Genomic DNA, 461,373 nt, shown 5'->3' with positions numbered 1-461,373 from the left:
CTGCCGCACCGGGCCGTGGCCACTCACGTCGAGCAGGTACACCACCGTTTTATCGTGGGCGGGCTGTACGCAGCCGGGGAGCAGCAGCGCCAGCACGGGCAGCAGCGCCAGGGCCGCGGCGGGGCGCAATGGGGCCGCAGCCGGGGCGGCCGGGCGGCGGCTGAGCCAGCGGGTCAATAGGTAATCGAGCCCGAAGCGGCCCGAGCCGAGTACCAGCGCCATCAGGCTCACCCACAGGAAACCGGCGGCGGGCAGCGTGTTCCACATGCCCTGCGGCAGCTGCTGCATGAAAATGGCTACCAGCATGGTGCAGCTGATGAGGAAGGCCGACACGCGGGTGCCCAGCCCGGCCAGCAGCAGCAGGCCGCCTACGGCTTCGCTGAAGGCCCCCATCCAGGCAAAGAAGCCGGGCAGCACGGCGAAGATGCCACCATACGCGGCCACGTCCTGCGGAAACCAGAAGGCCACCTCAAACAGGCCCAGGTTGTTGTCGGGCGGTGACCAGGGCAGGCCGAACTTGGCCGCCCCAAACTCGGCGGTGAGCAGGTAGCCGCACACTGCGCGGGGCAGCAGCAACAGGGCATCTTGCCACCAATGGGGCAGCATAATCGGTTCGAAAAGCGGACGTAGGATGCGGAGCATGGCGGCGAAGGCTGAGGGTGAATGAAAAAAACGTGTCGGGCTTATCCGGGCCGAAGCAGCCGGGAACTGAGCCAAAGCACGGCAACTCCCCGCCTTCCGGTGCGCCAATTCATATATTGACACTCCGGCTGGGCTGATGTAGGACGTTTTTCGCGCATTTGCGCCGGTCAGGGCCTGGCTCGATACTCTTCCTCCTCATCCTTTCGTCTATGACGTCCACCATCACCATTGCCCCGCACTCCGCGCACCCGCTTACCGTGGCGCGGCTGGGCTACGGCACCATGCGGCTCACCGGGCCCGATATCTGGGGTGAGCCGGCCAACCGCCCCGAGGCCCTGCAGATTCTGCGCGAAGCTGTGGAAGCGGGCGTTACCTTCCTCGACACGGCTGATTATTACGGCGAGGATGTGACTAACCGCCTCATTCGGGAAGCGCTGCACCCTTATCCGGCCGGCTTGGTTATCTGCACCAAAGTGGGGGCCACCCGCCGCCCCGATAAAAGCTGGGTGCCTTTCAACCGCCCGGAGCAGTTGCGCCAAAGCATCGAGAACAACCTACGCACCCTGCGTCAGGAGCAGATTCAGCTGGTGCACCTGCGGCTGATGGGTACGGGCCCAGTACCGCTGGCCGAGCAGCTGGGCGCCATGCTGGACCTGCAGCGGGAAGGCAAAATCCTGCACCTGGGTTTGAGCAACGTAACGCGGGCCGAGCTGGAAGAAGGGCTGCGGCTTGCCCCCATTGCCACCGTTGAGAATATGTACAGCTACGCGCAGCGCACCACCCTACAGCATGCCCACGGCAGCAACCCCGGCGGCGAGGAAGTACTAGACCTCTGCGAGCAGCACCAGCTACCACTAATTCCGTTCTTCTCCCTGCTGCACGCCCTGCCCCAGCAGTCGGACCGGATTGCCGAAGTAGCTCGCCGCCACCAGGCAACGCCCGCCCAGGTCAATATTGCCTGGTTGCTGCACAAGTCACCCTGTATACTTCCCATTCCGGGCACCTCCCGGCTGGCCCACCTGCGCGAGAATATGGCCGCAGCCAGCATTCGGTTGAGTGAGGAGGATATGGCATTTCTGGGGTAGTGCTCACTCTCACATAGCAGCTAATTCATAAGAAAGCCGCCGTCCTGGCATGCAGGAGCGGCGGCTTTCGTGTGTTGGGTGGATTGGCAGCGAGTTCGGGCCCCGATGACGTGGTGCCAGAAGCCGACCAATTCTTTACTTGCCCGCGGCGGGTGTTGCAGCCGGGTGGCGACGCGCCTCTTCTTTCTGATAGAAGGCTAGCTCCTGCCGGTAAGGCGCGTAGTTCCAGTCGGGGCGGGCAGTAGCGGCGGTACGGGCGGCCGTGGTGAGGACCGTTAGTTGGTCTGAGCTCAGGACAGAGGTCGTAGAATCGGCCAACAAAGCCTGGTGGCGTTCCTCCAACAGGGCTTCCAGAGCCTGAATTTCGGGGCCGCCTTTGCCTTTGAAGGTTTCGGGGGCGGTACGCTTGCGCTGAATACTCTCGCCCCGGTAAGTGAATAGCGTAACCCCGCGGCCCAGCACTGGAGTTTCGGTAGTGCCGGCCGCCTGCTGGGCCGCCTTATTCTTTTTCTGGCGGGAAGCCAGCGTGGCAGCCGCCGTGGCGGCGCGAGTTGCATTCATAATCAGGCTAATTTGGGCCTGGGCCTGCTGGATAGTTAGGGCCGCTGTAAGAGTAATGATATACTTCATGTGGGAGAGTATGGTAGAAAACGAGGGGCGCAAGCTACACAGGAATCAGCGCCTGGCCGAATCATTCGGCAGCTTGTGTAGCTTTCGGCTGCCTCCTGTTTCTTAACCCGCCGTATGCCGCGCTTTAGTCCTCTTTTTGCATTTCTAACCCCATTGCTGCTCGTCGGCGGCCTACTGCTGGTGACTCCCGCCTATTCCCAGCAGTCCACCCTGCCGCGTGACACCTCGTTTACCACGTATAGCGCCTTCCTCAAGGTCCGCAAGCAGCACCCCAATAGCAGCATTGCCCGGCCGCCGGTGCCCACCACCATCCGCAGCCAGACTAATATTCCCTACTGCGAAGCCTCGGGCCGGCCGCTGCTGCTGGATGTGTTCTACCCCCAAAGCCACCGGCGGCGACCCCACCCGGCGGTACTGCTGGTACACGGCGGCGGCTGGCGCTCCGGCAACCGGAGCCAGCACCACGCCATGGCCCAGCAACTAGCGGCTCAGGGCTTTGTAGCGGCCACGGCCGAATACCGGCTCAGCCCCGAAGTGCCCTATCCGGCTGCAGTGCAGGACTTGAAGACTGCCTTGCGCTGGCTGCGGGCCCATGCGCGCACCTACAGCCTCGATACCATGAGAGTAGCTGTGTGGGGATTCTCGGCGGGTGGACAGCTGGCGGCCCTGATAGGCACTACCAACGCCGACCCGCGCTACGAGGCCGGCTCCTGTTACCGTACGTACTCCAGCCAGGTGCAGGCTATTGTGGATGTAGATGGTATTCTGGCCTTTACGCACCCGGAGTCGGGAGAGGGAGATGATAGCAAGGGGCTTTCGGCGGCCACCCAATGGCTGGGCAGCAGCCGGGCTACCAACCCCGCGCTGTGGCAGCAGGCTTCGGCTCTCAGCCATGTTGGCCCGGGCACGCCCCCCATTCTCTTCATCAACAGCGGAGTAGCCCGGATGCATGCTGGCCGCGACGATGTGCGTCAGCAGCTCACGGCCCTGGGCATTTATTCTGAGGTCCATACTTTCCCCGAGGCTCCGCACCCGTTCCCGCTGTTCAACCCCTGGTTTGCGCCCACGCTGGAGTACACCGTGCAGTTTCTGCGCCGCGTATTCGGGCAGCCCTGAACCACACCAGGCCCGCTTGCGTGCAACCTCATCTCCGGCCGATATTTCAGCCTGAAATGATAGTTATTCAGCGGAGCCTGCCACCCGGGGCCCATTGGATGGCTCATGCTGCTGACCTTGCCTCGGGACCGGGGTGGGTTCTGATGTAATTATGGCTATGAAAAACGTCGTTGCCTCGCTGCTATTTATTGCTTTCACCGCTTCAGGCGGGCAGGCGCAGTCCTTATCGGGAGTGTGGCAGGGAGTGGAAACTGATACCGGCGACCGGGACGGGTATTGGCCGGCTTTGTTGCGGGTGCAGCAGAGCAAATCGGGCGGCGTACTGGGCGTGTTGTACCAGGAGGTGGGCGAGGCCCCGCAGGTCAGCGTTACGTTTCAGGTTCGGGCAACCCGTACGGCAGCTGGCCTGCAGTTGGAGCACGTGCGCAAACTCCAGGAAACCGGCCGCAGCCCCTTTAGCTACTGGTGCGACGGCGCCATTACATTCACCTACGATGCCGCCCAGGAAAAGCTAACTGGCCAGGCCACTTACCGCCCCGTGGGCGACTGTGACCATGGCACGTTTGTACTGTACCGGGTAAAGCTGAAATCAGCCCCCACGGTACCCGCGGCTACTGAAACCACTATCCGCGTATCGGGCCGCAATGTGTTATGGTACGCCGATGCGGAGTTGAAGCAGCCCGTGGCTACCGGCAACACCTACCGCACCAAGCTCAGCCAGACCACCACCTTTTACCTGACTCAAGGCTTCTACCCCACCCGCGAAAGCGCCGTGGTGCCCATTACTATTCAGGTTACTGCTGCCAGCCCCGGGCGGCAGTCAGCGGCCATTGAGCCACTTCCGCGGCCAGCTGTTGCCACGTTGCCCCCGGCACTTGCCCTGCCCAATCTGCCGGCTACGCTACCCACTACTGCTGCCACGGCCCCCGTAGTATCGGAGCGCCTGGTGGTACTGCCTACCGTATTGTTTAAACTGGGCACTCCGGAGCTGCTGCCCGAAGGCCGCCCGGCCCTGAACCAACTGGCCGCCGAACTGCTGTCCCGACCTACCTTACGGATTCTGATTGCCGGCCACACCGATAAAATTGGCGAGCCCCAGAAAAACCAGGTGCTTAGCGAGCAACGGGCCGAGGCTGTAAAGAGCTTCCTGGTGAAAAGCGGCGTAGCTGCCGACCGCATTAGCACCGTGGGCTACGGCGACGCCCGCCCACTTCATCCCTCACCTGACGCCCGCAACCGCCGCGTAGAGGTGCAGCAGGTGCAGTAGTTGCGTTGGCAGTTATGGAAAACGGACGCAGTCGGCATCAGCACTGTATGCGGTTTCCAGTTTTACTAATTAAGTGATGTAGTTGATCAGCGAGTTTTTACGCATTCTTATGCAACTCCTGCTGCATAAGAATGCGGGGGCATTTTGATACCTGTGCTAAGAAAAAAAATAGGTGTTCATTTTCCGGTTGCGACAGCACGGCGGGTGGGGCGAGGTTTGTGCTTAGTTCTACCCCAAGCTGACAACCCGATATGACCGACACCTTTCTCCGATTCCACGCCCTGCACCACCAGGCCGAGCCCTTACTGCTGCCCAACGCCTGGGATGCCCGTAGCGCCGCAGCCTGCACGGTGGCCGGTTTTGCGGCCGTGGGTACTTCCAGCGCCGCCATGGCCGATATGCTGGGCTACTCCGATGGTGAGCAGCTGCCTTTTGCTACCCTGCTCTACCTGGTGAGCCGCATGCGCACCGCCACTCCTCTGCCCCTGACGGTGGATTTTGAAGGTGGGTACAGTCGCTCGCCCCAACAGGTGGCAGAACACCTGCACGCCCTGCTGCAACTGGGTGTAGTCGGCATCAACCTAGAGGACTCTGTAGTGGAAACCGGTCAGCGCCGTATGCGCCCCCTGGGTGATATGGTGGCCCTAATGGAGTATTTGCGTCACTACTGCGCCGAGCATGAACTGGCCGTGTTCATCAACCTGCGCACCGATACGTACTTGCTGCCCGGCAAACCGCCGCTACCCGAAACGCTGACCCGGGCCGCCGCTTACGCTGCTGCCGGGGCCGATGGGCTATTCGTGCCCGGCCTCACAGACCTGACGGATATCCGAACCCTACACCAGGGCACGCCGCTTCCCCTCAACGTAATGGCCCTACCCCAGCTGCCGCCCCTGGCCGACCTGGCCACTGTTGGCATACGCCGCGTGAGCATGGGCAATTTCCTGTACGAAGCAGCCTCGCCCCACTCTTTGGCCCAGCATGTGGCCCGTACCCGTAGCCTTACTCCACTGTTTGCCTGAACTTTGCCCCATGCTCCCTCCCTTGCCACCCAGCCCCGAGTGCTACCATGCGTTGGTAGCCCGCAACCCCGAGTATGAAGGCCGGTTCATTGCGGCCGTGCGTACCACGGGTATTTTCTGCCGGCCTACCTGCCGGGCCCGCAAGCCCAAGGCTGAAAACGTGGAGTTCTTCGCCACTACCCGCGAGGCCCTGGTGCACGGCTACCGCCCCTGCAAGGTGTGTGCCCCCCTGGCTGCTACCGGCCCCGATGCGCCTGCCTTCGTAGCGCAGCTGCTCGCGCAGCTCTCGGCCGACCCCGCTACCCGCATCCGCGACGCCCACCTGCGGGCCCAGGGCCTGGAGCCGGCCACCGTGCGCCGCTGGTTCTTGCTCACCCACGCCCTCACCTTCCAAGCTTACCAGCGCCTGTACCGGCTCAATACCGCCTTCAAACAGCTTCAAACCGGTACCCCGGTTACGGATGCCGCCTTTGGTAGCGGCTACGAGTCGCTGAGCGGGTTTCAGGAGTCATTCCGAACGTTGTTTGGCGCTGCGCCCAGCCACAGCCGCCAGCAGCAGGTAATCGACCTTACCCGGCTAGATACGCCATTGGGGCCTATGTTGGCCGCCGCTACCACCGAAGGAGTATGCTTGCTGGAGTTCACCGACCGCCGAGGGCTTGAAACCGAGTTGCAGGAGCTGAGCCGCCGCCTGCAGGCCCCCGTAATCCAGGGCGACAACATGCATTTTCACAAGTTGCGCACCCAATTAACCGAATACTTTGCCGGTCAGCGGCAAGAATTCTCGGTACCGCTGCACATGCCCGGCTCGGTTTTTCAGCAGCAGGTGTGGCAGGAGCTGCAGCGCATCCCTTTCGGCCACACCCGCAGCTACGGACAGCAGGCCGCCGCTTTGCAGCGCCCCCAGGCGGTTAGGGCGGTAGCCGCGGCCAATGGCCAGAACCGGATAGCTATTCTCATTCCCTGCCACCGCGTGATTGGGGCCGATGGCCGGCTTACGGGCTACGCCGGCGGTCTGTGGCGCAAGCAACGCCTGCTGGAGCTGGAAAACCCACGCGTGGACCTATTTACAGATAAAAAATGATGCTTGCATAACATTTTATTGCCAACTGCGTAGTACCTTTGCAGTCAACAAACTGACTACCATCATTCTAGCATATACCATGAAAAAGACCACTGCTGCCGTTTCTTCGCTGCTGGTTTTGGGCGGCCTGGGCTCCTTGAGCTTCTTGGCTGCGCAAGTCCGCGACCTGAACCTGTTTTTCGATCTGCGCGACGAAGAGGAAATGCATTTCTGCTAGGCGGCCCACCGGTTCGTTTTTCCTGCTGCACCCCACCCATCCGGTGGGGTGCAGTGCTTTTTAGCATCTACAAACTCTCGTTCAAAATCAGGGCATTACCGATGGGCCGCAAAAAAAACCATATCCATTCGCGGCGGTTTTCGGTACTTCACAGCGGCAGCCGGTAGTCGGCTGTGCAAAATTCTCCCTCACCCGCTGCCGGGCTGGGGTACCTTTCTCTCTAGGGTTACCCAAATAGTTCCAGCAGCTTTATTCAGTGGTTTATGAACCTGACCGGCTTGAAAGAGCAAATCAGCTACATCATTGGGCGCGACATGGCCCGCAACTTTGCCCAGCAGGGTCTTGATCTGGACATCGACGTATTCGCCCAGAGCATGAAAGAGGCCCTGACCGGCGAGCCGAGCCGCCTCACGCCCGAACAGATGCAAAGCGCCATGCAGCAGCTGCAGCAGCAAATGGAAGCGCACGAGGAATCCAACCAAGACCCCAACGCCATGAACAACAACAAAGCAGAAGGTGAAGCCTTCCTGCAAGAGAATGCCAAGAAACCGGGCGTAACCACCCTGCCCAGCGGCCTGCAATACGAGGTGCTGACGGAAGGCACTGGCCCCAAGCCCGGCCCGTCCTCGTCGGTTACCACCCACTACCACGGCACGCTCATCAATGGCAACGTATTCGATTCGTCGTACCAGCGCGGCCAGCCCGCCACCTTCGGCGTAAACCAGGTAATTGCTGGCTGGACGGAAGCCCTGCAGCTGATGCCCGAGGGCTCGAAGTGGCGCCTGTACATCCCCTCCGATCTGGCTTACGGCAAGCGTGGCGCCGGCCGTGACATCGGCCCCGATTCCGCCCTCATCTTTGATGTGGAGCTGCTGAAAGTAAACCGATAGCCCAAGCTAAATCATCTGGTACAATGTATTTAAATTCAATGCATTACACCAAGTGATTTAAACTTCAACTAAATGAAAGCCCCGCTGCCACCCGTGCGCCTCGTGCCTCCTCAATGGGCACGAACCACTACTGGCCGCGGGGCTTTTATATCTATGGATTCTTTCCCCCCCTCTGACTCTGCCGAGCCCGCTAGCCACCCAGTCAACGGGCAGCCTTACGGCCCGGAGCTAATACCAGCTCCATTGCCGCCTGCGCCACCCGAAGTTTTCCCTACCCTCCGCAGCGAAGACAGCCGAGTGGTGCTCACCAGCGACGCGCTGGAGCTGAACGGCCAGGTGTATGGCTGGCGCGAGCTTGAGGGGGTAGACGTTCGGCCGGTGCGCTGGCTGTTGGGGGTGCTGCTGGGCGTGTTTCTGCTCGGGGCTTTTTTGCTGGCATATTTGCAGTTCTGGCTTCGCACGGTACCGGCTGCGGTGGGCATTGCCGGGTCGTTGGGGTTGCTGGCCTGGGGGGCCCGGGGCACCAACCGGTGGCGCTTGTACCGGCCCGGGCGGGAGCCGCTCCACGTGGCCCTAGCCGGCCCCATTACCAGTTGGACGCGCCTGGCGCAGGAAGCCAACTACCGCATCCGGCGGCGCCACGATGAAGCGGCCGCCGAAGCGGCCTACGCGCTGGCCCTAGCCGACTGGCGCGCGCAGCAGGCGGCTTCCTCCTGGTAGCAATAGTTTTGTCCGGGTTCCGGTTAGCCGTTTCCGGCTGTGTTGCGTACGGGCAGCTAGCACCGGCATTCCGGTTGAACTGCTACCTTTGGCCCCGCTTGTAAAAAACCGGCTATTCTCTCACTAGTACTCCTCCCATGGACGCCAAACATCAGCACACCGCCATATCTACGGCTGGCTTGCTCATTGCTCTCGGCATTATCTACGGCGACATCGGCACCTCGCCGCTGTACGTAATGAAGGCCATTGTGCCGGGCAACATCGACCCGCGGCTTGTGTACGGGGGTATTTCCTGCGTATTCTGGACGCTCACCCTGCAAACTACCATCAAGTATGTGCTGCTGACCCTAAACGCCGATAACAACGGCGAGGGTGGTATTTTCTCGCTCTATGCTTTGGTGCGGCGGCGGGGCGGCTGGCTGTCGGCGGTGGCTATTATTGGGGGCTCGGCCCTGCTGGCCGACGGCGTAATTACGCCGCCCATTTCAGTTTCCTCAGCTATTGAAGGGCTGGAAGCCGTGTACCCCGGCCTGCCTACCGAGTGGATTGTAATTGCCATTCTGATTGGGCTGTTTCTGCTGCAAAGCTTTGGTACTCAGATTGTGGGCAAGGCGTTTGGGCCAATCATGTTCCTGTGGTTTTCGATGTTGGCCGTGCTGGGCGGCTCCTGGATTCTGAAGCACCCGGAGATTCTGAAGGCCCTCAGCCCCCACTACGCCTACGATTTGCTGGTAAACTACCCCCGCGGCTTCTGGCTGCTGGGTGCCGTGTTCCTGTGTACCACCGGGGCTGAGGCTCTGTACTCCGACCTGGGTCACTGCGGTAAGGGCAACATCCGCATCAGCTGGATTTTTGTAAAAACCTGCTTGGTGCTGAACTACCTGGGCCAGGGTGCCTGGTTGCTTTCGGAGCAGGGCAAGACGCTGGCCGGCCGCAACCCGTTCTATGAGTTGATGCCGCAGTGGTTTCTGCTCATCGGTATCGGCATTGCTACTATTGCCGCCATCATTGCCTCGCAGGCGCTCATCACTGGTTCATTTACGCTGGTAGCCGAGGCCATCCGCTTGAACATGTGGCCCAAAGTGCGCCTCAACTACCCCACCGACGTGAAGGGCCAGCTGTACGTGCCCAGCATGAACCGGCTACTGCTGCTGGGTTGCATTGCGGTGGTGCTGTACTTTAAGGAGTCGAGCAAGATGGAAGCGGCGTACGGCCTGGCCATCACCGTGACGATGCTCATGACTACGCTGCTGCTCACCATGTGGCTGCGCAGCAAGCGGGCTCCTATGGCGGTTATCGTGCTGTTTGTGCTGGTGTACGGGGCTATTGAGGGCTCGTTCCTAGTAGCCAACCTAGTGAAATTCCCCGAGGGTGGCTGGGTATCGGTAGCTATTAGCCTGTGCCTCATTGCGGTGATGTACGTGTGGCTGCGGGCCTTCTACATCAAGCGCCGTCTCACGGAGTTCGTCAAAATTGAGCCCTACATTGAGGCCCTCAAGGAGCTCAGCAACGACGAAACCGTTTCCAAATACGCCACCCACCTGGTGTTTATGTCGTCGGCTGAGCGGCAGTCGGAAATCGAGTCGAAGATCATCTACTCCATCTTCCAGAAGCGCCCTAAGCGCGCCGACATCTACTGGTTTGTGCACGTGGATACAACCGACGAGCCGTACACCATGGAATACAAAGTGACGGAGCTGGCCAAGGACGACGTGTTCCGCATCACCTTCCGCCTGGGCTTCCGGGTGGAGCAGCGCATCAACCTGTACTTCCGCAAAGTGGTGGAGGATCTGGTGCGCAACAAGGAAGTGGACATTACCTCCCGCTACGAATCACTCAGCAAGCAGCACGTAACCGGCGACTTCCGCTTCGTGGTATTGGAGAAGTTCCTGTCGGTAGAAAACGAATTCCCGATGGTGGAGAGACTGGTGATGCAGGCCTACTTCTACATCAAGCAGTTCATTGCTTCCGAAGACAAATACTTTGGGCTGGATACCAGCTCGGTGAAGGTGGAGAAAGTACCGCTGGTACTTACCCCCGTGCGCGACGTGGCCCTGAAACGCATTCCGTAAGGCGGCACCTGCTCCTGAACATTCACGCCCCCTGGCCGCCCGGCCGGGGGGCGTGTTGCGTTTTGGTGGGGTCTAGCTGGTACTAGGTAGTCGGCAAGCCGAACATAATTCTACACCATTCAACCGACTAATATTCAGTTTATTGAATACCTGATCTTTTCCCAACCAAAACCCACCATACTATGCGTTTTTTACCCCTGGCCACTACGGCAGGGCTGGCTCTGGCGTTAGTCGGCTGTCAGCCCAACACCTCCGAGCAGCTGCCCACGCCCCAGCCTGAGCCCACCACGGCCCTCACACCCCAGCAGCTCGACGAGCAGATTTACAGCACCCTGCGCCAAACCGGGCAGTTTGATTGGAACGCCGCCCCCGCCCACACCGTGTGGAGCGCCCTGCAGCAGTCCGACTTTGTGCTGTCGGTGGGCTACCGGCCGGCAACCGTGCGGGCTACGGCCCCATTGCCCGAGGATGCCCGCCTCAGCCCCGAGTGGCAGCAGACCCGCGCCGCGGTACTGGCCCTGATTCTGCGCGAGGAGCAGGCTGCCCACCCCGAGCTGACGGCCGAGAAACTGCAGGTGTACGAGGCTAACGCTCTACCGGTGCTTACCGTGACGGTGCGCGAGCTGAGCACCATTAAGGCGCTGCGGGCCTCTGGGCTGGTGCGCTACGCCGAGCCCATCGGCTATGAGCCCCACCGCCAGACGGCCAACCGGCCAGCGTCTACGCTCAGCAGCAGCGGCTGCGGCAGCAACGTGGCCACTGCGGGCCTGGCAGCCGGCTCCGACTATACGGTACTCAGCAACGGCAGCAAATCGTCGTGGAATCAGGCCGACGTGTACCATGGCATCCGGGCGGCTTGGAGCCAGAGCACCGGCCAAGGTACCAAGGTGCTCATCATCGATACGGGCGCGTCGGACGGGCAGGAAAACCTGGGCTCGGCCTTCAATCAGGGCCTGAGTACCGGCCGCACCATCGAGCGGCTCGTGACGCTGCCCCGCAACACCATCTTCGGCATTCCCTACGGCAGCTACGAAACGCCCAACGATGGCTGCGGCCACGGTACCGGCATGGCCGGGGCCTGCGCCGCACCCCGCGGCACCGACGGAGCCAGCGTGGGCGTGGCCTACAACGCCAACCTGATTACGGTGCGCGCCGCCGAGGACGTGTTTCTGGATGCCAGCCGCGAAGTGCAGGGCGTAACGGACGCCTACCTACTGGCGGCTAACCGCTCCGACGTGCGCATCATCAGCATGAGCATGGGCCGGCTCACCTCGTCGTCGCAGATGACCGACGCCATCCGCTACGCATACGGCAAGGGCAAGTTGATTTTCTGCGCCGCCGGCACCTCCTTCGACTGGTCGGCGGGCTTTGTAGGCGTTATTTACCCGGCCTCTTTAGCAGAGGCAGTAGCCGTTACCGGCATGAAAGATAACCTCACTGCGCCCACACGCTGCGACGAGTGCCACGTGGGCACCGACGTGGAGTTTACGGTGGTAATGCAGCGTAGCAGCAACAACCTGCGTCCCCTCACCCTGGCCATGACCGGCGACGCACCCAGCACCATCGGCGGCTCGTCGGTGGCTACGGCCAGCATGGCCGGCATGGCCGCCGTAGTCTGGTCGAAATATCCCACTGAAACCCGCGCCCAGATTATGAGCCGCCTGGTAGCCGCCAGCTCCAACCGCGCCGCCCGCGACGCCAACTTCGGCTGGGGCCGCGTAAACCTGGCCTCGGCCGTGGGGGCCTTGGTGAACTAGGAACTAAGTCTATACAATAGAGAAAAGCGAGACTTCCGTTCCGAAGCCCAGTCGGGTTCCAGAACGGAAGTCTCGCTTCTTGCTTCTAGTCGTCTCAGATCTAGTTTTTCACCGGCAGCCATTTGGCCAGCACCGTTTGCTGCTCGGCGGTGGGGTTGGCCTGGCGCTCGATGCGGTAGCGGCGCATCACGGAAGCCTGCAGCGGGAAGCTGATTTCCTTGATCTGACCGTCACGGTTCACTAGGAATTTTACTTCCGAGCCCACGGCCCGGCCGGCCAGCAGCTTGTTAGGGTCGTCGGTTACGCGGGTGCCGTCGATGCTCAGGATTTCGTCGCCCACGCTCAGGCCGCCCTGCCAGGCGCTGCCGTCGCGCAGTACGCTGCTCACGGTTTGCTTGCCCCCGGCGGGGCTGATGCTGGCGCCCAAGCTGGCGTCGGACGCCGCAGGGCCGGTTACGGTCAGCTTCAGGCCGGCGTAGCCCAGGGCCTGCTCGTAGGGCAGGGTTTCGGTGCCGTACACGTAGCGACGGAAGAAGTCATCGAAGCGGCGGCCGGCCACTTTAGCCACGGCATCCTGGTATTCCTGGTCGGTGAAGCCGCGGCCCTGCTTCACGTAGTACTGGTCGTAGAGGTAGCGCATCACGTCGTCGAGGCGCTTCTGGCCCCTGGTTTCGTTGATGACCATCAGGTCGAGCACCGCCCCGATTACCTCGCCCTTGTCGTAGTAGCTGATGCCGGTGTTCGAGGAGTTTTCGTTGGGGCGGTAGTACTTGATCCAGGCGTCAAAGCTCGATTCGGCGGCCGACTGCTGCTTGTTGCCGGGCGTGTTTTCCACCCGCGAAATGCCGTTGCTCAGGTCGCCCAGGTACTCGTCGGGGCTCAGGAAACCGGCCCGCTGGGTAATCAGGTTCGAGAAGTATTCGGTACCCCCTTCGCTTACCCACAGCATGTGGGTGTAGTTTTCCTGGTCGTAGTCAAACGGTCCCAGGGCCACCGGCCGAATGCGCTTCACGTTCCAGAGGTGGAAGTACTCGTGGGCCACCAGCCCGAGGAAGCCTTTCCAGCCAGCTTCTGAGGAATACGCGTTGCGCGACACCGACAAGGTGGTGGAAAACAGGTGCTCCAAGCCGCCGGTGCCCCGGTCAATGTTGTGCACGATGAATACGTAGCGGTCCAGCGGGTTGCGGCCTACTACTTTATGCGCTTCCTCGCACACGCGCTGCATGTCGCGGGTGAGGCGCTGCTCATCCACCTTCGGGTCGCCGAACATAGCTACCGTGTGGGGCGTGCCGTTGGCCGTGAAGGTGTAGAGTTTCTGGTTACCGATTTCAATGGGTGAGTCGGCCAGCTCGTCGTAGCTGCTGGAAGTGTAAGTAAAGGTGCCTCCGGCGGGCTTCAGGCTGGTGCTTACCTGGCTCCAGCCCTGGGCGGGCTTCACTTCCACGGTGCTGGGCAGCATTTTGCTGTCGGCGGGGTACATGAACACGCTGGTGCCGTTCACGTAGCCGTGGGCCGCGTCGATGAAGCTGGTGCGTACGCTCAGTTCGAAAGCGTACACGCGGTAGTGCACCCGGAAGTTTTTGGCCCCGGAGTGGTACACCCGCCAAGTGTTCTTCGAAATCTTCTCAGTGCGCAGCTTTTGCGCGCCAGCCGAGGCTTCAAATCCTTCCACGTTCTTCGAAAACTCGCGTACCAGGTACGAGCCAGGGGCCCACACGGGCATTTTCACGTCGGTGTAGGCTTTGCTGAAGCCGTCGAGCTGCATATCCACCTCGAAATAGTGGGTTTGCGGGGCAGGCATCGACAGGGTGTAGCGGATGGCGGGAGCCGCTGAGGCGGCGCTGGCCGTGCTCAGCAGGCCACCCAGGGCAGCTAGCGTCAGGTAGCGGGCAGAAATCAGGCGCATGAACGGGAAGGGAGATGAGAGGGTAAACTGGTGCGGCGGTTGCCACCACCGAGTCGCCAAAGAACGGGGAAAACCGTGGAAGGCTGCAACCCTGGCCGCAAAATTGCCATTATGCCTCCTCGCGATACTCCTACATCACCCTATTGTGTCTATGGTACTTTCTTCATCATCAGCTTTAGGTTTTACCCAACCTATGCCGGGGCCGGCCCGTTACGGGAGCAGCTCAACTGTGAATTGTACCCGTATGCGTCTTGTCTGGCTGGTTTTTCTAGGGTTGGTTGCTGGGCTGCTTGGCTGGGCTAGCTACGCGCGCCTGCACTCCTCTCCCACCCATCCGGAAACGCAGGCTCCGCTACCGGCCCGCAAAACGGCCTACGTCATCAGCAACGCTGCCTCACCCCGTGCTGATAGCATTGTGGCTTTTGCCATGCGCCAGTTGGGCACCAACTACTGCTACGCTGGCAGCACGCCCGAAACCGGCTTCGACTGCTCAGGCTTTGTGAACTACGTGTTTGCCCGCTATAAAGTACCGGTACCGCATTCCACGGCGCTACTCATTGATACTGGCCGGCCCGTGCCCCGCCAGCAGGCCCGCCCCGGCGATATTGTAGTGTTCACGGGCACGGCTCAAACCTCCACCACGCCCGGCCACGCCGGCATCGTGCTCAGCCAGCCCGGCGAGCCGCTGCGCTTCATCCACTCCTCCTCGGCCCGCCACGAGTCAGGCGTTAAAATCAGCCAGGTAGAGGGCTCTGATTACGAGCGGCGCTTCATGCAGGTGCGGCGGGTATTGTAACTGCTCTAAACGCAATGATGCCCGGTTGCCTATGCAGACCTCCAAGTTGAGGGTGCTGGGCGACCGGGCATCTAATCCTTCAAATCTTACCAAGCGGTTGGCCTGGGGTACAGGCCCGCCATCTACGTATCAGGTAAGACCTTGCCAGAATGCGGGAAATTACTCAGTTAGGAGCGAGTTCCGCGCGAAGCTCTTGTTACGCGCGTCCGGCGGTGAAGCGGACTACATTCGACAGGCTTGGCAGGATTTGTTTGGGACTACTAGACATTTTGTACCTCCTTTCTTTAGATCCGACATAACCCGGGCCGCGCTTCCCAGCACCTTAGGGTTGCTTGGCGGGGGCTGTAGCACTCACTACGGTAGGTAAAGTTAAAAGCCCTCGGGATGGTTCAAAATAAAAAGGGCTTTTTTTAGGGCCTTTGCGCCATATTTTATTCATCTACCTGATCTTCAAAGGCTTTACAGAACTACTTTTTTCAGCGCATCTACCATTCACGCAGGCTGGCCCCAAAGTTGCCTCTACATCGGCAGGATATGGTTGAGCTATGAATTGCCGTCATTCCCAACTTTTCCTCTATCTTTTTCCCGAAAACCCCACATTTACTTCATCACCACCACCATGAAAAAATTTCTGTTCCTCTGCCTGGGCCTGTTTTTGGGTCTGATTGGCGCTGCCTCGGCCCAGTCCCTCTCCCCGCTGGGCGTGTGGACGAATGCGGAGAAAAAGGCTACATTTGAAATCTACAAGTGCGGCAACAAGCTGTGCGGCAAGATTGTGACCCTGACGGTGCCCAACGACCCCAAAACCGGCAAACCCAAAACCGACTCGATGAACCCTGACCCCAAACTGCGCAGCCGTCCGCGTCTGGGCCTGGTGTTCATGCAGGGCTTTGAGTACGACAGTGACAACAAGTGGGACGATGGCAAGATCTACGACCCCGAAAGTGGCAAAACGTACTCCTGCTACATGAAAATGGAAAACGCCAACACCATGGAGGTGAAAGGCTACATCGGCTTCTCGCTCATCGGCAAGTCGCAAACTTGGACGCGGGTTAAGTAATACCCGCCTCACTCATCAAAAAGCCTCTTCCCGAACGGAAGGGGCTTTTTTTGTTGCAGTTAGCCAGCTCGGCGGAATATGGCGCATTGTTTGGTACTACCCCACGGCCCGGTGCCGACGTGGTTCCAAGTTAAACCATTTGCGCGGGGCCGTGTTTCTCTCCAAACCCACCTGCCTACCCTTGTTGAATTTTCTGAAACGGTTTTTGGCCGGCCCGGCTTCTGCTTCGGCGGAGTGGCAGCCCTTGCAACGCCGCCCGGCGCACGAGCGGGTGCGGCAGCAGTGGCTGGAGCAGCAGGTTTTCCGGAACTGGATGGCCCCGTTTTTCAAGGCTTATCATTACCAGAAAGCGGGGCTGCCCGGAGCGCCCTTTCGGGTGCAGCTTATTAAGGAGGAGCACCGCCACGGGGCCGTATTTCTTTATGACCCCAGCATTGGACCCGGCAACTTTCAGCACCTCTTCGATTACCTGCGCGACCGGGTGCTGAGCCTGGGTTACCACCTAGGAGCCGCCGATGAGCGCACCACCCGCCACGAGTCGTTTTCGGAATCCACGCAGAAGTACTTCCTGAAGCCCCGCCCCAACGACTGCAGCAGTTCCGGCCGCTGCAACCAGCTGTTTGGTAACATTACCGTTGACTTGGTGCGCATTAATGGGCAGCCGGGCTTTATCCGGCTGTTCAGCAACCCGTTCACGGATAGCATCTTCACCCCCGCAGCATCGTTTGATGAGTTGATTGACGCCGTGTTTAACCAGCCCGCGCCAACTCCCGAAATCGAGCAGTTGATTCCGAAATACCGGAAGCTGTAAATCGGCCTTCAGGCAGCCCATAAGCAAAAGCCGCCGGCTCTTACTGCAAGAGTCGGCGGCTTTTGTTTGGAGCTTACCGCTATTCGGCGCGGGCGAAGCGGGCCTGGGCCGCTACGCCTTCCGGCGTCAGGAGGCGCAGCTGGTACAGGCCGGGAGCCAGCGACGCCGTGTGCAGCACGGGAAACGCTGCCGTGACCCGCTGCCGCAGCACCACGCGTCCGGTGGCGTCCAGTACTTCAGCGGTGGCCTGCCCCCCACTGAAATCGGCCAGTTTTAGCTGGTCACGGCAAGGGTTGGGGTATACGGTTAGCGCCGCCAGGGCCACTCCGGAGCGGGTACCGGTAATCAGGCCCGTATCCCGGGTGATGGTCCCGGTGCCGTTCAGCAGCCATTGGTCGGGGTCGACGCTGATGCTGCTGATGGGGCGCGTCTCAGCCACGGCGGCCGATACTACCGCCTGGTACTGGTTGAGGCGCAGCGTACGGGTAGTGCCATCCGTGAAGGTCAGGCGGTAATCCACATCGGTATTGAAGAAGGGCGTTACCGTGGGCATAGACGTGATTTCAGTGTTCTGAATGTATACCAGCCCATTGGCTTGGTTCCAGCGCACCGTAAAGGTGGGGTAGCCCTGGCCCCGGAACCACTGGTCGAAGAAATACTGCAGGGAGCGGTTGGCTTCCGCCTCAAAAATGCGCTGTAGGTCGCGGGTGCGGGCGGTGCGGCCGCCATACGTGCTCTGGTAGGTGCGCAAAGCCCGGAAAAACTTCACATCATCGTTGAGCAGGTAGCGCAGCATGTGCACCAGCGAAGCACCTTTTTTATAGGAGAGGCGGGTACTGAAGATGCGGCTGACGCTGCTGGTATCCGTTACGAATACGCTGCCGCCGGGCTGGCTCATGGCCGTGGTATGGGCCTGGTCCATCCAGGAGCGGGCGGCAGCGGCCGAGCTGAACCGGTTCAACGACAGGTACTCGCCGTAGGAAGCAAAGCCCTCATTCAGCCAGATATCCTCCCAGGCCCCGCACGTCACGTTGTCGCCGCACCACTGGTGAAACAGCTCATGGGCCGTCAGGGTGAAGGTGAAGCCGTCCTGCGTGGTCATGGTCTGGTGCTCCATACCACCGCCAATGGGGGCCATGCTGTGGCCGTACTTCTCGTTGGCAAACGGGTACAAACCCACCAGCTCCGAGTAATTTTCGATGAAGCCGGGAGTCCGGTCGATTTCCGTGCGGTACGTGTTGAGGGCCGCCTGATTGTACACGTAATTGACGATGGGAATGCGCGGCCCACCGGCTGGCTGGGCGTAGTTCACGTATTCCACATAGGGCGCCACAGCCACCGAAATCAAGTAATAGTCAATGGGGTTGCGTGACTTCCATTCGTACCGCACCCGGCCATCGGCCAGGGGTGTGCTGCGCTGCAGAATGCCGTTGGAGCCTACCTTATTGGAAGCCGCGGTAGAAACCCAGACATCCGAAGAATCAGCTTTGTCCGTGAGCACCTGCTTGCAGGGCCACCACTCGTAGGCATTGTAGGGCTCCGAGAGGCTCCAGGTGGTACTTACGCCGTAAGTGGAAACAACACGGGTGTCCAGAGCATTCCCGATGGCGGCGGAGTTGCCGTTTGGCGCGGTGCCCCGGTAGTAAATAAGGGCGTTGAACAGGGCGTTGGCCGCCACCGGCTGCGTCAGCCCCACGGTTACGTCGCCCAGCCCCACGCGGCGCACGCCCGCACTCCGGCGGCCATTCACCACCACCGAGTCGATGGTGTGCGAGGTGTACAATTCAAACGCCAGCGAATCGAGCCCGGCAGCGCCGGCCAAGCCTTTAATGGTCACCACCCCGCTAACATCCCGGGTAGTATTGGTCAGGTTCAGGTCCAGCTTGTAGTATTTTACATCGTAGCGGGCCATTTTCTGACGGTGACTGAGGCTGGCATACGCCGGACGGGCCGCACCGGTATGGGCCTGAGCGCAGGCCGTAGCCGCAGCCCCGCTGAAGTCCGTGAGGTCGGGTTGATAGGCAGGAATCTGCGCCAGAGCCGGGACGCTCAGGCCCAGCGCCGCAACTGCCGCTGCATAGTAACGAAGGAGCATATGAAAGTGGGTAGAGGATGGAAGCGAAAGGTACGGTGCAAATGCTTGTACGGCGCCGGCACCGGATGCAGATAGTTGGCCGGAGTAGTTGTACCTTACCGGAGAGCTTGCTTTTTGTGCGTGTATGAAGTCAATTTTACCTCGCTTCTCGTTTTTCGGCCGTTTTTTGCTTCTGCTACTGTTGTGCTGTTTGTTGGCCCCGGCAGCCTGGGCCACGCACATTGTGGGCGGTGAGCTGGACCTGCAGTACCTGAGTGGCAACTCCTATCAGCTTACCCTCAACCTGTACTTCGATGCCGTAAAGGGCGACCCGGGCGCCCTGGACCCACAAATGGTAGCCAGCATTTTTGAGAAGGGCTCCAACCGACGGGTAATGGACGTTGCGCTGCCGCTCACCAGCAACACGCTGGTAAGCTACACCATTCCGGCCTGTGCCAACTCCGAGTTGGTTACGCGCCGCATTGTGTACACCCGCGCTATTACTCTCGCGCCCCAGTCGTACGCCAACGCGGCCGGGTACTACGTGGCCGTGGAGCGGTGCTGCCGCAACAATAGCATCAGCAATATTGTGAATCCGGCCGGAGCCGCGCAGGCGTTTTACCTGGAAATTCCGCCCATCACCCGCAACGGCGGGGTTCTGCGCAACTCCACCCCGCGCATTTTCCCGCCCCTCAGCGACTATGCCTGCCGGGGCGAATTATTCTACTACAACTTCGGGGGGCAGGATGCCGACGGTGACTCCCTGGTGTATGACCTCGTAACGCCCCTCAACGGCCACACCACCACTGCCTTTCCCAACCCTGGCTTCGCCGACCCCGCTCCTTACGCCCCCATTACCTGGCTGCCGGGCCTGAGCGAAACCAACCAGATTCCGGGCAACCCGACCCTGCGGATTGGGCGGCAGAGCGGCCGGCTGGAAGTGCGCCCCACCCAGGTGGGGCTGTTTGTATTTGCCATCCGGTGTACCGAGTACCGCAAAGGCGTGCGGCTGGGCGAAGTACGGCGCGACTTTCAACTCAAGGTCATCACCTGCCCTACCAACGCCCGGCCTAAAGTGCTGCTGCAGGCGCCCGGCACCACCCGCAGCTACCAGCCCGGCCGCGACACCCTGCGCCTCACGCCGGGTGCAAGTCGCTGCGTCACCCTGCGCTTCACCGATGCCGACCAGGCTTCGGCCCTTACTCTGTCGCTGAGCCCGGTGAACTTTAGCGGCGTGTTGCCCTCTCTCAGCGTGCAACAGGGTAACGTGCGCGCCCCCGGCGTGCCCGATACCGTTGTATCGCGCCTGTGCTTTCCGGAGTGCTTTAATACTCGCGGCAAAGTGTACCTGCTGGATGTGATAGTGGCCGATAATGGCTGCAGCCTGCCCAAGCGCGACACCGTGCGGGTGGCCTTCACCTCCGTGCCCAACCCCAACGGTGACCCAACCCTCACCACCACCGCGGCGCTACCCATCCGGGCTCGGGTGGGCGACCTGATAACGTTTGACCTGGCCGCCACCGACCCTGATGGCGACCCACTCACGCTTACCATGGCCGGACGAGGCTTTGCGCCGGCCAGCCTGGGCGCCAACCTTACCCAGCAAGGCGCGGGCAGCCAGCTCAACGGCCGCTTCAGCTGGCGCGTTGATTGCCGGGCCGTAGATAAGCCCTTGTATGAGTTTGACTTTACGGCTGCGGCCTCGCCCTGCAACGAGCGGCAGGCTAGCACGGTAGTTATTCCGGTGCGGATTGACTACCAGAATACGCCCCCGGCTCTCACCAGCTCCTTCCCCGCCCCCACGGCGGCCGACTCCATTACGGTAATACGCCGGCCGCTGGATGGTGTATTTGAGGCAACGCTGGCGGGCACCGACATTGATCAGGATGCCTTGGTATTGGGCGCCACCGGCAACGGCTTCGACTTGGCCACGGCCGGCATGACGTTTACGCCGCGCAACGGCATCGGGGCCGCCAACGCCACGTTCCGCTGGGTGAGCAATTGCGAGGCCGTACGGCGCAATGGGCTAGAGGTCACGTTTCAGTTGCAGGAAAACACCTGCCGGCCGCAGCCCCGCACCCGCACGGTACGGTTTGAAGTGGAGCCGCCCGCTCCCAAGCCATTTCTGCCGCCCAACATCATCACACCCTATCAGGTTGATGGCAAAAACGACGTATTCACACTGGACAACGCCAAGGCCAACCTGCCGCCGGACTTTTGCGACTCCAACTTCGCCGATATCCTCATCTTCTCGCGCTGGGGTAATCAGGTATTCCGCACCAACAACCGGGCATTCCGCTGGGACGGCGGCCACCAGCCCGCGGGCGTATATTTCTACCTGATTGAGTTTACGGACGGTAAGAAGTATAAAGGCACCGTAACAATTGCCAACTAGCCCCTACCCGCTCCAAGCATTCGATTTATAAAAGCCAAGGCCTCAGATTTTAGTGCGATGAGCGTTGCGAGGCTGTGTGCTGCCTGTTCAATACAGAAATAAAAACGACGCGAACAGTGCAATCCAAACTGCATCAATAAAGTGCCAGTACAGCGTTATCATGCGCAGCTGCAGACGGCGGTAGGGGTTGCGGATGAACACTAGGCTACGCACCGCGTCGCGGGAGGCATGATGCGTGCGCACCAGCAGCACCAGCAGAAACAGCATGCCCCCCAGCACGTGCGCCACGTGCAACCCGGACATGAGGTATACAAACGTGCTGCTGGATTTGCCTGTGAAGTTGAAGCCCTGCTGCAGCATCTCCTGCCAACCTTGAAACTGCAGCCCGGCAAATATGCTGCTCAGCAGAAACGTAGCCCCCAGGCAACGGGCCAGGGCCGGCAAATCGTCTTGGGCATAGAGCCGCTTGCTTTGTGCCAGCACGTAGCTGCTCACTAGCAGTACCACCGTGCTCAGCGAGAAAAAGCGGGGCAGCGGATAACCGCTGCCATTACCCTCTCCGTTGTGCAGCCGGGTGTAGGCGTACGCCCCAATCAGTACCAGAAAAAGAGCCGAAATGCCCGCCAGCCCCACGTACAGCATCATCAGCAACAGCGGCACGCGCTCCAGGCGCCGAAAGGAAGAAACCGGGTGGTTGGCCCCTACCGTATTGCTGCGTTCAAAGTCGGAATTCATGGAGGTGAAGGAGAACTGCGTACGGAGTAGCAAACCAATTACCTGACCTTTAGTTCCGGCTGCAAACGAGGGAAACGCCAGACTAGGCCATTGACCAAGATACGGAAAAGCATTCAGCTCCGGTGTACGATTTTTCGGGCTGCGGGCCTGTTTTCAAAGTTATTTTCGACGGAAGCTCTACCGGAAAAAAGAGCCAATTTTGCCCAGCACGGCGTTAAGGGTAATCTTGGCCGAGCGCCCTACTCCAAAGGTGACGTAGGTTTTGCCGCCCACCCGCAGATCCAGCACCAGGCCCAGTTGGTGGGCCAAGTCGTTCAACTGCTGCAGCGGGTCGAGTTTGGGGCCGGTGCGGGGCTCGGACGGGGCGTTAGGGTCTTTGGGCGGACCGCTGGTGAGCTTGTCCAGCACGCGCTGGCTGGGCAGGTTCACAATCAGGTACCCGCCCGAGCCAGCTATCTGGATGTCGTCGCCATCGAAGCTAATAACTAGCCGCGCCTCGATATCAATACCGTTAGCCAAGGCTGGAGGGGTTGGCGGGCGGCAGGGAGTTGCTGGGCTGATTGGGCTGGTTTTCGCCGCGCGTGCGGATGCGCAGGCTACCATTCAGCCGGAACGTGGTAGGAGCCGCCGGGTTCTGGGGGTTAGGCATTTGTAGCTCCATCTGCTCAAAGTTGAGGACCAGCTCTACGCCACCTGAAAGCTTGGAGAGTAACGAGGCCGCCGTATCGGCCCAGGAGGTTGATTGGTCAGGCATAGTTCGTGGTTGGGAGAAAGAAGGGTGAGCGAATACGTGTGGGCACTGCCGCTAGCACAAACGGCGGGCACGGGGGCAAGTTACACGCTTGAGTTGGCAAGGCCTTTGCCACAGGGCAGTATAGCAGTTCCGGTATCAGGCCAAAATCCAAATGAAGCCGGTTTCGTATGCAGCCTCAACGGTTGGTTTCCCACCCACTTACAGTACCCCATGAGCCGATATCTGATTACGCTGGCTACCCTATTGCCAGCCGCTGTAGCCGCCCAGGCCCCTACAACTGAATGCCCAAATCCTTTCGGCCTCCACGATAATATGGAGCGCGTGTACCAGCTGCAGGATGCCGCTGGCAAACCCGCTGGCAGCATCCGGCAGCGCGTGGTGAGTATGGGCTCGGAGCAGAACAAAAAGAAAACCGTCACGACCAACACCGTACTGCTTAAACAAGGCCTGTACGATGCCAAAAACCGCCTGCAGCATCAACAGGACCTTACATTCCGCTGCCGCCAGGATACCACTTTCACCGATGGTATGGTGCTGCTGGCCCCCGACGCCCTCCGCTCCTTCCGGGAACGGCTCTTCACGTATTCGCCCCAGCCTATTGCTTGGCCCAACCAGCCCACCGTAGGTAGCAGCCTGCCCAGCGGAGGCGTTTCGGTGGATGTGCGCAGCTCGGCGGTACACATTGCCACCGTGAATGCCCTGGTACAAAACCGCAAAATCACCGGCACGGAGGCCGTAACCACGCCCGCTGGCACGTTTCAGTGCTATAAAGTAGAAGGCCAGCAGGAATCTGCTACAGTAGCGCGGGCCGACATGGTGATGCGCGACGCAGCGCGCTTGGTGCAGTACTACTCGCCGGAGGTAGGCATTGTGAAAACGGAGCTGTATGACAAGAAGGGCAAGCTGAGCCAAACCCAGCTCCTGACGGCCATCAACAGCGGCACGGCCACCAACGGCCAGCACAAGGTGAAAGAGAAAATCAAGGTGAAAAAATCGTAAATTCAGGCCTCCAACCAATCCTTTTCGTCGCCTGTTATGCGTTCTTTCCTTTCGCTGAGCATTCCGGCCGCCGCGCTGGCCCTGAGCCTACCCCTAAGCGTATCGGCCCAGAAAAAGTCGATTAAAGTAGCCGAGGCCTGTGATAACAAAGCCGAAACGGCAGCCCAGGCAAAAGCCAAAACCGTGGCGCCCGGCACCATCTACGGCACCAGCTTTGCTGCAGCTAAGGCCCGCCCGGTGGGTGAGGTTCGGCAGTTGCTGGGCAGCCGCTCTTCAGCCCCACTCACGCTGGTAGGCAAAGCCGACGCCGTGTGCCAGGCCAAAGGCTGCTGGCTGACCCTGGCCCTGCCCGATGGCCAGAAGATGCGCGTGAAATTCAAGGACTATGCCTTCTTCGTGCCCAAGGACATTGCCGGCCGCACCGTGGTAGTCAACGGCATAGCGCAGCGCGAAGTGGTATCGGTAGCGGCCCAGCAGCACTACGCCAAGGATGCCGGCAAATCGGCAAAGGAAATTGCCGCCATTACCAAGCCTCAGGAGCAGCTCAATTTTGAGGCTGACGGGGTGCTGATTCAGGGCCAGTTATAGGCATTTAATTTCCTTATTGCATTCATCGAAAACCCGTCAGATTTTACCACTGACGGGTTTTTCTGTTTTAGAGCTTGGCAGAAAGCCGTAGCTTGCACCATGGGCTTTTGGCCATGTGCCCCACTGACGAAACGCCCGCCGCTCACCACCCGAACAGCCCTATCATGCCAGATATTCAGCAGCAGATTACCGCCCTTACCGAGCGGCTTCACCACCTCAACTACCAGTATTACCAGCGCGATATTTCGGAGGTTTCCGACCAGGAGTTTGACCACATGCTGGCCGAGCTGGCCCAGCTGGAAAAGCAATACCCCGAGCTAGCCCATCCCAACTCCCCCACTCAGCGCGTGGGCGGCACCATCACCAAGCAGTTTCCTACGGCCGAGCACCGCTACCCCATGCTCAGCCTAGGTAATACCTATTCCGAAGCCGACCTGCGCGAGTTTGATGAGCGGGTGCGCCGGGGCCTGGAAGGGGCCGATGTGGCCTACGTGTGCGAGCTGAAGTTTGACGGCGTGGCCATGAGCCTGACGTACCAGAACGGCCAGCTCACACAGGGTGTCACGCGCGGCGACGGTACCCGCGGCGACGTGGTAACCAGCAACGTGCGCACCATCCGGAACCTGCCGCTGCACCTGCGGCCCGAGGGCGCGCCCCAGCCCCCCGAGTTTGAGGTGCGCGGCGAGATTTTCATGCCTCTACCGGTATTTGCCGAGCTCAACCAGGAGCGGGAGGCCAACGGTGAAGCCCTGCTGGCAAATCCGCGCAACGCTGCCTCGGGCGCACTCAAGCTGCAGGACTCCGCTCTGGTAGCCGCCCGTAAGCTGCGCTTTTACGCCTACTCTTTCCTGATGCCCGGCCGCAACCAGTTCCCCACGCACAGCGCTTCGCTGGAAGCCCTGCGCGCCTGGGGTCTGCCCGTTTCGGATACGTGGCGGCTGTGCGGTACTATTGAGGAAGTGCTGGATTTCGTGCATCAGTGGGACAAGAAGCGGTTTGAGTTGCCGGTAGCCACCGATGGTATCGTCATCAAAGTAGATGATTTCCGCCAGCAGGAACTGCTGGGCTTCACGGCCAAGAGCCCGCGCTGGGCCATTGCCTACAAGTACCCCGCCGAGGCCGGCCGCACCCGGCTGCAGGCCATTCAGTACCAGGTGGGCCGCACCGGAGCCGTTACGCCGGTGGCCCTGCTCAACCCTGTGCCGCTGGCCGGCACCGTGGTGAAGCGCGCCTCGGTGCACAACGCCAACCAGATTGCCGCCCTCGACTTGCGCCTCGGCGACATGGTGTTCGTGGAGAAAGGCGGCGAAATCATTCCCAAGATTACGGGGGTCGACGTGGCTGCCCGCCCCGCCGACAGCCAGCCCATCATCTACCCCACCCAGTGCCCGGCCTGCGGCACCCCACTGATTCGGCCGGAAGGTGAGGCCCACTTCCGCTGCCCCAACGACCGGGGCTGCCCGCCCCAGCGCAAAGCCAAATTGGAGCACTTCGTGTCGCGCAAGGCCCTGAACATTGACGGACTAGGTGCCGAAACCGTAGGGCGCTTCTTCGACCTGGGTTTGGTGACGGACGCGGCGTCGCTCTACGACCTCCCGGCCAAAGCCGCCGAGCTGGCCCAGCTGGACCGCATGGGCGAAAAATCGGTGCAGCGGCTATTGGCCGGCCTCGAAGCCAGCAAGCAGGTTCCCTTCGACCGGGTACTGTTCGGGCTGGGAATCCGGTACGTGGGCGAAACCGTGGCTGAGAAACTGGTGAATCACTACCGCACCATAGAGACGCTGGAAGCAGCCACTGCCACCGAGCTGGCGGCCGTGCCCGAGGTGGGCGGGGTTATTGCAGAGTCGGCGGCGGCGTGGTTTCAGGAGCCCGAAAACCGGGACATGGTGGACCGGCTGCGGGCGGCGGGTTTGCAACTGGCCCTCACGGGCGAGGCCCCGCAGCCCCACAGTGACCGGCTAGCGGGCCTGACGTTTGTGCTATCAGGAGTATTTGAGCAGCACAGCCGCGAGGAGCTGCAGCACCTGATTGAGCAGCACGGCGGCAAAATTACGGGCAGCATCAGCAAGAAGCTCAGCTACCTGGTGGCCGGCGACAAAATGGGTCCCGCCAAGCGGGAAAAAGCCACCTCGCTCAACGTGCCCATCATCAGTGAAACGGACCTCTTGGCCATGCTCCCCACCGCCACCGACGAGGCCGAACCCCCGGAGGAACAGCAGGAAGCAGCCGCTCCGGCTCCCCAGCCCAAAGCTGATGCAGGTCAGCAAACCAGCCTATTCTAAACAGGCAATAAGTGGGCGTTGAGTTCAACCGGCAGTCGTGCGCAGGCGCAGCAGAGTGTCTGCATGACTGCCGGTTGAATTCAACGCTCAATTCTGTGTGCTGCCGTGGGAAAACCATTCTTTCCGGCAGGCAACGCTTTCCGCTGAGCGCTCGTCTTTCAACCAGTTTCTTCCATCAATCCATCTATCCTATGCTCCGCTATTCGCTTACCCTCGCTTTTGCTGTGGCCTCACTGAGCGCAATGGCGCAAACCAATGTGGTTCAAGATGCCAAGCTGGCTTCTCCTCTCCCCAAGAATGTCGCACTTCGGGGTGAAACGGCCGTCGTTGCCGCACCGGCCGTTACCAAAATTCCGCCCCAGGAAGCCAAGGTTCTGCTCCAGCAACCCGGCACGGTACTGCTCGACGTACGTACTCCGGAGGAATTCGCCGCCGGCCACCTTGTCGGGGCCGAAAACCTCAACTTCAACTCCCCTGATTTTGCCTCCCGCCTCGCGTCGCTCGACCCCAACAAAGTGTACGTACTGTACTGCCGCTCCGGCAACCGCAGCAACCAAGCTGGTTTGGTAATGCAGGACAAAGGTTTCAAGAAAGTGCTGAATGCCGGTGCTTATGAAACCTTGGCGAAGGAAGGGGTCAAGAAATAATACATGCCTTCTAGAGTACAGAAAAGCCTCATGTCTTGATTCAGGGATGAGGCTTTTCTGTACTCTAGAAGTAGGAGAAGCTATACGGAACGCTCAGTGTTTATTCAGGCTAAGCTTGCTGGGCCGGCGCGGGCAAGTACGGTGGGAGGTTTCGCAACGCAATATCCATTGTATACCAATAAAACTGCTTCCGTTTCAGCACAACGCACCGGCTGAGCACGTCGAAATGGTCGTAACCAATCCATTCCAGCGAGTGGTAGGTAGTTAAGAGCAACTGCCAGCCAATTGTATGCTGAACGTTGGCTACTTCCTCCCGGCTCACGCCTTGCTGCTCCAGTAGTTGCAGGGTGGCCTCCTTTTCGGCGGACGTGGTTTCGGTATCGGCGTAAGGGCTGGCAATCAACGCCCAGATATCGAGCCGCTGCCACTCGGGAATCTGGTGACGTGCGGCAAATGCCAGCAGCTCCTCCTTTTGCTCAGCCTGCAAAAAAATCACCTCTCGGGCGTTCAGCACCACTATCGGCCCCGACAGCCCGACACCTACTTCCACAATAGCATTAGCCGGAATCCAGGGAGTTGCATGGATGCTGGCGGCCCGAAACGGGTAGCGCCGGACGCGCCGCAGCCCGTCCGTTTCGATGGCTATGCTAGGCCGATACTGCGCCTGGGCAACCTGAATAGCTGGCTCGAACCTGTAGCGGTACGCCAGCCACAGCAGCCCGCTACCACCCAGCACGCTCAACGCAAAAACTCCCAGCCCGAAATACCATTCAGGCTGGGAGAAATCAGCATGCAACACGCTGTAGCCTAAACCAGCTCCCCCCACCACCGCGGCCACTAGGCCATACACCAGATGGTCACGGTGCAAGTACCGCCGCCGACTGGTGGGGCTGGTTGTCATTTGGCTAGAAGCTCTGCACGATGCTGTTGTGCAGGGTGCGGGGGCTCCAGTAGCCGCTGGCAATAATGCGGCGGATGGTGTAGAGCGGATCCTGCTGGTCGCGCTTCTCAGCCAGGATGAAGGCCGCATCCATACCGCGCTTCTTCAGCTCGGGGATGGACTCGGGACGCCACAAACCGAAGGGGTAAGCGAAGTAGTTGATTTTCTTGCCGGTAATTTCTTCGAGCTTTTTGGTAGGCTCCTCAATCTGGGTAACCCAGTCCTTACCCTCGTACTTCTTCACATTGTGGTGGTCCCAGGTGTGCGAGCCGATGACGTTGCCTTCATCCGAAAGCTGCTTCACCTGTGCCTTGCTCATGTAGTGCGGGCGGCCCAAGCTCACCGTCATGATGAAGTACACGGCTTTGTAGCCATACTTATCAAGGGTGGGCTTGGCCACGGTAAACTGGTCGAGGTCGGTGTCGTCGAAGGTCAGCATGATGGGCTTGCTGGGCAGGGCCGCACCGGTGGTGAGGTAGGCGTACAGCTGGTCGGGCAGGATGGTGTGGTAGCCCGAGTCGGCCAGCATTTTGATCTGGGCCTTGAACTGCTCCACGGGCACGATGTAATCCTTTGCCCCACGCGAGTCCTTGGCGCGCCAGTCCCGAATTTGGTGGTAGCACAAAATCGGCACCTGCGGGCGGGCCAGAATGGTAGCTGCATCGGCGCGCTGGCCGGCGGGGATGGTAGCCGGTGAGCCGGCGCTGGTGCTGGCGGCCGAGGCATTGCCGGCCGTGGGCGTGGCGGCGGTGCTGGCCGAGTCGGCCGCATCCTGCGCTTTGTTGGCTACGGCCGAAGTTTCGGCGGCGGTGGCGTTTTTAGCATCGTTGCAGGCGCTGAGGGCGCCTAAAGTTGCCAGCGCGGCGGCCAGCACGGGGTACTTTGGGAAGTTCATGAAAAGGAATAACGCGGCCTCAGGAGCTTTGGACCGTACTTTTAAGGATGATAGGCCGACCTTGGGCAAGGGCATTGTATCTTCGCCGCAGGACTTCCCTCTACAAATCAACCGCTAATTTTCCGCATGGACAACCTTCGTGGTACCGGCGTCGCCCTCGTCACTCCCTTCACTCCCACCCCCGACCGCGCCGTGGACTACGCGGCCCTGCGTCGGCTGCTAGATTTCACCATCGACGGCGGGGTGGAATACCTCGTTATTAACGGCACCACGGCCGAGTCGCCGACCCTCACCACCGAGGAAAAGGCCGAAATTCTGCGCGTGGCCAAGGAGCATGTAGCCGGCCGCGTGCCGCTGGTGTACGGCATCGGCGGCAACGATACGGCCGCCGTGGAACGCACCATCCGCAACACCGACCTCTCGGGCATTGCGGCCCTGCTCTCGGCCTCTCCCCACTACAACAAGCCCAGCCAGCGCGGCATTATTGCGCATTACCAGCGTCTGGCTGATGCCTCGCCGGTGCCGGTGCTGCTATATAACGTACCCGGCCGCACCAGCTCCAACCTCACCGCCGCTACCACCCTGGAGCTGGCCAAGCACCCCAACATCATCGGCATTAAGGAGGCCAGCGGCAACCTGGAGCAGTGCATTGCCATTGCCGCCGCCAAACCCGACGATTTCCTGCTCATTTCCGGCGACGACATGATGACCACTTCCCTCATCAGCTTCGGGGGCGTGGGCATCATTTCGGTGCTGGCCAACGCCTTCCCTCGCCGCTTCTCCGACATGACCCGCGCCGCCCTGGCCGGCGACTTCCAAGAAGCCAGCCGCCTGCTGTTCAGCTTCGTAGAACTGAACCCGCTGATGTATGAGGAAAGCAATCCTGTGGGCGTGAAAGCCGCCCTGGCCGCCCAAGGTATCTGCGACGACGCGGTGCGCCTGCCTTTGGTGGAGGGCTCTGAGGGGCTCAAGGAACGAGTTGGGAAGTTGGTGTAGACATTTAATTGCCTATCCTCGCTAACCAAAGGCCCCGTCTTTATTCAAGACGGGGCCTTTGTCTAATTGTGAATACCAGCCCATTTTTGAGGCTCTAAGTAGTCTAATGGACTATCGACCTTAGTTTGAAGTGTACCTTCTAACAGTTGGCTGAATAATTGACCAACTTTAAGAAAATAGGTGCTAGCAACTGATTCCGTCCAAATTACGCCAGCAGCTTTATAACGACGATTATTAAGAATTTCCGCTGTAAGTAATCCCCCGCTGGCAATTAACACTCGATGAGTTTGCGCTGCCAGTTTTAGCAATACGAATATGTGTTCCTGACTATCAGCGAAATCGTCTAACTCAAGATCAATACATCCTACAAGCCCTGCTGTTGCCTGGAACTGCCACTGTTGCTTGAGTTGCAGCAACCAGTCGTCAGTGCTATCGGCTTCATCAATTTGTTGAAGAAAATACGAAAGCCACGTTTCCAGTAAGCTGTCTTCGCACCAAAATCCGAAGTTTCGAAACTCTATAAAGCTCGTTGCCACAACTTACCAACCACTAGCCAGTACATCCGCTACGTGCAAAGTTTTGATGGGCTTCTTCTCGCGACGGATGTAGGCGTCGAGGTGCATGAGGCAGCTCGTGTCGGTGCTGATGAGGTAGTCGGCACCGGTGGCCAGGGCATGCTCCACTTTCTGTTCGGCCATGGCTACCGAAATAGCCTCGAACTTCACGGCGAAGGTGCCACCGAAGCCGCAGCAGGTTTCGGTTTCGGCCATTTCCAGCCGCTCCAGGCCCGGCACTGCGTCCAGCAGCTGGCGCGGGGCTTCCCGGATGCCGCACTCGCGCAGGGCTGAGCAGGAGTCGTGGTAGGTGTATTTGCCGCTGAGCTGGGCCTGCGGAATCGACTTCACGCCCAGCACGTCCACCAGAAACTCCGTCAGCTCAAACGCCCGCCGCTGCACCCCGTGGTAGCGGCCCGAGTCGGGCGTACCCTCAAATAAATCGGCGTAGGTGTTGCGCACCATACCAATGCAGGAGGCCGAGGGACTCACGATGTAGTGTTCCTGCTCGGTTGGGAAGTCATTGAGAAACTTGCGGGCCACCTCGCAGCTCTGCTCCTTGTAGCCGGCGTTGTAGGCAGGCTGGCCACAACAGGTCTGGTTGGCGTTGTAGTGCACCTGACAGCCCACCGCCTCCAGCACCTTCACCATATTCAGGGCCGTGTGCGGGAAAAGCTGGTCAACAAAGCAGGGAATGAACAGGTCGACTTGAGGGGCTGGCATGGTGTGGTCAGGTAAGGTAGGTACTGTCATTCCAAGCAGAGCGAGGAACCTGGGTTACTCATCCAATGGCTAATCCAGATTCCTCACTTCGTTCGGAATGACAGGCGGCAAAATACGGCTAATGCCCCGCAAATATGCGCTGATTCCACGCCAGTGCTTCCGCTAGGGCTTCCTGATTCAACTCCGGCGCAACACCTACCTCGGCGGCGAAGTCTAGGAGCCGTTCGGTGGGCATGTTACCGGTGAGCTCATCTGCCGCCATGGGGCAGCCGCCGTAGCCGCCCAGCGCGCCGTCGAAGTGACGGCAGCCGGCCTCGTAGGCGGCCTGCACCTTATCGCGCCAGGTAGTGGGCGTGGTGTGCAGGTGCGCCCCGAAGCGGATGTGCGGGTAAGCGGCCGTCAGCTCCCGGAAGGCGGGGGCAATGGTGGCCGGGGTGCTGGCCCCAATGGTATCCGACAACGCCACGATGCCCACGCCCAGGGCATCGAGCTTTTGGGTGAACTCGCCCAGCACGGCGGGGCTCCAGGCGTCGCCGTAGGGGTTGCCGAAGCCCATGCTCAGGTACACCACCTGCTCCTGCCCGGTGCGGGCGCACAGTTCCTGCATGCGGGCCACGTCGTCGAGGGCTTGGGCGATGCTTTTGTTGGTGTTGCGCTGCTGGAAGGTTTCGGACACCGACAGCGGGAAGCCGATAAACCGGATTTGCGGGTGCTGAGCGGCAGTTTCGGCCCCGCGCAGGTTGGCCACAATGGCCAGCAGCCGCGTGCCCGACTGGCTCAAATCGAGCCCGTCCAGCACCTCGGCTGTGTCGGCCAGCTGCGGAATGGCTTTCGGCGACACGAAGGAGCCGAAATCCAGGGTATCGAACCCCACCCGCAGCAGGGCGTTGAGGTAGTTGATTTTATCGGCGGTAGGGATGAACGTGGGCCAGCCCTGCATGGCGTCGCGGGGGCATTCGGTGAGGTAGAGCATGGGCGGGAAGTTTGAAGTCAAAGGTAGAAAGTCGAAAGGCAAAGTACCGGCCCTGTCATTGCGAGGAGGCACGACGAAGCAATCCTTCCTTATCAGAGGCCTAATCCTTGACCTACTCCTAAAACCCAGACGTCTGTATTTATCGAGGTAGGTGGTTGCCGCATATAGGTTTCAGATTTCACCACAGGGTATAGGCTTTTCGAATTACAGGGCGTATCACCCTGAAAAGGAAGGATTGCTTCGTCGTGCCTCCTCGCAATGACGGAAGCCGAACTACTCCGCGGCGGCTGGGGTTTATCCAATTACCCGTTTCGCTTTATCCAACCCCGTTCAATGTTGCACCGACTCCGGGCCCTGCCCGCCGTTCTGTTTGTCCTATTTCTTACTGCTTGCAGCCAAAGCCAGACGCTGCAGGGAATCTTTCAGGCCCGCACCCCCCACGAGGCATACGCCCACAAGCTGAAGCAGGCGGGGCTAGCCGAAACCGCCCTGGGCCGCGACTGGCTCCGGGCCGCCGACCAGGCCCTGCGCGACTCGCTGGTGGTAAAGCTGCCTTTCCAGGAAGTTGGGTTTTTCCCCGCCGACCGGGCCGTGGCTACCGGCCTGCGCTATCAGGTGCGGCAGGGCGAGGCCATCCGCATCAGCCTCACGCTGGCTCCCGGCACGCAAGCTCCTAAAGTATTTGTGGATGCCTTCGAGCTGAGCCCTGACCAGAAAACGCCTCGCCCCCTGGCCTCCGCCGATACCGCCGACCTGAGCTTCCGCTACGTAGCCGATGCCGACCGCCAGCACCTGCTGCGGGTGCAGCCTGAACTATTGCGCGGGGGTCGTTACACCCTGCGCATTCAACGGGAGCCCAGCCTGGGCTTTCCGGTGCGGGGCAAGAATGATGTGGCTGTGGGCTCCTTCTGGGGCATGGAGCGCGACGGGGGAACCCGCCGCCACGAAGGCATTGACATCTTCGCCCAGCGCGGCACACCCGTAGTGGCGGCAGCCAGTGGCTACATCACCCGCGTAAACGAGACGCCCCGGGGCGGCCGGGTAGTATGGCTGGCCGATACCGACCACGGCCAGCACCTCTACTACGCCCACCTGGACAAGCAACTGGTGCAACCGGGCCAGCAGGTGCAGCCCGGTGACGTACTGGGCCTGGTAGGCAACACCGGCAACGCCAAAACAACGCCTCCTCACCTGCATTTTGGCGTGTACCGCAACGGCGCCGTGGACCCCTACCCCTTTGTACGCCGCGCCGATGTGCTGCCGACTGCGCCCAAAACCCAGTTTGCCCGGCTGGGCCAGTGGGTGCGGGCGCGCGAGGCTAAGCTCAATCTGCGACTGATGCCGGCTACATCGGCCGCAGTGGCCGCCGCGGCTACCCGCACCACGCCACTGCTGGTGCTGGGGGCTTCCGCTGAGTGGCTGCGGGTGCAACTGCCGGCTGGCCGTACCGGGTATGTGCCCGCCAAGGCGGTCCTAACAGCCGCTCCGCTGCGCAAAGAGAATGTTGCGGCAGTAGCCGAATTGCAGTCGTTCCCGCTGCCGGGTGCTCCGGCCATTGCCTCACTCCCGGCCCTTACTACGGTGTCGGTGCTGGGTGAATATGGCGGCTACCGCCTGGTTCGGCAGGCCGATGGGCGGACGGGCTGGGTGGCCTTAAAGCCTGTCTGACGCTCAGTTGGTGTGCGGGCGCAAACTATTTTTTCGGATAGTCCATTTCTTCACCCGGTGTTCATGCAACGGCGCGTACGTTTGAACCGGTGATTGGAGTAAAGAACGCGGGGTAGCTTTTACAGAAAAGCCGCTCCGCGTTTTTCCGTTTTACCGGCACGGTGGTTGCCACGTACACGGTTCAGAATTTTTTGTCTCTCTACAATTTCTCTCCGATGCGCACTCCCCTCTTTCTTGCCGCACTTTCCTTATCTCTGACCGCAACCGCCCCGGCCGCCCGGGCGCAGGCTCCGGCCACTGCTGCCACGGCCGCCCCGGTTACCTGGAACGCCACGCTTGATGCAGCCTTGCAGCAGGCCAAAGCCACTAACCGCCCCGTACTGGCCGTTTTCTCGGGCTCCGACTGGTGTAAACCCTGCATCATGCTCAAGCAGGAGGTGTTTGATAAGCCGGAATTCACCCGCTACGCCCAGGACAAATTGGTGCTGGCCCGCTTCGATTTTCCCCGTAGCAAGAAAAACAAGCTGCCCGCCGAGCAAACCAAGCAAAACGAGCAGGCGGCTGCCAAGCTGAACAAGGAAGGCTCGTTTCCGTTGGTGGTACTCCTCTCGCCCGATGGCACGGTGCTGGCCAAAACCGGCTACCGGGCAGGCGGGGCCACGGCCTACACCAACTACCTGAACACCCTGCTGGCCCAGAAGTAACCTACCTTACCGCGTCTGCCGGTGCTTCCCTCGTGCGGAGGCACCGGTTTTTTCGCTCCGTTGCTATGCTGCGCCTGTTTCTGTTATTCTCGCTGCTACTGCCCCTCACCACTTTGGCCGGGCTGGGTCACCCGCGCAATTTCGTTAAGGAAGCCCACCTGATGGGTTCCCACTTCACCTACACGGTGGTGGCCGACAACGATACGCTGGGCTGGAACTCCCTCAACGCCGCCATTGCCGAAACCCGCCGCATCGACCGGCTCATGTCGTTCTGGGATTCTACCTCCCAAATCACCCGCATCAACCGCGCCGCCGGTCTGCGCCCGGTAGTGGTGGACCAGGAAGTATTCGACCTGATTCAGCGCACCCTGCGCATCTCGGAGCTGAGCGGCGGGGCCTTTGATATCACCTTTGCCTCGGCTGATAAGATTTACAAGTTCGATAGGCAGGAACACGCGCTGCCCTCGACGGAGGTGATGAAGGCCGCCGTGGCCCGCATCAACTACCGCAACGTGCTGCTCGACCCCGCTAAGCGCACCGTGATGCTCAAGGAAAAGGGCATGCGTATGAACCTGGCGGGGGTGCTGCAGGGCTACGGCATCCGGCGGGCCCGGCAGGTGCTGGATAAGCTAGGCATCAAAGGCGGCCTGCTCAACGGCTCAGGCGACATCCTGTGCTGGGGCCGGCAGGCCGATGGCTCGCTGTGGCGCGTGGCCATCGGCGACCCGGACCACCCGGGCAGTATCTCGTCGTGGGTGCAGGTGACGGATGTGGCCGTGGTAACGGCCGGCAACTACGAGCAGTATTTTACCTCGGGCGGCAAGGTGTACGGCCACATCATCAACCCCGCTACCGGCTTACCCGCTACCGGCCTGCGCTCCGTTACCATCATCTGCCCCGATGTGGAGTTAGCCGATTGTCTGGATGAGGTCGTCTTTGTGAAAGGGCCCGTCGACGGTTTAGCCTTCATCAACACGCTGAAAGGAGTAGACTGCACGCTCATCACCGACGGCAACCGCACGCTGGTTTCCAGGAACATGCAGGTGCGCTACCTGCGCAACAATGCCCCCGTGCCTGCCGTACCCGCAACGCGGCCCTAGCGCCGCTTCCGACCTTTTTTCGCCCTTTTTCTCCCCTCGCCTGTGACCTGCTCTCCTACTTTTAAGCGCCTGTGCCGCCCCCTGCTGGGCCTGGCAGGTTTGCTGGCTGCCGCTTCCAGCCTTACGGGCTGCGTATCGGTGGCCGCCTACCAGAAAATGTACCTGAACGATGAGGACATGAAGCTCGCCAACCGGCGAGTGGAAGTGTACGAAACCAATTTTGAGAGCTACCGTGAAGGCGCTGGCGGTGCCAACGGCGGCAAAGTTGGCGGCGGCTGCGGCTGCAATTAATGCACTGGCGGTTATTGCCCCTGTTTCGGGCGCATTAGCCACACTCTCCTCTCATTCCTGTATGAAAATATCCTTTACTCTTCGCGCTGCTCAGGGCACCGGGCTGCTAGTGGCCGGCTTGCTGCTGCCCGGCCTGGCGCTGGCCCAGGGCGGCGTAACGCCCAACCGCATCGACGGCTCGGGCATACCCACTACTCCTACCACTACCAACGTCAGCACGGCCTCGCCCGGCGAAACCGAGGTAAATATTCTCGGCAGCTACTACCAGCAGGATGGCGTGCACGGTGCCGTGCAGGGTGGCAAAGGCACTGAGTACCTCACCGACGTGACGCCCACCATCATCCTCAACATTCCGCTGGATACCGTTAGCCGCCTCACGGCCAATATCGGGGCCGACTTTTACGCCTCGGCCTCCACTGACCGGATTGACGGCGTGGAGGGCTACTACCTCTCTACTCCGTCTTCGCACGATGCCCGCTACCACGCCGACCTGGGCTATTCGCGGGAAAATAAGGCCAAGCACCGCATCGTGGGGTTTGGTGCCGGGGTGTCAAAGGAGTACGACTATTTCTCGGTGAATGTGGCCGGCTCGTGGTCGAAGGCCTCGCAGGATGGCAACCGGGAGCTGAGCGTGGCCGGGCAGGTTTTCATCGACCAGGCCAAGCTGATTTACCCCGTAGAGCTGCGTACCGGCCAGATGCTGGTGCCCACCGATAAGCGGCAGAGCTACAACCTCAACTTAGTGTATTCGCAGGTAATCAGCCAGCGGTTGCAGGTGGCGGTGAGTACCGAGCTGGTATACCAGCACGGGCTGCTGAGTACACCGTTTCACCGGGTGTATTTCCAGAACACAACCCTGCCGAAAGTGGAGCAGCTACCCCAGCAGCGCTTCAAATACCCCGTGGGCCTGCGCCTGAGCTACTACGCTACTGATTTTGTGCAGCTGCGCGGCTTCTACCGCTTCTACAACGACAACTTCGGCATTCAGGCGCATACGCTGGAGCTGGAAACGCCCCTGAAAATTACGCCCTTCTTCGTGGCCTACCCCTTCTACCGGTACCACACTCAAACGGCGGCCAAATACTTTGCGCCCTACGCTCAGCACACGCTGCAGGATGAGTACTACACCTCCGACTACGACCTCTCCAACTTCAGCGCCAACAAGTACGGGCTGGGGCTGCGCTACTCGCCGGTCTATGGCCTGTCGCGCTTTAAAACGCCGTTCAAAGACGCCCAGGGAGGCCGTAAGGTGGCTAAATTCAAATCCCTGGATGTGCGCTACGCTTATTACCAGCGCAACGTGAATTTCCACGCCAACATCATCAGCTTCGACATGGCCTTTACCATGCCTTAAGGCTCATTATGCTGCTCAACCAACACACAAAAGCCCGGCCGCTCAGCAGCCGGGCTTTTGTGTTCCAAAAGAGGAAAATAGTAGTGTTTACTCGGCAATAACTACTGCGCGGCCCAGCTTCTTGGAATACGCTACGCGTCGCTCCCGGCCATCTGATGAGGGATAATCGAAGCCGACGGCCCGGGTGTCCTCCTTTACCGAGGTCCAAGACTGAGCATCCACGTTTTCAGGCTGGGTAGCGGTGCGAGGTACGGCGGGCTGCACAAACCGGTCGTCGCGGAAGAAGCTGTTCATCCCTTGCAGAATAGCAATTTCCTTGTCGCGCACGGTGGCCGCCTGGGGGTCATCCATATCTCGCTGATTGATGAGGGCAGAAGCCGGCATTACTTCCTTACGAAGCGTGTCGCCGGTGCTGCTCACAATCATAAAATAGGCTTGGGAAGTGGCAATTTTAGGTCCTCGGAGCTGCAGCACAAAGTTGTCTTTGGCCTTGGTGGAGGAGAAATTGTGCTGGGCATTTACCGTACGCAGCACCGTGCGCTCCGATACCCGGCCCCGATTGGCTTCCGGCGTGGGCGTGAACACCCGGTCGGCGTTCTTGGAGGTCCCAACTTCCCGCTCCGTATTGATGCAGGAAGCAAGCTGAAGCAGAACCAAAACTCCAGCGGCAGGAAGTATACTCTTTTTCATGAAGGGGAAGAAAACCATCGTCAAATCAGTTCGGCAAAATACAAAAACTACCGTCAGCCGAAAATGCAGGGTGAACCTGAGGTTTCAGGAGTTGGGGGCTACTAGAACAACGCGCCTGCAGAAGGTATTGATAACCATCTGGGCGGGCTGCCTGTTGCTGCTTTTTACGGGACCAACTACCCGTTTGGATGCGTTGAACGTGCTTTTTTCTGGCGTTTTACAATAATCCCAGCTCAAACCCCACCAGCCACCGCGGAAGTTCCACATACTCAGGGCTGGCCCCGGCGACAAAGGTGCGGGAGAGCCGGTAGCGCCCCACCAGGGCGTAGCGCCCCGACCCCAGCCGGGCCCCTACCCCGTAGGGCCAGCGGCGCAGGTACCGCAAGCCGTGTTCGGTGCTGGTAACCCGCTTGCTACCGTTGGGTCCGGGCCGGTCTTCGGTGCGGTGCGTAACGGCCATGGCCCAGCCGCCCCAGCCGCTCACGTCTAGGTAGTGCCCAATCACGTTGCCTCGTCGGCCGTAGTTCAGCCGCCAGTAAGGCTCCAGTTGCACCTGTGAGAGTACCAACGACTCCTGCTGGTGCAGTTGGGCAGTGGGCACGCGCTTACCGGCGTTTTGCTGCAAGGAGTACACCAGCCGGGCGTAACGGACATCAAAGCCCGCCGCCATCGTATTCGTGAGCCGAAACTTGTGCCGGACGCCCGCAAAGCCTTCATTCGAAGCAAACGGCCGTAAATCGGCTCCTGGTCCGCCTAGCTGGCCCACCACGGGCGCGTAGCCGAGAAAAAAATGCCGGTAGAACGCCCGGTTTGGGCCGAAGCTCACTTCCATCGAATCGGTAGCGGGTTCGGCACGCAGCAGCACCCGCTGCGCCTGTGCGCCCGAAGCGGCCAGCGCCCCCAGCAAAGTCAGTAGTACACAGCGGTGCATCATCGTGAAGCCGGATACGTGGCCGTGTATCCCCGGTAATGTACACGAATAGTTTTGCCCTGCCCGAGTTCCGCTAGCGGCACCCGCAGCACGGCACGCTGGCTAACTTCCAGCACCTCGTAGCGCATCGGATGGCCAGCGGCGTCCAGCACCTGCCAGTACAGGTAGTTGGGTGGTGTGGCTGGCACTATCTCATCGGGCTGAGGGGGCTGCGGCGCACGGGCTTGCTCCTGCCCCACTGCTGCCACGGGCCGGGCCTCGGCCGGAGTAACGGCCTGCACCGAATCGGCAAACAGGGGCAGCACCCGGGCGGGCACCGTAGCCGCTTCCGTACGAATGATTACCCGTAGCACGGAATCCTGCCGCACAAAATCGAATGTGGGAGCAACATCGGCCGGCGCATTCAGTAGGCGGCTGGCCTGCGGCAACCCATACCCGTGGGCGTAGTCGAAATACGGATACAGCTGCCCCGCCTGCTGAATGCGCCGAAACAGCTCCATAGCCGTGAGGTTGCGCTGCTGCTGCCAGGCACAGGCCGCAAAGCCCGCCACCAGCGGGCTGGCAAACGAAGTACCCTCTGTGCGGGCATACCCACCCGGCAACGCCACAATAGCCGCACCAAAGGCGGCCACGTTCGGCTTCAGGCGTTTGCCCGGCGCGGGCCCGTAGCTGCTGAAATCAATGTGCAAGTACGTATCAGGGTCAAGCCCGCCCACGGCCAGCACGGAGTCCCCATCGGCCGGCGTACCCACGGTGCGCCAGCGCGGATCGTCGCCGTCATTGCCGGCGGCGTTTACCACCAGCATGCCTTTGCGCACGGCCAGCTCCGCGGCCCGGGCTACCAGGCTGGTGCGGCCGTTCATTTGCTCCGGGAAATAGCGCCGGTCGGTGTAACCCAACGAGGAATTGATGATATCTGCCCCGTTGCGGTCGGCCCACTCGGCGGCAGCCAGCCAAGCCTCTTCCTCGGCGTACTTCTCCCGGTGCATTTGTTCGGTGCGGGCTAGCAGAAACTCGGCATCGGGAGCCAGCCCCAAGTACGAACTATCGGGTAGCTGCCCCGCAATGCACGACAATACCTCCGTGCCGTGGTTACCGCCCTGGTACACATCGGGTGTGCGCCGCAGAAAATCGTAGGTAGCCACAATGGCTCCTTTGCGGCGCAGGTGCGCAAGGGCCGGGTGTTGATTAGCCCCGTTAAAACCTACATCGAAAATGGCAATACGCAGGCCTTTACCCGAAAGTCGGGCCCGCCGAAAACCGGCCGCTCCCAGGGAAGCCGTTTGTCGCCGCGCCAACGACCGGTCGGCCGCCGTGAGCGGGCGGGCAACGGCCGTTTGTCCGGCGGGCACTAGTGGCTCAATGGGCCAGGCAGCTACTTCGGCAACTTCCGGTAACAAACGCAGCCGGGCGGCCTGGGCCGGGGTTGCCCGGCAGGCCACCGCGTTAAACCACCGGCTTACCAGCGTAACCGTATCGACAGTGGCCCGCACGTGCGCTACAAAATCGGGCCGTACCGCAAAGTCGGTGCTATCGGCTGGGGGCAGGTGCTGGCGCAGGCGCCGGGCCTGGGCCGCCGGGCTGAAATACGCGGCCGGCTGCAGTTGCTGCCCCGCCTTGTGCCGGAATGTAACCCAGTACCGGGTGGCTGGAGGCTCGGGCAGGCTCTGCTCCGCTCCCGAAAATAACAGCACCCAACTAAGTATGAACAGATACAACGGAATACGGTGTGTGATTTGGGAGGAATATCCTAATGGCCCCAAAATACGCCAAAGCACGCAACTCTTTTTGCTGATTGCTCAAGCGCATTACCAATAATGTAAAATAAGCGGGCGAAACAACCCAGCCTTGCAGCACGTTTCATGGGTCGCTGCACTATAGCAGACTTGTTTTTTACTTGATTCTCAATATGAAATATTTCATAAATTCCTCCCTGCGCTACGCAGTATGCAGCGCGGGAATTCTCATGGGAGCGACGGGCTGTGTATCGCAAAAGAAATACACGGCGCTGCAAAACCAATTTACGGAAGCAAGCCGCTCACGCGACCAGCTGCAGGCGGAGAAGAGTGCCCTTGAGCAGGAGAAAGCCCGCAACGAGGAGGCGCTGCGAACTAGCTTATTATCGAAAAATCAACAGGTAAATCAGCTAAACGCGAATTTGAGTGGCGTTCAGCAGGAGAATTCGCAACTATCGGCCGACTTACGCAGCAAAGAGCAGCGAATTGCCGAAATGCAGCGAATTCTAGATCAGAAGGACGCCGCCGTAAAAGCACTCCGGCAAAAAGTAGGCGACGCCCTGCTCGGATTTAACGCGCAGGATTTACAGGTCAACGTCAGAAACGGCAAGGTGTACGTATCTCTTTCCGAGCAACTGCTATTTAAATCCGGCTCCACCAAGGTTGACCCCAAAGGGCAAGAAGCCCTAACCAAACTAGCAGCCGCCCTCAAAGGAAACCAGGATGTAAATGTGCTGGTAGAGGGCCATACCGACAATGTACCCATTGCTAAAGGCACCGCAGGCATGCGCGACAACTGGGATTTAAGCGTATTACGGGCTACTGAAATTACCCGCATCCTGACGCAGGCCGGCCTGCCGGCCTCGCAGGTAACCCCCTCGGGCCGGGCGCAATACGTGCCTGTAGCCACCAATGATAGCCCGGCCAATAAGGCGCTGAACCGCCGCACCGAAATTATTCTGACCCCGAAGCTTGACGAGCTATTTCAGATTCTGGAGCAGAATTAACAACTCAGCATACAACCCTAAGACTTGGCCACACAAATATTAGGTAGTAGTGGCTTCGTTTTTGCCATACTGTTGGTTGCTTTAGTACGGTAATTTGATTCGGAATCATTTTCGTCCTAAGCAAGCAACTTACTGAAAGGCCTGCCGTATGAAGCAGCAGCATTTTGATTAAACTATCAGTTTTCAGGTAAATAGATGATAATTTATTTTGCTTTCGGAAGCATGAATACAAGCTGGATTTTACCGATTACGTAAAACCTAGCGGTTGTTATTTCAGAAAAAACATGCACATTTGGCCTTATTTTTTCTCCAAAATAAATTTCACCCAATGGCAACTGCTGACCTAAACAAACTGCAACAAATTCTGGCTAACGCAGAAGAGAACGATGCTGTTCTTTCGCAAATCCGGAAGCAGATTGCAAAAGTAAATGAGCTGATGACTGAGCTCAATGAAATGATCGAACCAGGCTACAAGGTGGTTAAGAAGGAACGTAAACCCCGCGCCGCCAACGCCAGCGGTAAGCGCCCCGGCCGCCCGCGCAAAAATGCCAGCGCTGAATAATATTTTTGGCTGACAGTTATATTCTCTCCCACCAACGCCCCGGCTTGCACAAGCCGGGGCGTTGCGTTTCAAACCGGGTAGTCAGTTGAAGCAGGTGCCAGTTGAAACAGCACCTCCGCCAGCCACTGCTGCCCGGTATGCCGAAACAGGACCAACTCGTGCAGCTCCATATCTGCGGCAAAGCGCCGGTGGGCAAATAGCTCCTGCAAGGCTGGCACTTGGTGCGGGGGTATGTCGCGGGTGGCCAGGGTAACGTGGGGCACAAAACGCCGGGCTGGCTGGGGCACAGCTGGCAGTTCCTGGGCGCAGAGCTGATAAAATTGCTGATGCAGCGCTAGCAGTCCAGGGGTTTGCTGCACATGCACGTACAACGTGCGCTGCTGAAACCAGGCAAAGTCGCGCAGCTGCACCAGACAGGCCCGGTTGCCCGCAGCATAGGTGGCAAGCATCCTGGCCAGAGCCTCGCCAAACTCCGGCGGGCGCCGCAACGGCGGCATCAGTGTAATGTGCGGAGGCAGCCGAACAGCGTTGCGGCTACCAGTAAGCTGGTGCACCTGCTGTTTCAGTGCCCAAACTTGCTCACTGACTACCGGGGGCAACAGGAATGCTACGAGATACAACTCCATTTTAGCAATTGCTAAGCACACAAAACGCCCGTCGGCCGGATACGTGCTACTACGCATCCGGCCGACGGGCGTTTGGGGCCACTGCCACAGCTAAGACTATAGGCCGTATTTGCTCATCAGGTAAATAAGAGCGGCCATGCTGGCCCCGCCCAGCTCCAATTCCCGGCGGTTTACCTTGTCAAAGGTATCGGCGGCGGTGTGGTGGATGTCGAAGTAGCGCTGAGAGTCGCAGTGGTAGCCGATGAGAGCCTTTACCTGCTCCTTGAGGGGCTCAATATCGGTACCGGAGTGACCGGCCGTAAACTCGCCGCTACCGTAGGGGCGGAACAGCGGCTGCCAGGCCTGAATTTTACGCACGGTGGCCGGCTCCGCTTCAATTGAGAAGCCCCGGGGTGTGAACCCGCCCCCATCCGACTCCATAGCAGCTAGGTGTTTTTCACCGAGGGCTTTGGCCTGCTCGGCGTATTTAGTGCCGCCCCGTACGCCGTTTTCCTCGTTCATGAACAACACGGCCCGCACCGTGCGCTCGGGGCGCAGCCCCGTCGCTTTCAGCAGACGAAGCACTTCCATGCTCTGGGTACACCCCGTACCGTCGTCGTGGGCACCCTGACCCAAGTCCCAGGAGTCGAGGTGGCCGCCTACGCTAATTATTTCTTCGGGATATTTCGAGCCTTTAATTTCCCCCACCACGTTGTAGCTCTTGGTTTCGGGAAGTTGCTGGCAGCTCATTTCCAGCTCCACGGTCAGGTTCGGGTCGGCTTTCAGCAGTTGGCTAAGCTCATCGGCGCCGTTGGTGCTCAGGGCCGCCGCCGGTACTTTGGCTACGTTGTCTTCGTAGCGCATGGTGCCGGTGTGCGGAAAATCGTCGTGGGCCAGGGACAGGCTACGCACCAGGGCACCTACGGCCCCGCGCTTGGCGGCCTCGGCGGCCCCGCTGCGGCGCTGGTCGCCGGCTTCCCCGTAGGCCCGGCCCGTTTCCACGTACAGCGGGTTCATGGGGCGGTTGAAGAACACAAACTTGCCCTTCACCTTCTCGGCCGGGAGGGCCGCCAGCTCTTTCAGGCTTTGCACCTCAATTACCTGCGCCTTCAGCTTGCCATTGGTGCCTACCGAGCCCCCCAGGGCGCACACGTTCAGGGCCAGGCCTTTGCCCTTCGAGCCTTTCACCTGAGCTTTTTCCTTGGCGCCGCGCACCCAATGCGGCACCATCACCTCTTGCAGATACACCCGGTCGAGGCCCATTTTTTCCATCACCGTTTTACCCCACTGCACCGCCTGCTCGGCCTGGGGTGAACCGCTGAGGCGGCCGCCAATCTGGCCCGTGAGGTAGCGGAGGTTGTCATAACTCTGACCACGGGCCAGCGCCTCGTCGTAAATTTTGCGGATGGCTACCGAGTCGATGGAAGTTTGGGCCGAAGCGCCGGATGCAGTGGCAACCAGCAGACCGGCCGCCAGACCCAGTGACCGGGTAAAGGAAAGAAAACGCATGGGAGAGAAAGTTGGAAATAGGCCTTAACAGCGCCTAATAGAGAAATAAACGGCTGGGAGGTTGCAGCAGCCACGGCTGCTACTCAGGGATTGGCCGGGCCGTAGCGGCGAGCGGTGGCCCGGGCCGGTTGGGTAGAGTCGCGCGGCATGGTGACTTCCAGCAGGTAGTTGTACTCGTTGTCGTTGACGGTGGGTACCGGCCGGGCGGCCCCGAAGGCCTCCACCGTTTCCAGAATCGTATTGGAGTGTCCCACTATTAGCACATTTTTACCCCGGTACTCCTGCCGGACGCGCCGGGCCAGCGCGGCCAACTGCTTGGCATCGTACGCCTGCACAGGCAGCCTGAGAGCATCGGCCAAGGGTTGGGCGGTACTGCGGGTGCGGGTGGTAGCGGTGCTAAAAATGCCGCTGAGCATACCGTTGCGGCGGAGAGTGTCGCGCAGGGCCAAAGCACGCTGCTGGCCGGCGGCCGTGAGGGGCGGATCCGGCAGGCCGGGCGTCAGCTCCTTTTCCGCGTGGCGGACGATGTACACGTGCGTGTCAAAACCCTTGGCTAAGTGGTTCTGTAAGGCTTGGCGGCCACAGCCGCTGCCGAGCAGCAACAACAGAAAAGCCAGTAGAATCAGCAGCGGAGAAATGCGGCGTTTCATACGTTTCAGAAGATAAGTTGAGGTACTGCGGACTGCAAGCAGCCGTAAACCGCTACTCCGCAAAGCAAGTTACTTTCCGGACAAATCGGGCGGCTCGGTTACCGAAAAATCAGCGGAATAGTACTGGCTTATTTCTGCGCGCTGTGTTGTTGCGCCTCGAAATTATGCCATAGTTTTGCACAATCCTACCCCGCCCGGCCATCATCCTACTGAATGGCAACCTCTTAATCCCGAATTACACACCCGCATTCTTTCGTTTGTATGCTCAACAAATCCTTTCTGCTTGCGGCGGCCCTGGTGGTAGGAGCCGCCGATGTCCGCGCCCAAGCCGTGAACAACGTAACAGAAGTTGTGACCAGCTTCGGCGGCCTCTGGCAAAGCTCGGCTACTGCCAAAAACCCCGTCAAGCCCAACAATTCGCACGATTTGCTGGCTTTTTCGCTGAACGGTATCCGGTATTCAACCGGCGTTGATGATGCTTTGCTGAGCACGAACAACCTCGCGTTTACGGCGGCGCAATTCAAGGCGCTGCCCGTATTAGCCCTAAGCGGCACTATTGGGAGCAATACCAAAGTTGGCCTTGGGGCACTCTACGATAATGTGGCCAACGGAGCCAGCTCCCCGCCCCCCGCCAACGACATTCCGTTTTATCTGCGCGACGGGCGTAACGGCCTCAACCTGGGTACCGGCGCGGCCAACGTACCCAGCGGCACCCTCGATTTTTCAATTTCCGAGGTGGTAGCCTCGGCGCTGGGCGATGGAACGCCGGACATTCTGGTTACGCAGATTGCCGACCCCGCCGGCTCCCAGGACCAATACCAGTTCCTGGATGCCAACAACCAGGTAATCGGCAATACGGTAACGGTGACCTTTACCAGCATTGACCCGGTGGGCAGCTGGACGGCCGACTTCTACGAAGCTTCCCAGCGCCCCATGAGCCTGAACGCCGGCTTCCGGCAGACGGACCGGGACCTGCGCCTCTGGGCCGCCGACTTGAGTGCTTTTGGTATTACCAGCGCCAATGTAACCCGCATCCGCAAGTTCCGGGTGCTGCTGAGCGGCAACAGTGACTTGGCTTTTGTAGCCTACAACGCGCAAACGGCCACCTTCTCCAATCCGCCGCTGCCCGTTACGCTTACCTCGTTTGGGGGGCAGGCCACAGCCACGTATTCGGACCTGACCTGGAACACGGCGCAAGAGGTAAACTCGGAAGCCTTTGAGGTGGAAGCCAGCACCGATGGCCGCACGTTCCGGACCGTGGGCCGGGTAGCCGCCGCGGGCAGCTCGGCCCAGGCCCGCCGCTACGCGTACCGCCACTTCACTACCCGGACCGGCACCCGCTACTACCGTCTGCGGCAGCTGGATTTGGATGGCACCAGCGCCTACTCCTCGGTGGTAACCCTGGCCCCCCAGCGCCGGGCCGGAACCGCTACCGTAACTGCCGCGCCTAACCCCTTCCACAACAAGCTGGAGCTGTTTGTGAGCAGCCCCGATGCGGCACCTACTTCCGCTACCGTAACGCTCACTACCCTGGCCGGCCGCACCTTGTACACGCACTCCTTCAGTGGTGGCCTCGGCCAGGCGGCGGTGCTGGAGCTGCCCGGCTTGCCCGCGTTGCCCGCTGGCCTGTACCTGGCCCGGGTGGTGCTTGATGGGAAGCTCACCGTGCTGAAGGTAGAGAAGAAATAACCCTCCAATTCATTTGGAACAGCCTGCAAGGCCCTCCCCAACGGGAGGGCCTTTTTGGTGGCACGTGGGCGCGGGCTGGCTACTCTTAGTGGACGCGTCCTCCCCGCTCATCCCAAATCAGGGGAGCTTCATTCGTCCTTCACCGCCGGGCTGCGTATGTTGCAGCATCTATAAGCCCATTCCGCCACTGCCATGCACGTTCTCATCGTCGAAGACGAGAAAAGCCTCCACCAGGAAATCCGTCAGTTTTTGCTGCAGTCCCAGTACCTCGTCGATTCGGCCTACACCTACGCCGAGGCCTCCGAGAAGATTTTTGTCAACAGCTACGACTTTGTTCTGCTTGACTTGGGCTTACCGGGCGGCGACGGGCTGGACCTGTTGCGTGAAGCCCGCCGCAACGACCGGCAGGAGGCTTCGTTCATCGTTCTGACGGCCCGCGGCGCTATCGACGACCGGGTGAAGGGGCTGGATCTGGGAGCCGACGATTATCTGCCTAAGCCCTTTTCCTTGCTGGAGCTTCAAAGCCGCATGCAGGCCATTACCCGCCGCAAATTTGGCTTGAAGCGGCAGGAATTGGTCTTCGGCAACGGCTTCCAGCTGGATGCCACGGGCCGCACCCTGCGCTACCATGACCAGGACGTGTCTCTCACCAAGAAGGAGTTTGACCTGCTGCATTACCTATTGCTGCACAAAAACCGCGTGCTGACGCGCCTGCAGCTGGGTGAACACCTGTGGGGCAATGTGCTGGAGGACGACTCAGACTCCAACTATATTGACGTGCACATCAAGAACATCCGCAAGAAGCTCGGCCAGTTTGCGCCCACCGATTTCCTGGAAACCGTGCGCGGCATTGGGTACCGGGTGACGGAATAACGGCTTCATACAGAAGACGGCGCGGCAGGTGTCCGGATGCCAACGGTACAACACATCTTGGCATCTGGGTATTCTGCCGCAATGCGCCACGCCCAACTACTCACCTACATCTCAAATTACCATGCGGTTAGAAGCCAAGCTGGCCCTGTTCAACGCGCTTTCCAAGCTGCTGCTGGTGCTGCTGGGTGCCGTGGTGATTCCGCCCATTGTGAGCCGGGTGGCGGTGTCGCACACCGACCAGCGCCTGCACGAGAAGCGGGAAGAAGTGCTGGACCTCATTGAGCGGGACGGTATTTCGGCGTTTGTACAGGGCGAGGAATACGCCGACTATAACATTCTGAAGCAGGAGTATATTACGCTTACGCCTCTACCCACCAGCGCCGACCCGCGCCACCTGCCCCACCCGCCCCGCATTTTCGATGAGCCCCGGCAGGTTGACAATCAAATTGAGGACTTCCGCATCCTGAGCCAGCAGTTCAGCACGGCCGGCCGTAACTACCGGCTGGAAATCGGCTCGTCGCTGGCTACGGTGGAGCTGCTCACCGACACGCTGCGGCGCATGGCCCTGTGGGTGCTGGTGATTGGGGCGTTGCTGACGATTGTAACCGACGCAGCCTTTGCGCACTACCTACTGCGCCCATTGCGGCGGCTTATCAGCAATAAGCTGCAGGGCGTGCACCATCCCTCGGCGTTTTCCTACGAGCCGCTGGCTACCACCACCACCGACTTCCGCCGCCTCGACGACAGCCTGAACGACACGATGCGGCGGGTGCAAACGGCTTTCGAGAAAGAGCGGGAGTTTATGTCCAACGTATCGCACGAGCTGCTTACCCCGGTAAGTATTCTGCAGTCGAGGTTTGAGAATATGCTGCAGGACCCCGAGCTGGGTCACGCCCACTCGCTCAAGATTGTAGAGTCGCAGAAGACGCTGTACCGCCTGCGCAACACCGTGAAAACCCTGCTGCTGATTGCCAACATCGAAAACGAGCAGTACCTGCGCGACGAAGCCGTATCCCTGGCGGCTGTACTGGCCGACGTGACGACCGAGCTGGAAGACCGACTGGCCCAGCGCGACATCCGGCTTATGGAAGACCTGCGGCCCGATTACATCGTGCGCCAAGCCAACCGTACCCTGCTGTTCACGCTGTTGTTCAACCTGATAAGCAACGCGGTGAAATACAACCGGGAAAGCGGCACTATTACCGTAAGCGGCCGCCCCGAGGCAGACGGCTACCGGCTGTCGGTGGCGGATACCGGGCCGGGCATTGCGGCCCAGCACCTTCCCCATCTGTTCGACCGGTTCCGGCGGTTCCAGGCCGGTGCGGCGGCCCCCGAAGGCTACGGGCTGGGCTTACCCATTGCCAAAACCATTGCCGAGTTTCACAAAGCCCCGCTCACGGTAGAATCGACGGAAGGCAAGGGCACTACCTTTTCCCTGTGGTTTCCGTGAGCAACGCGCTGCCGGAGCATCCCGAAGGAGCAGCTTACGTACAAGGGGCGTCTCACCAATAATCCCCCTCAACTCCCATGAAAAAGCTCCTGTTTCTGGTCCTGCTGGCCGCCGCTGCTACCTCCGCCAATGCCCAAGCTGTGCAGAAAAAAACCACCGCCACCAGCACCCAATCTACCCCCAGCGGCACGGCCCGGACCACTGTGCGTACCCACGAGGTAAGCACGCCCAGCGGCAACTACAACGCCACGGCCAAAACCCAGACGGTAACCACACCAGCTGCCAGCAGCACCCGCAAAACCACCACAACGAAGCGCAACTCGGCCCATAGCACGCACACAATGCAGCACTAGGTTCACGCACTCTTCATACGCCAGCGGGTATGTTTGGCTTCGCGCCTGACTACTTTACCCCGCCCCTCGTTGTATGAAGAAAATCCTGCTGTTGGTTGTGGTGTTTCTGGGGCTGCTGTGGCTGCTGAGCCGATTACTGCCCCCGGCTCTGCCCACCGCACGGCACATGGCGGCCGTGCCGGTGGTGCGAAAACCTGATCACCCATCGGTGGCCCGTCCGAAGCACGTTTCGCTGCCTCCCCACTAGCCATTGGTCACGCTCACAACCGCGCCCCGGTTCCTGCAACATAGCGTTGTGGGAGCCGGGGCGACGATTTTAGTTGATTTGCCGCCTAGTGCTAGCCAATGCCCTCGGCCGATTCGCCGGGTTCCGGCTCGGCGCTGCCCACGGTGGGAGTCGGTGCCTGACTGCCCTTAGGCGTGGGGCTCAGCTCCCAGCTGGCGTTCATTTCGCGCAGGCCGTAGAGGGCCGTCAAATCGTACTGGCAGGGCACAATGGAAATATAGTTGTGGGACAGGGCGTATTCGTCGGTATCCTGGCCGTGGTCTTCATTCACGAAGGAGCCAATCAGCCAGTAATACGGCCGGTTGTGCGGGTCATGGCGCAGGTCGAATTCCTCCTGCCACTTGGCCCGAGCCTGCCGGCACAACCGGGCTCCGGCAATGGGCTCCGCCGATTTTTTGGGGATGTTGATGTTCAGGGCTGTGCCCTGCGGAATACCATGCTCCAGCGCCTGCCGGGTCAGAAACTCAATCCACTCCTCGGTGTGTGAGAAGTCAGCGCCGTGGCCGTAGTCGCAGAGGGAGAAGCCAATGGCGGGCAGCCCTTCCACCGCCGCCTCAATAGCCGCCGACATGGTGCCGGAGTACAGCACGTTCACGGCGGAGTTGGAGCCGTGGTTAATGCCCGATACCACCAGGTCGGGGCGCCGGTCCTTGAGCACATGGTGCTTGGCCAGCTTCACGCAGTCGGCGGGGGTGCCGCTGCATTCGTAGGCCTCCACGCCTTCAAAAATGGAGCTGGCATCGAGGCGCAACGGGTGGCCAATGGTAATGGCGTGGCCCATGCCCGACTGCGGCGAGTTGGGCGCTACCACCACCACTTCACCAATGCGGCGCATCACCCGCACCAGCGTAGCAATACCGGGGGCGGTAATACCGTCATCGTTGGAAATCAGAATCAGGGGCTTGCGGGCTGGTGTCGTCACGGGAAGCAAAGTCAAGTAGTGGTCAGATATGGAACAAAGGTAGGCAGCGCCAATGCAACGAGTGGAGCCTGGAGCTGCTTTGCCTAACGCCGGGCAGTAGGCTCAGGTTTTCAACAACTGCGCCGTTAGCCGCGTATAGCGGGCTATGCTGCCCCGATTTCTACTTGTAACCCTGCCACTTATTGCCGGCTCTCTGGCCGGTTGCGACACTGGCACTACTACCCGCTCGGCCACCGACCCCGGCACTCCGCCCTTCGCCGCTGCTGATGGCAGCCCCGCCCCGGTTTCACCGGGCTCGGCCCCGGTAGCTCAGGGCGCTGCCTTGGGCACCGCCGATACCGGAGCCCCACTGCCCGATTCCCTGCACCTCATCAGCCCCGGCCGGGCAGGCCGCCTACGCCTGGGTATGTCGGAGGCCAAGCTGAAGAAAGTGGTACCGGCGGAACTGCTTACGCCTGCCACTTACCAAGACAACGGCCAGACACTGCCAGCCTACCAGCTGCGGGATGCTGCGTACCCCGATGCTCCCGCTTCCATGCTGCAAATGATTGGGGACGCGCGCACCGGCTACCGCATCCGGCGCATCCGAATATATTCGCCGCACTACCGCACGGCTGAGGGCATTGGGGTTGGCTCGCCGTTTGGGGCGGCCCGCCAAAACTTGGGGCTTACACGCATCCGTAACACGCCGGCTGGGCTGGCCGCCGTGTCGGGGCAGGTGCAGCTAGCTTGGGTGATTGACCCTAAGTCGCTACCCAATAAGCCCCCGGAGCAAATTACTTCGGGGGAGATTCCGCCCGCTTCGCGCATCACTGGGGTATTACTTTACCGGTAAACTTCTAGCCCGACTGATTGCATTTAATAACAAATATTGTACTTTGGCAAAACTCAAGCGCACCTTTCCTTTCCAATAGCTCCTGGCCTGACCTGCATCTGTCTATGGCACTGTTCGAAAACCGCTACCGTACCCATGATCTAGGGCTCCTGCTTCTGCGCGTAGGTATCGGGATTATGTTCACCGTGCACGGCTACCCCAAGCTCACGGGCGGCGTGGCTACCTGGACGGAGCTGGGCGGCTCCATGCAGCTGCTGGGTATCAAGTTTGCACCGGCCTTCTGGGGATTTCTGGCCGCTTTTGCCGAAGCCGTGGGCGGACAGCTGCTGGCTATTGGACTGTTTTTCCGGTTTACGTGCGCACTGTTGCTGGGCACTATGGTGGTAGCCACGGTGGTGCACCTGAGCAGCGGCGACGGGTTCAACCAATATTCGCACGCGCTTGAGTCGGCCATTCTGTTCCTGAGCTTGGCCTTCATCGGGCCCGGCAAGTACAGCCTCGACCAGATGCTGTTCCCAGCCCCACGACGGTTGTATTAACCTGTTCCTTTTACTCTAGCTTGTACAGCCGTTTCGTGCCCCGCGCGAAACGGCTTTGCTTTGCAGGCCACCTTTGCGGGCAACCTGCGTCTTTTGGCCACTGTATCTTCATCCTTCTATGCTGGCACCTCTCCTCTCCGCCTTTCTGCTGATTACCGCCCCCGCACCTGACTGGCGCACGCCTTTTGAAAAAGGCAACGGCAATACCACCACTACCCACGCCGAATGCATCAGCTATTACCAGCAGTTGGATGCCGCCTACCCCGAAATTCAGCTGCGCGAAGCGGGTCAGACCGACAGCGGCCGGCCTTTGCATGAGGTAGTCGTTTCGCTGGACGGGGATTTTGAGCCGGCTTCACTGCGGGCTAAAGGCCGGCGGGTAGTGTTTATTCAGAATGGCATTCACCCGGGGGAGCCTGAGGGCATTGACGCCAGCATGATGCTGGCCCGCGACTACGTGCAGAAAAAAGAGCTGCGCCGGCAGCTGGCTGACGTGGTGCTCGTGTTTATCCCAATTTACAACGTGGATGGCGCCCTCAACCGCAACTCCACCACCCGCACCAACCAGAACGGCCCCGAGAGCTACGGTTTCCGCGGCAACGCCCGCAACCTCGACCTGAACCGGGACTATATCAAGCAGGACTCGCGCAATGCCCGTGCGTTTGCCCAGCTGTTTCAGCGCTGGCAGCCCGATGTGTACGTGGACACCCACACCTCCAACGGGGCCGACTACCAGTACACCATGACGCTGATTGCCACCCAGAAGGACAAGCTGCACCCGGCCCTGAGCCATTACATGCAGCAGCAACTGCTGCCGGCTTTGTACGGAGGAATGGATAAGAAGAAATGGTACCTCACGCCCTACGTGGATTTTGAGGGCCGCACTCCCGATGCCCGGGGGCTGGTGGGCTTTCTGGAAACGCCCCGCTACTCTACCGGGTACACCACCCTGTTCAACACCATCGGGTTTGTAACCGAAACCCACATGCTCAAAACCTACACGCCGCGGGTACGCGCTACCTATGATTTTCTGGAGCTGCTCATCCGGCAGGTGCACCAGGATGGGGCGGCCATTGCCCAGGCCCGGGCCGAGGCCAACCGCCAGCTAGCGGAGCAACAGCAGTTTGCCTTGGGCTGGAAACTGGATACCACCCAGGTTGAACAGTTTACTTTCCGCGGGTTTGAAGGCAAATCCAAGCCCAGTGAGGTGAGCGGCCTGCCCCGGCTGTACTATGACCGGAAAGCTCCCTTCACCAAATCCATTCCGTACCGCAATACCTTCCGGCCTACCGTGCAGGTGCAGCGCCCCCGCGCCTACGTGGTGCCGCAGGCCTGGGGCGAGGTGGTAGAACGCCTCCGCCTCTCGGGGGTGCAGCTGCGGCAACTGGCCGCCGATACGGTCATCACCGGCGAAACCTACTACATCCAGGACTACAAAACCGGCCCGCGCCCTTACGAGGGTCACTACCTGCACAACCAGGTACAGGTGCGCACCGCGCGCCAGCCCCGCCCCTTCCTGCGCGGCGACTACGTAATATCCCTGAATCAGCCCGCAGCCCGGTACCTCATTGAAACCCTGGAGCCGCAAGCTACCGACTCGTTTTTTGCCTGGGGCTTCTTCGACAGCATTCTGCAGCAGAAGGAGTACTTCTCGGATTATGTCTTTGAGGACGTAGCCGCCGACTTGCTACGCCGTCGGCCCGAGCTCCGCACGCAGCTGGAAGAAAAGAAGAAAACCGACCCCGCTTTTGCCGCCAGCGCCGCCGCCCAGCTCGATTGGGTATACCGCCAATCAGACCACTACGAAACCAGCCATTTGCGCTACCCGGTACTGCGCGTACTCTAGGCGTCGGCTTGGTTTATTGAAACAGTAAGCGGGTTATGCCGGATGAAACGCGGCATAACCCGCTTACTGTTTTACAGAGTTCAGGGAGTTGGCGTAGTTGATGATGTAGGCCAGCTCCCGGGCATCCGTGAAGCTTAGTTTGTTGTCTTTGGCGTACTGCTCAATGCGGCGGCTGGTATCCCGGAAGTAGGCTAGCACGTCCTTCTTAGGGTTGCGCAGCGTAACCACGTTGCCGTTGGGCAGGCCCAGGAAAAAAGAGTCCTGCACATCCGTATAATAGCCCACAGTGCGGCTGGGCATACCGTAGCCGTACCCGCCGTAGCCGTACGGACCCACCCCCGAATTGATGGGGCGCTGTACCAAGCCCTCACGCCGCAGCAGAATAATGGGGCCACTGCTCAGCTGCTCGAAGAACCCTGGTGCCCGAAAGTCACTGTAGTCGTTACCACGGTTCCAGCGGTACGTGCGGAATACCCGTACCAAAGCCGTATCGGGCCGCTCCCGGCGGCGAGGGGCGGGCATGGTGTACAGCGGGTTGCCATAGTAGTAGCCCTGCCGCATGGCGTAAAAGTCGTCGTAGTAAAAACGCTCTCGGCTTCGGTCGTACCGCTCGCCCTGCACGGCAAAACTCTGCACGTTCACGGCGGGCAGGGTGCGGACGGTATTGTCGGCCAGGCTCATGGTGAGGGTTTCCTCGGTGCGGTGCAGCATCACCGGGCCCGAGAGCGTGTCGCCGGTGCTGAGCAGCACGGAGCCCCGGTTGAACTGCTGGGTGAAGCCTTCCCCGCCACGCTGAGCCTGTGCGGCTACGGGTAACAGAAGCAGAAGGAAGCCGAAGATTTTTTTCATACCGCAGAATACTGAAAAGCTACCGATTACGGCACTGGTACAAAACGCCCTTGCCGAAATATAAGTTTGAACGGCTTGAAGGGTTCATCGGCGTACACATCCGGGTCATTGGGCCCCTCATCCGCATCCAACGACAGGATTTGCCGCGCCGGATCAAACGTCATTGCCACGTTACAGATGGTCAGCTCATTTTTGTTGCTATGGTCTTTAACGCTGAACACCTGATTATCCAGAATCAGGTAATTGCCTTTCAACTCCAGCACATACGCCGTATATCCCAGACAAATCCCACTCCCTTTTTCGTTGCCTAGCAACAGATATAACTTGCGGCCCGGAGCTTGGAGCGGGTACAGTTCGCTGAAAGCACACTCCACTGGTACGTGATACGCAAAGAGCTGGCCGGCCGCGTTTTGCCACTGCACTACCACATTATCAACCGTGCCGCGGGTGCCGCCGGAGTCGTGCGTGAAGGAGTATACGCTCAGTTGCGCCTGGTCATCGGAGGCAGCCCCCAGCGTAATGCCCAGCCTGCTGGCTTGCAGATCATCTAACCGATGAGTGCGCAGGTACGCCACCAGCTTACGGGCCACATACCCAACTGCTTCCCCATTATCCCCTTCTCCATTCGGCAGGTTTGCCAGGTGCTCCACGGCCTTCTTCACTTCGCTGGCTGTGGGCGGGCGGCGGACCGCTGGTTGCGCCTGTCCGGTCAGGAATGAAAACAGGCCGGCAGCTACCAGCAAACCGGAGAAGCGGAACGTTCGGGATTCAGACACTGGAGTGTGGGGAGAAGTACTACCGATAGTTACGGCTTTCCGCGCAAAGCACGAGCCCCTGCCGAATGTATATCCGACAGGGGCTCGTGCTTAGTTGATCTGCTGCTGTGCTATTCCGCCGTAGTAGCCGCCGTATCCGGATGCGGATGACGGTCTTTGTGCAGAATGGTGTGGCCCAGCTTATCACGCTTGGTGGTCAGGTACCGCTCGTTATGCTCGTTAGGCTCCACTTCAATCGGCACCGAATCCACGATTTCCAGGCCGTAGCCAATGAGGCCGGTGCGCTTGCGGGGGTTGTTGGAGAGTAGGCGCATCTTGCTGATGCCCAGGTCGCGCAGGATTTGGGCGCCCACGCCATAGTCCCGCTCATCCATGCCGAAGCCCAGCTCCAGGTTGGCTTCTACCGTGTCGCGGCCCTGCTCCTGCAGCTTGTAGGCGCGCAGCTTGTTGAGCAGGCCAATACCCCGGCCCTCCTGGTTCATATACACGATTACGCCGCGGCCCTCCCGCTCAATCTGCTGCATGGCGCGGTGCAGCTGGGGGCCACAGTCGCAGCGGCAGCTCCCGAAGATGTCGCCCGTGACGCAGGAGCTGTGCACCCGTACCAGCACGGGCTCGGGGCCCGAAATATCGCCTTTTACCAGGGCCAGGTGCTGGGCGCTGGTGGTGCGCTGGGTGTAGGCAATCAGGTCGAAGTCGCCGTAATCCGTAGGCAGCTTCACCGAAATTTCGCGGGTGATGAGGCTTTCCTTTTCGAGGCGGTACTTGATCAGGTCCTGCACCGAAATCAGCTTCAGGTTCCACTTGGTGGCAATTTTGCGCAGCTCGGGCAGGCGGGCCATTTCGCCGTCCTCCTTCAGGATTTCAACCAGCACCCCGGCCGGCTCAAAACCCGCGAGACGGGCCAGGTCGATGGCGGCCTCGGTGTGACCGGCGCGGCGCAGTACGCCTTCCTTGCGGGCTTTCAGCGGGAAAATGTGGCCAGGCTTGCCCAGCTCCTCGGGCTTGGTATCGGGGTCGATGAGGGCCAGGATGGTCTTGCTCCGGTCGGAAGCCGAAATACCGGTAGTTACGCCGTTTTTGAGCAGGTCGATGCTCACGGTGAAGGGCGTGGCGTGCAGGGCCGTGTTGCGGCCCACCATCAGCTCCAGGCCCAACTCCTCGCAGCGCTGCTCAATGAGCGGGGCGCACACCAGGCCGCGGCCGTGGGTGGCCATGAAGTTGATGACCTCGGGCGTGGCGCAGCGGGCGGCGCAGATAAAGTCGCCTTCGTTTTCACGGTCTTCGTCGTCAACGACTACTACGACTTTGCCGGCGCGGATGTCGGCAATGGCGTCTTCAATGGAATCCAGCATGGAGCGCGGATTAAACGGATTAAAGGATTTCGCGGATTTGGAAACGGCTCGGGTAAGCCGATTTCCATCCGCGTTACGCCGCTACAACCCGTAACGGTGCCGCGAAGTTACGAAGCCAGGACAAGGGGAAAGGGCGAGCGGGTGAAATTGTGGCTACCTGGCCATAAAACGGGCAACTAATGAGCTGGTGAAACAGCAGAAATGCGGGGTAGCCGCCCGTCCCGCAGAGGCTGCGTCTCTGCAGGACGGGCGGTTAAAGCACTGTAAACCCCAACCATCCAACTACCCCAACCATCCAACCACCTACTCCTTCGCCAACTCAGTGGCGCGGTGCTGGGCGGCGTGCAGACCGGCGGCCAGGGTTTCGGCGAGGCCACCGGCGCGGAAGGCACGCAGAGCCGCTTCGGTGGTGCCACCCTTGGAGGCCACGGCGGCAATCAGCTCGTCGGGGGTTTTGTCGGAGGTGTTGAGCAGGTGATAGGCCCCCAGCATGGTTTGCTTCACCAGCAGCGCCGCCACCGACTCCGAAAAGCCCATTTCCTGCCCGGCGCGCATCATGGCCTGCACGATGTAGTAGAAGTAGGCCGGTCCGCTGCCGCTCACGGCCGTTACGGCGTCGAGCAGACTTTCATCTTCCAGAAAAATGGAGCGCCCGGTGGCGTTCAGCAGGTTTTCTACCTGGTGCAGGCGGCTGCGCTCTACTTCCGGCGCGGCCGAAAACCCGGTAATACCCATGCCCAGCAAGGCCGGCGTGTTGGGCATGGCCCGCATTACCTGCCGGTGGCTCAGCTCGCGCTGCAGGCGGGCCATGGGAATGCCCGCCATGATGGATACCACCACTTGGCCCGGCAGCAGCACGGCCCGCAGCCCTTCGGCCACTTTCCCGAAATCCTGGGGCTTCACGGCTACCAGCACCACATCGTAACTACCTACGACGGCGCTGGTTTCGGCTACGGGCAGGCCAGGGTGGGCAGCCGTCAGGCGCTGGCAGTGGTCAAGGCTTCGGCCCAGCAACAGCAAATCGGAGCGGCTGACGAGGTTGTAGTGCAGAAAGGATTTGGCGAAGGCCATGCCCATGTTGCCACAGCCTAAAATGGCAATACGCAATGGTTTCATACCGAAGCAGCCGTAACGGCCAGTAGGTTCAGGTGGGCAACATAAGCAGGAATCGGCAAAGGCCCCCGTGAAGGCACCTCGTTTATGCCTACGCCCGGTGGCCGCCAGGCTAATTCAGACCCTGCTGAGCAACTAGCCGAACGTTATGCGGAATGCAGCGAAGCATCTCGCTCGGCTGACGTTGCAACGCTAACCATAACGTACGCGCGCCGCAAAGCAACTGGCGCTATGCAGAACTCAACGTACGCGTTGCTGCATCCCGAGGTCAGGTAAAACAACTTCCTATATTTGCGCGCACCTATATTCTCTTCCCTCACCTGAACTGCTATGAACAAACTGACCACTGTCCTGCTGAGCGCCACGCTGCTGACCACCGCCTGCGAGCAGGCCCAGAAGGCAAAGGAGTCGTACACGGCCATTTCGAAGCTCAAGGAAACCGGCGAAAAGCTGGAGGCTTCAATGGACAAAGTGAAAACGCAGCGCGAGGAGCGCGTGAAGCGCGGCGACACTCTCTCGCTGCCCTATAAAGAGCTGCAGGCTTATCTACCGGCCGAAGTGAGCGGCTACACGGCGGCCAACCCGAGCGGCCAATCCACCAAAATGAGCGGCCTGGCCTTCTCCACCGCCAGCCGCGACTTCACCAAGGACAACTCTACGGTGAAGGTGGAGCTGATGGATTACAACGGAGCCAACCAGCTGTACCAGGGTGCCGCCGGCCTGCTGGGCATGGGCCTGGAAAGTGAAAACGACGAGGAGCTGGTGAAATCCACCGACCTGGGCGTGGAGGGGGTATCCGGCATGGAAACCTACCGCAAAAAAGACCGCCAGGCCGAACTGATGCTCACTATGGGCGGCCGCTTCATGGTGAAAATCACCGCCGACCAGCAGCCCGACCTGCAGCTGGTAGAGTCCGTGGCCAAGCAGATGGACCTGGAGAAACTGGCGAAGATGTAGGGCTGAGCAGGCGCTATCATTGCGAGCGAAGTAATCCTTCCTCTACCAAGCGTAGAACCCTGATGAAAACAAAAGTCCCTAACGTCAGAGCTAGACGTCAGGGACTTTTCATTTACCTAGGATTGGAGTGATGAAAAGGAAGGATTGCGTCGCTTTGCTCGCAATGACAGATCTTACCGCTTATGCTGAAACCGTTGCGTGGGCTCCCATACGGTGGTTTTCACGCCCTGCAAAAACCGCCATAAGCCCAGCAACAGCGCCATGTTCATGCTGTAGAAGTGGGTGATAAAGCGCAGCAGCCGCAGATGCTTGCCCAGCCGGTGCAGGGCCCCATCCAGCAGCAGCAGCGCGGGAGCTGCCAGCTGCCCGGCCAGCATGAGCTGGTAGAACCAGCCGGCTCCGCCCAATACCAATACTACGTTGCACAGCAGCATGAGCAGCAGCAGCAGCGGCGTAAGCCAACGCAGCACCTTATGCGACCAGTACGCGAAACTCACGCCCCGCCAGGGCGGCCACAGCAGCCGCCGAAACGCCACCAGATTCTGGAAGTTGCCGGCCGAAATGCGGGCCTTGCGCCGGAACTCCTCCGGTAGTTTGTCGGATACGTCTTCGTGGCAAACCGCCTCCAGCTCGTTGATGGCCTGGTAGCCATCCTGTAGCACGGCCATGGAAATGAAAAAGTCGTCGACGATGAAAGAGGCCGGAGCCGGATGGTAGCAGCGGCGGCGCACGGCAAAGCAGCCTCCGAAGGCCCCAATCATACTGCCCCACACCACACCTTCCTGGAACTTGATCAGGTTTTCGCGCTCCAGATAAGCCTTTTCCTGACCCGAAATACCGTCTTGGCGATGCGCTGGGTTGAGAATGTTGCCTCCCACCTGGCCGACATGCGGGTTGCGAAAGTGCTTGACGAGATGATACAGCGTGTCGGGCGTGAAAAACACGTTGGCATCGGTGAGGACTAACACCGGGGCCGTGGCCTCCCTGGATAAAGCTTCCATCACGCCGGGCTTGCCGGTACGCTGCCGAAATTGCCTAAACTGCAGCCGCGGGTACTCCTCGGCCAGCTGCTCTATAAGGGCGTTGGTGCGGTCCTGGGAGTTGTCGGAGCCGATGTAGAGGGTGAGCTTATCCAGCGGGTACGTGGTGGCGAAGGTGGAGCGGATTTTCTCCTCAATTACCTGCTCCTCATTGTACACAGCCAGCAGAATATCCACCGTGGGTAGCTCTGGACTGTCGGGGGCGTACACGTTGGTGTTCTGATGGCGGCCCCGGGCCAGGCGGCTCAGCAGCACCGGAAACCCCACGTAGGTGTGGGCCACTAGTGCCAGGCCACCCCACAGGCCGGTAGCGGCTACGGCCTCAACGAGCGGCAACACGGGGCGCGGGCTGCAGAATGGTGTACAAATCGAGGAAGCTCTCCACCACCCGGCGGTTATCGTAGAGGCGGGCAATGGTGCGGGCGGCTTCCTCCCCGATGGCCTGCTGGCCCAGCTCGCCGCGGTAGTAGCGCCCCAGCTGCGCAAGCCATTCCTGGGGCGAGTTGCCCAGCACAATATCAAACCCGGGCCGCACGTGGATGCCCTCGGCTCCCAGCGCGGTGCTCAGAATGCACTTACCCAGGGCCATGCCTTCAATAATCTTGATACGCATACCGCCCCCACTCAGCAAGGGCACCAACATCAGCTCATACTCCTGCATAAACTGCTGAGCCGACTCCACAAAACCGTGCACCGTAACGCCGGGCAGCTGCAGCTGCCGGATATGCTCGGGGGTGTCCTTGCCGGCAATGTGCAGCTCCAACTCGGGGTACTGGGCGCGGGCCTGAGGCCACACTTCCCGCAAAAACCAATCGAGCCCCTCCAGGTTCGGCAACCAGTTCAGGGAGCCGATCAGGAATAGGGTGCACGGGCGGGGCTGGAGGCGGGCGTCGCGCTGAAACCGCCCCAGGTCCACGCCGGCCGGGATGAACACTACCGGCTCGGGACAGCCCAGCCGGCGCAGACGCTGCTGGTCGGCTTCGGTAATAGCCGCAATACCATCGAAGCGGTGCAGCATCCGCTTTTCAAACTGATGCAGCCGTTCAGCCAGCTGCCGCAGGTACCATTTTTTGAGCGGGTTGCGGGTATTCTCGGCCAGCTGCTGCCAAATGGTGTGCTCCACGTTGTGGGCCCGCAGCACCACGGGCGGCAGGGGCCGGCCGGTTTCCTTATCGGCTGCGGCCCAATAGCCGGCGTACCAGGCCACGAAGGTGCCTTCCATCTGCACCACGTCAAACTGCTCCTGCGCCAGCAACTCGGCCAGTTTTGCCTGAACCACCCTGCTCACAAACCGCTCCACGTTATAGGGCAGCTCGCTGAACAGCAGGTTGCGCAGGGCCTTTACGGGCGAGAGGTTGGTGTTCACGTCCACCGTAACCAAACGCACGTTGGGGCCCAGATGGTCGAGGACGGTGGCGGGCTGGTGGTGCTTGGGCGTGTTGATGGCCAGCACCGTAACGCGGTGCCCGGCGCGGGCCAGTCCGGCGGCCACGTCGTACATGGCAATAGCGCCCCCATCGTGGGGCGGGTACGGAACGCGCGGACAAAGCTGCAGGATATGCACGAAGGGAAATGGCTGGTCTGACCGCAAAGCTACATAGTAGCGCGCAGCTCCGCTTCGCGCACGAGCAAAGCGAGTTCTTAGGTGAATGGGGCGGTACCCGGTACCCCGCTTTGCTCGTGCGCGAAGCGGAGCTGCGTGGTACTTACGCGCTACCGGCGAAACTGGTCCAGCAGGCTGGTAATCTGCTCATCGGTACCCAGAAACAGAAAGATGTCACCGGCCACGGGTACGGTATCGGCGGAGGGACTCACGGTAAACTCGCCGCGCTGGTGCTTCAGGCCGATGACGGTGGCCCCGGTGCGGCTGCGAATATCCAACTCCCGGATGCTCAGGCCGCGCCACTCGCCGCGCAGCTCTTCGGTGCGCAACTCCTCCAGCCGCAGCTTGTTGGGTCCCAGGCCCGAAATCATATCCAAAAACCGGATTACCTCGGGGCGGGTGATGAGGTTGGCCATGTGCGAACCGCCAATTTCATCGGGCATCACCACCGAGTCAGCCCCGGCGCGCAGCAGCTTGGGCTCCGAGCTTTTGAGGCTGGCGCGGGCCACAATGGTAATGTTGGGGGCCAGCTCCCGGGCCGTCAGGGTCACAAATACGTTGTCGGCGTCCTTGGGCAGGGCGGTGATGAGGGCCCGGGCCCGGTCTACGCCAGCGGCGCGCAGCGTGTCGTCGAGGGTGGCGTCGCCGTACACCGCGGCAATGGCCTCGCCGGTGGCTTCGGTGGCTTCCTTGAGCAAGGCCTCGTTCTGCTCCACTACTACCACATCGGCCCCGCTGCTGCGCAGCTCGTGATAGGCTTTGCGGCCGTTGCGCCCGAAACCGCACACAATCACGTGGTCGGAGTAGCGGCGGATTTCCTGGTCGTTTTTGAGCATGGCGAACATGTTGCGCAGCCCCCCGTCGAAGATGTAGGTGGTGAGCACCGACAACAGGTAGGCCAGCATCAAAAGGTTGAAGAAGATATAGAACGAGACGAACAGCCGGCCAGCGGGCGTGAGCGGGTGTAACTCCCCGAAGCCCACCGTCGACACGGTTATCATCGTCATGTAAAACGCGTCCACGAACGTGAACTTCTCCAGCCACATAAAGCCCACCACGCCCACGGCAAAGCTAATGGCCGTGAGGCTGAGCGCACCCACAAAACGACTCAGGTTGAACCGGTGCCACACGGCGCGCACGTAGCGCAAGGCGGCCGACTGAACGGGCGGAGGAACAGGCATTGGAGGGGAAGCGGGCGGCGGAATTCTGGCCCGGTAAGTTCGGCAGTAAGCACCATTGCCGCAACCGGTGGCCGTTATACGTGGCTACTTTATTCCGCCGAGCAGGTAGCACATCAAATCAGAGCCCTGGCAACGCAACCACCGCGCGTGCCCAGCGGCAGGCTTACATAGCGGCCCGCGGAATTACCGTGCCCAGCATGCCAGCCAGCTGGTTATCCATTTGCTTGAGCAGGTGAATGGTTTGCAGGTTTTCCATCATGGTTGCCTCGTCCATGGGGTGGCGCAGGGCTTCCAGGCGGGCGGCCAGCTCACGCTCCACGTTCACTTTGTTGAGGCGCAGAATGGCATTGTCGCAGGCGGTTTGCAGCAGGTCCAGCTCCCGGGGCACGTAAATCTGGTGGGTGGTCCAGTTGGGGCTAAGCTCGTACTTCTCAGTGGCCAGCTCTGCTACCAGACTGCGGATATCGGAGCGGCTGTGCTGGATGAGCGTGCGTACTTCGGGCCAGCGGCCCTGCTCCAGCTCCTCCCGGCACAGGTGCAGCAAATCGGCGTACAAACCGGTTTTGAAGTTGGTATCCTCCAGCTGCTCCAGCAGGTATTGCGCCACCGATACCTCGGGGGCCAACGGCTGGGGCGCATACAGCAGCAGCAGCCGCACCACTTCCCGCTCGCACTGGGCCAGCACGTCGGGCACGGGTTCCAGCTCCTCCTTGTCGGTCAGGGCGTCGCCGCCCGCCAGGTCCTCGGGCGAGGCCCCGTACATCAGGGCTTCAGCCTCTTCCTCGGGGGTTAAGTTTCTGGTTGCTGGTTGCTGGTTTCTGGTGGCGGGCTGGCCATTATTGTAGCTGCCCGCTGAGGCACCAGCCCCGCTCCCACCGCTGCTAGTGCTCTGGCCACCGGCAGCCTTGCCGGAGGCATTACGTACCAGCTTGTTGTACTCCGAGATGAGCACCTGCTCATCAATGCTGAAAGCCTGCGAGGTTTGCTGCAGAAACACCTGCCGCTTAATGGGGTCGGGCACTTTGCCAATGCTTTGCAGCACATCCCGGATGGCTTCGGCCTTCTTCACCGGGTCCTGGGCGGCTTCCCGGCTCACCAGGTCGGTTTTGAACTGAATAAAGTCCTGGCTGGCGTTTTCCAGGTGCTGCTTGAAGCGCTGGTCGCCTACTTTGCGGATGTAGCTGTCAGGGTCGTCACCGTCCGGGAATAGTACCACACGCACGTTCAGGCCGCCTTCCAGCAGCATGTCAATGCCGCGCAGCGAAGCCCGAATGCCCGCCGCGTCGCCGTCGTAGAGTACCGTCACGTTATCGGTGTAGCGCTTGATAAGGCGGATTTGCCCGTCAGTCAGCGAAGTACCCGAGGAGGCCACCACGTTCTTGATGTCGCCCTGATGCAGGCTGAGCACGTCCAGGTAGCCTTCCACCAGGTAGCATACCTCCTCCGAGCGGATGGCCTGCCGGGCCTGGTACAGCCCGTACAGCACATCCGACTTATGGTAGATTTCCGACTCGGGCGAGTTGAGGTACTTGGCCGTTTTGTCGTTGGGCTTGAGCGTGCGCGCCCCAAAGCCGATGACGCGGCCCGATACGTTGTGAATCGGGAACATCACCCGGCCCCGAAACCGGTCGTAGCGCCGGCCGGTGTCCTGGCCCTGGTCGTCCTCGCGCCGAATCACAAGGCCGGTTTTCTCCAGATATTTCTGCTCGTAGCCCGCCGCCGTGGCCGATTTCAGCAAATCATCCCACTGATCCAGGGAGTAGCCCAGCTCAAAGGTTTTAATGGTGGTCTGGTTGAGCCCGCGCTGGCGCAGGTAGCTCAGCCCAATGCCCTGCCCCTCGTCGGTGTTGAGCAGCAGGTGGTGGTAATGGTCTTTGGCCCAGTTAGAAATGATAAACTGGGAGTCCTTCTCGTTCTGGGCCAGCTGCTGCTCAGGCGTTTTTTCTTCCTCCTGAACATCAATACCGTACTTCTTGGCCAAGTACTTGAGCGCCTCCACGTAGCTGGTGCCCTCAATATCCATGATAAACTGCACCACCCCGCCGGCCTTGCCGCACCCGAAACACTTGTACAGTCCCTTGGCCGGCGCCACCGAGAAGCTCGGCGACTTTTCGTGGTGGAAGGGGCAGCAGGCCCACATGTTCTGGCCCTTGCGCTTCAGGCTCACAAAATCCCCCACCACCTCCACAATGTCGGCGTAGTGCAGAATCTGATCAACGGTTTCTTTGGGGATGCGGGCCATAGGACCACAAAGGTAGGCAGGAACCCGCGCTACTAGCGCACAGCAGTAGCGCGCAGTTCCGCTTCGCGCACGAGCAACGGAGTATAAGAACTACACGCGTCGGAACTCCCCTACGGCTCGTGCGCGAAGTAGAGCTGCGCGCTACTCTAGAAGTTCCGGCTGGCGGTGGTTTCAGGAATGATGACCACGTAATCGAACCCCAGAATGGTAGCCTGCAACTCCTGCGACGTTACAGGCATCCCTTTGCGTACCATGGCTTGGCGCAACGGGCGCACATCGAACACCTGCCAACTCGGCCCGGCAGGCGTGGCGGCCATGAACGGCTGCAGCATGGGTGCTTCGGCATTGGAGTACTTCATGGCATTTTTGCTGAAGTCATCGGGGTTCTGGCCTGCCGTTTGGAAGCCTTGTTTGCCCACCACGAAAATGTGCAGGGTTTTCTGGTCGTGGGCGTCAGCCAGGTTTACCATCAGGTTGCCCACGTCGTAGATGTCGCCCCAGATGCTGCGGCCCCGCCCCACGTGGTAGGCCCCGAACTTGAACAGCATGGGCGGCAGCGGCTGCGTGGTAGGCTGGTACGGCTGCAACTCCTGCAGCAGGTTACGCTTCATCAGATTGATGCGCGCCTGGTGGCCGCCGGGCTTGCCGGCCGCGTTTACGCGAAAAATGGCCTCACTGGCTTCCATATCCTGGAGCATCTGGCGCACCGGCAAGGGCTCGGTGCGGGTGAGGCGGCGGAGGCTGTCCAGCATAGAAGGCCGTAGCCCGTTGATGCTGACGCCGCCGTAGTTGCCGGCTACCAGCGCGGCCCGGTCGCGGGCTTGCAGGGCGGCGGCCTGCTGGCGCAGGTAGGCGCGGGCCGTTTTGCCCTTGGCCTGCTCGGCCATCAGTGCCAGCGTCCGCCCCACTGATGCGAAGCCCAGCTGGTCAATGCCCACAATGGCCGTGTTCCGGGCCCGAAGTGAGCGGGCCAGCTCAAACTCTTCAGCCCAGCTGTAAAACGACAGGCTCATGGGATACTGCCGCAAAAAGGCCGAAGGTAGACCGGGCTGGGCCGCCAGCCGGGCGAGGTCCTGGGTTTGGTACCGGTCAATTTCCGCCACGTACACTTTCGGCCGCAATACCTCGGCCACGGCCTGCGCAAACGGCGGAATCTGGGCCATGCCGTGGTCCTCACCCAGCAGCACGATGGTACTTTGCCGGATATCCTGCTGCAATTTTTCCCATCCAGGCCCGCTGAACTGGGTGCCGGTCTGGCTGAGCGCAAATTGATTAGTGCGCATCAGGCGCTGAAAAGTGGTATCGGCGGGAGCCTGGGCGCGGGCCGGCAGGCTGCAGGCCGCCAGCGCCACAGCGACGGTCAGGCGGCCCAACCGGCGGCGCAGAAAGGAATCGAACATGAAGAATGGTGTGATAGGCTAGCGAGTTGGTCTCCAAGATAGGCAGCTCGCCCGTAGCGGGCCATTTATTTGCGGCAACCACCGGCCCGGTTTCCGGGTTATCTTTGCGCTTTACATCCGAACTTTCCCCGCTGACTATAATGGAACCCATTACCAAAGAAGCCGTCCTCAAGGCCCTGAGCTACGTGGAGGAGCCCGACCTGGGCAAAGACCTCGTAACGCTCAACATGATTGAGGATGTGCAGATTGACGGCCGCCGCGTCTCGTTCACGGTGGTGCTCACCACGCCCGCCTGCCCCCTCAAGCAACTCATTCACGATGCCTGCGAGCGGGCCATCCACACGATGGTGGACCCGGGCGCTGAAGTGGTGATTGTAATGACCTCGCGCGTGACTACCATGCGCCAGAATCGAGACCTGCTGCCCGGCGTGAAAAACATTATTGCCATTGCCTCGGGCAAGGGCGGCGTGGGCAAAAGCACCGTAACGGCCAACCTGGCCATTGCCTTGGCCAAGTCGGGCGCGAAGGTGGGCTTGGTGGACGCCGATATTTCCGGCCCCAGTATGCCGCTGATGTTTGGCGTGATGGATGCCCGGCCCCACGTATTCCAGGGCCCCGATGGCAAAAACCTCATCCAGCCGGTTATTGCCCACGGCGTAAAGCTGATGAGCATTGGCTTCCTGGCCCCGGCCGAATCGGCCATTGTGTGGCGCGGGCCCATGGCCTCCTCGGCCCTTAAGCAGTTTATCACGGAGGTAGATTGGGGCGAGCTGGACTACCTGCTCCTGGACATGCCCCCCGGAACTTCCGACATTCACCTCACGATGGTGCAGACGGTGCCCGTTACCGGCTCCCTCATCGTAACCACGCCCCAGAAAGTAGCCCTGGCCGACGCCGAGAAGGGTTTGCAGATGTTCCGCCTGCCCCAGATCAACGTGCCGGTGCTGGGTATTGTGGAGAACATGGCGTGGTTCACACCTGCCGAGCTGCCCGACAACAAGTACTTCATCTTTGGCGAAGGCGGCGGCGTGGGCCTAGCCGCCAAGCATGAGGTACCGCTGTTGGGCCAGATTCCGCTGGTGCAGAGCATCCGCGAAAACGGCGACCAGGGCACGCCTGCTATTCTGGAGGAAAACACCCCGGCCGCGGCCGTATTTGAGCAGTTGGCCGAGGACCTCGCCCGGCAGGTGAGCATCCGCAACGCCATGGCCCCAAAAACCAACATCGTGGAGATGAAGTCGTAATTGGTGGAGCAGTAAAACATAGCTGACAGCCATTCCCAAGTATTCCTACCTGAACTTCTCCCCACCTTGGCCGGTTTATTACTTGCCTCGGACGAATGTCCTACCTTTGTAAGACTACCGCCGCTGCCAACGCTTGATGCGTAGCGGCAGCGTCCTTTTCTCGCGTAACTCAACGATTCATGACCGTATCACCCGCCGTGGAAACCCATCCGCTTCTGCCCCGCATCGAACAGGCCCTGGATACCATCCGGCCCTACCTGGCCGCCGACGGGGGCAACGTGCGCGTGCTGGACATCACCGACGACATGGTGCTGCGCCTGGAGCTGCTGGGAGCCTGCGGCACCTGCCCTATGTCGCCGATGACGCTGAAGGCCGGCGTGGAGGAATCGGTGAAGAAAGCCGTACCCGAAATCCGGGCGGTGGAGGCCATCAACCTCACGCCCATGTCGGCCCAGCCCGCTGGTCAAACCGGCCACCCTGTATCACCTGCCCCAGTGCCTACGCCGGAGTTCTAGGTTTCAGTTGTTTCCCAATAGCAGCGCCCCGCTCCTGCCGGTTTTTCCGGATGGGGCGGGGCGCTGTGGGTTTTGGGCGAGGCAGATTCTAGTATTACTCGGCTCCCTTCTCCCGCTTGTTTTTCAACTCTTCAATATCCATTAAGTCTTTGGGGCGGGCACTGGTTTCTTTATCAGTCAGCAAATCGTTGTAGCCGATAAAAGCAACTTCAATATCACCCAAGTTAACTATTTCTCTATTTACAAAGGCGGCGGCAAATCGCACTGAAGATTTCAGTTCAGGCAATAAGTCGAGTGTAAAATCCTCGAACTCGTATTTGAAGAACGACTTTTTAGGATTAGGTTGTTGCTCACCTCTAAAGATCGAAACATCTTGACCAAGAGCTTCTAAAGCATTTAGTAAATTGAAATAGTTCGTGTATGATGGATTATACCAGAAATCTAAATCTGGCTTTTCAGCAACTGCTCCAGATGAAAGGGTAGAGTATCTGAAGTATCCATGCAGGGCAACAGCAGTACCACCAACAATCATATATTCCACAGAATATTTCTGCAGTGCCGAGCAGACTTTTGAAATAGTATTCAGAAGACTATTTTCCACTTACTACACGCTTATTTTTCATCGAGACACTAGTTGCTAACGAAGCCAGCAGCTCCTCAAATTGGGTCATTTTCTTATTAGGCTCAGCAGAATTGCTAGGCTTATCCTGCGCTTTTAAGGAAATAAAGTTGTTGTATCGAGTCAGTTTTTCCATGAGTAAAAAGGCAGCTGAATCTATTATGACACTCTAACTACTTCAACGACAATCCGTCAAACACTGTTCGAATTCGAGAACCAAGGTGTGGATGCCAGCCGGCCATATAAAGATAGCACCTTCTATTAGTCCATCAGTTACACTCACCCGCCCCATTCCGCCCGGCCCGCTACCTTTGCCGCTCCTACCATCAACTTTCCACCCCGAATGGCTAACCCCAACGACCCCGTCCTGCATTCCTGGATTGATATTGCCCCCGGCAGCGACTTTCCCATTCAGAACCTGCCGTTTGGCGTGTTCGAGACGGAGGAGCGGGGCCCACGGCTGGGCGTAGCCATTGGCGAGTACGTGCTGGATTTGTACGCCGTAGCCCAGTTTGGCTTCTTTGATGACCTGGACCTGGGCAAGGCGCTGCCCAAGGTATTCCGGCGCCGCTCCCTCAACCAGTTTATTGCCCTGGGTCGGCCGGCGTGGCGGGCCGTGCGCCAGCGCGTATCGGAACTGCTGCGCCACGACAACGGCTCTTTGCGCTCGGATGAGGTGATGCACGAGTGCCTGCTGCGCCAGCCGGAGGTGCGGATGCTGCGCCCCGTGAAGCCCCAGAACTACACCGATTTTTACAGCAGCATTGAGCACGCCACCAACGTGGGCATGATGTTCCGCGACCCGGCCAACGCCCTGCTGCCCAACTGGCGCCACATTCCCATTGGCTACCACGGCCGGGCCAGCAGCATTGTGGTAAGCGGCACCGACGTGCGCCGGCCCAACGGGCAGCGCAAGGCCCCCGATGCCGCCGCTCCTACCTTTGGCCCTTCACAGCAATTGGATTTTGAACTGGAAGTGGGCTTCATTGTGGGCAAAGGCACGCACCTGGGCGAAACCGTGCCGATTCAGTATGCCGAGGAGCACATCTTCGGGCTGGTGCTGTTCAACGACTGGAGCGCGCGCGACATCCAGAGCTGGGAATACGTGCCGCTGGGCCCGTTTCTGGGCAAGAGCTTCGGCAGCAGCGTGTCGCCGTGGGTGGTGACGCTGGATGCGCTGGAGCCCTTCCGGGTGGCCGGCCCCGTGCAGGAGCCCGAGCCCCTGCTGTACCTGCGCCAGCCCGGCCAGCACAACTTCGATGTGCAGCTGGAAGTGGCGCTGCAGCCCGACGGCGGCCCCGAAACCACCATTTCCCGCTCCAACTTCGGGCTCATGTACTGGAGCATGGCCCAGCAACTCACCCACCACGCCTCCAACGGCTGCAACCTGGAAGTGGGCGACCTGTATGCCTCGGGCACCATCTCAGGCCCCACGCCCGATTCGCTGGGCTCCATGCTGGAGCTGGCTTGGCGTGGCACCCGCCCCGTGCCGCTGGCCGATGGCTCGGAGCGCAAGTTCCTGCAGGATGGCGACCGGGTAACCATGCGCGGCTATTGTGAGAAAGACGGCCTGCGCATTGGATTTGGCGAAGTAACCGGTCAAGTGTTACCTGCTTCCGCGCTATAAAATCTACACCCTAGTACTACCAGCACAACCCGGAAAGTCAGCTGCTTTATAGCGGCTGATTTCCCGGGTTGTGCTGTTTTGCTGCTCTGCCAAAATACGCGTGGAGCACATTCCGCAACAATACATAAATTTGTCTTTTTCAAATACTCAACCATTCGCAATACGTGTTTACCGCAACTCAACTAGGACAAATACGGATTTACACGGTAACACCGGCTCATTCGCAACCCTGAGGTTTGGCAGAAGTAATACAGCTACACACCCTGCTGCTTTAACGGTTTACTCCTCGAAGCATCAAGCGCGGTGCGGCTGATCTGAACTTCTCATCTAACCCTACTGAGCTATGCTTGCAATGGACTACCGGGGCCCAAAACGGGTCCGCGCCACCCAGAAACCCATGCCCGAAATCAAGCATCCGGAGGATGCCATTGTCCGGGTAACCCGCTCCTGTATCTGCGGTTCCGATTTGCACCTCTACAACGGCAACGTGCCCGACACCCGGGTGGGCACCACCTTTGGGCACGAGTTCATTGGGGAAGTGGTAGAAATCGGCTCGGAGGTCTCCAAGCTGAAAGTGGGCGACATGGTGCTGGTGCCCTTCAATATTGCCTGCGGCAAGTGCCACTTCTGCAAGCAGGGCCTGTTTGGCAACTGCCACGAATCCAACCCGATGGCTACGGCCGTGGGGGGCATTTTTGGCTACTCGCACACGGCCGGCGGCTTCCACGGCGGACAGGCCGAATACGCCCGGGTCCCCTACGCCAACGTGAGCCCCACCGTTATTCCGCCCGGTATGGACCCCGACGACGCGGTACTGCTCACCGACGTGGTGCCCACGGGCTACCAGGCAGCCGAAATGGCCGGTATCCAGCCCGGCGACACGGTAGTGGTATTCGGGGCTGGACCGGTAGGCATCATGGCCGCACGCTGCGCCTGGCTGTTTGGAGCCGGCCGCGTCATTGTGCTCGACCACATTGACTACCGTCTGGAGTTTGTGCGCAACTACGCGCCCTGCGAGGCCTACAACTTCAAAACCGACATGGACGACCCGGTACTGTTTCTGAAAAAGCAGACCGATTGGATGGGCGCCGACTGCGTGATTGACGCCGTGGGGGCCGAAGCGGCCGGCAACGCTATGCAAACCATTACGGGCCGCAAAACGCTGCTGCAGGCCGGCTCGGCTACAGCCTTGCACTGGGCTATCAACTCAGTGAAGAAAGGCGGCATCGTGAGCATTGTGGGTGTGTACGGTCCTACCGATAACCTGGTGCCCATCGGCAACGTGCTCAACAAAGGCCTGACCATCCGGGCCAACCAAGCCTCGGTAAAGCGACTGCTGCCCCGCATGATTGAGCACGTGCAGAATGGCGTAATCAACCCCAAGGCCCTGATTACCCACCGCATTCCGCTGGAAGAAATAGCCGATGGATACCGGTTGTTCTCCGATAAACTCGACAACTGCATCAAACCGGTGCTGCTGCCTCCTTCTGCCCGTTAATCTTCAGCCCCTACCCGTATGCAAAAGCACGTTATTGACCCCAAATCGGTGCCCGGCTGGGGCATCGACACCGACCCGCAGAACGACCCCACCTACCCCATGAAGCCCCACCGCACCGACCTGGAGCAGACGGGCTACACGTGGGAACGACCCACCCAGCAACCCGTGGATATTGAGGTGTTGCACTCCATCGAGCGGCCCAACGTAACGGCCGTGTTTGGCACTGCCTCCCCGCCCATGGGCCTGAGCGGCCTGATTCGACGGTTTGCCTTCCGCTACAGCGAGAATGAATACCTCCACTGGCTCCCCCTACTTCTGGCCGACCGGGTGAACGTGGTAGAAGGCGTACTGGAAGACCTGGTCCACGGGAAACTACCCAACATCTGGGCCGAGAAAGGCTACAACGCCTCCTGGAAACATGACCGGACCGGCCTGATTACCCGCTTGGCCACTACTGCACTGGTGGCGGGTGGTCTGGTACTCTGGCTGAAATCAGGTAAGGACAAAAAAGAAAAGAAACACCACTCTTACCGATACTAGCAGCGTTACTGCTGGCAGTTCACTCTCGGAGACTTTTCGATTCATAAGACAACAAGGCCGACCTCAATTGAGGCCGGCCTTGTTGTCTTATGAATGTTGAGCGGCTACTTCTTGCCCTTGATGATTTCGTCCACCACGGCCGGGTCGAGCAACGTGGTGGTGTCGCCGAGGGAGCCGGTTTCGCCCTCGGCCACTTTGCGCAGGATGCGCCGCATGATTTTGCCCGAGCGGGTTTTGGGCAGGCCCGATACCAGCTGGATCTTATCCGGCTTGGCAATCTTACCGATTTCCGCTACCACCGTTTCGATGATGCTGGCCTCTACCCGGGGCTTGTCGGCGTCATTGTCGCAGGCACCCTCCCGGCAGATAACGTACGCGTAGATACCCTGGCCTTTCACGTCGTGGGGGTAGCCCACCACGGCGCTTTCTACCACGTTGGGGTTCTGGTTGATGGCGTTTTCGATTTCGGCTGTGCCGAAGCGGTGGCCCGATACGTTTATCACGTCATCTACACGGCCGATAATGCGGTAGAGGCCCTGCTCGTCGCGGCGGGCACCGTCGCCGGTGAAGTAGTAGCCAGGGTAAGTGCTGAAGTAGGTCTGCACGGCCCGCTCATGGTCGCCGTAGGTAGTGCGGATGATGCCGGGCCAGCTTTGCTTGATGGCGAGGTAGCCTTCCTGGTCGTTGCCTTCGATTTCCTGGCCTTCCTGGGTGAGCAGCACCGGCCACACGCCCGGCAGCGGCAGACCCGCCCGGGCCGGTACACTGGGCGTTATACCCGCCAGCGCCGAAATCATGATGCCGCCGGTTTCCGTCTGCCACCAAGTATCCACAATGGGGCACCGCTCCTTGCCCACGTGGGTGTGGTACCAGTGCCAGGCTTCCTCGTTAATAGGTTCGCCCACCGAGCCCAGCACCCGCAGCGAGTCGAGCGAGTAGCTGAGCACGTTATCCAGGGGCGCGGCCATGAGGCTGCGGATGGCCGTGGGCGCGGTGTAGAAAATGCTAACCGAGTGCTTGTCAATCACCTCCCAGAAACGGCCAGCATCGGGGTAGGTGGGCACCCCCTCGAACATGAGCGAGGTGCTGCCCGCCAGCAGCGGGCCGTAGAGCAGGTAGCTGTGACCCGTCACCCAGCCCACATCGGCGGTGCACCAGTAGATGTCGTTTTCCTCCACCTGGAACACGTTGCGGAATGTGTAATCGGCCCATACCATGTAGCCGGCGGTGCTGTGCACCACGCCCTTGGGCTTGCCGGTGCTGCCCGAAGTGTAGAGGATGAACAGCGGGTCTTCGGCCTCCATTTCCTCGGCGGGGCAGGTTTTGGCTACATCCTCGGCTTCTTCGTGGTACCACACGTCCCGGCCTTCTTCCATGTACACGGGCCAGCCCAGGTGCTCCACCACAATCACGCGGCGCACGGAGGGGCAGGTTTCCAGGGCCTCATCCACCACGCGCTTCACCGGAATCTGCTTGGGGCCCCGGTTGAGGCCGTCGGCGGTGAGCACCACGCTGGCCTGGGCATCGTTCACCCGGTCGGCAATGGCGGTGGCCGAGAAGCCGGCGAAAATCACCGAATGCACCGCCCCAATGCGGGCACAGGCCAGCACGGCCACGGCCAGCTGCGGAATCATGGGCATATAGATGCACACCCGGTCACCCTTCTCCACGCCGTTGTTGTGTAGCACGTTGGCAAACTTGCACACCTCCTGGTGCAGCTCCCGGTAGGTCAGGCGCAGGTGGCGCTGCTTGGGGTCGTTGGGCTCCCAGATGAGGGCCAGCTTGTTGCCGCGGGTGGCCAGGTGGCGGTCCAGGCAGTTCTCGGTGATGTTGAGGCGGGCGCCCGAAAACCACTCGTTGCGGCCGGCGGGCATGTCGGAGGTCATAACCGTATCCCACTTGCGACGCCAGGTAAACGGGGTGGCCACGGAGGCCCAGAACTCTTCGGGGTGGTTGATGCTGAGGTGGTAGGCTTCGTGGTAGCCTTCGATGCTACGGATGCGGGCGTGTTCGGGCATGGGTGGCACAGGGGTTATAATGGGGGCTTTAGTGGCCAAAAGATACAAGTTTGAACGAGCGGACTGCCGCTACGCGGTGGGTTGAAGCAGGTTTTTTACCGTGGTCATGAGCTGGCGGGTGCTGAAGGGCTTGGGAATGTACATGTCCGCCCCCACCTCGTAGCCCTTCTGCACATCGGCCTCCTTGCTCTTGGCCGAAAGGAAAATGACGCGCGTTCCGGCCCGGTCGGGGCGCTGGCGGATATGGCGGCACACGGCGTACCCATCCACATCGGGCATCATGATATCCAGCAGCACCACGTCGAAAGCTGTGGCATCCACGGCCGTCAGGGCCTCGGTGCCGTTGCGGGCAATGCTGACCTGGTAGCCGCTCTTGCGCATCAGAAACTCTAGGGACATGACGATGTTCGGCTCGTCATCGACAATGAGTATATGGGGCGTCGTTGACATAACAGGGGTTTGTTTTCGAAGGAGAAGAGCAGTATCTGAGGAGTGTCAGGTTGTGGAGTAGCGGGTTACCGCTGAGTTTGTAGAACTCCATTTTAAACGAGGAAAGGCAGCTCCACCGAAAACCGAGCACCTTGCTCGGGCTGACTATCGACCCAGATGCGGCCGGCGTGCAGCTCCACAATTTTGCGGGTGATGGCCAGGCCCAGCCCCGAGCCCTCAGGCTTGCGCATGGTTTGGTGGCGGGCCTGAAAGAACTTATCGAAGATGAGCTGATGAAACTCCGGGGCAATGCCCTTGCCGTTGTCCTGCACCGTGAGGCGCAAGCCGTTGGGCAAGGCCTCCACCCCTACCGAAACGCGCCCCGTACCATCGGCACGGCACGATTTGACGGCGTTGCTGAGCAGGTTTACCAGCACCTGCATCAGCCGGTCCCGGTCGCCGGGCAGCGGGGGCAGGGCGGGCGGCACGGCCAGGTCCAGCTGAATCTGCTTGTCGCGCAGGAGCTGCCCCACGGCGTCCAGGGCGTCCGTCACCACATCAGCCACATCCACGGCTTCTACTTCCAGCGTGGCTTTGCCCGATTCGTACTTTTCCAAATCCAGCACCAGCGTAATCAAACGGCTCAACCTTTCTGATTCCTTAGTAATGGTGAGCAGAAAGCGTTGGCGCTCTTCTTCTTCAACATCAGGGTTATCGGAGAGAATTTCGGCCAGGGCCCGGATGCTGGTGAGTGGGGTGCGCAGCTCGTGGGTGACGGTGTAGAGGAATTCGTCCTTGTGGTGGTCGAGTTCCTGCAGCTGGTCGTAGGCCTGCTGCAGCTCCTGGGTGAGGCGCTGGAGCTGGCGTTGCTGCTTTTGGAGCTGGCGGTTGGCCTCCAGCAGCTGTTGGCTTTCCCGCAAGATGCCCACCACGTTATCAAAGCTGATATCCTCCACCCCCACCGAGGAGCGCAGCAGCAGCCGGGCCGAAGCGGGCCCGATGGAGCCGGCCAGCAGCTTTTCGGCGTAGGCTAGCAGGCGCGGATCGGCCTGGGGCGGGGCCACGGCGTCGGTCACGTGGGCATCGGGAAAGCGCGTCTCGAAGACCCGCAGGGCCTGGTTGGTCCGCTTCTTTCCCAGGAAGCCCACCAGCAGGGCCCGCACATCGGGCAGGGCGGCGGCGCTGTGCCAACCGGTGGGACCTTCGAAGCCCGTACCGTGCCGGAACACATCCACGAATAGCTCGGCCTGGCGCTGCTCCAGGGCCGAGGGCTGCCGCAGCAGCGATACGCCCACGTACAGCCCCAGGTTGAAAAACCAGCTCCAGAACAGTCCGTGCGAGAGGTAGTCCAGCCCTTCCAGCCCGCACAACGCAAACGGCCGCAGCCAGCGGAACCCAAACAATCCTTCCGTCAGCAGGGCATCCGGCAGCAAATCGGGGCCCACCATGGTTGGCAGCACCAGCGTGAAAAACCACACCGCAAACCCCGCCGAAATGCCGGCCGTAGCGCCCTGGCGGGTACCACCCTTCCAGTACAGCCCACCCAGCACCACCGGCACAAACTGCGCCACCGCCGCAAACGATACCAGCCCAATGTTCACCAGTGGCAGCAGGTGCCCCACCGCCACGTAGTACCCGAAAGCCAGCAGCAGTACCAGCACTACGGCCATGCGGCGGCTGTTGAGCGCCACCTGTCCTAGGCGGGCAAACCAGTGGGCCGCCTGTCCCCGGGCCGCCGGAATCCGCACCAGCAGGGGCATGAGCAGGTGGTTGCTCATCATCACGCTCAGGGCAATGGTTTCCACGATAATCATGCTACTGGCCGCCGAAAGTCCGCCCAGGTAAATGAGCAGCGCCAGCCACGGATGCCCGGCCTGCAGCGGCAAGGCCAGCACAAACGTATCGGCGTCGAAGCGGCCGGTGGGGTCCAGCAGGCGGCCCCCGAAGGCCAGGGGCAGCACCAGTAGGTTGATAACGATGAGGTAGAGCGGAAACAGCCACATAGCCTTGCGCAGATGGTCCTCGTTCACATTTTCCACCACCGATACCTGAAACTGCCGGGGCAGCAGCAGAATAGCCGCCATGCTCAATAGCAGCAGCGTAAACCACTGCCCGGGCGTGGTGCCGGCTCCGTCCAGCGTGAACAACCGGCCCAGCTCGGGCCGGGCGGCGGCCCGCTCAAACACGTCGGCAAACCCATTGAACAGGCCGTAGGTGACGAATAGGCCAGCTGCCAGAAACGCGACCAGCTTCACCAGACTTTCCAGGGCCACGGCCAGCACCATGCCCTCGTGCCGCTCGGTGGCTTCAATGGAGCGTACCCCGAACACGATGGTAAAAAACGCCAGCGCCACGGTGGTGTAAAACGCCGAGCCCGCCGCTGCCGAGGCATCCTGTACCGGCAGGTTCAAGGTGGCCACGTCCCGGGTCAGAATGTCGAAGGAAGCGGCAATGGCCTTGATCTGCAGGGAAATGTAGGGCACCACGCCCAGCACGCACACTACCGTTACCAGGGCCCCCAGCCCGGCGCTTTTGCCGTAGCGGGCCGAAATAAAATCGGCAATGGAGGTGAGGCGCTGCCCCCGGCAGATGCGGATGATTTTGCGCAATACCAGCCAGGAGGCCGGCGCCATCAGCGTAGGCCCCAAGTAAATGCCGATGAACTCCAGCCCGAAATGCGCCGCCCGCCCCACCGAGCCGTAGTACGTCCAGGCGGTGCAGTACACAGCCATGCTCAGGGCGTACACGTAAGGGTTGCTCACCAAACTGCGCCGCTCCGCCGACCGGCGCTCCGCCGCGTAGGCCACCCCGAACAACAGCACGAGGTACCCAAAGGAGAAGCCGATGACGAGCAGGGTGGGCACTTTTCAGGCAGTTAATGATGAACAGCTAGCCGCGTAAAAACCCGGCAAAATAGAATGCCAGCTTATGCGTTTGACAGCTTGGCGAACCAGCTTCCCTTAGTTCTTCGAGGACTTCACCAGCCAGCCCGTTAGCAGTACCAGCAATGCCCAGGCGGCCAGCACATACAGGTACAGTACCGGTATGCCGGCCACGCGGGTGGCGTGATTGAATACGCCCAGGAAGGGGAAGTTGAGCAGCACGGCAAACAGCAGGGCCACAAACAGCAGCCGCTGGCCGCGGCGCTGCTCGGTGCGCTCGGGGGAAGGTGGAGAAGCCATACGCGGCAAGCTAGTGAAAACCGGAGCCGGACCAACGCGCAAAAGTCCGCCGAACCAGCGGCGCGGCGGACTTCAGTAGGTGCGCGGCCGCAATTAGTCCATGATGCGCACGTTGCGCACGTCGCGCATATACGCTACCCCAATAAAGAAGCAAATCAGGGCCACAAGGCAGGGGTACGCTAGCCCAATGAGGCTGCTGTGGTCCTTAGCGAAGGTACCTTCCGGCTGCGTGGTAGCCCACACGCCAATCCAGGTAGCCACCAGCGGCACAAAGCCCCCAAATACGCCGTTACCAATGTGGTAGGGCACCGACAGGCTGGTGTAGCGCACTTTGGTGGGGAACAGCTCTACCAGGTAAGCCGCAATGGGTCCGTACACCATTGTCACAAACAGCACCAGAATGAACGTCAGCGCAATCATGGCCGGAATGTTGGGCGTAAGGGCCTTCATAACGGCCGGTACGGCTTTGCCGGCGGCATCCACGGTGGCGGGGGTAATTTCGGTGAGCGGGCCGGCAAATGCCTTAATGCCGTAAAACAGCGGAATGGTAAACAAAGCCCCGCAGATCATACCCGTCATGATGATGCGCTTGCGCCCAATGCGGTCTGACAGGGAGCCGAAGTACACGAATAGCGGCGTAGCCAGCAGCATGGCCACTACCAGAATAGTGCTGGAATCTACCAGGTCCATTTTCAAGGTGTTATTCATGAAGGAATACGCCTGGAACTGGCTAGTGTAGAAGATAACGCCCTGGCCCATGGTAGCACCGAACAGGGCGATGAGCACCAGCCGGCGGTTTACGGGGTTCATAAAGGAGTCGCGCAGGGGGTTGGTGCTGGTGGTGCCGGTGGCTTTGGCCTTGGCAAACAGCGGCGACTCGTGCAGCTTCCGACGGATGTAGTAGGAGGCAATTACCAGCAAACCCGACAGCAGGAACGGCACGCGCCAGCCCCACTCCTTAAAAGCATCCTCACCTAGAATCTTACGCGTCAGCACAATCACCGAAATGCTTAGGATCAGCCCACCGGTGGCCGTAATCTGAATGTAGCTGGTGAAGTAGCCCCGCTTTTTATCGGGGGCGTGCTCGGCCACGTAGGTGGCGGCCCCCCCATACTCCCCACCCAGGGCCAGGCCCTGCAACAGGCGCAGCACCACCACAATCAGCGGGGCGGCAATGCCAATGGTATCATAGCTTGGGATGAGGCCGGTGATAAACGTGGCCCCGCCCATAATCAGCAGCGTCACCAGGAAGGTGTACTTACGGCCAATCATGTCGCCGAGGCGGCCGAAGAACAGCGCCCCAAACGGCCGCACCACGAAGCCGGCCCCAAACACGGCCAGCGCCCCCAGCAACGAATCCTCTAACTTACCGGCGTGCCCAAACAGCACCGGCCCGATAATGGCGGCCAGGGAACCGAAGATGTAGAAGTCGTACCACTCAATGACGGTGCCCACCGACGAAGCGGTAATCACCTGCCAGATTTTACTGGTGGAAACGGTGTTGTTGTCGTGGGCCAGGGCATCATCGGCAGGTGCCGGGCCGCCCACGGGCACCGCGCCGGCGTAGGCGCTGCGCTGCGGTTGGGTATGGTCCATTGATAGTGGGATTTTAGGGTTGCTGATTGGTTCGTGTGTTGTTGGTTGGCAATTGGGAGTTGCCGGTTGCTAGTTGAGCGCCCTGCCAAGTGCAGCAAAGCAGGAGAGATTGTACTCTGACTTCCTTACAGGAAAATCTGCGTTTGCAGGGTGATTTCGGGCTTGTAGTTCACGCTGTTCACCACGCCGGTAGTCAGGTTGAGGCCGGAGAAATCGGGGCGGGCGCGGTAGTTCAGGGTCACTTTAGCGTTGTGTCCGTCCAGCAGCACGTTCACGCCGGCATCGTACACATTCACGCCCTTGGTGTCGCCGCTACTATTGTGCAGGCCCTCGTAGTTGCTGTGCAAATAGGCCACGTAGGGCTGCAAACGAGCTTTCGGACCCAGCACGCGCTGGGGCAGCAGGAAACCAGCCTGCCCGTAGAATGAGCTACCCGTACCCGACTGCGGCACGGCGTTGCCGCGCACCGGCGAGGTACCGTATCCCGGGTTTTCGGGTCCGATGAAGCGTACGTGGTTGGGCCCCATGTTGTAGTTGTAGTACACGCCGTAGAGCGTGAGGGCCGTGCGAGCCGCCGTATCCAGGGGCACGTCGTAAAACGCGTCCACCCCAAACATCTTCATGCTGTACTTATTGGTGGCAATCTGGCCGAAGGGGTCGGCGGCAACGGCCGGCGTAACGGTAACTACGCTGGAGGTAGGCCGCGCGTACATGGCATCCTTGTTATACAGGAAGCCCGCTCCTACGCTGAACACCCGCTTGGTACCCAGGTACGTGCCCTGGAAGTAGGGCAGCAGGTTGGCCTCGGGCTCCAGGAAGTTGTAGCTCACGTAGCCTTGGTACACGTGGCTGGTATTCTGCGGGCTGTACGCCGCAATACCGGTGCCGGTGTTGGTGGTAACGCCGCCTACGGTGCTGCTGGTGCCCAGGCTCAGCGGGGTGCTGGTCTGGTTGGTCAGGAACGGGTCACTGACGGAGAAACGGTAGTCCAGTTTTTGAATACGGCCTTTCGCGTAGATGCCCAGCCAGCGGGCAAACTGGTCGGTTTGCTCAATGGTAGGGAAGTTGGTCAGCGGCAGGTCAATAGGCATGATGCTGGTGGTACTGGCGCTGGTCAGGCGCGAAATGCCATTTACGTAGTGCAGGCCACCGCCCAGGCTCAGGTACTTGTTCACCTTGTACTCCGTCACGGCCTCGTGAATGAAGAACTGGGGTTTTTTGCCGTCGGTGGTGGGCGCCACGCCCCCGCTCACGGCGTTTTGGTTGTTGATACCCAGGTGCGTGTAGATGACAAAGCGCGGGTTCAACTGGGCCAGCAGCACCAGACGAGAGCGGCGCAGGCCAAAATCCACTTGACTTTTCTGCGGCTTGCCGGGGGCCCGCAGCGTACCCGTGTTGTTCTCGGTGTAGCGCGTGTATACTTGGTGCCAGGTCAGGAAACGGATATACTTGGAGCCGTCGGGCGAGAGATTCACCTTCATCCCCGCCCCGTAGGGCACCGATTTAGCAGGCGTGGCCGGCGCAGGTGGCGGTGCCGGGGCAGCCGGTGGCGGGGCGGGCTGCGGACTAGCAGGCGCGGGCTGCACCTGTGCCGTTGCAGAAGCAGCAGCGAATAGCGCACTCAAAGCCAGAGCGTAACGGGCGTTGGGCATAACGGGTGGGGTTGAGGTGAGGGAAGGCAGGCTGCACTGGCAGACCAGTTGCCCTGCGGCCCCGGTCTACCGTTGCCAAGTAGAAAAATCCTCACCGAGAAGCCGCACCCCAGCTATAGTTATGCTAACCCAGGTATAGCTTTACGCTTGTTTGAATCTCTCCCACCTGATCATCATATACTTATCCCCCAATTCCGTCACTATCAGGCCGGCTTCTTTCAGGTTCTCAGGTCGCTGAAAAAACTCCGCCAGTTCCTTCTGGTTGAGGATTTTGTAGGTAGGATGATAATCCGTCTGCCGCGGCGCCTTTACTCCGTACTTCTTCACCCAGTTCATCACCGATACGTGACTTACGCCCAGCAGCCGCTCAATTTCACGGTAGCTCACGCCCTCCACGTATAGTTGCAGAGCCTTAATTACGTAATATGGGCTGGTTTCCTTGCCCGTTTTAGCTACCGAGTAATGGTAGCCACAGTTCTTACATTTGTAGCGCTGCCGCCCACCCACTACCCCACTCTTGGTGGCTTCCATCGATTCGCACTTAGGGCAACGCAACTGGGACATGCAGCAGTGAGTAAGGACTTACGGACTAGCTATAGTTATTTAGTAAACATATACTTATTTAGCAATAAAATAGTTTTCACTTTCATATACCATGTTTGGGTATGGGATATATGCGGAACAAAAAAGTACGCGGTGGCAAACGACATCTCAAGAGGCTGCAAGTAAACAGCACAACACCTGCACCGCTGAGCCTCACTCTGCTAGAAGAATATCAGTACATGGACGAGAAGCTGGGGCTGCATCCCTGGCACTGGCACCACCTGCAGCCTCCGAAACGGGTGCGGCAGCTGGCGGCGCAACATCTGCTCACCACATTTTTCGCGTGGCAGTCTGCTTTGGCGTCACTCAGGGAGCCAGCGTATGCTGCCGTGTGGCTTGCGGGGCCGGAGTTTGCGCATAGCTCCGAAGTAACCGTGGGCATTCGGCAAAGTATTGAAAGGCATCAGAACATGTTCGGGGAACCGCACCCCGAAGGCCCGCCCCTACCGGCGGAGTATCAGGAACTACCCGGCGCAGACAGGCTAACGTGGCAGACTCACCCTTGGGAGGTTTGGTATGACGCGGATGATTTCCCGGCCGGCTGGCCCGCTAGCTTACTCCGCCACCCCCATCACGAGCATAAGTATTCCGATGGTCGGCTCTTTCTGATAGTGCAATCCGGCTGGGTATGGGTAGGGCAACTGCCGGAACTTACTGGCCCGTAAAGTCCAGGCTGTACAGTACATTCAGCCGGAAACCGTGGTTTATTTCGAAAACAGGGCGCTGCGAAACGGGCTCTGGCTCGGGGTGCTGGGTTATTTGGTTGAGGTAATTCAGCTCCACCTTGGCTTTGTCCGTGAACTGGTAGCCGAGGCCGCCGGAAATGCGGTTCTGGTTGAACACATTGCTGCCCACGTTGCGGCCGAAACTGATGAACAGTTCATCAAAGGCATTCAGGTACCACTCCCCATCCTCCACCGTAGGCCCCTGCAGCGGCCACTGCCCCGACAGCTGGTAGCGGATGCGGTTCTGATATTCCCACGCCTGCACCGGGCCCCTGCCCTCCGCGGCGCGGGTACCCAGCCAGCGCTGCTCCAGCCGCAGCCGGTGGGTAAGCGTGAGGCGGCCCAGCTGGTCGTCCAGAGACATATCTTCGTACAGCCGCTGCTCCAGCTCCGGCCGGTTGGGTACTGTGGGGTACTCACCGTACCGGTGGGTCTGGAAATAGGTGTAGCCCCCCGAAACCTTTACCCGCTCCGACAACTTGCGCACCACTCCCAACCGGGCCAGCTGTTGCTGCGGGGCCCGCAGCCAGTTCACCCGCCGCCATTGGTACTCGGTGTGCAGAGCCCAATTAGCGCTTAGTTTATGGTCGCCGGCGTACACTAGCCAGCCCAGTGTGTTTTGGTCGAGGAGGCGAGGCTGCTGGCAGAAACCGGTAGCCGGCAGCAGGCCGCAGCCCAGCAGGCAGAGGTATTTCTTCATGAACAGCTACCCCGCAGGTGCGGAGCCAGCCTCCCATACGCCTTGAAACCGGCCGGGGTTGGCGCGGGCTAGGGCTGCATCATGGTAGCCAGCAGGGCATCCACGGCCAGACCCAACCGGCGCATATCCAAGCGGCTAAGGGTGTCGGTAGGTTTGTGGTAGTGCTTGTTGCGGTAGAAGGCGGTATCAGTAATAAGCAGAGCCGGGTAGCCGAAGTGCCAGTAGTTGAGGTGGTCGGAGAAGTCGATGCCGGGCAGCCAGGCGGGCGCTTTGAACCGCCTCATGGGCAACGTGGCCGCCGTGCGGTAGTGCCGGGCAAACTGCCGCCCGAAGCGCCCGTTCCCGAATTTCTGGGCCACCGTCACGTAGTTGCCCCGCGTGCCGTACACCCATTTCAGCAGGCCTACTGGGTAGTCCTGGGTGTGCTTCCGGTCATCGAAATAGCCCAGCGTTTCCAGCGCCACCATGCCCCGTACCGGCACTCGGGCTTTTCGCAACGACTCGGCGTGCACGTAGCTGCCCATCTGCCGGGTGCGAAAAAACGGCGGCTCCTCCAGCGTGTACGCTACCACATCAATGCGGCAGGGCAACTGCTTCTGCTGACTAAGCAGCCGGGCCAGTTCCAGTAAGGCCGCTACGCCGCTGCCGTTGTCATCGGCGCCGGGCTGCTCCCCGCACACATCATAGTGCGCCCCAATGATAACACGCGGGCCATTTTCCGGCCCGAAATGCCCCAAAATATTTCGGTACGTGCGGCCCTGCACCTGATAGGTCTGCTCTGTAGGCTGGGCACCCGCTGCGGCAAACGCCGCATTAATATAGTCGGCCGCTTGGTTGAGGCTACTCTCGTGCAGGTAGTTGCGGGGCTCGGGCGTAGAAGTCAGGGCTACGATATGCTGGCGTAATTGCGCGGTATCAGCTGGCTGCACCCGGCTCTGCCCCGCACCTGTGTTAGCCAAGAATATACCCAACGTGAGGCTCAGCCAGTGCTTCATTTAGCCGAGGCTGTTTCTGTTTGCAGATATTGTGGTGGCACAGCAGCCGTCAGCCACACCCCATTAGCCGATTGGTAGAACTCTGCTCCAGCCTGGTGCATACGCCCTGCCGACACCGCCAGAATAACTGGCTTGCCGTGCCGACGGCCCACGGCTTCGGCCGTCACCTGGTCGGGCGAAAGGTGCACGTGCTGCCGGCTCCCGGGCCGTAGTCCTTCGGATAGAATCGTCTGCAGAAACCGGGTAGCGGTGCCGTGGTACAGGGTTTCGGGGGGCACTACGGGCGTCAGGCCCAGGTCAACGGCCACCGAATGGCCCTGGCTGGCGCGCAGCCGGCGGCCGTCCTCAGAAAAGGCAAACCGTTTTTTATCGTTGTCGGCTACCACCTCCTGCAGCCGCGCCAGGGTAATGCTGGCGTCGCGGGTTTGCAGGGCGGTTAGCAGCTCGTCAACGGATACCCAACCCTGGGCATCCAGCGTCAGATCCAGTTCCTGGGGATGGTGGCGCAGCGCGTAACTCAGGAGCTTGCTCAGGTGGATATTCTGCATCAGATCAAGGATTATTACTCTAATTTGCGGGCCCCAAGCTACAAAACGGCCGCGTACCACCGGTATCGCGCCAACCTCCACCCATGTCTACTCCCACCCCGTTCCGCAGCATCGTTCCGTCCAGCCTCTCCCCCTCCGACTGGCACCCGTTTATGGTCGGGGCCGTGGCACCGCGCCCGGTGGCTTTTGTGAGTACCATTGCCGCGGATGGCAGCGTGAACCTGAGCCCCTTCAGCTTCTTCAATTGCTTCGGTTCCAACCCGCCTATTCTGGCCTTCTCGCCCGCCAACCGGGTGCGCGACAACTCCCAGAAGCACACCCTGCAGAACGTGCGCGAGGTACCGGAATGCGTTATTCATATCTGCGACTACGCCATGGTGGAGCAGATGTCGTTGGCCAGCACCGAGTATGCGCAGGGCGTGAATGAGTTTGTGAAGGCCGGCTTCACCGAAGTAGCCAGCCAGCAGGTACGCCCGCCCCGGGTGCTGGAAGCGCCGGCCGCGTTTGAGTGCGTAGTGGAGCAGGTAATTGAGCTGGGCCAGAATAACGGGGCCGGCAACCTGGTGCTGTGTCGGGTAGTGCTGGCCCACTTCCGCGAAGAGATCATCCTGCCCTCCGGTATCGGTATCGACCCGCACAAGCTGGACGCCATTGCCCGCCTCGGCGGCGACTGGTACACCCGGGCCTCGGGCAGCAGCCTGTTTGAAGTACCCAAGCCCAACCGCCACCTCGGCATTGGCATTGACCAGCTCCCGGAGCATATCCGCACCTCCGATATCCTCACAGGCAACAACCTGGGCCGCCTCGCCAACATCGAAGCTCCGTCCATCCCAACCGCCAACGACGTGGCCGCTTTCCGGCACGAGCCCATCGTGAGCTACACAATCAGCAAGCACCCCGAAGCCGCCGAACAAAAAGCGGCGCTAATGCAACTGGGTAAGCAGTTGCTGGAAGAAGGTCGCCTGCTGGATGCCTGGAAGGTATTGCTGCTGGCAGAGTAGGTGCTAGCGGTGAATTGTATAGGGTACCCGCACCCGAAAAGTAGAGTCCCGGCCGTACGTAGTAATGCGGATAGTGCCATCCCAGAATGCATTCACACTGTTTTTTCCAGGTGGTAGGTTATCTGGGACAGTGAATGCTACATGGCCGTGCCCTTTGTCATCAACCGGAATTGACCGGCCATTAGCAGTCATCCGCGGGTTACGCACGTGTATTCCTTGCAGCAGCATAAGCTCCGCTTCGTACACATCGCCTGGCTTCACAGTACGCGCTTTAGGTATTGCTTGTGCTTTGATTGTAAGAAACCCATCGAAGCAGCACGATACTTTCTGAGACAGTGCTTGTAAAACTTTGTTGCCGAGCTGAATAACTTCAGTTTCCTGCTGTGCTAACCCAGTTGACGCTTCCGCCACAGTCGCTCCTTCAAAAAACGTCTCACGGTATTGTTGTATGGCGGTTGTCTTGGCAGAAGGAGTAAGATGGAGTTGGTGCCAGAAATCTACCACCTGTTCAGACGGCAGGTATTCACCACAGTGTGCTGCAAACTGTTGCAGCCCTATATAGAGAGAATCGACAGTAGTAGCTGGTCGCATAACTAGTTCTGCTACAGCTTTCCGGTTAGTGGACTCAGATATAGGTTGTGCACTTCGATGCATTGCCCTCCGAACCTTGCGCAACTTTGATATGAGTAGATTACTCTGATGTTGAATAGCCTGAGCATCCTGAAGAATTGCAACATCAACTGGTCTATTATTCTGTTTTTCTACCTGCTCGGCTATTGACTTTACTGTGCGTTTTGTGGCCTGTAGCAGCAGTTCATTTCCGCGTTGCTGGCTTTCCAAGGCTCTGTTAAGCCGTTGCTCCCGCACCTCATAACCTTGCTGGCAGCTTGTCATCCAACACACAATCGGTATTAGTACTCGGTGTATTCTCATAGTTCTAAAACGCAAAAAGCCCGTACAGTTGTACGGGCTTTAAATCTATCGTCTTCATTACACCGGCGGCATCATCCGGAAGTACTTCAGTTTCAGGCGACGCGTGAGGTACTGCGGCAGCGGGCCGCCCTGCAGGTAAGCATTTAGCACACTCTGGTAGCGCTGGGGTCCGAACCGGCTGAGCCGCAGCAGACCGTAGCCGGTTATCAGAGTACCGATAAAAATATTACTGTTGGCATGCTGCTGCAGGCTTTGGTAGTACGGCTTATCCTGCTGCTTAAGGCTGGTAGTAGCCAATAGGCCTTTCTCCACCACGGCCGTAGCCGTCAGCCCGACACCGGTCTGCAGCCAGCCGCGCGTAGCCTTGCTGCGCTGCATAAACAGGTAGCGCACCGCCCGCAAGGTATCGGAACGGTCGTAGCGCGCCGTGCTCAGGTCAGAGTGTGCTGGGGTAGTTTGCGCGTGCAGGGCCGTGGTAGCGGCTAAGCACACGCCGGTAATAAGCGTACGTATAGGTAGAAGCATACAGAAGATGGTAGAAGTTGTATGCACCGCGCGCAATATTCGCGCCGATTATAGCGGCCTGCTTATATAACCCTTCTGGATTCTCGAGGCTTACGGTCTTAGTTCCGCACGGCAATCATCAGGGCCAGTTCTTTATAGCGCATGTTGAACTTGCGGGCAATGCTGGCGTTGGTGAGCGAGCCTTTGTACACGTACACGCCCGAGCGGAAATGCTCGTTAGTGAACAGCACCTCGTTGATGCCGCCGTGCTGGCTGATTTCCTGCAGAATAGGGGTAAAAATGTTGCTCAGCGCGTTGGTAGCGGTACGCGGTACCCGGGAGGCAATATTGGGTACGCAGTAGTGAATCACGTCGTACTTGCGGAACACGGGCTTGCTGTGGCTGGTCATTTCGCTGGTCACGAAACAGCCGCCCTGGTCGATGCTCACGTCGATAATCACCGAGCCGGGTGCCATGGTAGATACCGCATCCTCCGATACCATAAACGGAATGCGGCCTTCCTCGGCATTCAGCGCCCCAATTACCACGTCGGCCCGGCGGATCTGCTGGTTCAGGGCGAAGGTATCCAGGGTGCTGGTATAGAGCTGCGGTTGACCTAAGTTCTGCTTGAGCCTACGCAGCTTATACAGATGATTATCAAACACTTTCACCTCAGCCCCCAGCCCAATAGCAGCCCGCGCGGCGTACTCGGCTACCGTACCGGCCCCCAGGATAACCACCTGGGAGGGCGGCACGCCGGTAATGCCGCCCAGGATGATTCCCTTGCCTTCGTTGGAGCGGGCCAGGTATTCGGCGGCAATGAGCATCACGGTAGAGCCGGCAATTTCCGACATGGCCCGCACCACCGGCCGCGCCCCCGAGGGGTCCTTGATCAGCTCAAAGCTGATGGCGTTGATTTTCTTGCGTAGCAGGGCCGTAATGTACTCCGCCGTAAGGGAGCCAAACTGCAGGGCCGAAATCAGGGTTTGGCCGGCCCGCATATACTCCATCTCGTCGTAGGTGGGCGGGGCCACTTTCAGGATGATATCGGCCTCAAACACCTCCTTTTGGGAATAGGCCACCGTGGCCCCGGCTTCGGAGTAGTCGTGGTCGGAGTACTTGCTGGGCTCCCCAGCCCCGCTTTCCAGCAGCACCTCATGGCCCGCCTCAACCAAGTGCTTCACGGCCTCGGGCGTGAGGCAAATGCGGTTTTCCTGCAGCGACGTTTCCCGGGGCAGCCCGATAAACAGCTTGCGCTTGCGGGTCTCCACGGCCAGCATGGATTCCTGGGTGAAATACGCGCGGCTGGTAGCTAGCTGCTCAAATCCGGGGGGCACTGCTTCGGGCATTGGATTCAATTAAAAATTAAAAATTAGAAATTAAGAATTGCAACAATTGCCCAGCCTGCAGGCGCAGGGGCGGACAATCTTTAATTTTTAATTCTCAATTTTTAATTCCCTGGAGGAGGGGCCGGTAACGGTAAGCGTGATGAGCAGCTGCTCAGCGGGTAGCAAGGCTTCTATCCGGCTAGGCCACTCAACCAGGCAAAGATAGCCAGAATCGAAGTACTCCAAGGCCCCGATTCCTTCAGCCTCGCGGGGACTGTTGAGACGGTAAAAATCGAAGTGGTAGATGGGCTGGTTCTGGGCGTCGCGGTACTCGTTCACCAGCGAGAAGGTGGGGCTGCTGACTTCCTCCTCTACCCCCAGACTCCGACAAAGGGCCTTGATAAAGGTAGTTTTACCGGCGCCCATCTCGCCCTCAAAGCAAATGATGGAGTGCCCTTGGATGGCAGCCCGCACCTGCTCGGCAGCTTCGGGCAATCCTTCGAGCGACGGAATTTCGATGGTTAGCATGGGGGCAAAGGTACGCGGAGTTGAGTGCCCGCCGAACTGCAACGCCGCGTAGTTTCGGCTAGCATTTCCGGCATTTCCTCGTTTCGTCTCTTACATTTGGCCGATTCAACCTACGACAGCCCATGCAAGTTTCGAGAATGGCCGGCAGCCTGATTGGCTCCGAAATCATCAAAATCGGCAACGAAGTCAACGATATGATCCGCAAGGGGGAGCAGATCTGCAACCTCACCATCGGCGACTTTGATCCGTCTATTTTCCCTATTCCGGCGGAGCTGCAGGCGGAAATTACCACGGCCTACCAAGCGGGACACACCAACTATCCGCCGGCCAACGGCATGGCCGCCCTGCGCGAGGCCGCCGCGGCCTTCACCCAAACCCGGTTGGGCCTCTCCTACTCGCCCAACGATTTTCTGGTGGCCGGCGGCTCCCGTCCGCTCATTTATGCTACCTACCTGGCCGTAGTGGACCCCGGCGACAAAGTGGTGTTTCCGGTGCCCAGCTGGAACAACAACCACTACTGCCACCTCTCCTCAGCGGAGGCTGTAATGGTGGAAACCCGCCCCGAAAACAAATTCATGCCCACGGCTGATGAGCTGGCGCCCCACCTGGCCGGCGCTACCCTGCTGGCCCTGTGCTCCCCGCTCAACCCCACCGGCACCGTATTCAGCCGCGAGGATCTGGAAGCCATCTGCGACCTGGTACTGGCTGAAAACAAGCGCCGGGGCCCCAATGAAAAGCCGCTATACCTGCTCTACGACCAGATTTACTGGCTCCTGACCTTCGGCAATACAGAACACTACGACCCGGTGAACCTGCGCCCTGAGCTGCGCGACTACACCATTTACATCGACGGCATTTCCAAGTGCCTGGCGGCTACCGGTGTGCGCGTGGGCTATGCATTCGGGCCAGCTACGGTAATTGACAAGATGAAAGCCATTCTGGGCCACGTGGGTGCCTGGGCCCCCAAGGCCGAGCAGGTGGCCACGGCCCAGTATTTGCCCCAGACGGCCGCCGTGGATGGCTTCCTGGGCTCGTTCAAACAGAAAGTGCAGCACAGCCTCGATGCCCTGCACCAGAGCCTGCAAGCCATGAAAGCCGATGGTTTACCCGTAGACTCCATGGTGCCCATGGGTGCCATTTACCTCACGGCCAAGCTGGATGTGTTGGGCCGCACCACGCCGGCTGGCCAGGTACTCACCTCTACCAAGGAATTGACCTCGTACCTCATCAACGAAGCGCGGCTGGCTCTGGTGCCCTTCAGCGCATTCGGCACCGATGGTAACGCCCCTTGGTTCCGGATGTCGGTGGGCGGTGCTTCCCTTGAATCGATTGAAGCGGCTATGCCCCGTTTGCGGGCGGCTCTGGAGGTATTGCGCTAATAAGGGCAGTTGCTTGAGTGTAAGCCGGCTGGCGGGGTACTTGATATGCACCCGGTCAGCCGGCTTCGCTATGCCTGGCGGGGTTATCGGAGCAATCCGCTTCAAAAATTTTTTTTGCACTGCTATAGCCCAAACTTTCTATCTTTCGCTACGCAACTGCCATATTTTCTGGGCTGATTACTTATTTAGCCCCGATTATAGGGCCTCTGCCATTCCTCCGCCCCTCCCGCTCCTATTGCACTTTCCGATTCTCACAACCAACCGGAACGTGTACCAATGCATTGCTTTCTAACCCGGCCGCTGGCTGGTTCTATACTGTGTACGGCGCTGGCCCTGATGGCTGGCATGGCGCAAGGCCAGAGTGGGCCAGCGCTGTTATCGGGCGTGGTGAGTACCACCACCGGACCTCTGGAGTTTGCCACCATCACCCTGCACCGCGCGGCCGACTCGGCAGTAGTCAAAACCGAATTTAGCGACCCGGCAGGCCGGTTTCAACTGCTGGTTCCTACCGCCGGGCGTTACTTGGTTTCCGTGAGTCAGGTAGGTTATGGCCGCAGCTGGCAGGGCCCGCTGGCTCTTGGCAACGTACCTCTCTCCCCGCTGGAATTTCGGCTGGAAGCTGGTACCGCCACGCAGCTGCGCGGAGTGACCGTAGCCGGCCAACGCCCTTTGTACGAACGGCTACCCGACCGCACCGTGGTGAACGTGGAGGGCAGCGTACTCAGCGCCGGTAATACCACTCTGGATGTGCTGGGTCGGGCCCCCGGCGTCACCCTCGACGCCAACGATAACCTGGCTTTACGGGGCCGGCAGGGGCTGCTAGTATTGGTGGATGGCAAACGAGTACCGCTGACGGGTACTGAGCTGGCTGCCATGCTGCGGGCCCTGCCCGCCGAGCAGGTGGCTACCGTGGAGTTGATTACCAACCCACCCGCCAAATACGATGCCCAGGGCGGGGCCGGCATTATTGCCATCAACCTCAAAAAAGACCAGCGCCTGGGCCTGAACGGCAGCGCCAACGCCGCTTACGGCCGGGGCCGCTACGGCAAGTTCAGCAGCGGCCTAAACCTGAACTACCGCCGCAAACACGTTAATTTGTACGGTTCCTACGCCTACGCCGACCGCCAGACCTGGCAGCGCCTAACTATTGACCGGACGTACCTGGAAGACAACCGGGCGGCGCGCTACCTGGAGCAGGCAAATACCACCCGCGGCCACCTGCAGTCGCACACTTGGCGGGGCGGGGCCGATGTAGCTGTGAGTTCCCGTACCAACCTGGGGCTGCTGGTGAGTGGGCTGGTCAGCCGTCTACCCTCCGACGGCCAGAATGAGTCGCGGGTGTTTGACGGCCAGCACCAGCTCGCAGATATCGTGGTGGCGCAGAACCAGCGCAACCTGCTCACGCCCAATGTTACGGCCAACGTGCTGCTACGGCACCTCTTCCCCAAAGACTCTCTAGGCACTCCGGTGCTTACCGTGGATACCGACGCCGGCCGCTACCAGCTTACCCGCACGCTTGATTTAGTAGCCACTCCGATACTCCGGAGCACACCAACGGTCAGCCGCTTGCTCGGTGACCAGCACGGCACCCTTACCCTGCTCAGTGCCAAAACCGATTACGTGCGCAACCTGCGCCGCGGTATTCGGCTGGAAACCGGCCTGAAGCTCAGCCGCGTAACCTCGCGCAATGATGTGCTGTTTGAGCGCAGCCTCAACGGGGCCCCGACGCAGCCCGACGCGACACTCTCCAATCAGTTTCGCTACGAAGAGGCCATTCGGGCGGGCTACCTGACGCTGAGCCGTAGCCGCCCCCAACTCAGTATATCGGCTGGTTTGCGGGCCGAGTACACCAGTACGCTGGGCCGGCAGGCGGTGAGCAACCAACAGTTCAGCCGGCAGTATTTCCAGCTGTTCCCGTCCGTCAATCTTCAGCGGCCCCTCAACGAGGCGCATCAACTGGCCTTTTCCCTCAGTCGCCGCCTCGACCGGCCCACCTACAACCAACTCAACCCCTTCCGCTCCTACGTTGACCCCACTTCCTACCGCGTGGGCAACCCCGCCCTGTGGCCCCAAATAAGCACCCAGGCTGAGGTGACCCACACATTCCGGCAGCAAACCACTACCGCGCTACGCTACACCCACACCCGCCGGCCTATTCTGGGAGTGTATCTGCTGGATGCCGACGGTCTGATTGCCGCTACCGACGTCAACCTCAGCAGCCAGGATTACTGGGGCCTCACGGTGGCTTCGCCCTTCGCGCCCACGGCCTGGTGGAAGCTCTACGCCAACGCCGAGGTATTCTACATTAGGTTCCGGGGCCGCCTGCAAGGCTCGGCACTGCCGCCCAGCCAGCCCGGAGCGGTGCTGAGCCTTAACTCTTCCTTCACGCTACCCCAAGGCTGGAGCGCCGAGCTCAGTGGCAGCTACAACTCGCTGGAGCGCTACGGCTATCAACTGGTGCACTCTTTTGGGCAGGTGGGACTGGGCGTGCAGAAAACTGTAGGCCGGGCTACTCTGAAGCTCAACGCCGCCGATGCCTTGTACACCCTGCCGTTGCGCGCCACTGCCCGCTACGCCCCGCTCAGCGAATCGTTCCGCTCGGCCCAGGATTCCCGCGTTATCACGGCATCTCTAACCTATAAGTTTGGCAACGACAAAGTAACGGCTGCCCGGCGACGGGCAGGCAGCGCCGAAGACGAAAAGCGCCGCGCCGCTGGGGTTCAGTAACACGCTGCTCTTGTTTCTTACTTGAGCCGCCGATGCTTCTCACCGGGAGAATGGCGGCTTGAGTGTGTATTTGCGCTATCGGCTGAAATCATTTCTACTCTAAGGCAACCTTTATGATATATCATGCATCTATATGATATATCATACAAGTATGCTGTCTTCCATCCTTTTCTATTCTTTGGACAAAGCCATCCGCCAATACCGGCGCATGGCCCAAGCCAACATCGACCGGGCCGGTATTGCCATTACCATCGACCAATGGCTGGTGCTGCAGGTGATTGAGGAAACCGACGACCTTACCCAGACCGACATTGCGGAGCGGGTATTTAAGGACCAGGCATCGGTGGCCCGCATCATCCGGCTGTTGCTGGAGCGAGGGTTGCTGCAGGCGGAGCCTCTCCCTCAGGATGGTCGGCGCACCCGGCTGCGAGTTTCCAAGGCCGGGCACCAAACACTGGCGGCGGTTGAGCCGGTGGTGCTCAATAACCGGGCCGTTGCGCTGCAGGGGCTCAGCGAGAATGACCTGAATACCCTGCGGTTTCTGCTGGAACAAATAGCAACCAACTGCGCCAAGCCCCCAGAATAGTCCTTCCCACAAAAAACCGAATAGAAATAGTTTGATATACGAATATTTTCGTACGTTTGATACGAAACAATTCGTACTTCATAACAACCCGCTTCTACTATCCGGCAAAAAATGCATGCCTGGGGTGGTTGGCGAAGCTTTGCCCTCATTTTCCCACTCTTTCTCTCTATTCCTATGAAACCAACACGTGGTGGCTGGCTGGTGCTTCCGGCCGTTCTGCTTAGCTCGGGGGCTTGGGCTCAGCGTGTAAACGGACTGGTAAAAAGCACCGATGGTAGCCCGGTAGAATTTGCCACGGTGGTACTGCACCGCGCCACCGATTCCGTAGCCGTGAAAACCGAATTCAGCGATGAAAAAGGTCTTTTCCAATTTGAACAGCCAGCCAGCGGACGGTATTTGGTATCGGTAGCCCAGGTAGGGTTTGTGCGGGCTTGGGCGGGGCCATTTACCGTGGCCGGGCAGGATATTCCGCTCACTCTCAGTCTGCAGCCCAATGCTGCTACTGCCCTTAAGGAAGTAACCGTTACGGCCCAGCGCCCCACCTTTGAGCGGGAAGCCGACCGCACCATTGTGAACGTGGAAGGCTCGACGCTGGCGGCCGGCAACACCTCCCTGGATGTGCTGCGCCGCTCCCCCGGCGTTACCATTGATGGCAACGACAACCTGGCCCTGCGCGGCAAGCAGGGAATTCTGGTGCTCATTGACGGCAAGCGCCAGCCCATGACGGGTACTGAACTGGCCGACTACTTGCGCGCTTTGCCAGCCGAACAGCTCAAGAGCATCGAGCTGATTACCAACCCACCGGCCAAGTACGACGCCCAGGGGGGGGCCGGCATCATTGCCATCAACCTCAAAAAAGACCAGCGGGTAGGCACCAATGGCAGCCTGAACACCAGCTACGGCCGCACGCAGTACAACAAGTACAACGCGGGCCTGAGCCTGAACCACCGCCAACAGAAGTACAATCTGTTTGGCTCTTACAACTACACTGACCGATCAGGAGAGCCGCGCCTGACCATTCACCGGGATTTTTACCAGCCGGGTACTGCCGGCGAGGCAAACCGCCAGCTAGTGCAAGTAACCGACCAGGACAACCGCTCCCCTTTCCAGTTGCGCGCGCACACCTGGAAAGCCGGCATCGACTACAACCTGACGGAGCGCACGGTGCTTGGCGGGGCCGTGAGTGGGCTGGCTAACCGCAACGTGCAGCAGGGACGCAACACCACATACATCAATGATGTGGTGCGCAACCAGTTGCAGCAGTACAACTCCACCAACTACCGGGTGGGCCGTACGCCCAACGCGGCCGGCAACCTTAGCCTGCGCCACACTTTCAAGGATACGCTAGGCACGCGGGAACTATCGGCCGATGCCGATTATGCCCGCTACCGCACCAACCGGGACCAGCGCTTGGAAACCCGTTTCAACGGGGATGAGCAGGTGGGTGAGGTAATTACCGGCGACCAGCAGGGCACGCTCACCATCCAGTCGGCGAAGATGGATTACACGCAGTTCCTGACCAAACAGCTGCGGGTAGATGCCGGGGCCAAAACCAGTCTGGTATCAGCAGACAACGACGTGCAGTTTTTCACGGATGGGGAGCTAGACCCTAACCGTTCCAACCGCTTCCGCTACGATGAGAACATTAACGCGGGCTACGTGAACCTGAATTATTCTCAGCCTAAGTACACGCTACAAGCGGGCCTGCGTGGCGAGCAGACCAACGCCGAGGGCCGGCAGGATGTGGTGCAGGCGGGCCAGACGGCCAATTTTAGCCGGCATTACTTCCAACTATTCCCGAGTGCCGCCTTGAAACGGACGTTTTCAGACAAGCACGAAACCAGTGTTTCGCTGAGCCGCCGCATCGACCGGCCATCCTATGGGCAGCTGAACCCTTTCCGGGTGATAATTGACAAGACAACCTCGGGGGCCGGCAACCCCAACCTGCGCCCGCAAACCAGCTACAACGCCGAGCTTACTCACACTTTCCGGCAGAAGTACAGCGCTGGCCTCAGCTATAGCGTCACCAGCAACCCGCTGATTCAGGTGGTGCAGCCGGAAACGGACAGCACCGTGGTATCGACGACCCAGAACCTGAGCCGCCAGCGCTATTACGCCCTTACCCTCACTGTACCGGTAGAAGTGGCTAAGTGGTGGACCATGTACAACAATGCCGTGTTCTACTACAGCCGCTTTGAGGGCAACCTGGCCGGCACGAACCTGAACCGGGGCCGGGGCTCCTTCACCCTTACTACTAACCACACTTTTACGCTGGGTAAAGGCTGGAGCGCCGAACTGAATGGGGACTACCAGGCCCGCGACATCTACGGCTTCCTGAAAGTGCGGCCCAACGGCGAAATAAACGCCGGGGTGCAGAAAACCTTCTGGAACCGCAAAGCCACCCTGAAACTGAGCATGGCCGATATTTTCTTCACCAGCCCCATTCATGCCGTGTCGGAGTACGATACCTACGTGGAGCGGTTCTACCAGCGTCAGGATTCCCGGCAGGGTACGGTGGCTTTCACTTACCGCTTCGGTAATGACAAGCTGGCTCCTGCCAAACGCCGGGGTGGCGGGGCCGAGGATGAGAAACGCCGCGCCGGTGGGCAATAACTGGCTATACACTATCATTCCGAGCGAAGCGAGGAATCTGGGTTTGGCCTCTGGCGGCAAACCCAGATTCCTCGCTTCGCTCGGAATGACAAGTTCTACAGATTAATATCTTGTTTAATAATAGCCCCGCCCCTCGCCCACCGGCTCAGGCTGCTCGAGGGCGGAGAGTTGCTCCAGAAACTCCCGGTGCGTAACGGGCCTAGAGAACATGGGAAAGTTTTTTTCGCAGGCAAACCGTTGTTCCTCCTCGCTGAGCGTGGCCGTACAATCGGTGAGGGTGTGCACCTGGTAGCCCAGCTCATAGGCCGTGCGCATCGTGGATTCGACGCAACAGTTGGTGAGGAAGCCGGCCAAGGCTACGTGGGTAATGCCGCGCTGCCGTAGTACGAAATCCAGATTGGTGCTGGCAAAGCCATCAAGCCCCCGTTTGCCCTCAATGATGATATCGTCGGGCTGGGGCTTAAGCGTATCCACAATATCGGCGCCCCAGGAGCCCTTTCGAAACGAGTTGCTATCTACCACGCCTTTTAGGATGCCGTACGGGCGCGGGCTCAGTTCCTGGTAGTTCTCTGAAAATTGGATGGGCACGTGCACGATGAGTGTCCCGAAGTTGCGGGCCTGCCGCACTAACTCCTCGGTGTTAGCCAGCATATCCGTTTTCTTCATCACCGTTTTCACCGCCTCGTGCAGGGAGCCCCCGAGCGTGGTGAAATCGTTCTGAAACTCAATGAGCACAACGGCAGTAGTGGTTGGTTTCATAGTAGCAGGGCGTTAGGGTCGCGGGAGGATCAAGTTACTGAACAGCTGCCGCTTCCGCAATAGCCCACTGATTGTTATTGGGTTATGATTACGTTAATCCAGCACGTATGTGTAATGCGCAGCATGCTGAGTAATTATTGTAAGTTAGCTTCTGCAGTGCCACTCCATTACTTATTTCCCGATGCAGCGTTACTCAGCTACCTGGCATGAGCTGTAGGTACCAACCTACACTCACATGAAACAACCCAAAAAGCGCTGGGCATGGACAGCCCGGCAACGTGGACGCATCCGGCTTTATAGCAGCTTTGCGTATCGGCTTTATCAACCAGGTAAAGTGTTTACCCGATTGCTTTGGGCGCGGCACCGCAGCCAAACCCGCACGGCTCTGATTCAGCTACAGCAAGGTGCTGACGAAACTGAGGTACATTTTCCATATCATCACCGGCACAACGGCCATTGGCTATGTAACTAATCAAAAAGGCCGGTCAAGTGACCGGCCTTTTCTGCTTTTTGACTTACTGTACCACTACCCTTTCGGGCTGAGCACCACGTACGGGATAATGCATTCCTCCAGTGAAATGCCGCCGTGCTGGAACGTGTCCTTATAGTAGTTCACGTAGTAGTTGTAGTTGTTGGGGTAGGCGAAGAAGTAGTCGCCCACGGTGAACACATAAGCGGTGCTCACGTTTTCGCGGGGCAGGAAGATGCGCTCCGGCTTGCGCACGGTGTACACGTCGCGGGAGTCATCGAAGCCCAGGTTTTTGCCGTGCTTGTAGCGTAGGTTGGTATTCGTGTTCCGGTCGCCTACAATCTTGTAGGGCCGCTTCACCCGGATGGTGCCGTGGTCGGTGGTGATGATGAGCTTGCCCTTGCGCTCAGCAATCTGCTGCATCATCTCGTACAGCGGCGAGTGCAGAAACCAGCTACGGGTAATGCTGCGGTACGCCGACTCGTCGGCGGCCAGCTCCCGGATCATGGCCATATCGGTGCGGGCGTGGCTGAGCATGTCCACGAAGTTGTAGACGATGACGTTGAGCTTATAGTTGTTGTGCAGGTTGGCCATTTTGCCCAGCAAATCCTTGCCGGCCTGCAGGTTGGTCACCTTGTTGTAGCTGTACTTGGCCTTCTGGTTGTTCTTCTGGAACATGATTTCCATGAACTCGGCCTCGTGCATATTCTTGCCCTCGTCATCGTCATCCCATACCCACAGGTTAGGGTATTTCTTCTGGATTTCGCCCGGCATCATGCCCGAGAAGATGGCGTTGCGGGCGTAAGCTGTGGTGGTAGGCAGAATGCTGTAGTAGGTTTCCTCCGAATCGACGGTGAACAGCTCGGCAATGATGGGCTCCAGCACCTTCCACTGGTCGTAGCGCAGGTTGTCGATGAGCACGAAGTACACGGGCGTGTCGCCGGTTTCCTTCAGCATCGGGAACACCCGCTCCTTGAACAGCTGGTGCGACATCAGCGGGGCTTCATCATCGTCGCCGTTCACCCAGTCTTCGTAGTTCTCCGTGATAAAGCGGCCGAAGTAGGTGTTGGCCTCGTCCTTCTGCATGTTGAAGACGTCGGCCATGCTTTTGCCCTCCGTCTCGTTGATTTCCAGCTCCCAGTACACCAGCTTCTTGTACACATCGGCCCACTCCGAGGGGCTCAGGCGGTCAGAAAGCTGCATACCTAGCTGGCGGAAGTCGCGCTGGTAGCCGCTGTTGGTAGCCTCGCTCACCAAGCGCTTATTATCCAGCACTTTCTTCACCGACAGCAGAATCTGGTTCGGGTTAACCGGCTTGATGAGGTAGTCGGCAATTTTGGCCCCGATGGCCGATTCCATGATGTGCTCCTCCTCGCTCTTGGTAATCATCACTACGGGCACGGTGGGCCGCACGGCTTTGATTTCGGTGAGGGTTTCCAAGCCGGTGAGGCCGGGCATGTTTTCATCCAGAAATACGATGTCGTAGGTCTTCTCCTGAATTTCCTCAATGGCATCGGCCCCGGAGTTCACGCCGGTTACGTCGTAGCCTTTGTCTTTAAGGAACAGAATGTGGGGTTTCAGGAGGTCGATTTCGTCATCGGCCCAGAGAATCGAATATTGCATGTGGTGGGGACTTGGGGTGTAGCGCCCGGCACTGCCCGGCGCGTCATTAAACGCACGTTACGAAATACAGATACCAATTCCTGCGCAGTAGCTGCAAGTATGGGCTGCAAAATGCAACTGAAGTTTCGTAAGTAGCTTTACTCCCAATCCGTGGTTTTTGATTTATAAAATTCGCTCCGCCCTATACTTCGCTCCAACTCAGTGGTAAAGTAGCCGAAAAATGTCGACACCAACGGCCGCGGCTTCTAACCCGGCCCAGCGTATCGGGAACTACTAACAACACCAAAACCACTTTCCCGTTCCTTTCTACCGGGCTTCAGACGCTTCCGTGGCCCTGGTCTCCCTCCTTCTCATGAATAAAAAGAAAATCTTCAACGACCCGGTGTATGGCTTTGTCACCATCCCCACGGAGCTGTTGTTTGACCTGATTGAGCACACGTATTTCCAGCGCCTGCGCCGCATTCAGCAACTGGGGCTCACCATGTTTGTGTACCCCGGGGCCCTGCACACGCGCTTCCACCACGCCCTGGGCGCCATGCACCTGATGACGCTGGCTTTGCGCACGCTCAAGGATAAAGGCGTGAAGATTTCGGCTAAGGAAGGCGAGGCGGCTATGGCGGCCATTCTGCTGCACGACATCGGCCACGGTCCCCTCTCCCACGCCCTGGAGCGCAGCATTTTTGATGATGTGCACCACGAAGCCATTAGCCTGCACCTGATGCACAAGCTCAACGCCCGGTTTGAGGGGGCCCTGGACCTGGCCATCCAGATTTTTGAGGGCACCTACCCGCGGCCGTTCTTTCACCAGCTCGTGAGCAGCCAGTTGGATATGGACCGGCTGGATTACCTGAACCGGGACTCGTTTTACACTGGTGTGCAGGAAGGCCGCCCCGGCGCCGACCGCCTCATCAAAATGCTGACGGTTGTGGACGAGAAGCTGGTGCTGGAAGAAAAGGCCGTGTACAGCATCGAGAACTTTCTGGTAAGCCGGCGGCTGATGTACTGGCAGGTGTACCTGCACAAAACCGTAACCTCGGCCGAGCAGATGGTGATTCGGATTATGGAGCGGGCCCGCGACCTGGTGCGGGCGGGTGTGCAGGTGCCGGCCTCGCCCAACCTGCATTTCTTCCTGTCGCGCAACGTCACGCAGCAGGAGTTCGAGAATGACGACCAGATTCTGCGCCGCTTCACCCGCTTGGATGATACTGACGTGTGGGGCGCTGTGAAGCTTTGGGCCGACCATCCCGACAAAGTATTGAACTACCTGGCCCAAAGCCTGCTAGACCGGCACCTGTTCAAAATCACGCTGCAGTCGGAGCCGTTTGATGAGGAATTTCAGCTGGGCATTGTGGAGCTGATTGCTGAACATTTCCAACTACCCCACGAGGATGCCGTCCAACTCATGCTCACCGGCCGCATCAGCAACAATGCCTACGACATTGGCGGCGAAGACCCCATCGACGTGCTTACCAAGCGCGGCCGGGTAGTTAACGTAGCTGAAGCGTCCGACCTGCCCAACATCCGCGCCATTAGCCAGCGCGTGGAAAAGCACTACATCTGTTACCCCAAGGAAATCCTGTGAGTTGCTGGTTGCTGGTTTCTAGTTGCTGGTTCCCGTTGGGAAAGTGTAACCTGAAGCTCAGCAGTATTTCCAATCAATAACCAGAAACTAGCAACCAGAAACCAGCAACTAGAAACTTGCTTACTTTTGCCCGATGGAATTTACCGTAGGCCAGATAGCAGAAGTACTGCGCGGAAATGTGGAAGGCGACGCCTCCCTGCGCATCGACCGACTAGCCAAGATTGAAGAGGGCCAGACCGGCTCCCTGTCGTTTCTGGCCAACCTGAAATACGAGCATCATCTGTATACCACCGGGGCCACGGCCGTTATTGTGAGCCGCACGTTGGAGCTGCGCCAGCCCACCCAGGCGGCCCTCATTCGGGTGGACGACCCCTATACCAGCTTCACCACGCTGCTGGAGTTTTACCAGCAGGCCACCCGCACAGGCAAACGCGGCGTGGAAGAGCCGGCCTACATGGCCGCCAGCGCCCGCATCGGCGAAAACCACTACCGCGGGGCGTTTTCCTACATCGGCGAGAACTGCGAAATTGGCCGCGACGTGGTGATTTTCCCCCACGTGTTCATCGGCGACCGGGTGAAAATTGGCGACGGTACTATCCTGTACGCCGGCGCTAAAATCTACGCCGAAACCGTTATTGGTAGCCGCTGCACGGTGCATGCCGGGGCCGTTATCGGCTCCGATGGCTTTGGCTTCGCGCCCCAGCCCGATGGCTCTTACCGCACCATCCCGCAGATTGGCAATGTGGTGCTACAGGACAACGTGAGTATCGGGGCCAACGCCACCATCGACTGCGCCACCATGGGCTCCACCGTTATCCGCGAGGGAGCCAAGATTGATAACCTCGTGCAGATTGCCCACAACGTGGAAATCGGCCGCCACACGGTGGTAGCGGCTCAGACGGGCATTTCGGGCTCCACCAAAATTGGCGACTTCTGCGTGCTGGCCGGCCAGACGGGCATTGCCGGTCACCTGAGCTTGGCCAACCGCACCACCGTTACGGCGCAGTCGGGCGTGGGCAAATCCATTAAGGAAGAAGGTATTCTGCTGCAGGGCTCTCCCGCCTTCCAGCTGCGCGACAGCCTGCGCGCCAACGCCGTATTCCGTCACCTACCCGACCTGGAGCGCCGCCTTACCCAGTTGGAGCGTGCTCAAAGCGCAACGGAAAAGCCCTAGCTTTGCAGTCTATTTGAGTTGTCAGTTGCCAGTTGTCAGTTATTAGGCCATCCAGTTGTTCCGATGGCCTGATAACTGGCAACTGGCAACTGACAACTGTCAACTCAGAAAATGAACGACAAGCAACATACCATCAAGGCCCCCGTCACCGTGAGTGGCATTGGCCTTCATACCGGCGTGCAGGCCACCATGACGTTCTGCCCCGCTCCCATCAACCACGGCTACAAGTTTCAGCGCATCGACCTGCCCGGCCAGCCCATCGTGGATGCCGACGTGGACAACGTAGTAGACCTCTCGCGCGGCACAACCATTGAGCAGAACGGTGCCCGCGTAAACACCGTGGAGCACACGCTGGCCGCCCTTGTAGGCTTGCAGGTGGATAACGTGTTGATTCAGTTGGATGGCCCCGAGCCGCCCATTATGGATGGCAGCAGTTTTGAGTTCATTAAGCCCCTGATGGAAGTGGGCCTGGAAGAGCAGAACGCCCTGCGTAACTACTTCGAAATTCCCGACGAAATCCGGTACGTGGACAACGCCCGGGCCGTGGAAATTGCCGGCCTGCCGCTGAACTCTTACCGCCTCACGGTGATGGTGGATTACAACTCGCCGGTGCTGGGCTCCCAGCATGCCTCCCTCACCCACATCGACCAGTTTGCCTCGGAAATTGCGTCGTCACGCACGTTCTGCTTCCTGCATGAGCTGGAGGCCCTCTACAAATCCAATCTTATTAAAGGCGGTGATTTGAGCAACGCCATTGTGGTGGTTGACCGCGTGGTGAGCGATGAGGAGTTGGGCGACCTGGCCACCATGCTGGGCAAGCCCAAAGTGGCCGTAAAGAAGGAAGGCATCCTCAACAACGTGGACCTGCGCTACAAAAACGAGCCCGCCCGCCACAAACTGCTGGATTTGGTAGGCGACCTGGCCCTGGTAGGCCGGCCGCTGAAGGGCCAGATTCTGGCGGCCCGCCCTGGCCATGCTGCCAACGTGGCCTTCGCCAAGCGCATCAAGAAGAAAATGATGGAGGCCCACGCCAGCCCCGTGCCGGTGTACGACCCCGCCCGTGAGCCGGTGATGGACATCAACAAGATTGCCGCCACCCTACCCCACCGCTACCCCTTCCTGCTCATTGACAAGATCATCCATCTGGATGAAACCACGGTGACGGGCGTGAAGAACGTAACGTTCAACGAGCAGTTTTTTACCGGCCACTTCCCCGGCAACCCGGTAATGCCCGGCGTGCTGCAGATTGAGGCCATGGCCCAAACGGGCGGCATTCTGGTACTGAACACGGTGCCCGACCCCGAGAACTATTGGACGTATTTTCTGGGGATTGAAAACTGCCGCTTCCGTCGGATGGTTAAACCCGGCGACACTATTCTGTTCAAATGCGAGCTGACCGCTCCCATCAAGCGGGGCATTGCCAAAATGAGCGGCAAAGCCTACGTGAACGGTAAAGTGGTGATGGAAGCCGAAATGTCGGCCAGCATTGTGAAGAAGAGTTAAGAAGGAAGCGCTACCCCTGGCTTTATCCCTTACGATAGAGCCACAGCCTTCACCCGAAATTCTTAATTCTCAATTTTTAATTGAAAAGAATGAACCAGCCGCTCGCCTATATTCACCCCGAAGCCCGCATTGCCCAGAACGTGGTAGTGGAGCCTTTCACGACCATTGACAAGGATGTGGAAATTGGGGAAGGCACCTGGATTGGGCCCAACGTCACGATTATGGCGGGGGCGCGCATTGGCAAAAACTGCAAGATTTTTCCGGGTGCCGTTATTGCCGCGCAGCCCCAGGATCTGAAGTTTGCCGGCGAGAAAACCACCGTACACATCGGCGACAACACCGTTATTCGGGAGTGCGTGACGGTAAACCGTGGCACTGTGGACAAGCTCAAAACCGTCATCGGAGCTAATTGCCTGCTGATGGCCTACGTGCACGTGGCCCACGACTGCGTAATTGGCAATAACTGCATTCTGGCCAACACGGTGCAGGTAGCGGGCCACGTAGAAATCGGCGACTACGCCATTGTGGGTGGGTCGTCGGCCATTCACCAGTTTGTGCACATTGGGCCGCACGCCATGATTTCGGGCGGCTCCCTGATTCGTAAGGACGTGCCACCCTTTGTGAAGGCCGGCCGCGAGCCACTCACCTATGTGGGCATTAACAGCATCGGGCTGCGCCGCCGCGGCTTCTCCGACCAGAAGATTGCCGAAATTCAGCAGCTGTACCGCCTGCTCTTCCTCAGCGGCCTCAACAATGCCGCCGCCCTCGACCAGATTGAGCTGGAGCTGGCTCCTTCCCCGGAGCGCGACGAGGTAGTTAACTTCATCCGCAACTCCGGCCGCGGGGTTATCAAAGGCTACTCCCGCGGCGGCAACGGCGGAGGCGAGTAAAGAATCATAGCTGCAAGCCACAAGCGACAAGCCACTAGCTTTTTCCTCGTGCATTTAGCCGATGAATTAGGCCCTTAGCCGCTTGTAGCTTGCCGCTTGTGGCTTGCAGCTCCATACACCATGCAGATTACCGCCACCAGCCTCAGCAAGCGGTTTGCCCGGGAATGGATTTTCCGGAACCTGACGCACACCTTCTGGGCGGGTACGGCCACAGCTATTCTGGGTCCGAACGGGGCAGGCAAAAGCACGCTGCTTAATACCCTTTCGGGTCAGATTCTGCCCACGGCGGGCAGCGTCACGTATGAAGTGGCCGGCCGCGCAGTAGCCGTGGATGATATTCCGCCCCTGCTGTCGTATGCGGCCCCGTACCTGGAGCTGATTGAGGAGCTGAGCCTGACCGAGCTAATCCGGTTTCATACCCGCTTCAAGCCGTTGCGGCCGGGTCTATCGGCCGAGAAGCTGATTACGCTGATGTACCTAGAGAAATCCCGCCACAAGCTGGTGCGCGACTTTTCCAGCGGCATGAAGCAGCGCCTGAAGCTGGCTCTGGCCCTGTACGCCGATACGCCCCTGCTGCTGCTGGACGAACCCACTACCAACCTCGACCGCACCGGTGTGGCCTGGTACCTGGAACACGTGCACGCTACGCTGCCGGGACGCACAGTGTTGGTGTCCAGCAACGTACCCGAAGAGTATGATTTCTGCCCTGAGCAGATTCGGATAACCGATTTTGGCGCGCAGGCCGCCCGCTAGTTCCGCAGCCGAGCTGTGGCATTTCTTCCTGAGAAAAAACTTCAAACAGAACTTCCTCTGTTCGTGTAAAAAGCGTGACCGGACGTTTTTCGAAGCAGCTGCCGCAACCTTAGCAGGCGTTACGCTCGTATCTTCGCACCTGCAACACTGCCCTGGTTTCTCTGGAATTTTTCACTCTTTACCGCCCCTAAGCAAGGCCATGAGACAACACGACGACCTCGACGACGACCTCTTCGATGACGATGAGCTAGATAATTTTGCCGCTACTGGCGGCAATGCTACCCGTGGCAATTCCGAAGACCAACTCTCGGCCAAGTACGCCGACTACCTGATGTGGCGCGACACCGGCTCCTCGCACGATGAGGCCCTAGACCTGGCTAGCATGACAGAAGACGAATATGCCACTGCCGAAGCCGCCGAAGACCCCGACGGCAGCCGCGGCTTCAGCTCTCTCGACGACGACGATGATGACTTCGGCGACGACGATGACGAAGACAGCGGCTACGGCAGCCACCGCACTGGCAGCGGCCGGCGCAGCTCCGGCTACGACGATGATGATTTCTAGCCGTATTATCGGCTACTGAAAACACAGAGGCCCCGCACTCAGCTGAGCGCGGGGCCTCTGTGGTATTGAGAACGGGACTTGCGGTATGTGCTTACTTGCGGCCAAACACGCGGCGAAGCAGTTCAGTGGTACGGGCCACGGGGTTTTCGCGGATGTTGGCCTCCTCCTGCGCTACCAGCGTGAACAGCCCGTCAATGGCTTTGCCGGTGGCGTACTGGTTGAGGTCAGTTTGCACGGGCTTTACCAGCGGAATGCGGTTGTAGCGGGTAGTCAGGTCGGTGTAGTAGCGGGTCGCACCTACTTGGTCGAGGCTGCGCTGCATGATGGGCTTGAAAGCGGTAGTGAGCTGCTCGGTGGTGGTGCGCTTGAGGTAGTTGGTAGCTGCATCCTTCTCGCCAGTCAGGATTCCCCACACGTCTTTAAACGTGAGGCTCTTGATAGCCGACAGAAAGATGGGCTTGGCGCTTTTGGCCGCATCCTCGGCGCCGCGGTTCAGCGTTAGCTCAAACTTATCTACCTGTGCGCCTAGCCCAATGGAGCGCAGGGTGGTAGCCACGCGCTGGGCATCGGGCGGAAACGGAATCCGAATCAGGCGGTTCAGGTAGAAGCCATCCTGCTGCGAGGCCTGGTCGGCTCCTTTGCTGATACCCTGCGTCAGGGCCTCTTTCAGTCCCCGCGCCGCTTCGTCCTGGCTCAGACTGCCGGTACTGCCCGTTTTGGTGGTAGTAGTGGTGGAGGTAGTAGTGCGAAGAATATCGCCCAGTTTGGGCAGCTTAATCTGGGCAGCGGCGGAGAGCTGCACACCCAGCAGCACGGCCGATAGAGCAAAGAAATGACGGTACTTCATGGCAGTTGCGGGGTGATGGAAAGGGCCCCAGCGGCAGTTTGCAGAAACCAGACCAAGTTTGCTGCTGCGCGTTGATTTATTTCCTTCAACGCGCAGCACTCCCTTATTTCACGAACACGCGCTTGAGAATAGCGCTGCCCTGGCCCGCCGGGTTTTGCCGAATCCGGCCTTCTTCGGCAGCAATAAGGGCAAACAGGCCGTCAACCGTTTTCTCCGTGGCGTAGGGCACCAGCTGGGGGTTGAGTGGGGTAACCAGCGGAATTTTGTTGTAGCGGGCTACCATCTCGGCGTACAGGCGCGTGGCACCAGTCTGGTCCAGGGCCTGCTGCACGGTGGGTTGGAACGCGGTGCGTAGGTCGGCAGACGATTTCTCGTAAAGCAGCGTGGTAGCCGCATCCGATTCGCGGCTGGCGGCCAGCGTGAGGGCATCCTGCAGACTCAGGTTTTGCACGGCATTCAGAAACACTGGTTTAGCCTGGGCAGCGGCCGTTTCGGCAGCCCGGTTCAGGGCCACTTCAAAATTATCAACCAGCGCCCCGGCTTTCAGCTTCCGCAGGGTTACGGCTACCAGCTCGGCTTCGGGCGGAAACGGAATCCGGATATCGGCGTTGCCGTTGAAGCCATCCGTGGCACCAGCTTCGGCTACGGCCTTGGTTACGCCCTGCGTGAGGGCCTCACGCAAGCCGGTAGTGGCTTCCTCCGCCGTGAGTGGCACTACCACCGGCGCCGGAGTGGTGGTTTTGGTAGCCGTTTTGGTGGTAGTGGCCGTTTTTTTGACCGGCGTGGCTTTCTTGGCCGTCGTAGTCTTTTTGGTGGTGGTCGTTGTCTTTTTAGTAGTGGTTTTGGTTTGGGCAGTGGCGAGCTGCGCGGAAACTACTACGAGGGAAAAACCCAGAACCAGCGTGCGAAGGGGAGTCATGAATGAAAGCGGTAGAAAAACCTGAAAGCCGAAATGGCGTTGTTAGCGGGCGAGGTGCCAATATTGCGCCAAATCCAGCATTCCTCCTAACTAACCGCCCCATGCCCCTCATACCGGACGTTGAAATCATGACAATTGGCGATGAACTGCTCTACGGGCAGGTCATTGATACTAACTCGGCCTTTATGGGACAGGAGTTGGGCAAGCTGGGGCTGCGCGTGCGGCAGATTACCAGCGTGTCGGATAGGGCCGATGAGATTGTGCAGGCCCTGGACCTGGCCCGCCAGCGCGCTCAGGTAGTGCTCATGACCGGTGGCCTGGGCCCCACCAAAGATGACCTGACCAAGCACGTACTGGCCCGGTATTTCAACTCGGAGCTGGTGCTGCACGAGCCCACGTTGCGCCACGTAGAAGGCATTTTTGCCCGCTTCAACCGCCCCATGTTGGAGGTAAACCGCCAGCAGGCAATGGTGCCGGCCAGCTGCACCGTGCTACACAACGCCCTGGGCACGGCTCCAGGCATGTGGTTTGAGGACCGGGGCACCGTGTTTGTGAGTATGCCAGGCGTGCCGTTTGAGATGAAAGGCTTGATGACTGACGAGGTGCTGCCCCGGCTCCGGCAACACTTCCAGACGCCCGCTATTGAGCACGTGGTAGTGCAAACTGTAGGCCTGGGTGAGTCGTTTCTGGCCCAGCGCATCGAGGACTGGGAAAACCGCCTGCCCGCCAATGTCAAGCTGGCGTACCTCCCCTCGCTGGGCGGGGTGCGCCTCCGCCTCACTGGCTACGACGATGGCCAGCCCGAGCTGCGCCCCCGCATGGAAGCTCTGCTACCGGAGCTGCGCACCCTGCTGGGCGAGCATATTTTTGCGGAAGGCGAAGTAAACCTGGAAACTGCCGTGGGCACGTTGCTGGCGGAGCGGGGCTTCACGGTAGGTACGGCCGAAAGCTGCACGGGCGGCCTGCTGGCCCAGCGCATTACCAGCGTGCCGGGCAGCTCCCGCTACTACCAGGGCAGCATCATTGCCTACTCCAACGACCTCAAAATGCGGGAGCTGGGTGTAAAGGCCGAAACGCTGGCCGCGCACGGAGCGGTAAGCGAAGCTGCCGTGGGCGAGATGGCCGAGGGCCTACGCCGCCGGCTGGGCGTGGATGTAGCCCTGGCTACCAGTGGCATTGCCGGGCCCGATGGCGGCACGCCCACCAAACCCGTGGGCACCATCTGCATTGCCTACGCCGATGCCCACCACACCATCACCCGCCAGCTCAGCTTCAACCGTGGCCGACAGCTTAACCTGGAGTACACTACCACGGCGGCCCTGAACCTGCTCCGGCTGGAAGTAGGACGAGCGTAAAAGTCAGGAAGAGGAAGTAAAACGCACAGCCAAACAGCTAGCACAGTTGGCTTTTTACTTTCTACCGTTGACTTCTTTCCACCCCTATCTACCTCATTCACCATTTCACTTACCTTTGGGGCTCCAAACCCCACCCCACCCTTTTTCCCAAACGACCCCCAACCGCATGGCACGAGTGGAAATGACGATGCCCAAGATGGGCGAATCCATCATGGAAGGCACCGTCCTGAAATGGCTCAAACAAGTAGGCGACTCCATTGAACAGGATGAATCGGTGCTGGAAGTAGCCACCGATAAAGTGGACACCGAAGTACCTGCCCTACACGCCGGCGTACTCCAGGAAATTCTGGTTCAGGAAGGTCAGGTAGTGGCCGTAGGTGCTCCCATTGCGGTAATTGAAACGGATGCAGCCGCGGCTTCCACCTCGGCTCCAGCTACTGCTACCGCCGCTGCTGAGGCTCCGGCTCCGGCCATCAACGGTGCTGCCACTGCCCCCGCCGAGGTACCCTTCGTGCCGGCTGCCCAGGCACCGCAGGCCGCTGCGCAACCGCAGGCGGGCCGCTTCTACTCGCCCTTGGTGCTGAGCATTGCCCGCGAAGAAGGCATCAGCATGGCCGACCTGGAGTACCTGCCCGGCACCGGCAGCGAAGGCCGCGTTACCAAGAAAGATATTCTCGACTACGTAGCCGCCGGCAAGCAGCCCCTGGCTACGCAAGCCGCCCCGGAAACTCCGGCGGCTGCACCTGCTCCGGCAGCAGCAGCAGCACCGGCCGCTCCGGCTCCCGTGGCCCCGGCGCAACCCGCCGCCGCACCGGCTGCCCCCGCTACCAAGCCCGCCCCGTCGGTGAGCGGCAACCAGGAGCTGTTGGAAATGGACCGCATGCGCAAGATGATTGCCCAGCGCATGGTGGACAGCAAGCGGATTTCGCCCCACGTTACTTCCTTCGTGGAGGCCGACGTGACGGACATTGTGAACTGGCGCAACAAGCACAAGGATGCCTACAAGAAGCGCGAAGGCGAAAACCTCACCTTTACGCCCATCTTCGTGCAGGCCATTGCCCGCGCCATTCAGGATTTCCCCAACATCAACGTATCGGTTGATGGGGACTACATCATCAAGAAGCGCGACATCAACGTAGGCGTGGCCGTGGCGCTGCCCTCCGGCAACCTCATTGTGCCCGTAATTCACAACGCCGACCAGCTGAACCTGAACGGCCTGACCAAGAAGGTAAATGACTTGGCCAACCGGGCCCGGGCCAACAAGCTGAAGCCCGAAGACCTGGAAGGTGGCACGTACACGCTCAGCAACGTGGGCTCATTCGGCAACGTGATGGGCACGCCCATCATCATGCAGCCGCAGGTGGCCATTATGGCCGTGGGGGCCATCAAGAAGAAGCCCGCCGTTATTGAAACCCCGCAGGGCGACCTGATTGGCGTGCGCCACTTCATGTTCCTCTCACACAGCTACGACCACCGCGTGGTGGATGGCTCGCTGGGTGGCATGTTCGTGCGGCGCGTGGCCGACTACCTCGAGCAGTTCGACCCCAATACCAGCATTTAGTGCTTAGTGTATATGAAAAAGGCTCTGCCGGGTTCCGGTAGAGCTTTTTTTATGTGCGGATTGCGCGGCCAATGGCGTATTTTTGTGCTTTCATGGCCTGCTTTCCGCGGGTATTTTCTCTTGCTTATGAACAAAGCCTTGCCTCTGATGGCGCTGCTGCTGGCGCTTGGGCTTATCCTGTTTTTGTATCAGCGCCTGCGCACTACCGAAGCGGCCCTGGAAATGGCGCAGAAACGCTTCAATGATTGTGAACAAGTAAATTTTCAGCTACAGAACCAGCTCACCCAGGCCACCCGGGGCCGCGCCGTGCCGGATAGCCTGCAGGTTCGTCGCTGAGCCCGCGTACTTCTACGCATTACCGCAGCAGACCTGCTACCCCGGTGTTTTTGGACGGTAGCAGGGCTGTAGTGCTGCTGGGCATGTGGGTTGGAACACCTGTGGGGTAGTAGCCTCAAGCTTCTATCAGGAAATACTCAGCGTGCTTTTAGGGGAATATACGGACCCTAAATCCGTACAACAACGCAGCCGGACCGGACGCAGGGCTTGTAGCTTTACCTTTCAGTTCATCAGACAGTTAATCACCCCCTGACTCTGTTCTGTGCTATGCCCTCGTTGTCGATTCAACCTAGCATTACGCCCCGGTTTGCGGGCATTAGCCTGCGCGGCAACTGCTGTTCGGAGGCTGACATCCAGTTGCTGCATGACGCCTTCCTGCAACTGCCGACCCTGGCTGGCCGCCAGCTCTGGGTTGACTGCCAACACCTAGCGCGGATTTCGTACCAAGGGCAGCGCGCGTTGCTCTGGGCCGACAACCACGCCCGCACCCTTGGCACTACGGTGTATTGGTGCGGCTTCTCGGCTGATATTCTCACGCAGCTCGGCGAGAGTGGCTTATCCCTGCTCCTGCGCCTGTTGCCGGCCAGCGCGTATTCAAGCACTGCAGAGCTTATCACCCCAAAAACCAGCTTCTCCCCGCGCCCTTAAGGATGCTCGGTTTACCCCCGCACCCAGGTTACCTTTTCGGCCAACGGGCGACGGGTGCTGCGGGCGGTGGCTCCGGGCTTGGGGTAGCCCAGGTAGAAGAAACCTAGTAACCGGTCGTCGGGGCCCAGGCCAAAGAAGGGTTTGGCCTCGGGGTGGTACGTAACCCCGCCGCTGCTCCAGAAACCAGCCAAGCCATGGGCAGCGGCCGTGAGGTGCAGGTTTTGCACGGCGCAGGCCACGGCGGCCACCTCTTCTACCTCCGGCACCTCGGCATTGCGTTTCAGGCCAATGGCAATTACGTGCGAGCTAAGTATCGGATTGCTCCGCAGCTTCTCCAGCTTGCTCTCCACCACGTTTACGCCGGCCGTGGCCCGGTACAAGTTGGTTTGAAAATCGGCGAGGCGCTGACGGCCTTCTCCGGCAAATACCACAAAATGCCAGGGCTCGGTCCGCTTGTGCGTAGGGGCCCAAGTGGCGTTTTCAAGTAACTCCAGCACCACCGCTTCCGGTACCTCGCGGCCGGCATCAAACAGCACGGGCTGCATACTCCGGCGGCTCCGGATGAGGCGGGTTATCTGATTGGCGTTAAAGGGTTGGGGCGCATCTTGGGAAGGTGTCATGCCTTATAAAGCCGCACCGGCCATTAGATGTTTCCGGTATTTGGCAATAAAAAAGGCCTTCCGCAACCCGGAAGGCCTTTTTCAGACAACAGTGCTATTGCAACGGCGTTTCTACGGACGGCCGCCGCTGGCGCCCTGGGCGGGCGTGGCACCGGCACCGTTACCGCCATCGGAGTTGCCGCCGTCTTTCAGGTCGTCGTTGTTCACGGAGCGGCGACGCTTGGGCTGAGCCATGCTCATCTTGCCAATGCGGTAGCTCAGGTTCACGCGGAAGCCTGAGCGACGCAGCACGTTTACGCTGTACTGGTCGAGGGCGGGCGTGCTGATGGAGTTGCGGATTTTGTTGGTGGGCGTGAAGAAGTTGTCGGCCCCGAAGCCAATGCTGCCTTTCTTGTCGGCAAAGTCCTTCTTCAACCCCACGCTATACACCCCAAAGCCGCCTTGGTAGCCCTGCAGCTGCACTTGCCGGCCCCGGTAGAAGCTGAACGCCTGAATGCCCCAGCCTTTGGCAAATGTGTAGCCGCCCATCAGGCGGCCGCTGGCCACCCAGCCTTGGTTGCTGGCAGCGTACAGCGGATTGCTCACATTGTTGTTGAGCGTGGCATAGAACACGTCCAAACCGCCGCCCAGCGTGAGCTTGTTCTGGATGTTTACGTTGGCATTCACGCTGGCTCCGTAGGCATTTTCGGTACCAATGTTGGCGTACGTGGTGGTAATGGTGTCGCCGTTGGGCGTGCGGATGGCCTGAATGGAGCCCGTGGTGTTGCGGGCAAAGGCCGTGAAGTTGAGCGTAGTTTGCTTGATGAACGTGTTGTAGCCCAGCTCAAAGTTGTTGGTGTACTCGGGCCGCAGCTCGGGGTTACCCTGAATTACGCTCAGCTGGTTCGGAATCTGCCGGTTCGGGTTCAGGAACTGCAACGAGGGGCGCTGGATGCGGCGGTTGTAGGCCGCTTTCAGCATGTTGCCATTGGCCAGCTTCTTGGAGATGTTCAGGCTGGGCACCAGCACCCCGTACGACGGAATAGACGGCGCATTCTCCGTCCGGAAGTTCGCGTCGATGGTGGTGTACTCGTAGCGGACCCCGGCTTTCAGGGTGTAGCTTTTGAGGAAGCCCAGCGTGTAGCTGGCGTAGCCGGCCGCCACGTTCTGGTTGTAGTCGAAGACGTTAGAGAGGCTGGTGCCCACCTGCTGCTGGCCATTCAGGAAAGTGGCGTAGTCACTGTTCACCTTCCGCATGATGTCCTTAGCGCCAAACTCCAGCAACTGGGTTTTGCTCAAGGGCGTCTGGTAATCGAGCTGCAGGGTTACTTCCTGGTTGTAGCTGTCGTTGAGGTTGCGCAGGTAGTTACCGGCCCCGTCGCCTTCCTGGGTGGTGTTGGTGAAGTTGTTGGTGCGGGTGTTGCGGCTGTACTGGCCCAGCAGGCTCAATTCCCGCTGCGGGGTTTCAAATGTGCGCGTGTAGTTCAGCGTGGCGTCCAGGGTATTGGAGTTGTCCAGCACTTTGATGTCGCGCACCGAGTAGCGGGAAGGCAGCCCATTGTAGAACGTGGTTTGCGAGGTCTGGTCGTCCTGGTAGTTGGTGCCGTTGCGCAGGCCCAGCTGCACCGAGGCCGAGAGGAAGTTGTACTTGTTGATGTCGTAGTCCCAGCCCAACGAGTAGCGCCCGAACACGTTCTGCTGGCGCGTATCGGCGGTTTGCAGGGTGCGGCTCAGCAGCTGGCGGTTGGCCACGTCGGTGCCGTTGATGGAGTAGGTCGTCTGGTCGTTGCGGAACGAGCCGGGCGTGTTGTACTGGGCGCGGCCTCCGCCTCCCAGCGAGAAGCCCATCTTGCCGGAGCGGTACGAGGCGTTCAGGCCCAAGTCGGAGCTGCGCAGGCCGGCGCTGCTGCGCAGGTCCAGCGTGAAGCCCTGCAGGTTGTTCTGCTTGGTGACAATGTTGATGATACCGCCCGAGCCTTCGGCATCGTACTTGGCCGAGGGCGAGGTAATCACCTCCACCGTCTTAATCTGGTCGGCCGGAATCTGCTTCAGCGCATCAGCAATGCTGTTGGCCGAAATGGTGCTGGGCCGGTTGTTGATGAGCACCCGGATGTTGCTGCTGCCGCGCAGCTGCACATTGCCATCCAGGTCCACCGAGAGGTTGGGCACGCGCTTGAGCACGTCGGTGGCGTCGCCGCCGCGGGTGGTTTCGTCCTTTTCGGCGTTGTACACGGTGCGGTCCACCTTCTCCTCCACTAGGCTGCGCTGGCCTTCTACCCGCACTTCACCCAGCGCCTGCGCCGACGACTCCAGGGCCACCGTGCCCAGGGCTACCGTGTTGCCGCCTTCGGTAATCACTACGCCGGTTTTCTCCACCTGCTTGTAGCCGATGAAGGTAATCTGCACGGTGTAGGTGCCGGGCACAATGCGGGCAATGGTGAATTTGCCGTTGTCGTCGGCGGCGGTGCCGTCCACGGGCTTGCCGGTGGCGGGGTTCACCAAAGCCACCGTGGCAAAGGGCACGGGCTGCTTGGAGGTGGCATCGGTAACGGTGCCGGTAATGCGGCCCGCTCCTTCCTGCGGGGCCATGGCCGTCCCGCCAGCACCAGCCGGCCGGGTTGCGCCAGCCGGACGAGCGGCCCCGCTTGGCGGCGTGCCACCAGGCATTTGGGCCAGCACCGCGTGGCTGCCGGAAAGAAGAAGAATTGGGAGGAAGTACTTTTTCATGAACAAGAGGGGAAGCGTCTATCATCCGGCGGGCTGCTGGCCCGCCGGAGCCAGTAAGCCACGTATCGATACAAACCTATCTTCCATGGCCCCACCCCGGAAACGAAGCCGACCAACCGGCTGATTTCTGCGGCGGAGCCCGAAAAAAGATCGGACGAATACCGGGTAACCGCAGCCACAGACGCAACTTTGCCCTCGAGGTGGCACCAATGCCCGAATATTTGTTGGGTTTCTGGCCGGCCGTCAATGCAAAACGCCCCTCTGGAAGCCGGAGGGGCGTAAAGTAGCGCGCAGCTCCGCTTCGCGCACGAGCGAAGCGAGTATCGGGCGGGTGGTGCTTGCGCGTGGCAACCCGCCTGTGACTCGTATGCGAAGCGGAGCTGCGCGCTACTTGTGCTAGGCTTTCACGCCCAGCAGCATCAGCATGAAGGCGAACTGTTGAGCCGTGTCGTGGATAGACTTGAAACGGCCGGAGGCCCCGCCGTGGCCGGCAGCCATATCGGTGTGAAGCAGCAGCAGGTTGTTGTCGGTTTTCAGTGTGCGGAGCTTGGCTACCCACTTGGCCGGCTCAAAGTACTGCACCTGAGAGTCGTGCAGGCCGGTAGTCACGAGCATGTTCGGGTACGCCTGGGCCTTCACCTGGTCGTAGGGCGAGTACGAAAGCATGTAGTCGTAAAACTCCTTTTGGTTGGGGTTGCCCCACTCGTCATATTCGCCGGTGGTCAGCGGAATACTTTCGTCCAGCATGGTGGTCACCACGTCCACGAAGGGCACGGCGGCTACCACGCCCTTGTAGTACTCGGGGTGGTTGTTCACTACCGCGCCCATCAGCAAGCCCCCGGCCGAGCCGCCCATGGCAAACAGCTTGTCAGCCGACGTATACTTTTGGTCGATGAGGAATTTGGAGCAGTCGGTGAAATCGGTGAAGGTGTTTTTCTTCTTGAGTTTTTTACCGTTTTCGTACCACTGCCGGCCCATTTCCTGGCCCCCACGGATGTGGCAAATCACGTAGGCGAAGCCCCGATCCAGCAGGCTCAGACGGGCGGAGCTAAAAGTAGGGTTGGTGGAGTAGCCGTAGGAGCCGTAGGCGTACTGCAGCACCGGGGCCGTACCGTCCCTCTTAAAGCCCTTTTTGTACACAATGGACACCGGAATTTTGGTGCCGTCGGCGGCGGTGGCGTACACCCGCTCGGTCACGTAATCCTCCTTTTTGAAGCCGCCCAGTACGGCCTGCTCCTTCAGCAGCTTTTTGCTGCGGGTGGCCATATCGTAGTCGTAGGTGGAGTTGGGCGTGGTGAGCGAGGAGTAGCTGTAGCGCAGCACCGGCGTATCAAACTCGGGGTTGATGCTGATGCCAGCGGTGTAGGCGGGCTCCCCGAAGTTGAGGTAGTGCTCCTGCTTGTCCTTCCACCGGATTACGCGCAGCTGCAGTAGCCCTTCCTTCCGCTCGCCCAGCACCAGGTAATCCTTGAACAGCTCCATGTTTTCCAGGAACACGTCGGGGCGGTGAGCAATGACCTCCTGCCAAGCGGTTTTAGCCGTGTTAGTCACGGGCGTTTTCAGCAGCCGGAAGTTGGGCGCCCCGGCGTTGGAGCGCACGTAAAAGTCATTGCCGAAGTGCTCTACCTCATACAGGTGGTCGGCCTCCCGCGGCAAAAACACCTTTAGCGCCTCCGTGGGCCGGCGGGCATCCAGGTAGCGCGTTTCCGACGACATAGTGCTGCCGATGGTCAGAAACACGTACTGCCGCGACTTGGAGCGGTGCACGCCGATGCGGTAGGTGTTATCCTTCTCTTCGTACACCAGCTGGTCCTTACTGGGGTCGGTGCCCAGGGTGTGGCGGTAGAGCTGGTAATCGAGGAGGGTGTTGGGGTCCTTCTTGGTGTAGAAAACGGTTTTGTTGTCGGCGGCCCACACGGCGTTGCCACTGGTGTTGGTGATTTGCTCGGGGTAGAGCTGGCCGGTTTTGAGGTTGCGGAAGCGCAGTGTATATAGGCGGCGGCTCACCACATCCTCGGAGTAGGCCAGCACCTGGTTGTCGTCACTCACCTCGAAGCCCCCAATCTGGTAGTAGGATTTGCCTTTGCCCAACTCGTTGGCATTCAGCAAAATTTCCTCGGGCGCACTCAGGCTGCCTTTCTTACGGCAGTAAATGGGGTACTCGGCACCCGGCTCAAAACGGGTATAGTAGTAATACCCATTTTCCCGGTACGGCACCGACTCATCCTTTTCCTGAATCCGACCTTTAATTTCCTGGAACAGCTTTTCTTCCAGCGCCTTGGCCGGGGCCATCTGCTGCTCGAAGTAGGCGTTTTCGGCGTTCAGGTAGCTGATTACCTGCGGGTTTTCCCGCTCATTCAGCCAGTAGTAGTTATCGGTGCGGGTACCGAAGGGCGACTTTAGCTCCTTGGCCTTGATGGCGGCAACGGGCGGTTTGGGCATGGTAGGAGAAGAACTTTGGGCGTGCAGCGCGCCGCTTAGCAGCAGGCCCGCGCCCGTGAGCCAAGTGTATAGTGGTTTCATAGGGCAACAAACTAAGGGTGAATGTGCTCTAAAGAAACGGGGAATTTGCGAAGGGCTGCGGCAGCGTTTGAAAAATGGCAGAAATTACTCCCAGCATTCTGCAAAGTCATTGCCTGGAATGCGGAAACGCGACACTTCGCGTCTCCTCGCTGAACGATGCCGAGCAATGCGGGTCGTTCGGACGGGAGACGCGAAGTGTCGCGTCTCTACAGGATGGTGCGGCTTACAGCGCGGCCAGGCTCTGCTCCAGGGCAGTAATCTTGGCTTCAGCGTCGGCCAGCTTCTGCCGCTCCCGCTCTACCAGGTCGGGCTTGGCATTGGCCACGAACTTCTCGTTGGCCAGCTTTTTCAGCACCGAGTCGCGGAAGCCCTGGGCATATTCCAGCTCTTTGTTGAGGCGTTCCTTTTCCGCGCCCAGGTCAATCTGCCCCTCCAGGGGCACGAAGAACTCCGAGCCACCCGACACGAAGCCCACCGAAGCTGCCGGCGCTTCCGTCACCACCGATACCTCAGTGAGGGCGGCCAGCTTGCGGATTACGGCGTCGTAGTCCTGCAACAGTTGGGCGTCGTCGGTTTTGGCAGCCAGCGTCAGGGGCTTGTTGGGGCCCAGGCCCTTCTGGTTACGAATGTTCCGGATGCCAGCCACGATGTCCAGCGCCTTTTCCATGCGGCTGAGCACCTCGGCAGCTCCGGCTACCGGCTGCAGCTTGGGCCAGGCGGCTACGCACACGTAGTCTTTGGGCCCGCGCTCCTTCAGGGCGTGCCACAGCTCCTCGGTGATGAAGGGCATGAAGGGATGCAGCAGCTTCAGCAGGGTTTCCAGGAAGCCGGTGGTGTGGCGCAGGGTTTCGGCATCAATGGGGGCCTGGTAGGCGGGCTTCACCATTTCCAGGTACACCGAGCAGAAGTCGTCCCACACCAGCTTGTACACCGTCATGAGGGCATCCGAAATCCGGAACTTCTCGAAGTGCTCATCCAGCTCCGCCACGGCAGCCTGCAGGCGGGCCGAGAACCACTCTACCGGCTTCTCGTTGGCGAAGGGCAATGCAGCGTCTACCTCCCAGCCGCTGATGAGGCGGAAGGCGTTCCAGAGTTTGTTGCAGAAGTTGCGGCCCTGCTCCACCAGCTTTTCGTCGTAGAGCAGGTCGTTGCCGGCCGGGGCCGAGAACAGCATGCCAGTCCGCACCCCATCGGCCCCAAACTGGGCAATGAGGTCGAGCGGATCGGGCGAGTTGCCCAGCTGCTTGCTCATCTTGCGCCCCTGAGAGTCGCGCACGATGCCCGTGAGATACACGTTGCGGAAGGGCACCTCGCGGCGGTACTCCAAGCCCGCCATAATCATGCGGGCCACCCAGAAGAACAGGATGTCCGGACCGGTTACTAGGTCGTTGGTGGGGTAGAAATAGTTGACGTCGGCATTATCCGGGTCTTTGAAGCCGTCGAATACCGAAATCGGCCACAGCCACGACGAAAACCACGTATCCAGCACGTCCTCGTCCTGACGCAGGTCGGAGAGTTGCAGGTCGTCGTTGCCGGTGTGCGTGCGGGCCTGCACCAGCGCTTCCTCCGGCGTGAGGGCTACCACGTGGGAGCCATCAGGCAGGTAGTAGGCCGGAATCTGCTGACCCCACCACAGCTGCCGTGAAATGCACCAGTCGCGCACGTTCTCCATCCACACCCGGTAGGTGTTTTTGAATTTGGCGGGGTGCAGCTTCACGGTGTCATTTTCCACCACTTCCAGCGCGGGCTTAGCCAGGTGCTCCATTTTCAGGAACCACTGCATGCTCAGGCGGGGCTCAATAACGGCCTTGGTGCGCTCCGAGGTCTGCACGATGCTGGCGTACTCCTCCACCTTCACCAGGTGGCCGGCGTCCTCTAGGTCCTTCACAATGTTGCGGCGGGCCGCAAACCGGTCCTGGCCCACATATAGCACCGCTTTTTCGTTGAGCGTACCGTCGTTGTTGAGAATGTCAATAACTGGCAGGTTGTGCTTCAGACCCAGCTCGTAGTCGTTTAGGTCGTGGGCCGGCGTTACTTTCAGCGCGCCCGTCCCGAAGTCAATGCTCACGTACTCGTCCAGAATTACCGGAATTTCCCGGCCCAGCAGCGGAATCCGCACCTTGGCGCCGTGCAGGTGGGTGTAGCGCGGGTCGTTGGGGTTTACGGCCACGGCCACGTCGGCCATGATGGTTTCGGGGCGCGAGGTGGCTACCGTTAAGTATTGAGTAGTTGGTACTGAGTATTGAGCTTCTTCCCCTTGCTGTTGGGCAGGATCTAAATACTCATTACTCACTACTTCATACTTCAAATGATACATTTTGGCCATTACATCCTTCGGAATTACTTCCTCGTCGGACAAGGCAGTTTGGCCCTGCGGGTCCCAGTTTACCATGCGTACGCCGCGGTAAATCAAGCCCTTCTGATACAAATCCACGAACACGCGGAGTACGGCCTCGGTCAGTTCGGGCTCCATGGTGAAGCGCGTCCGGTCCCAGTCGCAGCTGGCCCCCAGTTGCTTAAGTTGCTCCAGAATGATGCCGCCGTACTTTTCCTTCCAGGCAAAAGCGTGCTCCAGAAATTGCTCCCGGGTCAGGTCCTTTTTCTCAATACCCTGTTCTTTCAGCAGCGCCACTACCTTGGCCTCGGTAGCAATGGAGGCGTGGTCGGTACCGGGTACCCAGCAGGCTTCCTTGCCCTGCATACGGGCCCGACGCACCAGCACATCCTGAATGGTATTATTGAGCATGTGGCCCATGTGCAGCACGCCCGTCACGTTGGGCGGCGGAATTACTACAGTATAGGGCTGTTTGCGCGGGTTGGCTTTGGCCTTGAAAAAGCCCTGCTCCTGCCAGCGCTGATACCATTTGGTTTCAACATCGGCGGGCGTATAGGTCTTGGCGATGGACATCGGCGGGAAAGTCAGTTCAGATATGGCTGCAAAAGTAGGCATTTCGGGCGGGGGCTGGAAATTGAATAGGTGCAACAGATTCTGGTCCGCCCCGAAGGCTCCGCTGGTTATTTAACAGCTGCGCACTAGCGGCAACCCAGGCATTCCTTATTTTTGAACCTCAACCACTGCTTCTTGTTAGTGGCTCCGCTCTGGCCGGTATCGGCTGCTACTCTCCCCTACCTTTCCATTCGTGCTGCGCTGATCTTATGCCCTTATTTTCCTTTCGTAAATCCTCAGCAGAGCGGCCTGCACCAACACCTAGTGCCGAGAAGAAAGTAACTGCTCCTGCTGCAACGCCAGTTTTTGCCGGCTCGCTCCGCGTGGGCATGGGCCAGCTGCTGGTAGAAGGAGGGGAGCCGGAGCGGAACCTGGAGCGGGCCGAGCGTATGATTGCCCAGGCCGCCAGCCAAGCGTGCAATGTAGTGCTACTGCCCGAAACGCTGGATTTTGCCTGGACGCACCCCAGCGCCCTCACCGAGGCCCAGCCCATCCCCGGCCTCTACTCCGACCGGCTCTGCCAGGCGGCCGTGCAACACGGCGTGTATATCTGCGCGGGCCTCACCGAGCGCGCACCCGATGGCCGTAACTACAACGCGGCCATCCTTATTAATCCGGAGGGCCATATCATTTGTAAGTACCACAAGATTAACCTACTGGAGGTTGAGCTACCCTTTTATGCGGTAGGCCAAACACTGAATGTAGTGGATACACCCCTGGGTAAAATTGGCGTGAACATCTGCGCCGATAACTTCCTGGATGGGCTGCCCATCGGCCACACGCTGGCCCGCATGGGGGCCGAGTTTATTCTCTCGCCTTCATCCTGGACGGTGGACTACTCTATCACGGAGGAGCACGACCCCTACCAGGAAAAATGGGTGAAGCCGTATTCCATTCTGGCCCAGCTCTATAACGTAGTGGTGGTAGGCACTACCTCCGTGGGCTACATTGTGGGCGGCCCCTATGAGGGCAAGAAGAGCGTGGGCTGCTCCCTGGCCGTGGACGCTACCGGTATTCGGGCCCAGGGCGTATTCAATGAGTTTGCCGGCGAGCTGCTTGTGGCCGACCTGCAGCGGCCAGTCCGGGCCGAGCAAGGTACCCAGATTGGCCAGATGCTCGGCCGCAAAGGGTTTGCGTTTGACCGGCTACCCGGCTAGCTGTTCCGTATCTTGTGCCCCCGCAAACTACGCCTGCTCCTCTCCGCCACACTTTTGCTATGAAGCAACTTTACCAACAATGTACCCGCTGCATCATGGATACCACCGTGCCCGGTATTCAGTTTGACAGTAGCGGGCAGTGTAATTTCTGTGCGCTGCACGACCGGATGGACCGGGCTTTCCCGTTGGGCGAAGCCGGTGCCCGCCACGTGCAGGCCATGGTGGCTGACATGAAGCGCCTGGGCCGAGGCCGGAAATACGACTGCGTACTGGGTGTGAGCGGAGGCCGTGACTCATCGTTTACCCTGTGGTACTGCGTAGTGAAGCTGGGCCTGCGCCCGTTGGCGGTGCACTTCAACGACGGCTTTGGCAACCCCGTAGCCGGTGAGAACATGACCAAGGCTTGCCGAAAGCTGGGCGTAGAAATGCGCACTATCACCTCCGACTGGCGCGAATCGAAAGACCTCAAAATTGCCTTCCTGAAGGCCTCCGTGCCCGATATGGAGGAGGGCACCGATGTAGGCATTGCCACAGCCCTGTACGGCGTGGCGGCCAAGGAAGGCATTCAGCGCATTGTTATCGGGCAGTCGTTCCGCACAGAGGGCATTGCCCCGCTTAGCTGGAATTACCTGGATGGCAAGTACCTGAAAGCCGTGCACCAAAAGTTTGGCACCGTGCCGCTCCGCCCCTGGAAACCCGACGACCCGGGCTTCCACCTGGACATTCGGGAAATGTTTTACTACGCTTTCATCCGCCGCATCAAAACCATCACGCTGCTCTACCACGTGAACTACGTGCGCGCTGAGGTGGACGAGCTCCTGGCCCGGGAGTTGAGTTGGGTAAACCCCGGTGCTCACTACTTCGACGACCTGTACCAGAGCGTCATTTACTACCTCAATCGCACCAAATTCGGCATCGACCGGCGGCTGTTTAATTACTCGGCCCTGGTGCGCTCGGGGCAAATGCCGCGGGCGGTGGCGCTGGAGCGGGTGCAGCACGTGAATAGCATCGAAGACGAAAAGGTGATTAGCCTATGTATCAAGCGGCTGGGCCTGAGCCGGCAGGAGTTTGAGGAAATTGTAGTGGCTCCGCCCAAAACTTTCCGCGACTACCCCAACAATTACAGCCTCATCCGGCGGCTCCGCTGGCCCATTAAAGTTCTCAGCCAGCTACGGCTCATCCCCGAGTCTGCTTACGATAAGTATTTCAACTGCGGCACCTGATGCCCATGCTCCTACCCTTCCCTGCCAACCCCGATGCCGCCGCCGACGACTCCCTGGATGGATTGGTGTTGGCGGGCGGGGCACCCACCGTTGAAAATTTAGTGGCCGCTTACAGCCGCGGTATTTTTCCATGGCCGGTTCCGGGCTGGCCGGTGCTACCCTGGTTTTGTCCGCCCCGGCGCGGTATTCTGTGGCTGGAGCGCCTGCACGTGGGTCGCAGCCTGGCGCGGGCCCGGCGGCACTCTACGTGGCGCATCAGCTTTAATGAGGCATTTGAGCAGGTAATGCGCGCCTGCCAGCAACAACCCCGCCCCGGCCAGGATGGCACCTGGATTACGCCACAGTTGCTACGTGGTTACACGGCTTTGCACCAGGCTGGCTACGCGCACAGCGTGGAGGTGTGGGACGGCACTGAATTAGTCGGCGGCCTCTACGGCGTAGCAGTGCGGGGCGTTTTTGCCGGGGAGAGCATGTTTCATCATCGCCCTAACGCCTCCAAGCTGGCGCTGCTGGCCTTGGCAGACGCGTTGCGCCAACAGGGTGCCCGCCTGCTCGACATTCAGCAGCTGACGCCCCACTTGGCCGCGCTGGGCGCTGAGGAAGTCAGCCGCCGGGAGTTCTTGGCCCTGCTGGCCCAGGAGCAAGCGGCCGGCCGCACCCTCCGCTTTGGTCCGTAGCTCCACTATTAGCCATCCTCACCAGATGTTCTTCAACACAAAAGCCTCCTAAATAGGAGGCTTTTGTGTTGGTATGCAGGAATTACGAAATCCCATACATCCGTCTTAATGTGCAGGAATCTGTAACCTACGCTTCCTGGTGTAGCCACTGCTTTTTGCTCAGCAGCTTGTCTTGGGATTCGCGGTAGTCGGGGTCGTCCACGCAGCAGTCCACGGGGCACACGGCGGCGCATTGGGGCTCCTCGTGGAAGCCTACGCACTCCGTGCACTTATCCGATACAATGTAGTAGTACTCGTCGGAAATGGGCGTTTGCGGGGCCACGCCCGATACTACTTTGCCCCCGTCCTGCTGCACTTCTTTTAGGCTGGTGCCATCGGCCCAGCGCCAGGCAGCGCCGCCTTCGTAAATAGCCGTGTTCGGGCATTCCGGTTCGCAGGCACCGCAATTGATGCACTCGTCGGTTATCATGATGGCCATAGCCGCAGAATTCAGGTAAGAGAGTAGAAAGAGTTTGCTTAGGGAGAGTACGCAACCAGCCCCTGGCAGGATGCGACCCGGCAAAATTAGGAATAAGCCGTACACAGTTGAGTAATTTTGCCGGCTCCGTTGTTGTTTTTCTCTCCCACCGACGCTTCTTCCCCCCTTTTTATATGCAGCACGCCGACCGCCTGGCCGCTTTTGTGGCCCTGGGCCACCGTCTTTCCGCCCTTCTTGCCCAAGAGCCCGACGATACATTGCTTGCCCTGTTCAGCCGGGCCCGCAACCAAACCCCCTGGTTTGACCGCCCCAACGTGCTGGCCGCGTTGGGCGGGGTAGCCGAGTTGCTCCGCGAGGAACCGCTGCGCCGCTGGGCCGCCCGCTACCCGGCCGAGCCTATTACACCCCGGCAAGTAGGCGTGGTAATGGCGGGTAATATTCCGCTGGTTGGGTTTCACGATGCCCTGTGCGTGCTGCTTTCCGGCCACATCCTGCTGGCCAAGCTCAGCTCCGACGATACGGTGCTGATGCGCTGGGCACTGGACGAACTGACGCAGCTGGAGCCTCGCTTCGCGGAGCACATCCGGCTGGTGGAGCGGCTAAATGCGGCCGACGCCTTTATTGCCACCGGCTCCGACAACACGGCCCGGTACTTTGAGTATTACTTCAGCAAGAAGCCGCACATTATCCGGCGCAACCGCACCAGCCTGGCCATTCTCACCGGCCGGGAAACCGACCACGACCTGGGCCTGTTGGGCGAGGATATTTTCCGCTATTATGGCTTGGGCTGCCGCAACGTAAGCAAGCTCTACGTGCCCCAGGGTTACAACTTTACGCCCCTGCTCGATGCCCTGCAGCCCTGGCACCGCGTGCTGGAGCACAACCGCTACCAGAACAACTACGACTACAATAAGAGCATTTTGCTGGTGAATCGGGTACCCCACCTCGACTCCGGCTTCCTGCTCCTTACGGAAAGCGCCCAGTTGGTTTCCCCTATTTCGGTACTGCACTACGCTGCCTACACCAGCGAGGTAGACCTATTGGATCAATTAACGGACGTGGCGGCCCAAACGCAGTGCTTGGTATCGGCGAGGGCACTGTACCCGGGTAGCGTAGCCTTTGGTCAGGCCCAGCATCCAGGCGTGGCGGATTATGCCGACGGGGTGGACACTATGAATTTTCTGGCGGAGCTTCTGTAGGCTAACTCTCTGAGGCAATCAGCTTTACCCTGCCAGCAGTGTCCGTCGGCGGTATTTTAGGCACGATTGTAGGTACACCTTACGCGGAATTGCTGCGTACACTCTTTCAGTTTCCGTGCTCATTTCCGCGTCCGCAAGCCGGCGGAAATGTTCATCTGTCCTCCATCCGGCCTGCCGTAAGCTGTGGGCAAGTCATGTTGCTTACTGCTATAACTTCTGCTTCGACGATGATACCTGAACTCAAGCCGACCGACGCTGCCATTGAAACCATTGACAAGGAAAGCATCCCAACCATGCGTTTTTCCAGCCAGGATGTTCTAAAGGACCCTGTGGCTATCAAGCGCCGCCGCCACGATGCCGAACGAGCCACCACGCTGGGCAACGCCTACCACGGCAAGCTCGATATCTACTTCCAAACGGCCGACGGAGTTGTCAAACGCGTGTACACTACTGTGTGGGCGCTGCACGAAGAATATCTGACCCTGAAATCGGGCATTGCGCTACCTCTGCGGGCCGTGCTCAGCTTTGACTTCTACTAAGACCACTGATTCCACGGATGTGGGGCGGATTCCTCGGATTCTGTGGACGATTTTGGCATTCGTTACCGCCTGTGCTGTGTACAGCTAAAACAAACCCACGCAAAAAAGGCTTGCCAAATGGCAAGCCTTTTTTGCGCAGATGAGACGACTAATAAATCGTCCACAAAATCCGTGGAATCGGCTCCACATCCGTGGAATCAGTGGTCTTAGAGGCGGTCCAGGGTTTTTACGATGAGGTCGTTGACCACTTGCTCAGAGTTGGTGGCAAACTCGCCGGTGGCGCGGTTGGCTACAATGGCGTTCAGCGACAGCACCTCGTGGCCCAGCATGCGGCCCAGGGCGTAGTAACCGGCCGTTTCCATCTCGAAGTTGGTGAGGCGGAACTCGCCCTCAGCGCTCTGGTGGCGGAACTGCTGGAACTCCTGAATCAGGTTGGGCAGGCGCAAATCGAGGCGCAGCACCCGGCCCTGGGGCCCGTAGAAGCCGGGGCAGGTGAGCGTATTGCCCTTCACCATGTCAAACCCAATCTGCTCGCGGAGCAAATCGGAGCCTCGCACGCAATACGGGCGGTAGGGCAACTGCAGGGCCTGCTGGATGCCGGTGGCCACTTCTACCTCCAAGCCGGTTTCTACCAACGGGTAAAACTGCATCAGCGAATCCAGGCCCACGCCGTGCTCCGAGGCTAGCATGGAGCCCACCGGAATATCGGCCTGCAGAGAGCCGCTGGTGCCCACCCGCACAATACGCAGGCTAATGCGCTCCTCCAGGGGGCGAGGTTCCCGCGTTACCAAGTCCACGTTTACCAGAGCATCCAGCTCATTCATCAGAATATCGATGTTATCGGTACCCATACCGGTGCTGATAACGCTGATGCGCTTGCCCTTGTAGTAGCCCACGTGCGTCACAAATTCACGCTTGTGAATTTTGGTTTCGATGGAATCGAAATGCTGGCTGACGGAGGGCACCCGCTCCGGGTCGCCCACCGTAATGATGGTTTCGGAAAGGTGGTCGGGCAGTAGGTTGAGGTGGTAGATGCTGCCGTCCTTGTTCAGGATCAGTTCCGATTCGGCGATGGGCATGGCGGGGGAATTTTGGGAAAGAAAAGGTGCAATGGTACGGGAAAAAACGCAGTTGGCGCGGGACCAAAAATTTGTCATCCTGAGCGAACCAGCATCTGCGCCTACGTAAACTGGTCGTTTGCACGAGGCTCAGTTTTCAGGCAGCCAGATCCTTTGCGCGCTCAGGATGATGGTTTTGCAATCAGCAAATACTTACCGGGCCGGGGCGCGGTAGGAAAGCAAACCCTGTTCGGGGTTGTAGTGGTTGCTCAACTTCGGGTAAGTGCCGGTGCCGTCGTAGGGGCGCTTGTCGGGGTGGGCTTGGCAAGGGGTGGAGCAGGCTCCATCCAGCTGTTCGGCGCAGGCTTCGCACAACGGTACGTGGGCGTTGCAGTGCGGGTTGGCGCAGTTCACCATGCGGTCGGAAGGCGTATGGCAGTGATGGCACCGGCTGATGATGGTGGGATTGACGCTGTTTACATCCACCGCCACGCGGCCATCAAACACGTAGCACTTGCCGTCGAAATCCTCGCCACCGGCTTCCAGCCCATACTTAATGATTCCGCCGTGCAGTTGGTACACATCCTCAAAACCCTGCTCCAGCAGGAAAGCCGAGGCTTTCTCACACTTGATGCCGCCGGTGCAGTAGGTCAGGATTTTTTTGCCCCGGTACTGCTCCAGCTCCTGCACCTTCTCCGGGAACTCACGGAAATTCTCAATGTCCAGCGTAACAGCATTTTTGAAGCGGCCCAAGCTGTGCTCGTAGTCGGAGCGTACGTCCAGCACCACCACATCGTCTTGGTCCTTCATGGCCCGGAACTCCTGGGGTTCCAGGTGAATACCGGTGCGCTCGTAGGGCTTGATGTGGGGCAGGCCTACGTGCACAATTTCCGGCTTCACGCGCACGTGCAGCTTCTGGAAAGTGTGGGCCGGGGCTTCTTCCACCTTGAACTCCAACGCCGCAAAGCGCGGGTCGGCCTTTACCAAGCGCATATACTCCTCACAGTCCTCACGCCGGCCCGAAACTGTGCCGTTGAGCCCCTCAGCAGCCACAATAATACGGCCCAGCAGGTTGAGCCCCAGGCACAGCCGGTGGTGTTCCTCCCGAAACTGCTCCGGGTTTTCGATGGGCGTGTAGCAGTAGTACAGTAATACGAGGTAGTCCATTTTTACTAGAAGTAAGCTAGTAGACGCGAGAACTTAAACACCTGCAAGGAGCTTGTTTCTCACGTCTACGTTCTTGGCTCTAAACTTTCTGAGCGGGGTTTCCGAACACCGTCTGGCCGGCGGGCACATCGGCCACTACTACGGAGCCAGCACCTACGCGCGCTTTGGCCCCGACTTTTACACCGGCCACCACTACGGCTCCGGGGCCGATGAAGGCCAGCTCCCCTACCTGTACTTCGACACCCAGAATGGCCCCGGCACCCAGCTGCACGTAGTCGCCCACTTCGGCTTTCACATCTACCACGGCGTTGGCCCCCAGCATGCAGCCGTCGCCGAGCTTGGCCGTGCCGGCCACCACGGCATTGGGTCCGATGAGGTTACCGTGCCCCAACCAGGCGTGCGGCGATACGCTGGCCCGCTGGTGAATAGCATTTACCGGGGCTACCGTGTACTCCTCGCGCAGCATGTTGGTGAGGCTGCGGCGGCTGGCCGTGTCTTCGGTAGCCACGAATACCTCACACTTCTTGCCCAGCAGCTTCAGCAGTTCCTTGTCGTCGGTGTTGCCCATCACGGGCACATCGTTCAGCTCGGTGTTTTGCAGCTCGGCTTTGTCGTCGAGCAGGCAGTACACCACTACATCGTTGCTTTGAAAGGCATCGAGGGCGGCGGTGCCAACGGCTTGCGCGCCCAGGATGATTACGGGATTTTCCATCGGTAGCAAAAACGGCCGCGGGGCGGCCGGTAAGAGTTCAGCAAGTGAAAGTGCAAAGATACGGGTAGCCCACCAGTTTTCAGGCGGCCATTGTTGCCGGCACGGCTACAATCCTAGCCGCCGTAACAGTCGGGCCGCGTAATCGTTTTGCAGGGCCAGAAACACCAGAAACGGCAGAAAGGTTACCCGGTACCGATTCAGCGTGCCGAGGTTGGGCGTGGTGAGCCCCAGCAGTGTAGCCAGAATAAGGCAGTAGAGTACCAACGCCAGCACGATGCCAAACGGCAACCGGCCCGCCCGCCCCCGCACCGTGGCCCACACTGCCACGGCCAGCAACGCAAGCAGCACTAGGTTTTCGAGGCCCGCAATTACGTACAGCAGCGTGCCGCCCTCCCAGGGCCAAGGCCTTGAGAGCGTATTAAACACTGCTTCGGGCATGTGCCGGATTACGCTTTCGGTGGTGGGCTGCAGATGCTCGTACTCCAGATGGGGGCGCTGCCGGGAGGATGCCAGCAACTCGGTATAGTTACGCTGCAGTTGAGAGGTAAACTTATTAGCCCGGAACACTGGGCTGACCTCGCTGGCCGCCCACGCCCCCAGCAGCAGCAGGCCCAGCATCACAATGGTTTGCCCCAGGCGGGAACGGGCAGTGCCCAGCCGTTGCAGCGTGAGCACCAAGGCCAGGCCTGCCAGCACGCCAAACAGTACTACCGCAAAAAAATAGCGCATTTTGAAATGCAGCGCGGCCATCAGCACCAGACACAATACTGCACGCCCCCGCCGCTGTTCGCCGCCGTAGCCCAGGTGCATCATCAGGGCCAGTACCAGGGCTCCGCTGCCCACCAGCAGGCTTTCCTTGGTCAGGCCTGAGGTCCAGTAAACTGCTGTGGGCCAGCACAGGAAGGCTATAACCGCCGCGCCAGCCGGGGTTTCGGGCCACCGCAGGCGCAATTGTCGCACCAGTTCCCAACTACTCACAAAGCTGCACACAGATAGGTAATACCCATTCAACCAGGCAGTACCAAGGCTGGCCAGATTAAGCGCCGAAAGCAGCTTAACCAGAAAAAGCGTGTTGGAAAAGCCATGAAAAACCAGCGCCCGGCCTTTCCACCGAAACTCATCCTGACCAAGCATATGCACCCACTGCCCAGGCGCGTGCCACAATTGGTCCGTCATCCGGTTCGACCACAGCATGAAATATCGGGCATCCTCGCTGATCAGCCATATCGACAAGGCGGTAGCCAGTAGCTTTAAAGCCAGCGTGGGCAGCACCCACTGCCCGACCACCGGCAACTGCCGCACCCGGGCCAGCCACCCCCACAGCAGTAGCAGCAACCCAATATTCAGTATAAGAGCAAATAGCAGTGGCAGCAAGGAAACGATGGTTAGCCTGCCTCAAAGGTAACAGGAGCGGGCGCTTGGCTACGAAGCGGGTTGGCGCAGCAGCCGGGCCCCGATACCGCACACCAAACACCGCCGGGGCGCACAATACCCCTTTTGCAGCGCCAGTAACCCTTGCGAGTCGGTGGCCGATTTGTTGCGAAACCCGGCAGCTTCGTACAACTCGGTGAGGTGGTTGTGCTCCGACGGGAGCTGATCCAGCAGCGTTACGGCCGCCTCCACCTGCTCCGGATTGCCAACCGAGCGGGCATAGGCCACTCGCAACGGCACCACCACATTGGTAATGAGCAGATGAATGCTGCTTTTGCCCAACGGCCCGGTTTTTCCGGGCTTGCCCGGCCGCGTGTGGGTTTGCCAATATGCCGGCAGAGGTACCGCGAAAAATCTCTCCAGCGCCTGCATATCCAGCGCCGTCAGCAGGGCATCGAACAGCGTGGGCCGGGCCTGTAACAGCGCCAGCAGCTGCACTAAGCGCACCGATGGAAAGTTGGCTGGCCGTAACCGCAGAAAATTCCAGTCGTGCTGAGCCAGGCCGCTGCCGTGCAGGTTATACTTATGCTGCATAAACGCAAATTCCTGCCGTAGCTGGCTGATAAAATCATCGGCGGGTTCCTCAGCCAGAAACCCGGCCTGTCCCAGTACCAGCGCGGCCAGCTGGGTACCATCGTGGCGGTGGCGGCGCAGCAGACTCCAGGGCAAGGCGCGAGCCAGCCGGCCCATGGGCTCCGAGTTTTTCTGAAACCCGAAAGCGGCGGCCAGCGCCTGCCAGGTGGTGGCCTCCCAGTCCTGGCCGGTTTGCTGATGCAGCTCAGCTAAGCGGTCGGCTTTCTGCTCTACCCGCTCCAACAAGGCGCGGCCCAGCATCATGGTGCGGGCCAGTTGCGGCACTTGGTCCAGCAGCGGGGCACAGGGCAGCGCGGCTTCCGGGGGCTGGTTACTCAGCCGCTCATAGGCCGCCAGTAGTGGCGGGGCAATGCGCGGTTGCAAGGCCAGGGTTGGAATGGCGGAGCCGTTGGTTCGCTCCACGGGGGCATCAGCTGCGTACACCACGTGCAGAATTACCTGGTCGTATTTGGCATCCGTCTGATGCTGGTGGCGGTACCAGTCGGAGGCCCGGATATGGATTTCCACGGCCCCGTTCCACTCTACTTCGCCCAGCCGCAACCGCGCGTTCAGAAAATCGGGCCCCGCATCGGAGTTGCGGTGGCCAGGCCGGAGCACCGTTATGGGCTGACCATCCTCGGTCTGCAGGTCGGCTTTATCAAGGTATTGCTGCTGCCACACATAATGCAGAAAATCCTCTTTCATAGATGAATCAGGGCATAACATAAGTTTGAAGCACAAGCCGTGAAAGATAGCTTTTCTAGTGTATCTTCCTATTAATTCCGCGAGTACAATACCTTCTCCTCATTGCCTCGAGTCCATTTCGACAACCGCTTTTTGCCAGATACCACTCAACGAGCCATCAAGTATTTTTACCGGGCTCGTTTCGCTAATAACCGTCGTACCCGCTACGCCACCAGAGCCGTCGAGCTGTTATTGATTGCTGCCAAAGCTGGCAATATCAGCGCCGCCAGTATGCTGGGGATGGTGTACTATGAAGGGTGGGGAGTACCAGCGGATGCACTTGCTGCCGCACACTGGCTACATCGAGCAGCCGCTGAACAGCATCCGTTGGCCTGCTTCAACCTGGCCGTCCTGTATGATAACGGCACCGGTGTTGCGAAGAATCCGAATACGGCACGCCGGTACTACACCATAGCCGCTAGGGCAGGCTGCCCTGAGGCCATGTACGCTGTAGGCAGCTACTATTATTGGGGGCATGGGGTCGAGCCAGATTATGCAAAGGCCAAAAAGTGGTTCCGCCGGAGCGCCCGAAGTGGCAACGCAACCGCCATGCAGGAGTTGGGCCGTATTCACCAGCGCAACGTAAATGGCGGGCGCAATTCTGCCCTGGCTATACGCTGGTTTCGCCGGGCATTAGCCGCTGGTGACGCCAAAGCTGCTATTGGGCTGGGCATAGAATACGTTACTCTGGAAGATTTCCCTCAGGCCCGTCACTATCTGGAGCAAGCGGCGGAAAATGACCAGTCCCACGCCATGTACCTGCTGGGCCGATGGGCTGAGGAAGGCTGGGATGCAGTGCCCAACCTGGCCGACGCTCGCTTCTGGTTTCAGGAGGCAGCTAATCAAGGTCACGAAAAAGCGGCTTGGCGACTCGCCTCTATTGAAGGTGATTTGTGCTGAAAAAGCTTAGTTAATCATGTAAAACAAACCGGCCCGCCTCTGCTGAATCTGCAGAAGCGGGCCGGCTACGTCGGCAGTGCGGTGCGCGCTAGCGCAGGTCAATCACTTTTACGCCTTTGTACTTGCTCTTATCGAAGTTGAAAGTGGTGGCATCCACCGGGATGTTGGGCTGGAACTTGCTAATGCGGTAGGTATAGCGGTTGCCGTTCTTCTTGAACATCTGCCAGCTTTTCACGGCTTTATCCGTTTTACCCACTTTCAGGCGCACTTTATACACTGGATTGTTGCGGTCCTCGGGCGAGAGTTCAATTACGTCCACCACTTCGCCGCCCTCTTTGGCTTCCTGCACATAGGCGTACTTGTAGCCCTTTTTATAGAGGGTATAAATCTGCGAAGGGTTGATTTCCTGATCCTCCGGCTCGTAGTCGGAGATATTCACCTCGTTTTCCGACTTCATGTACGTCCACATAGTCTGGCCATTGTTGATGACCTCCTGGCCGCTCATTTTTAGCCGAAACTTCTGGCCGCTCACGGTAATGTCGCCGGTCAGGTTTTCTTTCACCTTAGCGGCGTCATTTTCCAGCGTCTGGGTGAAGGTGGCCTTGAAGGCTTTCATCGCCTGATACTTGGCACTCATCTGGTCCAGAATCTTGCCGGCCTTGGGGTCCTGCTGCGCCGTTGCTACCGAGGAGAGGGAAACAGACAGGGCAAGCAGGGCGAAATATTTTTTCATTGCAAAAGATGGTGGTGAATTGGAGAGCCTATAACCAAGATGCGGAGCTCAGAAATCCTTTAACGGAGAATTAGCTTATGCAGAACAATTTCCGGGCTCAAAGTTCTATTTTCCTGGTTTACTTCGGTAGGCTATTCAACAACTGTTCCAAACTGTATTCGTCCGGAATTAATACTTCCCGGGCTTTGCTGCCCTCGAACGGGCCCACAATGCCGGCGTGCTCCAACTGGTCGATGAGGCGGCCGGCGCGGTTGTAGCCCAGCTTGAGCTTGCGCTGGATGAGGGAGGTGCTGCCCTGCTGGTGCAGCACAATTACACGGGCGGCCTCCTCAAACATTGAGTCCCGGTCGCTCATGTCAAACTCGTCGGCGTCGCCGTTACCGCTGCCACTTTCCCCGGGTACTTCGGGCAGTTCGTAGGCATTGGGGTAACCCTGCTGCTCACCCACGAAGTCGCAGAGACGGTCTACCTCGGGCGTATCGATGAAGGCGCACTGCACCCGGATGATGTCGGAGCCCTGCGAGATGAGCATGTCGCCTTGGCCGATGAGCTGATCGGCCCCACCAGCATCCAGAATAGTGCGGGAGTCGATTTTGCTGGTCACCTTAAAGGAAATCCGGCAGGGGAAGTTGGCCTTGATGATACCCGTAATTACGTTCACAGAAGGGCGCTGGGTGGCCACAATCAGGTGAATACCGATAGCGCGGGCCAGCTGGGCCAAGCGGGCAATGGGCGTTTCTACCTCCTTGCCGGCCGTCATCATCAGGTCGGCCAGCTCGTCAATCACCAGCACAATGAAGGGCATGTAGCGGTGGCCCTTCTTGGGGTTGAGGCGGCGCTCCACAAACTTGCGGTTGTACTCCTTGAGGTTGCGGCAGCCGGCGTCCTTCAGCAGGTCGTAGCGCCGGTCCATCTCCATGCACAAGGAGTTGAGCGTGTTCACCACCTTCTTGGTATCGGTGATGATGGGCTCCTCCGACTCGGGCAGCTTGGCCAGGAAATGGCGCTCAATCTTGTTGAAGATGCTCAATTCTACCTTCTTGGGGTCGACGAGCACAAACTTGAGTTGCGAAGGGTGGCGCTTATAGAGCAGGGAGGCCAGAATTACGTTCAGGCCCACCGATTTACCCTGACCGGTGGCCCCGGCCATCAGCAAGTGCGGCATCTTGGCCAGGTCCACCACAAACACCTCGTTGGTAATGGTGCGCCCGAAGGCAATGGGCAGGTCCATTTCAGTGCTGATGAACTTGTCGGTGTTGAATACCGAGCGGATGCTCACCATTTCCTTCTTGGTGTTCGGCACCTCGATACCGATGGTACCCTTGCCCGGAATGGGCGCAATGATGCGGATACCCAAGGCCGCGAGGCTCAGGGCAATATCATCTTCCAGGCTCTTGATTTTGGAGATGCGCACCCCGGCGTCGGGCACGATTTCGTAGAGCGTAACGGTGGGGCCGATGGTGGCCTTGATGCTGGCAATGTTGATGCCGTAGTGGCCCAGCGTTTCCACAATGCGGTCCTTGTTGGCTTCCAGCTCCTCCTTGGTTACCTGAGCCTTCGCTATGCCGTAGTCGTTGAGCAACTCCAGGGTGGGGTACTGGTAGCGGGGCAGGTCGAGGGTAGGATCGTACTCGCCGGTGGGCATGGCTTCTTCCTCCTCGTCCTCCTCGGCAATTACGGCCATATCAGCCCCGGCGGAGGGGTCCAGCTCGGCCGGACCGGTAGTAGCATCCTCCACCTCAAACGATAACCCGGACACAACCGGAGCAGCCGCCGCAGGAGCCGGCACTACTGGCGCGGAAAGCGGGGCATCGTCGTCTACCAGATCAGCCAGTGACAAGGGTGTGGGCACGCTGGCGGAGGCCACAGGCGCAGCCGGCCGGGCAGTTTCTTCAGGAGCTACTTCGAAGGAGAAGCTGGGCCCAGAAGCGGGAACGGCCGCTACCGACGGGGCAGCCACGCTCAGGGGAACGGCAGCAGCCGAAGCCGCCATACCGCCCGCTGCTACCGTAGCCGAAGCGGCCGCGGCGGCCGGAGCTAATACATCGGCCCCGATACTGGGCGCGGCTGGCCGGGCGGGAGATGCTACCGAACCGGTACGAACTGGCTCGGGCTGCACGGGCTCCGGCTGCTCAGGCTGCGCGACCAGGGGGCCCACCCGCTTCAACGTGATACTAAGAGCAGGTTCTTCTTCGGGCTCATCATCGGTCCAGGGCGCTGGCTCGGGGGTGCGGACGGCGGCCACGGGTACCTCAGGCTGCGCGTCCAGGTCCTCATCATCGGCACCCCGGCTCAGGTTGAGGTTGAGGCTGGTAACGTTGAAGAAGAACACCACGAAGGAAATCAGGGCGAAGGCCAGCAGCAGCACCGTGCCCCAGCCAATGAGGCTATCTAGGAAGAAAGCCGTTTCGTAGCCAACCCGGCCGCACAGGAAATCAAGGCTGTGCGCCAGCGAAGGGTCGGCGCCGGGACCCTGCAAGCTCAATACCACGTAGCCCAGCAACACGCTCAGCCACACCATGATGAAGAGGCACAGGGCCAGCACGTACGTGAACGATACCCCGGCCCGGCGGAATACAATCTTGTACCCCAGGAAAAACACGATGGGAATAGCCGCAAAGGCTGCTACCCCAAACCCATTTTGAATCAGAAACTGAGCCGTGAGGGCACCCAATAACCCCAGCCAGTTGCTGGTTTCCTGCCCAGCCTGGTTGATGGAGGCACCACCCACATTTTCGGTCACGCTTTGGTCGGCGTGGCCCGTGAACAGGAAGGAAATGAAAGCAATGGTGAGGTAAATGGAGCCAATCAGAAAGAAGAAGCCCAGAAACAGCTGGAACCGCCGGTCACGCAGAAAGTCGAACAGCCCGCCCAGTTTCAGGGCCGGCAGCTTCACGGGTTTCCGGGGGGGCTTGGGAGCCGCCGTGCGGGGCTCGTTCCGGCGGGTTTCCCGGCCAGGCTCGGCAGCCGCACGCGGCTGATTACGCGCCGCTTTGGGCTCGGCAACGGGGCGGGGCTCGTTGGAGCGGCTCGTTACAGAGTCGGGTTGTTGCTTGTAGGTATTTTTAGCCATCAGAATACACGCCAAAGACCAAATCTAGGCATAATCAATGAATGAGTAACTGCCCAGTACCGGGAGGAGGCCACTGTATTTTTGTGCTCTGCCCTGGCCTGCTACCCCATCCCGCCAGCGGCGCAGGACAGTCCCACAACCGGAGCAGCCTCATTGCCAGCGGGCCAGCGTTACTGCTGCACCTCGTACACCCACAGCTGCCAGTATGCGCCTGGCCGGGCATAGTGCCCAAACTGCCGCAGCCCACTTTCCTGGGGCCCCGCCAGCCGCACCGCCGACACCACGTAGCGCCCGCCCAGCTGCCGGAAAGCGGCCGCGTTGAAGGCCCAACGCTGCACCGTGCGGCCGGGTAACGACGCTACCCGGAAATTCTTGCCCAACTCCGCCGAAAACAAATAGCACCGGTTGCCCCAGGCATCGAAATACGCCGCTAGCTCGGGGCTTTTAGCCAGCTCGCCGGCAATAATGGGGCGGAAGGCGTGCTTGTATGTCAGTGGGTAATTGTTCAGGTAGGCATCCAGGGTGTAGAAGTTGTTGAGCGAAGCCACGGCCGGCGGCAGCCCCAGGCACGCCACTCGGTAGTCGGCTGGGGCTTGCCCGGTTCGGGCCAGAATGTCCCGTTGCACTTCTTGGAACAGATTAGGCGCCACAAAAGCAGCGTAAGTAGGCTCGGAGGCGGGCAGGCGGCCCAGCAGGTGGCGCACATTCAGCGTCCACTCGGTATTCATGCCTAGCCCCACCAGCAGCTGTAGCCCGATTAGCACCCCGGCTACCCGACCGGTTGACAGATACTGCAGGCTCAACACCAACACCCCAAACCAGGCCAATGGCGTGAGGAAATGAATACGGGAAAGATTGAACGCCGCCAATGCGGGCACTGACCGCTGGGCCACGCCCACCAACTGCGGATAAAAGCCACAGAACAGCGCCGCGGCACCCAGCACAAGCAGTATACTCACCAGCTGCCGCCGAAGCTGGCTTACGCCGGCTCCGCGGCTCAGCCCCACCGCCAAGCCGGCCGCCAGCAGTGGCACCACCCGCGCAAATAACCCGGCGTGGTACTGCCCCAGCAGAAAATAGCGTACCGCCCCTGCCAGCCCCGCCCCTACCCCACCCGGTGCTAAACGGGCAAAATCAAACTCGAGGCGGTGGGGGACGAACTGTCGCTGAACCAGCAATGATGATACCAGCGGATATTCTACCACCAGATAGGCCCCGCTCATCACCACCAATCCGAGCACGGGGTACCAGCCAACACGCCGGGTACGTACTGCGTCAGCCAGTATTGCCACACCCCCTGCTCCCAGCACAAATACGCCCGCCAGCACCAGGCTCGACCACAAGGCGAAGCCTGCCAACGCGGCAAAACTGAGCCCTATCTGCCGCCGGGCACGCAGGTTCAGCAGGGCCCACACTACCCACGGCTGGCCCAGCACAGAAAGGCCATAGGCGGTGTAGGTAGGCAACACGGCCCAAGCCAGCGCCAAACCGGCACAATCCGCCGCGGAGGCCGGTTGCCGGAGCCAGTAGCGGCGCAGCAACGCGTACATTCCCAGCAAGCCGGCCAACCGCACCAGCAGTTCATGTAGCAAATAGGCCGGCAGCGGCGGCAGCACGGCCATTAGCCCCACCAGCGGCTGCAGCCCCGGCCGGAGCGCATTGCGGGGTATGCCCTCTAGCAGGCGTGCAACCTCGGTGCCGGGGCTATAGTCCAGGGCCTTGCCTTCCTGCACCAGCACGTAGGGCACGGCCAGTTCCGTATCCAGGTTGTCATCAATGAGAATGTAGGTACGGCCGGCGGGGGCCACGTACGCGGCGCTGAGCAGCAGCAAAACCAGCACGGCCCACCACAGCGGCCGGACCGCCCGAAAGGGCAAGGCACGAACAGACCCGAAAGCAGGCATAGGATAAAATCAGCGAAGAGCCGGCAAAAATACTCGTTGCCTCAACAGCATCCCTGTGGCGCGCTTGTGCGTTGAACAGAATTGTCCTTGTCCTATCTGCCGCTATGAACCAACGCCTCCTCCGCACGCCCGACAATTCGGTGTATTGTAAGATCTCCTACTACCCCGAGAGCCAGTGGCTGCACACCGTTTGGCAAGGCTACGTGAGCCCCGACCTGGCTCATCAGGGCGGCACGGCCAGCCTGGAGATGCTGAACGAATTTCACTGCCCCTATCTGCTCAACGACAACAGCCGGTTGGAAGGCCCCTGGTTTGACTCAATGTACTGGCTGACGCACGAATGGGGACCGGCCGCTGCCCAGGCCGGGCTGCGCTACGTGGCGCACGTTACCCGGGCCAACAATTTCGCTACCTCCTTCACAGCTACCCCTTTGCACATGCTGTTCAACGCATTTGAAATTCAGCTATTCGACAACGCGCCGGAAGCCGTGGAGTGGCTCAGCAGCTGCCAGGAGCAGCAACATGAGTAAGGCCCTGCGCTAGCTGCGCGGGTGAAACTCCGTGATAATCTGGCGCAGGTAGTCCCGGTCCAGGTGGGTGTAGATTTCAGTGGTGGTGATACTCTCGTGGCCCAGCATTTCCTGCACCGCCCGCAAATCAGCCCCGCCCTCGATAAGGTGGGTGGCAAAGGAGTGCCGGAAGGTGTGGGGGCTAATGCTTTTCTGAATACCTGCCGCCGCCGCCGCGCTTTTAATAATGTTGAACACCATCACCCGCGAAAGGCCCGAGCCCCGCTTGTTCAGGAAAATTGTATCCTCGTGGCCGGGCTTGATGTCGAGGTGGGCGCGTACCCCCTGCAGGTAGAAGCCCAGGTGTTTCAGCGCATCACGCCCAATGGGCACTAGCCGCTCCTTATTGCCTTTGCCCGTCACGCGCACAAAGCCCTGATCGGCAAACAGGTTGGAGAGGCGCAGGCCCGTTAGCTCACTCACGCGCAGGCCCGAGCTGTACAGTACCTCCAGCATGGCCCGGTTGCGGGTGCCTTCGGGGGTGCCCAGGTCGATGGCACCTAGCACCTGCTCAATTTCGGGGTAGCTGAGCGTATCGGGCAGCTTGCGACCGGTTTTGGGGGCGTCCAGCGTATCGGTGGGGTCAATGGTGAGCAAGTCCTCCATGATGAGGTACCGGTAGAAGGCCTTGATGCCCGACAGCGTGCGGGCCTGCGAGGTAGCCTCCATACCCAGGCTGCCCAGCCAGGTCAGGAAGTCGCGCAGAATGCGGGTGGTTACCTGCTGGGGCGAGGCCGGCAGCTTTTCCAGCTCCAGGTATTGGCGCAGTTTCTCCACGTCGCGCACGTAGGCATCCACGGAGTTCGGCGACAAGGACTTTTCCAGCTGCAGGTAACCAGCAAATTGTTTTATGGTGATGGTCCAGGTGGACATATTGGGGTGGTGCTTGGTTGTTGGTGCCCAGTGCTTGGCACACGGGCAAATGCTCCTGTAAAGCAGGTAAAACTTCGCTTTACTTGCGCGGCAGCCGTAGCTTGCGGCAGCAGCTTCCTCCGCAAGCTACACACTCTGCCTTCGGTCTGCCCTACTATTTTCCAGGCACCCGGCACTAACCTCTACGCTCTACCATGAAAATTCTGCTGATAAATGGCCCCAACCTCAACCTGCTGGGCCGCCGCGAGCCGGGCATCTACGGTACCCGCTCGTTTGAGGACTACCTGCCTGAGCTGCGCGAAGCCTTCCCCAACCTGGAGCTGGAGTATTTCCAGAGCAACCACGAGGGCGAGCTGATTGACAAGCTCCACGAAGTGGGCTTCAGCTACCACGGCATTGTGCTCAACGCCGGCGGCTACACCCACACCAGCGTAGCCTTGGCCGATGCCGTGGCCGCCATTGGCACGCCCGTGGTGGAGGTGCACCTGAGCAACCTGCACGCCCGCGAGGAGTTCCGCCAGAAAAGCCTGCTGGGCCGCAACTGCATCGGCAGCATCAGCGGCTTCAAGCTCGACAGCTACAAGCTGGCCCTGCACTACTTCGATGGGCAGCGCCCCAAGCGCGTTGGGTTTAAGGTGTAGCACCAGTATAAGAGGTAGCGTGTATCCGTTCCGGACTATTGCACGTTGTCTTTTCCCACCCGAACAGTTTTAGCAGTTGGTAGCACAAGCTACCACGTGTGCTACTTTTGCCACTCGTTCTTCCTCCTAGCCTTTCCAACCTATGTATACGTTCAACCCTGGCCCTTCTCAGGTGTACCCGCAGGTACGCCGCTATCTGCAGGATGCATTCGATGAGGGCTGGCTCTCGGCCCCGCACCGCGGCGAGCGGTTTGTACAGCTGATGCGCCAAACCGTGCAGGAGCTCAAAAACAAGCTCAACGTACCTCAAGACTACACCGTGTTCTTCATGAGCTCGGCCACCGAGTGCTGGGAAGTGCTGGCCCAGAGCCTTACGCCCACCAAGAGCTTCCACCTGTACAGCGGCGCATTCGGCGAGAAGTGGTACGAGTATGCCAAAGCTCTGCGCCCGGCCACCACGGGGTTGCAGTTCGGCATTGATGAGGTGCCCGACGCGCAAAACCTGCCCGGCCTCGACGAGCAGACGGACTTGGTGTGCATCACCCAGAACGAAACCAGCAACGCAACCCAGCTGCGCGACGGCGTGGTACTGAACATCTACAACCGACTGCCCTCCAATGCGCTGCTGGCCGTTGACGCCACCTCGTCAATGGCGGGTATTCAGCTCAAGTACATCAAAGCCGATGTGTGGTATGCCTCGGTGCAGAAATGCTTCGGGCTGCCGGCGGGCCTGTCGGTGATGTTCCTCTCGCCGCGGGCCGTGGAGCGCCTGCGCCGCGTGAACGAGCGGAGCCACTACAACTCGCTCACGGCGCAGTACGAGAAGATGCTCAACTTCCAGACCACCCACACGCCCAATGTGCTGGGTATCTACCTACTGAGCCGCAGCCTGGCCGACCGCCCGGCCATCAAGCAGGTACACCAGCACCTGCAGGACCGCGCCACCAAGCTCTACGACTACTTCGACCAGGCCACCCAGCTCACGCCCCTCGTCAGCAACCCCGAAACCCGCTCTACTACGGTTATCGGCCTGCAGGGGGCTCCGGCCCTCATCGATGAAGTGAAGCGCCGGGCCCTGGCGCAGGGGCTGCAACTGGGCAGCGGCTACGGCAACTGGAAGCCCTCCAGCCTACGCATTGCCAACTTTCCCGCCATTCCCGACGCCGCCTTCGAGCAGCTGGTGCAGTTTTTTGCCCGGGAATTTGCCTAAAATCAATGCGTATATGGGTGAATGAGCAAAATGAGTTAAAGGCCCTCTTATGCTCATTCACCCATGTACGCATTCACCTATTCCCTCATTGTTATGTTCAGCCTCAAGGAAATAGCTTCCGTTACGCTCACGCTATTTGCCATCATTGATATTCTGGGTTCCATTCCCATCATCATTCAGATTCGGCAGCGGGAAGGCGGTATCAACGCTGAGGTAGCCACGCTGGTAGCCGGCATGCTGATGGTGGCCTTTCTGTTTCTGGGCCAGAGTATTCTGAGTTTGTTCGGGGTTGACTTTCAGTCGTTTGCCCTAGCCGGGGCCATTATCATCTTCCTGATTGGCATGGAGATGATTCTGGGGGTAGAGCTGTTCAAGCACAACCCGCTCACTGGCACCGGCTCCATTGTGCCGCTGGCGTTTCCGCTGATTGTGGGGGCCGGCACCATGACTACCCTCCTCTCCTTGCGCGCCGCCTACCAACTACCCAACGTGCTGGCGGGTATTGTGGTGAATCTAGTGTTTGTATATCTGGTGCTGAAAAGCTCCGCCTGGATTGAGCGGAAGCTGGGCAAAGCTGGTGAGGATATTCTGCGCCGGGTGTTCGGCGTGATTCTGCTGGCTATTGCCATCAAGCTGTTCAAATCGAATTTTTAACGAGAAGCTAAGAGTCAACGCCCCAACGGTGTCATCCTGAGCCTGCGAAGGACCTTATTACGTTAGCACGAGTCGTTAATACGATAGTCGTTCTGCTGTTTTCAGGTCCTTCACAATCTCAGGATGACACCGTTGGGGCGTTGAATTTTTCCTTCCCTCAATACTCCCCTATTTCCGGCTGCTGACGGCTCATGAGCAGGCCCACCATCATCAGCACGCCCGTAAGCAGAATAACCACGAACAGGATATTTTCGCTGACTTCCCCGATGAGGTGCTGCGCAGGAATGCTGTAAAACAAGAGCACTGTAATAAGGCCCTTGGGCGCAATGAACAACTCCGGAATCAGGTCGGTGCGGGCAATGTAGCGCAGGTACACAAAGCGGATGGCCGTAAGAGCCGCCACGATGAGTACGCCCTGCAGCAGTAGCTGGGCACTGAGCAGGCTGCTGAGCGTGATGCTGAACCCGAACAGCAAGAAGAAGAATGTTCGAATCAGAAACGCCGATTCGGCGGTGATGCTACGTAATTGGTGTACTTCCTCGCTGAGCCGCTCGGGCCGGAACCAGCGCCGTAGCGGGCCTTTCAGGAAGGTTTCGGCGTTGTTGACGGCCAGCCCAAACACCAGCACCAGCACCAGCGACGAGAGGTGCAGCTTCTTAGCGATGCTGTAGAGTAGTACCAGAAACGCCAGAATCAGGAAAAACTTCACGTGCAGCCGAATCCGGTCGAGCAGGAAGGCCAGGGCGGCGGTGCTCAGTACGGCGACCACCAGCACAGCCAGCACATCGGCCCCAAACGTAACCACCGACCGGCCCTGGGCGAAGTTATCCTGCAGGGCAAAGTTGAAAAACATAATACCCAGGATGTCGGAAAACGTGCTTTCGTACACGATAAACTCCTGCTTCTCACCCCGCAGATTAGCCACGCTGGGAATGGCAATGGCCGAGCTGATGACGGCCAGCGGAATGGCGTTTACCAGACAGCTCTGAAAGTTCACGCCCAGCCACAGGTGCAAGATGCAGGCAATAACCACGGCCTGCACCACCAGAATCAGCGCCGCTGCCAGAAACGAGCGACGAATCAACGGACCTTTGTCCCGGCTGATTTTCAGGTCGAGGGCGCCTTCCAGCACAATCATAATCAGCCCAATGATGCCGAAGATTTCCAGCACCACCTTGGGAATGGCCAACGTAAAATCAAAGTACTCAGCGGCCTGACGCAAGGCAATGCCCGAGAGCAGCAGCATCAGCACCGAAGGCACCTTGGTGGCGCGGGCGGCCAGATCGAACAGGTAGGAGAGAATGACGGCCAGGCTGAGGCCAATCAGGATAGAATAGGAACCCATGCAGCGGAAATAAACCCAACCATGTGGGGGCTATACGCACCGGCCCGCGCTTTGGCCGAGTATGGGCGGGGTTAGGGCTGAGCCCCCCGTCGCTGCTACCTTTGCCGGATGCAGCAGATTTCATCACGCAGCATTGCCATAATTGGGGGCGGGCCGGCCGGTTTGCTGGCGGCCCAGCACCTGGCCGAAGCCGGGTATGCGGTGCAGGTATATGAGGCGCAGGCTACCGTGGGCCGTAAGTTTCTAGTGGCCGGGCACGGCGGCTTCAACCTCACCAATGCTGAGGAGGCAAGCCGCTTCCAGGGCCGCTACGGGCCGCAGGCCGGCAGTTTCGGGCAGTTTCTGCAGCACTTCTCCCCCGCTGCCCTGCGCCAATGGGCGGCGGCGCTGGGCATCGCCACCTTTGTGGGCACCAGCGGCCGGGTATTTCCTACCGCCAACCATAAGCCGGCCCACCTGCTCCGCGCCTGGATAGCGCGGCTGCAGGAGCTAGGCGTTGAGCTGCATACCCGCCACCGCTGGCTGGGGTTCAGCGGCTCCAACGGCCTGCGCATTTGCCAGGAAGCTACTGATGAGGAATTTACCGTGTATCCGGCCGCAACGCTGCTGGCGCTGGGCGGGGCCAGTTGGGCCAAAACCGGCTCCGACGGCACCTGGATGCCACTGCTGCAGGCTGCTGGTATCCGCTGTGAGCCGTTTGCCCCTAGCAACTGCGGAGCCGAGGTAGATTGGTCGGCGTACTTCCGGGAGAAAGTTGGCCGGCAACCTCTCAAGAACATTGCGTTGCGCTGTGGCTCCCACGTTGTGCGCGGCGAGCTGCTACTCACGGAGTATGGGCTAGAAGGTACGCCCGTGTACGCCCTCACCCCGCCGCTTCGGGCCGCCCTGGCCACGGGTAGCCCGGCCTGGCTACACCTCAACCTCAAGCCTGATGTAGTGGCAGGGCAATTGGCCACCAAACTCAGTCGACGACGGAGCACAACCAGTTGGGCGGCTTTTCTGAAGGAAGAACTACGCCTGCGCCAACCCGTACCAACGCTTCTGCGGGAGTTGGGCCCGCCTACGCTGCCCGCCGCGGCTGCCGAGTTGCTGACTATACTGACGGAGCTGCCCATTCCGGTATCCGGACTGCGCCCCCTCGACGAAGCAATCAGCACGGCCGGTGGCGTGGCCTTCACGGAGGTGAATGAGAACCTGATGCTGAACCAGCGCCCCGGCACATTTATAGCCGGCGAAATGCTGGACTGGGAAGCGCCCACGGGTGGCTACCTGCTGCAAGGCTGTTTCAGCACTGGCGCGTGGGCGGCACAAGGCATCAGGCGCTGGCTTCAGCAACAGTAAGGACCATTTACAGGTGTTCCGCCTGTTCGGCTGCGGCCAAAATGGCTTGGGCCTCGCGCAGTAGTCGTTGGCCCTGCCGCACCTCATCGTGCAGAATAAGTACAAAGAGCACGCAGTAGGAAATGATAGGAAGCACCACTCCTAATACCGTCCAGAGCCAGAAGGACCGGCCGTGGCTCCGCGCGCAGTAGCCCGCCGTAAAGCCCAGCATAACTAACCCCGCCACCAGCGCCAGCAGCGTGAGTAAGCCGGATATGACAGTAAGGTTCAGCATGACAGAATGTGGGCCAGATGGAGTTCAGGCTTCTGGCAGCCAGATAGTAACGCACCACAGCCGTCGGTTGTTTAGATTATTGGGCCGGAATTCATAACATTTTCGGGTTTGGCAGCCTCGCCCCGTATTTTTCCGTATTTGCGCAGATACTGCCCCTCTTTTTGTCTGCTTATCCCTCCCGTATGTGGGAAAACCAAAGTCTATTCCGAGTATCGGCGCAACTGTTTGCTGATGGTGTTTTCAATTTGCTGGACCGGACGCTGAAGCCGGAAGTATTTCTGCTGGGACTGGCTACGGCTCGAGAAACCGACGAGCCCGAAGCCGTGGTGCTGGAACCCCGTATGCACCGCTACCAACCCCACGACTTTGCGGCCCTGAAAGCCCGGGCGGCTGCCTTGGAGCCCGATGGCCCCCGCGAAGTGGTGTATCACCTCCACCCCCTCGACCACGACCGGTTTGAGAAGCAGCGGTGGTATGAACTGTTGCGCCGCGCCACGGAACACACCCTCAACGACTTAGTTGCGACCCGACAGGAAGACCGGGTGAGCTTCTGCTCCCAGCCCGTCAGCGTGGGTGGATATTTGGTAATTATAGTTCTGCAGCTCAACCAGGAGGCTTTTCAGAACTACTACGCCTTACCCGGCCCGGCTGGCCCTACCCGGCCGGCTTCGTTGCTGGCCGCCACTGTGCAGGAGGTACTGCAGGATGCCTCCCGGGCCCTGCGCGAATCGGATACCGACGACGACCGGCCCGTGCTGGACCGGGACTACAACGAGGTGCTGCGGGCGGCCGGCCGCCGCTTTATGCTGCGAGCTGCGGCCGGCTCGCACGGCCTCTACGATGCCTGCAATGGCGTGGCCGCGCTACGCCACGAGGGCGACGAAGGCGTGGGAACTATGCTGGTTTCGCGGCGCAACCACCCGGCCGTGGTACCCATTCTGACGCTGGAAAGCCCCATTCCACTGCGCGACTACCGCCGCATCCGGAAACTACTGGAGCTCAGCGAAGACCGAAATTCGCTGATTACCGACGCTACTGATGTATTCGGGCTAGGTTACCTGGTAGAGCCCACCGACCCGCAGTATGAGCCCTTGTTTACGGTGCATTTTACCAAGCACTACAGCTGGGAGCTCAGCCACGACGGGCAAGTAATGATGCGGGTGGTGTCGAACACCCCCCGCCTGCCCCAGGGTACTGTTGATGAATTCAACTTCACAGAAGCCATCCGGCGGGTTTTCCCCGGTCTGGATACGGCCGGCATTGCCTATCTGTGGGAGTTGACGCTGAAAGCCACTACCCAAACCAACGGTACCATCCTGCTGATTTCGGAGGGCGCGGCCCAGGAGGCGGCCCGGCTCACGCGCCAGTGTTTCCGGGTAGCCCCGCGCCTGATGACGCCTTCGGTGCTGCGGCTGGTGACCAATATTGACGGGGCCGTACTCATTGACCCCGCCGGCACCTGCTACGCCATCGGGGCCATCCTCGACGGCCTCGCAACTGAGAAAGGCGACTCCAGCCGCGGCTCCCGCTACAACTCCGCTCTGCGTTACGTAGAAAGCAGCCGTTACCCGGTGCTGGCCGTGGTGGTTAGCGAAGATGGCTGGATTGACCTGCTTCCGCCTGTACGGAGGTAAACGGCAGGCTCAGCAACCAAACATGAAAATACCCCGGCCATCAGGAGCTACTCCTGACGACCAGGGTATTTTGACTGAATCGGCCTTTTACTCCGGCACTAGCATACTACCTCAGCCATTTACGCTTTTCATCATGGCCTCGGGGTAGCGCTGCCCGGCGGCCACGTGTTGGGGAGCCAGCTGGTTGATGCGGGCCAAATCTTCGAGTGACAACAGAATATCCGCCGCACCCACGTTTTCTTCCAGATATTTTACCCGTTTGGTACCCGGAATGGGCACAATGTCCTCCCCCTGCGCCAGCACCCAAGCCAAAGCCAGCTGGCCGGGGGTGCAGCCTTTCTCGGTAGCCATTTCTTGGATACGAGCCACCAGATCCAGGTTTTTCTGGAAGTTCTCTCCCTGAAAACGGGGCGTGTGGCGGCGGTAGTCATCGGGGGCCAAATCCTCGAAGCGCTGAATCTGCCCCGTCAGGAAGCCCCGGCCCAGCGGCGAGTACGGCACAAACCCCACGCCCAGTGCCCGGCAAGTGGGCAGAATATCATCTTCCGGGTCGCGGCTCCAGAGCGAGTACTCGGTTTGCAGCGCCGCAATAGGGTGCACCGCGCAGGCCCGGCGTAGTGTATCGGGAGCAGCTTCTGAGAGGCCGAGGTAGCGTACTTTCCCTTCCTTCACCAGTTCGGCCATAGCCCCCACGGTTTCTTCAATGGGCGTAGCAGGGTCAACCCGGTGCTGATAATACAGATCGATATAGTCGGTGCCCAAGCGCTTTAAAGAACCCTCTACCGCCTGACGCACGTACTCCGGCCGGCCGTTGATGCCGCGTTTGGCAGGGTCGTTCGGGTCGCGCTGAATCCCGAATTTGGTGGCCAGCACTACTTCCTGCCGCCGCCCTTTCAGGGCGCGGCCCACCAGCTCTTCATTGGTGTAGGGTCCGTACATATCGGCCGTATCGAAGAACGTAACCCCCAGTTCCAGCGCCCGGTGAATAGTCCGGATACTTTCTTGGTCGTCCCGCTCCCCGTAGAAATCGGACATACCCATGCAGCCCAAACCCAGAGTTGATACTTGCAAGCCAGATTGGCCCAGTTGACGGGTTTTCATGCGTTTCTTTTTCGTAGTTTGTTATATGAATCAGGTAGCTGCTGCAAGTGCTGGTAGCACCAATACGCCCGTTGCAGCTACCCCTGATAGTACTCGCCCAGCCAGCCAAAAGTTTATCGGCCCACCGGACACTTAGTGAAAACTCAAGCTCGTCACTAGTATCTTCAGCCTCGCAGGCACATTCAAAAAGCAGGAATATTTGCTGGCAATCTGCCTGTTTTACCTGCAAAATGTCTTATTTACGCCTTTATACAGTAATTACTGGCCAATCGTGGCCGGCTATTGTTCTTATTTCGATGAAGCACATTGCATTATTAGGGGTACTGGTTGCAGCCTTTACCACCCACGAGAGCATTGCTCAGGTTACCGCTTCCGATACTACTCTCCTTGCAGCCAGCATCGGGCAGGCGTCGTCGCTGTACCACGCCACCTTTGCCAATAGCAGTTTGTACAACGGGCCACAGTATGTATTCTATACCAAGCTGGCGCGCAAAACCGAAGGCAACCCCTATTTCGAGACGGACCAATTTCGCCCCGGCACCATTGTGTATTCCAATAACCGGTACGACGGAATACCCCTCCTCTACGACACACGCCTGGACCAGCTGGTTGTGCAGCACCCTTCCAGCACCTTGTTTATGAGCCTGATCAGCCCACAGGTCAATTCTTTCACCGTCAATGGGCACCAGTTTGCCTATTACCCGGGCAACTCAACGGTAGAAATGCCCGCTACGGCCGGATTCTACGAGGTACTGCTGGCTGGCAAAAATGCGTTGCTGGGCCGCTATACCAAAACAATGGCCAAACGAGCCCGCAATAACATTGTGGAATATACTTTTCAGGACAAAACGAGATACTATGTGTACACGGGGCAGGGATATTATCCGGTGAGCAGTGCGGGCAGCCTGGCAAAGGTGTTTCCTGACCACAAAAAGCAGATTCAACAGTTCGCCAAAGAGCACAAGCTGGCGTTCAGCAAGGATAGCCGCGCGGCCAGCCTGGCCTCTCTCGTTGCCTATACCAATACCCTGCAGTAGTATCTGAGTATGAAAAAAAATTACTTACTCATCCTGAGTGCGGCTACCTTGTGTGCTTCGCTACCGGCATATAGTCAGACTGCACCGCCAACCCCAAGCACGACATCGACGTCGGAGGTATCGTTAGAGACGTATATCAAGCAGGTGGAGGCATCTACTCCCTACCGTTTCTTTTATCTTCCGGATGCTATTCGCACGGTGAAAGTGCCGGCGCAGCTGGTGGGCCAGCCGGTAGCTGCGGTGCTGGAGCAGGCCCTGAAAGGCACCAAGCTGCACGCGGCCGTTGATGCCCAGAACCGCATCTTCCTGACGGAAGGGGCACCGCTGCAGACTACCCTACCCGAGGGATTTTTCATTCCGCTTTCGTCGGGCAGCGTTGCCGTGGCTGATGACGCCCCCGATGATGCGACGGAGGAGGAAGCGGCCCGCCAACGCGCCCGGAGCGCCGTAAAGCTCTACGAGGTAGGCATTGCCCCCAACGAAAAGCATAAGGGCATGGCCACGCTGACTGGCCACGTGCGCGACATAAAATCCGGTGAGCCCATCATTGGGGCCGCGGTGTTTGTTGAATCTCCCAACATTGGAGCCACCACCGACCAGTTTGGCACCTACTCCATCACGCTGCCGCTGGGTCGGCACGAGTTGAAAATTCGCGGTATCGGCATCAACAACACTAAGCGCCTGGTGGTACTGCGCGGCGACGGACGGCTGGAAATTGAGGTAGAGGAGGATATCACGCCGCTGCGCGAGGTGGTAATTGAGGCCGAGAAAGACAAGAATGTGGCCAGCACCCAAATGGGCGTTGAAAAGCTGGATATCCGGACCATTAAGCAGGTACCCACGGCCTTTGGTGAAGCCGATATTCTGCGGGTGGTGCTTACCCTGCCGGGTGTGAAATCGGTGGGTGAAGGCAGCACCGGCCTGAACGTGCGGGGGGGCGCGGTAGATCAGAACCTGATTCTGTTCAACGATGCTACCATCTACAACCCGTCGCACTTATTTGGCTTCTTCTCCGCCTTCAACCCCGACGTGATTAAGTCGGTGGAGTTGTACAAAAGCGCTATTCCGGCCAAATACGGGGGCCGTCTGTCGTCGGTGCTGGATATCACCACCCGCGACGGTAACAAGAAGAAATTCTCCGGGGCGGGCGGTATTGGGCTCCTGACCAGCCGCTTGTCGCTGGAAGGTCCCATTCAAAAGGATAAGAGCTCCTTCCTAATTGGGGGCCGCACCAGCTACTCCAACTGGCTGCTGCAGAAAATACCTAACAGCCGCCTCAAGGAAAGTGCCGCCTCGTTCTACGACCTGAACGTACACCTCACTCACGAGTTCAGCGAGAAGGACGCCATTTATCTGACGGGCTACTCCAGCCAAGACCGTTTTCGGTTGGCCAGTGACACGGTGTATCAGTACCGCAACCTGAACGCCAGCGCCAAATGGCGGCACACGTTCAACAACAAGCTGTTTGGCGTGCTTACGGGTACGGCCACCAAGTATGGCTATAACATCCAGAGCACCGAAAACCCGGTGAATGCCTCGGAGTTGAAGTTCTCGCTGGAGCAGCAAAGCGCCCATGCCGACTTCACTTACTTCGTGGCTCCCAAGCATACCCTGGACTTCGGGGGCAGCTCGGTACTGTACAATATCCAGAGCGGCAGCCTGCAGCCCCTGGGCGAAAAGTCGCTGATAACGCCGGATGCGCTGCAGCGGGAAAAGGGCCTGGAAAGCGCCCTGTACATCTCCGATAAAATTGATTTCTCGCAGCGCTTCTCGGTATCGGTGGGGTTGCGGTACTCCCTCTTTAATGCGCTGGGCCCCCGCACTACTTACAACTACCTGCCCAACATTTCTAAGTCGGAAACAACCATAACCGACACGGTAACCTACGCCAACAACAAGGTACTGGCCACTTACCACGGGCCCGAGTACCGGCTTTCCATGCGCTACGCCCTCACGGATGTGTCCTCGGTGAAGCTGAGCTATAACCGTACCCGCCAGTACATTCACCTGCTGTCGAACACCACCTCCATGTCGCCCACCGACGTGTGGAAACTCAGCGACGGGAACATCCGCCCGCAGGTAGGCGACCAGTACTCCGTTGGCTACTACCGGAACTTCAAAAACAACACCATTGAAACGTCTATTGAGACGTACTGGAAGAACACGCGCGACTTTGTGGATTACAAGAGCGGTGCCACGCTGTTGCTGAACCATCACATTGAAACCGACGTGATTAACGCGCTGGGCAAAGCCTACGGCGTTGAGGTAATGGTGCGTAAGCTCACGGGCAAGCTCAATGGCTGGGCCAGCTACACCTACTCCCGCTCCCTGGTGCAGGTGAACAACCCTGCTACCCTGGACTTTGTGAACGGGGGTAAGTTCTACGCCAGCAACTTCGATAAGCCGCACGACTTCACCATGATCAGCAATTACCGGTTTAGCCGCCGGTTCAGCACCTCGTTCAACTTCACCTACAGCACCGGCCGCCCTATTACGCTGCCCTTGGCCAAGTACTACATCGGCGGTGCCACGCGGGTGTACTACTCGGACCGCAACGCCTACCGCGTGCCCGATTACTACCGCATGGACTTCGGCATCAACATGGAGGGTAACCACAAGGTTAAAAAGCTGGCGCACAGCTCCCTGTCCTTCTCGGTGTATAACCTCACCGGCCGGCGCAACCCCTACTCCGTGTATTTCAAAACGGTAAATGGCCAGATTCGCGGCTATAAATTATCGGTGTTCGGAGCCCCGATTCCGACGATTACCTACAATTTCAAATTCTAGCTGTATGGCTACGTTGCGTATTCCTGCTATTGCTATGCGTATGGCGCTGGGCGGGCTGGCCCTAACGGCGGCCACCACTACCGGAGCCATAGCCCAAACCGATTCGCTGACCAACCAGTTTACCCGATATCAGCGACAAAACCTACAGGAAAAGCTGTTCCTGCACCTCGACCGGCCGCTGTACATGAGCGGGGAGCTACTCTGGTTTAAAGTGTATGCAGTGGATGCTACCCTGCACAAACCCCTTAGCGTGAGCAAGGTGGCTTACGTTGAAGTACTGGATGAAACCCAACGCCCGGTACTGCAGGCCAAAGTGGCCCTGCAAAACGCTGCGGGTAAAGGCTCGTTTGTGCTGCCGGCTTCCTTACTGTCCGGTTCCTACACGGTGCGGGCCTACACCAGCTGGATGAAAAACTTTGCTCCTGAGCAGTATTTCCAGACGGCAGTGCGCATCGTAAACCCCGGTTCAACGCTGGGGCTGAAGATGATTACCGATTCCCTGGCGGTTGATGCCCGGTTTTTTCCGGAAGGCGGTGAACTAGTGCAAGGACTGCCCAGCACGGTTGGCTTCAAGCTGACCGACAAGCAAGGTCGGAGCTTGGCAGCCAAGGGCACCATTTTAGATCAGGCGGGAGTAACGGTGGCGCAGTTTGCCACGGAGCGGTTTGGCCTCGGCCGCTTCCAATTCACTCCCAAGCCCGGCGCTGCCTATACGGCCGTTATTGAACTGCCCAACCGGCGGTTGGTAACGCAGAAGCTCCCGGCGGTGCAGCCCCAAGGCTACAGCCTACATGTGGCCCCGGATGCATCTGGGCGCCTGAGCGTGGAGGCAGCCACCAACGTGCCTGGGCAGAGTGAGGGGCAGCTGTGGCTACTGGCCCACGCCGGCCAGCACCTGGTCGCCTCTGAGCGCCTGCCGCTCCAGAATGGCACGGGCCGCCTCACGCTGGACAAGCAACGGCTGCCTCAGGGCATAACGCACTTTACTCTGTTTGATGCGCAGCGCCGCCCCGTTTGTGAGCGGCTGGTATTTGTGCGCCCCACTACCCAGCTGCAGATAACCGCCCGCACCGACAAATCGGCGTATTCTGCCCGCGAGAAAGTGCAGCTGCAAGTGGCCACCGCCACTGAAGCAGCGGCCGCTCAGGCCACCAACGTATCGGTAGCCGTGTACCGGCTCGATTCGCTTAACCGTTCAGCCGGCTCTAGCATTGGCAGCTACCTATGGCTCACGTCGGACGTGCGTGGGGCCGTGGAGCAGCCAGAGTATTACCTTACGCATACCGGCCCGGAGGCAGAAAGCGCCGCCGATAACCTGATGCTGACCCAGGGCTGGAGCCGCTTCACCTGGAACCAGGTGCTGGCCGGCAAGCCCAGTGTATCCTTCCTGCCTGAGCTCAATGGCCAGCTGGTGTACGCGCGGGTTACGAACCCCGCTACTAAACAGCCAGTAGCCGGTGTGCCGGCGTTTCTGGCGGCTCCCAGCCGCGTGGCCCGCCCCTACCCGGCCCTCAGCGACGCGGCCGGTATCCTGCGTTTCGAAACCCATGACCTGATTGGGGACCGGACTATTTCCGTGCAAACCAGTGCCGCGAAGGATACCACGTATCAACTCGAGCTGCTGAACCCGTTTTCAACCCAATTCCGCTCCGAGCCGGTTTCGGCGGCTCTCACGCCAAGTGCGGCGGATGCGGCCGCCTTGCAGGAACGCAGCCTGGGTGTGCAAACGCAACGCGCCTATTTCGGCAAGTTGCTGACGCGCTTCACGCCCCAACCAGCTGACAGCATCCCATTCTTCGGCAAGGCCGATGAGCATTATCGCCTCGACGATTACACCCGCTTCAAGGTGATGGAGGAAGTGATGCGCGAGTACGTACCGGGTGTGCAGGTGCGGCTGCGCAAGGATGGGTACCATTTTATGATTCTGGACCACCTGAACTCCACCATTCTGCAGGAAAATCCGCTGGTGCTGGTAGATGGGGTACCCGTGTACGATATCAACCGGGTAATGGCATTTAGCCCGCTAAAGGTGAAAACGCTGGATGTGGTGACGATGCCTTACCTCCAAGGGGCCATGCGCTACGACGGTATTGTAAGCTACACCACGTACCAAGGCGATTTGAGCGGCTTCCAGCTGAACCCGCACGTGCTGCTGCAGGAATACCAGGGCCTGCAGCAATACCGGGAGTTTTACGCTCCTCGCTACGACACACCCGAGGCCCGGCAGAGCCGCCTGGCCGATTTCCGCAACCTGCTGCATTGGCAGCCGGAACTGCGCACCTCCACCACTGGTACTGGGCAACTGGAGTTTTACACCTCGGACCAGCCTGGCACCTACGTGGTGGAAGTGCAGGGCGTTTCGGCTACTGGCCGGGTTGGCGTAACGCGCTACCGCTTCGAGGTGAAGCCGGCGCTGTAGCGCAGGCCCAACCTAGCGCGGGGCCGTGCGTTCAACTCCTTGTATGGCTATTCCCTCTTTTGATCAAGATGCCCGCCTGCGCTGGGTAGAGCGGGTTTCTCACTTGCTTGACAGTCAGTTCCGGGTGCCCGGCACCACGTGGCGCTTTGGCCTCGACCCCATCATGGGCTTGATTCCGGTGGTGGGCGGGCTGCCGTCCCTGGCTATTTCCGGCGTGCTGATTCTGACGATGATGCGCCACGGAGCCAGTGGCAACCTGGTAGTGCGCATGGTGCTGAATGTGGTGCTTGATACCGTAATCGGGGCTATTCCGGTGGTCGGCAATATTTTCGACTTCGCCTATAAAGCCAACGACCGGAACGTGCGCCTGCTGCGGGCACATTATCAGGAGGGCAGGTACCAAGGCTCCGGACGCGGGCTTATCCTGCTGATTCTGGTGCTGCTGCTGGCGCTGGCCGCTGCATTGGTGTGGGGCGGCTGGTTGCTCTGGCACTGGATTGCGGCGCGCGTGTAGCGTTGCAGCCTCTTCGGCAAATGGGCATTGCGGCGGGGTTTCAGGCATTCCTGTCGTACCTTTGCGGCCGTGAAAATCCTCCGCATTGCCCCCGTGCTCCTATTGGTGTCGGCGTGCCTCTCGCTGCAAAGTGAGGAGCAAAAGGCCGAAGCCGCCGAAAAAGCCCTACTGGCACGCCACGACGAGCTGATGGCCCAGATGGACCAACTGTACCAGCTGCGCCAGGAGCTTAAAACAGCCCCCGACACTGCCCGGGCAGCCACGCTGGAAGGCCGCCTGCTGGGGGCTGAAGCCGGCATGATGTTCTGGATGCATCACTACCGCCGCCCGGCCGATACGGCCGCCGTGGATAGCCGCCTGCGCTACTACGAGGCGCAGCAGGCCCGTATCGACTCCGTTGGGCGGCTGTTCCGCGCCAGCCAGGATTCCGCCCGAAACTATTTGGCCGCCTCATCCGCTTCTTCCCGTAAATGATCCACTTTCCTGCTTTGTCGGCGGGCCGCTTGCTGCGGCTGACTGCCCTGCTCAGCGTAGGCCTGTTGCCGCTGGCTTGCACTCCGTCCTCGTCGGAACCCGAACGCCTGCCCGTTTTGGGTATCAAGCACAGCGCTCCTACCTCGCCCGCCGATACCCTTCCCGACCCGGTACCCACTTTCCGCCTCACCGACCAGATGGGCCAGCCGGTAACCAACCAGACGTTTGCCGGCAAGGTGTACATTGCCGACTTCTTTTTCACCTCCTGCCCCAGCATCTGCCCCAAAATGCAGAGCGAGATGCTGCGGGTGTACAAGGCGTTTGAAGGTAACCCCAACGTGCTGTTCCTGAGTCACACCATCGACCCCAACCACGACTCCATTCCGGTGCTGCGCGACTACGCCGAGCGGCTAGGCATCAAGGATGCCTCGCGCTGGCACTTCGCCCGTACCGAGCAGGACACCGTGTTCAAGCTGGCCAGCAACTACCTCTCGGGGGCCCAGGCCGATAAGAAGGCCGCCGGGGGTTTCTCGCACGATGGCTCGTTTGTGCTCGTTGATTCGCAACGCCGCATCCGCGGGGTGTACGATGGCATGGTGAAGGAGCAGGTGGACCGCCTGATTCAGGACCTGCCCGTGCTGCTGAAGGAAGAAAAGCTGGAAACAAAAGGCGCCGCCCAATGAAGCGCGGGCTGCTGGCAGCGGCCTTGCTGGCGGCAGCCGGCGTGGGCGTGAGCGGGTGCTTTACCGAGCGGAGGAACGAGGGCGCCCAGCTGTACGCGGCGCACTGCGCCAGCTGCCACGGCGACCAGGGCCAGGGCCTGCAGCGGCTGATTCCGCCAGTGGCGGGCGCCGACTACATTGCCCAGCACCGCGCCGAGCTGCCCTGCATCATCCGCAAAGGCATGAACGGCCCGCTGGTGGTGAATGGCGTGAGCTACCAGCAGGTGATGCCCGGCCACGAAGACCTCACCGACTCGCAGATTACCAACCTGCTGAATTTCCTGCAAACCAACTGGGGCAACAAAAACCAGCCCTACACCATCCGTGAAGCCTCCGACCTGCTAGGCCGCTGCAACGGCTCGGATGGGCAGTAGGGGTAGGTTGTTAGGTGGTTGGGTAGTTGGGTAGAAAAAACGTCTGTCATCCTGAGCGCAGCGAAGGACCTTATCACGCTGGAACGACAACTGCCATAAAGGCTCGTTCTGATGTGATAAGGTCCTTCGCTGCGCTCAGGATGACAGTTCATACCCCCCAACCCCCAACCACCCAACCATAAACCACCCAACCACCCATCTACTTTACCTGTTGGTTCAGCCAGTTGCCGATGACCTGGAGGGCGCTGGGGGCGAAGGTTTCTTCGATGGTGGCGTACTGGCTGGTGCCGGCGGGGTCGGTTTGGAAGAGGTGGTTGAGGTTGGGCAGCGTCTGCACGGTGGCATGAGTGTTGTGCGCGGCGCGCAGGCCTTGCTCAATGGCGGGCAGGTTCTGGTCGGCGGCTACCTGCAGGTCGTGGCTGCCGTTGAGGGCCAGCACGGGGCATTTAACCTTGGGCAGATAGGTAGCGGGGTCGGTGAGCAGGAAACTGCGCAGCCAGGGCGAAGTCAGGGGTTTTACCTGTTTTTGGGCCACCTCGGCGCTGATACCTGGTACGCGCTGCTGCACCACGGCGGCCAGCTTGGGGGTCAGCGCATCGGCACTGAGCGTAGCGGGCTGCCGACGCAGCTCGGCGAACAGGGCCCGGTGCAGGCGCTGGCTCTGGCCAATGGTGGCCGAATCGGCCCCGGCGGCGCGGGCCAGGTCGGCCTGCTGGCGCAGCAACACCGCGTCGCCGGGTACGCCGGGGCCGGCCAACGACACTACAAAATCGGGGCCGGCGGGCTGGGCGGCGGCCTGCCAGGCAATCACCCCGCCTTCACTGTGCCCGATCAGGCCCACCTGCCTGGCACGGATGTCGGGGCGAGTGCGCAGGTAGGCCAGCGCCGCCTGGGCATCGGCGGTAAAATCAGTGGTCAGCGCCCCGGTAAACGTACCGCCCGACTGAGCCGTGCCCCGGTCGTCGTAGCGCAGCACGGCAAAGCCCTGGCGGGTGAGGTAGTCGGCCAGCACCAAAAAGGGCTGGTGGCCGAACACAGTTTCGTTGCGGTCCTCGGGGCCCGAGCCGCTCACCAACACTACCGCCGGAAATGGCCCCTTACCAGCGGGCAGCGTGAGCGTACCGGCCAGCTGAATACCGGCTTTGGCATTGGGGAAAGTAAGGTCCTGGCTGCGGTACGGGAAGGGCGCCACCGGCACCTGGGGGTGGCGGGGGGCGGCGCTGGCCTCGGCCGCCGCCGAGCTGCGGCGCAGCGTGAGCGGCAGCTGCATCCCGCCCTGGTACCAGGTGCCGGCCACCGACTGCCCATCGGCCGCGAAGCGGCCCGCAAACCGCCCCTGGATGTTATCGGCCCGCAGCAATAGGCTGTCGTGGCGTACCACGGCGCTGCTCAGGCTCATGCCCTGCAGGCCCTGCTGCGGCACCGAGAGCTTACCCTGCCAAGCCGAGCCGCTGCCGTTGAGCTCCACTACGGTGCGCAGGTTGGTGCCCTGCACGCTGAGGCTGCCCTGCCAGAGGCCGGCGGGGTCGGAAGTTTGGGCGGTGGCCGCGGAGGCAGTCAGCAGAGCGGCGGCAAGGGCGAGGTGGCGGAACGTGGAGTTCATAGCGAGAAAGATTAAGGGTTAGGGAGACGAAGGGAGAAACCAGCCCACGGGGCCTGCTGGCCGGCCAGAGAACTGATACAAAGGTGCCCGCCAGTGGGCTGCGGCCCTAAAGAGAATGACGAACCCTGCCCGGCCGCTGACGACCAAGGCCCCGCGGCTGACGAACGTGGATCGTCCCGGGCATTTGGGCGCGGCCCGCCGGGCTGATACCTTCGCAGAGCCGGTTTCCGCTGCCCCCATATTCCTATGCACTCCACTTCCGCATCTTTTCCTCCAACCCGGATTGGCTGGCCCTGGCTGGTCCTCCGCGACGCATTTATCTGGGGGTTACTGTTGCTGCTGCTGTGGCGGACCCTGCCGTTGGTACCCAATGGCAACCTGGCCCAGCTGCAGCACGCGGTACTGGTAACGGTGGGGCTGAGCATGGTGGCGGTGTACGGCAACAACCTGGGGCTGGTACCCACCCTGTTCGACCGGGGCCGCTACGGCTGGTATGCGCTGGCCCTGCTGGGCTGGACGCTGCTGCTGCACGTGGCGGGCCGGCTGCTGTGGCCCGAGGTCCACGCCGCTGCCCATCAGCCCGCCGTCAACTGCCTGTTCACGATGCTGATAGCCATGGGCCTGCTGCTCATCTGGCGGTCGGTGGCGCAGCACCGGCAGCGGCTGCGGCGGCAGCTGCTGGAGCGCGAGCAGCAGCTGCGGCTGCTGGAGGCCCAGGTGAACCCGCACTTTCTGTTCAACACGCTCAACAGCCTCTACGCCCTCAGCCTCACCCAAAGCCCCCAAACGCCCGATATGCTCCTGGCGCTGTCGGGGCTGATGCGCTACCAGCTGGAAAGCACCCGCCGGGCCCAGGTGCCCCTGCAGGAGGAGCTGGACTACCTGCGCAGCTACGTGCAGCTGCAGGAGCTGCGGCTGGGTCCGCGCTGCCCGGTGCAGCTGAGTCTGCCCCCCGAGGAGGAGGCGGCCGGCCTCACCGTGGCCCCGCTGCTGTTTCTGGCCCTCATCGAAAACGCCTTCACCTACGGCACGCGGCGGGCCAGCGGCAGCTTCGTGGAAATTGCCCTCACGCTGCACCAGCAGCAGCTGCACCTAGCACTGCGCAACGCCCTGCCCCCGCCCACCGACGCGGGCGGCGGCACCGGCACCGGTCTGAGCAACACCCGCCAGCGGCTGGCCCTGCTCTACCCCGGCCGCCACCACCTGCACGCCGCCCCCACCCCCGACCAGTCGGCCTTTCTCACCCAACTCACCCTCTCGCTATGACCCCGCTGCAGGTTTTGATTGTGGACGACGAGCCCCTGGCCCATCAGGTGCTGCAAACCTACGTGGAACGGGTGGCCCACCTGCGCGTGGCCGGTCACTGCTACACGGCCGTGGAGGCCCTCACCTTTCTGCACCAGCAGCCCGTGGATGTGGTATTGCTGGATGTGCAGATGCCCGAAATGAGCGGTCTGGAACTGCTGCGGGCCCTGCCCCACGCCCCCCGCGTAATCCTGACCACCGCTTTCAGCGAGTTTGCCCTCGAAGGTTACGAGTACGGGGTCATTGATTATCTGCTCAAGCCCATTCCGTTTCCGCGCTTTTTGAAGGCCATTGCCCGCCTGCCCGCGCCCGAACCAGCTCCTGCCGTGGCCCCGCCCGCCCCGGTTGCAGCCCCTCAGGCCGCCCCCGCCGCCCTGCTCCTGCGCGACGGCCCCACCACCCACCGCGTGCCCCTGGCCGATATTACCTACCTGGAGGCCTACGGCAACTACGTGAAAGTACACACCCCCACCGGCCGCCTGGTAGTGCCCGATACCCTGCGGCGGCTGCTCACGGAGCTGCCCCCGGCCCGGTTCCTGCGGGTGCATAAGTCGTTTGTGGTGCCGCTGGAACGCGTTGAGCAGCTGCAGGGTAACCAGCTTACCATTGCCGGGGCCGTAGTACCCCTCGGGGCCGCCTTCCGGCAGGAATTTCTGCGCCAGTGGCAGCAGCCGGAAGCGTAGTTGGGTGGTTGGGTGGTTGAACGGTCATTGCGAGGCGGAGCCGAAGCAATCCGTCCTTTTCGAAGTGCAACTCCCTGACCTATTCAAAAACCTTTGATGACTGGTTCTGGCGTCAGGGGATTTCTGCAAAGCAAGGTTTAGCGCGTTAAAAAGGACGGATTGCTTCGGCTCCGCCTCGCAATGACCAAATACCCAACCAACTAACAATCTACCCACCTAACCTCCCAACCACCAACCCACCTACCCAACCACTATTTCGTGCATCTTCTCTTAAACCTGCTTAGCTTGCATCTTCATCTGTTTGTTTTGTTATGGGTCTGTTTGACTTCCTGAAAAAGAAAGACGAGGGCAACCCCGCTCCCGCCTCTACTCCCACTCCCGGCACCACTCCCACGCCCGACGCCACCGGAGCCGATAAGCCCGCCGGCCCCCGCTATAAAGGCTCCAACTACCAGATGCCGGCCGCTCCGGCCCCGGCGGCGGCGCCAGTTCCGTTTATTCCGCCGGCCCCGCCCATCCCGCTGCCGGGAGTAGGCGACGCGCCTGTGCCGCCGATGCCCGATTTCCAGCCCCTCAACATCCTGGAACAGCTGCTGATGCAGGCCGCCATGGAGCCCCAGTTCCGCAGCCCCTTCTATCAGGCCCTGCTGGGCGAGGAAGTAACCGTGGTAATGGCTGCCAAGGAAGACCAGGAGCCCGGCGAAATCACGCCCACCGAAGGCATGGAAATTCAGCTCCAGGCGTTGCACGACGGTAAAATTGCCGTTTTCACTGCTCCCGAGCGTATTTTTGACAACGGCGCCGTGCCTGAGGGCAGTGTAGCCTTCATGCGCCTGCGCGGCCACGACTTCTTCACAATGGTGAAAGGCGCCGACTGCGCCCTGAATCCCTTCTCGGCCGTAGGTAAGCTGCTGGAAGCCCCCGAAATTGATGCGCTGCTAGCGGGTCAGCTGTTTGAAGCCCCTCCGCAGCAGGATATCCAGGTGTCGCTGCACGACCCGGAGCCAGAGCCCACCGCACTCAAAGACGCCCTGCGCGAGTACAGCGCCGGCAATGAGAAAGTGCAGGCCGTGTACCTCACCGAAATGCGCATGCAGCACAACCCCCAGGAAAGCCGCCTGCTGCTGGCTTTCCAAACCGATGACCAAGACCCCGCGTTCCTGCAGGAGTTGGGCCCGGTTATCCAGGGCAACATCGTCGAAAACCAGTTTGTTGACATGATGCTGATTGACACTACCTCGGAGGAGCCGCTGGTACAGTACCTGCTTAACTCGGAGCCCGTGTACAAGCGCGCTGAAGCTTAGTGCTTAGTGCTTAGTGCTTAGTGTATATGAAAGAGGCCCCGCCGTAGTTACGGCGGGGCCTCTTTTTTGCAGGTGTCTGTTCAGGCTTGAATTTCCTCGGCGGCCCGGCGGCTCATTACCCGCGCCAGTATTGGCCGGAGCCCGAAGTACAGCAACGGACCGAGGACGCAGCACCCGACAGCCCACAGGGCCAGCGCCCCCACCATAGAATGCCACAGCAAATGAAACGCCCCCAGCAGGTCGTGGGTAAAGAGGTGTTCCACTTTCGCCAGCGTCAGGGCCGGGCCACTGCTGCCCCACATGCGGGAGCCCAGCGTCAGCAGCGGAATCATGAGCAGCAGCTGCACGGGGCTCCACAGGTGCGCAATTAGCAGAGCGGCAGCCACGTTCAGGCGCAGCCGCATGGCGGCAGCCGTGGCGAGCACCGTGGTGGTACCCAGCACCGGAATCAGGCCGGCTGCCGTGCCAATTACCACCGTCAGGGCCAATTGATGCGGGGTGAGGCCCTGCTTCAGCAGGTTAAGCAACGGCTGCACCAGGCGGCGGCGCCACCAGCTTTGGGGTGCTTCGGGCGGGGCAGTAACGGAAGGGCTGGAGGATGAAGGCTGCACAAATACTGGAATTGACGAAAACTGGGGCTCGGTGATGCCGAAACCGGGTAGTACCTTCGTACCCCCGATGTCTGCGCTGGCGGCGCGCCTGCAGATAGTACGCGCATCTCATGACAAAAGTACACGAGTCCGGCCACGCCAGCCGCCATCTGTTCCAGGACATCCTGATTCTGCTACGCCGGGCGGCCCGCGAGTTTGCGGCCAACGACCCGCTGCGGCTGGGCGCGGCCACCGCGTTTTTCACCACGTTTGCCCTGCCGCCCATCGTCATTATTCTCATTCAGCTGCTGGGCTCCCTGTATTCCCGCTCACAGGTGCGGGTGCTGCTGCTCAGCAAGCTCTCGCATTTGCTGGGCTCCTCGGCGGCGGGGCTGGTAGAGCAGATCCTGCAAAACGTGACCAACGTGGAGCGGAGCCGGCTAGTGACGTGGCTGGGCTTCGCGTTTCTGGTGTTCATTGCCACTACCCTGTTCGGGGTTATTCAGAACTCGCTGAACCAGCTGTGGCAGGTGCGGGTGCGCCGCAGCACCGGGCAGTTCCATAAGGTGCTCAAGGAACGGAGCCGCTCCTTAGGGCTGCTGCTGGTAACTGGGCTGCTGAGCATGTTGGCTTTCCTCTCGGATGCGGCCTTGGCTTTCATCTCCCATTACGCCCAGGATTTCGGGGCCGCCTTTTCGTCGGTGCTGTTTCAGATTGGCAACCAGATATTTTCTCTGCTGATCCTGACGGCCTGGTGCGGGGTTACGTTTCGGAACCTGAGCAGCGCCAAGGTGCCATCTAAAGCCGTGTGGCGCGGGGCCCTGCTCACGGCCGTACTTATTGATTTGGGCGAGAACGTGCTGGGCTTGCTGCTGGTACCGCGCAACCTGGGCCCCATCTACGGGCCGGCCTCCAGCATTGTGTTAGTGCTGCTGTTCGTGTTCTATTCAGCCATGATTTTCTACTTCGGCGCCTGCTTCACCAAAGCCTATGCCCATTACGTAGGCCTCGATATTAGGCCTAAGAAAACGGCCGTGCGCTACAAGCTGGTGGACGTGGCGGAGGTGAGTGAATAGGTGAATGAGCGAATGAGTGAATGGGAGAATGAATCTGTCATTCGCTCATTCACCTATTCACTCATTGTCATAACCCGTACCTTTGTCGGCTGAACTACTGCTTTATGACTGTAACCCCTCCTTCCTTCGCCGATCTGGGCCTGGCCCCGGAACTGCTGCAAGCGCTGAACGAACTTGAATTTCAGGCCCCCACCGCTGTGCAGGAGCAGGTAATTCCAATGGCGCTGGCCGGGCAGGATGTGGTGGGCCAGGCCCCCACCGGCTCGGGCAAAACCGCTGCCTATGGCCTTTCGGTGCTGCAGCAGCTGGATGTAAAAACCGATGCCGTGCAGATGCTGGTGCTGGTGCCCGCCCGGGAGCTGGCCCTGCAGGTGCGCGACGCCCTCAAAAAACTCGGTAAGTACCTGCCCAACCTGCGGGTGGCGGCCTTCTATGGCGGCCACGCCTTCCGCGAGGAAACCGCCTCCCTTACCCAAGCCCCGCACGTGGCGGTAGCCACCCCCGGCCGCTTCCTCGACCACCTGGAGCGGCGCAGCATCATCCCCAATAACCTGAAAGTGCTGGTGCTGGATGAGGCCGACAAGCTGCTGGAACTGGGCTTTCAGGACGAGCTGGTGGAAATTGTGAAGCGCCTGCCCCGCCGCCGCCAGACGCTGCTGTTCTCGGCTACTATGTCGGATAAAGTGCTGGAGCTGATTCGCAAGAACCTGACGCGCCCCCGGGTAGTCAACGCGGGCGAGGACACCGATGAGCTGCCCGAAAACCTGAAGCTGGTGGGCCACATTGGTTTGCTGGAGAAGAAGCCGGCGGCCCTGCTGCACCTGCTCAACAAGCCCGAAACCGGCCGAGCCCTCATCTTCTGCAACACCCGGGAGCGGTGCATGGAGCTGACGCGCTTTTTGGTAGGACGGGGCGTAGCCGCTGAGGTATTGCACGGCAAAATGCCCCAGCCCGAGCGGGATAAAGCTCTGCTAAAATTGCGCAACGGTTCCAGCCAGGCCCTGGTAGCCACCGACGTAGCCGCCCGCGGCATTGACGTGACCCAGCTGGATACGGTGGTGCAGTACGACGCCCCCGATAAAGCCGACGCCTTCCAGCACCGGGCCGGCCGCACCGCCCGCGCCGGGGCCGAGGGTACGGCCCACATTCTGGTTACGGACAAGGAGCTGGCCCACGTGAAGAAGTGGCCCGTGGCAGCCGGCATCGAGTGGAAGCAGATGCACGCCCCTAAGCTCCCGCCCGCCGCTCCCAAAGCCCCCCGCCCCGAAAACGTGACCCTGCACGTATCGGCCGGCAAGAAGGATAAAGTGAGTGCTCACGACTTGGTAGGGGCTTTCGTGAACGTGGGCGGCGTGGCCCGCGAGGAGGTCGGACACATTGAGGTATTCGATTACTATAGCTACGTGGCCGTGCCGCGCCAGCAGGCCCAGGAAGTGGCCGAGCGGCTGGCCGGCGCGAAGGTGAAAGGCAAAAAAGTACGCGTGTCGGTGGTGGCGTAACCGCCCCGGCCCCGCGCTCCGCAAAACCGTCCGGGTGGTGATACGCTCACTATTCGGACGGTTTTGTGCGTTTGGATGAAACGCCGACACTTGTCTGTGACTGATACAGCATTTTTTTCGTTGTTTCTTATCCGATACGGGTAGGTCTGAGGAGGGGGCATCTGGCTTTTCAGTTATTAAAAACAACCCGTTGGCCGTGTGTGGTAAGTGTATAAAACCCGCTTGCGCTGAGAAATAACCGCTTTTTCAGGTTTGCTTTCTGAAGAACCCGGCCGATATATTTGACCAGGTTACCCGCCGTCGGGCATCCGTTGGCGCCTACGCCCTAAGCAGAATATTTGCCTCGCTTAGCGCACCGTACCGCCGCATCATTGCACTTCATCCTTCGTTCCCGGCTATACTAGCTATATCCGGGATTCTCCGTCCCCGGCTGGTTTCGCTAGACTGACCAGGGTTTTGGGCCGGCTTCGCTAAAGGGGAGCGGGGCCGGTCCTTCCGGGAGAGCCGCGGCAACCATCCGCCCATAATCGACTACTTTGCTGAAAAGAGCCGATTTTGCAGGTTCTCTCCTTTTTACCCCGATACCCTTTTCCCCTTCATTCCCCAACATGGCTGCTCCCGTATCTGCCTCTACCCTTCCCAAAACGCCCGCTACGCCCCCCGGCGCAGCCACGCCCAATTACACCCCGGCCCTGGCCTCGCTCACGGTGCTGTTTTTCATGATGGGGTTTATTACCTGTCTGAATGACATCCTGATTCCTTACCTGAAGGGGTTGTTCAGCCTGGGCTACGCCGAGGCCATGCTGGTTAATTCCTGCTTTTTTGGGGCCTACCTGATAATGGGGCTGCCGGCCGGCTACGTTGTTAAACGACTAGGCTACAAGCGCGGCATGCTGGTGGGCTTCCTGGTGGCTGCGCTGGGCTGTTTCCTGTTTTTTCCGGCGGCCGAACAGCGGGTGTTCGGGCTGTTTTTGGGGGCACTGTTTGTGTTGGCCTCCGGCGTGGTGATGCTGCAAGTGGCCGGCAACCCCTACGTGGCTATCCTGGGTCCGCCCGAAACGGCCGCCGCCCGCCTCACGCTCACGCAGGCGTTCAACTCACTGGCTACAACCATTGCACCGCCGCTGGGCACCGCCCTCATTCTGAGTAAACTGCCCGACCTCAAAACTATGAGCGCCGCCCAGGCCGCCGCCATTGATGTGGCCCCCGTGCAGACCCTGTACCTCTATATCGGGGTGGTGCTTATCGTCATTAGCGGGGTGTTGTTTTTCCTGAAGATGCCCGTGGTTGAGCACGCACCGGCGGCCCCCGGCGACATCACTAATGCCTGGAGCTACGGCCACCTGCTGCGGGGCCTCGTTGGCATCTTCGCTTACGTGGGGGCCGAGGTGGCCATTGGCTCCATCATGCTCAACTACCTGCAAGAAAAGGAGGTAATGGACTTAACGTCGGTGGCCGCTGGCAACAAGGTAGGGCTATACTGGGGCGGGGCCATGGTGGGCCGCTTTATTGGGGTAGCGGTGCTGAGCCGAGTACGGCCCGCCCGGGTGCTGGCCTTCAACGCGGTGGCGGCAGTGGCGCTCATCTTGGTGTCGATAAACACCACCGGCCCAGTGGCCATGTACAGCATGCTGGCCGTGGGGCTGATGAACTCTATTATGTTCCCGACAATCTTCACGCTGGCCGTGGCCGGGCTGGGCCGCCACACCGAGCAGGCGTCGGGGATGCTGTCGGCCGCCATTGTGGGTGGAGCCGTAATTCCGCCGCTGTTCGGCCTGATTGCTGACAGCACCCTGGGCGGAGGCGGCGTGCACGCCCTGCGCTTAGCCTTCCTGCTACCTGCTGCTTGCTACTTGTACATTATGTGGTACGGCGCCCGGGGCCATAAGCCGGCCGCCGAGTAACCGAGGGCCGGCCTAGGCCGGCCCTTTTTGCTGCTTCCTGGTTTTCACGCGTTTTCAGCCGGTTTATACCGGCCGACGGCCACCCGCTTGCCTTTATCATCCGCCCTATGTCTTTCCTTTCCCGCTCCTATTCCTCCGCTTTTCTGCTGCTGGCCCTTGGGTTGGGCACTGGCTGCCAGCGCGGGCCGCAGTCGGGCCCGGCCAAGGGTGCGGCCAGCTTCTGGCTCACCAACCCTGATAAATCGGTGCTGTTTCAGCCGCAGGCCGCCCCAACCTGGAGCAGTGCGGCTCCCGCGGCCGGCACGCCGGTGATTGAGGTAGACGATAAGCAGACCTTTCAGACCATCGACGGGTTCGGGTACTGCCTCACCGGGGGCAGCGCCGAGCTGCTGCACCGCATGACGCCCGAGGCCCGCAAGGCCATTCTGCGGGAGCTGTTTGCCACCGATGGCAACAACATTGGCGTGAGCTACCTGCGCCTGAGCATCGGGGCCTCTGATTTGGACGCCACGGTGTTCAGCTACGACGATTTGCCCGAGGGCCAGACCGACCCCACGCTGGCCAGGTTCAGCCTCGCGCCGGATAAGCAGCACCTGCTGCCGATGCTCAAGGAAATCCTGGCCATCAACCCCAACATTAAGATACTCGGCTCCCCCTGGTCGCCGCCGACCTGGATGAAAACCAACGGCAATTCTAAGGGCGGCTCGCTGAAACCAGAGTTCTACCCGGCCTACGCGCAGTACTTCGTGAAGTACGTGCAGGGCATGAAGGCCGGGGGTGTGCGCATCGACGCCATTACGGTGCAGAACGAGCCCCTGCACCCCGGCAACAACCCCAGCTTGCTGATGCTGGCCGAGCAGCAGGCCGAGTTTGTGAAGAAGCACCTGGGCCCGGCCTTCCAGGCGGCGAAAATCGATACCAAGATTGTGGTGTACGACCACAACGCCGACCGGCCCGACTATCCCCTGACCATCCTCAACGACCCCGAGGCCAAGAAGTACGTGGATGGCTCGGCCTTCCACCTCTACGCCGGCCCCATTGAGGCCCTGAGCAAAGTGCACGACGCCCACCCCGACCGGAACGTGTACTTCACCGAGCAGTGGGTGGGCTCGAAGAGCAAGTTTGAGGAGAATTTCCCCTGGCACGTGCGCACCCTCATGATTGGGGCTACCCGCAACTGGGCCCGCACCGTGCTGGAGTGGAACCTGGCCGCCGACCCCCAGCAGAACCCGCACACGCCCGGGGGCTGCACCGAGTGCCGGGGCGCCCTCACCATTGATGGCAGCACCGTCACCCGGGAGGATGCCTACTACATCGTGGCCCACGCCAGCAAGTTTGCCCGGCCCGGCTCGGTGCGCATTGCCTCTACCGCCTCCGAAACCCTGCCCAATGTGGCCTTCAAAGCCCCCAACGGCCAGAAAGTGTTGCTGATACAGAACAACACTAAACAAGCCCAGCCCTTCAGCCTCCGCTACCAGGGCCGCACCCTCACCTCTATCCTGCAGCCCGGCGCGGCCGGTACCTACGTGTGGTAAACCTGCTGAGGAGTGGCCCGGCTGAACCCCAAGCAGCCGGGCCACTCCTCAGCTGCCTCATTGCCTGATTAACCGAATACCCAGAGTACCCCGCCCCCTCCTGTACCGCGTGGGAAATGGTAGTGACCTAGCGAAATAAACCAGCCCCCGGGCTGGTTGCCACTGACCTTTTCCGGGCCATCCCAAGGCCTTTTTTCAGTTCCTTTTTCACAACCAATTCCCACTTTTATGAACACCAGTACATTTTCAGGGGGCCGCTGGGCCCGGGCGTGGCGGTATGTGCCGCTGGTACTCGCCGGTTTAGGATTCGGGCAGTCGGCCGAGGCGCAGAGCTTCTTGCGGGCCGACGGGCAGCGCATTGTGAATGCCAGCAATCAGGAGGTGATTCTCAACGGCATGAACCTGGGCAACTGGGCCGTGCAGGAGGGCTACATGATGAAAGTGGGCTGGCCTGGGGCCACGATAAATGGGGCCACGAAGCAGACGCAGGGCGCGGTAAAAAAGAGCCTCTACAACGCGGGCATGAGCGACGCGGCCGTGGAAACCTTCTACCAGAACTACCGCGCCAACTTCATCACCCGGCCCGACATCGACTACATTGCCAGCAAGGGCTTCAACTGCATCCGGCTGCCCCTGCACTACGAGCTGTTTCTGACGCCCAGCCAGCGGGCCGTGCGCAGCAGCGTGATGCGCGGCACCGTCACGTACGACTCCTACGTAAGCCAGCTGACCGGCTGGTACAACAACAACCAGCTGTTCACCGACCCCAACAACATGGCGGCGCTGGGTATGATTGATAACGTGCTGGCCTGGGCCCAGGCCAACCAGATGTACGTGGTGCTGGATATGCACGCCGTGCCCGGTTCCCAGGGCACCGATGCCAACATTGCCGACCAGATTGTGGCCAATGACCTCTGGAACCGGCAAATCAACCAGGATGTGCTCAACCGGCTGTGGTCGTTTATTTCCAACCGCTACAAGAACGACTCGCGGGTGGCCATGTACGACCTCATCAACGAGCCGAACAACTACCCCAGCAACCAGAAGATTCACGACGTATTTCAGCGCCTGATTACCACAATTCGGGGGCAGGGCGACAACCACCTGATTCTGGTGGAGGGCAACGGCTGGGGCAACGACTACAACTACATGGAGCCGTTTACCTTCCCGAACCGCGCCAACCTGGTGTACAACTCGCACCGCTACAGTGGCTCGGGCTACGAGATGGATAACGGCGTGAACTCCACCGGCGGCGGGGCCAACGACCTGCGCTTCATCGGCAACCTGCGCAACTTCCGCAACACCCACAACGTGCCCATCTGGGTGGGCGAAACCGGCGAAAACTCCGACACCTGGATGCGCGACGCGGCCCGGAACCTCAACTCGGTGGGTATTGGCTGGTGCCACTGGACGTACAAGCGTTTCGAGGACCGCAGCAACCCGGCCTTCATGCACATCAACCCGCCCTACGTGGTGGATGGGCCCGCCGGCCTCAACCAGGTGCTCACCAACATTCAGTTTGCCAACTGCGTGCCGAACACCACGGTAGCGGCCGTATCGCCCAACCAGAACGGCATTGTGAACTACCCCGGCGGCGGCAACTACAACGGCACCGGCAGTACCTACAGCGGCCCGGCCATCGGGCGCATCTACGAAATAAGCTCCAAGAACGGCGGGAAGGCCCTGGATATTGACGGCAACTCGCAGGCCAACGGCGGCCGCCTGCAACAGTGGACCTGGGCTGGCACGGCCAACCAGAAATTTAAGCTGGTGGATGCCGGCGGTGGCTACGTGCGCATCGTGAACCTGAATAGCAACAAGAGCCTGGACGTGGCCGGCCCCTCCACCGCCGATGGCGCCCTGATCCACCAGTGGGATTGGCTGACGCAGGATAGCCAGTTCTGGCAGATTCTGAGCAACGGCGACGGCACCTACCGCATTATTAACAAATACAGCGGGAAGGCCCTGGATGTGAAAGACAACTCTACTGCCGATGGCGCCACCATCCACCAATGGACCTACGGGGGCGGCAACAACCAGCGCTGGTGGTTCTCGGACCAGGGTGCGGCCCGCACGGCCCTGGCCGCAGCCGGCTCGGCCGACGACCTGCGCCTGCAGGTATACCCCACCACCGCCGATGCCGAGTTGAGCGTGCACTACAATGCCCCGGCTGCCCAACGCCTGCACCTGCGCCTGCTCGACCTGACGGGCCGCCTGGTGGTAAACCAACCTGAGCGGGCCGTCACCACCGGTGAAAACCTCCTGAAACTGCCCGTGGCCTCGTTGCGGGCGGGTATCTACCTGCTGCAGGTGGATACCCCCGCCGGCCAGCTCACCCGCCGGGTAGTCATCAGCCACGAATAAACCTCCGCTGCCAGCCCCGGCAACTGGCCGGGGCTGGCATTATTCATCTGCCTATCGATTCAACTTTACGCCACTTACCGCCTTCCTGGCTGCCTGGCGCTCAGCCTACGGAATTGAATACCGGCCGCCGTGGTTTCCTTCTGACAATGACCTACTCCTCCCGCTTTTCCCTTCTTGCCCTGCTGCTCGTGGCGGCCCCACCAGCGGCCCGGGCCACGGTGCGGTTGCCCCGCCTGGTAAGCTCCCACATGGTTCTGCAGCGCAGCGCCCCGCTCCCATTGTGGGGCTGGGCCGCGCCGGGCGAGGCCGTGAAGGTGACGTTTCGGGGCAAAACCGCCCAGACGAAAGCGGGCAGTGACGGGCGTTGGGCCTTGACGCTGCCGGCGCAGCCGGCGGGCGGGCCCTTTGCGTTGACTATCCAAGGCACGAATACCATTCAGCTGACCGATGTGCTGGTGGGCGACGTATGGCTGGCCTCGGGCCAATCGAACATGGAATGGCCGCTGCGGGATGCGGCGGGGGGCGCGGCCGCCGCAGCGGCGGCTAATCATCCGCAAATCCGCCTGTTCAACGTGCCCAACCGCGCCGAGCTACGGCCCCAGGCCGAGCTGGCTGGTGGCGACTGGCAGGTATGCACCCCGCAGTCGGCAGCCGGGTTTTCGGCGGTGGCTTACTATTTTGGGCGGGAGCTGCAGGAGCGGTACAAGGTGCCCGTGGGCCTGATTGCGGCTGAGTGGGGAGGCACCGTAGCCGAGGCCTGGACCAGCGCCGAGGCCCTGCGGAAGTTGCCCGAATTTCAACCCCGCCTGGCTTCCCTGGCTCAGCAAACCGGCTCTTTTGCCCAGGAACAAACCGCTTACGTCACCCGCCTCAGCAACTGGCAGCGCAGCCCCGAGGGCCAGGACCAGGGCCTGCTGCCCGGCCAGCCTACCTGGGCCGACCCCAACCTGCCCACCGCCACCTGGAAAACCATGCCCCTGCCCGGCCTGTGGGAAGCCTCTACCCCGGAGCTGCACGACTTTGACGGTATCGTCTGGCTCCGCCGCGACCTGACGCTGCCGGCTTCGGCGGCCGGTCAGCCACTCACGCTCAGTTTGGCCCAGGTAGATGATGCCGACAGCACCTTTTTCAATGGGGTGGCTGTGGGGGGCACCCGGGGCTACTCCGCACTGCGCCGCTACACGGTGCCCGCTAACCTAGTGCGCGCCGGCCGTAATATGGTAACTGTGCGCGTGACGGACACCGGCAGCGGCGGCGGCATCTGGGGTAAACCTAATGATATGTCGGCCACTGTGGGTAGCACCGTGGTACCGCTTGCGGGCGAGTGGCTGTACCGCCCCGCCTTCGCCCCCGGCTCCCGGCCCCGACCACCCTACCCCGGCGGCCCCCAAAACGAGCCGACTGCACTATTTAATGGCATGATTGCGCCGCTGCTGCCGTACGCCCTCAAGGGCGTAATCTGGTATCAGGGGGAGAGCAACGCCGAGCGGGCCGAGCAGTACCAGACGCTGTTTCCGACGATGATTCAGGACTGGCGTACGCGCTGGCACCAGCCGGCCCTGCCGTTCCTGTTCGTGCAGCTGGCCGGCTACCAATATGACCCCGCCTCGCCTTCGGACCCCGACTGGGCCCGCCTCCGGGAAGCTCAGCGCCGCACCAGCCGCACAGTGCCGCACACCGGTATGGCCGTAGCCCTCGACCTGGGCAATGCCGACGACATTCACCCCCGGAACAAGCAGGACGTGGGCCACCGCCTGGCCCTGCAGGCCCGCCGCGTAGCCTACGCCGATAACACTGTGGCCGCCTCGGGGCCCACGTTTGAGAAACTGATAACCACTGGCAACAGGCTGACGCTCAGCTTTAGTAATCTGGGAGGCGGGTTGGTACTCAAATCGACGGCGGATGGCGCTACTTCCTTTGCCATTGCGGGGCCTGATAAACGCTTCGTGTGGGCCCGGGCCGAAGTGCAGGGCAACACCGTGGTGCTGCAGGCGGAGGGTGTGCCCAACCCCGTAGCCGTACGCTACGCCTGGGGCAACAACCGCCCGGCCACGCTCTACAACAAAGCCGGTTTGCCGGCCCCGCCCTTCCGCTCCGATACCTGGCCCCCGCAGCCGGCTCCCTAGCCTTGCCGGCCCTGGCACTGCAGCCCTTGCTTTATCCATTCCCCGTATATGAAAATACCCTTTGTGTCGTCGGTAAGTCTCACTGGTTTACTGACGCTGAGCTTACTGGCCGGCTGTGGCAATGATAGTAAGCCCTCTGACCCAACCCCCGACCCGCCACTGCCGCCCGCCCCAACCGGTCCTTCCCAGGTACAGCTGTGGCTAACGACTACGGACCAGACCACGCGGTTTTATAAGAGCACTATTCCGCTGAATTTTGCCACTACCAACGGGCAGAATACGGCCATTTTCGTGGATACTACCCAAACCTATCAGACCATTGATGGGTTCGGGTACGCGCTTACGGGAGGCAGTGCGCAGGTGCTCCACCAGATGGGGGCCACCGAGCGGGCCGCCCTGCTGCGGGAGCTGTTTGCCACCGATGGCACCAACATTGGTACCAGCTACCTGCGCCTGAGCATTGGAGCCTCGGACCTGGACCCGCAGGTGTTTACCTACGATGATGCCGGCCCCGACCCCACCCTGGCCAACTTCACTCTGAACCCGGACCGTCAGCACCTGCTACCGGTGCTCAAGGAAATCCTGGCCATCAACCCCAGCATCAAGATTATGGGTTCGCCCTGGACGGCCCCACTCTGGATGAAAACCAATAACAACTCGGTGGGCGGCTCCCTGAAACCGGAGTACTACGCGGCGTATGCCCAGTACTTCGTGAAGTACATTCAGGGAATGAAGGCCGAGGGGGTTACCATTGACGCCGTAACGCTGCAAAATGAGCCGTTGTACGGCGGCAACAACCCCAGCATGCTCATGTCGGCCGCTGAACAGGCTACCTTTATCCGCGACCATGTGGGGCCAGCCTTCCGGGCGGCAGGCATCACCACCAAAATCATTGCCTACGACCACAACCTCGACCGGACCGACTATCCCCTGGAAGTCCTCCGCGACCCGCAGGCCAACCAGTACGTCGATGGCTCGGCATTTCACCTGTACGGCGGCTCTATCAACGATATGAGCACCGTGCGCAATGCCTTCCCGAATAAGAATGTGTACTTCACGGAGCAGTGGACGGATGGGCGCGACACGTTCAACAACAGCTTCCGGTTTCATATGAATAATCTCATGATTGGGGCCCCGCGCAACTGGAGCCGCAACGTTATTGCCTGGAACCTGGCTTCTGATCAGAATTTTGGGCCGCATACCCCGGGCGGCTGCAGCACCTGTATGGGTGCCGTTACTATCAGCGGAAACACGGTAACGCGCAACGCCACTTACTACACGGTTGCCCACGCCGCCAAGTTTGTACGGCCCGGCTCCACGCGCATCAACACCAACTCGCCCAACAACCTGCCCAACGTAGCCTTCAAAAACCCCGATGGCAAAAAGGTGCTGCTGGTGATGAATACGGGCGGCTCCACCCAAACTTTCGATATTCAGTACCGGGGTAAGGCCGTTACTGCCACGCTGGATGCGGGTTCGGCCGGCACCTACGTGTGGTAAGCCCCCTTCATGATTCTTCCTTCCTTTCTCATGCAAAAAGCCTTTTTCACTGCTCTGTTGGCCGCTGGTATCAGCACGGTGGCCTCCGCTCAGTCTAAAACTACCAGTGCCCCCAAAACGTATTCCGCCGCCGGCAAGCAGGTACAGGTTTATACCACGGCCAGCGGTACCCAGCAGCGCCTGGCGGCCGGCACTAAGCTTACCTTTCAGCAGGTTGGGCAGCCCCTGGAAACCCAGCCTACAGTATTCGTGGACCCCACCCACACTTTCCAAACCCTATTGGGCATTGGCGGGGCGCTGACGGATGCCTCAGCCGAAACCTTTGCCAAGCTCCCGCAGGCGCAGCAGCAGGAGTTTCTGCAGGCCTACTACAGCCCCACCAACGGTATCGGCTACACCCTGGCCCGCACCAACATTGCCAGCTGCGACTTCAGCAGCGGCAGCTACGCCTACGTGCAGGAGGGCGACAAGGAGCTGAAAACCTTCTCGGTAAAGCACGACGAGCAGTACCGTATTCCTTTCATAAAGCAGGCCATTCAGGCGGCGGGCGGCAAGCTGCCGCTGTACGTGAGCCCCTGGAGCCCTCCGGCCTGGATGAAGGACAATAACAGCCTCGTGCAGGGCGGTAAGCTGAAGCCCGAGTATCGGCAGGCCTGGGCCAACCACTACGTGAAGTTTATTCAGGCCTATGAGAAGCTGGGCATGCCGGTGTGGGGCCTCACGGTGCAGAACGAGCCCATGGCCAAGCAGCGCTGGGAGTCCTGCATTTTCACGGCGGAAGAGGAACGGGACTTCGTAAAGAACTTCCTCGGGCCCACCCTCAAAAAGGGCGGTATGGGGGATAAAAAGCTCATCGGCTGGGACCACAACCGGGACCTGATGTTTCAACGCGCCAGCACCCTCTTCGACGACCCTGAGGCCAGCAAATACTACTGGGGCCTGGGCTACCACTGGTACGAAACCTGGACCGGCTCGGCCATGCAGTTCGATAACCTGCGCCGTGTGCACGAAACCTACCCCGATAAAAACCTGGTGTTCACAGAAGGGTGCGTAGAGAAATTCGACTTTAGCAACGTGCAGGACTGGACCCTGGGCGAGCGGTACGGCAACTCCATGATCAACGATTTCAACGCCGGCACCGTGGCCTGGACCGACTGGAACGTGCTGCTGGACGAAACCGGCGGCCCTAACCACGTGGGCAACTTCTGCTACGCCCCCGTTATCGGCGACACCAAAAGCGGCAAGCTCATCTACACCAACGCCTATTACTATATCGGCCACTTCTCCAAGTTCATCCGGCCCGGGGCCAAGCGCGTGGCTGTTACCTCCAGCCGCGACGTGCTGCAGGCCACGGCTTTCCTGAACACGGATGGCAAAGTAGCTGTAGTAGTGATGAACCAGACCGAGAAAGAGCAGCCTTTCCAGCTCTGGATTAAAGGCCAGGCCGCCCCCACCACCAGCCCGGCCCACTCCATCATGACAATGGTGGTGAATTAAGTCCTCTGTACTGGCTTATGATTCACGGACCGTCATGCTGAGCGGAGCCGAAGTATCTCTACCTCTGGCTAATCTCTATCGAGAGGACGAAGCGGGAGAGATGCTTCGGCAAGCTCAGCATGACGGTCTGTTTTTAGTCTTACTTCTCTCTTATTCATGCGCCTTTTCTCTTTTCTACTGTTGCTACTGCTATTTGGGCAGCTTCCAGCCCGGGCCCAAACGCCCGCCAAGGGCCGTGTGGTGGTCACGTACCTGGATTCCAAGCTGCTGAAGGGTAACCCGGGCGGCGAAAACCCACGGCGGCGCGTGAGCGTGTACCTGCCGGCCGGCTATGAGGCCAACCCCGCCAGGCGCTACCCGGTGCTGTACTACCTGCACGGCTTCACCTGGAACGACAGCCTCATCTTCCACGCCGACGGCATGGCCGCTTTGCTGGATGAGGCTATTGCCAACGGCCAGATTCGCCCTTTACTAGTGGTGGTGCCCAATGAGCAGACGCTGTTTCAGGGCAGCTTCTACACCAATTCGGCCACCAACGGCCCCTGGGCCGATTTTACGGCTCGGGAACTGGTGAGCTTCATTGATAAGAACTATCGCACCCTGGCCCGGCCCGCCAGCCGGGGCCTGGCCGGCCACAGCATGGGTGGAAACGGCACGTTGCGACTGGCTATGCTATACCCTAGCACGTATGCCGCAGCCTACGCCCTCAGTCCCGGCTTTGCGGCCCCCCACCCCGAGTGGATGGCCGCCCGGCCTAGTCAGGCGCTGGCCAGCCGGGCCACCTCCCGGGCTGAGCTGCTGAAGGATTTTAACGCCGTGCGGCTGGTAGCCTGCGCCCGGGCCTTCTCGCCCACGCCCGGCAAAGGGGCGTTTGGCGCGGCCCTGCCCTACTCATTCAGCGCCGACAGCCTCCGTCACCGCGACGCGGTGCTGGCCCAGTGGGGCGCCGCATCGCCCACGGAGCTGCTCCCTGCCCACTTGGCTAGCCTGCGCCAGTTGCGCGGCCTGGCCTTCGATTGGGGTGAGCAGGACCAATTCCAGCACATTCCGGCCACCTGCCGCATGCTGGATACTCAACTCTCCGCTTACGGTATTCCGCATACTGCTGAAAGCTACCAGGGCAACCACGGCAACCGAATTATGGGTCGGGAAGGCCGCATGTATCAGAAGCTACTACCGTTTTTCAACCAGCGCCTTCAGTTTGAGTAGAACGAGTGTCACTCCAAGCGAAGCGAGGAATTTAAGTTTGGCCTTGAGGGAGTAACTCAGATGCCTCGCTTCGCTCGGAATGACACAAACAGAAAGGGCGAAGCCATAGTGGCTTCGCCCTTTTTGTTTATACGGCTTCCGGAAAATCAGTCCGCTCCCCTAACTAGCTTTCTGGTTCCCGGAAGCCCCCGCGCATTCGTCCCACACGAGGCGCAGGTTGGGGTGGTAATTGTTCATAATCATCCTTTTTGACTTACCGGCCTGGCCGGCCGCAACACCCGCTGGCTTAGCCAGGTGCGTACCGGCTCATCGTAGAACTTCAGGCAAGCGTAAGCCAGGGCCACCGTACCCAGCAGTACGGCTGCGGCCACGGGGGTCCCTTGCTGCAGCTTCAGCCCATTTCTGTGCACCCAGGCAAAATACAGGTACACGAACGGAAAGTGCGTGATGTACAAGGGATAGGAAAGCTCCCCCAGCACTTGGCTTACCCGCTCGGCTGGCGCTGCGCTAGGCACACTGCTGATGCCCAAGTACACCACCAGCGGGAAGCCCACCAGGATGCATAGCGCTTCGTACAGGCCGTTCTGCCAGGGCTGGGTGGCCGCCCCAATCCGGGGCATAGCCAGCAGTATAATCAGCAGCAGGCTACTCCACAGAAACCCGTGCGGAATGCGACCCGGCCGCACCGTGCGAAACAGCAACAGCCCCCCAAAAAAGGGGAACATCACCCGGGAAAAGCCAATGCGCAGCTGCACGGGCTCCAGCGCCCAACCGCCCACCACGTCGCCGTTGGTAAGGGCCAGATGCAGCAGGGCCGCGGCCGACACTGCTACCAGCACTGCCAAAGCCCACCGCGGGAAATGGCGCACTACTACGGCATACAGCAGGTTGGCTACGTACTCAAAGAACAGGGACCAGCCCGGGCCGTTGAGCGGAAACGTTTCCTGCCAGCCGCGCACATCCAAGGATGGAGGCACCGGTAGCATCAGGCAACCCAGCAGCGTAATCAGAACCAGCCTCCCTACGGAAGTTTGGGCCACGAGGGGCCATTGGGGGTTTGCTTGCCCGTAAAAGGTAAGCGCTCCAATCAGCATGCCCAGCACCACCATCGGCTGCAGCCGCACCAACCGCCGCCGGCAAAACTCCCCCACGCTCATGCGGGTCCACCGGTCATCGTAGGCATAGCCAACTACGAAACCGGAAAGCAGGAAAAAGAAGTCTACGGCCAGATAGCCGTGGTTAATGAGCTGGTCCAGGTGGCTGGTGGAGTGCACCTCAAACAGGTGAAAGGCCACTACCATCAGGGCAGCCACCCCACGCAGACCATCCAGGGCCGGGAAGTGCGGTTTGGAGCTGATGACTGACATGACTTACTGAGCAGCCAGCTTGAAAGCGGCCATCTGCACGTCGCGGGAGTTGCCGCCCACCATCACCTGGAAGTCGCCGGGCTCGGCCACAAACTGCAGGTCGGCGTTGTAGAACTTCAGGTCCTCGGGCGTGAGGCGGAAGGTGAGCGTGCGGCTCTCCCCCTTCTTCAGCATGATTTTCTGGAAGCCCTTCAGCTCCTGCACCGGCCGCGAGATGGAGCCGACCATATCCCGGGTGTACAGCTGCACCACTTCCTCGCCGTCGTAGTTGCCGGTGTTACGCACCGTTACTTTTACGTCCAGGGTACCGTTCATGGACAGCGTGGTGGTGCTCAGCTCGGGTTTACTGTACTCGAAGGTGGTGTAGCTCAGGCCATAGCCGAAGGGGTACAACGGGTCGTTGCTTACGTCCATGTACCGCGACTTGTACTTGTCCAGGGCCACGCCGGCGTAGGGGCGGCCGGTGTTTTTGTGGTTGTAGTACAGTGGCACCTGGCCCACATGCTGCGGGAAAGTAGCCGTGAGCTTGCCCGAGGGGTTATAGTTACCAAACAGCACATCGGCAATGGCGTTGCCGGCCTGGGTGCCCGCAAACCAGGTTTCCAGGATGGCATCGGCGTTTTTATCTTCCCAGGGCAGCGTCATGGGGCGGCCGTTCATCAGCACGATGACCAGGGGCTTGCCGGTTTTCTTCAGGGCCTTGAGCAGTTCCAATTGCTGGCCGGGCAGGCCAATATCGGCGCGGCTGGCAGCCTCGCCGGTCATGCCCTGGCTTTCGCCTACGGCGGCCACAATTACATCAGCGCCCTGGGCTGTTTGCACGGCTTCCCGGATCAGCTCCTCCGAGCTGCGTTTGTCCACGTTCAGCTCGCCACCGTGGGCGTTTAGGCGGTCAATCATCTGCTGGTCGTCGGTGAAGTTGGCGCCTTGGGCCGTTACAATCTTCACCCCACTCCCTGCTACGTTGCGGATGCCCTGCTCCAAGGACACGGCCTGCTTCCAGTCGCCGGCCCCACTCCAGGAGCCAATCATGTCGCGCTGCCGGGTGGCCAGTGGGCCGATAAGGGCAATAGTGCCCTGCTTTTTCAGGGGCAGCACGTTGTTGCTGTTTTTCAGCAGTACCATGCTCTTGCGGGAAATGTCGCGGGCATCGGTGATGAACTCTTTCTTCATCATGGTGGCCTTGGCGCGCTTCTCGTTGGTGTAGAGGTAGGGGTCTTTGAACAGGCCCAGCTTCCATTTGGCTTCCAGAATGCGGCGGCAGGCCAGGTCAATCTGCTCCTGCTTCACGGTACCATCCTTCAGGTTCTGGGCCAGGTTGCGCAGGAAAATCTCTCCCACCATGTCCTGGTCGATGCCGGCATTCAGGGCCAGGGCCGATACCTGGGCGTCGCCGCCCATGCCGTGGGCCGTCATTTCGTTGATGGCCGTGTAGTCGGTGGCTACGAAGCCCTTGAAGCCCCACTGCCCCCGTAGCAGGTCGGTCATCAGCCACTTATTGCCGGTAGCGGGCATGCCGTTGATGTCGTTGAACGAGGACATGGCCGAGCCGGCCCCGGCATCGAAGGCGGCTTTGTAGGGCGGCAGGTACTCGTTGTACATGCGCACTAGGCTCATATCAGTGGTGTTGTAGTCACGCCCGGCCTCGGCGGCCCCATACAGGGCGAAGTGCTTCACGCAGGCCATAACGGTGTTGTTTTTGCTCAGGTCGTCGCCCTGGTAGCCGCGCACCATCACGCGGGCAATCTGGGAGCCCAGGTAGGGGTCCTCACCCGAGCCTTCACTGATGCGGCCCCAGCGCGGGTCACGGGCAATATCCACCATCGGCGAATACACCCAGTTGATGCCGTCGGCGGAGGCTTCCTCGGCGGCAATGCGGGCGCTGCGCTCAATGGCCGTAAGGTCCCAGCTGGAGGCCAGGCCCAGGGCAATGGGGAAAATGGTGCGGTGCCCGTGAATGACGTCGTAGCCGAAGATGAGCGGGATATGCAGGCGGCTCTCCTTTACGGCCATTTCCTGCAGCTTGCGCGCTGCCACCGGGGTAAACGTGTTCAGTACCGCGCCCACGTTGCCTTTGCGGATGTTGGCGTCCACATCCTTGCTCACTACTGGCCCGGTTACGTCGAAGCCCACCGTAATCAAATTCAGCTGGCCGATTTTCTCCTCCAGCGTCATCTTCTGCATCAGGTCGTCGATGAACTTGGTCATCTTCGGGTCGTCGGCCATAGCCGAGGCGGCCGACGGCACGGTGGTTTTCTGGGCCTGAAGCTGCGGCGTGAGCAGCCCCAGCGACATGAGCAGGGCGGTTCGGAAAACTCGTTTCATGTGGAAATGAACAGGATAAAGTAAAGTAGGGAAGATTGGCCAGCGCGGCGGCTGACGCAGGGGCTCACCGGCGGCGCGGGGCGGGTGGCCGCGGGTAAAATCCGGAGCGGCCGAAGCCGGAAAAACATCGGCTGCTCTACAATACTAGCACATCCGCCGCAGCAGTAAAAACTGGCTCCGGCACCCGCCGCGGTGCCACCTGGCATGCATTCGGGCAGCGGGTATCCCTACGTGTTACGTAAGCGTCGGCCCCGATTTTGCGGCTCAAAAGCAGGCCCCAAAAGTGCTAGTATAATTTTCTGTTTTTCAGAAAATTGCCACTCAATCAACTCTATTTTCGGGACCTTTTGCGTGTGATGTAAAGGCCCTGTGCGGCCTGGCCCTAGGTGGGCTGTCTGGGACCGATATTTTTTTGACCAGATAGTGGGCCCGGCCGGATTCTGCTACTTTCGCCCGACTACCAGCAGCCCTGCATTTGGCCGATTCACCCACCAAGCTTCTCTTTATCTGCAGCCAGAACCGCTGGCGCAGCCTCACGGCTGAGCGGCTATTCGATAATCACCCTACGATGGAAGCCCGCTCGGCCGGCACTGAGCCGGGGGCCCGGGTGCGCGTTACGGCCGGCCACCTCGGCTGGGCCGATGTAGTGCTGGTGATGGAGCGCAAGCACGCCGACTATTTACGGCAGAAATTTCCCGAGGCCCTGGCCGGCAAACAGCTCATCACCCTGCGCATCCCCGATAAATTTCAGTTCATGGATCACATCCTGCAGAACCTGCTGCAAGAGCGGCTCCGGGAGCACCTGGGCGACGATATACTATAATGCTGAGAGGCTTTTGTACGCGCGCATTTTGCCGATGAGGCAGATTGTGGGGGCATGAAGCAAGCAGAACATCATGCTGAGCTTGTCGAAGCATCTCTACCACTGGCTAACTAATGAGGCCTGAACGAAGTGGTAGAGATGCTTCGACAAGCTCAGCATGACGTTCTGCTAAGACTTATAAAAATACTGTACCCGGTTATTTTTCTATAATCCTGACGATTTGTGCCGCCACTACTAAGTGCTTTCTGAAAAATATTTTTTCGGTTGGCTGTAACCTTCCCCGAAAGGCGAAGTTTCCACGCCCGAATTCGCCACTCACTCAGCTGCCAACGTCTTGAACTCGCTTACCGACAACTCGCTCATGCTCCAGGTGAAGGCTGGCCAAGTGGAGAAGATGGGTCTGTTGTTTGAGCGCTACCACCGGCCGTTGCTGGCCTTCTTTTACCACTCCAATGGCAACGCTACGGCCAGCGAGGATATGGTGCAGACGGTGTTCTACCGCATGCTAAAATACCGGCACACCTACTCGGGGGAAGGCGAATTCCGGACCTGGATGTATCACTTGGCTCGCAACGTGCTGGCGGATACGGCCCGGAAAAACAAACCCTCGGCCCACCACCAGGACATTGCTGATTGGGCCGAAAAAATTGCAGGCGGCGCATCGGCCGACGCCCACCTGCAGCGCACCCAGGAAATGGCCCAGCTCCATCAGGCCATGGCCCGCCTCAGCCCCGACCAGCGCGAAGTATTGGTGCTGAGCCGGTTTCAGGAGCTGAAATACGAGCAGATAGCGCAGCTGCTCAACATTACGGTAGGGGCCGTGAAGGTGCGCGCGCACCGGGCCCTCTGCCAATTGAAAGACATCTATTTGCAACTAGATAATGGAAGCAAGGTTCAGAAACTGTGAGGAAGTGCAGCAGGAGCTGATGGGCTGGCTGGCTGGCGAATTGCCGGAAACGGATAAGCAAACCATAGCCGCCCACCTAGCCCAATGCCCCGGCTGCCAGCACGAGCTGGACTCGCTGCAACAGCTCTGGACGAGCATGGGCGCGTTGCCGGTTCCGGCGACTAGCGAGGAGCTTCGGCCTACCTTCTACGCCATGCTGGCCGACTTCAAGGCCGAAGAGCAGCGCCGGCAGCGCTGGTCGGTGGCGGGGCTGCTGCAGCGGCTCCGGCAGTGGTGGCAGCCCGCCTTTGCCCAGCGCCTGGCTTACAGCGCGGTGTTGCTGCTGGTGGGCTTGGGCATTGGCTACGGGCTGAAAGGGAGCGAAATGGGCACCGGGGCTGACGAGTCCCTGGCCCAGTCGGCTCCGCCAGCCCCTACCGAGGCTACAGCCCGGCAGGTAGGCCTGATTTCCCGGCTCAACAACCCCTCCGCCGTGCAGCGCCTGCAGGCCGTGAGCGAAGCCGAGGAAGTGGCCCCCACCAACGAGCGGGTGCTGGCGGCGCTGTTCAGCACCCTCAATCAGGACCCCAACGTGAACGTGCGCCTGGCTACCCTGGATGCGCTGGCCGGCCTGGCCGACGACCCCACGGTGCGCTTAGGGCTGGTTCGCTCCCTGGCCTACCAGGAGTCCCCGCTCGTGCAGTCGGCCCTGGCCGATTTGATGGTGCAGCTGCAGGAGCGCCGCTCGGTGCGCCCCCTGCGCAAGCTGCTTCAGCAGGATAACCTCAACGAGCAAGTGAAAAACAAAATCGAGCAAAGCATTCAGACTTTGTCCCACGAGCGGGCCCCCGCGGCCCCGCCAACCTCTTCGAACTCCCATGAAACCCTTCCCGATAACCCTGGTACTCTGGATACTTCTGTGGCTACCTAGCTGCTCGCTGCAAGCCCAGAACCGTGAAGCCACGGAAAAAATCAACCGCGACTTTACCCTGACCGCCGATGCCGGCCGCAGCACCCTGGCCCTCTATAACGTCATGGGCTCGGTGCGGATTGTGGGCAGCAGCGGCAACAAAATAGAGGTAGAAGCTACCAAAACCCTGAAAGCCGAAGACGCGGCCTCCCTCGCCCAGGCTCAGAAAGAAGTGCAGCTGGGCTTCCTGCAGCGCAACGACAGCCTGGTAGTGTACCAGCAAGGCCCCTTCGACTCCCGTCCCCGCCGCAACCAGCACTGGAGCAACGAGGACCGGCACTACCAGTTCAATTTCGACTTCACGGTGAAAGTGCCCCAGGGCATGAACGTAACCGTCTCGACGGTAAACGGCGGGGAGGTGCAGGTGGAGAATGTGAATGGGCTGGTACAGGCCAGCAACGTAAATGGGGGCATTTCCCTGCAGAACGTGCGGCAGGTTTCGAAAGCCCACACGGTGAATGGCAAAGTGGAAGTGGCCCTCACGGCCGCACCCGCGGCCGCCGCTTCCTACAAGACCATCAACGGTAACATCGTGGTGAGCTACCCGCCCACTGCCTCCGCTGACCTCTACTTCAAAAGCATGCACGGGGAACTGTATACCGACTTTCCGCAGACGCAGGTGCTGCCCGTGCAGGTTACCCAGAATACCGAGCGCCAAGCCGCCGGCACTACCTACAAAATTCGCAAGGAAACGGCCGTGCGCCTGGGCAAAGGCGGACCCGACATTCGCCTGGAAACCCTGAACGGCGACGTTACCATCAAACAGCAAACCCGATGAACCAGCTTCTTTTTCGCACTTTTTTTGCCCTCCTCACGCTGTTCAGTCTGCAGCCAGCCCTGGCCCAGCAAACGAGCAAAGAGCAGCTGGTGGTGCCGCTGAGCTCCCCGGGCAAGCCGGGCACCCTGCACCTGAAGCTGGTGGGCGGCGGCATCAAAATAGTTGGCTACGCGGGCAAGGAGGTGGTAATTGAAGCCTCCTCCCGCAATGAGCGGCGCGAAACCAGCTCCACCGAAAACGCCTCGGGTATGCGGCGCATTTCGCAGGTCAGCGGCCTGGATGTAACGGCTCAGGAGCGCAATAACCACGTGTACGTAAAAACGCAATCCTGGCAAACCCCAGTGGATTTCACCATCAAAGTACCGCGCCAGTTCTCCCTGCAGCTAGCCACCGTGCAGAACGGCGACATTACCGTGGACAACGTGGCTGGGGAACTGGAAATATCCAACGTAAACGGCTCCATCCGCCTCAACGACGTGGCGGGCTCAGCAGTGCTGAACACGGTGAACGGGGAGCTCATTGCCGACTTCAAGGAGGTAACTGCCGGCGCGCCCATGGCCTTTTCTACCATCAACGGCAAGGTAGACGTGACCCTACCCGCCCGGGCCAAGGTATCGGTGAAGCTGAAATCGGACCACGGCGAAATCTACAGCGACTTTGACCTGACGGCCGACAGCACGCCCACCAAAGTAACCCGCACGGCCAAGGACGGCCTCTACCGCGTGGCCCAGGATACCTGGACCTATGGTAAAATCAACGGCGGCGGCCCCGAGTTCATGGTAAAAACCCTGAACGGCAACATCTACATCCGCCGGTCCAAGTAACCGGCCTGCGCTCTGCGCCCAGCCCTGGCAGCCGCCCATGCGGGTAGCTGTGGTGAGTGACTCCCGCCCACTGGTTGCCGGTCAGGCTGGGCGCAGCAGCGCGCTTCCTTCCTCCCCCTTTGCTGGCTTCCTGAGTAGCGCCGCTGTTGCGGCTGCCAGCCCCCACCATGCCTGTTTGTTTCTCCGCCGCTTACGCCTTCTGCGCTATGAGAACGTCTATTAATCTGATACTTACCCTGGTTTTACTGGCTGTATGCCAGCCCCAGGCCTGGGCGCAGACGGGGGCAGCTCCGGCAGCCTCCGCAACTCCTAAACGCCAACTGCAGGCCATCCGCATCACGGAGGCCATTAAGCTCGATGGGGTGCTGGATGAAGCGGTTTGGCAGCAGGCCCCGGTGGCCACTGATTTTGTGCAGAACCGCCCCAAGCCCGGCCCCCGGGAGCAACACCCCACCGAGGTGCGCATCCTCTTTGATGATGCCGCCTTATATGTGGGCGCCGTGATGCACGATGTGTCGCCGGACTCCATCAAGCGGGAGCTGTCGGCCCGGGACAACCTGCCCAACACTGACTTCTTCGGCATCTTCCTGGACACCTACCACGACAAGCTGAACGGTTACGGCTTTATTGTAACGGCGGGCGGGGTGCAGGCCGATGCCCGCTACTCCCCGGCCAGCGGCGAGGATTTTGCCTGGAATGCCGTGTGGGACGCCCGCACCGCCCTGCGCGGCACCGATTGGGTTGCCGAAATGCGTATTCCCTACTCGGCCATCCGCTTCAGCACCGCCGAGGTGCAGCAGTGGGGCCTGCAGCTAATGCGCCAGCGCCAGGCCCTGCGCCAGGGATTTTTCTGGAGTGAGGTGAAGCCCGAGGTGGATGGGTTTGTAAACCAATGGGGCGAGCTGACCGGCCTGAAAGGGCTGAAACCACCATTGCGCCTCTCGCTCACGCCCTACGTGTCGGGCTACGTGAACCACAACCCACTGAATGCAGAGGGTACCCGCCGCACCACGACCAGTTTCAACGGTGGGGCCGATGTGAAGTGGGGCATCAACGAGAGCTTCACGCTGGATGCTACGCTGGTGCCCGATTTTGGGCAGGTGCAGAGCGACAACCAGGTGCTCAACCTCTCCCCTTTTGAGGTGCAGTTTCAGGAAAACCGGCAGTTTTTCACCGAGGGTACCGAGCTGTTCAACAAGGGCAACCTGTTCTACTCCCGCCGGGTGGGTGCCACGCCCATCGGCTTCTACGGAGTGGGCCTAGCCGAAAACGAGAAGGTGGTGCGCAACCCGGCTGAAACCCGCCTGCTAAACGCCACCAAGATTTCGGGCCGCACCAAAAATGGCCTGGGCATTGGCCTGTTCAACGCCCTCAGCAACGACGTGTACGCCACCGTGCGCAACACCGAAAGCGGCGAGGAGCGCACGGTACTCACCCAGCCGTTCAGCAACTACAACATTGCGGTGCTGGACCAAAGTCTCAAGAATAACTCCTACGTGTCGCTCATCAATACCAACGTCACGCGCTGGGGTAGCACTTACGATGCCAACGTGACGGGTGGCCTGTTCCGCTTTGCCAACAAGAAAAACTCCTACGCCGTGGACGGCAGCGTGGTGTACTCGCGGCGGCGGGGCAACAAGTTCGGGTCCGACCAGGCAATTGACGACCAGAACGGCTACAAGTACACTCTGGGCGTGGGCAAAATCAGCGGCAACTTCACCTGGGGCCTCAACCACCGTATCGAGTCCGACCATTACAACCCCAACGACCTGGGCATCCTGTTCGGCAACAACAACATCACCCAGAGCGCCTACGCCAACTACCGCATTTATAAGCCGTTCTGGAAGGTGAACAACATGAGTTTCTACTCGGAAATAAGCCAGACGCTGCTATACCGGCCCACGCGCTACCAGAGCATGTACTTCTACAACGGCTTCAACACCACCTTCACCAAGAACTTCCTGCAGGTGGGCTACGACTTTATGTACTCACCTACCACGCATGATTTCTTCGAGCCGCGCACCTACCCGCTGGGCGAGTATTACGTGCGGGTGCCGGCCAACGCCGACTGGATTGGCTTTTTGAACTCGGATACGCGCAAACGCCTGTCGTTGGGCGTAAACGCGGGCCTGACCTATTACGCCGAGGATGAGCGCCTGCCCCGCCCCCGCCGCCTGCGTTACCGGGCCGGCTTCTACCCCCGCTTCCGGGTGAACAACCACCTCACCTTCCGTTACAGCCTCGACTGGAGCCTGCAGCGCCACCAGATTGGCTACGTGAACGGGGGCCTCAGCGCCGGTGAAGAACTGGACCAACCGTTTATGGGCCAGATTCTGCTGGGCCGGCGCAACGTGGCCACCGTTACCAACGTGGCTTCGGTGGCCTACACCTTCACCAACCGCATGTCGTTTACGCTGCGGGCCCGCCATTACACCAGCAACGTGCGCTACCAGGATTTCATGGTGCTGCAGCAAGATGGGCAGGAAAACCTGGCTGATTACCGCCGCAACCGGGACAACACCTACAACGCCTTCAACGTGGATGCCGTGTACTCCTGGTGGTTTGCGCCCGGCTCGCAGGTGAGCATTGTGTGGAAGAATGCCGGCAGCACCTATCTGCTGGGCGAACAGGCTACCCCGCTCTACTTCGAGAACTTCAACAACACCATCAACACCCCGCACAATAACTCCCTCTCGGTGAAGGTGCTGTACTACCTCGATTACCTGGCCCTGCGCCGCCGACGGTAGTGTACGGCATCAGTTAGCCAACCTCCTCGCGCTAAACTAGCCTGTTGGAGGCTTGCCTATAGCCACCAACAGGCTAGTACGTTTACTCCAACCTTCCGCCGCTGCCTGCGTTGAGGCACACCATGCAGTACCTCATTTTCGCCGCGCTGGTAGCGGTAGTCGCCTTTTTCTTTTACCGTTACCTCACCCGCGACGCCCGCCTGAAGCAACAAGCTCTGCAGGCCGAGTTTCCCGCCGAGTGGCGTCAGACGCTGCAGCAGCGCGTCGCCTATTACCTGGCACTATCTGATGTGGACAAGCAACGGTTTGAGCGCCGCCTGCAGGTATTTCTGGCCCAAACGCGCATTACCGGCATTCAGACGGATATTGACGATATCACCCGGGTGCTGGTGGCGGCCTCAGCGGTTATTCCCGTGTTTGGTTTCCCCGAGTGGGAGTACAGCAACCTGAGCGAGGTGCTGGTGGTGCCCGACGCCTGGACTCAGCAGCGCGACCCGAACAAGGAGTTTGTAGGGCTGGAAGGCACGTTGCTGGGCTCGGTGCAGGGGTTTCAGACTTCGCACTACATGCGCTTGTCGAAGGCCTCCCTGGAACAAGGTTTCCAAGATTCTTTGGACCGGCAGAACGTGGGCATCCATGAGTTTGCGCACCTGCTGGATGAAGCCGACGGCGTAATTGACGGGGTACCCGGCCTGGCCCTGCCCGCCGCCCTGCGCCCCGAGTGGGAAGCTGTGATGCACCGGGAAATCGAAGCCATCCGGGCCGGCAACTCCGAAATCAACGACTACGCGGGTACCAACGAAGCCGAATTTTTTGCGGTGGTAACCGAGTATTTCTTCGAGAAGCCCGAGAAGCTGCAGGAGCACCACCCCGAGCTGTATGGCCTGCTGCTGCTCGCTTTCCGCCAGAACCCCAAGAGCCGCTTCCTGCGCTGGGCCACCGACCCGCGGCAGTGGCTCAAGCAGTTGCGCAGCCGCCAAAAGTTCGGCCGCAACTCTCCCTGCCCCTGCGGAAGTGGTAAGAAGTATAAGGACTGCCACCTGCTGCAAGAAGCAGCAGGTGCATAAACTCACTATTCCTGTTCTTCTCTCTTGTAAGCCGCAACTCTGGTCTGGCCGGGGTTGCGGCTTGTTGTTGGCGGGTGGTGTATTTTAGCGAACAATTCACCCTGCCTCCTGCTCATGAAAAAATACGTCCTGCCCGCCCTCACGGCTGCCGTACTGGCCTCCTGCGCCCCCACGGCCAAAACGCCCACGGCTACCGCCCCAGATACCACGCAGCCGGAACCCGCCACGCAACCCGCTGCCCCCTCGTGGGCAGAGCAGGCCGATGCCTTTTTAAAAGACTACTCGGCTGAATACGTGCGGCTGTACACCCAGTCCTCGGAGGCCGAGTGGCGCTCCAACACGCACATTGTAACCGGCGACACCGCTAACTCCGGGGCTACCGCCCGGGCCAATGAGCGGATGGCGGCCTTTACGGGCTCTACCCAAAACATTCAGCGCCTGCGGGAGCTGCTGGAGCACAAAGACCAGCTCTCGGAAATTCAGGTAAAGCAGCTACAAACGGCCCTGTACAACGCGGCCAACTCGCCCCAAACCGTGGCCGATGTGGTAAAGCGCCGCATCAAAGCCGAAACCCAGCAGACCGAAAAGCTCTACGGCTTCGACTACAAGTACCAGGGCAAGTCCGTCACCACCAACGACCTGGACGAGCTGCTGCGTAAGGAGCAGAACCCCGCAAAGCGCCAGCAAATCTGGGAAGCCAGCAAAGCCATCGGCCCTACTCTGAAAGATGGCCTACTGAACCTGCGCGACCTGCGTAACCAAACTGTGCAGGCCCTGGGCTACCCCGACTACTTCACCTACCAGGCCTCCGACTACGGCATGAGCCGGGAGGAAATGATGCAGCTGGTGCGTAAAATCAACGAGGAGCTGCGCCCCTTGTACCGGGAGCTACACACTTACGCCCGCTACGAGCTGGCCAAAAAGTACGGCGTGAAGCAGGTACCCGACTACCTCCCCGCCTCCTGGCTGCCTAACCGCTGGGGTCAGGACTGGAGCGCCATGGTGGACGTGAAAGGCCTGAACCTCGACCCCGTGTTGGCCAAAAAGGGCGCCGAATGGCAGGTACAGCAGGCTGAGCGCTTCTACCAAAGCCTGGGCTTCCAGGCCCTGCCGCCCGTGTTCTGGGAGAAATCCAGCCTGTACCCGCTGCCCAAGGGGGCTACCTTTAAAAAAAACAACCACGCCTCGGCCTGGCACATGGACCTGAACCAGGACGTGCGCAGCCTGATGAGCGTGGAAGGCAACACGGAGTGGTACGAAACTACCCACCACGAGCTTGGCCACATTTACTACTACCTCACCTACACTAACCCCGAGGTGCCGCCGCTGTTGCGCCAGGGTGCTAACCGGGCCTACCACGAAGCTATGGGTTCCCTGATGGGCCTGGCCGCCACCCAGAAACCCTTCCTGGCCGGGTTGGGGCTGGTAGATGCCAAATCCCAAACCGACCAAACCCAAACGTTACTGAAGGAAGCGCTGAACTACGCCGTGTTCATCCCGTTTGCCTCGGGCGTGATGAGCGAGTGGGAAAACAGCTTCTACGCCGATAAGCTGCCCGCCGACCAGCTCAACGCCCGCTGGTGGCAGCTGGCGAAGCAGTACCAGGGCATCGTGCCGCCCACTACCCGCGGGGAGCAGTACCTCGACCCGGCCACTAAAACCCACATCAACGACGACCCCGCGCAGTATTACGACTACGCCCTGTCGTACGTCATCCTGTTTCAGCTGCACGACCACATCAGCAAGAAAATCCTGAAGCAGGACCCGCACGCCACCAACTATTACGGTAACAAAGAAGTAGGCGCGTTCCTGGCCGACATCATGCGCCCCGGCTCCAGCAAGGACTGGCGCGCCGTGCTCCGCGAAAAAACCGGCGAGGACCTCTCCGCCCGCGCCATGGTGGAGTACTTCCAGCCACTGATGACCTACCTCAAGCAGCAGAACAAAGGCCGTAAGTACACGATGTGATGGGTAAGGAACTACGGCTTAGTAGCCAGAAATTCAACCCAGAAGCAGCGTTGCAGTTCGTGCAGCGCCGTTTCTACGTGGTGCCCCATAATGTGTCGGAAGAAGGTTTGTGGCTTTTTATCAAACAGTCAGATTCAGTTTCATTGAATGGATCTACAGCTTGGCCGCCAGTCTTTTTATCAGTGAAGAGCGACGGTTTTTACTTCTGCGACAATCTTCTTCCTGGTGCAGATTCAGCGCTAATCTTCAAAGCGTTGTGTGAGTTCATGCTTACTACTAATGGAGAAATTTCTGTGGTAGAGATCTAACTAATAAAGGATGAAAAATACCTGCAGAATTTACTTTTTGCTAGTGCTTCTTCTGGCATTATATGCTTCGCCAGCTCACGCCCAAACATCGGCCGCCCCACTCAGCATCGGCCAGACGTTTACCATTGCCTCTAAAGTGTTGGGCGAAACGCGGCGCATCAACGTGTACCTGCCGGCCGGTTACGCAGAATCGACGACGCAGCAGGTGCCGGTACTCTATATGCCGGATGGCGGCATGGCCGAGGATTTTCTGCACGTAGCGGGGCTGGTGCAGGTGTCAGTAGGGAACGGCACCATGCGGCCCTATCTGCTGGTGGGCATCGAAAACACGGAGCGCCGCCGCGACATGACCGGCCCCACCACCAACGAGAAGGACAAGAAAATAGCCCCGCGGGTGGGTGGTTCGGCCGCGTTTCGCCGCTTCATCCGCACTGAGTTGATGCCCGAAATCAAGCGGCGCTACCGCACTACCGAGGAAAGGGCCGTGGTAGGCGAGTCGCTGGCGGGGCTGTTTGTAGTGGAAACCCTACTGCTGGAACCCGACCTATTCGGTACCTATCTGGCTTTCGACCCCAGTCTGTGGTGGAACAACCGCCAGCTGGTACAGCAGGCCCCTAAGTTCCTGACCACCTATAAAGGCGCGCCCAAAACCCTGTTCATCGCCACCAGCAACGAGCCCGAAATAGTAACCGATGCCGGCGAGTTTGTGAAGGCTCTGCAAGCGGCCGGCAACCCAGCTATTCAATGGCGCTATGAGCCCATGCCGCAGGAAACACACGGGACTATCTACCATCCAGCAGCCCTGCGGGCATTCCGGCAGGTTTTCAAACCCGTTCCGGCGGCTAAGTAGGCAGCACGCGTAGTCAGGAAACCTGGGGAGTATCTTTCGAGCGGCGGTCCAGCACCTTCCCTACCCCGGCCAATCGGCGCGACACTAAATCCAGCACTTCTTCGTCGTCCAGGTTGATGCCGTTGTTGCGGGTGGCCAAGTAGCGCGTCAGGGCGGCATTGTCATCCAGCGTGGCACTTAGCTCGTGCTGTGCCGCCTCCCATTCCTCGGTAAGGCCGGCATTCAGGTACTGGAAACGCAGCTCAATGGTCCGGCTCACCAGTTCAGCTAACCGCTTCAGCACATCTTCCTCCGCCGTTGTCAGGGTTCGGTATTCGCGCCCAATTACGGCCATCATCCCAATCCGCTCCCCGCCGGGCATCTGCAAAGCAGAGCCGGCGTAAAAACTTAGTCCCAGCGACTGGGCCACATCAGGCTTAATCAGCCGGCAGCTTTCGGCTTTGTAATCGGAGGTGATGATGGGTGTATCCAGCAGAATAGCGGCCGAGCACATGCTCTCCGTACGGGGTAAACCGGGCACGCCCTCAGCCCCCGTCAGGGCCTTGAAGTGCACGTATTCCTCATCTACCAGGGAAATCAGGGCAATAGGCGTGTTGAACAACTGCGCTGCCCAGGCCACGTACTCGTCAAAAATTTTCTCGGGAGTGGTATTGGCAATCTGGTACAGATGCAGAGTCCGGAGCCGGCTCGCCTCATTTGCCGGAATCAGGGAGGCGGGAAAAGTTGTGCTCATGTAAAAAAGCCAGCTGAACGTAGGTCGTTACACTACCGTTCAGCTGGCAATAAAGTTTGCTGCAGGCCACGAAAATCCTGCATTTAATCAAGATTTAATAGTTGGCCTCAGTACCAGGCAGGTCAATGAGGATGAATTGTGCGTCGGCAGTAGCTTGTATTTCCAGCACATGCTCATCAGTGGCCCGAATTTGGTCGTTGGCTCCAATGTCCACTCCATTGACGTACAGCTTTCCCTCTTTTACATACAGAAAGGTGTTGCGAATCGGGAAGGTTTTAAACGACACGGACTTGCCTTCGCGCAGATTGCACCAGTACACGCTGCTGTTGGAATTCATATACACCACGTCTTCCAGCACTTTCTGGCCGGATACCAGCGGTACCAGTTCGTTTTTGGAATCCAGGAAGTTTACGTCCTTCTGCTCGTAGCTGGGAGCCAGGTTTTTCTGATTGGGCAGAAACCACAGTTGGTAGAGGTGTACTGGCTTGTCAGTTTCGTTATGCTCAGAATGGGCCAAGCCAGTGCCCGCTGTCATGCGCTGCACCTCTCCCTTAGTAATGCTGCGGCGGTTGCCCATGGTATCCTCGTGGGTCAGTTCGCCTTCCAGCACCAGCGTCACAATTTCCATTTCGGAATGCGGGTGCTGAGGAAAACCAGCATTGCCCTGCACCGTATCGTCGTTGAACACCCGCAACGGACCAAAGTGCACGTTCTGCGGATCATAATAATCGGCGAAACTGAACAGGAAGTAGCTATTAAGCCAGGCCACGGGCGAGGCATGGTACCGGTCGGTGGCGGGAATAAGCTTGAGCATTGGGAGTCAGGGTTGGTCTACAGCAGCCTTACGCAAGCCGGGAGCCGGTGGTTAGCATGCGGCTGTACTACCACTGTAACTACCCCATCGCCAACAAAAAAGCCTCCGCGCTGGCGGAGGCTTTCAGGATTGCTAACAAGGCTGAGGTACTTACACTTTCTTCATGGTGCTCACCTGCTGCTGCAAATCCAGTACAATACTGGCCAAGCGGTTCAGCGACAGATCGGCAATGGGGAACGTGCTGCTGATGTAGGACTTAGCCTCCCAAATTTCCAGCACATCCTCCACCTCAATTTCGTAGGGTGAATACAGCGTATTGTCGGAGTGCAGGGTGAGGCGGGCAGCATCTTTCAGGCGGTTGTACACCCGCTTGAACACAATGCCCTCTTTGCCGCTCACCACAATGCAGGGCGTACCATCCTTAATGCTCAGCCAATCATCCACGTAACGGCCCACAATAACGGTTCCGCTGGCAATGGGCAGCATGGAGTCGCCGGCAATTTCGAAGGCGCGGTAGGTCCCGGTATTGCCCAGCATGGGCAGCCGGAACTTGGGCAGTTCCTCCAGGTACTCGGGGTCGGCGTAGCCATTGAGGTAGCCGGCGGCGGCTTTCTGGGGCACCAGTTCGATGTTTTCATTCTGTTCCCGGTCCACGGTCAGGGCCAGAATACGCAGGCCATTACCCCGGTTACTCTGCTCAGCGGCAGCCTGGGCCGTTTGGGCCTGCAGCTGAGCCGCCGTTTTGGCGTTCTTCTTTTTGGTAAAGTCGGTGGTAACCAGTGCATCCAGCGTAATGCCGAACAGGCGGGCCATGTTTACCAGCGTGGTTAGCTTGGGTTCGGCCCGGCCTTCCTCATACGCGCCTACCAGGGAGCGTTTGATGCCAAGTTTTTCGGCCATCTGCGCCTGCGTCAGGCTCAGTTCGCGCCGCCAGAATTTAAGGTTGGTATTAATCATAACGCAGGGGAGCCGGGAAAACGGACTGCAATGGCAAGCAAGTACCGGCTCACGAAGGTACGAACCAACATACGAGAATACTAATTCAATTAGCTGAAAAATTTACTAAAATTTTAGGGCAGTATTACGGCCTGGCAGCAGCCGGAAGAGAACGGGCGGTTGATGCAGAGCCGATCCACCACTCATCATTTTCCCAGTAAGTATCCCAGCCAAGTTTGGCGTACTTAGGGTTTATCACAACGTCCCGCTCTCCTACTTCAAACTCCTTTAACACGTGTTCAGCAAAGCCGGCCACATTCTCAACCAAGAGGAACGGCTTCTTCTGGCCTGAACGATTGGCTGTCCAGCTACCGTCAAACAACAAGTCGGCCCCACGCGCACCAGCCGTCTGGCGCAGAGAAGTCGACTGTAATCGGTGCTTATCCGTAACTGCCACATCCAGCTCGGCACTGCCTGTGAATGTTCCACCTGCGGTCTGGGGTAGCTCCTGCCAATTGAAACGGCCGGAAAGTGTGTAATACGCTACTGGTTTTTCGGCGCCTGGCAAGCGCACAACGGTTACCATGCGCATCGCCTCTTGCTCGGCCTCAAAGGCTTGCTCAGCCTGGTTCAAAGCAGGCTGCAACCGAATTGACGTCAACTCTATGGTACCCTGCAAGTCCTTTATCTTACCCTTAAACCGACTTTTGCCTGACACGTGAATCAGGCGGGGCTGCGCGGGGTCGGCCTGAACCTGCAGGAACACCACCTCAATACGGTGGCGGTCAGTACCAAAAAAGCCGTTGTACGGCATAGTTTCGCCCCCCTCACGCACGGATTGCAACACCGGTACCACGGCGTATTGCTGCAGAAACCGGGTTAGCTCTTGATCAGGCAGGGGCGCTGGCAACACCGGTGGTGCAGGCAAAGAAGCCTGATAACGAGTGGGCGGCGGCGGCGGTAACGGGGCGGCTGCCACAGTGGACTTGGCCACTTGTATCCCGGTTGAAGCACGTTGCTGACAGCCCCCTACTAGCCCAAGCAACCCACCTATAAGGAGAATACCGGAGCGCATACGACTACAATGATGTGCTAATACTAGTAGCGGAATCTACCTCTGCGGCCGTTTCTGATTCCTGAATGGTGGTTTGTCCCGGTTCAGCCCACCACTCCTCATTCTGCCAGTACGTATCCCAGCCCAACTTAGCGTACTTGGGGTTGAAGTCCCGGTCCCGCTCCCCCACCATAAAATCCCGAAATATATCCTGCTGGTACTCAAAGACATTCTGCACCCACAGCACGGGTTTTTGCTGCTTGGTTTCGGGGTTCGTCCAGGTACCGTCAAATACCACAAAACCACCCCGGGTGTTTTGCTTGTCGTCCCGGCAATATGCTTCAACCTCCCCACGCTCTGCTACCGAAAAATCAACCATCACTTCGCCTTCAAATACGCCGGCTCCTTTGTAGCTGACATCTTCCCGGAGGGTGAACTTGCCAAGCGTCGTGTACGCATTAATGGCATTCGCATCGGCCAGATACTTTTTCGCATCCTTGGCCGATAAATACTCGGGGGCTTTTTTGACCAACGCCTGCCCACCCAGCTGCGTGAACAGAATATCCCCCTGGAACGGCGTGACAGCCTTCTTGAACCGGTTTTTGCCTTTCACGAAGTAATGCATGGGATTAGCGGGGTCGCGCCGTACTTCCAGCATGGCAAACTCAATGCGGTAGTGGTCGGCACCATAGAAGCCATTCATCACTTCCGAATCATCCGCCTCCTTGGCAATCAGGCTGCTTAAATCGTAGTCCTTGAAGAATTTTTGCTCCTCTGCCGACAGTGCGGGGGCCGCCGCCGGGGTAGCGGCGGGAGCTATGGTTTCGGTAACTGCGGCTCGAGAAGTAGTAGTGGGGATAGAAACGGTGCTAGCCGGTTTCTGCTGGCAGGCGGCCACCAGGACCAATGAGAGGGCGGAGTAATAAGCGGAGCGCATCGGCAACGGCAGATAAAGTAGTGTGGGAGAATTATCAGAAGAAATATACAACTTATGCAATACCCTTCGCAACCATTGGCTGCGACCGGGCGGTTTTTGGAGCAACCAAGGAACCAAATGCCCGCAGATACCAGCGGCCCAGCCCGCCCTGCACCAGCACCTCCGCCAGCAGCAGGTTGCCCACCCAGGAAAGCCACACCACAGTCAGATAGGTTTCAATGGGCTTGGTCTGGAAGAAATAATGCATGCTGTAGCTTTCCAGGCGCAGGCTCATGGCGGCCAGCGTTACGGCGTAGGCGCGCAGCATCCATTCACTGTGCAGCAGCCAGCGCCGCTGCCGGGCCGCGCGGTAAGCCTGCCAGGTCACCAACCACCATACCACACATTGCAGGGTGAAGCCCACCTTGGCCGAAAGCCCGCCATTGGCATACATAGCCAGCACCAGCCCTGAGGGAGCCGCCAGTGCCAGAATACTCACTACATACACCTGCCCCAGCTGCCGGTGCAGGCGCGGCCAGCGGCGGTATAGGGCTGGCACCAGCTGCACCAGCCCCGTTACCAGCACCCACCAGCTGCTGGTGATGTGCACATAAAACCCCACCCGAAACCACGGATTATCATTGATAACCTGTGATTTGGTAGTCAGAAACAGAATTCCCTTCTCAAAGCCCAGGTAGGGCACTACCATCGTCAGCATCCGCAGGCTGAAGGCAGTCACCGCCAGAAACGCCAGCAGCTGCACGGAGCGTTTCAGGAGCGGATAAGTAGCAGGCATATATCAGGGGATTGAGCTAGGCGGAATAAAGCTAGAAAATTCAGTTGGTAGAATAAGACCGGCCCTGAGCACTTTCCTGAGCGGAGAGTAACCAGGGCCGGTGTATCATGACCAGATTTGAACTCTTAGCTACTCCCCGCGCAGGCGCTTGAAATACTGCAGCGCCAGCCGCAGCCGAAAATAGTCGTATTTCTCCCGCAGGTGGTCGAACAGGTCGCGGAGCATGGGGCTGCCGCCGAGCTGAGCCTGGGCCGTCTGGATTTCGGCCAGCTCCTGGGGCTTGAGGAACTGCTCGATGCGTATGTCGAGCCCCTTGGCGTAGCCGGTAGTAAGGTGGGTTTGTACCGTGGATACGGCCAGGTCGCGCCGGGCAGCAATATCCTCCACGCTCAGGCCCATGCGGTGCAGCTGGAAAGTGGTTTCCATGGTGCCATTCCCATCCCCGGCTGCTTCCGTGGGCGCGGCCTTGGCAGCGCGCTTGCGTGGGGCGCGGGCAGGGCTGGCGCTGTCACCGTTCAAGCCCAGGGGCAGGTCATCCTCATCCAAGTCGGCCAGGGCGGCGGGGTTGCCCCCGTGAGCCAGCACCTCCCGGATGAACGCCTCACCGTAGGTTTCAAACTTCTTCATGCCCACCCCCGAAATAGCCAGCATGGCGTTGCGGTTCACGGGGCGCTCCACCGCCATTTCCTGCAGGGTGGTATCCGTAAAGATAACGTAAGGTGGTACGCCCTGCTCGTCGGCAATGCGCTTGCGCAGAGCCCGCAACGCCTCGAACAGCGTCGCCTCGGGCGTGGCGGCCACGGCTTTGGCGGCGGCAGCTTTGCGGCCTTTAGCGGGCTTTTCAACCTTCTCTGCGGGCTGGAATTTCTTCATCGACACGGGGCGCTGGCCCTGCAGCACCTCCTTGCCCAGCGGCGTCAGCTTCAGGGTGTAGCCTTCCTCGTAGGCGATGTACACGAGGCCGTCGTTCAGCATCTGGTGCACGTAGCTGTACCAATCCAGGTAGGGCAGGTCGCGGCCGGCACCGTAAGTTTTAATCTGGTCGAAGCCGCCCGACAGCACCGCCTGGTTGCGCATGCCGCGCAGCACGTCAATCAGCAGGTTAATGCTGAGCCGCTCCCGCCCCCGCACTACGGCCGACAAGGCTTTCTGAGCCAGCTCGGTACCATCGAAGGTGGTGGGCGGGTTGCGGCAGATGTCACAGTTGCCGCAGTCCTGGGGCAGCACTTCCCCGAAGTAGTTGAGCAGGATTTTGCGGCGGCAGCCGGCGGCCTCGGCAAACTGCTGCATGCGCTCCAGCTTGGTGAGGTTAAGCTGAGTGAGGTTGGGATTTTCCTTGGTGAGCATGTCGCGCAGGCTCATCACATCGGCGAAGCTGTAGAACAGCACGGCCGTGGCCGGCGCCCCGTCGCGGCCGGCACGGCCAATTTCCTGGTAATACCCCTCGATGTTCTTAGGCAGGTTGTAATGAATCACCCAACGCACGTTGCTCTTATCGATGCCCATACCGAAGGCAATAGTGGCTACAATCACCTGCAAATCGTCCTTCAGAAACGCTTCCTGCACAGCCCCACGCTGGTTGGGCGTCATGCCGGCGTGGTAGTAGCCGGCCTTGATACCCTTGGCCTGAATTTTCTGAGCCAGGGTTTCGCACTGCTTGCGCGAGAGGCAGTAGATGATACCTGACTCGCCGGGGTGGCGCTCCAGAAACTCGATGATGCCGTTGATGCGGTCCTGGCCCGGGCGCACAATCAGGTTGAGGTTGGGCCGGTCAAACGACGAGAGGAACACCCGGGGCTGGTTCAGGCGCAGTTGCTGCTGGATGTCGCGCTGGGTAAGGCGGTCGGCGGTGGCGGTGAGGGCAATGATGGGCACCTGCGGAAACTGCTCCCGCAGCACCCGCAGCTGGGTGTACTCGGGCCGAAAATCATGGCCCCAGGAGCTAATGCAGTGGGCCTCGTCGATGGCAAACATGCTGATGCGCAACCGCCGCAGAAACTGCAGGAAGCCTTCCGAGAGCAGCTTTTCGGGCGACACGTACAGCAGCTTGAGGTAGCCGTTGAGGCAGTCGGCGGCAATGTTGTTCTGCTCGCTCTGGCCCACGCTGCTGTTGATGTAGGCGGCCGAAATACCGTTGGCTTTCAGGGCCTCCACCTGGTCTTTCATCAGGGCAATCAGTGGCGACACCACCACGCATACGCCCTCCTGCACCACGGCCGGCACCTGAAAGCAGATGCTTTTGCCGCCGCCGGTGGGCATCAGCACCACCGTATCCTGCCCGCTCAGAATCGTGCCGATGATGTCTTCCTGCATGGGCCGGAAGTTGTCGTAGCCGTAGTACTTTTTCAGTACGAGGCGGGCAGATTCGATGGTCGGGGCAAGTTGTTCGGGGGCAAATAACATGGGGTAAAGATACGGCGAAACCGGGCGGGGTGAAAGTGCTCAGTTAACCATTACGGGGCAGGAATCGTGCACGCAGGCGGCCAAATCCTGAACGGCCGCACCGGCAGTATTTGCCGTAGAATGAAGCATTGTCCATTCTGTTTTCTGTCCTATGACTCAGCCAACCTCCCCCGCTCAACACCAAGCCTTACTCGATGCCCTGAACCGCTGCGTAGCCGCCTGCGAGTTCTGCGCCACTTCCTGCCTGTTGGAAGAACACGTGCAACACATGGTCGGCTGCATCCGCCTCGACCGGGACTGCGCCGACATCTGCGCCTTAGTGGCCCGCCTGGTATCCCGGGGCTCCGAACACGCCAAGCACCTCATCAAAGAATGCATTGAAGTGTGCACCAAATGCGCCAACGAGTGCGGCAAGCACAACGCTACGCATTGCCAGCAGTGCGCCGAAGCTTGCCGCGCCTGCGCCGAGGCATGCCGGGAATATGCGGGCTAGGGTTTCACAAACCACATAGAAAAAGCAAACCGTCCAAGTTGACAGCATAACTGTCGGCCTGGACGGTTTGCTTTTTTTCACTGACCTCTTACTTCAACAACTCCAGCACCACGGCCGTTTTAGCGGGGATCTGCAGGGTTTTCAGGTCCGAAATGGTTTCGCCGGTAACTACGTTGCGGGCTTTGGTGAAGCCGCTCATCCGCTCCGCGAAGCGGGCGGTGGGCAGGCTGGCGGCTGCAGAGGTGGAGTTGGTGGTTACCATGACGGTGCCCGCGTCGGAGTAGCGGAAGTACACGTACTGGCCGTTTTCGGGCAGGTACTGCATGAGCTTGCCGGAGCTGAGCACCGGGTGGGTTTTGCGGTAGTTGGCCAGGGTTTTCACGAAGGTGAAAGCCTCGTTTTCGGCCTCGGTGCGGCCGGCGGCGGTAAATTTGTTTTGCTGGTCGCCAGGGAAGCCGCCGGGGAAGTCGCGGCGCACTTCGGCATCCGAGGGGTCCTTGAAGTTCTTCATCAGGATTTCCGTGCCGTAGTACATGCTGGGGATGCCGCGGGTGGTCAGCAGCCAGGTCAGGCCCATCTTGAACTTGTTGATGTCCTCCCCAACCTCCGACAAATACCGGTTGTGGTCGTGGTTGTCGAGGAAGGTCACCAACTTTTCCGGAGCCACATACAGTCCATCCTGGGCAAGGGCCTGGTACACGCGCTGCACCCCGTTGTCCCAGCCGGTGGCATCCTTGCCGCCCACTTCGCGCAGGCCGGCCAACATGGCATTTTCCAGCACGAAATCAAGCCCGCCGGGCTGGTTGGACTTGAAGGGAAAATCCACCTTGTTGCGCACGTAGTAGGCCTGGTCCACCACATTGTTCACCGATGACTCCCCGAAAATGTGAATCTTGGGATACTCTGTGAGCAAGGCCGCGTTGCAGCGGTTCATGAAGGGCTGGTCGTTGTACATGTACGTGTCGATGCGCCAAGCATCTACGCCAAAATTCTCCACCGTCCAGAGGGCGTGCTGGATAAGGAAGTTGGCCACATAGTGGTTCTGCTGGTTGAGGTCGGGCAGGAAGGGCACAAACCAGCCATCCAGGGTCACACGCTTGTCAATCTGGGCGGCGTGGGGGTCGGTGATGGGCTGCTGCCGGTAGCTGGTGTTGGTGTAGGTGGGCCACTGGTGCAGCCAGCTTTTCATGGGCAAATCCTGCACAAACCAGTGGTTGTTGCCTACGTGGTTGTACACGGCATCCTGCACCACTTTCAGCCCCATGCCGTGGGCCTTCTGCACAAAGGATTTGTAGGCCGCGTTGCCGCCCAGGCGCTTGTCCACGTTGTAGTGGTCAGTGAAGCCGTAACCGTGGTAAGCCGAGCGTTTAACCCCGCCCTCATCCGTCAGGCCCTGATTGTTCTCGATGACGGGCGTAAACCACACGGCCGTTACGCCCAACTCCTTCAGGTAATCGAGGTGCTGCGCGGCCCCCTGCAAATCACCGCCGTGGCGCAGGAAGGGATTGGCGCGGTCGGAGCTGGGGTCGGCCATGTCGGCGAACTTGTCGTTCGAGGGGTCCCCGTTGGCAAACCGGTCGGGCATGGCCAGGTAAATCAGGTCAGCTTGCGTGACACCCTGGGCTTTTACCGAGTTGTCGCGCGCTTTCAACTCCCAATTCTGCGTTACGGTTTTCGCGCCTTTCTTGCCCACCAGCGCCACCTGCCCGGGTTTGGCGGTGGGCGCAATAACGAGGTCAAGGAAGGCATAGTTGGGGTTTTCGACGGTGTTGGTTTTCACCAGCTTCACGCCGGGGTAGTTCACAGTGTAGGTAAGCGTACCGGCCTGGGGGCCGTACACCAGCAGCTGCACGGTGTTGTGCTTCATGCCCACCCACCAGTTGGTGGGGTTCAGGCGGGTGATGGATTGGGCCGAGGTGGTGAATGGCAGCAGGGCCGCCGCTACCAGCAGGCGGAATAGGGTCTTCTTCATCTTCAGGGGGAATTGGGAAGCGGAAGATACGGGCGAGGCGGCTATGAATAAAGAACGTCATTCCGAGCTTGTCGAGAAATCTTGCGTGCTGACGTTGCTGCATTAGCCCAGGGTTTAAACCCTGGGCTACGATGCGGTGGTCGTTCTATGGTAAGCCACCATCAGCACGTAAGATTCCTCGACAAGCTCGGAATGATGTTCTACATGCACTCTACTGTGCTACCACCTACTCCGGCTTATTCACCTTTCGCGTGCCCTGGTACAACTCGTATTTCAGCAGGCGGCAGTCAATCGGGCCGTTGTAGAGCGGGATGCGGCGGCTGGCTTTCAGGCCGATGCGCTTGGCCGCTTCCAGGTTACCGGTGAAAATGTAGGCATCATAGCCCTGGAAGCCCGATTTGAGCGTGTCGCCAATGGTTTTGTACAGGGCATCCATCTCCGACTCCTCCCCGATTCGTTCCCCATAAGGCGGGTTCATAATCACGATGCCGGGCTCCTCCTTGGCCGGGGCCTTGGCCTCTTTCACGTCGCGCACCCCGAGGCGGATAAAATCCTCCAGATCAGCGGCGGCCACGTTTTGCCGGGCCAGCTCAATGTACTCGCGCGAGAGGTCGGAGCCGGCTAGGTAGGCCTGGGGCTCCTCCAGGCGGGCCTGGCGGGCGTCCAGCTGCACCGATTCCCAGAGCTTGGCATCGAAATCGGGCCAGTTCTCGAAGCCGAACTTGCCCTGGTGATACAGGCCGGGGGCAATGCGCTGGGTTAGCATGGCGGCCTCCGTGAGCAGGGTACCGGAGCCGCACATGGGGTCGATGAGCGTCTTTTTGCCGTCCCAGCCCGCTAGCAGCAGCAGGCCGGCGGCCAGGGCCTCATTGAGGGGGGCCACGTTGGTTTGCTGGCGGTAGCCGCGCTTGTGCAATGATTCGCCGGAGGCATCGAGGCTGAGCGTCACCTCATTTTCAATCATGTGCAGGTGCAGCCGGATGTCGGGGTTCTTGACGTCCACGCTGGGGCGGCGGCCCAGGCGGTTGCGGAACTGGTCCACGATGGCGTCCTTGGTGAGCTGGGCCACAAACAAGGAGTGGTCGAAGGTGGACTTGTTGACCACGGCCGTAATGGCGAAGGTCTGGTCGGGACTGATGTAGCGCTGCCAGTCGATGCGGCTTACTTCGCGGTATAGGGCCCGCTCGTCGCGGGCGTAGAAGCCGGCGAAGGGGCGCAGGATGCGCATGGCCGTGCGGCACCACAGGCAGGCTTCGTAGAGCAGCTGCGTGTCGCCCACAAACTCGACGGCTCGCTGGCCCACTTTCTCAATCTTGGCGCCCAGTTGCCGCAGCTCCTCCGCCAGCACCTCTTCCAGCCCAAACTGGGTGGTGGCAGTCATATAAAACGGCGTGGAGCGGCGGCTGGGCTGAGGCATGATACTGGGCAATAAGCGCGAAAAGAAGCGCAAAGATACGGCGCGTAGGCGGCTCCAGCATGTATCTTTGACTGCCTTCCTATTTGGGCAGCACTATCTTTTTCTATGAAAGACTTACTTCGGCGGGTTCAGTTAATTACTCCTCTGGTATTTGATTTCCCTATTAGCAAAGACGAGTTTCTGCAGCGTCTGAAGCCGCACGTTGCCCCACCGCATATCAATCCATTCGGCAGGCTGGGCCGCATTTTCTCGCCTACAATTGCGCCATATAGTGGGACTATTCAACCTAACTTTATACGGATAAAGCCTCGCACAGATGGCAATCAGGCCTTTCTGCCTACTATCGAAGCTAATCTTCTTCAAACTGAATCCGGAGTGCGGCTTGAAGGTGAACTGAATGGTGCCTCTTTTTTTGTGCTGGCTCCCGCCTGTTTTTATCTGTTCTTCGTGCTGTTTGCACTAATCAGTTTGATTTCACGGAGTAAGGGCTTGGTCAATTTGAGTATCCTGCTGCTCATCATGTCGGTGCAGGGCATATTCTTCGTTGGAATTCCATATTTCAGGGCGCGGCGCAGTATGCAGGAGGTGGCTTACAACTTGGAACGGGACCTGTATTATTTCGTAGAGCGGCCGGCACCCGCACCTGCTTCCTAGCCCAGTGCTGTTCTCACGCACAAGTATATTTCTGCTCCTATTTGGCACTATCGGCTGTCACTGGCCCCCCAACCAGCCGCCAGTCCTAGTGCTGCAACCTTTCCGAGGCTTTCCGAAGCAGTTGGCAGATTCGGTGCGGCATCAGCTGCAACGACAACAGGTAGCTGTCGTGCTGGCTCGCCCACGCGGCTTGCCCCAGGCGTCCTACTACCCGCCCCGCCACCGGTACCGCGCCGATTCCCTGCTGCGCTATCTGGTACGGCAGTACCAGCCCGACACCGTAGTTATCGGCCTCACGCAACGCGACATCAGCACTTCCAAAAACGGCCGCCGCGACTGGGGCGTGCTGGGGTTGGGGTACCAGCCGGGCCGGGCGGCCGTGGTATCCAGCTTCCGGCTGCGGCGCAACGTATCCAGCCAGTTTTATAAAGTGGTGCTCCACGAAATTGGGCATACGCAGGGCCTACCCCACTGCCCGGTGCCCAGCTGCTTTATGCGCGACGCTGAAGGCGGCAACCCAACCGACGCGGAAACCGGCTTTTGCGCCAGGTGCGCCAAATACCTGCAACGGCTTGGCTGGCCGCTGGCTGCGCCTCCCAGGTAGTGCCGTTTTCCCAAAAAAACTCCGTAGCATTGCTAAGCCGGCCTCTCGGGCCGGCTTTTTGTTTCTCTCAACTCCGCCTTTTATGGCTATTCCCACTTCTTCCTCTACCACGGCTACAACCAGCACGGCCACCCGCAGCTACGCGCTGCCTATGGCCGCCATGACGAGCCTGTTCTTCCTGTTTGGGGCCGTTACCAACTTCAATGGGGTCCTCATGCCTTACTTGAAGGACGTGTGTCAGCTCAGTGATTTTCAGTCATCTACAGTGTCAGTAGCGTTTTTCGGGGCGTATTTCCTGATGTCGCTGCCGGCGGGGGTGCTGCTGAAACGGCTGGGCTACCAGCGCGGCATCGTGGTAGGATTGCTGATTATGGCCGTGGGGGCACTGGTGTTTATTCCGGCGGCCAACTCGCGGGTATTCGGCGTATTTCTGTTGGGCCTGGCGGTGCTGGGGGCCGGCATTACGCTGCTCCAAGTAGCGGCCAACCCCTACGTATCGGTGCTGGGGCCGGCCAGTGGGGCCGCTTCTCGGGTGAGCCTGGTGGGCGTGGCCAACAACTTCGGGGGCACGTTGTCGCCGTTGCTGGGCGGGATGCTCTTGTTTGGTGGTTCGGAGATACTGAAAGCTCGGCTGGCGGCTATGCCCGTCGCTCAGCGCCTGAGTGAGGAAGCTGCTTTAGTAAAGGGCCCCTACATTGGCCTGGCAGTGTTTCTGGCAGTATTGGCCGGAATATTTGCCCTGCTGAAGCTGCCGGAACTAGAATCTTTCGCCGATGAGGAAACTGCTTCGGACGACACCACGCTGCCGGCCCGAGCTTCGGCGCTCAGCTACCCTCACTTAGCTTTGGGAGTAGCCGCCATTTTCCTGTACGTGGGCGTAGAGGTTGGCTTAGGCGACTACCTCATCCGCTTCGGCGAAGCCCAAAATATCAATCAACTATCGGGCTTTACGCAGGCGCTGGTACGGGGCCTCAACGTGGCCGTGAACTACATGGCCGTGCTGTTTGGGCAGGCCCCGGCCCCGGTGGATACCACGGCCGGCTTCACCAAGGCGGTGGGCGCAGTGCTGGTATCGTCATACTGGTTTGGCTCCCTGGTGGGCCGGGCGGCGGGCATTCCGCTGCTGCAGCGCATCAATGCCCGCTACGCGCTGGTGCTAGTGTGTACCGTAGCGCTGCTGAGCGTGCTGGCCGCCGTGCTAATTCGGGGCGAGGCGGCCCTGTGGCTGGTGGTGCTGTGCGGGCTCTGTAACTCCATCATGTGGCCGGTAATCTTCCCGCTGGCCATCAAAGGCTTGGGCCCGCTCACCAAGCAAGGCTCTTCGTATCTGATTATGGCCATTGTAGGCGGAGCCGTTATTCCCTTCTTGATGGGGGCCGTGGCTACCTACGCGGGCGGCTTGCGGGTGGCCTTCGTACTGCCGGCCCTGTGCTACGCCTACCTGCTGTACTACGCCATGCGTGGTTATCAGGTGCGCTAATTGCTTAGTTTCTCGACTTGTAACGCGGCTGGCTTCCTTAGGAGCCGGCCGCGTTGGTTTATGAGCGCCTACACAGAGAGCCTGCGCAGCTGAACGCGGCAAACGGCTACCTTTGCGCCTGTAACATCCGCTTTCCGTACTTATGGCTCCGGCTCCCCAACTTGACCAGGCAGTTTCGCTCCGTCCTTACAACACCTTTGGGCTTGATGTGAAGGCCCGGCTGTTTGCCCGATTTACCTCGGTGGAAGAGTTGCGCGCCCTGCTGGCCCTGCCCGAAGTGCAGCAAGCTGAAAAGCTAATCTTGGGCGGAGGCTCCAACCTGCTTTTCACCCAGGATTTCGACGGCGTGGTGCTCAAAAATGAGATTCGGGGACTGGAAGTTGCCGGGCAAGATGAGGATTCCGCGCTGGTGCGGGCCGGAGCTGGTGAGTTGTGGCACGATTTGGTGCAGTTCACCCTCGACCAGGAACTCAACGGCATCGAAAACCTCTCCCTGATTCCGGGTACGGTGGGTGCCGCGCCGCTCCAGAACATTGGGGCGTACGGGGCCGAGCTGAAAGACACCTTCGACCACCTGGAGGCCCTGGAGTTAGCCACCGGGCAGGTGCGCACGTTTTCGGCCTCGGAGTGCGGCTTCGGCTACCGGGAATCGGTGTTCAAGGGTCCGCTCAAAAACCAGTACGTGGTAACCGGCCTGGTGCTGCGCCTGCACCGCCGCCCCCAGCCTAACGTCAGCTACGGGGCCATCCAAACCACGCTGGAAGACATGGGTATAGGTGGTGAGCCTACCCCGCGCCAGGTGAGCGAGGCCGTGATGCACATCCGCCGCAGCAAGCTCCCCGACCCCACCCAGATTGGCAACGCCGGCTCCTTTTTCAAAAACCCGGAGGTGTCCCAAGCCAAGTTCGATGAGCTGCGGGCCCAGCACCCGGGCATCCCGGGCTACCCCGTGCCGGGCGGCGTGAAAGTACCCGCGGGCTGGCTGATTGAGCAATGCGGCTGGAAAGGCCTGCGCCGGGGCCCCCACGGCGTGCACGACAAACAGGCCCTGGTGCTGGTAAACCACGGCGGGGCGCAGGGCCACGACATTCGGGAGTTGGCCTACGATATTATTGCCTCGGTGCGCGAAAAATTCGGCATTGAGCTGCATCCCGAGGTAAACATTCTGTAAGTGCCTGACCCGGCCCGGTTGCTTTATAGGCGACCGGGCCGTTTGATTTTCAAGATTTTGGACGTTCCGGAAAAAAACTTCACACGTTTGCGAGCAGCACCGTAATTTTAAACTCGACTGCTTACCCTACTGCACTGCTTTTACCCGGCAACCTCACTTGTTTCCGGGTTCATCCCACACAACCTCCTCTCTACATGAAACGCGTTTTTCTGCCCGTTCTGTTGGCTTCCGTAGTGCTTTCAGCTCAGGCCCAGCGTAAAACGGCTTCGGCCAAACCAGTTTCTTCATCTACTCCGGTCCCTGCTACCGCAGCCCCGGCCCCGCCTACCATTACGGCGGCCCGGGCGGCTGGCCCCGGGGCCACGGTTACCATTCGCGGCACCGTTACTAATGGCCCGGAACTGGGCCAGCTCCGGTTTGTGCAAGACCGCATGGCTGGCTTGGCCGTGTTTTCGACTACCAACACCTCGCTCCACTCCTTAGTACCCGGCGACAGTGTGCATATCACGGGCACACTCAAAAACTACAACGGCTTGCTGGAGATGGACCCCGTTGCCTCGGTAACCAAAATAGCCTCGGGCCGCCCGGTAACTGTAGTTGATGTGCCAGCTACCGATATGAACTCCGTGTTCGACGATGCCTACGAGGGCCGGCTGGTGCGCATCAAAGGCGTGAGCAGCCTTACCACGGGCACCGGCACCCCGGCCGAAGCCCTAAAGGGCAACACCAACTACTTGCTGAATGGGCAGAAAGCTAATCCCATTCGCATCAACGTGGCCTCCACCGGCGAGAAAGGCCTAGTGGATAAAACCCCGCCCAGCAGCACCTTCGATATGGTGGGTACTGTGAGCCAGTTTACTCAGAACGGTATGGGCGGTTATCAACTGCTGCCCCGCCTGTATTCGGATTTTGTGGTGGCGGGCGGACTGCCGGCTATTACCGGAGAGCCGGTGCCTACCAACGTGTTTCGCAATGGCTTTACGGTGGTGTTCCAAACAGTAAACCCCGGCACTTCCAAAGTGGAATACGGCAAAACGGCCGCCTTAGGCACCATGGTGGAGTTGCCCACGCCTACCCGCATGCATTCGGTGGAAATCAACAACCTGGAGCCTAATACCTCCTACTACGTACGAGTATCCTCCACCAACACGGCCGGTACCTCCGCTGCCCCGGCCGTGCCTATGCTCACCGACAACAAAAAGAAACCCGTGGGCCGCTAAGACAGGCTCCCGCCGGTACGCGGGCATCATGAAGTCTTCATCTGTGTGGCACCAATATTTACGCTGAAAATCAGGATATTTGTCTCCGTTTTTCAGTAGCACACCTTCCCCCAAACCTTTTTCTTCTTTGATGAAAAAATTACCCTTGTTGGTTTTGCTTCTTAGCATGGCTGGCTGGCTGCCTGCGCACGCGCAAGCGGTCATTCCTATTTCCCAGGCCCGGGCGCAAGCTCCCGCCTACGGCACCTCCGGGGCCACCGTCACGCTCACGGGCGTGGTAACCAACGGCCCCGAACTGGGCGCTATCCGGTACATCCAGGACAAAACGGCCGGTATCGGTGTGTACTCGGCTACCCTGAACACCAACGTGCGCCCCGGCGACTCCATTGTGGTGACGGGTACCCTGAAAGACTACAAAGGCCTGCTGGAACTGGACCCCGTAACGACGCTGACAGTTGTGGCCGGCAACAAGCCACTGCCTACGCCGGTGTCGTTTTCGGCTGCCAATGCCTCCGCTGCTTACGCTGAAGCCTACGAAGGCCAGTTGGTAAAGCTCACCAACGCCACCACCGTGACCACCACGGCCGGGGCCGCCGTAACGGCGTTTTCCAGCACTACCTACCGTATCAGTGGTAACGCCACCACTATTATGTACGTGAATGCCGGCTCCACCGGCCCCGACGGGCTGATTGGCAAGCCCTCCCCCACGGGTACGTTTGACGTAGTCGGCATCATGAGCCAGTTCACCAATACGGCCGGCAACACGGGCTACCAGCTGCTGCCCCGCCTCTACGCCGACTTCCAGCAGGGCAATACGCCCAACTTCGTGAACGTGCCCGCGCCCACCAATATTACCACCACGGGCTTCACGGTAAACTACACCACCCAGAACGCCGGCGACACCAAGCTGGAGTACGCCACCTCGGCAGCTGGCCCGTTCACGGCCGTAACCAACTCCACAAGCACCACTAGCCACACGCTGGCTATTTCGGGCCTGCAGCCGGCTACCATTTACTACGTGAAAGCCAGCAGCACCAACGCCGTGGGCCTCTCCGAGTCGCGCGTGATTCCCATGATTACGGCTTCACAATCGACGGGTAAGATGCGTACGTACTTCACCAACCCGGTGAATACCACCCTGGCCAGCCCCGGCAACAACGCCCTGTACCTCGCTAATGGTGCCGTGGCCGATACCATTGCCCGCTACATTGGCTTGGCCAAGCAAACGCTGGACATTGCCATCTACAACTGGAACAGCCCCACCATTCTGACGGCGGTACAGGCTGCCAAAGCCCGGGGTGTGGCCGTACGCGTGATTTACGAGGACGACAACGCTAATGCCAGCATCCAGAACATGGATAGCAGCATTCCGCGCCTCGGCCGCCAGACCCAGCAGAACATCATGCACAACAAGTTTGTGGTGATTGATGCCAACAGCACCAACCCCAATCAACCTTGGGTATGGACGGGCTCAACCAACTGGACGCCCGCTCAGCTGAGCACCGACCGCAACAACTCCATTGCCATCCAGGACCAGTCGCTGGCGAAGGTGTACACCGTGGAGTTCAACGAGATGTGGGGCTCGGGCACGCAGGCTACGGCCCTGTTTGGCTCGCGCAAAACCGATAACACGCCTCACTACCTCAACATCGGCGGCAAGCTGGTAGAGTCGTGGTTCTCGCCCACCGATAACGTGAACGGCCGCCTCATTCAAGCCATTCAAACGGCTGACAATGACCTGCACATTGCCACCATGCTGCTCACCCAGAGCGACATCGGCAACGCCATCCGCAACCAGATTCAGCAGAAGAACATCGGCAACTGCTCGGAGATGCTGCTGAATGAAATAACCGCTAACACGGCTGCCCAGAGCATTTTCGACAACATCAAGGGGGTTATCGGCAACCGCATTATGGTGTACAACGGCCCCGGCATTATGCACCATAAATATGCCATCATCGACGCCGGCGCCGCCCAGTCGGACCCGCAGGTGTTTGTGGGCTCGCACAACTGGAGCCTCTCGGCTAACACCGAAAATGACGAAAACACGCTCATCGTGCACGATGCCCGCGTAACCAACCAATACTACCAGGAATTTGCTCAGCGCATTGCCGATGAGAAAAACGGTGTGCAGGTATGTAACCTAGTATTGAGCAATAAAACTGCTACGGTACAGCAGAGCAGCGTGCAGGTGTACCCCAACCCTACCCGTGGCCAGTTCCAGCTGCGCGTACAGTCGGGTGCCGCCCGCACGGCCCGCGTAATCCTGCGTGATGCCACTGGCCGCGTAGTACTCGACCAGACCAAAGCCCTCAATGGTCAGGACGTAAGCGTGGATGCCTCGCAGCTCCGCGCCGGCCTGTATATGGTGCAAATCGAAACCGCCGAATCGACGCAGGTTAGCCGCGTGGTGGTCGAGTAGGTTGCTGAAGTTCCGAAACGAGAGAATAGAAATTACACTTTTGTTTCCCTGTATGTAAAAAGGCGGCTCCCGGTACCGGGAGCCGCCTTTTTATTGTGTTCTACTATCATAAGTGTGCCCCTCTGCTAAGCCCCGCATAACCGGCGCAATGGCTTCCGGGACGTCTTCATTCCACTCATCGGAGGTAATCTGAGCTAGGACGTTGCCTGCGCTATCTATTTTGACGAATGTAGGTACCGCCTGGATGTTGTACAAAGAAGAATATATGGAATCTGTATCAATGTTAATTTTGACCAGAGTAGCTTTCGACAGAGCTGCTTGCAAAGCAGGATCAGGCAACGACTCCCGATACCGTCGGCAGGGCCCGCACCAGTCTGCGTAGAAGTAGAGAATCGGCGTTTTACCAGTTCTTATTCTTTGGCTGACCAGCTTTGGCAAGTCGACGTTCGTCGCCGAATATTCCACAATATCAATAGTGTTGGCTGGTGTACTCGGGCTTTGACAACCCACTAGCACTACCAGACACATTGCTCTATAATTCTTCACTGCTTCTGAATTAGTTAGTTTATTTCCACCGCCGTGCGGCCCAGGCCTGCCGCTGCTCGGGCGTCTGGAACGTCCAGGCTACGAGGCGGCTGATTTTTTGACCCTGTTCCATATTACTCGTTTTCTGCTCCACAGCGCCAGCCAGTTTCAGGAAGTGGTAGATGCTGGGTAGCGTTTCTTTCTTGGAAACTAAGGTGGTAAACCACAGCACCTGCGGGCCGAAGGCTACGCTTTGCGCTACCATCCGCTTGAGGAAGTTCTCCTCCCCGCCTTCGTACCACAGTTCGGTGTTCTGCCCCCCAAAGTTGAGTACTGGCTCTGGAGTTTTGGCGTATCCCAGGTTGCGGTTTTTACGCTTGCTACCTTCTGCCGCCGCGGCCGCCGAGGCGTGAAACGGCGGGTTGCAGACCACTAGGTCAAACTCCTCCCGCGCTTTTATAATGCCCTCGAAAATAAAGGCCGCGTGCGTTTGCAAGCGCAAGTCGATGCGGCCAGCCAGCCCAGAGTTAGCCGCTACCATGGAGCGGGCCGCTTTCAGGGCAACGGCATCAATCTCGGAGCCAGCAAAGCGCCAACCATACGCCTGGGAGCCAATAATCGGGTAGATACAGTTTGCCCCCGCGCCAATATCCAAGACGTGCACCGTTTTGCCAATGGGCACTTCCCCCCCGTTCGTTTCGGCTAGTATGTCGGCGGCGTAGTGCAGGTAATCGGCCCGGCCCGGGATGGGGGGGCACAGGTAGCCCGCGGGAATATCCCAGTGCTGCACCCCGTAAAACTGCTTCAGCAGCGCCCGGTTCAAGGCTTTCACAGCAGCGGGGTTGCTGAAATCCACAGTCTGGTCGCCGGCCGGATTGGGCACTACGAAGGTTGCCAGCTCCGGCGAGGCCTGTAGCAGTTGGGCGAAATCGTAACGGGCGTTGTGGGGGTTACGGGGGTGCATAGGGCGGCGAGACGTGCTGTTGCATACGGAGTAGAAGTTCAACTCTACCCCGTACACATCGGCTAGTTGTAAAGGGTGTATGTGTTCACGCAGGACAAAGGTGGAAACTCCGCTCCAAATCATACTTGATTATTGCATGCGTCGATTTCCCAATACCATTCCCTGCATAAAATCCGGCGGCCGCCACCACTACGGCGGCAACTGCGGCCGGCCATTGCTGGTTTTGGGCTGCTACAAGCAGCATTACGCCAGCAATAACCAGCAGAGCACGCTTGGCATTTGTGCGGCTGGTTGAATCTGAAAGTCGCAATTCGATTACCGAATCATCGGCGGGCCTGGAAATCGACAAGACGGCCGGCTCACGGTATATCCTGCCACCTACGGATGTGCCGAAGGCAAGGAATGGCTCAATTGACAACTCATATTCACCAGACCACCACGCCCGGTAGGAATGTTTGTGCAATGGTCCGCCTTCCTGCTCAATAAACAGATGCGCTTTCTTCATCAATTCCTTAACGGATAATGAGCTAGTGTAACGGTAAACTGGCATCAGTCAATCAAAAACTAACAGAATAGCGGGTACACGTAGGCTACTATCAACTCCAACTCATTTCAATTCTTACAATCTGCCCTTTAACAACGATAGTGCCTCCATAAGCGCCTGCTTCGCCTGGGCGTATTTCGTACGTTTTCGTTCCGTTTTGAAGCCTGTAATGAGCGGTAGCCAACTTCTTATTCCGTGCAATCCACGCGGCCAGCTCCACCGGAGCACACGCGAAACCCAGAATGATTTTCCGGCTGAACATACTGCCCTCCGTCCGTACATCAACGTCTACTGTTTGTACAGGTAACGGGTTCAGCCCTCCCCATGCCAGAGCTGTGTCAATGGCGGCCTGCTTGTTCCAGGGCATCACCCGGTCGGTCAGAAGTGCATAGGTAGCCAGGGTGGTCAGCAACACCGTAACAATAAGTACCGCGCGGGTTAAAGATCTTTTCATTGTCTAAGCCGGACACAAAATAAAACCCGCTCCGGTACCCAATTGGGTACCGGAGCGGGCAGCAAAGATGTGGCGTTTTACTTCAATACGGCAATAGTCACCCCGTCGCCGCCTCGGTCGGCGTGCTCGTCGGCTACGCTGGCTACCTCTTTCACGCGGTGCAGATAGTCGCGGGCAATCTGGCGGAGAATACCGTTGCCGCGGCCGTGCAGGATTTTGATTTCCGGCACGCCCAGCATCACGGCATCGTCCACGTAGGCCATAATGCGGTTGAGGGCATCCTCGGCCCGCTCCCCGCGCAGGTCGAGGGTGGTATCGAAGCCGGCCATACGGCCCGTTATGTCCAGGGTAGCGTGCTGGGCCGGAGCTTTGCGGGCGGACGTTTTCTCCCGCTCCCGGATTTCGGAGCGCGTGAGCTTCTCCAGCTGGCTGACTTTTACGATGGTTTTCAGCCCGCCGAAGCTCACTTCGGCCGTTTTGCCCTTCACGCTCATGATTTCGCCGTGGCCCTCCTGGCCCAGCAGCGCCACTTTGTCGCCGGGCTTGAGGGTGTTGGGGTCGGCCATTTCGCGGGTGGCGCGGGGCTTGGGCGGCTCGATGTGGAGCTTTTCCCGCACGAAGGTATCCAGCTTGCCGCGGGCTTCCTTGGTGCGCTCCTTCTCCGCCTGACCAATCCGGATTTCCTGAATAGTAGCCTCAATCTGCTGGTTAGCATCCTTGAGCAGGAGCTTAGCCTTGGCCTTCGCATCGCGCAGCACCTCCAGGGTAGTATCGTCGAGGTATTTTTTCAGGTCCTGATATTCCTGGGCGGCTTTCTTCATGCGCCGCTCGGCCTTGGCCGCTTCGGCAGTGCGCTGCTCCAACTCGGTTTTTTCCTTCTCGAGGCCCTCCAGCAGCCGGTCGTAGCGGATTTTATCCTTGCCCACCAGCTGCGTGGCGCGCTCCACCAGCTGCTTGGGCAGACCGATTTTGCGGGCAATTTCGATGGCAAACGAAGAACCCGGCTTGCCAATTTCCAGCCGGTACAGGGGCTGCAACTGGTCGGGGTCGTAGCGCATGGCCCCGTTCACGATGCCCGGGGTGCGCTCGGCGTAGTTTTTCAGGTTGGTATAGTGGGTAGTGATGACGCCGAAGGCCCGGGCCCGGTTGAGCTGCTCCAGCACGGCCTCGGCAATGGCTCCGCCCAGGCTGGGCTCGGTGCCGGTGCCAAACTCGTCGATGAGCACCAGGCTGCGCTTGTTGGCCAGCGTCACAAACTGCTTCATGCTGAGCAGGTGTGAGGAGTACGTGCTCAGGTCATTTTCCAGGCTCTGCTCGTCGCCGATGTCGAGGAAAATATCATCGAACAGCCCGGCCTCCGAGTTTTCACCGGCCGGAATCAGCAGACCGCACTGCAGCATGTACTGCACCAAGCCCACCGTTTTCATGCTCACCGACTTACCACCCGCGTTGGGCCCCGAAATCAGCAGGACACGCTGCTCGGGCGTGAGCTCAATATCCAGCGGCACCACTTCGCGCGGATCGTCCTTGGGGTGGCTCTGGAAGGTGAGGTACAGCAACGGGTGGCGCACTTGCTGCCAGCGCATCATCGGGCGCGGGTGCAGGGTGGGCAGGGTAGCTTCCAAGCGTCGGGCCAGTTGAGCCTTAGCTCGAATAAAGTCGAGCAGGCCCAGGTACTGATAGGCCTTGCGCAAATCCGGAATGTGGGGGCGCAGCTGGGCCGTGAGCTGCAGCAGAATGCGCACCAGCTCGCGGTGGTAGGCGTTGTCGAGGTCCTTGATATCGTTGTTGAGCTCGAATACGGCCTCCGGCTCAATGTACACCGTCTGCCCTGAGGCCGATTCGTCGTGAATCAGGCCCTTCACGCGGCGCTTGTGCTCGGCAATTACCGGCAGCACCAAACGGCCACCCCGGATGGTAGGCTCAGAGCCCTCGGGCACCCAGCCTTCCTGCCGGGCGTGGCGCAGGATGCCGGCAATCTGCTTGCGTAGCTGCACCTGCCGGGTAATCAGCTCCTGCCGAATCTGGCGCAGCAGCGGCGAGGCATCGTCGCGCACGAGGCCTTCGTCGTCCACTACTTTATCCAGGGCGGCCAGCAGGTTACGGTCGACCTGCACGCCAATGCCCAGCAGGCGCAGCGTGGGATACAGGTCTTCTTCGGCTTTGGTAAAAAACGTCAGGGCCTCGCGAATGGTGCGCAGGCTCATCTTGATGGCATAAAACGCCGCCACCTCCAGGTAGGAGCCGGGCAGGTTGGCGCGCACCAGGTGCTGGTTTACATCGTGGTAGTGGGAGCCGGGAAACTCCGCGCCGCTGTTGAGCAGCTGCCGGAACTCGTCGGTTTGCAGCAGGAGCTTTTCCAGCTGGTCGGCATTGGTCTGAAAGCTCATTTTGGCCACGTACTGCCGGCCCAGCGCACTTAGGCACAGGCCATCCAGCATGTCACGCAGCTGCGTGAAGCCAATCTTTTGCTCGAAATTCTGGGGTAAAATCAAATCGGGGAGTCTTGGAAATCGGAATGGAATGCGAAGATAAACAGTAGATGGGAGCGGAAAGATTCACTACTTGTAATATAACAATTAACCAACCCTACATCTCCCCTTCCACTCCCAGCCCAAACAGGGCAAAGTCGTACTTCACGGGGTCCTGGGGGTCAAAGGTGCGAAGGTGGGCGGTGATGTCTTCGGCGGCCAGCCAATCCACTTGCTTACGCTCCAGCAAACCCAGGCGGCGGGCCACGCGCTCCACGTGCACGTCGCAGGGGCAGATGAGGTCGGCGGGTGAGAGGCGCGTCCAGAGGCCAAAATCCACGCCGTGGGCGTCGCGGCGCACCATCCAGCGCAGGTACATATTCACGCGTTTGCAGGCCGAGCCCCGGGCAGGGGTGGCCACGTGCTTGCGGGTACGCTGGGGCGCGTCGTTGAGGCTGAAAAACAGGTTGTGGAAGTTTTCGAGCCGCTCTTTTTGGGTGCTACCTACCAGAAACGCATCCTCCAGCGTGTCATGGCTGGTGTAAAACCAGCGCAGCCAATGCACAAAGTACAGCAGGTCGGTGTCGCAGAAGGTGCGGTGGCAGAAGCCCAGCAGCCGCTTCAGGTCCTCATCCTGATGCTGGCGGATAAACTGGTAAGGCGCGTTATCCATGCGCTGCAGCAGTTCCCGGCACTTGCTGATGATGGTGGGCCGGCGGCCCCAGGCCAACAGCGCCGCAAACAACCCGCTGATTTCTACATCTTGGCGTAGCGTAAACTGGTGCGGAATGCTGATGGGGTCAAGGGTAATAAAGCCGGGCTGGTCGTAGTGCCGGTATTTCTCGTCGAGCAGGGCCCGCACCTGGGCGTGGTTCATATTTTAGTAGTGAGTAGTTGGTAGTGAGTAGTAAAACGTAAGCTCTACAGTTGTCAGTATTAGCTCAGCCGAGTCTCAGTACTCAGTACTAACTACTCACTACTACCCTACGGTACGTAGTTGGTTTCGACGCGGAAGCGCTGGTCGGGGGTGGCCAGGCGCTGCACGGCCCGCTTGGACAGGCGCACCAGAATGTTGGTGTTTTCGCCCGTGTCGGGCAGCTGTCCAATCACCCGCACGTACACCGACTGTCCGTTCATGATGTTTTTCACCTCCATAATAGTGCCAACCGGGGCCGTCTTATGCAGGGCTAGGTATTTGTCGGAGGCGTCCGTCTGGATGGCCGTAGCCAAACCGCTTTCCGACACGCGGCGCACAATTTCACTGGCTCGGGCTGGTGCCTTTTCTTTCTCGGGAGCCGGGGCTGCCGCCGTGGTGGTCGGCGCGGGCGTAGGCGTTACGGCCGGGGAGGCCGCCGAGTCGCGGGCCCGTTCCCGGGCGGCTCGTTCCCGAGCTTCTTTTTCCCGAGCTTCCCGAGCATCACGCTCGGCCTCCTCGTCGCGCTCCGGCCGGGCCGTAGGGGCTGGCCGGGTAGCGGCAACTGCAGGGGCAGGGCGAGTGGCCGGAGCGGAAGCAGCAGTGCCCGCTACAATCACCGATTGGCCTACGCGTACATTGTAGTTGGCCGGAAAACCATTGAGACGGGCCAGTTCCGCAGGGGTAGTCTGGAAGCGCCGGGCAATGGCAAACAGCGTCATGCCGGGTTCTACCTTGTATACCTTGTTGCCTTGCCCATCAGTAGGCAGGCTGCGGGTGGTAGCCGCCGGTGTAGCAGCAGTAGTTTTGGGGGTAGCGGGTTGGGTAAGCACCACCCGGTTGCGGGGAACCAGAATGACCTGCCCGGTCACCAATGCCCCTTTCTGCCCGGAGTTGGCTTCCACAATGTCCTCCACGGGTACTTTGTAGCGCCGTGCTACCCCGTACAGGGTTTCGCCGGGCGTTACGCGGTGTTTGATGAGCAGCTTATTTCCCCGGTACTCCACGCCAATGGAATCGGGGGGGGCAACGGGGCCGGTAGCAGCCCAGGCAGAAACACCGGCAAAAACAAACGCGGCAGTCAGCAATGGAAATCGGAACATACTAATCGGCAGGCACAAAACAGGAGCAAAGCAATATCGGTAAAGAATGCCCCGCTTGCATACAATTTGCCGAAAGTTACGGATTCGGGCCGAAGACACCGCTTTTCTATCATAGTAGCGGTATTTAGTTGATACTTTTCGGGACAAATTCCGCGACAGGCAGCGCGCAGGGTCTACGGCTAGCGTTTTCTGTCGGTTTTTTCCCGTTTTTTTGCGCCTTACTCGTCCCTCCGCACTGCTTCTTATGTACGCTATTGGTATTATCCCGGCCCGTTTTGCCTCTACCCGCCTGCCCGGTAAGCCACTGGTTGACCTGGGCGGCCAGTCCATGATTCAGCGGGTAGTACAGCAGGCCCGGCAATCTGCCTTGAGCCGGGTGGTAGTAGCCACCGACGACCAGCGGATTCTGGAGCACGTGCTGGGGTTTGGAGGAGAAGCCGTACTGACCAACCCCGACCACCCCAGCGGCACCGACCGGGTGCGCGACGCCTATGAGCAACTGGGCGTGCAGGCCGACTGCATCATCAACATTCAGGGTGACGAGCCCTTTATTCATCCTGTCCAGATTGATGCGCTGGTGCAGCTGTTTGCCGCCCCCGAGCCGCCGCAGCTGGCCACGCTGGTGAAGCCCGTGGTGAGTGAGGAGGAGCTGTTGAGCCCCCATCTGCCTAAAGTAGTGCTCAACTCGCGGGGCGAGGCCCTGTATTTCAGCCGCCACCCCCTGCCCTACCAGCGCCAGCACCCGCACGCCGAGTGGCTCCAGCACCACCGCTACCTGCGTCACATTGGCCTCTACGCCTACCGCCCCGACGTACTCCGCGAAATCACCCAACTCCCGCCCTCCCCGCTGGAATTGGCCGAGAGCCTGGAGCAGCTGCGGTGGCTGGAAGCCGGCTACCGCATCCAAACCGCCGAAACCGAGCTGGAAACTACTGGTATCGATACGCCGGAAGATGTGGAGCGGGCGCTGCAGTTCCTGGGCAGTAAGTCCTGATTCTGCCGCACTGTAGCGCCTGGTAGTCAGCTACCGGCCATACCTAGCGCGCTACTGCTTCACGACGGTTGGGCAGATGCAAGTGGGTGTAATCTTCGGCTATCTGCACTAGACCTAGGGCCTGCAACTCCTCAGGCTGGTGGGTGGTGGCAAGGCCTACGGTAGCCATACCGGCCCGGCGGGCCGCTTCAATACCCGTCAGCGAATCCTCGAACACCAGACACGCCTCGGGCACTACGCCTAATTGAGCGGCGGCCAGCAGAAACACTTCCGGGTCGGGTTTGCCATGGCGTACCTGCTCCGCCCCTACTATCACATCAAAGCAGGCGCGTAGCTGCAGGCCATCCAGCACGAAGTCGATATTCGGTGCGTCGCCGGCAGTAGCCAGGGCCAGGCGCAACCCTTGGGTGCGGGCTTCTTCCAGGAACTCTCGGGTGCCGGGCAAAGCGCGTAGGTGAGGACTGTACAACTCGCGGTAGTGTGCTTCCTTTTCCTGGGCCAGGCGCTGCACCTCGGCGGCGGGCAACTCGGCCCCGAAAAAGCGCCGAATGATTTCCAGCGCAGTACCATGGTTACTGCGCTCAAATTCCTCCTCCGTTAACTCAAAGCCATATCGGCCCAGAAAGCTCACCCAGGCACGACGGTGAAAATGCATATTGTGGACGAGCGTGCCATCCATGTCAAAAATCAGGGCTTGCAGTGTCAGGCCAGCCAATGGGTTCGGTTCCGATAAGGTCATTCTAGCATGTGGTAATGGACGGGCACAGCTGTGTCAAGCACAGCTTACCCGGGATACAAACAGGCAACAGGGCCAGGAGTTGAGAAAGGCTGATTACAGCAGCAAATTCACTAGTTCTCGCTAACAATGTGGGGGTGGCTTTTCGGTATCTACCCCCGAAAAACCACCCCCACACCAGGAAAACAAGAAGCGTTTAACGGCCGGCTTCCATAATGCTAATGGCGTAGCCGCCGCCGGGGGCACAAAGCTGGGTCAGCTTGGTTTTACTGGTTACCGTCTGCTTGCGGATCTGGTAGGCCTGCGGGTTCTTCTCGTAGTGCGCGTTTTTGGCGTCGGCGTAGATGGTGGCGGTGTACTTCTTGCCGGGCTCCAGGAAGCTCAGGTCAATGCGAGAGGTGCGGCCCTGCTCGTCGCAGGTGCTGCCCACAAACCAGCTGCTCTTGCCCTTGGCCTTGCGGGCGTAAGTGATGTAGTCGCCGGGCTCGGCTTCGAGCACTTTGGTATCATCCCAGTCCACGGCCACGTCCTTGATGAACTGGAACGCGTCGAGGTGCTCGTTGTAGTGCTCAATCATGTCGGCCGCCATCTGCAGGGGCGAGTACATCGTCACGTACAAAGCCAGCTGCCGGGCCAGGGTGCTGTGCACGAAGGACGTGTTCTGCGGGTTGAAGGTGCTGATGCGCGTCTGGAAGATGCCGGGCGTGTAGTCCATCGGGCCGCCGATGAGGCGGGTGAAGGGCAGAATGGTGGTGTGGTCGGCGTTGTTGCCCCCGAACGACTCGTACTCGGTGCCGCGGGCGGCCTCGTTGCCGATGAGGTTCGGGTACGTACGGGCCAAGCCGGTGGGGCGCACGGCCTCGTGGCCGTTTACCATGATTTTGTGCTCAGCGGCCTTTTCCAGCACGTACTGGTAGTGGTTGTTCACCCACTGGTCGTAGTGGTGGTGGCCCAGGGGTACGATGTCGCCCACGTAGCCGGTTTTCACGGCGTTGTAGCCGTACTTGTTCATGAACTGGAACGCCGAATCCAAGTGCCGCTCATAGTTGCGCACTGAGCCCGAGGTTTCGTGGTGCATGATGATCTTCACGCCCTTGCTGGCGGCGTAACGGTTCAGCTCGGCCACGTCGAAGTCGGGGTACGGCGTCACGAAGTCGAACACATAATCCTTGTGCTTGCCGAACCAGTCTTCCCAGCCGGTGTTCCAGCCTTCCACCAGCACCGCGTCAAAGCCGTGTTGAGCGGCGAAGTCAATGTACTGCTTCACCCGCGTATTGTTGGCGCTGTGGGTGCCGTTGGGCTTCACCGTTTTGTAGTCGATGGAGTCAAGCTTGATGTTCTCCTGGTTGGTGTACGACCACGTGCCCTTGCCCGTAATCATCTCCCACCACACGCCCACGTACTTCACCGGCTTAATCCACGATACGTCCCGGTACTTGGTAGGCTCGTTGAGGTTGAGCACCAGCTTGGAGAGCAGAATGTCGCCGGCTTTGTCACTCACAATCACCGTGCGCCAGGGCGAGTTGGCGGGCGTCTGAATCAGGCCTTTGTCGCCCACGGCGTCGGGCGTCAGGTGGCTTTCCAGCACCATGTTCTTATCGTCCAGCTCCAGGTGCATGCAGCTGTAGTCGATGAGGGCCGCCTCGTGGATGTTGATGTAGAGGCCGTCCTGGCTTTTCATCATCAGCGGGGTTTGCACGCCGGTGGCCGAGAAAGGCGTCTGGGAGGCGTTGGGCGTGGTGGCGGCTTTCATCTTGCCGCGCACTTCCGAGAGCTTGGACGTAACGGTACTGTACTCTTGGGTGTCGTAGTCGCCGGGCAGCCAGAAGGCTTTGTGGTCACCGGCCAGGGCAAATTGGGTGCGTTCTTCCTGGATGGTGAAGTAGTCCAGCTTGGGCTGGCGCGGGAACTCGTAGCGGAAGCCCAAGCCGTCGTCGAACACCCGGAACCGCACGCGCATGGTGCGCTGAGTAGCGGCCTGAGTGAGCGTCACGGCCAGCTCGTTGTAGTGGTTGCGGATGGTCTTTGCCTCACCCCACACCGGCGTCCACGTCTCATCGAAGGAGCGGGTCTGCTTGTCGGTCTGGGTGAAGCCGGCTTGCAGGCTGGTGGTGTTTTTCAGCTCCAGGCCCAGCTTGCTGGGTTTGATAACCGGCCGGCCTTTGTAGGTGAGTGAGTAGGTGGGCACGCCGCCCTCGGCCAGCGTGACGTTGAGCGTCAGCTGCCCGTTCGGCGACTTAATTTCTTCGGCCCGAAGCGTGCCCCAGAGCAGGCACAGCAGCCCCAACAGCCCCAGACGACGGGCAGAAACAGGATTACGGAGTGGGTTCATGCGGATAAAAAAGGAGTGCGTAGCGGCCTGTGCGGCCGGGAAAAGATTATCAGCTGCAAATTGCTACTCTCCTGGCGGAACCACTACGCTGCCGTTACCCAATTCCCCCGCGGTATTGATTTTAACAGTAAAAAGCCTGCCTGTCATCCTAAGCACGTTGCGTACCAAGCGACCTGTTCAGGATGACAGGCAGGCTTTTTACTGTTCTTCGTGGATGTACTCAACTAGCCGCCGGCTTTCTTGGCTTTGTAGCCTTTTTCCAGCAGCACGGCCAGCACTTTGTCGCGGAAGTCGCCCTGGATGATAATTTCGCCATCCTTGGCGTTGCCGCCCACAGCGCACTTGGTTTTGAGCAGCTTGCTCAGGGTTTGCAGGTCCTCGTCCTGACCCACAAAGCCGGTAATCAGCGTGACCTGCTTACCGCCCCGCGACTTTTTATCCAGCTGCACGCGCAGATTCTGTTGTTGCGGGGGCAGCGTAACGGCGGCCGGCTCGTGGGTGTCCTGATACTCGAAGTCAGGGTTGGTAGAGTATACTACGCCTTCCCGGCGGTTTTTATTGGCTTTCATGCGGTGATGTACTGACTGAGTGATTTAGCGAGTGTGCCTGTTTCACCCAACAAAGAAACGGCATTACCTACTCACTAAATCACGAAGTCGCTAAATCACCACTACACCGCTACCTCCAGGGCCAGCGGGTGCAGCTCCACGGCAAATTCGGTGGCGTCGGCAACGTAGTCGCCATCCACGTGAAAACCCAGGGGCTGGGCGGCATGCACCTGCACGCGGCGGCTAGTGTGGTAAGTGGCTCCGCCCGAGGTGGCCAGGGTGCCCAACGCCAGCCCCACTCCTACCCGCACGGCCCGCAGCATGGGCAGCGCATCAATCAGGCACACATCCAGCAGGCCATCCTGAATATTGGCCTGGGGCGCTATGTAAGCGTTGTTGCCGTACTGGGCGGCATTGGCGAAGGCCAGCACGTAGCAGTGGGTGTCCAGCAGCTGCCTGTTTTCCAGCTCCACCTGCACCGGCGTGGGGCGGTAGCGGCGGTACTCGCGCAGGGCCACCTTTACGTAGGTGCTCAGCCCGCGGGTACCGGCCTGGGCAAACAGCTTGCTCACGTGGGCATCAAACCCCAGCCCCGCCGTGCAGAAAAACCAGTATCCGTTAATCTGGCCCGCATCAATCCGTTGAAACGTGGGCTGGCAGGCGCGGCGCACGGCCCCCGGCAGATCCAGCGGCAGGCGCAGGTGGCGGGCCAGCCCGTTGCCCGAGCCCCGGGGCACAATGCCCAGGGCGGCCCCGGTGCCCAGCAGGCCCCGGGCTACTTCGTTCACGGTACCATCACCGCCCACGGCCACTACCACCCGACAGCCGCGCGCCGCCGCCTCCCGGGCCAGCTCGGTGGCATGCCCGGCCCGCTGGGTCAGCTGAATCTCGAAGTCGGCCCCGGCGGCCGTGGCGTAGCGCGTGAGCAGCGCCGGCACATCCTGGGTGCGGTTGGTACCGGAAGTGGGGTTCAGGATAAAGCAGATGCGCACGGCCGATGAAGTGGTGAGATAGTGAAATGAGGAGACAAGCACGCCAACGTGTTCCTGCGCTTCCGGAAAGCAAGGCCGCTTCTGTCAGGCTGCAAAATACAAACCGCCTGCCCGGTTTCCCGGGCAGGCGGTTTTTTACTTACGCTAAATCCCGGAGGATTAGCCATTCATTTTCTCGCCCAGCTTCTGGATGAGGTCGGCGGTGCGGGTGCTGTAGCCGGTTTCGTTATCGTACCAGCCTACTACTTTCACCAGCGTGCCGTTGGCCGAAGTCAGCTCCGAGTCGAAGATGCATGAGTGGGGGTTGCCCACGATGTCGATGCTCACCAGCGGATCGGTGCTGTATTCCAGGATGCCTTTCAGGGGGCCTTCAGCGGCAGCCTTCACGGCGGCGTTGATTTCCTCCTTCGACACTTCCTTTTTCAGGATTACGGTCAGGTCGGTAGTAGAGCCATCCGGAATGGGTACGCGCATGGCAATACCATCCAGTTTGCCCTTCAGCTGGGGCAGTACCAGGCCAACGGCTTTAGCCGCACCCGTTGAGGTGGGGATGATGCTGTAGGCAGCGGCGCGGGCGCGGCGCAGGTCTTTGTGGGGTGCGTCCTGCAGGTTCTGGTCGGAGGTGTAGGCGTGCACCGTGGTGATGTAGCCTTTCTCGATACCGAAAGCATCGTCCAGCACCTTGGCCATGGGGGCCAGGCAGTTGGTGGTGCACGAAGCGTTGGACAGGATGGTTTCCTCGCCCGTCAGGATGTCTTCGTTCACGCCCAGTACTACCGTAGGAATGTTGCCGGTAGCGGGAGCCGAAATAACCACTTTCTTGGCACCGGCGGTCAGGTGCTGACCCGCACCGGCCTCGTCCACGAAGCGGCCCGTGGATTCCAGCACCACGTCAACGCCCATCTGGCCCCAGGGCAGCAGCTTGGGGTCACGCTCGGCCAAAGCGGCAATGCGCTGGCCGTTTACAGTCAGACTTTCTTCGTCGTAAGCTACTGTACCATCGAAACGGCCGTGTACGGAGTCGTACTTCAGCAGATGGGCCAGCGTTTTGTTGTCGGTCAGGTCGTTGATTGCCACGACTTCCACGTTCTCGCGCTGGAGCAGCGCCTTGAACGTCAGGCGGCCGATGCGGCCGAAGCCGTTGATGGCAACTTTGATTTTAGCCATAATAAGTTGGGGAAATGGGAGGTTTATCGGTCCGGGAGGGCCGGGTGAAAACGCGGAGCGAAGGTAACGGGCTGGGGGTACTTCGCCAAATCAAACCACAACTCGGGCCCGAATGGGCGGTCAATGCCCCGAAAACCCACCCACCTGACTGCGCAGGAAAGCCCCGCCGCAAAAATTTTTACCTGAAAATCAGCTTATTTACGCCATCCGGTAAAGTTTTTTCAAAACCGGGTATTGCGCCGAATGTTCAGCCACCTATCTTTGCATCATCAAAACGGAACAACGCTCCGCTTCTGATAGTCTGGTCCGTTCGTCTAGGGGTTAGGACTGCAGATTTTCATTCTGCCAACAGGGGTTCGATTCCCCTACGGACTACATAAAAAGCCTTCTGCTGCCCAGCGGAAGGCTTTTTTGTTTTTGGCTCGGTGGTAGTGTCTTCTCCGCGCAACCGCCGGGCGGGCTTCTGCGTCTGCTAGCGGTGATGTCGTATTCTGCCCCCGCGCTGGGCGGCCTGCTGGCTCTGGCCCTGCTGAGTGCCTGCCAGACGCCCAAACCCGCTGCCCCCGTGAAATCTGCCGCCGTGCCCGCTTCGCCGCTCCCGGCCGAAGCCCCCCTGATCTGGAAAAACGAAGCCTATGCTCTCTACGCCGACCGGGTGGAGCAGGGCCCGTACGTGGGCCGGGCCGTGTCGCGCACGGAGCTGACGTCCAATTACCAGAGCCCGGCCAACGCTTACCAGGACCCGCGCATTACGTTCAAGTTCAGCCTCAACGGAGCCGACAACGAAATGGCCCCGGGCCGGGACCATAGCATCGTGGCCCTTCCCCGGGCCGGCAGCACGGCGCTAGAAACGCCGGTGCTTACGTTTGGGCAGCAGTTTGTCGATAAAACGGAGGTGTCCGCCAACACCTATCTGGCCCCCAACACGCCGCTGACGATCCGGCTGGATATGCGGCCGGTGTTGGCGGCGTTCAAGAAGCAGGGCTACTTTACCACCTATGCCGGCGAGAAGCTCTACGCCCAGGATTTTAAAGGCGTATTCGTGGCTGGCAACACCGCTCCGCTAAGCTGGGATTTTGCCAACCTGGCCGGCAAACAGGAGTTGGAACTCAAAGACCCCGACGGCAACGGCATCTACGAGGTAACGCTGGTGCTAAACCAGCCCAAAGCTGCCAAATCTACGGCCGGCCGCTGGCAGCAAACCCTGAACACGGCCGATTTTCCGCAGTACCGCTCCGATTACCCGCTGACTGACGCCCTCTACAACCTGGCTCTGGAGGAAGCTCGCCGCGCCGTGGAGCCCGACAGCACCTTCCGCACCGGCCAGGAGTGGGCCGGCGTCTGGACGCGCGACATCAGCTATTCTATCATTCTGGCCCAGGCGACTTTGCAGCCGAAAGTGGCCATGAACAGCCTGCTGCGCAAGGTTAGCGCCAACGGCCGCATCATTCAGGATACCGGTACCGGCGGGGCCTACCCCTGCTCCACCGACCGGATGATCTGGGCCGTGGCCGCCTGGGAAATCTACCTGGTGACGGGCGACGAGGCTTGGCTGCGCAAGGTGTACCCGATTATCAAAAGATCCATAGAAGACGACCAGCAGAATGCGTATGACCCGAATAGCACACTGTTGTGGAGAAATCCTTCCTACCTAAAGCCGGAGGATATTCCCTCGTTTTATCCACAGGGCAGTCTGACCTTTCTGGTGCGCGGCGAATCGTCGTTTCTGGACTGGCGGGAGCAGACGTATCCCCGCTGGATGCAGCCGGTGGACATTTACCAGAGTGAGAACCTGGGCACCAATGCCGTGCATTACCAAGCCAACGTGGTGCTGGCTAAAATGGCCGAACGGCTGGGACAGCAGGAGGTAGCGCAATTTCACAGTGCAACTGCCGTACATATTAAATCGGGCATCAACTATACTCTATGGACAGACCACGGCTACTACGGCCAGTACCGTTACGGCCGTAATTACCTGACTTTGTCGCCTAAAGCAGAAACGCTGGGCGAAGCCCTGTGCGTGCTTTTTGGCGTGGCGGAGGAAGCACGGGCCCAGTCTGTGGTGCAGAATACGCCCACCACCGCCTTCGGCACACCGTGCATCTACCCCCAGATTCCGGGCATCCCACCTTATCACAATAACGCCGTGTGGCCCTTCGTGCAGAGCTTCTGGGCGCTGGCGGGGGCCGAGGTTGGCAATGAGGCGTCGGTGCTGGAAAGCATGGCGGCGGTGTATCGGCCGGCGGCGCTGTTTCTGACCAATAAGGAGAATTTCGTGGCCGACAACGGCGACTTCGCCGGCACCCAGATCAACAGCAGCAACATGCTCTGGAGCCTCTCGGGCAGCCTGGCACTAGTGTACAAGGTACTGTTCGGGATGCGCTTTGCGCCCGAAGGGTTGGTGCTGCGGCCGTTTGTGCCCCAGGCGCTGCAGGGCCGCCGGGAGCTGACCGGCTTCCGCTACCGTGGTGCGGTGCTGGACATTGAGTTGCAGGGCTTCGGTAACGAAATCAGCACCATCACCCTCGACGGCCAACCCCTACCCAACGCCACAATTCCCACGACGCTCACCGGCCGCCACACCGTGCGCATCACCCTGAAAAACCAAGCCTTATTCTCCGTGGGCCCCAACCACGTACCGAACCGGTTTGCCCCCGAAACGCCCACCGTGCGCTACACCGCTGGCCGCCTCAGCTGGGCTCCGGTAGCCGGGGCCAGCGCCTACCAGGTGCTGCGCAACGGCCGGTTTGCCGCCCGCACCACCGAAACCAGCGTGGCCGTAATGCCGGCCACCTACGCCGAGTACCAGGTGGTAGCCGTGGATGGGCAGGGGCTGGAGTCGTTTGCCAGTGAGCCCCTAGTGGTGGCTGCCCGCCCGGCCCAGCTGGTGCAGCTGGAAAGCAGTGCCCCCAAATCGGGCAAGCCGTACAAAGGGTTCAGCGGCGCGGGCTTCGTGGAAATCAGCAAAACGGTGAATACCCGCCTGGCTATTCCGGTTACGGTGGCCGAAACCGGCCTCTACGCCCTGGATTTCCGCTACGCCAACGGCAACGGCCCCCTCAACACCGACAACAAGTGCGCCATCCGCACGCTGCGGCTGAGCCGGCAGCCGCTGGGCACCGTGGTGCTGCCCCAACGCGGCGTGGCCGAGTGGTCGAACTGGGGCTTTACCAACCCCGTGCTGGTGCAGCTCGCCAAAGGACAACATACGCTGACGCTCAGCTTTGAATCCGCCAACGAGAACATGAACGGGGAAGTAAACCAGGCTATGCTCGACTACTTACGTATCACCCGAGTAGAGTAGGGTACTCGGTACGGCGGCCACGGCCGCAAGCCGCCATGTAGTACCTTGGCCCCATGCACCCGCTCCGCGCTTACATCCACCGGTTTGTACCACTCACGGAAGCCGAATGGGCTCCGCTGGCCGCTGCTCTGACAACGCAGCAACTCACCCGCCACGCTCTTTTCGTAACGCAGGGTGTGCCCGCGCCACAGCTGGCGCTGGTGCTTTCCGGAGCCTGCCGCCTCTACTACACCCGCCCCGATGGGGAGGAGCGCACCACCTACTTCTTCTTTGAAAATCACCTGATGGGCAGCTACCAGAGTTGCCTTACGGGCCAGCCCAGCCAGTTCGGTATTCAGGCGCTGGTGCCTACTCACTTGGTTGCGTTTCCGTACGCGGTGTTGCGGGAGCTGTATGACGAGTACCCGGTGTATGAGCGGTTTGGAAGGCTTTTGGCCGAATACCACCTGCTGGGTACTGATGCCCGGCTAGCGGAACTGCTGCTGCTTAGCCCCGAACAACGTTACCTGGCCCTGCTCAACGGCCCCAAAACCAAGATTCTGGAGCGCATACCGCAGCAGTACATTGCATCCTACCTGGGCATTACGCCGGTGTCGTTGAGCCGCATCCGAGCACGCGTGCAGGCAGGCAGCAAAACCATTTCTTAGCTTTTGTTAACGAGCAGCCGGCTCATTGGGCCCGACCTTTGGGATGTCGTTGAACTTCATCCTAAACCCTATGAAAACCGTTCTCAAACTGGAAGCCTTGGCTGAGTTGCTGGCCGCCGTGCTGCTGTTTGCTCAGCTGCCCTACGCCTGGTGGTGGCTGCCGGCGCTGTTTCTAGTGCCCGATGTGAGTATGCTGGGCTATTTGGTCGGGCCTAGTGCTGGCGCGGCCAGTTACAACTTTTTTCACCACAAAGCCCTGGCGCTGCTGGTGGGTGGGCTTGGTTGGGGGCTGGGCCAGCCAGTGCTGCTGCTAGCCGGCACAGTGCTACTCTTCCACTCGGCTTTCGACCGGCTCTTGGGTTATGGGCTCAAGTACCGTACCGGTTTTCAGGACACCCACCTGGGCCACATTGGCCGGCCACAGACTGCCGCCCCAACCCGGCTCTAAGAAGGCGTTTTACTGTTGTGCTTAGCCAGTTACGGGCTCTTGCGGGGCGCGCGTGGTAACAGAAAGTGGCAAAGAAAATAATGGCCATCGGCCGGCTGCTGCCGTAAGCGGGTAGGTTCACCAACCTTTTTTGGCCTATGCCGCGCACCATTATTGTCTCGAACCGCCTCCCTACCAAAATCTTCCGCACCGACGAAAGCCTCACGTTTCAGCCCAGTGAAGGTGGGCTGGCTACCGGGCTAGGCTCTATCTATCGGCAGGAAGGCAACGTGTGGGTGGGCTGGCCGGGGCTGTTTGTGGAAGACGCGGCCGAGGAGGAGTACATACGCGAGCAGTTGCGCCAGGACAGCATGGTGCCCGTGTTCCTGACGCAAGCCGAAATCCGGGACTTCTACGAGGGTTTCAGCAACTCCACCCTCTGGCCTACTTTTCACTACTTCACCCAGTACGCCACCTACGAGCAGGCACACTGGGAGGCGTACGTGGCCGTCAATGAAAAGTTCTGCCGGGCCGTGCTGGCCCTGGCTGGCCCCGAGGACACCATCTGGGTGCACGATTACCAGCTGCTGTTGCTGCCCCAGCTGCTGCGACAGGCGCGGCCGGAAGCCACCATCGGCTTTTTCCTGCACATCCCCTTCCCTTCCTATGAGCTGATTCGGGTGCTACCCTGGCGCACTGAGCTCCTACAGGGTATGCTGGGGGCCGATTTGCTGGGTTTCCACACGTTTGGCTATATGCGGCACTTCCTCAGCGCCGTGTCGCAGATTCTGGGTATCTCGTCGCAGAACGGGCAGCTGGAAGTGGGGGCGCGCACGGTGCTGGTTGATGCGTTTCCGATGGGCATTGACTACGGGCGGTACGTGCAGGCCGCCACGTCGGAGGCCGCCATCCGGCACGAGGCTACCTACCGCGAGGCCCTGCAGCAGGTGCGCGTGATTCTGAGCATCGACCGGCTCGATTACTCCAAGGGTATTGCCCAACGGCTACGCGCGTTTGAGATACTGCTGCAGCGCTACCCCGAGTGGCGCGAGCAGGTGAGCCTGATTATGGTGGTAGTGCCCTCCCGCGACCAAGTGGCCCAATACGCGGCCCTTAAGGAGGAAATTGACGAACTGGTAGGCCGCATCAATGCCCAGTACCGCACCATCCGCTGGACGCCTATTCACTATTTCTACCGGTCGTTTCCGCTGGAAGAGCTGGCTTCTTTGTACCGCTTGGCCGAGGTGGCGCTGGTGACACCCATGCGCGACGGCATGAACCTGGTTGCCAAGGAGTTTGTGGCAAGCAAATACAACCAGCGCGGCGTGTTGATTTTGAGCGAGCGGGCCGGGGCCGCCCGTGAGTTGTCAGACGCCCTCATTATCAACCCCACCAACCTCCCGGAGCTGGCCGAAGCCATGCACGATGCTCTGGTAATGCCGGAGGAGGAACAAATTCAGCGCATGAACGCCATGCAGGCTCTGGTGCAGCAATACAACGTGTTTGCCTGGACCAAGCTGTTCATGGACCGCCTGGAGTATAGCAAAATCAAGCAGCTCACACTGGCCACGGAACTGCTAACTCCGCCGGTTACCGCCCAATTGCTTGATGATTACCACGCGGCCGAAACCCGGCTACTGCTGCTGGATTACGACGGTACGCTGGCCCCCTTCAACGCCAACCCGCAGCGAGCCGAGCCTGACCAGGAGCTGCGTCTGTTGCTCCGGGCACTAGCCGATATTCCGCAGAACCGCGTTGTCATCATCAGTGGCCGCGACCGGGCTACGCTGGAAGCGTGGCTGGGGCATTTGCCCATTGATTTTATTGCCGAGCATGGGGTATGGCTGCGGGCCGCGGGCCAGGAGTGGCAGCTGTTTCAGCCGCTCAGCAACGAATGGAAGCCCGAAATCCGCTCGATTCTGGAGCTGTACGTGTCCCGCACGGCCGGCTCATTCATTGAGGACAAAGAATACTCTCTGGTGTGGCACTACCGCCGGGCCGATGCGGAGCTGGGTGCCGTGCGGGCCCGTGACTTGCTCAACCACCTCACCTTTATGACCTCTAACACCGACTTGCAGGTGATGGAAGGCAACAAGGTGATTGAAATAAAAACCTCCGGTATCAACAAGGGTACGGCTGCCGCCCGCTGGCAGGCCGCCTACGAACCGCAGTTTACCCTGGCCATCGGCGACGACCGTACCGATGAGGACACTTTCCGGGCTATGCCCCCGGATGCATACACTGTGAAGGTGGGCATCACGCCCCGCTCCCTGGCCCGCTACCACGTGGCATCCACGGCCGATGTGCGCAAACTGTTGCGGAGCTTGCTGTAGTCGTAGGCCATTGTTGAAATTAATTTCCCTGATAGTGGTGCAGTTAGCTCGCTACGCGCATTTTTTTCAAGGTAAGTTATTGCATTGAACCAGAAACCCTGTACTTTTGCATCACCAAAACGGAAAACAACGCCGGTTTGGGAGTCTGGTCCGTTCGTCTAGGGGTTAGGACTGCAGATTTTCATTCTGCCAACAGGGGTTCGATTCCCCTACGGACTACAGAAAGCGCCTTTTGCCTACCCAGGCAGGAGGCGCTTTTGTTTTGCCCCGGAGGCACCAGTCTAAAGAAAAACCCACCGCTACCGTTCAACGGCCGGGATACTGCCTGTACCTTTGTACGGTGCCCGGTTGGGTCGGGCACGCTTTCCTTATTGCTTGCTGTGCTACACTTTTCCGGACTTCGTGGGCTCTCGTGGGGTTTGCTCACGAGCCTGCTGCTGCTCTGTGCCGTTTCCGTACGCGCCCAGCGTGCCCCCCTCCTGCGCGACGTAAGCCTGCGCACCGATACCACCCGCTATAGCCTGAGCCGCAATACCGTGCTGGTGCAGGGCGAACCGCACCTGTATTTCTACTACCGGCAAGACGACGAAACGGCCGAGCTGCTAATGTACCCCGAAACGCCCGGCCGCCAGGGCCTGCGCCTGCAGCGCTCCGCCGATTTTACCCTGCTCGATTCCCTTTCGCCCGTGGATGGGGCGCAGTACTACCGCGCCAAGCTGCGTTTCAAGGATTTGGGCAGCAATAAGTTTCTGAGCCTTACCTTCCGCCAGCCGTCCGACTCCGTGGGCTTTGCCCCGCGCACCGAAACGGTGAAGCTGCTGCCCGTTACGCGCACCACTCTGGAGTTCCGCCCCTCGGATACGGAGCTGTTTGTGGGCGAAGAAAAGGTATTCGACCTCACTAGCAACAACGCCAAGAACATCCGGGTAACGCCCGAGTGGACCCACGGCCAGGATATCGACTACCGCCTGGAGCAGGAAAAAGGCGTGCTGCGCCTGCACGTGCTGCCCAACGCCCTGGGCACCCGCCAGCTCACGCTGCGGCCCCAAACCGAGCGGCCTTTCCTCACCGATAATAACCGCCGCGTTACCTACGCCCTCCCCCCCATCCGCCAGGAGTTCACCGTGAAAGCCTCGCGCTTGCGCTTCCTGAGCGTGGATAAAAAGGAAATCACGCTGGATGAAGTTTCCCGCCGGAAGGGCGTGGAGCTGATTCTGGACAACGGCCGCACCTTCGACCTGAAGCGCACCTACCGCATTGAGGACCAGGAGGAAGCCGGGGGCGCGCTGATTGCCGAGCTGTTCACGCGTCAGTACCTCACCAACGACCGGGTACTGTGCTGGCTGCGCGTGTACAACACCCACCGCCAGACGGAAAGCTACCTCTACATCAAGGAAAACGACCAGGCCAAGTACATCACCAACTTCAACATCTCGCCCAAAACCACCATCAACGCCGTAAGCGTGCGGCACCGGGGCGGCGACTGGACCGGCAACACCACCGTAAACCCCGGCGAAACCGTGGATGTGCGCCTGGAAGGTGAGTCGCTAACGCGGGGGCGGTTCCACTTTGAAGATGTGCAGGTGATTCCTTCCGATTCGAGTATTCGCTCGGATGCGGCTGTAGTGTACCGCATTAAGATTCCGCTTACCATTGATAAGAAGCGGATTACCATTTTCAACACGGGTCAGCCTACTGGTCAGAGCCTGGCGGTACGGGAGTTTCAGCGGCCCCATCCGCTTGATTTTGTAGGTGTAACATTCGGTGAAGCTCCCCGCCCCATTACCCGGCTCAATGGCCCGGTGTTGTACGACCGGGTTATCCGCGACGTGGTATTCAGCTTCAACTCCGGGGCCATTGATACCGACCAACAACTGTATGGTAAGCAATATCTCACCTTCGAAATTCGTACCCAGAATGCCAAGGGTGAGCTGATTGAAATGCGCACCGTGGACAACGTGGTTATTTGTCCCGATGGTAACTCGGTGCGGGCCGCTTTCTATCAGGATAAGCAGTGCCAGGTGGGGAATATCAGCCTGAACAGTCTGCTGAACTCCCGCAAAACGTACGACCTGGATGATTGGAGCACCATCATCGTAACGGTGCGCCACACGCAAAGCCAGTATTCGGAGCCGGGCTTCTCGCAGAAGCTGGAGCTGGTGCTGCAGCGCCGCATGAAGTTCGACATTGATGTGAGCTTCCCGGGCGGCCTGCTGACTAAGTACTCAGGCGAGTCGAGCTACACCTCGTTCGGGGGCATTTCGTTAGCCATGCTGGGGCAGCTGAGCTTTTATCATCCCGAGAAAATTAACCGCTTACGTCCCTATAAAATTGGAGCAGGCTTCGTGGCACTGAACGCCTTTAACCTCACCAGTAGCAGCAATAAGGAAGCTAGCCGTGACCTTGGTATTGTACTATTAGGCTCTATCTCTCCTACCCGCCGCGACGCTAAGCTCACTTTCCCACTGTACTTGGGCGGCGGTTATTTGCTCTCTAAAGGCAAGCCTTTTATTCTGTTAGGACCCGGTATTGGGCTGCGGCTGTAAGCTGCTGAGCTAGCCCACCAATCAGTATTACCGCCCACTCAGCACCAGCTGCTTAGTGGGTGGTACTGTTTTAGACCATCTTCCCACCGTGGGCTTACGTACGCATAGAATATGTCAGCACCCGTTACTGCACCCGCCTCCCCTGCAACTCCCTCGCCGTTTTCGCCGCTCAAAATCCCGTTTTTTCGGATGCTGTGGATTGCGTCGTTCGTGTCGAACATTGGCACCTGGATGCAGAACGTGGGGGCGGTGGGGCTAATGACGGAGCTAACCACTTCGCCAGTGCTGGTTGCCTTGCTGCAAACGGCTTCGGCCCTACCGATATTTCTGTTAAGCCTACCCGCTGGTGCCTTGGCCGATTTGGTGGACCGCCGCAAAATGCTGCTGGCCACCCAAACCTGGATGGCCGTGGTGGCTCTGCTGCTGGCGGCGGTTACGTTGCTGCACCTCACCACGCCTTGGCTGCTGCTGGCCCTTACGTTTCTGCTGGGTTTGGGCGGAGCTCTGAACAACCCCGTGTGGCAAACCGTGACGCCGGAACTGGTACCCCGCCAGGAGCTGCCCCAGGCCATTGCCCTCAACAGTGTGAGCTTCAATCTGGCCCGCGCTTTTGGGCCAGCGCTGGGCGGGTTAGTAATCGGGTATTTTTCGGCGGGAGCAGCGTTTCTGCTGAATGGAATATCGTTTCTGGCCACGATTTACATGGTGTATAGCTGGAAGCGGGAGCCCCAGGCCACAGCCACCCTAGCTACTGAGCGGGTGGTGGCCGCCATTCGGGGCGGGGTGCGCTACGCCCGCTTTGCGCCGGCCGTGCAGCACATCCTGGTGCGCGGGGTGAGCTTCACCTTCGGGGCCAGCGCCCTGTTTGCCCTGATGCCGGCCGTGGTAGCCCGGCGGCTGCAGCTGCCCACCTCCTTCTACTCTATGCTGCTCTCCTGCATGGGGCTGGGGGCCGTTATTGCCGCCGTTACCCTACCCCGCATCAACCGCCACATTTCCATTAACTGGCGTGTCACGCTGGCTACGTCCGTGTTTGCGGTGGGCCTGCTGGGGTTAGGCTTTGCCGACAATCGGTGGCTGCTTTACCTTTTGCTGGTACTGGTAGGCATGGCCTGGATGCTGGTGCTCAACTCCTTCAGCGTGGGTGTGCAAACGGTGGTGCCGCGCTGGGTGCAGGCTCGCACCATCAGCTTGTACTTGCTCACTATTCAGGGCGGCATGGCGCTGGGCTCGGTGGTGTGGGGCTCAGTGGCAGAGCAAATGGGCTTGCCCATAGCGCTAGCCGGGGCGGCCGGCTGGCTGGGGCTGAGTACGCTGCTGGTGCTGAAATTTTCCCTGCGTAACTCACCGCAGGCCCTCGACCACACGCCGGCCCGGGCCCGGCGCGAACCGGTACTGGCTACGGAGCCAGCCCCCACCGAAGGGCCCGTTATCATTACCACCACGTATCACATTCCGCCGGAAAACCGCCCGCTTTTCACGTACCTGATGGAGCAGCTGGGCCGCATCCGGCGGCGCGAAGGAGCCATTGGCTGGGGCCTGTATGCCGACCTGGCCGACCCCACGCGCATGGTAGAGTATTTCCTGGTGGAATCGTGGGAGGAGCACGAGCAGCAGCACGACCGGGGCGTAAGCCGGGACGAGGCCGAGCTGAAAAGCCGCATCTGGCCGCTGCACCAGGGGCCCGAGCCGCCCCTGGTTACCCACCTACTGGCCCAACACTACCGCCCCACTGCCGCGCCCCCGGTTATGGTGCCGGGCAGTACCCGGCTGGTAGCCAGCACCGCCGGGGAGGCCACTGCCTAAGCTCAGGGCCGCAGCACGGATGAGTTCAACACTTGCAGCAGCAAGCAAAAACCCGCTGCTGGCCCAAATGCCAACAGCGGGTTCATCCTTCTTGGTCTTTCCCCTTATTTCAGGGCAGCGGCAACGGCCGTAGCCAGGGGCGTAGTAGGCCGGCCAATTAGCGCCGAGAGTTGGCGGCTGTCATCAAACAAAGCTCCTTCGGCGGCATCAGCATCCCAGCTGGCAATGCCGTGGGCAAATCCTTCGGGCACCCCGAAGCTGGTCAGCGCGGCGGCGTAGTCGGCCACGGGTAGGTTGCGGTAGGGAATATCCTTGCCTGTCTGGCGCGAAATTTCAGCGGCCAGGTCCGTCAGCGTGTACGACTCGTCGCCGGCCATCTCGTAGGTTTTACCCTCGTGGCCTTCGCCGGTCAGCACAGCCACGGCGGCATCGGCAAAATCGTCGCGGGTGGCCGAGGAGATTTTACCGTCCTGGGCGCTGCCAATGAAAGCCCCGCCGGCCACGGCCCCGCCTACTGAATTCGTGTAGTTTTCGGTGTACCAGCCGTTGCGCAACAGCGTGTAGGCCACACCCGAGTTCTTCAATTCGGCCTCCGTAGCCCGGTGTTCGTCGGCCAGGCTCAGCGGTGAGGTATCGGCGTGCAGAACGCTGGTGTACACAATGTGCTTCACCCCGGCCTGTTTGGCAGCCTCAATCACGTTGCGGTGCTGCTCAGCGCGCTTGCCTACCTCGCTCGACGAAATCAGCAACAGCTTATCTACCCCGGCCAGGGCAGCGCTGAGCGTGGCGGGTTGGGCGTAGTCGGCTTCCCGCACTTCCACGCCCAAATCGGTGGCTTTGGCGGGGTTGCGTACCAAAGCTATTATCTCGTGGGCGGGTACGCGGGCTTTCAGTTTCTCCACCACCAAACGGCCCAGCTGGCCAGTGGCTCCGGTAACGGCAATTTTCATGATTTCAGCAGTTAAATGATGAACGCCCCAAAAGTATGTTGTATACTTACATAAAGTAAGTACGCACAAAAAGGTAAGTATGAAAAAAATCGAACTAGCTCCTGCGCCGGAAGCCGTTACGCTTACGGAAAAGATGCGACGCGGCGACTTATTGTCCGCCGCCTGCCCCTCACGCACCGTAATGAAGCACATTACCAGCCGTTGGGGCGTGCTGGTATTGATGGTGCTGGATGGCGAAACCCGGCGCTTCAGCGAGTTGCGTCGCCTGATTGGAGGCGTGAGTGAGCGGATGCTGGCTCAAACCCTGCAGTGGCTGGAAACCGACGGCTTGGTGCGCCGCTTGGCCTTTGATGTGGTGCCCCCGCACGTGGAGTACAGCCTCACGCCCCTGGGCCAGCAGGCAGCCCAGCACGTACGCAGCCTCGCCGACTGGATTGAAAGCAGCGTACCGGCCATTCTGCAACACTGGAATAAAACTTCCGCCAGCTAGCCTCTCACGCCGTACTCAGCTTTTCTTCAACTCATTACACCGCGCTATAGCATGATATTGATGTGGGTAGAGCGGCGCGTGAAAGCACGGTTTTAAGCCTAGCGAAAACCTTCCGGGGGGTTTGCGGCTTGTGTGCTCTCTCCTCTCTCTGCCGCACATGAAACTTCTATACAGCTACCTGCGCAATTATTGGGGGCTGCTGGCCCTGGCGCTGCTCCTGGCCGCCATCAACCAGATTTTCAGTCTACTCGACCCGTTGATTCTGGGCAAAATCATTGACCGGTATGTGTCGCCGGCGCTGAAAACAACCCAATCACCCACCTTCTGGCAGTTTCTTACCGGCGGGGCGGGCCTCCTGATTTTGCAGGCCTTAGGCGTGGCCATGGTGTCGCGTATTGCCAAGAATTTCCAGGACTATTACACCAACGTCATCACCCAGCGACTGGGAGCGGCCCTGTACTCTGATGGGCTGCGGCACTCCCTAGAGCTACCGTACCAGGTATTTGAGGATCAACGCTCGGGCGAAACCCTGGGTAAGCTCCAGAAGGTGCGTACCGATGTGGAAAAGCTCATTCAAAGCTTTATCAACATCCTGTTCATCTCGCTGGTGGGCATTGTGTTCGTGACGTGGTATGCCCTGAGCGTGTACAAGCCCATTGCGCTGGTATATTTCCTGACCATTCCGCTGCTGGCTACGCTGAGCTTGTTTCTGAGCCGACGCATCAAGGCTATTCAGAAAACTATTGTGGCTGAAACCACGGCCCTGGCCGGCTCCACCACCGAGAGCCTGCGTAACATTGAGCTGATCAAAAGCCTAGGTTTGGCCCAGCAGGAAACCCAGCGGCTGAATGCTACTACGGACAAGATTCTGAAGCTGGAACTCAAGAAGGTGCGCTACCTCCGCTCCTTATCGTTTGTGCAGGGCACGTTTGTGAACCTGATGCGCAACGTGATTCTGCTAATGCTGGTGTTCTTAGTGGTGCAGGGCGTGATTCTGCCGGGCAAGTTCATCACGTTCTTCTTCTACTCCTTCGCCATTTTCGGGCCGCTGCAGGAGTTGGGTACCATTATCAACGTGTACCGCGAAACGGAGGCATCCTTGGCCAACTATCAGCAGATTCTGGACACGCCTAAGGAAGTAAAGCCTACGCACCCCCGCGACATTGGCCAGATTCGGACCCTGGAGTTCGACAACGTGCATTTCCAGCATCTCACGGCGGCCTCACCCGCCCTCGATGGCATTAGTTTCCGCACCGAGTTGGGCCAGACCATTGCCTTCGTGGGCCCATCGGGCTCGGGCAAAACCACGCTGGTAAAGCTGCTGGTAGGCCTGTACCCGCCAGCCCGTGGCCGCATTCTGTACAACGGTGTGCCCGGCAAGGAGCTGGATCTGGATGTACTGCGCGAGCAGATTGGCTTTGTAACCCAGGACACCCAGCTGTTTGCCGGCACCATCCGGGAGAACCTACGCTTTGTAGCCCCCACCGCCACCGACGAGCAGTGCTTGCGCGCCCTGCGCCAGGCCGCCGCCGACTCCCTCCTGGCCCGCGCCCCCCAGGGCCTTGATACCGTAATTGGGGAAGGGGGCGTGAAAGTATCCGGCGGTGAAAAGCAGCGCCTCAGCATTGCCCGGGCTCTGCTGCGCCACCCCACTCTACTCGTATTCGATGAGGCTACCTCAGCCCTGGACTCGCTTACGGAAGAGGAAATCAGCCAGACCGTGCGGGAGCTGTCCGGCTCTCGTCAGCACATCACCATCCTCATTGCCCACCGCCTGAGCACCATTCTGCACGCTGACCGGATTTTTGTGTTGGAGCGCGGCCACGTGGCCGAATCGGGACGGCATGAGGAGCTGTTAGCGCAAGGCGGCCTGTACTATGCCATGTGGCGGCAGCAGATTGGCGAGCGGGAAGTACGCCGAACAACCGCACAAAAAGCCTGAGCCAGCGGCGGAAAAGCCTTATGCTGCATACCTAGCTACTGTTTCACTACGCGCACCCGGCCGCGGGGACCCGACTGCGGCTGCCATTCGAGCACGTACACTCCCGGTCGGATATTCACTGTGGGCAGTGATACTTCGGCCGAGCCGGCAGTTACGGTCTGACGCTGCTGCAGGCGGCCGGCCATATCAAACAGCCGCAACTCGCCAGCCACTGGCACGGGCAGCTGGATGCGCAGCTGGTCGGTGAACGGGTTGGGGTAAGCACTGAAAGTAGCTGCGCCGCTGACCGGACCTACCTTTGCCACTGCAGAATACTGCTGACTACCGTCGGTATCTATTTGGCGCAGGCGGTAGTAGTGCTGCATACCTGGGGCCGCTTGGTTCAGGTAGCGGTACGTGCGGGGCATGGTGCTACTGCCGGCGGCCGGCAGGCGCGTGAGCTCCTGCCATTGCCCGGTGGGGTCCAGAGTAGTTTCCACCGCGAAATAGGCGCTGCCCAACTCGGCAGCTGTTTGCCAGCGTACCTCTACCTCAGTCCCATTTCGTTCAGCTGTGAAGCTGAGCAGCGTAACGGGCAACGGGACGGCCGCCGCCAAGCGGGCATACGCTGGGTTACCGCAGCGCGGGGCGGTAAGGCTGAACTCTATTTCGGCAGCGGCCCCGGCTACATCGTTGGTAGCGTTGAGCACCCGGTTCTGGGTGTTGGCGGCAATGGCGTAGTGCATTACGGCACCGGGTTTGATAATGTGACCCAGCTGAATCCCGTGGCCCTGTTCGTGCAGGACTACACTTTCAAAATCAAACTGCCCACCCGTAGGCGCAGCCGGGCCAAACTGCCAGTTTCGCTCCCCGTCAAAAATATAGTCGGTACCCGTGAGTACCCAGTTGATGGCGCCGTTGCTGGAGCAGCCGGAGTAATACGAGTATGTAACGCCCAGTACGCCCGTAGGCAGCTCCGTCGCGTCGTCGAAGCTCACCACGTTCACATTGTCGTCGCTGGCATTAGTGTTGATGGCAGTAGTAGCAGCGGCAACAATCCGGTTAGCCCCTACCCCGTTGCGCCACACCGCCAGGGCCCGCCCGAACGACGCTACTGCGGCCGTGTTGGCAGCAAATGCCTGATTATAGGTGAGCGTGTAGCCGCCCGCCCCATTCGTACCCACCATAGCCACGGGGTATGCGTTATCCTGATAATTCACATTTGCCAGCGCGTAGTTTACAGTTAGCGCCTCCGGGCTGAGGGCAGTGGCTCCCCCAATAGTCAGCTGAATTTTACCGGTGCCGGCCGGCCCGGCGTTGTTCATACTTGTGCCCGGTACCCGCACCCGAATTTCCGTGTCTGACCAACTCAGATAATCAGTGGCTAGGGGCACCACGTAGGAAGTGCCGCCGTTATTGGCGTTGCTGAATCCCACGGTGCTGCTACCTTGGGTAGCGCCAAAACCGGACCCGGTAATGGTAAGCACCGTGCGGGTACCCGCCGTAACGGTAGCGGGGCTAAACCCGCTGATTGTAGCTGCAGCACCCGGCCGGCTGGCCTGCTGCAGGCGGGCTTCGAGCGGAGCATTAGGCCGTACCAGGCGGAAATTCTGGTTAGTCAGGCTCATCAGTTCAGGGTACAGCTCAGCCGGAATAGAATTGTAGCGCCGGAAGGGGTCGGAGGCGGTGGCCGTACCCAGGTCGTAGCGCAGTAGCCCCTGGGGGCCGGCTACCAAGCGGTAAGTGCCCGCCGCGGTGGGGTTAGCCTCCAGCAGAAATACCGCCTGCTCCCCGGCCGCCAGCACCGGCTCATTGGATACTTCTTCGCGCCGGAGCCCTACCGTGCCCCCTAGCGTTTGCAGCGTAAGCGTCCCGGCCGGCAGGCTCCCCCGAAATACTTTAAATACCTCCAGTGCGTTGAGAGTTACGATGTGGTTACCGTCGTTCACACTGCGCACGTTTTGTACCCAGGCCTCCACCACTAGCGGCGCCTGCGCAATTCGTTGGGCGAGTGGCACAGGTTCCAGCAAGCAGGCCTCCTGGGCCCGCAACGGCTGGAGCGCCAGCCCGCTGAGCAGCAACCACAACAGTACGCTAATCCGTCGGAACCCTTCCCGCATCAATTGTGTTTTTTTCATGAGAGACGAAAAAAATCAGATTTCTCCCCACCTACCAAGTGCAAGGTCTGGCGCAATATCTTAAGTAATTAATATTTGCAAAACAACCGCAGAACTTCGGTTTAAGTTCGTTTTTTCTTAAAGCATGGCTTGCGTACTTTCGGCAAGGTAATTGCCACGTCAATAGTTCCTAAAAAGCACTTTTCCATGAACCACCTTCGCTTTTTTCGCCGCTTTGCAGGCTTGGTGCTTGCCGGGTGGCTCGGGCTAGCCTCCACTTCGCAGGCCCAATCAACCACTGGCCAGCGCGACGTACTGCGCGAAATCACCGACGTGGTGGGCCTGAAACCCCGCTTCCAGCTTCGCGCTACTTCTCAGGTGCAGAACGCTGCGGCCGTGGTGTACGGTGGCCAGCGTTACCTCTTATATAATCCGCAGTTTGTGGCCGCCGTAAACCGGGCCGGCCGCACCGACTGGGCCGGCATCAGTATTCTGGCGCACGAAATGGGTCACCACCTCAATGGGCACACCTTGCGCCCCGGCGGCTCCAACCCCGCCGACGAGCTGGAAGCCGACGAATTCTCGGGCTTCGTGCTCCGGAAGATGGGCGCCAGCCTGGCCGATGCCCAAGCCGGCATGGCTGTAGTATCCGATGATGAGGCGTCTCCAACCCACCCTGGCCGCCGCACCCGTCTCACGGCCATCAGCGACGGATGGCTGCGGGCCAACCAGCAGATTGTGGCCAGCAACCGCGTGGTGGCCCCTTCGGCTACTCCGGCTGTATTGGCCAACCGCGCCACTGCTCCGGTGCGCACCGTGGCCGCTACTTCAGCCTCGCCGGTGAGCGTGCTGGGTAAGATTACCTTCCGCGACAATCCGGGGGAGGATTACTACATCACCAACCGCTTGAGCGTGGTGCGCCTGGACCCCGCTGAGCGCACGGCCCAGGTGGTAGGCCGCCTCACCCGCTCCGAGAGTGTAAACTACCCGTATGTATTAGTAGATGGGCAGCAGCGCCGTCTGTACATCAGCCGGACAGGTAGCATCTTCGATACCAACGGCCGGCAGGTAGCGTCCCTCTCCGACCCTTCCTAGCCTTACTTAGCACTTTACACCTGCCGGCCGGCTTCCTGCTTAGGGAGCCGGCCGGTTTCTTTTTGTCCAGCTTCAACCCTTGAGCTTCGGGGCTCGTTGGGTTGATACTCAATCTTTATTCATCAACTACCCTACTAATGCCCGAATTACCCGAAGTTGAGACCTACCGCCGCTTTCTGGATGAACTGGTAGTAGGCGAAACTATTACCGCGTTTGAAGTGCTGGATGCCCACGTGCTGGCTATGGATGCCGCCACGTTGCAGATTGCGTTGGTAGGCCAAACGATTACGCGCACTTCCCGCCTCGGCAAAAACTGCTTTTTGCACTTGCCCGACGGGCGGGTACTGGTGCTGCACTTCGGCATGACCGGCGACGTGGGGGCCTACCGTGACGAGGCCGACCGGCCCCGCTTCACGCGGGTGGCCCTGCATTTGGGGTCGGGACTCTGCGCGGCCTTTATTGACCCACGCAAATTTGGCCGTATTCGGCTGGCCGATGGGGTGGCGCAGTACCAACAGGCCAAAAAGCTAGGACCCGATGCCTTGGATATTACGACTGAGCAACTGCAGAATGCTCTGGGCAAGCGCAAAACGCTGATAAAGCCCCTGCTGCTGGACCAGCACCTTACAGCCGGCCTGGGCAACTGGATTGTGGATGAAGTGCTGTTTCAGGCCAAAATCAACCCGGAGCGGGTGGCTGCCTCGCTCACACCGGCTGAGGTGCGCCGGCTGCACAGTGCCATTCAGCTGGTGTTGCGCACGGCCATCGAGCATGAGGCCAACTACCGGTATTTTCCGGCCAGTTTCCTCATTCACGCCCGCGAATGGGATGATTCCGCGACTCCCGGTACCGACAAGCACCACTACTGCCCACGCCACTCCAAGACCGAAATTGTAAAAACCTACGTAGGCGGGCGAGCTACTTATACGTGCCCAGTTTGCCAACCGACATTTTAAAGTCAAAAAAGTACTATTGCCACTTCTAACAGGCCAACCCGGTTGCCGGGTTGGTCTGTTACATTTTTCAAGGATTTAACAATCAAACAATCAAGAAAATACGCCAATTATATAACTTCTTAGATACTTCATTGGAAGATACGACCAAATTGCGCAACTACCTGAACCAGCATGATTTATAATCAGTTAGATTTGCACACCGGCAGTCGAAGGCAGCCGAAGTAGTAGCGAAGTTGGACGTTTAATTGTGAGGCTCATGCCGCAGATGTACTACGCCGAAAAGCGTGTTGTTGCACATTCACCAAAACCCGTTTTCATGAAGAAACTGCCCGTATTCCTGAGCTTGTTGGCAAGCACCCTCGTGTTTGCATCGTGCGAGAAAGAGATTGATGAGATTAAAGACCCCGCCCAGGAAGTGGCAGCTGCCGCTGCAAATGTTCAATCGAAACCGGAATTGCTGGCTGCCAGCCCCTGGCACCTTACCGGCCTAACGCTTACCACCACTACCCCCGGCGCAGCCGGCACTCCTGACGTAGACCTGCTGCCCCGCATGAAAGCCGCTCAGCGCGACAATCTGCATACCTTTAAAGCCGATGGCAGCTACGTGCTGGACGAGGCTCAGCTGAAAACCCACCCGCAGGCTCCCCAGCAAATCAATGGCTCCTGGAAACTGGCCGGCGATTCGCTCACCATCAGCCAGCCGGATGTAACCCGTCATTTCTTCGTAGAGGAGCTCACCACCACCACCCTGCGCGTTAAGCTGACGCAGAAAGGCGAACAGGGTGCCTCCACTACCTACACTTCCGTATTCTCGCGCTAAGCGCCTCCCTGATTTCCGACCACCGTTCATAATGCAACACGGCCCCGCTGGTTTCAGCGGGGCCGTGTTATTTTTCCTTGGCAAGGGAAAGCTAAATCTTGCCCAGCCCTCCCAGCATGAACATGGCTGCGCACGAGCCAAACCCAATTAGAAATACCAGCAGGGCACTGAGGAAATACGAGGCCGGTCCGCGCCGGAAGTGCACAATGCCCAGCACTACGTTTACCAACGCCAGGCCCAGGTACACCACCACAAACAGCACCACCGTGGAGCCATCGGTAGGCTTGGCCAGCAGGCCCAGCACCACAGCCGCGCCCAACACCGCCAGCAGGTTGTTGCGCAGGATACGGGAGGTAGATGGCTTATCGGACATAGCTTTCGGGGTTAGGGTCTAGTGGTTGATGTGCAGGTTAGAGAGAATCAGGGCGCAGGTGCCCAACCCGAGCAGGGCTACCACCAATCCGGAAACCACCAGCACCTTACCCAGCTTTTTGTGGGTACCAAACAGCAAGACAATTCCCACCAGCACATTCAGTACCGGTAAGGCCAGCATGCCTGCTATGCCACCCAACCCGCCCAATACGAGCAGAGCCGCAAAGTTGGCAGCCACCACTAAGCCTAGCAGCTGGCCCGTTGATTTTTCGGGTGGTGTTGGTTGCTCCGAGGGTTCCATACTATCAAGTTACAGCACCGGAATATCCCGCAGCACCTCCAGTTGTTGCTGTTTCTGCTCGTCGCGGTAGAGCATGTTCATGGTTTCGAAGGGGATAATCTTAAGGTCTTTGCTCACAATATGTACGCAGGACTTCTTGATGGCGCGCACGTCGAAGTTCCAGGCATCCATAAACTGCAGGATGATGATGCGGAACAGATTGTCATAGCCCAGATTGGGGGCCTGCACCTGCGGGAGACAGCACAACAGCTGGTTCATTTCGGGCAACACGGTATCCACGGTGTTGGCCGTGCTGAACAGCTTGAGCAGGTGCTGGCGCAGGCGCGGGTCCCGCTCGTACACGATAGTGTTGCCGGTGCTCTGCAGCAGGTCGGCGGGGTCCACGTAGCGGGTAAGCGGGAATACTTCTCCATCCAGCTTCAGGGCGTAGGCCATGGCCAGCGCATCGGGGTTGCAGGGCACGGGCAGCAGGTCTTCGGCCGTGAAGACGGAGCTTTGGTCGATGATACCCTGCCGCACTTCGGTGAGGCTGAGCCGGTCGGTGGCGGGGTCGAAGTGCTCGAGGCGGCCGGCAGCCTGGGTAGGCTGGAACGTGACGCCGCGCACGCACTTCTGCTTCAGGGCGAAGTCGATGATTTCGCCCATTTCATCATCATTGAGGCCCTTTTGTAGCGTGACTACCAGCGTGGTGCTGAGGTTGTACTTGTTGAGGTGCTCCAGGGCCTGCAAGCGTACCTCACGCAAGTCGCGCCCGCGCATGTTTTCCAGCACCTCTTTCCGGAACGAATCAAACTGCAGGTACACCTCGAAGGCGCCGGCGTAGGTAGCCAGCCGGGCCACAAAGGCTTCGTCTTTGGCCAGCCGCACACCGTTGGTGTTTACCATGAGGTGCTTGATGGGCTTGCGCTTGCACATATCCAGAATTTCCCAGAATTGCGGATGTAGCGTGGGCTCCCCGCCGGATATCTGCACCACGTCGGGCTCCCCTTCATTGAGCACCAGCACATCCACCATGGCCTCTACCTCCTCCAGGGTGCGGTGCCGGCCATTCAGGGGGCTGCTTTCGGCGTAGCAGGTGGGGCAGGTGAGGTTGCAGCGGTCCGTTATTTCGATGACGGTGAGGCAGCTGTGCTGCTCGTGGTCGGTGCAGAGGCCGCAGTCGTAGGGGCAGCCGTAGTGGGTGGCGGTGTTGAAGCGGCGGGGTGTTTCGCTGGGCTTCACGTAGTTGCGGATGCTCTTGTAGTACTCCACATCGGTGGCCACGAGCACCCGCTGACGGCCGTGCTCGGGGCAGCGCTTGAGCATGTACACGTTGCCATCTTCAAACACAATCTTGGCTTCCACCCGCCTCAGGCAGTACGGGCACAGGCTCAGGGTGAAGTCGTAGTAGGTATAGGGACGTTCGGGCATAGAATAGGGGCTGTTGCAGCCAGAAGAGAGGTGGCCTGAAGGTCTTATAATTTTTCAAAATTCCCGCATAGCCCTGGCCGGGGTGGCAACCAAACTCAACAGTTTACGGTATCATACCGCCTCCTGCATCCTTCTTCCCCTCATCTTCTACCAATGGAACCTAGCCCGTCCTGGGAGGCCGCGTTGTATTCCGTGGACTCCTCTTTGCGCTACATGCTTTGGCTTTACGAAATTCCTACCTGGCTGCTGGCTCTGCTGATTATTGGCGTCACGCTGCTGATTTCGCTGGGCGGGCTGTACCTAGCCCATCGTCGGCTACACACCAGCTCCGTCAAAACGCTGATTGATAACGGTACAGTAGGCTGGTTTTTTTCGGGCGTGACGGTGCTGTATGGCCTTACGCTGGGCCTGCTCACCGTCGCTACCTGGCAGAACTACTCGGGGGCCTCGGAAATTGCATCTCAGGAAGCGGCGCAACTGGCGGTGCTGTACCGTGACCTGAGCGGTTACCCCGACAGTGTGGGCCGGCCCCTCCAGCGCGAACTGCGCGAGTACACCGAGTTTATTGTGCAGAAGTCGTGGCCGGCCCAGCGCCGGGGCATGGCCAACGACGCTGAACGGGCCGTTTTAACCGATTTTCAGCTGCAGTTGCTGCGCACCAATGTGCAAACGCCCGCCCTGCAGGTGCTGCATGGGGAGGCCATTGGCACCTTCAACCGGCTGGTGGAGTTGCGGCGGCAACGCATTGAGAGTATTGGCAATGGGGTGCCCGGCGTGCTGTGGTTCGTGGTGCTGCTGGGCGCCGTCATCACCATTGTATTTTCCTTCTGCTTCGTGGTGGAGAATTTGCGCTTCCACGCATTACTAACGGGCCTATTGGCGCTGATGGTGGCCCTCATGATTTTCCTCATCGTCGCCCTCGACCACCCCTACCTCGGGGACGTGAGCGTGACGCCCGACGCTTACCAGCTGGTACTCGATAAGGTGATGGTGCCGCTCAACACTCTGCCCAAAGTGCCGTGATAAAGCCCGGACCGGTGAATGAATCGGTCCAGACTTTGAATCTATCGGAATGCAATCAGGCGTAGGCCTCTTGCGGAACGGGCTGTCGGCCGCGCAGGAACAACCACGCGTAATACCCCAGCCCGGCCACGCAGGCCCACTGAATGGCGGTGAGGCCCCAGCCGGTGGGCGCGGGCGTGGGTTTGAGGAACTCCACCAGCAGGCGAAACACTAAGTATCCCACCATAAAAAACCGGAAGCGCCAGCCATTGGGCAGGGGCCCGCGGCGCTCCAGCAGCCAGAGCGTCGCCCCAAGCAAGAGCAGCCAGCCAATTTCGTAGAGGTTGGTAGGGTGGCGCTGGATACCGTCGCCGAAGTTGATGGCCCAGGGAAGCGTGGTAGCCGTGCCGAAGGTACCGTCTTCAAGGCCGGAGAAGTGGCAGCCGAGCCGGCCGATGCACATGCCCAGGATGACGGGGTACACCATCAAATCACCGCTGGAAGTGGTAACACCGAGCTGCTTTTTGGTTAGCTCCACCCCTACCAACCCGCCCAGCAGCCCGCCCACAATGGTTTTGTTGGTGAAGTAGTACAGCCAGCCGCCCGGCGGGTGCACGAGCAGCTCCGGGTGCTCCAGCAACCCCAGCACCCGGGAGCCCAGCAACGCCCCGGCTGCGCAACCCACAAATATCCACAGGCGGTTATCCTCCGAAATCGGGTCGTGGGTGCGGCGGCGCAGGTACTGGTACATCCGAAACCCAATTGAATAGGCCAGCACCTCCAGCACCAAGTGCACCGGCAGCGTAAGCGGCCCTAGCGAAAGATGAACAGGATAGATCAAATGAGTTGCCGGTTGTTGGCGGCAAGTATACGAAGAACCCTACTCCATCTCAGTAGCACGTCATTCCGAGCGAAGGCAGAGCCGCAGCCGAGAAATCTCGCATGCTGACGTCAGAATACTATTGCAACATCAGCACGCGAGATGCTTCGACTACGCTCCGCTTCGCTCAGCATGACGTTCTATATTATACTGGCTACTCACTATTGGCTATTCGCACCAGCTTCACCGTTCGTTGTTTTCCGCTTCTGCGTGGCGGGTGAGGGTAGTAAGCGATGAGCGGGTTGCGGCCGACTCGGCCTCGTAGCCGTAGCGTCGCTCGTTGCCGAGGTGACGCTCGGTGGGACCAGGCAGGGCCCGGTTGGCCCAGCTGAGCAAATCGGCGGTGGTGCCGGGCAGCAGGCCGTGGAAGCCCGCCAGCAGCTTGGCCGGTAAGCCCAGAATTACTTCCGCGTCGCCGCGGCGGCAGGCATTCCAGATTTCGCGCCCGGCCTGCTCGGCATCCATGGAAATAGCCGGCAACGAATCGGCAATGCTGAACCAGGCGTACTCCTTTTGGTGCTGGCCTTTGATGGTGGCGTTGCGGGGGCTACCCGTGCGCATCAGGCCGGGGCACACGGTGGTTACCTGAATGCCATACTGCAACAGCTCGGCCCGGAAGCCCTCCGACAAGCCTACTAAGGCAAATTTGCCGGCGCTGTAGGGTACCAGGTGGGGCACAGCCACCTTGCCCCCCACCGAGGCAATATTTACAATCCGGCCTTCGCCCCGACGGCGCATATCCGGCAATACTGCCTGCATGGCGTGCAGCGGGGCCCAGAAATGGACTTTCAACGAATCCTCGTAGTCACGCACCTCCATGTGGTCGAGGGCCCCCACGCTGATAACCCCGGCGTTGTTGATGAGCACGTCAATAGAGCCCAGGCGCTGCTGCACTTCGGCTACCAGGGTGCGCACTTCGGTGGCTTCGGTCAGGTCGCGGGCCAGGGCCAGCACCTCGGCACCGTCGGCGGCCAGCTCCTGCCGGGCTCGTTCCAGCTCTTCGGCGTCGCGGGCGCAGATGGCTACTTTAGCCCCTTCGGCCACCGCTTGCCGGGCCAGAATCAGCCCCAGCCCCCGCGAGCCGCCGGTAATGAGCACCACCCGACCAGCCAAATCATACGAGCCGCGGCGGTGCACGTAGAGCGTAGCGGCCAGCAAACCGATGGCGCTGGCAGCGGCCACCAACAGGGAGTTACGAGTATCAGACTTCATACCAAGAAGGATTAGGGGGAGGAATGCAGTGTTGTAAGGGAATGCCCGCTGAAAGGTTACGCCGTATATATCCGGCCTAACGAATATTTTTCTGCTTACCGGGGAATAGAACTGCCTGTTCCGGCGTTGTGACAGTCCGTTTCCCAAAAACTGGCACCATCTTTACTGTTGCAAACCCACCCCGGCAATTGTCGCCGGGTTCGTTTTTGTTGCTTTTCCTATGAAGATTTCTCTGCTAGCGGCTCTACTAGCTCTGACTGCGGCTCCTGCGGCGCTAGCCCAAACGGCCCCTCGCCCCAAACCTGCCGGCAAGCCGGCCGCATCTGCCAGCCGTCCGGCGGCACCCGTCCTCAATGAGCAGCAAATTGCGGCTCGGGCCAATGCTCTTACAGACAATATGCAGAAGGCCTTGGGACTGAACCCACAGCAAATCGAGAAGGTGCGCCAAATCAACCTGATTAGCGTGCGGGGCGTGGAAACTGCCCGCCAAACCTACCGCCAGGACGTGCGCAAAATGGGCGCCGTGGTGGACGACATCGGGCAGTCGCGCCTCGAAATGCTCAAAGAAACCCTGACGCCGGCCCAGTTTGACAAGTACCAGCGGAAGCGGGAAGAAAAAATGGGTGTTCCGAATACGCAAGGCGCCCAGGGCACTGCCGCTCCCGGCCTGCCCAACCGCTACGAGGAATAGCGTCACCGAACCAGAAGGCTCATCTTTCAAACAGACAGCCCCTGACGAGAAATATCGTCAGGGGCTGTCTGTTTGAAAGATGAGCCGAGTTTCTGCATTCAGGAAGTTACCATCTGCCAGCCCAGCTTCAGGATAAAGGCACTGACTACCACCAGAAACAGCCCCCGCACGAAGCCGGTACCGTGGCGCAGGGCCAGGTGCGCCCCCAGCGTGGAGCCAACAATGTTGCTGATGGCCATGGGTACCGCCACCGCCCACAGAATCTGGCCGGTGTAGGCGAAATAGGCCAGCGCCGCTAGGTTGGTAGCCACGTTTACCAGCTTAGCCGAGGCCGAGGACGTAATGAAGTCGTAGCCAAACAGCCCCACGAAGGCAAACAGCAGAAAGGAGCCCGTGCCGGGGCCGAAAAACCCGTCATAAAACCCGATAGTCATACCTACCAGCGCGCCGTAGAGCGGCTCGCGCTGGGGTGGCAGCTTGGGGGCGTGCAGGGAGCCAAAATCCTTGCGCCAGAAGGTGTAGATGGCAATTACCACCAGCAGCCCCAGCACCAGCTTGGGCAGCAGTTCCTGCGGCAGTTGGCTGACCACCCGCGCCCCCAGAAACGAAAACGTACCCGCTACTACCGCCGCCGTGCCTACCGCCCGCCACCGGATGGGCACCTGCCCGGCGTAGCGCCGCAGCGCCGCTGCCGTGCCCATCAACGAGGATACTTTGCCGGTCCCCAGGATGGTAGGTGTGGGAGTGCCTTTCAAGAGCAGCAACATGGCGGGCAGCTGAATGAGGCCGCCGCCGCCCACAATGGCATCTACTAAACCAGCCAGAAAGGCCGCGCCGCACAGCAGGGCCAGGGTAATCACAGAAATCATAGGCCGCGAAGGTACACTGCGGGCCAGGGAAAACCGCCTACTTTTAGGACCTTACCCTGCTACTCATGACTGGTCCCGACCCGGCTACCCTGCATCCCCTGCCCCACCACCGCAAGCTGGTGTTCCTCAAAAACCTGGTAACCCGCCCCACTATTCTGGTGGGCGACTATACCTATTATGATGACCTCGACGACCCGGCTAACTTCGAGCGAAACGTACTCTACCACTTCGATTTCATCGGCGACCGGCTGATTATCGGCAATTTTTGCGCGTTGGCCTCGGGGGTGAAGTTTATTATGAACGGCGGCAACCACGAAACGGCACCGGTTACCACCTTCCCGTTTGCTATTTTCGGGGGTGGTTGGGAAGCAGCTATGCAGGGGCAAACTGTGGCGGAAAAATACCCCTCCAAGGGCGACACCGTGGTGGGCCACGACGTCTGGATTGGGCACGAGGCTACCATCATGCCGGGCGTGCACATCGGCAACGGGGCCATAGTAGCTACCAAAGCCGTGGTAACGCGGAATGTGCCGGCGTATGCCGTAGTGGCCGGCAACCCCGCACAAGTGGTGCGGTACCGCTTTGATGAGCCTACCATTGCCCGCCTGGAAAAGCTGGCATGGTGGCATTGGCCCGTGGAGAAAATTACCCGCCACCTGGCTTTGCTCAACGCCCCGGAGCCGAACATAGCCGCGCTGGAACAAGCGGAATAACCGGCGGCCCGGTAGGCATGCCAGACTGGCTGTAAACTAACCCGCCGGCCCGGCGGTTATAGCAGCTATGAATTCCACTGACTCCACTTCCCCGACTATACAACTCAGCGTGCTCGACCAGTCGCCGGTGCCGCTGGGGCGCACGCCGCAACAGGCGCTGCAGCACACCCTGGAGCTGGCCCGCCTGACGGACCGAATGGGCTTTACCCGCTTCTGGGTATCAGAGCACCATAACACCCGCACGCTGGCTGGCTCTTCGCCGGAAGTGCTGCTGGCCCGGCTGGGGGCCGAAACCCAGCGCATCCGGCTGGGTTCGGGTGGGGTGATGCTGCCCCACTACTCGGCCCTGAAAGTGGCCGAAAACTTCCGGCTGCTGGAGGCCCTTTACCCCGGCCGCATCGACTTGGGCATTGGCCGGGCCCCCGGCACCGACCGGATTACGGCCCACGCCCTGAACCCCCACAACGCCTTCCGCGACGAGGATTTTGCCGAGCAGCTCATGGACCTGCGGGCTTTTCTGCGCGACGAAGTGGTGGAGGACACTATCCACGCCAAAGTGAAAGCCGCTCCGTTTGTGGATGCGGTGCCGGAAATGTGGCTGCTAAGCTCCAGCGGGCAGAGCGGGCTGTTTGCGGCCCACGTGGGCGCGGCGTTCAGCTTCGCCCACTTCATCAACCCCAACGGTGGCCCCCGCATGGTGCAGACCTACCGGGAGCGGTTCCGGCCCTCGCCCGAACTGGCGGCACCCCAGGCCAACGTAGCCACCTTTGTGGTATGCGCCGATACCACGGCCCACGCCCAAGCCCTGGCTGATAACCTGGCCCTGCAGATGCTGAAGCTGGAAACCGGCCAGTTCACACCCATCGAAGCCGTTGAAACGGTGAACGTCCGCCACCTCTCGGCCGATTTGCAGGCCCGGCTGGCGTACCACCACACCCGCATTGTAAGCGGCACGCCCGATAAAGTGAAGGCTGAGCTGGAAGCCCTGGCCGCTTCCTACGGGGTGGATGAAGTAGTAGCTGTAACCATCACCCACGACTACGACGACCGGCTGCGCTCCTACGAGCTGCTGGCCGATGCCTTTGCCCTGCCTCAGCAAGCCGCGCCGGCCGTCACGGCGGCCCGGTTTGTGTGAGTAGTTAACGTATTTTAATTCGCCCTTATAACGCCCCGGCCGCTGAGCCGGGGCTTTTTTTCTTATAGCCCAGTTGCATTCAATCCTTTATGCTGAGCAAACGCAGCAGCGGGCTTTCAGGCAGAAGAGTGGAGCTCAACAATGCCCGAATTATGTATGAATGATGTACCCCCGAAGCTGAACAATTCGCGTACAGTTGAGCCGCTTGGCCTGTTTCCGCAAACCCGAATCCATCTTTTCTTCATACTCAAGGCTTTACGTTAGGCCGTTCGCGCTGCTTTCCTTTTACCCTCAATACGCTCCCCTGCTATGCTGCACATCAACCACGACAAAACTGACACCAGTAGCTTCGAGATGCTCGGTAAGTGCCCTTTCGGCGGCGACCGGATCGGCGGGGCAGAAGGCACCCCACCCACACTGTCGGACTGGTACCCCAACCGGCTGCGCACGGAGGTGCTCAACCAGAACAGCCCGCAGGCCAACCCGCTCGGCCCGGACTTCGACTACGCCGCCGCCTTCAACAGCCTGGATTACGAGGCGCTGAAGCAGGAAATCAAGGCCTTCCTGACCACTTCGGTGGACTGGTGGCCTTCGGACTACGGCAACTACGGCCCGCAGATGATCCGGATGGCCTGGCACTCGGCCGGCACCTACCGCATTGCCGATGGCCGCGGCGGCGCGGGGCAGGCCATGCAGCGCTTCGCCCCCATCGAAAGCTGGTGGGACAACGGCAACGTGGACAAGTCGCGGCGCCTGTTGTGGCCCATCAAGCAGAAGTACGGCAGCTCCCTCTCCTGGGCCGACCTCATCGTGCTGACCGGTAACTGCGCCCTCGAAATCATGGGCTTCCCCACCTACGGCTTCGCCGGGGGCCGCGAGGACGCTTGGGAGGCCGATAATTCGACGTATTGGGGCCCGGAGGTAATCCATGACCTGCGCACCGCCGAGGCCCCCGACAAGATGGTGAACCGGGACAAGCGCTGGCGCGGCCGCAACGGCGACGCCGACTACGACCTGGAAAACCCGCTGGCCGCCTCGCACCAAGCCCTCATCTACGTGAACCCCGAAGGCCCCTACGCCGATGGCGACATCATGGGCTCGGCCCGCGACATTCGGGTGGCCTTCACCCGCATGGCTATGAACGACGAGGAAACCGTGGCCCTGATTGCCGGCGGCCACGCCTTCGGCAAAAGCCACGGCATGGTGCCCTCCGCCAAAATCGGGATGCCGCCCGAAATTGCGCCGATGGAGCAGATGGGCCTGGGCTGGCACAACCCCGTGGGCTCGGGCAACGCCGAACACACGATGACCAACGGCATCGAGGGTAGCTGGACTCAGAACCCGACGCAGTGGGACAACAGCTACCTCGAAAACCTCTTCAACCACGAGTGGAAGCAGACGCGCAGCCCCGCCGGCGCCCTGCAATGGACGCCCGTGGACGACAACGCCCCGCGCACGCCCGACGCACACATTCCCGGCAAAACCCACGCGCTGATGATGATGACCACCGACCTGGCGCTGAAGGAAGACCCCGAGTACCGCAAGGTGTGCGAGAAGTTTCTCAATGACTTCGACGCCTTCACCCAGGCCTTCTCCAAAGCCTGGTACAAGCTCACCCACCGCGACATGGGCCCCCGGGAGCGGTACCTCGGCCCCGAAAAGCGCGTGGAAGACGACCTGCTCTGGCAGGATCCCATCCCCGCCGCCGATTACACTGTTATCGACGCGGCCGACGTGGAAGCACTGAAAAAAGACATTCTGGCCCTGGGCGTGTCGAATTCGGATCTGGTCTTCACCGCCTTCTCGGCCGCCGTCACGCACCGCCACAGCGACAAGCGCGGCGGCGCCAACGGCGGGCGCCTGGCCCTGGCCCCGCAGAAAGACTGGGAAGTAAACCGCCGCACGGTGCCCGTCATTGAGAAGCTGCGCTCGGTGCAGCAGCAGTTCAACGAGCAGGCCGGCGGTAAGAAAGTCTCGCTGGCCGACCTCATCGTGCTGGGCGGCTGCGCGGCCCTGGAAAAAGCCGCCGCCGATGCCGGCGTGCCCACCGAGGTACCCTTTACCCCCGGCCGCCGCGACACCACTCAGGAGCTGACCGACGTGGAAATGTTCACCTGGCTCAAGCCCGTGGCCGACGGCTTCCGCAACTACCTCGACGCGGATTTTAGCCAGCTTGCGCCGAAAGTGGCTCCCGAGGAGCTGTTCCTCGACAAAGCCCAGCTGCTCAGCCTCACCGCCCCCGAGTGGGTAGCCCTGACCGGCGGCCTGCGCGCCATGAATGCCAACTACGACGGCTCCGACCACGGCATCTTCACCGACCGCGTGGGCGTGCTCACCAACGACTTCTTCACCGTGCTTACCAGCACCGATTTCGAGTGGAAGAAGGTGGACCCGCACGGCTACGTCATGAGCCTCAACGACCGGAAAACCGGCCAGAAACGCTTCACCGCCACCCGCGCCGACCTCGTGTTCGGCTCGAACAACCAGCTGCGGGCTGTGGCCGAGGTGTACGCCGGTGCCGACGGGCATAAGCGCTTTGTGCAGGCTTTCGTGAAAGCCTGGGACAAAGTGATGATGCTGGACCGCTACGATGTGAAGAGCTAAGCAGCCCTACTCCTCCTCCGTTACAAACTGCCCGACTCCGCCAGTGCGCGGGGTCGGGCAGTTTGTTTTATGCCTATGATTCCGAGTTGACACTGACATTCACATACCAATACGAGTCTGTAACTCCCTAGTAATCAAAGCTCAAATTCACTATATAGATTTTTTCTAAGCTACTGTTTTGAATCTATCTAAATAGAGCCGAGCTTTGCATTGTTTTAAATCAATCTAAACAAGCTTCTCCGCTCTGATGGCCCGTCCGCTACCTCTCCTGCTTCTCCTTTCTCTCACAACCACCGCACCCATCGTTTCCAACGCTACTGTTAGCAAGCTGCACAACGGCGGCGACGACACGGCCCAGCGGGGCCGCCTGACGGGCCGGGTGCTGGATGAAAAAGGACAACCAGTAGAAGGCGTAATGGTAGCGCTAAAGGGCACGTCGTTCGGTACTACTACTAACGCCGATGGCAGCTTCCGCCTCTCGGCTCCAGCGGGCACGTATCAGCTGGTGGTGAGCAGCCTGGGCTACGGCACGCAGGAAACTGCCGCAACCGTTGTAGCCGGCGAAACTACTATTCTGCCGGCTTTCACCGTGCAGCAAACCCAGCAGCAGCTCAACGAGGTGCGCGTAACCGGCAGCCGCAGCCTCAACGAGCGGCCCGTGGCCGTGGGCAAAGTAGCCATTGCCCCCCTCGACCTGCCCCAGAGCACCTTTACCGTAGAGCGCCAGACACTAGAGCAGCAACAAGTGCTACGGGTGAGCGACGTGCTGGCCAACGTGAGCGGCGTGTATGTGAGCGGCAACACGGGCGGCTACCAGGAGGAAATTTCGGGTCGGGGCTTCACCTTCGGCAGCAGCAACACCTTCAAGAATGGGGTGCGCTACAACAACAGCATTCTGCCCGAAACCAGCTCCCTGGAGCGGTTTGAGGTGCTGAAAGGCAGCAACGCCATCCTGTACGGCAACGTGGCCGCCGGGGGCGTGCTGAATCTGGTAACCAAGAAGCCCCGCTTCGAGTCGGGCGGCTCCATTGGCCTGCGCGTGGGCAGCTACGACTTCTACAAGCCCATGCTGGACGTGTACGGGGCCGTAAACGGCAGCGAGCATGTAGCCTTTCGGGTGAACACCACCTACGAAAATAGCCGCAGCTTCCGCAGCGAGGTGAAGGGGGAACGGTTTTACGTGAACCCCTCCCTGCTCTTCAAGATTGGTAAAAAGACGGATTTCCTGCTGGAAGGCGACTATCTGAAGGACAACCGCACGCCTGATTTTGGGGTAGGTGCCATCAACTACCGCATTCCGGATGTGCCGCGCGGCCGCTTCTTAAACACTGACTGGGCCAACATCGGTACGGAGCAGAAATCGGCTACGGCTACGCTCACGCACCACCTCAACGATACTTGGCAAGTGCGCGGCGTGGCTGCCTACCAAGGTTTCAGCAACAACCTGCGTTCCGCCGCCCGCCCCAGCAGTGTCCGCGACTCGGTGGACGTTTACAGCGGGGTGGATAAGAGCGGCAAGCCCATCAAGATAATGACCGGCACCCCGGCCTTGTACGGCAACCTAGTGCGCAACCTGCAGGCCAGCGAGGCGAAGGAGGACTACTTCCTGGGCCAGCTAGATGTAACGGGCAAGGCGCGCACCGGCTTCCTGAAGCACACGGTGCTGGTGGGCATGGACGCCGATAAGTACAACACCCGCTCTATTGCTTACAACGCCATTGTCAAGTATGATTCCATTAACGTATTTGAGCCAAGCCGCTACCCCGAGAACAGCACCGTCCCAAACTTCACCCGCAACACCCGCACCTATGCACCTATCCGCCGGGTTGGGGTGTATGTGCAGGACCTCATCGAAATTACCGAGAAGCTGAAACTGTTGGCCGGTGTGCGCTACAGCTACCAGGAAACTGGCAACCAGCGCTATACTTACGCTACCGCCAAACAACCCGCTTCCCTGAGCCTGAGCAAACGCTACGACGACGCCTTCTCGCCTCGGGTAGGTTTGGTGTACCAGCCGATCAAAACCACGTCGGTTTTCGCCTCTTACGCTAATTCTTTCAACACCAACGCTGGCACGGATAATACCGGGGGTGCTCTGCCACCTTCTCTGATTGACCAGTACGAAGTGGGCGTGAAGTACGAGCTATTTAACGGCCTGCTTTCAGCCAATCTCACGGGCTACCGCATCGTGAATAGCAACCTAGCCCAAACGATTCTTGCTGACGCACCTAATTATAACATCAATATACCAGCAGCGCAGGAGCTGGCCGGCGAGGTAACCAGCAAGGGCATGGAACTGGATGTGCAGAGCAAACCCATGCAGGGCTGGTCGCTGATTGCGGGCTACAGCTACAACCGCACCACCTACACCAAGAGCAACGTGTACACCGTGGGCAGCCTGCTGCGCTACAACCCCAACCACACGGCCAATGTCAGCGTGTTTTACACCTTTGATGGGGGCGTGCTGAACGGGCTGAACCTGGGTGTAACCACCCTGTACATTGGGGAGCGGCAAGCCGGCCGCAGCACTCGCGGCAACATAGTGAACGACAACTATCGCCTGATTCCGCTGCCCGCCTATACCCAGCTCGATGCCTCCGTGGGCTACACCTACGACCGGCTGAGCCTGCGCATGAAGCTCTCGAACGTGCTGAACAAGCTTAGCTACAACGTGCACGACGACAACAGCGTGAACCCCATTGCCCCGCGCCAGTTTGCCGCTACCCTGGGCTACCGCCTGTAAATCAGTTGAGTGAGAAAGTGATTTTGTGAGTGAGAAAACCCGGAAGCTACTGGCTGCAACCAGTCGCCTCCGGGTTTTTGAGCCACATTACTAATCTTGTGTTTTTCTGCGCTATGAAGACTTTTTTCCGCAACATTCACCTCTACCTCAGCCTAGTTTCGGGGTTAATTATTGCCGTGGTGTGCCTGACGGGCGGCATCCTGGTTTTTGAAAAGGAGCTGGAACAAGCCTGGCACCCTGCGCGGTATTTTGTGCAGGCCGCCAGCACGCCCGCCCTGCCCCTGGCCCGCCTCCAGGAAGCCGTGAAGGCCTACAAAGCTGACGCCAAAATTGCGGGCGTGAAAGTGTACGCTGACCCGACCCGCACCGTGGAATTCAGCCTGGCCGGTGGCCCCGAAGGCGGTAAAAAGCCGGAAGGTGGCGGGGCCAAAACCGCCCGCCCCGTGGAAGGCCGTAGCCGCCGGCCGGAGGGCAAGCGCGAAGACGGTGTCGGCAAGGCAGTGAAAGGGGGCAAGGGCGGTGAAGGCCGCCGGGGCCCGGTGGTTTTCGTGAACCCTTACACAGCCGCCGTTACTGGGGAGCTGAACTACCGCGAAACCGTGTTTTTCACCGTCATGGCCCTGCACCGCGGTATGGTGGGTGGGCCGGTTGGCAAGCTCATTGTGGGCGTGAGCACGCTCCTGTTCCTGTTCATCATCGGTACCGGTATTGTACTGTGGTGGCCGGCCAGCCGTAAAGCGGTGAAGCAGCGGCTGAAAGTGAAGTGGAGCGGGGGCTGGAAGCGCCTCAACCACGATTTGCACATCGTGCTGGGTTTTTACTCGGCGCTGTTCCTGTTCGTGTTTGCGTTTACGGGGCTGGCTTGGTCGTTTGAGTGGTTCAACAGGGGCATTTTCGCCGTTACTAACTCCCCCATGGAGCGGCCGGAGCCGCCGGTATCAGCAGCTCCGGTAGTTGCGGCTCCTACCGGGGCCCTCACCGCCGATGCTACCTTGGCCCGCGCCCGGCAACTAGCTCCCTTGGCTGTTTCCTATGCGTTGCAGCTTCCCAAAGACTCCGTTGGCAGCATCCGGGTAGTTACCCTGCGGCCCAATGCGGTGTACGAAAACGCCACCGATGAAGTGTACCTCGACCAGTACTCGGGCCAGGTGCTGCGCCAGCAAACCTACGAGCAGCGCAACCTGGGCCAGCGCGTACGGGGCCTGTTCAAGCCCGTGCACACGGGCGCCATTTTCGGCTGGCCCTCGAAAATCATTAGCCTGATTGTGTGCATGTTGGGTTTCACCTTTCCCATCACCGGCCTTGTTCTGTGGCTGAACCGCTTGAAAAAGGAGCGGAAGAAGCTGCGCCGCGTGGCGGTGGCCGCCTAGCCTAGCGTTTAACCTTCCAACGGCTGCAGCCGTACGTTTCCGGAGCGTCGGGCTACACTTTAGCCCGACGCTTTTATTTTGCCCGGTATGATTCAACCTTCCTCTTCGCCTGCCTCACCCCTACCTCCTTCCGAAAACCGCCTGATTGCCTTGTTGCGCCGGGCCGGCCTGCTCGATTGGTTTCTGCTGGGGCTGCTGGGAATGGTGGTACTGGCGTATTTCTTTCCGGCCGTAGGCAGCAAAACCAGCCCCATTCCGTGGAAAGCCATAACCACGGCCGGGGTAGCACTAATTTTCTTTTTTTACGGCCTGCGGCTGAGCCTTGATAAGCTCAAGGCCGGTTTGCGCAACTGGCGGCTGCACGTGGTAGTGCAGCTCATTACGTTCGTGGCATTTCCAGTGCTGGCCCTGGCGGTGCGGCCGTTGTTTGATGGGCTGAAAGGCCAGCAGCTGTGGCAGAGCATCTTCTTTCTGTGCGCCCTGCCCAGCACAGTGTCGTCGTCGGTGGTGATGGTGAGCATGGCCCGGGGCAACTTGCCAGCGGCCATTTTCAATGCCAGCATCAGCAGTTTGCTGGGCATTGTGCTCACTCCGCTCTGGACCAGCCTGTTCCTGCAAACCTCCGCCGACGGCGGCCATCTCTGGAGCCTGGCCGTGAGCCTGCTCTGGCAGGTGATAGTGCCGGTGGTGGCGGGCGTGCTGCTCAACCGTCGCTTCGGGGCGTTTGCCGAGCAGCACAAGGGCGCGCTGCGCATTTCCGACCAGGTGGTGATTCTGCTGATTGTGTTTACCGCTTTCTGCGAGTCTTTCGAGGAAGGCATTTTCCGCAGCTACGCCGCCCGCGACGTAGCCCTGCTGGCTCTGGGCATGGTGGGCTTGTACCTGGCCATCTTTGGGGTGGTGTGGATGCTGAGCCGGCTGCTGGGCTTCTCCCGCGAGGACCGGATTACCGCCTTATTCTGCGGCTCCAAGAAGTCGTTGGTGCACGGCAGTGTAATGGCCAGCCTGCTGTTTCCCGGCATGGCCGCAACCGGGTTACTGCTGTTGCCCCTCATGCTGTATCACGCGCTGCAAATTATCCTGGCCAGCATGATGGCGCAGCACATGGGACGGCAAGTAGAAGTATAGTGCAATTTATTTATTCAGTGCACGTACGCTACCAGTTCTGCCAGTATCACCACAAAGGATGATGCACTGGAATTGGGATATTCCGGCAAGCTGGGTGTATCTTTGAGTTTGCTCTCCCTCTTCGCGTGTATTTCCCGGCATGAAAAAACTTCTTCTCGGTTTCGCTCTATTTTTCGCAACCGTAGCTGCTGCTCAGGCTCAAACCCCAACTCAGAAAGTATACACGGCCGTAGTGAAAAACCAGGCCGCCGCCGTCGAGGCTTTGCTGACTGCCGGCGCTGATGTGAATGCCACCGTGGAAATGATGCCGGGCTTTCCCACCACGTACCTGTTTCTGGCCGCCGAAAACGGCCATCCTGAAGTGGTGAAAACCCTGCTTAAGCACAAAGCCCAGGTTGATAAGCCGGACTCATTCGGGGCCACTCCCCTGATGGCGGCGGCCGCTAAGGGCAACTTGGAAATTGTGCAGGCTCTGCTAGCCAGCGGCGCCAACACCAAAGCCAAGGACAAAGATGGTAAGGATGTGCTGGCCAATGCCAAAGAAGGCGGCAATGCAGAGGTGCTGAAACTGCTTCAAAGCAAACAATAGCACTTGCACTTTAGGTATATACAACGGGCCCGGCAGTATTGCCGGGCCCATTGTTTTATGGGGTATGTACCGCATACCTCGGCAGTTAATAATTGTATCTATCCTTTCTTTATTCATACTTACGCTCAACAACTGCCCCCTATGCTAGAGCTGTAATTTTTAAAGAAGTTTTTACACTACTGGAACTAAGTACAGGCTTGTTGGGATTTGTGCTGCTGAAACAACTATACCACAGTACATGCTTGATTCCCAACTGACTAACGCCGGATTTTTTGAAATTTCCGGGCCAGTTGAACCACCCCTGCCCGGCACTACCTACGTGCGTCCCCGGGCGGCCGAAACAGTGCGCATTTTCATTCCAGCCGATGGCTCAGGGGTTGAGGTGTACGCTGGCTCATTGCGTAACAGCCGCCTCATGTTCAAAGGCCCCATCGACCAAGCCCTTACTCTGCCGTGGCTGCTCCCGCTGCCCAACTAGCTGGTTCGCTTTCGGGGCGGTGGTATCGTAACAGCCGCACCACCAGGCCTGTCCAGCCGGTTTGGTGGCTGGCGCCCAGGCCCCGGCCGGTGTCGCCGTGGAAATACTCGTGAAACAGCAGGTAGTCTTTGAAGTGGGGGTCGGTCTGGAGCAGCTCATCATCGGCAAAGGCCGGGCGGCGGCCCTCGGCATCCGGCAAAAACAGCCGGGTAAGGCGCTCTGACAGGGCCTCGGCAATCTGCTGCAGATTGAGGCGCTGCCCGGAGCCCGTGGGGTACTCTACCCGGAAGGAGTCGCCGTAGTAGGCGTGGAAGCGCTGCAACGACTCGATGATGAGGTAGTTGATGGGAAACCAGATGGGCCCCCGCCAGTTGCTGTTGCCCCCGAACATACTGCTCTCGGCCTCGCCCGGCACGTATTGCACCGTAAAATCGGTATCGGCGGTACTATACACGTAGGGCTGGTCGAGGTGGTAGCGCGAGAGGGCCCGGATGCCGAACTCGGACAGGAACTCCTGCTCATCGAGCATGCGCTTGAGCAGGTGGCGCAGGCGGCTGCGGCGCAGCAAACTCAGCAGATGGCGGGCGCCTTGGCCCGGCTCCTGCCAACGGGCTACCAGCTGGGCCAGGTGCGGACGGTTTTCGAGTAGCCAGCGGGCCCGCTCCGTGAATTCGGGCAGGGCGTTGAGCAGCTGCTCATCAATGACCTCCACGGCAAACAGTGGAATCAGGCCCACAATGGACCGCACGCGCAGCTTGGTACGAGCATCGTCGGGGGTGTGCAGCACGTCGTAGTAGAACTGGTCTTCGTCGTCCCAGAGGTTGAACTGCCCGTCGCCGCCCCGGGTCATGGCATCGGCAATGTAGAGGAAGTGCTCGAAGAACTTGCCGGCCATTTCCTGATACACAGCGTTGTGGCTGGCCAGCTCCATAGCCATGCGCATCATGTTCAGGGCAAACATGGCCATCCAGCTGGTGCCGTCGCTCTGCTCAATATAACCGCCGGTGGGCAGTGGGGCGCTCCTGTCGAACACGCCAATGTTGTCCAGCCCCAGAAAGCCGCCCTCGAAGATGTTCCGCTCGCTCTTATCCTTCCGGTTAACCCACCAGGTAAAATTTAACGTCAGCTTATGAAATACGGCTTCCAGAAAAGCAGCGTCGCCCTGGCCACCGTGCAGTTTCTTATCCATCTGATATACCCGCCAGGTTGCCCAGGCGTGTACGGGCGGATTCACGTCGTTGAGGTTCCACTCGTAGGCCGGCAGCTGCCCGCTGGGGTGCATGTACCAGTCGCGGCAGAGCAGGCGCAGTTGGGCCTTGGCAAAGTCGGCGTCCACCATAGCCAGCGGGATACAGTGAAACGCCAAGTCCCAGGCCGCATACCACGGGTACTCCCACTTGTCTGGCATTGAGATGATATCCTGATTGTGCAGGTGGCGCCAGTTGCTGTTGCGGCCCTTGCGGCGGCGGGCCGGTAGCCGGGGCAGCGTGGGGTCCCCGTCAAGCCACTGGGTTACATCGTAGTAGTAGAACTGCTTGCTCCAGAGCATGCCCGCAAAGGCCTGGCGCTGCACATTGCGCACCTCGGGCTGGGGCGGCAGCTCCTCCTGCATGCACTGATAAAACGTATCGGCATCCTGCAGACGGGAGGCCATAATCGACTCGAAATCAGCAAACGGGGCCGGTTGCTCTTCCCGGCTCAGGCGCAGGCGCACTACCCGGGACTCGCCGGGGCCCAGTTCCAGCGCGTGGTGGGCGGCCATTTTGGTGCCGCGCCGCTTGGGGTTCACAGCCGTAAAGTCGCCTTCCACCAGGTAGTCGTTGATGCCGTCTTTGAAGTAGCGGCCCGAGCTGGTGGGGTTGAATGGGTCGCCGGTGCGGTGGTGGTTGGTGTCGTTGTCGCAGAACAGCAGGCCTGCTGGGGCATCGGTGTACACATGGTAGCGGCCCAGGCTGGGATGGTCGGCGGTGGCGGAGGCGGGCCCGGTAGCCTGTAGAATGGGCTTGGCCGAACTGGCCGCGTAACCCCAAGCCCAGGTATTGCGGAACCAGAGCGTAGGTAACACGTGCAGGGCGGCGGCTTCGGGGCCGCGGTTGTGGGCCGTTATCTGCAGCAGTACATCATCGGGCCCCGCCTTGGCGTACTCAATGAACACATCGAAGTAGCGGCTCTCCTCGAAGATGCCGGTGTCCAACAGCTCAAACTCGGGCTCCAGGCGGGTGCGGCGGGCATTTTCCTGGCGCAACTCCTCGTACGGAAACTCCTGCTGCGGATACTTATACAGCATCTTCATGTAGGAGTGCGTGGGCGTGCTGTCGAGGTAGTAGTACAGCTCCTTCACATCCTCGCCGTGGTTGCCCTGGCCGTTGGTGAGACCAAACAGCCGCTCTTTCAGCATTTCATCCTGCTCGTTCCACAGGGCCACGCTCAGGCACAGGTGCTGCTGGTCGTCGGAGATGCCGCCCAGGCCCTCCTCGCCCCAGCGGTAGGCCACGCTGCGGGCCAGCTCATGGGGCAGAAAATTCCAGGCATTGCCATCGGGCGAGTAATCTTCGCGCACGGTGCCCCACTGCCGTTCGGTGAGGTAAGGGCCAAATTTCTTCCAAAGGGCCGCGCCGGTGCGGTGCTGCTGCAGGCGTAGTTGTTCTTGCGTCATGTCCAGTCGGCCAGATTGCTCCAAGCGCCTTGGTACGTGTTCTGGCGTGGCTGGTTGTGAATTTGCCACCTACCGGCACATGCAGTACTATTGTCCGTCAATCCAACACGGAAGGCCCGCAACAGGCCAGTAGCCCCTACCGCCTTTCCGGCTCATGTAAACCGCTCAGCTTATAGTTCGGCTTGCCTGGTAGCCGGTATCTTGCTTGCTTACCACCGGTTCTGGCCTCTTCTGCCGCTGACTTGGTGCACGCAACCCGGCGGCGCCTTTTGTGTCGGACATTCGTATAGCGTTTACTTTTCATCTTCCTGCCTGCTATGTCAATCCTCTCCCCCCGCCTGTTGCTGCTCACAACCGCTGCAGCCGGCAGCCTGGCCCTGGCGGCCCTCCGCCCCGAAACCCGCGTGGTACCCGCCGCCGACAACGCTGGCCTGAAGCTGCCCGCTGGCTTTGGGGCCCTGAAAGCGGCCGAAACCAGCGGCCGGGCCCGCCACATTACCGTAACGCCGCAGGGCGTGGTGTATGTGAAGCTGAACCGCCCCAATGCGGCGGGTAAAGGCATTTTGATGCTGCGTGAAGGCCCAAACGGCCAACTGCAACAGGCCGGAGCCTTTGGCAACTATGGCGGCACGGGCATCTTCAGCACCGCCGACTACCTGTACGCTTCTTCCGACCAGGAAGTATTCCGCTATAAGCTCAACGCGAAAGGAGAAGTCGTAAACCCCGAGCAGCCCGAAAAGCTGGTAACGGGCCTCATCAACCGCCGCCAGCACGAGAGCAAGTCGATTACCCTGGATAAAGCCGGCAACCTGTACGTCAATATTGGGGCTTACTCCAACGCCTGCCAGGTGAAAGACCGGCAGAAGGGCTCGATGGGCATTCCGAATTGCCCCGTGCTGGACTCGGCGGGCGGTATCTGGCAGTTCCGGGCCGATAAGCTCAACCAGACCTACACCGACGGGGTGCGCTACGCCACCGGCCTGCGCAACGTGGTGGGCCTCGACTGGAACGCGCAAACCAACCAGCTGTTTGTGATGCAGCACGGCCGCGACCAGCTTTCCGACAACTTCCCGGCCCTGTACACCAGCAAACAATCGGCGGAGTTGCCGGCGGAGTGCCTGTACGCGCTGAAGAAAGGCGACAACGCCGGCTGGCCCTACGTGTATTATGATGGGCAGCAGAACAAGCTGATGCAGGGCCCCGAGTACGGCGGCGACGGCAAGAAACCCGCCACCGGCAACTACCTGCAGCCCGCTGCCGCCTACCCCGCCCACACCGCCCCCGACGGGCTGCTGTTTTACACCGGCACCATGTTCCCGGAGCGGTACCGCAACGGCGCTTTCATTGCCTTCCACGGTTCCTGGAACCGGGCCCCCGAGCCCCAGAAGGGCTACTACGTGGTGTTCCAGCCCTTCAAGGATGGAAAGCCCAGCGGCAACTGGGAGCTGTTTGCCGATAACTTCGCCGGCACCCCGGAAAAAGCTGCGGCCGGCCGCCCCGACCACAAGCCCTGCGGCCTGGCTCAGGGCCCGGATGGCTCCCTCTATGTGACGGACGACAAGCAAGGCACCGTTTACCGCATTGTGTACGCCAAGAAATAAGCCCCTCACATGATTACTAAGACTATTGCATTGCTGGGGCTGCTGGCGGGCCTGAGCCTGCCGGCCGCCGCCCAGCGCAAACCCGCCCCCAAACCCAAGCCCCGAGCCACCAGCGCCGCGGCACCCGCTGCCGTGCTGGCGGCCGGCAAAACGGTGTACACGCAAAACTGCCTCACCTGCCACCAGGCCGATGGCGGCGGCGTGGACGGCATGAACCCGCCGCTCAGCAAAACTTCCTACGTGCTCGGCGACAAGTCCCGGCTCGTTAACGTGCTGCTCAAAGGCATGCAGGACCAGGACATTGACGGGGAGCCGTACCACAATGTGATGCCCTCCTTCAGCCAGCTTTCCGACAAACAAATTGCCGACGTGCTAACCTACATCCGCAACTCCTTCGGCAACAAAGCCAGCGTAGTTACGCCCGTCGAGGTAAAAGCCGCACGCGCTGCCAAGTAGCAGGCAGTTTTCAGAAAATATATAGACTCGTCATGCAGAGGCCGGAGGCCGAAGCATCTCACGTGCTGACGTTGTGGACCGAATCCAGACATCAGGACGCGAGATGCTTCGGCCTCCGGCCTCTGCATGACGTACTTACGGCTCCGTCTTACCCTACTACAAACGTGCGCATGCTCATGCCGCCGTAGCTTACTTCCTCGAAGGCGTGGCGGATATCATCGTCTGGTTCGGCCAGGGCCAGGCTGTAAAGCATGGGGATATAGTGGTCGGGGGTGGGTACGGAGAGAGGGCCACTGGCCCCAGCCTGCTGGTAGTGGGCCAGCGCAGTCAAGTCGCGCTGGTTGATTTTCTGCTTGGCCCACTCGTCAAACTCCGTGGCCCAGGGGTACGGTGTGGCATCATCCTGCATGAGCTTGGGCATGCTCTGGCGCAGGTTGTGCACAATGTTGCCGCTGCCCAGAATCAGCACGCCCCGGCGGCGCAGAAACTGCAGCTGCCGGGCTAGCTCGGCGTGGTAGGTAATGGGCTTGTAGTAGTCGATGCTGAGCTGGAATACCGGAATATCAGCCTCGGGGAAGATATGGTGCAGCACCGTCCAGGAGCCATGGTCGAGGCCCCACTCATCGGTGGGGTGCGCGTCGGGCAGGGCTTGGAGTACTTCCTGGGCCACATCGGGGGCTCCGGGCGCGGGATACTGCATATCGAACAGCTCCTGCGGGAAGCCGCCGAAGTCGTGGATAGTTTCGGGCCGCTCGTTTACGGCCACGAAGGTGCCCCGCGTGAGCCAGTGCGCCGACACCACCAGAATAGCCCGGGGCGGCTGCAGATTCCGAATGTCGCGGCCCAGTTGGTGCAGGGTTTGGGTAAACGGGTTATCGGCCAGGGCATTCATGGGCGAGCCGTGCCCCACGAAAAGCACTGGCATTTTGGCCGTTTTCTGGAAGCCGCTGGCGGTTTTGTGGAGGTCTTGCAGAGAGTTCATAGCAGTAGCAAGGGGCAGCGCGCCAAGTAGTTGAAGGAAGTGACGTCGCTGCATGCGGTTATCAAGTTATTGATAACAAAGCTAGCCTGTGTTGGACGACGGTGCCTTGATGTAGGATAAGAAATTGAGACGGTATTGTCCTATAACCAAGCTGCCATTCTCCTCACCTCTTCATTGTTTCCTTGCTACCTTCCGCTGTACTATTCACACATTGCCTTGCACAAACCTATCCGGTAGTGTGTAGCTTTAGCAGACCCGTCAAATACTGTTCTTTCTGGCAATAGCCAGACCTGCCGTTTCGTTTAAAATAAGCAGAACAGCTGGCACCTTTCCCCTAGCCAGTTGATTATCTATCTGCCTCCTGACCCGCGCCTCTATGCCCACAGAGCTACTGCTTTCCGCCCCACCCGCTTTCCTTGCTTCGTCCTTACACTCTCCGCCAGGCCGGCCCCGCCGCTGGTGGGCCCAATTTGCGGCTATTTGGCTGCTGCCGCTGCTGCTCCTGTTGGTAGCCTCTTCGGTAGCACTGGGCCAGGGCACCCCGCCGCCGGAGTGTGCTGCTGATGAGAAGTTTGCCAATACCTGGTACTTCGGCTTCAAGGCCGGACTGGATTTCAATCAGGCCACGGATACCATTCCGCCTACGGTGCTTACCAATGGGGCCATGGATGCCCCCGCCGGCTCGGGGGTAATGTCGGATGCCAACGGCCGGATTCTGTTTTACAGCAACGGCGAAACCGTATGGAACGGCGACGGCACTGTTATGACCAATGGCACCGGCCTGGCAGGTAACCGTTTCACCACCGACGGCCCGCTACCCATTAAGCTGCCCGGTAAACCCACGCCCGGCCAGCCTACCCGCTACCTGCTTTTCACCCTGAACAGCACCGTGGGGCTAAGCTATTCGGAAATTCAGATACCCGCCGGGGGCGGGCCGGGCACCGTAGTGGCCGCTACCAAAAACACGCCCCTGGCCCGGGGTACGGCGGAAAAGCTCACGGCTGTATTTCACAAAAACGGCTGCGACATCTGGGTGATTACCCACGGCTGGGGCGACGCCAAAACGGGTACTGATAACCGGGGCGACGCCTTTCTGGCCTACCGTGTGCGGCCCTCCGCAGGTTACGTAGGGCCGGTTCTTATCGATGCGCCTATTACCTCAACCGTGGGCAGCCTGCACGCTGCCACGGTGGCGGCGCTGGGCTACAAAGGCCAGATGACGATAACCCCCGAAGGCAAGCGGCTGGCCCTGGCCCGCTACAGCGAAGCAGTTGGCGACACGACCAGTACCGTGGAGCTGTTTGCCTTTGATACCGGCACGGGCCAGGTAAGCGTTGACCCACGGGTACCGTTTGTAGTAGACCGGGGCGCGGGCAAATATTACGGGGTGAGCTTTTCGTCCGGTAACTACCTGTACGCCACGGTGCGCAACCCGGCCAAATTGCTGCAGTTCGACATCAGCGGGACCGGGCCGGTTACGAAGGAGGACATTCCGCTCCGGCAGAAGACGCCGGCCGACCTGGGCTCCATGCAGGCCGCGCCCAATGGCAAGATTTACGTGGCCCGCGACAATCAGCCGGCGCTGGGCCTCATTGCCTACCCCGATTCCCTGGGGCCCAAAGTCCGTTATGGCGACGACAGCCTGAGCTTAGGCGGCCGCCTGAGCGGGCTGGGGCTGGTAAATTTCAACCAAAGTTCCCTGCTGCGCGTGGGCCCCAGCTTCCGGATAACCGGATGCCGGCAAATCAGCTTCACCGCCCCGCCCATTGACTTCGACAACAAAACCTACCTCTGGACCTTCGGCGACGGGGCGACTTCCACCCTGGAAAATCCGGTGCACGTGTACGCCACCCCTGGCAACTACACCGTTACCCTGCGCATTGATACGGAGTGTTTTTGCCGGGAAAGCTCGGGGATAATTCAGGTCCCCGATTTGCCGAACCCAGGCAACATCGGCAGCCCGCAAACCCTGTGCGCCGGCACGGCCCCGGCCGCGCTTACCAGCTCCGCCAGTGGGTTCAGCGACGCGGGCCTGCCGCTCGTGTATCAGTGGGAAACCTCTCCAGATAATACCAGTTGGACGGCAATTCCGGGCGCTACGGCGGCCACCTATCAACCAGCCAGCAACTTACCGGCCGGCATCACCTATTTCCGGCGGCGGGCTCAGCTGCTACTGCCGGATGGCTCAGGCCCGTACTGCACGCCTACATTTACCCCTTCGGTGGCCATAACGGTGGTGCCCGCAGTAACGGCCGGCACCATTGCCGCCAACCAGACGGTGTGTGCCGGCAGCCCAGCCGCGCCGCTCACCAGCAGCGCCCCGGCTACCGGGGGCACCGGTGCACCTGCTTACCAGTGGCAGTTCTCCCCGGATAATGCTACCTGGAGCAACATCGGCGGGGCCACCGGCGAAACCTACGCTCCAGGTGTGCTGGCGGCTACTACCTACTTCCGCCGCGTGGCCACCGCCGGGCCCTGCACCGACGTATCAAATACCATCACTATCAACGTAGCCCCGGCCCTGAATGCCGGCACCATTGCCGCCAGCCAGACGCTGTGTAACGGGGCCACCCCCGCGCCACTTACCAGCATTACGCCCGCTACGGGCGGCGTGGGCGCACTAGTTTATCAGTGGGAATCCTCCTTGGATAATGCAACCTGGACGGCCATTGCCGGGGCCACCAACACCGACTACACGCCCGGACCCTTGACCATTACCACATATTTCCGCCGCCGGGCTACCTCGGGTACCTGCAATCCGGCTTTTTCCAACGTGGTAACGCTGACGGTGGCCCCGGTGCTGACGCCCGGCACCATTGCCGCCGACCAGACCCTGTGCCCCGGTGCCACGCCGGCCCCGCTCACCAGCTCCGCTGAGGCCGCCGGGGGGTCCGGTACCGTAGCCTATCAGTGGGAATCGTCGCCGGACAATGCTAGCTGGACCACTATTTCTGGAGCCAATAGCGCCACTTACGCTCCAGGGGCATTATCTGCTACTACCTTTTTCCGGCGGGCGGCCACGGCTGGAACGTGTGGGCCGGTGTATTCCAACGTGGTGACGTTGCGGGTGCTGTCGGCCCTCACAGCCGGTAGCATTGCCGCCGACCAAAGCATTTGTAACGGTGCTACGCCCGCCCCACTCACCAGCACCGCGGGAGCCGGTGGGGGCACGGGCACCTTTACCTATCAGTGGGAGTCTTCAACCGATAATGTGAACTGGGCGGCTATTAGCGGGGCCAACGCCGAAACCTACGTCCCCGGCCCCCTGACAAGTACCACCTATTTCCGCCGCCGCGTTACCTCGGGTAGCTGCGGGCCGGAATACACCGCCTCCGTGGTCATTACCGTGGCCCCGGAGCTGACAGCCGGCACCATTGCCGCCGACCAAGTGCTGTGCCCCGGCAGCCCCGCCGCCCCGCTCACCAGCGGCGGGCCTGCTACCGGCGGCATTGGGGCGGTGGCCTACCAGTGGGAATCCTCCTTGGATAACAGCAACTGGGCCGCCATCGGCGGGGCAACCGGGGCCACGTACGCCCCGGGCCCGCTCACCGCCACCACCTACTTCCGTCGCCGGGCCAATGCGGGAGCCTGCGGGCCAGTGTACTCGAACGTGGTGACGCTGACGGTAACGCCGGCCTTGGTACCGGGCAGCATTGCGGCCGACCAGACGGTGTGCCCGGGCGCGGCTCCGGCTCCGCTCACCAGCGCCACCAACGCTACCGGCGGCACAGGCAGCTACACCTATCAGTGGGAATCGTCGCCGGATAACAATACCTGGGCAGCCATTTTAGGAGCTGGCGGCGCTACGTACGCGCCGGGCCCGCTTACGGCTACCACCTACTTCCGCCGCCGGGTAACTTCCGGAGCCTGCGGGCCGCTGTATTCCAACGCAGTCACGCTGACGGTGCTGCCCGTTCTCACGGCTGGCACCATTGCCGCCGACCAGGACATTTGCGCCGGTACGGCCCCGAGTCCGCTGACGGGCGGCGGGGCGACTGGCGGTACCGGCACCTATGACTACCAGTGGGAATCGTCGCTGGATAACAACAGCTGGGCCGCCATTGGCGGAGCCACGGCCGCTACCTACGCCCCCGGCCCGCTGACGGCCACTACCTATTTCCGCCGCCGCGTAACCTCAGGTACCGGTACCTGCGCCACGGCAATTTCCAACGTGGTAACGGTGCGGGTGCAGCCCCGCGTGACGCCTACCGTTACGCTGGCTCCGCCGCCGGTGGAATGCCCCGGCACCCCGCTCACCTTCACGGCCGTGGCTACCAACGCGGGGGCCGCGCCCACCTACCAGTGGTTTGTGAACAACGTGGCCGTAGCCAGCGGGCCCACCTTTACCAGCAGCACCCTCGTTACCGGCGACCAGGTGCGGGTGGAGGTAACGCCCACCGCGGGCCTGTGCAGCACCGGTCCGGCCACGGCTACGGTAACCGTTACGCGCACGCCCACACCCGCGCCTACGCTGAGCATTGCCGTGCAGCCGGGTGGGCCGGTGTGCCTGGGGGCTCCGCTCACGTTCAGTATTGCTAGCGTAACCGGGGCCGGTGCCGCGCCGCAGTACCAATGGCAGGTGAACGGGGCCGACGTGCCCGGGGCCACGGGGCCGGTGTTCACCAGTACCACCCTACGCCAGGGCCAGTTGGTAACGCTGCGCCTGCGCACCACCAACACCTGCGCCCAGCCCGTTACGGCCACTTCCAACGCCATACCGGTGCGCATTCAGCCGCCCGTGAACGTGGATGCCGGGCCCGACAAGGAAATCCTGGCCGGCACTTCGGTAACGCTGGAAGGCCGGGCCGATGGACGCTACCCCGTGCGCTGGACGCCCTCCCAAACCCTGCGCTTCTCCGGCGACTCCCTACAGCCCTCCGCCTCGCCTACCGTTACCACCACCTACACCCTCTCGGCCGGGAGTGGGGGCTGCGCCGATTCGGACGAGGTGACGGTGGTGGTGCGTCCGCCCATTCGGATTCCCAACGCCTTCACGCCCAACGGTGACGGCCGCGACGATACCTGGCAGATTGAGTTCATCGAGCAGTTTCCCGACAACACCGTGACGGTGTTCAACCGCTGGGGCACCAAGATTTTCTCGGCCAACAACTACGGCCGCTCCAACGAGTGGCGCGGCGACATCAACGGCCAGCCCGCCCCGGTGGGCACTTATTACTACGTCGTCGTCACGAAGGGGCCGCTGGGTAGGTCCTACAGCGGGTCGATTACCATTCTGTACTAACTGCGGCGGCCGGCCGCACCTCTTGCGCGGCCGGCTTTACCGCCCTTCTGCCACCGACAGCCTTACCACCCCATGGGTATGAAACGAGCTCTACCACTGCTGCTGCCCCTGCTGCTGCTGGCCGCCGCCCCGGCCCTGGCCCAGCAACAGGCCCAGTACAGCCAGTACATGAACAATAACTACATCCTCAACCCCGGCACCACGGGCGTGGAGGATTACATCGACGTAAAAGCCAGCTACCGCACCCAGTGGACGGGGCTGGAGGGCGCGCCCAAAACCTACTACCTCAGCGCTAGCTCCTCGCTGGGCAAGTGGCGCACCACCAGCAAGCGCACCCTCTACGACCGGCGGCGGCCCTTCCACGCCATCGGCGGGCTGGTGTACAACGACCAGACCGGGCCCACCAGCCGCAAGGGCGCTTATCTCTCCTACGCCTACAACCTGGTGCTGCGACCCAACCTGCGGATGGCCCTGGGCGTGTCGGCGGGGATGCAGCAGTTTGCAGTGGATGGCTCGCAGCTGCGGTTTTTTGACCCTACCACTGTGGCTCCCAGCGACGCCGCCCGGGTGCCCGATGCCACCGTGGGCCTGTGGGTGTACAGCTCCGATTTTTACGTGGGCGTGTCGGGGGCGCAGCTGCTGGGCAACAAGCTCAACTTCTCCTACGGCCCCACCACCCTGGCCGACGGGGCCGGCAACTACCTCCGACGTCACTACTTTGCCACCGCCGGGGTGCGCGTGCCCCTCTCCCGCGACTGGTCGCTGGTGCCCTCGGTGCTGGTAAAGGCCGTTCAGCCGGCCCCGCTTTCCCTCGACCTGAACGCCAAGCTCAAGTACCAGGATTTGCTCTGGGGCGGGGTGTCGTGGCGGGCGTTTGATTCGTTTGTGGTGCTGGGCGGGCTGAATTACGAGCAGTTCACCTTCGGCTATTCCTACGACGCGGGCCTCTCCAAACTGGCCGCCTACCACGGCGGCAGCCACGAGGTACTGGTGGGCCTGCGTCTCAAGAAAAAGACCCAGGTAGTCTGTAACAACCGGTTTTGGTAAGGCTGGGCAAAAGCCCATCATGCAGAGGTGCAGCCTTGGTCTCACATGGTGATATTGAGAACTACCGGCCGCCTGGATGCCCTAGGCAAAGCCTGTTTCAGAAAGCCGCTGCTTTCTTATATTGTGTCACAGTAATATTATTCCCCTCCTGTATTTTTTGTCATGAAACACGCATTTACTATCAGCAGCTTGGCCTTGGCAATTGCCTTATCGGCTTGTAAGAAAGAGGCCACGCCCGCCCCGGATACTACGCAGAACACTACGCTATCTGCCATTGCCGATGGCACCTACACCGGCACATTTGAGCGGCAGGGCAGCGGCAGCAACGGTGTGGCTGCGGTTTCGCTCACGTTCAGCAATGGCACCTGGACGGGCCAGGGCCAGACGCCCAGATACCCCGGCCTTTGCCACGGCACCTACACCGTGGTGGATGATTCGCACATCAAGTTCACCAATCAATGTCCCTGGACAGCTGATTTCGATTGGACCTTGATTTTAGGCCAGGAATACACCTTCAAGGTAACTGGCAACCAACTGGTACTGACGCAGGAACTCACTACCGCCAGCCGCTCCCTAAAAAACGTGTACCAGCTTACCCGGTAGAATTGCTTCGGCAACAAAAGCCCACCTCAGTAGTTGCCACCCGCTATGCCGAGGCCGGAGGTCGAAGCATCTCGCATGTCAATGTCAGGCTTAACCCTGCAACGGCGGCACGCGGGATGCTTCGGCTTCCGGCCTCGGCATGAAGTTCAGGGGTGTTCGATTGCTTTTTAACGGACACTCTTAGGGTAAACAACGTCAGCAACGACGAGACGCAAAGTATTGCGTCTCTACACCGTTCTGTGGAGGGCCGCTGAGCTCGGCAGTTGGGGGGAATTGGTATTTTCGCCGCTCTCACCTGCCCTCTCTCCCACCCGCTCTCATGTCCCGTGTTCTTCCCACCATTGTGGGGGCGCAGTTCTGCTGCACCTCGCTGTGGTTTGCCGGCAATGCCGTAGCTCCCGAGCTGGCGGCCCGGTTCCGGCTGCCGCCCGGCTCCGTGGCCTCCCTCACCAGCGCCGTGCAGTTGGGCTTCATCAGCGCCACCCTGCTGTTCGCGTTGCTGGCCGTGGCCGACCGGTTTTCGCCCTCGCAGGTATTCTTTGTAAGTGCGCTGGCGGCGGCCACGGCCAACCTGGGCGTGCACCTGAGCGGCCTCGGGGCCGAGAAGCTGCTGGCCTGCCGCTTCCTCACGGGCTTTTTCCTGGCGGGCATTTACCCGGTAGGTATGAAAATAGCCGCCGACTACTATCAGGAGGGCCTGGGCCGCTCGTTGGGCTGGCTGGTGGGGGCGCTGGTGCTGGGCACGGCGTTTCCGCACCTGCTGCGCAGCCTCACGGCGGCGCTACCGTGGTACTACGTGACGGGGGCTACCTCCGGGCTGGCGGTACTGGGCGGACTGGCGCTGTGGGCGCTAGTGCCCGATGGGCCCTACCGCCGGCCCGGGCAGCGGCCCCGGCTCACGGCGTTTCTGGCGGGGTTCCGGCAGCCGCCGTTCCGGGCGGCGGCGTTCGGGTACTTCGGGCACATGTGGGAGCTTTATAGCTTCTGGGCGTTTGTGCCGGTGGTGCTGGCGGCGTTTCAGGCGCGGTACCCGGCGGCGGGGCTGCCGGTGCCGCTGCTCTCGTTCGGTATCATTGGCGGGGGCAGCCTGGCCTGCGTGGGTGCGGGGCTGCTGGCCCGGCGGCTGGGCCCCGAGCGGGTGGCGGCCGGGGCGCTGGCGTTGTCGGGCGGGTGCTGCGTGGCCTCGGGAGTAGTGCTGTGTCTGGGCTCGGCGGCGGGGCTGGTGGCGTTTCTGGCGTTCTGGGGACTGATGGTAGTGGCTGACTCACCCATATTTTCCACCCTGGTGGCCCGGCACGCCCCGCCCGAATCGCGCGGCGCGGCCCTGACCATCGTCAACTGCTTGGGGTTTGCCCTCACCATCGGGAGCGTGCAGCTCACCGGCTGGCTGGCCCCGCGCCTGCCGCCTCAGTTGCTGCTGCTGCCCCTGGCCCTCGGCCCGGCACTGGGGCTGTGGGCGTTGTGGCGGGGAAGGCGGAGTGTGAATGGCGTAAGCGTTCCGCTCCCGAAGCCGTATCTTTAGGCATTATGGATATCAAGACCCTGATTACCGTTGATGAAGGCGTGCTGGGCGGACAGCCGGTGTTTGCCGGCACGCGCGTGCCCGTCGATTCGCTGTTCGACCACCTGGAGGCTGGCGTTTCGCTGGCGGAGTTTCTGGATGACTTCCCCACGGTGAGCCGGGAGCAGGCGGTGGCCGTGCTGGAAATAGCCAACAAGCTGCTCACCTCCCGCAACGCGGCGCACTGGTATGCGGCTGTTGCTTGACGAAAACCTGCCGAAACGGCTGAAAGACGATTTCACGGAGCACGAAGTGTACACCGTGCGCGACAAAGGCTGGAACGGCGTGAAAAATGGGGAGCTGCTGAAACTTCTGCTGGCCGAGGGCTTTGACGCCCTGCTCACTTTCGACAAGAACCTGCAGTACCAGCAGAATTTCGGCAAGTACACGCTTACCGTTTTCGTGCTATCGGCTCCCATCAACCAATACAGCGTGCTCACGGCCCTGTCGGCCCAGGTCCGGCAGCAGCTGGGCAGCCCCGGCTTACCCATTGGCCCGGTAGTCATTCAGGCGCAGCCCTGACCAGCAGCTCACCGGCTGGCTGGCCCCGCGCCTGCCGCCTCAGCTGCTGCTGCCCCTAGCCCTCGGACCAGTGCTCAAGCTGTGGGCGTTGTGGCGGGGAAGGCGGGTAGAGAAGTAGTACAGTTATATTTTAGTATAATACAACCATGATTTCTCACATCTCTTGGCTATACCCAACACCATAACATACAACACAAACTAATATAGCAAGATAACAGTACATCAGGCAGAACAAGAAAGCTAAATCACATAGACAAACCAGAAATGATTACACAAGTCAATAAGATTGAAATTCAATATCATTTTAATGATCAAAGTCACTCAATGAATGCTTTTGTTCATAATGAATGCGAAAAAGAGTTTCTACTTATCTGCAAGGAATTAACTACCATATTAAATATACAATTAGAAATAGAGAGCGAAGCTTTAAAACAAGGCAGCCTTATAGACACCTGGAAGGCATTAGGCAAGAATAATAATCAAATAACATTTTTTCTCTCCATACTCGTTTTAATTATATCGAGAATACCAGTAGAGAATCAAGTTCTTACAAATCTACAAATTGAAAATCTTAAACTAGATAATGCAATCAAGAGAAAAGAAGTTTTAAAAATAATGAAAGACAGTATAAAGGCTAAAAAAATCGAGCAAGAACAAATAAAAATTGCAGCAGATAAAATTTCAAATGATTTAAAAATAAACATTCACAAGTCAAATTTTTATACAAAGTTAAATAACTACCCCAAAGTAATTTCTGTATCAACAAAACTATTCAAAGATGAAAAGCCAGTTACTGATGACGAATCAATAGAAAGGAATGATTTTGATAAGTTCATTATTCATGAAGATATATTATCAGATCAATTAGACGAAGAAGCCATAATAGAAATAGTTGCACCTATACTAATTGAAGGAAGATATAAATGGAGAGGAATATACAAAGGCGAAATATTCAATTTTGATATGAATGATAACAAGTTTAAAAACTCAGTTTTTTCCAAAAAAATAGAGTTCACCAACGGAACTACAATTCGATGTGTGTTATCTCAAAGCAGAAAAATTGACGATTCTGGCACGATACAAATCAAAAACTCCAAAGTCCTAGTAGTATTAGATATATTTGATGATTCTAAGTCTATTGAAACCAAGCAGGGCAAGTCTTACAGAAGATCTAAGAAAAAAGACATTACTCAAACAGAACTGTTTTAAACACACAAAACCGCCCCACAACCTCACGGTTACGGGGCGGTTTGCGTTACGGCAAGCGGCGGCGGTTACAGCAGCTTGTCAATCATGACGGGTAAGTCGCGGACGCGCTTGCCGGTGGCGTGGTACACGGCGTTGGCCACGGCGGCGGCCACGCCCAGCATGCCCACTTCCCCGATACCCTTCACGCCCAGCGGGTTCACGATGTCGTCTTCCTCCTCCACAAACAGCACGTCGATGTCGTGGATGTCGGCGTTAACGGGCACGTGGTACTCGGCGAAGTTGTGGTTCACGTAGCGGCCAAACTTGTGGTCCATCACCGTTTCCTCCATCAGGGCCATTCCAATGCCCCACACCACCGAGCCCAGCACCTGCGAGCGGGCAGTTTTGAGGTTGAGGATGCGGCCGGCAGCCACGGCATTCACCACGCGCGTTACGTGGATGGTGCCCAGCTCCTCGTCTACCTTCACCTCCGCAAACACGATGTTGTGGGAGTGCAGCGAGTACTGCTGCTGCTTGAGCATGTTGGGCATGGCCGAGCTATCGGCCTCCACCTTGATTTCGCCGCTGGCCTGCAGCACGTCGCGTAGCACCACGGCCTGGTTGGCGTCGGCGCGCAGCCGGATCTGGCCGTTCACGAACTCCACGTCCTCGGTCTTGGCGTCCTTCAGGGGCGAGTTCTCCATCTTCTGGGCCAGCTTCAGCAGCTTTTCACCCAGGGCCTCGCAGGTGTTTTTCACGGCGGTGCCCACCGAGGCGGCCGTCCAGGAGCCACCCTGCAGCGGGGCCTCGGGCAGTTCGGTGTCGCCCAGCTTAAACGTGACGGCCTCAATGGGCAGACCCAGCGTTTCGGCCGCAATCTGCGTCATGATGGTGTAGGTACCCGCGCCGTTTTCGCCGGCCCCGCTCAGCACCGTCAGCTTCCCATCGGCGGTGATGGAGGCTTTGGCGGCCGATTTCTGCTGGGTGGCATCCCACACGCCGCCGCCAATACCCCAGCCGATGAGCTTGCCATCCTGGTCGCGCATGGAGCGGGGGGCCTGGGTGCGTTTTTCCCAGCCAAACTTGGCCGCGCCCTGGTGGTAACACTCGCGCAGCTTTTTGCTGCTGAAAGGCTTGTCCTGGTTCTGGTCCCGCTCGGCGTAGTTGCGCAGGCGGAACTCCAGCGGGTCGAGGCCGGCCTCGTAGGCCAGCTCGTCCATGGCAATTTCCAGCCCCACCGAGCCCGAGGCCGCGCCGGGGGCGCGCATATCCAGGGGCGTGTACACATCGAGCTTGGCCAGCTGGTAGCCCAGCTTCACGTTGTCGCACTGGTACAGCATGCCGCTCCAGTTCACCACGTTTTCGGTGTAGTCCTCGAAGTGCGAGGTTTCGTGGAGGGCGTGGTGCTGCAGGGCGGCCAGGGAGCCATCAGCATTGGCGGCCAGCTTGAGGTACTGCAGCGTGTGCGGGCGGTGCCCGAACGAGAACATCTGCTGGCGGGTGAGCGTGAGGCGCACCGAGCGTTTCAGCTCCAGGGCGGCCAGCACGGCCAGAAACACCGAATACTGGGGCCGCAGCCCCGAGCCGAAGCCCCCGCCCATGTACTCATTCACCACGCGGCAGTCGTCCTTCTTCAACCCGAAGATTTTGGTGAGGTACTGCTGTACGTTGTACACGCCCTGGGTTTTGTCGTAGGCCGTGATTTTGCCGTCACCGCGCCACTCCACGGTGGTGGCAAACAGCTCCATGGGGTTGTGGTGCTGGGCGCCGTGCACGTACTCGGCCTCCATGCGGTGCGGAGCTTCCTCCCAGGCTTTGTCGGGGTTGCCGCGGGGCGGGGGTGGCGGCTGGAAGCCGGTTTTGCCCCGGCCGGGCTCGTAGCCCTTGGCGCGCTGGGTTTCCAGGTTGGTTTCGTGGTCTTCCTGCTCGTACTCCACCCGCAGCAGCGAGGCGGCGTACCGGGCCAGCTCAAAGTTCTCGGCCACTATCAAGGCTACGGGCTGCTGGCTGAACTTGATTTCGGCGTCGTGCAGGGCCCGGAAGGGCGAGCCGCCGGGAGCCACCTGGTCCTTGTAGCTCCTATCAAACCAGGCCAGGGAGGGCACATTTTCGTGCGAGAATACCTGCAATACGCCGGGCAGGGCCAGCACCTCGTCGGCGTGGATTTTGGTGATTTTGCCCTTGGCAATGGGGCTGCTGACCACGTAGCCGTAGGCCAGGTCGGCCACGGCGTACTCGCCCGCGTACCGGGCCGTGCCGGTTACTTTCGCCGGACCATCAACGCGACTGGTGGGCTTGCCTATATAGTTGGTCGTGCTCATGGATTGGAGTTTTGAAAGACGTCGGATGCGGTTTGCGTGCCTTCGGCGGCCTGCTTGAGGGCGCGCACAATGGCGCGGCGGGCCAGCTCCACCTTGAAGTCGTTGGAGCCGTGGCCCTGGGCCCCTTCCAGCACCTTGGCCGCGGCCCGGGCGAAGGTTTCCACGGTGGCCGGCTGGCCTTTGAGCAGGTCTTCGGCGGCCTGGTCGCGCCAGGGTTTGTGGGCCACGCCGCCCAGCGCCAGGCGGGCATCCGTAATCGTGTTGCCGTCCAACTCCAGCGCCGCCGCCACCGATACCAGGGCAAAGGCGTAGCTGCTCCGGTCGCGCAGCTTCAGGTAGCTGAAGTTCTTGTTGAAGCCTTCCTTGGGCAGGTCGATGCTCAGAATCAGCTCGCCGGGCTCCAGGGTGTTGTCCTTCTCGGGCTGGTTGCCGGGCAGGCGGTGGAAGTCGTTGAAGGCAATGCTCCGCTCCCCGCCGGGCCCGCTCACGCGCACCGTGGGGGCCAGGGCCGCCAGGGCCACGCACATATCCGAAGGGTGGGTGGCAATGCACGACTCGCTGGTACCCAGGATACCGCACACTCGGTTGAAGCCCCCGATGGCCGAGCAGCCCGAGCCCGGCTCCCGCTTGTTGCAGGGCGTGGCCAGGTCGTAGAAGTAGTAGCAGCGGGTGCGCTGCATGAGGTTGCCGCCGTTGGTGGCGGCGTTGCGCAGCTGCGGCGAGGCCCCGGCCAGAATGGCCTGGTTCAGCAGCGGGTAGCGGCTTTTCACCTCGTCGTGCCAGGCAGTATCGGCGTTGGAGGCAGTGGCCCCCAGGCGCAGCCCGCCGTCGGGCAGGCTTTCAATGTCGGCCAGCGGCAGCTTGCCCACGCTCACGAGGTGGGTGGGGCGCGCCACGTTTTCCTTCATCAAATCGATGAGGTTGGTGCCGCCCCCGATATACGCCGAGCCATCGTGCCCGGCCTTGTCCTGCACGGCGTCCTGAACGGCCGTCGCGCGGTGGTAGGTAAATGAGTTCATGTCAGTGAAATGGTGAGGTGGTGAAATGGTGAGTTCTCTGGAATGAGGGAGTAAAAGGTCGTCTGCCATCCGCTGCACTCATAGGGCATCGGAACAGCAAACTCACCAGTTCACTATTTCACCACCTCACCTTTAGCGTCCACCACTTCCTTCACGGCATTCAGAATGCCCACGTAGGCGCCGCAGCGGCACACGTTGCCGCTCATGTGCTCTCGGATTTCGTCCTCGGTGCGGGCTTTGCCTTCGTTGATAAGGCCCTGGGCCGAGCAGATCTGGCCGGGGGTGCAGTAGCCGCACTGGAAGGCATCGTGGTCCACGAAGGCCTGCTGCAGCGGGTGCAGGTTCTCGGGGGTGCCGAGGCCTTCGATGGTGGTGATGTTCTCACCTTCGTGCATCACGGCCAGCGTGAGGCAGCTGTTGATGCGCTTGCCATCAACCAGCACGGTGCAGGCCCCGCACTGGCCATGGTCGCAGCCTTTCTTGGTGCCGGTCAGGTGCAGGTATTCGCGCAGCGCGTCGAGCAGCGTGGTCCAGGGGGCAATCTGCAGGGTGTGCTGCTCGCCGTTGATGGTGAGGCGAACCTGGCCGGGAGGCGGCGGGGCCGCTACTCCCCCAGCCGGGGAGTTGGTAGGCTGTTGAAGCATAGAAAGACAGAATAAAGGTGATGGAGTAGCCGCCGCGAAGTTAGGGCCGAGAGATGCGTAGGTTGGTCTACGCTATTGTTGAGCCTCACGTTATACTTCAGCTTGCGGCTGCTCCACTCCTAAATCCAATCCGCAGCCTCTATGCACGCCCACTAGCCGCCCGCTCAATTCCGAAAGAATACAGCCGGATTACTGGTTTACCAACTTCCCCGGACGCTACTTCACCACAGCAGCTTGCCTGCCTTTCGCTATATATACTTAAACACAACGGTTAACTACCTGCCTCTTGCTGCACAGCGCCGTCAGGCCACGCTACTAGCCAGTTAGCCCCGGGCCCGCTCCCCGCGAATACGGCTCAACGACTCGGGCGTAATGCCCAGGTAGGCGGCAATGTGGCGCTGCGGCAGGCGTTGGGCCAGGGAAGGATACAGTTCCAGAAACTCCTGGTACCGCTCCTCGGCCGGGGCACTGAGCACCCCAATCAGCCGGCGCTGCATGGCTACCAAGCTATTCTGGAGCAGCTCGTAAAAAACCTGCTGAAACGCCGGTCCGAATTGCTCCATCTGGTTATAGAACCCGGCCCCAAACAGCAGCACCTCCGAGTCTTCCAAGGCCTCAATGGTAAACAAGGCCGGCTGGTGGTGGCGCAGGCTATGCTGGTCGGCAATCCACCAGTTTTCGGGGGCAAACTGCAGGATGTGCTCCTTCTGCCGGGCATCCGTCACGTAGCTGCGCAGGCAGCCCCGCACCACAAACGCCCCGAAGCGTGCTGTTTCGCCCTGCCTCCCCAGTACCTCCCCTTTCGTCAAGTGGCGCGGCGTGATTAAGCTAGCCAGCCTGGAGAATTGCGTTTCGGTGAGCGGAAGCTTGCCGTGGAAGTACGTGCGGAGGGCGTCGAGCATCGCACTAAAAGTAGAGCGTAAGTTAGAAAGCCAGCTCCTCTCCCCATCTAAGGATGGGGTTAGGGGTGGTTGACAACTAGAGCTAGATCATAGAACTAGTATCGTTCAACTCTCATCAACTACCCCTAACCCCTCCTCATCTGAGGAAGGGAACCAGTTTTATAGCGTCCTAGACCATCTACAACCCATAGGTAACCTGTAAATAATATAGCCCGCCTACGCTGGGGCCGCCGAGGTAGCTCACGTAATAGTGGTTGAGCACGTTGCTGGCACCCAACTTAAAGCGCAGGTCGGGCTCGGGCAGGCGGTAGCTCAACTGGGCGTCAAAGGTACTATAGGCGGGCACGTAGCCGTTTACCAGGAAGGTTTGGGAATAGTAGCGCTGCTGCCAGCGGAAATTCAGCCCGAACCCGATGTTCTTACCCACGTTTTCGTTGCCCAGGCTGAGGTTGTAGGCCCAGCGGGGCGTGTTGAAGCCATCTTCCAGCCCGTCGCCCGATTCGGTGCGGTCGAGGCGGGTGTAGGTGGTGCTGGCCCCGGCCAGGTAGCCGCCGGCCACCTCGTAGCGCAGGCCCAGGGAGCCGCCGTAGTTGTACACCTGGCTCTGGGAGTTGGTCCAGAGGCGGTAGCGGGCTTGGCCGGCGCGGGCATTCAGGGCCGTGGCCACGGTGTTGAGGTCGGTACCGGTAGTAAGCGGCTGGCCGGCGGAGTTCAGCGGCACGTAGGCTTCTACCTGGGCAATGAAGTCCCGGTAGGTGTTGTAGTAGAAGTCCACGTCGGCCAGTAGGCGGCCGCCGGGCAGCAGAGCCGCTTTGTAGCCCATTTCCAGGGACTTGATGTGCTCGGGCCGGAGGTAAGTGTACGGGTTCTTCACCAGCAGCCCCTGGTTTTTGCTGATGGCCTGGGCCTGAGTAAGCCCGTTGGTGTTCCGGTCCCGGGTTACGGCCGCGTTAAAGGCATCAATGGAGCTGCGCAGGTAGCTGTTCTCAAATACCCCGTCCGACATTACCCGGAGTCCCCCAATGCGCTTCACCTGCCCGCTGTTCACGTTGGAAAACCCCTCAAACAAGCTCGGAAAACGGTAACCGCTCTGGTAGCTCACCCGGAAGTTGTGGCGCTGCGTAGGCGAATACACGGCCGTGAAGCGCGGGTTGAAGCGGGTACTGAAATAATCGTTCTTATCGGCCCGCAGCGTGGCCGTCAGGCGGAGCTTCTCGCGCAGCAGTCGGGCCCCGGCCTGCACGAAGCCCCCGGTTTTGCCGTAGGAGAGCGTGCTGTAGGGGTCCTCACCCGGTTCGGGATTGATGAAGTAGTTACCGTCGGGCCGAATGAAATAGGTGCGGTGGTCGAGACCCACTAGCGCATCCGTCCAAGCGGGCAGGCCCTTGCCACCCCTCCGCCGCAGGGCTTCTCCCACGTTCACTTGGCCCTCAGCGTGCAGCATCTGGGCCCGCACGCGCAGGGCCGCGCCCTGGTCCCAGTTATTGATGTCGGCCAGCTCCCGCAGGCGCTGCTTGAACTCCGGCGTGCCGGGCTGCAGGCGGCCGGCATCGGCGGCGGTGCGGGCCGTGGCGTGGGCCTGGGCTACCGACTGACCGGCTTGGGTGGCGGCGTTCCAGGCGGCGGTATAGTCCTGGTTCCAGCGGGCATCGGGCTTGAAGCTCCGGTCCAGGTTTTCGCCCATGCTGCGCAGGTTGTAGCTCTGGCCGGTGTTTTCCTGGGTGAAGTAGGCGCGGGCCTGCACCACGGGACCCATCAGCTGCAGGGCATGCTGCTGCAGGTGGTAGTTGTCCAGCTGAAACCGGTTGCTGCGCTGGTACACGTTGTCGAAGTTGGCCCCGCGGTAGGTGTAGGCCAGCTCCGTTTTGTCGGTGAGTTTATAGTGCAGGGCCGCATCGTACTTGAGCGTCTGCAGCTGATAATCCACCACATCCTGCTCCCGGTAGCCGGTGCGGGCCACTTGGTAGGTTTTGCCCCCCAGCGTCAGGTTCGAGCGGTCCGACGACTCATTACCGTAGCTGCTCACCGGGTCGCGGGCCGGGTTATCGGCCCCAAACAGGCCAGTAGTGGCGTTGCCGTTGGGGTTGATGTCAGTCATGTCGCTGGCAATCCAGTCGTAGCCGCGCAGGTAAGTACCGTTTACTTTAAAAGCCCACTTCGGGCCCAGTACCCGGGCGTAGCGCACACTGGTTTCGGAGAAGAGGCGTGCCCCCGTGTTCGGGTCGTTCAGGTGATTGACACCGGTTTTTTGCTGCACGCTTAGGCCCGGGCTCAGAAACGGGTTACGGGTGCTGAAATTGGCCAGCCCGTTGATGGCGTTAAGCCCGTAGAGCGCCGCAGCCGTGCCCGGCACCAGCTCCACGGCCTGAATATCCAGGTCGCTCGGCCCCAGCACGTTCCCGATGGGTCCGCCGATGTGCGGGGCTTGGTTGTCGATGCCGTCCACGAGCTGGGCGAAGCGCACGTTGGTGGTGTTGCTGAAGCCCCGGGCGTTCAGCACCCGAAACCCCAGGCTGGGCGTAATCACCTGCACCCCTTTCAGGTGCTCAATGGCATCAAAAAACGAAGCCGCCGGCGTGAGCCGCAGTTGCCGAGCGTTGAGCTTCTCTACCGTTACGGGCGACTGCAAAATGCTTTCCTCCACCTTCGAAGCCGTTACCACCACCTCCCCCAGCCGCGTGGTGTCGGCGGGAGCTTGGGCATGGGCCAGTATCGGAAGCAGCAACAGAGCGGGGGTAACGTGTTTCATGCGTTATATTTTTCCAAACATAACGAATAACTGGACTTATGGTTTTTACGCAGTGGCTCGCGGTGGAAGGCGCAGTGGTTCGGGGTGGCTGTTCACGGCGAGACCCTGCGCAAACCACCGCGAGCCACTGCGCGAAAAACCGACGCTAGAACAGCCGTGCCGCCTCCGCCGCCAGAAATGCCTGGAACCGGGCCTGCAGAGCCTCAAACTCCGCAATTAGCGCCTCCCCTTCCGCCGTTACCACGGTGCCGCCGCCGCGCTTGCCACCGGTTTGGGTGAGCACCAGCGGCCGGGCGCTCTGAGCATTCAAGGACGACACTAAATCCCAGGCCCGCTTGTACGACATGCCCATTTCCTGCGCCGCCTTCGAGATGGAGCCGTGCTGCTGAATCTGGCGCAGCAGCTCCAGCCGCCCGATGCCCATAAACCGGTCGTCCGCGGATTCCACCCACAGGCGGCCGGTCAGGCGAAAGGTCAGGTCGGGGCGCAGCAGGTCTTTCATACGGGCAAATATCGGAGTTTGGGCGGGGGTTGGAAATCGTAGCGGCCGGAGCCGGAGCTATTGCCAAAAACGGCCGCTGCCAGGGCCAGCGGGCCGTTTCGAGCTTGCTGAACGCAGAAAAGCCGCCGGGGTTTGAAACCGGAAAACAACCGCGGACCAATCGGCTGGTCCGGCGCGGCGGCGGTATACTGGGCCCGGACCTGCTGCCGGGGGTCACGCTTGCCTGAACCTACGACACCTCAATCCGATGGAGCAAACTGCCCCGCAAGGACTATACCGCCCCGAATTTGAGCACGATGCCTGCGGCACTGGCTTTATTGCCTACGTGGATGGCCGCCGCTCGCACCAGATTGTGGCCGATGCGCTGACGATTCTGGAAAATATGGAGCACCGCGGCGCCTGCGGCTGCGACGCCGACTCCGGCGACGGGGCCGGCCTGCTGCTACAGCTGCCCCACTGGTTTCTGCTGGAGGAGTGTACCACGCTGGGCATCCGCCTGCCCGAGCCCGGCGAGTACGGCGTGGGCATGGCCTTTCTGCCCAAAAACGAGGCCCTGCGCCACATCAGCCGCGACATCATCAGCCAAGCCGCCACCCGGCTGGGCTTTCCGGTGCTGGGCTACCGGCCGGTGCCGGTGAACCCCGCCGGCATCGGCCCCACAGCCCTGGCCGCCGAGCCGGCCGTGGAGCAGGTGTTTGTGGGCCGCCCCGCCGGCGTGCACACGCCCGAGGAGTTTGAGCGCAAGCTCTACGTGCTGCGCCGCCTCATCAACCGGGAAGCCGCCGCCCAGCTCGCGGGCGAAGAAGTCTACTTGACGTCGTTTTCCTGCCGGGTTATCATCTACAAGGGCCAGCTGACCACCTACCAGGTGCGCGGCTACTACCCCGAGCTGTCGGATGAGCGCGTAACCTCGGGGCTGGGGCTGGTGCACAGCCGGTTTTCCACCAACACCTTCCCCAGCTGGCGGCTGGCCCAGCCTTTCCGGCTGCTGGCCCACAACGGCGAAATCAACACCCTGCGCGGCAACCTCAACTGGTTTTACGCTGGCCTGCCCTCCTACCTCTCGCCCTACTTCTCGGCCGAGGAAATGGAGATTCTGCTACCCGTCATCGACTCCGGCCAGTCGGACTCGGCCTGCCTCGACAACATTGTGGAGCTACTGCTGCACTGCGGCCGGAGTCTGCCCCAGGTGATGATGATGCTGGTGCCCGAGGCTTGGGACGGCAACGAGCAGATGGACCCGCTCAAAAAGGCCTTCTACGAGTTCCACGCCACGTTTATGGCTCCCTGGGACGGCCCCGCGGCCCTGCTGTTCACCGATGGCCGCATGGTAGGGGCCATGCTGGACCGCAACGGTCTGCGCCCCCTGCGCTACGCCCTCACCGACGACGGCCGGGTACTGGTGGCCTCCGAGGCCGGGGTGCTGGGCGCGGGCCTACCCGAAGTCCGGGTGGTGCGCAAGGGCCGCCTGCAGCCCGGCAAAATGCTGCTGATTGACACCGTGGCGGGCCAGATTATCACCGATGAGGAGCTGAAAACCCAGGCCGCCACCCGCCAGCCCTACGGCCAGTGGCTGAGCGAGTACCAGATTCGGCTGGAAGAATTGCCCGAGCCCCGGCTGGTATTCACCGATTTGTCGGCCGAGTCGGTGTTCAAGTACCACCAGGTATTCGGTTACACCCGCGAGGATATTGACACCATTCTCACGCCCATGGCCGTGGAGGGCAAGGAGCCCATCGGCTCCATGGGCGTCGATTCGCCCTTGGCGGTGCTGTCCGACCAACCCCAGCACCTGAGCAGCTACTTCAAGCAGTTCTTCGCCCAGGTCACCAATCCGCCCATCGACCCCATCCGGGAGCGGCTGGTGATGAGCCTGGCCACCTTCATCGGCAACAACGGCAACATCCTCGACGAGGACAAGATGCACTGCCATTGCGTGGCCCTGCGTCAGCCCATCCTCACCAACCACGAGCTGGAAAAGCTGCGCAGCATCGATACGGGCCTGTTCAACGCCAAAACCATCAACACCTACTTCCGGGCCGATGGCAAGCCCGGCGCGCTGGCCGCCGGCCTGGCCCGCCTCTGCCGCTACGCCGAGGATGCGGTAGACGACGGGTTTGAGGTGCTGATTCTCTCGGACCGCGCCCTGGATTCGGAGCACGCCGCCATTCCGTCGCTGCTGGCCGTGTCGGCGGTGCACCACCACCTGATTCGGAAGGGCTACCGGGGCTCGGTGGGGCTGGTGGTGGAAGCCGGCGACGCCTGGGAGGTGCACCACTTTGCCTGTCTGCTGGCGTTTGGCGCCACGGCCATCAACCCGTATCTGGCGCTCAGCACCATCCGCACGCTGCACTACGAAGGGCGGCTGGGCGCGGGCCTGAGCGTGCCCAAGCTGGAAGCCAACTACCAGAAGGCCGTGTGCGACGGGCTGCTGAAAATCTTCTCCAAGATGGGCATCAGCACCCTGCAGAGCTACCACGGCGCGCAGGTGTTCGAGATTCTGGGCCTGAACCGCGCGGTGGTGGACCAGTACTTTACCGGGGCCGTGACGCGCATTGGCGGGCTGGGGCTCGATGAAATTGCCCGCGAAACCCTGTTCAAGCACTTCCAGGGCTTCCGGAGCAGCACCCTGGAAGAACAGCTGCTGCTGCCCGAAGGTGGCGTGTACCAGTGGCGGCGGCGGGGCGAGGCCCACCAGTTCAACCCCGAAACCGTGCACCTGCTGCAGCACGCCACCCGCACCAACTCCTACCCTACCTACCAGCGCTACGCCCGGCTGATGAACGAGCCCGGCAAAGGGGCCTTCACGCTGCGCGGATTGCTGGATTTTGCCCGCCACCGGCCGGCCGTACCGCTGGACGAGGTGGAGCCGGCCGAGAGCATCATGCGGCGCTTTGCCACCGGGGCCATGTCGTTTGGCTCGATTTCGCATGAGGCGCACAGCACCCTAGCCATTGCTATGAACCGCATTGGGGGCAAAAGCAACACCGGCGAGGGCGGCGAGGACCCCATGCGTTACGAGGTAAGGGAAAACGGCGACTCCATGCGCTCGGCCATTAAGCAGGTGGCCTCGGCCCGCTTCGGCGTGACGGCCCACTACCTCACCAACGCCGACGAGCTGCAAATCAAGATGGCCCAGGGTGCCAAGCCCGGTGAGGGCGGCCAGCTGCCCGGCCACAAGGTAGATGAGTGGATTGCGAAGGTGCGCCACGCCACGCCCGGCGTCGGCCTCATCTCGCCCCCGCCCCACCACGACATCTACTCCATTGAGGACCTAGCCCAACTCATCTTCGACCTCAAGAACGCCAACCGCCAGGCCCGCATCAACGTGAAGCTGGTGAGCAAGGCCGGGGTGGGCACCATTGCCGCCGGCGTAGCCAAGGCTCACGCCGACGTGATTCTGATTGCGGGGTACGACGGTGGCACCGGCGCTTCGCCCCTGAGCAGCATCCGCCACGCCGGGCTGCCCTGGGAGCTGGGCCTGGCCGAAGCTCACCAGACGCTGGTGCGCAACCAGCTCCGCAGCCGGGTGGTGCTGCAAGCCGACGGTCAGCTGAAAACCGGCCGCGACCTGGCCATTGCCACCCTGCTGGGGGCCGAGGAATGGGGCGTGGCCACCGCCGCGCTGGTAGCCGGGGGCTGCGTGATGATGCGCAAGTGCCACCTCAACACCTGCCCCGTGGGCGTGGCTACCCAGGACCCCGAGCTGCGCCGCCTGTTCAGCGGACAGCCCGAGCACATCGTGAACCTGTTCCGCTTCTTGGCTGAAGAATTGCGCGAAATCATGGCTGAGCTGGGTTTCCGCACCGTGAACGAAATGGTGGGCCGGGCCCAGTTCCTCAAGCCCCGCCCCGACATCACGCACTGGAAAGCCCGCCACCTCGACCTGCGCGACCTGCTGTACCTGACCTCCCCCGCGGCCGGCAGCACCCTGCACCAGAGCGAGGCGCAGGACCACGGCCTCCAGCACATCCTCGACTGGCAACTGCTGGAGCACGCCCGTCCGGCCCTGGACTATCAGCAGCCCGTGCGGGCCGAGTTTGCCGTGGGCAACACCAACCGCACCATCGGCACGCTGCTTTCCAACGAAATCACCAAGCGCTACCACGCCGCCGGGCTACCCGAGGGCACCATCGAGTACACCTTCCGCGGGTCGGCGGGGCAGAGCTTTGGGGCGTTCAGCGTGCGGGGGCTGAGCTTCCGGCTCGAAGGCGAGGCCAACGATTACGTGGGCAAGGGCCTGAGCGGGGCCCGCCTCATCATTCACCCTGCCCTCGACGCCCGGTTTGCGCCCGAGCAGAACATCATCATCGGCAACGTGGCCCTATATGGGGCTACTTCCGGCGAGCTGTTCGTGCGCGGGCAGGCCGGGGAGCGGTTTGCGGTGCGCAACTCCGGGGCCACGGCCGTGGTGGAGGGCGTGGGCGACCATGGCTGCGAGTACATGACCGGTGGACGAGCCCTCATCCTGGGCCCCACCGGCCGCAACTTCGCCGCCGGCATGAGCGGGGGCATTGCCTGGGTGTACGACGCCGACGGCTCCTTCCCCCAAAACTGCAACCCCGAAATGGTGGAGCTGGACCCACTCGACGCCGACGACGAAACCCACATCCAGCACCTGCTCCGCCAGCACCACGAGCTAACCGGTAGCCAGCTGGCCGCCTTCCTGCTCGCCAACTGGCCCGAGGAAGCCGGCAAGTTCGTGAAGGTGTTCCCCAGCGAATACAAAAAGGTGCTGCAAAAGGCCCGCGTGGCGGTGGGGTAATGCCTCACCCCCCGGCCCCCTCTCCAGGGGGAGAGGGGGGAGCCTGACGGCACGATGTAGAGACGCAATATTTTGCGTCTCCCGCCAGAACGAGCCGCCAGCCGGCATGGCCCGCCAGCACAATCAGCACCACGCAGTCAAAACAACATCAGCAACGACGAGACGCAAGATGTTGCGTCTCTACAACCGCCAACGTCGTCTGGCTCCCCCTCTCCCCCTGGAGAGGGGGCCGGGGGTGAGGCACCACACACATGGGCAATAACACCGGTTTCAAGGAATTTCAGCGGGAGCTGCCCGCCAAGGCCGCCCCGCAGGAGCGCGTGGCGCACAACCGCGAGTTTGTGGGTCAGTATTCCGATGCGCAGCTCCGGCAGCAGTCGGGGCGGTGCATGGAGTGTGGTATTCCGTTCTGCCACGCAGGCTGCCCACTGGGCAACATCATCCCCGAGTTCAACGACGCCGTATACCGCCAGGACTGGCAGCTGGCCTACCAGATTCTGAGCGCCACCAACAATTTCCCCGAGTTTACCGGCCGCATCTGCCCCGCGCCCTGCGAGTCGGCCTGCGTGCTGGGCATCCACGCCGCGTCGGTGGCTATTGAGGAAATCGAGCGGCACATCATCGAAACCGCCTTTGCCCGGGGCTACGTGCGGCCCACCGCCCCGGTGCTCAAAACCGGCAAATCAGTGGCCGTGGTGGGCTCGGGGCCGGCGGGGCTGGCGGCGGCGGCCCAGCTGGTGCGGGCCGGCCACGCCGTGACGGTATTTGAGCGCGACGACCGGCCCGGCGGCCTGCTGCGCTACGGCATCCCTGATTTCAAGCTGGATAAGTGGGTGATTGACCGCCGCCTGCGCCTGCTGGAAGAAGACGGCGTGCAGTTTCGCTGCAACACCGAAGTAGGCCGCGACCTGCCGGCTCGGGAGCTGGCCGCGCAATTTAACGCGGTGGTGCTGGCCGGCGGGGCCCTGGTACCCAAAGACCTGCCCCTGCCCGGCCGCGAGCTGCCCGGCGTCCACTTCGCCATGGACTACCTCACCCAGCACAACCGCCGCGTAAGCGGGCTGCCGCTGTCGGAAACCGAAATTCAGGCCACCGGCCTCGATGTGGTGGTCATCGGCAGCGGTGACACCGGCTCCGACTGCGTGGGCACGGCTAACCGCCAGCAGGCCCGCTCTGTCACGCAGTTTGCCCTCATGCACCAGCCCGCCCCCGAGCGGCCCCACTTCGAGCCCTGGCCCCACTACCCCACGGCCGTGTTCCGCACCAGCACCTCCCACGAGGAAGGCTGCCAGCGCTATTGGGGCATCAACACCAAAGCTTTCCTGGCCGATGAGCACGGCCGCCTGCGGGCCCTGCTGGTCACCGACGTAACCTGGGAAACCGACGTGCTGGGCCGCCGCCTCGCCTTCACTGAAATCGAAGGCTCGGAGCGCGAAATTCCCTGCCAACTGGCCCTACTGGCATTGGGCTTTGCCTCCCCCCGCTACGAAGGGCTGCTACAGCAGCTCGACGTAGCCCTCAACGACCGGGGCAACGTGCGCACCCCATCCGACACAGACTTCTTCACCTCTCAGCCCAACGTTTTCGTGGCCGGCGACATGCGCCGCGGCCAGTCGCTGGTGGTGTGGGCCATTTCCGAAGGCCGCGAAGCCGCCCGTCAGGTAGACCTGTTCCTGATGGGCAAAACCGCCCTGCCCAGCAAGGATGCGGTGGGCATGTTTGGCTGATGCACTTAGTCGGAGCTGCGTGATTTTTTACGGACTCCACCGCAACCTAATCCCGATTTTCCGCGGATAGATGCCTGACAGCCAAGTTGGCTGCCTGTTTGATACTTCTAAACCCATAGGCATGGACCCGAATCAATCAGCCCCTTCTTCCGCCAATACTGGCGCAACCCCCGAAGCGCCCCAGGCCCACGATATTCAACAACCCGTAACGCAGTACCAGGAGCCTAACCAGACTTCTTCGGCCGGCGCTACCACCGAGCAAAACTCGGAGCAGCCTCAAACACCTAAGTCAATTGGTGATGGCAAGAGCTGGACGGAATATGCTGGTTTGCAGAAAATTGTGAATCAGCTGCCGCAGGGAGTACGTGACTTTTGCGCCAACCCGGCCGAGCAGTTCAATAAGCTCTCCACCACCCAGAAAGTAGCTGGCGCAGTGGCCTTAGCCGGCCTTGGCTACTTGGCTTTCAACTCCAACAAAGGCAAAAAAGCCAGCAGCCGCTACGATAAATCATCGTACAAAAGCCCTAAAAGTGCCACCGCCGGACAACGCCCCTGGGGCAGCGCCCAGCGTACCACGCAGAGCTACCGGGCCGGCAGCTTCCCCGCCCGGCCTTCCGGCAATACTCCCGATGCTGGCCGCCGCCTCGACCAAGGCCCTGGCTGGTGGAACTCCGGCCAAAGCGGCCCTGATGCCACCTATCAACAATCCGGTTCCGCTTCTACGGCCAGCAGTTCTCAATTAGGCCGCGGCTCTGATGTTGATTTTGGCAGCGGAGTATAACCACTGCTATATCCGCTCTAACAAGAACTGCTCCGTCAATTGGCCAATGCCTGTTGACGGGGCAGTTCTTGTTTTATACAACTTAGAACGGCGGCGGGCCGTCGTCGAAGGTACTGCGGGGGAAGGGCTGCGCGGGCGGCGGACCATCATTGTTGATGCGGGAGCCCAACCGAATGGTATTCGGGGCAAAGCCCGAGGCATCGTCATCAAAAGTGCTGCTGGGGAAAGCGCCGGGGTTGAAGGAAGCATCACCGAAGCCGCCCACGCCGTCGAGGTCGGCAAACTTGGTGAACTTGCCAATGAATTTGAGCTGCACGGTTTCCAGGGAGCCGTTTCGGTGCTTGGCAATAATTACCTCACCAGTACCCTGGGTAGGGTTGCCCATTTCGTCCTCCGTAATCTTATAGTACTCGGGGCGGTACAGGAATACCACCATGTCGGCGTCCTGCTCGATGGAGCCCGATTCACGAAGGTCACTGAGCTGAGGCTTCTTGTCGCCGCCGCGGGTTTCTACCGAGCGGCTCAGCTGCGACAGGGCCAGCACCGGCACATTCAGCTCCTTGGCAATCCCCTTCAGGGCCCGCGAAATCGAGGCAATTTCCTGTTCACGGTTGCCGGCGCCCTTGCCCCCATCCGTATTGCCCGACATCAGCTGCAGATAGTCAATGATGATCATCTGGATGTCGTGATGGGCTTTGAGGCGGCGGCACTTGGTGCGCAGCTCCCGGATGCTGAGGCCCGGCGTATCATCAATGTAAATTGGGGCCGACGACAGGGCCGAAATCTTGTGGTTCAACTGGGCCCACTCATAGTCGGCCAGGTTACCCTTCTTGATTTTCTCCGAATCCAGTTCCGCCTCCGCCGAAATCAGACGATTCACCAACTGCAGCGAGGACATTTCCAGCGAGAAGATGGCCACCGGCTTCTTGAATTCCACCGCCGCGTTGCGCATGGCTGATACTACGAAGGCGGTGTTGTGCGTAACCGTCATATCCTGGAGCAGGAACAGGCGGTTGCCATCAATGCTAAAGCCGTAGTAATCGTCTTCTTTGTCCAGCTCCACCGAAATGCCTGTCATGCGCCAATCCACGGGGCTACGCCAGGGCTGGGCCCGTTTGCGGGCCACCCGCACCGGCACCCGGTTGATGTCGCCGTAGATGCGTACCCGGTATACCTCGCTTTCGTAGCCGATGGTGCTAATAGCGGCCCGTTTTTTCTTCAGCGACGTGCGGAAGCCTAACGAGTCGGCCAGAAACTTGATCTGCCGGGCCAGGCGGTGGTTTTTCTGCGTGATTTCGTAGCCGTTGGATACCGGATCAAGGTGGCCATCAGAGTCAATCAGACCCGCTAGCAGGCTCAGGCGGTTCTCGGTGCTGTTGCTCAGGTATTGCTGCGGAATGTGCTTGTTGCCGAGTACGCCTAGCTGACGCAACTCATCTTGTACAGAGAATTGTGCCAAGCTGCCCCCTTGCCGGCCGCGGGTGATGCCGTAACTGTTGCAGCGGTTTCCTACTAGCCCCACCGTCACCTGCATATCCAGCTCAGCGGCATACTCGTGCAGGTAATCGATAATCTCCTGATCTTGCCCTGTGATGCGGCAGTTATCCGAAGCGCCGTCGCCTAGCCATACGCCCAGGAAATAGGGGTTCACTGCCAAGGCCTGTGCGGCAAATTCTACGGCCACTTTGTAGCCTTTGTAATTCGAGCGAAACTTCTCCGACTTACTCAGCCAGTCCTTCACGGTGATGTTCAGCACGTCGCCGTGGCGGTGCGGCCCCTCCGTGCGACTTCGCTTCAGGGATAAGATGTGGCTCTCGTTCACACGGTAGGCCTCACCCTTGTTCTGGCGCACCCAATACATGTTTTCGCGGCCCCGCGCAATGCTAAGCACCCGGCGTGGGGTAGAATCGTCGCCCATCAACAGCTCTCCGGCCTGCACATCTTCCACGTTGCGCAACGTACCATCAAACATCAGCACTTTAGTGCCTTTACCCAAGCACTTACCCATACCCGGTCGGGCGGCAATAATCACAAGGTCAGATGGTTGCCAACCGGAAGTCACCCGATCCAGGGCCGAAAAGCCGGAGGGCACGCCGGTCAGGCCGTCCTTCTGGTCCTTCTTCTCTTCCAGCTCCTTGATGGCTTTGCCCATCAGGCTGCGCATGTCGTCGAAGTTCTTACGGATGTTGGATTCCGACACTTCAAACAACGACTGCTCCGTGCTGTCCAGCAGGTTGAACACGTCGGTGGTGTCCTCAAACGCGTCGCGCTGGATATCCGAGGCAATACGGATGAGCTCCCGCTTGATGGCGTTTTCGGTAATGATGCGGGCGTGGTACTCGATGTTGGCCGCCGAGTTTACCTTGAAGGTGAGGTTGGCCACGTAATGCGCGCCGCCCGCTGCCTCCAGCTCGCCCATCTCCCGCAGCTCGTGCGTAACCGTCAGAATATCAATCGGCTCCGACTTGTCAAACAGGTTCAGGATAGCCTTGAAGATGCGGATGTGGCCTTCCTTGTAAAAGCTCTGGGGTTTCAGGATGTCGATAACCGTGGTCAGTGCATCCTTTTCCAGCATGAGGGCCCCCAGCACAGCGGCTTCCAGCTCCAGGGCCTGGGGCGGCAGTTTGCCCGCGGCTCCACCCATGGGCAGCTGCGCCGGGCGGCTGTTCCAGGCTGCTTTGGCCCGCGAGGCCGAAAGTTTCAGGCGGTCATCCATCCGGTCGTTCATTACTAACTAAGCACTACAAGGTAAGCAGGTTGGGCCGGTTTTGGGTAGATTTCTTCCCGGTCTCTTCAACTTTTCAGCCAAAGGGGCACAAATCTAACGGCTGGGCTTTACAATCCGGGACTGGCAGAAAAGGTTTCTTTTTTGTATGCTGATAGGGTGCCAGTGAGCTTAACTACCTGCCAATAAGGGGTAACGCTTCGGGCACTGGAAGGACTGTAGCGGGCTACCCGCCAGATTCCGGCGCTGTTCCCTCCGCTTGCCCGGCCGGCCGGCTCCGCGTTTCGCTTGCCTTTCCCTAATTACCTTTGTGGCTCTATTCCTTTTGCTACCTGAATGGCTGCTACTCCTTCTTCGCTCCAACGCCTGCACCTGATTGCTACCGGGGGCAGTATTATGCATAACCTGGCCCTGGCCCTGCACCGGCGCGGGGCACAGGTTACGGGTTCCGATGATGAGATTTTTGAGCCCGCCAAGAGCCGGTTAGCCGCTGCCGGTTTGCTCCCAGCCGCGGAAGGCTGGTTCCCGGAGAAGATTACCCAGGACCTTGACGCCGTAATTGTGGGCATGCACGCCCGAGCCGATAACCCCGAGTTGCTGCGTGCTCAGGAATTGGGCCTGCGGGTGTATTCCTTCCCCGAATTCATCTACGAAGCCTCCCGCGACAAGCAGCGCATCGTAATTGGTGGCTCGCACGGCAAAACCAGCATTACTTCCCTCATTCTGCACGTACTACGCCACCTGGGCCGCAAGTTCGACTACGCCGTGGGGGCTCAGCTGGAAGGATTCGACCTGATGGTGCAGCTTACTGACGATGCGCCCATCATCATCATCGAAGGCGACGAATACCTGTCGTCGCCTATTGACCGGCGCCCGAAGTTTCACTTGTATCAGCACCACATTGGGGTGATTTCCGGTATCAGCTGGGACCACATCAACGTGTTTCCGACGGAAGAGGTGTACCGGGAGCAGTTTAAGATTTTTGCGGAGATGACGCCCAAGGCCGGCGTGCTCATCTACGACCAGGACGATGAACAGGTGCAGCTGGTGACAGTGCCCAGCTCGCCCGATGTGAAGTACATCGGCTATGGGCCGCACGAGCACGTAATCCGGGACGGCAAAACTTTCCTCATCACCAAGAAGGATGAGGAAGTACCCGTACAGGTATTCGGCGCCCACAACCTGCGCAACATTTCGGCGGCCAAAGAGGTGTGCAAGCAGCTGGGCATTAAAGGCAAGGAGTTCTACGAGGCTCTGGCTACGTTTAAGGGAGCGGCCCGCCGCTTGGAGAAGGTGCGGGAAGGCGCTACCTCTGTGGTATACAAAGACTTCGCACACGCTCCCAGCAAGTTGAAGGCTACTGCCGCCGCTTTCAAAAACCAGTACCCCGAGCGCCGGTTGATAGCCTGCCTGGAGTTGCACACGTTTAGCTCGCTCAACCCGGCCTTCCTGCCCCAGTACGCCCACACCTTCGATGCGCCCGACGTGGCCGTGGTGTACTTTAACCCCCACGTGCTGGAGCACAAGCGCCTGCCCCCCCTGCCGGCTGAGGCCGTGCAGCAAGCCTTCCAGCGCCCCGACCTGCGGGTATTTACTGACAGCAAGGAGCTGGCCGAGTTTCTGCACGGCCAGAGCTGGTCCAACACCAACCTATTGATGATGTCATCAGGCACATTTGATGGGCTGGACCTGAACGAGCTAGCGACTGAAGTGACGAAATAACGCTGTGCGGGCCCGCTATTTTGTGAGACCCGCGCACGATGAGCTATGAAACATACCGTTTTGCTGCTGCACGGTGCCCTGGGCACCGAGGCACAGTTCAAGCCCCTGAAGCGGGAACTGCCCCCGTTTTACGATGTGCACTCCTTCTCCTTCGGCGGGCACGGGGGGCAGCCTCTGCCCGCAGAGCCCTCCATGAAACAGCTGGTGCACGAAATCCGGCAGTACGTGCTGGACAAGCATCTGGAGCCAGTGCACGTGTTGGGCTACAGTATGGGTGGGTACGCAGCCCTAGCAGCGGCCGTAGCGTGGCCCGAACTGTTCCGCAGCATTACTACCTTGGGCACCAAATTCGACTGGACGCCAGCCTCCGCTGCCCAGGCTACCAGCTTTCTGGATGCCACCACTATGCGGGAAAAAGTGCCGCAGTACGCTGAGCAGCTGGAGCAGCTGCACGCGCCCACTCCCCTCCCGGAGCTACTGGCCGCCACGGCCGCCATCATGCGCGGCCTGGGCGACGCGCCCCTGCTCACCGCCCACAACCTGAGCACGCTGGAAGTTCCGGTGCAGGTGCTGGTTGGTGAACTGGATAAAACAGCCGGGGTTGATGCCTCCCGGGCTTACGCCGACTACCTGCCCAGGGGCACCTTCGAAATCATCATGAACACGCCCCACCCCTTGGAAAAAGTAAACCCCGATTTGCTGGTGAACCGTCTGGCTCGCTTTATTGAGCTGGTGCAGGAAGGAATGGCATAGGTAGTAGACTGTTGCAATAGCTCAGGCCACCGGCCCCTACAACACGCCATGCAGTTTGGCTGAATAGGAGCCGGTGGCCTGACGTGCTTAGCGGGCCAGGGCATCCGGGCAGGCCGTACGCCCGCAGTAGAGGCGCAACATACCTTCGTATCGAACTGCGCCTACCCCATACGTGCATTCTGCTACGGTGTGGGCACGCAGCAATGAGCAAGATGGGAGTGAATTAGTGAGCAACTTCATGCCTACATGTGATACAGATCATTTTATACGCAGCCGGATAAGGGGAATTTTGCTTTACAAAAGCGCTCTAGCCACCGAGTTACCTGTGCCCTGCACTTTGCCTGGTACATGTAGCCGCAGTCGAAGGCTTTAATTCTCTTCTTCCCTTCTTCCCATTCTAACAATGGCGTATTCCGTAAACAACCCCGCTGGCAAAGTAGTAGATAACGTGTTGACTGATTTACCAGGGCTGCTGGCCATTGCGGTGGTTGACACTGCTTCGGGCATGAGCCTGGCTTCCCACTCCAATTCGCCCAGCATCAACCCCGACACGGCAGCGGCCTACAACACGGAGGTAATCAAGCAGAAGCAAAAAGCCATGGCGGCTCTTAAGCTAACGGGCGAAACTATTGAAGATCTGCTCTTCACGCTTTCCTCGCAGTACCACCTCCTGCGGCTCACCAACACCGGCACCAAATTCCTGTACTTGGTAGTTAACTCCCGCGACACCAACCTGGCCATTGCCCGGGAAGTGCTACGTGCCCACGCCAGTCAGCTGAACTAACCCGCTGCGTACGGCAGCAGCCCGTAATCCCAAACAAAATGCCCCGGCTTGCTGGCCGGGGCGTTTTGCGTTACTATGTTGTGCACTGGCTCCAATACCCGCCATTGCCGCGCCTGGCCTACTTACCGTCGGCTTCTGGCTTGTCGGCAGCCGGCTTAGGGCGCCGCCGGTCGGTAGTAACCAGCAGGGCCAGGGCTGTGAGCGAGAGGCGCAGAATCCATTTGCGGCTAAGCATGGCTATTTGCGGGAAAAGAAACCATTATTGGACTCCACGCGCAGGTCGCAACGGCTGCCGCCGGTGTTTTCCTCACAGGTGGTACCCACAATTTCATTTTTCTCGAAGTTGAAGAAGCAGAACGTGCATCCTACCCCCGTAATAATGTAGCGGGCCGCATTGGAAGGCAGGTACAGGCTGTTGTCGGAGGAGGTTTGCAGGGGTAAGGCCATGGCCCGGTACATGCCGTTGCGCAGCCCCATTCCTACAATGTAGTAGACCGCCTTATCCTTGGGCGTTTCCTGCACTTTTCGGATGATGGTTTTATCGATGGCGGTACCATCGCCAAACTCCCGGGTAAAAGCCGCCGAAAGTTGCTCCCGGGGTATTACGTACCGTATTTTCCCCTCCGATACTTCGGCTATCTGTTTACTAACCACTTCCCGCTTCCGACGCATTTCTTCGGTGTCGGTAGTAGGTGCACTCATCTCCGGGAATCCTCGCTTCGTGGTTTCGCAGGCGGTGAGCCCGCCCAGCAAAAGCAGGCCGGAGCTTAGTATATAGAGCGCAGGGCGCAGCGTGTATTTCATTAGGTATTGGATAGAGCAGCCCGCCACTAGCGGGGTTTATAATACTGGCGAGCTTCCGGCAGCTCTTTCTGGATGCTGGCGATACGCGTGCCGTTGGAAGGGTGAGTAGACAGGAATTCTGGCGGGGAAGCAGCATTTTCGCGGGCGTCCATCCGCTGCCAGAACTGTACGGCTCCATCGGGGTTGTAGCCGGCCATGGCCATGAAGATAAGCCCTAAGTGGTCAGCTTCTGACTCCTGACTGCGGCCATACTTCAGCAGGCCGAGCGAAGAGCCCACGCCTACTGCCTGCAAGAACACGCTTTGGGTAGCCGTAGGGTTCTGCCCCACCGCCGCCGATACTACTCCTCCCAGCCCTTGCGCCGCCATTTGCTGGCTCATACGCTCCGAGCTGTGCCGGGCTACGGCGTGGGCAATTTCGTGGCCCATTACCACGGCCAGGCCATTTTCATCCTGCGTGATGGGCAGAATGCCGCTGTACACGGCCACTTTGCCACCAGGCATACACCAGGCGTTTTCCTGCTTATCATCAATGAGGTTGAACTCCCACTGGTAGCCTTCCAGTTGGGCCTGCTGGTTTTGCTGGCGAAAGTACTGCTCCACGGCCTGCTGAATGCGCTGGCCCACGCGCTTTACCATGGCGGCCTGTTCGCCGCTGTTGATGACGCGGCTGCTGGCCAGCACTTTCTGGTACTCCTGTGCGGCCATGGTGTTCATTTCCGTATCGGAAACGAGGCTAAGCTGGCGGCGGCCGGTGATGGGAACGGTGGAGCAGGCGGCGGCCACGAACAGGCAGCTGGCCAGAGCAATTTTCTTGAGCATGAGAATAGGCTGTGGAGAGGAAGGAAACGGAGAGAAATGCCGCCAGCCCGCAACGGCCCGGCTGGCTGCGTTGCTATACGTGCGGCGGTGGGCAAAATGTTTACCCGTGGTGTAGAGCCACCGGATGCACGCTGATTTTAGGTTTTCAGCCCGCGAATTAAACGCTATTTTTGACCGGTTGCGGCAGCTTTTCCCCAGCTGGCCCGACTTTCCGGTGGTTTCTATCCGCCCCGTACTCTTCAACTCCCTGAGCATGAAAATCCTCTGCATCGGCCGTAACTACGCCGAACATATTGCCGAACTCCAGAACGAAACGCCCGACGCCCCCGTCATTTTCGCTAAGCCTGATACGGCCCTGCTCCAGCGCAACCAGCCGTTTTTCCTGCCCGATTTCTCCCAGGATATTCACCACGAGGTAGAGTTGGTGCTGCGCATCTGCAAGAATGGCAAGAACATCGAGGAGAAATTTGCCCCTACCTATTTTGACGCCATTGGCTTGGGCATCGACTTTACGGCCCGCGACCTGCAGAGCAAGCTCAAGAGCAAGGGTCTGCCCTGGGAGCTGGCTAAGGGGTTCGACGGCTCCGCTCCTATTTCGCAGGAGTTCAAGCCGGTTGCCGAGTTTACTGACCTGAAGAACATTGACTTCCACCTGGAAGTGAACGGCGAAGTGCGGCAGAAAGGCAACTCCGGCATGATGCTGCACGATTTCTCGAAAATCATCAGCTACATCTCCCAGTTCATTACCCTGAAAATGGGGGACCTGATTTTTACCGGTACGCCCAGCGGCGTGGGCCCCGTAAAAATCGGTGACCAGCTCACGGGCTTTATTGGAGAGCAGAAGATGTTTGACCTGGGCGTAAAGTAGGCTCCAGGACTGTACTGCATGCCTGAATAGCAGCCCGTTTTCTTCCGAACTTGAAAAAGGATACGGGCTGGCCGGCGTTGACTTTTCTCTGGGAGAAATAACCTTCTCCTGGTTTTTCCCGTCCGGGAAGGCACGATAGTGTCTGCCCCTGGCGTTGCTGCGGCATACACCGTTCCTTTCCCCGCTGCCGATTTTCTTTCCCCGAATGCCCGATTTCCTGACTACCCGGCCCCGCCGCCTGCTGAGTGTAGCGGTGCCGTTTTTACTATTACTGGGGTTGCAGCCCACCGCCTGCGGCGGGCAGGAGCCCGATTCTACGGAGAAGCCAAAAGCAGCCCAGCCCCAAGCCTCGACGGGCCGGCCGGAGGTACCGCAAGGATATTTTCTGTTTCCCATCAAACCTGGCCAGCAGAATTTTCTGGCGGGCAGTATGGGCGAGCTGCGGCCCAACCACTTCCATGGGGGCCTCGACATCAAAACCGACGGGCGCGTGGATTTGCCAGTGTACGCCGCCGCCGATGGCTACATTTCCCGGATGAAGCAGAGCAGCTACGGCTACGGCAATGTGCTCTACATCACCCACCCCAATGGCCTCACTACGGTGTACGGCCACCTCAACCACTTTAAAGGCCCCGTGGCCGAGGAGCTGCGCCGCCGCCAGTACGAGAAGCAGACATACGAACTGGAGCTGTTTTTCAAGCCCGACCAGTTTCCGGTGAAGCGCGGCGAGGTAGTAGCGCTGTCGGGCAATACTGGCGGCTCGGCCGGGCCGCACCTGCACTGGGAGGTACGCACCGCCCAGGATGAGCAGCTGAACCCGTTGCAGTGGGGCGGCTTCCCCGAAATTCAGGACCACGTGGCGCCCACGCTGCTGGCCTTCGGGGTAGAGGCGCTCAGCATTGATGCCCGGGTGCAGGGCAAGTTTGGCAAGTCGGTTTTCATCCCCAAAGCCCCACCCCTACCCAACGGCGGCGGCTACGTGTGGGCCGATACTATTGCCGCTAATGGTACCGTGGGCCTGCTAATGCAGGGCTTCGACCGGTTCGACCAGGTGTGGAACAAGAATGGGATTCAGAAGGTGGAGGTGCTGGTGAACGGTAAACCCCATTACCAGCACGTCATTGATGCCATTCCGTTCCCGGAAGGTTCCCGCCAGATTAACCGCCACCTGGATTATGAGTGGCGCGCTACCCAGGGCCGACAGCTGGAAAAGTTATTTGTGGATGACGGCAACGACCTGAGCATGTACACCACCGGCCCCGGCAAAGGCAAGCTGCGCGTGGAGCCGGGTCAGCTTTACACCGTGGAAGTACGAATGAGCGACTCGTACGGCAACCTCACGCCCCTGCGGTTTGTACTGCGCGGCGTGGCCGACAGCTACCACAAAACCCGCTCATCGGCCGTAAAAACGCAGGGCCTGCGCTATGATATTAGCCGCAACCTGCTGGTAGCCGTGGCCCAGGACCCCGATACGGCCGCCGTGGGCGGTAACCTCACGTTGTTCCGGGGCAACCGCCGCCTCACACTCAAGCCCAGCTACACCGAGCAAAGTCAGAACGTGTACCTCTACGACCTGCGCGCCGGCCGCCCCGACTCCCTGCAGTTTGGGCGTATCACCAAGCGGTTCGAGCGGCAGGCCCTGATTCCCTCGGGCCGGGAATTTGGGTTTAGCACGACCAACCTGGCCCTGGGTTTCGGCCCCAAAACGCTGTTCGATACCCTGTACGTGCAAACCAGCTACAAGCAGGGCCTCTGGACGGTGCACCTGCCCCGTACTCCACTCTACGAAACCCTGGCCCTCACCCTCAAGCCCGAAACCCCAGCCGCCGACCCGCGCCGCACGGCTATTTACAGCGTAACGCCCAAAGGCGGCCGGGCTTACGTGGGCGGCAAGTGGAATGCCGATGCCACGGCCATTACGGCTCCCATCAAGGTGTTCGGCCAGTTCAAGCTTCTGACCGATACCATTCCCCCCTCGGCCCGCCTCATCAGCCGCGGCCCCGGCGGGGTGGTGTTCAAAGTAGGCGACGACCTCTCGGGCCTGGCCAGCTACAAGCTGGAAGTGAACGGGCAGTTCCGCCTGCTGCGCTTCGAGCACAAGAATGCCACCATCTACTCGGAGCGGGACGACAAGCTCGGCCCGCCGCTCCACGGCCCCGCTACCCTCCGCCTCACCGACCAGGCCGGGAATGAGAAGGTGATTAATTTGGTGCTGTAAGAAGGTTTCTGAACGGTTTGCAGAAGCATACTCGCATTGCTGAAGTTGAGCGGTTAAGTTGCCGCTCAACTTCAGCAATGATGAGGTTCCGACTGTTGCGTCTCTAATATGGAATATCCTCTCAAAAAGCGGTATATATCGCACGTTCAGGAATCCAACCGTTTAGGTGAACGTCTCACTAGCTCTTATTTTGGTCGGCTTTGTCTTTTAATGAGCTCCCTTATGACCTGTCGAAATCTACTGGTATTCGTGGGAGCCAGCCTGTGCATGGCGGGGTGTACTGAGCACGCTCCGCCCATTTCTTGTCCCGCGGCTGTGGTGCAGGCGGGCGAAGCACAACGCTACCAAACGGCCCTGTGGAGCGTGTCCACCAGTTTCTTGGATAGCACCGTGTTTTGGCAGCCCCCTGGGGACTCGGTGTGGCGCACACTCGAAGAGCTGGTAAGCCTCGAGCAGCGCTTGGTCGCATTCGAACGCGGGGCCGGTTCGACGCGCTTCGAGTTTGAACCCGTCGAGCGGCCAGGGGTTTCACGGTTGCGACTGTGGGGAAATTGTATGCGCTACGGCCCGCCTGGAAGAGGCTTCCAGCCCTTGGTGGCGGTGTGGGTCAACCAGCGTGACGGACTGATTGACTCCGTCTTAACCATCCACAACTTGCGCTTTACGGGCGTCAGACGGAAGGTTAATGAGAAGGGAGATTTGGTGCCCATGAACCGCCGTGAAGCCCGGCTGCTGCAGTTCCATACCGATTCCCCCTTCAAACGGGCGTTTCTGCGGGCTCACCACGCCAAACTGCCCCTCAGCCTACAGCGGCTCTGCTACGAAAAAGGTATTCTAAAATGACGCTCGTTTTAGTAAACCACTCCAATAGGGTGCTGGTACGATCTGTAAACCCGCCCTACGGGCTAGCTTGAGTTCGGCAAACTGGTTCAAGTAACCAAAGCATACAAAACGTGTAGAAGCTCAAGTTTCATGAACTTCTTCAAAGACGTATTTGCGCTGGCTTACCGGCGTATTTTTGATTCTGTGGTTCAGGCAAAGTATGGTTTGTGAACCTACTGGATTTTTCGGTTTCCGAGCGCCTCGGCAATTCTTCAGGCCGCAACTGTCGGCTTTGCGTATACAGCGGCTACTTTCAACCTCAACACTATGCCTAAAAATCTGCTCAAACGCCGCCAGCCTGTGCTGCTCGGTGCCGCTGCTGCTGTACTGGCAACTGGCGTAGCCGCGTATGCCTATGCGCGCCGCAAACTGCACCCCGAGCTGCCCACCGTGCCCCACGTTGATTTACACAAATATGCGGGCTTGTGGTACGAGGTGGCCCGCTTGCCAACCCGCTTCGAGAAGGGTTGCCAGCACGTAACGGCCGAGTACAAGCTCCGCCCCGATGGCAAAGTGAGTGTGCGTAACACCTGCCATCAGGAAAGCCTTAACGGTCCCGCCGAGGTGGCCACCGCCGTAGCCCGGGCCGTGGATGCCACCAATGCCAAACTGAAGGTGCAGTTTTTCTGGCCTTTCGAAGGCGACTACTGGATTCTGGACCTGGATGAGGCTGATTATCAATACGCACTGATAGGTGAGCCGGAGCGCAAAAACCTCTGGATTCTGAGCCGCAAGCCCCACCTGGAGCGCAACCTCCGCGACCAACTGGTGGCCAAAGGCCGGGAGCTAGGTTTCCCGGTTGATAATCTGATTTTCACGCCCCAGCCTGTGGCAAGCAAGCCGTAAGAATAAGCGCGTCATTGCGAGCGAAGCGAAGCACCCGAAGGACAGATTAGCTTCGCTGTCCTTCGGGTGCTTCGCTTCGCTCGCAATGACGGGTGTTATTTCGTTGCTGAATCCCCAAAAAACCCTTTTATCTTCGCGGCATGGCAGTACCCCAAGCTGGCGAACAGGCCCCGGCCTTCGAAGCCAAAGACCAGAACGGCACCATTCACCGCCTCCAGGATTACGCGGGCCGCAAAGTGGCCCTCTACTTCTACCCCAAGGACGACACCTCGGGCTGCACCGCCCAGGCCTGCAACCTCCGCGACAACTACCAGCAGCTGCTGGCTGCCGGCGTACAAGTGCTGGGCGTGAGCATCGACTCGGAGAAGTCGCACCAAAAGTTTGCCACCAAGCACGAGCTGCCCTTCCCGCTGCTGGTAGATGAGGACAAGAAGCTGGTGCAGGACTACGGCGTGTGGCAGGAGAAGTCCATGTACGGCCGTAAGTACATGGGCACCATGCGCTACACCTTCCTCATCGATGAAAAGGGCCTGATTGAGAAAGTCATTACGAAAGTCGATACCAAGAATCACGCCGCTCAGCTGCTGTAGTTTTTTCGAAAAGCCTCGCCTCTCTCGGCGGGGCTTTTTTGTACCCCACCCCAACCCCTCCCCTCCGGGAGAGGGGCTCTAGTTCTAGCTTTTATAACCGCTAGTTTTTAGAGCTAGAGCCCCTCCCTTATGGGGAGGGGTTGGGGTGGGGTAATTACCTTTGCCTCACTAAACCCATTCTCAACCCGAACCCATGTCGCAGGACACGTCATTCGCCGCTTCATCCGAAACCCATGCTCCGGAAGCCACCAAATCGGTAGCCGAGCTGAAACAAATTGCCGCTCAGGTGCGGCGCGACATCGTGCGCATGGTGCACGCCGTTAACTCGGGCCACCCCGGCGGCTCCCTGGGCTGCACCGATTTGCTGGTAGCCCTGTACTTCAAAGTGATGAAGCACACGCCCCAGCCCTTCGATATGGACGGCATCGGGCAGGACCTGTTTTTCCTCTCCAACGGCCACATTTCGCCCGTGTTCTACTCGGTGCTGGCCCGCTCAGGCTACTTCCCGGTAAGCGAGCTGTCTACCTTCCGCAAGCTGAACTCCCGCCTGCAGGGCCACCCCGCTACCCACGAGCACCTGCCCGGTGTACGGGTAGCCTCGGGCTCGTTGGGCCAGGGCCTGAGCGTGGCCGTGGGCGCGGCCCAGGCCAAAAAGCTCAACAACGACCCCCAAACTGTATTTGTGCTGATGGGCGACGGGGAGCTGGAGGAAGGCCAGGTATGGGAAGCGGCCATGTACGCCCCGCACCACAAGGTCGACAACCTCATTGCCTTCGTGGACCGCAACGGCCAGCAGATTGACGGCCCCACCGACAAAATCGGCGGCCTCGGCGACCTGCGCGCCAAGTTCGAAGCCTTCAACTGGCGGGTACTCGAAACCGACGGTAACCAGTTCGAAACCCTGCTGCCCACCATCGAGGAAGCCCAGAGCCTGCTCGGCCAGGGCCAGCCTATCCTGGTGCTAATGGATACCCAGATGGGCTACGGTGTGGACTTCATGATGGGCTCGCACAAGTGGCACGGCGTGGCCCCCAACGATGAGCAGCTGGAAAAAGCCCTGCAGCAGCTGGCCGTAGAAAAAGCCGGCGACTACTAAGCTCCTAAAACCGTCATGCTGAGCCTGCCGAAGCGGTAGAGATGCTTCGGCAGGCTCAGCATGACGTTCGTTTCCTGCGGCTATATCCAAAATGCGCCATCTGACTCTGGTTATGTGCTTGCTTGCGGGGCTGCTGGCCTCCGGGTCTGCACGTGCCCAGAACGCAGCGCCCTCCCAGCCCAAAACCACGCGGATTCTGTTTGTGCTGGATGCGTCCGGCTCGATGCGGGCGCCCTGGGAAGGTGAGCAGCGCTGGGATGTGGCCAAGCGGATGCTGTCGAAGATGGTGGACTCGTTGAACGCCTACCCACACCTGGAGCTGGCGTTGCGGGCTTACGGACATCAGCACGAAAACAAGGAGAACAACTGCGAGGATTCACGGCTGGAAGTGGCCTTCGCGCCCAAAAACGCGGCGGCCATCAAGGCCCGGCTCAAAACGATTGAGCCCAAGGGCAACACACCCATCACCTACTCCCTGCTCCAATCGGCCGGAGATTTTCCAGTGGACAAAACAGCCCGTAACGTACTCATTCTGATTACCGACGGGCTGGAATCGTGCAAGGGTGACCCATGCGCCACGGCCGTGGCGCTGCAGCGCAAGCGGGTGTTTCTGAAGCCGTTTGTGATTGGCATCGGGGCCGAGCGGGAGTTTGGCAAGCAGCTGGAATGCCTGGGACAGTACTACAACGCGGCCGATGTGAAGACCTTTCGCACCATCCTCAACGATGTAGTAGCCCAGACGCTGGCCAAAACCACCGTGAGCGTGAACCTCACCGACGACGCGGGCCGCCCCGTGGAATCGAGCGTGAACATGACGTTCATGAACAACGTGACGGAGCTGCCCGAATACAACTATGTGCACTGGCGCGACGCCCAGGGCAAGCCCGACGTGCTCGACATTGACGCCCTGCAGAGCTACGACCTGGTGATTAATACCGTGCCCCCGGTGCGGCAGCAGAACCTGCCCATCCGGCCGGGCCGGGCCAATGTGCTGAGCTACAAAACGCCCCAGGGCACGCTGTGGCTGCAAAACCCCGCTGCCTCGCCCAACCCCTACGGCACGGTGCAGGCGGTGGTACGGGCCCAGGGCAACCCGGCCACGGTGGTGGCCCTGCCCTTCGGGGCGCGACAGAAGCTGCTGGCCGGTAACTACGAGGTAGAATTGCTCACGCTGCCCCGGCAGCTGCGGCGCATCACGGTGAAGCAGGGCCAGGAAACGACCGTTACCTACGAAGCCCCTGGCATCCTCAATATCGTGTCGGATTTGAAAGGCTACGGCAGTATTTACCGGCTCGGCCAGGACGAGCAGCAGACGTGGGTGCACAACCTACCCGAAACCAGCAGCAAAGTGAACCTGCCGATGCAGCCCGGAATCTACCGCCTCGTGTTCCGCACCAAAACCGCCACTGGCAGCCGGTTCACCGACGTGCGCACGTTCACCATCCGCCCCGGTCAAACCACCTCGGTCAGCATTTTCGGACGATGAGCTACCCTGTGGATAATACAACTATCAGAGGCAGCTTGCTCTATGATACGCTACTGCCGAGGATGTATGTGGTTAGTTGGTTGCTGACAATTGCTGGTTTTATTGCCAAATCGGCGTTACAACCTGTTGGCAACCACATGTTGGTAATTGGGATGCATCTATTGGCAGTATGTGTCTTGCTTCTGGCATTCAAACCACGGCTTTCACCTCTTGAACCTGTTAACTACCGGGCTTCATCTAGTTTTTTACTCAATGTCGTTCTGCCGAAGACAGTGCATATCGGAGCCAGCATTGTGTGCGTGGGTATGCTGTTTAAACTAATGACTTGGGCAGGTTACCAACCACTGATGCTGATAGGCGGTGTATTACTACTTGGCTCTTGGTTGTACCAGGCTTTAGCTGGACGGTACAGCCGTGGCACTGGTGCAATAGCGGCGCTGGGGCTCATCTTATACAGCGTCCCAGAGGCTGACCTCATCCGGTATTTTCACCGCGACGATACTGTATTGGCGGATAAGATGATATACCAAGCTCAACATTCGAATGATCCCGCAGCGGCGCAGGCTGTCCGGTCACATCTGCAAGCCAAACGCCAGCAGCCATGACCAGAACTGCTCAACTCCGTACCGACGGCTACGCCATTCTGCCCGACGTTTTCACCCCTGAGGAAACGGCCGGGCTACTGCGCACCATTGAGTCGACCGAGACCAGCTCGTCCAATTTCCGGCGCAGTCAGGATGTGTTTGCTATCCGGAATCTACTGGGCGAACTGCCGCAGCTGTGGCCCCAGCTGCTCACGCCACGGCTGCGGGCGGCGCTGGCGGAGCTGTTTCCGGAGCAGACGCCGCATTTGGTCAAGGCCATTTACTTTGACAAACCAGCCGGCTCCAACTGGCTGGTGGCCTGGCACCAGGATGTGATGGTGGCCGTGGATCAGCGCCTCGACCTGCCCGGCTACGGCCCCTGGACCAGCAAAGGCGGCGAAACCACCGTGCTACCGCCCCGCGAAATCCTGGAAAGCATCGTCACCGTGCGCCTGCACCTTGATGATTGTGACGCCACCAACGGGGCGCTGCGCGTGGTACCCGGCTCCCACCGCCTCGGCGTCATCCCGAACGAGCAGCACCCGGCTCTCACGCCCCAGGCCGTTACCTGCGAGGTGCCGGCCGGCGGACTCATGCTGATGCAGCCACTCACGCTGCATGCGTCCCAACGCAGCACCAGCCCCCGCCCCCGCCGCGTGATTCACCTGGAGTTCAGCGCCGCTGAGCTGCCGACGGGTCTGCAGTGGCGGGAGCGGCGGGAGGTGCCAGTAGCACATGCTTTAGCTTGTGCGGTTGAGGATGTTTCCATTGTATCTAGTCACGGCACAAGCTGAAGCTTGTGCTACCTCTTTGTAAACCCATTTCCCTACCATACTTCATGAAAGACTTTCCCTACACTGAATCGAAGGATACCCGCAGCGGCTTTGGCGCTGGCTTGCAGGAGTTGGGCCGCACCAATCCCAACGTGGTAGCCCTCTGCGCCGACCTCATCGGCTCGCTCAAGATGGATGCCTTCATCAAGGACAACCCCGAGCGGTTTTTCCAGGTGGGCATTGCCGAGGCCAACATGATGGGCCTGGCCGCCGGCCTCACCATTGGCGGTAAGATCCCTTTCACGGGCACCTTCGCCAACTTCAGCACTGGCCGGGTGTACGACCAGATTCGGCAGAGCATTGCCTACTCGGGCAAGAACGTGAAGATCTGTGCCTCGCACGCCGGCCTCACGCTGGGCGAAGACGGTGCTACCCACCAGATTCTGGAGGACATCGGCATGATGAAGATGCTGCCCCACATGACCGTCATCAACCCCTGCGACTACAACCAGACCAAAGCCGCTACCATTGCCATTGCTGACTACGAAGGCCCAGTGTACCTGCGCTTCGGCCGCCCGGTGGTGCCCAACTTCACCCCCGCCGACCAGCAGTTTGAGGTAGGCAAAGGCATCGTGTTGAACGAAGGTGCCGATGTGAGCATCTTCGCCACCGGCCACCTGGTGTGGAAGGCCATCCTGGCCGGCAAGCTGCTGGCCGAGAAAGGCATCAACGCCGAAATCATCAACATCCACACCATCAAGCCCCTCGATGCCCAGCTGATTCTGGAATCGGCCCGCAAAACGCGCTGCGTGGTAACGGCCGAGGAGCACCAGATGCACGGCGGCCTCGGCGACTCCATCGCCCAGCTGCTGGCCCGCGAGGAGCCCCTGCCCCTGGAAATGGTCGCCGTCAACGACTCCTTCGGCGAGTCCGGCACCCCCGACCAGCTCATGGAGAAATACGGCCTCAACGAGCACGCCATTGTGGCCGCCGTGGAGAAAGTAATGACTCGTCGGAAGTAGGAATGATAATAATAAAAAAGCTCCTGTGACGTAGCGTTACAGGAGCTTTTTTATTATCAACTGCACTGTGGCCTTGAATCGGCACAATTGTTTTTATTGACTTCTTGATGCAGTCAATTCAAGTCTATTCTTAATTCTTTCTATGATTTCGGAATCAGCATCATTGTATATGTCCCTTAATTGAAATTCCCCAGTTTGTTTGAATTCATTAATTCCTAAGTTGAAGATTGCCTGTCCAAACCTTTGACTTGGATGCTGATCTAGATAGTCTTTTATCATTTCAAGTATGACTCTGTGTTCTTCTTTCATATGACTGATACTAATGTTTAGTAGTAACGCATTACTTTCATGGGTCTGGAGAGAGTCGCTTTAAAGTCAAGATACTTTATATGACTGTAAACCGATAACCTCAACATCATTTCACCGCCTGCTCCTCCGTCCGGTGGATTTCCTGGATGTACTGCACTTTCAGCTGGTCGTAGAAGGAATGGCGGGTGACGAGGTTGGAAACCAGGTTGGCCAGCAGCGCCGTGAGCATCAGGTAGAAGATGATGTTGTGGCTGTTGGTCATTTCAATCACCAGGATAGACGAGGTGAACGGGCTGCGGGTGATGCCCGTCAGGAAGCCCGTCATGCCGCAGAGCACCAGCAGGTTGGTAGCCGTATCGGGTAGGTACATGCATTCAGCCAGCAACGCCCCGATGCTGGCGCCAGCACTGAGCGCCGGGGCAAACACGCCCCCCGCCGCCCCCGACGTGAAGGACACCACGGGCCCGATAATGCGCAGCAGCGGCAGGTACCAGGCCACGTGCTTATCGGGCGTGAACAAAGTGCGCACCATGATTTCCTTGCCCGAGCCGAATACCTGCTCCCCAAAAGCTACCCCCATACAGGCAATCAGCAGGCCACAGGCTACCGGGTATAAGGCCCGTTGCACAGGGCCAGTGAGGCGGGCCTTCTGGCGCATCACCCACAAAATCACCTCGGCCGCCCCGCTGGAGGCAAACCCCGTGAGCACCGCCACCAGCATCACCACAAAAATTATCCAGATGGGTAGGTGGTCGAGCTTGGGGTAGCCCAGGTACAGGTAGGGCCCCAGCAGGTTGAGGGCCGTGAGGCCGGCAATAATAACGCCCGTGAGCAGGGCCGATTTGAAGTAGTTGAAGTGGGTTTTGGTGAGCTCCTCGATGGCAAACACGATACCGCCCAGCGGCGTGTTGAAGGCCGAAGCCAGTCCGGCCGCCGCCCCCGTCACCACCATGTTGCGCCGCGACACTTTGGGGTACCAGGCGGGCAGCCAGTCGTTGATTTTCTTGAAGATAGAAGCCGCAATCTGGATAGTGGGCCCCTCGCGCCCGATAACGGCCCCACCCACTACCATCACCAGGCTCGACAGGATTTTGACGAAGATGATGCGCAAACTCAGCAGCCGGCTAACCTTATAGCGGTGGCGGGGGTTGGTCAGGTCGATGGCGGCGCTGACCTGTGGAATGCCGCTACCCCGCGAGTACGGCGCGTACCGCTGCACCAGCCACCAGCCCACCAGAAAGCACAGCGGCGTAACGGCCAGAAACGCCCACGGCGAGTAGTGGTAAATGGCGCGGGTGCCCGCTTCGGCCCAGGCAAACAGCTTGGCATAGAGCACGGCCACCAGTCCCGTTACCACCGCTCCCACCCAAAACGGCAGGGCGTTCAGCAGGTCGCGTTTGATGTGGTGGTTGGCAATGGCATCGTACCAGGCTTTGAGTTGAAGGCGGAGCGGTTCGGGTAGCAGCATGCAGAAAGGAACAGGGCGAGGGGAATATCTACCAGGCCACAGCAAGTGGCTCAGGCCTCAAAGGTAACCCCTCCGCATGAGGGGCGCGTGAATAACCGTGGCCCCTATTCCCGCCCGCTGGGGCTACCTTTGCCCGTAAGCTGCCTGTTGCAGCTTGTTTTCCGGATGCGTTTTCACCTGCTTCTTTTACCACTGCTCTTCGGAGGCGCGGCCCTGCCAGCCCAGGCTCAGAAGGCCGATACCACCATTATCCGCTACAGCGGGCAGCTCTCAGGGCAGTACACATCGGGCGGCGTGAACCGCACGTTATTTGCTACCTCCCACTCGGTTACGTTGCTGCGGGGGCTGCACTTTGGGGCGCCCGTCACGGGTAGCTTCACGTTTGGGAAGCAGGAGCGGCGGCTGCGGGAGCGGGAATGGCTGCTCAACGCCACGCCGTATTATTGGAAAGGCCACTTCCGCTTCTACGGCATCGGGGGCTACGAGCGGAGCAACCTGCGCGGCATTGAAAACCGCTACCAGCTGGGCGCGGGCCCCGGCTGGGCATTTTACCAGGACTCTCTGGGGCGGGAAGTGGCCGTGAGCAATTTGCTCATTCGGGAGGCCACGTACTTTCAGGATGGCAGTTCCCGCACGGTGTCGCGAAGCTCTACCCGCCTGAAGGTGACCTACTCCTACCGCGTGTTCACGCTCAACTCCACCACCTTCTACCAGCCCAACCTCCAGGATTTCTCCGACTACCGCGTCACGCACGCCTCGTCTCTGGCCCTACGCTTCACCCCGCGCTTCGCCATTACCAGCACCTACACCTATACCTTCGAAAACCGCATCCCGGAAGGCAAACCCCGCGACAATACCAACGTCACCATTGGCGTGGCTTACAGCACAAAGTAACCTCACCCCCAGCCCCTCTCCTCAGGGAGAGGGGTGCGTTCTGCATAATGTATCCCGGAACGTCATTCCGAGCATGTGGCGCATCAAGCCAGGGACCGAGGAATCTCGCGTGCTGATGTCTGGATTATCGTTGTAACATCAGCACGCGAGATTCCTCGGCAAGCTCGGAATGACGGTTGATTGTATTGGTTTTTCTGCCACAGATTACTGCTTACCGCCGCACTCGGCGCAGAACTTCTGCTCGGGTTTCACGGCCGCGCCACAGTCGCCGCAGAACTTGCCCCGGGGCTGCGCGGCGGCACTGGGCGTGCCGCAGCTGGGACAGAATTTCTGGCCGGCTGCCAGCTTGCTCTGGCACTTGGCGCACTGCACCAATGAAGCCGTACCCAGAAAATCGAGGTTTTGGGTGTAGTCCTGCTCCCGGGTTTTGGTGTGGATTTGCTCCCGGGCAGCCTGGCGCTGTTGAGCGGCCAGCTCCTCGTGTTCGTCGGGGGCGCAGTCTTCGCAGAGGCCGGCGGTGTGGTTCCAGCACACATCGGGGCACACCCAGTGGCCGCAGCGGGTGCACTGCTTGAAGTAGGTTTTGCCTTCCTGCACGGCCGTTTCCAAGGCATCGTCGTGGGCCTTACCCCCGATGGCGCGCTGCACGTGGTAGGCCGCCGTGCCCGCATCGTAGAAGGAACCGCCGAACAGGCTACCAGCGGCGCGCATCAACTCCCCGGCAATACCAATTTTGTTGGGCTGAAACCGGGACATGTGGCCGTTGCGGCATTTGTCGCAGTAAAATTTGAACTGGAAACCTTTGTCGGTGCTGAGGTCGTCGTGGTTGGCAACGAACTGAATCATGCTGCTCATAGCTGGTGGTCGTGGAGGTAGTAGAACGGGGGTAAAAGTAGCCGTTTTGCTATATTTCTCGCTCTTCAGCTTCTCCAGGAGTCCACTATTACTGTATTAGCTCAAACTCTGCCGGTTCTGATCATTCGAATATTTTTACCGGAATAGAATTAAACCTCTCTCCCGATTACGGCTCTAACCCCGCACTACCGCCGCTCTAACCCCGCCCTGCCTGCGCCTTGGAAGACCAGGAGATACTCGTCAAGTTTCGTGACCCCGCCGCCCGCAACGTGGCGTTCAACCAGCTCGTGCGCAAGTACCAGAGCAAGGTGTACTGGCACGTGCGCAAAATGGTGGTGGACCACGACGACGCCGACGACCTCACCCAGGACGTGTTTGTGAAGGTTTGGAACCACCTCGAGAACTTCCGCCAAGACGCCTCCCTGTTCACCTGGATTTACCGCATTGCCACCAACGAGTGCCTGAGCTTTCTGAGCAGCAAGCGCCGCAAGTTCTTCCTGCCCCTCAACGATGTAGGAGCCGAGTTGACCACCAAACTAGAGGCCGACGACAGCCTGGCCGGCGACGCGGTGGAGCTGAAGCTGCAGAAAGCCATCCTGCGCCTGCCCGACAAGCAGCGGCTGGTGTTCAACCTGCGCTACTACGACGAAATGCCCTACGAGCAGATGGCCGAAGTAACTGGTACCAGTGTGGGGGCCCTGAAAGCCTCCTACCACCACGCCGCCAAAAAAATTGAGCAGTACATCAACGACGAATCCATCACCGATTAAACCTGACGGCCCCCGTGGCCTCTAACCGATATGAACAAGCCTTTTCGTCTGGATGAACACCGCCGCCGGCCCCAGCCGCCGCTGGCCCCGCCCCCAGACCGGTATTTTGAGCAGCTGCCCATGCGCGTGATGCAGCGCGTGCAGGCAACTAACCCGGCCCCAGCCGTTACCTGGAACTGGTTTGCGGCGCTGCCTACCCCGCTGCGGACGGTCCTGGCCTCGGTGCTGGTGCTGGGCGGCTTTGCGGCCTCCTTTCTGCTGAGTCCGGAGGCCACCGTTCAGCCCGTAGCTACTACCACGTTGGCTCAGGTGCCGCGGGAGGAACTGGTGCAGTACCTGATGGCCAGTGAGCAGCGTGTTACACTCTCCGACCTGGCCGAACTGCCCGCCACCCAGACCTTGCCCGCCGAAACCTACCTGCACGCCTCGCCCGATGAGTTGCAGGAAGTACTGGATGGGCAGCCCTCCGACGAATCGTACCTATAACTACCGTGTTACCTTACCCTTCTGCCTCCTCTCCCATGAAATATTTACTTCGAACTGTTTTGCTGCTGGGCTTACTGGCGTGGTTGCCCCTGGCCCCGGCGCATGCTCAGGGCGGAATGCGCCGCCAGGGCCGGCTTAGTCAGCTGGAAAACGCCCGCATTGCCTACCTCACCGAGCAGGTAGCCCTTACCCCCGATCAGGCCCAGAAGTTCTGGCCCGTGTATAATGAATTCACCGCCAAGCGCCGCGACCTGAACCGCCGCATGCGCCTGCTCCGCCCCGCTAACCTCGACGGCCTCAGCGACCAGCAGATTCGGGACAACCTGAGCCAGGTGTTTGCGCTGCGCCAACAGGAAGTTTCCCTTGAGAAAGAGTACTTCGATAAATTCCAGCGGGTTATCAGCGTACGGCAAGTAGGCAAGCTGTTCCTGGCGGAGCGGCAGTTTACCAAGGAAGTACTGCAGCGCGTAGCCAACCGGCCCGGCATGGCGCCCCTTCCCGCCGATGGGCTGGATGATTAACTCACTCCCCTCCTAGTTCCCTTCCAAACAGGCTGCTTCGGCAGCCTGTTTGCGTATTGGCCGCTGCAAACCAGGAGGCGGCCGTACCTTTGTGGTTGCCTTAGCAGCCTAGTAGCCGAGGCAGCGTTGTTTTTGTTTGCTTTTTTCCGCGTATGCTTACCCCCCGCCAGCTTTTCTTGCGTCATCAGGCCCAAACCTCCGATTTTCCGCTGCTGCTGGAAATTGAGCGGGCCGAGGGCGTGTACATGTACGATGCCGCCGGACAGCGCTACCTCGATTTAATTTCGGGCATTGGCGTGAGCAACGTGGGCCACCGCCACCCGCGGGTACTGCAGGCCATTCAGGACCAGCTGGATAAATACCTGCACCTGATGGTGTACGGCGAGGTGGTACAGGCCCCGCCGGCCCGGCTCGCCCAGGCCCTCACCGCCACCCTGCCCGCCCACCTCGACAACGTATACTTCACCAACTCGGGCACTGAGGCTGTGGAAGGGGCCCTTAAACTGGCTAAACGCTATACTGGCCGCACCAAGCTGCTTAGCTGCTTCAACGCCTACCACGGCTCCACCCACGGGGCCCTCAGCATCACCGGCTCCGAGGGATTCAAGAACGCCTTCCGGCCCCTGCTGCCGGATGTGCACCACCTGCGCCGCAACCACTTCGAGGATTTGGAGCTGATTGACGAGCACACGGCCGCCGTGGTAATGGAAACCGTGGCGGGCGAGGCCGGCGTGCGGCTGCCTGCGCCCGGCTACCTCACGGCCCTGCGGCAGCGCTGCACTGAGGTGGGCGCACTGCTCATTCTGGATGAGATTCAGTCGGGGTTTGGGCGCACGGGCACGTTCTGGGCCTTCGAGCAGTTCGACATCGAGCCTGACATTCTGCTCACGGCCAAGGGCATGGGAGGTGGCATGCCCATTGGGGCCTTCGTGGCGCCGCAGCACATCATGGCCGCCTTCAAAACCGACCCCATTCTGGGCCACTGCACTACGTTTGGGGGCCACCCGGTGTCGTGCGCGGCGGCGCTGGCTACACTGCAGGTCATTCAGGAGGAAAACCTGCTGGCCGCGGTGCCGGCCAAGGCCGAGCGGTTCCGGCAGCAGCTGCAGCACCCGGCCATCCGGGAGGTGCGCAACTGCGGGCTGATGATGGCCGTGGAGTTCGACTCCTTTGAGGTGCTCAAGCCCATCATCGACCACGCCCTCTGGCAGGAGCACCTGCTCACCGACTGGTTCCTGTTCTGCGACAACTCCCTGCGCATTGCTCCACCCCTCACCATCACCGAGGCGCAAATCGACGAAGCCTGCGCCGGGCTGTTGCGGGCGGTTTCAACAATTAAGAATTGAGAATAAAAAATGGGCCGTTCAAGCATTCCGAAAGAGATACTTGAACGGCCCATTTTTTATTCTCAATTCTTAATTGCTCTTCAATAAAGCCAAAGCATCGTCTTTGATCTGGTCCCGCTCCATACCATCTTTTACGCACTGAGAAATATGGCGCACCAAGCGGCTTACTACTTCCTTGCGAAAGCCTAGCTTCTCGGCCATGTCTACGCAAAAGCTGATTTCCGTATCGTCTACGATGCCATCGGCTAGCATCATATCCACGAGGTCGAAAATCTGGTCGAACCGCTCAGAGTCATTGTCGGGGATGATGAGGTTGATATTGCTGCTGTTGCCCACAATGGAACGCACTTCATCAGCCCGCAGGCCACCTCGTTTCCCTACTGCCGCAATAAAGCTCAGTTCCCGCTCGTCAATATGACCATCGGCTTTGGCCAGCGCCACCAGGTTCATAAGGTGGCTTTTCACTTTACGGGTTTGCTCGTTTTCAAAGAAACCAAACATACGGGCAGCTAGGTTGAGAATGGTGGGAAGTTGGGGGCAGGCAGGAACAAAAGAGTACGGCCCCTGGCAGGGGCCGCGGCACTAGGTAGGGAAGATACTCAGAACCGGGCATTTCTACAATAACCCGCATACGCAGCAAGTTCCAAAACAGTCATTTATCGGGGTTAATTTATATTTCCCGGAGTAGGCGCTTACCTTTCCCGTCGGATTTGCCACCTTTGCCCGTTCCGGCTTAGCCCGGACTTTCGTTTGCGTACTGAAGAGTAGTTTTAGAATAGATGAAACGTATTGCAGTTTTCACCAGCGGGGGCGACGCGCCCGGCATGAACGCCGCCATCCGGGCAGTAGTCCGCACGGCTGTATACCACGGTATTGAAGTATATGGCATCATGCGCGGCTACAGCGGCATGATTAAGGGCGAGTTTGTGAAGCTGGACTCGGCCTCAGTAGCCAACACCATTCAAAAGGGCGGTACCATTCTCAAATCGGCCCGCTCCCAGAAATTCATGACCAAGGAAGGCCGTCAACAGGCCTTCGACCAATTGGTAAACCATGGTATTGACGGGCTGGTGGCTATCGGCGGCAATGGTACCTTCACCGGAGCCATGCTGTTCGAGCAGGAATTTGGCATTCCTACGGTAGGTGCCCCCGGTACCATCGACAACGACCTGTACGGCACCGACTACACCATCGGCTACGATACGGCCGTGAATACGGCTCTGGAGGCCATTGATAAAATTCGGGACACGGCCGACTCTCACGACCGGTGCTTCTTCGTGGAGGTAATGGGCCGCGACTCGGGCTACATTGCCATTCCGTGCGCCATTGGTGGCGGGGCCGAAATTGTGATGATTCCAGAGACGCAGATGTCCACGGAAGCTGTTATCGATAACCTGAAAACCAGCTGGCAGCGCTCCAAAACCTCTTTCCTGGTAGTTGTGGCCGAGGGTGAGGAAGAAGGCAACGCCCACCACGTGGCGAAGCGCGTGAAGGAAGCTATTCCGGAGCTGGACACCCGCGTAACCATCATCGGCCACATTCAGCGCGGCGGCTCCCCTTCGGCAGCCGACCGTATGCTGGCCTCGCAGATTGGCATTGCCGCCGTGGAAGGCCTACTCAACGGCATGCGCAACGTAATGGCCGGCATTGTAGACCGCAAGCTGGTGTACACCCCCTTCACTGATACCATTCACAAGAAGAAGCTCATCAACTCCAGCTTCATGCGCATGGTAGAAATTCTGAGCGTGTAGCTACTTTTTTACGGTATTTTCAAAAATTCCAAGTATTCCCTATCAGAATTCAGTTTCTGGTAGGGAATTTGTATTTCCAGTTATCAGAAATAGTTTCCTTTCCACCATTTATTTTTTAGTAGTATGATTAACAAGTATGCACTTCTGATTGTAGGCGCACTACTAGGCTACAGCGCTCAGGCGCAAGACTCCCCTACCCCTGCAGCTCTTATCAAACAGAACATGGTAAGAGTAGGCATTGGCAGTAGCCTGAATGGCTCAGGGGATTACCAGATTACAAAGGTGCATCTTGAATATGCGCCGCAACTGGGAGGCCATGCCCGTTTGGCGTCGCGGGTAGCCATTATTACCGGTTCAAAGCCCTATAACTTTGGTGGCGGCTATACCATTCCACAATCTTATCGGGGGGCAAATCTGGAGCAGGAGCTGCATTGGCTGCCATTTGGGGCCAACAGAACAGTAGAATTTGGTATTGGCGGAGGAGGCTTTGTGGGCTATGCTAAAACTAAAAGCTTCTCAGTAGCTGGCTTTAATGAGCAGCAGAGCTTTTATTACATACCCGACAATCACAAAGGGCTACACATTGGCTATATAGCATCTGCCTACTTGGATTGCGCACTCAACCAGGCCCACACTTGGCGCGCTGGTCTCCGGGTAGCCCTGCAAAATGATACGCGCGCCAATATTTTGCCCGGTGGACAGTTCCAGCTTAGCCACGCGTGGTAAACTGCTCCGGGTGTAGCCACTGGTACTCCGCGTCGCGGCGGAGCCAGGTGAGCTGGCGCTTGGCGTAGTGCCGGGAGTTGCGCTTGAGCAGGCGTACGGCCTCGGTGTAGTCGTACTGGCCCTCAAAGTAATCGAACAGCTCCTTGTAGCCTACCGTTTGGAGGGCATTGTGGTGGCGGTATGGGTACATGGCTTGGGCTTCGGCTTCTAAACCTTCGGCCAGCATCTGATCCATGCGCATGTCGATGCGCTGGTATAGCTCCTCCCTGTCCCGGTGAAGGGCCATTTTGACAGTCCGGAAAGGCCGCTCGGCAGCCGTTCGGCCATGAAAAGAGCTGAACGGCTGCCCGGTGCCCCGGCTGATTTCCAGGGCCCGCACCACCCGCTGATGGTTTTGCCGGTCGATGCGCTGGTAGGTAACCGGGTCGAGGCGAGCCAACTCCTGTACCAAAGGTTCCAGCCCCCCAGCTTCCAGCTCAGCTTTGATCTGCTGGCGCACGGCGGGGTCTACGGCGGGCAGAGCATCAAAACCTTCGGTAACGGCCTGTAGATACAGTCCGGAGCCGCCCGTCAGAATGACTACCCGGTGTTGCTGGAACAACTGCTGCAGCAAGGCCAGGGCATCCTGCTCGAAGCGGCCGGCGTTGTACTCCTCGGTGATGCTGTGCGAGTTGATGAAGTGGTGCGGTACGCCCTGCATTTCCTCGGGAGTGGGCTTGGCCGTACCAATCGTCAGCTCGCGGAAAAACTGCCGGGAATCAGCCGACACGATTTCCGTACCCAGTCGCTGCGCCAGTTGCACGCACAGGGCCGTTTTGCCTACAGCCGTAGGTCCGCTGATAACCAGCAAGGTTGGCTCGGTAGTAGCGGCTAGGTCAGTCAGCAGATTCATGAGGCAGAAGTAGGAGTATGAGGGAGCAACCGGGCGTATAAGGCCAGCAGTTGCTGCTCCTCATGTTGCCAGTTGAGCACTTGCCGCGCCCGATGGCAGTTTTCGGCCAGCATATGATAGTGCGCGGTATCCCCGCCCGGCAGCAGGCGGTTGAGTGCAGCTGCCAGTGTAGCCGGTTGTAAGTCCGCAACTAAATCGGCCACCTGGTATTGTTCGTTCAAGGCCTGGTACTCTGGGAAGTTGATAACTACTTGCGGCACGCCTGCGTGCAGGTAATCGAAGAATTTATTAGCCAGGGAATAGTAGTAGCTCAGCCCTTGGTTTTCGAGCAGCATCACCCCCACTGCAGCCCTACGCGTCAGCACGCGCAGGTCAGCAGGCAGTACATACCCCCCAAACTCCACCTGCCCACTCTGCAGCAACCCCAGCCCGGCGGCCTGCTCGCGCAGCTGTTCCGACAGGTCTCCTTCTCCACAGATAAGCAACCGACCGTTCACCTGCGGCATAGCTTCCAGCAATGCTTCCAGTCCCCGACCAGCGTTGAGGGCTCCCTGATACACAATCAGGTCACGCTCCGGGGCCTCATGTACCTCCGGCTCAGCGTCCAGCCGGCTGATGTTGCGTACTACCGCAAATGGCCGGCCATGGCGCTGCTCAAACACCTGAGCCAGTGCCGGCCCCACGGTGTAAGCCAATTGAGCGCGGGGCACAATGAAGTTTTCAATAACCCGCCAGATGCGCTGGATGCGGGGCCGCGCCACTACCTCCGGCACTTCCGTAAACAGCTCATGCGCATCGTACACGAAGGGCTGGCCTCCCAGCCGGGCCCGTAGCCACACGGGCAGGGCCGTATCCAGGTCGATGGCGCACCAGGCCGAGGCTCGCCGCCCCAGCAGGTACAGGAGCAGGCGGAGGTTGTACTCCAGGTAAAACAGCTTGCCCCGCATGAACCAACACCGCAGTCGGTGCTGCCGGTACGGCTGCGGCTGCAGAGGCTGCGAGGCGGGCCACTCTCGCCCCACTAGCAGCACCTCGTAGCCGGCTCGGGCCAGCGAACCGCAGATGCGCTGCATCCGCTGGTCGTAGTTTAAGTCGGTGGTAACGGTAAAAACCAGGCGAGTAGGCACGGCAAGCAGCAAACCAAGCCAACCTGAGCCGGCGATATTTTCGGGAATTGTCGCAAATTTAAGAACTTCAACCGGTGTCGGCGCCCGCCGGGCCCATTCAGCCGCGCATCTGCCTTATCCATGTCAATCATTTCCAGCACCTCCGCCGTTGCCGCGTCGCCGGGTTCCAGCTTAGCACCGGAGCTGTACCGCGCCTTATTCGAGGAGTCTTTCGACGGACTACTTCTCTACGACGCCACCGGCACCCTGCTCGACTGCAACCAGCGCATAGTTAGCTACCTGCACACGACGCGCCCCATGTTGCTGGGCACCGGCTTGATGGCGTTTGCCTTGGTACCCGACCCGGCCCAGTCCATTCAGCTCACCTCTGAACTGCAGTTGCGGGAACGGGTGCTGGCCTGCGCCCGCAGCGGGGAGCCCCAGTCGTTTCGCTGGAGCGGCCACCGCTCCGACGGGTTGGGCCTGGAGGCCTGGGTTACGCTAAGCCGCATTGGGCAGGGGGACTCGGCTCTGGTGCTGCTTACTCTGCGCGATATTGCTCAGTACGTGCAGCCGGGAGCCATTGTTCCTGCGCCTCAGCCAGCCACCGCCGCCAACGTGCCGCTCAGCCAGTTCTCCCGCGGGCAGTTCCGCGACGTGCTCAGCCGGGCGGGCATGTGCTACTTGTTGCTGGATAAAGAAGCCCGCATTCAGGACGTAAATGAGTACTTCTGCGAAGTGACGGGCCGCCCGGCTTCTACCCTCATCGGGCGCGACTACTTTACTCTGTTTGCTCCGCAAGCCGAGCAGGCTCCCCGCCGCTTCGCCTTCCACCGGGCTATTGAGCACGAGCAGCTGCAGGATTTCTTTGAACGCTCCTTGCTCACGATTTCCGGGCAGGGCCGCACGTTCTTCTGGCACTCCGAGTTTGAGCGTGACGGCCAGGGAGTCATCAACGGCATCCTGTTCGTGGGGCGCGACATTACCGACAAGCAGGTAGCCGTGCGGGCCCTCACCGATAACCGCAACCGCCTGCAGGACTTCCTCGACAACGCCCACGACCTAATTCAGAACCTGAGCATCGACAACCGGTTCCTGTTCGTGAATAAGGCTTGGAAAGAAAAGCTCGGGTACGACGACGCCGACCTGCCCCACCTCACCCTCTCCGACGTGGTACATCCTTATTACAAGGCTAAGCTGCTCTACCAACTGCGCAACCTGTATAAGGGCGAGAAGGTGAACAAGCTGGAAACGGTGTTCCTCACCAAATCCGGCAAGCCCATTCACCTCATCGGCTCTATCTCGTGCTCCTGGCAGGATAACGAGCCGGTGAGCACCCGCGCCATTCTGCACGACATTACGGACCGCATCAAGGCCGAGCGGCTGCAGAAGGTGTACTACAGCATCGCCAATCTGGCCATCAGTTCCAAGGATTTGCACTCCCTGTACGGGGCCATTCACCGGGAGCTGAGTAAGATCATCGAAACCAATAACTTCTACATTGCCCTCTGCGACGAGGCCCGCACCCAGCTACAGTTTGCCTACTTCGTGGACCAGAACTCCCAGGGCGACCAGGGCATGATGGCCCGGCCATTTTCCTCGGGGGTATCGGAGTATATCATTCGCACGGGCCGGCCCCAGTACCTGCTGAAGGAGGAATTGCAGGAGCTGATTGCTAACGGGACCATTACCGCCTACGGCCTCATGCCGGAGGTAATGCTCTGTTCGCCCCTGAGCATTGGGGAACGGATTATCGGGGTTATTGCGGTGCAGGACTACCAGAAGGCCGACGCCTATGCCCCCACCGATATTGAGATTCTGCACTTCATCTCCAACCAAGTGGCGCTGGCCATTGAGCGAAAGCGCAACGAAGTGCAGATTCAGAAGCAGAACGCCCGCCTGAACGCTATTTTTGAGAGTGGCTCCCACTTGATGTGGAGCGTGGATACCCACTCCCGCCTTTCCTCCTTCAACCGCAACTATGCGGCCTATTTCCTGCGTCGCAACGGCGTGTACCCCGCCCTGAACGTGAACCTCTGGCAGGCCGACGTGGCCCTGATGGAGGATGACGCGCGTGAGGCCTTTATTGAAAACTACCGCAAAGCCTTCCAGGGGCACCCCCAGCGCTTTGAGGTGCGCCTGCGCGACGCCCGGGGCCTGGATACCTGGCGCGAAATCTACCTCAACCCTATTTACCTCGACGACGGCTCCTTCGAGGAAATTTCCGGTATTGCCCACGACATTACCGATAAGAAACGGAGCCAGTTGGAGCTGGCCGCGCAGGAAGAGAAATTCCGCGCCATTTTTGAGTCGTTCCAGGACGTGTACTACCGCACCGATGGGCAGGGCATGATTACGCTGCTCAGCCCCTCAGTGCAGGAAATGCTGGGATACTCGCCGGAAGAGGCCATTGGCCGCTACATCGGCGACTACTATATGTACCCCTTGGAGCGGGCCAATTTGCTGGAAAATGTGCGCCGTTACGGCGAGGCCCGCAACTTCGAAATTGCCATGCGCCACAAGGACGGCCACGCCGTGAGTGTGCTGGTAAATGCCCGCCGCGTGGCCGACGAGGCTGGCAACGGCACCGAAGGCATTGCCCGTGACATTACTGGCCTCAAGCAGATGCAGGATGATTTGCGCCGAGCCAAGGAAGCGGCTGAGCAGGCCCTGGAGGCTAAAACGCTATTCTTGGCCAACATGAGTCACGAGTTGCGCACGCCCATGAACGGCATCATCGGCATGATTGACCTGCTGCACCAGACAGTGGCCTCCGAGGAGCAGGAGGAGTACGTGGACACGCTGCGCAAGTCGTCAGACGCGCTGATGGCCATTCTGAATGATATTCTGGACCTGTCCAAGATTCAGGCCGGCAAGCTCCAGCTTAATGAGGCGGGCATCGACCTGCACTACACGCTGGATAAGATTCACTCCTTGTTTGCCAACCGGGCCAACCAGAAGCATCTTACCTTCACCTACCACATTGCCAACCACACGCCGCGCTTCATCATCACCGACGAAACGCGCCTGCTCCAGATTCTGAGCAACCTCACTTCCAATGCTATCAAGTTTACGGCTCAGGGCACGGTAAGCATCGTGGTTTCCTCCACCGTTACAGATGGGGAGGAGCATTTGCTGCGGTTTGCCGTACAAGATTCGGGCATTGGTATTTCCGAAGACAACGAAAAACTGCTGTTCACCAACTTCACTCAGCTCGATACTACGCCCACCAAAGCCTTCGGCGGGACCGGCCTGGGGCTGGCCATCAGCAAGCAGCTGGCCGAGCTGCTGGGCGGCGAAATCGGGGTGTACTCCAACGTGGGCGAGGGCTCCACGTTCTGGTTTACCATGCGTTGTCGGGTAGCCCGCAACGAGGAAGAAATTGTACAGGAGCGGCTGCTGGCCCGCGAGCGGCCCCAGGAGGTGGTACGCTTTGAAACGGCCCCGCGGGTACTGCTGGTGGATGATAACCCCATCAACCAAAAAGTGGCTACCCGCCTGCTGGATAAGCTGGGCTGCGACGTGATAGTGGCCTCTGATGGGTTTGAAGCCATTAGCCGGGCTACTGCGCCCAACGTCAGCTACAGCCTGATTTTCATGGACATTCAGATGCCGGAGATGGACGGTGTGACGGCCATGAAGGAAATCCGGCAGCGGCTGGGCCAGGCCTGCCCGCCCATTGTGGCCATGACGGCCTACTCCATGAAGGAGGATGCCGAGCGGTTTGTGCAGCAGGGCATGGACGACTACGTTTCCAAGCCTGTGAAGAGCCAGGATTTGTACTCGGTACTGCGCCGCTGGACGGCCGGGCCGCCCGTGGCCGACTCGCTCAAACCCGCTCCCGGCTTCAACGGCCCCGAGCCCGAACCGCAGCCTGCCGTGGCTGACTGCATCGACCTAGAAGTGGTGGAGCAGCTGCGCCAGTTAGGGGGCGGCGAGTTTGCCGCCCAGCTCTACGCCGACTTTGAGCAGGAGGCCGAGCAGGTGCTCTCAGAAGCGGCCGAATTCGTTGTCGCTGGGCAGTACGAGCAGATTTTACCACATTTGCACCAGCTAAAAGGCACGGGCTTCACGCTGGGTATCCGGGACATGGCAGAAAGCGCCAAGCAATTGGAACATGAGCTGAAAAATGGCCGTACGGAAGGTACGCCGGAATCATTTCAACAATTACTTGGTTTTTTTGCACAATTTAAGGCCGCATACCCTGCTCTCACTCAGGCCCCCTGAGTACGCCGAGGCCACTGTAAATTGGTGAACCTCTGCTTTTTCTCCACGCAAACTACACGAACCCCTCTCCATTTTCCCTCCCCATGGCCGACTCTAAAACGATTCTGATTGCCGAGGACAGCTCCGTTATTCTGAACCTGACCAAGAAAATTCTGGAGCTCCAGAAGTATAAAATAGTATCGGCTAAAAACGGGGGCGAGGTTATCAAGCAGATTGAAACCCAGCCCATCGACTGCGTACTGATGGACATCAACATTCCCGTGAAGGACGGGATGGAATGTACCCGCGAAATCCGCCGCAACGCCGACCCCCGCATTGCCCGCATTCCGGTAATTGCCATTACCGGCAACGCCAACAACTACTCCATGGAGCAGTTCCGCGAAGCCGGCGTAACCGACTATCTGCCCAAACCCCTCGATTTCGATGCTCTGGTGCGGGTGGTAAAGCAGTACGTTGGGTAAAGCATAGCTGCTGGCTGTTGGCTATTAGCTTTTCATCTATGAGCCAACAGCTAACAGCCAGCAGCTAACAGCTACTATGAATGTAACTTTCCTGGGTACCGGCACGTCGCAGGGGGTGCCCATCATTGGCTGCTCCTGCGCCGTGTGCCGCTCCGTGGACTACCGCGACAAGCGGCTGCGGGTATCGGTGCACTTGCAGGTGCAGGGCAAGAGCATCATCATCGACTCGGGCCCCGATTTCCGGCAGCAGGCCCTGCGCGAGAACATCCACCACCTGGATGCGCTGGTGTTCACCCATGAGCACAAAGACCACACCGGCGGCCTCGACGACATCCGGGCCTACAACTTCCGGCAGCAGCAGGACATGCCCCTGCACGCCGAGCCGCGCGTGCTGGACCAGCTGAAACGGGAATACGCCTATATCTTTTCGGAGCACAAGTACCCGGGCATTCCGCAGGTGCAGCTGCACCCTATTCTCAGTGACACTAACAGCTTCTGGGTGGAGGGCGTCGAGTTTCAGCCTATCCGGGCGCTGCACTACAAACTGCCGGTGCTAGGCTTCCGGGTGGGCAACTTCACCTACGTGACGGATGCCAACCACCTCTCGCCGGAGGCCTTGGAACGGATGCGCGGCTCGGAGGTAATTGTGCTGAATGCGCTGCGCCACGAGAAGCACATATCCCACTTCACGCTGCAGGAAGCCGTGGATATCTTGGAAGACCTAGCCCCGCGCCGGGCTTACCTCACCCATATCAGCCACCAGTTGGGCCGCCACCGCGAGGTAGAAGCCGAACTACCAGATTTCATCCGACTGGCCTATGACGGGCTGCGGGTAACGGTGTAATTAGGTAACCAACTACTGGAAATCATTTTTGCTATGGTTGCCCCCAGAGGATGGTACTTTCTGTTAACCGTACTGCTGGGAAGCTGTGTTACCTCCTCGTACGAACGGTGGCACGCACTTGCGCCTGGAGGGGGTACCTACCGGATTGTGCGGGAAGAGTTTCGCCCGGCTAAAAACCAAGCCGGTGGTAGTTTCCATTTGCAAATCGAGGAAGAAATCAATCAGCAGCCGCTCGGCGTGACGGTTACGGTGCTGGACTCCCTGCATCAAGTAGTACTGAACACCAACGCGCCAGCCACCGGTAAACTGACCCTGCCAGTGGCTCCCGGACGCTATACGGTGCGTTTCACGTCAATAGGATTCCACAGCCTTGAAACCAAGCCCCTGTTTGTGCGCAAGGCTCACATTCTATTCTTGAGAGTTTACATAAGTGCCGAATATTAAGTAGCTGTTGAAGCAGCAACAATCGGCCAGTCAGTCTATTCTGTACATATGCACACCAACTATTACTTTCTGCGCCAGCTGTCCCCGGCCCTGACCCGACAGTTACAGGGCTACCGTGTGGTCACGTGCTTTTCGCAGGAAAAAGATGAGCTGGTGATTGGGCTGACGAATGGCACGGCCGAGTTCTGGCTGAAAATCACGCTGGCGGCGGCTGGCACGTTGCTGGCGCTTCCGGAATCCTTTCACCGGGCCCGGCAGAACTCCGTGGATTTGCTGCCGGAACTGCTGGGCCAGGAAGTAGCTACCGTGGAAGCCTGGCCCCAAGACCGGGTAGTGCAGTTCACGTTCCGGAGTGGGGCTACGCTGCTGCTGAAGCTGTACAGTACCCGCCCCAACGCCGTGTTTCGGCTGCGGCCCGATGCGTCGGCCCAGTTGTTTCACCAGCGCTACGTCGCCGATGCGGAGCTGGCGCCGGCTCCTTCAGCTGCTGGCGAAACCTCGCCGCTCAATCCGCTCAAAGCCTTCCCCAGCCTCAACGATGTAGCCGTAGCCTACCTGCGCACCCAGGGCTTCGACCCGGCACCGCTGGAAACCAAGTGGCAGCTGGTACGGCAGGTGGTGCAGCTTCTGGAGCAGCCTGAGGCGTATTACATTATCCGGCTAGATGGGCGCACCCGCCTGAGCCTGCTGCCGGTGGGCGAAATTGAGCAGACGCTACCAGCCGATGACCCGGTTGGAGCCCTCCGCCGGTTTGTGCCGCTGCTGCTTAACCGCCGGGCCTATGAGCAGGAGTTGCGTCAGGTACAGCAGCAGCTGCAAAAGCGGGCCGATGAGGCCGCCACCACCGCCCAGCACGCCCGCCGCCGCTTGCACGCGCTGGAGCACACGGTGGGCTACCGCCAGACCGCCGACCTAATTATGGCCCACCTCAGCCAGATTCCGGCCGGTGCCGCGCAGGTGGAAGTAGTGGATTTCTACCAGAACAATCGGCCGCGCATCATCAAGCTCAAGCCCGCCGAAACACCCCAGCGCACGGCCCAAAACCTGTACCGTAAAGCCAAAAACCAGCAGCGCGAAACGCAGGAGCTACAGGCCCGGGCCGAGCGGCGCGAAACTGAAGCCCTGGAGGCGCTGGAAAGGCTGGAAGAGTTGGCGGCCCTGCCCCAAGGTGAGCTGCGCGCCCTGCGCCAGTGGCGCAAGCAGCACGGCCTCGACCCGGCCACCATGGCCAAACCCAGCCAGGAGCTCCCATTCAAGGTATTCGAGGACAGTGGATTTACCATTCTGGTGGGCCGCAATGCCCAGAACAACGACCTGCTCACCCAGCGCTACGCCCACAAAGACGACTTGTGGCTGCACGCCAAGGACGTGAGCGGCTCCCACGTTGTTATCCGACAGCGGCCGGGCCAGCCAATACCCGCGCCGGTGCTGGAGCGGGCGGCGCAGCTGGCCGCCTGGTATTCCCGGCGCAAAACCGACACACTGTGCCCAGTTACCTACACGCCCAAAAAATTTGTGCGCAAGCCTAAAGGCGCCCAGCCCGGCCAGGTAGCTGTAGAGCGGGAGCAAGTGCTGCTGGTCACTCCCACCAATCCTTTTGAGCGAGAATAGCTCATTCCTACTCACTTTTCCTGAAATGGGAGTGGCAAATCGAATTTGACTTGCTGTTCAGCTTGTTTTTGCCAGAACACCAAGGACTACCAGGGCGAAGCGCATATTTTTTAGAAGGTTTTCAATTTTCCCAGCACCTGCGTGCCGATAGTTCAGCGCGCCATATAAAAACGTATGTCCCAAAATTAGAAAAAGACAATTTTTAACAAATATTCAACAACCATTTTGGGAATCAAAAATATGTATCAACAGATAAACAAATACCATACATAATAAAATCACCTGTATCCAACACGTACCATTTATAATAAAACACCTTTTTATCAACCACTTACAAACATGACCTGTACTCGGCACATAGCCATTAGAACTATTCAAACACAATGTATAAATGATACCATACTATATCAGCAGCAACGGAAAAGTTATATAACATTGCACGCCACCAAATCGGGCTAGCTATGGCCTGGCGTTGATTAGGTGGATTACCTCTGCTTCACTTTTCCTTATCAGCGCACTATGAAAACACCTTTTCTCCTCCTGACACCCCGTTGGCTTAGCGGCCGCCCAGCGCTCCGATTGGCCGCCGCGCTGGGCACTGGGCTGGTTTGCTCTACTGCCGCCCAAGCCCAGTTTCCGCGGGTAGAATCGTTTAAAAACAACACGACGTCGGGAACCGGCTTTCGGCTGGGTGGCACCCCCGGTGCAGCGGTGCTGACGGCGGCCAGCGGGGTTGATGCCAACGGGGACGGCTATTTACGCCTCACCTCCAACGCCAACGACCAGTCGGGTTTTGCTATTGATAATGCGTCTTTCCCAGCACCTTCAGGCTTTAGCATCTCCTTCGAGTTCTTCTCTTACGGGGGCAACGGGGCCGATGGCTTCTCGGTATTTTTGATAGATGCCGATAAAACTCCGGCAGCCAGTTTCACTAGTGGTGCTTCGGGTGGCTCGCTGGGCTACGCTCAGAAAACGGTGAGTCCCATTAGCAACGGCGTACCAAATGGGTACGTGGGGATTGGCATTGATGAGTTCGGCAACTTTGCGAACCCCTCCGAGGGCCGGGTGGGCGGCCCTGGCTCGCGGCCCGATGCCGTATCGTTACGGGGCCCCGGCAACGGCCGCAGCAACACCGATTACCCTTACCTGGCGGGCAGCGGCACTCTGCCTTTCAGCCTCGATGTGGCCACCCCGCGGGCTCAGCAGGGCACTGCCGATTTCCGGCGGGCCTACATTGATGTGATTCCCCAACCCGATGGTACCTACCAGATTACGGTACGCATTCAGCACGGCAATGCTGTAGCCACCGCCGTTGACCGGGTAACTGTTTCGACGCCGCCTTCCAACCTCCGGATTGGCTTTTCGGGCTCAACGGGCAGCAACAACAACTTCCACGAAATTCGGAACCTGGCTATTGTAAAGGCGCCATTTGCCAACGACGATGTGGCCGGCACCAAGTACGACGTGCCCGTTACCATTGCCGTGCTGAACAACGACGTGGCACAGGGCAGCAACCTGAACCCCACCTCTGTTGACCTGGACCCCAGCACCTTGGCCGTTGACAATACGTTCACGGTGGCTGGTCAGGGCACTTTTAGCGTGAATGCCAGCGGCGTGGTTACTTTCACCCCCAGCGGCACGTACTCGGGCACGGTTACCATTCCGTACACGGTAGCATCAGTGCTCGGCGACCGGTCGAGCCCGGCGAATATTCAGGTAACGGTAACTGGGGCCGATGTAGCCACGACTATCAGCGGGGCGGCTTCGGTGAACCCCAATGCTGCTACCTCCTATGCCGTCACGGCCGCGAATAACGGGCAGGAAACGGCCATCAACCTGATTCCGACGGTTACGCTTCCGGCCGGTGTCACGTTTGTTTCGGGAGGCAGCTACGATGCAGCCAGCCGGGTTGTGTCGTTTCCCCAAACCACGCTGGCTTCCGGCCAATCAGTGGTAAATAACTTGGTGGTGCGCATGCCCGCCTCCATCGGCAGCTACACGCTCACCTCCAACTACTCTTATCCAGCGGGGGCCACAGTGCCGGATGCCATTGCCGCCAACAATAGCACCGCGCTGACGGTGGCAGTGGCGGGGACCGATAATATTGTGGGCGTGTGCTCGGTGCCCGGCAAGGACGGCCCGGCCACCCTCACGGCTGCTACTATTCCGAATACGTACTACGCCGGCACTGGTACGGCCGCATCTGGCAGCCGTTTTTTGACGGTCAATCCCACACCTTCGGGCAGCAGCACTCCCGTTGCCGTCGGTGATATGCTGCTGATTCTGCAGACCCAGGGCGCGCTCATGACCACGGACAACAGCAGCACCTACGGGGATGTAACCAGCGTAACAGCTGGCACCTACGAGTATGCTATTGCCGCCGGCCCGGTGGATGGGTCTACGGGCCGCCTGAACCTAGCGGGTGCACTGCAGAATACGTACTCTACCAGCACCGCTACTACGGACATCAGCCAGGATGCATACCAGACCTTTCAGGTAATCCGGATTCCGCAGTACTCGGCCCTTACGCTGAGTGGTACCGTAACCGGTACCGCCTGGAATGGCAGCGTAGGCGGCGTGCTGGCCCTGGAAGTTGCCGGTAAAACTACCTTCAACACAAACGCGGCCCTGAGCATGGATGGCAAGGGCTTCCGGGGCGGCGCCGCCAGAACCAACAGCGGCAACGGTGCAAGCAATATGTACCGGGCCAATACCAACAGCTCGCCATACGGTACCAAGGGAGAAAGTATTACCGGTTCTCCGGCCGAAATATTTGATGGCAGTGCCACTGCAACGGGGGGTGATGCCACGTTTGAAAAATTTGCGGGCGGCAGCTACGCCATTGGTAAAGCAGCCAACGGGGGCGGAGGCGGTTTCCGCAATGGCAACAACTATACTGGCGGTGGCGGCGGCTCAAACGGGGGCACAGGTGGCACTGGCCAAACGGTTGGCAGTTACTTGGGCGGCCGAGCCGGTTCGGCTAACCCCTCAGCCGCTAGTCGGGTATACCTGGGCGGTGGTGGCGGTAGTGGTGCAACCAACAGCAATACGGTATTGCCTTCCAGCGGACGCCCCGGCGGCGGGGCAGTGTTGTTACGCACGGGCGTAGTGGCTGGCAACGGAACCGTTACGGCCGATGGGGTAAGCTCCCCTAACGTTACTGCCAATAACACCAGCTCCGGTGGTGGCGGCGGCGGCGGCACAGTTGTTCTACGGGGTAACACCACGCTTAACCTGCTTGCCGTTACGGCCACCGGCGGCAGCGGCGGTACCAGCTCCAACGAAGGCAACGGCGGCGGCGGTGGCGGCGGTGTGATTCTGAGTAACAACGCTACCAATAGTGCAACAGCGGCTGGCGGCAGAGTGGGAAATACTGCCAGCGGTACAGCCGGCACCATTTCCTCCAACACCACACTCGGTGCCGATTGTATGCCGACGGTTACGGCTACGCTGCGCACTACTACCCCGCAGGTAAACCGCTCAGCCGCCATGCAGGCAGCGTATGTGCTGACTGTATCCAACACCGGGGGCGGTGTATCCGGCGCATCCGTTACGGCGGCGCTCAATCCGCTGTTCACGTACATTAATGTCGGCAATACCACCAAAGTAGAGCTGGTACAGGCCGATGGCACCACCTCCCCGATTACGAATTACTCCGTTTCCACTGCTACGACCAGCAGCCCGGTATTTTCGGGCCTGACGATTCCGTCGGGAGCATCACTGCGGATTTCCTTCCGAGCGGCTATTGCTGGCACTGCCGAAAATGGCACCGCATATCAGGCCGACGGAACCACCAACTACCTCGACCCCACCCGCGCTACGGCAAACCGTACGGTGAGCCCCGGCTCCGCTATGGAAAGCGGCATTACTGCGCTTGGCAGCAACTATCTGGCTTCCACTTCCTCGGCCGAGGACGTAACCATTGTACGGCCCCTGCCCGTTACCCTCACCAGCTTCGACGCCAAAACCGCCGGCCAAAATGCCGTGCTTACCTGGGCCACGGCGCAGGAAGTAAACAACGAGTATTTCGAGGTGGAAAGAAGCCTGAACGGTACCGATTTTGAGAAAGCCGGAACTGTGAAAGGGCAAGGAACAACCGCCGTAGCTACTCCCTACCGCTTCGTTGACCTTGGCGCGGGTCGCCTATCGTCGAAAGCACTGTATTACCGCCTGCGCCAAGTTGATACGGATGGCACTGCCACGTACTCTATGGTGCGCGCGGTGCGCTTCGAGCGCCTGCAAGGTACCGCCGCCGTGTATCCCAATCCTCACCAAGGCCGCTTCATGCTGGATCTGCAGGCCCTGCCGGTTGGCACCTACCAGGTTGATGTATTGGACCTGGCCGGCCGCCGCGTGTACCACACGCAGCTCGCTGGTGGGCAGGAGCACCCGTTGGCTCCTGCTCTGCCAATGGGCTCGTATGTGATGCGCGTCACCGGCCAAACGGTGAATATCAATCTGCCGATGGTAAAGCAGTAATTCATCGGCTATCCAGCCTTTTAAAGCCGTTGCCTCAACTAGGCAACGGCTTTTTATTTTCCTTAAGCATCTACTTACCTACCCCGCTTATATTGAAGCGAATTTATTGTACCCGATTATGTGTGCCCACTACTCGCCTTCAGCCGACTATCTGACACAGGAAATTCATGCTGCCTTACAGGAAACTGACCCTGTACTGGCAAATCTTCGGATTACACGTTGTCATTATTTGCTGGGTCAGGCTCTGGAACAATTATTAGGGGGCTGTGCCGGTGCCAATTTTCATTCTTGGGCCGTGTGGGGCTCACGCAAGGCTGGTGTTACTATACGGCAAGATGATATTGACCAAGCTCAGCGCGATGGCACGGTAGCTGGCGGGATAGTTGGGAGTCTAGTCGGGCTGGGATGCGGGTGGCTGCTGCATTTCCCAGTTGGGTGGCTACCGGCGGCAGCCCTGCTGGGGGCCGGCTGCGGCGCGGCTGCCGGCCGCTTCATCGTTCGACGGAGTCGCCGAGTATCGGCACGCCTGATTCTGGCTGGCAACCGTACCGTCCTTGAAGATATTGGGCTACAGTCGGCGCGGTTTATTGAACTACTCCAGCACAACTCCAGCTCGGATACAGCGTCTATTGAAAGTTTTCTCTCCAGACTCCCACCAACGCCCGGCACAAACTATAATCTGCTGTATCAGGCATTCAGTCAGTACTATAGAGCTTACTCTGCCACTGATGCCACGCAAAAGCAGCAGGCGGTGTACTTGGGAAACTGCTTTGCCGTATGGCATGAGCACGTCCGGTTGGAGCCTTTCATCAGGGGCGCTATGCCGCTCATCATCCGCCGCTGTGTTACGCAACGGCTGCTGCAGTTCGATATTGGCTCCACTCGCCTGGCAGTGGCACAAGATGTTCCTGCTCAGCACGCGCTGCCACTGCCCCGCGCCTCCTCGGCGGTGGCCCTGCTGGAAACCGTCGGCGGCTCTTCGTTAGCACCTGACCTAAGCGGCACTGCTGCCCACGACTGGACTCAGATTCAAGAGCGGATGCGGTACATATTCGCGCTATTCCGTGCCTTCCACGCTGATGCTCAGGTGCGCAGTGCCCCATATTCCACTGGGCAATTGGCTAACATTCAAGCCGGCTGCTACCCAGAGGGACTGTTATAGTAAAGGCTTAAATTTCCCACATAAAACGCCACCGCGCCCAGCAGCCGAAGCCACCGGGCGCGGTTTTATTTAGGATTAGCCGAAATCCGGGGTTAGCGTATGGGGCCTTTCATGCCCATCATACGGGCCATTTGCTGCATGCCGCCTTTGGTCTGGCTCATTTTGTTCATGGTGCGCATCACTTTGCGCATGTCCTCGAACTGCTTCATCAGGTTGTTCACCTGCTGAATGTCGGTGCCGGAGCCTTTGGCGAGGCGGCGGCGGCGCGAGCCGTTCAGCAGCTCGGGCTGGGCGCGTTCCTGCGGGGTCATGCTCTTGATGATGGCCTCAATCGGCTTGAAGGCGTCGTCGTCGATTTCCACGTCCTTTAGGGCTTTGCCCATGCCGGGAATCATGCCCACCAGATCCTTCAGGTTGCCCATCTTCTTGATCTGCTCCAGCTGGGAGAGGAAGTCGTCGAAGTTGAACTGGTTTTTGCGGATCTTCTGGTTGATGCGCTTGGCCTCCTCCTCGTCGAACTGCTGCTGGGCGCGCTCTACCAGCGAAATCACGTCGCCCATGCCCAGGATACGCTGGGCCATGCGGTCAGGGTAGAACAGGTCGAGGGCCTCCATCTTCTCCCCGGTGGAGATAAACTTGATGGGTTTCTCCACTACGGCCCGGATGCTAAGGGCCGCACCACCACGGGAGTCACCATCGAGTTTGGTGAGCACCACGCCGTCAAAGTTCAGGCGGTCATTGAAGGTCTTGGCCGTGTTTACGGCGTCCTGACCGGTCATGGAGTCCACCACGAACAGGGTTTCCGAGGGGTTGATGGCCCGCTTCACCTGCTCAATTTCGGCCATCATCTGCTCGTCCACGGCCAAGCGGCCGGCGGTGTCGATGATGACGACTTTCTTGTTGTTTTTGCGGGCGTACTCAATGGCGTTCTGCGAAATCTGTACCGGATTCTTGTTTTCTGGCTCCGAGTACACTTCCACGTCAACCTGCTCACCCAGCACCTTCAGCTGGTCGATAGCAGCGGGACGATACACGTCGCAGGCCACCAGCAACACGTTGCGGCCCTGCTTTTTGATGTGGTTGGCCAGCTTACCGGCGAAGGTGGTTTTACCCGAACCCTGCAAACCCGACAGCAGCACCACGGCCGGCTCGCCTTTGATGACGATGTCCTGCTTTTCGCCGCCCATGAGCTGGGTCAGCTCATCGTACACGATTTTGGTCATCAACTGGCCCGGCGACACGCTGATGAGCACGTCGCGGCCCATGGCCTCATCCTTGATTTTATCGGTTACTTCCTTGGCTACCTTATAGTTCACGTCGGCATCCACCAGGGCGCGGCGGATTTCCTTAACCGTGGAAGCCACGTTGATTTCGGTGATGGAGCCCTGACCTTTCAGGGTTTTAAACGCCCGGTCGAGCTTGGTACTGAGGTTATCAAACATCGGATGATGTACGGCTATGGATGATGAAGAGCTGGTTCCGGTTGCGGCCTACTGCCCCGCGAAACGGGCCCAGAGGGCAGCGGCACTACAATGGCGCGGGAAACCGGGTTCAGCCTCCAAAAGTAACCAGAAAACCCCGAAAGGCCGCGGGTGCGTACCTTCGCGGCTTCACTATTGCCTTTGCTGCCCGTGCCCGAGCCTGCTGTGCGTCCGCTTCGTTTGCTGGTGATTACCTACTACTGGCCGCCCTCGGGCGGGGCCGGGGTGCAGCGTTGCCTCAAGTGGGTGAAGCACTTGCCGGCGCTGGGCGTCGAGCCCACCGTACTTACCGTAGACCCCGCCCAGGCCGCCTACCCCGTGCTGGACCACTCGCTGGCCGCCGACGTGCCGCCCGGCGTACGGGTGCTGCGCACGGGCACCCGCGAGCCGTTCGGGGCCTACCAGAAACTCACCAACCGGCCCATTCCGCACGGTGGGTTTGCCAACGAGGGCCGGGTGTCGGTGGCGCAGCGGGTGGCCCGCTTCGTGCGCGGCAACGTGTTTCTGCCCGACCCGCGCCGGGGCTGGAACCGGTTTGCGCTGCGGCAGGTGGCCGCGCTGGTAGCCGCCGGCGAGCAGTTCGACGCCGTGCTGACCTCTTCCCCACCCCACTCCACCCAGCTGATCGGGCTGGAGCTAAAGCGGCGCTACGGCTGGCACTGGCTGGCCGATTTGCGCGACCCGTGGACCGACATTTACTACACCCAGACGCTGATGCGCACCGCCGTGGCCCGCTGGCTCGATGCGCGCTACGAGCAGCAAGTGCTGCAGGCCGCCGACGTGGTCATCACCACCAGCCCCGACACCGGCCGGCTGCTGCAAGGCAAGGTTCCCCAGCTGCCCGCCAGCAAGTTTGCCGTGCTGCCCAATGGCTACGACGAAGCGGATTTTCAGCACCCGGAAGCCGCCCCGGCCGATACCCTGCTGCTGACGTACGTGGGCACCATCACGGGGCAGTACCACGTGGGGCCATTTTTTGAGGAAGTAGCCGCCTGCGCCGCCCGGCACCCGCAGGTGCCGCTGCGCCTGCGCTTCGTGGGGCGGGTAGCCAAGGACATCGAGCAGCAGCTGGCGGCGGCGGGCCTCACGGTGCGTACCGAGCTGGTGGAGTTTGTGCCGCACGACGAGGCGGTGGTATACATGCAGCGCTGCACCGCCCTGCTGCTGGGCATCCCCGACGTGGCCCACAACCGGGGTATCCTGCCGGGCAAGGTGTTCGAGTACCTCGCCGCCGGCCGCCCCATTCTCTGTATCGGCCCCGCCGGCTCCGATGCCGACCAAGTATTGGAAAGCTGCCAGGCCGGCCGCAGCGTCGAGTACGAGGACCGCACCGCCATGCGCACCTATCTGGATGAGCTGGTAGCCGCCTGGCAGCTGAATCCCACCATCCCGGTGCCCGCCACCGGCCGCAGCCGCTACTCCCGCCGCGGCCTCACCGAGCAGCTGGTGCAGCTGATTCGACGGAAGTAGCGGCTGCGGCCGGTGGCGGGCACGAGCGAAGCGAGTATCCATCACTACACCATTCGCGGGAGAACTCGCCTGCGGCTCGTGCGCGGAGCGGAGCTGCGCGCTACTGTGTCAGCCGGTCCCAGACTTTGCGCACGGGCTTGGGCAGGGCATCCAGCAGCGCAGCGCGTACTTGGCCCATAGCGGAGCGTTTCAGCTCCTGCCCCTGGTGGCGGGCCAGTTTGGCGGCCAACTTGTCGGCCAGGGCTTTGTAAAGGGGGCGCTGGTAGTGGCGCAGATTATTGGTCACGTCGGCGCGGGTGCGCACGATGGCGCGCACATCCACCACCTCCACGTTGGGGGTGCGGGCGGCGAAATCGAGCAGAGCGGCGTTCATCTGCTGGTGGCGCTGCACGGCCCCCACTTCCGCTGAGTCGAGCACCTCCACCTCGGCCCCGGTGAGCAGCAGGAGCGGCACGGTGGCGGGCAGCTGCTCACGCAGCCACGCCAGATTTTCCTGGAAACGGGCAGGCGTGAGCGGGCCGGCGTAGGTGTACTCCTGCCGGAAGCGGCGCAGGAAGGCTTCATCCATCCCCCGAAACTTACGCTGGGCGTAGCGCCGGGCCTGCTCGGCGGGGTCGGTCTGCGTCAGGTCGTGGTAGCCGCCGAAGGGAATGAGCAGGCCGGTGGCGTTTTCCCGGTACAGGTCCTGGGTGTAATCCATCAGCGGGCTGTACACCACGGCGTCGTAGCCGGGCTGCCAAAGGCGGGGCCGGAAGGCTTCGGCATCCAGAAACGGCAGACTAGCGGCCAGTCGCTGCTGCTCCTCAGGCGGCAGCGTGCGGCTCAGGCGCAGCAGCTCGGTGTGCTCGGTGTGCACCGGCACCTGGTTGTCGTTCACATAATTAAAATCCTCCACTACCTCCACCTGGTAGGTTTGCAGGTAGGGCGTGAGCTGGCCCAGGTCGCAGCCGCCCTTGAGCAGGATGCGCAGGCGCTTGGTGGGGTCTGGGGGCGACGCGGCCGCTTTCGTTGCCGCCTCGGCGGGGCTTTCCAGCTCAATCCAGTCAGGAATTTCGGTCTGGTTCAGCTCGGTAGCCACGTCGCCCTGTACCTGTAGCTTCGGGAAGCCGAGGTGGGCGTAGGTCCACTGCTCCACGCCCAGGTGCAGGATGCGGCAGCTGAAGGTGAACTGCTCCAGCTCGTTGGTAAAGGTATTCAGGGCGTACACGCCTACCAGGCCGTAGTCGCCGAACCGGTCCCGCACGCGCACGGTGCCCCAGCGCAGGCGCGTGGCCTCCAGCCTGGCTTCCAGTTCCTGGTACACCACGCGCTTTTTGGTGTAGTTCAGCTGATTGGAGCGGTTAATCAACTCCTCGATGCGGTTGAAATCAGGCCACACGGCGTCTTTGCCCTCACGTAGCTCTACCCGCACCTGGGCGTCGCGCAGGAACGCCAGGTTGTCGCCCTGATAGTCGGCGCGGGCCTGCTGCTGGCGCTCCAGCAGGCGGTACTGCTCCAGGCGGGAGTAGGTGGGGTCGGGCTTGCCCTGGGTACGCAGCGCGGGGGCCAGCTGGGGCAGGTCGATGGGGTCGGCCACCTGTAGCTCCGGGTTGTAGTGCAGGGCCTCGGCCCGGTTGATGGGGTTATCGTCAAGAAACAGGGCGTTGGGAGCCCGCAGCTGCATGTCTTCCAGCAGTTGTTTGATGATGGGGCCTTTCGGCTGCCAGCTCACCCGCAGAAACACGAACAGGTCCCGCACGCCCAGCTCGGTGAGGCGGGCTTCCACCGGGGCCAGGTCGTTCTTGCTAACAATGGTGTGAATGAGGCCGCGGGCGGCCGTGTCGCGCACCAGGGCCAGGTTTTCCGCTACCTCCTCCACGTCCCCCTCTGAGAGCGTACCCCGCCAGAACGTGTCGTCCAGGTCCCAGATGACGAGTTTGATGGGCTGGGGGAAAACGAAATCGGCAGAAGAAATATCGGGCGTCATGCTGAGCGAAGTCGAAGCATCTCTACCGCTTCGTTGGGATACTGCTGCCACGAAGCGGTAGAGATGCTTCGACTTCGCTCAGCATGACAGTAAGCAGACTTGCCGTCATGGGCACAAAACTACGCAAGCTCCGGCCGGAATGCCTACTTTTGCCCTCCTTACCCCGGCCGGCCTGGTGGCCGGCCCTGTTCCTGTAGCATGGCCCTCGACCTCAACAACAAATCCATCCTGGTAACCGGCGGCACCGGCTCGTTCGGCAAAAAGTTCGTGCAGACGGTTTTTGAGCTGTTTCCGAACGTAAAACGGCTGGTAGTTTACTCGCGCGACGAGCTGAAGCAGTACGAAATGTCGCAGCAGTTTCCGCACAGCCAGTACCCGGCCATCCGCTACTTCATCGGCGACGTGCGCGACGGCGAGCGGCTGAAACGGGCCTGCGAGGGCATCGACATCATTGTGCACGCCGCCGCCCTCAAGCAGGTGCCCGCCGCCGAGTACAACCCGATGGAGTGCATCAAAACCAACATCTTCGGGGCCGAAAACGTGATTAACGCCGCCCTCGACTGCGGCGTGAAGGACGTGGTGGCCCTGAGCACCGATAAGGCCGCGGCCCCCATCAACCTCTACGGCGCTACCAAGCTCTGCTCCGACAAGCTGTTTGTGGCCGCCAACAACATGAAAGGCAGCCGGGATTTGCGCTTCTCGGTGGTGCGCTACGGCAACGTAATCGGCTCCCGCGGCTCGGTGGTGCCGTTTTTCCTGCAGCGCCGCGAAACCGGCGTGCTGCCCATCACCCACCCCGACATGACGCGCTTCCACATCTCGCTGGAGCAGGGCGTGGACCTGGTGCTGTACGCGCTGGAGCACAGCTGGGGCGGCGAAATCTTCGTGCCCAAGATTCCGAGCTACGTAATTACCGAGGTGGCCAAAGCCATCGGTCCCGACTGCCGCCAGGAAATTGTGGGCATCCGGCCGGGCGAGAAGCTGCACGAGGAAATGATTACCGAAACCGACGCCCTGAGCACGGTGGAGCTGGCTAAATACTACGTGATTCTGCCCTTCACCCCGCGCTGGGACGTGGACGACTTCATCCGCCACTTCGGCGGCCGCCGCGTGGAGCCCGGTTTCCACTACGACTCCAGCAACAACACCGAGTGGCTGGATGCCGAGCAGATCCGTGAGGAAATCCGCCAGCACGTGGACCCGGAATTTGCCGCGTAAGGCTCCAACTATTTTTCAGAAGCACGACGGCTGCCCTACCGGGCGGCCGTCGTGTTTTTGGGGCCCACGTAGCGGCCCGACTGCCAACCCGCAGTTGAGTCGGCGGCTCAGCATGACAATTCCCGGGCCCGCGCTTACTTTTGACCCCGTATGAGCACTTCTTCGTTCCAGCCCACCCGCCCCATTGCCTACGGCCGCCAGCACATCACCCCCGAGGACGTGCAGGCCGTGACGGAAACCCTGTACTCGGATTACCTGACGCAGGGGCCCAAGGTGGCGGAGTTTGAGCAGCAGTTTGCCGCTTACGTGGGGGCGCGCTACGCCGTGGCCGTGGCCAACGGCACGGCGGCCCTGCACCTGTGCGCCCTGGCATTGGGCGTGCAGCCGGGCCAGCGCGTCATCACCACCCCCATCACCTTTTCGGCCTCGGCCAACTGTGTGCGGTACTGCGGCGGCGAGGTGCATTTCGTGGACATCGACCCCGCCACGGCGCTTATGGATTTGCAGGCCGTGCGCCGGCTGCTGGAAAGCCACCCCAAAGGGCACTTTCACGGCCTGATTCCGGTGGATTTTGCCGGCCTGCCCGTGAACCTGGAAGCCGCCCGTCAGCTCTGCGACGAGTTTGGCCTCTGGATGATTGAGGACAGCTGCCACGCCCCGGGTGGTTTTTTCACCGACTCCCACGGCCAGGAGCAGCGCTGCGGTAACGGCCAGTTTGCCGATCTGGCCATCTTCAGCTTCCACCCGGTAAAGCACATTGCCACCGGCGAGGGCGGCATGATTACCACCAACCGGCCCGACCTCTACGAGCACCTGCTGCGCCTGCGCACCCACGGTATCACCAAAGACCCCGCTCAGATGACCCGCAACGACGGCGGCTGGTACATGGAGATGCAGGAGCTGGGCTATAACTACCGCATGCCCGACATGCTCTGCGCTCTGGGCATCAGTCAGCTGCGCCGCGCCGACGAGGGCCTGCTGCGCCGCCGCCAGCTGGCCGCCCGCTACGACGCGGCTTTTGCCGAAATGCCCCAGGTGACGCCGCTGGCCGGGGCCCCGGGCCACGCCTACCACCTCTACGTGATTCAGGTGCCCGACCGCAAAGGCCTCTACGACGCCCTGCGCGAGCGGCAGATTTTTGCCCAGGTGCACTACATTCCGGTGCACACCATGCCCTACTACCAGGGCCTGGGCTGGCAACCCGGCGACTTCCCGCGGGCCGAAGTCTACTACGCCCACTGCCTGAGCATCCCCCTCTTCCCCAGCCTCACCGACGAGGAGCAGCAGTACGTAATCGACTGCATCCGGGAAGTGGTGGGTGGATAGGTAGTTGGGTGGTTGGGTGGTTAGGTTGTTAGGTGGGTGGATAGGTGGATAGGTGGTTGGGTGGTTAAGTAATCCTATCATAGGCCCAACTACCTACCCACCCAACCACCTAACCACCTATCCACCCACCTAACAACCTAACCACCTAACCACCCACCCACCTAACCACCCAACCACCCAACCACCCAACCACCTAACCACCCAACCACCTACCCCTTGCAACGCGTCGGTATTATTTCTCAGGCTCGAATGACCAGCACCCGGCTGCCGGGGAAAGTGCTGCGCCCGGTGGCGGGCCGGCCGCTGCTGGAGTACCACGTGCAGCGGCTGCGGGCGGCCGGGCAACCCTTGTACCTGGCTATTACCGACCGGCCCACCGACGACCCGCTGGCCGAATACGCCGCCACTCACCAGCTGCCCTGCACCCGGGGCCCCGAGGACGACGTGCTGGCCCGCTACCACCAGTGCGCCACCGCTCACGAGCTGGACGTAATCGTGCGCGTCACCTCCGACTGCCCCCTGCTAGACGGCACGCTGGTGGGCGAGGCCGTGCAACAGTACCTGGCCGCCGACAATCCGCGTCTGTACCTTTCCAACGTGCTGGAGCGCACCTACCCGCGGGGGTTTGATTTCGAGGTGTTTTCCAGGGAGCTGCTGAATGAAGCCTACCAGCACGCCACCACGGCCTCCGACCGGGAGCACGTGACGCCCTACATCCACCAGAACCGCTCGGGCCGGGTAGAGTTTGCCCACATCCGCCGGGAGCCTGGCCGCAGCGACTACCGCCTCACGGTAGATACCCCTGAGGATTTCGAACTGATTAAACAGCTGATTAATAAGCACCACGCCGACGCGCTATCCGCTGACCAGCTGATTGCCCTGCTGGACGCCCACCCGGAGCTGGTAGCCCTCAACGCCCACATCGAGCAGAAGAAGCTGTAGCAACCTGAAGCCTCTGATGAGTAAACAGTCATGCTGAGCTTGTCGAAGAATCTCTACCGCTTCGTTGGGTTGGTATTGCCACGAAGCGGTAGAGATGCTTCGGCAGGCTCAGCATGACGTTCTACCAATTCACAACGGCCCAATTCATCACTCATAACTCATCATTCATAACTTCCCCACATGGCGCGCTTGCTTTTTCGGGCTGATGGCAACTCCCGCATCGGGCTGGGCCACGTGATGCGGCTGCTGGCGCTGGCCGAAATTCTGCGGCCCGATTTTCCGGAGCAGCTGTTTCTGATTCGGGAGCCGGATGCGGCTTTGGCGGAGCAGTTGGGCGCGGCCGGCCTCACGGTGCAGGCCCTGCCCGCCCAGCCGCTGGCCGAGGAAGCCGCTTACCTGGTGCGTCACCTGCTGCGCCCCACCGACGTGCTGGTGCTCGATGGCTACGACTTTCGCTACGACTACCAGAACACCGTGCGCGGCAAGCTGGCCCGCCTGGTGTACCTCGACGACCTGCACGCCTACCCCCTGGCCGCCGACCTGGTGCTGAACCCCGCCGGAGGCCTCACCCTGCGGCAGTATGAGATGCGCCAGCCCGGCGCGCGCCTGCTCAGCGGGCCGGCCACCGCGCCGTTGCGCACCGCCTTCCGCACCGCGCCCCCCGCCGCCACCCCACCCGACCCTACCACCGTGCTGGTGTGCCTGGGCGGGGCCGACCCTACCCACCAGACCCAGCGCGTGGCCGCCGAGCTGCTGACGTTGCCGGCCGTACGGCGCGTGCACGTGGTGGTGGGCAGCGCCTACGTGGGCTGGGAAAGTCTGCAGACGTGGGCCTTGGAGCAGCCCCGCCTGACCCTGCACCGCAACCTGCCGGCCCCCGAGCTGGCCGCCCTCATGCGCCAGTGCGGCGCGGCCGCGTGCTCGGCCAGCACCGTCAGCTACGAGTACTGCGCCGCGGGGGGCGGCCTGCTGCTGCTGCTGCCCACCGCCGACAACCAGCACGATATCGACCACTACCTGCGCGGCGCGGGGCTGGCCCGTCCCTACGCGTCGGCCGCCAACATCCTCACTTCGCCCGAAGCCGCCCGCCTCGCCGTGGCCCTGCAGCAGGCCCAGCGCAGGGTGTTCGATGGGCTGGCCCCGGTGCGGCTGCGGCAGGAGCTGCGGGCCCTGCTGCTGCCCCAGCCACCCTTCTACCTGCGCCCCGTACAGCCCGCCGACTCCGACCAGCTCCTGGCCTGGACCAACGAGCCCACCGTGCGGCAGTTCTCCTTCAACCCCAACCCCGTAGCCCGCCCCAACCACGAGCAGTGGCTGGCCGCCCGCCTCCAGGACCCTCACGCGTTGCTGCTGCTGGCCCAGGATGCCGCCACCGGCCGCCCGGCCGGCCTCATCCGGTTTGCCGTGAGCGGAGAAGATGCCACCCTCAGCTACCTGCTCGATGCGGGCTTCCGGGGACGCGGGCTGGCCCCGCTGCTGCTGCTGGCCGGTACGCGCCGGGTGCTGGAGCACTTCCCGCAGGTGCGCCGGGTGCTGGGCCACGTGCAGCGCGTAAATACGGCATCGGTAAAAGCCTTTGAGCGGGCCGGCTTTACGGTGACGGCAGACGTAGCCGCAGCACCCGACTCGGTTACTTTTTCGTGGTTGTCTACTGATTTCTAAATTACCCTGGAACACCTTAGTATGGTGTGGCAAGGTATTTCGTTGCGCTCAGAAGGGCAGTTCCGCACTAACCCGAGCCTCTATAAACAGTTCTGTATTCTACTATCACATGCTACGCAACAATGAGCGCCGGGGGCAGACAGCCCATACTGTATTCTTAGCAGTCAGCCTGTTTTCACTGTCGTACGCGCTGTTCAACTTCGTATATTCCTTCCAGCTGAAAAACATTGGGCCTGATGACCTGACTACCGGGCCGCTGCTGGCCTTTGGCTGGGCGAATCAGGCGGGTATCGTCATCAATTCCGGGCTGCTGCTGACCAGTATCGTGAGCTTTATTAGCTGGTCGCGGCGGGCGTACGCCAACTTGGCGGCCGTGGGCGTCGATACCACGTATCCGCATAGCCAAGTGGTTATTGGTTGGTTTGTTCCCGTTCTGAGCCTCTACCAGCCCTACCGCATTATCCGGGAAATCTGGCGTTCAACCCAGTACCGGGCTTTCGGCTACGTTACCAGCCACGCGCTGGTGCGGATATGGTGGGCGCTGTTTCTGTTTCGGACTGTGCTGGGCATCGTGGTGTCGGCCGCATCCAGCATGATGACGCTGGAAGCCATTCGTACCTCGTTGCAGTTTACGGCCGCGGCGCTGCTGTTTGATGCGCTGGCGGCCTGGGTAACGGCCCGCATGATTAACCGCATCAGGCAGTTTGAGCAGCAGCTGGCGCTTACCCTGAACGTGCAGCAGTTGGGCCTGGCGGCCCCGGAACCGGCCTCCCTCTCCCCCACCGACCCCGATTTGTACCTGTAGCTGCGGCCGGCTTCGTATTTTTGCGGCATGACCATTTCCTTCGGTTCCCGCCTCGTTGGCCCCGACCAGCCCCCGCTCATCATTGCCGAGCTCAGCGGCAACCACAACCAGGACCTCAACCGGGGCCTGGCCATTGTGGATGCCATGGCTGCCGCCGGCGCCCACGCCATCAAGCTCCAGACCTACACCGCCGATACCATGACCCTGCCCGGGGCCTACCGCATCGACGACCCCAACTCGCTCTGGTTTGGCCGGGAGCTGCACGAGCTGTACCAGGAGGCCCATACGCCCTGGGAGTGGCACAAGCCCCTGTTCGACCGGGCCCGGCAGCACGGGATGCTGGCTTTCAGCTCGCCCTTCGACGAAACCGCCGTGGATTTCCTTGAAACCCTCGACGTGCCGGCCTACAAGATTGCCTCCTTCGAGAATACCGACTGGCCGCTGCTGCGCCGTGTAGCCGCCACCGGCAAACCCGTGATTATGAGCACCGGGGCCAGTCAGCTGGCCGAGGTGGCCGAAGCCGTGCAGGTGCTGCGCGAAGCCGGCTGCCGCGAGCTGGTGCTGCTGAAGTGTACTAGCACCTACCCCGCTACGCCCATCAACACCAACCTGCGCACCCTGCCCCACTTCCAGCAACTGTTCCCTGACGCGCTGGTGGGCCTCTCCGACCACACCATGGGCGTGGGCGCAGCCGTGGCCGCCGTGGCCCTAGGGGCCTGCGTGGTAGAAAAGCACGTAACCCTGCGCCGCGCCGACGGCGGCGTGGACTCCGCCTTCTCGCTGGAGCCCGAGGAAGTGACCCAGCTGGTAACCGAAACCGAGCGGGCCTGGCAGGCGCTGGGCCAGGTGCAGTACGGCGTGCAGCGGGCCGAGGAGAAAAGCCGCCTCTACAAGCGCAGCCTCTACGTAGCCCAGGATATTGCCCCCGGCGAGGTCTTCACCAAAGACAACCTGCGCGTAGTGCGCCCCGGCGACGGTCTGCCCCCCCGCTACTACGACCAGCTACTGGGCAAGCCCGCCCGCCAGCTTCTCAAAGCCGGTACCCCCCTCACCTGGGACGCGCTGTAATAGAAATGTGGTGGAATGTGCAGAATATGGCTGAATGTGAAGCGTGAAGCCTCTACCAGCAGTGCCTGAATTTTCACAAGCTGCCTCACTGGCAGTATACCCTTCCACATTCGGCACATTTTCACATCCCGTCACATTCCCTGCCGTTCTCTCACGTGTCAACCATGTCCCATCCCCCTCTCCCGAGTCCGTCAGGCTCCTCCCTCTCTCCCGGAGAGGGGGGCCGGGGGGGTGAGGCCACCCGCCTGCGCGACATCCTGCAGCTGCGGTTTACCGACCTGTTTGCCTCCCTGCCGGCGCACACCCTGGAGTCCATTTCGCCCCGCAGCCCCTGGAAGCGGCTGCTGAAGGTGGCGGTCTACGCAGTGGTGCGGCTGGTGGGCAACGTGTTCCGGAAGGTGCGCAACCCGGAGGAGCTGCGGGGCAAAGTGTGGCTGTACGTGGTGAGCCAGAACAACTACGACGCCTTACACTTCCTGCGCGAGGCCCGGCCCGATGCCGTGCTGGTGGCCGGCCAGAGCAAGCAGATTGGCCGCTACAACCGGCAGGTAAACCGTCTTTCGCTGCGGCGCAAGCTGCTGTACTACGGGCAGCTGCCGGCCGTGTACCGCGCGTTGCGGCGCACCGAGGGCGAGCGGGCCTGGCGGTTCTTCGACCTCATTTTCAACGCTATCGGCTACTACGAGGTGTACCGGCGGGCCCTGCGCCACTACCGGCCCCGGGCCGTGGTGTTTGCCAACGACCACAACGACGACGCCCGCGCCCTGCTGCTAGCCTGCCAGGCCGAAGGCATCCCCACGGCCTACATCCAGCACGCCAGCGTGAGCACCAGCTTCCCGCCGCTGGGGTTCGACCTAAGTCTGCTGGAAGGTCAGGATGCCCTCGATAAGTACCGCCTCTGCGGCACCGTGCGCGGCCGCACGGAGCTGGTAGGCATGCCCAAAGCTGATGCCTTCCTGACCCGCCGAAACCAGGAGCCGCAGGTGCGCCGGGTAGCACTGGCCTGCAACACCCTTGATGACCTGCCGGTTCTGGCTGGTACGCTCGAGTACCTGTTCACCGAATTTCCCGACCTCACCTTCACCTTGCGCCCCCATCCCGGCGACCCGCGCGACTTCACGTTTCTGCAGCAGCGCCACCCCGGGTTACGGTTCTCGGATGCGCGGCAGCAGAACGTATTTGAGTTCCTCGGGGAGCACGACGCCCTGATTGCCGCCGATACCAGTACCCACCTGGAAGCCGTGCTGCTCAACCTAGCCAGCGTGTACGTGCGCTTCGGCAACCAGGGCGTGGCCGATGATTACTACGGATTCGTGGCCCAAAACCTCATCGAGCGGGCCGATGCGCTGCCGGAGCTGGGCGCCTGGCTGCGCCGCTACCGGCAGCACAAGCCGCTGGACCTTTACCGCCGCGCCGCCTACTACAACGCCACCCTCGGCACGCCCGATGAAGGCCACAGTCAGCAACGGGCTGTGCGGCTACTGGATGAGTGGCTGCAGACTAACGGGCAATAAGATAGAAGAATTTAGCCCGCAGAGGACGCGGAGGGTTGCGCAGAGGACGCAGAGCTGTTCTGCGTAGTACCTTGCGGTATGTTACCGCCGCTGCCTTCTGTACCCGCAACTACTGCTGAAAGCCGACTTCACTACGTGCTCCAGCACTTCTGGCAGGCGTATGATACCGTCCCAACGGTCAGTATTGGGTATGCCGGTACGCAGCCACAGGTGGAGGTAGCCGCCGTGGAGCACGGTTTTTTTGCGGGTACGGCCCCCTATCCGGCCCCGCCAGTGTGGCGGGAGTGGCAGGGCCGGCAGCTCCCGTTTTTCTTCGACGACCAACCCGCCCGGCCGCTGCTGGAGCTGCTGCCCAACGGCCGGGTCCGGGTGCAGGCCGATGTGGTCTCGGCGGCCTTCTACCTGCTCAGCGGCTGGCAGGAGTTCTACTCCGACGAGCGGGACCAGCATGGGCGCTTCCCCTACGCGGCCAGCGTGCAGCAGCGCTACGGCTTTGTAACGGTGCCGGTGGTGAACCACTACTTCGAGGTGTTGCGGGCGGCCGTGGAACACGCCGGCGGCCAGCCCCTGCGCCCCCGCCGCTGGGCCGATGGCCGCGCCTGGGCCGCCTTTATCACCCACGACATCGACAACCTCTACAGCGCCTGGAAAGCCCCCGCCAAAGCCGCCCTGCAGCGCCGCGACTGGCTGGATTTCGCCCGCCGCTACTGGCAGCACTTCACCCAGAAAGACGCCTGGGACAACCTAATTGAGGTGCAGAAAACCGTAGCCGAGTATGGCGCCAAAAGCACATTCTTCTTCCTTCCCGAGCACCGCAAGGCCCCCAACGGCACGCCCAATGCGGATTATCAAGTAAAGCAAATCTTGCCAGTCATAGCCACTCTGAAACAGCACGGCGCAGAAGTAGCGCTTCACGGCAGTTTAGGCACTTCGCTTGACCCCGATAGGTTGTATGATGAAGTAGTTTCATTCGACTCCGCAGGTTGGGGACTGCGCTTCCACTACTTGCAATGGGAGCCGCGTGTGACACCAGATCTGGTGGATAATCTAACCAATGGTTACGATTCTACGCTAGGCTTTGCCGAGCACTACGGTTTCCGTAATTCCTACTGTCTACCATTTAACTTATTTAATTTCCAACTAGGCGAAGCAGCTGATTTCCTCGAAATCCCGCTCAATGTGATGGACGCCACCCTGCACCACCCGAAATATCTGCAGCTGGCTCCGGAGGAAATTCTGCCGGCCCTCACGCCCATGTTTCAGGAGATTGAGCGGTTTGGGGGCGTGTGTACGGTGCTTTGGCACAACGAAAACTTCGACCCGGCTAACCACTGCAACGGCCCGAGCGAGTTCCGCGCACTCATGGAGTACCTTCGCAGCCGCAACGTGGCCTTCGTCAATGGCTCGGATATAGTAAGTGAGATGGTGAAGTAGTGAACTGGTGAGTTTTCTGCTCAGCATGCGCGACTTAAAGAGGAAACTCACCAGTTCACTATTTCACCATCTCACTATTTCACCTTTCACCATTTCACCTTTTGGGCATCGTTCAGCGGCAGGGGCTGCGCAACACGGTTATTTCGTATGTGGGGCTAATTCTGGGGTTTGTGAGCACCACGCTGGTGCTGCCCCGGTTTCTGGCACCGCAGCAGCTGGGGCTCACGGGCACGTTGTCGAGCCTAGCTACGCTGTTTGCGCAGGTTGCGGCGCTGGGGTTTGCCAGCGTGGGCATTCGATTTTTCCCCTACTTCCGCAACCGGGAGAACGGGCACCACGGGTTCCTGCCGTTTCTGGTGGGCGTGCCGCTGCTGGGATTTGCGGTGGTGCTGGGGCTGTATCTGCTGGGCCGGCCTACCATCCTGGGGTTCTATGAGCAGGATGCCACCCTGCTGAATACTTACTACCTGTGGGGGGCGGTGTTTGCGCTGTTTACCCTGCTCTACTCCCTGCTCGATGCCTACCTGAAGGGCCTGTACCACACGGCGTATTCCTCGTTTCTGCAGGATGTGCTGTTGCGGGTGCTGATTCTGGCCGGGGCCCTGCTGTTTGCGGGCAAGTGGCTCACATTTCACGGCTACGTGCTGTGGTATGTGAGCGTGAACGGGGTGCTGGTGCTGCTGCTCACGGGCTACCTCATGCGCATTGGTGAGCTGCACTGGCGGCCCCGGCGGGCGGTACTGGCGGTGCGGCCGGTGCGCGAGCTGCTGGGCGTGGGCGCGTTTACGCTGCTCAGCTCCCTGGCTGGCTCCATTATCATGTACCTCGATACCCTGATGGTGGGTGCGCAAGTGAATCTGGCCGCCGCCGGCATCTACCAGATTGCCTTCAACATCAGCACGGCGCTGGCCATTCCGGCCCGCTCGCTCAACAAAATTGCCTTCCCCCTGCTGGCCGATTACTGGAAGGAGCAGAACCTGACGGGCATGGCTGAGTTCTACCGCCGCACCACCCGCCTCAACACCCTCATCGGCTGCTTCCTGGCCCTGGGCATCGGCCTGAATCTGGACTTCATCTACTCCCTCATGCGCGCCGACTACGCCCAGGGCACCCTGGTGGTACTGCTGTTGCTGGGCAGCCGGCTGTTCGATGGCGTAACGGGCGTGAACGGGCTACTGCTGGTTACCTCGCCCCGCTACCGGTTTGATTTAATCTTCAACGTTTCGCTTTCCTTGCTCACCATCGGGCTGAACCTCGTGCTCATCCCCCGGCTGGGTATGGTGGGGGCGGCGGTGGCGGCGGTGGCGGCGCAGGTGAGCATCAACCTGGCCCGTACGTGGTTTGTGTGGCACAGCTTCCGGATGCAGCCCTTCACCTGGCGTATTCCCTTGATTCTGGGCATTGCGGCCGTGGCCGGCGGGGCTGCCTGGCTGGTGCCGGCCGTCGGCTCGCCCTTCCTCACCATGCTGCTGCGCTCCGCGGTGCTCACGGCCGTGTACGGCGGCCTCGTGCTGGTGACGGGCACCGCCCCGGAGGCCACGGCGCTGCTGCAGAACATGAGAAAACGGCTGGGGCTGTAGCGTTTTCCACCCTCCTGTCATCCTGAGCTTGCGAAGGACCTTACCACGTTGCAACGAATTGCGCCGACGTGATAAGGTCCTTCGCAAGCTCAGGATGACGTTTTTTTATGCCTCACCCCTCTCCTGACTACTGTTCTGCTTCCTAACCCGAGCGTTCTGAAAAAGAAAAATTTGCAAGTGTAAAATTTCGTCCCGTACCTTTGGGGCACCAATTCTTTTACCCACAAAGGATTGTTTTTATACAGAGGCGTGGAGAGACAGGCTCCCTGAAGCGCCGGCAACCAGCGGAAAATCCGAAACGGTGCCAAGTCCTGACCATATAAAAACAACGAACCGTGAACCGCTTCTTCAACTTCGCCGCCGCATCCGCTACCTCCTGTGCTGTACAGCATGGCTGTTGTGCGATGATGGTGATGCCCTGTTGTTGTAAGTAGGCACGAACCACTTCCCTTTTGCTGGTTCGGGTGCTGATTTCGGCCGACTAACGCCCTAGCGGGTGCCGCGTCGGAGTAGCGCCCCCGTGTATTCCTGTTCCGCCTGTTGCCTTCTGGCTGCCGTCTGCGTGCGGCCGGGCACCTGCTGTGGAACCATCTTCCGGCCGGAATGCCGCGCCCCAGGCGGGCCGCTTCCTCCTCCCCCTCTTCCTGCCATGCCTGCAGCTGATGCTGCGCCGGCCGTCCACGCCCAGCTGGACCGCCTGCGCCCTCTCGTAGTGGCCGCCTCCGCCCTGGAGCGGCTGCGTCTGGTAGCCGACACCTTCCCCAGTCAGGCCGTTTTTTCCACCTCGTTCGGGCTGGAAGACCAGATTATCAGCCACCTGATTTTCGCCCACGACCTGCCCATTGAGGTATTCACCCTCGATACCGGCCGCAACTTCCAGGAAACTTATTCCACTTGGAACAAGACGCTGATCCGGTACCAGAAACCCATTGCGGTGTACGCCCCTCAGCGCGAGGACCTGGAAAACTTGCTTCTGCAGAAAGGCCCTAACTCGTTCTACGAGAGCGTAGACAACCGCAAGGAATGCTGCCACATCCGCAAGGTGGAGCCCCTAAACCGGGCTCTGGCCGGCCGCGGGGCCTGGGTCACCGGCATCCGGGCCGAACAATCTCAGAACCGGCAGACGATGGACCCCGTGGAGTGGGACGCGGCGCACCAGCTCGTGAAAATCCACCCGCTGTTCGACTGGACCTGGGAGCAGGCGCTGGCCTTCGTGCAGCAGGAGGGCATTCCGGTTAACCCCTTGCACCAGCAGGGCTTCGTGAGCATCGGCTGCGCCCCCTGCACCCGCGCCATCAGGCCCGGCGAGGATTTCCGGGCCGGCCGCTGGTGGTGGGAAGACCTTTCGGCCAAGGAGTGCGGCCTGCACGCCACCGCCCCCCACGACGGCCCCGACCCGGTGGTGGAGCCGGTACCAGCCGGATAGCACGAGGCAAAAACAACCTCTGCGCCCTCTGCGAAATCCTCTGCGTCCTCTGCGGGCTAAAAACCCTGAACGACCATCGTGCAAACGAGATAAGGTCCTTCGCAAGCTCAGGATGACAGATTAAAAGCTAAAATCCAGACAAATATGAGTACCTCTTTCGATTACCTCGACCGGCTGGAAGCCGAAGCCATCCACATCCTGCGGGAGGTGGCGGGGCAGTTTGAGCGGCCGGCCCTGCTGTTCTCGGGCGGCAAGGATTCCATTGTGCTTACGCGCCTGGCCGAAAAGGCTTTCCGCCCCGGCCGCTTCCCCTTCCCGCTGGTGCACGTGGATACCGGCCACAACTTCCCCGAGGTGCTGGCCTACCGCGACCAGCTGGCTAACCAACTCGGCGAAAAGCTGGTGGTGCGCAAGGTGGAAGACACCATCAAGCGGCAGCGCCTGCGCGAGCCGGGTGGCAAGTATCCCAGCCGCAACCCGCTGCAGACCTACACGCTGCTGGAGGTAATCGAGGAGTTTGAGTTCGACGCCTGCATTGGCGGGGCCCGCCGCGACGAGGAGAAGGCCCGGGCCAAGGAACGCGTCTTCTCGGTGCGCGACGAGTTTGGCCAGTGGGACCCCAAGCGCCAGCGCCCCGAACTCTGGAACATCTACAACGGCCGCATCCAGAAGGGCGAAAACATGCGCGTATTCCCCATTTCCAACTGGACGGAGCTGGACGTGTGGCGCTACATCCAGCGCGAAAACATTCCGCTGCCCGACATCTACTTCGGCCACGAGCGCACCTGCGTGGTGCTGCCCTCGGGCCAGCTGCTGGGCCTCACCGAGCACCTGCAGCTGGATGAAGAAGACGAAATCGTGACCCGGCAGGTGCGCTTCCGCACCGTGGGCGACTCCACCTGCACCGCCGCCGTGGAAAGCGATGCCCGCACCGTGGAAGACATCATTCAGGACCTGCTGCTGGCCAAAGTGAGCGAGCGGGGCGCCACCCGCCTCGACGACAACATCTCCGAAGCCGGCATGGAGGACCGCAAACGGAACGGGTATTTCTAGTGCTTAGTGCCTGGTTGGTAGTGCTTAGTGACGGACAAAGGGTTCATCAAGAACCTACCCACTAAGTGCCAACAACCACCCAAACAAACTAAGCACCAAGCACTAACAACTAAGCACTAAGATCATGGACTTACTTCGATTTATCACCTGCGGGAGCGTGGACGACGGCAAGAGCACCCTGATTGGGCGGCTGCTGTACGACTCCGAATCGGTGTCGCTGGACGTGCTGGCGGCGCTGGAGAAGCGGCAGGCTTCTAATGGCACCGTGGACCTGGCTTTGCTGACCGACGGCCTGCGCGCCGAGCGGGAACAGGGCATCACCATCGACGTGGCTTACAAGTACTTCACCACGCCCCGCCGCAAGTTCATCATCACCGATGCACCCGGCCACGTGCAGTACACCCGCAACATGGTGACGGGCGCCAGCAACGCTGACCTGGCCATTGTGCTGGTGGATGCCCGCCAGGGCGTGATTGAGCAGACCCGCCGCCACACCCTCATTGCCGCGCTGCTGGGCATCCGGCACTTTGTGCTGGCCGTGAACAAGATGGACCTGGTAAACTACGACGAGGCCGTGTTTGCCCGCATTGCCACCGACTACGCCGAGCTGACCAACCACTTCCACCTGCCCGCCGCCACGGCCATTCCGCTGAGCGCCTTGCAGGGCGACAACGTGGTGCGGCCTTCTCAGCACCTGCCCTGGTACACCGGCCCCAGTCTGCTCCAGCACCTGGAAAGCGTGCCCGGCGCCCAGGAAACCGAGGCCGCGCCCCGCTTCCAGGTGCAGTACGTGATTCGGCCCCAGACGCCCGAGCTGCCCGACTACCGCGGCTACGCCGGCCAGATTCTGAGCGGCCAGTACCGCCGCGGCCAGCGCGTGCGGGTGCTGCCCTCGGGCCTGGAATCGGAAATCGAAGCCATTGAGGTAAATCAGCAGGAAGTGGAAACGGCCGCGGCCCCGCAGGCCGTGGTAATCCGGCTGCGCGACGACGTGGACGTGAGCCGCGGCGACGCCCTGGTGCCTGCAGGCCCCGAGGAGCCGGCCCTCACCCGCGAGCTGGAAGCCACCCTGTGCTGGATGAGCGAGCAGCCCCTGTGGCCCGGCCGCAAGCTGTTGGTGCAGCACCACTCGGCCCTCTCGAAAGCGGCCGTGTCGGCCATTCTCTACAAGGTGAACGTGCAGACCTTCGCCCGGGTGCACACCGAGCAGGCCCAGCTGAACGACATCGTGCGGGTGCGCCTCAAAACCGCCCTGCCCCTGGCCGTGGACAACTACACCGACAACCGCACCACCGGCTCCTTCATCCTGGTAGACGAGCTGACCGGCGACACCCTGGCCGCCGGCCTGGTAGAAGCCGCCAACTCCGAGTACTTCACCGCGCCGGTAGCGCCTCCGGTAGCCTTTTCAATTTAGGCTGCTGACGAACGTCATGCTGAGCTTGCCGAAGCATCTCCACCTCTGGCTAATCAGATGGCAGCACCGATAACCGCTCCATAGCCCAGGGTTTAAACCCTGGGCTACTGAACCGCCCAAGCAAAGCGGTAGAGATGCTTCGGCAAGCTCAGTATGATCGGCAATTCACTCAATCACTCATTCTCTAATTCACCGATGCAAACGCCCCGCCTTACGGTACTGGGTGCTGGCCCCGGCGACCCGGAGTTGCTCACGCTCAAAGGGGCGCGGGTGCTGTCGGAAGCCGATGTGATTTTGTACGACGCGCTGGCCAACCGCGCCCTGCTTGGGCACGCCCGCCCCGAGGCTGTGCTGGTACCCGTGGGCAAGCGGCGCGGCATGCGCAGCCACTCCCAGGACGACATCAACGCCCTAATTGTGGACTATGCCCGCCGCTACGGCCACGTGGTGCGCCTCAAAGGCGGCGACCCGTTCGTGTTCGGGCGCGGCCGGGAGGAAATGCTCTACGCTGAAGCCCACGGCCTGCTCACGGACTATGTGCCCGGCATCAGCAGCGCGGTGGCCGCGGCCGGGGCCGCGGGTATTCCCGTCACGCACCGGGGCCTGAGCGAAGGATTCCGGGTAATTACGGCTACCACCGCCACCGGCGAACTGGCCGGCAGCATCCGGGAAGCCGCCCGCGACGCCCGCGGCACCACCGTCATTCTGATGGGCCTGGGCGAGCTGCCGCGCATTGTGCAGGCCTTCTGCGAGCAGGGCCACGCCGACACCCCGGCCGCCATCATCCAGAACGGCACCCTACCCCACGCCCGCTTGGTAACCGGCCCGGTTGCCGAGCTGCCCGCCCGCACCGCTGCCGCCGAAATCGGTGCTCCGGCCATCATCATCATCGGTGAAGTAACCCGCCTGGCCACCCCGGAGAAGCTGGCGCTGCTACCGGAACTATACGCAGCGGTAGCCTAACGCCCTCCCAACCACAACCTCCTATGTCTCTTCTTTCAGCTTCCCCCACGCTTCCCATTGGCCTCGACGACCAGGCACTGCAGCAGCTGACGGCGGGCCTCACCTCCCAACAGCTGGTGTGGCTGAGCGGCTACTTGTACGGCCGCGCTGGGGCCACGGCCGTGGCCCCCGTTGCGGCCGTGGCTCCGGCGGTGGCGGAAGCAGCCGCGGCTAGTCGGCTCACCATCCTGTTCGGCTCTCAGACGGGTAACAGCAAGAAAGCCGCCGGCCTAGTGGCCGAGGCGGCCCGCCGCCGGGGCCTGCAGCCGCAGGTGCGCGACATGAACGACTACCCCACTAAGGACCTCAAAACCGAGCAGTTGCTGCTGGTGGTGGTGAGCACCCAGGGGGAAGGCGACCCGCCCATTGCGGCCGAGGAGCTGCACCAGTTCCTGCTCAGCAGCCGCGCCCCCAAGCTGCCCGACCTCCAGTACGCAGTGCTGGCCCTGGGCGACAAAAGCTACCTGCAGTTCTGCCAGACCGGCTTCGAGTTCGACCAACGCCTGGCCGAGCTGGGAGGCCGCCGCCTCGTGGAGCGGCTGGATTGCGACGTAACCTTCGAGGACGAAACCCGCCAGTGGGCCGAGCAGGTGCTCAGCCGCATTGCCGAGCTGCAGCCCGCTCCGGCCCCCGTAACGGCTGGTGCCGCCGTGGCCGCGCCGGTAGTGGCGGTAATGGGTGCGGGCTACGCGCCGGAAGTGGCTCCGCTGCCCGCCGCCGTGGAGTACAACGCCCGCAACCCCTTTGAGGCGGAACTGCTGGAAAAGATTCAGCTCAACGGCCGGGGCTCCACCAAGGAAACCTACCATTTGGAGTTTTCTTTGGCTGACTCGGGCCTGACCTACGAGCCCGGCGACGCCCTGATGGTGCAGCCCCGCAACCGCCCCGCGCTGGTGCAGGAGGTGCTGCAGGCTGCCCGCCTCTCCGAAGCCGCCCCGGTGCGCCTCGAAGCCGACGAGTTGGACCTGACAACCGCCCTGACCGAGCGGCTGGAGCTGTCGGTTATTACCCGCGACGTGCTGGAGCGCTACGCCGCCGTGGCCCCGCAGCACCCGCGCCTCCGCGAAATTCTGGCCGATACGGCTGGGCTGGGCACCTACCTCTACGGCCGCGACGTGGCCGATTTGCTCACCGAGTTTCCGGTGGAGCTGTCGGGGCAGCAGCTGGCGGCGGTGCTGCGGCCGTTGCCGGCCCGGGCCTACTCCATTGCCTCCTCATTGCTGGCCCACCCCGAGGAAGTGCACCTGACCGTGGGGGCCGTGCGCTACGAAACCCACGGCCGCGCCAAGCACGGGGCCTGCTCCGGCTACCAGGCCGACCACCTCAGCATCGGCGACACGGCCCGGGTGTGGGTGGACCGCAACGAGTATTTCAAGCTGCCGCAGGATGCCGCCACCGACATCATCATGGTGGGCCCCGGCACCGGGGTAGCGCCCTTCCGGGCCTTCGTGGAGGAGCGGGCCGAAACCGGCGCCACCGGCCGTAACTGGCTGCTGTTCGGCAACCCCCACTTCACCACCGACTTCCTGTACCAGACCGAGTGGCAGCAGCACCTCAAGCGCGGCACCCTCGACCGCCTCGACGTGGCCTTCTCCCGCGACCAGGCCCAGAAGCTCTACGTGCAGCACCGCCTGCTAGAACAGAGCCGCCGCGTGTACGAGCAGCTCGAAAACGGCGCCTACTTCTACGTGTGCGGCGACAAATCCCGCATGGCCCATGACGTGCAGCAGGCCTTGCGCCAGATCATTCAGCAGGAAAGCGGCCACGACGCCGACTACGCCGCCGAGTACCTGCGCCAGCTCAAGAAGTCGCGCCGGTTTTTGGAGGATGTGTATTAGGTGCCTCACCCCCCGGCCCCCTCTCCAGGGGGAGAGGGGGAGCCTGACGATTTGAACGGTGTAGAGACGCAACATCTTGCGTCTCCCACCAGAACAGCCGGTACTGAACAAACGGACGAACAGTGTAGAGACGCGACACTTCGCGTCTCCCGCCAGAACGACTGATACTGAACCAGTCAAGACAACCTCAGCAACGATGAGACGCGAAGTGTCGCGTTTCTACTACCTCCCAGCCCGCCGTGGCTCCCCCTCTCCCCCTGGAGAGGGGGCCGGGGGGTGAGGCAAACCGCCAGAACAACCCATGCCCGCCGTTTTTCCAAGACGATGTTGTAGCCGGTAACGGCCGCTGTGCCCCGGGCGCGGGGGCTGCGCCGGCCTGCCGTCTGCCCCGTCCCGGGTCCTTTCTTCTCTTGCTCAACCCTTGATGAAACATCTTCTTTCCTCTTCCTTCCTAGTACCGGCGCTGGTTGCAGCCAGCGCCACTGGCCTGCACGCCCAGGAGGCCCTCATTTCGGTGAGCGGCACCGTGCGCGAAAAAACTACCGGCGAGCCGCTGCCGGGCGTGAGCGTTATTGTGAAGGGTGGCACCACCGGCACGCTCAGCGACGGCAACGGCCAGTTTGCGCTGAAAGCCAAGCTTCGGTTCCCGTTTACGCTGGTGTTCAACACGCTGGGCTACGAGTCGCGGGAGCTGGAAATTGCCAGCGGCAGCCAGCCCATCAGCGTGCAGCTGGAGTCGAAGGCCGTGTCGATGAACGAGGTGGTGGTGTCGGCGTCGCGGGTGGAGGAAAGCCGGCTGACCTCGCCGGTGGCCATTGAAAAGCTCGACATCCGGGCCATCAAGGAAACGCCGGCCCCCAGCTTCTACGACGCCCTGGAAAATGTGAAGGGCGTGCAGATGACCACGGCCTCGCTCACCTTCAAAGTGCCCAACACCCGCGGCTTCAACATCCCCAACAACTTCCGCTTTATGCAACTGGTGGACGGGGTGGACATGCAGGCGGCCACGTTGGGCGTGCCGCTGGGCAACGCCATCGGGCCCACCGAGCTGGATGTGGCTTCGGTGGAAATTACACCCGGCGCGGCCTCGGCCCTCTACGGCATGAACGCCATCAACGGCATGGCTAACCTCACCACCAAAAGCCCCTTCAACTACCAGGGACTGAGCGTGTACCAGAAGGTAGGCGTAAACCACGTGGACGGCAAAGATCGGGACCCGAGCGTGCTGACGGAAACGGCCGTGCGCTGGGCCCAGAGCCTGGGCGCTTCGGGCCGCTGGGCCTACAAGGTGAACGGCAGCTTCCTGCGCGGCACCGACTGGCTTGCCAACACCCAGAACGACCAGAACCCGCAGAACCTAGCCTCGGCCAACCCGCGCTTTCCGGAGCTGAGCGGGGCCAACAACCCCGCCGCCGACCTCTGGAACCGCTACGGCGACGACAACGCCGGCAACGTGAGCATCACCATCCCCTACAACGGCCGCAACGAAACCTTCAACGTGCGCCGCACGGGTTACTATGAGCGGGACCTCACCAACCCCATCGTGCGCAACATCAAGGCCGATGCCAGCCTGCACTACAAGCTCACCGACAAGCTGGAACTGAGCTACGGCTACCGGTTCGGGCTGATGGACGGCGTGTTTCAGCGCGGCAATAAGATTCAGCTCGACGGCGTGACGGTGCAGAACCACAAGGTGGAGCTGAAGGGCGAGAACTTCACGGCCCGGGCCTACATGCTGGTCGAAAACACCGGCAACTCCTACAACCTCAACCCCCTGGCCCTGAACCTGGACCTGCAAAACGGCTCCAACGCCGTGTGGAGCAACAAGTTCAAGGCCGAGCTGCAGAATCAGTTGGGAGCAGGTGCCACCTTGGCCGACGCCATGCGCCTAGCCCGAGTAGCTGCCGACGCCGGCCGCGCCCAGCCCGGTACGCCCGAGTTTGATGCTTTGAAAGCGCAGATTGTGAAAACCAACAACTGGGACAGCGGCGTGAACGTGCCCGGCGCGCCCATCCCGGGCGGGGCCGCCCTCACCCAGCGCAGCCGCACCTATCACTCCGACGCCATCTGGAACCTGGGCCCGCGGGTGAAATTTGCCGATGTGCTGCTGGGGGCCGATGCCCGCCTCTACGAGGTAATTCCGGACGGCAACAACTTCGTGGATTTCAGCCGCCCGCTCACCGAGCGCACCCAGCCCGGCGGCCAGAACCAGTATTACAAGAAAATCGGGGGCTTCGGGCAGGCCACCAAGCGCCTGCTGCAGGACCGCCTAAAGCTCACCGCCTCGCTGCGCCTGGATTACAACCCCGAGTTCAACCCCAAGCTGAACCCGCGGGTGGCGGCCGTATACACGGCCGGCGGCCTGCACAACTTCCGGGCTTCGTACCAGAACGGCTGGCGCTTCCCGTCACTGTTTGAGGCGCTGTCATTCGTGAACAACGGCAACGTGCGCCGGGTGGGCGGGCTAGCTCGGGTGAACGAGGGGCTGAACTACCTCGACAACTCCTACACGCTGGCGTCTATTTCCAAGTTCAACGCCGCCGTGAATGCCTACGTGGCCGCCAACGCTGGCACCACCGCCAGTCAGGCCGCCCTGCGCCCCGAAATTCGGGGCGTGCTGCAAGTCGGCAACCTGCCCACCGAGCAGCCCGAGCAGATTAACGCTTACGAGGTGGGCTACCGCAGCGTGCTGCTGGATAACCGCCTCTCCATCGACGCCGACGCCTACGTGAATATCTACTCCGGCTTCCTGGGCCAGGTGGAGGTGAGCGTGCCCAAAAACGCCGCCGGCCAGCAGGTGCAGGTAGGCTCCGACGATGCCGTGCTGGCTGCCCTCAACAGCAACCGCGCCGCCCGCCAGGACCGGTACCGGGTGTACACCAACGCCCGCAACAACTACCGCAGCTACGGCTCCACGCTGGGCGTCACCTACAACTTCTATCAGAAGTACACCCTGGGCGGCAACGTGAACTACAACGCCCTGTCGGCCAACAACGCCCCCGACATCTTCGTGACGGGCTTCAACACCCCGCACTGGGTCACCAACGTGAGCTTCGGCAACCGCGAAATTGTGCGCAACGTGGGCTTCAACGTGGTGTGGCGTCACCAGAGCACCTTCTTCTGGGAAAGCCCCCTGGCCAACGGCCGCGTGCCCGCCTACCAAACCGTGGATGCTCAGGTGAACGTGCGCGTGCCCGCCCTCAAAACCACCATCAAAGCCGGCGGCGCCAACCTCTTCAACAACCGCTACTACCAGTACGCCGCCGGCCCTACCATCGGGGGCCTGTACTACGTGGCGTTGACGTTTGATAATACCGTGTTGCGGTAAGTGTGATGAAACGACTCCTTCTCTTTTGTGGCTTGCTGCTTCTGACCAGGCCTTTGCTGGCGCAGAAACAGTACGTGCGCGAGCAGCAGACGTGGCTGGGCATATTCAACCAAACCCGGTTTTCGCAACACTGGGGCAGCTGGACCGACCTGCACTTGCGCCTGCACGACCATTTCGTGCAGGCCAGCTACCAGACGGTGGCCCGCGTGGGCCTGACGTACTACCTCACCGATGACGTGCGCCTGACCGGGGGCTATGCCTACGTGCACCATTACCCCGACGGGGCCCGCACCGTGGGCCAGCCCGAGCACCGGCCCTGGCAGCAGGTACAGTGGTTCAGCAAGTTTCCGAAGGCCCGCCTGATGCAGTGGGTACGGCTGGAAGAACGATTCCGGCGCACTATCCGGCAGAATGAGCGCACCGATGACTTTGATTTCAACTACCGCACCCGCTACAACGCGGCGCTGTTTCTGCCGCTTACCAAGCGGGGTTTTGAGCCCGGCGGCTGGCAGTTTCTGCTCAACAACGAGGTGATGATGAATTTTGGCAAGGAGATTCGGCTGAACTACTTCGACCAGAACCGGCTGTTTGCGGGGGTGGTGTATCCCTTCAGCAAAAATGCCCAGCTGCAGGCCGGCTACATGCACCTGTTTCAGCAGCTGCCGGCCGGCAGCACCTACCGCAACCAGCACACTATCCGGGTTTTCTACTTCCACAACTTCGATTTGCGCCCGGCAGCCCCGGCTGCTCCGGCATCCTCCCCAGCACCCTGATTCTCATGGCTGATACCCCCAAACTTTCCGAAGTCGAGCACGTCAAGGAAGCCAGCAACTACCTGCGCGGCACCCTGGCCGAAAGCCTCGTGAACCCGCTCACCGGCGCCCTCTACCCCGACGATACCCACCTGATTAAGTTCCACGGCTCCTACCAGCAAACCGACCGGGACCTGGACTCGGAGCGCAAGCGCCAGAAGCTGGAGCCGCTGTACTCCCTCATGATTCGGGTGCGGGTGCCGGGTGGCATTGCCTCGCCGTCGCAGTGGCTGCGCATGGATGAGCTGGCCGACGAGTACGGCAACCACACGCTCAAGCTCACCACCCGCCAGGCCTTCCAGCTGCACGGCGTACTCAAGCGCGACCTGAAAAAAACCATCCAGGGCTTCAACGAGGCCCTGCTCGACAGCATTGCGGGCTGCGGCGATGTGAACCGCAACGTGATGTGCAACCCCAACCCGCACGAGAGCCCCCTGCACGCGGCCGTGTACGAGGTGTCGAAGCAGATCAGCGCCCACCTCACGCCCCGCACCTCGGCCTATTGGGATTTGTGGCTGAACGGGGAGCCGCAGTTCAGCAGCGCCCCCAACGAGGGCGAGGAGGACGCCGAACCCATCTACGGCAAAACCTACCTGCCCCGCAAGTTCAAGATTGCCCTGGCCATCCCGCCCTACAACGACACCGACATCTTCGCCAACGACCTGGGCCTGATTGCCATTGAGGAGCGGGGCCAGCTGGTGGGCTTCAACGTGGCCGTGGGCGGCGGCATGGGCATGACGTTTGGTATGCCCGACACCTACCCCCGACTGGCCGACGTCATCGGCTTCGTGCCCACCGACAAGGTGGTGGATGCCTGCGAGAAAATCGTGACGATTCAGCGCGACTGGGGCAACCGGGAAAACCGCAAGTTCTCCCGCCTCAAGTACACCGTGGACCGCGTGGGCCTCGACGTGTTCAAACAGGAGCTGGACCAGCGCCTGGGTTTTACGGTGGAGCCCGCCCGCCCCTACCAGTTCCGCAGTTCCGGCGATGCCTACGGTTGGTCCATCCAGGCCGATGGCCGGGCCCACCTCACGCTGTTCGTGGAAGGCGGCCGCATCCTCGACCGGGACGGCTACACGCTCAAAACCGCCCTGCGCGAAATTGCCGCCTTCCACACCGGCGACTTCCGCCTCACCGGCAACCAGAACCTTATCATCGCCAACATTGCCCCCGAGCACCGGCTGAGTGTGCAGGCGGTGCTGCAGCGGCACGGAGTGGCCGTGGAAGCCGGTAAGGAATTGACCGGGCTGCGGCGCGGGGCCCTGGCCTGCGTGGCCCTGCCCACCTGCACGCTGGCCTTCGCAGAGGCCGAGCGGTATCTTCCGGAATTATTGGATAGATTGGACCGGGTGATTCGCCAACAGGGTCTGGCTCAAGATGATATTCTGCTGCGGATGACGGGCTGCCCCAACGGCTGCGCCCGCCCCTACCTCGGTGAAATCGGGCTGGTGGGCCGGGCCGTGGGTCGCTACAACCTGTACCTCGGTGCCGCTTTCAACGGGGAGCGGATGAACAAGCTCTACAAGGAAATGCTGGACGAAGATGGCATCGTGCGGGAGCTCACGCCCCTGCTCGCCGACTACGCCCAGAACCGCCAGCCCCAGGAGCGGTTTGGTGATTTTGTCATCCGCCAGGGCTACGTGCAGCCCACCGAAAGCGGCCTCACGTTTCACGAGTAACCGATAGAACGTCATGCTGAGCTTGCCGAAGCATGACGGCCAACTTCCTTCCTGCATCCGCCCCCAACCAACCACCATGCCTCTTTCCTCCAACAACGCCCTGCCCCAGCCCGAGCCGCCACCCGCGGTATCCGATGGCAACCGGCTGTTTCCGGTGTTTCTGAAGCTGGAACAGCTGCACGTGCTGCTGGTGGGCGGCGGGGCCGTGGGCTTCGAGAAGCTCTCGGCCATGCTGGCCAACAGCCCCAACGCGGCCATTACGGTGGTGGCTACCTGGTTCGGGCCCGAGCTGCGGGTGCTGGCCGACCAGCATCCCGCCGTGCAGCTGCGCGAGCAACCCTACGACCCCACCACCCTGGTGGGCCACGACCTGGTGATTGTGGCCACAAACGACAAAGCCCTGAACCTGCAGATCAAGGCCGACGCCACCCGCCAGCGCCTGCTCTGCAACGTGGCCGACACACCCGCCGCCTGCGACTTTTACCTGGGCTCCATCGTGCAGAAGGGCGACCTGAAAATTGCCATCAGCACCAACGGCAAGTCGCCCACCATTGCCAAGCGCCTGCGCGAAATGCTCACCCACACCCTCCCCGACGAGCTGCACGACGTGCTCCAGCGCATGGCCCAGATCCGGGAGAAGGTGGGCGGCGACTTCGCTCACAAGGTAAAATCTCTGAACGCCGTAACAGCCGAGCTGACCGGCGGCCCGGCCTACGAATCACCTGCTGCGGCGCGGTGGCGCAAAATTGCCACCGGGGCGCTGCTGGCGTTTGCGGCCATGCTAGTGTTCAACATTCTGAGCTACTACTTCACCTGGCAGCAGGTGTGGGGCGCGGCTACCCACGCCGAAACCTTCTGGATTTTTGTGGCTATTGGCTTCGGCGCGCAGCTCGTAGATGGGCTGCTCGGCATGGGCTACGGGGTAGTTACGGCTATCAGTTTGATGAGCCTGAATATCAGCCCGGCCGCGGTGAGTGCCAGCATTCATACCGCCGAAATGTTTGCCAGCGGAGCCTCGGGCTACCACCACTACCGCTTCGGCAACGTGAACAAGCGCCTGTTTAAAGTGCTGCTGATTCCGGGCGTGTTGGGGGCTATTACGGGCGCGTATCTGTTGTCGCACTTTGGCGAGAAATACGGCAGTTACGTGAAGCCGCTGCTGGCCGTGTACCTGCTGCTGCTGGGCGTGCGCATCATCAGCAAAGCCTTTGCCCAAACGCAGCAGCGCAAAAAACACCGGAAACTGGGGCTGCTGGCCGCGGCCGGCGGTTTCCTCGATTCGTTTGGCGGGGGCGGCTGGGGGCCGCTGGTAACCAGCACGCTCATTGCCGGGGGCCGCACGCCGCAGTACGTTATCGGCTCGGTGAGCGTCACGGAGTTCTTCGTCACGTTTGCCAGCGCCGTTACGTTCTTCGCCACCCTGGGCATCTCGCACTGGCAGATTATCCTGGGCCTCATCATCGGGGGCGTGGCCGCCGCGCCGCTGGCCGCCCGCCTGGCCGGCCGCCTGCCCGTGCGCTGGATGTTCGTGGGCGTGGGCCTGATGGTGATTGTGTGGAGCCTGTGGGCGCTGCGCAAGGTGTTTATGTAGACGACATAGAGGTTTACTTAGCAAACAACGCCCCCGCCGAAGTGCTTCGGTGGGTGCGTTGTTTGCTATCTATCCAACGTTAAAAATTAGTTTGTCAAAAATTGCTGACTCAGTAGAATGACAAATTTTTAGGCTATACTATTGCTGAGGGGGCAGCAGTTGTCTTACTGGTATCCACCGGCCGTTCAGCACGACCCCATTCACCTTGCGCACGTTGGAAATATCGGTTAACGGGTTGGCGTCAAGTAGCACCAAATCGCCCGCCTTGCCCGGAACTACCGTGCCACGCTGATCCTGCTCCCCCAACCACGTAGCGGCATTGACTGTTGCGGCCTGTAGCGCTTCGTACGGGCTTAGTCCCTGTTTCACCAATAGTGTCAGCTCTTCGGCCATGCCAAAGCCGGGTACCACAAAGTTGCCGTCGCCGGGACTGATCAAAAATTTCACTCCCTCTTCGTGCATAATCCGAAACGCCCGCTGATAGGTCTGCAACAAAACCTTGATTTGAGCGTGAGCGGCAATAAGTGCATTCTGAGACGTTAACTGCTGAATTCGGGCGGCCTGCGACGTTTGCCACTCCTCGCGTAGCTTCGGGTCAATGTAGTTCAGTCCGGGAAGCTGTTGTAGCTGCTCAGATGAGTATTGCAGCCACGTGACTTTATACCAATATAAATCGGGGCAAGTATAGATACCCTGCGCGGCCATTTGGCGCGCCAACGCCCGAAACTGCACGGAGTCCTGCTGATAAGCCTCGATAAACGGCTCAATGTGCTCCACGGAAGTCATGCCCGCTGCAATAGCGCCCCGCAGGCCACTCTTGGGCGCATGGCCCGCTACTTTCAGGCCCAGGCGGTGCGCATCAGTTAGCAATGAGTCGTATTGCGGAGCACTCATTCCGCCCAGGTACTTAATAAAATCATACCCGCTGGCTTTGTAGCGGGTAAGCAGGCGCTGCCCCTTACGAGCCGAATACGCTTTGTCGCGGGTGAATACGGGGGACCCCAGGTACAAATGCGGGGCATGGGCAGCAGTTCGGCGCAGACTGTCGCGCCAGCGCAAGTGGCTGGTGTCACCACGCATACTGCGTAGCCCCGTTACGCCGCTGGCTAGGTTAAGCCGGAAATACGTGTCTAGCGTATGCGGCGTGCCCTCGGGCCCAGGCAGATGCGCGTGCATATCAATCAGGCCGGGTAACAGGTATTTGTTGTCACCTTTAACGACTACGGCCCCTTGGGGAATACGAATTTTACCAGCGTCTCCAATTTGCTGGATACGACCTTGTTTAATCAGGACCGTTTGCCGGCGTAGTACAGTATTCTGATTAAGCGGTACCACATTGGTATTGGTAATCACCAAAACTGGCGCTTGCTGAGCTAGGCCAGCTTTGGCACAGAACATACCGCTGAAAATTATTAGGGCAAGGGCTGAATAACGCATGGAATAGACTACTTGGAATGAAGGATTAAATGCAGAAACAAACTCGCCTCGCGCACCTGAAACACGCGCTCGGACCGTTACGCCGTAGCAGTTGGCTACTGGAACTCTTTAGCGGGATTTTTTTGAGTAAAGCGGTTCTTAGTTGGCTGGCATAGGGTGGTCAGGAAGTGGTGGCGACGTGGTACGCTGCACCTGCCACAGCAGGCCGAACAACACCAGCGCGCTCAGCACCACTGCCCCGGCGTAGGCCCAGGGCGAGCCGAAAGCGGCTACCACATCGTCGGTATCCTTACCTGCTTTGTCCTGCAGCATAGTATTGAAAGCAAAGAAGTTATTAACAAAGTGTGCGCCCATGCACAGCCACAGAGAACGGGTGCGGTAATACAGCCAGCCCATCAACAGCCCCAGCCCAAACGTCGCCAGGCTTTGGGGCGGATTCATGTGCATTATCCCAAAAATCAGGGCCGACTGGCCGATGGCAATCCAGGGACGGTTGGGGAAGTTGCGCAACAGGCCTTGGAGTACCACCCCGCGCAGTAGCAGTTCCTCCAGCACCGGGGCTACTATGCACAGCATCAGGAACCCGATGACCGGCACTTTCATCAGTTCCCGGTAAGTTTCGCCAGAGGAGAATTTGGGCAGATGCAGAAACTGAATCAGCGTCAGCACCATATCGGCCGACAGCACCAGCACCGGCAATGCGAGCAATAGCCAGCCGGGCACCCGGCCGTGCAGATTGATACCGGGCCAACGAAGGCCCTGTTTCCACCGCATAAAGCCCAACACGCCACAGTTGGTGCCAACACCTACAAGCAGCAGCGTACAGTACCGCGGCATTCCCAGCAACTTCTCCCCAATCAGAATGATAGGTAACCCTATCAGCAACGACAGCAAGAGGTACCACCCCAGAAACGCCCAGCTTTCCTTGATAGTCGGGTACACCGTAGCCGGCGGGTTGGGTGCCACCACGGGCGCTTCGATAATAATAGATTCCACGAAAAGCAGGATAGAACGACGCCTAAAGCTACGGGCAAACTACCCCGCAACGCAAACAGCCGGAACCTTCAGGCCCCGGCTGTTACTATTGGCACATCCCGCCAATTCTTACTTCTCCACAGTTAATTCCCCGGCCTGCCCCAGCTTGCTGTGCTTGCGGCCGTAGCCGAAGTAGATGGCCAGGCCAATAGCCAGCCACACGGCCAGCCGCAGCCAGGTTTCCCAGGGCAACGATACCATCATCACCACGCAGGTGAGAATACCCAGAATGGGCACGACCGGCACCCAGGGCGTGCGGAATCCGCGCGGGGCATCGGGCTCCCGCTTGCGCATGATGAGGATGCCCACGCACACCATCACGAAGGCCAGCAGCGTGCCGATACTCGTCATTTCGCCCACCACCGAAATGGGCACGAAGCCCGCAAACAGCGCAATGAACAGCCCCAGCAGCAGGTTCGACTGCAGCGGCGTGCGGAACCGCTCGTGAATCCGAGCAAAAACCGGGGGCAGCAGCCCGTCTTTAGCCATGCTGAAGAACACCCGGCTCTGGCCCAGCAAATCCACCAGAATTACGGAGGTGTAGCCGATGATGATAGCCAGAATCACGGCCGACGACAGCCACGCATAAGGCGTTTTCTCGATGGCAATGGCCACCGGGGCGGCGCTGTTCTTGAACTCGGTGTAGTTGGCTAGGCCCGTCATCACGTGGCCAAACAGCACGAACAGCACGGTGCAAATCAGTAGAGAACCGATGATACCAATGGGCATGTTGCGCTGGGGGTTCTTGGTTTCCTGGGCCATGGTGGCCACAATATCAAACCCGATAAACACGAAGAACACCACGCCCGCCCCGCGCAGAATGCCGCTCCAGCCAAACTCCCCGAACACGCCGGTATTCTCCGGGATGTAGGGTTGGTAGTTAGTGGGGTCGATGTACTGCCAGCCCAGGGCAATGAACACCAGCACCACGGCCACCTTCAGCGTCACCACCAAGGCGTTAAACCACGCCGAGCCCGAGGTACCCCGAATAATAATCAGGGTAATAGCCAGCACAATGAGCATGGCCGGGATATTCACGAAACCGTGCACCTCCACCCCACTCGCCAGCTTGGCGGTTTCAAAGGGCGACATCACCAGCTGCGGGGGCAGGTTGATGCCGTATTTGCTCAGGAACTTGAGCAGGTACTGCGACCAGCTGATGGCTACCGTGGCCGCGCCCACCGAGTACTCCAGCACCAAATCCCAGCCAATAATCCAGGCAAATAGCTCGCCCATGGTGGCATAAGCGTAGGTGTAGGCCGAGCCGGCCACCGGTACCATGGAGGCAAACTCGGCGTAGCACAGCGCCGAAAAGGCGCAGCCAATGGCCGCCACCACAAACGAAAGCGTCACGGCCGGGCCGGCGTTGTTAGCCGCCGCAATACCCGTCAGCGAGAACAAACCCGCCCCAATAATTACCCCAATGCCGATGGCAATGAGGTTGAAACCGTTCAGGCTTCGTTTCAGCGTTCCGGCGCCGGTTTCGGCGGCCTCCTGCCGTAGCAGTTCCAATGATTTTCTGAGCATACAGGGATGCATCGGGCCGCGGCCCGACAGGTCGTAAAAAGGAGAAAGAGAAAAGCAGATGAAGCCCCCGCGCCGCCTCAATGGGCGCGCGGCCGTACGGGCCACGGCGGGCCGGAACCAGGAGAATAGGGCCGCTGCCGCCTTAGCGGGAGACCGGCCCGGCAACCAAACTAGCTACAACAACACGCGCAGCTACAACACGCCTCGGGCGCTACAGATGAGCACGAGAGGGCAGCAGAAACAGCGAAGCAGGTAGTAAAGCGGGGCAAAAAGTCCACGGCAAGTTGTTTTTATATGGTCAGGAATTGGCACCGTTCCGGAGCTTGCGGATGGTTGCCGACGCGTCTTCGAGCCTGTCTCTCAGCGCCTCTGTATAAAAACAATCCTTTGGGCTAGAAAGAATTGATGCGGCAAAGGTACGGCCGGATTGCTGCCCCCGCAACCCGCGCCCCAGTTCGCCGCATCCGGCGCTGGACCGGTTGCTGTTGCAGGTGTACATGCTACCAGGTTTGAGTAGTACCGGCTCACGCCTGTACAAAGCCAACCGGCCGGGCACATTTAGTGGCGGACTGGGGTAGGCAAAAACCCACGACGCAGCTTATAGGCGAAGGTTTAACGCGAAAATTTAAATTTTTCAACTAGGCCTTTTTGCCCTTCTTCTTTCAAAACTGGCATCGGAGTTGCAAACACTCTGGCAGCATCCCGCTCGTCAGTACAGCTCGTAGCGGACCTCTTTCACGCATACAACTTCTTCCACATAGCATCATGAAAAAGCTCCTCGTTCTCTTCGCTGCCTTCTCCCTGTCTGCCGCTGCTGCCTCAGCCCAAACCACCCCGGTAAAAGCCGCCCACGGTCAGCATACGAGAGGCGGTAAAATGCACGGCGACAAAACCGCCAAAACGCCTGAGCAGCGCGCCGACCACGCCGCCCAGAGCCTCACCAGAAAACTAGGTCTGTCGGCTGCCCAAACCGAGCAGGTACGCCAGTTGCACCTGGAACGGGCCAAGCAGATGCAGGCCCACAAAGCTCAGGCTGGCACCGCCACTGCGGCCGACAAAAAACAGCACCATGAGGCCATGAAGGCCGAAAAAGCCCAGTACGAAGCCCGGCTCAAGCAAATCCTGAGCGCCGACCAGTACGCCAAGTACACGCAGATGCAGGCCGATAAAATGGCCAAGCACAAAGCTCACCGCCAGGGTATGAAACCCGGCCTGAAACAAGGCAAAAGCTAACCCTCTCTCCCTTTCTGCTGAAAGCCCCGGCGTATTCGTCGGGGCTTTTTTGTTGCTGATTTAGTATCAGAACTGTCATCCTGAGCTTACGAAGAACCTTATTACAGCACAACGACCCATTCTCAGGTGAGAAGATCCTTCGCAGCGCTCAGGATGACAGAGTAGCTATACCTACCTTGTGCTACTACTGCGGCTCCGGCAGCGGCTGGTGGTCCGCAAACCACCGCATGCGGTAGCACATGATGGCCGTTTCGCCGAGTTGCACGAGCAGCCGGTAGTTGGCCACGGCTCCCACGGCGGCCCCAATAATGGGTAATAGTTGCGCCAGTTTGGCCAGGTCGATATAGTCGCGGTACTCTTGCTGAAAAGTGCGCCAGTCGAAGGTTTCAGCTGTAACGGTAGCCTCAGTGGTGGCCCAGTCGGCGAGCTGACGGTAAGTTTCGCGGCGGGTGTGCTGGCTGCTGAACGCCAGTTGGAAAATGTGCAGCAGGTACAACCGCTCGGGGAAGCTGCGCACATCGTGGCCATAGAGGGCTGCAATATCAAATAGCAGTTTCAGCTTGATGCCGAGCAGCAGTGGAAAATCGGCCAGGCCCAGTAGAAAGCCGCCGGCTCCGGTTACACCTCCTTCTACCGCCGCCGTGTTCCGGTACGCCCGAATACGGGCCCGTACCCGCTCTTCCCGCTCCTGCAAGGTGCCTTCCAGCACTGGTTTCTGGGTAGTGTGCATAGACCCGAACAGCACCCCTTGCACCATTTTCTGGATAGCTACGGTAATGGCCACGTGTACCTTTTCGGGCAGCAACGCATTCAGCCGGGCCTGCACACGGCGCGCGACGCGGTTCAGAAGCGTGGGCTTCTGCTGCATCCGCCGCTGCCAGGTGCGCAGGTCGTTCAGGGCTTGCTGGTCAGGGTGCATAATATGTCTTAACGGGAGCCGTTGAACGTATTTCCTATTTTACCAAGTATCTGCCCGAAGACACCATCTTAAAACTTTGCCATTATCATCAAGCTCAAATAAATACAGGGAAGTAGACTCATAGACATGAATAAGAGAAATCATTACGTAATGTCGATTCAGCACTTCCGAAGCCGGATATAATTTCATCATCCACTTCCGATGTAACCATCTGTATTTTAAACGCAAATACTCCTTGCCGCTTTCAGTATTTACTGGCTCTGGTAGTATGTTATTTATACTAGCTATACTATCAAGCTTGTTGCACAAAGCCAACGAAACGGTGTAATCCTCTTTCTTTCCTGAGCTGTCTTTGAAACAGGGTGCATTTAGATGAAAGCATTGGGTATTTGCTGCTTCCATTAAACCAGAAAAACCCCATTTTACATTTTTCTTATGCTCATAGACAGAAGTAAAAAAATAATCAAATGCGGCCTGTTCATACTTCGCATTTTGAGCATACACGCAGCTTAATGAGCTGATAAACACTAGTAGGCAAGCAACAATTTTCATAAGCGGTTGACCTCCTATTTCAACGCATATATCCGCCCAATCATTTCTACCACTTTCAGGCCTTCCAGCGCATTGGTGGTGGCTTGGCTGCCGTGGTGCAGGGTATTTACCACGTTTTCGATGACGTGCACATGGTTGGCAGCCGAGCCCTGGTAAGGACCGTATTGGTTGGCGGGGTTGGTAGGCGGCAGCTCTGGCAGCTGATAATTACGCAGGTGGCAATATTCCACCTTATCCATATACTGCCCGCCGAGGCGCAGGCTGCCATGTTCGGCTACCACCGTGAGGGAGCTTTCCAGGTTCCGGTCCCACACGGCGGTGCTGTACTGCAGCGTTCCACTGCCCCCGCGCTGCAGGTCAAACGTCACCAGTCCACTGTCCTCAAACTCGGTCAGGTGTTGGTGGTTGAAGTTCTGGAAGCGGGCCTGAATGTTCTCAATATCCCCGAATACCCAGTACAGCAAATCCACGAAGTGGCTGAACTGCGTGAACAAGGTGCCGCCGTCGAGGGCCTGGGTACCATGCCAGCTGCCGGGTGTGTAGTACCGCTCGTCCCGGTTCCAAAAGCAGTTGAGCTGCACCAGATATACTTGGCCCAGCCGGCCCTCATCCACCACCTGTTTCAGCCAAGCCGCCGGGGGCGAGTAGCGGTTCTGCATCACCCCAAACACCAGGCGGTTGGCTTGCTGGGCCAGTTGCACCACGGCTTCGGCCTCGGCGCGGTGCAGAGCCATGGGTTTTTCGATGACGACATGCAGGCCGGCGCGCAGGCCCTGCTGGGCCTGGCTGGCGTGCAGGCCGTTGGGAGTGGCTACCGTCAGCACATCGGCGGCGGGGCCATGAGCCAGGTATTCATCGAGGGAAGAGAAGAACGGTACCCTCGGAAACTCCTGGGCTAGCCCGGCCGCTAACCCGGGGCGCACATCAACCAGGGCCACCAATTGGGCTGCGGGGTGGCGGGCCACCAGCGCGGCGTGGCGGCGGCCAATGTGGCCCACGCCACAGATAACAAAACGAACAGGTGGAAAAGCAGCAGAAACGGACACCAGCAGTGCAGTAGAAAATCGAGGCTGCAAACTGCGAAAAAACGGCCGGTTATACCGTCTTATCGGCGCTGCAACCTGGTATTTCACCTGTACCTTTGGGGTCCGTATGCCCTTAACTACTATTGCCGGCCTCGAAATTGACCTGGTGCGCAAACGCATGCGCAGCCTCCGCCTGACCGTGTACGCCGGTGGCCGCGTGCGGGTAGCAGTACCGTTGCACACCCCGGCAGCAGCCGTGGAACAGTTCGTGGCCGCCCGCCACAGCTGGATTGCCAAGCACCAGCAGAAATTTGCTGCCCAGGCTCCCCGACCCGTACTGCACTACGTTTCCGGTGAGCAGCACGCTTATCTGGGCCAACTATACGAACTCCAGGTGACCGAAGCCGGTGGCCGCCCGCAGGTATGGCTGGATGAAACCGCCGGGCACCTGCACCTCTCCATCCCACCCGACAGCACCCTGGAGCAACGCCAGGCCCTGCTTACCGCTTGGTACCGCCAGCAAATTAAGCGGCTACTACCGACATTGCTGGCCCAGTGGGAACCCGTAGTAGGCCGGCAAGCGGCCAGTTGGGGCGTGAAACAAATGCGCACCCGCTGGGGCACCTGCAACATTGGGGCCCGCCGCATCTGGCTGAATCTGGAATTGATCAAGCGCCCCCTGCCCTGCCTAGAATACGTGGTAGTACACGAACTCACGCACCTGCACGAGCGGCTCCACAACGCCCGCTTCTGGGGCCTGATGGACCAGTTCATGCCCGACTGGCAACAACACAAAGCCACACTCAACGAAGTCAGCCTCGCCCCCGGCACCCCGCCGGATGCCGACTAAAACAGACATTCCCGCAACCGGGGTACCTAGGCCAGATACTCCAATTGCGGGAATGCCATCAAGCATATTCGCCGTTACAATATTCGCTTCAACTCGTTGAAGTTGGTGTTGCTGACGCTCCGGTTGGTACAGCCTAGCTGCTGGGCGCTTTTTTGGATGCTTTGAATGCGGGAGCCGGGGTTGGGGTGGGTGCTCAAGAACTCCGGCGTGCGGGCTCCTCCCTCCTTCTCGGCCTTGATGAAGAAGCCGGCGGCTCCGTCGCAGGCGTAGTAGCGGGTGCCGTTGAGGTAAATGGTGGAGTACTTATCGGCCTCGGTTTCGTAGGTGCGGCTGAATTTCAACTGGCCCAGGCCAGCGGCAATCTGCACCAGCTGGTTATTGGAACGATTGCCCAATAGCAGGCCCAGCAACAGGCTGGTACCGTACTGTTTCTGCAATTGCTGGATGCTATGCCGACGGTCCGCGTGGGCAATTTCGTGGCCCAGTACCCCGGCCAGCTGGCTTTCGTTGTCGAGGTATTTTACCAGGCCCGTAAACACGTAAATATGGCCCCCGGGCGTGGCAAAGGCATTCTGGACGGCATCATCCTTAATCAGTTTCACATCCCACGGAAACTGCGTGCGGTACTTGATGTTGCCGTTATCCAACACCCGCTTCACTACCCCGTCCAGCAGTTGGTAGGCGCGGGCGTTGCTGGCGCGCGTCATCAGTTGGCCTTTGGCCTGGTAGAGTGAGTCGGTTTGGTGCGCTACCTGGTTGCCCAGGGCAATATCCTGGTCGATGGAAAACAAGCTGAAGCCCTGAGCAGGCTTGTTGATGGCGGCAGTGGTAATAGCGGCTGCGCCGGCCAGCGGCAGCAGCACAGTCAGCAAAGAACGGCGCATGAGGGAAAGGTTAGGTCGAGAAATGAGTTACTGATACGCAGAAAAGAAAAAACGGTGCCAAACCCTTCGACCCTGCGCAACTTGAGCCGGTTGGCGGCCATCAAAAACGCCACCCCCGGCCGAGGCCCGGAGTGGCGCAGATGACGGAATACGTATCGTATTAGACTAGCTGCTCGGCGCGCAACCGTAGGCGCTGGCGCAGCACTGCGGCCGTGCTACCCGTACGGATGGCGGCGGCAATGCCTTCAGCAGCCATCCGGCCGGTTTCGGCAGCGCCATTCATGTAGCCCTGGTACCAGGCACTGCAGTGCTCCCCAGCAAAATACAGCTGGCCCACGGGTTTGATTTCGGCCCCGGCAATGGTGCTGTACTGCCCCACGCGGTAGCAGGCGTAGGACGCGCGCGTGTAGGGGTGCGTGGGCCAGTGAAAGCGCTCCACCCGGCCATTGTAACGGCCCCTGGTGCCGGGCCAGGCCGCTTCCAGCACTGTGAGGTGCTCATTCACGTGCGACTGTGCCGAGCCGCTGCCCAGGTCCACGGCGGGCTGCCCACCCAGGTACACCGTAAACGTGCCCTGACTGGTGGGCTGCAGCTGGCTGCTGTCCCAGCCGCCCTGGGTAATCTGGTCGGAAAAGAAGTAGCCAGTGTAGCCCCGTTCGCGCCAGGGGCGGCCATTGAAGTCCAGCATCAGCTTGGCGTTGTTGCCGTAGCCCAACTGCTGAATAGCCTGCGTTTTCCAGGTGGGCAGGGTCAGGCCGGCCAGGTCCAGGGTGCGCAGAATGGTGAAGGGCAGAGTCAGCACGGCGTAGTCGGCGGTTACCTCCACGCGGCGGCCGTTGGGTTGCTCGAAGGTGAGGATGTAGGGCCCCGCGGCAGTGCGGCGGGCTGCCACCAGCCGATGCCCCAGGGTATACTGGCCCGGCAGCCGCTGGGCCAGCTCCTCAATTACACGGCTGTTGCCGCCCTGTACCTTGTACCGCTCGTCGCTGATGCCGAAGATGTCGAAGGTGCCCTTGTGGGTATCGGCCGAAAACATCCACAGGAAGTTGATGGCCGTTTGCTCGCTGATGGCCCGGCCAAACTCTGTCACATACGCTACATCCAGCAGCTCCCGGATGAGGCCCGTCAGCCCCACTGAGTCGAAGTAATCGGCAATGGAAAGGGCATCAAAACGGGCCGCAGCGGCCGTCAGGTTGTCGTAGGTGATGACGTTAGGGAGGGAGCGGCAGTCGGCCCCAATCTGCTGTGCATAGGGCTGGAAGGCGCTGATGATTTCGCTGAGGCTGTACTGGCGCCCGTTGAAAAAATACGCATCCTTAATCAGTGCCGTTTCGCTGGCCGACTCCACATCGTACAGCGGCAGGCCAAACTCATTGGCTAGCGTGAGCATGTCGCGGTGGCCGGAGTCAATGAATTCCCCGCCCAACTCGGTAGTCAGCCCCTGCCCCATGAGGTTGCGGGCCGTGTAGATGCGGCCCCCCAGGCGGTTGCTGGCTTCGTACACCTGCGCCACCAGCCCGGCCTTTTGCAGCTGGTAAGCGCAGTTGAGGCCGGCCATTCCCCCGCCCACAATTACAATGCGGGGCTGGCCGCTTTTGGCTGCTTGGGCGGCACTGGTAGCTGCCCCGCGCGGAGCCACGGGTTCGGCCAGGTCGGCGCAGGCGCTGAGCACGGAGCCCGCCGCCAGCAACACGCCGGCCTGAGCCGTGCGGGCCATAAAGCGGCGGCGGCTCTGGGCTACCAGCTGTTCAGCCAGAGCATCGGGTGTAGGGGCTCCCGGCGCATTAGCGGCCGTAGCCGCGTGAAAAGCGTGCTGAAGTAAGCGCAGCAGCGGGGTGCGCGCCGCGGAGGGAGTAGAAGGTGTACTCATGCAGGACTAAGCTACCGGTGGGAAATAGTGGAGATGGAAGTAAACAGGTTTCCGGCAGTTGTCCAATTCCGGGAAAAAGTTTTCCACCCACCCCGCATGGCAGACCACCCAACGCGGATTTTCGGCTGCTCAGCGTCCCAACCTGGGGCACTGGCGCAGGGCTCAGGTCCCCGCCCACTCATGCACCGCCGCCGCCACGTGCGCCACCTGCTGCTCGGAGAGAGTCGGATGAATCGGCAGCGACAAGACAGTACGGCATAGGCGCTCCGCTACCGGAAACTGCCCCGCTTGATATCCTAAGTGCTGGTATGCTGGCTGCAAATGGTTGGGCAGTGGGTAGTATACCTGCGTAGGCACTGCCCTGCGCCGCAAAAACTCCTGCAGCGCGTCGCGGCGGCCGGGCGCATCGGGCACGGTGATGGTGTACTGGTGAAATACGTGGGTACTACGCGGGTCGCGCTGTGGCACCTGCACGTCCGGCACGTTCCGTAGCAGCGCATCATAATGAGCGGCCACGCGCTGGCGGGCCGCCGTCCAGGCAGGCAAGTGCGGCAGCTTCACGCGCAGCAAGGCGGCCTGCAGCGTATCAAGGCGGGAGTTAAGCCCCACGTGCTGGTGGTGATACTTGCGCGTCTGGCCGTGGTTGGCCAGCTGGCGCAGGTAATCGGCCCGGGCGGCGTCGCGAGTAAACAAGGCCCCGCCATCACCGAAACCGCCCAGGTTTTTGCTGGGAAAAAAGGATGTGGTACCCACTTCGCCCACTGTGCCGGCCACCCAGGTTTCGCCGGTGCTGGTGCGGTACGTGGCCCCAATGGCTTGGGCATTGTCTTCAATCAGTGCCAAGTGGTATCGGTCGGCTACCTGGCGCAGGGCTTCCAGGTTGGCACACTGTCCAAACAAATGCACTGCTATAATAGCTCCGGTGCGGCCGGTTACGGCAGCCGCGGCCGCGGCTGGGTCCAGGTTGAAGGTATCCGACAGCACATCGGCGGGCACCGGCACCAACCCTAATACCGCCGCTGCCTCCAGCGTAGCCACATAGGTAAAGGCGGGCACAATTACCTCGCTGCCCGCTGGCAGGTTCAGGCTCATCAGGGCCAGCTGCAGCGCATCGGTACCGTTGGCGCAGGGTATCACGTGCGGGCCTCCAAGGTACTGGCTCAGCTCCTGCGCAAATTCTACTACGGCCGGCCCCTGAATAAAGTGCGCTTCCTGCAGGGTTTCCTGCACGGCGGCTTCCAGGGCGGCTTGCAGTGGTGCGTGCTGGGCGGCGAGGTCCAGCAGCTGAATTTTGGGAATAGGCGAGGTTGGAACAGACATAGGATAGCAGAGACCTTCGGCGGGTAAAGATAGAACCCACCAGCCGGCACGTCCGCGGGCGGGTGTAACCAGGGCCAATTAGGTTGCGTTAGGTTCAGAAATATTCCCGGCATCACCTGCTTTTTTCTCTCTCCAACCTACCCTCTTCTGCCATGATTCGAAATACCCTCACCCGCAATGCCTTGCTGGCCATGTTCGTTTTGGGCGGCACCGCTTTTAGCAGCTGCAACCAGTCGCAGCAGCAGGAAGTATCGGCCGACAGTGAGCAGGCCTACAATGACTTTAAAACCTTTGTAGCTAATACGGAAGCCAAAGCCGACGCAGTAGCCTCGGAAGCGGAGGCCGACTACGACCGGGAAACCACGCAGCTCAAATCTGATTTTGATGCCAAAGTAGCCGCCGTGGACCGCTACGCCGACCAGTACGACGATGCCCGCCGGCAGGAAATTGAGCAGCTCCGCACCCGCTACACCACCGCCTACGACAAGCGCGAAATGACGTGGCGTAACCGCCCCGGCGCTACCGCCGCCATGAATGGCAGCACCAGCACCTCCGGCACCATGAAGCTGGGAAAATACTATAAACCCAGCTCACCGGCTAGCCGCCTCACCGCCGCTAATGCCCGCCAGACCTATGAGGCTTTCGTAAACGACATCAAGCGCAATGAAGACCAGTACGACATTGACGACTGGCGCAATATCAACGCCGAATGGCGGGCCCTGGATGAGGCATACGACAAAGTGAAGAAGGACATTCCGGCGGGCGACCTGGCTGAGATTCAGAAAGAAAAGCTGAAGTACGCGGCCTTCAAATCGTATGATAAAGCCGAAGCTCGGGCGGCACAAGTAGGTAACGCCACCGAGCGAGGTGCCGAAAATGTAGCCGACGAAACCCAAGATGAACGCTCGGCTGTAGGCCGCGCCGCTAGCAATACTGCCAAGGACGTGAAGAATGCCGGCAAGAAAGTAGGCGGCGCCGTAAAGGACGTATTCGACGGCAAAGACGATAAGAAAGACTAAGGCCGCGCCTATTTTAAAAGCACCAAGGCCCGTTTCCTCAGGAAGCGGGCCTTGGTGCTTTTTTTGAGCTATGGTATCTCCTGCACCTCAACGGAGCTCATTCAGCAGCCAGTAGAGCTTTAGCGCATCCAGCTGCCGCAGGCTGGGTCGGCTTGATAACAGGTTGCGGCGCACCTGCTCGCGGCGCAGGCCAAAGGCAGTTCGCACGGCTTCGCTTAGTCCCCAGCGTTTCAGGCGCAAAGCGGCTTGCAGCAGCTTGGTATCTGCCCCCAGCCCCTCGGCCTGGTACAGCAGCACCAGGTTACGTACGGCGTCGTGGGTTTTTTGCAGGAATACCGGAGCCGGCTCCAGCCCGTCGTGCAGCACCGGGTTATCGAGGTGGTACACCTGAATATTGCGGTGCCGCAGGGCCCAGCCAAACTTGGTATCCTCGTGGCCGTAGCGGGTCAGCGTTTCATCGAGCCCCAGCTGGCAGAACACGTCTTTGCGCACCAGCAGGTTGTTGAGCGTGAGCTGGCCGTGCGGGGCGCGCTGCCGCACGGCAGCTGGGCGCGCCTCCCGGTGCCGGCCATACAGCCACCGCAGCCGCAAAGAGGTTTCGGGGGGCGGCGCGGCCTCGTAGGCAGTACCGCCCGATAGCACTGGAGCCAGCTGCCGGGCCGCGGCATAGCGGGCCAGAAACTGCGCATCGGGCAGGCGGCTGTCGTTATCCAGCAACAGGAGCCACTCGTGGGCCGCCGTTGCGGCCAGTTGGTTTCGGATGGCCGACCGGCCCACATTCCGACCCAACTCCTGGTACCTCACCCCGGACAGCTGCGCCAACTCCTGGTTATACCGACGAATCTGCTCCTCCGAGCCATCATCCAGGCAATGAATGACCACGGGCCCCGGCCAATCGGCTGCCTGTGCCAACAGGGCGCGCACCAAGGGCCGCACATCGTAGTTGAACACCGGAATCAGTACCGAAAGTCCTGTCATTCTTTAGAGAAGCAAACGAAAAATCAAGAAACCACATGGAAAGCCCTTGCACAAGAGCCCACCCGCGCCCAAATGGTTGTCAGCAGCCCAAGCTAGGCAGATGTTTTTTACTCGTGTACGACATCCGGAGCCCAGCAGATTGCCCCTTTCCCACGGCACGCGCTAGCTCAGCTCAAATGGAGTCTTGGCCGAATCCACCAATTGGCCCTGCTCGCACTTCAGCACGCGGTGCGGGTACTGCTGAATAAGCTGGTAGTTGTGCGTGGCCATGAGCACGGCCGTGCCCGCGTTGTTGATTTCCGTGAACAGGCGCATAATGCTGTCGGCCACGTCGGGGTCGAGGTTACCGGTGGGCTCATCGGCCAGCAACAGCAGCGGCTCGTTCAGCAGGGCCCGGGCAATAACCACGCGCTGCTGCTCGCCTCCCGAGAGTTGGTGAGGCATTTTGGCGGCCACACTGGCCAGCCCCACACGCATGAGCACCTCTGAAATGCGCTGCTGCTTGCGGGCTTTGCCTTTCCAGCCGGTGGCATTCAGCACAAACAGTAGGTTTTCGGCCACGGTGCGGTCAAATAACAGCTGAAAATCCTGGAAGATGATGCCCAGCTTGCGCCGCAGGTACGGCACTTTATCGGAGGAGCCAGCCCGGGGCAGCGGAAAACCCGCCACGGTGCCCGTACCGGCCGGCAATGGCAAATCGGCGTACAGGGTTTTCAGCAACGAGCTTTTGCCAGAGCCAGTGCGCCCTACCAGGTAGGCAAACTCGCCCTTCTCCAGTGCGAAGCTCACGTTGCGCAGCACCGTATTCACGTCCTGCATGATGTAGGCGTCGTGCAGCTCCAGTACAGTCATAGTTGTTTCTTAAAGGCACCGCCAGAAAACCCTGACGCTAACGGATTCAGATGGTCAGCTTCTGCAGCTTGCCAAACTCCAGACCGGCAATTACGGCGGCCAGCGCCTCTTCTTTGCCCTCCAGCCCGTAGCGGTTCAGGTCCTTCAGGGGACGGTCGGCCCGGAAATAGGCAATCAGCACAAACGCCTCGTCCCGCAACTGAATGTAGTCCGGAATTTTGGCCTTGCCTTTTACTTTGATAATATACATAGAGGAGGAGCTAGAAGTTAGGAGTGAGAAGATAGATGCTGGCGGCCAAGTTCGGCAATTTCAGTACGTAGCCTCTCACTCCTAGCTCCTGTATGCAATTAGCCGTTTACCCGCTTGTGGTCGGCCAGGAAGGCGGCCAGGCCTTTGTCGGTCAGGGGGTGGTTCAGCAGGCCGGTAATTACGTTCAGCGGACAGGTTACCACGTCGGCACCCAGCTCGGCGCACTGAATCAGGTGCGGCACGTGGCGCACCGAGGCGGCCAGCACCTGCGTGGGGTAGCCGTAGTTCGAGAAGATGTCTACAATCTGCTGAATGAGCAGCAAGCCGTCGGCTCCAATGTCATCCAGGCGGCCCACGAAGGGCGACACGTAGGTGGCACCGGCTTTAGCAGCCAGCAGCGCCTGCCCAGCCGAGAAAATCAGGGTGCAGTTGGTTTTGATGCCTTTATCGGAGAAGTAGCGAATAGCCTTTACGCCGTCCCGAATCATGGGCACTTTCACCACAATGTTGGGGTGCAGCTCAGCCAAGGCCTCTCCTTCCCGAATGATGCCTTCGAAGTCGGTAGCAATTACTTCCGCCGACACGTCGCCGTCCACAATTTCGCAGATCTGGCGGTAGTGCGCCATCACCGCGTCGGTGCCCTTGATGCCCTCTTTGGCCATCAGGGAGGGGTTGGTGGTTACGCCGTCGAGCACGCCGAGCTCCACAGCTTCCTGAATCTCCTTCAGGTTGGCAGTATCAATGAAAAATTTCATGCGGGTAGGTTGGAAAACAACAATGCTCGCAAAGCTAAGCACTGATTTATCGGATTTAGCGGATTGCTTGGATTTTGTACCGCCAGCTCCCGGGCCTTAGGCTGGCAAAGGCTGTAAAACACAGAAAGCGGCCCGAAATCAGGCCGCTTTCTGTTAGAGGCGAATTGGTCACGCTAAGCGTGCAGTCCGGAGAATCCGGCTCAATCCGTGATAAAAAAAGCGAGCCAAAATCGCACCGCTCAACCACTTACCCTTGCTACCTTCCGGTCCTGGGGGAGTTCAGCAGGAGCTGGTCGTTCTGACTCGCCGTTGCAAAGATAGAAACCCTTTCAGCGAAACCGGCACATCGGGCAGGCTTTTTTCTTACTCGGGAGGATATCAGCAAGGCAATCAAGGGCTTTCTTTTGCGTAAAGCAGCCGCTAGCACCCCCAAAATCAGTGTTTCCAGGCCCGGGTGGCTGCTTTGGTTCGCTTTTTCAGCTCCTTGCGGTAGCCTTTTATGGGTTCCAGTTTAAACAGCAGGTCGGCGGGGCCACGGGCTACCCGCTCTGCATCTTCATAACCGGCAAAGCTTACCCGGATAACGGGGGTTGCCACCCCCACGGGCAATAGATAGTCACCGGCCGAGTTGGTACTAACGGAGTGCAGATGGTCGCCCACAATCATCACCGTAGCCCCCTTCAGTGGGTTGCCCCACTCGTCAACCACGTTACCAGCCAGCACTTTTTTTTCGGTACGGCTGACGGACTGCGCCCGGGCGTCGGCCAGCAGCGGTGCCTTGGCCGCATCCGCAGTGGCGGGCTCGGCAGACTGCTGTGCCACGGTGGTGGTAGGCAGGGCCAGCGCCCCCAGCAGGGAAAGGGCCACTAAAGGTAGAGTTGAATGCATGATGAGGGGATTAGCAAACCAGATCGGACGTTCACAAAAATGCGGAGTACGCTGCCTACTGTAAAGGCAAATACTGCTCTGTTTGTGACTTGTATTTCCAGCGAAATTCCATGGCACTCTGGCAGTAAATCCAGCATGTATAGCTGTATGAAAGCCTCTCTACTTTGCTGCCCCCTAACAAATGTGACACTCCATGCTTGAGACCAAGATAACAGTTGGTTCTCCAGGGCAAGGGTTGGAGCAGTAGCGCTGCCGGATGAAAAATTTACCCATGGATTCGGGGGTTCTGACATCTGTGCGCTACTTTTGCCCATGCCGCAACAAATTCTGATTCTCGATTTTGGGTCGCAGTACACCCAACTCATTGCCCGGCGCATCCGGGAATTGAACGTTTACTGCGAAATTCATCCGTATAACCACGCCCCGGCCCTCACTGAGGATATCCGGGGCGTTGTGCTTTCGGGCTCCCCCTGCTCCGTGCGCGACGCCGACTCGCCCAATCCTGACTTGAGCCGCTACCTGGGCCAGGTGCCAGTGCTGGGCGTGTGCTACGGCGCGCAACTGCTGGCCCACCAGCAAGGCGGCGAGGTGCTGCCCGCCACCATCCGGGAGTACGGCCGGGCCCGCCTCAGCCGCGTCCTGCACGACTCGCCCCTATTGCACGGTGTACCCACCGAGTCGCAGGTGTGGATGTCGCACGGCGACACCATTAAGACCCTGCCCCAGGGCTTCGATATCATTGCCAGCACCCCCGAGGTAGCCGTGGCCGCCTTCAAAATTGAAGGTCAGGAAACCTACGGTATCCAGTTCCATCCCGAGGTAACGCACTCCACCGACGGCAAAACGCTGCTGCAGAACTTCGTGGTGAACATATGCGGACTGGACCAGAGCTGGACGCCGGAGCACTTCGTGGATTCGATGGTAGAAACTCTGCAGCGCACTATTGGCGAAGAAGACCAGGTGATTCTGGGCCTCTCGGGCGGGGTCGATTCGTCGGTGGCGGCGCTGCTGCTGCACAAGGCCATTGGCAAGCGCCTGCACGGCATTTTCGTGAACAACGGACTGCTGCGCAAGGACGAGTACGAGCAGGTGCTTCACTCCTACCAGGGCCTGGGCCTGAACGTGCGCGGCGTGGATGCCTCCCAGGAGTTTTACGACTCGCTGGCGGGCCTGACCGACCCGGAGCTGAAGCGCAAAGCCATCGGCCGCACCTTCATTGAGGTGTTCGACCGGGAAGCGCAGAAAGTGGAGGGAGCCCGCTGGCTGGCCCAGGGTACTATTTATCCCGACGTGATTGAGTCGGTATCGGTGAAGGGTCCGGCCGTGACCATCAAAAGCCACCACAACGTGGGCGGCCTGCCCGAGAAGATGAACCTGCGGATTGTGGAGCCGCTACGGGCCCTGTTCAAGGATGAGGTGCGCGAAGTAGGCCATACCCTGGAGCTGCCCGCCAACATCCTGCATCGTCACCCCTTCCCCGGCCCCGGCCTGGGTATCCGCATCCTCGGCGACATTACCCCGGAGAAAGTGGACCTGCTCCAGCGCGCCGACGCTATTTTCATCAACGGCCTAAAAGAGCACGGCCTCTACGAGAAAGTGTGGCAGGCTGGCGTGATGTTGCTGCCCGTGCAGAGCGTGGGCGTGATGGGCGACGAACGGACCTACGAGCGGGTGGTAGCCCTGCGCGCCGTAACCAGCGTGGATGGCATGACGGCCGACTGGGCCCACTTACCCTACGAGTTCCTGGCCGAGGTGAGCAACAAAATCATCAACCAGGTGCGCGGCATCAACCGCGTGGTGTACGACATCAGTTCGAAGCCACCAGCAACCATTGAGTGGGAATAATACATCTGGTTACTTGAAAAAAGAGCCGTTGGCGTGCTGCCAACGGCTCTTTTTGTATTGGGTTATTTCGCTGGTTTCCCACTAGCAGATGTTATTTCAAGCAACGCGCTGCCCTCAAAAGTGTAGCTGTTGTTGTGCTGTATGTCGCAGGTTAGCCGTTGCAAATAAAGATGTAGCGTGTATCTGCTTTGGGTGGTACCTAGCGTGAGTGACCGGGCCGGCAATTCTTGGGAAGTATTTCGCTGAGCATTAGTTTGTACCACTAATGAGTCGGCCAGACGGTTCAGATGTGCCGTTAGTTGCGGTTGCCATTGCCCCGTTGCTCGTTCCTGCTCTAGAATTACTTCCTCACCCGAATCCGGAATACGCAGGCGGTAGTTGCCTTCCAGGAGGGTTAGCGGAATAGTGCCTCCTACTTCAACTACACCTGAATTGACGTTTGGCACCCAGTAGCGTCCATTCCCTAAGGTGTGCACTTCAGGGTTTTCGGTATAGAAAGAAATGATGCCTGAGTTTTCTTCTGAATCATCAGCGTATTCATTCCACTCTGGGAACCCACTGATAGCGTAGAGTTGCTTGGTTTGCTGCCGTGTGCGTAACCACCGAGGCATACTGCGGAGCGAATCCGGCACGGTAAGCTTTGCGACAAACAACGGCTGTAACTCATCTACTGCTTCCCGGTGCGCGAAGAAGTCGAACACCGAACTGATGCGCTTGCGAGCCTCTTCAGGTAGATTCTTCACCCGCTTCCCAGACCCGTCCAGCTTACCATCCTTTAGTAACCCATACTCCACGCTGATTTCTTGCAACTGACTTAATTGGCTGCGCTGGGCCACGGCAAAGGCGCCCCAGGGCCCGCCCGCCGCCATAAGAGCCACTACCGCCAGCGAAGCTGGAATCCAGATAATGCCCTGCCCGCGCCGCACCAGAAAGTACATGGCAATACCGAACAGCTAGGCGGCCAGCACCAGCACGAAATACCGTTCCTCGGTGATGCCATAGGCCTGGATGCGGGTGCTGATGGCCACGGCCAGTAACCCCAGCAACGGAAACAACGCCAAGTAAAACCACCGCCCGAACGTGCGAATCCAGGTGTTTTCGGCGGCATGGCGGATGGGGTGAATCAGGAGCAGGGCGAATATGCCGGCTACCGCCAACGCCAGCACCAGCAACGACACCCAGCCTTTGGGCAACGTCCAGAGCAGGATGATGCGCCCCATGTAAGCGTACAGGATGCCCAGGTACAGCACTACTAACGGCAGCAGCACAAACTGGGTGAATACCTTCAGCCCCTTTGGGTAGCTGGTTTCTTGCTCCAGCGCCGCAAAATCACGCGGTACGCCAGCCAGGAAAAACCAGGTGTTGAAGATGGAGCCCAGCACTACACACAAATCGGCATAGACGCGCGGCCTAATATCCACGAAAAAGAGGTTTTCAATGGCTACCAAAGCCAGCGCGCAACCCGCAAACAGCACTCCGGAGTACAGCCCAGAGGTAAGGATGCGCAGGAACAGGGTTTCGTTATAATGCCAGAAGCCCGGCGTATCGGCTTGGCGACGCAGTTCGGAGAGGTAAGGCCCGGCGGCTACTGACAGGTGCGTACCCAACAGCAATAAGGCCAGCCGGGCACCCCACTCAGGAGTAGGCTCGGCTGGTGCCATAGCATACCAAACCGCCAACAGCCCCAGCACTACCGCTAAAGCACCCCACCGGGTGGCCGACCGCCAGCGGTACCGCTCGGCTGTGAGGGCCACGGCCAGTGTACCCGACAAGCCCAGCCCCGCCGCCGACAACACCGGAAACAGCCAATCCAGGTGATGCTTCTCCTGGTAGTTAAGGTGGTTGGTGTATATGCCCACGCCGCACAGCACCACGGCACACAACAACACGTGGGGAAAGCGCCGCACCACGCGAACCGCTTCGGCAGCCAAGTACTGCAGGGAGGGTAGTTTCATGAAAGCACGGGAGTAGGTCGCTAAGAAACGAAAAGAACCGGACCTAATACCCGCTTTGAGGGAATCTTACCTCAACCCACCCAGAGAGCAAAAAAGCCGCCTCGGCGAACCGAAGCGGCTTTTTACCAGAGTGCGCGCGGGGAGATTCGAACTCCCACACCCGAAGGCACCACCCCCTCAAGATGGCGTGTCTACCAGTTTCACCACGTGCGCAGATGACGGCTAGCACTCCTTTACTTGGGCAGAAGCTTTAGCTTCCGGATTCACTGAGGCGGCGAATCGAGGACAAAAGTAGAGGGTTGCGACGAAGCGAGCAAGCCCCTGCCCTATTTTTTACCACTTCAATGCCCCATACAGGGGTTGAAGGCTCATTGTCAGACAATAAAATTTCATTTTGTCCTCACGTAGCCAGCTTCACATTTACCCAAAAGTCACTTCTCTCACCATTCTCCTGATCATGCAGAACCGCGTTAATCCAACCGAGCCCACCCATTCCAGCTTTTTTGCCCAGTTTGCTGGGGTGGTTACCACGTGGTCGGGCTCCACGCTGGCCTTCTGCCTGGCCTTAGGTACGGTGATAGTGTGGGCCGTTACGGGGCCGTTGTTTCACTACTCCGAAAACTGGCAGTTGGTCATCAACACAGGTACCACCATCGTAACCTTTCTGATGGTATTCCTCATTCAGCGGGCCCAGAATAAGGACTCCCTGGTGCTGCACCTGAAGCTGAATGAGCTGATTGCCGCGCACAAGGGAGCCAGCAACCGCCTGATTAATGCCCAGGATTTTTCGGAAGAAGAAATCAACCTGTTGCACGGCTATTTCTGTTTGCTGGCCGACAAAGCCAAACAGGACCACGATTTAGGCCGCACCCACTCAGTGGAAGAGGCGGAGGAAAACCACCAGGAAAAGCGACGCGCCCACCATCAATAACAACAAAGGCGGCTCCCGGGCTGGGAGCCGCCTTTACTGTACCAAAATGGCTGCGACCTACTCAGCGCGGGCCAGCGGGGTGTCTACCACGTGCTCCGAGATAAACCACACCTGCATTTCGTTGGTGCGCATCACGTCGCTTACTACCAAGTCATTGGTGCCATCGTCGCCGGCCTCATCGGCTTGCTTAGCGTAATCGTGGCAGTTTTTGAGCATAATCTGGTGGGCTTCCAGCAAGCGAGATACCTGCACGGGAGCCTCTTCCCGGTCGCGGGGCGGGCGCGGAATGCTGGTTAGTTCGGCCACGTCGGCGGCCATAGCCACGGCCACCCCACCCAGAATCTGAATTCGCTCGGCAATAGTGTCTACCAGAGTGCTCTGCTCCTCGTAGTGCTTATCGTAGAGCAGGTGCAATTGGTAAAAAGTAGGGCCTACTACCTGCCAGTGGTGTTTTTTGTACAGGTCGCGCAGGGTAATGGTATCGGCCAGCAGCTGGTTGAGCTGGGTCACGCTCTGCTGCCGGGTTTTCTCATCGAGGCCGATGGGCAGGCGCTGCGACACGGTGCCGTACTTCTGCAGCGGGGCCGGGGCGTTGAACTGCTGGTTCAGGATGGGCTGCACGCTGGGGGCGCTTTGGCCATTGGCAGAAGCGGCGGCCGTACGCTTGGCAGCGGGGGCTTTGGGAGCAGCGGCCGGCGCGGCTTTGGCAGCCGGGGCCGATTTGGCAGTTGATTTAGCCATGATACTGTTCAGAGGAAAGAATAGGGTCGAAGAAATAACGGCGGGCGGGAGAAGCCGTTCGTTTGCTCAGCATACGCGTATATTCCGCTCCAGGTTAATCCCAAGGCCTTTTTTTTGACCATGCAGCACGTGCATCCCCACCCCGAAGAACACCTGACCAGTTCGGCCATGCTGCAGGATATTGTCATTGGCTTATCCGATGGGCTTACGGTGCCGTTTGCGCTGGCGGCCGGGCTGAGTGGGGCCGTGCAGTCGTCGGGGCTGGTGATTACGGCGGGGCTAGCCGAAATTGTGGCGGGCTCCATTGCCATGGGGCTGGGCGGCTACCTGGCAGGCCGCACCGAGGTAGAGCACTACGCCTCGGAGCTGCAGCGCGAATACCGGGAAATTGACGAAGTACCGCACGTGGAGCGGGCCGAGGTAGATGAGCTACTGGCTGAAATGGGGCTGTCGGAAAAAACCCGGGCGCTAGCCTTGCAGGAACTCACCGACGACCGAGACCAGTGGGTGCGCTTCATGATGAAATACGAACTCGGGCTCGAGAAACCGGACCCCAAGCAGGCCCCCAAGAGTGCCGTTACCATCAGCATTGCGTATGCGCTGGGCGGGCTAATTCCGTTGAGTGGCTATTTTTTTACCAGTACGCCCACGCAGGGCCTGCTGTGGTCGGCGGTAATTACGCTGGTCTGCCTGCTGATTTTCGGCTACCTGAAAAGCCGCCTGACGGGCCAGCCGCCCGTGCTGGGAGCCCTTAAAATGGCCGGCACCGGTGCCCTAGCTGCAGGAGCCGCCTTTTTGGTAGCCCGGCAGTTTGAGTCGCACTAATTCCCTTTTTTCTTCTTTCTCCCTCCACTTCCTGTTATGAATGAAGCACATCTGCACTTGCTTCTGAACCACACGCCTATTCTGGGCAGCTTATTTGGCCTGCTGGTGCTGGCCGTTGGCGTGGTGCGCCGCAACCCCACCATCACCCGGGTTGGGCTCGTTAGTTTGCTGGGAGCCGCTGCTTTGGCTATTCTTACCCAGCATACCGGGGAAGGTGCCGAGGAAGTGGTGGAAAAGATTCCCGGTATCACGCACCAGTTGATTCATGCCCATGAGGAGGCAGCGGAGCTGGGTTTCTGGGCCCTTGAACTCACCGGAGCACTGGCCCTGTTGGCTTTGCTGGTGACCACCCGGGCCCGGCTGTTTACGCTGGCGGCTCTAGCGGGGGCATTACTGAGCTTTGGCCTGCTGGCCCGAGCCGGCAACCTGGGCGGCCAAATCCGCCACTCCGAAATCCGCTGATTTCTGTACCTCCTTTTCCCTCTGACTGTATGCCCTTCCCGTTTTTTGGCGACGATAAATCGACGATAGCCCGGCTTCTCAACACCCTACCCCAGCAAGGCCGTCTGGAGTGGATTGGCTTGCGCCCCGCCCGGCGAGAGAGCATGCTGAGCGTACCTGAAGCTACGGCCGAAACCGACCGCCACCTCCACGGCGACCATGCCCGCCCCAAAGCCGGCGGTAAGCGCCAGATTACCCTCATTCAGCAGGAGCACCTGGCTTCCGTGGCCGGGTTTCTGAGGCTGACTGAACCAGTGGCCCCGCAACGCCTACGGCGTAACCTGGTGGTAAGCGGGCTGAACCTACTGGCGCTGAAAAACCGCCGGGTACGCATTGGCAGCGACGTGATACTGGAAATTACGGGTGAGTGCCACCCCTGCTCCCGCATGGAGGAAGAACTAGGGCCCGGCGGTTACAACGCCATGCGCGGCCACGGTGGCCTAACCGCCCGCATTGTGCAGGGCGGCAATCTGCGGGTAGGCGACGTGGTGCAGATTGAGCCAACACAATAGCTGGCGAAAATCCAATTCAAGTATGTACATGCATTCAGTTTGAAGAGAGACATCCGTCAACTCCTTATTTGCCTTGCCCTGTTCTTCAGCTTTCTTAATTTAAACGAGCAATTAGCCTCACTCACCGACCACGACCTCCAGCTTATCTGAAATAAAGTGGCTTCCATAAAAACCGATACTACTTTTGTGCACGTAGGTACACCTACACGAGTAGCCTGAGTAGTGCGCAACGCTACGCAGGCAGCCGCCCTCTTTTATCCTATTGCCTAGCGCCCACGCACCGGTAGCAGGCCGTCGTCCAGTTCTTATGTATATCAGAGCCCATTTTGTATGGAACCGTGCGTCTCCACCCCCAACTTGGCCACCACGGCGGTAGCACTGCTACTGTTGGCCAATCTGCTGCCGGTAGCCGATTCTTATCGGCCCAGTGCCCTCAGCGCGGCGCTGGAAACTGCGCCCGAACGGCACCGGCGGCACCGCTCCTGAACTTCTAAAGTAAAAAAGCCCACCTGAACTATCAGGTGGGCTTTTTTCGTAACAAATGGTGGCGCTACACGCCGCCTTCCATCCGCACGATGCGCGGCGTGAATGAACCCAGCACGTCTACTAGGCCAGTCTGGCTCTGCATCACCTGGCGGATGTCTTTATAGGCCTGCGGAGCTTCATCGAGGCCGCCCCCGATGAGTTCCACCCCGTGCTGCTGCAGGTAGCGGCGCACTTCGGCCTCGCCCAACTCCTGCTTGGCCCGGGTGCGCGACATCAGCCGGCCCGCCCCGTGCGAGGCCGAGCTTAGGGAGCTGGCTTCACCCCGGCCCCGCACAATGAAGCCGGGGGCCGTCATGGAGCCGGGAATGATACCCAGTACCCCCGCCCCGGCCGGGGTAGCGCCCTTGCGGTGCACCACCACCTGCTGGCCCGAGACCAGCTGCTCCTTCCAGGCAAAGTTGTGGTGGTTTTCTACTTTTCCCAGGGGCTTTTCCCCGAGTGCTTTGGCTAGGCGGTGGTGAATCTGGTGGTGACAGGCCGAGGCGTAGTCCCCGGCCAGGCTCATGGCCGCCCAGTATTCCTGCCCCGCTTCGGCCTCCAGGCTCAGCCAGGCCAAGTGCCGGGCTTCGGCCGGGAGCTGGCAGGTATCCTGCGCGAGCTTGGTGTAGTGGTTGGCAATGCTGGCCCCCAATCCCCGGGAACCGGAGTGCGAGAGCAGGCCCAAGTACTGGCCCACCGGCACGCCTAGTTCGTTGGCAGGGTCGAGGATGTCCACCACGCCCCACTCTACAAAGTGGTTGCCGCCGCCGGAGGAGCCAATCTGCGCTGCGGCTGTGTCCAGCTTATTGCGCAGGAAGGGAATGTCTTGGAATTCCGCCCTGCTCAGCACGGCGTGGTCGAGGCGCTGGCCGTGGCGAAAGACGTCGCGCCCGCCGAACCGGGTGTGTTCCAGCAGCAGCTTGCGCAGCTCCTGCACCCGCTGCTCCAGAAACTTAGGCGGCAACGGAAACACCGACAGGGCCATGCGGCACCCAATGTCCACGCCCACGGCATAGGGAATTACGGCATTATCGGTGGCCAGCACGCCCCCGATAGGCAGGCCGTAGCCGTGGTGGGCATCGGGCATGAGGGCCCCGGCCACCGCCACGGGCAGCTTCATGGCCGTTTCCATCTGATGAATGGCCCCCTGCTCGATGTGCTCAGCCCCAAAGATGGTGTACTCCTTGCGCTCGGCAAGGGCAATGTGGCGGCTGGGCGGGGGCAGCAGCGCGGCGGCCGTGTGGCTCCAGTCGAGGTGGGTGAGGTAGGTTTGGGGGTTAGCCAGCAGTTCCTTCAGCAAGGTCAGCTGGTCGGTTTGCGAGAGTTTTTTGAGGTGCTTGCGCTGCAGTTGAGCCAGCGCCAGCCCAATGGCCCGACCTTCCGGGAAACCCAGTTGGCGAAGGTCGTTGCCGCGTAATTGTGAGGCCATAACGAATTATATCAAGAAGAAAGAAACAGGACGGAAAGGTGAGTTCCGGCGTAACCAGCAAGCCGCGTGCAGCTACGCCAAAGCAGTAGCGACGAAACAGGTCGAAGGAACGCGGCTTTACGACAGCCGGAACTCACCCACTCATCCAGGAAACCCTACCCGGGCTATCGGCCAAACCGGCGCTTCAAACTAATCGAAGTGAGCCAGCCAGTAGCCGATTATAAGACACCGGGCAGGTGCTTCCTTCCAAACGCTGCCCACCGCGGGCCAGAGCAACAGGCGGGCGGCCTCTATCCTGCTCTACCAGCTGAGCTACGCACCAGCCGCCCGGTTTGGGGGCAACTGCTGCGGCAGGATTCGAACCTGCGACCCGGGCAACCCTATTGCGAAGTATGGCCGCCCTACGGCATCCGGCCCCGGCGGGGCAGCGTTTGGCACTATAAACAGAAGCAAGTAACAGGCCGGTTGCCCGCTAGAAAAAGGTGCTTTCAGCCACTCAGCCACGGCCCGGGTGTGCGGGCCGGCGGGATTCGAACCCGCGAATTTCTTTTTACTCGAAATTGACCTGCGAAGGAGGGCAACCGTACGACACTGCTTCCGGTGTTTCGGGTGGGGCGGGGCAACAAGCGCCGGGCCAGGACCTGCTCTACCCAACTGAGCTACGGCCTTCCCCGCGAGAGAAAAACCGGCGGGACTCGAACCCGCGACCTGGGCGTTAAGAGCGCGAAGTAGGCCACAGCTACGGCACCCGCCTTACCCGAAAAACAACCATCGACTGCGCTTCCGGCCCGGTAGCCGGGCAACGGGCGGCAGGCGGTACACCGCGGCCAGGCCGCGGCGGGGATTCGAACCCTGACCCACCAAGAAGGTGGGCTTCAACCAGACGAAGGAACGCCTGCCTACGACACCGGCTACGGGTAGCCGGAAAGCGTCAGTCGGGGTGGAATGGGCGGGCCGCAACGCACGGCATCGGAGCCATTCCGGCCGGTGGATGCCCAATGAGCGGCAGCCACCTTCCCAAAACGTACATTATCTATCCTTGAACATGGAAATAAAAATGATTTAAGCGGTTTTTGAAGTTACTGAACTGCCATGCAGAGGCCAGAGGCCGAAGCATCGTGCGTGCTGCTATTGTGATGGTATTCAGACGTCAGCTAAGCGAGATGCTTCTGCTGCGCCTCTGCATGACGGGCGGTAGGTCACATATCGTACCCGGCTACGCGCCCTGCAAGGCTTCCTCGAAGGCCCGGAGCACGGCGTGCGGGGGCTTGGGGTCGAAGATGGCAAAGTCGATGCGGCGGAACCGGTTGCGGATGGCGGGGTCGGCCAGGGCTTCGCGGAACAGCCGGGCCACCTGGGCCGGGTCGTTGCCGAAAACCCCGCAGCCCCAGGCCCCCAGCACGAGGGCTTCCACGCCGTGACGTATGGCCGTGGCCAGCACCAGCCGCAGGCGGTGGCGCATCACCGGCTCCAGCTGCGGCATCAGCTCCGGGGAGTTGCGCTGTAGCGCCCCGGCATTCACGGCCGGGGCCGTGATGATATCCAGCAGCAACGGCTGCGGCAGCCACTCCCCCGCCTCGCCGCGAAACACCGGCACCCCGGGCGAGTACACCAGGTAGTCGCTGTAGAGGGCCGTGCCGTCGGGGCGCTTGTTGTGGGCGTACATCTGCTTGAACTGCGTGAGGCACGGATACAGCCCCGAGGACCGCGCCAGGCTTTCTTCCTGCGCCTGACTGCCATTCAGAAACCCGCCGCCCGGGTTACGGGCCGAGGCAAAGTTGAGGCAGCCCACCCGCCGGTACTCCGCCGTTAGGCGGGCGGCGGCTTCCAGCGTGGTGGCCGCATACACCCGGATATCGGCCGGGGGGCCGGGCACCGGGTGCAGCTCCCGCAGCAGCAGGCCGGCATCGGCGGGGCTGTAAAGGCGGCTGCCGGTTTCGGCGGCGCGCTGCGCGGTGGCCAGGTCTACGGCCGGGCCCTCACCGGACTGGTAGCAGCCGGTTTGCAGGGCGGCCAGGGTGGTTTGGGCAATCTGTTGGCGGAATTCTCGGTTCATGGGAAGGAGCAGGAAGGAGGTGGGAATTTCGGGACGCAACCCGGGAGTGGCACCGCGGATAACAGGTGTCAAAGCCACTCCCGGGGCCGCGGTAAACATATTCAATCAGGGCACGAGCAACCGGCTGGATAAGGATAGCACGAGTAATAGGTTAGAAGTCGATTTGCTCGATTTCGGTGAGGGCCGAACCGCCGTTTTCCAGCGCCGTCAGCACGTCAAATAGTTTATCCGACCACCCGGCCAGCAGGTACGCGCCGTGCTCGGGCTTCACCTGCACCGGAGTGGTGCCGTGCCCAGCCAGGTCGAAGAGGTAGAGCCGGGCGTGGGGGGCCACGGTGCGGCGGTACTCAGCCCATTCCTGGGCCATACTGGTGCCGTTGAGGTGAGTGTTCCACAGCTGGCAGTCGGTGAAGAGTAGTACCTTATCCACCACCTCGCGGCGGCGGCGCAGGTCCTCAATCACCAGGTAGCCGTTGGTGCTGTAGCCCACCTCCCCTTCGCGCTTGTACAGCTCCTGCACGTTGCGCAGCACCGGTCCGGCGGGCAGCGCAATGCGCTTCCAGACGTTGCCGAAGATGCCGGTTACCACGTTCGGGCAGCGGCTCTGCAGCAGCATGCCCAGCACCAGGCCCACGTCGTAGAGCAGCACCTTGCTGCGCGCCGACACCGGCTGCTGCATGGAGCCCGACACGTCGCAGGCCACTACCACCCGGGTTTCGGAGCCGAAACCGGGCAGGTTGGCAGCGCTGTGGCCGATGGCCGTTTCCAGGGCCGCCAGCACCTGGGCCACCGGGTTGGGTTGCAAGCCCAGGGCCGTGAGTGCGGAGGTCAGCACGCCGGTTTTCAGCGCCAGTACCTCCCGGTAGGCGGCCAGGAACCGGAACGGCAGCTGCTTGCTGCGGGCCACCTGCCGGGCGTCGGCCAGGGTGGCGCACACCCGGCCGAGGGCTTCGGCGGGTACCTGGGCTTCCAAGATGTTGCGCAGGTTGCGCAGCAGCGCCATGTAGCCCAGCTTGCCGCTGTCAATCAGCTCCGTCCACTTCTGCCGGAACGCGGCGGTGCGCGCCTCGGCGGTGGCAAAGCTCGCCTGCCCCAGGGCCGACAACTCGGTTTCCCAGGTGTAGGGCGTGGGCAGCGTGTCGGCGGCCAGCTGGTCGAACAGTGCCTGGCGGGCGTCGTCGTGCGGGCGGGGGTGCACCAGGAACAACGCGTCGCGCAGACGCACGGCCCCGGCCCGGTTGTACTTGGCCAGCTGGTAGCCATCAAACTTGTTGAACGCCAGCGCCAAGCCTTTCTGCACCTGCTTCGACAGGCGGCCCAGCGTTTTGGGGCCGCTCCGGCCGTTGGCGGCGGCGTAGTAGGCCAGCAGCTCGGTAATTTCGTCGGGGCGCTGCACCACTCGGGCCACCAGGCGGCTTACCAGGCTGGTACCCCGGTGCTGGCGGGCCAGCTCCACGGCCAGCACCAATGGCACAGAGCGCAGGTGCAGCTTTTCGCGGGCGTACACGGCCAGCTGGGCTACAAACCGGGCATCGTTATGGGCCACCAGGTGGCGCAGGCGGGCCAGGCGGGTGTCGGCTTTTTCGTAGAACTGGTCCTGCAGGCCCGCCATGGCAACGGCCGCGTACAGCTCCAGGGCCGACGTGAGCACGTAGGCAGGTGCGCCGGCGTGGTTGACGGCGGTAGCCGCCGGAACGGGAGTATAGTTGAAACGCATCGTATGGGAGGATAGTGGCGCGCCCGACCGGATAAGCAGCAGAGCTAGTGCGGGGGGCGCGGCGGTGGAACGGAGGACAAGGACAGGAGGTAATTGATGAAGGAGCGGATATCGGCGGCGGAGGTGGCCGGCCGGGTGGTGTTGGAGGGAGCAGGCATGAGCAGGGCGGTTAGTAGGCCGTGGCGCTGAGGCTGAGGCCGGCTTCGGCCATCCAGCACCGGAGCCAGTGCAGCTCCGGCTCGGTAGGTGAGCGGTTGTCGCGGCCCCGCACCTGCACGATCTGGCGGTTGGGCTCCACTTCCATCGTGAGGGCCCGCACCCCGTTGATGCGCAGCGAGAAGATGCCGCAGTGGCCCCGCAGGCAGTAGTACACGTACGACGACACGCAATGCTTTTGCAGGCTGCCTTCCTCCACCAACGCGGCGTAGTTGAGCAGCTGGATGATGTGCACCCGGTGAGGGCCGGGGGCGGTGTACCCCGCAAACGGCAACCCTTCCCAGGTGGTAGCCAGGCCCACATTGTAGCCCCAGTACTCCCGGGCCCGCTGCGTGCGGCGGTACCACTGCCGGGCCTGGGCCAGCACGGCGGCCGGCCGGCGGCCTTTCAGCGAGAAGCCGGGGTGCGGTGGTTGGCCGTTGATGCCTACCGTGCGCACGGCTTCAATCCACTCGCACACCCGCCCCAGCTGCGCGCCGGCGGGCAGCGGAGCCGACCGAAAAAACGCCACCACCTGCAACCAGGCGGCATCCTGCGGGGTGATTTCGCGGCCCAGCCGCGTACCCAGCACCGGCGGCAGCAGGTGTAGGGCATCGGTGGCGGCCAGCTGGGCATAGCGCACGGCCTGCACCAGCGTGTACTCGTAGGGGGCCTGGCGCATTTCGTGCTCCAGGCGGCGGCTCAGCGGCACGGGCAGATTCGGAAAACTCCGAAGAGCCTGGCCGCTGCCCAGGTGCACGGTCAGCTGGGCCATGTCCACCTCGTGCTGGGTGAGCTGCCCGGTTGCCCAGGCTTCCACCACCCACCCCGGCACGTCATAAAACGCATCGAACAGGTGGCGCACCAGGCTGTAGAGCTGCCGAAACGCGTTACGCCGGTGCGGGTGCCACGCCGCCACCTCGCGGCAGCGTCGCGGATACAGCCGGGTAATGGCCGCCACCGCTGGCACCAGCTCCGGGCGGGTCAGGATGTGGGTGCGGCTTTGGGCCAGGGCCCGCAGTGCTTCCCGGCTGATGGCCTGCTCAGCGGCGGGGAGGCCGTGCAGGCAGTGGCCGTACAGCCGGGCCGCCACGGTATCGGGCTCTAACCGGGCGTGCACTTCGGCTACCGAGCTGCACGTACAGATAAAATCAATTTGCCGAGCTACGGACCATTTGTGTCCGGCGGGGCGGTTGGCCAGCACCGCAGCCGCGCGGCGGGCAGTCTGGGCTTCCACCGAGAGGGGCTTGTTTCGATTTGCCATCGGAAAGTGCTGCTCAGGGGCCGAGCAGCCGATGAAAAAGGTGCGCCACTGGCACCCCGTGTTGTTATCTGAATCATGTCTTATTTAAAAAATAGGCGCACGTTTCCCGGCCACTTATTTTACAATAAACAGCCATTTAGCAAACCAAAAACAACAGGCAATATTTTTCCATCAGCGCATTTTTCTTGCGCTACTTAGCAGATAAATACCAACCAGTTTATTTTTTCAGCACCCGCTCCAGCGGAAGTTTACCGGAACGGAAAGGCGCGGTGCAGTTGCGAAATAAACGCGGAGCCCGGGGTGGCCACCTGCCACCCGTGGGCAGCAAGCAATGGCCGGTAGTTGGGCGACGAAGCAGTGAAGAGGAACATTGGAATAGAGAATACGTCGTGGAAGGATGAAAGCAAAAACGCCCGAACCAGGTGGGGTTCGGGCGTTTGCGTAGATGATAGTCGGTTAAGGAAACCTCATCTGGTAGCATGCGCGCCGAACCCCGGCTGGATCTTTTGATCCGCGCCGCAGAGCATTGGCTGATATTCGTTGAAGTGACTGCGCATGACAGATGAGAATTAGGCGTTCGAGGATGTGTTGGTGCTCTTGAACGGGACAAAGATAGAAAGGTTATTTTCACAATGTCAATAGCATTGAAAAATATTTTTATATTTTTTTATTAACCCTTCTTATACTTCATTATTTATTATTCATCTATTTAAGGCAATTCGTAATTACTGCGCTGTATTTTCAAATAATTACACGTCACACCCTGAGGCGTGCATCTTATAGCAAATACTGAATTACAGAATTACCGGCCCGGTGAGCGGGATGTATAGCCGTATGCTGGCTCCGCCAGCTGCCCCGGCACCAATGGTGATGGTTCCACCCAGCAGCTCCACTTGGTTGCGGATGCTGCGGAGGCCCAGCCCGGTGCTTTGGGCGGGGTCGGAAGTAAAGCCGATGCCATTATCCTCGGCGCACAGCAGCACGCCTTCCTCAACGGACTCCAGTTGCACCCGGGCCCGCGTAGCGCCCTGGGCATGTTTGGCAATGTTGTGGGCCAGCTCCTGGGCCATGCGGTACAGCGCCAGCTGCAACGCTGCCGATAGGTTCTGCTCCTCCCCCAGCGTGCTCCGGCAGTCCAGCCGCAACTGGGGGCTGCTAAGCTTGTGGCCGATGTCCAGGAAGGCGCTAGCCAGCCCAAACGACTCCAGAATGTGGGGCACCAGCTCGTGGGAAAGGCCCCGAATCTGGCGCATGGCTTCGCCCAGCAATTGGCTGGACTCCTGGTAAGCCGCTTTGGCCTCCGGGGTAAACTGCCGGGCAAACACGGCCAGCTGCTCCAGGCGCAGCTTGGTGGCGTACAGAATCTGCCCCACGCCATTGTGCAAGCCCTCGGCCACCCGCCGCCGCTCGGCTTCCCGGGCCTGCTGCACGGCTGCAAACAGCTCCTGCTGCTGGGTGAGGCGCAGGCGCAGGTTTTCCTCTTCCAGCCGCTGCCGCTCACTAATGTCCACATCCATGCCCACCAAACGGGCGGGGCGACCTTCCAGGCCGGGCACCAGCACCGCCTTCACGCGCACCGTTTTTTCGGCCTTATCCAGCCGCAGCCGTAGTGTGTGCTCAAACCCGGCCTCCCCGGCCTGCAGTTGCGCCACCAGCTGTCGGGCCGCTGCCTCCGACTCCGGGGCCGCGTATTGCAGGTACAGCAGCGGGGTGGCCGGTACCGTGGCCAGCCAGCCATACAAGTGGTACATTCCGGCCGACCACTGGATATGCCTGGTGGCCGGGTAGTATTCCCAGCTCCCCATTACGGCAACCTCCTCGGCCTGCTGCAAGAGGTGCAGGCTGCGGGTTTGCTCCTGCTCGTAGGTTTTTCGGTCGGTGATGTTTTCGGCGGTTACCACTAGGCCGTCGCGCAGCTTAGCGCCTACCACCCGAAACCATTGGTTGATATCCTCATGGCCGTAGTACAATTCCATATCCAGCCGCTGCCCGGTTGCTACCACGTGCTTGAAGGTTTCGAACACGGGCGTTTTCCGAACGCCGGGGTGTACCGTAGTGTAGCTGGTACCCGGGGGGGTACTATTGCCGTTATTATACAGGCGGGAAATCTGGTTGGACAGGACGTAAGTGAAGTCGATGATTTCGCCGGAGGCGTCGCGCACGGCTTCCAGCACCGTCACGGAGTTAATACTGGCCTCGAAGACGGAATGCAGCAGGGCCTGGCTTTCCTGCAGGGCCTGGGTGCGCTCCACCACCTCCTGCTCCAGCTGCTGCTTGTGCTGGCTAATGGCCTCTTCGGCCAGTTTCAGCTCGTGCACGTCGGTAGCGGCCCCTACCCACTGCGTAACATGGCCATCCTGCTGCGAAAAAGGAACTACCTGCACCAGAAACCACCGGTACTCACCCGAGGCACTCTTAATTCGGTGCTCCAGGTGCAGCGCCTGCCCAGTGGCCACCGCCGCCGCAAAACGCCGCTGCGACTCCGCCCGGTCGTCGGGGTGAATGGCTTCTACCCAGCCATAGCCGCACACTTCCTCCAGAGTCTGGCCGGTGTAGTCGAGCCAGCGCTGATTGCACCAGTCGGTGTAGCCGTTGGCAGTGTTGGTCCAGAGCAGGTCAGGCACCAGGTTGGCCACCAGCCGGAACTGCTCCCCGGAGTTCCGCAACGCATCCTCGATATGCTTCCGGCTGGTTTCATCCCGAAACAGCACGGCCACGCACCGCTGGGCGGGCTCGCCAATCCGGAAGGCCAATACGTCGAACCACCGGTGCAGGTCGGTGGCCCACTGCTGGCAGTGGCGCGGCTCGCCGGTCAGGGCTACATGGCCGTACATCTCAAACCAGTGCTGCTCCAGGGCCGGGGCCAGCTCACTCACACACCGGCCCAGCACATTGCGCAGGCCGGTTTGGCGCTCGAAGGATGGATTGGTATCCAGAAAGCGGTAATCAACGGGCCGGTCCTGTTCATCAAACAGCATTTCGATGACACAGAAACCATCGTCCGTGGCTTCAAAAAGGGCCCGGTACGTGTTCAGCTCCGCCGTCAGTTCTGCCGTGAAGGGTTGGGCGGCGGGCGGAACCGGCGGCTCACCGGCCTGCCAATACACAACGTGCTGCCCTGCCAGGCTACGCCCGCTTAGCGTTACCCACTGTTGCGCCTTGGGCAGCAAATACGGGCTTGGTGCCACTGTACCTTGTGCCATGAGTTGCTGCAGTGCCAGCAGCAGCGGGGCGGGCACTGCGGCCGTGGGTAGGGCGGCAAAGGGTTGGCCTTCAAGCTGGCTGACTGGCAGCCCCAGCCACGTAGCCAGCTGCTGATTCAGGCGCTGAATTCGTCCCTGGTCATCCAGCACCAGCAGGCCAATGGGCATGGCTTCCAGCAGCCAATCGGCGGAAACGGAAGAAACAGGGGCGGAAGTGAAACCGAAACTCATCAGTGCCAAGGTACGCAACCCACCCCAACTGGCCGCAGCAGCCCTACGTCGGTTGGGGGAGGTTGGCGCGTCGAGGGAACTACGGGGTTGGCAGATGTTTTTCGCACGGAAGCGGGTGGGCTAATAAGTTTGGGGTATTCTCCTAACCCCGCCACTCCGGTAGTGGCTCAACCTATTTCCAGTTCCATGAAAAAGCTGCTGATTGCCTCACTCCTGCTCGGCGCCATGGCCACCACCGCGCCGCTGGCGCAGGCCCAAACGGAGCCCGTAAAAAAAGTAAAAGCCAAGAAGGACAAGATTAAAGTGAAGGCTGCCGAGGGCGAACAGCCTGCCGACCAGGGCCGCCCCGAGGGCCGTGGTGGCCGCGGCAACCGCATGGCCGAGCTAACCCAGGAGTTGAACCTTACGCCCGAGCAGCAAACTAAGGTAACGGCCATCTGGCAGGAGCAAATGCAGGCCATGCAGGCCGCCCGCGCCAACAACCAGGGCGGCGACCGGGCCGCTATGCGCGAGCAAATGCAGGCTCAGCGCGTCACTACCGATGCCAAGCTGAAAGAAGTACTGACGCCGGAGCAGTACCAGAAGTACCAGGCCAAGCAGCAGGAGCGGATGCAACGCATGGGCCCGCCCCCCGGCGGCAACCGCTAAAGCGCACTTGCCCCGCACAGGCACCAAGCCGTTATGCTCCCTAAGCATAACGGCTTGGTAGCCGTTGGGCCGGTTTTCGGTCCGGTTCCGTATGTGTAGTTCTCTTTCTTCGCAGCATGGCTTTTTCCTTTTCCCACGTTACCCGCCAGCAGGTTTTGCGCATTGTGGTGCACGTGGCCGCGTGGGTGGCCGTGGCGGCCGTACCGCGCCTACTCTCCGAAAACCCGCCGCCGTTCCGGTTACACAATATCCTGTTGCCGCTCACGGTGGCCGGGTATTTCTACCTGAACTACTACGTGCTTATTCCGCGCCTGTACGCCCGGCAGCGGTTTGGGCTGTATTTCCTGGTAGCGGCCGGGTTGCTGGCGTTGGTGTACCTGCCCATGCTGGTGCGCATGGCGGGGCTATTGGGCCACCATCCGCACCACCCGCTGCCCCCGGGAGCCATCCATTATTCCCGGCCGCCTCGGGGGTTGTGGCTGATTGGAGTGCTGGCCTGGATTATCAGCTCGGGCATGCGCATTACCAGCGAGTGGTTTACCACCGAGCGGGCCCGGCAGGAGTTGGCCAACAAGCAGCTCACGGCCGAGCTGGCCTTCCTGAAGTCGCAGGTGAGCCCGCACTTCCTGTTCAACACGCTCAACAACATCTACTCGCTGGCCCACCTGAAGTCCGATGACACGCCGGAGGCCATTCTTAAGCTCTCCCAGCTGATGCGCTATATGCTGTATGAGTCGGATGCCGCGCGGGTGCCGCTGGCGCGGGAAGTGGAGTACCTGCGCAACTACATGGACCTGCAGCGCCTGCGCCTCGACGAGGAGCAGGTGCACATCCGCCTCACCGTGGACGGCCCGCTCGACGGAGCCCTCATTGAGCCCATGCTCTTAATTCCGTTCGTGGAAAATGCGTTTAAACACGGGGTGAGTGCCCGCGAGTTTTCGCGCATTGCCGTAGATGTGCTGGTGCGAGAAGGCCGGCTGCTGTTCACGGTGCAAAACTCCCGTTTTGCGTCCACCGGCACCCACGACCCTAACTCCGGCATTGGCCTGCCCAACGTGCGCCAGCGCCTCAACCTGCTCTACCCCGACGGCCGCCACCAGTTGCTGCTGGAGGAAACCTCCGACGAATTTATCATTGAACTAACCCTGCTGCTTGCCTATGCTCCGGTGCCTGCTCGTGGATGACGAACCCCTGGCCCTGCGCCTGCTGAGCTCCTACGTGGAGCGCGTGCCCTTCCTGGAGTTGGTGGGCACCTGCCGTAGCGCCCTCGATGCCCTTACGGTGCTGCAACGCGAGCCGGTGGACGTGCTATTTCTGGATATTCAGATGCCCGACCTCACGGGTGTGGAATTTGTGCGCAGCATGCAGCCCCAGGCCTTGGTTATCTTCACTACTGCCTACGAAAACTACGCGCTGGAGGGCTTCAACCTTAACGCTGTGGATTACCTAGTGAAGCCCATTGCCTTCGAGCGGTTTCTGCAGGCCGCCCAAAAAGCCCAGGACCGCCTGGCTCCGCGCCCCGCCGAGCCGGCCCCGCTCCCACCACCGGCCCCGACGCCCCCAGCGTCCGCCGACGACTACATTTTCGTGAAGGCCGACTACCACACCCAGCGCCTCAACCTGCGCGACATCCGCTACCTGGAAGGGCTGAAAGACTACATCAAGATTTACGCCGGCGGCAAGCCCATTCTCACCCTCAACTCCCTGAAAGCCTTCGAGGACCGCCTGCCCAGCCCCGATTTCGTGCGTGTGCACCGCTCCTACATCGTGGCCCTGGCCCACATCGACTCCATCCGCAAAAACCGCATCTATATGGGTGAGGTCATTATTCCCATCGGGGAGTCGTACGCCGAGGCCTTCTTTAAGCTGATTGAGGAGCGGAACATGCACTAGCGGCCCCGGTGGACATCAGAGTAATCCGACAGCTCAAAGTCGTCGGACCACTCCCGTTGAACGGCCTGCTGTTGACATAAACCAACCTGCCCCGGCCTGGTTGCGTTGAGCGAAACCCTATGCCCTGCCTCGCTTCTTCCGTCCGCTACAGCATCAGCCTGCCCCAAGGTCACCGTTTTCCCATTGCCAAATACGCCCTCATTCAGGAACAGCTTCTGTGGCAGGGCATTGCCGCCCCCGAGGATTTCTACGACCCCGGCCTGGCCACCGAGGAAGACATTCTGCGGGTGCACTCCCCGGAATACTGGCACCGGGTGCGCGAGTTGCAGCTCTCAGCCGCCGAGGTGCGCCGCCTGGGTCTCCCCCAGAGCCCCGAATTGGTACGCCGCTCCCTGAGCAGCGTGGCCGGCACCGTCGAATCGGCGAAACGAGCACTGCGGGACGGGGTCGGGCTGAGCCTGGCCGGTGGCACCCACCACGCCTTCCGGGACCGGGGCGAGGGGTTTTGCGTACTCAACGACATTGCCGTGGCCGCCGCCCACCTGTTGCACCACGGCCTGGCCCGGCAGGTGCTGGTAGTGGACCTGGATGTGCATCAGGGCGACGGCACGGCCAGTATTTTCCGGGACGAGCCCCGCGTGTTCACGTTCAGCATGCACGCCGGGGCCAACTACCCGTTGCGCAAGGAGCAGTCGGACCTGGACCTGGCCCTTGGTTTAGGAACCGACGATAAAACTTACCTGCGCATTCTACAAGAAACCTTACCCCGTCTGCTATGCGAGGTTCAGCCTGATGTTGTTTTCTACCAGGCCGGGGTGGATGTGCTGGCCACCGACAAGCTGGGCAAGCTGGCCCTCACTCATGCTGGCTGCCGCCAGCGGGATTATTACGTGCTCAGCCAATGTCAGCAGGCCGGCCTACCGGTGGCCGTGAGTATGGGCGGCGGCTACTCCGAGCAGCTGCGCGATATTGTAGATGCCCATTGCAACACCTTCCGGGTGGCGTATGAGCTGTATGGGTAGATGGGTAGTTGGGTGGTCATTGCGAGGTGAAGCCGAAGCACCCGAAGGACAACGCTGCTAACCCGTCCTTTCCTGAGTGTTACGCCATGAAGAAGCGCAACACCCCACCGCCAGCACGGACGTCAGGGGCTTTTGAGTAGCTCAGGGAAATTGTACTTCGAAAAAGGAAGGATTAGCTGCGCTGTCCTTCGGGTGCTTCGGCTTCGCCTCGCAATGACCGTTCAACCACCTAACCATCCAACCACCTACCCACCCATCCCCCTACCTTTGCCGGATGAACCTGCACAACCCGCTTACCGACCTGCCAGCTGCCAACCAACTGCCCACCCCGGCCCCGGCCGAAGCGCCAGGCACCCCAGCGCAGCAGGCGTTTCGGGAGGCCGTGGCACAGGTGGAGGGGTTGCGGCAGCGGCTGCGGGAGCTCCGGGCGGAGCAGGCCGAAGCGCGCCGCCGCTACTGGCAGCAAGTGGGGCCGGCGGCTCAGGCCGTGGTTCAGGCACGGGAAGCCCTACTCGCCCCGCTGGAAAACGCGTTGCTGCTGGGCTATTTCAGCCGCCTGGAAGAACAGCAGATTAGGACTCTCATTGTGGGCAACGCCCGGGCATTGCAGGACCGGTTTGGAGAAGATGCCAGCCACATCCTGCACAAGTACGCCCCGCGCCGCCCTACCCCCGCCAATGATGAGGACGAAGTAACACCTACCTCACCCGCAACCGAACCACTCGACGCTGCCCTGCCACCCCACGAGCAGGCCGCCGCTACCGCGCGGGCCCGGCGTAAAACCAAACAGCAGCGCATTGAGGAAGCCGCAGCCCAGGCCTCCCGCGCCGCCGAGCAACAACTGCTCACCAACACCAAAGACTTGTATCGGCAGCTGGCCCGCGCCCACCACCCCGACCTGGCCCGCGACGAAGCCACCCAGCAGCACCGCACTCAGCTGATGCAGCGCATTACGGAAGCCTACGAAACCAACGACCTGTACACCCTGCTGCAGTTACTTTCGGACACCACGCCCACCTCCGCCACCGATGAAACCTCGCTGGCCCGCTACACCCAGGCCCTACACCAGCAGCTGCTGGAGTTGAAGCAGCAGCTCAACGAGCTGAAGTACGGCGACAATGGCTTCAGTGGCAGCACCGGTAAAAAGCGGGAGCAGGAAATCCGGGTAATAAAGCGCCACCTGCGCGCCGAAGCCGAGTACTTGCTACACGCCGCCCGGATGATGCAGGAGCCCGCTAGCCTGCGGGAGCTACTGCGGGAGTTGGCCACCGAGGGGCACGACGTCTTGTAAAAAAACGACGGCCGGCCCACTGCTGAGAGTGGGCCGGCCGTAGCGGAAACTGCGGAAAAGCTACACAATAGTGGGAGCCGGACGACGCAGCCACAACACTACCAGCAACAGCAGCAGCAGCACAATAGCCGGCATGCCGCCCGCCAGTCCGCCTGGTATTTTGGTGGCGTGCATGATTACTGCCCCAATCATAATGATGATGAGGCCGGCAGCGGCCAGCCGCACGAAACGCGGAATCAGTAGCCCAATACCGCCCAGCACTTCGCCAAAGGCCACCACGTATGCCAATGCGCCGGGCAACCCCAGCTGACTGAACATGCCCACGGTACCAGGTAAGTCCAATAGCTTTTTGCCGCCAGAGGCAATAAACGCCAGGGCCAGCAGCCCCTGCAGAATCCAGGCAATAATGTTTCGGGTAGAAGCGGACATACGCAAATGGGATTTGGGAGTGAAATGAGAACCTCAGCCGCAGACCCGTTGCTAGGTATCCGCCGCGTTAGCGTCATAAACGCGCCGCCCCTCCAAATGTTCAGGGTGCCAAGTCATCCAGCGCTGGAACGGCTACTGCCATAATTCTCATTGGAGGAAATCTGCTATTCGTTGCAGTACCGCTGGCTCGCGCATAATCCGGTTGTGTCCCAAACCCGTGGTGCGCTGGAACACTAACCCCAGCCAGCTACTGGCAATTTCCTGGGCTTCGGCAAATGGGATGCTCTCATCCTGCTCATCGTGCAGCAGCAGGGCTTTATCCGCCGGAAATTGTCGGCCTACCTGCACCAGGCTGAAGCTCTCGGCGTCGCGGCCGTGCTGCTCCCGGATGTGCCGCCCCATGCGCTGTACCACGGCGGCTGGCAGCCGCAGCAGCTCGGCAAAGCGCCGGGCCACCGCCGTGGTGCTGCCCGGCACGGCCAGCAGTACCAGCCGGGGCAACCGCCCGCCAGTGGCCTGGTTAAAATGCACCGGCACGCCTACCGTGGCCGCTCCCCCGAACGAGTGCGCTACCACGCCGTGCACCTCGCCCAGCGTATCGGCCACGGCCTGAACGGCCCTCGCAAAGGCCGGCAGCGTCGTGCGGCTACCCGAAGAAGCGCCGTGGGCCGGGCCGTCCAGAGCCACTACCCGAAACCCCGCCTTCACCAGCGCCTGCGCGGCTACTCCCCAAAAGCTGGCCCGGTGCTCCCAGCCGTGCACCAGCAGCACGGTGCGTTGCCCACCAGAGTTCCACTCGTAGGCGCGCACGGTACGGGCGCCCACCGCTACTCCAAACGGGCGGGCTGCCTGCAGGGCTGCCGCTTCCCAGCTTTTCTCGGGTAGCCGGCGAGGCGTAGTAAACAGTTTCCAGGCTTCAGCAAATGCCCATTCTGTTGACAGGATACTCAGCAGCCGGAATTTCAGGCGCAGCAACGACAAGCCCACCGAAACTGGAGCGGGCGCAGGGGTAACGGGCGGATTCATCCGGCAAATATCGGCCCGCGCCAGCCAGCCCTACCCATGTACCTACTTTTTTTCCAGAACCCTCATCCGAAAGCTCCACCGTTTCGTATTTTCGCTGCCCCTTGTACCCCAGCATTTTCTGCTTTCTCCTACATGCTACTGACGCTACACGATATTCGGGCCCAGTTTGCTCCCGAATACGCGCTGCTGCGCTTTCAGTGGCAGCCCGCCGATGCCGCCTTACCGCGGTTTCAGTTGAGTATGAGCGCCGTGGCCCAGCTCGTTGAGCACGGAGTTGTCCGGTCGGTAGTGCTGGATTTGCACGAGCTGCCGCCCCTGAGTCTGAGCGACCAGCTGTGGCTGGCTACGCAGTGGCTGGGCCGGGTATCGGTGCCGGCCGTGGAGCGCGTGGCGCTGGTGCTGCCCACCAGCAATGTGTACAACAACATGGTGGTGGAGAGCCTGCTGTATGCCGGCCGCACGTTCATTCGCTACGAGGTGCAATTTTTCAGCAACGTAGCCGGCGCCCTCGACTGGATGCTGGAGTATGCTCCCCAGGGTGCCCAGCCGGGGCTGGAGCAGGAATGGGAAGCCCACCTGCTGGCGCTGCCCGGCCATTCCTGACCGAAAAAGGGCATATTCCGGCCCGATAAAGCAGGAATGTCCCGACTTCTCTACCTTTGCCCGGCCGCCGGGTTTTGGACCTCGGCAGGCAATATGCGGCATTGCGCCAGCGAATACCCTTGGGATTTTGCGGCGTCGGGCTGCTTTTTTGAACTGCATTTGTGACCCCAACCCCCTGTATGGACACCCCTTCTTCTATCCCGGCCATGACCCTGCAACTGGGCTCGTACCAGTCTGCCGTCGAAACTAAGATTCAGGATTTCAAAGCCAAAGACTTCACTGCTGGCTTCTGGCAAAAACAGGCCGACCTGTGGGTGCAGGACGCCGAAGCCCAGCAGAGCGTGCGCAGCTTTATGGGCTGGCTACGCGTGGCCGAAACCATGCTACCCCGCGTGGGCGAGATTGAGGAATTTGCACAGGAAGTACGCGCCGCCGGCTTCAAGCACGTGGTGGTGATGGGCATGGGCGGCAGCACCATGACGCCCATCGTATTTAAACAGGCTTTCGAGAAAAGTGCCGACGGCTTGCCCCTGCTGGTGCTGGATACCACCAACCCCGGCTCGGTGCGCGAGATTGAGGAAGCCGTTTCCCTGCCCGAAACGCTGTTTGTAGTCGCCAGCAAATCGGGCACTACGGCCGAGCCCCTGGCTTTCGGCGACTACTTCTACGCCCGCCTGAAGGAGCTGAAGGGCGAGAAAGCCGGCGAGAACTTCGTGGCCATTACTGACCCGGGCTCCAAGTTTGTAACCCAGGCTACCAACGAGGGCTACCGCCGCATCTTCCTCAACTTTGCCGAGGTGGGCGGCCGGTTCTCGGCCCTCTCCTACTTCGGGTTGGTGCCCGCCGCCATGTACGGCATTGACATCAAAACCCTGCTGGAGCGCGCCATTGCCATGATGCGTGCCACCGGCTCGGAAGGCGCCGTGGCCCACAACCCCGGCCTGGAGCTGGGCGTGGCCCTGGGCGTACTGGCCCAGCAGGGCCGCGACAAGCTTACGCTGGTAGTGCCCTCCAACCTCACCGACCTGGGCCTGTGGCTGGAGCAGCTCATTGCGGAAAGCACCGGTAAAGAGGATAAAGGCATTCTGCCCGTAGCCGGCGACCCGCTGGGCACGCCCGAAGTATACGGCCAGGACCGGGTGTTTGTATACGTGGGCTACGAGAACCAGCCCGACGCGGAAAACCGCCAGAAAGTAGCTGCTCTGCAAGCCGCCGGCCACCCGGTAATCACCATCCTGATGCGGGACGCACTGGACCTTGGCGCAGAGTTCTTCCGCTGGGAAGTAGCTACGGCCGTAGCTAGCGCCGTGCTCGAAATCAACCCCTTCGACCAGCCCAACGTGCAGGCCGCCAAAACCGCCACCGACCAGCTGATGAAGGTGGTTGTGGAGCGTGGTTCTTTGCCCCAAACCAGCGCCCCAGTGCTGGAGAAAAACGGCCTGAGCTACTATACCACTGTAGCCGGCTCCACGGCCACGGCTGTTGATGTGCTGAAAGCCTTCTTCGGGCAAGCCGGTGCCGATAATTTCCTCTGCATCCAAGCCTACCTGATGGAAACCCCGGCGCTGAACGCCGAGCTGGATGAGCTGCGCCAGCTGGTGCAGCAGCGCCTGCACATTGCCACGGCCTCGGGCTACGGCCCCCGCTTCCTGCACTCCACCGGCCAGTACCACAAAGGCGGCCCCAACACCGGCCTGTTCCTGCAGCTCACCACCGACCACGCCCAGGACCTGCCCCTGCCCGGCCGCCCCTACACCTTCGGCACCTTCCAGAACGCCCAGGCCGCTGGCGACCTGGAGGCCCTGCAGAACACCGGCCGCCGCACCCTGCGCGTACACCTCGGCTCAGTAGGTGAAGAAGCCGGCGTGGCGCAGTTGCTAAGCGACTTGAAAAAGGCGCTGGCGTAAAGCATACTAATAGTTGATAAGCACAAAGCCCCAGCCTGTCGGTTGGGGCTTTTGCGTGTTGCCGGGTGGTTTACAGCAGCTTTCCTACATATACCGTGTAACGAGCACTCAGCGCTACTTTACTGACCTTCTCAATCTCCTCAATTACCTGCGCCCGATAGACCGGGCCAACATAGACAGAATGCGTCACCCGCCGACGGCCTGCCCAGGTAGGGTAGTTCTTGTCGAGGGCCATCCGGTACTGGCTTTTTAATTCGCGCCTCATCAGCTCAATGGCCGCTTGCTTATTGGTTTGATAACCAACGACCTGAGGGCAAGTACCTTCTGTATCAACGTTGATCCACTGCCCATAACCGGTCGAATCGGGCGGGGTGAGCGGGAAGCCGTACAGGTAGCTTTTACCAGCACAATGCTGTACCGAGTCCTGGAAAGTATCGAACCCGGCATGCACCCAACCACGTGGGAACAATACCTGCTGAGCCACGGCCGGTCCGCCTTCAAAAAAGCTGACCAGCTCAGAAAACCGGACTTGCTGGGCTACTGCAACAATATGGCTAACTGTACTAAACAACAGAACTATACTAAACCGGATAAGATAATTTTTCATACTCACGCTACACCCTCCGGCCGTGAACAGCCGGGGTATGTTACTGCCTGATTAAAGCGCTGGCACCTAAAGCTTACCGCCCGAAATCGTCCTGCACGCGCACGATGTCGTCCTCGTCAGAGGGTTGCGTGGCGTCGGTGTGCTGCCAGATTTCGGCAATCTGCCCCCAGCCGTCGAGGCCGATGAGGCGGTGCCGCTCGCCTTGTTGCAGCGTGATTTGCTCGCCGGGGCCGTAGGTTTTCAGGGGCCCTTCCTCATCGGTGGGGCTGGTAATGACGCCCACCGTGCCGCTCACCACGCGCCAGATTTCGGCGCGGCGGTGGTGGTACTGCCAGCTGAGGCGTTGGTGCGGGGCCACCAGCAGGATTTTGGGGCTGAGCTTGCCCGAAATCCGCAGGTTATCAACCGATAATCCATCGAAATACTGATCTGCAAATTGCTGAGCCTGATTCTCATCCAGCACGAAGAAGCCACCCCAGGGTCGGTTTTCATCCTTGCGTTCAACGCGGAAACCCTGCTGCTGCAGCTGCTGCTCAGTTTGTGAGAATAGGGCTGATTTGGAAGAGTCGGCCATTGTGGACAGCACTAAAAAGTGGCGAAAACGGGGAAAGTAAGTGGCCAAGGAACGTAGATGCCCCGGCCATCTGGTAGCGGCAAAGTACTCAATCTGGTGGTTGTGGCCCTACTGCGGAGGTACAAATTGTGGGGAAAGGATATCTAAGGCTGGGCGGAGTGCGTACTGCCTCTATCCGTTCATCTACCTCCCGAACTCATGAAAAAAGTAGCCGCTGGGGTTCACCAGCTCACCATTCAGCGCTTCGTGAATGTATATTTTGTGGAAACCGGCACGCCCGGCGAGTGGGTATTGGTGGATACCGGTCTGCCCGGTTCCGAGAAAAGCATCATTGCCGCCGCCGACCACCTCTTCTATCCTGGTACACACCCCGAGGCCATTATTCTGACCCACGGGCACATGGACCACTCCGGCTCAGCGCAGGCCTTAGCGGAACACTGGAAGGTACCGGTACTGGCCCACCCGCTGGAACTGCCCTTCCTCACGGCCCGGGCCGTGTACCCGCCCGCCGACCCCACCGTGGCCGGTGGCGGCTCCCTGGCCTTCGTATCCCGCTTCTTCCCGCCTCAGTCGTTCCAGCTCAGCGACTACGTGCAACAGCTCCCGGCCAACGACGTAGACCCGCCCTTCCTGCCCGATTGGCAGTGGCAGCACGTACCGGGCCACGCCCCGGGCCAGATTGCCCTGTTTCGGGAAAAGGACCGTACGCTACTGGCCGGCGACGCCTTTGCCACCGCCAACCACGAGTCGGTACCGGAGCTGCTGCTGCAGATTCCAGAAATCAGCATTGCCGGGGCCCCGTTCAACTACGACTGGCAGCAAGTAGGCGAGTCGATAAAGGCACTAGCCGCTCTGCGCCCCGAGGCTATCGGGTGCGGTCATGGTCCGGCCGTAGCGGGCGAGAAATACACGAAGCAGCTGCAAAGGCTGGCTGATGATTTCAAAGCCCCGGCCCACGGCCGCTACGTGAGCACACCCGCCCGCACCGATGAAAACGGCGTAGCCTACCTCCCCCCCGCCCCGCACGACCCCATCCGGGCAAAGTTTGCAGTGGCGGCGGCCGGCCTAGGTGCGTTGGTAGGGGCCGCTTGGCTAATTAAGCGCTACAAAACCCACAAGCAGAACGAGTATCCCCGCCCCAAGGCAGCGGAACCCAAGCGCCAACGCACCGAAGAGGTAGCGCGCTAAGCGGCGAAGTATCTTGACAACACGAAAAGCGGCCCTGACTGTGACAGCCAGGGCCGCTTTTCGCATTCTATCAGGTTGCTTACTCCGCCGAAGTCGGGGAGACCGGAACGGTATCCGGGGCGGGTTGCTGCACTGAGATGCTGCCGTGTACCGTGCTAACTTTTAGTTGCGCGCCTCCTTTCCCGAGGGTAGCCGCCAAGTTGTGCGGCAGCACGCTTTTGCGCTTGGTATTGAGCTCAGCCTTGACTTTTCCGTGCGTGGTGCGGGCCAGGATGGTAGCGGCGTAGCTTGCAGGAAGTTGCCACTCTACGCTCCCGTTTACAGTGCTGACATCCAGCCCCGGCCCGGTCCACGCCGGGCCATCCAGCTGCAGCATGAGGCTGCCGTTGGTGGTCTGGCCGCGCACGTCACCGTTCACGTTGCGTAGCAGCAGGGGGCCGTTAGTGGTAGTGAGGCGCAACGTGCCCGCTACGTTTTCAATGGTAATACCACCGTTCATTGCCTTCAACTCCAGATTCGTGCGGGCGGGCACCAGCACTTCATAGTCCACCGCCCAGCCATCCAACGACTCATTGGCCCGGCCAGCGCGGAGCGTGTTGTTCTGGGTGGTCACCTTCACGGCAGTTACCAGCGCTTTGGCATCCGCTACGGTGGCTGCCCGGGCGGTTACCAGGGCCCGCACTTTCACGGTAGTACCACTCCAGCCGCGCACCGTAATACCGCCGTTGGTGCGTGCGTCCACGGTCAGGGTGCTGGTTTCGGCTGGCGCGGGCAGGGTCAGGTCGCGGGTTTCACAGTACAGCTTTTGCAGTGCAGAACTAGCCGTTGGGGCCGGACAAGTCAGGCTCAGGGCCGGTGCTTGCTGAGCAGCCACGGGCAAAGCGCCGAGCAACAGACCTGATAAGAGTAAAGAACACTTCATGAAAATGAGCTAGGTAGGGCAAGCCAGGGAGGAATGCTGCGCCTAAACTACTACCGGCCTCGGGAAATGCAGCGGCGCGGCTTCCCCTCCCCAAGAATGACCGTCTACGCTTCCAGCCCGGCCGCTACACCCGTGAGGTAAGCCGCTACAACGGTAGCCGCCAGCCGGGCCGTTTGGTTGTCCCGGTCGAAAACGGGGTTGAACTCGACCACCTCAAACAGCAACACATCCGGCTCCTTACCGGCCAGGAAAGCAGCCTGCGTGGCTTGGCGCGGCGTAAATCCATCGGCGCTGGGAGCACTTACGGCGGGGGCGTACGCCTCGGCGCAGCCATCCACGTCGAAGCTCACGAAGGCGGGCCCCTCAGCGGTAGCGTGGCGCAGGGCCCGGCTCATGTATTCGGGCATGCCATCCTGCTGCACGTGGGCCAGGGGCACAATGCGGGCCTGCTGCTGGTGCAGGAAGTCAATATCCTCCCAGGTGTTGAGGTTGGAATGCAAGCCGATTTCAGTGAAGCGGGGGCCGGCCAGCACTTCCTCCCGCAGCAGCTTGCCGAAGGGCGTCCCGCTGCTGAGCAAGCCGGGCCGGTCCTTCACGTCGGCGTGGGCATCCAGGTTGATGCCGCCCACGGCCGAGCCACCGGTGGCGTCGCGCAGGCCGCGCACGGTGCTATACGTACCATCGTGGGAGCCGCCCAGCACTACCACGCGGGGGTACTGGTTCAGCAGCCGGGCCAGCTCGCTCCGGATGGTTTGGTGGTTGGTTTCGTGGTCGGGGTGGCGCAGGTCCAGGTTGCCGGCATCGGCAATGCGCAGACCGTCGAGACGCACATTATGCTCCAGATTGTAGGTTTTGTGGTAGCGGCGCAGTTCCCGCCGAATGGCATCGGGCGCCCCGGCGGCCCCAGCCCGCCCCCCTTCCAGCACCGTTCCAAAATCAAGGGGCAAACCAACTAGGCACACATCGGCCTCGGGCAGTTCGTGGGCAGACCGAATCAGGTCACGGATAAAGGTGGGCATGCTCAAATGTAGGGGGAATTTGCGCGCTACTCGGTGCAGCTTAGCTTACTGGAATTATTCTTACAGCTGAACTGTATTCAAAAATCACTATTTTTAAGAGCCGGCCGTACATAACAAGTCAAAGGCTGCTGCTATGCTTCTCGATACCCCCTCGCTCACCATCCAGTACAACGCCCAAGAAGAGATGTTAGTGGTGCATTGGATTGGTCCGCACGATGCTGAATCGGTGCGGCAGGATTGCGGGCGGATGCTGGAAAGCGTCCGTCGAACGGGCTGCCGCAAGATACTGAACGACAGCAGCGAAGCTTTTGGCGAATGGTGGCCATTGGCGGCCTGGATTGGCCAGGAATTTCTGCCGGAGCTAAGCACAACCGGTGTGCAGGCCCTCGCCTGGGTTAATTCCATGGACTGGCCCTCCCGCTTTGGGGTGGCTACCACCATGCTCCATGCCCGCGGCCCGCAAATCCGGATTTTCGACTTTGACCAGCAGGAAGAGGCCCGGCAGTGGCTACTCACGCTTCCGGTTTGACGAAGCCGGGCCGACGTGTATCTTTCCGTATGAAGTTCCTTATTCCGGCGTTGAGCGTGGCCCTGCTGGCGCATCCGGGTCAGCCCAACCAGGCCCGTACCAGCCCCTCGTTTTTTACTACCTACACGTACCAGTCGTATTCCATTCTGGACAAGGGCAGCAGCTCCACGCCTATGGCGGCTAAGGGCGTAGGCGGCACGTTGCGCCTCAACCCCGATGGTACCTACCAGAAACGCTTGACGCTGGCCGGCAACGGCAGCACCCTGCGCTTCGACCAGGATGGCCGCTTCACGTTTGCCGCCGATAGTATCCGGTTTGTGTACAGCAAAAATGGCCAGCCCCGCACCGACCGGGGCACGTTCCGGCTGCGCAACGGTTTGCTCACCATCACCCTTGCTGGCTTTCCAGCTGGCAACCAGAGCATTTACACCCTAACGGCCGTGAAGCCCGGTCCTCGCTAACACCGGTGCGGCTGAGCCCCTGTCTCCACTCTTCCTCCCCTCCCCTTTACTATGGTATTCCGTACGGTTACGCTAGGCGCCCTGCTGTTGATGCTGCATGCAAGTGCCAACGGGCAGTCGAGGCCGGCAGCTAAAGCAACAGCCCGCCCGACTGCTTCGGCCAGCAAAACAGCCCCAACGAAACCAGCCGTGGCACCAGCTGCCAAGCTGCCAGCACAGTTTTTCGGTACCCACACCTACGTAGCCTACGTTATTTTCGACCCGGCTCGCAGTAAGGAGCCCACCCGTACCCGCGGCGTGAGCGGCACCCTGTGGCTGGGCCCGGCTGGCACCTACGAGAAAAAACTGAAGATTCCGGGACCCTACGGCCCGTATACCTTCGATGAGTCGGGCCGCTATACAGTGAACGGCAACCGCATCAACTTCACCTACAACAACTCCAAGGGGCAGCCGCAAAGCTACGGCGGCACCTTTCACTTCGATGTGTCCTCGCTGAGCATGGCCATGATTCTGAACGAAGACGCCCAGGGCGGCCGGGAAGTGTTTGGGCTGGTGGTAAAAGGCACCGAAAACGTGCGTCGCTCCTTCGACGACAACGGCAACGTAACGCTGCAATAATGCCCTACGTTTGGGGCAACCTCTGCCTGGCTGGCGACCCAACACCACTGCTGGGCGCGGAGGTTGTCCTTGCCGAGCCTTTCGGCTAACTTGCGGCCCCTTTCGGCTCCACCCTGCCGAACGGCTAGTTTACTCATTCACTATTTCACCAACTCACTGATAGATGGGACGCGCGTTTGAATTCCGCAAAGGCCGCAAAATGAAGCGCTGGGACCGGATGTCGAAAGACTTCACCCGTATCGGCCGCGAAATTGTTATTGCCGTCAAAGAAAACGGCCCTAACCCCGATACCAACTCTCGCCTGCGCACGGCCATGCAAAACGCCAAGGGTGTAAATATGCCCAAGGACCGCGTGGAGGCTGCCATTAAGCGCGCCAGCAGCAAGGAGGAAGGTAACTACTCGGAAGTGGTGTACGAGGGCTATGCACCTCACGGCGTAGCCATTGTAATTGAAACCGCTACCGACAACCCCACCCGCACCGTGGCCAACGTGCGCATGTACTTCAACCGGGGCAACGGCGCTTTGGGCACGGCCGGTTCGTCGGATTTCACTTTCACCCGCAAGGGCGTATTTAAGCTGGCCGCCGAGGGTCTCGACGCCGAGGAGCTGGAGCTGGAGCTGATTGACGCCGGTGCCGAGGACGTGTACACCGACCAGGAAGAGCAGGAAGACGGCTCGGTGAAGGAGTACATTGTGGTGGAAACGGCATTTACTGACTTCGGCCAGATGCAGAAGGCCTTGGAAGAAAAAGGCTTGAACGTGGTATCGGCCCAGCTGCAGCGCATTCCGAACACCACGGTACACCTGGAAGGCGAACAGCTGGAGGAAGTGATGAACCTGATTGAGAAGTTCGAAGAGGACGACGACGTGCAGGCCGTGTACCACACGCTCGGGTAAGAGTAGCATTCCGCAAAACGTTCTTTTGCAGCGGGCCGCCCCTTACCGGAGCGGCCCGCTTTCCTTTTATTCCACTCATAACAACTTATCCTCATGACAATTCATACACATATTGCATCTGTTCAGGCGGCCCTTACCGATACATTCGCCGCGTTGGATACCTGGTGTGACGCCCCCGCCGCCCTCCAGCACTACCGCCCTGCCGACGGTGGCTGGACGGCCAACGAAATTCTGGAGCACACAGCCTTAACCAATCATTTCCTGCTGTTACTGATCCGGAAGGGCGCGCGTAAGGCGTTGCAGCAAGCCCCTACCGCCGACCTCTCTGCCGAACTGGCGGCCTACACGTTTCAGGAAGAAAAGCTGGCGGAAGTTGGCGTACTCAATTCGTTTGCCTGGATCCGGCCCGAACACATGGTGCCTACCGGCACCCGCCCGTTGCCTGAGGTGCGGCAGCAGCTACGGCAGCAAGTAACGGAATGCCTGCAGTTACTTGCTGACTTGAAAAACGGGGAAGGGGTGCTGTATAAAACTACGATGTCGGTTAATGGTCTGGGCAAAATTACTGTGTACGAATACCTCTATTTCTTGGCCCAGCACGGCCGCCGCCACCTGATGCAGCTAGCAGAAAATGAAACAGAGTTTCTGCAACAACACCAATAATGGCGTTGTATTGAGTAGTATTGAAGGCGTTGCTAGTTCCCCTCAAATACTTTCCTTATGCTCGCCTTCCGTTGCCTACTGACCAGCATTTTGCTAGCCCTCGTGGCCTGTTCCTCCCCCACCGCTAAACAGGCTACCGAAGCGCTTAGTCTCACCACCTACTTCCCCGCCCCCGATACTACGCAGGTGCAAACCGGTGGCGTGCAGATGGTTTCCATATCGACACCCAAGGGCAAGTTCAACGTGTGGACCAAGCGGTTTGGTAACAACCCGCGCATGCGGCTGCTTCTACTAAATGGCGGACCGGGTGCCACGCACGAGTACTTCGAGTGCATGGAAAGCTTCCTGCCTCGGGAAGGCGTGGAGATTATCTACTACGACCAGCTGGGCTGCGGCAACTCCGACAACCCCCAGGATACCAGCATGTGGAGCCTGCCGCGCTACGTGGAGGAAGTGGAGCAGGTACGCCAGGCCCTGAAGCTGGACAAAGACAACTTCTACCTATTGGGCCACAGCTGGGGCGGCATTCTGGCCGCCGAGTATGCCCTCAAACATCAGCAGCACCTGAAAGGCCTTGTTATCAGCAACATGATGATGAGCATCCCGGCCTATAACAAGTACGCCGATGAAGTGCTGGCTCCCCAGATGAAACCTGAGGTGCTGCGCGAAATTCGGCAGATTGAGGCCCGTAAGGATTTTGACAACCCGCGCTACATGCAGCTGCTGGAACCCAATTTCTACGCGGAGCACCTGTGCCGGGTACCGCTGCCCGAGCCGGCGGCCCGCTCATTAGGCAAAACCAACCGCTCCCTCTACGTGACCATGCAGGGCCCCAGCGAGTTTGGAGCCACCGGCAAACTGGAAAACTGGGACCGGGTGGCTGACCTGCCTAAGCTAACGGTGCCAGTGCTCAGCATCGGGGGGAAGCACGACACCATGGACCCCGAGCACATGCGCATGATAGCCCAGAAAGTGCAGCACGGCACTGCTCTCATTTGCCCCAACGGCTCCCACATGAGCTTCTACGACGACCAGCCCACCTACATGCGCGGCCTCACCCGGTGGCTACAGGCCATAGACCGGGGCGAGCAGCAAATGAAGCTGTGATAGAAGACTATTATCACATTGCTTAATTCTGGCCTTGTGCTATGATTGCTTATTTTCAGGTTATGCGTGTTGCTTTGCTCACGAGCCTATTTCCACTGTTTTCATTGGCAGTACAAGCGCAGGAATTTGATGTTCGGGCTGAACATTTTCCGGGAGCTAAAAGGGTAAAAGTGCAGGCTTTTGGGCGGGGGCCAAGTGGTTTCTGGGCCGAGTATATGTTTGACGAGCAAGGATGGGTAAGTGCGAGTTGGAGTTATGCTGGCCGTAAACTTGTTGAAGCCGAGCAGTATTTCTTTACAAACCGCCGTGTGCTCTGTCAGGAAAGAATTACGACCACCGAAGATAAGCGGGTTCAGATTTTCCGGTACAGCTACCAGTATAGCCCCGATTCTACCCGCATTATCCGCGAGATTGGACTATCTGGCGCTGATACGATGTACGTGTTTCACAACTTGGAATTCGACTCCGCCAACCGTCCGATCAGGTTTACAAAAGCCAAGGGACTAAAGCGCGAGATAATCGAAGCAACCGAACTTACCTATGTGAATAACCAACTGGCTACCTACCGCCGCACTGATAACGGCGAGGAAGGAGCCACAGTCTACACCGTCACATACCAGTACAACACCCGGGGCGACCTAATCAAGGAAAACCGCACTGTGATACCCAAACCACGCAGTAACTGGTGGCTGGACAACTCCGGTGACCAGCCGGAATACAGTTACGATTACTCAAAACAGGGCCCTTGGATTCGCCGATACCTGCTTCGTGATGGCCGGAAAGTGCTCATTGCTAAACGCGCCTTCACATACTAAAGCATTCCGAACCAGGTCAATTCGCGCCTATGCTGGCTTTCACCGACGCTTTCCGCGCAGCATCTCCTAGATATAACCGTGCTTTCTTTGTGGTATGCTGGCGTATGTAAACACCAGTCACACCCATTTCCCCCTCCCATGACCATCCCCTACCGCCCCCTGTATTTGCTTGAAGCTGAATCGGCCAGCATTTTCGAAATCAAACGCCTGGATGTGCAGAGTGCAAATCCAGGGGACGTATACTTTTGGCTGTACTTTGACCGGGCCAGCGGGCAGCTCAGTCCGTTGGGCTTTGTTGCCATGAATGCAGAAGGCGAGGAACACCAACGCGAATTCACGCAGGGCACACTGCATTTCACTGCTACTCAGGGCACTTTCATTCCTACGCATACCGGTCAGCCCCTCACCCTGCGGAACATAACGCCCCCTGTTTTACCCACGGAGTTGGAAACAGCCCTGTTCACGTTTTTTGGTCAAACCCCACACCCGGCGTAAGGCTCCCCGCCGCTAATGCCGTATCTTTGCAGGCTGCCGACCCTTCAGGGGGCCGGCAGCCTGTTTTTTTACCTATCGCCCAAGTGCCTAAGTACTAGGCATCCGGCCCTAAGCACCTCCGTCATGGCAACCCGTCTCAATAAATACATCAGCGAAAGTGGCATCTGCTCCCGTCGGGAAGCTGACCGCCATATCGAGCAGGGCAACGTGTTCGTGAACGGCAAGCGGGCCAACATCGGCGACCAGGTAACCAGCAAGGACCGGGTGGTGGTGAACGGCAACCTCATTGAGCCCCGGGCCGAGGAGGATGCCGTGTACATTGCCTACAACAAGCCTCCCGGAATCATTGCCACCACCGATACCGGCATCAAGGACAACATCATCCGGGCTATTAAGCACTCGGTGCGCATCTTCCCCATCGGCCGCCTGGATAAGGAGTCGCAGGGTCTGATTCTGCTCACCAGCAACGGCGACATCGTCAACAAGATTCTGCGGGCGGGCAACCAGCACGAGAAGGAATACATTGTGATGGTGGATAAGCCCATCAACGAGCTGTTCATTGAGGGCATGGCCAGCGGCGTACCGCTGGGCGGCACCATGACCAAGCCCTGCAAGGTGTCCAAGGAAACGCCCTACATCTTCCGGATTACGCTGGTGCAGGGCCTCAACCGCCAGATCCGGCGCATGTGCGAGTATTTCGGCTACGAGGTGGTGCAGCTGGAGCGCATCCGGGTGATGAACATCAACGTGAAGGGCCTGGGCGTGGGCGAGTGGCGGGAGCTGCGCGACAAGGAGCTGAAGGTGCTGTTTGAGATGATTAAGGACTCCAGCGGCACCGACGACGGCAGCACCCCGCGCCGCCGCAAGCGCCCCTCCACCGCCGAGTTCTGGGCCGACCGTCCCGGCCGCCAGGGAGCCCCCAAAGCAGCTCCGGCCCGCGCCAGCCAGGACCGCCCAGCCGGTGCCTGGGTAGAGAAGCCCACGCGCAAAAAGGTGGCGGCCGCCCGCACGGCCAAACCCGCCGCCAAGCCTACCGACCCGCTGCAATGGCCCACCGGCCCCGGTCGTCCGGCGGGGGGTGGGGTAATTCGCCCCGATGGTGCCGGTGTTGGCAAAACCGGCCGCCCAGCCAGCTCCCGCTCCCGCAGCGCTGGCCCCGGCAAAGGCCCGGCCGCTCCGGCGAAGGGCAAAACCAGCACCCGCGGTACCCGAGGAGCCAGCCGCCCCGGTAAGCGCTAACCAACTCGCTTCCCAATACTCCATATAACCGGCCACCTCAATCGAGGTGGCCGGTTATGTTTTTTAGGGGTCTTCTCTTAGTCATTATGCATATTTTTAAGGTCTGATGCATTGCTATTCATCCATCTTTCCCATCTATACACCCAATGCCTTAAAATGGGCTTACAGTATATTTAAGGCCGTTTTTATGTATTAGCAACGCGTACTCATTCTTTTTACAAGCAGCAAAAGGCTCAGGACCAAAAGTCTGAACAATGAAAATGGTGGCATCCAAAAAAAGCCGGTGGCATGCCATGTTTGAGGCGTCGGACAAGGAAACGTCCGGTTCACTTTTCAACCCTGAATCGTTTACTGCCATGAACACCACCAAACCTTCCAATGCCTTTATTGCTGCTTCCTGGGTCGCGCTGCTGGCCGGTATGGCTGCTTTTTTTGTGGGCCTCTGGAATGCGCAGATGCCGCTCAATGAGAAAGGCTATTATTTCACGGTGCTGATGTACGGTCTGTTTTCGGCTATTTCGCTGCAGAAATCGGTGCGCGACCAGTTGGAAGGCGTGCCGGTTACGGGCATTTACTACGGCCTGAGCTGGTTCTCTACTATTCTGGCGGTGGCTTTGCTTACCATTGGGCTGTGGAATGCCTCGTTGCTGCTGAGCGAAAAGGGCTTTTATGCCATGGCTTTCCTCCTGAGCTTATTCGGGGCCATTGCGGTGCAGAAAAACACCCGGGACGCCCGCGGCACGACCACGCCGCCCACCGAATCGGCTTACTCCTCCGTGAGCTAATGCTAACTTAGCCGCCGGGCAGCACCACCCGTTGCCAGTATCAGACCAACTCGGATGGAGCTACCACACAACCAACGCATGCTGACGGGGGAACTGTACCTCGCCAACGACCCCATATTGGTGGCTGAGCGCCTCCGGGCCAAAGAGCTTTGCCACCGCTACAACCAGGAGCCCATCAACTTAAGTCGTACGGTGCTGGCCGAGTTGCTTGGCTATGAAACCGATGCGCACCTGGAAGCCCCGTTCCGCTGCGACTATGGCTACAACATCCGGCTGGGCCGCAACGTGTACGCCAACTACAACCTCACCATCCTGGATTGTGCCCCGGTTATCATCGGCAACAACGTGTTTATTGCCCCGAATGTGGTGCTAAGCACAGCCGGGCACCCGGTGGAAGTAGAGCCGCGCGTTGCCGGTTGGGAGTTTGCCCGCCCTATCACCATTGAGGATAATGTGTGGCTGGGGGCTGGTGTGCTGGTGATGCCCGGTGTCACCATCGGGGCCGGTACTACCATTGGCGCGGGCAGCGTGGTCACGCGCAGTATTCCGGCCGGCGTGGTGGCCGTGGGTAACCCCTGCCGGGTAATTCGGACGCTCTAAGCGCGGCCGGAATCGGCTTCTCATGTATCTTGCGGCCCGCTGGCAGTCTCGGCTCCAGCGGGCCGCCCCGTGTTGCCGCCGTGCAGCGCGCCCATCAACCACCGAAACCCTTCTTCCCCGCCCCATGACCCTCCGTACCGACTGGACCCTCGACGAAGTAAAAGCTATCTATAACCAGCCCGTGCTGGAGCTGGTAACCCAAGCCGCCGCCATTCATGCCGAAACGCAGGCGACCGGCGAGGTGCAGGTGTGCACCCTGCTGAGCGTGAAAACCGGGGGCTGCCCCGAAGACTGCGCCTACTGCCCCCAGGCGGCCCGCTACCACACCGGCGTACAAGCTCACAAACTGCTGCCCGATGCCGAAGTGCTGGCCGCCGCCCAGCGCGCCAAAGACGGCGGCTCTACCCGTTTCTGCATGGGTGCCGCCTGGCGCGAAGTGCGCGACAACCGGGACTTTGACCGGGTGCTGAACATGGTAACCGAGGTAAACAACATTGGCCTGGAAGTGTGCTGCACCCTGGGCATGCTGAACGAGTACCAGGCTGAGCGCCTCAAGGAAGCCGGCCTGTACGCCTACAACCACAACCTGGACACCAGCGCCGAGCACTACTCCGAAATCATTACCACCCGTACCTACGACGACCGGCTGAACACGCTGGAACACGTGCGCAAAGCCGGTATTTCGGTATGCTCGGGCGGCATTATCGGGCTGGGCGAAACTGACGAGGACCGCATTGCCATGCTGCACACGCTGGCCACGTTGCCGGCCCACCCCGAAAGCGTGCCCGTCAATGCCCTCGTACCGGTAGAAGGTACGCCCCTGGCCGACCAGCCCCGCGTGAGCGTGTGGGAAATGCTGCGCATGATTGGTACGGCCCGCATTCTGATGCCCCGCACCATGGTGCGCCTCTCGGCCGGCCGCCAGGAAATGCCCGTAACGGAGCAGGCCCTGTGCTTCCTGGCCGGTGCCAACTCCATCTTCTCGGGCGAGAAGCTGTTGACCACGCCCAACCCCGATTTCGACGCTGACAAGCAGATGTTTGCCTTGCTTGGCCTCAAGCCCCGTAAGTCGTTCAAGGACGTGCCGGAAGGCGCTGTAGTACTGGGTAAAGAGGCCGCAGTAGAGGCATAATCTTTAGTCTCTGCTGTCATCCTGAGCAAAGCGAAGGACCTTATCACGTTGTTACGTCCTTCGTTCCAGCGTAATAAGGTCCTTCGTTTTACTCAGGATGAAAGCTTTTTATCGGCTTCTCCAATGCCCACGCCCCTTCACCAACGCCTACAGACTGAGCTGGCCAAACGCGAGGATGCCGGCACCCGCCGTCGTTTACCGGCTCCGGCTGCGCTGCTTGATTTCAGCTCCAATGATTATCTGGGCCTGAGCCGGCATCCGCAGGTGCGGGCGGCCGTGCTGGCCGCGGCCGCAACGCTGCCCGCCGGCAGCACCGGCTCGCGCCTGCTTTCCGGCAACTCCCTGGCGGCAGAGGCCCTAGAAGCCCGCCTGGCTACATTCCACGGTGCTGAGGCCGCCCTGCTGTTCAACTCGGGCTACGCCGCCAACATGGGCTTCTTTGCGGCCGTACCTCGGCGCGGCGATACTATTCTGTACGACGACGCCTCCCACGCCTCCGTAAAAGACGGAATTCGGGGCTCATTTGCCACAGCCTGGAGCTTCCGCCACAACGACCTCACCGACCTATGCCGTAAGCTGGACCGGGCCACGGGCTGCGTATTTGTGGCGGTGGAGGCCCTGTACTCTATGGATGGCGACATGGCCCCGCTGGCCGAACTGGCGGCCCTGTGCCGGGAGCATAGCGCGTATCTGGTGGTGGATGAGGCCCACACCAACGGCCTCTACGGCCCCCACGGCGAAGGATTGGTAACCGAGCTGGGCTTGGAAGCCGACGTGTTTGCGCGCGTCCTCACGTTTGGCAAGGCCCTGGGCAACCAGGGCGCGGCCGTGGCGGGCCCGGCTTTGCTGCGCGACTACCTGTTGAGCACCAGCCGCCCATTTATCTACACCACGGCCCTGCCTCCGCTTGCAGTAGCGGCCCTCACGGCGGCCTACGCGGTATTGCCCGAGCTCGGGCCGGAGCGGGCCCGGCTGTTTGCCCTGTCCGACTACCTTAAAACCCGCCTGAATGCGGTGTTCGGCCTGCACGTGCCAGCGGCCAGCCACGTTATTCACCCGGTATTTTTTCCCAATCAGCCGGGTCCGGCGGCGGTGCGGGCCGTGGCCGCCGCCGCCCAGGCCGCGGGTTTCGATGTGCGCGCCATCGTATCGCCTACTGTGCCGGTGGGCACGGAGCGGCTGCGACTTATCGTGCACAGCTACAACTCCGAGGCTGAAATTGATAGGCTGGCGGCGGCACTGCAGGAGTCAGTTGCCTGACGTGCATCACCAGCTTGAAACCAGTGCTAATTCTCCCTTGTCGGAAGTTATGAACCCAACGCAGATATCGGTAGCAACCTTCGACAAGCTGGCGGAGCAATACCAGCGCCGATACATGGATGTATCGGCCTATGGGCCAATGCTAGATGTGTTTTGCTCGGCGCTTCCGCTGACTGAGGGAGCAGTGCTGGATATAGGCTGCGGCCCCGGCAACGTGATGCGCTACGTGGCGGAAAAGCGCCCGAAACTACAGCTCACAGGCCTCGATTTGGCCCCTAACATGCTGGCCCTGCCTCAAGCTAATAATCCGGAGGCGACCTTCGTGCAGATGGATTGCCGGGACGTGGCCCAGCTGCCGGGGCGGTTTGCCGGGGTACTTTGCTCCTTCTGCTTGCCCTATCTGACTCCTCCGGAAGCCGCCACCCTCATTGGCGACGTAGCCCAGCTGTTGGTACCGGGCGGCGCGTTCTACCTCAGCACTATGGAAAGCAGCGACGCGGCGGCGGGCTGGCAAACCTCCAGCGCGGGCGACCGGGTGTACATCCAGTATCATTCCGCTCATTTTCTGCTCAATACGCTGGAAGCGCGAAAGTTTCGCCTGTTGCAGCTCCAACGGCAGCCTTTTCAGAAGTCTGACGGGCAGACGGACCATGAGCTGCTGCTGGTTGCGCAGAAACCACTCTAGTGCGAGTAGCGGCGTTGCCCCCGAACCGGAGATTTCGTGCAAACCTATAAAACTTATGGGCAGGCGTTTCTATTTCTACTGCTCACTTCGAGCATCTGGACCTGTCTTAGTCATCGGATAACCAGATTTTAGCCTTTTCTGACTTGGAACGACTCTTTATCACCGGCATTGGGACCGACGTGGGAAAAACCCTGGTTTCGGCCATCATCACCGAAGCCCTGCTAGCCGATTACTGGAAGCCCGTGCAGGCCGGCCTCACCCCCACCACCGACGCAGCCACCGTGCGGAGCCTCGTGCAGAACCCCGTGAGCCGGTTCTGGCCCGAGCGGTACCGGCTGCAGCTGCCGGCCTCGCCCCACGCCGCGGCCGCCGCCGAGGGCCTAACCCTGAGCCCCGAGGATTTTCAGTTGCCCGCTACCGACAATCATTTGCTGGTAGAAGGCGCCGGCGGCCTACTTGTGCCGCTGGCCCCCGGTTTCCTTATTGCCGATTTGGCGCAGCAGTTTGCGCTGGACGTGGTAGTAGTGTCGCGGAATTACTTGGGCAGCATCAACCACACCCTGCTTACGCTGGAAGCTTTGCAAGCGCGGGGGATGCGGGTGCGCGGCCTCGTGTTCAACGGGGAGCCCACGCCGGCTACCGAAAACTTTATTGCGGAGCACACCGGCGTGCCCGTCATGCCCCGGGTACTACCCGAGCCGCTGGTAACTCCCGCCGTAGTAAGCCGCTACGCCGCTGATTTCAGGGTATGGTTTGGGCTGTAGGCAGCATCTTTGGTGCCCGATGAATATACCAACCGCCGGGCACGAAAGATGCCTGAAAACCACCACTAGCGCGGCCGGTTGTAGCTTTGTCCCGGCTGGTAGTTCCGGCCCCACCTCACAATGCCCCACCCTATTTCCCTGGCCCAGCGCGACCACGCCGTGCTGTGGCACCCCTACACCCAAATGCAAACTGCCCCGCTGCCCGTGCCCATCGTACGCGGTGAGGGCAGCTGGCTGATTGCCGAAGACGGCACCCGCTACCTCGACGGTATTTCCTCGTGGTGGGTGAATCTGCACGGCCACGCTCATCCGCAGATTGCCCGGCGCGTGAGCGAGCAACTGCGCACCCTGGAGCACGTGCTGTTTGCCGGTTTCACGCACCCTACGGCCGTAGAATTGGCCGAGCAGCTGCTGGCCCTGTTACCGGCCAACCAGGCCCGCGTTTTCTACTCCGATAATGGCTCCACGGCCGTGGAAGTGGCCCTGAAAATGGCGCTGCAGTACTTCCACAACCAGGGCCAGCCGGAGCGGCGCACGTTCCTGTGCTTTCAGAACTCCTACCACGGCGACACCTTTGGGGCTATGGCCGTAAGTGCCCGTGGGGCCTTCACGGAACCCTTCTGGCCCCTGCTGTTTGAGGTGGAGTTTCTGCCGGTACCGGTGCCGGGCCAGGAGGCAGAAACCCTGGCTCAGCTGGACAGCCTGCTGCAGCGCCCCGATGTGGCCGGGTTCATCTTCGAGCCGCTGGTGCTGGGCACGGCCGGCATGGTGATGTATGAGCCCGAGGTGCTGAGCGAGATGCTGCGCCGCTGCCGCCAGGCCGGCGTGCTCTGCATTTCCGATGAGGTGATGACCGGCTTCGGCCGGACCGGGCCGCTGTTTGCCAGCTCTCTGCTGGCGGAGCAGCCCGATATCATGTGCTTTTCCAAGGGCCTGACGGGCGGCACCCTGGCTATGGGCCTGACCACCTGCGCCGCCCCCATCTACGAGGCCTTCCTTAGCCAGGATAAGATGCGGGCCCTGTTCCACGGCCATTCGTACACGGCCAACCCCGTGGCCTGCGCCGCCGCCCTGGCCAGTCTGGAGCTCACGCGGGCCGAGGAGTGTACCCAACAGCGCCAGCGCATTGAGGCCGCCCACGCTGCGTTCCGGCAGGCGCTGGAAGGCCAGCCGGGCATCCGGGCCGTGCGGCACCGGGGTACCATTCTGGCCGTGGAGTACGACCCCGGTGAGGGCACCAGTTATTTCAGCCGCCTCCGCGACGCCTTTTACCAGCTGGCTATCGACAGCGGCGTAGTACTACGCCCCCTGGGCAACGTAGTGTACCTGCTGCCGCCCTATTGTACCACCAACGCCGAGTTGGAGCTGCTGTACGACGTGCTGCGCCGCATGCGCGAATTGGTACTGAACTTTGCGCCGGAATCCACTTTGCCCGAGTACCTGCATGATTAGCTTGGCGTCCGCAGAGCAAGAACTGATAGTTATCCGGGGCCGGGGCCGGGTATCGTCGCTGGGTTTCAGCCTAGTGCCCGCCAACGCGGACGCCTCGCCCTTCACAGCGCACGGCACGGGCGTACCCGTAGCCGCTTTACCGCCCGCCGCTGAAGCTGCGCTGGCTGAAGTGCGCCGCAGCAACCCTGCCTTCCGTCAACTCGACCGCACCGTACTGCTGGCGCTGCTGGCCGCCCGTGAGGCCACGGCCCAGGCCAAGTGGTTAGTTGCCGGTTGCCAGTTGCCGGTTGCCAGCTATGAGCCGTCAGTTGCTGATACATCCCATCCCGAAGTACCAATTGTAGAGGACCGTACCGCCTCAGCGTCTCTCGGGACAACCGACAACCGACAACCGGCAACTCCCCCCTCACAACGGGTAATTGACAACTGGCAACCGGCAACTCAACTCGCGGTGAGCATTGGCAGTAGCCGGGGCGCCACCGGGCGGCTGGAGGAATTTCACGCGGAGTTTCTGGCGGAAGGCACCGTTTCGGCCGTGGCCTCGCCCCTTACCACCCTGGGTAACGTGGCAAGCTGGGTAGCGTTTGATGCGGGCAGTACCGGTGGCGCGGCGCTCAGCCATTCCAGCACCTGCAGCAGTGCATTTCAGGCCCTGGGCAACGCCACGGCGTGGCTGCGGGCGGGCATGGCCACCCGGTTTCTGGCCGGCGGTACCGAGGCCCCGCTCACCGATTTTACGCTGGCCCAGATGCGGGCCATTGGCATCTACTCGCCGTTTGCGGCGGCCGATTGGCCCTGCCGGCCTGGGGCGGGGCGTCCGTCCACGTTTGTGCTGGGTGAGGGTGCCGCCGTGTTTGCCCTGGAGAAAGTAAGCCGGGCCAATCTGCTGAAAATCCGCCTCGACAACCCGCTACTGGTGCTGGAAAGCGTGGGCTTTGGCTTCGAGGCCATCGGCAGCAAAACGGGCCTTTCGCCCGATGGGCAGCACTTTCAGCAAGCCATCCGGCAGGCTCTTGGCCAGGCCGGCGTGCAGCCCGCCGAGGTAGACGCCGTGGTCCTGCACAGCCCCGGTACGCCGGCCGGCGACGCGGCTGAGCGGGCGGCTCTAAGCGCCGTGTTCGGGGAACAGCTTCCGCCGTTGCTGTCCAACAAGTGGCTGGTGGGGCACACGCTGGGAGCCTCGGCGGCCCTGAGCCTGGATTTCGCCCTGCACGTACTGGAAACCCAGCAGTGGCCTACTCCTCCGGTTGGCCCTGATTTGGCCTCTTATCCCAAGCAACCTATCCGGCGCATTTTGGTGAATGCTGCCGGGTTTGGCGGTAATGCGGCCAGCGCGCTGGTGTCTGTATTACACTAATATCCATTGCAAGCACTGTCATTCCGGGTGAAGCGAGGAATCTGAGTTTCTTGGCAAATAACTATCCCCAGATTTCTGGCTTTACCCGGAATGACAGTGCTTGAACTTCGATACTTCTTCGGCCCTTGGCTACCTTACGGCCGCAACGCGCAGGCGTAAATCTGCGTCTCTATCCCGCACTCAACCAAACCCTATGCGCCGTTCTCTTTCGCTACTTTTCACGCTGGGCCTAGCCGCGCCCGTTTTCGCCCAAACCAAGCCCACCGTCACCCCCGATCCGCTCATCACCCGCATGGTACAGGACGTATCGGAGCAGCGGCTGCGCGAGGATATTGATAAGCTGGTGAGCTTTGGCACCCGCCATACCCTGAGCGACACCAAGAGCAAAAAGCGCGGTATTGGGGCGGCCCGCAACTGGGTGGAAGACGAGTTCCGGAAGTACAGTAAAGCCAGCGGGGGCCGCCTGAAAGTAGAGCAGGATACCTTCACCATCAAGCCTGACGGCCGCCGCATCAACCGGCCCGTGGTAATGGCCAACGTGATGGCCACCCTGCCCGGCACCGACCCCACCGACAAGCGCGTATTTATTGTGAGCGGCCACATCGACTCGCGGGTGACGGATGTGATGAACGCCACGGCCGATGCGCCCGGGGCCAACGACGACGGCTCGGGTACGGTGGCCGTAATGGAGCTGGCCCGGGTGATGAGTCAGCAGCAGTTTCCGGCTACCATCATTTTTGTGGCAGTGCAGGGCGAAGAGCAGGGCCTCTACGGCTCCACGCACCTGGCCAAGCGGGCCAAAAAGGAGGGCTGGAACTTGGTGGCTATGCTCAACAACGACATCATGGGCAGCTCTACGGGCCACGACCCGGAAATCAAGGATGACAAGCGCCTGCGTGTATTCAGTGAGGGCGTGCCCGCCACCGAAACCGCCGATGAAGCCAAAGTACGCCGCACACTTTCCTCAGAAAACGACTCACCCAGCCGCCAGCTAGCCCGCTACACCCGCATAGCCTGCCAGCAGTACGTGCCCGGCCACGAGGTAGTGCTGGAGTACCGGCCCGACCGGTTTTTGCGCGGCGGCGACCACACGCCTTTTAACCAGCAGGGGTTCACGGCGGTGCGTTTCTCAGAGATGAACGAGGATTTCCGCCACCAGCACCAGGATTTGCGCACCGAAAATGGTACTGAGTACGGCGACTACGCCAAGTTTATGGACTTTGCCTATCTGCGCCGCAACACCGGCGTAAACCTGGCTACCCTGGCCTCGCTGGCCTTGGCTCCCGCCGCCCCCGAAAACGTAGGCGTACTCACGGCGGAGCTCACCAACCGCACCCAACTCAAGTGGGAAGCCCCTAAAACCGGCGAGCGGCCGGCCGGCTATTACGTGCTCATGCGCGAAACCAGCGCCCCTGAGTGGCAGCAGAAGTTCTTCGTAACCGACCTCAAAGCCGACCTGCCCCATAGCAAGGACAACTACATCTTTGGGGTGGTAAGCGTAGATGCTGAAGGCCACGAGAGCTTGCCCATTATTCCCAAGCCAGTGCGGTAGTCAATACCAGGTTATCCACCACGCAACAGCCCGGCGGTAGCTAGTACCGTCGGGCTGTTGCGTGGTGGATAACCTGGTATTTTATGCTGCGGGCACAACACCATCTCCTTTGATTTAGCTGCATCTGCAACTAATTGCGGACGTGTGCGCCACACTTCTTGTAAAAGCCATACAATATTAGAAAGATACAATTGCTTTACACATAACTCTGCGTGTAAAATCCTTATTATTGGCGGCGCATTGATGTAAGTCTGTGCGCAAGTAATTTCCTCGCCCTTCTATTCTCCTATTGCGTCCAGTGTAGCCTACCGGCTACTTATTCCGTAGCCCCTGCTTGTGCAAAGGGTACGGAAACCTGTTCTCTCACTGGCTTGCCGGGCTACAACCAGCCGGCGTCCGCAATAGCTTTTCTATGCGTATTCTTTACTTCCTTTCTGGCCCTGCTCAGGCCGGATTACGAACCGCGTCAACGGTTGGCGGACAACGTCCTCAGGCACTTCGGCTTCCTGCTACGGCTGACCGGCCCTAACTGTTACACTTTTTTACTGGTATTATCTGACCGCGCCTTTTCGGGCCGTTGGCCGGCACCGCTGTGTGCCGCCGCTCCGAAGAACCCGCTCCTATTACGCTATGATTCAGCAGGCTCTGCAGGCTCTCACCGACGAGTTGAACTCCTACCTCAACCAGGTTTTCCACCTGACCGATAACCAGGACCGCGCCCTCCTGACGCCCTACACCGGGCCCGATGGCAATTCGCTACCGACAACGCTCAACCGCCTGTGTATTACGCTGGTAAATCTGGAGCAGGAAACCACCCTGCGGAATGGGCCGGCCGGCCGGGCTACTCCCGGCACGAATGGGCCCGAGTATGCCCGCAGCAATCCGGCCATCCGGCTGAACCTGCGCGTGTTGCTGGCAGCCAATTTCAGCGACTACTCTGAGGCGCTGAAGTTTTTAGGGGCGGGTCTTACCTTCTTTCAGCGCAAAAACGTGCTCACGGCCCAAAATACCCCCACGCTGGACCGTCGCCTGGAAAAGGTTCTGGTGGAGCTGGAAACTGCCACTACCCACGAATGGAGTCAGCTGTGGGGAATGCTGGGCAGCAAATATCTGCCGGGCGTGCTCTATAAAGTGCGGATGCTGACGCTACAGGATGATGCCGACGGAGCCACGCTGCCGGGCATCGGGGCCATTGACCAGTACGCCGGCTAGCCATGCGCCAGACCTACCAACTCCTGTGCGCAATAGAGCAGCGGCACGACTATTTCCAAGCCCCGGATACGCCGGCCGTCCGGATTACGCCCACCGCCGCCACGACCCGCCACCTGCAACGGGCCGGCCTCTGGGTGAAGCCCACGGCCAACGGCCTGGCCATTCTGCGCGACCTGAACGACCCCGCTGCCGCCTGGGCCCTGCCTGACTTTCTGTTTCCGCTGCGGTTTCAGCTGGAACCACTCCGGCCGGATTTTGCCGGTTTCACGGTGCTGCCTGCGCCTTCTGAGCCCAGGCCCGCGCAGGGTCGCCGCCCCATTCATTACTTCCAAGTGCGCGCGGCCAAGGGTGCCCTGGTGAAGCTGAAGGCGGAAAAGGCCCTGCTGCTGCCGCTCACACCCGCCACCCTCACGGCCGATACCGGGCAGCTGCCCGCCGCCCGTCCGGCGGTTCGGGTGCTGGCAGTAGCTCGGGGAGCTACCGTGGCGGCGGCCCTGCCCCTGGACGCGGCCGGCCGGGTACTGCTGGACGAAGCGGGACGGGTGGCCTTGGATGTACGCCGGGAAGGCGGGGGGCGCTACCAGCTGCGCGTAGCCGGGACCAACGCCCTCGATTTTTACGCCGATGAGCAACTGTATGCTGCCCAGGCCTGGGGCGTGCTCGAAATTGACCAGCCGGCCCTACAGATGCTGCCCCTGACTGTGCAGCTCTGCTTTACTGCTCGGGCAGCCCACTGGTGCTACCAGTTTCGCTACCGCCCACCCGCCGATAAGCCCTGGCAGCAGCCCGACGCAGAACTTTCGGTAAAAGCCACGGCCCGAACTGATGACCCCACCGAGCCGCCAGCCCCGCCCCCCATTGATTTTGAGCGGGTGCCGCCCCCGCCCGGCGTAGCCGCTGCTTTTCTGTCCCGTGAGCCCATTGTCCTGCGGGAGCGGCCCCGCTACACCTGCGCCCTCCGCTACGCCCGGCCCGAGCCCCGCCCACGCCTGTCTGCGGGTCCGCCCCTGAGCGGGAGCAACCAGCCCGGCCGGCTCATTGCCCTGCTGCCTACCCCCGGCCCTGAGCTGCTGCGCCCGGTGCCGGCCACCTGGCCTAGTGGGGCCGAAACCGGGGCCGTGTACGCTGAAATCTTCGTTCACCTCTGATTTTTTTCCTTTTTCATCCTTAACCCCAATCTCCTCTTATGGAACAGCAAACCCCCGGCGTTTACATCAACGAGATAAACGCCTTTCCCAACTCGGTAGTGGAGGTGGGCACGGCCATTCCGGCCTTCATCGGGTACACGGCCAAGGCCAATTACAATGGCGAAGACCTGAGTAACCGGCCCCAGCGCGTTACCTCGCTGAAGGAGTACGAAACCTATTTCGGCCAGGGCAATACTCCCCTGTTTAACCTGACCAAGCTGGATGCCGGTAACACGGTAGCCTCGCTGGGAGCTGATCTGGCCGTGCAGCCCCTGCCGTTGCAAATCAGCAGCCTGGATGCGGCGGATTATAGCCCTACCACCGCCGTACTAACCAAGTATGCCCTGACGCCCGAGCAGGACGAAGTGTACTACCTCTACAACAACATCCGGCTGTTTTACCAGAACGGCGGAGCTACCTGCTACATCATCTCCATCGGTGAGTACGCAGGAACAAGCATGGGGGAGCAGGACAAAGAGGATATCAAGACGGAGGACGACCCCAAGGTGGAGGACGACCCGAAAGGAGGTGCTAAGAAGGAAGTGAAGGAGCCGGCCGCCGCGCCCAAAGCGCCCAAAGACCTGTTTCTGGACGCCATTGCCTCCCTGGTATATGAGCAGGAACCCACGATGGTAGTGTGCCCCGACGCGCTACGCCTGCCTCGTGATGAGTATTACACCGTAGCCCAGGCCATGCTGGGCCACTGCAACGCCACCCAGCGGTGCGTGGCCCTGCTGGACGTATACAAGGGTGCCGTAACGGACCCGCTGGTCCTCAACAGCGACGATAAGGAGAAAAACCCCATTGTGGCCTTTCGCGAAGGGGTTTCGACCAACTACCTGAAGTACGGGGTGGGTTATTTCCCTTGGGTGGTTACCACGGTGGTCAACACCATTGAAACCTCCTTCCTGAACCTGAAAAAGGACCTGCTCGACAGCTTCGCGGCCCTGGCTGATACGGCTGTAGCGGCTGCCCGGGAAAGCCTAGCCGAGCAGCCAGCCGACGACCAGCCTCCTATCAGTCCGGCGGAACGGGCCAAGCGGGCCGATATGCTCCGTCTGTTCAGCAACTACGCCGGCGTGGTGAAGGAAGCTCAGCGGCTATACGCTGTGGAGGAGCTGAAGCGGGACCTGGCCTTCGAACTGGACGTGATTCGGGTGCATAACGCTTTGCTGGCGTCCAGCCTCGACTACAAGCGCCTCATCGACAACATTACCCGCTACCGCAACACCCTGCCCGTGGCGGCGGCCATGGCCGGCGTGTACACGGCCGTGGATACCAACCGGGGCGTGTGGAAAGCACCCGCCAACGTGGGCCTCAACAGCGTGGTAGCGCCCACCGTGAACCTGAGCGACAATGACCAGGCCCGCCTGAACGTGGACGCGGCTACCGGCAAATCGGTTAACGCCATCCGGCCGTTTCCGGGGCTGGGCGTGCTGGTGTGGGGGGCCCGCACCCTCGATGGCAACAGCCAGGACTGGCGCTACGTGAACGTGCGCCGCACCATGATTATGCTGGAGCAGTCCATTAAGCTGGCTTCCCGCGCCTACGTGTTCGAGCCCAACGACAACAACACCTGGGTGAAGGTGCAGAGCATGATCAGCAGCTTCCTGTTCAACCAGTGGAAGCAGGGCGCGCTGGCTGGCTCCAAGCCCGAGGACGCCTACAGCGTGGCCGTGGGCCTGGGCACCACCATGACCGGCGACGACGTGCTGAACGGCTACATGAACGTGTTCATCAAGGTGGCCATTTCCCGCCCTGCCGAATTCATTGTGCTCAGCTTCCAGCAGCAGATGCAGAAGTCCTAGCGCTTTTCTATTTCCATTTCTGATTTCCTCACTTTTACGACTGCAAGCTCATGGCTGGTGAAGCACAGGATGCCGTTTGGCCCCTACCTAAGTTTTATTTCAAAGTGGACCTCGGCGACGGCAAAGGCGACGTGCCTTTTCAGGAAGTAAGCGGCCTCGAAACCGAAACCCAGATAATTGAGTACCGGGCCGGCAACAGCCCCACCTTCTCCACCATCAAGATGCCCGGCTTGGCCAAGGTGGGCAACGTAACCCTCAAAAAGGGCATTTTCGTGAAGGATAACCACTTCTGGGACTGGTACTCCACCATCAAGCTCAACCTCATCAAGCGCACTACGGTGGTGATTATGCTCTGCGACGAGGGCGGCAACGCTACCATGACCTGGACGCTGAATAACGCCTGGCCCACCAAAATTCAGGGCACCGACCTGAAGGCCGACGGCAACGAGGTGGCCGTGGAAACCCTGGAGGTAGCCTACGAAACCCTGGAAATCAAGAACGGCTAATCCCTGAGTCATGCCTGATAAAGGGTATCCGCCCGTCAGTTTTTACTTCACGCTCTCGTTCGAGGCCATCAAAACCACCGCCGACGCGGCGTTTCAGGAGGTTTCGGGGCTGGCCGTGGAGCGGGAAACCGAAACCATTGGGGAGGGCGGCCAGAACCTGTATAAGTATACGGTGCCCACCGTGGCCAAGTACAGCAACCTGGTGCTCAAGCGGGGCCTGCTGATTGAAGGCTCGGCGCTGGCAGCCTGGGTACGCACCACGATAGGCTCGGACTTGTCCGAGCCTATCGTACCCAAGCAGGTGTTTCTGAGCTTGTTGAACCCGGCGGGCGAGACGCTGGCGTTCTGGTCGTTTGAAAACGCCTGGCCCGTGAAGTGGAGCGTTTCGGATTTCAAGGCCGAGGAAAACGCCCTGGCCATTGAAACCCTGGAGCTGACCTACACCCGCTTCCAGCAGCAGCGTGTGCGCTGAGCCGTGCTTTTTCCATCCAGATTCTTTTCTGAGTTATGCCCATTGAAATTCGGGAGCTGATTATCAAAGTAACCGTGCACGACGAAAGCCGCCTCCCCGCCACCCGCCCGGAGGCGGCCTTCAGTGCCGAGGCCCGCGAGCAGCTCCGCCGCGAAATCACCGAGAGTTGCGTGCGGCAGGTACTAACCCAGCTGCGCCGCCAGCAGGAACGCTGAACCTGCCCCACAGGCCCGCAAGCGTCCTTTTTCACCACTATCCTTTTCAGTTCTAGCCGCGCATGACCCTGGTTAAGATGGTGATTCAGAGCTACGAGAACGAGCAGTTCACCACCAAGGGGGCGGACAGCTACACTGTGTTTCTGAATCCCGAATCATTTTCCCACACCTACGCCATTGCCTACTCCAAAACCGAAACCCTGGGCCAGAACGGCCAGGCACCCAAATTCAAGGCCATCGGGGATGAGGAAGTCAGCTTTGATTTGCTATTGGATGGCACGGGGGCGGTGGAGGGCAAGGTGCTGGACGTGAGCAAAAGCATCAAGCAGCTGCGCAACGTGGTGCTGGAGTATCAGGGCAAGCTCCACTCGCCGTACTACGTGCAGCTGAGTTGGAGCAACCTGCTCTTCAACTGCCGCCTTACCAAGTTCGACATCAGCTACACCCTGTTTAAGCCCGACGGCTCCCCGCTGCGGGCCAAGGTGAGCCTCACGTTCGTGGGCTTCACCGACCCCGCCACCCTGGCCAAGCAGGCCGATAAGCAGTCCTCGGACCTTACCCACCACCACCGGGTGCAGGCCGGCGACACGCTGCCCACGCTCTGCCACCGCATCTACGGCAAGCCCGACTACTACATTCAGGTGGCCCGCCGCAACGACTTGATCAACTTCCGCCGGCTGGAGCCTGGCTCCGTGCTGGTGTTTCCGCCCCTGGTGTAAGAAACCACCTTCGTTCTATTTCTTTTCGCTTACCGCATGTCCGCGCCCAGCCCCGTTTCCAACACCACCGACCTTGTGACCTTCCGCATTCTGGCGGGCGGCACCGAAATCAATACGGCCTACCAAGTGCGCGCCATTACGGTGCAGAAGGGCGTGAACCGCATCGGCCACGCCCGCATTGAGCTACACGACGGCAGCCCATCCTCGGAGGACTTTCCTATCAGCGACTCGGCCGATTTTCTGCCCGGCACGGAGTTGACCATTCAGGCCGGCTACCACACCGAGGACACTACCATCTTCAAAGGTCTTATTGTAAAACACGGGTTGGAAGCTGGGGCCGATGCCCCGCTGCTGGTGCTGGAGTGCCGCGACAAAGCCGCCAACATGACGGTGGGCCGCAAAACCGCCGTGTACCCCGACAGCACCGACAGTGACGCCATCAGCAAAGTAATTGGCACCCACGGCCTGAGCAAGGCGGTAGACGACACCTCCGTTTCCCACCCCGAGCTGGTGCAGTACTACTGCACTGATTGGGATTTTGTGGTGGCCCGGGCCGAAGCCAACGGGCTGGTAGTGCTCAGCGAGCAGGGCAAGCTCACGGTTACGGCCCCCGATACCTCGGCCAACCCGGTGCTGGCCCTGACATACGGGGCTGACATCTTCGATTTCTCCCTGGAAATGGATGCCCGCTCCCAGTACCAAGCCGTGAAAAGTCAGGCCTGGGACTACAAAACCCAGGCCGTGCTGGAAGCAGAGGCCCAGAAGCCCGGCGTGTCCACGGCCGGCAACGTCACCTCCGATACGCTGGCCCAGGTGCTGGCCGAAACCTCCTACGATTTGCAGCTGGCCTCAGCCGTGACGCAGGAAAGCCTACAGGCCCGGGCCAACGCGCTCTGGCTGAAATCAACGCTGGCCAAAATCAAGGGTACCGTGCGGTTTCAGGGCAGCGCGCTGGCCGTACCGGGCTGCATGGTAACGCTGGCCGGCATGGGTACGCGCTTCAACGGCAACGCCTACGTAGCCGGCGTAATGCACACCTTAGCCGAGGGCGACTGGGTAACTGAAGTAACGCTGGGCCTGGAAGAGCGGTGGTTTGCGGAGCAGCACCCCGAGGTGGCCGCGCCCTCCATTCTGGGGCCGCTGCCGGGCATTCAGGGGCTGTATAACGCGGTGATAAAGCAGATTCACGAAGACCCGGCCAACGAGTTCCGGGTGGAAGTGATGGTGCCGGCGTTACAAAGCAAAACGCTGTGGGCACGCCTGGGCCACCCCTACGCCTCCTCGGGCAGCGGGGCCTACTTCTATCCAGAGGTGAATGACGAGGTGATTCTGGGCTTTTTCAATAACGACCCGCAACAGCCCGTGATACTGGGCGCGCTCTACAGCAGCGGCCGGGCTCCGGCCTATACGCCCGCCGAGAAGAACAACCTCAAGGGCTGGGTGACGCCCAATAAGCTCACGGTGGAGTTTGATGACGACAAGAAAATCATCACCATCAAAACGCCCGGCGACAACAAGTTCGTGCTGGATGACAACGGCAAAACCATCACCCTCACCGACGCCAAGAACAACAAAGTGCAGCTCTCGGAAAGCGGCATCCTGCTGGACAGCGCCGCCAACCTGCAGCTTAAAGCCCAGCAGAACATTGAGTTGACGGCCACCAACGGCATCACCCTCAAAGCCACCGCCGACCTGAAGCTACAGGGCCTGAACGTGGACGCCACCGCCCAGATGCAGCTCAAAATGGCCGGCACCGCCGCCGCTGAACTGACCGCCTCAGGGCAGGTGAAAGTGCAGGGCGCTATGGTAATGATCAATTAGCGTCAGCGGACAGCAGAGCAGGCAGCTTCATCGTCATGCTGAGCGAAGTCGAAGCATCTCTTCCACTTCGTTGCAACAGCAACCCCATTCTTTCATTCACCCATTCACCTTCCCGTGCCCTTCGCCGCCCGCCTTACTGACATGCATACCTGCCCCATGCAGACGCCCGCCGTACCCCCCATTCCGCACGTGGGCGGGCCCATTATCGGGCCGGGCTGCCCTACGGTGCTCATTGGCAAGCTCCCGGCCGCCCGCGTCGGCGACTCGGCCGTGTGCGTGGGGCCGCCCGACAGCATCGTGCAGGGCTCGGCCACAGTGATGATTGGGGGCGCGCCGGCCGCCCGCATGGGCGACGCCACGGCCCACGGCGGCAGCATTGTGCTGGGCTGCTTTACGGTGCTAATTGGCGGATAATTATGGACGGTTTTTCCTGGAGCAGCGCCGGCGAAGAGCCCGCCAACTCGTTTCTGGGCCGGGGCTGGAGCTTTCCCACGGCCTTTGAGCCCAGCACCCTGCAACTGACGCTGGTGGCCGAGGAGGAGGACATCCGCCAGAGCCTCTACATTCTCTTCAACACCCACCCTGGAGAGCGGATTATGCACCCGGAGTACGGCTGCGCCCTGCGCCAGTTTCTGTTCGAGCAGATAGACAGCTCGGTGATTACACGCATTAAGGCTACCGTGGATAAGGCCGTGCTGCTGTTTGAGCCCCGCGTGAGCCTGCTGGGCGTGGAGGTGCATACCGGCAGCATCAACGACGGGGTGCTGCTGCTGGAGGTGGACTACCGGGTGCGCACACTCAACAGCCGCCACAACGTGGTGTACCCATTTAAGCGCGAAGCCACCTTACTGGCCGGGCATCGGTAGCGTATGGGGCCTTCTTCCACTCCTTCGTTTCAGGACAGCGGCACCTCCCAGCCGGGGCGCCGCCAACCGCTGCTGCTCGACAGTCGGGTGGTGCTGGCCGATTATACGACGGAGGATTTATTGGCCTACGTTAGCTACTTCTCAAAGCTGGTGCGCTATTACGAGGTGGTGGATGGGCAGGTAGAAACCCGCCGGACCTGGCGGCTTGGCGAAAAGCGCAGCCTGCTCATCATTGCCCAGATTGCCACCCAGCGCCTGCCCGCCCAGTACGACTACTTTGCCCGGCTGATTCGGGAGGTGCAGGACCCAATGGCCACCTCGGCGCAGCAGCAACAGGCCCGCCGCACCCTGCTGGGCCGGATTTACAAGATGGCTACCCAGTTCGACCACTGGTGCGAGTCGCACTTGCGCAGCCACACCCGCCGCACGTTTCAGGCCGAGCTGCACGCCGCCGTTGACGAGCTGGTTGCCCCCTTGCAGCGGGCTGCTACCCTGGAGCGGGCATTGCTGGAACACTACGGCCTCCCGGCCCGCACGGCCTCCGACCGGGGCCCCGAGCAGCTCCTGCACATCTGGTCGGCCACCCCGCGGCCCCAGCCGCCCGTGCCGGCCACCCTGGCGGCCGTGGATGAGGAGCTAACTGATTTGCTCTGGACGTTTTACAAGGCGCAAACTTCTTTAGCCGCGCTGGCGCAACGGGTGCTGCGTAGCAGCCTGCGGGAGACGCCCCCGGAGAACGACATGCTCCCGGAAATGGCTTTGCTCCTCACGTTTCTGGAGCTGTACAAGCACGCCCAGCAAGCACTCAACGACATTCCCCGCCGCCACCTCGACTACTACTACCGGCAGGTGCTACACGTGGTTTCCCGCCCGGCCCGGCCCGACCATGCTTTCCTGGTTTTTACGCTGGCCAAGGGTGTACCGGAGGCCCGGCTGCCGGCCGGCATTACGGTGGAAGGCGGCAAGGACGCGCAGGGGCAGCAGGTAGTTTTCACCACCACCGAGCCGGTACGGCTGGCTCCTTGGCGGCTTGAGCAGCTAAGCTCGATATTCGTGAGCGGGCTCAGCGCCGGGGCCGTTCGGGGCGTGTACGTGGCACCGCAGGCCAACTCGGCCGATGGGCAGGGCCGCCCCCTCCCCGACCCGGCCACCGGGTGGGCACCCTTCGGCAGCAGCCAGGAACTGCTGGCTCCTCCGGCCCGTACCATGACCAGCGCGGCGGTGGGCTTTGCTGTATCGGCCGCCGTGCTGCTGTTGCGGGAAGGTCGTCGCACGGTGGAACTGAGCCTACGGTGCGAGCCCGCCAGCTTTGCCCACTTTGCCGCCGCGCTGGCCCCCGCCGGTACGCCCCTGCAGCGCGCCTTCGATAAACTGGGTTTGGAGCCTTTCCGGGTGGACGTAACCGGGACCGAGGGCTGGCTGCCGCTACGGGTGCAGGAGTTGCGCCTGCTACCCGACACCCATACCGTCTGCTGGCAGCTGACCATCGACCGGGAGCAGCCCGCCCTTGTGGCCCATCAGCCGGCCCTGCACCCAGGGCAGTTCCGCTCGGAGTGGCCGGTGCTGCGGCTGCAGCTTCATGAGCAGGCCCCGGACTACGCGTATTCCAGCTTCAGCGCCCTGCAACCCCTTACGATTACGCTGCGCGTGCAGGCTCAGGATGTGCAAACCCTGCAGCTGGCCAACCAGCTGGGGCCGTTAGCTCCGGGGCTGCCGTTTGCGCCCTTCGGGCCCCAGGCCCAGCCGGGGGACTATTTACTGGTCGGCTTTCCGGAGCTGTTCCGCAAGCGCCTGACCCAGCTGATTCTGACCCTGGACTGGGCTCAGTTGCCCTTGGAGCCCAACGGCTTTGCGGATTACTACCAGGGCTACCAGCCGCCTTTACACAACGACTCCTTCCAAGTGGCGGCCAGTTACCGACGCGACTGGCGCTGGGTACCGCAAACCACCCCGGAAACTCAGCTGGCCCTGTTCCAGACGATGCCCGACCTGAGCCGACCGGCCGGCACGGTGCTGTTGCCCAGCACCCACCTGGTGCTGGCTACCCACGCCGCCGACTTCCGGCGGCAGCCGGCCGTGGCGGACGGGCCTTTGCAGGCGGAGGCCGCTACCGGGGCCATCCGGCTGGAACTGGTGGCCCCGGCCAGCGGCTTTGGCACTGAGCAATACCCTCCGCTGCTGGTAGAAACCCTGCAGTACAACGCCCGCAACCCATCCCGCCCCCGCCCGCTGCCCCACCCGCCCTTCGTGCCCATGGTCAAGAGCACCTGGCTGAGCTACGCGGCGGAAGAAGAAATTGACGTACCAGCTTTGTTTGGCCCGGCAGCGGCCGGGCAGGCGCAGTTTTACTACGTGCATCCGCTGGGCGAGTACCAGCCCACCCGCTGCCAGCCGGCCGCTGCGGTTTCGCCGGAGCAGTCCCAGCTTCCGCGGCCGGCCTACCACCTCAGCCTGCTACCCGAGTTTACGGATGAAGGCACACTCTACTTTGGCCTCACCGGCTTCACGCCCCCGCTCGATATCAACCTGCTGTTTGAGCTGGCTCCGTTCACCAGCCTGCCCCGACAGCAGGAGGTGACCCTGGCCGGCTACCGCAACCTGCAGCCCACCGTGGAATGGGCCTATCTGGTGGGGGATGAATGGCGGCCGTTTTCGAGCGGCACCTCCTCCCGCGACGATGTGGTGCACGACCAGAGTGCCGGCCTGACGGAGCAGCAGCCCGTGCACCTGCACCTACCCGCCGCCCTGGATACCCATCACACCATCATGCCCGATGGGCTATACTGGTTGCGGGCCACCGTGCGGCGGGGTGCCGAGTTTGTGCCCCACGTCCGCCAGATTCATACCCAAGTGGTGCCCGCCGTGCGCCTAGCTACCAGTCCCGAGCAGCACCTCACCTTCGAGGCCCACCTGCCGGCCCACAGCCTGACGCGGCTGCTGAAGCCCCTGCCGGCAGTAGCCAAAGTAACGCAGCCGCTACCTTCATTTGGGGGGCGCTCCGCCGAAACTCATGACGAGTACAACACCCGCGTAAGTGAGCGGCTGCGCCACCGGGGCCGGGCCGTAACCCCTTGGGATTATGAGCATTTGGTACTGGAGCATTTTCCGGAGGTATTCCGGGTGAAGTGCCTGCGTGCCAACCAGGTGCCCCAGACCCACCGCCGGCCGGGGCTGGTATTGCTGATGGTGGTACCGCACCAGCCGGTAACGGCCGGCTACCGCCTGCCCGTGTTCAGCCCCGACCACCTGGCCCACATCCGGAATTTCGTGCGTAAGGTGGCCTCCGCCCAGGTGCAGCTGGAAGTGTGCAACCCTCTGTACGAGATGATTCAGGTACGGGCGGGCGTACAATTCACCAAAGCGGCCCGCCTGCAGAACCCACCGCCGGGCGCTCTGATTCAGCAGGTTCAGCAGGCCCTCAACGAGTTTCTCTCGCCCTGGAATACGCGCAACCCCGCCCGCCAGGGCTTGCATTTCAGCCTCACCAGCAGCATGATTCTATCCTTTCTCAACCAGCTGCCCTACGTGGAGGCCATAACGGGTTTCTCGGTGATTAAGCTGGCCCTCGAAGACGACCAGTACCTGTTTTACGACACGCAGGGCCCTACCCCCGCCGGCGCCGCCGCCGCCGCTGCTGCCCAGCCTCAACCCCTGGAAGACGCCACCCACCGCCCCTGGAGCGTGTACGTCTCGGCCGAGCAGCACCAGCTCACGGAAACCAAGGCTGGAACTGCCGCCGCTCCGCAGGCCCGCCCCACCGGTATCGGCCGCCTGGCCATTGGCACCGACTTCATACTTCCCCGCAGCTTTGAGGCCCCGGCCAACAACTGATTTTACTGACCGCCGCGCATGGAACATATTCCGGAAGACCTGAAACGCCGCAGTACGCTCAAGCAGTACTTCAAGCAGGGCACCATGCCCACCGAGGAAAGCTTCGCCCATTTGATTGACTCCTCTGTCAACCGCCTCGATGATGGCTTTTATAAGCACCCACAGCTGGGCCTGCAGATGGGTGCGGCCGAAGGGCGGCCCAACGCGGGCATCGGGCTCCGACTGATGGCTTTTTACCGCAACCTGCAGCAGCTCCAGAACCAGTGCGCCACCTGGGTGATGAGCCTGCTGGCTACCGCGCCGGAAGGTGACACGGCCCTGGGCCTGGGCTTTTCGGAGCCCCAGGGCCGGCGGGAGGACCACAACTCCAGCCCAGCGGAGGCCCCGCCGGTGCGGCTGTTTCTGGCTCCGGGCGGGGCCGTGGGCGTTGGCACCACCCAGCCCACCGAGCAGCTGAGCGTAACTGGCTTTGTGGGCAGCGTGGGACGCGTGGGTACCTTTCAACACGAGCCGGCCGGTACCACTGCCGCCCCCAACACCGGCCACCCTCAGCCGGCCGCCGTGCAGGTGCCGGCCGATGGGGAGTGGCACCCCATTATCACGGGCCTGCAAGGGCTCTGGGCTTTTGAAATTGTGGCCGCTGCCTATGGGCCCCACCGGAGCGGCACTTACGCCATGGCCCACGCCATTGCCCTGGGCGTGCACGGGCAGCGGCAGCGCATTGTGCCGCACCGGGCGTCTTACCGGGGCTGGCGGCAGCAGCTGCAGTTTTGCTGGCAGATTGAGCGGCCCGCTACCGCCGAGGAGCCGGTGCCCGTGTACGGCCTCCGCATGCGTACCCGCAAATCCTTCGGGCCGGATGCGGCCATCGTCTACCACATCACCTGCCTGTTCAATAACTGCTCGCCTCAAGGATGGTGACATAGTGAACTGGTGAGTCTTTCGGCGGGCAAGGCGCTGACGCTACCGAACCGACAACCTCACCATTTCACAAACTCGCTATTTCACCACCTCGCCACTTCACCGTTTATGCAGGAGCCCGAAGAATCCGCTACCATTCGCAAGGACCTGGAGCTGCCATTGGGGTTGGATTACGCTCGATTGCGGCGGGAAGGCATTGAGCTGCTGCAGAAATTCAGCGGTGGCCTCTGGACCGACTACAACGACCATGACCCCGGCGTGACCATTCTGGAGTCGTTGTGCTACGCCCTCACCGACCTTACTAACCGGGCCAGCCAGCCCATCCGGCACCTGCTTGCGCCCCCGCCGGGCACCCCGCCCCGGCCCGGCTCCACGCTGGTGCCAGCTCACCAGGCGTTTTCCAACCACCCCGTTACCTTATCCGACTACAAGAAAATTCTGCTGGACCAGGAGCAGTTCAGCGGGCAGATTCAGAGCGTGTGGATTGCGCCGCGCCGGGGGCCCCAGGCCTTGGTTGGGGAGTACGTGGTGCAGGTGGGGCTGCACCGCAACCACCACTACCCGGAGCTGCTGCGCGAGGCGCTGGCTCAGGGCCACCCTGTCCCCGATTACCTACCCACCAACCACCACGAGCTGGCCCACCAGATTCTGCACACGCTGAACAAGCACCGCGGCCTGGGCGAGCAGTTTGTGGAGGTGGTATTTCTGAAACCCTACGTCATCAGCATTGGGGCGCACCTAGAAGCCGCCGAAACCCGCCTCCACGAAGCCACCCTGGCCGACGTGCTCTGGCACATCGACAGCTTCATTGAGCCCGATTTTGCTTCCCGGGGGCTGAAATATCTGCAGAGCAAGGGGGTGCCGACCGAGGAAATATTCGCCGGCCCGCTGCTGGAAAACCAGCTGCTGCAGGAAAGCGAGTTCCGGCCACTGCGCACCACGCTGGCCCCCGCCCGCCTCAACGCCCTGCTCACCCCGCTCGACAGCATCCGGAGCGTGAGTGAGCTGCACCTCTACGAGCCCGGCCACCTGCTGCCCTCGGCCCTGGTGCAGGTGCCGGACGGTCATGAGCTGGTATTTGATGCCGCCGCCAGCCTTGCCCGGCTCACGCTCAGCCACCGGGGCGTACCTATCCGGTTCCACCCGGAGCAGGTGCTGCACCTGTTCGGGCAGCTGCACGCCGCCCGCACCCGTAGCCTGCGCAGCCCCATTCCCAAAGACAAGTTGCAGTTGCCTCCGCTGCCGGGCCGTTACCTGGATGCGGGCCATTATGATTCCATTCAGCACTCGTTTCCGGCGGTGTATGGGCTGGGCGAAGGAGGACCACCCGCCGGAGCCTCGCCCGCGCACCGGGCCCAGAGCCTGCAGCTGAAAGGGTATCTGCTGTTTTTTGAGCAGATTATGGCCAATTTCTGCGCGCAGCTGGAAAACATCGAGCCCCTGCTTTCGGCCCGGCACCAGTCCCAGGGCTTTTTTGCCCAGCCCCTCACCGACGTGCCCGGTTTGCACGAAGTCCTGAACGATATTGGCTACGAGCAGCCCGACGACCCGGAGGACGAGGACGCGCCGGCCCTGCGCGACGACGCAGGGCCCGACGCGGCCGGGACCGGCCTTTCGCGCCACTACCTGCGCAAGCTGGGCAAGCTGGCCGAGGACCCGCACGAGTTCATGCACCACCGCGACGGACTGCTGAGCCATCTGCTGGCCCGTTTCGGCTATACTATTTCCTCCTACCAGCCCACCCTCACCGATCCGGCCGCCATCCGGGAGCACCGTATCCGAGTGCGGGAGCGGCTGCTGCAGAACCTGCACACGGCCACCTACCACCGGGGAGCCGCCCGCGTAGCCCCCGACGACAGCACGCCCGACGTATCGGGCCTGGAGGTGTTTGTGTACCTGCTGACGGGCATGAAGTACTTCCAACTGGTGCGCACGCTTAATCAGCCGCTGCGCGTACTGGAACAGGAGTTATGGAGTGGTGCCGAGGCGGCGGGGGCTTCCCCGGCCGCGCGCCTGGCCGTGCGCGGGGCCCGGCTTTCGTTCCCGGATTTTCTGCACGTGCTGTACCGCCAGCTGTCGGCGCCTACCCTGCAGCCAGCCGGCCCGGACACGGCCGCGGTGCGGGTGCCGGCCAGCGGCAGGCTGCCGGCACTGGAGCTGGAGTTGCTCGCGCCCCCGGTTCCCGCCGAGGCGGCCCTGAGTCCGCAACAGCGGGTGCTGGCCTACCTGCGGCGACTGGATGAGCGCCTCAACCAGTTCGTTTTAATCGACCACCGCACCCTGCTCCCGGCCAGTTTCAACCCAGAATTGGAGCCTGAGAATGGGGAGCCTGACCGCACTTTTTACGAGTTTCAGGTGAGCGTTTGCCTGCCCGATTTCACCCATCAGTTCCGGCAAACGGCCAATACGCAGTACGGCCCGCAGTTCGTGTACCGGGAATACGTGCAGAATCTGCTGCTGGCCTATGCCCCGGCCCACCTGCTCGTACACGTACTCTGGCTCGATTACGGACAGCTGCGGGAGGTGGAGACGTTGTACGAAGGCCTTGTATCGGCGAGTGGCTTGCTGGCTAATCAGGATGGCCACCCCCGCCCCGACCTGCCGCAGTGGCAACAACGGCTGACGCGGTTTCTGCTCACGCACCTACCCGCCTAGCCCCCATGTCTTCCTCCCACGCCATTCAGGTTTTGCAGCTCGAGGTAGCAGCCGGCCCATCAGCCCAGGCGCGGCAGCTGCCCGAGCGGGTTAGCCGTGCGTGCCAGCACTGGCTGCCCCGGCTGTTGGCGGAGGAGCTTTCCCGATACTGCCCTCCGGAAATGCGGTGGCAGCTGCCCCAGCTTACCCTGGAGCTGCCGCCTATTGCCGACCATCAGCTGGAAACTGAATTACCAATTCTGATTCGGGTGGCCCTGCGCCGCGCCCTGGAGCAGCTGCCGACTGGGCCAGCTCCCACCCACGCAGCAGCGGCAGCGACGCCCCCGAGCTTGGAGGTACTCGCATACTTTCTGCTGCACGGCCGCCTGCCTTGGCAGGCCAATCGGGCCGGCGTCTCGGTGCAGGCTATTTTTCAGGATGCACTGACCCAGCACGCGGCGGCCTTCCGGCAGCTGGTGCTGCGCCTGGGGCAGGCGGCGGCGGTGCGGCAGCGCCTGGCCTGGCAGCTTTCCACTCACCAATTGGAGCAGCTGATTACATTGCTTGAACCTACCCAGGCGCCCTTTCTACGGGCCTATCTGCTGACTACGCTGGCCGCCCACCGACGGCGGCGGCTGGTACCGGTGACGGAACCCGTACTGCGCACCGTGCTGCACGAGTTGATTCTGGTTGATTTGCTAGCGCATTCCGGCTCGGTTTTCAACCGGCGGGCATTTATCGAGCGGCAAATCCGGCAGCTGGCGGCGCGCTACAATATGGCGTTTCCGGAGCTGCTGCGGCAGTTGGCCACGGTAAATATTCCTCTACCTTTCGCGGCCAGCTCCTCCCTGCCCGCCCTCATTCGTTCGTTATATCAGACGGCCGCTGCCCATTCGGGCCACCAGGATAAATTCACCGCCCTGGTAGCCGGTATGCCCACGTCCGTCATTTTCCCGCGTGATACAGCGGCCGACGTAGCCGCGAGCTTCGGCTGGAAATTCAGGGAACCATCTTCCGCTCACAGGCAGCCTGGGCAATTTACTCCAACTAGGCTCCTCACCAACCTGACACTCGGTTCAGGCCATGGCCACCCACTGACTACACCCGGCCTGATAAGCCCGGACAGCGGCACCGCTATGCCTGGCCAGGAGCCAGCGTCTGCGCCCCTTACTTCTTCCGCCGCACAGGAAGCATTGCGGTACTTTCTGCGACACGCGGCACTGCCCCCGGCATACGCGAACCTCACGCTCGATCAGCTGGTGGCAATACTGGCCGAGGTATTGGACCGGGGCTGGGGCGTGGCGGGGCCACTGCTGCAGTCGGCCAAACCACACGCGGCGCAGGTGCTGGCCCGCCATTTTCCGGAAGCGTTGCGGTGGCAGGTGCTGCGGCAGGCTACCGCAGGGCAAGCCCGCGCCTGCACAGCGGTTCTGGAAGAAGCCTGCCAAACAACGCGGCGGGCGGGCACTGCTGGCGACGGGGCGTACCTGCTGTGGAAAGCGGCGCTTACCTACGTCTTGTCCGAGGAGCACAAGCCTTTCAGCAGTCCGGCCTTCCGGCACTGGCTGGGGCAGCAGCTGGCGGGGCAGCAGCTGGCGGGGCAGCAGCTGGCGGGGCAGCAGCTGGCGGGGCAGCACCCACCGGGGCTCGTGCCTTTTCGAGCCACCCAGGCTCCAGTTGACCTCATTTCTGCGGCTGTTTTGCCGGTGGAGTGCCTATCCTGGCAGCAATGCCAGGATATGTTGCGGCACCTGCTGCTGGGCGGCCCGCTTCCTGCGTGGCAGTCCAAAGGATTTCCGCTATCCGCTACTTCGGTGCTTCTCCATTTGCTTCAAACTCAGCCCCAGCCGGTTTGGCAATGGCTACGTCAGCAGCCCCCAACCGTTGCGATGCTGCAAAGACTGGTGCAGCTAACCAATGGGGCCGATTTGGACGCACTACTGGCTTCCCCCCGGCCGGGCCGCAACACTGGCCGAAGCAGCCGCACCCACCACGCTTTTTCTGCCCTGCGGCCTTTGCTGAGCGGGACTACTGAGAACAGCGCGTTGCACGGCTTTCTGCGGGCCGCCCACTTGGCCACGAGTCTTGGATACTCCAATGGTTCAAATGACTGGTTCCTGCGGCAACTGGCCCGCCAGTATCAGGTACCATGGCGGGCACTGCTTCGGCGGATAGCAGGCGGCGCGGCCCAATACCCTAAGCTCCGGCGGCTGCCCGTGGTAGACGCATTCCTGAACCTGCACCGCCAAGCCTTTACATTGGAATCTGCTCCGTTTTTCGGGTTGGCACCGTTGGCATCGGGGAGTGAAAACCGGCCAGAATTCAACCGTGCGGCTGCCTACCCGCACCTGGCGAAGCCACTTTCTGCTTCATTTTCTAGCAAATCCTCTCACTTCTCTGGCTGGCATTCCAGCTGGACGGACTCTGAACGGGCAGCCGGTAACAGGTCTTCCGCCGCTGGCCCAGACGTGGGGGTGCACGAGGCCGGGCAAGCGACTAGCTCCTGGCCGGCTGACGAGGCCGCGCGCCTTCGTCCGGCCGTGTATGGGGCGTACGCCCCGACCGGGGGTACACACCTCAACCAGTCATCAGCACTCACACCGTTGCTTGCCGGAAATACCGGGCCGGGTCGGATAGGCGTGGCAAAGCAAATCCCACCCGCAACGAGGTCCGCAAACCCAACCGGCCGGGCCGCTATACGGCCAAACGAGCTATCTGCTGCCGGGTATCAAGCTACTCAAAGCCCGTCATCCAGCTCCGGAACAAGCAACCTGACGTTGCTGATGGAAGCGGCGGGGAGGCCTAACGTCAAGCAATTGACTCGTTACTTCGCGCCTGCTTCGCTACCACCGAGTGGTATTCCGGCCGCCCTGCGCGGGTGTTGGCCCACGCCGCCCCACCCCACGTTCAACAACTGGCCCACTCCGGCCGATACAGCCACCGCGCCCCGGTTTTCGGCGGCGCAGTTGCAGGACCTCCGGCTAACCGGCCAGCGCACGATACTATGGCACTATCTCCGCTCCGGAACCCGCCCTGGCTGGTCGTCGGCCGTTTCGGTGCAGGAATTAAGCCGTTGGTTGGAGCAGTTGAGCCAGCGAGACCCGCAAACCGTGCGGCAGTTTCTGCAGGAAGCCAGTAGCCCAGCTTTATGGCAACGAGCCGCTCTGCTTCTGAGCCTGCCCATGCTGGGCCAGCTGCTGGCAGGGCGGCCGGGGCGCACCCACCGTTCCGCGCCCGCCCTGGCAGCCCTCGATTCGCGGACGACCAGCGGCAGTTTTGCCCTGCCGGGCCGGTGGCTGTTGTTTCTGCGGGCCGCTTACCTGGCATTTCACCTGCAAGCCCGCTACCAGCCGGCTGCCAACCGCTGGCGCGCAACCCGGCAGCTGGCCGCCAGCTACGGCCTGCCCTGGCAGGCAACCCGTCAAAAGCTGCGCCGGCTTTTCGCGCGGCATCCTTTATTGCTGACGGATGCTTTCTTTTCCGGCTGGGCCGCCGCTGATACGCGGGTGGCTACGGCCCAGGCTGCTGCCGCCCGCACAGCAGCAACGGCCCAACCATCAATCCGGAAAGCTAGCCCAACGGTCCAAACTCACCCGGCCGCACTAGTTAGCTCCTTACTGGCTTCCGGCCTGGCTAACCCACCATATCCAGCCCATTTCGCTCCTGCGACGGACCAGACAGCCCCAGCCACACCGCTGCAGCAGCTGCCCACCGGCGCAGCCGCACGCGACTTGGTATTTCACCTGCTGCTGCAGCAGCAACTGCCTTGGTGGGCCCCGGCCACGGTTACGGACGACCAGCGCCGTCAGCTCTTGCAACAAGTGGCCCACTACTACCGGGGCGAGTTGCAGGCGCTGGTACGGACGCACGGGCAGGCAGCTGGGTTTCGAAAGATGCTGGTACACCTGGCCGGATTCAGCCTGCTCGCCCAGCTTATTCCGAGTGCCGCCGGGCCGCAAGCTCCCGGTGCGGTCCTGCCCGCCCTCAAGCAGCTCGACCGAATGCTGCCGCACGGTTCGGCGGGAAACTCACCCATACTGCATTTTCTCAAAGATGCATTTCGGGCCCAAGCGGTTAGTTCCCGCACAATCCAGCCCGCCGCGCTACTCCGCGAAATCCGGCAAAGCGCGGCGGCGGCCGGCGTTGCGTGGGGGGCTGTGCTCGGGCGCGTTGCAGAATGGGGGCGGCAGCTGCCAGCACTGGTACAATTACCGTTTTTTGCGGCCTTGCTCAATGCTCATTTTACCCGGCAGCACCAGTCCCACCACCGCCCGCTGGCCGCCCGCCGCCCACCGTCTACCGTGCCGGACCTGACTTCAGCGGCGGCGGAGCGGGCCTACCAGCTGCTCACGCAGTACCTCCATACCGGCCGCCTATCAACTTCCGGCTCACCCGGCACCTCTTTCTCGAAAGTGTACCCGCTTGCAGGAACTCCTGCGGCTGACTTGCCGGCTGACGTGTGGCTGCCCTTGCTGCATGCCCGCAGCCAGGCGTTGTTGCAGCAAATCCGGCCGCTACTGACCGTGGCTACGATGCGCACCCGCCTGCTGGCCAGCCTTTCCGAGCCCGTGTTCTGGCAGTTGCTGCGCCGGCTCTATCCGGCCCAGTACCGGGCAGCGGCAGCAGTGGCCGCCGACTGGCAGCTGCTGGCCCGCCAGGGCCTGGTACGGCTAAGCGCGCCTGCTTTGTTTGATGTTATTCTGACTGTTATGCAGGCTACGCCGGCGGCCTCGTGGCGGTCTGAGTTGCTGATGCGCGCCTTGCTAACGGCGGAAGAGCACCTCTGGCCCCGGCCCACCCCGGCGGCTCTGAGCCGGGCCGCCCTGCTCGGGCGCGAAACGGCGCGGCGCGGGCTGGTGCTGCGCAGCCCGTTGGCCGCCTTTTTCACCCTGCAGCAGCTCGCCTCCACTCCCGCTGGCAAAGCACCAACGCCCTCTACCCCCATTCCCTTTACTACTGTGGAAGAACGCCCTCTGGAAACCGTTTATATTCAGAATGCCGGGCTGGTGCTGCTCTGGCCCTTTCTCGCCATGCTGTTTGAGCGCCTCGGCTACCTGGATGGGCCGGAGTTTCGGAGTGAAGCTACTCGCCAGCAAGCGGCGCTGCTGCTGCAGTTTCTGGCCACCGGCTCCACCGAGGCCCATGAGCACGAGCTACCCCTCAACAAGCTGCTGTGCGGAGTGCCACAACCCCGGCCTCTACCCCGAGAGCTACCCCTCACCGAGGCCGACCAGGCAACGGGCGAAAGCCTGCTTAAGGCCGTTATTGCCCGCTGGGAAATCCTGAAAAACACCAGCGTGGCCGGCCTGCGCGAAACCTTTCTGCTGCGGTCCGGCAAGCTGGAGTGGCTGCCAGAGCGCATCAACCTCACCGTGGAAACCAAAACCCTGGATATTCTCATGGACAGCCGGCCCTGGTCCATCTCCATTGTAAAGCTGCCCTGGATGCCAGAACCGCTCTACGTTACCTGGCGCTGAGAGGCACAACGACCTCTCTTGTATTGCAGCACCAAGCTCGTTTTCTTCCTTCTATTCTTTCGTTCTTATAAAACATGAAAATAACCGTTTCCCAACCCGAAGTGGAAGCTGAGGAGGCTACCAGCCGCGCCGTCGCCCAACCCGACCAGCGCCCCACCGCCGTAGTCCAGCGCCAGCAGCAGGAGGCCATTGCCACCAGCCCCCGCCAGCAGGCAACGCCGGCCAGCCTGCCCGCGCCAAACCGCACCGGCCTCCCCGACGTGCTCAAGACCGGCGTGGAAAACCTCTCGGGCTATTCCCTGGACGATGTGCGAGTGCATTACAACTCCGCCCGGCCGGCCCAGCTTCAGGCCCACGCTTTCGCCCAGGGCTCCGATATTCACGTAGCACCGGGCCAGGAGCAGCACCTGCCCCACGAGGCCTGGCACGTGGTACAGCAAAAGCAGGGCCGGGTGCGGGCCACGCACCAATTCAAGGGTGCCGTACCGTTGAATGATGACGTGGGGTTAGAGAAAGAGGCTGATATGATGGGCCGGCAGGCAGTGCAACGGTACACTGCCATCCGCACTCAGCCGCTAAACGCTTCCGGTTCAACTTCGGCAACTGTACTACAGCGGGTGGCTACCCAAATTATTACGCATGAAAACAAGGAAAATATTCCAATAATTGCCCAGGTAGTGGTAAGAGGACGGCCTATATCGGTTTATGCCAACTCGATGGGCGACCATACTACCGCCTTTATTGTACACGTGGAGGGGTTGAACGTGAACATGACCGGCCTGACCGTTCCTCAGGCCGTGCAGTATATGGTGGGCTTAGCCGCCCATTTGCGTGAGTTACCCGGCTACCAGATTATGCAGCTTAATGGCCCGAACGGAAGGGTTATAGCACTGTACACGGCAGCGGAAACTACGTTGCAACACTGTCTGCAAGGAGCCGAAAACACCCAGAATCCCCATGTGCAGATGCATTACCTGCAAGAGGCTATCGATGCTTATCTGGATGCCCGGGAGCTGATTCCGTTCAGTACGATAAACATCGGAGAAAAAAGTAAAGGCAAAGCAGGCAGAGGCCACGGTGAGTCGGGGCCGGCAGGCGTGCTCAGTTCCGCCGAGCAAGCATTGAAAAATAAGCAGGGAGCAGAGCGTATAGAGCATAAAAACGTGGTGGCGGCGGTATACGGGCTATTCGACTTTCAATCGGCCGGCATGGCGGCAGCCGAGGTCAACGAAACCCGGCTGTTGCTGATGACTCAGGGTATTACCTTTCAGGCCCAGCAGAATAATGATAGCTCCCCGGTCCCCGTTACGAATCCCTTGCAGCGCCTGCAGTTGATATGGCGCCAGCATTGCCTCACCATCGCCAGGCTGTACCCACTCACCTACGCCCAGGTCAAGGGGGATTTAAATGAGAATTATTTAAAGCTGGCCATGGAGAAATCCGTCGATCAGGATTTCATCTACCTGATTGACGATGCCAACCGGTACCTAGACTTACTTGAAAGAGAATTTCGCAATCTGTTGAATGACTTTGGCAGCAAAGGGCTGGAGTCCGGAAACAAGATTGTACTTGACCGGGCTAAACGGCTGAACGCTATGTATGCCAATCAGGCCAGGTTACTGGATGTCATTCGGGAAATGCACGCGCTCAATAACATTATGGGCCGGAAGTTCTCCGAGCAAATCCGCCAGTATGAAACCAAAGTCAAGGAGTACAGTACTTTGGACAGCAAGCTTCCGCATTTTGACGTGTTACGCAATCAGAATGCCATGTCCAATACCATTAGGGAGCAGATTGAAAAAGCAGAGAAAGGGCGCTCCAAATTTGAAGGAAGTGTTAACCCGGGTGCGGCAAAAAATCTGGGCGAATTAGGGTCCGCCATTACGGGTCGCCCCATTGCTCACTTCCGGGAACAGATTGAAGACCCGGAAGATGAATCAGAAGTTGAAACGGATGAAATCATGGAAGAAATGCCGGACCACAAAGTTAACAGCTCCGGCACCGAAACGCTGAGTAGCCGCATGCATTCCATGGCTATTCAGGTTACGCTTGATGCCCATGGCGCCATCACGGGGATGCTCTCGGCCGGCCGGCCCAGCTCCCCGTTCAAGGGTACAATGGGAGCCCACTCCACTGCCTGGGCTGCTCATCTAGACCGCGTCCGGGCCACTATTCGAGGCCTTTCCATCCCGGTTGCTTACGCTGCCCTGCAGCACTTAGCTGGGCGCGTTACTACACTCTATACACTTCAGCAGAAAAAAACGCCGGGCAATAATGCCAAGGGCTTGCTGGCTGGAGCTCACAGGCAAATGAATACCCTAAAGAACGTGGTGCCAACCAAGGCCAGCCTTGTCCTGCTACAACAGTTTATTGAAGCTATACTCTCTTTCTATAATCTGATTCCGGAAGTTTCCCGGGACCGGCTGGACACTACCGGCAAAGGCGAGGGAACATACCGGGCCCGGTTGCTGGCATTTGAGGCAACCGGAGTTGGCTCCCAGGAAAGCATACGCGAAGCGGTGGTTGGGATGTTTGATGGCAGAGGAAGACAGGGCGTTATCTGGGAGAACCATCTGCAAGTTATCGGAGAAGCCTACCCCCACTCCTATGCTCTGGTCTACGAGAACAAGGCTCACTCCGGGCCGAAGAGTCAGGCCTCAGTAGCTGTTCCAAGTCGGGAAAATGACGACGACTCGGCCATGATGGAGCCTTTAAACAAAAGCCAGATAGAGGAAACAACTGCCGCCGCTCAGGATAGAGACTGGTTGCTGAGCCTCAACAACTGCCTGATTAACGCTATTGCCGAAGCCGGTGGCCACTCTCTGCCATTACCAGCACAGGTAATTGTAGATATCCGGGCTGAAATCGGGGCGGAGCTTGGTACCATGCTAGCAGCTACCACGCCGGTCCTCAATATCATTGCGCGACACTTGAATTTGCCTAATGGGGTAGTCGTTGTGTACCATGGCAGCAGGTACACGGATGAAACTACAGAGGTACGCGGCAACGGACAACACCCCGTCTATATTTTCCACGATGGAGTCAACCACTTCCGCCCTCTCCGATAGCACCATTCTAGCAAGCACGTAAGATTCTTACAATTGTTCAGCAAGCCACCATCACCCCGTTTTCCCGTCCTTGGCCAGTTCCCGCTGCACCGCGCGGGCTATGTCGGCGGCGGTGATGGGGCGGGGCGGGCCGGCCTGCCGGCTGGCCAGCACGCAGGTGCGCAGCACGTTGATGATGGCCCCGCCGGCCATGGCATGCTGCTCGGCCAGGGCCGGGAAGCTCACATCCTTGGCTACTTTCAGGGTGCCGGCAAAGGCGCGGCGCCACAGCTGCTCCCGCTCTTCGGGGCCGGGCAGCGGGAAGTGAATCATGGCCTGAAAGCGGCGGGCAAAGGCTTCATCCAGGTTGCCCTTGAGGTTGGAAGCCAGCACGATGACGCCGGCGAAATCCTCGATGCGCTGGAGCAGATAGGCAATTTCCTGGTTGGCGTGCCGGTCGTTGCTGGAGCTGGTGGCGGTGCGCTTGCCAAACAGGGCATCGGCCTCATCAAAGAACAGAATCCAGCGCCGCCGCTCGGCCGTGTCGAACACCCGGGCCAGGTTCTTCTCCGTTTCACCGATATACTTAGAGACAATCATGGACAAATCCACGCGGTACACTTCGTGGCTGGTCGTCTGGCCCAGCAGGCAGGCGGTGAGGGTTTTGCCGGTACCGGGCGGGCCGTAAAACAGGGCCCGGTAGCCGGGCTTGAGGTGGCGGCGCAGGTGCGCATCGGCCAGAATAGCGTCCTGCTGCTCCAGCCAGGTCTGGATTTCATCCAGCTGCGCCAGCACGTGATGGTCGAGCACCAGGTCCTCCCAGGTCAGCGGCGTGGAGATGCGCTGGGCCGGAAAATCGGGGCTGTAGTGCGGGCGGGGGCGCTGGCCGGTGGTAATCAGCGCCAGGGCTTCGGGCGGCACCAGCAACGCCCCACTCAGCGGCGGCTCCCCGACCTCGGCGTTGCCCAGCTGCACCAACTGCCCTACCGCCAGCCCCGACTCGGTCCAGAGGCTGGCCTGGTAGTGCAGGCGGCGGGCCAGGTCGTCGGCAGCCAGCAGGAACAGGGCCGTTTCGCCGGTGGGCAGGAAGCCGCCGTGCTGCTTGGCTTTCAGGCCGCCAAATTCCGTGAAATTCCGCTCGTAGGTGCTATTGCGAACGAATAGCCGGTCCAGGACCTGGGGGTGCAGGTGGGGAGCCAGCGCCAAGGCTAGCACCAGCCGCTCGGCCCGGCCCAGCTGATACTGGCGCACCAGCTCGGCGTACGGCTCGGCGGAATCCGCCAGCTCGGGGGCCGGAATATCATCTACCGAGGCCACGCTGCTTTCCAGCCGGAAATACTGGTTGATGCGGGCGTCCAGCACGGCGACCAGCCATTCCAGCTCCCTGGCAAGGGTGGCACCCGTACGCGCAAAAGACTCAGATGACGCCATAAAATCAGCAAGTATGATAGACGAGAATTCAGGAAGCAGAGCGGCCGGAACCAAAGGCGGTGGGACCAAGGCAAACACCCCGCACAAAAGCGCGCAAACCGGGCACGAACGGCGACAAGATAATGATATCTTGCTGCCTCTGAGCGGCCTTTAGCCCCACCAGCCCCCCAGCATTATTCAGGCTAGTTAGCACTTCCTATTCATAGTTCACGCGTGATTATTCCTCGTATTTCCGAAGGGCGGACCCGCCCCTATCTGGCCGGGTTGCTATTGCTTATCCTGCTCGGCAGCAGCCCGCAGGGCCACGGCCAGAGCCGTACAGCCCGAACTCCGCGCCCAGCCCGCGCCGCCAGTCCGCGCCCTACGCTGCTGGCCGACCCGGCGCTGCCCGTGGCCCCGCCCAGCGTGCAGAATTACCAGCGCTACAGTGCCGCCGACCGGGCTCATTTTGAGCGCGGCGGCTACCCGCCACTGCCCCCGGCGGCCGCGCCTTCCACCGGCGGGCGGCGGCTCAGACCGGGGGCGGCGGTGGTAGGCTGGCACCCAGCTTGGATGGGTAACGCCTACTCCGGCTACAACCTGCAGCTGCTGACCCACTTGGCCTACTACGGCTACCAGGCCAACGACCTAGGTCAGCTGCTGCCCCCTACCCCGCCGACCGCCTACGGGCCAGATAGTTTGGTGGCCCGAGTCCGGCAGCAGAAATCGGCCTGCAAGGTGCTACTAACCATTTCTTACCCCGCCGCCGAGGGCCGAAACTCCTTGCTTAACGCCGAACGACTACCCGCGCAAAACCGGCTGCTGACGGCCATTGTCAACCAGGTTGTTGCCACCGGGGCCCACGGCGTCAACCTGGACTTTGCCCCGCCCGACCAGCAGCCCTACGCGCTGCAACGGCTGGGGCGGCAGTTGGCGGCCCAGAGTGCCGGGCTCCGGCAGCAGGAGCAGGCGCTGGCCGCCGAAGCCCAGGCCCTGGAGCAGCAGCTCGGGCAGCTGACGCCGGCCCCCGATTCGCTGCTGCTGCTGGCCAACGACAAGGACCTGCTCACGGCCGCTTTGCGCACCACCACCCAGCAGCAACGCGCGCTGGAAGCACAAATAGCCGTGCACCTGAAAAATGCGCCCGCGCCGCTGCCCAAACACGGGCTCATCTGGGGTACCGTGGTCAACTGGTTTGACCTGGATAAGCAAGCGAAGAAGGAGCTGGCCCAGGCCCAGGCCGACTACAAAAAAGCAGGGCAGGCGCTGGCCGTGCAGAAGGCGAAGCTAGCCGATCAGGAAATAAGCCTGCGCCAGCAGTTGCTTGAGAATGCCCGCCTCACCCGCAACTACGCGGACAAGCAGCTAGCAACGCAGCCGGAACGGGCCGCCACCGCCCAGCAGCGCGCCCTCACCGCCGAGCAGCAGGCCGCCAACCAGACCCAGCAGGCCCGGAAGCGCCAAGCCCGATTGGATGTGCGACGCCGGGCGGCCTCCTACCAAGACGTGGTGCCGTTGGCCATGCGCCCCCTCACCGACCACTCCCGGGAACTACAGGATTTCATTGCCCGCTTGGCCGTGCGCCTCTGGGCCCGGGACTCGGCCTATCAGATTACCCTGAACGTGCCGGCCGTGGACAGCACCGGCACCTACCGCAACCTGCGGGCCGTGCAGCACTTGGTCAGCCTGTTCATCATCAAGGCCTTTGATTACACTCCCTACAACCAGATAGTGCCGGGGCCGCTGGCTCCCTTGAAGCCTGGTGAGGCGTGGGGGCCGCACAGCGTAACTACCTCGGTGGCCTACTACCTGCAGCAGGGCACCGTGCCGCGCCGGCAGTTGGTGGTAGGGTTTCCGCACCTAGGCAAAGTGTGGCAGGTGGACAGCCTGGGCGGTCAGCGGGTGGGCGACCTGCAAGCCCCGCAGTACTGGACCACCCGTCAGCTGGCCCCCCTGCTGCCCATCTCCGATGGTAAGCTGGACCTGACCAGCCTCAGCCAGAATGCCAGCACCCTGGCCCCGGCGCAGGCCGGGCAGCCCGCCCCCCAGGCGTGGTGGGAGGATTCGGTGAGCCTAGCCCCCAAGTACGCCTGGCTGCTCAAGCAACACCTAGCCGGCGTGGGTATCTGGGCCCTGGGCTACGAAGAAAATCCGGACCAGACCTGGAACCTGGTGCGGGCCGACTTTACCGAACCGGTAGCGTTGCCCACCGCCAGCCCACCGACCCGCACTGAGCGACTGGCCGGCATCCGGCACATGCTGCTATTTGGGGCGGTGGTGCTGATTGGCTTTCTGCTGCTGGGGCTGCTGATTGCCACCTACCGCCGCGCCGCCGATTTGCTGGAGATACCACCGCTATTGGTGAGCGTGGGGCTGCTCATTGGTTTGTGCAGCCTGTGCGTGGTGGGCTATGCTTTCTGGGCGGGGCTGCTGACGTTTTCCGGCTGGCTGTTCGCGGGGTTGGGCCTGGGGCTGCTGTTGCTGAATCTGCTGCTCTACCGCCGCTACTGGCGGCAGCAGATTCTGCCCTAGCTCTCTTCTAGCGCTGACTTTTCAGCAGCGAGTCGACGGCGGCCACGGCTAGGCGGCTCACGTACACGCCCACCAAGCACAGCGCAAAAAACAGCAAGCCCAGCTGAAACGGCGCACCGGAAGGCACCTCCGCCAGCAGTTGCTTGTACAGAACGCCCTGGGCCTGCAGCGCGGCGTGCAGCACCGTGGCCAGAATAGCCGCAATCAGCAGGGCCGCAAACAGCCACAATAACTCCCGTAGTACGATAGGTATAAGCTTATCCATTGACGCTGCGCTAATGATGCGGCCCGGTTATCCGGAGCCTTAAGATACGCGGCGGGGCGGGTTGGTCGCTCGGCCGGGCCGGAATTGTTGGTCAACCCTACTAGTTTGACGCGCTGGTGAGCCGTGGGCATACACTATATAATCACCACACAAACAACAAATTAAACCACATGTACACACTTTGTCTACGCTTCCTTTTTGGACAAAGTACCGGGGGCGGTGAAGGTTTGGGCTTCCCTTATTTTTCACCTACCTTCTTTCCAGCATGGGATTCAAACCCGCCCCCGATACGAGCTATTTCCTGATAGCCAAGAACAGCAACATGCCCTTAGGCGTCCGGCACAACTCCGGTGAGGTCTGGGCCGAAATCGAACAGCAGACCTGGAACCCGGATACACCTCAGCCTCAGCAGCATTTTCGCTTTGACCCCGCTCCCAACTACCTGTTCTGGATCAAGCCCGGCGGCCGCGACCTGTACCTGGAGCCGCTGGGCTCCCGCCAGGACCAGGGCCGAGACGACGGGACGCCCATTGCGCAGGCCATCTGGGACGCTGGGAAGCCGCACCAGCAGTTCCGGCTGGTACCGGCCGGCAATGGCTACTACCGCATCATCAGCCAGCACACGGGCAAGTTTTTGGATGTGTTCGGCAATACCACGGCGGTCGGAGCCCGGCTGGTGCAGCACAGCCGCACCACCACCGAAAACCAGCTGTTCCGGCTGGTGGCCGTGCCCAAAAAAGGCCTGCCCCTGAACACTACTTCTTTCCAGACCTACACCAACTACGGGCGGATGCTGGTGCTGGGCCTGGCCGGAATAATTCCCAAGGTGGGAGGCGGTCTGGCGGGCCTCATCGGCTTTATCTGGCCCAGTGACAACGACCAGCGTTTCTGGCAGCAGATGAAGAATTACGTGGACGTGCGCGTGCGGGAAATGCTGCAACACCAGCAGTTGGGGATTCTGGAGGGCCACCTAACCGGCCTCATTGCCAACCTGCGCCTGGCTAACGACCCCAACCTGCCCCACCCCAACCGCTACGTACATTTGGTCGCCATTACCACGGGCACCACCGATGCAGCTTGGCACTTCACCAACCAGGAGTACCTCGAGAGCCACCGCATCCTCTCCCACTTGTCGGCCTGGGGCACGCTAGTGCTGGGGGCCTACGCCCAGATTGTGCGCGACTACGACTTGATGCACCCCAACACCCCGGCCGAGGAGCGGGCCCGAGCCAAAGGTGTGTACAAGACCAAACTCCAAACCAGCATCCGGGAGTACACCAAGACCGTAGAAGCGGCCCGAGCCAAGGCCCTGAAGTGGCGGCTGGAAAAGATAGGCACCACCTACCCCTACTACGCCTGGGATGAGGGCGCGGGCTGGCGCAAGCGTTTCAGTGAAATTGTGCGCCGGGGCCGCAACCGGGGCCTGATTTACGATTACTCGCACGTGCAGCAGGCGCAACAAGCCCGGCTGGCGCAGGTAGCCGAGCAATTCAACGCCGACATGGACGCGGTGCTGGCCCCCACCCGGCTCTGGCGCTTCCTGGACCCCGACGTAACCGACCGGCCCACTCAGGAAACCATCTGGCGGGTAGTAGGGCCGTTTCCGTGCCGCCGCACCGATGAAACGCCGGAGCAACTAACCGGTACCATCTCTCACCTGAGCATCAGCCTGATTGATGGTCATTTCGCGGGTTTGGCGGTGCGCTATACCGATGGCCGCAGGCGGGTAACGGGGCAGGAAGGCGGTACCGTCAAGAACTTCCAGCTCCAGCCCGATGAGTACATCATCAATGCCTATGGCCTGGAGCGCAACGTACATCTGGTGTCACTCACCTTCGAAACCAACCTGGGCAACGTATTTAGCACCGGCAACCCTACCGACGTGCGCGAACCTTCCGTGTACTACGACGCCATATTTGAGCAGGTGCTACTGGAGTTCCGGGCCGGTCTGGACGATGCGCTCAGCCCCCGCCTCACGGGCTTCTCTAATGGCGGTGGCGGCCTGTGCTTTCATTGGGAGTACAGCTGGCAGTACGACTGGACGGGCAACCTCTCGCCGGCCGAGCCCCAGCTGGCCGAGCCGGCTCGCCCCTTTCTCACCCGCGCGCCCCACCCCCAGGAGCTGACCGATGAAATCTTAGCCGAAGCCGAATTGGAGCAGGATTTCACCACTCGGGAGTTTGCCCCCGGGCAGTGGTAAGCAGCCCCGGCAACCAGCCTTCCTGCGCATTCGGCCCCACTTGTTCCGGCAGGTGGGGCCGAATGCGCGTAGGTACTGCCAGGACGGGCCGGACGGCTTTCCGCAAGCGCCGCCGTAGCCAGTATATTTGCCGGCTCACCTTCCTGCCCCACGCCCTTGCCGCTGCGCCTCTATCTGCTGC

385 protein-coding genes, 3 tRNA genes, 1 other RNA gene and 2 riboswitches (2 of these 391 cut by a window edge) are annotated in these 461,373 nt (G+C 60.4%); of the genes, 239 read left to right on the top strand and 150 right to left on the bottom strand.

Going from position 1 to position 461,373, the window contains the following annotated elements:
* A protein-coding gene (locus tag LF252_RS05560; protein WP_226268558.1) for a DoxX family protein crosses the window boundary here: on the bottom strand, positions 1-642 show its 5' portion. The gene continues 240 nt to the left of window position 1, outside the view; 642 of the gene's 882 nt are visible here — the first part of the coding sequence; the start codon lies at positions 640-642; its stop codon lies beyond the left edge, outside the window.
* A 209-nt stretch (positions 643-851) separates the two neighbouring features.
* Here LF252_RS05560 and LF252_RS05555 point away from each other — a divergent pair, with 209 nt between their 5' ends.
* Positions 852-1,727: an aldo/keto reductase gene (locus LF252_RS05555; RefSeq protein WP_226268556.1), complete on the top strand. Its 876-nt coding sequence runs from the start codon at positions 852-854 to the stop codon at positions 1,725-1,727.
* Between the two features lie 135 nt (positions 1,728-1,862).
* Here LF252_RS05555 and LF252_RS05550 read toward each other — a convergent pair whose 3' ends face one another.
* On the bottom strand, positions 1,863-2,357 hold the full coding sequence (locus LF252_RS05550) for a hypothetical protein (RefSeq protein WP_226268547.1): 495 nt from the start codon (positions 2,355-2,357) through the stop codon (positions 1,863-1,865).
* A gap of 153 nt (positions 2,358-2,510) precedes the next feature.
* Between LF252_RS05550 and LF252_RS05545 the strand changes: the two genes are divergently transcribed.
* From LF252_RS05545 to LF252_RS05505, 9 genes are all read left to right on the top strand, one after another.
* Positions 2,511-3,473 carry an alpha/beta hydrolase gene (locus tag LF252_RS05545; RefSeq protein WP_226268545.1) on the top strand — a complete coding sequence of 321 codons (963 nt, stop codon included), beginning with the start codon at positions 2,511-2,513 and terminating at the stop codon, positions 3,471-3,473.
* Positions 3,474-3,630: 157 nt separating this feature from the next.
* Positions 3,631-4,740: an OmpA family protein gene (locus LF252_RS05540; protein ID WP_226268544.1), complete on the top strand. Its 1,110-nt coding sequence runs from the start codon at positions 3,631-3,633 to the stop codon at positions 4,738-4,740.
* Positions 4,741-4,991: 251 nt separating this feature from the next.
* On the top strand, positions 4,992-5,762 hold the full coding sequence (locus LF252_RS05535; RefSeq protein WP_226268542.1) for an isocitrate lyase/PEP mutase family protein: 771 nt from the start codon (positions 4,992-4,994) through the stop codon (positions 5,760-5,762).
* A 10-nt stretch (positions 5,763-5,772) separates the two neighbouring features.
* Positions 5,773-6,846 carry a bifunctional transcriptional activator/DNA repair enzyme AdaA gene (locus LF252_RS05530; protein ID WP_226268540.1) on the top strand — a complete coding sequence of 358 codons (1,074 nt, stop codon included), beginning with the start codon at positions 5,773-5,775 and terminating at the stop codon, positions 6,844-6,846.
* A gap of 79 nt (positions 6,847-6,925) precedes the next feature.
* Complete coding sequence (locus LF252_RS05525; RefSeq protein ID WP_226268538.1) at positions 6,926-7,063, top strand: hypothetical protein; 138 nt, start codon at positions 6,926-6,928, stop codon at positions 7,061-7,063.
* 263 nt (positions 7,064-7,326) lie between these two features.
* Complete coding sequence (locus tag LF252_RS05520; RefSeq protein WP_226268536.1) at positions 7,327-7,953, top strand: FKBP-type peptidyl-prolyl cis-trans isomerase N-terminal domain-containing protein; 627 nt, start codon at positions 7,327-7,329, stop codon at positions 7,951-7,953.
* A 153-nt stretch (positions 7,954-8,106) separates the two neighbouring features.
* Positions 8,107-8,673 (top strand): hypothetical protein, encoded by a 567-nt coding sequence (locus LF252_RS05515; protein ID WP_226268534.1) that lies wholly within the window; start codon positions 8,107-8,109, stop codon positions 8,671-8,673.
* A 137-nt stretch (positions 8,674-8,810) separates the two neighbouring features.
* Positions 8,811-10,745 (top strand): KUP/HAK/KT family potassium transporter, encoded by a 1,935-nt coding sequence (locus LF252_RS05510; RefSeq protein ID WP_226268532.1) that lies wholly within the window; start codon positions 8,811-8,813, stop codon positions 10,743-10,745.
* A gap of 182 nt (positions 10,746-10,927) precedes the next feature.
* Positions 10,928-12,502 carry a S8 family peptidase gene (locus tag LF252_RS05505; protein WP_226268530.1) on the top strand — a complete coding sequence of 525 codons (1,575 nt, stop codon included), beginning with the start codon at positions 10,928-10,930 and terminating at the stop codon, positions 12,500-12,502.
* 100 nt (positions 12,503-12,602) lie between these two features.
* Here LF252_RS05505 and LF252_RS05500 read toward each other — a convergent pair whose 3' ends face one another.
* Complete coding sequence (locus tag LF252_RS05500) at positions 12,603-14,408, bottom strand: M61 family metallopeptidase (protein WP_226268528.1); 1,806 nt, start codon at positions 14,406-14,408, stop codon at positions 12,603-12,605.
* Positions 14,409-14,652: 244 nt separating this feature from the next.
* Here LF252_RS05500 and LF252_RS05495 point away from each other — a divergent pair, with 244 nt between their 5' ends.
* The 3 genes from LF252_RS05495 to LF252_RS05485 all read left to right on the top strand — a co-directional run bounded on the left by LF252_RS05495 (position 14,653) and on the right by LF252_RS05485 (position 17,075).
* Positions 14,653-15,204 (top strand): C40 family peptidase, encoded by a 552-nt coding sequence (locus LF252_RS05495; RefSeq protein ID WP_226268526.1) that lies wholly within the window; start codon positions 14,653-14,655, stop codon positions 15,202-15,204.
* Positions 15,205-15,823: 619 nt separating this feature from the next.
* Positions 15,824-16,264 carry a DUF2147 domain-containing protein gene (locus LF252_RS05490; protein WP_226268524.1) on the top strand — a complete coding sequence of 147 codons (441 nt, stop codon included), beginning with the start codon at positions 15,824-15,826 and terminating at the stop codon, positions 16,262-16,264.
* Between the two features lie 184 nt (positions 16,265-16,448).
* A complete protein-coding gene (locus LF252_RS05485; protein WP_226268522.1) occupies positions 16,449-17,075 on the top strand; it encodes a hypothetical protein in 627 nt (208 codons plus the stop codon).
* A gap of 79 nt (positions 17,076-17,154) precedes the next feature.
* Here the strand turns inward: LF252_RS05485 and LF252_RS05480 are convergent, their stop codons facing one another.
* Complete coding sequence (locus LF252_RS05480) at positions 17,155-19,170, bottom strand: M1 family aminopeptidase (protein ID WP_226268519.1); 2,016 nt, start codon at positions 19,168-19,170, stop codon at positions 17,155-17,157.
* A gap of 124 nt (positions 19,171-19,294) precedes the next feature.
* Here LF252_RS05480 and LF252_RS05475 point away from each other — a divergent pair, with 124 nt between their 5' ends.
* Positions 19,295-21,544, top strand: coding sequence for a T9SS type B sorting domain-containing protein (locus LF252_RS05475; RefSeq protein ID WP_226268517.1), 2,250 nt, complete (start codon positions 19,295-19,297; stop codon positions 21,542-21,544).
* Positions 21,545-21,631: 87 nt separating this feature from the next.
* On the opposite strand, the gene LF252_RS05470 is transcribed toward LF252_RS05475, so the two are convergent.
* From LF252_RS05470 to LF252_RS05460, 3 genes are all read right to left on the bottom strand, one after another.
* Entirely contained in the window at positions 21,632-22,279 is a 648-nt protein-coding gene (locus LF252_RS05470; protein WP_226268516.1) for a cytochrome c oxidase subunit 3, read from the bottom strand.
* Between the two features lie 177 nt (positions 22,280-22,456).
* Positions 22,457-22,798: a hypothetical protein gene (locus LF252_RS05465; protein ID WP_226268514.1), complete on the bottom strand. Its 342-nt coding sequence runs from the start codon at positions 22,796-22,798 to the stop codon at positions 22,457-22,459.
* Positions 22,791-23,033, bottom strand: coding sequence for a hypothetical protein (locus LF252_RS05460; RefSeq protein WP_226268512.1), 243 nt, complete (start codon positions 23,031-23,033; stop codon positions 22,791-22,793). Before LF252_RS05460 ends, LF252_RS05465 begins: the two co-directional genes overlap by 8 nt.
* A 210-nt stretch (positions 23,034-23,243) precedes the next feature.
* Here LF252_RS05460 and LF252_RS05455 point away from each other — a divergent pair, with 210 nt between their 5' ends.
* From LF252_RS05455 to LF252_RS05440, 4 genes are all read left to right on the top strand, one after another.
* Positions 23,244-24,032 (top strand): TapB family protein, encoded by a 789-nt coding sequence (locus LF252_RS05455; protein WP_226268510.1) that lies wholly within the window; start codon positions 23,244-23,246, stop codon positions 24,030-24,032.
* A gap of 36 nt (positions 24,033-24,068) precedes the next feature.
* Positions 24,069-24,620 (top strand): DUF4920 domain-containing protein, encoded by a 552-nt coding sequence (locus LF252_RS05450; protein ID WP_226268508.1) that lies wholly within the window; start codon positions 24,069-24,071, stop codon positions 24,618-24,620.
* Between the two features lie 113 nt (positions 24,621-24,733).
* A complete protein-coding gene (ligA, locus tag LF252_RS05445) occupies positions 24,734-26,902 on the top strand; it encodes an NAD-dependent DNA ligase LigA (RefSeq protein WP_394370394.1) in 2,169 nt (722 codons plus the stop codon).
* A 191-nt stretch (positions 26,903-27,093) separates the two neighbouring features.
* Positions 27,094-27,549 (top strand): rhodanese-like domain-containing protein, encoded by a 456-nt coding sequence (locus LF252_RS05440; RefSeq protein ID WP_226268506.1) that lies wholly within the window; start codon positions 27,094-27,096, stop codon positions 27,547-27,549.
* Positions 27,550-27,658: 109 nt separating this feature from the next.
* Here LF252_RS05440 and LF252_RS05435 read toward each other — a convergent pair whose 3' ends face one another.
* Complete coding sequence (locus tag LF252_RS05435; RefSeq protein WP_226268504.1) at positions 27,659-28,450, bottom strand: hypothetical protein; 792 nt, start codon at positions 28,448-28,450, stop codon at positions 27,659-27,661.
* Between the two features lie 4 nt (positions 28,451-28,454).
* Positions 28,455-29,384 (bottom strand): polysaccharide deacetylase family protein, encoded by a 930-nt coding sequence (locus LF252_RS05430; protein WP_226268502.1) that lies wholly within the window; start codon positions 29,382-29,384, stop codon positions 28,455-28,457.
* 126 nt (positions 29,385-29,510) lie between these two features.
* On the opposite strand from LF252_RS05430, the gene dapA reads away from it, so the two are divergent.
* Positions 29,511-30,380, top strand: a complete 870-nt coding sequence (gene dapA, locus LF252_RS05425) for a 4-hydroxy-tetrahydrodipicolinate synthase (protein WP_226268500.1) — start codon at positions 29,511-29,513, stop codon at positions 30,378-30,380.
* Between the two features lie 62 nt (positions 30,381-30,442).
* Here dapA and LF252_RS05420 read toward each other — a convergent pair whose 3' ends face one another.
* From LF252_RS05420 to LF252_RS05410, 3 genes are all read right to left on the bottom strand, one after another.
* Positions 30,443-30,916 (bottom strand): hypothetical protein, encoded by a 474-nt coding sequence (locus LF252_RS05420; RefSeq protein ID WP_226268498.1) that lies wholly within the window; start codon positions 30,914-30,916, stop codon positions 30,443-30,445.
* Positions 30,917-30,919: 3 nt separating this feature from the next.
* Positions 30,920-31,657, bottom strand: coding sequence for a (Fe-S)-binding protein (locus tag LF252_RS05415; RefSeq protein ID WP_226268487.1), 738 nt, complete (start codon positions 31,655-31,657; stop codon positions 30,920-30,922).
* 118 nt (positions 31,658-31,775) lie between these two features.
* Positions 31,776-32,630, bottom strand: coding sequence for a hydroxymethylglutaryl-CoA lyase (locus LF252_RS05410; protein WP_226268485.1), 855 nt, complete (start codon positions 32,628-32,630; stop codon positions 31,776-31,778).
* A 333-nt stretch (positions 32,631-32,963) separates the two neighbouring features.
* On the opposite strand from LF252_RS05410, the gene LF252_RS05400 reads away from it, so the two are divergent.
* From LF252_RS05400 to LF252_RS05380, 5 genes are all read left to right on the top strand, one after another.
* Positions 32,964-34,298, top strand: a complete 1,335-nt coding sequence (locus LF252_RS05400; RefSeq protein WP_226268483.1) for a M23 family metallopeptidase — start codon at positions 32,964-32,966, stop codon at positions 34,296-34,298.
* 215 nt (positions 34,299-34,513) lie between these two features.
* Positions 34,514-35,002: a thioredoxin family protein gene (locus tag LF252_RS05395; RefSeq protein WP_226268481.1), complete on the top strand. Its 489-nt coding sequence runs from the start codon at positions 34,514-34,516 to the stop codon at positions 35,000-35,002.
* Between the two features lie 65 nt (positions 35,003-35,067).
* Complete coding sequence (locus tag LF252_RS05390) at positions 35,068-36,102, top strand: FAD:protein FMN transferase (protein WP_226268479.1); 1,035 nt, start codon at positions 35,068-35,070, stop codon at positions 36,100-36,102.
* A 99-nt stretch (positions 36,103-36,201) separates the two neighbouring features.
* Positions 36,202-36,393: a DUF4266 domain-containing protein gene (locus tag LF252_RS05385; protein ID WP_317197839.1), complete on the top strand. Its 192-nt coding sequence runs from the start codon at positions 36,202-36,204 to the stop codon at positions 36,391-36,393.
* Positions 36,394-36,454: 61 nt separating this feature from the next.
* Positions 36,455-37,747: a DUF3570 domain-containing protein gene (locus LF252_RS05380; RefSeq protein WP_226268469.1), complete on the top strand. Its 1,293-nt coding sequence runs from the start codon at positions 36,455-36,457 to the stop codon at positions 37,745-37,747.
* A gap of 87 nt (positions 37,748-37,834) precedes the next feature.
* Here the strand turns inward: LF252_RS05380 and LF252_RS05375 are convergent, their stop codons facing one another.
* The 3 genes from LF252_RS05375 to LF252_RS05365 all read right to left on the bottom strand — a co-directional run bounded on the left by LF252_RS05375 (position 37,835) and on the right by LF252_RS05365 (position 41,062).
* On the bottom strand, positions 37,835-38,404 hold the full coding sequence (locus LF252_RS05375; RefSeq protein ID WP_226268467.1) for a hypothetical protein: 570 nt from the start codon (positions 38,402-38,404) through the stop codon (positions 37,835-37,837).
* A 250-nt stretch (positions 38,405-38,654) separates the two neighbouring features.
* Positions 38,655-39,371 (bottom strand): hypothetical protein, encoded by a 717-nt coding sequence (locus LF252_RS05370; RefSeq protein ID WP_226268465.1) that lies wholly within the window; start codon positions 39,369-39,371, stop codon positions 38,655-38,657.
* Entirely contained in the window at positions 39,368-41,062 is a 1,695-nt protein-coding gene (locus tag LF252_RS05365) for a S8 family serine peptidase (protein WP_226268463.1), read from the bottom strand. Before LF252_RS05365 ends, LF252_RS05370 begins: the two co-directional genes overlap by 4 nt.
* A gap of 215 nt (positions 41,063-41,277) precedes the next feature.
* On the opposite strand from LF252_RS05365, the gene LF252_RS05360 reads away from it, so the two are divergent.
* Both LF252_RS05360 and LF252_RS05355 read left to right on the top strand, forming a co-directional pair.
* Positions 41,278-42,111: an OmpA/MotB family protein gene (locus LF252_RS05360; protein WP_226268461.1), complete on the top strand. Its 834-nt coding sequence runs from the start codon at positions 41,278-41,280 to the stop codon at positions 42,109-42,111.
* A gap of 328 nt (positions 42,112-42,439) precedes the next feature.
* Positions 42,440-42,673, top strand: a complete 234-nt coding sequence (locus tag LF252_RS05355) for a hypothetical protein (protein ID WP_226268458.1) — start codon at positions 42,440-42,442, stop codon at positions 42,671-42,673.
* 68 nt (positions 42,674-42,741) lie between these two features.
* On the opposite strand, the gene LF252_RS05350 is transcribed toward LF252_RS05355, so the two are convergent.
* The 3 genes from LF252_RS05350 to LF252_RS05340 all read right to left on the bottom strand — a co-directional run bounded on the left by LF252_RS05350 (position 42,742) and on the right by LF252_RS05340 (position 45,437).
* Positions 42,742-43,299, bottom strand: a complete 558-nt coding sequence (locus LF252_RS05350) for a 2'-5' RNA ligase family protein (protein WP_226268447.1) — start codon at positions 43,297-43,299, stop codon at positions 42,742-42,744.
* A gap of 96 nt (positions 43,300-43,395) precedes the next feature.
* Positions 43,396-44,787, bottom strand: coding sequence for a M20/M25/M40 family metallo-hydrolase (locus tag LF252_RS05345; protein ID WP_226268445.1), 1,392 nt, complete (start codon positions 44,785-44,787; stop codon positions 43,396-43,398).
* 83 nt (positions 44,788-44,870) lie between these two features.
* The gene (locus tag LF252_RS05340; RefSeq protein ID WP_226268443.1) at positions 44,871-45,437 is read right to left on the bottom strand and encodes a histidine phosphatase family protein; all 567 of its coding nucleotides are present in this window, start codon (positions 45,435-45,437) and stop codon (positions 44,871-44,873) included.
* Positions 45,438-45,698: 261 nt separating this feature from the next.
* Between LF252_RS05340 and LF252_RS05335 the strand changes: the two genes are divergently transcribed.
* From LF252_RS05335 to LF252_RS05315, 5 genes are all read left to right on the top strand, one after another.
* Positions 45,699-47,126, top strand: a complete 1,428-nt coding sequence (locus tag LF252_RS05335) for a T9SS type A sorting domain-containing protein (RefSeq protein ID WP_226268442.1) — start codon at positions 45,699-45,701, stop codon at positions 47,124-47,126.
* 192 nt (positions 47,127-47,318) lie between these two features.
* Positions 47,319-47,999, top strand: a complete 681-nt coding sequence (locus tag LF252_RS05330; protein WP_226268440.1) for a response regulator transcription factor — start codon at positions 47,319-47,321, stop codon at positions 47,997-47,999.
* Positions 48,000-48,120: 121 nt separating this feature from the next.
* On the top strand, positions 48,121-49,449 hold the full coding sequence (locus LF252_RS05325; protein ID WP_226268438.1) for a sensor histidine kinase: 1,329 nt from the start codon (positions 48,121-48,123) through the stop codon (positions 49,447-49,449).
* A gap of 77 nt (positions 49,450-49,526) precedes the next feature.
* Positions 49,527-49,802: a hypothetical protein gene (locus tag LF252_RS05320; protein ID WP_226268436.1), complete on the top strand. Its 276-nt coding sequence runs from the start codon at positions 49,527-49,529 to the stop codon at positions 49,800-49,802.
* 73 nt (positions 49,803-49,875) lie between these two features.
* A complete protein-coding gene (locus LF252_RS05315; protein ID WP_226268434.1) occupies positions 49,876-50,049 on the top strand; it encodes a hypothetical protein in 174 nt (57 codons plus the stop codon).
* A 91-nt stretch (positions 50,050-50,140) separates the two neighbouring features.
* Here LF252_RS05315 and surE read toward each other — a convergent pair whose 3' ends face one another.
* Positions 50,141-51,025 (bottom strand): 5'/3'-nucleotidase SurE, encoded by an 885-nt coding sequence (surE, locus tag LF252_RS05310; RefSeq protein ID WP_226268432.1) that lies wholly within the window; start codon positions 51,023-51,025, stop codon positions 50,141-50,143.
* A 130-nt stretch (positions 51,026-51,155) separates the two neighbouring features.
* Between surE and LF252_RS05305 the strand changes: the two genes are divergently transcribed.
* From LF252_RS05305 to LF252_RS05295, 3 genes are all read left to right on the top strand, one after another.
* A complete protein-coding gene (locus tag LF252_RS05305) occupies positions 51,156-51,845 on the top strand; it encodes a hypothetical protein (protein ID WP_226268430.1) in 690 nt (229 codons plus the stop codon).
* Positions 51,846-51,949: 104 nt separating this feature from the next.
* A complete protein-coding gene (locus LF252_RS05300) occupies positions 51,950-52,384 on the top strand; it encodes a DoxX family protein (protein WP_226268428.1) in 435 nt (144 codons plus the stop codon).
* A 118-nt stretch (positions 52,385-52,502) separates the two neighbouring features.
* The gene (locus tag LF252_RS05295; protein ID WP_226268426.1) at positions 52,503-54,230 is read left to right on the top strand and encodes a M14 family metallopeptidase; all 1,728 of its coding nucleotides are present in this window, start codon (positions 52,503-52,505) and stop codon (positions 54,228-54,230) included.
* Positions 54,231-54,293: 63 nt separating this feature from the next.
* On the opposite strand, the gene LF252_RS05290 is transcribed toward LF252_RS05295, so the two are convergent.
* From LF252_RS05290 to proC, 4 genes are all read right to left on the bottom strand, one after another.
* Entirely contained in the window at positions 54,294-55,079 is a 786-nt protein-coding gene (locus tag LF252_RS05290; RefSeq protein WP_226268424.1) for a hypothetical protein, read from the bottom strand.
* A gap of 26 nt (positions 55,080-55,105) precedes the next feature.
* Positions 55,106-55,855 carry a hypothetical protein gene (locus LF252_RS05285; RefSeq protein WP_226268422.1) on the bottom strand — a complete coding sequence of 250 codons (750 nt, stop codon included), beginning with the start codon at positions 55,853-55,855 and terminating at the stop codon, positions 55,106-55,108.
* Between the two features lie 110 nt (positions 55,856-55,965).
* Entirely contained in the window at positions 55,966-57,210 is a 1,245-nt protein-coding gene (locus LF252_RS05280) for a bifunctional 3,4-dihydroxy-2-butanone-4-phosphate synthase/GTP cyclohydrolase II (protein ID WP_226268420.1), read from the bottom strand.
* A gap of 303 nt (positions 57,211-57,513) precedes the next feature.
* On the bottom strand, positions 57,514-58,317 hold the full coding sequence (proC, locus tag LF252_RS05275) for a pyrroline-5-carboxylate reductase (RefSeq protein WP_226268712.1): 804 nt from the start codon (positions 58,315-58,317) through the stop codon (positions 57,514-57,516).
* A 336-nt stretch (positions 58,318-58,653) separates the two neighbouring features.
* Between proC and LF252_RS05270 the strand changes: the two genes are divergently transcribed.
* Entirely contained in the window at positions 58,654-59,280 is a 627-nt protein-coding gene (locus tag LF252_RS05270) for a hypothetical protein (RefSeq protein WP_226268418.1), read from the top strand.
* A 173-nt stretch (positions 59,281-59,453) separates the two neighbouring features.
* On the opposite strand, the gene LF252_RS05265 is transcribed toward LF252_RS05270, so the two are convergent.
* The 5 genes from LF252_RS05265 to LF252_RS05245 all read right to left on the bottom strand — a co-directional run bounded on the left by LF252_RS05265 (position 59,454) and on the right by LF252_RS05245 (position 66,746).
* Positions 59,454-60,659 (bottom strand): glycosyltransferase, encoded by a 1,206-nt coding sequence (locus LF252_RS05265; protein ID WP_226268416.1) that lies wholly within the window; start codon positions 60,657-60,659, stop codon positions 59,454-59,456.
* A complete protein-coding gene (locus LF252_RS05260) occupies positions 60,643-61,884 on the bottom strand; it encodes a glycosyltransferase family 4 protein (protein ID WP_226268414.1) in 1,242 nt (413 codons plus the stop codon). The genes LF252_RS05265 and LF252_RS05260 overlap by 17 nt, the downstream gene beginning before the upstream one ends.
* A gap of 149 nt (positions 61,885-62,033) precedes the next feature.
* Positions 62,034-63,104: a potassium channel family protein gene (locus LF252_RS05255; RefSeq protein ID WP_226268412.1), complete on the bottom strand. Its 1,071-nt coding sequence runs from the start codon at positions 63,102-63,104 to the stop codon at positions 62,034-62,036.
* 163 nt (positions 63,105-63,267) lie between these two features.
* Positions 63,268-65,346, bottom strand: coding sequence for a DNA primase (dnaG, locus tag LF252_RS05250; RefSeq protein ID WP_226268410.1), 2,079 nt, complete (start codon positions 65,344-65,346; stop codon positions 63,268-63,270).
* 146 nt (positions 65,347-65,492) lie between these two features.
* Positions 65,493-66,746: a hypothetical protein gene (locus tag LF252_RS05245; RefSeq protein ID WP_226268409.1), complete on the bottom strand. Its 1,254-nt coding sequence runs from the start codon at positions 66,744-66,746 to the stop codon at positions 65,493-65,495.
* A gap of 140 nt (positions 66,747-66,886) precedes the next feature.
* On the opposite strand from LF252_RS05245, the gene LF252_RS05240 reads away from it, so the two are divergent.
* On the top strand, positions 66,887-67,990 hold the full coding sequence (locus tag LF252_RS05240) for an Mrp/NBP35 family ATP-binding protein (protein WP_226268407.1): 1,104 nt from the start codon (positions 66,887-66,889) through the stop codon (positions 67,988-67,990).
* Positions 67,991-68,169: 179 nt separating this feature from the next.
* A complete protein-coding gene (locus LF252_RS05235; protein ID WP_226268405.1) occupies positions 68,170-68,505 on the top strand; it encodes a NifU family protein in 336 nt (111 codons plus the stop codon).
* A gap of 94 nt (positions 68,506-68,599) precedes the next feature.
* Here LF252_RS05235 and LF252_RS05230 read toward each other — a convergent pair whose 3' ends face one another.
* Both LF252_RS05230 and LF252_RS05225 read right to left on the bottom strand, forming a co-directional pair.
* Positions 68,600-69,046, bottom strand: a complete 447-nt coding sequence (locus LF252_RS05230) for a hypothetical protein (RefSeq protein WP_226268404.1) — start codon at positions 69,044-69,046, stop codon at positions 68,600-68,602.
* Between the two features lie 49 nt (positions 69,047-69,095).
* Entirely contained in the window at positions 69,096-69,260 is a 165-nt protein-coding gene (locus LF252_RS05225; RefSeq protein WP_226268402.1) for a hypothetical protein, read from the bottom strand.
* Positions 69,261-69,467: 207 nt separating this feature from the next.
* On the opposite strand from LF252_RS05225, the gene fahA reads away from it, so the two are divergent.
* From fahA to LF252_RS05210, 3 genes are all read left to right on the top strand, one after another.
* The gene (gene fahA, locus LF252_RS05220) at positions 69,468-70,751 is read left to right on the top strand and encodes a fumarylacetoacetase (protein ID WP_226268400.1); all 1,284 of its coding nucleotides are present in this window, start codon (positions 69,468-69,470) and stop codon (positions 70,749-70,751) included.
* 343 nt (positions 70,752-71,094) lie between these two features.
* Complete coding sequence (locus LF252_RS05215; RefSeq protein WP_226268399.1) at positions 71,095-72,249, top strand: zinc-dependent alcohol dehydrogenase; 1,155 nt, start codon at positions 71,095-71,097, stop codon at positions 72,247-72,249.
* 18 nt (positions 72,250-72,267) lie between these two features.
* On the top strand, positions 72,268-72,789 hold the full coding sequence (locus tag LF252_RS05210) for a hypothetical protein (protein WP_226268397.1): 522 nt from the start codon (positions 72,268-72,270) through the stop codon (positions 72,787-72,789).
* Between the two features lie 104 nt (positions 72,790-72,893).
* Here LF252_RS05210 and acs read toward each other — a convergent pair whose 3' ends face one another.
* The 10 genes from acs to LF252_RS05160 form a co-directional block, all read right to left on the bottom strand.
* Positions 72,894-74,807 carry an acetate--CoA ligase gene (gene acs / locus LF252_RS05205; protein ID WP_226268395.1) on the bottom strand — a complete coding sequence of 638 codons (1,914 nt, stop codon included), beginning with the start codon at positions 74,805-74,807 and terminating at the stop codon, positions 72,894-72,896.
* A gap of 69 nt (positions 74,808-74,876) precedes the next feature.
* Positions 74,877-75,257: a response regulator transcription factor gene (locus tag LF252_RS05200; RefSeq protein WP_226268393.1), complete on the bottom strand. Its 381-nt coding sequence runs from the start codon at positions 75,255-75,257 to the stop codon at positions 74,877-74,879.
* Between the two features lie 92 nt (positions 75,258-75,349).
* Entirely contained in the window at positions 75,350-78,100 is a 2,751-nt protein-coding gene (locus tag LF252_RS05195) for an ATP-binding protein (RefSeq protein WP_226268391.1), read from the bottom strand.
* A gap of 96 nt (positions 78,101-78,196) precedes the next feature.
* Positions 78,197-78,418, bottom strand: coding sequence for a hypothetical protein (locus tag LF252_RS05190; protein WP_226268389.1), 222 nt, complete (start codon positions 78,416-78,418; stop codon positions 78,197-78,199).
* A 93-nt stretch (positions 78,419-78,511) separates the two neighbouring features.
* A complete protein-coding gene (locus LF252_RS05185) occupies positions 78,512-80,014 on the bottom strand; it encodes an MFS transporter (protein WP_226268387.1) in 1,503 nt (500 codons plus the stop codon).
* Positions 80,015-80,139: 125 nt separating this feature from the next.
* On the bottom strand, positions 80,140-81,666 hold the full coding sequence (locus tag LF252_RS05180) for a hypothetical protein (protein ID WP_226268385.1): 1,527 nt from the start codon (positions 81,664-81,666) through the stop codon (positions 80,140-80,142).
* 141 nt (positions 81,667-81,807) lie between these two features.
* Positions 81,808-82,230 carry an IS1/IS1595 family N-terminal zinc-binding domain-containing protein gene (locus LF252_RS05175; protein ID WP_226268383.1) on the bottom strand — a complete coding sequence of 141 codons (423 nt, stop codon included), beginning with the start codon at positions 82,228-82,230 and terminating at the stop codon, positions 81,808-81,810.
* A gap of 690 nt (positions 82,231-82,920) precedes the next feature.
* Positions 82,921-83,694 carry a DUF2490 domain-containing protein gene (locus tag LF252_RS05170; RefSeq protein ID WP_226268381.1) on the bottom strand — a complete coding sequence of 258 codons (774 nt, stop codon included), beginning with the start codon at positions 83,692-83,694 and terminating at the stop codon, positions 82,921-82,923.
* Positions 83,695-83,762: 68 nt separating this feature from the next.
* Positions 83,763-84,689 (bottom strand): M28 family peptidase, encoded by a 927-nt coding sequence (locus LF252_RS05165; RefSeq protein ID WP_262904838.1) that lies wholly within the window; start codon positions 84,687-84,689, stop codon positions 83,763-83,765.
* Positions 84,686-85,237: an RNA 2'-phosphotransferase gene (locus tag LF252_RS05160; RefSeq protein ID WP_226268379.1), complete on the bottom strand. Its 552-nt coding sequence runs from the start codon at positions 85,235-85,237 to the stop codon at positions 84,686-84,688. The genes LF252_RS05165 and LF252_RS05160 overlap by 4 nt, the downstream gene beginning before the upstream one ends.
* Positions 85,238-85,320: 83 nt before the next feature.
* Here LF252_RS05160 and LF252_RS05155 point away from each other — a divergent pair, with 83 nt between their 5' ends.
* Positions 85,321-86,238 carry a flavin reductase family protein gene (locus tag LF252_RS05155; RefSeq protein WP_226268377.1) on the top strand — a complete coding sequence of 306 codons (918 nt, stop codon included), beginning with the start codon at positions 85,321-85,323 and terminating at the stop codon, positions 86,236-86,238.
* 3 nt (positions 86,239-86,241) lie between these two features.
* Here the strand turns inward: LF252_RS05155 and LF252_RS05150 are convergent, their stop codons facing one another.
* From LF252_RS05150 to tsaE, 4 genes are all read right to left on the bottom strand, one after another.
* Positions 86,242-87,078, bottom strand: a complete 837-nt coding sequence (locus LF252_RS05150; protein WP_226268375.1) for a hypothetical protein — start codon at positions 87,076-87,078, stop codon at positions 86,242-86,244.
* Positions 87,079-87,228: 150 nt separating this feature from the next.
* Positions 87,229-87,696 carry a hypothetical protein gene (locus LF252_RS05145; RefSeq protein ID WP_226268373.1) on the bottom strand — a complete coding sequence of 156 codons (468 nt, stop codon included), beginning with the start codon at positions 87,694-87,696 and terminating at the stop codon, positions 87,229-87,231.
* 98 nt (positions 87,697-87,794) lie between these two features.
* Positions 87,795-89,024: an alanine dehydrogenase gene (locus LF252_RS05140; RefSeq protein WP_226268371.1), complete on the bottom strand. Its 1,230-nt coding sequence runs from the start codon at positions 89,022-89,024 to the stop codon at positions 87,795-87,797.
* 87 nt (positions 89,025-89,111) lie between these two features.
* The gene (gene tsaE, locus LF252_RS05135) at positions 89,112-89,531 is read right to left on the bottom strand and encodes a tRNA (adenosine(37)-N6)-threonylcarbamoyltransferase complex ATPase subunit type 1 TsaE (RefSeq protein ID WP_226268370.1); all 420 of its coding nucleotides are present in this window, start codon (positions 89,529-89,531) and stop codon (positions 89,112-89,114) included.
* 122 nt (positions 89,532-89,653) lie between these two features.
* Here tsaE and LF252_RS05130 point away from each other — a divergent pair, with 122 nt between their 5' ends.
* From LF252_RS05130 to LF252_RS05115, 4 genes are all read left to right on the top strand, one after another.
* Entirely contained in the window at positions 89,654-90,910 is a 1,257-nt protein-coding gene (locus LF252_RS05130) for a pyridoxal phosphate-dependent aminotransferase (RefSeq protein ID WP_226268359.1), read from the top strand.
* A 276-nt stretch (positions 90,911-91,186) separates the two neighbouring features.
* Entirely contained in the window at positions 91,187-93,637 is a 2,451-nt protein-coding gene (locus tag LF252_RS05125; protein WP_226268357.1) for a TonB-dependent receptor, read from the top strand.
* A gap of 178 nt (positions 93,638-93,815) precedes the next feature.
* A complete protein-coding gene (locus LF252_RS05120) occupies positions 93,816-94,223 on the top strand; it encodes a MarR family winged helix-turn-helix transcriptional regulator (RefSeq protein ID WP_226268349.1) in 408 nt (135 codons plus the stop codon).
* Between the two features lie 174 nt (positions 94,224-94,397).
* A complete protein-coding gene (locus LF252_RS05115; protein ID WP_226268347.1) occupies positions 94,398-96,836 on the top strand; it encodes a TonB-dependent receptor domain-containing protein in 2,439 nt (812 codons plus the stop codon).
* Between the two features lie 114 nt (positions 96,837-96,950).
* Here the strand turns inward: LF252_RS05115 and LF252_RS05110 are convergent, their stop codons facing one another.
* Complete coding sequence (locus LF252_RS05110) at positions 96,951-97,595, bottom strand: cysteine hydrolase (RefSeq protein ID WP_226268345.1); 645 nt, start codon at positions 97,593-97,595, stop codon at positions 96,951-96,953.
* Positions 97,596-97,830: 235 nt separating this feature from the next.
* Between LF252_RS05110 and LF252_RS05105 the strand changes: the two genes are divergently transcribed.
* Positions 97,831-98,067, top strand: a complete 237-nt coding sequence (locus LF252_RS05105) for a hypothetical protein (RefSeq protein ID WP_226268343.1) — start codon at positions 97,831-97,833, stop codon at positions 98,065-98,067.
* Between the two features lie 54 nt (positions 98,068-98,121).
* Here the strand turns inward: LF252_RS05105 and porX are convergent, their stop codons facing one another.
* Complete coding sequence (gene porX, locus LF252_RS05100) at positions 98,122-99,687, bottom strand: T9SS response regulator signal transducer PorX (protein ID WP_226268341.1); 1,566 nt, start codon at positions 99,685-99,687, stop codon at positions 98,122-98,124.
* Between the two features lie 352 nt (positions 99,688-100,039).
* On the opposite strand from porX, the gene LF252_RS05095 reads away from it, so the two are divergent.
* The 6 genes from LF252_RS05095 to LF252_RS05070 all read left to right on the top strand — a co-directional run bounded on the left by LF252_RS05095 (position 100,040) and on the right by LF252_RS05070 (position 106,154).
* A complete protein-coding gene (locus LF252_RS05095) occupies positions 100,040-101,269 on the top strand; it encodes an HD domain-containing protein (protein ID WP_226268339.1) in 1,230 nt (409 codons plus the stop codon).
* A 133-nt stretch (positions 101,270-101,402) separates the two neighbouring features.
* Positions 101,403-102,443 carry a UDP-3-O-(3-hydroxymyristoyl)glucosamine N-acyltransferase gene (lpxD, locus tag LF252_RS05090; RefSeq protein ID WP_226268337.1) on the top strand — a complete coding sequence of 347 codons (1,041 nt, stop codon included), beginning with the start codon at positions 101,403-101,405 and terminating at the stop codon, positions 102,441-102,443.
* 111 nt (positions 102,444-102,554) lie between these two features.
* Positions 102,555-103,946 (top strand): bifunctional UDP-3-O-[3-hydroxymyristoyl] N-acetylglucosamine deacetylase/3-hydroxyacyl-ACP dehydratase, encoded by a 1,392-nt coding sequence (locus LF252_RS05085; RefSeq protein ID WP_226268336.1) that lies wholly within the window; start codon positions 102,555-102,557, stop codon positions 103,944-103,946.
* Positions 103,947-104,035: 89 nt separating this feature from the next.
* Complete coding sequence (gene lpxA / locus LF252_RS05080) at positions 104,036-104,836, top strand: acyl-ACP--UDP-N-acetylglucosamine O-acyltransferase (RefSeq protein ID WP_226268333.1); 801 nt, start codon at positions 104,036-104,038, stop codon at positions 104,834-104,836.
* Positions 104,837-104,956: 120 nt separating this feature from the next.
* The gene (locus LF252_RS05075) at positions 104,957-105,589 is read left to right on the top strand and encodes an ABC transporter ATP-binding protein (protein ID WP_226268332.1); all 633 of its coding nucleotides are present in this window, start codon (positions 104,957-104,959) and stop codon (positions 105,587-105,589) included.
* Positions 105,590-105,788: 199 nt separating this feature from the next.
* Complete coding sequence (locus LF252_RS05070) at positions 105,789-106,154, top strand: hypothetical protein (protein ID WP_226268330.1); 366 nt, start codon at positions 105,789-105,791, stop codon at positions 106,152-106,154.
* A gap of 91 nt (positions 106,155-106,245) precedes the next feature.
* Here the strand turns inward: LF252_RS05070 and LF252_RS05065 are convergent, their stop codons facing one another.
* On the bottom strand, positions 106,246-107,001 hold the full coding sequence (locus LF252_RS05065; protein WP_226268327.1) for a DUF4197 domain-containing protein: 756 nt from the start codon (positions 106,999-107,001) through the stop codon (positions 106,246-106,248).
* 103 nt (positions 107,002-107,104) lie between these two features.
* Positions 107,105-107,920: a DUF4197 domain-containing protein gene (locus LF252_RS05060; protein ID WP_226268326.1), complete on the bottom strand. Its 816-nt coding sequence runs from the start codon at positions 107,918-107,920 to the stop codon at positions 107,105-107,107.
* 101 nt (positions 107,921-108,021) lie between these two features.
* On the opposite strand from LF252_RS05060, the gene LF252_RS05055 reads away from it, so the two are divergent.
* From LF252_RS05055 to LF252_RS05040, 4 genes are all read left to right on the top strand, one after another.
* On the top strand, positions 108,022-109,275 hold the full coding sequence (locus LF252_RS05055; RefSeq protein WP_226268324.1) for a competence/damage-inducible protein A: 1,254 nt from the start codon (positions 108,022-108,024) through the stop codon (positions 109,273-109,275).
* Between the two features lie 166 nt (positions 109,276-109,441).
* Positions 109,442-110,836, top strand: a complete 1,395-nt coding sequence (locus LF252_RS05050) for a dihydrolipoamide acetyltransferase family protein (RefSeq protein ID WP_226268322.1) — start codon at positions 109,442-109,444, stop codon at positions 110,834-110,836.
* A gap of 126 nt (positions 110,837-110,962) precedes the next feature.
* Positions 110,963-111,172, top strand: coding sequence for a hypothetical protein (locus LF252_RS05045; RefSeq protein ID WP_226268320.1), 210 nt, complete (start codon positions 110,963-110,965; stop codon positions 111,170-111,172).
* Between the two features lie 267 nt (positions 111,173-111,439).
* Positions 111,440-111,820: a hypothetical protein gene (locus tag LF252_RS05040; RefSeq protein ID WP_226268318.1), complete on the top strand. Its 381-nt coding sequence runs from the start codon at positions 111,440-111,442 to the stop codon at positions 111,818-111,820.
* An 11-nt stretch (positions 111,821-111,831) separates the two neighbouring features.
* On the opposite strand, the gene LF252_RS05035 is transcribed toward LF252_RS05040, so the two are convergent.
* The 4 genes from LF252_RS05035 to LF252_RS05020 form a co-directional block, all read right to left on the bottom strand.
* Positions 111,832-112,440, bottom strand: coding sequence for a nitroreductase family protein (locus tag LF252_RS05035; RefSeq protein WP_226268316.1), 609 nt, complete (start codon positions 112,438-112,440; stop codon positions 111,832-111,834).
* A gap of 111 nt (positions 112,441-112,551) precedes the next feature.
* Entirely contained in the window at positions 112,552-115,146 is a 2,595-nt protein-coding gene (locus LF252_RS05030) for a TonB-dependent receptor domain-containing protein (RefSeq protein ID WP_226268314.1), read from the bottom strand.
* 396 nt (positions 115,147-115,542) lie between these two features.
* A complete protein-coding gene (locus LF252_RS05025; RefSeq protein WP_226268711.1) occupies positions 115,543-117,588 on the bottom strand; it encodes a S9 family peptidase in 2,046 nt (681 codons plus the stop codon).
* A 304-nt stretch (positions 117,589-117,892) separates the two neighbouring features.
* Complete coding sequence (locus LF252_RS05020; RefSeq protein WP_226268312.1) at positions 117,893-120,577, bottom strand: valine--tRNA ligase; 2,685 nt, start codon at positions 120,575-120,577, stop codon at positions 117,893-117,895.
* 248 nt (positions 120,578-120,825) lie between these two features.
* Between LF252_RS05020 and LF252_RS05015 the strand changes: the two genes are divergently transcribed.
* The 3 genes from LF252_RS05015 to aat are packed head-to-tail and all read left to right on the top strand — an operon-like array spanning position 120,826 to position 123,673.
* Positions 120,826-121,773, top strand: coding sequence for a carbon-nitrogen hydrolase family protein (locus tag LF252_RS05015; RefSeq protein ID WP_226268311.1), 948 nt, complete (start codon positions 120,826-120,828; stop codon positions 121,771-121,773).
* A 59-nt stretch (positions 121,774-121,832) separates the two neighbouring features.
* Positions 121,833-122,996: an N-acetyl sugar amidotransferase gene (locus LF252_RS05010; RefSeq protein WP_226268308.1), complete on the top strand. Its 1,164-nt coding sequence runs from the start codon at positions 121,833-121,835 to the stop codon at positions 122,994-122,996.
* Positions 122,997-123,001: 5 nt separating this feature from the next.
* The gene (gene aat / locus LF252_RS05005) at positions 123,002-123,673 is read left to right on the top strand and encodes a leucyl/phenylalanyl-tRNA--protein transferase (protein ID WP_226268306.1); all 672 of its coding nucleotides are present in this window, start codon (positions 123,002-123,004) and stop codon (positions 123,671-123,673) included.
* A gap of 127 nt (positions 123,674-123,800) precedes the next feature.
* Here aat and LF252_RS05000 read toward each other — a convergent pair whose 3' ends face one another.
* Positions 123,801-124,151, bottom strand: a complete 351-nt coding sequence (locus LF252_RS05000; protein ID WP_125424013.1) for a 4Fe-4S dicluster domain-containing protein — start codon at positions 124,149-124,151, stop codon at positions 123,801-123,803.
* A 173-nt stretch (positions 124,152-124,324) separates the two neighbouring features.
* Here LF252_RS05000 and LF252_RS04995 point away from each other — a divergent pair, with 173 nt between their 5' ends.
* Both LF252_RS04995 and LF252_RS04990 read left to right on the top strand, forming a co-directional pair.
* Entirely contained in the window at positions 124,325-125,350 is a 1,026-nt protein-coding gene (locus LF252_RS04995; RefSeq protein ID WP_226268305.1) for an acyl-CoA reductase, read from the top strand.
* A gap of 227 nt (positions 125,351-125,577) precedes the next feature.
* On the top strand, positions 125,578-125,889 hold the full coding sequence (locus LF252_RS04990) for a hypothetical protein (protein ID WP_226268303.1): 312 nt from the start codon (positions 125,578-125,580) through the stop codon (positions 125,887-125,889).
* Positions 125,890-126,095: 206 nt separating this feature from the next.
* On the opposite strand, the gene LF252_RS04985 is transcribed toward LF252_RS04990, so the two are convergent.
* From LF252_RS04985 to LF252_RS04965, 5 genes are all read right to left on the bottom strand, one after another.
* Positions 126,096-126,968: a nucleoside phosphorylase gene (locus tag LF252_RS04985; protein ID WP_226268301.1), complete on the bottom strand. Its 873-nt coding sequence runs from the start codon at positions 126,966-126,968 to the stop codon at positions 126,096-126,098.
* A 192-nt stretch (positions 126,969-127,160) separates the two neighbouring features.
* Positions 127,161-128,114 (bottom strand): oxygen-dependent tRNA uridine(34) hydroxylase TrhO, encoded by a 954-nt coding sequence (gene trhO / locus LF252_RS04980; RefSeq protein WP_226268298.1) that lies wholly within the window; start codon positions 128,112-128,114, stop codon positions 127,161-127,163.
* A 79-nt stretch (positions 128,115-128,193) separates the two neighbouring features.
* Positions 128,194-128,826: a NeuD/PglB/VioB family sugar acetyltransferase gene (locus tag LF252_RS04975; protein WP_226268296.1), complete on the bottom strand. Its 633-nt coding sequence runs from the start codon at positions 128,824-128,826 to the stop codon at positions 128,194-128,196.
* A 105-nt stretch (positions 128,827-128,931) separates the two neighbouring features.
* Complete coding sequence (locus LF252_RS04970) at positions 128,932-130,200, bottom strand: hypothetical protein (RefSeq protein WP_226268286.1); 1,269 nt, start codon at positions 130,198-130,200, stop codon at positions 128,932-128,934.
* Positions 130,201-130,248: 48 nt separating this feature from the next.
* Complete coding sequence (locus tag LF252_RS04965; protein WP_226268284.1) at positions 130,249-131,535, bottom strand: DUF2851 family protein; 1,287 nt, start codon at positions 131,533-131,535, stop codon at positions 130,249-130,251.
* Positions 131,536-131,637: 102 nt separating this feature from the next.
* On the opposite strand from LF252_RS04965, the gene LF252_RS04960 reads away from it, so the two are divergent.
* Positions 131,638-132,474 carry a tetratricopeptide repeat protein gene (locus tag LF252_RS04960; protein ID WP_226268283.1) on the top strand — a complete coding sequence of 279 codons (837 nt, stop codon included), beginning with the start codon at positions 131,638-131,640 and terminating at the stop codon, positions 132,472-132,474.
* An 88-nt stretch (positions 132,475-132,562) separates the two neighbouring features.
* On the opposite strand, the gene LF252_RS04955 is transcribed toward LF252_RS04960, so the two are convergent.
* The 3 genes from LF252_RS04955 to LF252_RS04945 all read right to left on the bottom strand — a co-directional run bounded on the left by LF252_RS04955 (position 132,563) and on the right by LF252_RS04945 (position 138,184).
* Positions 132,563-133,207, bottom strand: coding sequence for a LolA family protein (locus LF252_RS04955; protein ID WP_226268280.1), 645 nt, complete (start codon positions 133,205-133,207; stop codon positions 132,563-132,565).
* 118 nt (positions 133,208-133,325) lie between these two features.
* Positions 133,326-136,280, bottom strand: coding sequence for a DNA translocase FtsK (locus LF252_RS04950; RefSeq protein WP_226268279.1), 2,955 nt, complete (start codon positions 136,278-136,280; stop codon positions 133,326-133,328).
* A 170-nt stretch (positions 136,281-136,450) separates the two neighbouring features.
* A complete protein-coding gene (locus LF252_RS04945; protein ID WP_226268277.1) occupies positions 136,451-138,184 on the bottom strand; it encodes a DUF6044 family protein in 1,734 nt (577 codons plus the stop codon).
* Positions 138,185-138,288: 104 nt separating this feature from the next.
* Between LF252_RS04945 and LF252_RS04940 the strand changes: the two genes are divergently transcribed.
* Complete coding sequence (locus LF252_RS04940; protein ID WP_226268276.1) at positions 138,289-138,714, top strand: hypothetical protein; 426 nt, start codon at positions 138,289-138,291, stop codon at positions 138,712-138,714.
* Between the two features lie 9 nt (positions 138,715-138,723).
* On the opposite strand, the gene xerD is transcribed toward LF252_RS04940, so the two are convergent.
* On the bottom strand, positions 138,724-139,626 hold the full coding sequence (xerD, locus tag LF252_RS04935) for a site-specific tyrosine recombinase XerD (protein ID WP_226268274.1): 903 nt from the start codon (positions 139,624-139,626) through the stop codon (positions 138,724-138,726).
* A gap of 194 nt (positions 139,627-139,820) precedes the next feature.
* Here xerD and aroQ point away from each other — a divergent pair, with 194 nt between their 5' ends.
* From aroQ to LF252_RS04920, 3 genes are all read left to right on the top strand, one after another.
* Positions 139,821-140,267: a type II 3-dehydroquinate dehydratase gene (gene aroQ / locus LF252_RS04930; RefSeq protein WP_226268272.1), complete on the top strand. Its 447-nt coding sequence runs from the start codon at positions 139,821-139,823 to the stop codon at positions 140,265-140,267.
* A gap of 142 nt (positions 140,268-140,409) precedes the next feature.
* Complete coding sequence (locus tag LF252_RS04925; RefSeq protein WP_226268270.1) at positions 140,410-141,477, top strand: aminotransferase class V-fold PLP-dependent enzyme; 1,068 nt, start codon at positions 140,410-140,412, stop codon at positions 141,475-141,477.
* 93 nt (positions 141,478-141,570) lie between these two features.
* Entirely contained in the window at positions 141,571-142,131 is a 561-nt protein-coding gene (locus LF252_RS04920; protein ID WP_226268710.1) for a MarC family protein, read from the top strand.
* Between the two features lie 157 nt (positions 142,132-142,288).
* Here the strand turns inward: LF252_RS04920 and LF252_RS04915 are convergent, their stop codons facing one another.
* Entirely contained in the window at positions 142,289-143,476 is a 1,188-nt protein-coding gene (locus tag LF252_RS04915) for a cation:proton antiporter (RefSeq protein WP_226268268.1), read from the bottom strand.
* Positions 143,477-143,584: 108 nt separating this feature from the next.
* Between LF252_RS04915 and LF252_RS04910 the strand changes: the two genes are divergently transcribed.
* Entirely contained in the window at positions 143,585-144,817 is a 1,233-nt protein-coding gene (locus LF252_RS04910) for a BaiN/RdsA family NAD(P)/FAD-dependent oxidoreductase (protein ID WP_226268266.1), read from the top strand.
* A gap of 7 nt (positions 144,818-144,824) precedes the next feature.
* Here LF252_RS04910 and LF252_RS04905 read toward each other — a convergent pair whose 3' ends face one another.
* On the bottom strand, positions 144,825-145,091 hold the full coding sequence (locus LF252_RS04905) for a hypothetical protein (protein ID WP_226268265.1): 267 nt from the start codon (positions 145,089-145,091) through the stop codon (positions 144,825-144,827).
* 182 nt (positions 145,092-145,273) lie between these two features.
* Between LF252_RS04905 and LF252_RS04900 the strand changes: the two genes are divergently transcribed.
* Positions 145,274-146,725, top strand: coding sequence for a diadenylate cyclase (locus tag LF252_RS04900; RefSeq protein ID WP_226268263.1), 1,452 nt, complete (start codon positions 145,274-145,276; stop codon positions 146,723-146,725).
* Between the two features lie 111 nt (positions 146,726-146,836).
* Here the strand turns inward: LF252_RS04900 and LF252_RS04895 are convergent, their stop codons facing one another.
* The gene (locus LF252_RS04895; protein WP_226268261.1) at positions 146,837-147,826 is read right to left on the bottom strand and encodes an aldo/keto reductase; all 990 of its coding nucleotides are present in this window, start codon (positions 147,824-147,826) and stop codon (positions 146,837-146,839) included.
* Between the two features lie 296 nt (positions 147,827-148,122).
* Between LF252_RS04895 and LF252_RS04890 the strand changes: the two genes are divergently transcribed.
* The 7 genes from LF252_RS04890 (at position 148,123) to LF252_RS04860 (ending at position 156,153) form a co-directional block, all read left to right on the top strand.
* Positions 148,123-148,863: a hypothetical protein gene (locus tag LF252_RS04890; protein ID WP_226268259.1), complete on the top strand. Its 741-nt coding sequence runs from the start codon at positions 148,123-148,125 to the stop codon at positions 148,861-148,863.
* 9 nt (positions 148,864-148,872) lie between these two features.
* Positions 148,873-151,650, top strand: a complete 2,778-nt coding sequence (locus LF252_RS04885; protein WP_226268257.1) for a TonB-dependent receptor — start codon at positions 148,873-148,875, stop codon at positions 151,648-151,650.
* Positions 151,651-151,654: 4 nt separating this feature from the next.
* Positions 151,655-154,069 carry a hypothetical protein gene (locus LF252_RS04880; protein WP_226268255.1) on the top strand — a complete coding sequence of 805 codons (2,415 nt, stop codon included), beginning with the start codon at positions 151,655-151,657 and terminating at the stop codon, positions 154,067-154,069.
* 43 nt (positions 154,070-154,112) lie between these two features.
* A complete protein-coding gene (locus LF252_RS04875; RefSeq protein WP_226268254.1) occupies positions 154,113-154,583 on the top strand; it encodes a DUF4112 domain-containing protein in 471 nt (156 codons plus the stop codon).
* A 69-nt stretch (positions 154,584-154,652) separates the two neighbouring features.
* Entirely contained in the window at positions 154,653-155,057 is a 405-nt protein-coding gene (locus tag LF252_RS04870) for a hypothetical protein (RefSeq protein WP_226268252.1), read from the top strand.
* The gene (locus LF252_RS04865) at positions 155,054-155,740 is read left to right on the top strand and encodes an SCO family protein (RefSeq protein ID WP_226268250.1); all 687 of its coding nucleotides are present in this window, start codon (positions 155,054-155,056) and stop codon (positions 155,738-155,740) included. Before LF252_RS04870 ends, LF252_RS04865 begins: the two co-directional genes overlap by 4 nt.
* Positions 155,737-156,153, top strand: coding sequence for a c-type cytochrome (locus tag LF252_RS04860; protein WP_226268248.1), 417 nt, complete (start codon positions 155,737-155,739; stop codon positions 156,151-156,153). Before LF252_RS04865 ends, LF252_RS04860 begins: the two co-directional genes overlap by 4 nt.
* 199 nt (positions 156,154-156,352) lie before the next feature.
* Here LF252_RS04860 and LF252_RS04855 read toward each other — a convergent pair whose 3' ends face one another.
* A complete protein-coding gene (locus LF252_RS04855; protein WP_226268246.1) occupies positions 156,353-157,756 on the bottom strand; it encodes an alpha/beta hydrolase family protein in 1,404 nt (467 codons plus the stop codon).
* 246 nt (positions 157,757-158,002) lie between these two features.
* Here LF252_RS04855 and LF252_RS04850 point away from each other — a divergent pair, with 246 nt between their 5' ends.
* The 3 genes from LF252_RS04850 to LF252_RS04840 all read left to right on the top strand — a co-directional run bounded on the left by LF252_RS04850 (position 158,003) and on the right by LF252_RS04840 (position 161,048).
* Complete coding sequence (locus LF252_RS04850; protein ID WP_226268244.1) at positions 158,003-159,022, top strand: sensor histidine kinase; 1,020 nt, start codon at positions 158,003-158,005, stop codon at positions 159,020-159,022.
* Positions 159,019-159,744 (top strand): LytR/AlgR family response regulator transcription factor, encoded by a 726-nt coding sequence (locus LF252_RS04845; RefSeq protein WP_226268243.1) that lies wholly within the window; start codon positions 159,019-159,021, stop codon positions 159,742-159,744. The genes LF252_RS04850 and LF252_RS04845 overlap by 4 nt, the downstream gene beginning before the upstream one ends.
* Positions 159,745-160,055: 311 nt before the next feature.
* Positions 160,056-161,048: an enhanced serine sensitivity protein SseB gene (locus tag LF252_RS04840; RefSeq protein WP_262904837.1), complete on the top strand. Its 993-nt coding sequence runs from the start codon at positions 160,056-160,058 to the stop codon at positions 161,046-161,048.
* An 80-nt stretch (positions 161,049-161,128) separates the two neighbouring features.
* Here the strand turns inward: LF252_RS04840 and LF252_RS04835 are convergent, their stop codons facing one another.
* The gene (locus tag LF252_RS04835) at positions 161,129-161,659 is read right to left on the bottom strand and encodes a DUF2062 domain-containing protein (RefSeq protein ID WP_226268239.1); all 531 of its coding nucleotides are present in this window, start codon (positions 161,657-161,659) and stop codon (positions 161,129-161,131) included.
* 110 nt (positions 161,660-161,769) lie between these two features.
* Between LF252_RS04835 and LF252_RS04830 the strand changes: the two genes are divergently transcribed.
* The 9 genes from LF252_RS04830 to LF252_RS04790 all read left to right on the top strand — a co-directional run bounded on the left by LF252_RS04830 (position 161,770) and on the right by LF252_RS04790 (position 176,348).
* Positions 161,770-162,714: a YihY/virulence factor BrkB family protein gene (locus LF252_RS04830; RefSeq protein WP_226268237.1), complete on the top strand. Its 945-nt coding sequence runs from the start codon at positions 161,770-161,772 to the stop codon at positions 162,712-162,714.
* A gap of 104 nt (positions 162,715-162,818) precedes the next feature.
* Positions 162,819-164,213, top strand: a complete 1,395-nt coding sequence (locus LF252_RS04825) for a DEAD/DEAH box helicase (RefSeq protein ID WP_226268226.1) — start codon at positions 162,819-162,821, stop codon at positions 164,211-164,213.
* A gap of 608 nt (positions 164,214-164,821) precedes the next feature.
* On the top strand, positions 164,822-166,117 hold the full coding sequence (locus LF252_RS04820; RefSeq protein WP_226268224.1) for a sugar MFS transporter: 1,296 nt from the start codon (positions 164,822-164,824) through the stop codon (positions 166,115-166,117).
* Positions 166,118-166,224: 107 nt separating this feature from the next.
* Positions 166,225-167,652, top strand: coding sequence for a glycoside hydrolase family 30 protein (locus LF252_RS04815; RefSeq protein ID WP_226268222.1), 1,428 nt, complete (start codon positions 166,225-166,227; stop codon positions 167,650-167,652).
* Positions 167,653-167,880: 228 nt separating this feature from the next.
* On the top strand, positions 167,881-170,016 hold the full coding sequence (locus LF252_RS04810) for an RICIN domain-containing protein (protein ID WP_226268219.1): 2,136 nt from the start codon (positions 167,881-167,883) through the stop codon (positions 170,014-170,016).
* Between the two features lie 146 nt (positions 170,017-170,162).
* Positions 170,163-172,142, top strand: coding sequence for a sialate O-acetylesterase (locus LF252_RS04805; protein ID WP_226268217.1), 1,980 nt, complete (start codon positions 170,163-170,165; stop codon positions 172,140-172,142).
* A 48-nt stretch (positions 172,143-172,190) separates the two neighbouring features.
* Entirely contained in the window at positions 172,191-173,642 is a 1,452-nt protein-coding gene (locus tag LF252_RS04800) for a glycoside hydrolase family 30 protein (RefSeq protein WP_226268215.1), read from the top strand.
* A 30-nt stretch (positions 173,643-173,672) separates the two neighbouring features.
* Positions 173,673-175,139, top strand: a complete 1,467-nt coding sequence (locus tag LF252_RS04795) for a glycoside hydrolase family 30 protein (protein WP_226268213.1) — start codon at positions 173,673-173,675, stop codon at positions 175,137-175,139.
* Positions 175,140-175,295: 156 nt separating this feature from the next.
* Positions 175,296-176,348, top strand: coding sequence for an alpha/beta hydrolase (locus LF252_RS04790; RefSeq protein ID WP_226268202.1), 1,053 nt, complete (start codon positions 175,296-175,298; stop codon positions 176,346-176,348).
* Between the two features lie 239 nt (positions 176,349-176,587).
* On the opposite strand, the gene LF252_RS04785 is transcribed toward LF252_RS04790, so the two are convergent.
* Positions 176,588-177,715 carry an acyltransferase family protein gene (locus tag LF252_RS04785; RefSeq protein WP_226268200.1) on the bottom strand — a complete coding sequence of 376 codons (1,128 nt, stop codon included), beginning with the start codon at positions 177,713-177,715 and terminating at the stop codon, positions 176,588-176,590.
* A gap of 3 nt (positions 177,716-177,718) precedes the next feature.
* Complete coding sequence (gene bglX, locus LF252_RS04780) at positions 177,719-180,040, bottom strand: beta-glucosidase BglX (protein ID WP_226268181.1); 2,322 nt, start codon at positions 180,038-180,040, stop codon at positions 177,719-177,721.
* Positions 180,041-180,515: 475 nt separating this feature from the next.
* On the opposite strand from bglX, the gene LF252_RS04775 reads away from it, so the two are divergent.
* From LF252_RS04775 to LF252_RS04730, 10 genes are all read left to right on the top strand, one after another.
* Positions 180,516-180,863, top strand: coding sequence for a low molecular weight protein tyrosine phosphatase family protein (locus LF252_RS04775; protein ID WP_226268179.1), 348 nt, complete (start codon positions 180,516-180,518; stop codon positions 180,861-180,863).
* A 334-nt stretch (positions 180,864-181,197) separates the two neighbouring features.
* Positions 181,198-181,770: an RNA polymerase sigma factor gene (locus LF252_RS04770; RefSeq protein WP_317197838.1), complete on the top strand. Its 573-nt coding sequence runs from the start codon at positions 181,198-181,200 to the stop codon at positions 181,768-181,770.
* On the top strand, positions 181,745-182,680 hold the full coding sequence (locus LF252_RS04765; RefSeq protein WP_226268177.1) for a zf-HC2 domain-containing protein: 936 nt from the start codon (positions 181,745-181,747) through the stop codon (positions 182,678-182,680). Before LF252_RS04770 ends, LF252_RS04765 begins: the two co-directional genes overlap by 26 nt.
* Positions 182,628-183,497, top strand: a complete 870-nt coding sequence (locus LF252_RS04760) for a DUF4097 family beta strand repeat-containing protein (protein WP_226268175.1) — start codon at positions 182,628-182,630, stop codon at positions 183,495-183,497. The genes LF252_RS04765 and LF252_RS04760 overlap by 53 nt, the downstream gene beginning before the upstream one ends.
* Positions 183,494-184,321 (top strand): DUF4097 family beta strand repeat-containing protein, encoded by an 828-nt coding sequence (locus LF252_RS04755; protein ID WP_226268173.1) that lies wholly within the window; start codon positions 183,494-183,496, stop codon positions 184,319-184,321. Before LF252_RS04760 ends, LF252_RS04755 begins: the two co-directional genes overlap by 4 nt.
* A gap of 206 nt (positions 184,322-184,527) precedes the next feature.
* On the top strand, positions 184,528-187,068 hold the full coding sequence (locus LF252_RS04750) for a DUF5916 domain-containing protein (RefSeq protein WP_226268171.1): 2,541 nt from the start codon (positions 184,528-184,530) through the stop codon (positions 187,066-187,068).
* A gap of 122 nt (positions 187,069-187,190) precedes the next feature.
* Positions 187,191-188,135: a M90 family metallopeptidase gene (locus LF252_RS04745; RefSeq protein WP_226268169.1), complete on the top strand. Its 945-nt coding sequence runs from the start codon at positions 187,191-187,193 to the stop codon at positions 188,133-188,135.
* 114 nt (positions 188,136-188,249) lie between these two features.
* Positions 188,250-190,103 (top strand): M2 family metallopeptidase, encoded by a 1,854-nt coding sequence (locus tag LF252_RS04740; RefSeq protein WP_226268168.1) that lies wholly within the window; start codon positions 188,250-188,252, stop codon positions 190,101-190,103.
* Positions 190,103-190,411, top strand: coding sequence for a hypothetical protein (locus LF252_RS04735; RefSeq protein ID WP_226268165.1), 309 nt, complete (start codon positions 190,103-190,105; stop codon positions 190,409-190,411). Before LF252_RS04740 ends, LF252_RS04735 begins: the two co-directional genes overlap by 1 nt.
* 43 nt (positions 190,412-190,454) lie before the next feature.
* Positions 190,455-191,261 (top strand): alpha/beta hydrolase, encoded by an 807-nt coding sequence (locus tag LF252_RS04730; RefSeq protein ID WP_226268163.1) that lies wholly within the window; start codon positions 190,455-190,457, stop codon positions 191,259-191,261.
* Positions 191,262-191,274: 13 nt separating this feature from the next.
* On the opposite strand, the gene LF252_RS04725 is transcribed toward LF252_RS04730, so the two are convergent.
* From LF252_RS04725 to recQ, 7 genes are all read right to left on the bottom strand, one after another.
* A complete protein-coding gene (locus LF252_RS04725) occupies positions 191,275-191,994 on the bottom strand; it encodes a GAF domain-containing protein (protein ID WP_226268161.1) in 720 nt (239 codons plus the stop codon).
* A 94-nt stretch (positions 191,995-192,088) separates the two neighbouring features.
* The gene (locus tag LF252_RS04720) at positions 192,089-192,808 is read right to left on the bottom strand and encodes a pirin family protein (RefSeq protein ID WP_226268159.1); all 720 of its coding nucleotides are present in this window, start codon (positions 192,806-192,808) and stop codon (positions 192,089-192,091) included.
* A gap of 150 nt (positions 192,809-192,958) precedes the next feature.
* Positions 192,959-193,765, bottom strand: a complete 807-nt coding sequence (locus LF252_RS04715) for a LexA family transcriptional regulator (protein WP_226268157.1) — start codon at positions 193,763-193,765, stop codon at positions 192,959-192,961.
* Positions 193,766-193,889: 124 nt separating this feature from the next.
* On the bottom strand, positions 193,890-194,819 hold the full coding sequence (locus tag LF252_RS04710) for a hypothetical protein (protein ID WP_226268155.1): 930 nt from the start codon (positions 194,817-194,819) through the stop codon (positions 193,890-193,892).
* Positions 194,820-194,823: 4 nt separating this feature from the next.
* A complete protein-coding gene (locus LF252_RS04705; protein ID WP_226268153.1) occupies positions 194,824-195,735 on the bottom strand; it encodes a hypothetical protein in 912 nt (303 codons plus the stop codon).
* Between the two features lie 52 nt (positions 195,736-195,787).
* The gene (locus tag LF252_RS04700) at positions 195,788-196,510 is read right to left on the bottom strand and encodes a DUF2306 domain-containing protein (protein ID WP_226268151.1); all 723 of its coding nucleotides are present in this window, start codon (positions 196,508-196,510) and stop codon (positions 195,788-195,790) included.
* Between the two features lie 129 nt (positions 196,511-196,639).
* Entirely contained in the window at positions 196,640-198,913 is a 2,274-nt protein-coding gene (gene recQ / locus LF252_RS04695; RefSeq protein ID WP_226268149.1) for a DNA helicase RecQ, read from the bottom strand.
* A gap of 151 nt (positions 198,914-199,064) precedes the next feature.
* Between recQ and LF252_RS04690 the strand changes: the two genes are divergently transcribed.
* Positions 199,065-199,406: a four-helix bundle copper-binding protein gene (locus tag LF252_RS04690; RefSeq protein ID WP_226268147.1), complete on the top strand. Its 342-nt coding sequence runs from the start codon at positions 199,065-199,067 to the stop codon at positions 199,404-199,406.
* Between the two features lie 88 nt (positions 199,407-199,494).
* On the opposite strand, the gene LF252_RS04685 is transcribed toward LF252_RS04690, so the two are convergent.
* Both LF252_RS04685 and LF252_RS04680 read right to left on the bottom strand, forming a co-directional pair.
* Complete coding sequence (locus LF252_RS04685; RefSeq protein ID WP_226268145.1) at positions 199,495-201,378, bottom strand: glycoside hydrolase family 13 protein; 1,884 nt, start codon at positions 201,376-201,378, stop codon at positions 199,495-199,497.
* Positions 201,379-201,604: 226 nt separating this feature from the next.
* Positions 201,605-202,795, bottom strand: coding sequence for a THUMP domain-containing class I SAM-dependent RNA methyltransferase (locus tag LF252_RS04680; RefSeq protein WP_226268144.1), 1,191 nt, complete (start codon positions 202,793-202,795; stop codon positions 201,605-201,607).
* 105 nt (positions 202,796-202,900) lie between these two features.
* On the opposite strand from LF252_RS04680, the gene LF252_RS04675 reads away from it, so the two are divergent.
* The 6 genes from LF252_RS04675 (at position 202,901) to LF252_RS04650 (ending at position 210,346) form a co-directional block, all read left to right on the top strand.
* Positions 202,901-203,449 (top strand): hypothetical protein, encoded by a 549-nt coding sequence (locus LF252_RS04675; RefSeq protein WP_226268141.1) that lies wholly within the window; start codon positions 202,901-202,903, stop codon positions 203,447-203,449.
* An 88-nt stretch (positions 203,450-203,537) separates the two neighbouring features.
* Positions 203,538-204,053, top strand: a complete 516-nt coding sequence (locus LF252_RS04670; protein ID WP_226268139.1) for a hypothetical protein — start codon at positions 203,538-203,540, stop codon at positions 204,051-204,053.
* 82 nt (positions 204,054-204,135) lie between these two features.
* A complete protein-coding gene (locus LF252_RS04665) occupies positions 204,136-205,533 on the top strand; it encodes a sugar MFS transporter (RefSeq protein ID WP_226268137.1) in 1,398 nt (465 codons plus the stop codon).
* A gap of 142 nt (positions 205,534-205,675) precedes the next feature.
* Positions 205,676-206,704, top strand: coding sequence for a UDP-N-acetylmuramate dehydrogenase (murB, locus tag LF252_RS04660; protein ID WP_226268134.1), 1,029 nt, complete (start codon positions 205,676-205,678; stop codon positions 206,702-206,704).
* Positions 206,705-206,898: 194 nt separating this feature from the next.
* Positions 206,899-207,924, top strand: coding sequence for a hypothetical protein (locus LF252_RS04655; protein WP_226268132.1), 1,026 nt, complete (start codon positions 206,899-206,901; stop codon positions 207,922-207,924).
* A gap of 166 nt (positions 207,925-208,090) precedes the next feature.
* Entirely contained in the window at positions 208,091-210,346 is a 2,256-nt protein-coding gene (locus LF252_RS04650; protein WP_226268130.1) for a phospholipase D-like domain-containing protein, read from the top strand.
* Between the two features lie 90 nt (positions 210,347-210,436).
* Here the strand turns inward: LF252_RS04650 and LF252_RS23120 are convergent, their stop codons facing one another.
* The 7 genes from LF252_RS23120 to LF252_RS04615 form a co-directional block, all read right to left on the bottom strand.
* The gene (locus LF252_RS23120; protein ID WP_226268708.1) at positions 210,437-210,874 is read right to left on the bottom strand and encodes a thioredoxin domain-containing protein; all 438 of its coding nucleotides are present in this window, start codon (positions 210,872-210,874) and stop codon (positions 210,437-210,439) included.
* A 37-nt stretch (positions 210,875-210,911) separates the two neighbouring features.
* Positions 210,912-211,835, bottom strand: a complete 924-nt coding sequence (rlmF, locus tag LF252_RS04640) for a 23S rRNA (adenine(1618)-N(6))-methyltransferase RlmF (RefSeq protein ID WP_226268128.1) — start codon at positions 211,833-211,835, stop codon at positions 210,912-210,914.
* An 85-nt stretch (positions 211,836-211,920) separates the two neighbouring features.
* Positions 211,921-212,385 (bottom strand): hypothetical protein, encoded by a 465-nt coding sequence (locus LF252_RS04635; RefSeq protein WP_226268126.1) that lies wholly within the window; start codon positions 212,383-212,385, stop codon positions 211,921-211,923.
* Positions 212,386-212,431: 46 nt separating this feature from the next.
* Positions 212,432-212,833 (bottom strand): hypothetical protein, encoded by a 402-nt coding sequence (locus LF252_RS04630; protein WP_226268124.1) that lies wholly within the window; start codon positions 212,831-212,833, stop codon positions 212,432-212,434.
* Positions 212,834-212,910: 77 nt separating this feature from the next.
* Positions 212,911-215,328 carry an endonuclease MutS2 gene (locus LF252_RS04625; protein WP_226268123.1) on the bottom strand — a complete coding sequence of 806 codons (2,418 nt, stop codon included), beginning with the start codon at positions 215,326-215,328 and terminating at the stop codon, positions 212,911-212,913.
* 94 nt (positions 215,329-215,422) lie between these two features.
* Positions 215,423-216,181 (bottom strand): TIGR02757 family protein, encoded by a 759-nt coding sequence (locus LF252_RS04620; protein ID WP_226268121.1) that lies wholly within the window; start codon positions 216,179-216,181, stop codon positions 215,423-215,425.
* Positions 216,182-216,288: 107 nt separating this feature from the next.
* Complete coding sequence (locus LF252_RS04615; protein ID WP_226268119.1) at positions 216,289-217,320, bottom strand: LysM peptidoglycan-binding domain-containing protein; 1,032 nt, start codon at positions 217,318-217,320, stop codon at positions 216,289-216,291.
* 244 nt (positions 217,321-217,564) lie between these two features.
* On the opposite strand from LF252_RS04615, the gene kdsB reads away from it, so the two are divergent.
* On the top strand, positions 217,565-218,314 hold the full coding sequence (gene kdsB, locus LF252_RS04610; protein WP_226268117.1) for a 3-deoxy-manno-octulosonate cytidylyltransferase: 750 nt from the start codon (positions 217,565-217,567) through the stop codon (positions 218,312-218,314).
* 43 nt (positions 218,315-218,357) lie between these two features.
* Here the strand turns inward: kdsB and LF252_RS04605 are convergent, their stop codons facing one another.
* From LF252_RS04605 to gap, 5 genes are all read right to left on the bottom strand, one after another.
* Positions 218,358-219,053, bottom strand: a complete 696-nt coding sequence (locus tag LF252_RS04605; protein ID WP_226268115.1) for an HAD family hydrolase — start codon at positions 219,051-219,053, stop codon at positions 218,358-218,360.
* A 193-nt stretch (positions 219,054-219,246) separates the two neighbouring features.
* A complete protein-coding gene (locus LF252_RS04600; protein WP_226268113.1) occupies positions 219,247-221,382 on the bottom strand; it encodes a glycoside hydrolase family 97 protein in 2,136 nt (711 codons plus the stop codon).
* A gap of 224 nt (positions 221,383-221,606) precedes the next feature.
* The gene (locus LF252_RS04595; RefSeq protein WP_226268110.1) at positions 221,607-221,951 is read right to left on the bottom strand and encodes a translation initiation factor; all 345 of its coding nucleotides are present in this window, start codon (positions 221,949-221,951) and stop codon (positions 221,607-221,609) included.
* 101 nt (positions 221,952-222,052) lie between these two features.
* Positions 222,053-222,922 (bottom strand): diacylglycerol/lipid kinase family protein, encoded by an 870-nt coding sequence (locus LF252_RS04590; protein ID WP_226268108.1) that lies wholly within the window; start codon positions 222,920-222,922, stop codon positions 222,053-222,055.
* Between the two features lie 159 nt (positions 222,923-223,081).
* Positions 223,082-224,089 carry a type I glyceraldehyde-3-phosphate dehydrogenase gene (gene gap, locus LF252_RS04585; protein WP_226268099.1) on the bottom strand — a complete coding sequence of 336 codons (1,008 nt, stop codon included), beginning with the start codon at positions 224,087-224,089 and terminating at the stop codon, positions 223,082-223,084.
* Between the two features lie 303 nt (positions 224,090-224,392).
* On the opposite strand from gap, the gene LF252_RS04580 reads away from it, so the two are divergent.
* From LF252_RS04580 to LF252_RS04545, 8 genes are all read left to right on the top strand, one after another.
* Positions 224,393-224,464: transfer RNA gene (locus LF252_RS04580), tRNA-Glu, on the top strand.
* 106 nt (positions 224,465-224,570) lie between these two features.
* Complete coding sequence (locus tag LF252_RS04575) at positions 224,571-227,393, top strand: MGH1-like glycoside hydrolase domain-containing protein (protein ID WP_226268097.1); 2,823 nt, start codon at positions 224,571-224,573, stop codon at positions 227,391-227,393.
* A 53-nt stretch (positions 227,394-227,446) separates the two neighbouring features.
* Positions 227,447-228,040, top strand: coding sequence for a Crp/Fnr family transcriptional regulator (locus LF252_RS04570; RefSeq protein WP_226268095.1), 594 nt, complete (start codon positions 227,447-227,449; stop codon positions 228,038-228,040).
* Positions 228,041-228,110: 70 nt separating this feature from the next.
* Complete coding sequence (locus tag LF252_RS04565; protein ID WP_226268092.1) at positions 228,111-228,488, top strand: DUF4260 domain-containing protein; 378 nt, start codon at positions 228,111-228,113, stop codon at positions 228,486-228,488.
* A gap of 137 nt (positions 228,489-228,625) precedes the next feature.
* Positions 228,626-230,800, top strand: a complete 2,175-nt coding sequence (locus tag LF252_RS04560) for a bifunctional alpha,alpha-trehalose-phosphate synthase (UDP-forming)/trehalose-phosphatase (RefSeq protein ID WP_226268090.1) — start codon at positions 228,626-228,628, stop codon at positions 230,798-230,800.
* Between the two features lie 147 nt (positions 230,801-230,947).
* Positions 230,948-231,019, top strand: a tRNA-Glu gene (locus tag LF252_RS04555).
* Between the two features lie 161 nt (positions 231,020-231,180).
* Positions 231,181-233,346, top strand: coding sequence for a hypothetical protein (locus tag LF252_RS04550; RefSeq protein ID WP_226268088.1), 2,166 nt, complete (start codon positions 231,181-231,183; stop codon positions 233,344-233,346).
* Between the two features lie 111 nt (positions 233,347-233,457).
* The gene (locus LF252_RS04545) at positions 233,458-235,152 is read left to right on the top strand and encodes an MFS transporter (protein ID WP_226268086.1); all 1,695 of its coding nucleotides are present in this window, start codon (positions 233,458-233,460) and stop codon (positions 235,150-235,152) included.
* A 104-nt stretch (positions 235,153-235,256) separates the two neighbouring features.
* Here LF252_RS04545 and LF252_RS04540 read toward each other — a convergent pair whose 3' ends face one another.
* Positions 235,257-236,102 (bottom strand): SDR family oxidoreductase, encoded by an 846-nt coding sequence (locus tag LF252_RS04540; RefSeq protein WP_226268085.1) that lies wholly within the window; start codon positions 236,100-236,102, stop codon positions 235,257-235,259.
* A 79-nt stretch (positions 236,103-236,181) separates the two neighbouring features.
* Here LF252_RS04540 and LF252_RS04535 point away from each other — a divergent pair, with 79 nt between their 5' ends.
* Positions 236,182-236,592, top strand: coding sequence for a winged helix-turn-helix transcriptional regulator (locus LF252_RS04535; RefSeq protein WP_226268083.1), 411 nt, complete (start codon positions 236,182-236,184; stop codon positions 236,590-236,592).
* 157 nt (positions 236,593-236,749) lie between these two features.
* Positions 236,750-238,534 carry an ABC transporter ATP-binding protein gene (locus LF252_RS04530; protein ID WP_226268081.1) on the top strand — a complete coding sequence of 595 codons (1,785 nt, stop codon included), beginning with the start codon at positions 236,750-236,752 and terminating at the stop codon, positions 238,532-238,534.
* 35 nt (positions 238,535-238,569) lie between these two features.
* On the opposite strand, the gene LF252_RS04525 is transcribed toward LF252_RS04530, so the two are convergent.
* Positions 238,570-240,651 carry a T9SS type A sorting domain-containing protein gene (locus LF252_RS04525; RefSeq protein ID WP_226268071.1) on the bottom strand — a complete coding sequence of 694 codons (2,082 nt, stop codon included), beginning with the start codon at positions 240,649-240,651 and terminating at the stop codon, positions 238,570-238,572.
* Between the two features lie 186 nt (positions 240,652-240,837).
* On the opposite strand from LF252_RS04525, the gene LF252_RS04520 reads away from it, so the two are divergent.
* The 3 genes from LF252_RS04520 (at position 240,838) to LF252_RS04510 (ending at position 243,501) form a co-directional block, all read left to right on the top strand.
* On the top strand, positions 240,838-241,725 hold the full coding sequence (locus LF252_RS04520) for a M48 family metalloprotease (protein ID WP_226268069.1): 888 nt from the start codon (positions 240,838-240,840) through the stop codon (positions 241,723-241,725).
* Between the two features lie 137 nt (positions 241,726-241,862).
* Positions 241,863-242,681: a DNA-formamidopyrimidine glycosylase gene (gene mutM / locus LF252_RS04515; protein ID WP_226268067.1), complete on the top strand. Its 819-nt coding sequence runs from the start codon at positions 241,863-241,865 to the stop codon at positions 242,679-242,681.
* Between the two features lie 316 nt (positions 242,682-242,997).
* The gene (locus LF252_RS04510; protein ID WP_226268065.1) at positions 242,998-243,501 is read left to right on the top strand and encodes a DUF5004 domain-containing protein; all 504 of its coding nucleotides are present in this window, start codon (positions 242,998-243,000) and stop codon (positions 243,499-243,501) included.
* Between the two features lie 91 nt (positions 243,502-243,592).
* On the opposite strand, the gene LF252_RS04505 is transcribed toward LF252_RS04510, so the two are convergent.
* From LF252_RS04505 to LF252_RS04495, 3 genes are read right to left on the bottom strand one after another with little or no spacing between them, the layout of a single operon-like run.
* Entirely contained in the window at positions 243,593-243,874 is a 282-nt protein-coding gene (locus tag LF252_RS04505; protein ID WP_226268062.1) for a hypothetical protein, read from the bottom strand.
* Positions 243,875-243,892: 18 nt separating this feature from the next.
* On the bottom strand, positions 243,893-244,174 hold the full coding sequence (locus tag LF252_RS04500; protein WP_226268061.1) for a hypothetical protein: 282 nt from the start codon (positions 244,172-244,174) through the stop codon (positions 243,893-243,895).
* Positions 244,175-244,183: 9 nt separating this feature from the next.
* Positions 244,184-245,584 carry a radical SAM protein gene (locus tag LF252_RS04495; RefSeq protein ID WP_226268051.1) on the bottom strand — a complete coding sequence of 467 codons (1,401 nt, stop codon included), beginning with the start codon at positions 245,582-245,584 and terminating at the stop codon, positions 244,184-244,186.
* A gap of 153 nt (positions 245,585-245,737) precedes the next feature.
* Between LF252_RS04495 and LF252_RS04490 the strand changes: the two genes are divergently transcribed.
* Positions 245,738-246,607: a bestrophin-like domain gene (locus tag LF252_RS04490; protein WP_226268049.1), complete on the top strand. Its 870-nt coding sequence runs from the start codon at positions 245,738-245,740 to the stop codon at positions 246,605-246,607.
* A 55-nt stretch (positions 246,608-246,662) separates the two neighbouring features.
* On the opposite strand, the gene LF252_RS04485 is transcribed toward LF252_RS04490, so the two are convergent.
* Positions 246,663-247,427: a prolipoprotein diacylglyceryl transferase gene (locus LF252_RS04485; RefSeq protein ID WP_226268047.1), complete on the bottom strand. Its 765-nt coding sequence runs from the start codon at positions 247,425-247,427 to the stop codon at positions 246,663-246,665.
* 222 nt (positions 247,428-247,649) lie between these two features.
* Positions 247,650-248,678: an SDR family NAD(P)-dependent oxidoreductase gene (locus LF252_RS04480; protein WP_226268045.1), complete on the bottom strand. Its 1,029-nt coding sequence runs from the start codon at positions 248,676-248,678 to the stop codon at positions 247,650-247,652.
* A 220-nt stretch (positions 248,679-248,898) separates the two neighbouring features.
* Here LF252_RS04480 and LF252_RS04475 point away from each other — a divergent pair, with 220 nt between their 5' ends.
* Positions 248,899-249,369, top strand: coding sequence for a hypothetical protein (locus LF252_RS04475; RefSeq protein WP_226268721.1), 471 nt, complete (start codon positions 248,899-248,901; stop codon positions 249,367-249,369).
* A 98-nt stretch (positions 249,370-249,467) separates the two neighbouring features.
* Here LF252_RS04475 and LF252_RS04470 read toward each other — a convergent pair whose 3' ends face one another.
* Entirely contained in the window at positions 249,468-250,238 is a 771-nt protein-coding gene (locus tag LF252_RS04470; RefSeq protein ID WP_226268043.1) for a sulfite exporter TauE/SafE family protein, read from the bottom strand.
* Positions 250,239-250,303: 65 nt separating this feature from the next.
* Between LF252_RS04470 and LF252_RS04465 the strand changes: the two genes are divergently transcribed.
* The 8 genes from LF252_RS04465 (at position 250,304) to LF252_RS04430 (ending at position 260,998) form a co-directional block, all read left to right on the top strand.
* The gene (locus LF252_RS04465; RefSeq protein WP_226268041.1) at positions 250,304-250,951 is read left to right on the top strand and encodes a CatB-related O-acetyltransferase; all 648 of its coding nucleotides are present in this window, start codon (positions 250,304-250,306) and stop codon (positions 250,949-250,951) included.
* 67 nt (positions 250,952-251,018) lie between these two features.
* A complete protein-coding gene (locus LF252_RS04460; RefSeq protein WP_226268038.1) occupies positions 251,019-252,086 on the top strand; it encodes an LLM class flavin-dependent oxidoreductase in 1,068 nt (355 codons plus the stop codon).
* 309 nt (positions 252,087-252,395) lie between these two features.
* A complete protein-coding gene (gene katG, locus LF252_RS04455; RefSeq protein WP_226268036.1) occupies positions 252,396-254,690 on the top strand; it encodes a catalase/peroxidase HPI in 2,295 nt (764 codons plus the stop codon).
* Between the two features lie 247 nt (positions 254,691-254,937).
* Positions 254,938-257,433, top strand: coding sequence for a TonB-dependent receptor (locus tag LF252_RS04450; RefSeq protein WP_226268033.1), 2,496 nt, complete (start codon positions 254,938-254,940; stop codon positions 257,431-257,433).
* Positions 257,434-257,546: 113 nt separating this feature from the next.
* Positions 257,547-258,803 (top strand): PepSY-associated TM helix domain-containing protein, encoded by a 1,257-nt coding sequence (locus LF252_RS04445; RefSeq protein WP_226268032.1) that lies wholly within the window; start codon positions 257,547-257,549, stop codon positions 258,801-258,803.
* Positions 258,804-258,890: 87 nt separating this feature from the next.
* Entirely contained in the window at positions 258,891-259,931 is a 1,041-nt protein-coding gene (locus LF252_RS04440) for a bile acid:sodium symporter family protein (protein WP_226268030.1), read from the top strand.
* 139 nt (positions 259,932-260,070) lie between these two features.
* Complete coding sequence (locus tag LF252_RS04435) at positions 260,071-260,520, top strand: ankyrin repeat domain-containing protein (RefSeq protein WP_226268028.1); 450 nt, start codon at positions 260,071-260,073, stop codon at positions 260,518-260,520.
* Between the two features lie 238 nt (positions 260,521-260,758).
* Entirely contained in the window at positions 260,759-260,998 is a 240-nt protein-coding gene (locus LF252_RS04430) for a hypothetical protein (RefSeq protein ID WP_226268026.1), read from the top strand.
* Here LF252_RS04430 and LF252_RS04425 read toward each other — a convergent pair.
* Positions 260,964-263,654 (bottom strand): MGH1-like glycoside hydrolase domain-containing protein, encoded by a 2,691-nt coding sequence (locus tag LF252_RS04425; RefSeq protein ID WP_226268024.1) that lies wholly within the window; start codon positions 263,652-263,654, stop codon positions 260,964-260,966. The genes LF252_RS04430 and LF252_RS04425 overlap by 35 nt on opposite strands.
* A 317-nt stretch (positions 263,655-263,971) precedes the next feature.
* On the opposite strand from LF252_RS04425, the gene LF252_RS04420 reads away from it, so the two are divergent.
* Both LF252_RS04420 and LF252_RS04415 read left to right on the top strand, forming a co-directional pair.
* Positions 263,972-265,255, top strand: a complete 1,284-nt coding sequence (locus LF252_RS04420; protein WP_226268023.1) for a PQQ-dependent sugar dehydrogenase — start codon at positions 263,972-263,974, stop codon at positions 265,253-265,255.
* 9 nt (positions 265,256-265,264) lie between these two features.
* On the top strand, positions 265,265-265,711 hold the full coding sequence (locus LF252_RS04415; protein WP_226268020.1) for a c-type cytochrome: 447 nt from the start codon (positions 265,265-265,267) through the stop codon (positions 265,709-265,711).
* Between the two features lie 148 nt (positions 265,712-265,859).
* Here LF252_RS04415 and ygiD read toward each other — a convergent pair whose 3' ends face one another.
* Entirely contained in the window at positions 265,860-266,693 is an 834-nt protein-coding gene (ygiD, locus tag LF252_RS04410; protein ID WP_226268018.1) for a 4,5-DOPA-extradiol-dioxygenase, read from the bottom strand.
* Positions 266,694-267,069: 376 nt separating this feature from the next.
* Here ygiD and LF252_RS04405 point away from each other — a divergent pair, with 376 nt between their 5' ends.
* The 7 genes from LF252_RS04405 (at position 267,070) to LF252_RS04375 (ending at position 276,877) form a co-directional block, all read left to right on the top strand.
* On the top strand, positions 267,070-271,935 hold the full coding sequence (locus LF252_RS04405; protein WP_226268016.1) for a T9SS type B sorting domain-containing protein: 4,866 nt from the start codon (positions 267,070-267,072) through the stop codon (positions 271,933-271,935).
* 78 nt (positions 271,936-272,013) lie between these two features.
* Positions 272,014-272,982 (top strand): PorP/SprF family type IX secretion system membrane protein, encoded by a 969-nt coding sequence (locus tag LF252_RS04400; RefSeq protein WP_226268015.1) that lies wholly within the window; start codon positions 272,014-272,016, stop codon positions 272,980-272,982.
* A 162-nt stretch (positions 272,983-273,144) separates the two neighbouring features.
* A complete protein-coding gene (locus LF252_RS04395; RefSeq protein WP_226268013.1) occupies positions 273,145-273,585 on the top strand; it encodes a hypothetical protein in 441 nt (146 codons plus the stop codon).
* A gap of 319 nt (positions 273,586-273,904) precedes the next feature.
* Positions 273,905-275,107: an MFS transporter gene (locus LF252_RS04390; protein ID WP_226268011.1), complete on the top strand. Its 1,203-nt coding sequence runs from the start codon at positions 273,905-273,907 to the stop codon at positions 275,105-275,107.
* 5 nt (positions 275,108-275,112) lie between these two features.
* Positions 275,113-275,352 (top strand): DUF433 domain-containing protein, encoded by a 240-nt coding sequence (locus tag LF252_RS04385; RefSeq protein WP_226268009.1) that lies wholly within the window; start codon positions 275,113-275,115, stop codon positions 275,350-275,352.
* Positions 275,336-275,668: a DUF5615 family PIN-like protein gene (locus tag LF252_RS04380; RefSeq protein ID WP_226268007.1), complete on the top strand. Its 333-nt coding sequence runs from the start codon at positions 275,336-275,338 to the stop codon at positions 275,666-275,668. Before LF252_RS04385 ends, LF252_RS04380 begins: the two co-directional genes overlap by 17 nt.
* Before the next feature lie 264 nt (positions 275,669-275,932).
* Complete coding sequence (locus tag LF252_RS04375) at positions 275,933-276,877, top strand: hypothetical protein (RefSeq protein WP_226268005.1); 945 nt, start codon at positions 275,933-275,935, stop codon at positions 276,875-276,877.
* Positions 276,878-276,942: 65 nt separating this feature from the next.
* Here LF252_RS04375 and LF252_RS04370 read toward each other — a convergent pair whose 3' ends face one another.
* The 6 genes from LF252_RS04370 to LF252_RS04345 all read right to left on the bottom strand — a co-directional run bounded on the left by LF252_RS04370 (position 276,943) and on the right by LF252_RS04345 (position 284,993).
* Positions 276,943-279,177, bottom strand: a complete 2,235-nt coding sequence (locus tag LF252_RS04370; RefSeq protein ID WP_226268003.1) for a xanthine dehydrogenase family protein molybdopterin-binding subunit — start codon at positions 279,175-279,177, stop codon at positions 276,943-276,945.
* Complete coding sequence (locus tag LF252_RS04365) at positions 279,174-280,196, bottom strand: FAD binding domain-containing protein (protein WP_226268001.1); 1,023 nt, start codon at positions 280,194-280,196, stop codon at positions 279,174-279,176. Before LF252_RS04365 ends, LF252_RS04370 begins: the two co-directional genes overlap by 4 nt.
* Positions 280,197-280,309: 113 nt before the next feature.
* Positions 280,310-280,840 (bottom strand): (2Fe-2S)-binding protein, encoded by a 531-nt coding sequence (locus LF252_RS04360; RefSeq protein ID WP_226267999.1) that lies wholly within the window; start codon positions 280,838-280,840, stop codon positions 280,310-280,312.
* Positions 280,841-281,163: 323 nt separating this feature from the next.
* Positions 281,164-281,742 (bottom strand): Crp/Fnr family transcriptional regulator, encoded by a 579-nt coding sequence (locus LF252_RS04355; protein WP_226267997.1) that lies wholly within the window; start codon positions 281,740-281,742, stop codon positions 281,164-281,166.
* 178 nt (positions 281,743-281,920) lie between these two features.
* Positions 281,921-284,491 carry a TonB-dependent receptor gene (locus tag LF252_RS04350; RefSeq protein ID WP_226267996.1) on the bottom strand — a complete coding sequence of 857 codons (2,571 nt, stop codon included), beginning with the start codon at positions 284,489-284,491 and terminating at the stop codon, positions 281,921-281,923.
* A 145-nt stretch (positions 284,492-284,636) separates the two neighbouring features.
* Positions 284,637-284,993, bottom strand: a complete 357-nt coding sequence (locus LF252_RS04345) for a winged helix-turn-helix domain-containing protein (RefSeq protein ID WP_226267985.1) — start codon at positions 284,991-284,993, stop codon at positions 284,637-284,639.
* Positions 284,994-285,240: 247 nt separating this feature from the next.
* Between LF252_RS04345 and gltB the strand changes: the two genes are divergently transcribed.
* The 3 genes from gltB (at position 285,241) to LF252_RS04330 (ending at position 292,266) form a co-directional block, all read left to right on the top strand.
* A complete protein-coding gene (gene gltB / locus LF252_RS04340; RefSeq protein ID WP_226267982.1) occupies positions 285,241-289,758 on the top strand; it encodes a glutamate synthase large subunit in 4,518 nt (1,505 codons plus the stop codon).
* A gap of 251 nt (positions 289,759-290,009) precedes the next feature.
* On the top strand, positions 290,010-291,485 hold the full coding sequence (locus LF252_RS04335) for a glutamate synthase subunit beta (RefSeq protein WP_226267980.1): 1,476 nt from the start codon (positions 290,010-290,012) through the stop codon (positions 291,483-291,485).
* A 121-nt stretch (positions 291,486-291,606) separates the two neighbouring features.
* Entirely contained in the window at positions 291,607-292,266 is a 660-nt protein-coding gene (locus LF252_RS04330) for a hypothetical protein (RefSeq protein WP_226267977.1), read from the top strand.
* Between the two features lie 82 nt (positions 292,267-292,348).
* Here LF252_RS04330 and dnaB read toward each other — a convergent pair whose 3' ends face one another.
* Entirely contained in the window at positions 292,349-294,910 is a 2,562-nt protein-coding gene (gene dnaB, locus LF252_RS04325; protein WP_226268707.1) for a replicative DNA helicase, read from the bottom strand.
* Positions 294,911-295,327: 417 nt separating this feature from the next.
* Between dnaB and LF252_RS04320 the strand changes: the two genes are divergently transcribed.
* The 3 genes from LF252_RS04320 (at position 295,328) to LF252_RS04310 (ending at position 298,250) form a co-directional block, all read left to right on the top strand.
* Positions 295,328-296,713 carry a UDP-N-acetylmuramate--L-alanine ligase gene (locus LF252_RS04320; protein WP_226267975.1) on the top strand — a complete coding sequence of 462 codons (1,386 nt, stop codon included), beginning with the start codon at positions 295,328-295,330 and terminating at the stop codon, positions 296,711-296,713.
* 45 nt (positions 296,714-296,758) lie between these two features.
* A complete protein-coding gene (locus LF252_RS04315) occupies positions 296,759-297,466 on the top strand; it encodes an alpha/beta fold hydrolase (RefSeq protein ID WP_226267973.1) in 708 nt (235 codons plus the stop codon).
* A gap of 403 nt (positions 297,467-297,869) precedes the next feature.
* On the top strand, positions 297,870-298,250 hold the full coding sequence (locus LF252_RS04310) for a hypothetical protein (RefSeq protein ID WP_226267971.1): 381 nt from the start codon (positions 297,870-297,872) through the stop codon (positions 298,248-298,250).
* A gap of 237 nt (positions 298,251-298,487) precedes the next feature.
* Here the strand turns inward: LF252_RS04310 and LF252_RS04305 are convergent, their stop codons facing one another.
* Both LF252_RS04305 and LF252_RS04300 read right to left on the bottom strand, forming a co-directional pair.
* Complete coding sequence (locus LF252_RS04305; RefSeq protein ID WP_226267969.1) at positions 298,488-299,054, bottom strand: hypothetical protein; 567 nt, start codon at positions 299,052-299,054, stop codon at positions 298,488-298,490.
* 26 nt (positions 299,055-299,080) lie between these two features.
* Positions 299,081-299,875: a M48 family metallopeptidase gene (locus LF252_RS04300; protein ID WP_226267967.1), complete on the bottom strand. Its 795-nt coding sequence runs from the start codon at positions 299,873-299,875 to the stop codon at positions 299,081-299,083.
* Positions 299,876-300,128: 253 nt separating this feature from the next.
* Here LF252_RS04300 and LF252_RS04295 point away from each other — a divergent pair, with 253 nt between their 5' ends.
* The 10 genes from LF252_RS04295 to LF252_RS04250 all read left to right on the top strand — a co-directional run bounded on the left by LF252_RS04295 (position 300,129) and on the right by LF252_RS04250 (position 310,240).
* Entirely contained in the window at positions 300,129-300,743 is a 615-nt protein-coding gene (locus LF252_RS04295; protein WP_226267965.1) for a fumarylacetoacetate hydrolase family protein, read from the top strand.
* A gap of 205 nt (positions 300,744-300,948) precedes the next feature.
* A complete protein-coding gene (locus LF252_RS04290) occupies positions 300,949-302,961 on the top strand; it encodes a M23 family metallopeptidase (protein WP_226267963.1) in 2,013 nt (670 codons plus the stop codon).
* A gap of 222 nt (positions 302,962-303,183) precedes the next feature.
* Positions 303,184-303,804, top strand: coding sequence for a hypothetical protein (locus LF252_RS04285; RefSeq protein WP_226267962.1), 621 nt, complete (start codon positions 303,184-303,186; stop codon positions 303,802-303,804).
* A 306-nt stretch (positions 303,805-304,110) separates the two neighbouring features.
* Positions 304,111-304,689: a lipocalin family protein gene (locus tag LF252_RS04280; RefSeq protein WP_226267961.1), complete on the top strand. Its 579-nt coding sequence runs from the start codon at positions 304,111-304,113 to the stop codon at positions 304,687-304,689.
* Positions 304,690-304,829: 140 nt separating this feature from the next.
* Positions 304,830-305,279 (top strand): thioredoxin-dependent thiol peroxidase, encoded by a 450-nt coding sequence (bcp, locus tag LF252_RS04275; RefSeq protein ID WP_226267959.1) that lies wholly within the window; start codon positions 304,830-304,832, stop codon positions 305,277-305,279.
* A gap of 193 nt (positions 305,280-305,472) precedes the next feature.
* Positions 305,473-306,375: a transketolase gene (locus tag LF252_RS04270; protein WP_226267957.1), complete on the top strand. Its 903-nt coding sequence runs from the start codon at positions 305,473-305,475 to the stop codon at positions 306,373-306,375.
* 112 nt (positions 306,376-306,487) lie between these two features.
* Complete coding sequence (locus tag LF252_RS04265) at positions 306,488-307,861, top strand: vWA domain-containing protein (protein WP_226267954.1); 1,374 nt, start codon at positions 306,488-306,490, stop codon at positions 307,859-307,861.
* Positions 307,858-308,466 carry a hypothetical protein gene (locus tag LF252_RS04260; protein ID WP_226267952.1) on the top strand — a complete coding sequence of 203 codons (609 nt, stop codon included), beginning with the start codon at positions 307,858-307,860 and terminating at the stop codon, positions 308,464-308,466. Before LF252_RS04265 ends, LF252_RS04260 begins: the two co-directional genes overlap by 4 nt.
* Positions 308,463-309,239, top strand: a complete 777-nt coding sequence (locus tag LF252_RS04255; protein WP_226267950.1) for a phytanoyl-CoA dioxygenase family protein — start codon at positions 308,463-308,465, stop codon at positions 309,237-309,239. The genes LF252_RS04260 and LF252_RS04255 overlap by 4 nt, the downstream gene beginning before the upstream one ends.
* 44 nt (positions 309,240-309,283) lie before the next feature.
* A complete protein-coding gene (locus LF252_RS04250) occupies positions 309,284-310,240 on the top strand; it encodes a transketolase family protein (RefSeq protein ID WP_226267948.1) in 957 nt (318 codons plus the stop codon).
* A 415-nt stretch (positions 310,241-310,655) separates the two neighbouring features.
* Here LF252_RS04250 and LF252_RS04245 read toward each other — a convergent pair whose 3' ends face one another.
* Entirely contained in the window at positions 310,656-312,017 is a 1,362-nt protein-coding gene (locus LF252_RS04245; protein ID WP_226267946.1) for a chloride channel protein, read from the bottom strand.
* A gap of 165 nt (positions 312,018-312,182) precedes the next feature.
* Between LF252_RS04245 and LF252_RS04240 the strand changes: the two genes are divergently transcribed.
* Positions 312,183-312,911, top strand: coding sequence for a DUF481 domain-containing protein (locus tag LF252_RS04240; protein ID WP_226267944.1), 729 nt, complete (start codon positions 312,183-312,185; stop codon positions 312,909-312,911).
* A 204-nt stretch (positions 312,912-313,115) separates the two neighbouring features.
* On the opposite strand, the gene LF252_RS04235 is transcribed toward LF252_RS04240, so the two are convergent.
* Positions 313,116-313,766 carry a zinc ribbon domain-containing protein gene (locus LF252_RS04235; RefSeq protein WP_226267942.1) on the bottom strand — a complete coding sequence of 217 codons (651 nt, stop codon included), beginning with the start codon at positions 313,764-313,766 and terminating at the stop codon, positions 313,116-313,118.
* 218 nt (positions 313,767-313,984) lie between these two features.
* On the opposite strand from LF252_RS04235, the gene LF252_RS04230 reads away from it, so the two are divergent.
* The 4 genes from LF252_RS04230 (at position 313,985) to LF252_RS04215 (ending at position 316,889) form a co-directional block, all read left to right on the top strand.
* Positions 313,985-314,536: an RNA polymerase sigma factor gene (locus LF252_RS04230; RefSeq protein ID WP_226267940.1), complete on the top strand. Its 552-nt coding sequence runs from the start codon at positions 313,985-313,987 to the stop codon at positions 314,534-314,536.
* Between the two features lie 30 nt (positions 314,537-314,566).
* Positions 314,567-315,022, top strand: coding sequence for a hypothetical protein (locus tag LF252_RS04225; protein ID WP_226267938.1), 456 nt, complete (start codon positions 314,567-314,569; stop codon positions 315,020-315,022).
* A 35-nt stretch (positions 315,023-315,057) separates the two neighbouring features.
* Entirely contained in the window at positions 315,058-315,543 is a 486-nt protein-coding gene (locus tag LF252_RS04220; protein WP_226267936.1) for a hypothetical protein, read from the top strand.
* A 152-nt stretch (positions 315,544-315,695) separates the two neighbouring features.
* Positions 315,696-316,889, top strand: a complete 1,194-nt coding sequence (locus LF252_RS04215; protein ID WP_226267934.1) for an aspartate aminotransferase family protein — start codon at positions 315,696-315,698, stop codon at positions 316,887-316,889.
* Between the two features lie 69 nt (positions 316,890-316,958).
* Here the strand turns inward: LF252_RS04215 and LF252_RS04210 are convergent, their stop codons facing one another.
* Positions 316,959-317,390, bottom strand: a complete 432-nt coding sequence (locus LF252_RS04210) for a tellurite resistance TerB family protein (RefSeq protein WP_226267932.1) — start codon at positions 317,388-317,390, stop codon at positions 316,959-316,961.
* A gap of 278 nt (positions 317,391-317,668) precedes the next feature.
* On the opposite strand from LF252_RS04210, the gene pfkA reads away from it, so the two are divergent.
* Complete coding sequence (pfkA, locus tag LF252_RS04205) at positions 317,669-318,640, top strand: 6-phosphofructokinase (protein WP_226267930.1); 972 nt, start codon at positions 317,669-317,671, stop codon at positions 318,638-318,640.
* Positions 318,641-318,763: 123 nt separating this feature from the next.
* Complete coding sequence (locus LF252_RS04200) at positions 318,764-319,366, top strand: hypothetical protein (RefSeq protein WP_226267928.1); 603 nt, start codon at positions 318,764-318,766, stop codon at positions 319,364-319,366.
* On the opposite strand, the gene miaA is transcribed toward LF252_RS04200, so the two are convergent.
* Positions 319,350-320,258: a tRNA (adenosine(37)-N6)-dimethylallyltransferase MiaA gene (gene miaA / locus LF252_RS04195; protein WP_226267926.1), complete on the bottom strand. Its 909-nt coding sequence runs from the start codon at positions 320,256-320,258 to the stop codon at positions 319,350-319,352. The two genes, LF252_RS04200 and miaA, sit on opposite strands and share 17 nt — an antisense overlap.
* Entirely contained in the window at positions 320,255-321,385 is a 1,131-nt protein-coding gene (locus tag LF252_RS04190) for a glycosyltransferase (RefSeq protein ID WP_226267924.1), read from the bottom strand. The genes miaA and LF252_RS04190 overlap by 4 nt, the downstream gene beginning before the upstream one ends.
* 120 nt (positions 321,386-321,505) lie before the next feature.
* Between LF252_RS04190 and LF252_RS04185 the strand changes: the two genes are divergently transcribed.
* The 7 genes from LF252_RS04185 (at position 321,506) to LF252_RS04155 (ending at position 334,592) form a co-directional block, all read left to right on the top strand.
* A complete protein-coding gene (locus LF252_RS04185; RefSeq protein WP_226267922.1) occupies positions 321,506-325,591 on the top strand; it encodes a PAS domain S-box protein in 4,086 nt (1,361 codons plus the stop codon).
* A gap of 83 nt (positions 325,592-325,674) precedes the next feature.
* Positions 325,675-326,052 (top strand): response regulator, encoded by a 378-nt coding sequence (locus LF252_RS04180; RefSeq protein WP_226267920.1) that lies wholly within the window; start codon positions 325,675-325,677, stop codon positions 326,050-326,052.
* A 76-nt stretch (positions 326,053-326,128) separates the two neighbouring features.
* Positions 326,129-326,896 carry an MBL fold metallo-hydrolase gene (locus tag LF252_RS04175; protein WP_226267918.1) on the top strand — a complete coding sequence of 256 codons (768 nt, stop codon included), beginning with the start codon at positions 326,129-326,131 and terminating at the stop codon, positions 326,894-326,896.
* Between the two features lie 147 nt (positions 326,897-327,043).
* Positions 327,044-327,340, top strand: a complete 297-nt coding sequence (locus LF252_RS04170; RefSeq protein ID WP_226267916.1) for a carboxypeptidase-like regulatory domain-containing protein — start codon at positions 327,044-327,046, stop codon at positions 327,338-327,340.
* A gap of 48 nt (positions 327,341-327,388) precedes the next feature.
* A complete protein-coding gene (locus LF252_RS04165; protein WP_226267914.1) occupies positions 327,389-328,951 on the top strand; it encodes an NFACT RNA binding domain-containing protein in 1,563 nt (520 codons plus the stop codon).
* Positions 328,952-329,470: 519 nt separating this feature from the next.
* Positions 329,471-333,430: an Ig-like domain-containing protein gene (locus tag LF252_RS04160; RefSeq protein ID WP_226267912.1), complete on the top strand. Its 3,960-nt coding sequence runs from the start codon at positions 329,471-329,473 to the stop codon at positions 333,428-333,430.
* A gap of 820 nt (positions 333,431-334,250) precedes the next feature.
* Positions 334,251-334,592 carry a hypothetical protein gene (locus LF252_RS04155; protein ID WP_226267910.1) on the top strand — a complete coding sequence of 114 codons (342 nt, stop codon included), beginning with the start codon at positions 334,251-334,253 and terminating at the stop codon, positions 334,590-334,592.
* A 92-nt stretch (positions 334,593-334,684) separates the two neighbouring features.
* Here the strand turns inward: LF252_RS04155 and ffh are convergent, their stop codons facing one another.
* Positions 334,685-336,034, bottom strand: a complete 1,350-nt coding sequence (gene ffh / locus LF252_RS04150) for a signal recognition particle protein (protein ID WP_226267908.1) — start codon at positions 336,032-336,034, stop codon at positions 334,685-334,687.
* Positions 336,035-336,223: 189 nt separating this feature from the next.
* Here ffh and LF252_RS04145 point away from each other — a divergent pair, with 189 nt between their 5' ends.
* Entirely contained in the window at positions 336,224-337,543 is a 1,320-nt protein-coding gene (locus LF252_RS04145; RefSeq protein ID WP_226267905.1) for a glycosyltransferase family 4 protein, read from the top strand.
* Between the two features lie 100 nt (positions 337,544-337,643).
* Here the strand turns inward: LF252_RS04145 and LF252_RS04140 are convergent, their stop codons facing one another.
* Positions 337,644-339,509, bottom strand: a complete 1,866-nt coding sequence (locus tag LF252_RS04140; RefSeq protein ID WP_226267897.1) for a hypothetical protein — start codon at positions 339,507-339,509, stop codon at positions 337,644-337,646.
* A 198-nt stretch (positions 339,510-339,707) separates the two neighbouring features.
* Here LF252_RS04140 and pseB point away from each other — a divergent pair, with 198 nt between their 5' ends.
* The 18 genes from pseB (at position 339,708) to LF252_RS22970 (ending at position 365,204) form a co-directional block, all read left to right on the top strand.
* Positions 339,708-340,727, top strand: coding sequence for a UDP-N-acetylglucosamine 4,6-dehydratase (inverting) (gene pseB / locus LF252_RS04135; protein ID WP_226267894.1), 1,020 nt, complete (start codon positions 339,708-339,710; stop codon positions 340,725-340,727).
* Between the two features lie 150 nt (positions 340,728-340,877).
* Positions 340,878-342,053: a UDP-4-amino-4,6-dideoxy-N-acetyl-beta-L-altrosamine transaminase gene (pseC, locus tag LF252_RS04130; protein ID WP_226267892.1), complete on the top strand. Its 1,176-nt coding sequence runs from the start codon at positions 340,878-340,880 to the stop codon at positions 342,051-342,053.
* Positions 342,054-342,269: 216 nt separating this feature from the next.
* A complete protein-coding gene (locus LF252_RS04125) occupies positions 342,270-342,995 on the top strand; it encodes a glycosyltransferase family protein (RefSeq protein ID WP_262904836.1) in 726 nt (241 codons plus the stop codon).
* 180 nt (positions 342,996-343,175) lie between these two features.
* The gene (gene pseG / locus LF252_RS04120) at positions 343,176-344,657 is read left to right on the top strand and encodes a UDP-2,4-diacetamido-2,4,6-trideoxy-beta-L-altropyranose hydrolase (RefSeq protein WP_226267888.1); all 1,482 of its coding nucleotides are present in this window, start codon (positions 343,176-343,178) and stop codon (positions 344,655-344,657) included.
* Between the two features lie 109 nt (positions 344,658-344,766).
* Positions 344,767-345,462 carry a DUF4328 domain-containing protein gene (locus tag LF252_RS04115; protein WP_226267886.1) on the top strand — a complete coding sequence of 232 codons (696 nt, stop codon included), beginning with the start codon at positions 344,767-344,769 and terminating at the stop codon, positions 345,460-345,462.
* 27 nt (positions 345,463-345,489) lie between these two features.
* Complete coding sequence (pseI, locus tag LF252_RS04110; protein ID WP_226267884.1) at positions 345,490-346,530, top strand: pseudaminic acid synthase; 1,041 nt, start codon at positions 345,490-345,492, stop codon at positions 346,528-346,530.
* Positions 346,531-346,694: 164 nt separating this feature from the next.
* Positions 346,695-348,044: a hypothetical protein gene (locus LF252_RS04105; RefSeq protein WP_226267882.1), complete on the top strand. Its 1,350-nt coding sequence runs from the start codon at positions 346,695-346,697 to the stop codon at positions 348,042-348,044.
* A gap of 135 nt (positions 348,045-348,179) precedes the next feature.
* Positions 348,180-349,478, top strand: coding sequence for a DUF7033 domain-containing protein (locus tag LF252_RS04100; RefSeq protein ID WP_226267880.1), 1,299 nt, complete (start codon positions 348,180-348,182; stop codon positions 349,476-349,478).
* A gap of 101 nt (positions 349,479-349,579) precedes the next feature.
* Positions 349,580-351,058, top strand: a complete 1,479-nt coding sequence (locus tag LF252_RS04095; RefSeq protein WP_226267878.1) for a lipopolysaccharide biosynthesis protein — start codon at positions 349,580-349,582, stop codon at positions 351,056-351,058.
* Positions 351,059-351,292: 234 nt separating this feature from the next.
* Positions 351,293-351,384, top strand: a riboswitch (SAM riboswitch).
* Positions 351,385-351,707: 323 nt separating this feature from the next.
* Positions 351,708-352,484 (top strand): phosphoadenylyl-sulfate reductase, encoded by a 777-nt coding sequence (locus LF252_RS04090; protein ID WP_226267876.1) that lies wholly within the window; start codon positions 351,708-351,710, stop codon positions 352,482-352,484.
* Between the two features lie 144 nt (positions 352,485-352,628).
* Positions 352,629-353,537, top strand: coding sequence for a sulfate adenylyltransferase subunit CysD (gene cysD / locus LF252_RS04085; protein ID WP_226267874.1), 909 nt, complete (start codon positions 352,629-352,631; stop codon positions 353,535-353,537).
* Positions 353,538-353,661: 124 nt separating this feature from the next.
* Positions 353,662-354,951, top strand: a complete 1,290-nt coding sequence (locus LF252_RS04080; RefSeq protein WP_226267872.1) for a sulfate adenylyltransferase subunit 1 — start codon at positions 353,662-353,664, stop codon at positions 354,949-354,951.
* Between the two features lie 195 nt (positions 354,952-355,146).
* A complete protein-coding gene (cobA, locus tag LF252_RS04075) occupies positions 355,147-355,914 on the top strand; it encodes a uroporphyrinogen-III C-methyltransferase (RefSeq protein WP_226267870.1) in 768 nt (255 codons plus the stop codon).
* Between the two features lie 23 nt (positions 355,915-355,937).
* A complete protein-coding gene (locus LF252_RS04070) occupies positions 355,938-357,791 on the top strand; it encodes an assimilatory sulfite reductase (NADPH) flavoprotein subunit (RefSeq protein WP_226267869.1) in 1,854 nt (617 codons plus the stop codon).
* A gap of 424 nt (positions 357,792-358,215) precedes the next feature.
* Complete coding sequence (locus tag LF252_RS04065) at positions 358,216-361,119, top strand: TonB-dependent receptor (protein ID WP_226267867.1); 2,904 nt, start codon at positions 358,216-358,218, stop codon at positions 361,117-361,119.
* Positions 361,120-361,151: 32 nt separating this feature from the next.
* Positions 361,152-361,892 (top strand): DUF2490 domain-containing protein, encoded by a 741-nt coding sequence (locus LF252_RS04060; RefSeq protein ID WP_226267866.1) that lies wholly within the window; start codon positions 361,152-361,154, stop codon positions 361,890-361,892.
* A 5-nt stretch (positions 361,893-361,897) separates the two neighbouring features.
* A complete protein-coding gene (locus tag LF252_RS04055) occupies positions 361,898-363,613 on the top strand; it encodes an NADPH-dependent assimilatory sulfite reductase hemoprotein subunit (RefSeq protein ID WP_226267864.1) in 1,716 nt (571 codons plus the stop codon).
* Between the two features lie 76 nt (positions 363,614-363,689).
* The gene (locus LF252_RS22970; protein ID WP_317197837.1) at positions 363,690-365,204 is read left to right on the top strand and encodes a TSUP family transporter; all 1,515 of its coding nucleotides are present in this window, start codon (positions 363,690-363,692) and stop codon (positions 365,202-365,204) included.
* A 138-nt stretch (positions 365,205-365,342) separates the two neighbouring features.
* Here LF252_RS22970 and LF252_RS04040 read toward each other — a convergent pair whose 3' ends face one another.
* The 3 genes from LF252_RS04040 to LF252_RS04030 all read right to left on the bottom strand — a co-directional run bounded on the left by LF252_RS04040 (position 365,343) and on the right by LF252_RS04030 (position 369,203).
* Complete coding sequence (locus LF252_RS04040) at positions 365,343-366,602, bottom strand: amidohydrolase family protein (protein ID WP_226267861.1); 1,260 nt, start codon at positions 366,600-366,602, stop codon at positions 365,343-365,345.
* A gap of 177 nt (positions 366,603-366,779) precedes the next feature.
* Positions 366,780-367,637 carry a CPBP family intramembrane glutamic endopeptidase gene (locus tag LF252_RS22965; protein WP_226267859.1) on the bottom strand — a complete coding sequence of 286 codons (858 nt, stop codon included), beginning with the start codon at positions 367,635-367,637 and terminating at the stop codon, positions 366,780-366,782.
* A 108-nt stretch (positions 367,638-367,745) separates the two neighbouring features.
* Complete coding sequence (locus LF252_RS04030; protein WP_226267857.1) at positions 367,746-369,203, bottom strand: amino acid permease; 1,458 nt, start codon at positions 369,201-369,203, stop codon at positions 367,746-367,748.
* A gap of 287 nt (positions 369,204-369,490) precedes the next feature.
* Positions 369,491-369,583, bottom strand: a riboswitch (SAM riboswitch).
* A 385-nt stretch (positions 369,584-369,968) separates the two neighbouring features.
* Between LF252_RS04030 and LF252_RS04025 the strand changes: the two genes are divergently transcribed.
* On the top strand, positions 369,969-370,436 hold the full coding sequence (locus tag LF252_RS04025) for a hypothetical protein (protein WP_226267847.1): 468 nt from the start codon (positions 369,969-369,971) through the stop codon (positions 370,434-370,436).
* Between the two features lie 184 nt (positions 370,437-370,620).
* Here LF252_RS04025 and LF252_RS04020 read toward each other — a convergent pair whose 3' ends face one another.
* The 3 genes from LF252_RS04020 to LF252_RS04010 are packed head-to-tail and all read right to left on the bottom strand — an operon-like array spanning position 370,621 to position 372,953.
* Complete coding sequence (locus tag LF252_RS04020) at positions 370,621-371,355, bottom strand: EcsC family protein (protein WP_226267845.1); 735 nt, start codon at positions 371,353-371,355, stop codon at positions 370,621-370,623.
* 39 nt (positions 371,356-371,394) lie between these two features.
* Positions 371,395-371,907 (bottom strand): hypothetical protein, encoded by a 513-nt coding sequence (locus LF252_RS04015; RefSeq protein WP_226267844.1) that lies wholly within the window; start codon positions 371,905-371,907, stop codon positions 371,395-371,397.
* 14 nt (positions 371,908-371,921) lie between these two features.
* A complete protein-coding gene (locus LF252_RS04010) occupies positions 371,922-372,953 on the bottom strand; it encodes a Gfo/Idh/MocA family protein (protein ID WP_226267842.1) in 1,032 nt (343 codons plus the stop codon).
* A gap of 106 nt (positions 372,954-373,059) precedes the next feature.
* Between LF252_RS04010 and LF252_RS04005 the strand changes: the two genes are divergently transcribed.
* Positions 373,060-373,782 carry a M48 family metallopeptidase gene (locus LF252_RS04005; protein ID WP_226267840.1) on the top strand — a complete coding sequence of 241 codons (723 nt, stop codon included), beginning with the start codon at positions 373,060-373,062 and terminating at the stop codon, positions 373,780-373,782.
* A gap of 74 nt (positions 373,783-373,856) precedes the next feature.
* Here LF252_RS04005 and LF252_RS04000 read toward each other — a convergent pair whose 3' ends face one another.
* The 3 genes from LF252_RS04000 to LF252_RS03990 all read right to left on the bottom strand — a co-directional run bounded on the left by LF252_RS04000 (position 373,857) and on the right by LF252_RS03990 (position 377,856).
* Positions 373,857-374,666, bottom strand: a complete 810-nt coding sequence (locus tag LF252_RS04000; RefSeq protein WP_226267839.1) for a M48 family metalloprotease — start codon at positions 374,664-374,666, stop codon at positions 373,857-373,859.
* Between the two features lie 160 nt (positions 374,667-374,826).
* Positions 374,827-376,536, bottom strand: coding sequence for a flavin monoamine oxidase family protein (locus tag LF252_RS03995; RefSeq protein ID WP_226267837.1), 1,710 nt, complete (start codon positions 376,534-376,536; stop codon positions 374,827-374,829).
* A gap of 162 nt (positions 376,537-376,698) precedes the next feature.
* Entirely contained in the window at positions 376,699-377,856 is a 1,158-nt protein-coding gene (locus LF252_RS03990) for a DegT/DnrJ/EryC1/StrS family aminotransferase (RefSeq protein ID WP_226267836.1), read from the bottom strand.
* A gap of 152 nt (positions 377,857-378,008) precedes the next feature.
* Between LF252_RS03990 and LF252_RS03985 the strand changes: the two genes are divergently transcribed.
* Positions 378,009-378,875: a DUF6565 domain-containing protein gene (locus LF252_RS03985; protein WP_226267835.1), complete on the top strand. Its 867-nt coding sequence runs from the start codon at positions 378,009-378,011 to the stop codon at positions 378,873-378,875.
* An 87-nt stretch (positions 378,876-378,962) separates the two neighbouring features.
* Here LF252_RS03985 and LF252_RS03980 read toward each other — a convergent pair whose 3' ends face one another.
* The 6 genes from LF252_RS03980 to LF252_RS03955 form a co-directional block, all read right to left on the bottom strand.
* Positions 378,963-379,853 (bottom strand): glycosyltransferase family 2 protein, encoded by an 891-nt coding sequence (locus tag LF252_RS03980; protein WP_226267833.1) that lies wholly within the window; start codon positions 379,851-379,853, stop codon positions 378,963-378,965.
* 162 nt (positions 379,854-380,015) lie between these two features.
* Positions 380,016-380,705, bottom strand: coding sequence for a cell division ATP-binding protein FtsE (locus tag LF252_RS03975; RefSeq protein WP_226267831.1), 690 nt, complete (start codon positions 380,703-380,705; stop codon positions 380,016-380,018).
* A 46-nt stretch (positions 380,706-380,751) separates the two neighbouring features.
* A complete protein-coding gene (locus LF252_RS03970) occupies positions 380,752-380,955 on the bottom strand; it encodes a fructose-6-phosphate aldolase (protein WP_226267829.1) in 204 nt (67 codons plus the stop codon).
* 98 nt (positions 380,956-381,053) lie between these two features.
* On the bottom strand, positions 381,054-381,710 hold the full coding sequence (fsa, locus tag LF252_RS03965) for a fructose-6-phosphate aldolase (protein WP_226267827.1): 657 nt from the start codon (positions 381,708-381,710) through the stop codon (positions 381,054-381,056).
* 213 nt (positions 381,711-381,923) lie between these two features.
* An RNA gene (gene ffs / locus LF252_RS03960) (signal recognition particle sRNA small type) lies at positions 381,924-382,020 on the bottom strand.
* Between the two features lie 125 nt (positions 382,021-382,145).
* The gene (locus tag LF252_RS03955; protein WP_226267825.1) at positions 382,146-382,598 is read right to left on the bottom strand and encodes a carboxypeptidase-like regulatory domain-containing protein; all 453 of its coding nucleotides are present in this window, start codon (positions 382,596-382,598) and stop codon (positions 382,146-382,148) included.
* A 312-nt stretch (positions 382,599-382,910) separates the two neighbouring features.
* Here LF252_RS03955 and guaA point away from each other — a divergent pair, with 312 nt between their 5' ends.
* Complete coding sequence (gene guaA, locus LF252_RS03950) at positions 382,911-384,443, top strand: glutamine-hydrolyzing GMP synthase (RefSeq protein ID WP_226267823.1); 1,533 nt, start codon at positions 382,911-382,913, stop codon at positions 384,441-384,443.
* 62 nt (positions 384,444-384,505) lie between these two features.
* On the opposite strand, the gene LF252_RS03945 is transcribed toward guaA, so the two are convergent.
* The 3 genes from LF252_RS03945 to LF252_RS03935 all read right to left on the bottom strand — a co-directional run bounded on the left by LF252_RS03945 (position 384,506) and on the right by LF252_RS03935 (position 386,611).
* Positions 384,506-385,381, bottom strand: coding sequence for a DUF4153 domain-containing protein (locus LF252_RS03945; RefSeq protein ID WP_226267821.1), 876 nt, complete (start codon positions 385,379-385,381; stop codon positions 384,506-384,508).
* Positions 385,382-385,396: 15 nt separating this feature from the next.
* Positions 385,397-386,398, bottom strand: coding sequence for a DUF4153 domain-containing protein (locus LF252_RS03940; RefSeq protein ID WP_226267818.1), 1,002 nt, complete (start codon positions 386,396-386,398; stop codon positions 385,397-385,399).
* A 131-nt stretch (positions 386,399-386,529) separates the two neighbouring features.
* Positions 386,530-386,611: transfer RNA gene (locus LF252_RS03935), tRNA-Leu, on the bottom strand.
* 244 nt (positions 386,612-386,855) lie between these two features.
* Here LF252_RS03935 and LF252_RS03930 point away from each other — a divergent pair.
* Complete coding sequence (locus LF252_RS03930; RefSeq protein ID WP_226267816.1) at positions 386,856-387,329, top strand: low affinity iron permease family protein; 474 nt, start codon at positions 386,856-386,858, stop codon at positions 387,327-387,329.
* A 57-nt stretch (positions 387,330-387,386) separates the two neighbouring features.
* Here LF252_RS03930 and LF252_RS03925 read toward each other — a convergent pair whose 3' ends face one another.
* A complete protein-coding gene (locus LF252_RS03925; RefSeq protein ID WP_226267814.1) occupies positions 387,387-388,070 on the bottom strand; it encodes a Dps family protein in 684 nt (227 codons plus the stop codon).
* Between the two features lie 120 nt (positions 388,071-388,190).
* Here LF252_RS03925 and LF252_RS03920 point away from each other — a divergent pair, with 120 nt between their 5' ends.
* The 4 genes from LF252_RS03920 to LF252_RS03905 all read left to right on the top strand — a co-directional run bounded on the left by LF252_RS03920 (position 388,191) and on the right by LF252_RS03905 (position 390,394).
* Positions 388,191-388,895, top strand: coding sequence for a VIT1/CCC1 transporter family protein (locus LF252_RS03920; protein ID WP_226267812.1), 705 nt, complete (start codon positions 388,191-388,193; stop codon positions 388,893-388,895).
* Positions 388,896-388,931: 36 nt separating this feature from the next.
* On the top strand, positions 388,932-389,357 hold the full coding sequence (locus LF252_RS03915) for a hypothetical protein (RefSeq protein ID WP_226267810.1): 426 nt from the start codon (positions 388,932-388,934) through the stop codon (positions 389,355-389,357).
* A 29-nt stretch (positions 389,358-389,386) separates the two neighbouring features.
* Positions 389,387-389,908 (top strand): MOSC domain-containing protein, encoded by a 522-nt coding sequence (locus LF252_RS03910; protein ID WP_226267808.1) that lies wholly within the window; start codon positions 389,387-389,389, stop codon positions 389,906-389,908.
* A 330-nt stretch (positions 389,909-390,238) separates the two neighbouring features.
* Entirely contained in the window at positions 390,239-390,394 is a 156-nt protein-coding gene (locus LF252_RS03905; protein WP_226267806.1) for a hypothetical protein, read from the top strand.
* 64 nt (positions 390,395-390,458) lie between these two features.
* Here the strand turns inward: LF252_RS03905 and LF252_RS03900 are convergent, their stop codons facing one another.
* From LF252_RS03900 to LF252_RS03880, 6 genes are all read right to left on the bottom strand, one after another.
* The gene (locus LF252_RS03900; RefSeq protein WP_226267804.1) at positions 390,459-391,862 is read right to left on the bottom strand and encodes an RtcB family protein; all 1,404 of its coding nucleotides are present in this window, start codon (positions 391,860-391,862) and stop codon (positions 390,459-390,461) included.
* Positions 391,863-393,078: 1,216 nt separating this feature from the next.
* A complete protein-coding gene (locus tag LF252_RS03895; protein ID WP_226267802.1) occupies positions 393,079-393,918 on the bottom strand; it encodes a TIGR02452 family protein in 840 nt (279 codons plus the stop codon).
* Positions 393,919-394,069: 151 nt separating this feature from the next.
* Positions 394,070-395,635 (bottom strand): TROVE domain-containing protein, encoded by a 1,566-nt coding sequence (locus LF252_RS03890; protein ID WP_226267800.1) that lies wholly within the window; start codon positions 395,633-395,635, stop codon positions 394,070-394,072.
* A gap of 169 nt (positions 395,636-395,804) precedes the next feature.
* A complete protein-coding gene (locus LF252_RS03885) occupies positions 395,805-397,094 on the bottom strand; it encodes a PcfJ domain-containing protein (RefSeq protein ID WP_226267798.1) in 1,290 nt (429 codons plus the stop codon).
* 248 nt (positions 397,095-397,342) lie between these two features.
* The gene (locus LF252_RS22765) at positions 397,343-397,465 is read right to left on the bottom strand and encodes a hypothetical protein (protein WP_262904834.1); all 123 of its coding nucleotides are present in this window, start codon (positions 397,463-397,465) and stop codon (positions 397,343-397,345) included.
* A gap of 423 nt (positions 397,466-397,888) precedes the next feature.
* Positions 397,889-400,528, bottom strand: coding sequence for a PAS domain-containing sensor histidine kinase (locus tag LF252_RS03880; protein ID WP_226267797.1), 2,640 nt, complete (start codon positions 400,526-400,528; stop codon positions 397,889-397,891).
* Positions 400,529-400,714: 186 nt separating this feature from the next.
* On the opposite strand from LF252_RS03880, the gene LF252_RS03875 reads away from it, so the two are divergent.
* The 5 genes from LF252_RS03875 to LF252_RS03855 all read left to right on the top strand — a co-directional run bounded on the left by LF252_RS03875 (position 400,715) and on the right by LF252_RS03855 (position 405,382).
* Positions 400,715-401,176: a hypothetical protein gene (locus tag LF252_RS03875; protein WP_226267795.1), complete on the top strand. Its 462-nt coding sequence runs from the start codon at positions 400,715-400,717 to the stop codon at positions 401,174-401,176.
* A gap of 116 nt (positions 401,177-401,292) precedes the next feature.
* Positions 401,293-402,360, top strand: a complete 1,068-nt coding sequence (locus LF252_RS03870) for a sensor histidine kinase (RefSeq protein ID WP_226267793.1) — start codon at positions 401,293-401,295, stop codon at positions 402,358-402,360.
* Entirely contained in the window at positions 402,335-403,069 is a 735-nt protein-coding gene (locus LF252_RS03865) for a LytR/AlgR family response regulator transcription factor (protein WP_226267792.1), read from the top strand. The genes LF252_RS03870 and LF252_RS03865 overlap by 26 nt, the downstream gene beginning before the upstream one ends.
* 119 nt (positions 403,070-403,188) lie before the next feature.
* Positions 403,189-404,091, top strand: coding sequence for a histone deacetylase family protein (locus LF252_RS03860; RefSeq protein WP_226267789.1), 903 nt, complete (start codon positions 403,189-403,191; stop codon positions 404,089-404,091).
* A 274-nt stretch (positions 404,092-404,365) separates the two neighbouring features.
* Positions 404,366-405,382: a J domain-containing protein gene (locus LF252_RS03855; protein WP_226267788.1), complete on the top strand. Its 1,017-nt coding sequence runs from the start codon at positions 404,366-404,368 to the stop codon at positions 405,380-405,382.
* A gap of 60 nt (positions 405,383-405,442) precedes the next feature.
* Here LF252_RS03855 and LF252_RS03850 read toward each other — a convergent pair whose 3' ends face one another.
* Positions 405,443-405,811, bottom strand: coding sequence for a DoxX family protein (locus LF252_RS03850; protein WP_226267787.1), 369 nt, complete (start codon positions 405,809-405,811; stop codon positions 405,443-405,445).
* A gap of 147 nt (positions 405,812-405,958) precedes the next feature.
* Positions 405,959-406,837 carry an alpha/beta fold hydrolase gene (locus tag LF252_RS03845; protein WP_226267785.1) on the bottom strand — a complete coding sequence of 293 codons (879 nt, stop codon included), beginning with the start codon at positions 406,835-406,837 and terminating at the stop codon, positions 405,959-405,961.
* Between the two features lie 132 nt (positions 406,838-406,969).
* On the opposite strand from LF252_RS03845, the gene LF252_RS03840 reads away from it, so the two are divergent.
* Positions 406,970-407,440: a hypothetical protein gene (locus LF252_RS03840; RefSeq protein WP_226267783.1), complete on the top strand. Its 471-nt coding sequence runs from the start codon at positions 406,970-406,972 to the stop codon at positions 407,438-407,440.
* 179 nt (positions 407,441-407,619) lie between these two features.
* Positions 407,620-409,347, top strand: a complete 1,728-nt coding sequence (locus tag LF252_RS03835; RefSeq protein WP_226267781.1) for a hypothetical protein — start codon at positions 407,620-407,622, stop codon at positions 409,345-409,347.
* A gap of 70 nt (positions 409,348-409,417) precedes the next feature.
* Here the strand turns inward: LF252_RS03835 and LF252_RS03830 are convergent, their stop codons facing one another.
* The gene (locus tag LF252_RS03830) at positions 409,418-409,954 is read right to left on the bottom strand and encodes a hypothetical protein (protein WP_226267779.1); all 537 of its coding nucleotides are present in this window, start codon (positions 409,952-409,954) and stop codon (positions 409,418-409,420) included.
* 73 nt (positions 409,955-410,027) lie between these two features.
* The gene (locus LF252_RS03825) at positions 410,028-410,528 is read right to left on the bottom strand and encodes a cupin domain-containing protein (protein WP_226267777.1); all 501 of its coding nucleotides are present in this window, start codon (positions 410,526-410,528) and stop codon (positions 410,028-410,030) included.
* Between the two features lie 198 nt (positions 410,529-410,726).
* On the opposite strand from LF252_RS03825, the gene LF252_RS03820 reads away from it, so the two are divergent.
* Entirely contained in the window at positions 410,727-411,716 is a 990-nt protein-coding gene (locus LF252_RS03820) for an MBL fold metallo-hydrolase (RefSeq protein ID WP_226267775.1), read from the top strand.
* A 79-nt stretch (positions 411,717-411,795) separates the two neighbouring features.
* Here the strand turns inward: LF252_RS03820 and LF252_RS03815 are convergent, their stop codons facing one another.
* Together LF252_RS03815 and LF252_RS03810 are read right to left on the bottom strand one after the other, a co-directional pair.
* Positions 411,796-412,638: a DUF4097 family beta strand repeat-containing protein gene (locus LF252_RS03815; RefSeq protein WP_226267773.1), complete on the bottom strand. Its 843-nt coding sequence runs from the start codon at positions 412,636-412,638 to the stop codon at positions 411,796-411,798.
* Between the two features lie 104 nt (positions 412,639-412,742).
* Positions 412,743-413,657 carry an arginase family protein gene (locus LF252_RS03810; RefSeq protein ID WP_226267771.1) on the bottom strand — a complete coding sequence of 305 codons (915 nt, stop codon included), beginning with the start codon at positions 413,655-413,657 and terminating at the stop codon, positions 412,743-412,745.
* Positions 413,658-413,790: 133 nt separating this feature from the next.
* Here LF252_RS03810 and LF252_RS03805 point away from each other — a divergent pair, with 133 nt between their 5' ends.
* The 32 genes from LF252_RS03805 to LF252_RS03650 all read left to right on the top strand — a co-directional run bounded on the left by LF252_RS03805 (position 413,791) and on the right by LF252_RS03650 (position 451,738).
* The gene (locus LF252_RS03805) at positions 413,791-414,186 is read left to right on the top strand and encodes a SpoIIAA family protein (RefSeq protein WP_226267769.1); all 396 of its coding nucleotides are present in this window, start codon (positions 413,791-413,793) and stop codon (positions 414,184-414,186) included.
* A gap of 29 nt (positions 414,187-414,215) precedes the next feature.
* A complete protein-coding gene (locus LF252_RS03800) occupies positions 414,216-414,647 on the top strand; it encodes a hypothetical protein (RefSeq protein ID WP_226267767.1) in 432 nt (143 codons plus the stop codon).
* A gap of 51 nt (positions 414,648-414,698) precedes the next feature.
* Entirely contained in the window at positions 414,699-415,265 is a 567-nt protein-coding gene (locus tag LF252_RS03795) for a hypothetical protein (RefSeq protein WP_226267765.1), read from the top strand.
* A gap of 163 nt (positions 415,266-415,428) precedes the next feature.
* A complete protein-coding gene (locus tag LF252_RS03790; protein ID WP_226267763.1) occupies positions 415,429-416,163 on the top strand; it encodes a YebC/PmpR family DNA-binding transcriptional regulator in 735 nt (244 codons plus the stop codon).
* Between the two features lie 93 nt (positions 416,164-416,256).
* Positions 416,257-416,826, top strand: a complete 570-nt coding sequence (locus tag LF252_RS03785; protein WP_226267761.1) for a DinB family protein — start codon at positions 416,257-416,259, stop codon at positions 416,824-416,826.
* Positions 416,827-416,883: 57 nt separating this feature from the next.
* On the top strand, positions 416,884-417,933 hold the full coding sequence (locus LF252_RS03780; RefSeq protein WP_226267759.1) for a proline iminopeptidase-family hydrolase: 1,050 nt from the start codon (positions 416,884-416,886) through the stop codon (positions 417,931-417,933).
* Positions 417,934-417,974: 41 nt separating this feature from the next.
* Complete coding sequence (locus LF252_RS03775) at positions 417,975-418,748, top strand: hypothetical protein (protein WP_226267749.1); 774 nt, start codon at positions 417,975-417,977, stop codon at positions 418,746-418,748.
* Between the two features lie 138 nt (positions 418,749-418,886).
* Entirely contained in the window at positions 418,887-419,243 is a 357-nt protein-coding gene (locus tag LF252_RS03770; RefSeq protein ID WP_226267747.1) for a hypothetical protein, read from the top strand.
* 123 nt (positions 419,244-419,366) lie between these two features.
* Positions 419,367-420,482, top strand: coding sequence for a 23S rRNA pseudouridine(2604) synthase RluF (gene rluF / locus LF252_RS03765; protein ID WP_226267745.1), 1,116 nt, complete (start codon positions 419,367-419,369; stop codon positions 420,480-420,482).
* Between the two features lie 356 nt (positions 420,483-420,838).
* Positions 420,839-421,267, top strand: a complete 429-nt coding sequence (gene yiaA / locus LF252_RS03760; protein ID WP_226267743.1) for an inner membrane protein YiaA — start codon at positions 420,839-420,841, stop codon at positions 421,265-421,267.
* Between the two features lie 78 nt (positions 421,268-421,345).
* Entirely contained in the window at positions 421,346-421,867 is a 522-nt protein-coding gene (locus LF252_RS03755; RefSeq protein ID WP_262904833.1) for a sugar O-acetyltransferase, read from the top strand.
* 124 nt (positions 421,868-421,991) lie between these two features.
* The gene (gene bioB / locus LF252_RS03750; RefSeq protein WP_226267739.1) at positions 421,992-422,999 is read left to right on the top strand and encodes a biotin synthase BioB; all 1,008 of its coding nucleotides are present in this window, start codon (positions 421,992-421,994) and stop codon (positions 422,997-422,999) included.
* A 123-nt stretch (positions 423,000-423,122) separates the two neighbouring features.
* Positions 423,123-424,259: an aminotransferase class I/II-fold pyridoxal phosphate-dependent enzyme gene (locus LF252_RS03745; RefSeq protein ID WP_226267738.1), complete on the top strand. Its 1,137-nt coding sequence runs from the start codon at positions 423,123-423,125 to the stop codon at positions 424,257-424,259.
* Between the two features lie 49 nt (positions 424,260-424,308).
* Complete coding sequence (locus LF252_RS03740; RefSeq protein WP_226267737.1) at positions 424,309-424,944, top strand: class I SAM-dependent methyltransferase; 636 nt, start codon at positions 424,309-424,311, stop codon at positions 424,942-424,944.
* 143 nt (positions 424,945-425,087) lie between these two features.
* Positions 425,088-425,708, top strand: coding sequence for a dethiobiotin synthase (bioD, locus tag LF252_RS03735; RefSeq protein ID WP_226267736.1), 621 nt, complete (start codon positions 425,088-425,090; stop codon positions 425,706-425,708).
* A gap of 120 nt (positions 425,709-425,828) precedes the next feature.
* On the top strand, positions 425,829-427,160 hold the full coding sequence (bioA, locus tag LF252_RS03730; protein ID WP_226267734.1) for an adenosylmethionine--8-amino-7-oxononanoate transaminase: 1,332 nt from the start codon (positions 425,829-425,831) through the stop codon (positions 427,158-427,160).
* Positions 427,153-428,517, top strand: coding sequence for a beta-ketoacyl synthase N-terminal-like domain-containing protein (locus LF252_RS03725; protein WP_226267732.1), 1,365 nt, complete (start codon positions 427,153-427,155; stop codon positions 428,515-428,517). The genes bioA and LF252_RS03725 overlap by 8 nt, the downstream gene beginning before the upstream one ends.
* Before the next feature lie 193 nt (positions 428,518-428,710).
* On the top strand, positions 428,711-430,069 hold the full coding sequence (locus LF252_RS03720; protein WP_226267725.1) for a M28 family metallopeptidase: 1,359 nt from the start codon (positions 428,711-428,713) through the stop codon (positions 430,067-430,069).
* A 630-nt stretch (positions 430,070-430,699) separates the two neighbouring features.
* On the top strand, positions 430,700-431,281 hold the full coding sequence (locus LF252_RS03715; RefSeq protein WP_226267724.1) for a DUF4255 domain-containing protein: 582 nt from the start codon (positions 430,700-430,702) through the stop codon (positions 431,279-431,281).
* 2 nt (positions 431,282-431,283) lie between these two features.
* On the top strand, positions 431,284-432,429 hold the full coding sequence (locus tag LF252_RS03710; RefSeq protein WP_226267722.1) for a hypothetical protein: 1,146 nt from the start codon (positions 431,284-431,286) through the stop codon (positions 432,427-432,429).
* 38 nt (positions 432,430-432,467) lie between these two features.
* Positions 432,468-434,276 carry a phage tail sheath family protein gene (locus tag LF252_RS03705; RefSeq protein WP_226267720.1) on the top strand — a complete coding sequence of 603 codons (1,809 nt, stop codon included), beginning with the start codon at positions 432,468-432,470 and terminating at the stop codon, positions 434,274-434,276.
* Positions 434,277-434,326: 50 nt separating this feature from the next.
* Positions 434,327-434,782 carry a phage tail protein gene (locus LF252_RS03700; RefSeq protein ID WP_226267718.1) on the top strand — a complete coding sequence of 152 codons (456 nt, stop codon included), beginning with the start codon at positions 434,327-434,329 and terminating at the stop codon, positions 434,780-434,782.
* Positions 434,783-434,792: 10 nt separating this feature from the next.
* The gene (locus LF252_RS03695; protein WP_226267716.1) at positions 434,793-435,254 is read left to right on the top strand and encodes a phage tail protein; all 462 of its coding nucleotides are present in this window, start codon (positions 434,793-434,795) and stop codon (positions 435,252-435,254) included.
* Positions 435,255-435,289: 35 nt separating this feature from the next.
* Positions 435,290-435,469, top strand: coding sequence for a DUF5908 family protein (locus LF252_RS03690; protein ID WP_226267714.1), 180 nt, complete (start codon positions 435,290-435,292; stop codon positions 435,467-435,469).
* A 62-nt stretch (positions 435,470-435,531) separates the two neighbouring features.
* Positions 435,532-436,188: a CIS tube protein gene (locus tag LF252_RS03685; RefSeq protein ID WP_226267703.1), complete on the top strand. Its 657-nt coding sequence runs from the start codon at positions 435,532-435,534 to the stop codon at positions 436,186-436,188.
* Between the two features lie 36 nt (positions 436,189-436,224).
* A complete protein-coding gene (gene vgrG, locus LF252_RS03680; protein ID WP_226267701.1) occupies positions 436,225-438,009 on the top strand; it encodes a type VI secretion system tip protein VgrG in 1,785 nt (594 codons plus the stop codon).
* 114 nt (positions 438,010-438,123) lie between these two features.
* The gene (locus LF252_RS03675; protein WP_226267691.1) at positions 438,124-438,423 is read left to right on the top strand and encodes a PAAR domain-containing protein; all 300 of its coding nucleotides are present in this window, start codon (positions 438,124-438,126) and stop codon (positions 438,421-438,423) included.
* Positions 438,424-438,425: 2 nt separating this feature from the next.
* On the top strand, positions 438,426-438,875 hold the full coding sequence (locus LF252_RS03670) for a GPW/gp25 family protein (RefSeq protein WP_226267689.1): 450 nt from the start codon (positions 438,426-438,428) through the stop codon (positions 438,873-438,875).
* 3 nt (positions 438,876-438,878) lie between these two features.
* Complete coding sequence (locus LF252_RS03665; protein ID WP_226267687.1) at positions 438,879-442,706, top strand: baseplate J/gp47 family protein; 3,828 nt, start codon at positions 438,879-438,881, stop codon at positions 442,704-442,706.
* A gap of 18 nt (positions 442,707-442,724) precedes the next feature.
* Positions 442,725-443,627: a hypothetical protein gene (locus tag LF252_RS03660; RefSeq protein WP_226267678.1), complete on the top strand. Its 903-nt coding sequence runs from the start codon at positions 442,725-442,727 to the stop codon at positions 443,625-443,627.
* Positions 443,628-443,735: 108 nt separating this feature from the next.
* A complete protein-coding gene (locus tag LF252_RS03655; RefSeq protein WP_226267675.1) occupies positions 443,736-446,282 on the top strand; it encodes a hypothetical protein in 2,547 nt (848 codons plus the stop codon).
* Positions 446,283-446,287: 5 nt separating this feature from the next.
* On the top strand, positions 446,288-451,738 hold the full coding sequence (locus LF252_RS03650) for a contractile injection system tape measure protein (protein WP_226267666.1): 5,451 nt from the start codon (positions 446,288-446,290) through the stop codon (positions 451,736-451,738).
* Positions 451,739-451,803: 65 nt separating this feature from the next.
* On the opposite strand, the gene LF252_RS22760 is transcribed toward LF252_RS03650, so the two are convergent.
* The gene (locus LF252_RS22760; RefSeq protein WP_262904832.1) at positions 451,804-452,166 is read right to left on the bottom strand and encodes a hypothetical protein; all 363 of its coding nucleotides are present in this window, start codon (positions 452,164-452,166) and stop codon (positions 451,804-451,806) included.
* Between LF252_RS22760 and LF252_RS03645 the strand changes: the two genes are divergently transcribed.
* A complete protein-coding gene (locus tag LF252_RS03645) occupies positions 452,047-454,806 on the top strand; it encodes an eCIS core domain-containing protein (RefSeq protein WP_394370397.1) in 2,760 nt (919 codons plus the stop codon). The genes LF252_RS22760 and LF252_RS03645 overlap by 120 nt on opposite strands.
* A gap of 51 nt (positions 454,807-454,857) precedes the next feature.
* Here the strand turns inward: LF252_RS03645 and LF252_RS03640 are convergent, their stop codons facing one another.
* A complete protein-coding gene (locus LF252_RS03640) occupies positions 454,858-456,216 on the bottom strand; it encodes an ATP-binding protein (protein WP_226267662.1) in 1,359 nt (452 codons plus the stop codon).
* 213 nt (positions 456,217-456,429) lie between these two features.
* Between LF252_RS03640 and LF252_RS22960 the strand changes: the two genes are divergently transcribed.
* Positions 456,430-458,727 carry a glycosyl hydrolase family 18 protein gene (locus LF252_RS22960; protein ID WP_226267660.1) on the top strand — a complete coding sequence of 766 codons (2,298 nt, stop codon included), beginning with the start codon at positions 456,430-456,432 and terminating at the stop codon, positions 458,725-458,727.
* 7 nt (positions 458,728-458,734) lie between these two features.
* On the opposite strand, the gene LF252_RS03630 is transcribed toward LF252_RS22960, so the two are convergent.
* Positions 458,735-458,992 carry a hypothetical protein gene (locus tag LF252_RS03630; RefSeq protein WP_226267658.1) on the bottom strand — a complete coding sequence of 86 codons (258 nt, stop codon included), beginning with the start codon at positions 458,990-458,992 and terminating at the stop codon, positions 458,735-458,737.
* 265 nt (positions 458,993-459,257) lie between these two features.
* Here LF252_RS03630 and LF252_RS03625 point away from each other — a divergent pair, with 265 nt between their 5' ends.
* Together LF252_RS03625 and LF252_RS03620 are read left to right on the top strand one after the other, a co-directional pair.
* Entirely contained in the window at positions 459,258-461,192 is a 1,935-nt protein-coding gene (locus LF252_RS03625; protein WP_226267657.1) for an RICIN domain-containing protein, read from the top strand.
* 156 nt (positions 461,193-461,348) lie between these two features.
* A protein-coding gene (locus LF252_RS03620) for a 7TM diverse intracellular signaling domain-containing protein (RefSeq protein ID WP_226267656.1) crosses the window boundary here: on the top strand, positions 461,349-461,373 show its beginning. Its footprint extends 1,844 nt past the window's final position; 25 of the gene's 1,869 nt are visible here — the first part of the coding sequence; it begins with the start codon at positions 461,349-461,351; its stop codon lies off the right edge, out of view.

It is taken from the genome of Hymenobacter pini, assembly GCF_020421205.1.
GTDB lineage: Bacteria > Bacteroidota > Bacteroidia > Cytophagales > Hymenobacteraceae > Hymenobacter > Hymenobacter pini.
Note: the sequence above shows the minus strand (reverse complement) of the source record. Positions and strands in the feature narration are given on the sequence as shown.

Coding starts and splice junctions, on each gene's coding strand:
- LF252_RS05555 (WP_226268556.1), top strand. CDS start 852: ATGACGTCCACCATCACCATTGCCCCGCACTCCGCGCACCCGCTTACC.
- LF252_RS05550 (WP_226268547.1), bottom strand. CDS start 2,357: ATGAAGTATATCATTACTCTTACAGCGGCCCTAACTATCCAGCAGGCC.
- LF252_RS05540 (WP_226268544.1), top strand. CDS start 3,631: ATGAAAAACGTCGTTGCCTCGCTGCTATTTATTGCTTTCACCGCTTCA.
- LF252_RS05535 (WP_226268542.1), top strand. CDS start 4,992: ATGACCGACACCTTTCTCCGATTCCACGCCCTGCACCACCAGGCCGAG.
- LF252_RS05530 (WP_226268540.1), top strand. CDS start 5,773: ATGCTCCCTCCCTTGCCACCCAGCCCCGAGTGCTACCATGCGTTGGTA.
- LF252_RS05525 (WP_226268538.1), top strand. CDS start 6,926: ATGAAAAAGACCACTGCTGCCGTTTCTTCGCTGCTGGTTTTGGGCGGC.
- LF252_RS05520 (WP_226268536.1), top strand. CDS start 7,327: ATGAACCTGACCGGCTTGAAAGAGCAAATCAGCTACATCATTGGGCGC.
- LF252_RS05515 (WP_226268534.1), top strand. CDS start 8,107: ATGGATTCTTTCCCCCCCTCTGACTCTGCCGAGCCCGCTAGCCACCCA.
- LF252_RS05510 (WP_226268532.1), top strand. CDS start 8,811: ATGGACGCCAAACATCAGCACACCGCCATATCTACGGCTGGCTTGCTC.
- LF252_RS05505 (WP_226268530.1), top strand. CDS start 10,928: ATGCGTTTTTTACCCCTGGCCACTACGGCAGGGCTGGCTCTGGCGTTA.
- LF252_RS05500 (WP_226268528.1), bottom strand. CDS start 14,408: ATGCGCCTGATTTCTGCCCGCTACCTGACGCTAGCTGCCCTGGGTGGC.
- LF252_RS05495 (WP_226268526.1), top strand. CDS start 14,653: ATGCGTCTTGTCTGGCTGGTTTTTCTAGGGTTGGTTGCTGGGCTGCTT.
- LF252_RS05490 (WP_226268524.1), top strand. CDS start 15,824: ATGAAAAAATTTCTGTTCCTCTGCCTGGGCCTGTTTTTGGGTCTGATT.
- LF252_RS05480 (WP_226268519.1), bottom strand. CDS start 19,170: ATGCTCCTTCGTTACTATGCAGCGGCAGTTGCGGCGCTGGGCCTGAGC.
- LF252_RS05475 (WP_226268517.1), top strand. CDS start 19,295: ATGAAGTCAATTTTACCTCGCTTCTCGTTTTTCGGCCGTTTTTTGCTT.
- LF252_RS05470 (WP_226268516.1), bottom strand. CDS start 22,279: ATGAATTCCGACTTTGAACGCAGCAATACGGTAGGGGCCAACCACCCG.
- LF252_RS05460 (WP_226268512.1), bottom strand. CDS start 23,033: ATGCCTGACCAATCAACCTCCTGGGCCGATACGGCGGCCTCGTTACTC.
- LF252_RS05455 (WP_226268510.1), top strand. CDS start 23,244: ATGAGCCGATATCTGATTACGCTGGCTACCCTATTGCCAGCCGCTGTA.
- LF252_RS05450 (WP_226268508.1), top strand. CDS start 24,069: ATGCGTTCTTTCCTTTCGCTGAGCATTCCGGCCGCCGCGCTGGCCCTG.
- ligA (WP_394370394.1), top strand. CDS start 24,734: ATGTGCCCCACTGACGAAACGCCCGCCGCTCACCACCCGAACAGCCCT.
- LF252_RS05440 (WP_226268506.1), top strand. CDS start 27,094: ATGCTCCGCTATTCGCTTACCCTCGCTTTTGCTGTGGCCTCACTGAGC.
- LF252_RS05435 (WP_226268504.1), bottom strand. CDS start 28,450: ATGACAACCAGCCCCACCAGTCGGCGGCGGTACTTGCACCGTGACCAT.
- LF252_RS05430 (WP_226268502.1), bottom strand. CDS start 29,384: ATGAACTTCCCAAAGTACCCCGTGCTGGCCGCCGCGCTGGCAACTTTA.
- dapA (WP_226268500.1), top strand. CDS start 29,511: ATGGACAACCTTCGTGGTACCGGCGTCGCCCTCGTCACTCCCTTCACT.
- LF252_RS05415 (WP_226268487.1), bottom strand. CDS start 31,657: ATGCCAGCCCCTCAAGTCGACCTGTTCATTCCCTGCTTTGTTGACCAG.
- LF252_RS05410 (WP_226268485.1), bottom strand. CDS start 32,630: ATGCTCTACCTCACCGAATGCCCCCGCGACGCCATGCAGGGCTGGCCC.
- LF252_RS05400 (WP_226268483.1), top strand. CDS start 32,964: ATGTTGCACCGACTCCGGGCCCTGCCCGCCGTTCTGTTTGTCCTATTT.
- LF252_RS05395 (WP_226268481.1), top strand. CDS start 34,514: ATGCGCACTCCCCTCTTTCTTGCCGCACTTTCCTTATCTCTGACCGCA.
- LF252_RS05390 (WP_226268479.1), top strand. CDS start 35,068: ATGCTGCGCCTGTTTCTGTTATTCTCGCTGCTACTGCCCCTCACCACT.
- LF252_RS05380 (WP_226268469.1), top strand. CDS start 36,455: ATGAAAATATCCTTTACTCTTCGCGCTGCTCAGGGCACCGGGCTGCTA.
- LF252_RS05370 (WP_226268465.1), bottom strand. CDS start 39,371: ATGATGCACCGCTGTGTACTACTGACTTTGCTGGGGGCGCTGGCCGCT.
- LF252_RS05360 (WP_226268461.1), top strand. CDS start 41,278: ATGAAATATTTCATAAATTCCTCCCTGCGCTACGCAGTATGCAGCGCG.
- LF252_RS05355 (WP_226268458.1), top strand. CDS start 42,440: ATGGCAACTGCTGACCTAAACAAACTGCAACAAATTCTGGCTAACGCA.
- LF252_RS05350 (WP_226268447.1), bottom strand. CDS start 43,299: ATGGAGTTGTATCTCGTAGCATTCCTGTTGCCCCCGGTAGTCAGTGAG.
- LF252_RS05345 (WP_226268445.1), bottom strand. CDS start 44,787: ATGCGTTTTCTTTCCTTTACCCGGTCACTGGGTCTGGCGGCCGGTCTG.
- LF252_RS05340 (WP_226268443.1), bottom strand. CDS start 45,437: ATGAAACGCCGCATTTCTCCGCTGCTGATTCTACTGGCTTTTCTGTTG.
- LF252_RS05335 (WP_226268442.1), top strand. CDS start 45,699: ATGCTCAACAAATCCTTTCTGCTTGCGGCGGCCCTGGTGGTAGGAGCC.
- LF252_RS05330 (WP_226268440.1), top strand. CDS start 47,319: ATGCACGTTCTCATCGTCGAAGACGAGAAAAGCCTCCACCAGGAAATC.
- LF252_RS05325 (WP_226268438.1), top strand. CDS start 48,121: ATGCGGTTAGAAGCCAAGCTGGCCCTGTTCAACGCGCTTTCCAAGCTG.
- LF252_RS05320 (WP_226268436.1), top strand. CDS start 49,527: ATGAAAAAGCTCCTGTTTCTGGTCCTGCTGGCCGCCGCTGCTACCTCC.
- LF252_RS05315 (WP_226268434.1), top strand. CDS start 49,876: ATGAAGAAAATCCTGCTGTTGGTTGTGGTGTTTCTGGGGCTGCTGTGG.
- LF252_RS05305 (WP_226268430.1), top strand. CDS start 51,156: ATGCTGCCCCGATTTCTACTTGTAACCCTGCCACTTATTGCCGGCTCT.
- LF252_RS05300 (WP_226268428.1), top strand. CDS start 51,950: ATGGCACTGTTCGAAAACCGCTACCGTACCCATGATCTAGGGCTCCTG.
- LF252_RS05295 (WP_226268426.1), top strand. CDS start 52,503: ATGCTGGCACCTCTCCTCTCCGCCTTTCTGCTGATTACCGCCCCCGCA.
- LF252_RS05290 (WP_226268424.1), bottom strand. CDS start 55,079: ATGAAAAAAATCTTCGGCTTCCTTCTGCTTCTGTTACCCGTAGCCGCA.
- LF252_RS05280 (WP_226268420.1), bottom strand. CDS start 57,210: ATGCTGGATTCCATTGAAGACGCCATTGCCGACATCCGCGCCGGCAAA.
- LF252_RS05270 (WP_226268418.1), top strand. CDS start 58,654: ATGAACAAACTGACCACTGTCCTGCTGAGCGCCACGCTGCTGACCACC.
- LF252_RS05255 (WP_226268412.1), bottom strand. CDS start 63,104: ATGCCTGTTCCTCCGCCCGTTCAGTCGGCCGCCTTGCGCTACGTGCGC.
- dnaG (WP_226268410.1), bottom strand. CDS start 65,346: ATGGCCCGCATCCCCAAAGAAACCGTTGATCAGATTCTGCACTACGCC.
- LF252_RS05245 (WP_226268409.1), bottom strand. CDS start 66,746: ATGTTCGATTCCTTTCTGCGCCGCCGGTTGGGCCGCCTGACCGTCGCT.
- LF252_RS05240 (WP_226268407.1), top strand. CDS start 66,887: ATGGAACCCATTACCAAAGAAGCCGTCCTCAAGGCCCTGAGCTACGTG.
- LF252_RS05235 (WP_226268405.1), top strand. CDS start 68,170: ATGACCGTATCACCCGCCGTGGAAACCCATCCGCTTCTGCCCCGCATC.
- LF252_RS05225 (WP_226268402.1), bottom strand. CDS start 69,260: ATGGAAAAACTGACTCGATACAACAACTTTATTTCCTTAAAAGCGCAG.
- fahA (WP_226268400.1), top strand. CDS start 69,468: ATGGCTAACCCCAACGACCCCGTCCTGCATTCCTGGATTGATATTGCC.
- LF252_RS05215 (WP_226268399.1), top strand. CDS start 71,095: ATGCTTGCAATGGACTACCGGGGCCCAAAACGGGTCCGCGCCACCCAG.
- LF252_RS05210 (WP_226268397.1), top strand. CDS start 72,268: ATGCAAAAGCACGTTATTGACCCCAAATCGGTGCCCGGCTGGGGCATC.
- acs (WP_226268395.1), bottom strand. CDS start 74,807: ATGCCCGAACACGCCCGCATCCGTAGCATCGAAGGCTACCACGAAGCC.
- LF252_RS05200 (WP_226268393.1), bottom strand. CDS start 75,257: ATGTCAACGACGCCCCATATACTCATTGTCGATGACGAGCCGAACATC.
- LF252_RS05190 (WP_226268389.1), bottom strand. CDS start 78,418: ATGGCTTCTCCACCTTCCCCCGAGCGCACCGAGCAGCGCCGCGGCCAG.
- LF252_RS05185 (WP_226268387.1), bottom strand. CDS start 80,014: ATGGACCATACCCAACCGCAGCGCAGCGCCTACGCCGGCGCGGTGCCC.
- LF252_RS05180 (WP_226268385.1), bottom strand. CDS start 81,666: ATGCCCAACGCCCGTTACGCTCTGGCTTTGAGTGCGCTATTCGCTGCT.
- LF252_RS05175 (WP_226268383.1), bottom strand. CDS start 82,230: ATGTCCCAGTTGCGTTGCCCTAAGTGCGAATCGATGGAAGCCACCAAG.
- LF252_RS05170 (WP_226268381.1), bottom strand. CDS start 83,694: ATGAAGAAATACCTCTGCCTGCTGGGCTGCGGCCTGCTGCCGGCTACC.
- LF252_RS05165 (WP_262904838.1), bottom strand. CDS start 84,689: ATGAAGCACTGGCTGAGCCTCACGTTGGGTATATTCTTGGCTAACACA.
- LF252_RS05160 (WP_226268379.1), bottom strand. CDS start 85,237: ATGCAGAATATCCACCTGAGCAAGCTCCTGAGTTACGCGCTGCGCCAC.
- LF252_RS05155 (WP_226268377.1), top strand. CDS start 85,321: ATGTCTACTCCCACCCCGTTCCGCAGCATCGTTCCGTCCAGCCTCTCC.
- LF252_RS05145 (WP_226268373.1), bottom strand. CDS start 87,696: ATGCTTCTACCTATACGTACGCTTATTACCGGCGTGTGCTTAGCCGCT.
- LF252_RS05140 (WP_226268371.1), bottom strand. CDS start 89,024: ATGCCCGAAGCAGTGCCCCCCGGATTTGAGCAGCTAGCTACCAGCCGC.
- tsaE (WP_226268370.1), bottom strand. CDS start 89,531: ATGCTAACCATCGAAATTCCGTCGCTCGAAGGATTGCCCGAAGCTGCC.
- LF252_RS05130 (WP_226268359.1), top strand. CDS start 89,654: ATGCAAGTTTCGAGAATGGCCGGCAGCCTGATTGGCTCCGAAATCATC.
- LF252_RS05125 (WP_226268357.1), top strand. CDS start 91,187: ATGCATTGCTTTCTAACCCGGCCGCTGGCTGGTTCTATACTGTGTACG.
- LF252_RS05115 (WP_226268347.1), top strand. CDS start 94,398: ATGAAACCAACACGTGGTGGCTGGCTGGTGCTTCCGGCCGTTCTGCTT.
- LF252_RS05110 (WP_226268345.1), bottom strand. CDS start 97,595: ATGAAACCAACCACTACTGCCGTTGTGCTCATTGAGTTTCAGAACGAT.
- LF252_RS05105 (WP_226268343.1), top strand. CDS start 97,831: ATGAAACAACCCAAAAAGCGCTGGGCATGGACAGCCCGGCAACGTGGA.
- porX (WP_226268341.1), bottom strand. CDS start 99,687: ATGCAATATTCGATTCTCTGGGCCGATGACGAAATCGACCTCCTGAAA.
- LF252_RS05095 (WP_226268339.1), top strand. CDS start 100,040: ATGAATAAAAAGAAAATCTTCAACGACCCGGTGTATGGCTTTGTCACC.
- lpxD (WP_226268337.1), top strand. CDS start 101,403: ATGGAATTTACCGTAGGCCAGATAGCAGAAGTACTGCGCGGAAATGTG.
- LF252_RS05085 (WP_226268336.1), top strand. CDS start 102,555: ATGAACGACAAGCAACATACCATCAAGGCCCCCGTCACCGTGAGTGGC.
- lpxA (WP_226268333.1), top strand. CDS start 104,036: ATGAACCAGCCGCTCGCCTATATTCACCCCGAAGCCCGCATTGCCCAG.
- LF252_RS05075 (WP_226268332.1), top strand. CDS start 104,957: ATGCAGATTACCGCCACCAGCCTCAGCAAGCGGTTTGCCCGGGAATGG.
- LF252_RS05070 (WP_226268330.1), top strand. CDS start 105,789: ATGAGACAACACGACGACCTCGACGACGACCTCTTCGATGACGATGAG.
- LF252_RS05065 (WP_226268327.1), bottom strand. CDS start 107,001: ATGAAGTACCGTCATTTCTTTGCTCTATCGGCCGTGCTGCTGGGTGTG.
- LF252_RS05060 (WP_226268326.1), bottom strand. CDS start 107,920: ATGACTCCCCTTCGCACGCTGGTTCTGGGTTTTTCCCTCGTAGTAGTT.
- LF252_RS05055 (WP_226268324.1), top strand. CDS start 108,022: ATGCCCCTCATACCGGACGTTGAAATCATGACAATTGGCGATGAACTG.
- LF252_RS05050 (WP_226268322.1), top strand. CDS start 109,442: ATGGCACGAGTGGAAATGACGATGCCCAAGATGGGCGAATCCATCATG.
- LF252_RS05045 (WP_226268320.1), top strand. CDS start 110,963: ATGAACAAAGCCTTGCCTCTGATGGCGCTGCTGCTGGCGCTTGGGCTT.
- LF252_RS05040 (WP_226268318.1), top strand. CDS start 111,440: ATGCCCTCGTTGTCGATTCAACCTAGCATTACGCCCCGGTTTGCGGGC.
- LF252_RS05035 (WP_226268316.1), bottom strand. CDS start 112,440: ATGACACCTTCCCAAGATGCGCCCCAACCCTTTAACGCCAATCAGATA.
- LF252_RS05030 (WP_226268314.1), bottom strand. CDS start 115,146: ATGAAAAAGTACTTCCTCCCAATTCTTCTTCTTTCCGGCAGCCACGCG.
- LF252_RS05025 (WP_226268711.1), bottom strand. CDS start 117,588: ATGCCCAAACCGCCCGTTGCCGCCATCAAGGCCAAGGAGCTAAAGTCG.
- LF252_RS05020 (WP_226268312.1), bottom strand. CDS start 120,577: ATGTCCATCGCCAAGACCTATACGCCCGCCGATGTTGAAACCAAATGG.
- LF252_RS05015 (WP_226268311.1), top strand. CDS start 120,826: ATGCCCTTATTTTCCTTTCGTAAATCCTCAGCAGAGCGGCCTGCACCA.
- LF252_RS05010 (WP_226268308.1), top strand. CDS start 121,833: ATGAAGCAACTTTACCAACAATGTACCCGCTGCATCATGGATACCACC.
- aat (WP_226268306.1), top strand. CDS start 123,002: ATGCTCCTACCCTTCCCTGCCAACCCCGATGCCGCCGCCGACGACTCC.
- LF252_RS05000 (WP_125424013.1), bottom strand. CDS start 124,151: ATGGCCATCATGATAACCGACGAGTGCATCAATTGCGGTGCCTGCGAA.
- LF252_RS04995 (WP_226268305.1), top strand. CDS start 124,325: ATGCAGCACGCCGACCGCCTGGCCGCTTTTGTGGCCCTGGGCCACCGT.
- LF252_RS04990 (WP_226268303.1), top strand. CDS start 125,578: ATGATACCTGAACTCAAGCCGACCGACGCTGCCATTGAAACCATTGAC.
- LF252_RS04985 (WP_226268301.1), bottom strand. CDS start 126,968: ATGCCCATCGCCGAATCGGAACTGATCCTGAACAAGGACGGCAGCATC.
- trhO (WP_226268298.1), bottom strand. CDS start 128,114: ATGGACTACCTCGTATTACTGTACTACTGCTACACGCCCATCGAAAAC.
- LF252_RS04975 (WP_226268296.1), bottom strand. CDS start 128,826: ATGGAAAATCCCGTAATCATCCTGGGCGCGCAAGCCGTTGGCACCGCC.
- LF252_RS04965 (WP_226268284.1), bottom strand. CDS start 131,535: ATGAAAGAGGATTTTCTGCATTATGTGTGGCAGCAGCAATACCTTGAT.
- LF252_RS04955 (WP_226268280.1), bottom strand. CDS start 133,207: ATGAAAAAATATTTCGCCCTGCTTGCCCTGTCTGTTTCCCTCTCCTCG.
- LF252_RS04950 (WP_226268279.1), bottom strand. CDS start 136,280: ATGGCTAAAAATACCTACAAGCAACAACCCGACTCTGTAACGAGCCGC.
- LF252_RS04945 (WP_226268277.1), bottom strand. CDS start 138,184: ATGCCTGCTTTCGGGTCTGTTCGTGCCTTGCCCTTTCGGGCGGTCCGG.
- LF252_RS04940 (WP_226268276.1), top strand. CDS start 138,289: ATGAACCAACGCCTCCTCCGCACGCCCGACAATTCGGTGTATTGTAAG.
- xerD (WP_226268274.1), bottom strand. CDS start 139,626: ATGTCCACCTGGACCATCACCATAAAACAATTTGCTGGTTACCTGCAG.
- aroQ (WP_226268272.1), top strand. CDS start 139,821: ATGAAAATTCTGCTGATAAATGGCCCCAACCTCAACCTGCTGGGCCGC.
- LF252_RS04925 (WP_226268270.1), top strand. CDS start 140,410: ATGTATACGTTCAACCCTGGCCCTTCTCAGGTGTACCCGCAGGTACGC.
- LF252_RS04920 (WP_226268710.1), top strand. CDS start 141,571: ATGTTCAGCCTCAAGGAAATAGCTTCCGTTACGCTCACGCTATTTGCC.
- LF252_RS04915 (WP_226268268.1), bottom strand. CDS start 143,476: ATGGGTTCCTATTCTATCCTGATTGGCCTCAGCCTGGCCGTCATTCTC.
- LF252_RS04910 (WP_226268266.1), top strand. CDS start 143,585: ATGCAGCAGATTTCATCACGCAGCATTGCCATAATTGGGGGCGGGCCG.
- LF252_RS04905 (WP_226268265.1), bottom strand. CDS start 145,091: ATGCTGAACCTTACTGTCATATCCGGCTTACTCACGCTGCTGGCGCTG.
- LF252_RS04900 (WP_226268263.1), top strand. CDS start 145,274: ATGTGGGAAAACCAAAGTCTATTCCGAGTATCGGCGCAACTGTTTGCT.
- LF252_RS04895 (WP_226268261.1), bottom strand. CDS start 147,826: ATGAAAACCCGTCAACTGGGCCAATCTGGCTTGCAAGTATCAACTCTG.
- LF252_RS04890 (WP_226268259.1), top strand. CDS start 148,123: ATGAAGCACATTGCATTATTAGGGGTACTGGTTGCAGCCTTTACCACC.
- LF252_RS04885 (WP_226268257.1), top strand. CDS start 148,873: ATGAAAAAAAATTACTTACTCATCCTGAGTGCGGCTACCTTGTGTGCT.
- LF252_RS04880 (WP_226268255.1), top strand. CDS start 151,655: ATGGCTACGTTGCGTATTCCTGCTATTGCTATGCGTATGGCGCTGGGC.
- LF252_RS04875 (WP_226268254.1), top strand. CDS start 154,113: ATGGCTATTCCCTCTTTTGATCAAGATGCCCGCCTGCGCTGGGTAGAG.
- LF252_RS04865 (WP_226268250.1), top strand. CDS start 155,054: ATGATCCACTTTCCTGCTTTGTCGGCGGGCCGCTTGCTGCGGCTGACT.
- LF252_RS04860 (WP_226268248.1), top strand. CDS start 155,737: ATGAAGCGCGGGCTGCTGGCAGCGGCCTTGCTGGCGGCAGCCGGCGTG.
- LF252_RS04855 (WP_226268246.1), bottom strand. CDS start 157,756: ATGAACTCCACGTTCCGCCACCTCGCCCTTGCCGCCGCTCTGCTGACT.
- LF252_RS04850 (WP_226268244.1), top strand. CDS start 158,003: ATGCACTCCACTTCCGCATCTTTTCCTCCAACCCGGATTGGCTGGCCC.
- LF252_RS04845 (WP_226268243.1), top strand. CDS start 159,019: ATGACCCCGCTGCAGGTTTTGATTGTGGACGACGAGCCCCTGGCCCAT.
- LF252_RS04840 (WP_262904837.1), top strand. CDS start 160,056: ATGGGTCTGTTTGACTTCCTGAAAAAGAAAGACGAGGGCAACCCCGCT.
- LF252_RS04830 (WP_226268237.1), top strand. CDS start 161,770: ATGACAAAAGTACACGAGTCCGGCCACGCCAGCCGCCATCTGTTCCAG.
- LF252_RS04825 (WP_226268226.1), top strand. CDS start 162,819: ATGACTGTAACCCCTCCTTCCTTCGCCGATCTGGGCCTGGCCCCGGAA.
- LF252_RS04820 (WP_226268224.1), top strand. CDS start 164,822: ATGGCTGCTCCCGTATCTGCCTCTACCCTTCCCAAAACGCCCGCTACG.
- LF252_RS04815 (WP_226268222.1), top strand. CDS start 166,225: ATGTCTTTCCTTTCCCGCTCCTATTCCTCCGCTTTTCTGCTGCTGGCC.
- LF252_RS04810 (WP_226268219.1), top strand. CDS start 167,881: ATGAACACCAGTACATTTTCAGGGGGCCGCTGGGCCCGGGCGTGGCGG.
- LF252_RS04805 (WP_226268217.1), top strand. CDS start 170,163: ATGACCTACTCCTCCCGCTTTTCCCTTCTTGCCCTGCTGCTCGTGGCG.
- LF252_RS04800 (WP_226268215.1), top strand. CDS start 172,191: ATGAAAATACCCTTTGTGTCGTCGGTAAGTCTCACTGGTTTACTGACG.
- LF252_RS04795 (WP_226268213.1), top strand. CDS start 173,673: ATGCAAAAAGCCTTTTTCACTGCTCTGTTGGCCGCTGGTATCAGCACG.
- LF252_RS04790 (WP_226268202.1), top strand. CDS start 175,296: ATGCGCCTTTTCTCTTTTCTACTGTTGCTACTGCTATTTGGGCAGCTT.
- LF252_RS04785 (WP_226268200.1), bottom strand. CDS start 177,715: ATGTCAGTCATCAGCTCCAAACCGCACTTCCCGGCCCTGGATGGTCTG.
- bglX (WP_226268181.1), bottom strand. CDS start 180,040: ATGAAACGAGTTTTCCGAACCGCCCTGCTCATGTCGCTGGGGCTGCTC.
- LF252_RS04765 (WP_226268177.1), top strand. CDS start 181,745: ATGGAAGCAAGGTTCAGAAACTGTGAGGAAGTGCAGCAGGAGCTGATG.
- LF252_RS04760 (WP_226268175.1), top strand. CDS start 182,628: ATGAAACCCTTCCCGATAACCCTGGTACTCTGGATACTTCTGTGGCTA.
- LF252_RS04755 (WP_226268173.1), top strand. CDS start 183,494: ATGAACCAGCTTCTTTTTCGCACTTTTTTTGCCCTCCTCACGCTGTTC.
- LF252_RS04750 (WP_226268171.1), top strand. CDS start 184,528: ATGAGAACGTCTATTAATCTGATACTTACCCTGGTTTTACTGGCTGTA.
- LF252_RS04745 (WP_226268169.1), top strand. CDS start 187,191: ATGCAGTACCTCATTTTCGCCGCGCTGGTAGCGGTAGTCGCCTTTTTC.
- LF252_RS04740 (WP_226268168.1), top strand. CDS start 188,250: ATGAAAAAATACGTCCTGCCCGCCCTCACGGCTGCCGTACTGGCCTCC.
- LF252_RS04735 (WP_226268165.1), top strand. CDS start 190,103: ATGGGTAAGGAACTACGGCTTAGTAGCCAGAAATTCAACCCAGAAGCA.
- LF252_RS04725 (WP_226268161.1), bottom strand. CDS start 191,994: ATGAGCACAACTTTTCCCGCCTCCCTGATTCCGGCAAATGAGGCGAGC.
- LF252_RS04720 (WP_226268159.1), bottom strand. CDS start 192,808: ATGCTCAAGCTTATTCCCGCCACCGACCGGTACCATGCCTCGCCCGTG.
- LF252_RS04715 (WP_226268157.1), bottom strand. CDS start 193,765: ATGATTAATACCAACCTTAAATTCTGGCGGCGCGAACTGAGCCTGACG.
- LF252_RS04710 (WP_226268155.1), bottom strand. CDS start 194,819: ATGCGCTCCGGTATTCTCCTTATAGGTGGGTTGCTTGGGCTAGTAGGG.
- LF252_RS04705 (WP_226268153.1), bottom strand. CDS start 195,735: ATGCGCTCCGCTTATTACTCCGCCCTCTCATTGGTCCTGGTGGCCGCC.
- LF252_RS04700 (WP_226268151.1), bottom strand. CDS start 196,510: ATGCCTGCTACTTATCCGCTCCTGAAACGCTCCGTGCAGCTGCTGGCG.
- recQ (WP_226268149.1), bottom strand. CDS start 198,913: ATGTTATTTGCCCCCGAACAACTTGCCCCGACCATCGAATCTGCCCGC.
- LF252_RS04690 (WP_226268147.1), top strand. CDS start 199,065: ATGACTCAGCCAACCTCCCCCGCTCAACACCAAGCCTTACTCGATGCC.
- LF252_RS04685 (WP_226268145.1), bottom strand. CDS start 201,378: ATGAAGAAGACCCTATTCCGCCTGCTGGTAGCGGCGGCCCTGCTGCCA.
- LF252_RS04680 (WP_226268144.1), bottom strand. CDS start 202,795: ATGCCTCAGCCCAGCCGCCGCTCCACGCCGTTTTATATGACTGCCACC.
- LF252_RS04675 (WP_226268141.1), top strand. CDS start 202,901: ATGAAAGACTTACTTCGGCGGGTTCAGTTAATTACTCCTCTGGTATTT.
- LF252_RS04665 (WP_226268137.1), top strand. CDS start 204,136: ATGGCTATTCCCACTTCTTCCTCTACCACGGCTACAACCAGCACGGCC.
- murB (WP_226268134.1), top strand. CDS start 205,676: ATGGCTCCGGCTCCCCAACTTGACCAGGCAGTTTCGCTCCGTCCTTAC.
- LF252_RS04655 (WP_226268132.1), top strand. CDS start 206,899: ATGAAACGCGTTTTTCTGCCCGTTCTGTTGGCTTCCGTAGTGCTTTCA.
- LF252_RS04650 (WP_226268130.1), top strand. CDS start 208,091: ATGGCTGGCTGGCTGCCTGCGCACGCGCAAGCGGTCATTCCTATTTCC.
- LF252_RS23120 (WP_226268708.1), bottom strand. CDS start 210,874: ATGTGTCTGGTAGTGCTAGTGGGTTGTCAAAGCCCGAGTACACCAGCC.
- rlmF (WP_226268128.1), bottom strand. CDS start 211,835: ATGCACCCCCGTAACCCCCACAACGCCCGTTACGATTTCGCCCAACTG.
- LF252_RS04635 (WP_226268126.1), bottom strand. CDS start 212,385: ATGCCAGTTTACCGTTACACTAGCTCATTATCCGTTAAGGAATTGATG.
- LF252_RS04630 (WP_226268124.1), bottom strand. CDS start 212,833: ATGAAAAGATCTTTAACCCGCGCGGTACTTATTGTTACGGTGTTGCTG.
- LF252_RS04620 (WP_226268121.1), bottom strand. CDS start 216,181: ATGAACCACGCCCAGGTGCGGGCCCTGCTCGACGAGAAATACCGGCAC.
- LF252_RS04615 (WP_226268119.1), bottom strand. CDS start 217,320: ATGTTCCGATTTCCATTGCTGACTGCCGCGTTTGTTTTTGCCGGTGTT.
- kdsB (WP_226268117.1), top strand. CDS start 217,565: ATGTACGCTATTGGTATTATCCCGGCCCGTTTTGCCTCTACCCGCCTG.
- LF252_RS04605 (WP_226268115.1), bottom strand. CDS start 219,053: ATGACCTTATCGGAACCGAACCCATTGGCTGGCCTGACACTGCAAGCC.
- LF252_RS04600 (WP_226268113.1), bottom strand. CDS start 221,382: ATGAACCCACTCCGTAATCCTGTTTCTGCCCGTCGTCTGGGGCTGTTG.
- LF252_RS04595 (WP_226268110.1), bottom strand. CDS start 221,951: ATGAAAGCCAATAAAAACCGCCGGGAAGGCGTAGTATACTCTACCAAC.
- gap (WP_226268099.1), bottom strand. CDS start 224,089: ATGGCTAAAATCAAAGTTGCCATCAACGGCTTCGGCCGCATCGGCCGC.
- LF252_RS04575 (WP_226268097.1), top strand. CDS start 224,571: ATGTCGTATTCTGCCCCCGCGCTGGGCGGCCTGCTGGCTCTGGCCCTG.
- LF252_RS04570 (WP_226268095.1), top strand. CDS start 227,447: ATGCACCCGCTCCGCGCTTACATCCACCGGTTTGTACCACTCACGGAA.
- LF252_RS04565 (WP_226268092.1), top strand. CDS start 228,111: ATGAAAACCGTTCTCAAACTGGAAGCCTTGGCTGAGTTGCTGGCCGCC.
- LF252_RS04560 (WP_226268090.1), top strand. CDS start 228,626: ATGCCGCGCACCATTATTGTCTCGAACCGCCTCCCTACCAAAATCTTC.
- LF252_RS04545 (WP_226268086.1), top strand. CDS start 233,458: ATGTCAGCACCCGTTACTGCACCCGCCTCCCCTGCAACTCCCTCGCCG.
- LF252_RS04540 (WP_226268085.1), bottom strand. CDS start 236,102: ATGAAAATTGCCGTTACCGGAGCCACTGGCCAGCTGGGCCGTTTGGTG.
- LF252_RS04535 (WP_226268083.1), top strand. CDS start 236,182: ATGAAAAAAATCGAACTAGCTCCTGCGCCGGAAGCCGTTACGCTTACG.
- LF252_RS04530 (WP_226268081.1), top strand. CDS start 236,750: ATGAAACTTCTATACAGCTACCTGCGCAATTATTGGGGGCTGCTGGCC.
- LF252_RS04525 (WP_226268071.1), bottom strand. CDS start 240,651: ATGAAAAAAACACAATTGATGCGGGAAGGGTTCCGACGGATTAGCGTA.
- LF252_RS04520 (WP_226268069.1), top strand. CDS start 240,838: ATGAACCACCTTCGCTTTTTTCGCCGCTTTGCAGGCTTGGTGCTTGCC.
- mutM (WP_226268067.1), top strand. CDS start 241,863: ATGCCCGAATTACCCGAAGTTGAGACCTACCGCCGCTTTCTGGATGAA.
- LF252_RS04510 (WP_226268065.1), top strand. CDS start 242,998: ATGAAGAAACTGCCCGTATTCCTGAGCTTGTTGGCAAGCACCCTCGTG.
- LF252_RS04505 (WP_226268062.1), bottom strand. CDS start 243,874: ATGTCCGATAAGCCATCTACCTCCCGTATCCTGCGCAACAACCTGCTG.
- LF252_RS04500 (WP_226268061.1), bottom strand. CDS start 244,174: ATGGAACCCTCGGAGCAACCAACACCACCCGAAAAATCAACGGGCCAG.
- LF252_RS04495 (WP_226268051.1), bottom strand. CDS start 245,584: ATGCCCGAACGTCCCTATACCTACTACGACTTCACCCTGAGCCTGTGC.
- LF252_RS04490 (WP_226268049.1), top strand. CDS start 245,738: ATGGAACCTAGCCCGTCCTGGGAGGCCGCGTTGTATTCCGTGGACTCC.
- LF252_RS04480 (WP_226268045.1), bottom strand. CDS start 248,678: ATGAAGTCTGATACTCGTAACTCCCTGTTGGTGGCCGCTGCCAGCGCC.
- LF252_RS04475 (WP_226268721.1), top strand. CDS start 248,899: ATGAAGATTTCTCTGCTAGCGGCTCTACTAGCTCTGACTGCGGCTCCT.
- LF252_RS04470 (WP_226268043.1), bottom strand. CDS start 250,238: ATGATTTCTGTGATTACCCTGGCCCTGCTGTGCGGCGCGGCCTTTCTG.
- LF252_RS04465 (WP_226268041.1), top strand. CDS start 250,304: ATGACTGGTCCCGACCCGGCTACCCTGCATCCCCTGCCCCACCACCGC.
- LF252_RS04460 (WP_226268038.1), top strand. CDS start 251,019: ATGAATTCCACTGACTCCACTTCCCCGACTATACAACTCAGCGTGCTC.
- katG (WP_226268036.1), top strand. CDS start 252,396: ATGCTGCACATCAACCACGACAAAACTGACACCAGTAGCTTCGAGATG.
- LF252_RS04450 (WP_226268033.1), top strand. CDS start 254,938: ATGGCCCGTCCGCTACCTCTCCTGCTTCTCCTTTCTCTCACAACCACC.
- LF252_RS04445 (WP_226268032.1), top strand. CDS start 257,547: ATGAAGACTTTTTTCCGCAACATTCACCTCTACCTCAGCCTAGTTTCG.
- LF252_RS04440 (WP_226268030.1), top strand. CDS start 258,891: ATGATTCAACCTTCCTCTTCGCCTGCCTCACCCCTACCTCCTTCCGAA.
- LF252_RS04435 (WP_226268028.1), top strand. CDS start 260,071: ATGAAAAAACTTCTTCTCGGTTTCGCTCTATTTTTCGCAACCGTAGCT.
- LF252_RS04430 (WP_226268026.1), top strand. CDS start 260,759: ATGCTTGATTCCCAACTGACTAACGCCGGATTTTTTGAAATTTCCGGG.
- LF252_RS04425 (WP_226268024.1), bottom strand. CDS start 263,654: ATGACGCAAGAACAACTACGCCTGCAGCAGCACCGCACCGGCGCGGCC.
- LF252_RS04420 (WP_226268023.1), top strand. CDS start 263,972: ATGTCAATCCTCTCCCCCCGCCTGTTGCTGCTCACAACCGCTGCAGCC.
- LF252_RS04415 (WP_226268020.1), top strand. CDS start 265,265: ATGATTACTAAGACTATTGCATTGCTGGGGCTGCTGGCGGGCCTGAGC.
- ygiD (WP_226268018.1), bottom strand. CDS start 266,693: ATGAACTCTCTGCAAGACCTCCACAAAACCGCCAGCGGCTTCCAGAAA.
- LF252_RS04405 (WP_226268016.1), top strand. CDS start 267,070: ATGCCCACAGAGCTACTGCTTTCCGCCCCACCCGCTTTCCTTGCTTCG.
- LF252_RS04400 (WP_226268015.1), top strand. CDS start 272,014: ATGAAACGAGCTCTACCACTGCTGCTGCCCCTGCTGCTGCTGGCCGCC.
- LF252_RS04395 (WP_226268013.1), top strand. CDS start 273,145: ATGAAACACGCATTTACTATCAGCAGCTTGGCCTTGGCAATTGCCTTA.
- LF252_RS04390 (WP_226268011.1), top strand. CDS start 273,905: ATGTCCCGTGTTCTTCCCACCATTGTGGGGGCGCAGTTCTGCTGCACC.
- LF252_RS04385 (WP_226268009.1), top strand. CDS start 275,113: ATGGATATCAAGACCCTGATTACCGTTGATGAAGGCGTGCTGGGCGGA.
- LF252_RS04380 (WP_226268007.1), top strand. CDS start 275,336: ATGCGGCTGTTGCTTGACGAAAACCTGCCGAAACGGCTGAAAGACGAT.
- LF252_RS04375 (WP_226268005.1), top strand. CDS start 275,933: ATGATTACACAAGTCAATAAGATTGAAATTCAATATCATTTTAATGAT.
- LF252_RS04370 (WP_226268003.1), bottom strand. CDS start 279,177: ATGAGCACGACCAACTATATAGGCAAGCCCACCAGTCGCGTTGATGGT.
- LF252_RS04365 (WP_226268001.1), bottom strand. CDS start 280,196: ATGAACTCATTTACCTACCACCGCGCGACGGCCGTTCAGGACGCCGTG.
- LF252_RS04360 (WP_226267999.1), bottom strand. CDS start 280,840: ATGCTTCAACAGCCTACCAACTCCCCGGCTGGGGGAGTAGCGGCCCCG.
- LF252_RS04355 (WP_226267997.1), bottom strand. CDS start 281,742: ATGCTCGACGCCCTCCGCACGTACTTCCACGGCAAGCTTCCGCTCACC.
- LF252_RS04350 (WP_226267996.1), bottom strand. CDS start 284,491: ATGAAACACGTTACCCCCGCTCTGTTGCTGCTTCCGATACTGGCCCAT.
- LF252_RS04345 (WP_226267985.1), bottom strand. CDS start 284,993: ATGAAAGACCTGCTGCGCCCCGACCTGACCTTTCGCCTGACCGGCCGC.
- gltB (WP_226267982.1), top strand. CDS start 285,241: ATGGAGCAAACTGCCCCGCAAGGACTATACCGCCCCGAATTTGAGCAC.
- LF252_RS04335 (WP_226267980.1), top strand. CDS start 290,010: ATGGGCAATAACACCGGTTTCAAGGAATTTCAGCGGGAGCTGCCCGCC.
- LF252_RS04330 (WP_226267977.1), top strand. CDS start 291,607: ATGGACCCGAATCAATCAGCCCCTTCTTCCGCCAATACTGGCGCAACC.
- dnaB (WP_226268707.1), bottom strand. CDS start 294,910: ATGGGTGGAGCCGCGGGCAAACTGCCGCCCCAGGCCCTGGAGCTGGAA.
- LF252_RS04320 (WP_226267975.1), top strand. CDS start 295,328: ATGGCTGCTACTCCTTCTTCGCTCCAACGCCTGCACCTGATTGCTACC.
- LF252_RS04315 (WP_226267973.1), top strand. CDS start 296,759: ATGAAACATACCGTTTTGCTGCTGCACGGTGCCCTGGGCACCGAGGCA.
- LF252_RS04310 (WP_226267971.1), top strand. CDS start 297,870: ATGGCGTATTCCGTAAACAACCCCGCTGGCAAAGTAGTAGATAACGTG.
- LF252_RS04305 (WP_226267969.1), bottom strand. CDS start 299,054: ATGAAATACACGCTGCGCCCTGCGCTCTATATACTAAGCTCCGGCCTG.
- LF252_RS04300 (WP_226267967.1), bottom strand. CDS start 299,875: ATGCTCAAGAAAATTGCTCTGGCCAGCTGCCTGTTCGTGGCCGCCGCC.
- LF252_RS04295 (WP_226267965.1), top strand. CDS start 300,129: ATGAAAATCCTCTGCATCGGCCGTAACTACGCCGAACATATTGCCGAA.
- LF252_RS04290 (WP_226267963.1), top strand. CDS start 300,949: ATGCCCGATTTCCTGACTACCCGGCCCCGCCGCCTGCTGAGTGTAGCG.
- LF252_RS04285 (WP_226267962.1), top strand. CDS start 303,184: ATGACCTGTCGAAATCTACTGGTATTCGTGGGAGCCAGCCTGTGCATG.
- LF252_RS04280 (WP_226267961.1), top strand. CDS start 304,111: ATGCCTAAAAATCTGCTCAAACGCCGCCAGCCTGTGCTGCTCGGTGCC.
- bcp (WP_226267959.1), top strand. CDS start 304,830: ATGGCAGTACCCCAAGCTGGCGAACAGGCCCCGGCCTTCGAAGCCAAA.
- LF252_RS04270 (WP_226267957.1), top strand. CDS start 305,473: ATGTCGCAGGACACGTCATTCGCCGCTTCATCCGAAACCCATGCTCCG.
- LF252_RS04265 (WP_226267954.1), top strand. CDS start 306,488: ATGTGCTTGCTTGCGGGGCTGCTGGCCTCCGGGTCTGCACGTGCCCAG.
- LF252_RS04260 (WP_226267952.1), top strand. CDS start 307,858: ATGAGCTACCCTGTGGATAATACAACTATCAGAGGCAGCTTGCTCTAT.
- LF252_RS04255 (WP_226267950.1), top strand. CDS start 308,463: ATGACCAGAACTGCTCAACTCCGTACCGACGGCTACGCCATTCTGCCC.
- LF252_RS04250 (WP_226267948.1), top strand. CDS start 309,284: ATGAAAGACTTTCCCTACACTGAATCGAAGGATACCCGCAGCGGCTTT.
- LF252_RS04245 (WP_226267946.1), bottom strand. CDS start 312,017: ATGCTGCTACCCGAACCGCTCCGCCTTCAACTCAAAGCCTGGTACGAT.
- LF252_RS04240 (WP_226267944.1), top strand. CDS start 312,183: ATGCGTTTTCACCTGCTTCTTTTACCACTGCTCTTCGGAGGCGCGGCC.
- LF252_RS04235 (WP_226267942.1), bottom strand. CDS start 313,766: ATGAGCAGCATGATTCAGTTCGTTGCCAACCACGACGACCTCAGCACC.
- LF252_RS04225 (WP_226267938.1), top strand. CDS start 314,567: ATGAACAAGCCTTTTCGTCTGGATGAACACCGCCGCCGGCCCCAGCCG.
- LF252_RS04220 (WP_226267936.1), top strand. CDS start 315,058: ATGAAATATTTACTTCGAACTGTTTTGCTGCTGGGCTTACTGGCGTGG.
- LF252_RS04215 (WP_226267934.1), top strand. CDS start 315,696: ATGCTTACCCCCCGCCAGCTTTTCTTGCGTCATCAGGCCCAAACCTCC.
- LF252_RS04210 (WP_226267932.1), bottom strand. CDS start 317,390: ATGTTTGGTTTCTTTGAAAACGAGCAAACCCGTAAAGTGAAAAGCCAC.
- pfkA (WP_226267930.1), top strand. CDS start 317,669: ATGAAACGTATTGCAGTTTTCACCAGCGGGGGCGACGCGCCCGGCATG.
- LF252_RS04200 (WP_226267928.1), top strand. CDS start 318,764: ATGATTAACAAGTATGCACTTCTGATTGTAGGCGCACTACTAGGCTAC.
- miaA (WP_226267926.1), bottom strand. CDS start 320,258: ATGAATCTGCTGACTGACCTAGCCGCTACTACCGAGCCAACCTTGCTG.
- LF252_RS04185 (WP_226267922.1), top strand. CDS start 321,506: ATGTCAATCATTTCCAGCACCTCCGCCGTTGCCGCGTCGCCGGGTTCC.
- LF252_RS04180 (WP_226267920.1), top strand. CDS start 325,675: ATGGCCGACTCTAAAACGATTCTGATTGCCGAGGACAGCTCCGTTATT.
- LF252_RS04175 (WP_226267918.1), top strand. CDS start 326,129: ATGAATGTAACTTTCCTGGGTACCGGCACGTCGCAGGGGGTGCCCATC.
- LF252_RS04165 (WP_226267914.1), top strand. CDS start 327,389: ATGCACACCAACTATTACTTTCTGCGCCAGCTGTCCCCGGCCCTGACC.
- LF252_RS04160 (WP_226267912.1), top strand. CDS start 329,471: ATGAAAACACCTTTTCTCCTCCTGACACCCCGTTGGCTTAGCGGCCGC.
- LF252_RS04155 (WP_226267910.1), top strand. CDS start 334,251: ATGCCGCTCATCATCCGCCGCTGTGTTACGCAACGGCTGCTGCAGTTC.
- ffh (WP_226267908.1), bottom strand. CDS start 336,034: ATGTTTGATAACCTCAGTACCAAGCTCGACCGGGCGTTTAAAACCCTG.
- LF252_RS04140 (WP_226267897.1), bottom strand. CDS start 339,509: ATGACGCCCGATATTTCTTCTGCCGATTTCGTTTTCCCCCAGCCCATC.
- pseB (WP_226267894.1), top strand. CDS start 339,708: ATGGCCCTCGACCTCAACAACAAATCCATCCTGGTAACCGGCGGCACC.
- pseC (WP_226267892.1), top strand. CDS start 340,878: ATGAGCACTTCTTCGTTCCAGCCCACCCGCCCCATTGCCTACGGCCGC.
- pseG (WP_226267888.1), top strand. CDS start 343,176: ATGGCGCGCTTGCTTTTTCGGGCTGATGGCAACTCCCGCATCGGGCTG.
- LF252_RS04115 (WP_226267886.1), top strand. CDS start 344,767: ATGCTACGCAACAATGAGCGCCGGGGGCAGACAGCCCATACTGTATTC.
- pseI (WP_226267884.1), top strand. CDS start 345,490: ATGACCATTTCCTTCGGTTCCCGCCTCGTTGGCCCCGACCAGCCCCCG.
- LF252_RS04105 (WP_226267882.1), top strand. CDS start 346,695: ATGTCCCATCCCCCTCTCCCGAGTCCGTCAGGCTCCTCCCTCTCTCCC.
- LF252_RS04090 (WP_226267876.1), top strand. CDS start 351,708: ATGCCTGCAGCTGATGCTGCGCCGGCCGTCCACGCCCAGCTGGACCGC.
- cysD (WP_226267874.1), top strand. CDS start 352,629: ATGAGTACCTCTTTCGATTACCTCGACCGGCTGGAAGCCGAAGCCATC.
- LF252_RS04080 (WP_226267872.1), top strand. CDS start 353,662: ATGGACTTACTTCGATTTATCACCTGCGGGAGCGTGGACGACGGCAAG.
- cobA (WP_226267870.1), top strand. CDS start 355,147: ATGCAAACGCCCCGCCTTACGGTACTGGGTGCTGGCCCCGGCGACCCG.
- LF252_RS04070 (WP_226267869.1), top strand. CDS start 355,938: ATGTCTCTTCTTTCAGCTTCCCCCACGCTTCCCATTGGCCTCGACGAC.
- LF252_RS04065 (WP_226267867.1), top strand. CDS start 358,216: ATGAAACATCTTCTTTCCTCTTCCTTCCTAGTACCGGCGCTGGTTGCA.
- LF252_RS04055 (WP_226267864.1), top strand. CDS start 361,898: ATGGCTGATACCCCCAAACTTTCCGAAGTCGAGCACGTCAAGGAAGCC.
- LF252_RS22970 (WP_317197837.1), top strand. CDS start 363,690: ATGCCTCTTTCCTCCAACAACGCCCTGCCCCAGCCCGAGCCGCCACCC.
- LF252_RS04040 (WP_226267861.1), bottom strand. CDS start 366,602: ATGTTCTGTGCCAAAGCTGGCCTAGCTCAGCAAGCGCCAGTTTTGGTG.
- LF252_RS04030 (WP_226267857.1), bottom strand. CDS start 369,203: ATGCTCAGAAAATCATTGGAACTGCTACGGCAGGAGGCCGCCGAAACC.
- LF252_RS04025 (WP_226267847.1), top strand. CDS start 369,969: ATGAAAAAGCTCCTCGTTCTCTTCGCTGCCTTCTCCCTGTCTGCCGCT.
- LF252_RS04020 (WP_226267845.1), bottom strand. CDS start 371,355: ATGCACCCTGACCAGCAAGCCCTGAACGACCTGCGCACCTGGCAGCGG.
- LF252_RS04015 (WP_226267844.1), bottom strand. CDS start 371,907: ATGAAAATTGTTGCTTGCCTACTAGTGTTTATCAGCTCATTAAGCTGC.
- LF252_RS04005 (WP_226267840.1), top strand. CDS start 373,060: ATGCCCTTAACTACTATTGCCGGCCTCGAAATTGACCTGGTGCGCAAA.
- LF252_RS04000 (WP_226267839.1), bottom strand. CDS start 374,666: ATGCGCCGTTCTTTGCTGACTGTGCTGCTGCCGCTGGCCGGCGCAGCC.
- LF252_RS03995 (WP_226267837.1), bottom strand. CDS start 376,536: ATGAGTACACCTTCTACTCCCTCCGCGGCGCGCACCCCGCTGCTGCGC.
- LF252_RS03990 (WP_226267836.1), bottom strand. CDS start 377,856: ATGTCTGTTCCAACCTCGCCTATTCCCAAAATTCAGCTGCTGGACCTC.
- LF252_RS03985 (WP_226267835.1), top strand. CDS start 378,009: ATGATTCGAAATACCCTCACCCGCAATGCCTTGCTGGCCATGTTCGTT.
- LF252_RS03980 (WP_226267833.1), bottom strand. CDS start 379,853: ATGACAGGACTTTCGGTACTGATTCCGGTGTTCAACTACGATGTGCGG.
- LF252_RS03975 (WP_226267831.1), bottom strand. CDS start 380,705: ATGACTGTACTGGAGCTGCACGACGCCTACATCATGCAGGACGTGAAT.
- LF252_RS03970 (WP_226267829.1), bottom strand. CDS start 380,955: ATGTATATTATCAAAGTAAAAGGCAAGGCCAAAATTCCGGACTACATT.
- fsa (WP_226267827.1), bottom strand. CDS start 381,710: ATGAAATTTTTCATTGATACTGCCAACCTGAAGGAGATTCAGGAAGCT.
- LF252_RS03955 (WP_226267825.1), bottom strand. CDS start 382,598: ATGCATTCAACTCTACCTTTAGTGGCCCTTTCCCTGCTGGGGGCGCTG.
- guaA (WP_226267823.1), top strand. CDS start 382,911: ATGCCGCAACAAATTCTGATTCTCGATTTTGGGTCGCAGTACACCCAA.
- LF252_RS03945 (WP_226267821.1), bottom strand. CDS start 385,381: ATGTACTTTCTGGTGCGGCGCGGGCAGGGCATTATCTGGATTCCAGCT.
- LF252_RS03940 (WP_226267818.1), bottom strand. CDS start 386,398: ATGAAACTACCCTCCCTGCAGTACTTGGCTGCCGAAGCGGTTCGCGTG.
- LF252_RS03930 (WP_226267816.1), top strand. CDS start 386,856: ATGCAGAACCGCGTTAATCCAACCGAGCCCACCCATTCCAGCTTTTTT.
- LF252_RS03925 (WP_226267814.1), bottom strand. CDS start 388,070: ATGGCTAAATCAACTGCCAAATCGGCCCCGGCTGCCAAAGCCGCGCCG.
- LF252_RS03920 (WP_226267812.1), top strand. CDS start 388,191: ATGCAGCACGTGCATCCCCACCCCGAAGAACACCTGACCAGTTCGGCC.
- LF252_RS03915 (WP_226267810.1), top strand. CDS start 388,932: ATGAATGAAGCACATCTGCACTTGCTTCTGAACCACACGCCTATTCTG.
- LF252_RS03910 (WP_226267808.1), top strand. CDS start 389,387: ATGCCCTTCCCGTTTTTTGGCGACGATAAATCGACGATAGCCCGGCTT.
- LF252_RS03905 (WP_226267806.1), top strand. CDS start 390,239: ATGGAACCGTGCGTCTCCACCCCCAACTTGGCCACCACGGCGGTAGCA.
- LF252_RS03900 (WP_226267804.1), bottom strand. CDS start 391,862: ATGGCCTCACAATTACGCGGCAACGACCTTCGCCAACTGGGTTTCCCG.
- LF252_RS03895 (WP_226267802.1), bottom strand. CDS start 393,918: ATGAACCGAGAATTCCGCCAACAGATTGCCCAAACCACCCTGGCCGCC.
- LF252_RS03890 (WP_226267800.1), bottom strand. CDS start 395,635: ATGCGTTTCAACTATACTCCCGTTCCGGCGGCTACCGCCGTCAACCAC.
- LF252_RS03885 (WP_226267798.1), bottom strand. CDS start 397,094: ATGGCAAATCGAAACAAGCCCCTCTCGGTGGAAGCCCAGACTGCCCGC.
- LF252_RS22765 (WP_262904834.1), bottom strand. CDS start 397,465: ATGTTCCTCTTCACTGCTTCGTCGCCCAACTACCGGCCATTGCTTGCT.
- LF252_RS03880 (WP_226267797.1), bottom strand. CDS start 400,528: ATGAGTTTCGGTTTCACTTCCGCCCCTGTTTCTTCCGTTTCCGCCGAT.
- LF252_RS03875 (WP_226267795.1), top strand. CDS start 400,715: ATGAAAAAGCTGCTGATTGCCTCACTCCTGCTCGGCGCCATGGCCACC.
- LF252_RS03870 (WP_226267793.1), top strand. CDS start 401,293: ATGGCTTTTTCCTTTTCCCACGTTACCCGCCAGCAGGTTTTGCGCATT.
- LF252_RS03865 (WP_226267792.1), top strand. CDS start 402,335: ATGCTCCGGTGCCTGCTCGTGGATGACGAACCCCTGGCCCTGCGCCTG.
- LF252_RS03860 (WP_226267789.1), top strand. CDS start 403,189: ATGCCCTGCCTCGCTTCTTCCGTCCGCTACAGCATCAGCCTGCCCCAA.
- LF252_RS03855 (WP_226267788.1), top strand. CDS start 404,366: ATGAACCTGCACAACCCGCTTACCGACCTGCCAGCTGCCAACCAACTG.
- LF252_RS03850 (WP_226267787.1), bottom strand. CDS start 405,811: ATGTCCGCTTCTACCCGAAACATTATTGCCTGGATTCTGCAGGGGCTG.
- LF252_RS03845 (WP_226267785.1), bottom strand. CDS start 406,837: ATGAATCCGCCCGTTACCCCTGCGCCCGCTCCAGTTTCGGTGGGCTTG.
- LF252_RS03840 (WP_226267783.1), top strand. CDS start 406,970: ATGCTACTGACGCTACACGATATTCGGGCCCAGTTTGCTCCCGAATAC.
- LF252_RS03835 (WP_226267781.1), top strand. CDS start 407,620: ATGGACACCCCTTCTTCTATCCCGGCCATGACCCTGCAACTGGGCTCG.
- LF252_RS03830 (WP_226267779.1), bottom strand. CDS start 409,954: ATGAAAAATTATCTTATCCGGTTTAGTATAGTTCTGTTGTTTAGTACA.
- LF252_RS03825 (WP_226267777.1), bottom strand. CDS start 410,528: ATGGCCGACTCTTCCAAATCAGCCCTATTCTCACAAACTGAGCAGCAG.
- LF252_RS03820 (WP_226267775.1), top strand. CDS start 410,727: ATGAAAAAAGTAGCCGCTGGGGTTCACCAGCTCACCATTCAGCGCTTC.
- LF252_RS03815 (WP_226267773.1), bottom strand. CDS start 412,638: ATGAAGTGTTCTTTACTCTTATCAGGTCTGTTGCTCGGCGCTTTGCCC.
- LF252_RS03810 (WP_226267771.1), bottom strand. CDS start 413,657: ATGCCCACCTTTATCCGTGACCTGATTCGGTCTGCCCACGAACTGCCC.
- LF252_RS03805 (WP_226267769.1), top strand. CDS start 413,791: ATGCTTCTCGATACCCCCTCGCTCACCATCCAGTACAACGCCCAAGAA.
- LF252_RS03800 (WP_226267767.1), top strand. CDS start 414,216: ATGAAGTTCCTTATTCCGGCGTTGAGCGTGGCCCTGCTGGCGCATCCG.
- LF252_RS03795 (WP_226267765.1), top strand. CDS start 414,699: ATGGTATTCCGTACGGTTACGCTAGGCGCCCTGCTGTTGATGCTGCAT.
- LF252_RS03790 (WP_226267763.1), top strand. CDS start 415,429: ATGGGACGCGCGTTTGAATTCCGCAAAGGCCGCAAAATGAAGCGCTGG.
- LF252_RS03785 (WP_226267761.1), top strand. CDS start 416,257: ATGACAATTCATACACATATTGCATCTGTTCAGGCGGCCCTTACCGAT.
- LF252_RS03780 (WP_226267759.1), top strand. CDS start 416,884: ATGCTCGCCTTCCGTTGCCTACTGACCAGCATTTTGCTAGCCCTCGTG.
- LF252_RS03775 (WP_226267749.1), top strand. CDS start 417,975: ATGATTGCTTATTTTCAGGTTATGCGTGTTGCTTTGCTCACGAGCCTA.
- LF252_RS03770 (WP_226267747.1), top strand. CDS start 418,887: ATGACCATCCCCTACCGCCCCCTGTATTTGCTTGAAGCTGAATCGGCC.
- rluF (WP_226267745.1), top strand. CDS start 419,367: ATGGCAACCCGTCTCAATAAATACATCAGCGAAAGTGGCATCTGCTCC.
- yiaA (WP_226267743.1), top strand. CDS start 420,839: ATGAACACCACCAAACCTTCCAATGCCTTTATTGCTGCTTCCTGGGTC.
- LF252_RS03755 (WP_262904833.1), top strand. CDS start 421,346: ATGCTGACGGGGGAACTGTACCTCGCCAACGACCCCATATTGGTGGCT.
- bioB (WP_226267739.1), top strand. CDS start 421,992: ATGACCCTCCGTACCGACTGGACCCTCGACGAAGTAAAAGCTATCTAT.
- LF252_RS03745 (WP_226267738.1), top strand. CDS start 423,123: ATGCCCACGCCCCTTCACCAACGCCTACAGACTGAGCTGGCCAAACGC.
- LF252_RS03740 (WP_226267737.1), top strand. CDS start 424,309: ATGAACCCAACGCAGATATCGGTAGCAACCTTCGACAAGCTGGCGGAG.
- bioA (WP_226267734.1), top strand. CDS start 425,829: ATGCCCCACCCTATTTCCCTGGCCCAGCGCGACCACGCCGTGCTGTGG.
- LF252_RS03725 (WP_226267732.1), top strand. CDS start 427,153: ATGATTAGCTTGGCGTCCGCAGAGCAAGAACTGATAGTTATCCGGGGC.
- LF252_RS03720 (WP_226267725.1), top strand. CDS start 428,711: ATGCGCCGTTCTCTTTCGCTACTTTTCACGCTGGGCCTAGCCGCGCCC.
- LF252_RS03715 (WP_226267724.1), top strand. CDS start 430,700: ATGATTCAGCAGGCTCTGCAGGCTCTCACCGACGAGTTGAACTCCTAC.
- LF252_RS03710 (WP_226267722.1), top strand. CDS start 431,284: ATGCGCCAGACCTACCAACTCCTGTGCGCAATAGAGCAGCGGCACGAC.
- LF252_RS03705 (WP_226267720.1), top strand. CDS start 432,468: ATGGAACAGCAAACCCCCGGCGTTTACATCAACGAGATAAACGCCTTT.
- LF252_RS03700 (WP_226267718.1), top strand. CDS start 434,327: ATGGCTGGTGAAGCACAGGATGCCGTTTGGCCCCTACCTAAGTTTTAT.
- LF252_RS03695 (WP_226267716.1), top strand. CDS start 434,793: ATGCCTGATAAAGGGTATCCGCCCGTCAGTTTTTACTTCACGCTCTCG.
- LF252_RS03690 (WP_226267714.1), top strand. CDS start 435,290: ATGCCCATTGAAATTCGGGAGCTGATTATCAAAGTAACCGTGCACGAC.
- LF252_RS03685 (WP_226267703.1), top strand. CDS start 435,532: ATGACCCTGGTTAAGATGGTGATTCAGAGCTACGAGAACGAGCAGTTC.
- vgrG (WP_226267701.1), top strand. CDS start 436,225: ATGTCCGCGCCCAGCCCCGTTTCCAACACCACCGACCTTGTGACCTTC.
- LF252_RS03670 (WP_226267689.1), top strand. CDS start 438,426: ATGGACGGTTTTTCCTGGAGCAGCGCCGGCGAAGAGCCCGCCAACTCG.
- LF252_RS03665 (WP_226267687.1), top strand. CDS start 438,879: ATGGGGCCTTCTTCCACTCCTTCGTTTCAGGACAGCGGCACCTCCCAG.
- LF252_RS03660 (WP_226267678.1), top strand. CDS start 442,725: ATGGAACATATTCCGGAAGACCTGAAACGCCGCAGTACGCTCAAGCAG.
- LF252_RS03655 (WP_226267675.1), top strand. CDS start 443,736: ATGCAGGAGCCCGAAGAATCCGCTACCATTCGCAAGGACCTGGAGCTG.
- LF252_RS03650 (WP_226267666.1), top strand. CDS start 446,288: ATGTCTTCCTCCCACGCCATTCAGGTTTTGCAGCTCGAGGTAGCAGCC.
- LF252_RS03640 (WP_226267662.1), bottom strand. CDS start 456,216: ATGGCGTCATCTGAGTCTTTTGCGCGTACGGGTGCCACCCTTGCCAGG.
- LF252_RS03630 (WP_226267658.1), bottom strand. CDS start 458,992: ATGGATAAGCTTATACCTATCGTACTACGGGAGTTATTGTGGCTGTTT.
- LF252_RS03625 (WP_226267657.1), top strand. CDS start 459,258: ATGGGATTCAAACCCGCCCCCGATACGAGCTATTTCCTGATAGCCAAG.